General features: G+C 65.0%; 417 protein-coding genes and 8 pseudogenes (1 of these 425 cut by a window edge). 252 read left to right on the top strand and 173 right to left on the bottom strand.

Translation table 11 applies throughout. The features are described from left to right. Both AC5P6A_RS05465 and AC5P6A_RS05460 read left to right on the top strand, forming a co-directional pair. Window positions 1-1144, top strand: partial view of a putative porin gene (locus AC5P6A_RS05465; RefSeq protein WP_346473825.1) — the 3' portion only. 602 nt of this gene lie to the left of the window's left edge; the window shows 1144 of its 1746 coding nt (coding positions 603-1746); its start codon lies beyond the left edge, outside the window; its stop codon occupies window positions 1142-1144. A 97-nt stretch (window positions 1145-1241) separates the two neighbouring features. Further along, the gene (locus AC5P6A_RS05460) at window positions 1242-1571 is read left to right on the top strand and encodes a hypothetical protein (RefSeq protein ID WP_134735435.1); all 330 of its coding nucleotides are present in this window, start codon (window positions 1242-1244) and stop codon (window positions 1569-1571) included. Window positions 1572-1632: 61 nt separating this feature from the next. Here the strand turns inward: AC5P6A_RS05460 and AC5P6A_RS05455 are convergent, their stop codons facing one another. The 4 genes from AC5P6A_RS05455 to AC5P6A_RS05440 all read right to left on the bottom strand — a co-directional run bounded on the left by AC5P6A_RS05455 (window position 1633) and on the right by AC5P6A_RS05440 (window position 4436). Then, window positions 1633-2031: an OsmC family protein gene (locus AC5P6A_RS05455; RefSeq protein WP_021202286.1), complete on the bottom strand. Its 399-nt coding sequence runs from the start codon at window positions 2029-2031 to the stop codon at window positions 1633-1635. A 91-nt stretch (window positions 2032-2122) separates the two neighbouring features. Continuing rightward, window positions 2123-2764 (bottom strand): hydrolase, encoded by a 642-nt coding sequence (locus AC5P6A_RS05450; RefSeq protein ID WP_164143839.1) that lies wholly within the window; start codon window positions 2762-2764, stop codon window positions 2123-2125. Between the two features lie 53 nt (window positions 2765-2817). Further along, window positions 2818-3498 (bottom strand): hydrolase, encoded by a 681-nt coding sequence (locus AC5P6A_RS05445; RefSeq protein ID WP_346714883.1) that lies wholly within the window; start codon window positions 3496-3498, stop codon window positions 2818-2820. Window positions 3499-3569: 71 nt separating this feature from the next. Continuing rightward, entirely contained in the window at window positions 3570-4436 is an 867-nt protein-coding gene (locus AC5P6A_RS05440) for a pirin family protein (protein ID WP_346714882.1), read from the bottom strand. Between the two features lie 150 nt (window positions 4437-4586). Between AC5P6A_RS05440 and AC5P6A_RS05435 the strand changes: the two genes are divergently transcribed. From AC5P6A_RS05435 to AC5P6A_RS05385, 11 genes are all read left to right on the top strand, one after another. Continuing rightward, window positions 4587-5513, top strand: coding sequence for a LysR family transcriptional regulator (locus AC5P6A_RS05435; protein ID WP_171953011.1), 927 nt, complete (start codon window positions 4587-4589; stop codon window positions 5511-5513). A 153-nt stretch (window positions 5514-5666) separates the two neighbouring features. Continuing rightward, complete coding sequence (locus tag AC5P6A_RS05430) at window positions 5667-6167, top strand: RNA polymerase sigma factor (protein WP_134735440.1); 501 nt, start codon at window positions 5667-5669, stop codon at window positions 6165-6167. A gap of 85 nt (window positions 6168-6252) precedes the next feature. Continuing rightward, window positions 6253-7209, top strand: a complete 957-nt coding sequence (locus AC5P6A_RS05425) for a FecR domain-containing protein (RefSeq protein ID WP_164143837.1) — start codon at window positions 6253-6255, stop codon at window positions 7207-7209. Window positions 7210-7392: 183 nt separating this feature from the next. Then, a complete protein-coding gene (locus AC5P6A_RS05420) occupies window positions 7393-10512 on the top strand; it encodes a TonB-dependent receptor (protein WP_346714881.1) in 3120 nt (1039 codons plus the stop codon). Between the two features lie 27 nt (window positions 10513-10539). Beyond that, a complete protein-coding gene (locus AC5P6A_RS05415) occupies window positions 10540-11295 on the top strand; it encodes a Slam-dependent surface lipoprotein (protein ID WP_227844273.1) in 756 nt (251 codons plus the stop codon). 59 nt (window positions 11296-11354) lie between these two features. Next, entirely contained in the window at window positions 11355-12119 is a 765-nt protein-coding gene (locus AC5P6A_RS05410; protein ID WP_019659846.1) for a Slam-dependent surface lipoprotein, read from the top strand. A 90-nt stretch (window positions 12120-12209) separates the two neighbouring features. Next, the gene (locus AC5P6A_RS05405; RefSeq protein WP_346714880.1) at window positions 12210-13664 is read left to right on the top strand and encodes a surface lipoprotein assembly modifier; all 1455 of its coding nucleotides are present in this window, start codon (window positions 12210-12212) and stop codon (window positions 13662-13664) included. A 136-nt stretch (window positions 13665-13800) separates the two neighbouring features. Then, window positions 13801-14205: a response regulator gene (locus AC5P6A_RS05400; protein WP_019659844.1), complete on the top strand. Its 405-nt coding sequence runs from the start codon at window positions 13801-13803 to the stop codon at window positions 14203-14205. Between the two features lie 9 nt (window positions 14206-14214). Beyond that, window positions 14215-15801, top strand: coding sequence for a sensor histidine kinase (locus AC5P6A_RS05395; RefSeq protein WP_019659843.1), 1587 nt, complete (start codon window positions 14215-14217; stop codon window positions 15799-15801). A gap of 71 nt (window positions 15802-15872) precedes the next feature. Further along, the gene (locus AC5P6A_RS05390; RefSeq protein ID WP_010485378.1) at window positions 15873-16214 is read left to right on the top strand and encodes a type II toxin-antitoxin system prevent-host-death family antitoxin; all 342 of its coding nucleotides are present in this window, start codon (window positions 15873-15875) and stop codon (window positions 16212-16214) included. Window positions 16215-16217: 3 nt separating this feature from the next. Continuing rightward, a complete protein-coding gene (locus AC5P6A_RS05385) occupies window positions 16218-16847 on the top strand; it encodes an ATPase (protein WP_227844276.1) in 630 nt (209 codons plus the stop codon). Between the two features lie 96 nt (window positions 16848-16943). On the opposite strand, the gene proP is transcribed toward AC5P6A_RS05385, so the two are convergent. The 3 genes from proP to AC5P6A_RS05370 form a co-directional block, all read right to left on the bottom strand. Continuing rightward, a complete protein-coding gene (gene proP, locus AC5P6A_RS05380) occupies window positions 16944-18431 on the bottom strand; it encodes a glycine betaine/L-proline transporter ProP (RefSeq protein ID WP_043396178.1) in 1488 nt (495 codons plus the stop codon). A gap of 261 nt (window positions 18432-18692) precedes the next feature. Beyond that, window positions 18693-18821, bottom strand: coding sequence for a hypothetical protein (locus AC5P6A_RS05375; protein ID WP_256202341.1), 129 nt, complete (start codon window positions 18819-18821; stop codon window positions 18693-18695). 85 nt (window positions 18822-18906) lie between these two features. Further along, window positions 18907-19134 carry a hypothetical protein gene (locus AC5P6A_RS05370; protein WP_227844277.1) on the bottom strand — a complete coding sequence of 76 codons (228 nt, stop codon included), beginning with the start codon at window positions 19132-19134 and terminating at the stop codon, window positions 18907-18909. 162 nt (window positions 19135-19296) lie between these two features. Here AC5P6A_RS05370 and AC5P6A_RS05365 point away from each other — a divergent pair, with 162 nt between their 5' ends. The 3 genes from AC5P6A_RS05365 to AC5P6A_RS05355 all read left to right on the top strand — a co-directional run bounded on the left by AC5P6A_RS05365 (window position 19297) and on the right by AC5P6A_RS05355 (window position 22490). Beyond that, window positions 19297-19713, top strand: a complete 417-nt coding sequence (locus AC5P6A_RS05365; protein WP_019337746.1) for a baeRF12 domain-containing protein — start codon at window positions 19297-19299, stop codon at window positions 19711-19713. A gap of 5 nt (window positions 19714-19718) precedes the next feature. Further along, a complete protein-coding gene (locus AC5P6A_RS05360; protein ID WP_019659840.1) occupies window positions 19719-20042 on the top strand; it encodes a thioredoxin family protein in 324 nt (107 codons plus the stop codon). 96 nt (window positions 20043-20138) lie between these two features. Continuing rightward, the gene (locus tag AC5P6A_RS05355; protein WP_227844278.1) at window positions 20139-22490 is read left to right on the top strand and encodes a GH92 family glycosyl hydrolase; all 2352 of its coding nucleotides are present in this window, start codon (window positions 20139-20141) and stop codon (window positions 22488-22490) included. A gap of 143 nt (window positions 22491-22633) precedes the next feature. On the opposite strand, the gene AC5P6A_RS05350 is transcribed toward AC5P6A_RS05355, so the two are convergent. Then, window positions 22634-24007 carry a sensor histidine kinase gene (locus AC5P6A_RS05350; protein WP_346714879.1) on the bottom strand — a complete coding sequence of 458 codons (1374 nt, stop codon included), beginning with the start codon at window positions 24005-24007 and terminating at the stop codon, window positions 22634-22636. Further along, window positions 24000-24674: a response regulator gene (locus AC5P6A_RS05345; RefSeq protein ID WP_111098529.1), complete on the bottom strand. Its 675-nt coding sequence runs from the start codon at window positions 24672-24674 to the stop codon at window positions 24000-24002. The genes AC5P6A_RS05350 and AC5P6A_RS05345 overlap by 8 nt, the downstream gene beginning before the upstream one ends. A 62-nt stretch (window positions 24675-24736) precedes the next feature. Between AC5P6A_RS05345 and AC5P6A_RS05340 the strand changes: the two genes are divergently transcribed. Genes AC5P6A_RS05340 through AC5P6A_RS05330 form a run of 3 tightly spaced genes read left to right on the top strand, consistent with a single transcriptional unit; the run spans window position 24737 to window position 30227 of the window. Further along, the gene (locus tag AC5P6A_RS05340; RefSeq protein WP_227844280.1) at window positions 24737-25984 is read left to right on the top strand and encodes a TolC family protein; all 1248 of its coding nucleotides are present in this window, start codon (window positions 24737-24739) and stop codon (window positions 25982-25984) included. Continuing rightward, entirely contained in the window at window positions 25981-27153 is a 1173-nt protein-coding gene (locus AC5P6A_RS05335) for an efflux RND transporter periplasmic adaptor subunit (RefSeq protein ID WP_227844281.1), read from the top strand. Before AC5P6A_RS05340 ends, AC5P6A_RS05335 begins: the two co-directional genes overlap by 4 nt. Then, window positions 27150-30227, top strand: coding sequence for an efflux RND transporter permease subunit (locus tag AC5P6A_RS05330; protein WP_227844282.1), 3078 nt, complete (start codon window positions 27150-27152; stop codon window positions 30225-30227). The genes AC5P6A_RS05335 and AC5P6A_RS05330 overlap by 4 nt, the downstream gene beginning before the upstream one ends. A 117-nt stretch (window positions 30228-30344) precedes the next feature. On the opposite strand, the gene AC5P6A_RS05325 is transcribed toward AC5P6A_RS05330, so the two are convergent. Beyond that, window positions 30345-31088: an SDR family oxidoreductase gene (locus AC5P6A_RS05325; protein ID WP_111098525.1), complete on the bottom strand. Its 744-nt coding sequence runs from the start codon at window positions 31086-31088 to the stop codon at window positions 30345-30347. Between the two features lie 106 nt (window positions 31089-31194). Here AC5P6A_RS05325 and AC5P6A_RS05320 point away from each other — a divergent pair, with 106 nt between their 5' ends. Next, window positions 31195-32148 (top strand): LysR family transcriptional regulator, encoded by a 954-nt coding sequence (locus AC5P6A_RS05320; RefSeq protein ID WP_346714878.1) that lies wholly within the window; start codon window positions 31195-31197, stop codon window positions 32146-32148. A gap of 19 nt (window positions 32149-32167) precedes the next feature. Here AC5P6A_RS05320 and AC5P6A_RS05315 read toward each other — a convergent pair whose 3' ends face one another. The 4 genes from AC5P6A_RS05315 to dkgB are packed head-to-tail and all read right to left on the bottom strand — an operon-like array spanning window position 32168 to window position 35235. After that, a complete protein-coding gene (locus AC5P6A_RS05315; protein ID WP_227844283.1) occupies window positions 32168-32491 on the bottom strand; it encodes a MoaF-related domain-containing protein in 324 nt (107 codons plus the stop codon). Next, a complete protein-coding gene (locus AC5P6A_RS05310; protein WP_346714877.1) occupies window positions 32488-33426 on the bottom strand; it encodes a cyclase family protein in 939 nt (312 codons plus the stop codon). Before AC5P6A_RS05310 ends, AC5P6A_RS05315 begins: the two co-directional genes overlap by 4 nt. Window positions 33427-33445: 19 nt before the next feature. Then, window positions 33446-34420 carry a TIGR03571 family LLM class oxidoreductase gene (locus tag AC5P6A_RS05305; protein ID WP_227844285.1) on the bottom strand — a complete coding sequence of 325 codons (975 nt, stop codon included), beginning with the start codon at window positions 34418-34420 and terminating at the stop codon, window positions 33446-33448. Between the two features lie 11 nt (window positions 34421-34431). Then, complete coding sequence (dkgB, locus tag AC5P6A_RS05300; protein ID WP_227844286.1) at window positions 34432-35235, bottom strand: 2,5-didehydrogluconate reductase DkgB; 804 nt, start codon at window positions 35233-35235, stop codon at window positions 34432-34434. Window positions 35236-35353: 118 nt separating this feature from the next. Here dkgB and AC5P6A_RS05295 point away from each other — a divergent pair, with 118 nt between their 5' ends. Next, window positions 35354-36256 (top strand): LysR family transcriptional regulator, encoded by a 903-nt coding sequence (locus tag AC5P6A_RS05295; protein ID WP_227844287.1) that lies wholly within the window; start codon window positions 35354-35356, stop codon window positions 36254-36256. A gap of 97 nt (window positions 36257-36353) precedes the next feature. On the opposite strand, the gene AC5P6A_RS05290 is transcribed toward AC5P6A_RS05295, so the two are convergent. After that, entirely contained in the window at window positions 36354-36827 is a 474-nt protein-coding gene (locus tag AC5P6A_RS05290; RefSeq protein ID WP_049409545.1) for a MerC domain-containing protein, read from the bottom strand. A 32-nt stretch (window positions 36828-36859) separates the two neighbouring features. Here AC5P6A_RS05290 and AC5P6A_RS05285 point away from each other — a divergent pair, with 32 nt between their 5' ends. From AC5P6A_RS05285 to AC5P6A_RS05250, 8 genes are all read left to right on the top strand, one after another. Further along, window positions 36860-37393 carry a ZrgA family zinc uptake protein gene (locus AC5P6A_RS05285; RefSeq protein ID WP_134729095.1) on the top strand — a complete coding sequence of 178 codons (534 nt, stop codon included), beginning with the start codon at window positions 36860-36862 and terminating at the stop codon, window positions 37391-37393. Further along, window positions 37390-38085, top strand: a complete 696-nt coding sequence (locus tag AC5P6A_RS05280; RefSeq protein WP_111101887.1) for an ATP-binding cassette domain-containing protein — start codon at window positions 37390-37392, stop codon at window positions 38083-38085. Before AC5P6A_RS05285 ends, AC5P6A_RS05280 begins: the two co-directional genes overlap by 4 nt. Then, entirely contained in the window at window positions 38078-39331 is a 1254-nt protein-coding gene (locus AC5P6A_RS05275; protein ID WP_155029625.1) for an ABC transporter permease, read from the top strand. Before AC5P6A_RS05280 ends, AC5P6A_RS05275 begins: the two co-directional genes overlap by 8 nt. 2 nt (window positions 39332-39333) lie before the next feature. Further along, the gene (locus AC5P6A_RS05270; protein WP_111098515.1) at window positions 39334-39885 is read left to right on the top strand and encodes a DUF3299 domain-containing protein; all 552 of its coding nucleotides are present in this window, start codon (window positions 39334-39336) and stop codon (window positions 39883-39885) included. Beyond that, window positions 39875-40495, top strand: coding sequence for a DUF3299 domain-containing protein (locus AC5P6A_RS05265; RefSeq protein WP_155029624.1), 621 nt, complete (start codon window positions 39875-39877; stop codon window positions 40493-40495). Before AC5P6A_RS05270 ends, AC5P6A_RS05265 begins: the two co-directional genes overlap by 11 nt. After that, on the top strand, window positions 40495-41241 hold the full coding sequence (locus AC5P6A_RS05260) for a hypothetical protein (RefSeq protein WP_346714875.1): 747 nt from the start codon (window positions 40495-40497) through the stop codon (window positions 41239-41241). The genes AC5P6A_RS05265 and AC5P6A_RS05260 overlap by 1 nt, the downstream gene beginning before the upstream one ends. A 149-nt stretch (window positions 41242-41390) precedes the next feature. Next, on the top strand, window positions 41391-42923 hold the full coding sequence (locus AC5P6A_RS05255; RefSeq protein WP_346714874.1) for an MFS transporter: 1533 nt from the start codon (window positions 41391-41393) through the stop codon (window positions 42921-42923). 4 nt (window positions 42924-42927) lie between these two features. Next, window positions 42928-43491 carry a TetR/AcrR family transcriptional regulator gene (locus AC5P6A_RS05250; protein ID WP_180876795.1) on the top strand — a complete coding sequence of 188 codons (564 nt, stop codon included), beginning with the start codon at window positions 42928-42930 and terminating at the stop codon, window positions 43489-43491. A 331-nt stretch (window positions 43492-43822) separates the two neighbouring features. Here the strand turns inward: AC5P6A_RS05250 and AC5P6A_RS05245 are convergent, their stop codons facing one another. Continuing rightward, window positions 43823-44719 carry a cupin domain-containing protein gene (locus AC5P6A_RS05245; RefSeq protein ID WP_164143815.1) on the bottom strand — a complete coding sequence of 299 codons (897 nt, stop codon included), beginning with the start codon at window positions 44717-44719 and terminating at the stop codon, window positions 43823-43825. Window positions 44720-44825: 106 nt separating this feature from the next. On the opposite strand from AC5P6A_RS05245, the gene AC5P6A_RS05240 reads away from it, so the two are divergent. Then, window positions 44826-45362 (top strand): carboxymuconolactone decarboxylase family protein, encoded by a 537-nt coding sequence (locus AC5P6A_RS05240; RefSeq protein ID WP_019659816.1) that lies wholly within the window; start codon window positions 44826-44828, stop codon window positions 45360-45362. Between the two features lie 39 nt (window positions 45363-45401). Here AC5P6A_RS05240 and fdhD (AC5P6A_RS05235) read toward each other — a convergent pair whose 3' ends face one another. Further along, a complete protein-coding gene (fdhD, locus tag AC5P6A_RS05235) occupies window positions 45402-46250 on the bottom strand; it encodes a formate dehydrogenase accessory sulfurtransferase FdhD (protein WP_346714873.1) in 849 nt (282 codons plus the stop codon). A gap of 244 nt (window positions 46251-46494) precedes the next feature. On the opposite strand from fdhD (AC5P6A_RS05235), the gene AC5P6A_RS05230 reads away from it, so the two are divergent. After that, the gene (locus AC5P6A_RS05230) at window positions 46495-48777 is read left to right on the top strand and encodes an FdhF/YdeP family oxidoreductase (RefSeq protein WP_495222257.1); all 2283 of its coding nucleotides are present in this window, start codon (window positions 46495-46497) and stop codon (window positions 48775-48777) included. 18 nt (window positions 48778-48795) lie between these two features. Here AC5P6A_RS05230 and AC5P6A_RS05225 read toward each other — a convergent pair whose 3' ends face one another. After that, window positions 48796-49812 carry a DUF4034 domain-containing protein gene (locus tag AC5P6A_RS05225; RefSeq protein WP_346714871.1) on the bottom strand — a complete coding sequence of 339 codons (1017 nt, stop codon included), beginning with the start codon at window positions 49810-49812 and terminating at the stop codon, window positions 48796-48798. A 632-nt stretch (window positions 49813-50444) separates the two neighbouring features. On the opposite strand from AC5P6A_RS05225, the gene AC5P6A_RS05220 reads away from it, so the two are divergent. Continuing rightward, a complete protein-coding gene (locus AC5P6A_RS05220; RefSeq protein WP_134729115.1) occupies window positions 50445-50981 on the top strand; it encodes a DUF411 domain-containing protein in 537 nt (178 codons plus the stop codon). Window positions 50982-51097: 116 nt separating this feature from the next. Here AC5P6A_RS05220 and blaL1 read toward each other — a convergent pair whose 3' ends face one another. Next, on the bottom strand, window positions 51098-51967 hold the full coding sequence (gene blaL1 / locus AC5P6A_RS05215; protein WP_346714870.1) for a L1 family subclass B3 metallo-beta-lactamase: 870 nt from the start codon (window positions 51965-51967) through the stop codon (window positions 51098-51100). A 203-nt stretch (window positions 51968-52170) separates the two neighbouring features. Here blaL1 and AC5P6A_RS05210 point away from each other — a divergent pair, with 203 nt between their 5' ends. Both AC5P6A_RS05210 and AC5P6A_RS05205 read left to right on the top strand, forming a co-directional pair. After that, window positions 52171-52437, top strand: coding sequence for a hypothetical protein (locus AC5P6A_RS05210; protein WP_171953038.1), 267 nt, complete (start codon window positions 52171-52173; stop codon window positions 52435-52437). A gap of 9 nt (window positions 52438-52446) precedes the next feature. Further along, complete coding sequence (locus AC5P6A_RS05205) at window positions 52447-53619, top strand: low temperature requirement protein A (protein ID WP_329841898.1); 1173 nt, start codon at window positions 52447-52449, stop codon at window positions 53617-53619. Window positions 53620-53720: 101 nt separating this feature from the next. Here AC5P6A_RS05205 and AC5P6A_RS05200 read toward each other — a convergent pair whose 3' ends face one another. The 8 genes and pseudogenes from AC5P6A_RS05200 to pip form a co-directional block, all read right to left on the bottom strand. Then, a complete protein-coding gene (locus tag AC5P6A_RS05200; RefSeq protein ID WP_346714869.1) occupies window positions 53721-54236 on the bottom strand; it encodes a DUF1697 domain-containing protein in 516 nt (171 codons plus the stop codon). Beyond that, window positions 54233-54874 carry a response regulator transcription factor gene (locus tag AC5P6A_RS05195; RefSeq protein ID WP_021202327.1) on the bottom strand — a complete coding sequence of 214 codons (642 nt, stop codon included), beginning with the start codon at window positions 54872-54874 and terminating at the stop codon, window positions 54233-54235. The genes AC5P6A_RS05200 and AC5P6A_RS05195 overlap by 4 nt, the downstream gene beginning before the upstream one ends. Further along, on the bottom strand, window positions 54867-55922 hold the full coding sequence (locus tag AC5P6A_RS05190; RefSeq protein ID WP_346714868.1) for a sensor histidine kinase: 1056 nt from the start codon (window positions 55920-55922) through the stop codon (window positions 54867-54869). Before AC5P6A_RS05190 ends, AC5P6A_RS05195 begins: the two co-directional genes overlap by 8 nt. Window positions 55923-56157: 235 nt before the next feature. Further along, a pseudogene (locus AC5P6A_RS05185) lies at window positions 56158-56894 on the bottom strand (MgtC/SapB family protein). Window positions 56895-56924: 30 nt separating this feature from the next. After that, window positions 56925-59684: a magnesium-translocating P-type ATPase gene (gene mgtA / locus AC5P6A_RS05180; protein WP_180876807.1), complete on the bottom strand. Its 2760-nt coding sequence runs from the start codon at window positions 59682-59684 to the stop codon at window positions 56925-56927. 63 nt (window positions 59685-59747) lie between these two features. Continuing rightward, the gene (locus AC5P6A_RS05175) at window positions 59748-60047 is read right to left on the bottom strand and encodes a hypothetical protein (protein WP_005413574.1); all 300 of its coding nucleotides are present in this window, start codon (window positions 60045-60047) and stop codon (window positions 59748-59750) included. A 292-nt stretch (window positions 60048-60339) separates the two neighbouring features. Next, entirely contained in the window at window positions 60340-60639 is a 300-nt protein-coding gene (locus AC5P6A_RS05170) for an EF-hand domain-containing protein (protein ID WP_019337231.1), read from the bottom strand. Between the two features lie 206 nt (window positions 60640-60845). Continuing rightward, window positions 60846-61793, bottom strand: coding sequence for a prolyl aminopeptidase (gene pip / locus AC5P6A_RS05165; protein ID WP_346714867.1), 948 nt, complete (start codon window positions 61791-61793; stop codon window positions 60846-60848). A 114-nt stretch (window positions 61794-61907) separates the two neighbouring features. Between pip and AC5P6A_RS05160 the strand changes: the two genes are divergently transcribed. Continuing rightward, complete coding sequence (locus AC5P6A_RS05160; RefSeq protein WP_346714866.1) at window positions 61908-62573, top strand: TraX family protein; 666 nt, start codon at window positions 61908-61910, stop codon at window positions 62571-62573. A gap of 119 nt (window positions 62574-62692) precedes the next feature. Beyond that, entirely contained in the window at window positions 62693-63118 is a 426-nt protein-coding gene (locus AC5P6A_RS05155; protein ID WP_346714865.1) for an organic hydroperoxide resistance protein, read from the top strand. A gap of 42 nt (window positions 63119-63160) precedes the next feature. On the opposite strand, the gene AC5P6A_RS05150 is transcribed toward AC5P6A_RS05155, so the two are convergent. Further along, on the bottom strand, window positions 63161-64033 hold the full coding sequence (locus AC5P6A_RS05150; protein WP_346714864.1) for a hypothetical protein: 873 nt from the start codon (window positions 64031-64033) through the stop codon (window positions 63161-63163). A 219-nt stretch (window positions 64034-64252) separates the two neighbouring features. Here AC5P6A_RS05150 and AC5P6A_RS05145 point away from each other — a divergent pair, with 219 nt between their 5' ends. Further along, window positions 64253-66919, top strand: a complete 2667-nt coding sequence (locus tag AC5P6A_RS05145; RefSeq protein ID WP_495222255.1) for a sensor histidine kinase — start codon at window positions 64253-64255, stop codon at window positions 66917-66919. A gap of 32 nt (window positions 66920-66951) precedes the next feature. Further along, a complete protein-coding gene (locus AC5P6A_RS05140; RefSeq protein WP_346714862.1) occupies window positions 66952-70323 on the top strand; it encodes a hybrid sensor histidine kinase/response regulator in 3372 nt (1123 codons plus the stop codon). Window positions 70324-70346: 23 nt separating this feature from the next. Here the strand turns inward: AC5P6A_RS05140 and AC5P6A_RS05135 are convergent, their stop codons facing one another. Next, a complete protein-coding gene (locus tag AC5P6A_RS05135) occupies window positions 70347-70994 on the bottom strand; it encodes a response regulator (RefSeq protein WP_005416690.1) in 648 nt (215 codons plus the stop codon). Between the two features lie 77 nt (window positions 70995-71071). On the opposite strand from AC5P6A_RS05135, the gene AC5P6A_RS05130 reads away from it, so the two are divergent. The 13 genes from AC5P6A_RS05130 to AC5P6A_RS05070 all read left to right on the top strand — a co-directional run bounded on the left by AC5P6A_RS05130 (window position 71072) and on the right by AC5P6A_RS05070 (window position 82959). Next, window positions 71072-71752: a response regulator transcription factor gene (locus AC5P6A_RS05130; RefSeq protein ID WP_332329669.1), complete on the top strand. Its 681-nt coding sequence runs from the start codon at window positions 71072-71074 to the stop codon at window positions 71750-71752. Beyond that, window positions 71745-72062, top strand: a complete 318-nt coding sequence (locus AC5P6A_RS05125) for a hypothetical protein (protein ID WP_332329670.1) — start codon at window positions 71745-71747, stop codon at window positions 72060-72062. Before AC5P6A_RS05130 ends, AC5P6A_RS05125 begins: the two co-directional genes overlap by 8 nt. 135 nt (window positions 72063-72197) lie before the next feature. Beyond that, window positions 72198-72374 carry a hypothetical protein gene (locus tag AC5P6A_RS05120; protein ID WP_332329671.1) on the top strand — a complete coding sequence of 59 codons (177 nt, stop codon included), beginning with the start codon at window positions 72198-72200 and terminating at the stop codon, window positions 72372-72374. A gap of 171 nt (window positions 72375-72545) precedes the next feature. After that, window positions 72546-73445 (top strand): hypothetical protein, encoded by a 900-nt coding sequence (locus AC5P6A_RS05115; protein ID WP_332329672.1) that lies wholly within the window; start codon window positions 72546-72548, stop codon window positions 73443-73445. A 70-nt stretch (window positions 73446-73515) separates the two neighbouring features. Beyond that, complete coding sequence (locus AC5P6A_RS05110) at window positions 73516-74199, top strand: outer membrane protein (RefSeq protein WP_332329673.1); 684 nt, start codon at window positions 73516-73518, stop codon at window positions 74197-74199. A 168-nt stretch (window positions 74200-74367) separates the two neighbouring features. Beyond that, complete coding sequence (locus AC5P6A_RS05105) at window positions 74368-74922, top strand: fimbrial protein (protein ID WP_346714861.1); 555 nt, start codon at window positions 74368-74370, stop codon at window positions 74920-74922. Between the two features lie 59 nt (window positions 74923-74981). Then, a complete protein-coding gene (locus AC5P6A_RS05100) occupies window positions 74982-75731 on the top strand; it encodes a fimbrial biogenesis chaperone (RefSeq protein ID WP_332329675.1) in 750 nt (249 codons plus the stop codon). Window positions 75732-75811: 80 nt separating this feature from the next. Continuing rightward, the gene (locus AC5P6A_RS05095) at window positions 75812-78394 is read left to right on the top strand and encodes a fimbria/pilus outer membrane usher protein (RefSeq protein ID WP_346714860.1); all 2583 of its coding nucleotides are present in this window, start codon (window positions 75812-75814) and stop codon (window positions 78392-78394) included. A gap of 91 nt (window positions 78395-78485) precedes the next feature. Continuing rightward, the gene (locus AC5P6A_RS05090) at window positions 78486-79433 is read left to right on the top strand and encodes a fimbrial protein (RefSeq protein WP_332329677.1); all 948 of its coding nucleotides are present in this window, start codon (window positions 78486-78488) and stop codon (window positions 79431-79433) included. A 29-nt stretch (window positions 79434-79462) separates the two neighbouring features. Beyond that, complete coding sequence (locus AC5P6A_RS05085) at window positions 79463-80185, top strand: fimbrial biogenesis chaperone (RefSeq protein WP_332329678.1); 723 nt, start codon at window positions 79463-79465, stop codon at window positions 80183-80185. Window positions 80186-80309: 124 nt separating this feature from the next. Beyond that, window positions 80310-81353: a fimbrial protein gene (locus tag AC5P6A_RS05080; protein ID WP_332329679.1), complete on the top strand. Its 1044-nt coding sequence runs from the start codon at window positions 80310-80312 to the stop codon at window positions 81351-81353. A 63-nt stretch (window positions 81354-81416) separates the two neighbouring features. Next, complete coding sequence (locus AC5P6A_RS05075) at window positions 81417-82091, top strand: fimbrial biogenesis chaperone (RefSeq protein WP_332329680.1); 675 nt, start codon at window positions 81417-81419, stop codon at window positions 82089-82091. A 496-nt stretch (window positions 82092-82587) separates the two neighbouring features. Then, a complete protein-coding gene (locus tag AC5P6A_RS05070; RefSeq protein ID WP_332329681.1) occupies window positions 82588-82959 on the top strand; it encodes a hypothetical protein in 372 nt (123 codons plus the stop codon). Between the two features lie 221 nt (window positions 82960-83180). Here AC5P6A_RS05070 and AC5P6A_RS05065 read toward each other — a convergent pair whose 3' ends face one another. Beyond that, a complete protein-coding gene (locus AC5P6A_RS05065; protein WP_346714859.1) occupies window positions 83181-85379 on the bottom strand; it encodes a TonB-dependent receptor in 2199 nt (732 codons plus the stop codon). 241 nt (window positions 85380-85620) lie between these two features. Here AC5P6A_RS05065 and AC5P6A_RS05060 point away from each other — a divergent pair, with 241 nt between their 5' ends. Further along, window positions 85621-86223, top strand: coding sequence for a TetR/AcrR family transcriptional regulator (locus AC5P6A_RS05060; protein ID WP_346714858.1), 603 nt, complete (start codon window positions 85621-85623; stop codon window positions 86221-86223). A 36-nt stretch (window positions 86224-86259) separates the two neighbouring features. Next, window positions 86260-87348, top strand: coding sequence for a DNA glycosylase AlkZ-like family protein (locus tag AC5P6A_RS05055; protein ID WP_155029605.1), 1089 nt, complete (start codon window positions 86260-86262; stop codon window positions 87346-87348). A 252-nt stretch (window positions 87349-87600) separates the two neighbouring features. Here the strand turns inward: AC5P6A_RS05055 and AC5P6A_RS05050 are convergent, their stop codons facing one another. From AC5P6A_RS05050 to AC5P6A_RS05040, 3 genes are all read right to left on the bottom strand, one after another. Then, window positions 87601-88194: a mechanosensitive ion channel domain-containing protein gene (locus AC5P6A_RS05050; protein ID WP_155029604.1), complete on the bottom strand. Its 594-nt coding sequence runs from the start codon at window positions 88192-88194 to the stop codon at window positions 87601-87603. Window positions 88195-88200: 6 nt separating this feature from the next. Then, entirely contained in the window at window positions 88201-89067 is an 867-nt protein-coding gene (locus AC5P6A_RS05045) for a glucose 1-dehydrogenase (RefSeq protein ID WP_019659796.1), read from the bottom strand. A gap of 100 nt (window positions 89068-89167) precedes the next feature. Further along, window positions 89168-89551 carry a sensory rhodopsin transducer gene (locus AC5P6A_RS05040; RefSeq protein WP_346714857.1) on the bottom strand — a complete coding sequence of 128 codons (384 nt, stop codon included), beginning with the start codon at window positions 89549-89551 and terminating at the stop codon, window positions 89168-89170. Between the two features lie 59 nt (window positions 89552-89610). Between AC5P6A_RS05040 and AC5P6A_RS05035 the strand changes: the two genes are divergently transcribed. Beyond that, on the top strand, window positions 89611-90597 hold the full coding sequence (locus AC5P6A_RS05035; protein WP_346714856.1) for a TIGR03885 family FMN-dependent LLM class oxidoreductase: 987 nt from the start codon (window positions 89611-89613) through the stop codon (window positions 90595-90597). Here the strand turns inward: AC5P6A_RS05035 and AC5P6A_RS05030 are convergent. Next, window positions 90567-92201, bottom strand: coding sequence for an alpha-amylase family glycosyl hydrolase (locus AC5P6A_RS05030; protein WP_346714855.1), 1635 nt, complete (start codon window positions 92199-92201; stop codon window positions 90567-90569). The genes AC5P6A_RS05035 and AC5P6A_RS05030 overlap by 31 nt on opposite strands. Window positions 92202-92313: 112 nt before the next feature. Between AC5P6A_RS05030 and xth the strand changes: the two genes are divergently transcribed. Continuing rightward, window positions 92314-93105 (top strand): exodeoxyribonuclease III, encoded by a 792-nt coding sequence (gene xth / locus AC5P6A_RS05025; protein ID WP_346714854.1) that lies wholly within the window; start codon window positions 92314-92316, stop codon window positions 93103-93105. Here xth and AC5P6A_RS05020 read toward each other — a convergent pair whose 3' ends face one another. From AC5P6A_RS05020 to AC5P6A_RS04950, 15 genes and pseudogenes are all read right to left on the bottom strand, one after another. Further along, complete coding sequence (locus AC5P6A_RS05020; RefSeq protein WP_155029599.1) at window positions 93106-94824, bottom strand: sensor domain-containing diguanylate cyclase; 1719 nt, start codon at window positions 94822-94824, stop codon at window positions 93106-93108. A 120-nt stretch (window positions 94825-94944) separates the two neighbouring features. Beyond that, entirely contained in the window at window positions 94945-95139 is a 195-nt protein-coding gene (locus tag AC5P6A_RS05015) for a hypothetical protein (protein ID WP_019659790.1), read from the bottom strand. Next, window positions 95139-95774: a DNA-3-methyladenine glycosylase gene (locus tag AC5P6A_RS05010; protein ID WP_171953150.1), complete on the bottom strand. Its 636-nt coding sequence runs from the start codon at window positions 95772-95774 to the stop codon at window positions 95139-95141. Before AC5P6A_RS05010 ends, AC5P6A_RS05015 begins: the two co-directional genes overlap by 1 nt. A 72-nt stretch (window positions 95775-95846) precedes the next feature. Beyond that, window positions 95847-96806, bottom strand: a complete 960-nt coding sequence (locus tag AC5P6A_RS05005) for a cation diffusion facilitator family transporter (RefSeq protein ID WP_155029597.1) — start codon at window positions 96804-96806, stop codon at window positions 95847-95849. Between the two features lie 69 nt (window positions 96807-96875). Continuing rightward, a complete protein-coding gene (locus AC5P6A_RS05000; protein WP_058982870.1) occupies window positions 96876-97460 on the bottom strand; it encodes an AprI/Inh family metalloprotease inhibitor in 585 nt (194 codons plus the stop codon). 209 nt (window positions 97461-97669) lie between these two features. Beyond that, window positions 97670-97927, bottom strand: coding sequence for a hypothetical protein (locus AC5P6A_RS04995; protein ID WP_046983345.1), 258 nt, complete (start codon window positions 97925-97927; stop codon window positions 97670-97672). Further along, window positions 97924-99276, bottom strand: coding sequence for a TFIIB-type zinc ribbon-containing protein (locus tag AC5P6A_RS04990; protein WP_346714852.1), 1353 nt, complete (start codon window positions 99274-99276; stop codon window positions 97924-97926). The genes AC5P6A_RS04995 and AC5P6A_RS04990 overlap by 4 nt, the downstream gene beginning before the upstream one ends. Window positions 99277-99296: 20 nt before the next feature. Beyond that, on the bottom strand, window positions 99297-100436 hold the full coding sequence (locus AC5P6A_RS04985) for an SPFH domain-containing protein (RefSeq protein WP_197577931.1): 1140 nt from the start codon (window positions 100434-100436) through the stop codon (window positions 99297-99299). A gap of 101 nt (window positions 100437-100537) precedes the next feature. Next, window positions 100538-101428 (bottom strand): annotated as a pseudogene (locus tag AC5P6A_RS04980) (NAD(P)-dependent oxidoreductase); the annotation flags it as partial. Window positions 101429-101473: 45 nt separating this feature from the next. After that, on the bottom strand, window positions 101474-102766 hold the full coding sequence (locus tag AC5P6A_RS04975; RefSeq protein ID WP_308305048.1) for a transporter: 1293 nt from the start codon (window positions 102764-102766) through the stop codon (window positions 101474-101476). Between the two features lie 46 nt (window positions 102767-102812). Beyond that, window positions 102813-103562: a hypothetical protein gene (locus AC5P6A_RS04970; protein ID WP_021202351.1), complete on the bottom strand. Its 750-nt coding sequence runs from the start codon at window positions 103560-103562 to the stop codon at window positions 102813-102815. Between the two features lie 12 nt (window positions 103563-103574). After that, window positions 103575-104279, bottom strand: a complete 705-nt coding sequence (locus tag AC5P6A_RS04965; protein WP_308305049.1) for a C39 family peptidase — start codon at window positions 104277-104279, stop codon at window positions 103575-103577. Window positions 104280-104379: 100 nt separating this feature from the next. Then, entirely contained in the window at window positions 104380-105702 is a 1323-nt protein-coding gene (locus AC5P6A_RS04960) for a FapB/FapC family functional amyloid domain-containing protein (protein WP_495222254.1), read from the bottom strand. A gap of 43 nt (window positions 105703-105745) precedes the next feature. Then, window positions 105746-106363 (bottom strand): FapB/FapC family functional amyloid domain-containing protein, encoded by a 618-nt coding sequence (locus AC5P6A_RS04955; RefSeq protein WP_495222252.1) that lies wholly within the window; start codon window positions 106361-106363, stop codon window positions 105746-105748. Next, window positions 106360-106890, bottom strand: a complete 531-nt coding sequence (locus AC5P6A_RS04950; protein WP_346474403.1) for a FapA family amyloid fibril periplasmic chaperone — start codon at window positions 106888-106890, stop codon at window positions 106360-106362. Before AC5P6A_RS04950 ends, AC5P6A_RS04955 begins: the two co-directional genes overlap by 4 nt. Window positions 106891-107286: 396 nt before the next feature. Here AC5P6A_RS04950 and AC5P6A_RS04945 point away from each other — a divergent pair, with 396 nt between their 5' ends. Further along, on the top strand, window positions 107287-108642 hold the full coding sequence (locus AC5P6A_RS04945) for a sigma-54 dependent transcriptional regulator (protein WP_346714850.1): 1356 nt from the start codon (window positions 107287-107289) through the stop codon (window positions 108640-108642). Here the strand turns inward: AC5P6A_RS04945 and AC5P6A_RS04940 are convergent, their stop codons facing one another. From AC5P6A_RS04940 to AC5P6A_RS04925, 4 genes are all read right to left on the bottom strand, one after another. Next, window positions 108643-108951 carry a DUF6958 family protein gene (locus AC5P6A_RS04940; RefSeq protein ID WP_111098486.1) on the bottom strand — a complete coding sequence of 103 codons (309 nt, stop codon included), beginning with the start codon at window positions 108949-108951 and terminating at the stop codon, window positions 108643-108645. Further along, a complete protein-coding gene (locus tag AC5P6A_RS04935; RefSeq protein ID WP_346474396.1) occupies window positions 108944-109480 on the bottom strand; it encodes a GFA family protein in 537 nt (178 codons plus the stop codon). Before AC5P6A_RS04935 ends, AC5P6A_RS04940 begins: the two co-directional genes overlap by 8 nt. A gap of 67 nt (window positions 109481-109547) precedes the next feature. Then, window positions 109548-110429 (bottom strand): TolB family protein, encoded by an 882-nt coding sequence (locus AC5P6A_RS04930; protein ID WP_346474397.1) that lies wholly within the window; start codon window positions 110427-110429, stop codon window positions 109548-109550. Continuing rightward, window positions 110426-111466, bottom strand: coding sequence for a hypothetical protein (locus tag AC5P6A_RS04925; protein ID WP_346474398.1), 1041 nt, complete (start codon window positions 111464-111466; stop codon window positions 110426-110428). The genes AC5P6A_RS04930 and AC5P6A_RS04925 overlap by 4 nt, the downstream gene beginning before the upstream one ends. A 91-nt stretch (window positions 111467-111557) precedes the next feature. On the opposite strand from AC5P6A_RS04925, the gene AC5P6A_RS04920 reads away from it, so the two are divergent. The 4 genes from AC5P6A_RS04920 to AC5P6A_RS04905 are packed head-to-tail and all read left to right on the top strand — an operon-like array spanning window position 111558 to window position 113604. Then, window positions 111558-112484 (top strand): LysR substrate-binding domain-containing protein, encoded by a 927-nt coding sequence (locus AC5P6A_RS04920; RefSeq protein ID WP_346474399.1) that lies wholly within the window; start codon window positions 111558-111560, stop codon window positions 112482-112484. After that, window positions 112481-112942, top strand: coding sequence for a helix-turn-helix domain-containing protein (locus AC5P6A_RS04915; RefSeq protein ID WP_180876850.1), 462 nt, complete (start codon window positions 112481-112483; stop codon window positions 112940-112942). The genes AC5P6A_RS04920 and AC5P6A_RS04915 overlap by 4 nt, the downstream gene beginning before the upstream one ends. Window positions 112943-112952: 10 nt before the next feature. Then, on the top strand, window positions 112953-113378 hold the full coding sequence (locus tag AC5P6A_RS04910) for a VOC family protein (protein WP_005409768.1): 426 nt from the start codon (window positions 112953-112955) through the stop codon (window positions 113376-113378). A gap of 22 nt (window positions 113379-113400) precedes the next feature. After that, window positions 113401-113604, top strand: coding sequence for a hypothetical protein (locus AC5P6A_RS04905; protein WP_346474400.1), 204 nt, complete (start codon window positions 113401-113403; stop codon window positions 113602-113604). A 7-nt stretch (window positions 113605-113611) separates the two neighbouring features. Here the strand turns inward: AC5P6A_RS04905 and AC5P6A_RS04900 are convergent, their stop codons facing one another. Beyond that, on the bottom strand, window positions 113612-114307 hold the full coding sequence (locus AC5P6A_RS04900) for an HAD family hydrolase (protein WP_134729206.1): 696 nt from the start codon (window positions 114305-114307) through the stop codon (window positions 113612-113614). Between the two features lie 104 nt (window positions 114308-114411). Next, window positions 114412-115152, bottom strand: coding sequence for a DNA/RNA non-specific endonuclease (locus tag AC5P6A_RS04895; RefSeq protein WP_346474401.1), 741 nt, complete (start codon window positions 115150-115152; stop codon window positions 114412-114414). Window positions 115153-115951: 799 nt separating this feature from the next. Between AC5P6A_RS04895 and AC5P6A_RS04890 the strand changes: the two genes are divergently transcribed. Next, on the top strand, window positions 115952-117526 hold the full coding sequence (locus tag AC5P6A_RS04890; RefSeq protein WP_346714849.1) for a S15 peptidase family protein: 1575 nt from the start codon (window positions 115952-115954) through the stop codon (window positions 117524-117526). Window positions 117527-117530: 4 nt separating this feature from the next. Here AC5P6A_RS04890 and AC5P6A_RS04885 read toward each other — a convergent pair whose 3' ends face one another. From AC5P6A_RS04885 to AC5P6A_RS04855, 7 genes are all read right to left on the bottom strand, one after another. Further along, window positions 117531-118460, bottom strand: a complete 930-nt coding sequence (locus AC5P6A_RS04885) for a DUF6708 domain-containing protein (RefSeq protein WP_329841863.1) — start codon at window positions 118458-118460, stop codon at window positions 117531-117533. Window positions 118461-118521: 61 nt separating this feature from the next. After that, window positions 118522-119541, bottom strand: coding sequence for a sugar kinase (locus AC5P6A_RS04880; RefSeq protein WP_346474224.1), 1020 nt, complete (start codon window positions 119539-119541; stop codon window positions 118522-118524). Between the two features lie 10 nt (window positions 119542-119551). Then, window positions 119552-120739 carry a GDSL-type esterase/lipase family protein gene (locus tag AC5P6A_RS04875; protein ID WP_346474225.1) on the bottom strand — a complete coding sequence of 396 codons (1188 nt, stop codon included), beginning with the start codon at window positions 120737-120739 and terminating at the stop codon, window positions 119552-119554. A 14-nt stretch (window positions 120740-120753) separates the two neighbouring features. Continuing rightward, a complete protein-coding gene (locus AC5P6A_RS04870) occupies window positions 120754-121506 on the bottom strand; it encodes an SDR family NAD(P)-dependent oxidoreductase (RefSeq protein ID WP_021202372.1) in 753 nt (250 codons plus the stop codon). Between the two features lie 60 nt (window positions 121507-121566). Beyond that, window positions 121567-122871 (bottom strand): MFS transporter, encoded by a 1305-nt coding sequence (locus AC5P6A_RS04865; RefSeq protein WP_346714848.1) that lies wholly within the window; start codon window positions 122869-122871, stop codon window positions 121567-121569. Beyond that, window positions 122868-125096: an oligoalginate lyase gene (locus tag AC5P6A_RS04860; RefSeq protein WP_188249882.1), complete on the bottom strand. Its 2229-nt coding sequence runs from the start codon at window positions 125094-125096 to the stop codon at window positions 122868-122870. The genes AC5P6A_RS04865 and AC5P6A_RS04860 overlap by 4 nt, the downstream gene beginning before the upstream one ends. Continuing rightward, a complete protein-coding gene (locus tag AC5P6A_RS04855; protein ID WP_155029577.1) occupies window positions 125093-126532 on the bottom strand; it encodes a polysaccharide lyase 6 family protein in 1440 nt (479 codons plus the stop codon). The genes AC5P6A_RS04860 and AC5P6A_RS04855 overlap by 4 nt, the downstream gene beginning before the upstream one ends. A gap of 241 nt (window positions 126533-126773) precedes the next feature. Here AC5P6A_RS04855 and AC5P6A_RS04850 point away from each other — a divergent pair, with 241 nt between their 5' ends. Together AC5P6A_RS04850 and AC5P6A_RS04845 are read left to right on the top strand one after the other, a co-directional pair. Further along, entirely contained in the window at window positions 126774-129665 is a 2892-nt protein-coding gene (locus AC5P6A_RS04850; RefSeq protein ID WP_478436907.1) for a TonB-dependent receptor, read from the top strand. A 102-nt stretch (window positions 129666-129767) separates the two neighbouring features. Then, window positions 129768-130511 carry a FadR/GntR family transcriptional regulator gene (locus tag AC5P6A_RS04845; RefSeq protein ID WP_155029575.1) on the top strand — a complete coding sequence of 248 codons (744 nt, stop codon included), beginning with the start codon at window positions 129768-129770 and terminating at the stop codon, window positions 130509-130511. Between the two features lie 740 nt (window positions 130512-131251). On the opposite strand, the gene AC5P6A_RS04840 is transcribed toward AC5P6A_RS04845, so the two are convergent. From AC5P6A_RS04840 to msuE, 3 genes are read right to left on the bottom strand one after another with little or no spacing between them, the layout of a single operon-like run. Continuing rightward, window positions 131252-132280: a methionine synthase gene (locus tag AC5P6A_RS04840; protein ID WP_019659754.1), complete on the bottom strand. Its 1029-nt coding sequence runs from the start codon at window positions 132278-132280 to the stop codon at window positions 131252-131254. Window positions 132281-132322: 42 nt separating this feature from the next. Next, a complete protein-coding gene (locus AC5P6A_RS04835; RefSeq protein ID WP_111098471.1) occupies window positions 132323-133300 on the bottom strand; it encodes a DUF1852 domain-containing protein in 978 nt (325 codons plus the stop codon). A gap of 57 nt (window positions 133301-133357) precedes the next feature. Continuing rightward, window positions 133358-133945: an FMN reductase gene (gene msuE, locus AC5P6A_RS04830; protein WP_155029573.1), complete on the bottom strand. Its 588-nt coding sequence runs from the start codon at window positions 133943-133945 to the stop codon at window positions 133358-133360. Window positions 133946-134020: 75 nt separating this feature from the next. Here msuE and AC5P6A_RS04825 point away from each other — a divergent pair, with 75 nt between their 5' ends. Next, a complete protein-coding gene (locus AC5P6A_RS04825) occupies window positions 134021-134935 on the top strand; it encodes a LysR family transcriptional regulator (protein ID WP_053443057.1) in 915 nt (304 codons plus the stop codon). Beyond that, window positions 134935-135807 carry a methylenetetrahydrofolate reductase gene (locus AC5P6A_RS04820; protein WP_346714846.1) on the top strand — a complete coding sequence of 291 codons (873 nt, stop codon included), beginning with the start codon at window positions 134935-134937 and terminating at the stop codon, window positions 135805-135807. Before AC5P6A_RS04825 ends, AC5P6A_RS04820 begins: the two co-directional genes overlap by 1 nt. Before the next feature lie 6 nt (window positions 135808-135813). Here AC5P6A_RS04820 and AC5P6A_RS04815 read toward each other — a convergent pair whose 3' ends face one another. After that, complete coding sequence (locus AC5P6A_RS04815) at window positions 135814-136965, bottom strand: serine hydrolase domain-containing protein (protein WP_346714845.1); 1152 nt, start codon at window positions 136963-136965, stop codon at window positions 135814-135816. Between the two features lie 234 nt (window positions 136966-137199). On the opposite strand from AC5P6A_RS04815, the gene AC5P6A_RS04810 reads away from it, so the two are divergent. Both AC5P6A_RS04810 and AC5P6A_RS04805 read left to right on the top strand, forming a co-directional pair. Next, window positions 137200-137727 (top strand): DUF6622 family protein, encoded by a 528-nt coding sequence (locus tag AC5P6A_RS04810; RefSeq protein ID WP_346714844.1) that lies wholly within the window; start codon window positions 137200-137202, stop codon window positions 137725-137727. A 108-nt stretch (window positions 137728-137835) separates the two neighbouring features. Next, the gene (locus AC5P6A_RS04805; protein WP_346714843.1) at window positions 137836-138216 is read left to right on the top strand and encodes a hypothetical protein; all 381 of its coding nucleotides are present in this window, start codon (window positions 137836-137838) and stop codon (window positions 138214-138216) included. A 61-nt stretch (window positions 138217-138277) separates the two neighbouring features. Here AC5P6A_RS04805 and AC5P6A_RS04800 read toward each other — a convergent pair whose 3' ends face one another. Beyond that, entirely contained in the window at window positions 138278-139180 is a 903-nt protein-coding gene (locus tag AC5P6A_RS04800; RefSeq protein ID WP_010485668.1) for a LysR family transcriptional regulator, read from the bottom strand. A gap of 109 nt (window positions 139181-139289) precedes the next feature. Between AC5P6A_RS04800 and AC5P6A_RS04795 the strand changes: the two genes are divergently transcribed. The 5 genes from AC5P6A_RS04795 to AC5P6A_RS04775 all read left to right on the top strand — a co-directional run bounded on the left by AC5P6A_RS04795 (window position 139290) and on the right by AC5P6A_RS04775 (window position 144720). After that, complete coding sequence (locus AC5P6A_RS04795) at window positions 139290-140411, top strand: 4-oxalomesaconate tautomerase (protein ID WP_164143771.1); 1122 nt, start codon at window positions 139290-139292, stop codon at window positions 140409-140411. Between the two features lie 75 nt (window positions 140412-140486). Further along, window positions 140487-141545 (top strand): ABC transporter substrate-binding protein, encoded by a 1059-nt coding sequence (locus tag AC5P6A_RS04790; protein WP_111098466.1) that lies wholly within the window; start codon window positions 140487-140489, stop codon window positions 141543-141545. Window positions 141546-141558: 13 nt separating this feature from the next. Continuing rightward, entirely contained in the window at window positions 141559-142392 is an 834-nt protein-coding gene (locus tag AC5P6A_RS04785; RefSeq protein ID WP_014647218.1) for an ABC transporter ATP-binding protein, read from the top strand. Further along, window positions 142376-143152 carry an ABC transporter permease gene (locus AC5P6A_RS04780; protein WP_346714842.1) on the top strand — a complete coding sequence of 259 codons (777 nt, stop codon included), beginning with the start codon at window positions 142376-142378 and terminating at the stop codon, window positions 143150-143152. Before AC5P6A_RS04785 ends, AC5P6A_RS04780 begins: the two co-directional genes overlap by 17 nt. Window positions 143153-143286: 134 nt before the next feature. Next, complete coding sequence (locus tag AC5P6A_RS04775) at window positions 143287-144720, top strand: OprO/OprP family phosphate-selective porin (protein ID WP_346714841.1); 1434 nt, start codon at window positions 143287-143289, stop codon at window positions 144718-144720. 24 nt (window positions 144721-144744) lie between these two features. On the opposite strand, the gene AC5P6A_RS04770 is transcribed toward AC5P6A_RS04775, so the two are convergent. Beyond that, entirely contained in the window at window positions 144745-145992 is a 1248-nt protein-coding gene (locus AC5P6A_RS04770) for an SLC13 family permease (RefSeq protein WP_180876888.1), read from the bottom strand. A 305-nt stretch (window positions 145993-146297) separates the two neighbouring features. Between AC5P6A_RS04770 and AC5P6A_RS04765 the strand changes: the two genes are divergently transcribed. Both AC5P6A_RS04765 and AC5P6A_RS04760 read left to right on the top strand, forming a co-directional pair. Further along, on the top strand, window positions 146298-147479 hold the full coding sequence (locus tag AC5P6A_RS04765; protein WP_180876923.1) for a serine hydrolase: 1182 nt from the start codon (window positions 146298-146300) through the stop codon (window positions 147477-147479). 106 nt (window positions 147480-147585) lie between these two features. Beyond that, the gene (locus AC5P6A_RS04760; RefSeq protein ID WP_010485683.1) at window positions 147586-147798 is read left to right on the top strand and encodes a hypothetical protein; all 213 of its coding nucleotides are present in this window, start codon (window positions 147586-147588) and stop codon (window positions 147796-147798) included. Between the two features lie 96 nt (window positions 147799-147894). Here AC5P6A_RS04760 and AC5P6A_RS04755 read toward each other — a convergent pair whose 3' ends face one another. Next, window positions 147895-148455, bottom strand: a complete 561-nt coding sequence (locus AC5P6A_RS04755) for a fasciclin domain-containing protein (protein ID WP_111101944.1) — start codon at window positions 148453-148455, stop codon at window positions 147895-147897. A 421-nt stretch (window positions 148456-148876) separates the two neighbouring features. On the opposite strand from AC5P6A_RS04755, the gene AC5P6A_RS04750 reads away from it, so the two are divergent. The 8 genes from AC5P6A_RS04750 (at window position 148877) to AC5P6A_RS04715 (ending at window position 162495) form a co-directional block, all read left to right on the top strand. Further along, on the top strand, window positions 148877-152005 hold the full coding sequence (locus AC5P6A_RS04750) for a TonB-dependent receptor (RefSeq protein WP_346714840.1): 3129 nt from the start codon (window positions 148877-148879) through the stop codon (window positions 152003-152005). A gap of 129 nt (window positions 152006-152134) precedes the next feature. Continuing rightward, on the top strand, window positions 152135-152893 hold the full coding sequence (locus AC5P6A_RS04745; RefSeq protein WP_111098460.1) for a SapC family protein: 759 nt from the start codon (window positions 152135-152137) through the stop codon (window positions 152891-152893). Window positions 152894-152896: 3 nt separating this feature from the next. After that, the gene (locus tag AC5P6A_RS04740; protein ID WP_346714839.1) at window positions 152897-153919 is read left to right on the top strand and encodes a cupin-like domain-containing protein; all 1023 of its coding nucleotides are present in this window, start codon (window positions 152897-152899) and stop codon (window positions 153917-153919) included. A 14-nt stretch (window positions 153920-153933) separates the two neighbouring features. After that, window positions 153934-155463 carry a tryptophan halogenase family protein gene (locus AC5P6A_RS04735; protein WP_233654111.1) on the top strand — a complete coding sequence of 510 codons (1530 nt, stop codon included), beginning with the start codon at window positions 153934-153936 and terminating at the stop codon, window positions 155461-155463. A gap of 164 nt (window positions 155464-155627) precedes the next feature. Further along, window positions 155628-157121, top strand: coding sequence for a xylulokinase (gene xylB, locus AC5P6A_RS04730; RefSeq protein ID WP_346474236.1), 1494 nt, complete (start codon window positions 155628-155630; stop codon window positions 157119-157121). A gap of 43 nt (window positions 157122-157164) precedes the next feature. Then, the gene (xylA, locus tag AC5P6A_RS04725) at window positions 157165-158499 is read left to right on the top strand and encodes a xylose isomerase (protein ID WP_346474237.1); all 1335 of its coding nucleotides are present in this window, start codon (window positions 157165-157167) and stop codon (window positions 158497-158499) included. Window positions 158500-158530: 31 nt separating this feature from the next. After that, the gene (locus tag AC5P6A_RS04720) at window positions 158531-159940 is read left to right on the top strand and encodes a sugar porter family MFS transporter (RefSeq protein WP_010485699.1); all 1410 of its coding nucleotides are present in this window, start codon (window positions 158531-158533) and stop codon (window positions 159938-159940) included. Continuing rightward, window positions 159937-162495 (top strand): glycoside hydrolase family 3 protein, encoded by a 2559-nt coding sequence (locus tag AC5P6A_RS04715; RefSeq protein WP_495222251.1) that lies wholly within the window; start codon window positions 159937-159939, stop codon window positions 162493-162495. The genes AC5P6A_RS04720 and AC5P6A_RS04715 overlap by 4 nt, the downstream gene beginning before the upstream one ends. Before the next feature lie 14 nt (window positions 162496-162509). On the opposite strand, the gene AC5P6A_RS04710 is transcribed toward AC5P6A_RS04715, so the two are convergent. Continuing rightward, window positions 162510-163562, bottom strand: a complete 1053-nt coding sequence (locus AC5P6A_RS04710; RefSeq protein ID WP_171953080.1) for a LacI family DNA-binding transcriptional regulator — start codon at window positions 163560-163562, stop codon at window positions 162510-162512. A gap of 92 nt (window positions 163563-163654) precedes the next feature. Between AC5P6A_RS04710 and AC5P6A_RS04705 the strand changes: the two are divergent. The 8 genes and pseudogenes from AC5P6A_RS04705 to AC5P6A_RS04670 all read left to right on the top strand — a co-directional run. Beyond that, window positions 163655-165580: pseudogene (locus AC5P6A_RS04705) on the top strand (alpha-glucuronidase family glycosyl hydrolase); the annotation flags it as partial. Continuing rightward, window positions 165504-165965, top strand: coding sequence for a beta-xylosidase family glycoside hydrolase (locus tag AC5P6A_RS04700; protein WP_495222250.1), 462 nt, complete (start codon window positions 165504-165506; stop codon window positions 165963-165965). The pseudogene AC5P6A_RS04705 and the gene AC5P6A_RS04700, both read left to right, overlap by 77 nt. Continuing rightward, on the top strand, window positions 165962-168655 hold the full coding sequence (locus tag AC5P6A_RS04695) for a glycoside hydrolase family 3 protein (protein WP_346714837.1): 2694 nt from the start codon (window positions 165962-165964) through the stop codon (window positions 168653-168655). The genes AC5P6A_RS04700 and AC5P6A_RS04695 overlap by 4 nt, the downstream gene beginning before the upstream one ends. A 59-nt stretch (window positions 168656-168714) precedes the next feature. Then, complete coding sequence (locus AC5P6A_RS04690; protein WP_346474240.1) at window positions 168715-170199, top strand: MFS transporter; 1485 nt, start codon at window positions 168715-168717, stop codon at window positions 170197-170199. A gap of 16 nt (window positions 170200-170215) precedes the next feature. Continuing rightward, a complete protein-coding gene (locus AC5P6A_RS04685) occupies window positions 170216-171253 on the top strand; it encodes a glycoside hydrolase family 43 protein (protein ID WP_021202407.1) in 1038 nt (345 codons plus the stop codon). Next, window positions 171243-172088: an aldose epimerase family protein gene (locus AC5P6A_RS04680; protein ID WP_346474241.1), complete on the top strand. Its 846-nt coding sequence runs from the start codon at window positions 171243-171245 to the stop codon at window positions 172086-172088. Before AC5P6A_RS04685 ends, AC5P6A_RS04680 begins: the two co-directional genes overlap by 11 nt. Before the next feature lie 210 nt (window positions 172089-172298). Then, window positions 172299-172748: a BLUF domain-containing protein gene (locus AC5P6A_RS04675; protein WP_111101980.1), complete on the top strand. Its 450-nt coding sequence runs from the start codon at window positions 172299-172301 to the stop codon at window positions 172746-172748. A 259-nt stretch (window positions 172749-173007) separates the two neighbouring features. Continuing rightward, the gene (locus AC5P6A_RS04670) at window positions 173008-173241 is read left to right on the top strand and encodes a metallothionein (protein ID WP_155029555.1); all 234 of its coding nucleotides are present in this window, start codon (window positions 173008-173010) and stop codon (window positions 173239-173241) included. A 25-nt stretch (window positions 173242-173266) separates the two neighbouring features. On the opposite strand, the gene AC5P6A_RS04665 is transcribed toward AC5P6A_RS04670, so the two are convergent. From AC5P6A_RS04665 to AC5P6A_RS04655, 3 genes are all read right to left on the bottom strand, one after another. Then, the gene (locus AC5P6A_RS04665) at window positions 173267-173818 is read right to left on the bottom strand and encodes a cysteine hydrolase family protein (RefSeq protein ID WP_346474242.1); all 552 of its coding nucleotides are present in this window, start codon (window positions 173816-173818) and stop codon (window positions 173267-173269) included. Window positions 173819-173821: 3 nt separating this feature from the next. Continuing rightward, complete coding sequence (locus tag AC5P6A_RS04660) at window positions 173822-174460, bottom strand: DUF6766 family protein (protein WP_021202411.1); 639 nt, start codon at window positions 174458-174460, stop codon at window positions 173822-173824. Window positions 174461-174558: 98 nt separating this feature from the next. Then, window positions 174559-174747 (bottom strand): hypothetical protein, encoded by a 189-nt coding sequence (locus AC5P6A_RS04655; RefSeq protein ID WP_019337695.1) that lies wholly within the window; start codon window positions 174745-174747, stop codon window positions 174559-174561. A 149-nt stretch (window positions 174748-174896) separates the two neighbouring features. On the opposite strand from AC5P6A_RS04655, the gene AC5P6A_RS04650 reads away from it, so the two are divergent. The 7 genes from AC5P6A_RS04650 to AC5P6A_RS04620 all read left to right on the top strand — a co-directional run bounded on the left by AC5P6A_RS04650 (window position 174897) and on the right by AC5P6A_RS04620 (window position 180193). After that, window positions 174897-176060 carry a zinc-dependent alcohol dehydrogenase gene (locus AC5P6A_RS04650; RefSeq protein ID WP_346714836.1) on the top strand — a complete coding sequence of 388 codons (1164 nt, stop codon included), beginning with the start codon at window positions 174897-174899 and terminating at the stop codon, window positions 176058-176060. A 10-nt stretch (window positions 176061-176070) separates the two neighbouring features. Further along, on the top strand, window positions 176071-176577 hold the full coding sequence (locus AC5P6A_RS04645; RefSeq protein ID WP_171953084.1) for a hypothetical protein: 507 nt from the start codon (window positions 176071-176073) through the stop codon (window positions 176575-176577). A gap of 105 nt (window positions 176578-176682) precedes the next feature. Further along, window positions 176683-177624 (top strand): acyl-CoA dehydrogenase, encoded by a 942-nt coding sequence (locus AC5P6A_RS04640; RefSeq protein ID WP_171953085.1) that lies wholly within the window; start codon window positions 176683-176685, stop codon window positions 177622-177624. Then, on the top strand, window positions 177612-178370 hold the full coding sequence (locus AC5P6A_RS04635; RefSeq protein WP_171953086.1) for a PIG-L deacetylase family protein: 759 nt from the start codon (window positions 177612-177614) through the stop codon (window positions 178368-178370). Before AC5P6A_RS04640 ends, AC5P6A_RS04635 begins: the two co-directional genes overlap by 13 nt. Then, window positions 178367-178954, top strand: a complete 588-nt coding sequence (locus tag AC5P6A_RS04630; RefSeq protein WP_171953087.1) for a class I SAM-dependent DNA methyltransferase — start codon at window positions 178367-178369, stop codon at window positions 178952-178954. Before AC5P6A_RS04635 ends, AC5P6A_RS04630 begins: the two co-directional genes overlap by 4 nt. Then, complete coding sequence (locus AC5P6A_RS04625; RefSeq protein ID WP_180876909.1) at window positions 178951-179637, top strand: glycosyltransferase family 2 protein; 687 nt, start codon at window positions 178951-178953, stop codon at window positions 179635-179637. Before AC5P6A_RS04630 ends, AC5P6A_RS04625 begins: the two co-directional genes overlap by 4 nt. A gap of 157 nt (window positions 179638-179794) precedes the next feature. Then, window positions 179795-180193: a BLUF domain-containing protein gene (locus AC5P6A_RS04620; protein ID WP_180876911.1), complete on the top strand. Its 399-nt coding sequence runs from the start codon at window positions 179795-179797 to the stop codon at window positions 180191-180193. Window positions 180194-180206: 13 nt separating this feature from the next. On the opposite strand, the gene AC5P6A_RS04615 is transcribed toward AC5P6A_RS04620, so the two are convergent. Then, window positions 180207-180599: a response regulator gene (locus tag AC5P6A_RS04615; protein ID WP_134729387.1), complete on the bottom strand. Its 393-nt coding sequence runs from the start codon at window positions 180597-180599 to the stop codon at window positions 180207-180209. A gap of 131 nt (window positions 180600-180730) precedes the next feature. On the opposite strand from AC5P6A_RS04615, the gene AC5P6A_RS04610 reads away from it, so the two are divergent. The 3 genes from AC5P6A_RS04610 (at window position 180731) to AC5P6A_RS04600 (ending at window position 182773) form a co-directional block, all read left to right on the top strand. Next, window positions 180731-181147 carry a hypothetical protein gene (locus tag AC5P6A_RS04610; RefSeq protein ID WP_227844341.1) on the top strand — a complete coding sequence of 139 codons (417 nt, stop codon included), beginning with the start codon at window positions 180731-180733 and terminating at the stop codon, window positions 181145-181147. A gap of 156 nt (window positions 181148-181303) precedes the next feature. After that, a complete protein-coding gene (locus AC5P6A_RS04605) occupies window positions 181304-181825 on the top strand; it encodes a ferritin-like domain-containing protein (RefSeq protein WP_332329719.1) in 522 nt (173 codons plus the stop codon). 39 nt (window positions 181826-181864) lie between these two features. Next, window positions 181865-182773, top strand: coding sequence for a manganese catalase family protein (locus tag AC5P6A_RS04600; protein ID WP_346474244.1), 909 nt, complete (start codon window positions 181865-181867; stop codon window positions 182771-182773). A gap of 121 nt (window positions 182774-182894) precedes the next feature. Here AC5P6A_RS04600 and AC5P6A_RS04595 read toward each other — a convergent pair whose 3' ends face one another. Beyond that, window positions 182895-183218 (bottom strand): KGG domain-containing protein, encoded by a 324-nt coding sequence (locus AC5P6A_RS04595; RefSeq protein ID WP_058982980.1) that lies wholly within the window; start codon window positions 183216-183218, stop codon window positions 182895-182897. Window positions 183219-183521: 303 nt separating this feature from the next. Here AC5P6A_RS04595 and AC5P6A_RS04590 point away from each other — a divergent pair, with 303 nt between their 5' ends. From AC5P6A_RS04590 to AC5P6A_RS04580, 3 genes are read left to right on the top strand one after another with little or no spacing between them, the layout of a single operon-like run. Next, on the top strand, window positions 183522-183989 hold the full coding sequence (locus tag AC5P6A_RS04590) for a BLUF domain-containing protein (protein ID WP_346474245.1): 468 nt from the start codon (window positions 183522-183524) through the stop codon (window positions 183987-183989). Beyond that, window positions 183986-184753: a DUF72 domain-containing protein gene (locus AC5P6A_RS04585; RefSeq protein ID WP_134734839.1), complete on the top strand. Its 768-nt coding sequence runs from the start codon at window positions 183986-183988 to the stop codon at window positions 184751-184753. Before AC5P6A_RS04590 ends, AC5P6A_RS04585 begins: the two co-directional genes overlap by 4 nt. Next, on the top strand, window positions 184746-185480 hold the full coding sequence (locus AC5P6A_RS04580) for a DNA-formamidopyrimidine glycosylase family protein (RefSeq protein WP_134734840.1): 735 nt from the start codon (window positions 184746-184748) through the stop codon (window positions 185478-185480). The genes AC5P6A_RS04585 and AC5P6A_RS04580 overlap by 8 nt, the downstream gene beginning before the upstream one ends. Before the next feature lie 39 nt (window positions 185481-185519). Here the strand turns inward: AC5P6A_RS04580 and AC5P6A_RS04575 are convergent, their stop codons facing one another. Next, entirely contained in the window at window positions 185520-186017 is a 498-nt protein-coding gene (locus tag AC5P6A_RS04575) for a YciE/YciF ferroxidase family protein (protein WP_019659711.1), read from the bottom strand. Between the two features lie 247 nt (window positions 186018-186264). Here AC5P6A_RS04575 and AC5P6A_RS04570 point away from each other — a divergent pair, with 247 nt between their 5' ends. Together AC5P6A_RS04570 and ligD are read left to right on the top strand one after the other, a co-directional pair. Next, complete coding sequence (locus tag AC5P6A_RS04570) at window positions 186265-186441, top strand: DUF3606 domain-containing protein (RefSeq protein ID WP_080398873.1); 177 nt, start codon at window positions 186265-186267, stop codon at window positions 186439-186441. 13 nt (window positions 186442-186454) lie between these two features. Then, entirely contained in the window at window positions 186455-189001 is a 2547-nt protein-coding gene (ligD, locus tag AC5P6A_RS04565) for a DNA ligase D (RefSeq protein ID WP_171953092.1), read from the top strand. Here ligD and AC5P6A_RS04560 read toward each other — a convergent pair. Further along, window positions 188990-189238 carry a hypothetical protein gene (locus AC5P6A_RS04560; RefSeq protein ID WP_021202423.1) on the bottom strand — a complete coding sequence of 83 codons (249 nt, stop codon included), beginning with the start codon at window positions 189236-189238 and terminating at the stop codon, window positions 188990-188992. The genes ligD and AC5P6A_RS04560 overlap by 12 nt on opposite strands. A 224-nt stretch (window positions 189239-189462) precedes the next feature. Between AC5P6A_RS04560 and AC5P6A_RS04555 the strand changes: the two genes are divergently transcribed. After that, entirely contained in the window at window positions 189463-190953 is a 1491-nt protein-coding gene (locus tag AC5P6A_RS04555; protein ID WP_346474284.1) for an FAD-dependent oxidoreductase, read from the top strand. 30 nt (window positions 190954-190983) lie between these two features. Here the strand turns inward: AC5P6A_RS04555 and AC5P6A_RS04550 are convergent, their stop codons facing one another. The 3 genes from AC5P6A_RS04550 to AC5P6A_RS04540 all read right to left on the bottom strand — a co-directional run bounded on the left by AC5P6A_RS04550 (window position 190984) and on the right by AC5P6A_RS04540 (window position 192059). Continuing rightward, entirely contained in the window at window positions 190984-191406 is a 423-nt protein-coding gene (locus tag AC5P6A_RS04550) for a low affinity iron permease family protein (protein ID WP_111190977.1), read from the bottom strand. After that, the gene (locus AC5P6A_RS04545) at window positions 191403-191657 is read right to left on the bottom strand and encodes a hypothetical protein (RefSeq protein ID WP_346714835.1); all 255 of its coding nucleotides are present in this window, start codon (window positions 191655-191657) and stop codon (window positions 191403-191405) included. Before AC5P6A_RS04545 ends, AC5P6A_RS04550 begins: the two co-directional genes overlap by 4 nt. A 123-nt stretch (window positions 191658-191780) precedes the next feature. Further along, window positions 191781-192059: a hypothetical protein gene (locus AC5P6A_RS04540; protein WP_021202427.1), complete on the bottom strand. Its 279-nt coding sequence runs from the start codon at window positions 192057-192059 to the stop codon at window positions 191781-191783. A 177-nt stretch (window positions 192060-192236) separates the two neighbouring features. Between AC5P6A_RS04540 and AC5P6A_RS04535 the strand changes: the two genes are divergently transcribed. After that, window positions 192237-194885: an excinuclease ABC subunit UvrA gene (locus AC5P6A_RS04535; RefSeq protein ID WP_346714834.1), complete on the top strand. Its 2649-nt coding sequence runs from the start codon at window positions 192237-192239 to the stop codon at window positions 194883-194885. A 107-nt stretch (window positions 194886-194992) separates the two neighbouring features. Here AC5P6A_RS04535 and AC5P6A_RS04530 read toward each other — a convergent pair whose 3' ends face one another. After that, window positions 194993-195946, bottom strand: a complete 954-nt coding sequence (locus AC5P6A_RS04530) for an alpha/beta fold hydrolase (protein ID WP_346714833.1) — start codon at window positions 195944-195946, stop codon at window positions 194993-194995. A 480-nt stretch (window positions 195947-196426) separates the two neighbouring features. On the opposite strand from AC5P6A_RS04530, the gene AC5P6A_RS04525 reads away from it, so the two are divergent. Next, entirely contained in the window at window positions 196427-197347 is a 921-nt protein-coding gene (locus AC5P6A_RS04525) for an MBL fold metallo-hydrolase (RefSeq protein ID WP_346474247.1), read from the top strand. A 114-nt stretch (window positions 197348-197461) separates the two neighbouring features. On the opposite strand, the gene AC5P6A_RS04520 is transcribed toward AC5P6A_RS04525, so the two are convergent. From AC5P6A_RS04520 to AC5P6A_RS04510, 3 genes are all read right to left on the bottom strand, one after another. Beyond that, a complete protein-coding gene (locus AC5P6A_RS04520; protein WP_346469360.1) occupies window positions 197462-198343 on the bottom strand; it encodes an RNA polymerase sigma-70 factor in 882 nt (293 codons plus the stop codon). 75 nt (window positions 198344-198418) lie between these two features. After that, window positions 198419-198823, bottom strand: coding sequence for a cupin domain-containing protein (locus AC5P6A_RS04515; RefSeq protein ID WP_346474248.1), 405 nt, complete (start codon window positions 198821-198823; stop codon window positions 198419-198421). 55 nt (window positions 198824-198878) lie between these two features. Further along, entirely contained in the window at window positions 198879-199358 is a 480-nt protein-coding gene (locus AC5P6A_RS04510) for a carboxymuconolactone decarboxylase family protein (RefSeq protein ID WP_346714832.1), read from the bottom strand. Between the two features lie 89 nt (window positions 199359-199447). On the opposite strand from AC5P6A_RS04510, the gene AC5P6A_RS04505 reads away from it, so the two are divergent. From AC5P6A_RS04505 to AC5P6A_RS04485, 5 genes are all read left to right on the top strand, one after another. Continuing rightward, the gene (locus tag AC5P6A_RS04505) at window positions 199448-199756 is read left to right on the top strand and encodes a sigma factor-like helix-turn-helix DNA-binding protein (RefSeq protein WP_329847707.1); all 309 of its coding nucleotides are present in this window, start codon (window positions 199448-199450) and stop codon (window positions 199754-199756) included. Next, complete coding sequence (locus AC5P6A_RS04500) at window positions 199753-200784, top strand: LysR family transcriptional regulator (protein WP_346474249.1); 1032 nt, start codon at window positions 199753-199755, stop codon at window positions 200782-200784. Before AC5P6A_RS04505 ends, AC5P6A_RS04500 begins: the two co-directional genes overlap by 4 nt. 127 nt (window positions 200785-200911) lie before the next feature. Beyond that, complete coding sequence (locus AC5P6A_RS04495) at window positions 200912-201679, top strand: SDR family oxidoreductase (protein ID WP_346469363.1); 768 nt, start codon at window positions 200912-200914, stop codon at window positions 201677-201679. Between the two features lie 47 nt (window positions 201680-201726). Then, a complete protein-coding gene (locus tag AC5P6A_RS04490) occupies window positions 201727-202242 on the top strand; it encodes an Ohr family peroxiredoxin (protein ID WP_346474250.1) in 516 nt (171 codons plus the stop codon). 128 nt (window positions 202243-202370) lie between these two features. Beyond that, a complete protein-coding gene (locus tag AC5P6A_RS04485; protein ID WP_346474251.1) occupies window positions 202371-203102 on the top strand; it encodes a hypothetical protein in 732 nt (243 codons plus the stop codon). Window positions 203103-203300: 198 nt separating this feature from the next. Here the strand turns inward: AC5P6A_RS04485 and AC5P6A_RS04480 are convergent, their stop codons facing one another. Then, window positions 203301-204194, bottom strand: coding sequence for a LysR family transcriptional regulator (locus tag AC5P6A_RS04480; protein ID WP_346474252.1), 894 nt, complete (start codon window positions 204192-204194; stop codon window positions 203301-203303). A gap of 110 nt (window positions 204195-204304) precedes the next feature. Between AC5P6A_RS04480 and AC5P6A_RS04475 the strand changes: the two genes are divergently transcribed. The 6 genes from AC5P6A_RS04475 (at window position 204305) to AC5P6A_RS04450 (ending at window position 210659) form a co-directional block, all read left to right on the top strand. Then, window positions 204305-205363: an alpha/beta hydrolase gene (locus AC5P6A_RS04475; protein WP_346474253.1), complete on the top strand. Its 1059-nt coding sequence runs from the start codon at window positions 204305-204307 to the stop codon at window positions 205361-205363. After that, on the top strand, window positions 205360-206571 hold the full coding sequence (locus tag AC5P6A_RS04470; RefSeq protein WP_346714831.1) for an MFS transporter: 1212 nt from the start codon (window positions 205360-205362) through the stop codon (window positions 206569-206571). The genes AC5P6A_RS04475 and AC5P6A_RS04470 overlap by 4 nt, the downstream gene beginning before the upstream one ends. Before the next feature lie 134 nt (window positions 206572-206705). Then, on the top strand, window positions 206706-207053 hold the full coding sequence (locus AC5P6A_RS04465; protein WP_346474255.1) for a cyclophilin-like fold protein: 348 nt from the start codon (window positions 206706-206708) through the stop codon (window positions 207051-207053). Window positions 207054-207201: 148 nt separating this feature from the next. Then, window positions 207202-208296 carry an alpha/beta hydrolase gene (locus tag AC5P6A_RS04460; RefSeq protein ID WP_346474256.1) on the top strand — a complete coding sequence of 365 codons (1095 nt, stop codon included), beginning with the start codon at window positions 207202-207204 and terminating at the stop codon, window positions 208294-208296. A 153-nt stretch (window positions 208297-208449) separates the two neighbouring features. Beyond that, the gene (locus tag AC5P6A_RS04455; RefSeq protein ID WP_346474257.1) at window positions 208450-209508 is read left to right on the top strand and encodes an alpha/beta hydrolase; all 1059 of its coding nucleotides are present in this window, start codon (window positions 208450-208452) and stop codon (window positions 209506-209508) included. Next, on the top strand, window positions 209505-210659 hold the full coding sequence (locus AC5P6A_RS04450; protein WP_346474258.1) for a (R)-mandelonitrile lyase: 1155 nt from the start codon (window positions 209505-209507) through the stop codon (window positions 210657-210659). The genes AC5P6A_RS04455 and AC5P6A_RS04450 overlap by 4 nt, the downstream gene beginning before the upstream one ends. A 12-nt stretch (window positions 210660-210671) precedes the next feature. On the opposite strand, the gene AC5P6A_RS04445 is transcribed toward AC5P6A_RS04450, so the two are convergent. Then, window positions 210672-211565, bottom strand: coding sequence for a LysR family transcriptional regulator (locus AC5P6A_RS04445; protein WP_346474259.1), 894 nt, complete (start codon window positions 211563-211565; stop codon window positions 210672-210674). 128 nt (window positions 211566-211693) lie between these two features. On the opposite strand from AC5P6A_RS04445, the gene AC5P6A_RS04440 reads away from it, so the two are divergent. The 6 genes from AC5P6A_RS04440 (at window position 211694) to AC5P6A_RS04415 (ending at window position 218312) form a co-directional block, all read left to right on the top strand. Next, complete coding sequence (locus AC5P6A_RS04440) at window positions 211694-212686, top strand: aldo/keto reductase (RefSeq protein ID WP_346474260.1); 993 nt, start codon at window positions 211694-211696, stop codon at window positions 212684-212686. A gap of 154 nt (window positions 212687-212840) precedes the next feature. Continuing rightward, a complete protein-coding gene (gene paoA / locus AC5P6A_RS04435) occupies window positions 212841-213488 on the top strand; it encodes an aldehyde dehydrogenase iron-sulfur subunit PaoA (RefSeq protein ID WP_005416549.1) in 648 nt (215 codons plus the stop codon). Further along, a complete protein-coding gene (locus tag AC5P6A_RS04430; RefSeq protein WP_134734846.1) occupies window positions 213485-214435 on the top strand; it encodes an FAD binding domain-containing protein in 951 nt (316 codons plus the stop codon). The genes paoA and AC5P6A_RS04430 overlap by 4 nt, the downstream gene beginning before the upstream one ends. Further along, window positions 214435-216639, top strand: coding sequence for an aldehyde oxidoreductase molybdenum-binding subunit PaoC (paoC, locus tag AC5P6A_RS04425; protein WP_495222249.1), 2205 nt, complete (start codon window positions 214435-214437; stop codon window positions 216637-216639). The genes AC5P6A_RS04430 and paoC overlap by 1 nt, the downstream gene beginning before the upstream one ends. Before the next feature lie 9 nt (window positions 216640-216648). After that, entirely contained in the window at window positions 216649-217710 is a 1062-nt protein-coding gene (locus tag AC5P6A_RS04420) for an XdhC family protein (protein WP_329841817.1), read from the top strand. Beyond that, the gene (locus AC5P6A_RS04415; RefSeq protein ID WP_346714829.1) at window positions 217686-218312 is read left to right on the top strand and encodes a nucleotidyltransferase family protein; all 627 of its coding nucleotides are present in this window, start codon (window positions 217686-217688) and stop codon (window positions 218310-218312) included. The genes AC5P6A_RS04420 and AC5P6A_RS04415 overlap by 25 nt, the downstream gene beginning before the upstream one ends. A 104-nt stretch (window positions 218313-218416) precedes the next feature. Here the strand turns inward: AC5P6A_RS04415 and AC5P6A_RS04410 are convergent, their stop codons facing one another. Together AC5P6A_RS04410 and AC5P6A_RS04405 are read right to left on the bottom strand one after the other, a co-directional pair. Further along, on the bottom strand, window positions 218417-218887 hold the full coding sequence (locus tag AC5P6A_RS04410) for a hypothetical protein (RefSeq protein WP_329841815.1): 471 nt from the start codon (window positions 218885-218887) through the stop codon (window positions 218417-218419). After that, window positions 218888-219244, bottom strand: a complete 357-nt coding sequence (locus AC5P6A_RS04405) for a hypothetical protein (RefSeq protein WP_072167034.1) — start codon at window positions 219242-219244, stop codon at window positions 218888-218890. Window positions 219245-219834: 590 nt separating this feature from the next. On the opposite strand from AC5P6A_RS04405, the gene AC5P6A_RS04400 reads away from it, so the two are divergent. Continuing rightward, window positions 219835-220359, top strand: a complete 525-nt coding sequence (locus AC5P6A_RS04400) for a transporter (protein ID WP_346714828.1) — start codon at window positions 219835-219837, stop codon at window positions 220357-220359. Between the two features lie 61 nt (window positions 220360-220420). Here the strand turns inward: AC5P6A_RS04400 and AC5P6A_RS04395 are convergent, their stop codons facing one another. Next, complete coding sequence (locus AC5P6A_RS04395) at window positions 220421-221176, bottom strand: tetratricopeptide repeat protein (protein ID WP_329841812.1); 756 nt, start codon at window positions 221174-221176, stop codon at window positions 220421-220423. Window positions 221177-221343: 167 nt separating this feature from the next. Between AC5P6A_RS04395 and AC5P6A_RS04390 the strand changes: the two genes are divergently transcribed. The 3 genes from AC5P6A_RS04390 to AC5P6A_RS04380 all read left to right on the top strand — a co-directional run bounded on the left by AC5P6A_RS04390 (window position 221344) and on the right by AC5P6A_RS04380 (window position 223021). Further along, window positions 221344-222060, top strand: a complete 717-nt coding sequence (locus tag AC5P6A_RS04390) for a hypothetical protein (protein ID WP_252744706.1) — start codon at window positions 221344-221346, stop codon at window positions 222058-222060. Window positions 222061-222156: 96 nt separating this feature from the next. Next, entirely contained in the window at window positions 222157-222453 is a 297-nt protein-coding gene (locus tag AC5P6A_RS04385; protein WP_329841811.1) for a hypothetical protein, read from the top strand. A 118-nt stretch (window positions 222454-222571) separates the two neighbouring features. Continuing rightward, window positions 222572-223021: a BLUF domain-containing protein gene (locus tag AC5P6A_RS04380; protein ID WP_111096972.1), complete on the top strand. Its 450-nt coding sequence runs from the start codon at window positions 222572-222574 to the stop codon at window positions 223019-223021. A 23-nt stretch (window positions 223022-223044) separates the two neighbouring features. Here AC5P6A_RS04380 and AC5P6A_RS04375 read toward each other — a convergent pair whose 3' ends face one another. The 3 genes from AC5P6A_RS04375 to AC5P6A_RS04365 all read right to left on the bottom strand — a co-directional run bounded on the left by AC5P6A_RS04375 (window position 223045) and on the right by AC5P6A_RS04365 (window position 225087). Next, complete coding sequence (locus tag AC5P6A_RS04375) at window positions 223045-223416, bottom strand: response regulator (RefSeq protein WP_111096934.1); 372 nt, start codon at window positions 223414-223416, stop codon at window positions 223045-223047. A gap of 1 nt (window position 223417) precedes the next feature. Further along, on the bottom strand, window positions 223418-224560 hold the full coding sequence (locus AC5P6A_RS04370) for an ATP-binding protein (RefSeq protein WP_329841808.1): 1143 nt from the start codon (window positions 224558-224560) through the stop codon (window positions 223418-223420). A gap of 290 nt (window positions 224561-224850) precedes the next feature. After that, window positions 224851-225087 (bottom strand): hypothetical protein, encoded by a 237-nt coding sequence (locus tag AC5P6A_RS04365; RefSeq protein WP_049417377.1) that lies wholly within the window; start codon window positions 225085-225087, stop codon window positions 224851-224853. 262 nt (window positions 225088-225349) lie between these two features. Here AC5P6A_RS04365 and AC5P6A_RS04360 point away from each other — a divergent pair, with 262 nt between their 5' ends. From AC5P6A_RS04360 to AC5P6A_RS04345, 4 genes and pseudogenes are all read left to right on the top strand, one after another. Further along, complete coding sequence (locus tag AC5P6A_RS04360; protein ID WP_329841805.1) at window positions 225350-226267, top strand: NAD(P)/FAD-dependent oxidoreductase; 918 nt, start codon at window positions 225350-225352, stop codon at window positions 226265-226267. A 96-nt stretch (window positions 226268-226363) separates the two neighbouring features. Beyond that, a complete protein-coding gene (locus AC5P6A_RS04355; protein WP_049417379.1) occupies window positions 226364-226873 on the top strand; it encodes a ferritin-like domain-containing protein in 510 nt (169 codons plus the stop codon). Between the two features lie 50 nt (window positions 226874-226923). Next, window positions 226924-227802: pseudogene (gene ku, locus AC5P6A_RS04350) on the top strand (non-homologous end joining protein Ku); the annotation flags it as partial. A gap of 676 nt (window positions 227803-228478) precedes the next feature. After that, complete coding sequence (locus AC5P6A_RS04345) at window positions 228479-229105, top strand: hypothetical protein (protein WP_346714827.1); 627 nt, start codon at window positions 228479-228481, stop codon at window positions 229103-229105. 37 nt (window positions 229106-229142) lie between these two features. Here AC5P6A_RS04345 and AC5P6A_RS04340 read toward each other — a convergent pair whose 3' ends face one another. Then, window positions 229143-229523: a DUF3653 domain-containing protein gene (locus AC5P6A_RS04340; RefSeq protein WP_072167026.1), complete on the bottom strand. Its 381-nt coding sequence runs from the start codon at window positions 229521-229523 to the stop codon at window positions 229143-229145. Between the two features lie 202 nt (window positions 229524-229725). On the opposite strand from AC5P6A_RS04340, the gene AC5P6A_RS04335 reads away from it, so the two are divergent. Beyond that, window positions 229726-230064 (top strand): DUF3653 domain-containing protein, encoded by a 339-nt coding sequence (locus AC5P6A_RS04335; RefSeq protein WP_495222248.1) that lies wholly within the window; start codon window positions 229726-229728, stop codon window positions 230062-230064. A gap of 574 nt (window positions 230065-230638) precedes the next feature. On the opposite strand, the gene AC5P6A_RS04330 is transcribed toward AC5P6A_RS04335, so the two are convergent. From AC5P6A_RS04330 to AC5P6A_RS04285, 10 genes are all read right to left on the bottom strand, one after another. After that, on the bottom strand, window positions 230639-231265 hold the full coding sequence (locus tag AC5P6A_RS04330) for a TraX family protein (protein WP_495222247.1): 627 nt from the start codon (window positions 231263-231265) through the stop codon (window positions 230639-230641). Beyond that, entirely contained in the window at window positions 231262-232464 is a 1203-nt protein-coding gene (locus tag AC5P6A_RS04325; protein ID WP_495222246.1) for a zonular occludens toxin domain-containing protein, read from the bottom strand. The genes AC5P6A_RS04330 and AC5P6A_RS04325 overlap by 4 nt, the downstream gene beginning before the upstream one ends. A 1-nt stretch (window position 232465) precedes the next feature. After that, window positions 232466-232777 carry a DUF2523 family protein gene (locus AC5P6A_RS04320; protein ID WP_049405310.1) on the bottom strand — a complete coding sequence of 104 codons (312 nt, stop codon included), beginning with the start codon at window positions 232775-232777 and terminating at the stop codon, window positions 232466-232468. A 2-nt stretch (window positions 232778-232779) separates the two neighbouring features. Then, entirely contained in the window at window positions 232780-234243 is a 1464-nt protein-coding gene (locus AC5P6A_RS04315) for a virulence factor TspB C-terminal domain-related protein (protein ID WP_495222245.1), read from the bottom strand. Between the two features lie 80 nt (window positions 234244-234323). Beyond that, the gene (locus AC5P6A_RS04310; protein ID WP_197621886.1) at window positions 234324-234554 is read right to left on the bottom strand and encodes a major capsid protein; all 231 of its coding nucleotides are present in this window, start codon (window positions 234552-234554) and stop codon (window positions 234324-234326) included. Between the two features lie 8 nt (window positions 234555-234562). Continuing rightward, complete coding sequence (locus AC5P6A_RS04305) at window positions 234563-234766, bottom strand: hypothetical protein (RefSeq protein WP_065184837.1); 204 nt, start codon at window positions 234764-234766, stop codon at window positions 234563-234565. A 3-nt stretch (window positions 234767-234769) separates the two neighbouring features. Next, complete coding sequence (locus AC5P6A_RS04300) at window positions 234770-235048, bottom strand: single-stranded DNA-binding protein (RefSeq protein ID WP_049445262.1); 279 nt, start codon at window positions 235046-235048, stop codon at window positions 234770-234772. Beyond that, window positions 235030-236085: a replication initiation factor domain-containing protein gene (locus tag AC5P6A_RS04295; protein WP_495222244.1), complete on the bottom strand. Its 1056-nt coding sequence runs from the start codon at window positions 236083-236085 to the stop codon at window positions 235030-235032. Before AC5P6A_RS04295 ends, AC5P6A_RS04300 begins: the two co-directional genes overlap by 19 nt. Further along, window positions 236075-236197: a hypothetical protein gene (locus AC5P6A_RS04290; RefSeq protein ID WP_279923121.1), complete on the bottom strand. Its 123-nt coding sequence runs from the start codon at window positions 236195-236197 to the stop codon at window positions 236075-236077. The genes AC5P6A_RS04295 and AC5P6A_RS04290 overlap by 11 nt, the downstream gene beginning before the upstream one ends. After that, window positions 236187-236471, bottom strand: a complete 285-nt coding sequence (locus AC5P6A_RS04285; protein ID WP_279923120.1) for a hypothetical protein — start codon at window positions 236469-236471, stop codon at window positions 236187-236189. Before AC5P6A_RS04285 ends, AC5P6A_RS04290 begins: the two co-directional genes overlap by 11 nt. 132 nt (window positions 236472-236603) lie before the next feature. Here AC5P6A_RS04285 and AC5P6A_RS04280 point away from each other — a divergent pair, with 132 nt between their 5' ends. Further along, window positions 236604-237032 (top strand): DUF3693 domain-containing protein, encoded by a 429-nt coding sequence (locus tag AC5P6A_RS04280; RefSeq protein WP_495222243.1) that lies wholly within the window; start codon window positions 236604-236606, stop codon window positions 237030-237032. Window positions 237033-237389: 357 nt separating this feature from the next. On the opposite strand, the gene AC5P6A_RS04275 is transcribed toward AC5P6A_RS04280, so the two are convergent. Continuing rightward, window positions 237390-237674, bottom strand: coding sequence for a hypothetical protein (locus AC5P6A_RS04275; protein ID WP_017354460.1), 285 nt, complete (start codon window positions 237672-237674; stop codon window positions 237390-237392). A gap of 123 nt (window positions 237675-237797) precedes the next feature. On the opposite strand from AC5P6A_RS04275, the gene AC5P6A_RS04270 reads away from it, so the two are divergent. From AC5P6A_RS04270 to AC5P6A_RS04260, 3 genes are all read left to right on the top strand, one after another. Beyond that, entirely contained in the window at window positions 237798-238934 is a 1137-nt protein-coding gene (locus tag AC5P6A_RS04270; protein WP_017354461.1) for a site-specific integrase, read from the top strand. Between the two features lie 189 nt (window positions 238935-239123). After that, window positions 239124-239363, top strand: a complete 240-nt coding sequence (locus AC5P6A_RS04265; RefSeq protein ID WP_146027648.1) for a hypothetical protein — start codon at window positions 239124-239126, stop codon at window positions 239361-239363. A gap of 312 nt (window positions 239364-239675) precedes the next feature. Next, entirely contained in the window at window positions 239676-245735 is a 6060-nt protein-coding gene (locus tag AC5P6A_RS04260; RefSeq protein WP_026070503.1) for a DEAD/DEAH box helicase family protein, read from the top strand. A 980-nt stretch (window positions 245736-246715) separates the two neighbouring features. On the opposite strand, the gene AC5P6A_RS04255 is transcribed toward AC5P6A_RS04260, so the two are convergent. Then, a complete protein-coding gene (locus tag AC5P6A_RS04255) occupies window positions 246716-247090 on the bottom strand; it encodes a hypothetical protein (protein WP_102947326.1) in 375 nt (124 codons plus the stop codon). A 138-nt stretch (window positions 247091-247228) separates the two neighbouring features. Between AC5P6A_RS04255 and AC5P6A_RS04250 the strand changes: the two genes are divergently transcribed. The 3 genes from AC5P6A_RS04250 (at window position 247229) to AC5P6A_RS04240 (ending at window position 249658) form a co-directional block, all read left to right on the top strand. Further along, window positions 247229-247453 (top strand): hypothetical protein, encoded by a 225-nt coding sequence (locus AC5P6A_RS04250; protein ID WP_102947325.1) that lies wholly within the window; start codon window positions 247229-247231, stop codon window positions 247451-247453. Window positions 247454-247527: 74 nt separating this feature from the next. After that, entirely contained in the window at window positions 247528-249195 is a 1668-nt protein-coding gene (locus AC5P6A_RS04245) for a cyclic nucleotide-binding domain-containing thioredoxin-disulfide reductase (RefSeq protein WP_102947324.1), read from the top strand. Window positions 249196-249355: 160 nt separating this feature from the next. Next, window positions 249356-249658: a putative quinol monooxygenase gene (locus tag AC5P6A_RS04240; protein ID WP_102947323.1), complete on the top strand. Its 303-nt coding sequence runs from the start codon at window positions 249356-249358 to the stop codon at window positions 249656-249658. A 41-nt stretch (window positions 249659-249699) separates the two neighbouring features. Here AC5P6A_RS04240 and AC5P6A_RS04235 read toward each other — a convergent pair. After that, window positions 249700-250301, bottom strand: a pseudogene (locus AC5P6A_RS04235) (DDE-type integrase/transposase/recombinase); the annotation flags it as partial. A 143-nt stretch (window positions 250302-250444) separates the two neighbouring features. Next, window positions 250445-251497, bottom strand: a complete 1053-nt coding sequence (locus AC5P6A_RS04230; RefSeq protein WP_102947322.1) for a DNA-binding protein — start codon at window positions 251495-251497, stop codon at window positions 250445-250447. 223 nt (window positions 251498-251720) lie between these two features. Here AC5P6A_RS04230 and AC5P6A_RS04225 point away from each other — a divergent pair, with 223 nt between their 5' ends. From AC5P6A_RS04225 to crcB, 3 genes are read left to right on the top strand one after another with little or no spacing between them, the layout of a single operon-like run. Next, on the top strand, window positions 251721-252995 hold the full coding sequence (locus AC5P6A_RS04225; RefSeq protein ID WP_102947205.1) for a tyrosine-type recombinase/integrase: 1275 nt from the start codon (window positions 251721-251723) through the stop codon (window positions 252993-252995). Between the two features lie 7 nt (window positions 252996-253002). Beyond that, a complete protein-coding gene (locus tag AC5P6A_RS04220) occupies window positions 253003-256005 on the top strand; it encodes a Tn3 family transposase (protein ID WP_102947214.1) in 3003 nt (1000 codons plus the stop codon). Then, entirely contained in the window at window positions 256002-256379 is a 378-nt protein-coding gene (crcB, locus tag AC5P6A_RS04215; protein ID WP_102947206.1) for a fluoride efflux transporter CrcB, read from the top strand. Before AC5P6A_RS04220 ends, crcB begins: the two co-directional genes overlap by 4 nt. A gap of 126 nt (window positions 256380-256505) precedes the next feature. Here the strand turns inward: crcB and AC5P6A_RS04210 are convergent, their stop codons facing one another. After that, window positions 256506-257462, bottom strand: coding sequence for an IS5 family transposase (locus AC5P6A_RS04210; RefSeq protein ID WP_102947207.1), 957 nt, complete (start codon window positions 257460-257462; stop codon window positions 256506-256508). Window positions 257463-257812: 350 nt separating this feature from the next. Between AC5P6A_RS04210 and AC5P6A_RS04205 the strand changes: the two genes are divergently transcribed. Then, window positions 257813-258952 (top strand): glutathione-independent formaldehyde dehydrogenase, encoded by a 1140-nt coding sequence (locus AC5P6A_RS04205; protein ID WP_102947208.1) that lies wholly within the window; start codon window positions 257813-257815, stop codon window positions 258950-258952. A 203-nt stretch (window positions 258953-259155) separates the two neighbouring features. Next, the gene (locus AC5P6A_RS04200) at window positions 259156-259437 is read left to right on the top strand and encodes a DUF427 domain-containing protein (protein WP_102947209.1); all 282 of its coding nucleotides are present in this window, start codon (window positions 259156-259158) and stop codon (window positions 259435-259437) included. A 760-nt stretch (window positions 259438-260197) separates the two neighbouring features. Here AC5P6A_RS04200 and AC5P6A_RS04195 read toward each other — a convergent pair. From AC5P6A_RS04195 to AC5P6A_RS04175, 5 genes are all read right to left on the bottom strand, one after another. Next, window positions 260198-263125 carry a hypothetical protein gene (locus tag AC5P6A_RS04195; protein WP_495222240.1) on the bottom strand — a complete coding sequence of 976 codons (2928 nt, stop codon included), beginning with the start codon at window positions 263123-263125 and terminating at the stop codon, window positions 260198-260200. A gap of 882 nt (window positions 263126-264007) precedes the next feature. Further along, complete coding sequence (locus tag AC5P6A_RS04190; protein WP_192813847.1) at window positions 264008-265165, bottom strand: Wadjet anti-phage system protein JetD domain-containing protein; 1158 nt, start codon at window positions 265163-265165, stop codon at window positions 264008-264010. Window positions 265166-265215: 50 nt separating this feature from the next. Further along, window positions 265216-268635 carry an SbcC/MukB-like Walker B domain-containing protein gene (locus AC5P6A_RS04185; protein WP_158704768.1) on the bottom strand — a complete coding sequence of 1140 codons (3420 nt, stop codon included), beginning with the start codon at window positions 268633-268635 and terminating at the stop codon, window positions 265216-265218. Next, a complete protein-coding gene (locus AC5P6A_RS04180) occupies window positions 268622-269278 on the bottom strand; it encodes a DUF4194 domain-containing protein (RefSeq protein ID WP_017354467.1) in 657 nt (218 codons plus the stop codon). Before AC5P6A_RS04180 ends, AC5P6A_RS04185 begins: the two co-directional genes overlap by 14 nt. A gap of 1 nt (window position 269279) precedes the next feature. Beyond that, entirely contained in the window at window positions 269280-270701 is a 1422-nt protein-coding gene (locus AC5P6A_RS04175; protein ID WP_049400904.1) for a Wadjet anti-phage system protein JetA family protein, read from the bottom strand. Between the two features lie 118 nt (window positions 270702-270819). On the opposite strand from AC5P6A_RS04175, the gene AC5P6A_RS04170 reads away from it, so the two are divergent. The 4 genes from AC5P6A_RS04170 to AC5P6A_RS04155 all read left to right on the top strand — a co-directional run bounded on the left by AC5P6A_RS04170 (window position 270820) and on the right by AC5P6A_RS04155 (window position 277169). Next, window positions 270820-271677 carry a BrxR family helix-turn-helix transcriptional regulator gene (locus AC5P6A_RS04170; RefSeq protein WP_146027645.1) on the top strand — a complete coding sequence of 286 codons (858 nt, stop codon included), beginning with the start codon at window positions 270820-270822 and terminating at the stop codon, window positions 271675-271677. 353 nt (window positions 271678-272030) lie between these two features. After that, on the top strand, window positions 272031-273596 hold the full coding sequence (locus AC5P6A_RS04165; RefSeq protein WP_017354470.1) for a hypothetical protein: 1566 nt from the start codon (window positions 272031-272033) through the stop codon (window positions 273594-273596). A gap of 57 nt (window positions 273597-273653) precedes the next feature. Further along, window positions 273654-276410 carry a caspase family protein gene (locus AC5P6A_RS04160; protein ID WP_017354471.1) on the top strand — a complete coding sequence of 919 codons (2757 nt, stop codon included), beginning with the start codon at window positions 273654-273656 and terminating at the stop codon, window positions 276408-276410. A 273-nt stretch (window positions 276411-276683) separates the two neighbouring features. Next, the gene (locus AC5P6A_RS04155) at window positions 276684-277169 is read left to right on the top strand and encodes a hypothetical protein (RefSeq protein WP_017354472.1); all 486 of its coding nucleotides are present in this window, start codon (window positions 276684-276686) and stop codon (window positions 277167-277169) included. 144 nt (window positions 277170-277313) lie between these two features. Here the strand turns inward: AC5P6A_RS04155 and AC5P6A_RS04150 are convergent, their stop codons facing one another. The 9 genes from AC5P6A_RS04150 to AC5P6A_RS04110 form a co-directional block, all read right to left on the bottom strand. Further along, complete coding sequence (locus tag AC5P6A_RS04150; protein WP_157804745.1) at window positions 277314-277928, bottom strand: flavodoxin family protein; 615 nt, start codon at window positions 277926-277928, stop codon at window positions 277314-277316. A gap of 108 nt (window positions 277929-278036) precedes the next feature. Beyond that, window positions 278037-279077, bottom strand: coding sequence for a lipid A deacylase LpxR family protein (locus AC5P6A_RS04145; protein ID WP_017354473.1), 1041 nt, complete (start codon window positions 279075-279077; stop codon window positions 278037-278039). 543 nt (window positions 279078-279620) lie between these two features. Then, window positions 279621-280340: a cation diffusion facilitator family transporter gene (locus AC5P6A_RS04140; RefSeq protein ID WP_017354474.1), complete on the bottom strand. Its 720-nt coding sequence runs from the start codon at window positions 280338-280340 to the stop codon at window positions 279621-279623. A gap of 121 nt (window positions 280341-280461) precedes the next feature. Continuing rightward, window positions 280462-281037 (bottom strand): S-(hydroxymethyl)glutathione synthase, encoded by a 576-nt coding sequence (gfa, locus tag AC5P6A_RS04135; RefSeq protein WP_005413334.1) that lies wholly within the window; start codon window positions 281035-281037, stop codon window positions 280462-280464. A gap of 56 nt (window positions 281038-281093) precedes the next feature. Beyond that, window positions 281094-282203 carry an S-(hydroxymethyl)glutathione dehydrogenase/class III alcohol dehydrogenase gene (locus AC5P6A_RS04130; protein ID WP_005413335.1) on the bottom strand — a complete coding sequence of 370 codons (1110 nt, stop codon included), beginning with the start codon at window positions 282201-282203 and terminating at the stop codon, window positions 281094-281096. Between the two features lie 265 nt (window positions 282204-282468). Further along, window positions 282469-283758, bottom strand: a complete 1290-nt coding sequence (locus AC5P6A_RS04125; RefSeq protein ID WP_037590709.1) for an NAD(P)/FAD-dependent oxidoreductase — start codon at window positions 283756-283758, stop codon at window positions 282469-282471. 72 nt (window positions 283759-283830) lie between these two features. Continuing rightward, a complete protein-coding gene (locus tag AC5P6A_RS04120) occupies window positions 283831-284703 on the bottom strand; it encodes a carbon-nitrogen hydrolase family protein (RefSeq protein WP_017354476.1) in 873 nt (290 codons plus the stop codon). Then, window positions 284700-285305, bottom strand: coding sequence for a GNAT family N-acetyltransferase (locus tag AC5P6A_RS04115; RefSeq protein ID WP_017354477.1), 606 nt, complete (start codon window positions 285303-285305; stop codon window positions 284700-284702). The genes AC5P6A_RS04120 and AC5P6A_RS04115 overlap by 4 nt, the downstream gene beginning before the upstream one ends. A 1-nt stretch (window position 285306) precedes the next feature. Then, window positions 285307-285714, bottom strand: a complete 408-nt coding sequence (locus AC5P6A_RS04110) for a ketosteroid isomerase-related protein (RefSeq protein ID WP_017354478.1) — start codon at window positions 285712-285714, stop codon at window positions 285307-285309. A 131-nt stretch (window positions 285715-285845) separates the two neighbouring features. Between AC5P6A_RS04110 and AC5P6A_RS04105 the strand changes: the two genes are divergently transcribed. Next, window positions 285846-286805 (top strand): LysR family transcriptional regulator, encoded by a 960-nt coding sequence (locus tag AC5P6A_RS04105; RefSeq protein ID WP_017354479.1) that lies wholly within the window; start codon window positions 285846-285848, stop codon window positions 286803-286805. An 85-nt stretch (window positions 286806-286890) separates the two neighbouring features. Here AC5P6A_RS04105 and AC5P6A_RS04100 read toward each other — a convergent pair whose 3' ends face one another. From AC5P6A_RS04100 to AC5P6A_RS04000, 21 genes and pseudogenes are all read right to left on the bottom strand, one after another. Continuing rightward, entirely contained in the window at window positions 286891-289542 is a 2652-nt protein-coding gene (locus AC5P6A_RS04100) for an excinuclease ABC subunit UvrA (RefSeq protein WP_026070507.1), read from the bottom strand. 41 nt (window positions 289543-289583) lie between these two features. Then, complete coding sequence (locus AC5P6A_RS04095; RefSeq protein ID WP_005413341.1) at window positions 289584-290912, bottom strand: replication-associated recombination protein A; 1329 nt, start codon at window positions 290910-290912, stop codon at window positions 289584-289586. 54 nt (window positions 290913-290966) lie between these two features. Then, complete coding sequence (locus AC5P6A_RS04090) at window positions 290967-292271, bottom strand: NAD(P)/FAD-dependent oxidoreductase (RefSeq protein WP_026070508.1); 1305 nt, start codon at window positions 292269-292271, stop codon at window positions 290967-290969. 15 nt (window positions 292272-292286) lie between these two features. Further along, entirely contained in the window at window positions 292287-293117 is an 831-nt protein-coding gene (fghA, locus tag AC5P6A_RS04085) for an S-formylglutathione hydrolase (RefSeq protein ID WP_017354482.1), read from the bottom strand. A gap of 68 nt (window positions 293118-293185) precedes the next feature. Continuing rightward, a complete protein-coding gene (locus AC5P6A_RS04080; protein WP_495222239.1) occupies window positions 293186-294514 on the bottom strand; it encodes a DUF3422 family protein in 1329 nt (442 codons plus the stop codon). A gap of 503 nt (window positions 294515-295017) precedes the next feature. Then, window positions 295018-295293: a formaldehyde-responsive transcriptional repressor FrmR gene (gene frmR, locus AC5P6A_RS04075; RefSeq protein WP_017354484.1), complete on the bottom strand. Its 276-nt coding sequence runs from the start codon at window positions 295291-295293 to the stop codon at window positions 295018-295020. Between the two features lie 212 nt (window positions 295294-295505). After that, the gene (gene uvrB / locus AC5P6A_RS04070) at window positions 295506-297485 is read right to left on the bottom strand and encodes an excinuclease ABC subunit UvrB (protein WP_017354485.1); all 1980 of its coding nucleotides are present in this window, start codon (window positions 297483-297485) and stop codon (window positions 295506-295508) included. 233 nt (window positions 297486-297718) lie between these two features. After that, window positions 297719-298642 carry a bestrophin family protein gene (locus AC5P6A_RS04065; protein WP_227832955.1) on the bottom strand — a complete coding sequence of 308 codons (924 nt, stop codon included), beginning with the start codon at window positions 298640-298642 and terminating at the stop codon, window positions 297719-297721. 120 nt (window positions 298643-298762) lie between these two features. After that, window positions 298763-300784 (bottom strand): cache domain-containing protein, encoded by a 2022-nt coding sequence (locus AC5P6A_RS04060; protein ID WP_017354487.1) that lies wholly within the window; start codon window positions 300782-300784, stop codon window positions 298763-298765. A gap of 9 nt (window positions 300785-300793) precedes the next feature. Next, window positions 300794-302191, bottom strand: a complete 1398-nt coding sequence (locus tag AC5P6A_RS04055; RefSeq protein WP_026070510.1) for a sigma-54-dependent transcriptional regulator — start codon at window positions 302189-302191, stop codon at window positions 300794-300796. A gap of 685 nt (window positions 302192-302876) precedes the next feature. Next, window positions 302877-303536: pseudogene (locus tag AC5P6A_RS04050) on the bottom strand (ATP-binding cassette domain-containing protein); the annotation flags it as partial. Further along, window positions 303526-304209, bottom strand: a complete 684-nt coding sequence (modB, locus tag AC5P6A_RS04045; RefSeq protein ID WP_005413347.1) for a molybdate ABC transporter permease subunit — start codon at window positions 304207-304209, stop codon at window positions 303526-303528. The gene modB and the pseudogene AC5P6A_RS04050, both read right to left, overlap by 11 nt. A 3-nt stretch (window positions 304210-304212) precedes the next feature. After that, on the bottom strand, window positions 304213-304956 hold the full coding sequence (modA, locus tag AC5P6A_RS04040) for a molybdate ABC transporter substrate-binding protein (RefSeq protein ID WP_026070511.1): 744 nt from the start codon (window positions 304954-304956) through the stop codon (window positions 304213-304215). Window positions 304957-305043: 87 nt separating this feature from the next. Next, window positions 305044-305403, bottom strand: coding sequence for a hypothetical protein (locus AC5P6A_RS04035; RefSeq protein WP_017354491.1), 360 nt, complete (start codon window positions 305401-305403; stop codon window positions 305044-305046). Continuing rightward, a complete protein-coding gene (mobA, locus tag AC5P6A_RS04030; RefSeq protein WP_026070512.1) occupies window positions 305400-305966 on the bottom strand; it encodes a molybdenum cofactor guanylyltransferase in 567 nt (188 codons plus the stop codon). The genes AC5P6A_RS04035 and mobA overlap by 4 nt, the downstream gene beginning before the upstream one ends. Further along, complete coding sequence (locus tag AC5P6A_RS04025; RefSeq protein WP_017354493.1) at window positions 305932-306450, bottom strand: molybdenum cofactor biosynthesis protein MoaE; 519 nt, start codon at window positions 306448-306450, stop codon at window positions 305932-305934. Before AC5P6A_RS04025 ends, mobA begins: the two co-directional genes overlap by 35 nt. A 3-nt stretch (window positions 306451-306453) precedes the next feature. Then, window positions 306454-306714, bottom strand: a complete 261-nt coding sequence (locus AC5P6A_RS04020) for a MoaD/ThiS family protein (protein ID WP_017354494.1) — start codon at window positions 306712-306714, stop codon at window positions 306454-306456. Further along, window positions 306714-307967 carry a molybdopterin molybdotransferase MoeA gene (locus AC5P6A_RS04015; protein ID WP_017354495.1) on the bottom strand — a complete coding sequence of 418 codons (1254 nt, stop codon included), beginning with the start codon at window positions 307965-307967 and terminating at the stop codon, window positions 306714-306716. Before AC5P6A_RS04015 ends, AC5P6A_RS04020 begins: the two co-directional genes overlap by 1 nt. After that, window positions 307964-308962 carry a bifunctional molybdenum cofactor biosynthesis protein MoaC/MoaB gene (moaCB, locus tag AC5P6A_RS04010; RefSeq protein ID WP_026070513.1) on the bottom strand — a complete coding sequence of 333 codons (999 nt, stop codon included), beginning with the start codon at window positions 308960-308962 and terminating at the stop codon, window positions 307964-307966. Before moaCB ends, AC5P6A_RS04015 begins: the two co-directional genes overlap by 4 nt. An 8-nt stretch (window positions 308963-308970) precedes the next feature. Then, a complete protein-coding gene (gene moaA, locus AC5P6A_RS04005; protein WP_017354497.1) occupies window positions 308971-310011 on the bottom strand; it encodes a GTP 3',8-cyclase MoaA in 1041 nt (346 codons plus the stop codon). A gap of 31 nt (window positions 310012-310042) precedes the next feature. Further along, window positions 310043-312316 carry an FdhF/YdeP family oxidoreductase gene (locus AC5P6A_RS04000; protein ID WP_026070515.1) on the bottom strand — a complete coding sequence of 758 codons (2274 nt, stop codon included), beginning with the start codon at window positions 312314-312316 and terminating at the stop codon, window positions 310043-310045. Window positions 312317-312793: 477 nt separating this feature from the next. Here AC5P6A_RS04000 and fdhD (AC5P6A_RS03995) point away from each other — a divergent pair, with 477 nt between their 5' ends. From fdhD (AC5P6A_RS03995) to cydB, 3 genes are all read left to right on the top strand, one after another. Beyond that, a complete protein-coding gene (gene fdhD, locus AC5P6A_RS03995) occupies window positions 312794-313654 on the top strand; it encodes a formate dehydrogenase accessory sulfurtransferase FdhD (RefSeq protein ID WP_026070516.1) in 861 nt (286 codons plus the stop codon). 109 nt (window positions 313655-313763) lie between these two features. Continuing rightward, window positions 313764-315152 (top strand): cytochrome ubiquinol oxidase subunit I, encoded by a 1389-nt coding sequence (locus tag AC5P6A_RS03990; RefSeq protein ID WP_017354500.1) that lies wholly within the window; start codon window positions 313764-313766, stop codon window positions 315150-315152. 11 nt (window positions 315153-315163) lie between these two features. Next, window positions 315164-316177, top strand: coding sequence for a cytochrome d ubiquinol oxidase subunit II (gene cydB, locus AC5P6A_RS03985; protein ID WP_017354501.1), 1014 nt, complete (start codon window positions 315164-315166; stop codon window positions 316175-316177). Window positions 316178-318463: 2286 nt separating this feature from the next. Here the strand turns inward: cydB and AC5P6A_RS03980 are convergent. The 3 genes from AC5P6A_RS03980 to AC5P6A_RS03970 all read right to left on the bottom strand — a co-directional run bounded on the left by AC5P6A_RS03980 (window position 318464) and on the right by AC5P6A_RS03970 (window position 320450). Then, window positions 318464-318913, bottom strand: a complete 450-nt coding sequence (locus AC5P6A_RS03980; RefSeq protein ID WP_017354502.1) for a phosphatase domain-containing protein — start codon at window positions 318911-318913, stop codon at window positions 318464-318466. A gap of 206 nt (window positions 318914-319119) precedes the next feature. Continuing rightward, on the bottom strand, window positions 319120-319554 hold the full coding sequence (locus AC5P6A_RS03975; protein ID WP_017354503.1) for an NIF family HAD-type phosphatase: 435 nt from the start codon (window positions 319552-319554) through the stop codon (window positions 319120-319122). A gap of 95 nt (window positions 319555-319649) precedes the next feature. Next, entirely contained in the window at window positions 319650-320450 is an 801-nt protein-coding gene (locus AC5P6A_RS03970) for a hypothetical protein (RefSeq protein WP_017354504.1), read from the bottom strand. Window positions 320451-320545: 95 nt separating this feature from the next. Between AC5P6A_RS03970 and AC5P6A_RS03965 the strand changes: the two genes are divergently transcribed. Then, on the top strand, window positions 320546-320791 hold the full coding sequence (locus AC5P6A_RS03965) for a helix-turn-helix domain-containing protein (protein ID WP_017354505.1): 246 nt from the start codon (window positions 320546-320548) through the stop codon (window positions 320789-320791). Window positions 320792-321223: 432 nt separating this feature from the next. Here the strand turns inward: AC5P6A_RS03965 and AC5P6A_RS03960 are convergent, their stop codons facing one another. Continuing rightward, window positions 321224-322411 (bottom strand): hypothetical protein, encoded by a 1188-nt coding sequence (locus tag AC5P6A_RS03960; protein ID WP_146257381.1) that lies wholly within the window; start codon window positions 322409-322411, stop codon window positions 321224-321226. A gap of 119 nt (window positions 322412-322530) precedes the next feature. Between AC5P6A_RS03960 and AC5P6A_RS03955 the strand changes: the two genes are divergently transcribed. The 9 genes and pseudogenes from AC5P6A_RS03955 (at window position 322531) to AC5P6A_RS03915 (ending at window position 332320) form a co-directional block, all read left to right on the top strand. Further along, complete coding sequence (locus AC5P6A_RS03955; protein ID WP_049399270.1) at window positions 322531-322770, top strand: hypothetical protein; 240 nt, start codon at window positions 322531-322533, stop codon at window positions 322768-322770. Window positions 322771-323302: 532 nt separating this feature from the next. Further along, window positions 323303-324046 (top strand): hypothetical protein, encoded by a 744-nt coding sequence (locus AC5P6A_RS03950; RefSeq protein WP_017354507.1) that lies wholly within the window; start codon window positions 323303-323305, stop codon window positions 324044-324046. Continuing rightward, window positions 324043-325893: a hypothetical protein gene (locus AC5P6A_RS03945; protein ID WP_049399271.1), complete on the top strand. Its 1851-nt coding sequence runs from the start codon at window positions 324043-324045 to the stop codon at window positions 325891-325893. Before AC5P6A_RS03950 ends, AC5P6A_RS03945 begins: the two co-directional genes overlap by 4 nt. Then, window positions 325893-326897 carry an ATP-binding protein gene (locus tag AC5P6A_RS03940; protein WP_332840906.1) on the top strand — a complete coding sequence of 335 codons (1005 nt, stop codon included), beginning with the start codon at window positions 325893-325895 and terminating at the stop codon, window positions 326895-326897. Before AC5P6A_RS03945 ends, AC5P6A_RS03940 begins: the two co-directional genes overlap by 1 nt. A gap of 1717 nt (window positions 326898-328614) precedes the next feature. Next, window positions 328615-328823: pseudogene (locus AC5P6A_RS03935) on the top strand (integrase); the annotation flags it as partial. 215 nt (window positions 328824-329038) lie between these two features. Further along, on the top strand, window positions 329039-330004 hold the full coding sequence (locus tag AC5P6A_RS03930; RefSeq protein WP_026070609.1) for a CBASS oligonucleotide cyclase: 966 nt from the start codon (window positions 329039-329041) through the stop codon (window positions 330002-330004). Between the two features lie 7 nt (window positions 330005-330011). Continuing rightward, window positions 330012-330527, top strand: a complete 516-nt coding sequence (locus AC5P6A_RS03925; protein ID WP_026070608.1) for an HORMA-1 domain-containing protein — start codon at window positions 330012-330014, stop codon at window positions 330525-330527. Next, entirely contained in the window at window positions 330527-331459 is a 933-nt protein-coding gene (locus AC5P6A_RS03920) for an AAA family ATPase (protein WP_017355006.1), read from the top strand. The genes AC5P6A_RS03925 and AC5P6A_RS03920 overlap by 1 nt, the downstream gene beginning before the upstream one ends. A 135-nt stretch (window positions 331460-331594) precedes the next feature. Then, window positions 331595-332320, top strand: a complete 726-nt coding sequence (locus tag AC5P6A_RS03915) for a DUF6602 domain-containing protein (protein ID WP_026070607.1) — start codon at window positions 331595-331597, stop codon at window positions 332318-332320. Between the two features lie 1053 nt (window positions 332321-333373). Here AC5P6A_RS03915 and AC5P6A_RS03910 read toward each other — a convergent pair. Continuing rightward, a complete protein-coding gene (locus AC5P6A_RS03910; protein ID WP_346714823.1) occupies window positions 333374-333853 on the bottom strand; it encodes a GNAT family N-acetyltransferase in 480 nt (159 codons plus the stop codon). Between the two features lie 133 nt (window positions 333854-333986). Here AC5P6A_RS03910 and AC5P6A_RS03905 point away from each other — a divergent pair, with 133 nt between their 5' ends. Both AC5P6A_RS03905 and AC5P6A_RS03900 read left to right on the top strand, forming a co-directional pair. Then, window positions 333987-336182, top strand: a complete 2196-nt coding sequence (locus tag AC5P6A_RS03905; RefSeq protein WP_495222238.1) for an AsmA family protein — start codon at window positions 333987-333989, stop codon at window positions 336180-336182. Window positions 336183-336254: 72 nt separating this feature from the next. After that, a complete protein-coding gene (locus tag AC5P6A_RS03900) occupies window positions 336255-336740 on the top strand; it encodes a TspO/MBR family protein (protein ID WP_031269081.1) in 486 nt (161 codons plus the stop codon). A gap of 10 nt (window positions 336741-336750) precedes the next feature. On the opposite strand, the gene AC5P6A_RS03895 is transcribed toward AC5P6A_RS03900, so the two are convergent. Next, window positions 336751-337044, bottom strand: coding sequence for a hypothetical protein (locus tag AC5P6A_RS03895; RefSeq protein ID WP_346714821.1), 294 nt, complete (start codon window positions 337042-337044; stop codon window positions 336751-336753). A gap of 249 nt (window positions 337045-337293) precedes the next feature. Between AC5P6A_RS03895 and AC5P6A_RS03890 the strand changes: the two genes are divergently transcribed. The 3 genes from AC5P6A_RS03890 to AC5P6A_RS03880 are packed head-to-tail and all read left to right on the top strand — an operon-like array spanning window position 337294 to window position 342387. Next, the gene (locus AC5P6A_RS03890) at window positions 337294-339531 is read left to right on the top strand and encodes an ATP-binding protein (RefSeq protein WP_346714820.1); all 2238 of its coding nucleotides are present in this window, start codon (window positions 337294-337296) and stop codon (window positions 339529-339531) included. Next, on the top strand, window positions 339528-339995 hold the full coding sequence (locus AC5P6A_RS03885; protein ID WP_019659676.1) for a response regulator: 468 nt from the start codon (window positions 339528-339530) through the stop codon (window positions 339993-339995). The genes AC5P6A_RS03890 and AC5P6A_RS03885 overlap by 4 nt, the downstream gene beginning before the upstream one ends. Further along, entirely contained in the window at window positions 339988-342387 is a 2400-nt protein-coding gene (locus AC5P6A_RS03880) for a response regulator (protein ID WP_346714819.1), read from the top strand. Before AC5P6A_RS03885 ends, AC5P6A_RS03880 begins: the two co-directional genes overlap by 8 nt. A gap of 2 nt (window positions 342388-342389) precedes the next feature. Here AC5P6A_RS03880 and AC5P6A_RS03875 read toward each other — a convergent pair whose 3' ends face one another. Genes AC5P6A_RS03875 through AC5P6A_RS03865 form a run of 3 tightly spaced genes read right to left on the bottom strand, consistent with a single transcriptional unit; the run spans window position 342390 to window position 344388 of the window. Continuing rightward, window positions 342390-343082 carry a Rossmann-fold NAD(P)-binding domain-containing protein gene (locus AC5P6A_RS03875; RefSeq protein ID WP_346714902.1) on the bottom strand — a complete coding sequence of 231 codons (693 nt, stop codon included), beginning with the start codon at window positions 343080-343082 and terminating at the stop codon, window positions 342390-342392. A gap of 11 nt (window positions 343083-343093) precedes the next feature. Continuing rightward, the gene (locus tag AC5P6A_RS03870) at window positions 343094-343768 is read right to left on the bottom strand and encodes a ChrR family anti-sigma-E factor (RefSeq protein ID WP_180877443.1); all 675 of its coding nucleotides are present in this window, start codon (window positions 343766-343768) and stop codon (window positions 343094-343096) included. Next, window positions 343765-344388, bottom strand: coding sequence for a sigma-70 family RNA polymerase sigma factor (locus AC5P6A_RS03865; protein ID WP_058981669.1), 624 nt, complete (start codon window positions 344386-344388; stop codon window positions 343765-343767). Before AC5P6A_RS03865 ends, AC5P6A_RS03870 begins: the two co-directional genes overlap by 4 nt. 131 nt (window positions 344389-344519) lie before the next feature. On the opposite strand from AC5P6A_RS03865, the gene AC5P6A_RS03860 reads away from it, so the two are divergent. From AC5P6A_RS03860 to AC5P6A_RS03810, 11 genes are all read left to right on the top strand, one after another. Beyond that, window positions 344520-345287 (top strand): hypothetical protein, encoded by a 768-nt coding sequence (locus AC5P6A_RS03860; protein WP_227844948.1) that lies wholly within the window; start codon window positions 344520-344522, stop codon window positions 345285-345287. 81 nt (window positions 345288-345368) lie between these two features. Then, window positions 345369-346319 (top strand): acyl-CoA desaturase, encoded by a 951-nt coding sequence (locus tag AC5P6A_RS03855; RefSeq protein ID WP_010485789.1) that lies wholly within the window; start codon window positions 345369-345371, stop codon window positions 346317-346319. Window position 346320: 1 nt separating this feature from the next. After that, window positions 346321-347598: an NAD(P)/FAD-dependent oxidoreductase gene (locus AC5P6A_RS03850; RefSeq protein ID WP_155029520.1), complete on the top strand. Its 1278-nt coding sequence runs from the start codon at window positions 346321-346323 to the stop codon at window positions 347596-347598. Next, entirely contained in the window at window positions 347595-348362 is a 768-nt protein-coding gene (locus AC5P6A_RS03845) for a DUF1365 domain-containing protein (protein ID WP_227844947.1), read from the top strand. Before AC5P6A_RS03850 ends, AC5P6A_RS03845 begins: the two co-directional genes overlap by 4 nt. Next, window positions 348359-349618 carry an SAM-dependent methyltransferase gene (locus AC5P6A_RS03840; RefSeq protein ID WP_058981679.1) on the top strand — a complete coding sequence of 420 codons (1260 nt, stop codon included), beginning with the start codon at window positions 348359-348361 and terminating at the stop codon, window positions 349616-349618. The genes AC5P6A_RS03845 and AC5P6A_RS03840 overlap by 4 nt, the downstream gene beginning before the upstream one ends. A 1-nt stretch (window position 349619) precedes the next feature. After that, the gene (locus tag AC5P6A_RS03835) at window positions 349620-350165 is read left to right on the top strand and encodes a DUF2878 domain-containing protein (protein WP_019659667.1); all 546 of its coding nucleotides are present in this window, start codon (window positions 349620-349622) and stop codon (window positions 350163-350165) included. Beyond that, the gene (locus tag AC5P6A_RS03830) at window positions 350162-350947 is read left to right on the top strand and encodes a DUF1295 domain-containing protein (protein ID WP_164144539.1); all 786 of its coding nucleotides are present in this window, start codon (window positions 350162-350164) and stop codon (window positions 350945-350947) included. The genes AC5P6A_RS03835 and AC5P6A_RS03830 overlap by 4 nt, the downstream gene beginning before the upstream one ends. Beyond that, complete coding sequence (locus AC5P6A_RS03825) at window positions 350944-352017, top strand: SAM-dependent methyltransferase (protein WP_021201796.1); 1074 nt, start codon at window positions 350944-350946, stop codon at window positions 352015-352017. The genes AC5P6A_RS03830 and AC5P6A_RS03825 overlap by 4 nt, the downstream gene beginning before the upstream one ends. An 8-nt stretch (window positions 352018-352025) precedes the next feature. Next, window positions 352026-352559, top strand: coding sequence for a lipocalin family protein (locus tag AC5P6A_RS03820; RefSeq protein ID WP_019659664.1), 534 nt, complete (start codon window positions 352026-352028; stop codon window positions 352557-352559). Between the two features lie 180 nt (window positions 352560-352739). Next, entirely contained in the window at window positions 352740-353408 is a 669-nt protein-coding gene (locus AC5P6A_RS03815; RefSeq protein WP_495222237.1) for a LuxR C-terminal-related transcriptional regulator, read from the top strand. Then, entirely contained in the window at window positions 353405-355729 is a 2325-nt protein-coding gene (locus tag AC5P6A_RS03810; protein WP_495222236.1) for an ATP-binding protein, read from the top strand. Before AC5P6A_RS03815 ends, AC5P6A_RS03810 begins: the two co-directional genes overlap by 4 nt. Here AC5P6A_RS03810 and AC5P6A_RS03805 read toward each other — a convergent pair whose 3' ends face one another. From AC5P6A_RS03805 to AC5P6A_RS03765, 9 genes are all read right to left on the bottom strand, one after another. Further along, window positions 355730-356485 (bottom strand): SapC family protein, encoded by a 756-nt coding sequence (locus AC5P6A_RS03805; protein ID WP_019659662.1) that lies wholly within the window; start codon window positions 356483-356485, stop codon window positions 355730-355732. A gap of 110 nt (window positions 356486-356595) precedes the next feature. Next, entirely contained in the window at window positions 356596-356868 is a 273-nt protein-coding gene (locus tag AC5P6A_RS03800; protein WP_005409616.1) for a hypothetical protein, read from the bottom strand. A gap of 249 nt (window positions 356869-357117) precedes the next feature. Further along, window positions 357118-359151, bottom strand: coding sequence for an elongation factor G (fusA, locus tag AC5P6A_RS03795; RefSeq protein ID WP_495222235.1), 2034 nt, complete (start codon window positions 359149-359151; stop codon window positions 357118-357120). A 416-nt stretch (window positions 359152-359567) separates the two neighbouring features. Then, window positions 359568-360317, bottom strand: a complete 750-nt coding sequence (locus AC5P6A_RS03790) for a hypothetical protein (protein WP_495222234.1) — start codon at window positions 360315-360317, stop codon at window positions 359568-359570. A gap of 63 nt (window positions 360318-360380) precedes the next feature. Further along, window positions 360381-361142 (bottom strand): heme ABC transporter ATP-binding protein, encoded by a 762-nt coding sequence (locus AC5P6A_RS03785; RefSeq protein WP_021201792.1) that lies wholly within the window; start codon window positions 361140-361142, stop codon window positions 360381-360383. Beyond that, window positions 361139-362182, bottom strand: coding sequence for a FecCD family ABC transporter permease (locus tag AC5P6A_RS03780; RefSeq protein WP_111098315.1), 1044 nt, complete (start codon window positions 362180-362182; stop codon window positions 361139-361141). Before AC5P6A_RS03780 ends, AC5P6A_RS03785 begins: the two co-directional genes overlap by 4 nt. Then, entirely contained in the window at window positions 362179-363228 is a 1050-nt protein-coding gene (locus AC5P6A_RS03775; protein WP_021201790.1) for a heme/hemin ABC transporter substrate-binding protein, read from the bottom strand. Before AC5P6A_RS03775 ends, AC5P6A_RS03780 begins: the two co-directional genes overlap by 4 nt. A 51-nt stretch (window positions 363229-363279) precedes the next feature. Further along, the gene (locus AC5P6A_RS03770) at window positions 363280-364656 is read right to left on the bottom strand and encodes a YncE family protein (RefSeq protein WP_164144549.1); all 1377 of its coding nucleotides are present in this window, start codon (window positions 364654-364656) and stop codon (window positions 363280-363282) included. Window positions 364657-364778: 122 nt separating this feature from the next. Continuing rightward, complete coding sequence (locus AC5P6A_RS03765; protein WP_495222233.1) at window positions 364779-365807, bottom strand: alpha/beta hydrolase; 1029 nt, start codon at window positions 365805-365807, stop codon at window positions 364779-364781. 321 nt (window positions 365808-366128) lie between these two features. Between AC5P6A_RS03765 and AC5P6A_RS03760 the strand changes: the two genes are divergently transcribed. Beyond that, complete coding sequence (locus tag AC5P6A_RS03760) at window positions 366129-366503, top strand: hypothetical protein (protein ID WP_021201787.1); 375 nt, start codon at window positions 366129-366131, stop codon at window positions 366501-366503. A gap of 73 nt (window positions 366504-366576) precedes the next feature. Here the strand turns inward: AC5P6A_RS03760 and AC5P6A_RS03755 are convergent. The 5 genes and pseudogenes from AC5P6A_RS03755 to AC5P6A_RS03735 all read right to left on the bottom strand — a co-directional run bounded on the left by AC5P6A_RS03755 (window position 366577) and on the right by AC5P6A_RS03735 (window position 373779). After that, window positions 366577-366947: pseudogene (locus AC5P6A_RS03755) on the bottom strand (DUF805 domain-containing protein). Window positions 366948-367135: 188 nt separating this feature from the next. Next, complete coding sequence (locus tag AC5P6A_RS03750; RefSeq protein ID WP_238378447.1) at window positions 367136-368413, bottom strand: replication-associated recombination protein A; 1278 nt, start codon at window positions 368411-368413, stop codon at window positions 367136-367138. A 272-nt stretch (window positions 368414-368685) separates the two neighbouring features. Further along, entirely contained in the window at window positions 368686-369324 is a 639-nt protein-coding gene (lolA, locus tag AC5P6A_RS03745; protein WP_312544922.1) for an outer membrane lipoprotein periplasmic chaperone LolA, read from the bottom strand. A gap of 111 nt (window positions 369325-369435) precedes the next feature. Continuing rightward, window positions 369436-371379 carry a DUF3857 domain-containing protein gene (locus tag AC5P6A_RS03740; protein WP_346714814.1) on the bottom strand — a complete coding sequence of 648 codons (1944 nt, stop codon included), beginning with the start codon at window positions 371377-371379 and terminating at the stop codon, window positions 369436-369438. Window positions 371380-371418: 39 nt separating this feature from the next. Next, window positions 371419-373779, bottom strand: a complete 2361-nt coding sequence (locus tag AC5P6A_RS03735) for a DNA translocase FtsK (protein WP_019659648.1) — start codon at window positions 373777-373779, stop codon at window positions 371419-371421. Window positions 373780-374012: 233 nt separating this feature from the next. Here AC5P6A_RS03735 and trxB point away from each other — a divergent pair, with 233 nt between their 5' ends. The 6 genes from trxB to AC5P6A_RS03705 all read left to right on the top strand — a co-directional run bounded on the left by trxB (window position 374013) and on the right by AC5P6A_RS03705 (window position 378309). Then, complete coding sequence (gene trxB, locus AC5P6A_RS03730) at window positions 374013-374984, top strand: thioredoxin-disulfide reductase (protein WP_019659647.1); 972 nt, start codon at window positions 374013-374015, stop codon at window positions 374982-374984. Window positions 374985-375086: 102 nt separating this feature from the next. After that, complete coding sequence (locus AC5P6A_RS03725) at window positions 375087-376211, top strand: GNAT family N-acetyltransferase (protein ID WP_227844941.1); 1125 nt, start codon at window positions 375087-375089, stop codon at window positions 376209-376211. A 102-nt stretch (window positions 376212-376313) separates the two neighbouring features. After that, entirely contained in the window at window positions 376314-377054 is a 741-nt protein-coding gene (aat, locus tag AC5P6A_RS03720) for a leucyl/phenylalanyl-tRNA--protein transferase (RefSeq protein ID WP_134731970.1), read from the top strand. Between the two features lie 86 nt (window positions 377055-377140). Beyond that, window positions 377141-377359 (top strand): translation initiation factor IF-1, encoded by a 219-nt coding sequence (gene infA / locus AC5P6A_RS03715; protein ID WP_005409596.1) that lies wholly within the window; start codon window positions 377141-377143, stop codon window positions 377357-377359. A 171-nt stretch (window positions 377360-377530) separates the two neighbouring features. Continuing rightward, window positions 377531-377803: a hypothetical protein gene (locus AC5P6A_RS03710; protein WP_058980068.1), complete on the top strand. Its 273-nt coding sequence runs from the start codon at window positions 377531-377533 to the stop codon at window positions 377801-377803. 128 nt (window positions 377804-377931) lie between these two features. Next, complete coding sequence (locus AC5P6A_RS03705) at window positions 377932-378309, top strand: hypothetical protein (RefSeq protein ID WP_227844940.1); 378 nt, start codon at window positions 377932-377934, stop codon at window positions 378307-378309. A gap of 68 nt (window positions 378310-378377) precedes the next feature. Here AC5P6A_RS03705 and clpA read toward each other — a convergent pair whose 3' ends face one another. After that, window positions 378378-380663: an ATP-dependent Clp protease ATP-binding subunit ClpA gene (clpA, locus tag AC5P6A_RS03700; RefSeq protein WP_021201776.1), complete on the bottom strand. Its 2286-nt coding sequence runs from the start codon at window positions 380661-380663 to the stop codon at window positions 378378-378380. A gap of 138 nt (window positions 380664-380801) precedes the next feature. Between clpA and AC5P6A_RS03695 the strand changes: the two genes are divergently transcribed. After that, a complete protein-coding gene (locus tag AC5P6A_RS03695; RefSeq protein ID WP_155029507.1) occupies window positions 380802-381614 on the top strand; it encodes an APH(6) family putative aminoglycoside O-phosphotransferase in 813 nt (270 codons plus the stop codon). 100 nt (window positions 381615-381714) lie between these two features. Here the strand turns inward: AC5P6A_RS03695 and clpS are convergent, their stop codons facing one another. After that, window positions 381715-382041, bottom strand: a complete 327-nt coding sequence (gene clpS / locus AC5P6A_RS03690) for an ATP-dependent Clp protease adapter ClpS (protein ID WP_019659637.1) — start codon at window positions 382039-382041, stop codon at window positions 381715-381717. A gap of 112 nt (window positions 382042-382153) precedes the next feature. Here clpS and AC5P6A_RS03685 point away from each other — a divergent pair, with 112 nt between their 5' ends. The 8 genes from AC5P6A_RS03685 to AC5P6A_RS03650 all read left to right on the top strand — a co-directional run bounded on the left by AC5P6A_RS03685 (window position 382154) and on the right by AC5P6A_RS03650 (window position 388312). Further along, a complete protein-coding gene (locus tag AC5P6A_RS03685; protein ID WP_021201774.1) occupies window positions 382154-382627 on the top strand; it encodes a hypothetical protein in 474 nt (157 codons plus the stop codon). 1 nt (window position 382628) lies between these two features. Next, window positions 382629-383090 carry an NUDIX hydrolase gene (locus AC5P6A_RS03680; protein ID WP_019659635.1) on the top strand — a complete coding sequence of 154 codons (462 nt, stop codon included), beginning with the start codon at window positions 382629-382631 and terminating at the stop codon, window positions 383088-383090. After that, the gene (mnmA, locus tag AC5P6A_RS03675; RefSeq protein WP_227844939.1) at window positions 383087-384229 is read left to right on the top strand and encodes a tRNA 2-thiouridine(34) synthase MnmA; all 1143 of its coding nucleotides are present in this window, start codon (window positions 383087-383089) and stop codon (window positions 384227-384229) included. Before AC5P6A_RS03680 ends, mnmA begins: the two co-directional genes overlap by 4 nt. After that, window positions 384226-384840 carry a high frequency lysogenization protein HflD gene (gene hflD / locus AC5P6A_RS03670; RefSeq protein WP_495222232.1) on the top strand — a complete coding sequence of 205 codons (615 nt, stop codon included), beginning with the start codon at window positions 384226-384228 and terminating at the stop codon, window positions 384838-384840. Before mnmA ends, hflD begins: the two co-directional genes overlap by 4 nt. Window positions 384841-385003: 163 nt before the next feature. Then, window positions 385004-386194 (top strand): methyl-accepting chemotaxis protein, encoded by a 1191-nt coding sequence (locus tag AC5P6A_RS03665; RefSeq protein WP_019659632.1) that lies wholly within the window; start codon window positions 385004-385006, stop codon window positions 386192-386194. Window positions 386195-386292: 98 nt separating this feature from the next. After that, window positions 386293-386508, top strand: coding sequence for a hypothetical protein (locus AC5P6A_RS03660; protein ID WP_005416471.1), 216 nt, complete (start codon window positions 386293-386295; stop codon window positions 386506-386508). A gap of 67 nt (window positions 386509-386575) precedes the next feature. Then, window positions 386576-387082 carry a hypothetical protein gene (locus AC5P6A_RS03655; RefSeq protein ID WP_134734882.1) on the top strand — a complete coding sequence of 169 codons (507 nt, stop codon included), beginning with the start codon at window positions 386576-386578 and terminating at the stop codon, window positions 387080-387082. A 54-nt stretch (window positions 387083-387136) separates the two neighbouring features. After that, window positions 387137-388312: a GAD-like domain-containing protein gene (locus tag AC5P6A_RS03650; protein ID WP_329843016.1), complete on the top strand. Its 1176-nt coding sequence runs from the start codon at window positions 387137-387139 to the stop codon at window positions 388310-388312. Window positions 388313-388497: 185 nt separating this feature from the next. Here AC5P6A_RS03650 and AC5P6A_RS03645 read toward each other — a convergent pair whose 3' ends face one another. Beyond that, window positions 388498-391257 (bottom strand): bifunctional diguanylate cyclase/phosphodiesterase, encoded by a 2760-nt coding sequence (locus tag AC5P6A_RS03645; protein ID WP_134731944.1) that lies wholly within the window; start codon window positions 391255-391257, stop codon window positions 388498-388500. 130 nt (window positions 391258-391387) lie between these two features. Here AC5P6A_RS03645 and AC5P6A_RS03640 point away from each other — a divergent pair, with 130 nt between their 5' ends. Together AC5P6A_RS03640 and AC5P6A_RS03635 are read left to right on the top strand one after the other, a co-directional pair. Beyond that, window positions 391388-393490 carry a sensor histidine kinase gene (locus AC5P6A_RS03640; protein ID WP_058980052.1) on the top strand — a complete coding sequence of 701 codons (2103 nt, stop codon included), beginning with the start codon at window positions 391388-391390 and terminating at the stop codon, window positions 393488-393490. A 4-nt stretch (window positions 393491-393494) separates the two neighbouring features. After that, window positions 393495-395267, top strand: coding sequence for an EAL domain-containing protein (locus AC5P6A_RS03635; protein ID WP_019659626.1), 1773 nt, complete (start codon window positions 393495-393497; stop codon window positions 395265-395267). Window positions 395268-395360: 93 nt separating this feature from the next. On the opposite strand, the gene AC5P6A_RS03630 is transcribed toward AC5P6A_RS03635, so the two are convergent. The 4 genes from AC5P6A_RS03630 to flgA all read right to left on the bottom strand — a co-directional run bounded on the left by AC5P6A_RS03630 (window position 395361) and on the right by flgA (window position 398043). Beyond that, window positions 395361-396581 carry an ATP-binding protein gene (locus tag AC5P6A_RS03630; protein ID WP_019659625.1) on the bottom strand — a complete coding sequence of 407 codons (1221 nt, stop codon included), beginning with the start codon at window positions 396579-396581 and terminating at the stop codon, window positions 395361-395363. 89 nt (window positions 396582-396670) lie between these two features. Next, complete coding sequence (locus AC5P6A_RS03625) at window positions 396671-397009, bottom strand: flagella protein (RefSeq protein ID WP_010485882.1); 339 nt, start codon at window positions 397007-397009, stop codon at window positions 396671-396673. Then, on the bottom strand, window positions 397006-397311 hold the full coding sequence (flgM, locus tag AC5P6A_RS03620) for a flagellar biosynthesis anti-sigma factor FlgM (protein ID WP_019659624.1): 306 nt from the start codon (window positions 397309-397311) through the stop codon (window positions 397006-397008). Before flgM ends, AC5P6A_RS03625 begins: the two co-directional genes overlap by 4 nt. A gap of 75 nt (window positions 397312-397386) precedes the next feature. Then, window positions 397387-398043, bottom strand: a complete 657-nt coding sequence (gene flgA / locus AC5P6A_RS03615) for a flagellar basal body P-ring formation chaperone FlgA (protein ID WP_495222231.1) — start codon at window positions 398041-398043, stop codon at window positions 397387-397389. Window positions 398044-398303: 260 nt separating this feature from the next. Here flgA and AC5P6A_RS03610 point away from each other — a divergent pair, with 260 nt between their 5' ends. The 54 genes from AC5P6A_RS03610 to AC5P6A_RS03345 form a co-directional block, all read left to right on the top strand. Continuing rightward, window positions 398304-399248, top strand: a complete 945-nt coding sequence (locus AC5P6A_RS03610) for a chemotaxis protein (RefSeq protein ID WP_019659622.1) — start codon at window positions 398304-398306, stop codon at window positions 399246-399248. Window positions 399249-399355: 107 nt separating this feature from the next. Then, complete coding sequence (gene flgB / locus AC5P6A_RS03605) at window positions 399356-399751, top strand: flagellar basal body rod protein FlgB (protein ID WP_005409576.1); 396 nt, start codon at window positions 399356-399358, stop codon at window positions 399749-399751. Between the two features lie 3 nt (window positions 399752-399754). After that, window positions 399755-400162, top strand: coding sequence for a flagellar basal body rod protein FlgC (gene flgC / locus AC5P6A_RS03600; RefSeq protein ID WP_005409575.1), 408 nt, complete (start codon window positions 399755-399757; stop codon window positions 400160-400162). A 23-nt stretch (window positions 400163-400185) separates the two neighbouring features. After that, the gene (locus AC5P6A_RS03595; protein ID WP_019659621.1) at window positions 400186-400869 is read left to right on the top strand and encodes a flagellar hook assembly protein FlgD; all 684 of its coding nucleotides are present in this window, start codon (window positions 400186-400188) and stop codon (window positions 400867-400869) included. Between the two features lie 32 nt (window positions 400870-400901). Then, on the top strand, window positions 400902-402125 hold the full coding sequence (gene flgE, locus AC5P6A_RS03590) for a flagellar hook protein FlgE (RefSeq protein WP_019659620.1): 1224 nt from the start codon (window positions 400902-400904) through the stop codon (window positions 402123-402125). Between the two features lie 32 nt (window positions 402126-402157). Beyond that, a complete protein-coding gene (locus AC5P6A_RS03585; protein ID WP_019659619.1) occupies window positions 402158-402907 on the top strand; it encodes a flagellar basal body rod protein FlgF in 750 nt (249 codons plus the stop codon). A gap of 102 nt (window positions 402908-403009) precedes the next feature. Next, a complete protein-coding gene (gene flgG / locus AC5P6A_RS03580; RefSeq protein ID WP_005416457.1) occupies window positions 403010-403795 on the top strand; it encodes a flagellar basal-body rod protein FlgG in 786 nt (261 codons plus the stop codon). A 22-nt stretch (window positions 403796-403817) separates the two neighbouring features. Beyond that, a complete protein-coding gene (gene flgH / locus AC5P6A_RS03575; RefSeq protein ID WP_180877470.1) occupies window positions 403818-404510 on the top strand; it encodes a flagellar basal body L-ring protein FlgH in 693 nt (230 codons plus the stop codon). 8 nt (window positions 404511-404518) lie between these two features. Next, a complete protein-coding gene (locus tag AC5P6A_RS03570; protein ID WP_429001270.1) occupies window positions 404519-405649 on the top strand; it encodes a flagellar basal body P-ring protein FlgI in 1131 nt (376 codons plus the stop codon). 1 nt (window position 405650) lies between these two features. Next, window positions 405651-406850 (top strand): flagellar assembly peptidoglycan hydrolase FlgJ, encoded by a 1200-nt coding sequence (flgJ, locus tag AC5P6A_RS03565; RefSeq protein WP_346714812.1) that lies wholly within the window; start codon window positions 405651-405653, stop codon window positions 406848-406850. Window positions 406851-406858: 8 nt separating this feature from the next. Beyond that, window positions 406859-408739, top strand: coding sequence for a flagellar hook-associated protein FlgK (gene flgK, locus AC5P6A_RS03560; protein WP_021201758.1), 1881 nt, complete (start codon window positions 406859-406861; stop codon window positions 408737-408739). After that, window positions 408736-409938 (top strand): flagellar hook-associated protein FlgL, encoded by a 1203-nt coding sequence (gene flgL / locus AC5P6A_RS03555; protein WP_019659614.1) that lies wholly within the window; start codon window positions 408736-408738, stop codon window positions 409936-409938. The genes flgK and flgL overlap by 4 nt, the downstream gene beginning before the upstream one ends. A 395-nt stretch (window positions 409939-410333) precedes the next feature. Beyond that, complete coding sequence (locus AC5P6A_RS03550) at window positions 410334-411551, top strand: flagellin (RefSeq protein ID WP_346714811.1); 1218 nt, start codon at window positions 410334-410336, stop codon at window positions 411549-411551. Window positions 411552-411623: 72 nt separating this feature from the next. Further along, window positions 411624-412865 carry a flagellin gene (locus tag AC5P6A_RS03545; protein ID WP_180877473.1) on the top strand — a complete coding sequence of 414 codons (1242 nt, stop codon included), beginning with the start codon at window positions 411624-411626 and terminating at the stop codon, window positions 412863-412865. Window positions 412866-412951: 86 nt separating this feature from the next. Beyond that, window positions 412952-414187 carry a flagellin gene (locus AC5P6A_RS03540; protein ID WP_312544953.1) on the top strand — a complete coding sequence of 412 codons (1236 nt, stop codon included), beginning with the start codon at window positions 412952-412954 and terminating at the stop codon, window positions 414185-414187. Window positions 414188-414624: 437 nt separating this feature from the next. Continuing rightward, a complete protein-coding gene (fliD, locus tag AC5P6A_RS03535; RefSeq protein WP_111104208.1) occupies window positions 414625-416043 on the top strand; it encodes a flagellar filament capping protein FliD in 1419 nt (472 codons plus the stop codon). Window positions 416044-416171: 128 nt separating this feature from the next. Beyond that, on the top strand, window positions 416172-416588 hold the full coding sequence (fliS, locus tag AC5P6A_RS03530) for a flagellar export chaperone FliS (RefSeq protein ID WP_019336597.1): 417 nt from the start codon (window positions 416172-416174) through the stop codon (window positions 416586-416588). Beyond that, a complete protein-coding gene (locus tag AC5P6A_RS03525; RefSeq protein WP_021201752.1) occupies window positions 416585-416878 on the top strand; it encodes a hypothetical protein in 294 nt (97 codons plus the stop codon). The genes fliS and AC5P6A_RS03525 overlap by 4 nt, the downstream gene beginning before the upstream one ends. Then, window positions 416875-417453, top strand: a complete 579-nt coding sequence (locus AC5P6A_RS03520; protein WP_171953128.1) for a PilZ domain-containing protein — start codon at window positions 416875-416877, stop codon at window positions 417451-417453. The genes AC5P6A_RS03525 and AC5P6A_RS03520 overlap by 4 nt, the downstream gene beginning before the upstream one ends. Before the next feature lie 92 nt (window positions 417454-417545). Then, window positions 417546-418178 carry a response regulator gene (locus AC5P6A_RS03515; protein ID WP_005413261.1) on the top strand — a complete coding sequence of 211 codons (633 nt, stop codon included), beginning with the start codon at window positions 417546-417548 and terminating at the stop codon, window positions 418176-418178. Between the two features lie 323 nt (window positions 418179-418501). After that, window positions 418502-419911 carry an RNA polymerase factor sigma-54 gene (rpoN, locus tag AC5P6A_RS03510; protein ID WP_308305463.1) on the top strand — a complete coding sequence of 470 codons (1410 nt, stop codon included), beginning with the start codon at window positions 418502-418504 and terminating at the stop codon, window positions 419909-419911. 14 nt (window positions 419912-419925) lie between these two features. Beyond that, on the top strand, window positions 419926-420303 hold the full coding sequence (locus tag AC5P6A_RS03505) for a response regulator (RefSeq protein ID WP_005409556.1): 378 nt from the start codon (window positions 419926-419928) through the stop codon (window positions 420301-420303). Then, window positions 420300-421805 (top strand): sigma-54 dependent transcriptional regulator, encoded by a 1506-nt coding sequence (locus AC5P6A_RS03500; protein ID WP_088610805.1) that lies wholly within the window; start codon window positions 420300-420302, stop codon window positions 421803-421805. Before AC5P6A_RS03505 ends, AC5P6A_RS03500 begins: the two co-directional genes overlap by 4 nt. Before the next feature lie 891 nt (window positions 421806-422696). Next, window positions 422697-423062, top strand: coding sequence for a flagellar hook-basal body complex protein FliE (gene fliE / locus AC5P6A_RS03495; RefSeq protein WP_005409552.1), 366 nt, complete (start codon window positions 422697-422699; stop codon window positions 423060-423062). Window positions 423063-423075: 13 nt separating this feature from the next. Then, entirely contained in the window at window positions 423076-424722 is a 1647-nt protein-coding gene (fliF, locus tag AC5P6A_RS03490; RefSeq protein WP_171953131.1) for a flagellar basal-body MS-ring/collar protein FliF, read from the top strand. A 7-nt stretch (window positions 424723-424729) separates the two neighbouring features. Further along, the gene (gene fliG, locus AC5P6A_RS03485) at window positions 424730-425716 is read left to right on the top strand and encodes a flagellar motor switch protein FliG (RefSeq protein WP_024958226.1); all 987 of its coding nucleotides are present in this window, start codon (window positions 424730-424732) and stop codon (window positions 425714-425716) included. Then, a complete protein-coding gene (locus AC5P6A_RS03480) occupies window positions 425713-426354 on the top strand; it encodes a FliH/SctL family protein (RefSeq protein ID WP_134735855.1) in 642 nt (213 codons plus the stop codon). Before fliG ends, AC5P6A_RS03480 begins: the two co-directional genes overlap by 4 nt. Then, entirely contained in the window at window positions 426351-427736 is a 1386-nt protein-coding gene (locus AC5P6A_RS03475; RefSeq protein WP_088610806.1) for a FliI/YscN family ATPase, read from the top strand. Before AC5P6A_RS03480 ends, AC5P6A_RS03475 begins: the two co-directional genes overlap by 4 nt. 3 nt (window positions 427737-427739) lie before the next feature. Next, complete coding sequence (fliJ, locus tag AC5P6A_RS03470; RefSeq protein WP_021203862.1) at window positions 427740-428207, top strand: flagellar export protein FliJ; 468 nt, start codon at window positions 427740-427742, stop codon at window positions 428205-428207. Next, entirely contained in the window at window positions 428207-429352 is a 1146-nt protein-coding gene (locus AC5P6A_RS03465; protein ID WP_227845130.1) for a flagellar hook-length control protein FliK, read from the top strand. Before fliJ ends, AC5P6A_RS03465 begins: the two co-directional genes overlap by 1 nt. 137 nt (window positions 429353-429489) lie before the next feature. Next, window positions 429490-430005, top strand: coding sequence for a flagellar basal body-associated FliL family protein (locus AC5P6A_RS03460; RefSeq protein WP_019659602.1), 516 nt, complete (start codon window positions 429490-429492; stop codon window positions 430003-430005). Window positions 430006-430015: 10 nt separating this feature from the next. Then, on the top strand, window positions 430016-431020 hold the full coding sequence (gene fliM / locus AC5P6A_RS03455; RefSeq protein WP_021203860.1) for a flagellar motor switch protein FliM: 1005 nt from the start codon (window positions 430016-430018) through the stop codon (window positions 431018-431020). Then, a complete protein-coding gene (fliN, locus tag AC5P6A_RS03450) occupies window positions 431017-431352 on the top strand; it encodes a flagellar motor switch protein FliN (protein WP_005409543.1) in 336 nt (111 codons plus the stop codon). The genes fliM and fliN overlap by 4 nt, the downstream gene beginning before the upstream one ends. Then, on the top strand, window positions 431349-431768 hold the full coding sequence (fliO, locus tag AC5P6A_RS03445; protein WP_014037105.1) for a flagellar biosynthetic protein FliO: 420 nt from the start codon (window positions 431349-431351) through the stop codon (window positions 431766-431768). Before fliN ends, fliO begins: the two co-directional genes overlap by 4 nt. Window position 431769: 1 nt before the next feature. Next, window positions 431770-432549 (top strand): flagellar type III secretion system pore protein FliP, encoded by a 780-nt coding sequence (gene fliP / locus AC5P6A_RS03440; protein ID WP_019659599.1) that lies wholly within the window; start codon window positions 431770-431772, stop codon window positions 432547-432549. A 60-nt stretch (window positions 432550-432609) separates the two neighbouring features. Further along, window positions 432610-432879, top strand: coding sequence for a flagellar biosynthetic protein FliQ (locus AC5P6A_RS03435; protein ID WP_005413254.1), 270 nt, complete (start codon window positions 432610-432612; stop codon window positions 432877-432879). Window positions 432880-432892: 13 nt separating this feature from the next. Continuing rightward, complete coding sequence (fliR, locus tag AC5P6A_RS03430; protein ID WP_049397365.1) at window positions 432893-433684, top strand: flagellar biosynthetic protein FliR; 792 nt, start codon at window positions 432893-432895, stop codon at window positions 433682-433684. A 274-nt stretch (window positions 433685-433958) separates the two neighbouring features. Further along, window positions 433959-436094: a putative bifunctional diguanylate cyclase/phosphodiesterase gene (locus tag AC5P6A_RS03425; protein WP_227845106.1), complete on the top strand. Its 2136-nt coding sequence runs from the start codon at window positions 433959-433961 to the stop codon at window positions 436092-436094. 158 nt (window positions 436095-436252) lie between these two features. Beyond that, window positions 436253-437383 (top strand): flagellar biosynthesis protein FlhB, encoded by a 1131-nt coding sequence (flhB, locus tag AC5P6A_RS03420; RefSeq protein ID WP_346474971.1) that lies wholly within the window; start codon window positions 436253-436255, stop codon window positions 437381-437383. Between the two features lie 44 nt (window positions 437384-437427). Further along, on the top strand, window positions 437428-439488 hold the full coding sequence (gene flhA, locus AC5P6A_RS03415) for a flagellar biosynthesis protein FlhA (RefSeq protein ID WP_180832666.1): 2061 nt from the start codon (window positions 437428-437430) through the stop codon (window positions 439486-439488). Window positions 439489-439633: 145 nt separating this feature from the next. Then, window positions 439634-441250, top strand: coding sequence for a flagellar biosynthesis GTPase FlhF (flhF, locus tag AC5P6A_RS03410; RefSeq protein ID WP_346714809.1), 1617 nt, complete (start codon window positions 439634-439636; stop codon window positions 441248-441250). Next, on the top strand, window positions 441237-442124 hold the full coding sequence (locus tag AC5P6A_RS03405) for a MinD/ParA family ATP-binding protein (protein WP_005409532.1): 888 nt from the start codon (window positions 441237-441239) through the stop codon (window positions 442122-442124). Before flhF ends, AC5P6A_RS03405 begins: the two co-directional genes overlap by 14 nt. Then, entirely contained in the window at window positions 442121-442864 is a 744-nt protein-coding gene (locus tag AC5P6A_RS03400) for an RNA polymerase sigma factor FliA (RefSeq protein ID WP_019659593.1), read from the top strand. Before AC5P6A_RS03405 ends, AC5P6A_RS03400 begins: the two co-directional genes overlap by 4 nt. Window positions 442865-442921: 57 nt before the next feature. Beyond that, the gene (gene cheY, locus AC5P6A_RS03395) at window positions 442922-443314 is read left to right on the top strand and encodes a chemotaxis response regulator CheY (protein ID WP_019659592.1); all 393 of its coding nucleotides are present in this window, start codon (window positions 442922-442924) and stop codon (window positions 443312-443314) included. Then, window positions 443314-443919: a protein phosphatase CheZ gene (locus AC5P6A_RS03390; protein ID WP_019659591.1), complete on the top strand. Its 606-nt coding sequence runs from the start codon at window positions 443314-443316 to the stop codon at window positions 443917-443919. The genes cheY and AC5P6A_RS03390 overlap by 1 nt, the downstream gene beginning before the upstream one ends. Before the next feature lie 2 nt (window positions 443920-443921). Continuing rightward, window positions 443922-445754, top strand: a complete 1833-nt coding sequence (locus tag AC5P6A_RS03385; RefSeq protein WP_026346971.1) for a chemotaxis protein CheA — start codon at window positions 443922-443924, stop codon at window positions 445752-445754. Window positions 445755-445857: 103 nt separating this feature from the next. Continuing rightward, on the top strand, window positions 445858-446598 hold the full coding sequence (locus AC5P6A_RS03380) for a flagellar motor protein (RefSeq protein WP_010482457.1): 741 nt from the start codon (window positions 445858-445860) through the stop codon (window positions 446596-446598). A 1-nt stretch (window position 446599) separates the two neighbouring features. Then, complete coding sequence (gene motD / locus AC5P6A_RS03375; RefSeq protein WP_429001269.1) at window positions 446600-447616, top strand: flagellar motor protein MotD; 1017 nt, start codon at window positions 446600-446602, stop codon at window positions 447614-447616. A gap of 4 nt (window positions 447617-447620) precedes the next feature. After that, entirely contained in the window at window positions 447621-448403 is a 783-nt protein-coding gene (locus tag AC5P6A_RS03370; RefSeq protein ID WP_346714807.1) for a ParA family protein, read from the top strand. Then, window positions 448400-449611: a chemotaxis protein CheW gene (locus tag AC5P6A_RS03365; RefSeq protein ID WP_346714806.1), complete on the top strand. Its 1212-nt coding sequence runs from the start codon at window positions 448400-448402 to the stop codon at window positions 449609-449611. The genes AC5P6A_RS03370 and AC5P6A_RS03365 overlap by 4 nt, the downstream gene beginning before the upstream one ends. Before the next feature lie 112 nt (window positions 449612-449723). Next, a complete protein-coding gene (locus AC5P6A_RS03360; protein WP_019659587.1) occupies window positions 449724-450032 on the top strand; it encodes an STAS domain-containing protein in 309 nt (102 codons plus the stop codon). Continuing rightward, window positions 450029-450394 carry a response regulator gene (locus tag AC5P6A_RS03355; protein WP_005409521.1) on the top strand — a complete coding sequence of 122 codons (366 nt, stop codon included), beginning with the start codon at window positions 450029-450031 and terminating at the stop codon, window positions 450392-450394. The genes AC5P6A_RS03360 and AC5P6A_RS03355 overlap by 4 nt, the downstream gene beginning before the upstream one ends. A 45-nt stretch (window positions 450395-450439) precedes the next feature. Further along, window positions 450440-452428, top strand: a complete 1989-nt coding sequence (locus tag AC5P6A_RS03350) for a chemotaxis protein CheA (RefSeq protein WP_171953137.1) — start codon at window positions 450440-450442, stop codon at window positions 452426-452428. A 387-nt stretch (window positions 452429-452815) separates the two neighbouring features. Further along, on the top strand, window positions 452816-454378 hold a 1563-nt coding region (locus AC5P6A_RS03345; protein WP_495222230.1), incomplete at its 3' end, for a HAMP domain-containing methyl-accepting chemotaxis protein.

Below are 454378 nucleotides of genomic sequence, written 5' to 3'. Positions count from 1 at the left end.
CCGCGCTCGCCTGGGCATCGAGGCGACCATCGGCCAGCACACCACGGCCGGCGTACGCCTGGCCAGCGGCAGCAGCAATGGCCCGGTGTCAACCACCGAACAGCTGGGTGGTGGCCTGAGCAAGAAGGACGTGTGGCTGGACCAGGCCTGGCTGGCCTACAGCCCGGCCGATTGGGTGACGGTGCGCGGCGGCCGCTTCGGCAATCCGTTCTGGACCAGCGATACGCTGTTCTCCAACGACCTGAACTTCGACGGCCTGGCCGCCAACCTGAAACACGACTTCAACGGGGGAGATCTCGAGCTGTTCGGCAACCTTGCGGTGGTACCGCTGGAGTACACCTCCGACAGCTCGCCCAGCCAGAGCCGGGTCAAGACCCCGAACGAGAACAAGTGGCTGTCCGGTGCACAGGTCGGCATGAACTGGCGCTTCAACGACGACAATGCGCTGCGTGCCGCACTGGGCTACTACGATTTCAAGAACATCAGCGGCCGCCTGTCCTCGCCGTGCGCGCTATATGCGGGCGCGGTGGGCTGCGATACCGACTGGTCGCGCCCAGCGTTCATGCAGAAGGGCAATACCCTGATGCTGATCCGCGACATCGCGCGCAATCCGCTGGACCCGGCCAACACGCCGACCCCGCAGTATGTCGGCCTGGCCTCGGCATTCCGCCTGGCCACGCTGAACCTGCGCTGGGATACGCAGCTGGCCCAGGGCATCGGCCTGCGCCTGGATGGCGACTACATCCGCAACCTGGCCTACGACAAGCAGGCCATGTTCAGCCGCGCCAACAACGGCATCGTCAACAACTACGGTGCCGGTGGCGCCGCCAGCATCGATACGTTCCGCAGCGGCGACACCGCCTGGATGGTACAGGCCACGTTCGGTGCCACCGACCTGAAGGAGAAGGGCCAGTGGCAGGCGCTGCTGGGCTACAAGCGCATCGAGGCCGATGCGCTGCCCGATGCCTACAACGACCCGAACTTCCACCTCGGTGGCACCAACGCCCGCGGCTACTACGTGGGCGGCGCCTACGCGCTGGACGCGCGCAGCTGGATCAGCGGCAAGTGGATGGCGGCCAAGGAAGTGTCCGGTGCTCCACTGTCGATCGACGTGTTCCAGCTGGAGTTCAATTCCGGGTTCTGAGTGACGGCGTGATGTGGATCACGTAGTGCGTGGCGGGGGCGCAGTGATGCGCCCGTCTAGGGAAAGGAGACCACGCGTTGCACATAAGGAGGATTGGATGAGCCGTCGCAAGCTGTTTGAAAGTTCCGAACCGTCCAGTCGATCGCTGGGCATCGGGCCGGCCTATGTCTCGGTGGAGGGGCTGCGCCAGCACTTGGCGGAGTTCCTGCTGTATGCAGGCCGGCCGGTGGTGATCATGCGCGGGCGCAGCGAAGTGGGTTACTTCCTGCCGGCGCGCTGTTGGCGGCAGCGTGACGACGATCCGCTGGCGGCGGCCGCCGCCGGCCAGCTGTTGGACGCGGCCGGGTTCCAGGCCGAGGATATCCAGCAGGTGGAGCAGGAATTCAACGCGATGCGCCAGCGCACCGTGCTGCATTCACGGCGCTGAGCGGCCGCCGGGCCATGCCCGGCGAGCGTCGTCTGTAGATCCACGCCATGCATGGATGGGGTTACGCGGCGGCCCCGCGTTCACTGGTGATGCGCGCACCTTCGCGCATCACCAGGGTCACCGGGGTCTTTTCCACCACCTCCAGCAACCGCTGCCACTGCGCATCGCTCAGCGCGGCGCTGGCATGCAGCACGCGGTGCACATGGAAGCGACCATCCGCGTCACGTTCCGAGCGCAGCTCGGCATGGAACTCGCCCAGTTCCCAGCCCTTGCGCTGCGCATACATGCGCAGGGTGATGGCGGTGCACGCCGCCAGCGAGGCCAGGTACAGGTCGAACGGTGCGAAGCCCTTGCCCTGGCCGCCCAGCGAGGCAGGCTCGTCCGCATCCACATCGAATGTGCCGTTGCTGATGTGGTGCAGGTAGTTGTCGGCGGTCGAAACAATGCGTGCGTAGGCCATCACGTTCTCCATCTGTCTATAGCGTCGAGCCATGCTCGACCGTTCCCAAGGGCGGCGCCAGCCAGGGTCGGCGCCGCCACGCAATTACCAATTACTCGGTACGATCGTACGAGAACTGGATGCCCGCCGTACCCCCGGTTTCAATGAAGAGGTTCATGAAGGCCGGCACCGTTTCCGAACGGGCCCAGTCGCGCTGCAGCTCGCAGAACAGCTGCGGCACGCTGATCAGCTGGCCACCGGCCTGTTCGATGCGGCGCAACGCGGCATCATGCGCGGCCAGCGAGGTACCGCCGACGGCATCGGCCACCACATACACCTCATAGCCCTCCTTCAACGCATCCAGAGCCGGGAAAGTCAGGCAGGCCTCGGTCCACAGCGCAGTCATGATCAGCTTGCGGCGGCCGGTGGCTTCCACCGCCTTGCGGAACTCGACGTCCTCCCAGGAATTGATGGTGGTGCGATCGTAGGTAGGGTAGTCGCCCAGCACCTTGCGCAGCTGCGGAATCGGCGGCTTGTTCAGGCCGGTCTTGACGTTGACCGTCGAATGCACGATCGGCAGGCCGTAGGCCACTGCGGCCTTGGCGGTGCCGACGATGTTGTTGACCAGCAGCTGGCGGTCCATCGAGGCGATGGAGTTCACCTGCACCGGCTGGTAGTCGATGATGATGAAGGCGGAATTCTGCGGGGTCAGCAGGTGGTCGCTGACCGGGTCGCGGATCGGTTCACTGGACATGATGGGTCTCCTGGTTCGGGGAAGTGCCGGCGGTCGGCCGGCACCGGGACAGCTCAGCTGCGTTGAGAATCCAACGGTTCGTGGCTCTTCTGCACCTCCTGCGCCTTCAGGTAGCTTTCGATCAGCAACTGGTAGTTCGGGAAGATCTTCGTGTAGACCTCGGCCCACTGCTGGGCATCGTCGCGGTTCCAGGTGCGCTGGATCTCCGAGGCCACCGCGGCGGTGTCCATCGGTACCACGCCGGCCTGCAGCACACGGGCCAGGGTGATCTCCTCGGCCATCTTCGAATAGGTGCCGGACGCGTCGATGACTGCGAACACCTGGTAGCCATCGGCAACGGCGGCGATTGACGGGAAGGCCATGCACACGCTGGTGATGGTGCCGGCAATGATCAGCTGCTTGCGGCCGGTGGCCTTCACTGCGGCAACGAATTCCGGGTTGTCCCAAGCGTTGATCTCACCCTTGCGTGCCACGTACTGGGCATGCGGGGCTGCGTCGTGGATCTCCGGGATCAGCGGGCCGTTCGGGCCCTGCGGAACAGAGGCGGTGGTGATCACCGGCATCTTTGCCAGCGTGGCCATCCTGGCCAGTGCGATGGCGTGGGCGCGCACGCTGGTGAACGGCATGTCACCGATGGTCTGGAACAGGCCGCTCTGATGGTCGATCAGCAGCATCGCGGCGTTGTCCGGATCGATCACCGGGCGGGCACCGTTGAAGTTGGCGGGGGTACTCATGGTCAGTCTCCTGGAGAAGGTGGGCGATAGCCCGGAAGGTGCGGCGGGCCAATACCGCAGCATTAAAACGATCAGTGCGCGATCTGGCCGAAGCGGCCGCTGTTGAAGTCGTTGACCGCCTGCGCGATCTCGGCCTGGCTGTTCATCACGAACGGGCCATAGCCCACCACCGGCTCGTCGATCGGTTCACCGCTGAGCAGCAGCACGGTGGCGTCGCTGTCGGCGTCGACGAACACGTCCTCGCCGCTGCGGTCGAAGGTGACCAGCTGTGCCTCGCCGACCGGCTGGCCGCCGTTGATCCGCACCGAGCCCTTCAGCACCACCAGCGCCAGCGTGCGGCCATCGGCCACCGGTAGTTCGGCGTGGTGGCCCTGCCGCAGGCGGATGTCCCAGACATCCATCGGCGTGTGGGTACGCGCCGGGCCGGCATGACCGTCGAAGCGGCCGGCGATGACACGCACGCGGCCGGCGCCATCGGGCAGATCCACCGAGGGGATCTGTGCGTCGAGCAGGGTCTGGTAGCCCGGTAACCCCATCTTGTCGCGCGCCGGCAGGTTCACCCACAGCTGGACCATGTCCAGCGTGCCGCCGCGTTTGCTGAATTCCGGCGTGTGGAATTCCTCGTGGAGGATGCCGGAGGCAGCGGTCATCCACTGCACGTCACCCGGGCTGATGGTGCCGCCGGCCCCGGTTGAATCGCGGTGGGCGACCTCACCTTCATAGACGATGGTGACGGTCTCGAAACCGCGATGCGGATGCTGGCCAACGCCACGCGGGGTATCGCTGGGAGCGAAGGTGTAGGGGCCGGCATAGTCCAGCAGCAGGAACGGGCTCAGGTGCTGGCCGTGGGTGTTGTAGGAAAACATCGAACGGGCGGGGAATCCGTCGCCCACCCAGTGCGGGCGGGGGGCGCTGTAGGTACCGGTGACACGCTTCATGGCGATCTCCTGGCCGGGGCTGCCGGCCGCTGTTCTTCGTTGCGAAGACGATATCGCCGCGACAATGGGGCCAGTAGATGCCAATATTTGCCGTCATAGTCCTATCTGGTGAACAATGGTCGCAGGCCATGAGCCGCAGGAGATCGTCCCGTGTTCATCGCAGATATCCGCCGTTGTGACCTCAACGATCTGTTCTACTTCGCCATGGTGGTCGAGCACGGCGGCTTCTCGCAGGCCGGTCGGGCGCTGGCCATGCCGAAGTCGAAACTGAGCCGGCGTATCGCGCTGCTGGAGGAACGGTTGGGCGTGCGCCTGATCCAGCGTTCGACCCGGCGCTTCTCGGTCACCGAGGTCGGCCAGGACTACTACCGCCATTGCAAGGCCATGCTGGTCGAGGCCGAAGCGGCCGAAGAAGCAATTGCGATGTCACGCGCCGAGCCGCGCGGCACGATCCGCCTGGCGTGCCCGATCGCGATCCTGCATGCACGCATCGGCACGATGTTGGCCGATTTCCTCGCCCTGCACCCGCAGGTGACGGTGCAGCTGGAGGCCACCAACCGGCGCGTCGACGTGGTGGGCGAGGGTGTGGACGTGGCGATCCGCGTGCGACCGCCACCGCTGGAGGACAGTGACCTGGTGGTACGCGTGCTGGCTCGCCGGGTCTGGTGCAGCAGTGCCAGCCCGGCGCTGTTGCAGCGGCTGGGCGCGCCGCAGGTGCCGGCCGATCTGGCGATGATGCCGACCGTCGATCTGGCATCGCCCAGCCAGCAGCATGTCTGGGAATACACCGGGCCGGACGATGTGCTGGCCAGCGTGCACCATCGCCCGCGGCTGGTCAGCGATGACATGATCGCGCTGCGCACCGCCGCGGTGGCCGGGGTGGGCCTGCTGATGCTGCCGCGGATGATGATCACCGATGAGTTGGCCAGTGGCGCGCTGGTGCCGGTGCTGCAGGAGTGGGTGCCGAGGCACGGCATCGTGCATGCGGTGTTCCCGTCGCGGCGGGGGCTGCTGCCAGCGGTGCGTGCGTTGATCGACTACCTCGCCGAGCGTTTCGATGCGTTGGACGAGCCCTAGGTCTTCCATCCACGCATGGCGTGGATCTACTGAACCTGCCATGCGTGGATGATGGTTTGGGGTGCGGCTTGCCGCCTGCGGCTGCGCAGCCCACAATCCACGTCCGGACCGTCGCCATCACGCCCATCATTCCCCGGTCCGGCCTTGGCACCTATGTCTCCCAATGCCCTGGCGCTGGTCGAGCTGCTGATCCGCGAGCGCCGTGCGTTGTCTCGCTTCATCGCGCGCTATCTCGACCCGGCCAGTACCGAGGACACCCTGCAGAACCTGTACCTGAAGGCCAGCAGCGTGCCCGGCGATCCGCCCATCCTCGAGCCGCGCGGCTATCTATACCGGATGGCCTACCACCACGCGCTCAACCGCAGCCAGTCCGACGCCCGCGAGCGGCGTGCGATGGCCGAGTACGCCCTCGACATGGCCGAGGCCAGCCGCGATGGCGAGGCGCAGGCGCTGGACCAGGCGCAGCTGCGCGAGATCACCCAGACCATCCTCGCGCTGCCGGCCCAGGTGCGTGAGTGCTTCGTGCTCAACCGCTACCTGGGCCTGAGCGAGCGCGAGATCGCCGCCAGGCTGGGTATTTCCAAGAGCCTGGTCGGCAAGAATGTGCTGCGCGCGGCGCTGTTGATCCAGCAGCATCAGCAGGGAGTGCATTGATGAGCTGCGATTGCCGTGGGCAGATCGCGCCCGCCGTTGTCACAACAGGAAGGCGCACCCGTTCGTGGTGCGGCAGGCCACAACCATGAACACGTCCGAACCCTCGCCGCGTCAGGCCAGGCAGGCGTTGCGCTGGGTGATCCGGTGCAGTGCAGGCCCGCTGCCGGAACGTCAGCAACGAACCCTGCAGCGCTGGCTGCAGGCCGACCCTTGCCATGCGCTGGCCTGGCGCCAGCAGCAGGCCTTCTGGCAAGGCTTGGATGCCGCCGGGCCGGAGGTGCTGGCCGCGCTGCCTGGGCTGACGGCTGATCGCGAAGGGTTGCGCCCGATCGCACCGCGCCGCCGCCTGCCGTGGCTGTTGGCCAGTGCCGCCGCCGTGGTACTGGTGGTCGCGGCCGCACCGCAGGCGTTGCTGCTGGCACGCAGTGACCTGCGCAGCAGCGATGCACCGCGCGTGGTGCACCTGGAGGACGGCAGCACCGCCGTACTCGATGCGGGCACCGCATTGGCGGTTGAGTTCGATGGTCAGCGGCGGCACCTGCGCCTGCTGCGCGGCCAGGCCTGGTTCCAGGTGGTGCATGAACAGCGACCGTTCCAGGTCGAGGCCGGCGGTGGCCAGATCCGTGACATCGGCACCGCCTTCAGCGTGTCGATGCGGGACACCACGGTTGTGACTCAGGTCAGCGAGGGCGTGGTCGATGTGCGCCCGGGCGATGGCAGCGTGCAGCGCCTTCATGCCGGGCAGGCACGGGTGTTCCGTGACGGTCGCTGGCTGCGGCCGGTGCAGCTGGAAGATCTCGAGACGATGGCGCCGTGGCGGCGTGGCGAGGTAGTGATCGACGATCAGCCGGCCGCGCAGGCCATCGCTGATCTCGCGCGCTACCGTCGTGCACCGGTCTGGGTACTGGGCGGGCAGGGCGCGGACTTACGGGTCAGTGGTCTGTTCCATCTGCAGCAACCGGAGGCCGCCATCGATGCGGTGGCCGCGCAGGCAGGGCTGCGTGTGCAGCGCTTGCCCGGCGGCGCGCTGGTGGTGTGGTGAGGCTCGCGCAATGCCCGGATGAACCGGTCGCATAAAAAAAAACATGAAAAAACCGTGGGCAATCGCCACATCGCCCTGTCTATAGAGGTATAGCCAGAGCGAAACACCGTTTCTCCTCAAGCCAGACATGCCACCGGCACCGGATGTGCCCGTGGTTCCGCCACGCTTGAGGAGTTCCTGTCCATGCCGTCCACGGCATCCGCCTGTCATCGTCGCGTCACCGCCCTGGCCCTGGCCATCTCCACTGCATTGCTGCCGCTGGCCTGGGCGCCGGGCGTGCAGGCGCAACCGGCGGTCGTCGCGCCGTTGCGCCAGTACACGATTCCAGAACAGCCCCTGGCCGACGCTGTGCGTGCCTTTGGCCGCCAGGCCGATGTGCAGGTGGTGTTCCGCAGTGACCTGGTGGAGGGCCGCCGCTCCAGTGCGGTGAAAGGCGAGTACAGCCAGATGCAGGCGCTGCAGCAGCTGTTGCGCGGGAGTGGCGTGCGCGCACAGCGCGGCATGGACGGCACCTGGAGCCTGCGGGCCGCAGTGGAGGCGGGTGAAGGGGAAGGGGTGCGGGTAACCGAGACTCTGGACGTGGCCGGTCGCCTGCAGTCGGAAGGGGGCGAGGCGCGTGATCGGCGCGGCTACGATGATGTGTTCGCGCTGGACCTGACCACGGCGTATTCGGGGCGCGACCGGGTGGAGCGCTACCGCGGCTCCAACCCGGCCGACGTGGTCAAGGATCTGGTCGGTGTGTTCAGTGGCGATGCGCGCAACAGCGGCGCACTGGACATCAACATCCGCGGCATCCAGGGCCCGGGGCGGGTGCCGGTCAGCATCGACGGTGGCGAACAGGCGCTCACGGTCTGGCGCGGCTACAACGGCGTCAGCAACCGCAATTACATCGATCCCAACCTGATGGGTGGCATCCAGGTCATCAAGGGGCCAGGGCTGGTGCGCGATGTGCACAGCGGGATCGGTGGCGCGCTGGTGATCAAGACCATCGACGTCGATGACATCGTGGAAACGGGTGAGCGCTTCGGCGGGGAGCTGAAGATCGAAGGCAGCAGCAATGCGGTGGCGCCACGCCTGCCGCGGCTGCACACCGGCGAGGATTACCGCACCGTGCCGGGGTTCCCGCAGGGCTCGCCGAACTCGCCCTACGACGACCGCACCCTGGTGGTGCCGGTGAAGTCGCGCAGTGGCAACAACCCCTTCGATGGCGAGGACCAGGCCTGGCGCCTGGCGCTGGGCGTGCGTGGCGACAACGTCGACCTGATGGCCGCCTACGCCTGGCGCAAGCGCGGCAACTACTTCTCCGGGTCCAACGGTAGCGCCTACTACGACCAGGACCGGCGCGAGCAGTTCGAGTACCAGGGCATCGACTACATCACCACGCTGGCGCGCTACTTCAAGCCTGGCGATGAAGTGCCCAATACTTCCAGCGAACAGGAGTCCTGGCTGGTCAAGGGCAGCTGGCAGATCAACGATGACCAGCGGTTGAAGGCGACCTGGCGGCGAACGCTGTCGCACTATGGCGAGATCATGCCGTCGCGCATCCTGTCGGCACCGGACTATGGGCGCATCCAGTGGCCGCTCAGCCGGGTTGCGTCCGATGCCTGGAACCTGGAGTACCGCTTCCAGCCGGCCGGCAGCCGCTGGCTGGACCTCTACGCCAACCTGTGGCGCACGGAGACAGACAGCGATACCTACACTGCAGGCGGCTTCCCGAACTTCGCGCCAGGCAACCCGGCATGGAACCCGGACGCCAGCCCGATTCTGCGCAACACCGCGCTGGCAAATGCGAGCAACGACCGGACCGGCCTGACCCTGAGCAACCGCTTCGCCCTGCATTCGACCCTGGACCTGACCGTGGGTGGCAACTGGCAATACGAAAAGCTCGGCTCGCGCGACCCGTATTTCGGCCCGTCCGACGGCTGGCGCATGTACCCGCGTGCCGGCCGTCGCCAGGAGGGCGAGGGCTACCTCACTCTGGAATGGCGTCCGGTCGACTTCCTGACCCTCAATGCCGGCGTGCGTTACAGCCGTTACTGGGCGTTCGACGACTTCCTGCAGGCCCACCCGGAACTGCAGACGACCTCGATCGTGCCGCGCGAAGCGCAGTACCGGGTGAATGAACTGCCGCCGCGGCCGGACAGCCTGCAGGGCGAGATCGACGCACTCGAGAGTGAGCGGGAATTCTGGGACAGCATCGGCATGGGCTGGATCGTCGATCAGTCGCTGGCCGACCTGCTGCGCAAGTACGAGACACCCAGGGAGGTCCAGCACGGCATTCCCTGGTTGCCCGATGCAAACGGCAACTACAGCCGAGCCACCAATCCCTGCCTCAACGGCCAGGTCGCCGCCATCCCCGGGCTGCTGCCGATGGTCCTCGGCACCGACATCCGCTGCAGGATCGGGGGCGGGGCGATGCAGTCGGTGGCCGGGCGCAACGAACGGCACCGCGATCACGCCTGGTTGCCGACGTTCTCGGCGACTGTGCGTTTCTCGCCGGCCGCTCGTGCCTATCTGCGCTACAGCGAGGCGGTGCGCTTCCCCAGCATGTTCGAAAGCACCATTGCGTTCTCCAGCAGCCTCAATCCGCTGTATCCACTCAAGCCGGAGCATGCCTACAACTACGAGCTGGGGTACGTGCACAACCTTTCCGGGCTGTTCGGCAACACCGCCGATGCCGACGTCAAGCTGGCCTACTACGTGCACAAGACCCGCAATGTCATCGAGCGTGATGCGTACTTCATGTTCGACAACATCGACAAGCAGACCATCCGCGGCATCGAGCTGCAGGCGCGCTTCGACAACCGGCGCTTCTTCACTGATCTGGGCATCAGCCGCATCCTTGAAAACGAAGTCTGCGATGAAAGCTCGGCGGTACGGCTGGATGCGGACCAGGGGCGGGTGCCCAACTGCGTCCAGGATGGCTTCGTCAGCGGCTATCTGCTGACCCAGGCCACGCCGAAGCTGTCGGTGAACTGGTCACTCGGCACCCGCCTGTTCGATGAGCGCCTGGAGCTGGGCAGCCGCATCGTGCACTACCAGCGGCACGACAATCCGGACCTGCAGGCCTACCGCGACCGCCTGATCGCCGGGGGCAGCAGCCTGCTCTGGCAGAACGTGCCCTTCACCTGGGGAAACATCACCACGGTGGATGCCTACGCCCGCTGGCGTTTCAACCAGCACGCCAGCGTCGAGCTGGTCGGCAGCAATCTCGGCAACCGCTATTACGTCGACCCGGCAACACGCTCAACGCTTCCAGCACCGGGCCGCACGATCAAGCTTGGCATCACCGCACGCTTCTGAGTCCGCATTCGACAGGGAGAATCAACCGTGAAACAGCCCCGCACCCTTGTACTTTCGATCGGCCTGCTGGCTTCCATGCCGGTCATGGCTGCCGACATCGCTGGCGGGCAGAGCCCGGCCCAGGACGGCGTCCATTACATCAACGCAGGCGAATCGACACTCAATGCCGGTCCGCACCGTTCCGGTCGCGCAGGCATTTCGTTGGGGCCGTATGCCAACGCGGCGCGAGTGGACGTGGCCAGCCTTGTGCCCTACGCCACCACGGTGGTGCGTGGCGCAACCACGGTCCGCACGCTGGGCCCGGATGCAGGCCTGCCGTTCGCCACCCCTGGCGTGGGCCACTTCAGCTTCGTGCAGGTGGGCAATGCAGATGTCTGGTTCGGTGAATGGTCATCCAGCGGCGCGCAGGCGGGCTTCAATCACCGCCAGGTGTTCTTCGTCGGTGACCGTGCCGGTACTTCGCTGCCAGCAGGCATCGTGACCTACACCTTGGCTGGCATCAACCGCTTTGATGGCAGCGGCGTGCTGGAAGGTGCACTGCGGGCGAATTTCGATACCGGCACCGTCACCGCCGGCCTGGTCGGGACCGGATACAGGCTCGCCGCGAGCGGCACGCTGGATCGCGCCACCGGTGCGTTCAGCGGTTCGGCCATCGCCAATGGTTCGATCATCGGTACCAGCAGCGGCCAGTTCTTCGGCGCCGGTGCCAGTGCGGTGACCGGCATCGCAACCTTTGCCGGCAACAGCCAGTTCGATACGTCCTTCGGCGGTCAGCGCAACTGATCCGCCGCCGTTCGTTTTTGTGTTGTACCCGTAGTTCCCTCAACCCAAGGAGCAATACCATGAAAATGATCAACCGTTCCCTGTTGGCCGTCGCCGCTGCACTGGCCCTGGCCGGCACTGCGCAGGCGGCCGACATCGTCGGCGCTGCCAGCCCGGCGACCGATGCGCAGCTGTACGTCAAGGTGGGTGCGTCGGAAGTCAATGGCGGCCCGCACTCGGCCGGCAAGGCCGGTATCGGCGTTGGCACCGTGTCCAATGCCAAGCCGGTCGATTTCCAGGGCTTGGCGGCCTACTCGGCCCCGACCACCGTCAATGGTGTCACCGTACGCACACTGGCCATGCCGATCACCGGTACCCCGGGCAGCCATTCCGGCATGGGCCACTTCAACTTCGTCAAGGTCGGCAGCGGCGATGTGTGGTTCGGCGAGTGGTCCAAGGATGGCGCCGCTGGTGGCTTCAACAACCGCCAGGTCTATTTCGTCGGTGACCGTGCCGGCACCACGCTGCCGGCCGGCGTGGCCACCTACAGCGTGGCAGGCCTGAACAAGTTCAATGGCAGCAACCTGCTGTCGGGTACCTTCCGCGCCAACTTCGGCAATGGCACCCTGCTCGGTGGCCTGAGCGGTGGCGGCCTGTCGATCAACGTCAACGCCAACATCAACAGCGCCAACGCCTCGTTCGCCGGCACCGCCACCGCCAACGGCAGCGTTGCCGGCACCACCCAGGGCCAGTTCTTCGGCGCCAACGCGGCCACCCTGGCCGGTATCGCCACCTTCAGCGGCAACAGCCAGTATGACACCGCCTTCGGCGGCAGCAAGAACTGATCGCCACGCCCCTGACGGGGCAGGGCAGGGACAAGCCGCGATCCGCCAGTCCCTGCTTCGGCCCGCTGCATGCACCACCACGGATCGACCATGCGCCATTCCATCTTCCTTGTCGTACTGCTGTTGGCTGCCACCGAGGTGCGCGCCCAGCAGGACGATCTTCGTCGTGTGCTTGAACAGGGCACCGAACTGCGCCACCAGCAGCAGGACCAGCATCGCTTGCAGCAGGCCGAGTCGGAGCGGCCGACCATCACCATCGACGGCCAGACGCTGCGCGTGGAGCGCACCGTCGATGATCTTGGCCAGGCCCTTTACCTCTCTCTGCAGCATCAGCAATGGCAGGCCGCCGCTGCGTTCCTCGATGAGTACATCGAACTGCCGGGGCATGACCCCCTGCTGCGCCACTATGCGCAGGGGGCGCTGGCGCGGGTGGCAGGCGACCATCGTCGCGCGGCGATGGAGTACGAAGCGCTGCTGGCGGCGCAGCCGGATTTCCTGCCGGCCCGCCTCGAGCTGGCACGTGTCTATGCGGAAGACCAGCGCGATCGCGATGCGGCCGCGCTGTTCACAGCCATCGCTGCAGGCATCAATGCCGATGATCCGGCCACGGCCGGCGTCCGCGCGCGCGTGGACGGTTACCTGAGTGCCCTGCAGGCGCGCCAGCGTTGGAAAGGCGCGTTGTCCGCGGGCCCGGCATGGAGTGACAACATCAACCGCAGTTCGGCCAGTCGCACCTGCCTGTTCGGCGTGGGCGACGCCTGCATCATCGAACGGAAACTGCCGGACGCCCAGCGCGCGGCGGGCCTCGACTACGACGCCAGCCTGGAACGGCGCTGGGTGCTCGGCGGGCATCATGGGCTGTACGTGCGCGGTCTCGCCTTCGGCCAGGCATGGCGCGGGCACAGTGCGTACAACGAGCTCAATGCCAACGTGCAGGCGGGTTACAGCTGGCGTAGTGCACGACAGACCGTGATGCTCGCCCCCAGCTATGACTACCAGGCCCTGGGCAACCATGCGCTGCAGGGCGGCAGCGGCGTGCACGCGGAATGGCAGTACGCCCTGGATGCACGCAGCCTGCTCAAGCTGGAGGCTGACTGGAAGCGCCAGCGCTATCACCAGCAGGGCCTTGCCAGCAACTACGACGGCGAGCTGGCATCGCTGTACGCCACCTGGTTCCGCGCGCTCAATCCACGCTGGACGGTCTTCGCCGGGCTGGATGTCACCGACAGCAGCGCAGCCGACCCGGCCAACGGCTACCGCCAGCGCGGCCTGCGGCTGGGCGCGGCGCGGCAGTGGAGTGGCATCACGGCCACCGTATTCGTGTCGCTGCGCCAGCGCGACTACGACACCTGGAGTCCGTTGCTGGAGGCGCGCAGGCAGGACGACGAACAGAACCTGATCGCCATCGTGCGCAGCGAGCGCTTGGCCGTGGCCGGGCTGGTACCCAGCCTGAGCCTGCGCTACGCGCGCATCGACAGCAACGTCGGCTGGCTGTACAGCCACGACCGCAGCCTGCTCAGCCTGAAGTGGGAACGGGCCTTCTGAACGCGGCGTTGCAATGCCGCGGTGAACGCGCCGTGGCCGCGACCTTCATCCATCATCACGCGCTCTTGTAGCCCGGTTCGCGCATCCTGCGGGCGTTGCGGCAGAGGTGGGCCGCGTGTATCGAGGAGCGCCGGTCGTGCTGGAAGCGGGCAACAAACCAGAGGGCCTGAAAGGGCTGCGTGTACTGGTGGCGGAGGATGAATTCGCCATCGCGATGTTCCTGGTCGACTATCTGGAGCTGAAAGGCGCACAGGTGGTGGGGCCTGCCGGTGACCTGCAGGCGTTGGGGCAGCTGGTCGATACCCATCCCATCGATGTGGCGCTGCTGGACATCAATCTGGGCGGCGAACAGGTCTATCCGTTGGCCGACCGGCTGGCCGAGGCCGGCACCCCGTTCCTGCTGACCTCCGGCTACGACGACAACCTGCCAAGCCGCTTCGCCAGCGCGCCGCGCTGTACCAAGCCGTATCACATTGAAGCCCTGGTGCAGCAGCTGGCCGGGCTGGTGGCGACGCCGCAGGTCTCTGCGGGCATCGCCTGATCGCGCGGCATGTCGCGCCGTCCTGAAGGCATCCGCGCCACCGAGCTGTGTGGCGGCATGCCACCTGCAGCGCACCCGCACGGGCGCCACGATGGCATGGCTGCGCGCATCGCCCGCCATGACTGGTCATCCACGCCGCTGGGAGCGTATGAGCGGTGGCCGCCACACCTGCGCGCCACCGTCGACCTGATGCTGGCGCATGGTTTCCCGATGATCGTGCTGTGGGGCGAGCAGCTGGTGCAGCTCTACAACGATGGCTATGCCGAGATCCTGGCCGACAAGCATCCCGGCGGACTCGGCCAGCCGACCCGTGAATGCTGGCCCGAGGTGTGGCATATCAACGGGCCGATCTACCAGCGCGTCTGGCAGGGCGAAACCATCACTTACGAGGACAAACTCTATCCCCTCGCGCGCCGCGGGCGGTTGGAGGATGTGTGGTTCACCATTACCTACAGCCCCATCCGTGGCGAAGAGGGGCGCGTCAGCGGCGTGCTGGTCACCATGTTCGAGACGACGGCGGCGCATGTGGCCCAGTCGGCCCGCGAACGCGAAGAGCAGAAGCGGAGGGAGGCGGACCGCCGCCTGGCATTGGCCTTCAAGGTACTGCCGGTGGGCGTCTGCATCGTCGATGCCGAGGGGTGCCTGCAGCTCTCCAACGACCAGATGCGCACCTACCTTCCCACCGGCAAGGTGCCCTCCACGGATCTGCCCAACCACCACCGCTGGCAGGGATGGCACCCCGACGGCTCGCGCATCGAACCCAGGGATTTCGCCATAGCCAGGGCCTTGCGCGGTGAGACGGTAGTGCCCGGGCTGGAGTTCCAGTTCAAGCATGACGACGGGCGCGCGCGCTGGACCCGTGTGGCCGCCGCGCCGCTGCGCGATGCAGACGGCGAGGTGACGGGCGTATTCGCCATCGCTGTGGACATCGACGATCTCAAGCGTGCCACCGAGCGCCAATCGGTACTGCTGGCCGAACTGCAGCACCGGGTGCGCAACATCATGTCGACCATCCATGCCATTGCCTGGCGGACCCGTGAGTCGGTCAGCAGTGTGGATGATTACGCTGAACGGTTGTGCGGACGATTGATGTCGCTGGCGCGCACGCAGAGCCTGCTTACCCGTGGCGCCAATGCCGGGGTCTGCCTGCGTGGCATGCTCGATGAGGAGATCGCAGCGCAGACGCCGGTCACCGCCGCCTATCGCCTGCAGGGCGAGGATGTACTGCTGCCACCGAAGGCGGCCGAAGTGCTGTCCCTGGCGATCCACGAATTGGCGACCAACGCCCTGCGGCATGGTGCGCTGACCCATGAAGATGGCCGGATCGACGTGTCCTGGCACCTGCAGGTGCAGGACGGACAGCCATGGCTGGGCCTGCACTGGTGTGAACGCCATGCCGCCGTGGAAGACTGGGAGCTGCCGCGCCAGCGCGGCCTGGGCCGTGCGCTAATCGAGCAGCGCGTGCCCTATGAGCTGGCCGGCAGTGGTGAACTGCACTTCGATCCGCAGGGGCTGGATGCCTGGATCCGCTTCCCACTGCGCGAGCGTGACAGCCTGCTGCAGACCGATGCGCCACAGACCGGCTCCGGCGCGTGAAACGGCATTTATATCCAATTTGGCCAAATTGGGTATAGTGGCCATTATCCACTTCTGCCTGGAGCCGTGCCATGACCCTGCCACTGGATCTGCCTGGACTTGAGAAGGCCCCGGCCTCGTCTGTGAAGACCCGGGGCTGGCCGAGCCTGATGCGTACCGTGCGCGAGAAGCAGGCGCTGGTCATCACCAACCACAACCACCCCGAAGCGGTGATCGTGGACATCCGCACCTACCAGGAGCTGTTGGCCAAGGCTGCCGGCAGCGATGCCGGTGAACGCAGTGAAGAACTGCTGCGCCTGCGCGGCGAATTCGACCAGACTCTGGCTGGCCTGCAGCGCGGTGAGGGGCTGGGCAAGGTGCTGGGCCAGCCGATCCGCCGCGGCCGCAAGGTCACCCTCGGCCGTCCGCTCTGACCGATGGGGCGGATCCTGGTGCTGGCCGGCGTCAACGGCGCCGGCAAGAGTTCGCTGCTGGGAACCTGGCTGGAAGCCGAAGGGCTGGGCTGGTTCAACCCCGATTCGTTCACCCGCCGCCTGGTAGAGGCGGGCTGGCCGCTGCCCGACGCCAATGCCGAGGCCTGGCAGGAAGGCACCCGCCGCCTGCGCCAGGCCATGGCCGATGGCACGGACTTCGCCTTCGAGACCACGCTGGGCGGCAACACCGTTCCGCGCCTGCTGCGCGAGGCCTGCGAGCACCATCACGTCGCGATCTGGTTCTGTGGCCTGGCCACGGTGGATCTGCACATTGCCCGTGTTGCAGCGCGGGTGGCCGCCGGCGGCCATGACATTCCGGTGGAGAAGATCCACGCCCGCTTCGATTCGGCGCGCGAGAACCTGCTGGAACTGCTGCCACACCTGGCCGAGCTGCATGTCTACGACAACAGCGCTCCCGCCGACGCCGACGGCTGCGTCGAGCCGCTGCCGGTGCTGGCGATGGCGCACGGCCAGCTGCAGTACCCGGTCTCGGTGGCCGAGCTGCTGCACACGCCGGACTGGGCCAAACCCATCGTGATGCGTGCGATGGAGTTGAACGCTGCGCGCGATTGAGGGCGCGTACGTTGTAGAGCCGAGCCCACGCTCGGCTGATCCCCCGAAAGGCAGCCGCGCGCGGGCTTGGCCGTACAACGCCGGCTTCGGCGAGCCTCAGGCCGGCTTTACCTGCTCAGGCTCCGCAGTCTCCGGCAGTGGCGGCAGGCTCGGGTCCACCGTCACCGGCACATCGCTCTTCAGCAGTGCGGCGGCTTCCTTGTCGCTGCCCACCGCCGGCGGTGAACCGCGCAGCGGCAGGCCCGCGGTCTCCTTCACGAACAGCATGGTCACCAGGCCGATCACCGCCGCGCCCATCAGGTAGTAGGCCGGCACCAGCGGATCGCCGGTACGTTCCACCAGCCATGCGGTCACCAGTGGCGTGGTGCCACCGAACAGCGACACCGACACATTGAAGGCGATCGACAGTGCGCTGTAGCGCACCGGGGTATAGAACAGCGCCGGCAGCGTGGACGGCATCGAGCTGGTGAAGCACACCAGTGCCAGGCCCAGCAGCATCAGGCCGAGGAAGATCAGCCAGTCGTTGCCGCTGCCGATCAGCAGCAGGCAGGGTACGGCCAGCACCAGCAGCGCGATGCAGGCACCGATGATCATCGGGCGACGGCCAAGCTTGTCACTGAACAATCCGCCGACGATGTTCAGCGGCATCATCACCAGCATCACGATGATGATCAGCAGCAGGCCCTTGCTCTCGGCATAGCCCATGGTGACGCTGAGGTAGCTGGGCATGTAGGTCAGCAGCATGTAGTCGGTCACGTTGAACACCAGCACCAGGCCCATGCAGACCAGCAACTGGCGGCCATGTACCTGGAACAGCGCGGCGAGCCCGGGCCGGTCGTGCTCGCGCTTCTCGGCTTCCTCGGCGAAGGCGCGGAAGGCCGGCGTTTCCTCCAGTTTCATGCGCATGTACAGGCCGAGCAGGCCCAGCGGGCCGGCCACCAGGAATGGAATGCGCCAGCCCCAGTCCAGCATCTGTCCGCTGCTCAACAGCATGTGCAGCGCGGTCACGGTTCCGGCGCCGGCGATGTAGCCGCCCAGCGTGCCGAACTCCAGCCAGCTGCCCATCAGGCCGCGGTTGCGGTCGGTGGAATACTCGGCGATGAAGGTGGCCGCACCGCCGTACTCGCCGCCGGTGGAGAACCCCTGCACCACACGTGCCAGCAGCAACAGCACCGGTGCCCAGATGCCGATGCGCTCGTAGGAGGGAATCAAGCCGATCGAGAACGTGCCCAGCGCCATCAGGATCATGGTGAACGCCAGCACTTTCTGGCGCCCATAACGGTCGCCGAGCGGGCCGAACACCAGGCCGCCGAGTGGACGCACCAGGAATGCCACGGTGAAGGTGGCGAAGGCGGCGATCACCTGTGCCGTGGGGTTGCTGGACGGGAAGAACACCTGGCCGATGGTGACGGCCAGATAGCCGTAGACACCGAAGTCGAACCACTCCATGGCATTGCCAAGTGCGGCGGCGCCCACGGCGCGCTTGAGCATGGGCTTGTCGACGACGGTGATCTCATCGACCTTCAGGTGGCGGCGGCGTTTGAACCAGCCGAAGTGGGCATGGGAATCGGGCGTGTCCTGCATAGGGGCTCCCTTGTAGGTATGGAATAGGGGAATGGGTGCTGTGGTGTGTCCCGGAAATCGGAAACGGCGATGCAGGCGCAAGTGGCGCAGGGGCATCGGAAGGCGGCGTGGGGGCCGGGGAATGTGTGCAGGCGCAACGCCACGCGCACGGCAAAGCACCGCCGCAGGGGCGGAGACGCGAAAACGGGATCACAGCGGCCGCGCAGTCAGCGGCCAGGTATCACATCAGCGTAGGGGGTGCAGGCAGAGCGCCTGCTGGCGTCATCCGCCGGGATCCAGCGCGAGGCGATGGAAATGCAGGGCGGGAGCATTCGTGGCAAGCGAAGCGCCGGTCGGCAGTGCTTCCCACGTAACAGGTGCGCCCGTCACGTAGTGGGTCGTGTCGATCATCCGTTCATCATAACGGCATCGGCGTGAGCATGCAGCGAAGCAGGCTGATCTGCACGCTGTGTTCCACCTCGCCTGTTCAGAAGGCTCAGGCCGACTTCGCCACCAAACCTAACACCGTGCAGGCCATCGCCAAGGCGCCCGGCAGTGCCAGTTTCCGCGTGACCAGTGCGGCGCCGATCATGGTGAGCACCGAGAGCATGATGGCCAGGGCGAAGAACGGTTGGCCCTGCAGGAACTGGTGGATGCAACCGGCACAGCCGGCAATGGCCAGGCTGGTGGCAAAGCAGACGTGGAACAGTGAGCCAGCGTACACAGAGGTTCCTCGCGATGATGGAGGCCATAGCGGCAGGCAGGCGGACAAATTTAGCGCTGATTGCAGATTGCGATGACGGGATCACATCCTGTACCCGCTCTGGTGACATCGGCGTGCATAAGGTGGAGCGCACACCCACTTTTCGGATTGATGGAGGATGCAATGGCGCGGACGATTCCCGAAGGAACCCTGATCGTGGTAGCCGACGGTGGTTCGGCGCGGGTGTTCACCAACGTGGGCAGCAACCACCAGTTGACCCTGAAGCAGGAAGGCGAACTGCGCCTGCAGGACATCAGCGAGCAGGGTGTATCCGGGCAGGGGCCTGCGGGTGCCGTGCCGAAGGACATGTCGGTCTCGCAGCTCAATGAGGCCACGTTCGCCAAGCAGGTGGCCGAACAGCTCAACGAAGATGCCTTGAAGAACCGCTATGCGCACCTGGTATTGATCGCCGACCCGACCACGCTGGGTCGCATTCGTCCGCTGCTGCATAAAGAGGTCCAGGCGCGATTGCTCGGGGATATTGCCAAGGATCTGACCAACGCGCCGCTGGAAGACATCCAGAAGGCACTGGCGGCGTAGCGCTCATGCCGTTCATGCGTGATCACCTTGCGAACGAGCCCACCTCTGCGGAGGTGGCGGCGCAGCCTGGCTGGCAGGTGCTGGAGTTCGGTGCGCCCTGGTGTGGTCATTGCCAGGCCGCGCAGCCCGCGTTGCAGGCCTTTGTCGAAGCGAACGATCTGCCGCATTGGAAGATCGAGGATGGCAAGGGAAGGCCATTGGGGCGAGCGTTCAAGGTGAAGCTGTGGCCGACGGTGGTGCTGCTGCGCGATGGAGAGGAGATCGCGCGGGTGGTAAGGCCGTTGGACAGCGCGGATCTCATGTCGTTGCAGAGCGCACTTCCCGGTTGAAGAGTGAACCCGGTGCGGGACACCGGGCAGTCGCACTGCAGCATGCGGCGTGACAGGCCCGGTGCTAGGATCCCGCTATCACCTGAATCGATCCAAATGCCGATGCCCACGCTGGACCGTCGTCTCCTGATCGCTGTCGCCGCCACGGCGATGTTCGCTTCCGGCCTGGCGTCGGCCGCGCCTGCCAGAACCGCCGCCGACAAGGCCTATGCCTCGGTCGACCCGTTCATTGGTACGGGTGGTGAAGGCCACACTTACCCGGGTGCCACGGTGCCGTTCGGCATGGTCCAGCTCAGCCCGGACACACGCATCCAGCCACGCGGAAAGGCCTATGGCTGGGCAGCCGGCTACCGCTACGACGACAGCAGCATCGTCGGCTTCTCGCACACGCATTTTTCCGGCACTGGCCATTCCGATCTGGGCGACATCCTGCTGATGCCGTTCACCGGTAGTCCCGGCCTGGAGCGTGGCGATCCTGAGAAGCCGGGCAGCGGCTATGCCTCTCGCTTCCGCCATGACGATGAGAAGGCCGAGCCGGGCTACTACGCCGTCACCCTGGACGACTACAAGGTGCGCGCCGAGCTGACCACCAGTGCGCGCGTGGGCGTGCATCGCTACGCCTTCCCCAGGGGCGCCGACGCCAAGGTGCTGCTGGACATGCGCACCAGCATGTACGACTACCCGGGCAAGGTGCTGTGGTCGCGGGTGCGGGTGCGCGCCGATGGTACCGTGACCGGCTTCCGGGAGACGCGCGGCTGGGCGCCGGGTCGCCAGCTGTACTTCGCGATGCGTTTCTCGCGGCCGCTTTCCGGGCATGAGCTGCACAACACCGAGCAGGACATCGTCTACAAGGGCTTCCCGCCGCCGGGCGAGAAGGATCCAGCGCAGCGCGCACAGGTCGAGGGCCGCCAGCTGGTCGGTACCTTCGCATTCGGCAAGCTGGATGCACCGCTGGTGGTCAAGGTCGCGATCTCGCCGGTCAGCGAAGCCGGCGCCATTGCCAACCTCGACGCGGAAGTGGCCGACTTTGATTTCGACCGCGTGCGTGCGCAGGCGAAACAGGAATGGACGCAGGCGCTGTCGGTGCTCGATATCGATGCGCCCGAGCACGCCCGCCGCAGTGCCTATACCGCGCTGTACCACACCCTGCTGGGGCCGACGCTGTTCATGGATGCCGATGGCCAGTACCGCGGGCCGGACAATGCCGTGCACAAGGCCGAGGGCTACACGAACTATTCCACGTTCTCGCTGTGGGACACCTACCGTGCGCTGCACCCGTTGCTGACGCTGGTGCAGCCGGAGAAGCGCAACAGCGACTTCGTCAATTCGATGCTGGCCCACCACGAGCACAGCCCCTACGGCATGCTGCCGGTGTGGTCGTTCCATGGCCTGGAAGACTGGTGCATGATCGGGTACCACGCCGTGCCGGTGATCGCCGACGCCTACGTGAAGGGCATTCGTGGCTTCGACGCCGACAAGGCACTGAAGGCGATGGTCGAGACCGCCAATTACGGCCCCTATGACGGCATCGCGCAGTACCGCGAGCTGGGCTATGTGCCGATCGACGAGGAAGGCGAGGCCGCCAGCAAGACGCTGGAATATGCCTTTGATGATTGGACCATTGCACGCATGGCGCAGGCGATGGGCAAGGGCGATATCGCGGCGACCTTCGACAAGCGTGCCGGCAACTGGCGCAATGCCTTCGACAAGGACACCGGCTTCATGCGTGCGCGCAAGCGCGATGGCAGCTTCCGCACTCCGTTCGACCCCAGCGCCAGCGGCTATGGCACCGACTACACCGAGGGCAACGCCTGGCAGTACTCGTGGTACGTGCCGCAGGACGTCGCCGGCCTGGCGGCGGCGCACGGGGGCAGCGACAAGCTGCTCGCGCGCCTGGACGATGTATTCAACGCCAAGGTGGATCCGTCCATCTTCGAGCACATGGAAGACATCACCGGCCTGATCGGCTGGTATGCGCACGGCAACGAGCCCAGCCACCACGTGGCCTACCTGTATTCGTATGCAGGTCAGCCGTGGCGCACCCAGGCGCGGTTGAAGCAGATCATGGACACCCAGTATGCCGACCGCCCCGATGGGCTGGCCGGCAACGATGATGTCGGCCAGATGTCGGCGTGGTACGTGTTCACCGCCTTGGGCTTCTATCCGGTGGCCCCGGGCTCGGGCGAGTACATCCTCGGCCGCCCGTTCCTGCCGAAGACCGCGATGCGCCTGCCGAACGGCAAGGCGTTCACCATCGTGGCCGATGGGCTGGATGACAGGCACACCTACGTCGGCAACGTGAGCCTCAACGGCAAGCCGCTGCAGCGCACCTTCCTGCGCCATGACGAGATCCTGGCAGGTGGCGAGCTGCGTTTCACCATGCAGGCCGAGCCGAACAAGGATTGGCCGGGGCAGGGCGCGCAGGCGCCCTATTCGATGAGCCGATGACGCGCACTCGGTAGGTGCCGACCTTGGTCGGCACGCTTCACGGGTGACCAGGAACCTGTAGAGCCGAGCCCATGCTCGGCTCAGGTATCGCGTCAACGGCAGCCGAGCATGGGCTCGGCTCTACAAGGGCAATTCGACAAAGGTCAGCGAAACCGCAACCCCACCCGCGCACCGCCGATCGGGGCGGTATCAATCATCAAGGTCGCGCCATGCCGCTGCGCGATCTCGGCCACGATCGCCAGCCCCAGCCCGCAGCCGTCGCCCTCGCTGCTCGCCCGATAGAAGCGTTCCGTGACGCGCGCGCGTTCGGCTTCGGCGATGCCTGTACCGTCATCGTCCACCCATACCTGCACGCCCTCGGCATCCCGCTGTAGTCCCAGGGTGATCACGCCGGGCACGGCGCCGTAGCGCAGCGCGTTGTCCAGCAGGTTGCCCAGCGCCTCGCGCAGCAGCCGCGGATCACCTTGCACCTGCACACCGTCGTCGGGTCCGTCGTAACCCAGGTCCACGTCGGCCGCCAACGCACGGTCGGCGTAGCGCTCGACCACGCCCCGCGCCAGCGCGGCCAGATCCAGCGGCTGCAGCGGCAGTGCGCTGCCATGTGGATCTTCCGATCGGCTGAGCATCAGCAGTTGGTTGACCAGGTGCTGCAGCCGCGCCAAACCGGCCAGCGTGCCTGACAGCGCCAGCTGCTGGGCCTGCGGATCCTGTTGCCGCAATGAACTCTCCAGCTCCACCTGCATTGCCGCCAGCGGCGTGCGCAGCTGGTGCGCGGCGTTGCTGACGAAGCGCCGTTGCGCGGCCTGCATGGCGTCCAGTCGCTGCAGCAGGGCGTTGTAGGCCTCCACCGCCGGCCACAGTTCGCGCGGCGCCTCCTGCGCCGGCTCCAGCGGCGCCAGCGGGTCGGGGCGTGGGCTGGCCAACCGCCGTGCCACCTGGTTGGCGTGGCGTGCAGCCGCGCCGGTACCGGACCAGGCCAGCCACGCAGCCAGCGCCAGGATCGCGGCCTGGAACGGGATGCTGGCCAGCAGCAGCTTGCGCTCCAGGCGGTGGCGCTTGCGCAGCGTCTCGGCCACGCGCAGGCGGATATCGTGGCCCGGCCCGGCGCTGACCACGACTTCGACCATGCGCACCGGCTGCCCACGCAGGCGCGCGTCGTAGTAGACGGCATCGTCGCTGCCGGCAGCGATCGCGGGGCGGGGCAGCGCTTCGGGCAGGTCGCCATACAGGCGCCCGCCCGCGGCGTCGACCACTTCGCCATGCACTTCGTCAGCGGTATCCCAGGTGAACATGCGCGACACCGCAGGCGTGATCTCGATCGAGGCACGCCCGTCCTGCACCTTCACCAGCTCGGACAACGACATCGCCGAATCCAGCAGCCAGCGGTCATAGACCTGGCCGGCGTAGAAGCGGGCCAGCGCGAACGAACCGACTGCGCTGCACAGCAGCAGCACCAGCAGGGGCAGCCACAGGCGGCGCAGCAGCAGCCCCCGCAGGCTGTGCACGCGCTCAGTCACCCCCGGCCTCCAGCCGATACCCCAGGCCACGCAACATGCGGATGCCGACGCCGGCGCGTGCCTGCTCCAGCTTGCGGCGCAGGCGGCTGACGTGCACTTCGATCACCGACAGGTTGGCCTCGTGATCCCAGCTGTACAGCGCGTCGAACAGGCGCTGCTTGGTGACGGTGCGGCCGGGATGCTGCATCAGTGCCTCGACCAGCGACAGCTCGCGCGCGGTCAGTTCGATGCGCTGGCCTTCCACCTGCACTTCATTGCGGATGCTGTCGAAGCACAACCGGCCCAGCCGCTTCTTTGCCGGTGCGTCGCTTCGGCGGCGTGACAGCGCACGCAGGCGCGCCTCCAGCTCACCGAGTGCAAATGGCTTGGCCAGGTAATCGTCGCCACCCCGGTCGAGGCCGAGGATGCGGTCCTCCACACCGTCGCGCGCGGTCAGGATCAGCACCGGCAGGGTGACGCCGTCGTTGCGCAGGCGAGAGAGCAGGTCGAGGCCGTCGACATCGGGCAATGAAAGGTCGAGCACCATCACGTCATACGGCGCGCTGGCCAGTGCAGCCGGCGCGTGCAGCCCGCGCGAAAGGTGGTCGCACAGATGGCCGGCGCCCTGCAGGGCGCGGATCAGTCCATCGGCCAGAGCGGCGTCGTCTTCGATCAGCAGGATTCGCATTGCAAGCTTCGTGCAAGGTTGGGGCAAGTTTGGCGCAAGTGCATCACCTTACCGTGACGTGCATGAATTTCTCCCGTTGTCTTGCGGCCCTGCTGGCCGCCCTTTCGTGCGCGCCTGCGGCTTCGGCGCTGTCCCTGCAGGAAGCGCAGCGCGCCATGGAAGCACACAACCCGGACCTGCGTGCGGCGGCACTGGAGCTGCGCGGCGTGCAGGGCGATGTGCAGACGGCGGCGTTGCGCCCGGCGACCGAGTTGTCGATCGGCACCAGCAAGATCAGCCCCAAGCATGGCATCGGCTCCGGACGCTGGCAGGACAAGCGGGTGGACAGCACCGTGGGCCTGGGCTGGACCTGGGAGCGCGGTGGCAAGCGTGCGTTGCGTATCCGCCAGGCCGATGCGCTGCTGGAAGTGGCCGGGCTGGAGATGCTCGATGCGCGGCGCCGCCAGCAGGTGGCGCTGCATGAAACCTATTTCGCTCTGAAGGGCGCACAGGAGCGGGCGCAGATTGCCGAGGCCAACCGCCAGAGTTCGGCCGAGCAGATGGCGGCGGCGGACAAGCAGGTTGCCACCGGGGCGATGGCGCCGGTCGACCGCGCGCGGCTGGCAGTGGACGACCTGGCGGTGGCCGATGCGGCGCGCGAGGCGGCCCTGGATCTGCGCGATGCACGGCATGCGCTGGGGCTGCTGCTCGGCCGCGACGACAGCCATGACCTTAGCGCCGATGATCCTTGGCCGGAGGCCAGCAGCGTGGCCAGCGTGCGTGCGTTCGATCCGCAGCAGCGTGCCGATCTGCGCGCGGCACGTTCGCGCCTGGCCGCGGCCGACGCCGGTGTGGCACTGGCGCGCAGTGAGCGCCATCGCGACATCCAGCTGGGTGTGGAGGCCGAGCGCGAGCCGACCGACATCAGCGGTGTCACCTGGGGAGTGTCATTGACCATCCCGCTCGGCGGCCCGCCACGTGCACGCGGCGCGATCCAGCGTGCCGAGGCCGATCGTGACAGCGCCGCGCTGGAGCTGCAGGTACTGCAGCGCGAAGCACGCGCCGAGCTGGACCAGCTGCAGGCCAGCGCGCAGTCCGCCGCACAGCGCCGCAGCGACTATGAGGGACTGCAGTCCGACGCCGCACGCAGGGCGGTGCAGGGCATCGAACTGGCCTACCGGCGCGGCGCCGCCAGCCTGACCGATCTGCTGGATGCGCGCCGCAGCTGGCGCGACTTCGAGACGGCGCTGATCGATGCGCGTGCCGACCATGCCATTGCCCTGGCGCGCTGGGAAGCGGCCACATCCGTTGCTGAAGGAGAGTCCCGATGAAGTCCACCGTCGCTTATCGACCGCAGGCGCGACAGGCCGTGCTGCCGGCCTTCCTGGCGCTGGCCCTGCTGGGCGGCTGCGGCCGCGAACCGGCGCCGTATACCGAGGACGCGCCGAAGGTCAGTGCTGGCCAGATCCAGTTTCCTGCCGGTAGCCGCCAGCTGGACGTGCTACGCAGCGAGGCGGTCACCGCCGGCGCCAGCGCCAGCCTGCAGCTGCCGGGCCGGGTGGTCTGGGACGAGACGCGCTCAAGCGCGCTGCGTACGCCGTTGGCGGGGCAGGTGGCGCGTATCGAGGCACAGCCGGGGCAGAAAGTGAAGGCGGGCCAGGTGATCGCCTGGATCACTTCGCCCGAATTCGGCCAGGCCCAGGCGGAGGGCGTGCGCGGTCGCGCCGAGCTGCAGCAGGCCCGCAAGGAGCTGGAGCGCACCCGCGAGTTGCATGCGGCAGGTGTGGCGTCGGGGCGCGAACTGGACGAGGCCGAGGCCAATTTCGCCGGCAGCCAGGCCGATCACGCGCGTGCCACCGCCTTCGCCAAGGCCTATGGCAATGGCCAGCACGTCGATCAGCGCCTGCCGCTGCGCGCGCCGATCGATGGCGTGCTGGTGGAGCGGCGGATGAGCCCGGGCATGGCGGTCAGCCCCGACAGCGAACGGCCACTGGCGGTGATTGGCGATCCGGACCGCCTGTGGTTGCAGCTGGATGTACCGGAGGGCCTGGCCGGACGTTTGAAGGCGGGCATGCAGGTGAGCGTGCCCGGGGCCGATGGACAGCCGCTGCAGGCGACCCTGCAGCACGTGGATGACTTCGTCGACAGCGAACGCCGCGTGGTGCAGGCGCGCGCCGAGCTGGACAACCGCGCACGCGGCTTCAAGGCGGGGCAGTACGTGCGCGCCCAGGTGGCGTTGCCGGCCGAGGGCGGTGTCTCGCTGCCCGATGCGGCCGTGTTGTTGATCGACGGCAAGCAGGTGGTGTTCGTGGAGGAGGGCAAGGGCCGCTTCGTGCGCCGCGCCGTGCATGCCGAGGAGCTGGGCGATGGCCGGCTGTGGGTGCGTGACGGCCTGGCGGTTGGCAGCAGGGTGGTGGTCGAGGGCGGCCTGCTGCTGCAGCAACTGGTGGACAGCGCGCCGGCAACCGTCAGCACCGGCACGGGGCACGCCGCGCCATGATCGATCGCCTGATTGCCTATTGCCTGCGCCAGCCCTTGATGGTGATGCTGGCGCTGCTGTTGTTCATCGGCGCTGGCATTGCCGCGTTCCGCGTGCTGCCAGTGGAGGCCTTTCCGGATGTATCCGACACCCAGGTGACCGTGGTGTCGCTGCACCCGGGCCGTGCCGCCGAGGAGGTCGAGCGCGAGGTGACGATGCCACTGGAGGTGGCGTTGTCCGGCATCCCGCATTCGGTGCGGGTGTTCTCGCATACGCAGTTCGGCCTGTCGATGATCATCCTGACCTTCGACGACAAGGCCGATGACTACTTCGCACGCCAGCAGGTCCTGGAGCGCCTGCAGGGCGTGGAGCTGCCGGAAGGGGTGACCCCGGAACTGGAGGCGATGAGCTCGGCGGTAGGTGAGATCTACCGCTATGTGCTGAAAGGCCCGCACATGACGCCAACCCAGCTGCGCACCGTGCAGGAATGGACGATGGAGCGCAGCCTGCGCACCGTGCCGGGCGTGGCCGATGTGATCAGTTTCGGCGGCTTCGCGCGTACCTTCCAGGTCAAGCCGGACCTGGACAAGCTGCGTGATCGCGGCATCAGCCTGGGTGAGTTCGCCGAGGCGCTGGAGAGGGGCAGCTCGAATGCCGGCGGCGGCTACGTGGAACGCGGCCAGCAGCAGTTCCTGATCCGTGGCGTGGGCCTGATGCGCTCGCCGGCCGACATCGGCAACGTGGTGGTGGCGCAACGCGGAGGAACGCCGATCCTGGTACGTGACCTGGCCGGCATCGCCGATACCGGGCTGCCCCGGCAGGGCCTGGTCGGCCAGGACGACAATGACGATGCGGTGTTCGGCATGGTGCTGATGCGCAAGGGCGAGAACCCGTCCGACGTGCTCGACGCCCTGCATGCGCGCATCGCCGAGATCGAGGCCAACCAGCTGCCGGCCGGGGTCAGCATCGAGCCGTTCTACGACCGCTCATGGCTGGTCTCGACCACGCTGAAGACGGTCTTCCGCAACCTGCTGGAAGGCGCGGTGCTGGTGTTCCTGGTGCTGTGGCTGTTCCTGTACAACGCCCGTGCCGCGCTGATCGTGGCGGCGATGATGCCGCTGGCGCTGCTGTCGACCTTCCTCGGCCTGCATCTGTGGGGCGTACCGGCCAACCTGCTGTCGTTGGGTGCGATGGACTTCGGCATCATCATCGATGGCGCGGTGATCGTGACCGAGCACATCGTCTCGCGATTGTCGAAGCTGCCACCTGCGGCAGACCGGAAGACACGGTTCTCGACCATTCTCTCGGCCGCATCGGAAGTGGGGCGGCCGACGTTCTTCTCGATGCTGATCATCATCGCCGCGCATATCCCGATCTTCACCCTGCAGCGCCAGGAAGGACGCATGTTCGCGCCGATGGCGTACTCGGTGACCTCTGCATTGATCGGTGCATTGATCCTGGCACTGACCGTGGTGCCGTTGTTCTGCTACTGGTGGCTGCGGCGCGACCGCATGCGCGACGGCAATCCGCTGATGGACCGCCTGACCGGCTGGTACCGGCCGGTCCTGGAGCGCGCACTGGCCCGCCCGCGTGCGGTGGTACTGACCGCAGTTGCGCTGCTGGTCGGCACGCTGGCATTGGGTACCCGGTTGGGTTCGGAGTTCCTGCCGGAGCTGGACGAAGGCTCGATCTGGCTGACCGCCACGCTCGACCCCAGCACCAGCCTGGCCGAAGCGCAGCAGCAGTCGCGGCGCATCCGCGAGCTGGTGGGCACGTTCCCGCAGGTATCGACCGTGGTGGCCAAGCTGGGGCGCCCGGAAGACGGGTCCGATGCCAAGGGCGCCAACCAGATCGAGGCGCTGGTGGCGTTGAAGCCTGAGAAGGAATGGCCGAAGGGCGTGGACAAGCGGCAGCTGGTGAGCGATCTGCAGCGCACCTTGGAGCAGCGCATTCCGGGGCCGGAGTTCTCGATCTCGCAGCCGGTGCGCGACAACATCCTGGAGAGCATCTCGCAGATCAAGGGCCAGGTGGTGATCAAGGTCAGCGGCTCGGATCTGAACGTGCTCAACCAGCAGGCGCAGGCGATCCTGGGACAGGTGCGTAGCGTGGAGGGCGTAGAGAGTGCCTTCATCGACCGTGACGGTTCATTGCCGCAGCTGCAGATCGAGATCGATCGCGACCGCGCCGCGCGCTATGGCTTGAACGTGCGCGACATCGACGAGGTGATCGAGACCGCACTGGGCGGGCGCCAGGTCGGTGAATTGTGGGAAGGTGACCGCAGGTTCCCGATCACGCTGCGCCTGGACGACGCCGACCGTGACCTGCAACAGTTGCGCACGGTCCCGGTCGGCATCGGCGATGGCCACACGGTGACGCTGTCCGACGTCGCCGATTTCCGCATGGCCAGCGGCGCGATCAACATCTCGCGCGAGAACGCACAGCGCGTCAAGGCCGTGAGCATCTTCATCGCCGGCCGTGACATGGGCAGCGTGGTGGCCGACATGCGCAAGCGCGTGGACGCCAACGTGCAGCTGCCGGACGGCTACCGGCTGGAGTGGTCTGGCGAGTTCGAGAACCAGCAGCGTGCGATGAAGCGGCTGGGCTGGGTGATTCCGCTGTCGGTGCTGATCATCTTCGTGCTGCTGTTCGATGCCTTCAAGGACATCAGCAGCGCCGCGCTGATCCTGGCCAACGTGCCACTTGCGATGATCGGGGGCATCCTCGCCCTGTGGTTGACTGGGATTCCACTGTCGGTGTCGGCGGCGATCGGCTTCATTGCATTGTTCGGGCAGGCGGTGCTGAACGGGGTGGTGATGCTCAGTCGCTTCGCGCAGCTGCGCGAGCAGGGCATGGACCTGCTGCAGTCGGTCGTGCAGGGCTCGCTGCAGCGCCTGCGCACCGTACTGATGACCGCACTGCTGGCGATGTTCGGCCTGCTGCCGATGGCCACCTCGCATGCGATTGGTGCCGAGACCCAGAAACCGCTGGCGGTGGTGGTGATCGGCGGCCTGCTGTCGGCGATGCTGCTGACCCTGCTGGTACTGCCCACGTTGTACTACTGGGTGCATCGCCGCCGCGAGGCGCGCATCGCCTGACCTACCTGTAGAGCCGAGCCCATGCTCGGCTGCTTCTGGCCTTTGCGCGAAGAGCAGCCGAGCATGGGCTCGGCTCTACAAGGGCGTCGCGCCATGCGTGGATGCCACCTGTGCGGACTACACCATCCCGCCATTGGCGCGCAGCACCTGGCCGTTGATCCACCCGCCATCGGCACCAACCAGGAACGCCACCGCACCGGCGATGTCCTCCGGCGTACCCAGCCGCTCCAGGGGGTTCATCTTCGCCAACCGCTCGATCAGCTCGGGCGATTTCCCATCCAGGAACAGATCGGTGGCGGTCGGGCCCGGCGCCACGGCGTTCACGGTGATGTTGCGCCCGCGCAGCTCCTTGCTGAGGATCGCGCCCATGGTCTCCACCGCCGACTTGCTGGCCGCATACACGCTGTAGTTCTCCAGCCGGGTCCCGACCACGCTGGTGGACAGCGTGACGATGCGCCCGCCGTCGCGCACCCGTCGCGCGCTTTCGCGCAGCACGTTGAAGGCGCCCTTGAGGTTGATGCCGATCACCCGCTCGAACAGGGCGTCGTCGGTGTCGGCGAGCGGCGCCAGCTGCAATACGCCGGCGCTGTTGACCACCACGTCGATGCCGCCGAAACGGGCCTCGATGGCGTTGAACAGCTGGTAGACCGCCTGCGGATCGGCCACATCGGCCTGCAGCGCGATGGCCTGCGCGCCGGCTGCGTCGAGTTCGGCCGCCAAGGCTTCGGCGTCGTCGCGGCGGCCCGCATAGTTGATCGCGACCGCGTGGCCATCGGCGGCCAGGCGGCGGGAGATGGCCGCGCCGATGCCACGGGAGCCGCCGGTGACCAGAGCGACAGAGCGGGCGGGGGAGAGGGTCATGGTGGCTTCCACTGGGGCGCGCCGGAGCGGCGCAGGGCCATGTTCGCGCCATCGCACGTTCGGATAATCCTGCATAATCCGCCAACATCATCCGGATAGCCGAACAATGGACCGCTTTACGGCCATGCGCGCCTTCGTCCGTATCGTCGAGCGCCGTAGCTTCACCCGGGCCTCCGAGGACCTCGGCCTGCCGCGGGCCACGGTGACCGACGCGATCAAGGCGCTGGAACAGCGGCTGGGCGTGCGCCTGCTGCACAGGACCACGCGGCTGGTGGTGCCGACGTTGGAAGGCGAGGCCTTCTATGGCCGTTGCCTGCGCCTGATCGCCGACATGGACGATGCCGAGGCCGCCTTCCGTGACGCGCCGCCGCGCGGCCCCTTGCGCATTGAAGTGCACGGCACGCTGGGCCGGCACCTGCTGTTTCCGCAGCTGCCGGACTTCCTGCAGCGCTACCCGGAGATCGAACTGGACGTCAGCGAAGGCGACCGCTATGTCGACCTGCTGCGCGAAGGCGTGGATGCAGCGTTGCGGGTGGGGACGCTGGCCGATAGCGATCTGGCGGCGCGCCGGTTGACGATGCTGCGCGAGGTGACGGTGGCCTCGCCAAGCTATTTGCAGGTCAGCGGCGCGCCGGGCAGCATCGATGCCCTGCAGGACGGCCACCAGATGGTCGGCTATCGCTCCAGCGCCACCGGCCAGCTGATTCCGCTGGAGTTCCAGCAGGGCGGGCAGGTACGCTACGTGCCGCTGCCGGCGCGGGTGCGTGTGTCCGGTGCGGATGCGTTCCTCGGCGCCGCGCTGGCGGGCCTGGGCATCATCCAGGCTCCGCGCTACCGGATGGACCCGTATATCGCGCGCGGGCAGCTGGTGGAGCTGTTGCCGGACGCGCCGCCGACCCCAAGCCCGTTGAGCCTGGTCTACCCGCGCAACCGCACGCCGTCGCCGCGCTTGCGGGTGTTCATCGACTGGGTGGCCGGGGTGTTCGAGCAGACCGGGGTTGCCGGCCAGCGGCCGGCACTACCGGAGCGGCACGCGAAGCTGTCCGACCGCAGGGGGTAGTGCCGGCCGCTGGCCGGCATCACAGCGCGTGCAGCGGCCCCTGCATGCGATGGAAACTGCCATCGGTGGCGGTGAACCAGGCCAGCGAATGCCCGCACGCGAAGTCATCGACATGCACGACCGTAGCGCCATCGGCTTCCTGCCACGAAATGGCATAGACCCCGTCGCTGATCTGCTGCCACTCGCAGGCGGCTTCACCCTGTGCACCGGCATAGGCGCCAGAGACGATGGCATACTGCACATGGCGGCCATCGGCACTGTATGCGTTGTCTGCCGTCAGGCCGTCATAGCTGACGCGGAAGCGGCGGCCGGCGAACAGTGGCAGGGTGGACGCCGCGTTCATCGGATCGCCACCGGGTTTATGTTGACCTGGGTCGAGCCGACGTACAGCGGCTGGCCGAGCACGAACAGGAATTCCCAGGCCTTGTCGCGCACCAGCGCACGGCTGTCGATCAGCTCCAGGTTGTAGATGCCGCGCTTGGCCAGCATGTACTGGTTGATCGGGAACTCCTCGGCACCGTTCGGGTTCGGGTAGACCTCCGAGGCCCAGGTGTCGCCACCGAAGGCGACGATGCCCTGGTCGGCCAGCCACTTCGCCGCCTCCATGCCGATGCCCGGTTCCACTTCCAGGAACTGTTTGTCGTCCTTGCCGATCAGTTCCAGCCAGCCGGTGTTGAACAGCACCACGTCGCCCTTGCGCAGGCTCAGGCCCTGCTTCTTCAGCACGGCCTGGATGTCGGTCACGGTGAACTCGGTGCCACCGGGCACGATCGCCTTGCCGTAGTACGCGGTCATGTCCAGCACGACGCCGCGGGTGACCATTGGCGGCACCTTCTCGACGCCGAGCTTGCGCACACCGTCCACGGTGACGAAGTCGGCGGCCTTGTTGCCGTTGTAGTAGACGTTGTTGATGCCGATATGGCCGATGCCGTTGAGCTGGGTGCCAACGCCGGTCCAGGCGTTCACCAGTTCGTCGTTGAAGGTGAACTTGTTGGGGCCCAGCGACGTGCCGGCCTGCTGGCCGACCTGCACGTTGTACAGGCGGAAGCTGCGGTGGCGGAACGCGGGCAGGTTCTTGTCCACCGGCACCGCCAGCGGATAGGTCTTGCCGGTCCTGACCAGCGATACCGCGTGCTTGACCACGTCCGTGGTGAGCAGGTTGGCGGCGCCGATCTCGTCGTTGGCGCCGTAGGCAGAGGGGTACCAGTCCTCGGCGGTGGCCTGGAAGGACAGCGGCAGGGTGGCCAGCGCAAGCGCGGCCAGGGTCTTGATCTTCATGGCAAAGCTCCGGTAACTGTCAGGCCGTCGCGGGGGCGGCAAGCGGGGCATGCGGCGCAGCGGCGTCGGCATGGGCCGGGAAGTGCGGCAGCACGTACTCGGCGATCTCGTGGAAGGTCTCGGCCAACGGCCGTTCGTTGCGGCGGAACTGCAGGCCGATGTGGTCGACACCGGCCGCCTGCATGGCGTGCAGCTCGGCCAGCAGGGCCTTGCGGCCGCCGCGCAGCCCAAAGCGCCAGCGCTGCAGCGGGGCATCGGCATCGGCCACCAGGTCCAGGTGGATGAAGCTGGCATACGGCTTGTTGCCGGCCACGGCGCGCCAGGCCGCCACGCGCTGCGCATGGTCCTGTGGCGTGCCCGGGTAGGCCAGGCAGCCATCCATGTGCTGGCCGATCCACGCCGGTTGCTGCTGGGCCAGGCCTGCCACGAACAACGGCAGGGCCGGGCCAACCGCAGGCAGCACGTCCAAGCCCTGCGGCAGGTGCGCGGCGGCGCCTTCGCGCAGCAATGCGATCTGCTCGCGGAAGCGGCTGCCCCGCGTGTCGAAATCGCGGCCGAACAGCGGGTACTCCACCGGGCGGTCGCCACTGGCTACGCCCAGCAGCAGGCGGTCTCCGCTCAGCCGCTGCACGCTGCGCGCCGACTTCAGGGTCAGCAACGGCTCACGGATCGGCAGCACCACCGCACCGGTGCCCAGCAGGATGTCATTGGTGATGCCGGCCAGGTAGCCGAGGTAACTGAATACCTCGAACACCTGCGCCGCATCGCCGAAGGCCGGGTCGTACACCGGTACGTCGCGCACCCACAGCGCACGGAAGCCGAGGCGGTCGGCCAAGCGTGCCAGTTCTGCATGGCGCTGCAGGTCCGGTTCGCCGGGCAGGCGTCGCGCGGCGCGTCGTGCCTGTTCGCCCAGCGGCGTCCAGTCATTGTCCAGCGGTGCTTCGATGCCGATGCTGAAACCACCGGCCTGCAGCCGCGCCAACGCACTGCCCATGGCGAGGCTCCTCAGTCCCAGGCCGGGGCCAGGCCCGGCGGATCGACTTCGCGGCCGTTGCGGTCAAGCGCGGCGATCGCGGCCATGTCATCGGCATCCAGGTGCAGGTCCTGGGCGAGCAGGTTGCTGGCCAGGTTCTCGCGCTTGGTCGAGGACGGAATGACCGAGTAACCCCGCTGCAGCGCCCACGCCAGCGCAACCTGGGCCACGGTGGCCTGGTGCTTGCCGGCGATGGTGGCCAGCACCGGATCCTTCAGCACCTTGCCGTAGGCCAGGGTCATGTAGGAGGTCACGGTGATGCCCTGGTCCTGCAGGAAGGTGGTCAGTGCCGGGTTCTGCAGGTAGGGGCTCAGTTCGATCTGGTTGGTGGCGATCTCGCCGGCACCGACCACCTCGATGGCCTGCCGGGTCAGCTCGATGTTGAAGTTGGACACACCGATCTGGCGGGTCAGGCCCAGCGTCTTGGCGTCGGCCAGCGCGGTCATGTACTCGCGCAGTTCAACGCCATTGCCCGGCGCCGGCCAGTGGATCAGCAGCAGGTCGACATAGTCGGTGCGCAGCTTGGCCAGGCTGTCGCGCAGGCTCGGGATCAGCTTGTCGGCGGCGTAGTTGTCCACCCAGATCTTGGTGGTCAGGAACAGCTGGTCGCGTGGGACGCCGGATTCGGCGATGGCCTGGCCGACTTCGGCTTCGTTGCCATAGATCTGCGCGGTATCGATCGCACGGTAGCCGACGTCGAGGGCGTTGCGCACCGAATCGATGACGGTCTGGCCGGTCAGGCGGAAGGTGCCGACGCCAAAGGAAGGAACGCTCATGATGGACTCCAGGGACTTCGTTGAGAGCCGGTGGGCTCGGGACAGGGCGAAGTGTGGGCGCTTTACATTTGTTGATTAAGCCGTGTATACGGGAAATGCTTTTGCGCCGAGGTAAAAAATGAAAACCACCCTGGATGAGCTGAAGGCCTTCGTGGCCGTGGTCGACAGCGGTTCGATCACGGCCGCGGCCGAAGAGCTGGAGCTGACCATCTCCGCCACCAGCCGCACCTTGGCGCGGCTGGAGGACAAGCTGCAGACCACGCTGCTGCGGCGGACCACGCGGCGGCTGGAACTGACCGAAGAGGGCGCGGCGTTCCTGGAGTACGCGCGCACGATCCTGGCCACGGTGGACGAGGCCGAGGAACAGATGGCCGCGCGGCGGCTGCAGCCGGTCGGGCGCCTGCGCGTGGACGCCGCCACGCCGTTCATGCTGCACGTGATCGTGCCGCTGCTGGAGGGCTTTCGCGAGCGCTACCCGCAGGTGGAGCTGGAGCTGAATTCCAACGAGGGCATCACCGACCTGATCGAAAAGCGCACCGATGTGGCGTTCCGCATCGGCGTGCTGCGCGATTCCACCCTGCATGCGCGACCGATCGGTCACAGCCGCATCCGCGTGGTGGCCAGCCCCGAGTACCTGCGACGGCACGGCACGCCGACGCGCGTGGAGCAGTTGCGCGAGCACGACCTGCTGGGTTTTACCCAGCCCAGTTCGTTGAACGAATGGCCACTACACGATGCCGATGGCGGCCCTTTCGTGATCGCGCCGGCGATCGCTTCATCCAGCGGCGAGACGCTGCGGCAGATGGCGGTGGCCGGGCTGGGCATCGCCTGCCTGTCCGACTTCCTGACCCGCCAGGATCGGCGTGAGGGCCGCCTGGTGCAGCTGTTCGCCAAGCAGACGCAGGAGGTGCGGCAGCCGATCAATGCGGTGTACTACCGCAACACCGCGCTGGCCGCCCGCATCACCTGTTTCGTCGACCACGTGACGCAGACGCTCGGCCAGCGTCCGTTTGACGAATAAGGCGGGGTAGAGCCGGCCGCTGGCCGGCTGCCGGAAGTGCATCAGTAGATCCACGCCCTGCGTGGATGGTGTTTTTCCGTCCGGCCAGCGGCCGGCACTATCGTTTGCGCAGCGCGCGCCGGTTGCCGATGTGAGCGAACGCCAGCAGCGCGCCACCACTGGCTGTCGCTACGCCATGCCAGAGCAGCGATTCCTTCAGCGGCAGATACAGAGAGGCCGACAGCAGCAGGATGGCGCCGGCGCAGGCCAGCCGCAGGGGCTGCCAGCGCCCGTGCCGGTGCACCCCGGCCGAGGTGCTCGCCAAGGCCAGCGAGGAGGCCAGCAGCGCGAACAGCCACTCCCAGCGCGACATCATCAGCAGCAATGTCATCGCGCCATGGCCGGGATGCTGGAACGAGCGCAGCGCCATCATCGCTGCCGGTACGAAGGCCAGCAGCAGGGGCAGGGCGATGCAGTGGGCGGCGCAGGCCAGGGACAGCCAGGCACCGGCAAGATCGAAGCGGGGGTGCCAGCGTGCCGAAGTTGGCGGCTGGGCCAAGGCCCTTGCGGGCGTCGTGGGGATATGGTCCATAATGTTACATAGTAACAATTGGAGACTCCCCCATGAAGCTTCCTGCTGTTCTATTCCTGCTGCTGGCTGCCAGCGCCGCACAGGCCCATGACATCCGCCAGCACGCACCGCACGTGCATGGCCAGGCAACAGTGGATGTTGCGCTTGACCAGCAAACCCTGGAATTCGCCCTTCAGGCCCCCGGCATCGGCATCCTCGATTACGAGCGGCCGCCCGCCAATGCAGCCGAGCAGGCCGCGCTGGCACGGGCGACGTCATTGCTGAAGGGCGGCAACTGGGTCACCTTGCCCACCGCTGCAGAGTGCCGTCTGGCCACCGGTAAAGCCGATGCGGAGGGTTTCGACGCGACGGCCGCCGCGCCGCCGCCGGGACAGCACCGGCACGCAGGTTTCAGCGCAACGCTGCAGTACCACTGTGCCAAACCTGCCGAGCTGCGGGCGATCGTCGTGCGCTTGCCCGTGCTGTTCCCGGGCTTGCACGAAGTCATCGTCAACAGTGCAACCGCCAATGGCCAGAACCGCAGTGTGCTGACGCCTGACAACCTGCGCGTGGTGCTGGCACCGTGAGCGCGGCACCGGTGATCTCGCTGGAAGACGTGCAGTTCGGCTACGGCACGCGGCTGGTGCTGGACATCCCGCGGTTGTGGGTCGAGCAGGGCAGCAGCGTGTTGCTGCGCGGCATCAGCGGTGGCGGCAAAAGCACCCTGCTGGGCCTGCTGGCGGGCGTGCTGCTGCCCGGCAAGGGGCGTGTCGAGGTGGCCGGCCACGCACTGCAGGACATGGGGGGTGCGGCGCGGGATCGTTTCCGTGCCGACCAGTTGGGCGTGATCTTCCAGCAGTTCAATCTGCTGCCGTTCCTCACCGTGCGCGACAACATCGCGCTGGGCCTGCGCTTCTCGCGCCTGCGCAGCGCACGCATCAGCGGGCCGCTGGATGCCGAGATCGCCCGCCTGCTGCAGGCCCTGCAGCTCAATCCTGAGCTGATGCAGCGGCGGGCGGGTACGCTCAGTGTTGGCCAGCAACAACGCGTGGCGGCAGCGCGCGCCCTGATCGGCCGTCCGACGTTGCTGCTGGCCGATGAGCCCACCTCGGCGCTCGACCGCGAAGCGGCGACCGCCTTCCTGCAGCTGATGTCCGCGCAGTGCCAGGCGGCCGGCACCACGGTGCTGGTGGTCAGCCATGACGACAGCCTGCAGCCGTTGTTCGACCGCACCATTTCACTGTCCGAGATCAACCAGGCAGGTGCCGGCCATGCTTGAGCTTGCCTGGGCCAGCCTGCGCAGCCGCGCGTTGAGCGTGGGCCTGACCGTGCTGGTCATCACCCTCAGCGTGGTGCTGCTGCTGGGCGTCGAGCGTGTACGCACGCAGGCGCACGAGGGGTTTGCCAGCACCGTATCGGGCACCGATCTGATCGTTGGTGCGCGCTCGGGACCGGTGAACCTGCTGCTGTACTCGGTGTTCCATATCGGCGACCCGACCAACAACGTGTCTTGGCAGTCCTACCAGGAGCTGTCCGCATTGCCGCAGGTGAAGTGGTCGGTGCCGTTGTCGCTGGGCGATTCCTGGCGCGGCTACCGGGTAGTGGGTACCACTGGCGGCTACTTTGAACACTATCGTTATGGTTCCGGCCACGCGCTGGCCTTTGCACAGGGGCGGCCCTTCGATGATCTGTATGACGCGGTGATCGGCGCGGAGGTGGCTCGCGCGCAGAAGGTCGGCCTCGGCGACGAGATCGTGCTGGCGCACGGCACCGGCGCGGTCACGCTGGCCACGCATGCCGACAAGCCGTTCCGCGTTGCCGGCATCCTGCAGCGCACCGGCACGCCGGTGGATTCGTCGCTGCTGGTCTCGCTGCCGGCCATCGAGGCGATCCATGTTGACTGGCGATCGGGCGTGCAGCTGCGCAGCCAGAGCGTCAGCGCCGAGCAGGCGCGCCACCTGGACCTGACCCCGACCAGCATCACCGCCTTCATGCTCGGCCTGAACTCGCGCATCTCCACGTTCTCGGTACAGCGCAGGATCAACGAGTATCCGGACGAGGCGATGCTGGCGATCCTGCCCGGCGTGACCCTGCAGCAGCTGTGGCAGTCGCTGGGCACCGCCGAGCGAGCCCTGCAGCTGATCAGTGCAATGGTGGTGCTGCTGGGCATGGGCTCGCTGGTGGCGCTGCTGGTCTCCACCCTGCAGGAGCGGCGGCGTGAGATGGCCATCCTGCGTGCCACCGGCGCGCGACCGGGTTACATCGCTGGCCTGCTGGTGGTGGAGGCGGTGGCGACCAGTGCGGTGGCCTGCGTGCTGGCCCTGTCGCTGCTGGTGGTCGCCAGCATTGCCGGGCGCGGCTGGGTACTGGCCACCTTCGGTCTGTCGATCACCCATGTCTGGCCGGATGGCCGTGAACTGGCATGGGCTGCGGGCGTGCTGCTGATCAGCGCCGTAGCCGGGCTGGTGCCGGCGTTGCTCGCTTACCGGCGCACCTTGGCCGATGGCCTTTCACCGGGAGGCTGAGCATGCGATGGATGCGGGTAGTGGCAATGGTGCTGGCGCTGGCCGCCTGTGAGCGGCCGGTGGATACCGGCGTACAGGCCTTGCCACCCTCGCCGGTCGTCGACCGCGATGACCCTGCAGGCGCTGTGGAGCAGGAGCTGGACTGGTTGCAGATGATGCCCAAGGACGAGCTGGCCGCGCTGGAGCGGGGCGAGGGCCCGGAGGTCGAGCACAACGGCAGCCGGCGCATGCCGCAGTTCGGTACCTTCCGCACGGTGGACACGGTCCTGCAGCGGCCGGTGCGCCTGCCGGGTTACGTGGTGCCACTGGCCAACGCGCAGGACGGGCGGCTGACCGAATTCCTGTTCGTGCCGTACTACGGCGCCTGCATCCACGTGCCACCACCGCCACCGAACCAGATCGTGCACGTAGTGCTGCCGCGCCCGATCGAGATGCCGGACATGTACTCACCGTTCTTCCTGGCAGGCACCCTGCGCGCCGAACGGTTGGATGACGATCTGGCCGGTTCGGCCTACACCATGCGTGACGCACAGCTGAGGCCCTATGAACCGTAGTCACCTGTTGCTGGCGGTGGGATGCCTGTGGTTGGCAGGCTGTACGGCGCCGGGCGGCGATGCCGTGGTGGTCACGCCGCAGGACAAGCCGGCGCCCTCCGCCACGGCCGAAGCCCCCATCGACCGTTGGGACGCGTTGCGACCCGACGAAGTGACCTACCAGCGCCCACCCCCGCAGATCGGCCTGTCACGCAATGGCATGGAGGGCGTGGGTGGCCTGATCGACGACACCGGCTCGGGCACGCCACCGGGGCTGGAGATCGACCATTCCAGCCCGGACCGGGCCAAGCAGTTCGGCTCCTCGCGCGTGGTCGATGCTGTCGACGGTCGCGCGGTGGATCTGGATGGCTATGTGGTGCCGCTCGGCACCAACGATGCCGGCCTGGTCGATGAACTGCTGTTCGTGCCGTTCTACGGCGCGTGCATCCATGTGCCGCCGCCGCCACCCAACCAGATCATCCACGTGACCCTGGCGACACCGATCGCGCTGGGCGATCTGTGGGATCCGTACCGGCTTGCCGGCCGCCTGCAGGTGAAGCGTTTCGACGCGGACATCGCCAGCGCGTCCTACGATGCCGCGGCAGCCACGCTGACGGCGATCCGCAACTGATGCGCAGGCGATGGCTCATGGCTACCGCGGTGCTGCTGGGCGCAGTTGTGCTGCTGGTGTGGTGGCAGCGGCGGGCGGCACCCGCTGCTCCGCCGGCAGTCGCGTTTCCGGCACCGGCGTCCGATGCCAGCCAGCGTATCGAACAGCGTCTGGGTGATGACCCCGCGTTTCGCAACGACGTGCTCTTCCTGCTCGCAGCAACATTGCGCGACCGCTGCCAGCCGGCGCAGGCGGGGCTGCTGGCGCGCATGGCCAATCGTGCATCGCTGCCGGTGCTGGCGGCAGTCAGCGCGGTGACCCAGCAGGACCCATCGCTGGACCGGCCGATCTACCAGTACATCCAGCACCGCGCCGATGCGACGCCGTGCCGGCAGCCGCTGCAGATGCCGTTGGCCGGTGGGCGCAGCATGGCCGTGGACATCGAACAGTATGCGCGCACGTTTCCGGACAGCTACTTCGACCCGCAACGCAGCAGCGAACCGCGGGATTTTGGTGGACTGTCGCTGCAGCAGCGTGCCGGCAACGCCTGCAACAGCGTGGTGTATTCGGTGCTGCCGCTGGGTGGCGCCGACTGGCGGTGCAGCAGCCTGCGCGCGAATGCCCGTGCGCGGGTGCGCGGCCTGTGCGAGGACGAGCTGCGGCGCCAGCATGGGGGAACTGGCGGGGAACTGGACATGGCCGTGGGGAAGGGCATGCAGGCGGCAGTGGTATCGGCGATTGCCGCGCTGCCGGAAGATTGCCGGTGATGATCCCTGACACCGGGCACGACCCAGCATGAGGGGCACGACAACATGAACATTGCCCGGGCCCCAATCTGAATCGGTGGTGCTGTTTTCATAACTATACAGGACATCCTGTATAGTTATGATCGTACTCCACCCCACCAGGTTCTCCCATGGCTTTGTCCCAGCCCCTGGCCGGTGCTCCGGCCCTGTCGCGTGCCCGTCGCTGGGCACTGCTGTTCACCGTCGCCGCCGGCCTGCTGCTGGTCACGCTCGACAACTCCGTGCTCTACACCGCACTGCCCACGCTGACCGAAGAACTCTCGGCCAGTGCCGGCCAGGCGCTGTGGATCATCAACGCCTATCCGCTGGTGATGGCCGGTCTGCTGCTGGGTGCGGGTACGCTGGGCGACCGCTTCGGCCACCGCCGCATGTTCCTGATCGGCCTGGTGGTGTTCGGCGTGGCCTCGCTGGCAGCGGCGTTCGCTGACTCCGCAACGCAGCTGATTGCCGCGCGTGCATTCCTGGCGATCGGTGCCGCAGCGATGATGCCGGCCACGTTGGCGTTGATCGGACTGAGCTTCCACGAAGAACGCGAACGCAACATCGCCATCGCGATCTGGGGTTCGGTCGCCATTGTCGGTGCGGCGCTCGGCCCGATCATTGGCGGCTGGCTGCTGCAGCACTTCTGGTGGGGCTCGGTGTTCCTGATCAACGTGCCGGTGGTGGTGGTCGCGTTCGTGGCCACGCTGCTGCTGGCGCCGGAAGGACGGCGCGACACCTCGCGGCCATGGGACCTGGTGTCGTCAGTGCTGGCATTGGCTGCACTGTCCGGCCTGGTGCTGGCGATCAAGTCGCTGATCGCCACGCCGCCCTCATATGCGCTGGGCGCAGGCGCGCTGGTGTTGGCCGTCATCAGCGGTGCGGCGTTCGCGCGCCGCCAGCAGCAGCTGCCGTACCCGCTGCTGGACTTTGCGATCTTCCGTAATCCGGCGTTCCTGGCCGGCACGCTGTCGGCGGTGTTCACCCTGTTCGCGATGGCCGGCCTGCAGTTGGTCACCACGCAGCGCTTCCAGCTGGTGGCAGGTTTCACGCCGCTGCAGGCGGGCCTGCTGGTGTCGGTGGCGGCACTGGGCAGCCTGCCCAGTGCGCTGCTCGGCGGCAGCATCCTGCACCGGGTTGGCCTGCGCCCGCTGATCTGTGGTGGCCTGGCCGGAGGTGCGCTGGGCGTCGGCGTGGTGGCGTTCGGTTTCCCGCTCGGCCTTGGTTGGGTGGTGGCTGGCATGGCCATCACCGGCTTCGGTATGGGTTCGGCCATCTCGGTGGCGTCCACCGCCATCCTCAACAACGTGCCGGCGCACCGTGCGGGCATGGCCTCGTCGGTGGAAGAAGTGTCCTATGAGTTCGGTGGCCTGCTGGCGGTGGCGACGCTGGGCAGCCTGAGTGCCGCAATGTACAGCGCGTTCCTGCCGGTCTCGGCCGATATGCCCGCGCTTGCCCGCGAGGGTTTCACCCAGGCGCTGCATGCCGCGCGCGAGAGCGGGCAGGGCGAGTGGTTCGCACTGGCTGCGGCCGCGTATGACCGTGGCTACCAGATCGTGCTGCTGGTGATCACGGCGGTGCTGGCGCTGGGTGCGGCGATCATCGCGCGCCTGCTGCGCGGCCGCGTCGGCAGCCGCGAGGGCGCGGCCGATCGCGTAAAATGAGGCAATGAGAACCAGCAAGCGCGACCGCATCCTCGACGCCGCCGTCAACGTGATCAATCGTGACGGCGTGCGTGCGGTCACCTTCGAGTCGGTGGCGGCCGAGGCCAAGCTGACCCGCGGCGGCCTGCTGTACCACTTCCCGTCGCGCGAGGCGCTGCTGCGCGGCATCGACGAGCACCTGGTGCAGGCCTGGGAGACGTCGATGGAAGCGTTGCTGGGCAAGACCGCCGAGCAGGCCACTGCGTTGGAGCGTTACCAGACCTTCGTGCGCGTGTCTGCCCAGAGCGCCACCCGTGCCGAACTGATGTTCATGCTGGAATCGGCCGACCCGGACGCCGAAGAGCGCCCGTGGGGACCGGCGGTGCGTCGCTGGGCACCGCTGCCGCCGGAGGCGGGTACAGCGGAAGACAGCGCAGCGCTCGACAATTTCGTGGCGCGGCTTGCTGCCGATGGCCTGTGGATCTACGAGGCGATGTACCAGGGCCAGCTGGATGAAGGCGTGCGCGCCCGTGTTGCCGAGCGCATCGCCGGGCTGTTGGCGAAGTCTGACGGATCACCGCACTTGTAGAGTCGACTGTCAGTCGACTGCTCTTCGCTCAGACAACGAAACCCCGCGCTTCGCGCGATAGTCGACTGACAGTCGACTCTACCGCTCGCGCGTCTGCCCAGCCTGGCCCCCAGCCGCTTGCGGAACGCCTTCGACAGCGAGAATGACGGAACGTCCAGTTGAGCGGCCCGCCGGCGCGCAGACATCGCCCGTGGTAGAGCCGACCGCTGGTCGGCTGCCCTTCGGTCAGGCCACGAAAATGCGCTTCGGTAGAGTCGACTGTCAGTCGACTGCCCTTCGGTCAGACAACGAAAACCCCGCGCTTCGCGCGCTAGTCGACTGACAGTCGACTCTACCGCTCGCGCGTCTGCCCAGCCTGCGCGGCGCTCGCGGCCAGCCATGCCCTCGGCGATACCCCCAATCGCTTGCGGAACGCCTTCGACAGCGAGGCGGTATCGGCAAACCCCACCTCGATCGCCACCTGCTTGACCGCCACGCCTGCCCGCAGCTGCGCGCAGGCCAGGCTCAGCCGCCAGTCCAGCAGGTAGCTGGCTGGCGTTGCCTGCATCACGTCCTTGAACACGGCCGCGAACGCGCTGCGCGACATGCCGGCGGTCGCGGCCATGCGCGGCAGCGTCCATTCGTCCTGCGGTGCCTGGTGCATCGCCACCAGCGTGCGTGCCAGCCGCGCATCGGACAGCCCCCGCATCAACCCGTGGCTGACGCCGGCTGCATCCGGGTGGTCGACCACCCAGCGCAGGATCTGGATCAGCGCCACCTCGAACAGGCGGTTGGTCAGCAGCCGTGACCCGCAGCGCTGGCGATCGGCTTCGGCGAACAGCAGCTGCAGGGTGTCATCCAGTTCGGTGATCGCGGCCAGCGGCACCACCATCACCGGTGGCAGCGACTGCACGATCGGATTGCGCGCGCCACCATCGAAATCCAGCGTGGCACAGGTGAAATCCGGGCCGTCCAGCGGAGCGTTGAAGAACACATGGTGCAGCGGCTGCGGATACAGCAGGAGGCTGGGTGTATCGATCTTCAACCGGGGCAGCGTGCTATCGCCCCCAGGATGACGGACTTCCATCTCACCCTGGCGCAGGATGTGCAGGAACGCACGACCGGGCTGCGGCTCGAAGACATGCTGCCCGCACAGCGGGCCACTGTGGAACAGGGCCGCCTGCACCCGGAAGCGTTCCAGCAGAGAGGAGAGTCTATCTGGCGCAGGGGTGGCGGCGCGCATGCTCATGGACGTATGGACAACATATGTGGCGCATTGAGGATGTTGCGTCCAGGGAGTCTACCTAGGATGAGCGGGTCGTCCAATCCCGGGCGCTTTCCCAAGGAGATCCACCATGTCCCGTGTCCCCCTGATCGATGCCGCCAACACCACCGCCGACCGCCAGGCCCTGCTGGGCCAGGTCCACGCTGCCTTCGGCGCCACCCCGGCCATGTTCCGCGCCGTGGCCAACTCGCCGGCTGCCCTGCAGAGCATGTGGGGTTCGTTCGGCGCGCTGGGCGGCGGTCGCCTGTCGCCGCTGCTGGGCGAGCAGATCGCCGTGGCCATCGCCAACCGAAACGCCTGCGAGTACTGCCTGGCCGCGCACACGGCATTGGGCCGCAAGGCCGGCGCCAGCAGCGAGCAGATGGCTGCCGCGCAGATCGGCCAGTCCAGCGACCCGGCCACTGCGGCGGCGCTCGACTTCGCGTTGAAGGTGGTCGAGCAGCGTGCGCAGATCGCCGACGGCGACGTGCAGGCGCTGCGCGCGGCTGGCTTCGATGATGAGCAGGTCGTCGAGATCCTCGCGCATGTGGCGCTCAACCTGTTCACCAACTACGTCAACGTGGCGTTCGACGTGCCGGTGGACTTCCCGAAGGTCGCGCTGCGCTGAGGTGTACCGGGCCGGGGGACGCGGTGCTCCCGGCCATCCTCAGCGGGCGTGGCCGTCGTGCGCCTGCAGCCGCTCCGGATGGGTATACACATTGAACCCGCCTTCCCGCGCGAACCCGACCAGGCACAGGCCGGCGCTGCGGGCCAGATCGATCGCCAGCGCGGTCGGCGCGGACACCGCCGCCAGCACGCTGGCGCCGGCGCGCACTGCCTTGCTGACCATCTCGTAGCTGGCCCGGCTGGAAATCACCAGCAGGCCGCCTTCGATGGCGTGTTCGTTGTGGTGCAGGGCACCGATCAGCTTGTCCAGTGCATTGTGGCGGCCTACGTCCTCGCGTACCCAGCCGATGCGCCCACTGGCGTCGGCCCAGGCCGCGGCGTGGATCGAGCCGCTTGCCGCATTCATCGGCTGGTGCTGCGCCAGGCTGGCCAACGCCCGCTGCAGGGCGGTGGCGGAATAGCTGCGGCGCTCGCGGATCTGCGGCAGTGGGCGCAGCACTTCTTCCAGCTGGCGCGTGCCGCACAGGCCACAGCCACCACGGCCGGGCAGCAGGCGCCCATTGTCGGGGTCGAGGTTTGCGCCGGGCGCAGCCTCGTCCACGGTCATCTGCAGCTCGATGCCTTCCAGCTGTGGGTGGATATCGATCGACAGCAGCTGCGAGGGCGCGCTGATCAGGCCTTCGCTGAGCGAAAATCCGAGTGCGAAGTCCTCCAGATCACAGGGTGTGGCCATCATCACGGCAAAGGCGGCATCGTTGTAGCGCAGCGCCACCGGCACTTCCTCGGCCACCACGTCGACCTGCTGCTGTTGCGTGCCGCCGCGCCAGCGCTGCAACGGGCGTTGGGCGGTGCCGGCAGGCGGGGTGTGCGGCGGGATCGAATCAGGCATGCAGCGCGTCCGGACAAGGGAGAAACGCGGGCGGGCCACCGCCTGCGGTTTCGAGGATAGCGCAGTGGTCGCGCGCAGACGCGGCTGTAACCGTTGCCATGGCAGGTTGTGCTGAAAACAGCCTGTGCCCTCTGGCGAAGCGCCGCGGGCCGTGCTTGACTGTGCGGCTGGTCGTGCCACTGAATGCACCGCCGGACCGCGTTGTGCCGTTCGTTGTTGCGTTCCTTCCGCCAGGTTCCCGAGCATGTCCGAGCAGAAACCGCCGCGCTACAAGCCCTACAACCAGCCGGCCGGAGGCTGGGGTGCCGCTGGTGCCACCGCCAAAGTGCTGCTGCAGCAGAGTGTGATCGGCAAGGGGTCGAAGGCGCTGCTGGCGATGAACCAGCCCGGTGGCTTCAAGTGCCCCAGCTGTGCGTTCCCCGATGCCGACGAACGCAGGAAGCTGGAGTTCTGCGAGAACGGCGCGAAGGCACTGGCCTGGGAAGCCACGCAGTTCCGTGCCGGTCGTGAGCTGTTCGCCCGGCACACCGTGACCGAGCTGATGGCGCAGACCGACTACTGGCTGGAGATGCAGGGGCGGCTGACAGAGCCGATGCGCTACGACGCTGCGACCGATCACTATGTGCCGTGCAGCTGGGACGATGCCTTCGCACTGATCGGCCGTCACCTGCGGGCACTGGACAGTCCTCACCAGGCCGAGTTCTACACCTCCGGGCGCACGCCCAACGAAGCGGCGTTCCTGTATTCGATCTTCGTGCGCGAGTTCGGCACCAATAATTTCCCGGACTGCTCGAACATGTGCCACGAGCCGACCAGCCGCGGGCTGCCGCCGGCCATCGGGGTGGGCAAGGGCACCATCGTGCTGCAGGATTTCGATCACGCCGAGGCCATCTTCGTGATTGGCCAGAACACCGGCACCAATTCGCCGCGGATGATGAGCAACCTGGTGGAGGCACGCAAACGCGGCATCCCGATCGTGGCGGTCAACCCGATGCCCGAGCGCGCGCTGATCCGCTTCGCAGAACCGCAGGACGTGGTGCAGATGGCCACGTTCGGTTCGACAGAGATCAGCAGCGAGTTCGTGCACATCCGCATCGGCGGCGACCTGGCCCTGATCAAGGGCATGATGAAGGTGATGTTCGAGCGCGAGGCGCAGGGTGAGCGTGTGCTCGACCATGCATTCCTCGCCGAACACACGGTGGGCCTGGAGGCGCTGCGCGACGACGTGATGGCGCAGGACTGGGATCAGATCGTGCAGGTGTCCGGCATTTCGCAGGCGCAGATCCGTCGCTGTGCGGAGATCTACATCCGCTCCAACGCCACCGTGATCTGCTACGGCATGGGGCTGACCCAGCACCAGTACGGCTCGCGCCTGCTGCAGCAGGTCGCCAATCTGCTGTTGCTGCGTGGCAATTTCGGCAAGCCCGGTGCTGGCATCGGGCCGATCCGGGGCCATTCCAATGTGCAGGGCGACCGCACTGTCGGCATCGATGAAAAGCCGAAGCCGGCCTACCTGGACCGCGTGCAGCAGGTATTCGGCTTCGACCCGCCGCGCGAGCATGGCCATCACGTGGTCGAGTCGATCGAGGCGATGCTGGCGGGCAGCGCCAGGGTTTTCATCGGCCTGGGCGGGAATTTCATCCATGCAGTGCCTGACACACCGCGCGCGTACGAGGCGATGCGTGGCCTGGACCTGACCGTGGGTATCGCCACCAAGCTCAACCGTGGGCATCTTGTTCATGGCCGCGATGCGCTGATCCTGCCGGTGGTGGCGCGCTCGGAGCGCATCGTCACGCCGGCCGGCGAGCAGTTCGTCACCATTGAAGACGCGATGTCCAATGTGACCGCCTCGCGGGGCGTACTCGAGCCGGTCAGCCCCGATGTGTTGCCCGAGGTCGAGATCGTCTGTCGCATGGCGATGGCCACGCTGCCACGCAGCAGGGTCGACTGGGCAGGCTGCATGCACGACTACGCACACATCCGTGAGTTGATCGCGGCCGTGTACCCGGAGATCTACACCGGCTTCAACCAGCGCATCCAGCAGCCGCACGGCTTCCATCTGGATATCCCGCCGCGTCGCCGCGTCTGGCCCACGCCCAATGGCAAGGCCAACATCCTGGTGATGCCTGGCCTGGACGTGGGTGATCCGGTTCACGACCCCGACATGCTGCGGCTGGCCACCGTGCGCTCGCACGATCAGTACAACACCACCATCTACAGCTACAACGATCGCTATCGCGGCGTGTATAACGATCGCATGGTGCTGTTCATGAACATCGAGGACCGGCTGGCGCGCGGGCTGCGGAAGGAGGCGCTGGTCAGCCTGGAGACGATCAGCAGTGATGGCGTGCAGCGACGCATCGAAGGCTTGACCGTGCTCGATTACCCGATGCCGCGCGGCGCGCTGGCCGGCTACTACCCCGAACTGAACCCGTTGCTGCCGCTGGATTACCACGACCGGATCAGCGGCACCCCCGCAGCTAAGTCGATCCCGGTGCGGATGCGGGCGATGCCGGCGGTCACCTAGCAGTGGATCAATCCAGTCCTATGGGCTTCCGGCATGTGGATTGGGTTCATCCAGCGCAAAGGAGCAACGGAAATAGTTGGCGGTATCCCGCCAGGCGCCAACGATCGGTTCCTGGATCTGCGCCAGCAGTTCACGGGCCTTGACGGGATCGTTGGCCTGGCAGGCGAAGTACGCGAATGATTGCACGTTCCATGGCGAGGGATAACGTGACAGCACGTCTTCGAAGCCGCGTTTCATGGTCGGCCAGTTCACTTTCGACTCGGTGAACAAACGGTCCTCGTACTCCCGCTGCGAGGCGACCCAGTAGATACGGGCGTACAGCATGTATTGGTCCTGCGGTGGGGCCGCAGCCATGACCCTGCGTGCATAGGCTTCCAGGCCAGCCGGATCGCCGCCCCACTTCGGAGCGAAATAGCGCACGGCAGCAAAGTAGAGCGGGAAGTAGCCTGGATGGCGCGCGATGCCTTCGTCATGCAATGCGAAGAAGCGGTCTGCATCCCAACTCTGTTCGATCGCCCGGTGTTCCATCGACTCGTACCAGTACGGGTCCGTGCTGGCGATGTCCTTGTACTTCAGCAGGTAGTCAACGGCCTGCTGCTGCAGCGCCTTGAACGGTGCCCAGTCCTCTTCCTTCACCGTATTTGCATAGCCGGGGCCGCGGATGCTCCAGCCTTGGCGGCTGAGCATCTCAGCCATGGCCAGCCGCGCCGACGGCGACCTGGGGTAGCGCGAGATCCATGCCTGCACGAGTTTCTCGCGACCTTGCCAGTAGGCCGGGTCACGGTTGCTCATGCTGAAGGCATAGCCGATGCCAACGTAGTACGCCGAGAGCTTCCAGACACCGCTGCTGAAGTAGCGATCCGTATCCCGGTAACGACTGGCGAGTTGCTCCAGTCTGGCGAAATCCTGCTTCTCCAGCAGTTGCTTTGCTTGCCGGGAGACTTCTGCGCGTTCGCTTGCTTCATCTTCACCGGATGCACCGGCGTGGGCGATGGTCGCGCACGACAACAACAGCATCACAAGCAGTGTTCGCATGAATCCATTCATGGGAGAAACTCCGTGTCAGGGACAGGGGCATGGCAGGGCAGTGGGCCACGATCGCCATCTCGCCATAGCAGGGGCCGTCGCGCAAGTCGGCAGCGTGGCTGCCAGGCGGGCGTGGGCGCTGCCACCCCATGCTGTGCAGTTGTGCATCGGCTATCATCGGCGGGTGAACCTGCCTGGCCTCATACTGCGATGGATGCTGCTTGTTGCCCTGGTGCTGAATGCACCGGCGCTGGCGCTCGCCGCGTCTTCCTACAGCGGTCCGGCCAGCCAGGACCATTGCGTGGCACCGCACTCGGCCGGGATAGCTTCGGCGGGGTGTTGCGATGATGCAGGTCCGGCGGCTTGCCAGAGTGGCCAGTGCGAATGCCCGCCGGCGTGCTTGGGCATGTTGGCAACGCTGAACGGGACACCAGCCTCCCTTTGGCGCGGGGCGCCCGCTCCAGCCAGTAGCCAGCAGCGCGCGCCCCCGTTGATGCCGGATCCGTTACGTCCCCCCATCGCGTGAATTCATGCAGGCCTCAAGCGCCTGCCATGACTGTTCGACTTTCTCTCGACGCTACCTGCGCCTTCAATGCGTGGGTGGCGGGCCGCTTTGCCCGCCTCTGCAAAGGAATCACTCAATGAACCGTACTCTTTCCCTCGGCCTGCTGCTGGGCACCGTGCTGGCCACGACCGCCTGCGCTCGTGCCGCCGAAGAATCCTCCGCGGCACCGGTCGCCAGCGAAGCACCGGCACCGGCCCAGGCCAGCCCGGCCAAGATCGATCCAGCCTTGCCGGTCGCCATCGTGCACAAGACCGCCAGCTGCGGTTGCTGCGGCATCTGGGTCGACCACCTGAAGGCCGCCGGCTTCCAGGTCGATGTGCGCGACGCCGATGACATGAATCCAATCAAGGTCCGCCTGGGCGTGCCGGTCGGCAAGGCCTCCTGCCATACCGCCGAGATCGGCGGTTACGTGGTCGAGGGTCACATCCCGGCCGAGGACATCAAGCGCCTGCTGGCCGAACGCCCGGCCGCGCGCGGGCTGGTGCTGCCCGGCATGCCAGCCGGTTCGCCGGGCATGGAAATGCCGGACGGCTACGTGCAGCCGTACACCGTCGAGCTGGTGCGCACCGACGGCAGCACCGAGCCGTTTGCCCAGCACGGTCAGGGCGGCTGATGGACGGAGGGTGCCGGTCGTCCTGACCGGCACTCTCCGACGCGTCTTGTGTAGAGCCGAGCCTATGCTCGGCTGTGTTTGGCCGGCAAGCCGAGCATGGGCTCGGCTCTACAGGATCAGCGTGCCGTGGCCGTTTCCTTGGCCAACTGCGCGTCGAACTTCTTCTCGGCCGCATCCGCGTAGGCTTTGCAGCTCAGTACCTTCTCGCTGGCGTTGCTGCCAGCAGCATAGTTCCAGTTGCTGGCGCCCGGATGCGGAGTCAGCAACAGGTCGCAGGGCAGGCCGCGCACCATGGCGAAGCTGCGTCGGTAGTCCTGGACCAGGCGGGGATAGCGGGCGTTGCCCTGGAGCTGGTAGCCCGGCGCGCTCAGGCTGTCGGCATAGGCGATGCGCACCGGCTTGCCATCGCGGGTATCGGTCCAGGTCCAGGCAGTGCTGCCCGGGGTGTGTCCCGGCATGAAGTGCGCGGTGAACGCGATGCCGCCCACGTTGACCACCTCGCCATCCATGATGATGCGGTCGGTGCTGACCGGCGGAAAGGTGATGCTGTCGCCAAAGTGCAGGTCGTTGCTGCCACCGCGCGCCAGCAGCGCGGCCGATTCGGCGTTGGCCACCACTTTCGCACCGGTACGGCGCTTCAGTTCCGCCACCGGGCCGGCATGGTCGGCATGCGCATGGCTGAGCAGGATCAGCCGTAGATCCTGTGCTGCCACCCCGCGTGCCTTCATGTTGTCCAGCAGGTGACCGGCCATCTGCGGCATGCCGCCGTCAAGCAGCACCGCACCGTCGGCGGTCTGCACCAGTAGCGCGGTCAGATCCTCGGTGCCGATCTGCCAGGTGTGGTCGGCAATCTGCAGCGGTGCCATCGGCTGCAGCCATGAACTGTCCACCGTGTAGGCCCGGAGCTGGGGCAGCGGTTCGTCGGCGGCAGTGACATCAAAGGCAAGCGTGGCAGCCAGGGCGAGGGTAGTCAGGCAGAGGCGCATGGCAGAATGGTGTCTGGACTGGGGCCGATGAAGCTAGCACGCGGGCCGCGCCGGCCGTTTCGCGAATAATTCATGGCTGCCATAAGCTCCGCCGCAGTCGATGCAGGGATTGTTCGCTTGCTGTGGATTGTGAATCCATCTCCACAGGCTGGAGCGCAGAATCGGCCGGGGCTAGCCTGCTTTCAGGCTCAAGGAGGTGGACCATGCATGTGCTCATGGTGATGCTGGGTGGCGTGCTCCTGCTAGGGGTGTTCCTGCTGTTTGGCCGCCTCTGGAGCGTGGGCACCTCGCAGCTGCCCACGGCGCTGATCGCCTTCATCGCCACCTGGCTGCTGGTGGCCGTGGCCAACATGTGGGTGGGGGTCAGCAGGGCCGGTTACGCAGTACGCGAGGAGCTGCCGATCCTGCTGCTGGTGTTCGCCGTGCCGGCGCTGCTGGCCGGTTTGCTGTACTGGCGCCTGGCGCGCTGAAGGAGTTGCATGAGTACCCGACTGCGCCTGCCCGCGCTGCGCCACCGCGATGGCCATCATGCCCGCGTGACCTACGAAGAACTGTTCTTCGACCTGGTCTACGTGTTCGCGGTCACCCAGCTCAGCCACCATCTGCTGCATCACCTGGACCTGGCCGGCGTGCTGCAGACCCTGGTGCTGTGGTTCGCGGTCTGGCTCGGCTGGCAATACGCGTGCTGGGTCAGCAACTGGTTCGACCCGGAGGCGCCGCGCATCCGGGGCCTGATGTTCGGCACCATGCTGCTGGCGTTGTTGATGTCCTCGTCCATTCCCGAGGCATTCGCCGATCGTGCGTGGATCTTCGCCGGGGCGTACGCCACGATGCAGGTCGGACGCACCGCGTTCGTGTTGCTGGAGGTCGGCCGTAACCATCCGTTGGCGCCGAACTTCCGCCGCATGCTGGCCTGGGTCAGCGTGTCGGCCTGTTTCTGGCTGGCCGGCGCGGCGGCCGAGGGCCACCTGCGGCTGGCACTGTGGGCGATGGCGGTGGCCTGCGAATACATCTCGCCGATGTTTGGCTTCGCGTTCCCGGGCATGGGTCGTTCGCACACTCGCGACTGGACCATTGAGGGGGGGCACCTGGCCGAACGCTGCCAGCTGTTCGTCATCGTCGCACTGGGTGAGACGTTGCTGGCCACCGGGGGTGTGCTCAGCGACGTCGAGCACTGGGACCTTGAAGTGGTATCGGCGGTGCTGGCCACCTTCGCCGGCACGATTGCCATGTGGTGGCTGTACTTCGGCATCTCCAGCCACGATGCCACAGAGGCCATCACCCACGCGGAAGACCCCGGACGGATGGGGGCCAACTTCCATTATGTGCATGCATTGCTGATCGCCGGCATCATCGCCACCGCGGTGGGCAACGACCTGGTGATGGATCACCCGGAAGCGGCGGTGACGCCGGTATATGCAGCGGTGCTGGCCGCCGGGCCGTTGATCTACCTGCTTGGCAGCGCCCTCTACAAGCGCGTTGTGTACGGGCGCGCCCCGTATTCGCATCTGTTCGGTGCCATGGCGCTGGTCGTGTTGGGCGTGGTCTTGCCGCACAGCCATCTGCTGGCCGCCGGTTGGCTGACCAGTGCGGTGCTGCTGGCCGTGGGGTTGATGGATACGCGGTTGAAGCGTCGCCTGCAGCGGGCGTGATCCGTTGCGTCAGCAAAGCGCTCCAGCCGCCATCGAGCGCAAGCGCTGAGCAGTCGATTGAGACTCGACTTCAGCACCGCTGCACAAGAAATGCTGGCAGGCTAGGCCAGCGCGGCGGCCATCGCTGCAAGCTTGCCCACCGTGTTCATGTTGCGGGCAGTGCCTTGCTGGGCATAGGGCATCCGCAGGCGCGAGTCGGCCATGCCAGCACCGTAATGAACGAAGATCTCGCGCGTGCCGAGTGCGAGCTGTTCGTCACGCCGGCCGGTCACGCCGTCCAAGGGATCGGCGGGGAGGCTGGCATCGAGGAACAATGCCACCACACGGTTACCGGCGGCCTGCGGAAACGGATTGCGCGCCACCACGCCGGCGATCTCGTTGGCCGAGCGCACCAGCACGCCCACCGGCTTGCCAGCATAGACCTTGAGCCGCTCGCCGAGGGCCTGGCGCACGCCCGCCTCGTCGAGCGGGCTGCGGAACACCACGTTGCCGCTGGCGATGTAGGTGCGGACATCGGCGAAGCCTGCGTCCTCGCACATGTCCACCAGTTCGCGCATCGGCAGCTTGCCGGTGCCGCCGACGTTGACCGCGCGCAGCAAGGCGACGTAGGCGTTCATGGCGTCCCCGCCTGCAGGCGGTCGTACATGCGTACCAGGTCAACCAGGGTGCGCGCGCCCATCTTGCGCATCACCTGCGCACGACGCACCTTGACCGTGATCTCGCTGACCCCGAGGTCAGCGGCGATCTGCTTGTTGAGGCGGCCGCGCACCACGCCATCGACCACCTCGCGCTCGCCCGCGCTCAATGAATCCCAGCGCTGCTGCAGGGCGCCCAGCACGTCGCCGTCGCGGCGGCGCTGGCGGTCGATCTCGATGCCCCTGTGGATAGCATCGAGCAGCTCCTGGTCACGGAAGGGCTTGGTCAGGAATTCGATGGCGCCGTCCTTGATTGCGTTGACACCCATGGCGATGTCGCCGTGGCCGGTGATGAACACCACCGGCAGCCGCAACCCATGGTTGCCCATCGTGCGGTGGAACTCCAGGCCGCTCTGGCCGGGCATGCGCACGTCCAGCACCAGGCAGGCCGGTGCGTCTACCAGGTCGTGTTCAAGGAACGCCTGGGTGGATGCAAAGGCGTGCACCCGCAAGCCCATCGATGCCAGCAGGTCTTCCAGCGCCGCGCGCACCGACGGATCGTCGTCGACCACATACACGATGGGTGCCGGATCGACGGCAGGGGTAGCGGGCCTACGCATGTTGGGCATCCGTGACGATGGGCAGGTCGAACACGAAGCAGGCACCGCCGCCTGCCGGCCGTTCGGCGCGGATCTGGCCGTCGTTGGCTTCGATCATCGAACGGCTCAGGCTGAGGCCCAGGCCCAGCCCGTGTGACTTGGTGGTCCAGAACGCATCGAAGACGCGTTCGGGATGGTCGGCGGGCAGGCCGACGCCACGGTCGCGTACGCTGAGGCTGACACGCTGGCCGTCGCGCCGGGTCAGCAGCGACAGACGCCGGTCGCCTGCGGGTATGGCTTCCATTGCATCCACTGCATTGAGGATCAGGTTGCCGATCACCTGCTGCACCTGCACGCGGTCGGCGTGTACCTGTGGCAGGTCGGGGTGCAGCAGCAGGGCTACGGCCACGCCATGCCGGTTCAGTTCGCTGCGCGACAGCGCCAGCATTTCCTCCACCGCCTGGTTCAGGTCGAAGGCGCGTCGTTCCGGTGCCGCGCCCTGGGTCAGACCGCGGATGCGGGCGATCACGTCACCGGCGCGGTGCGCGTCGGCGAGGATGCGGGCTACGGTCTGCCGGGCCTTGTCCACGTTCGGCGGGTCCTGCGCCAGCCAGCGCTGGCAGGCTTCGGCGCTGCTGGCGATTGCAGCCAGTGGCTGGTTGACTTCATGGGCGATGGAGGTGGTGAGCTCGCCTACGGTGGACGCGCGTGCCACCCGCAGCAGGCGGCCCTGCGCTTCCTGCACTGCGGCCTTGGCCGCTTCCATGTTCAGAGCGAGATAGGTGGTGATGCCGATCACCAGCATGCCGATCACCGAGTTGACCAGGCCGATGCGGTAGGTGCCGAAGCGGGTCAGGAAGAAGCTCAACCCCGTCAGCGCGATGCAGGCGATGGCCAGGGTGATCAGCCCGCGCGCGCCCACCACGCGCGACGCCGCAAGGATGACCGCTGCATAGAAGCAGGCCGCGGCAACCGCATAATCGGTGACGGTGTCGATCAGGAAGATCGCCGCCATCACGACGATCAGGGCCAGCAGCACCAGCGGGCGGCGGGGCGACAGCGATGGCATCGGGGAGCTCCCTGGTGTGGGGGAAAAGGATAGCAAAGCCATCACCGTTGGATGCCGACCTTGGTCGGCGTGCTCTCGTGCGGTGGGTGCCGACTCCTGGTAGGTGCCGACCGTTGGTCGGCACAGCAATTGAATGGCGGGGGCGATGAGGGTTTGTGCCGACCAACGGTCGGCACCCACCAAAGCGATGCACGGTGCGTCCGGGGATCATGGGGTTGCCGGCCGGCGGCCGGCACTACTCCTCAAGGCTGGCGTTCCAGAAGCCCTGCAGTACGCCGGGCGTGGTCGCCAGCGTGGCCAGCACGGCATCGAGCTCACCGGCATCCACCGTGGTGGCATACAGCACCGCTTCGATCTCCACGTCACGCTCGCCGAATGGCCGCTGGTCCACCGCGCGCACCGGGTACTGCGCCTGCTCAAGCAGCAGCAACAACCGGTCCAGTACCTCGGCCTGCTGCTCGCGCTGGCAGACCACGTTGATCGCATAGGTGCCTCGCTGAACGCTTCCGGCAGCGGCTGCCGCTGGATGCGGTTCACCACCGGCCGCAGCAGGGTGTTGGCGGCCAGCACGAACACTGCCGCCAGCACCGCTTCGGGCAGCAGCTTGATACCGGCACACGCACCCACCGCCGCCGAGCCCCACAGGGTGGCGGCGGTGTTCAGGCCGGACACCTGGGCGCCGTCCTTCATGATCGCGCCGGCGCCGAGGAAGCCGACGCCGGAGATCACATAGGCCACCACATGCAGCGGCGAGGGTGAACCACCGTACAGGTCATGGAAGCGCACCGCCAGATCGACGAACACTGCCGCGCCCACCGCCACCAGCGTGTTGGTGCGCAGGCCTGCGGTGCGCTGGCGCAGCTGCCGCTCCAGGCCGATGACCGTGCCCAGCACGAACGCCACCGACAGGCTGATCAGCGAGCTCAAGGTCGCGCCGGCGTTGAAGGCCGGCAGGTTGGGATTGATGTCCATTGTGTTTCTCCCTGGACAAGCGGCGGGCGTTTACTGCCAGCCGTACCGGCGGATGTAGAACTTCTTCAGCGCGGTGGTCAGCACCGCATAGCCGAACAGGATCGCCACCAGGAACGGCCAGTAGCCGGCCGGCAGCGCCTGCAGCTTGAAGTAGCCGGCCAGCGGGCTCATCGGCAGGGCCACGCCAATGGCCATGATCAGGCCGGTCATCAGTAGCAGTGGCGGCGCGGCGATGCTCTGCAGGAACGGCACCTTCGGCGTACGGATCATGTGCACGATCAGGGTCTGGGTCAGCAGGCCGACCACGAACCAGCCGGACTGGAACAGGCTCTGGTCGCCGGCGGTGCGCGCATCGAACACGTACCACATCAGCGCGAAGCAGGTCAGGTCGAAGATCGAGCTGATCGGCCCGAAGAACACCATGAAGCGGCCGATGTCCGCCGGGTTCCACTTCAGCGGCTTGCGTACCAGTTCCTCATCCACGTTGTCGAAAGGAATGGCGATCTGCGAGATGTCGTACAGCAGATTCTGCACCAGCAGCTGCAGCGGCAGCATCGGCAGGAACGGCAGGAAGGCCGAGGCCACCAGCACCGAGAACACGTTGCCGAAGTTGGAACTGGCGGTCATGCGGATGTACTTCAGCATGTTGTTGAACGTGCGCCGGCCCTGGATGACACCTTCCTCCAGAACCATCAGGTTCTTTTCCAGCAGGATGATGTCGGCCGCCTCCTTGGCGATGTCCACCGCGCTGTCCACGCTGATGCCGATGTCGGCTGCGCGCAGCGCCGGTGCATCGTTGATGCCGTCGCCGAGGAAGCCGACTACCTTGCCCTGTGCGCGCAGCTCGCGCACCAGGCGCTCCTTGTGCAGCGGCGTCAGCCGGGCAAACACGCGATGGTGGTGCAGCGCCCGCGACAGCGCGCCATCATCCATGCGCTCGATCTGAGGGCCGGTCAGGATCGTGTCGGCGTCCAGCCCCACCTGCGCGCAGACGCGGGCGGTCACCAGTTCGTTGTCGCCGGTGAACACCTTGACCTCCACGCCGTGCGCGGCCAGCGCCTGCAGCGCCTGCGCTGCCGATTCCTTCGGCGGGTCCAGGAAGGCGACGTAGCCGACCAGGGTCAGGCCACATTCGTCGGCCTGCGAATAGGTGGTCTGGCTCGCGGCGGTCTCCTTCATCGCCACCGCCACCACGCGCAGGCCCTGTTCGTTCAGCTCTTCGGTGGTCTGCCGCACGCGGGCCAGGCGATGTTCGTCCAGTGGCATGTCCTGGCCGTTCTCGCGCACGGTGCTGCACACCGCCAGCATTTCTTCCACCGCGCCCTTGCAGATCAGCTCATGGTGGTCCTCGCGCTCGGAGACCACCACCGACATGCGGCGGCGCTCGAAGTCGAACGGGATCTCATCCACCTTGTGGTAGTCCTGCGACAGCCGCAGCGAGCTTTGCAGCTCCACGTGCTCCAGCACCGCACGGTCCAGCAGGTTGATCAGCCCGGTCTGGAAGTGGCTGTTGAGGTAAGCGAACTTCAGTACGTCTTCCGAATCGTGGCCGAACACATCAGTGTGGCGCTCCAGCGCGATCCTGTCCTGGGTGAGGGTGCCGGTCTTGTCGGTGCAAAGCACTTCCATCGCGCCGAAGTTCTGGATGGCATCCAGGCGCTTGACGATCACCTTGCGCCGCGACAGCAGCACCGCACCCTTGGCCAGGGTGGAGGTGACGATCATCGGCAGCATTTCCGGCGTCAAGCCCACCGCCACCGACAGCGCGAACAGGAACGCCTCGGTCCAGTCGCCCTTGGTCCAGCCGTTGATCAGCAGCACGAACGGCACCATCACCAGCGCGAAGCGGATCAGCAGCCAGCTGACACTGTTGACGCCGGCTTGGAACGCGGTGGGCGCATGGTCGGTGGCGGTGCTGCGCAGGGCCAGCGTGCCGAAATAGGTGCGGTTGCCGGTGGCCAGCACAACGGCGGTGGCAGTGCCGGACACCACATTGGTGCCCATGAACAGCAGGTTGTGCTGTTCCAGCAGGCCAGCCAGGCCGTCGCCCGGGTGCGCGAACTTCTCCACCGGCAGCGACTCGCCGGTCATCGCCGCCTGCGCCACGAACAGGTCCTTGGCAGTCAGCACGCGGCAGTCGGCCGGAATCATGTCGCCTGCCGACAGCACGATGTGGTCGCCGGGCACCAGTTCACGGATCGGCAGGTCCAGCAGGCGTGCCGGGCGACGGCTGTGCAGGCGCGCGCCGAAGTACTGGTCGGCCACATCGGCAGCCTCGGTGCCGGGATTGCGGCGCAGCACGCGCGCAGTGTTGCCGACCAGTGCCTTCAGCCGCTCGGCCGCTCGGTTCGAACGACCCTCCTGCACGAAGCGGATCAGCGTGGACAGCAGCACCATTGCACCGATGACGATCGTCGCCTTGATGTCCTCGGTCAGCCAGGACACCGCCGCCAGCACGGTCAGCAGCAGGTTGAACGGATTGCGGTAGCACTGCCACAGGTGGCGCCACCACGGCAGCGGCTTCTCGTGATCCACCTCGTTGGGGCCGAGCGTCGCCAGCCGTTCCTCGGCCTCATGCGGGCTGAGGCCATCGGCATGCGACCCCAGCGTGGCCAGCAGCTCGGCTTCCTCCTGCTGGGCCAGGGTGACCAGGCCGGTGGTGAGCGCGAACGGTGCCGCGTCGGCGCTGCCCGGGCCAAACCCGGCTTCGGGCATCGCACGGCGGCGGAACAGGTTGCCTGCGCGACGGCTGCGCAGGAAGGCATTGAACCAGGCGTTGAGCAGGCTCATGGGACTCTCCTCGAATGTCAGAGCCGGCCGAGGCCGGAACACGAACGGAACGGATGCAACCGATCAGGCGTGGCGCATCGCCAGCACCGCCGGCGACCACGGCTGCATGTGCAGGCGCTGGCTGCCGCCGATGCACAGCGGCTTCATCGCATCACGCAGCGGATAGGGCAGATGACGCAGCACGGTGATGCGCTCGCTGATCGGCAGCAGCGACAAGGCGTCGGCCACCACGCGTGGCGAACCGAGTGACAGCGAACGGGCAAACATCACGGGGCCGTGCTGCAGCAGCTGGCTGCGCAGCGCGGCAACATCGCGCTCGCCGATCAGGCGGCGCAGGGTGATGTAGAGGATCTTGTAGGACATGGGGGTGCTCTCCAGGCAAACGGCGCCTGGCGGCCCCCCGTCACTCATGCAGGCAGGGGCCGGCGGGCAGGCGCCAGGAACAGGCAACAAGCGGTCATCCGGGGCGCGGTGCGCCCGGCAGGGTCGGGGTCCATCTGCGTTTCCATGAGGGGAGGGTGCCGGCCAGGATTGCCCTGGCCAGTGGCGCTATTGTCCGCCCCTGAATGGGACGGGCCTAGAGGCTCGTGGGTTAGCCCGGCTATACCTTGGTATAGCCGGCATGCGCAGCGCCAGTCGAGGGCTCAATGATGGATCAATGCGAAGCGCTGGTCTGCTTGCACACGTCGTACTCGCCGCGGCTCAGCGTCTTGTTGCGGTCGGTGTCGCAGGCGTGCAGTCGTTCGGCCCAGTCCGGTGCCACGGCATCCACCTCGGCCAGCGTGACGATGCCGTCCTTGTCCTTGTCCAGCGATTCGTAGGCAGGGATGAGCCTTACTTCTGTCACGTCCTCGGCGGCGGTGGCCTTGCTGGCCTCCTGGGGATTGGAACAGGCGCCCAGCAGCAGGCCCGCAGATAGCGAGAGAGCGATGGGAAGGCAGCGATAACCGGTCATGGCGTGCTCCTGGGGAAAGGGCGAACCACCGGTGCGGTGGTCACCGCCGGATCTTCTGCGCGGAGCTGTAAGCGGGCTGCGAAGAATGGGGCCGTGGCTCGTTGCCGGTGGGTGGCCATTCACCTGGCCGCGCAGCAGCGATTGCGCGGAGTCGACGCTACCCTCGAACGGTGGGATGCCGGCCAGCGGCCGGCACTACCATCTGCTCAGAAACGGTCGGCAAAGGCATCCGTCGCCCGCACCAGCGCATCCACCGTGGCCGGCTCGTTCGCGCTGTGGCCGGAGGTCACCATCTCCAGCCGGGCTTCCGGCCAGGCCTTGGCCAGGTCCCACGCGCTGCGCGGCGGGCAGATGATGTCGTAGCGCCCCTGCACGATCACGCCGGGCAGGTGGCGGATGCGATCGATATCGCGCAGCAGCTGGTCAGGTTCCAGGAAGATGCCGTTGCGGAAGTAGTGCGCTTCAATACGAGCCTTGGCCAGCGTATCCAGCGGATCGTCGGTGGACTCGGCGTCCACATCATGCTGCAGGGTGGCCGCGTTGTCTTCCCAGCCCAGCCAGGCCTGCGCGGCTTCGATGCGGGTTGCTTCATCCGGGCTGTCCATGCGGGTCCAGTAGGCCGCAATCATGTCGCCCCGCTCAGTCTCCGGAATGTGGGCCTCATAGCGGTCCCAGCGCTCCGGGAAGATCCAGCGCGCACCGCCGTTGCCCTCGGCAAACCAGCGGTTCTCCATCTCGCGGCCGAGGAACACGCCACGCACGATCAGGCCGGTGGCACGCTCGGGATGCGCCTGCGCATAGGCCAGCGACAGCGTCGAGCCCCAGGAGCCGCCATAGACAAGCCAACGCTCGATCCCCAAGTGCTCACGCACCTTCTCGATGTCGGCCACCAGGTCCTGCGTGGTGTTGTCGCGCAGCTCGCCGAACGGTGTGGAGCGGCCGCTGCCACGCTGGTCGATCAGCACGATGCGGTATCGCGCCGAATCGAAGAAGCGGCGGTGGGTTGGCGAGATGCCGGCACCCGGGCCGCCGTGCAGGTACACCACCGGAATGCCGTCCGGTGTGCCGCACTCTTCGACATGCAGCGTGTGCAGATCGCTCACCGGCAGGGTGAACTGGCGGTAGGGTTCGATGGCGGGGTACAGGGTGCGCATGGCAGGTGTCTCACAAGCTGGGGCGGCCAGCATAGCGCCGACACCTGCGGGCTGCAGCGACGGGCTCCTGCTCGGCGCTGGAAATGGGCTGGCCGATGCGCATAAGCTTCCGCGATGCAAGCGACCACGACCGGGACGTCAACCTTCAACTTCACCCTCTGCAGCGGCGCGCGCGAGCTGCTGAAGTGGATCGCACTGCTGGCCATGACCGGTGATCACGTGGCCAAGGTGGTCTTTGGCGGCTACGTACCGGTGGTCAGCGAACTGGGGCGCATTGCCTTCCCGCTGTTCGCGCTGGTGATGGCCTGCAACCTGGCCCAGCCCGGGGCCGACCTGCGCAAATCGATACGCCGGCTCGCGTTGTGGGGGCTGATCGCGCAGCCATTGCACGCATTCGCGTTTGGTTCCTGGCTGCCGCTCAACATCCTGCTGACCTTTGCCCTGGCTGCGGTGGCCGTTCATGCGCTGGCGAACCATCGGCCCGTTCAGCTGTTGCTGGCTGCCGGCGTGCTGCCGATGTTCGTGGATTACCAGTGGGCGGGTGTCGGCTGCGTGCTGCTGGGATGGATCGCGTTCCGGCATCGCGCTTGGTTGCTGCTGCTGGTCGGGCTCGCAGCGGTGTGCTGGGCGAACCACAACGGCTGGGCATTGCTGGCCGTACCGGTGGTGCTGCTGGCCGCGCGGGTGACATGGCCACTGCCGCGCTGGCGGTGGGCGTTCTATCTGTACTACGTCGGGCACTTGGCGGTACTGGCCGCGTTCGCACAATCGCGTCCCTGATGCGGGTCGTCAAGGCAGCAGGCAATCGTCCCTGTCCGATGGAACCGGTTCGATTCCGCTCCCACGATGCATGTCGTGGCCGCGTCCGCGGCCGCGCAACCACGCAAAGGGAGCATTCCATGAGCATTGAGCAGATCCTTTACACCGCCCAGGCCACCGCTGTCGGCGGTCGCGAAGGCCATGCCGCGTCGTCGGACAAGGCGCTGGATATCGCACTGTCGACGCCGGCGGAGCTGGGGGGCACTGGCGGCAAGGGCACCAACCCGGAACAGCTGTTCGCGGCAGGCTATTCCGCGTGCTTCCTGGGTGCCCTGCGCCATGTGGCCGGCCAGGAGGGCGTGAGCATTCCCGACAATGCTGCGGTCACCGGTCGCGTGGGCATCGGTCCGGTCAGCACCGGCTTCGCCATCGACGTGGCGCTGACCATTTCGCTGCCGGGCGTCGACAGCGAGCAGGCACGTGATCTGGTCAGCAAGGCCCACGTCGTTTGTCCGTACTCGCATGCCACCCGCAACAACATCAACGTCGCGCTCATCGTAGCCTGAGCCAACAGCCGCAGCGGGACCCGCCCGCTGCGGCTTTCAGGTTTACCCCGGCGCCATCCAGTCCAGCGGTGATGCCGCAAGAAATGCCTGTACCGCGCTGTACAGCGCGTCCAGTTGCGCAGCGCTCCCATCCAGCCGGAACTCACCCAGCACGTGCAGGGTGCCGGCGCCGTCGTCATCGTTACGATGCGCGGCAAGCAGCACTGGCACGCGCGCCAGTCGTGCCAGCCGCAACGGTGCGGGTTGGCGATGGCCCGGCAGGGCGGAATGTGCCATCAGCAGTGGGTCCAGCAGCGCGATGATCGTGGCGCCGCGTCGCAGTTGCCGCCAGCCCTGGCCGGGCCTGGGCGATGATCCGATGTCCAGGCGATGGCCCTGGCCCTGCAGTGCCGCCAGGATTCGATGCTCGGCCGACCCTGGAGCGTGCGGGCTGCGGATGAAATAGTGCGCAGGCGCACCGGGTCGATCCAGGACCGCTGCGATGGCCAGCTCCACATCACCGGTGGGCAGCAGGCAGACCACACGGCGTCGGCCCGCGCCGGACGCCCAAAGTGCCTGAGGGTCCTTCCAGGCGATCAGGCGCGCATGCCGCTTCACCGCGTGGAAGGGGAGTGTGCGCAGGTGGCGCAGGCGCATTCGTCGCAGCCACGCGTGCGCCAGCACGATGCTGCCCAGCCTGCTCGCCGTGCCGGCGGGCAGGCCGAGCCGTTTCAGGGCGCTACAGGCGCTCTGGTAGCGACGGGGCTGCAGGCTGGGCCCCAGCGCAGCAGAAATGCGACAGGCGACGCGCCGTTGTTGCGACGGTGACAGCAGGCGCGCGGCGAAGCCGCCCAGGCGCAGGCTGGCCTGATCGAGTGCATGCCGGCTGAGCAGCCGCAGCAGCCACCAGCGTTCGCCCATGCGTCGTGCCCACATCGCGGTCTCTCCGTGTCCTGGGGTTCGGGACGGACAGGGTCGCGGCGGGTGGGACGGGCAGAAACCGGACAAGTACGAATTGTGAGGGGCGTGAAGATTTGGGCGGAATACGACACATCAAACGTCGAATTTGGACATCGTCCTACATCGATAGGGGGTGCGCGACTGCATGCTGAGCGTCCCCGATCTGTCTGCGAGCCTCCAACGCCGCCTCCTGCCATGCCGTCGTCCCCTACCACCGTCGCAGCGTCCCCGTACCGCCTGCACGCCCGTGCTGGCGCGGGTCCGGCCGATGGCGGCGAGCTGCTGGCACTGCGACGCTACCCACGTCGGCTGATGCTGGCGTGCGGGGCGGTACTCAGCCTGCTGTCGATCAGCGTGCTGATCACCCTCATCGTGGTCCAGGTGAACGCCTACGAGGCCCGTCGCATCGCCGATTTCCGCCGTGCCCACAATGCATTGCAGATCCAGCTGGCGCGGCAGGATGCCAGCTACGCCCGCCTGGCCAACATGGCCGAGTACGCCTGGGGCCACGACGCGCGATTGGGCCAGGCCAGTTCCGATGCGATGTACCAGGCGTACCTGCAGGGTGGCCAGCGGCTGCTGGTGGTGGCCGACGACAGCAGCCGGCCGCAGATGGCACTGGGCCTGCAGACACTGCAGTGGCAGCCGCGGGAGCTGAAGCGCTACCTGCAGCTGAGCGCCGCCGTCTCGCTGATCCAACGCCTGACCCGCACCTCTGATGAAGGCGAGCCAGTGGGGGCTTCATACTTCTTCGACCCCAGCGGACAGTACCTGTCGCTGGACAACGGCCTGACCGAGCGCAGCCTAGCGGACGCGCTGGGCATGCGCTCGCGCGAAGAGATCTTCGCGCACCTGCGGGCCCCGGCGCAGCTGCTGGCGCCGGCCTCGCTGCATGACCAGGTGCCGTTGCTGGAGAGCCTGGCGCGCAGCGACGCGCCGCAACGTACCTTCGGCCGCCATCCGATCAGCGGCGAATCCTCGCTGGTGTCGGTGTTCCAGGCCAGTGCCGGCGACGCCCCCATTGCCACGTTCGTCGCGTACGAACCCCTGGCCCGCTTGCAGGACCTGCTTCGCCGCAACAGCCAGGGCCACCTGATGCTGCTGGACCGTGACGGCCTGCGCGTGCTGTCCAGTCGCGAGGATGCTCATGATGTTGCCAGCGCCGATGTCGACTGGGTGCTGCTCGGCAATGCCACCCGCGCACGCTTCCACAACGGGCGCTTCACCCTGGCGCTGGCGGTGAACGGCACGCCCTGGACGCTGGTGGAAACCTATCGCTGGCGCGACATCCTGCGTGGCATCGCGCCGATGCTGCTGTCGGGTGTGGCCTCACTGATCGCCGCGCTGGCCGTGCTGTGGGTCTTCCTGCTGTGGCTGCACAAGCGCATGTACATGCCAGCGTTGAGCCAGGTGAAGGCCATCTATGCGCGCGACCAGCGGCTGCGATTGCTGCTGGAGTACGTCCCGGTCGGGGTCGCGCTGCTGGACGCCCGCAGCGGCGAAGTGCAGGACCTCAATAGTCCCTTGCAACGGATGGATCGCGCCTGTGGTGGCCGCTTGATTCCACAGCTGCGTGCCGCGGTGGAGCAGGCTGATCTGGCCGATGGCCCGGTCACCCTCGGCGGTGAGCTGCCGCTGGCCAGCGATCCGCAGCAGCGCCTGTTCCACCGTACTCATGTCCACTGCGGCGGGCACGCGTGGCCGGGCGGGGTGCTGCTGATGGTGGAGGACATCAGCGAGGACATGCGCGCCCTGCTGGCCGAGCGGGCGCAGACCGCTGCCGCCGAATCATGCAGCCGCGCCAAATCGCATTTCGTGGCGGCGATGAGCCATGAGATCCGCACGCCGTTGCACGGCATCATCGGCCACCTGGAACTGCTGGCGCGCGCGCCCCTGCCCGCAGAGTCGATGGAACGGGTGCTGCGCCTGCGCCAGTCCGCCGATTCACTCATGGACATCATCACCGACGTGCTTGACCTGTCGCGCATCGAGTCCGGCCAGTGGACACTGACGCCCGAGCGCTTCTCACCGGCGGCGATGCTCGAGCGGGTGGCGCTGCTGTATGCCCCGATGGCCAATGCCAAGGGCCTGCAGCTCGATTGCGTGGTGGGTGCCGACGTGCCGGAAGGTGCCGTGGCGCCGATGGCGGCGATCGAGCGGGTGCTGCGCAACCTGGCCAGCAATGCGCTGAAGTTCACCGCGTCCGGTCGCGTGCAGCTGGGTGTGTCGTGCCGTCGCGAGGACGCGCTGGCGTGGCTGCGCTTCGAGGCGACCGACTCCGGCATCGGCCTGAGCCAGGCCGAGTGCGATCGCCTGTTCCAGCCGTTCGTGCAGGCCGACACCACCATCCTGTCGCGGTTTGGTGGTTCGGGCCTGGGGTTGGCACTGTGCCAGCAGCTCTGCGAGCGCATGGGCGGCCGCATATGGGTGGAAAGCACCCCCGGGGTCGGCAGCCGTTTCGTGTTCGAAACCCCGCTGGCGACCTCGGTCACGCAGGCGGCGGCGGTGCCCTTGGCGGGCCGGGTGGTGGGCCTGCTGGCTGCGGCCGGCCCGTGGCGCGCGGAACTTGAACGGCGCGTCCGCGGTTGGGGAGCCCAGGTCGTCACTCCGCAGCTGCTGGCGACGGCGCCGTGGCTGGATCTTCCCGAAGGGGCGGTGGTGGTGATGTTTGAGCCTGCTCCAAGCGAGTGGGAGGGCGTGCAGCGCTCCGGCCACGCGTGGGTCAGGGTCAGTCGCGACGGGCCGCTGCGCCCACAGTGGGACGGGAGAGGGCAGGTGGTGTCCTGCTACGCCAGCGACTCACTGTATCAGGCGCTGATTCAGGTCATGTCAGAACCGCCAGTTAATGTCGCAATCGGATAAATTGCATGGGCACCCACGTCAGGATCAACGTCATGGCAGGTTCCGCAACCGCGCCTACCGCAGGAAGCTCGGCTGCCGCAGCGCGCCTGGACGACCTGCGCCGCCTGCGCAAGCGCTTGCTGGTCGGCGGCGGCGCCCTGATCACCGTGCTGGTGCTGCTGGCGGCCGTCGTCAGTTCCATCGCCGACGTGGAGGAGTTCCATGGCCGCGAACGCCAGTCGTTCATGGAAGCCCGTGCCGCGCTGGACTACTTCCTGTTCCAGCGCGATCGCGCGTACGCAACAGTGGTCAACGGCAACGACGTGCTCTGGCGCGACCAGCGGGCGGTCCTGCAGCACGCCGGTGGACCGTTGGCCGAGCGCTTCCAGGCGCAGGACCAGAAGCTCCTGGTGCGCGCCGAAGGCCGCACGGCGGTGCCGTGGCTGGTGCTCGGCCTACGCGACAATCCGCTGCCGGCGGATGAGCTCAGCGCCTATCTGGGCATGATCGAGATCTACTCGGCCTACACCGCCGATTCGATCACCTCGCAGGAGGCTCCCGGCGCGGTGATGGTCTACGCCTACGAGCCACAGGGGCGGTTGCTGGCCGTGTCCAACGTGCGTGATGAGGCGCAGCTGCTGCAGACGCTTGGGGTGGCGACACGGCAGCAGGCCTTCGCACGGCTGCTGCGCGACGAGCCCGACGTGCGGCGGTTGGCAGCGCGCCCCGGTCCGATCCGCTCGGCGTCGCGTGAAGGACGCCTGCGCTCGCATTTCGCCGTGAATCCGTTCAATGGCCAGGCATCCCTGGTGGGAACCGTGACCATGGCCGAAGGCACCACCCCGTATTTCAGGCGGGTCGTGTTCGAGTCCATTGATACCATCCGTGCACGCCTGGAAGCGCGCGAGGAAGGCCGCTACCTGGTAGCCACCGGCGACCATCGCGTGGTGCTGAGCAGCGGCGGGCTCACCGCTGACGAGCAGGCGCTGGCACTGGCTGCCGTCGCCAGCGGGCTGGGCACCAAGCCTGTGCGCCACTACGGGAACGGCCGTTTCATCCTGGCCTGCGCGCTGCCCGGCGTGGACTGGACGCTCAGCCACGTCTACGACTGGTCCGACATCTGGCAGGCACAGGGCAACTACCTGCTGGTACGCTGGAGCAGCGCGCTGTTGATCATCGTCCTGCTGTGGTGGCTGCTGCGCCGCATCGACCGGCGGGTGTTTGCACCGGCGCTGGCCGATGCGTCGCGTGTCTACGAAAGCGAGGCCCTCAGCCGCGCCATCATCGGTACTGCACCGATCGGGCTGGCGCTGCTTGCCCGCGACAATGGCCGCCCACTGCTTGAGAACGAAACCGCGCGGCAACTGGTGCGGGCCGTTGAGGAGGAGGATGCCGAGGAAGGTGAAGTGCCGCCGTTGTACGCGCGCCTGGCCGAAGCCGGGCGGGGCGTGCAGGGTGACGAATCATTGGACCTGCATTGGTCGGCCGAAGAAGGCAATGCCACCCAGCTGCAGATCAGCCTGGCGCTGGCCAGGTACCACGACCAAGCGGTGTGGGTGTGTGCGCTGCGCGACGTCACCGCACAGGTGGAACTGGAAGAGAACCTGCGCCGCGCGCGCGAGGACTCCGAAGCCGCGCGCGAGTCCGCCGAAGCCGCCACCCGGGCCAAGTCGGCCTTCGTGGCCACCATGAGCCACGAGATCCGCACGCCGCTCAACGGCGTGCTGGGCCATCTGGAGCTGCTCGGCCGATCGCCGCTGCAGCCGAGCCAGCGCGAGCGACTGGACCGCATCCGGTTCTCCGCAGACGCGCTGATGCGGATCATCAGCGACGTGCTGGACTTCTCCAAGATCGAGGCCGGGCAGCTGGATGTCGAGCTGGCCCCGTTCCCGCTGCGGCCACTGATCGAGAGTGTGGCCCTGCTGTACGCACCCGACGCCCTGCGCAAGGGCGTGCGCCTGTACTTCGCGGTGGAAGCACCGGCCGGCCAGGACTGCATCGGCGATGTGCACCGGCTACGCCAGATCCTCAACAACCTGGTCAGCAACGCGGTGAAGTTCACCGCCTCCGGTCGCATCCTGCTGCGTGCGGAACTGCTGGTCGACGGCAGCGCATCGCAGCTCCGGGTGCAGGTGGTGGATTCCGGCATCGGCATGACCGCCGAACAGGCCGAGCAGTTGTTCCAGCCTTTCCAGCAGGCCGATGCCAGCGTCTCGCGCCGCTACGGCGGAAGTGGCCTGGGCCTGGCCCTGTGCCAGCAGTTGGCGCACGCCATGGGCGGCCAGGTGTCGGTGCAGAGCACGGTGGGCGTGGGCAGCAGTTTCACCCTGTGGCTGCCGGTGCGCACGCAGGCAGCGACCGCAGCGTGGCGGCAGCCGCTGCGTGGGCGTCGGATCACCGTGCTGTCGTCGTCACCGGAATGGCGCGGCGAGTTCGAGCGCCTGTTGGTGCAGTGGGGTGCGGCTGTCACCGTGCTGGATCATCCGCAGGCCGATACCGGTGGCGATGTGCTGCTGGTCATTGGTGATCACCGCCCGTGGGACCGCGAGGAGGAACGGCAGCTGGCTGCCGCCCATCGCCATGCCGTGCTGGCCTACGCACAGGGGCCGTTGAATCCCGAACTGCGCGGCGGCTATACCGAAGTCACGTGCTATGCCAGCGATGCGCTGTTGGCGGCGATCGGGGCCGACGAAGGCGCCGCGCCTGCGCCACAGCCGATCAAGGTTCCAGCGGCGAACGCGCGCGGCCGGGTGCTGCTGGTGGAAGACAATGCAGTGAACCGCGAACTGATCCAGCAGCAGCTGGAGGAGCTGGGCTTTGCCGTGGACGCCGCCGAAGACGGCCAAGCGGCCCTGGCGATGTGGCAGGACGACACCTACCTGGCGGTGCTGACCGACATCAACATGCCGGTGATGGACGGCTACGCGCTGGCGCGCGAACTGCGCAGCCGTGGCCACTCGCTTCCGATCCTGGCCATCACCGCCACCGCGCTGGCCAGTGAGCGTGAGCGCTGCCTGGCGGCCGGCATCGACGACCTGCTGCTGAAACCCTTGAACCTGGACCGCCTGGAAGCCGGACTGACCCGGGTGCGTGTGGATGCAACGCCCGCCATGGACGCGGCTACGCCCACAGCGACCGTGTCGCCCGCGATCCGCCGCATCTTCGTCGAAACCGGTGACAAGGACCTGCGTGCGATTGCACAGGCCCGTGCAGATGGCGATGCGCAGCGCCTGCTGGAACGCGTGCATGCCTTCAAGGGCGCACTGCAGATGCTGGGCGAGAAGACGCTGGCCGAGCAGTGCGGCGTCATCGAACGTGCGTTGCGTGACGGCGAGACGGTCGATGCCCAGGCACTGGATGCCCTGCAGCACGCGTTGCAGGTGCGCCTGGACCAGTACAGGCAGACGCTGGAGGGGGCCCCGTGATCCCCGCAGCGCGCCGAACGGACTCAGCTGCCGAGCAGGTTCAGGCCCAGGTCAACGGCAAACTTGTGCAGCTCGGCGTCATTGGTGGCGTTGAGCTTGCGCATGGCATTCATTTTCTGCGTGCTGACGGTCTGCTTCCTGCGGTCCAGCCGGGCAGCGATCTCGGCAACGGTCAGCCCATTGACGAACAGGGCGACGACTTCCTTTTCGCGCGGCGACAGCTCGGTCACGCGCCGCGCCTCCTTGCGCTGCAGCAGCTCGGCCACGCTGGGCGAAAAGTAGCGGCGGTGGGCATACACGGCCATCACCGCAGCCTGCACGTGATGCAGGTCGTCGCCCTTGCTGAGGATGCCGGACACGCCCAGGGCGTCCAGCCGGTTGAGCAGGCTGGGCTGGTCCAGGCCGGTCATCACCACAATGCGCAGCTGTGCGAAATGCTGCTGCAGGTACGCCAGCAGCTCCAGGCCATCGCCATACGCACCACCAGGCATCGCGTAGTCGGTCACCACCACATCGCAGTCCGCCTGTTCCAGCAGCGCCACCAGCGCCGTCGAGTCTTCCACCGCACCGATGCAGTGGATGGCGGGCGCCTGGTCCAGCGCGCTCTGCACGCCCAGTCGTATGACCGGATGATCGTCGGCGAGCGCAACACGGATGGCGAGCTGGATCATGAGGGGAACTGTCCGGTCGTAAACGGGATGGCTGGCAGCGCAGCAGGAAACACGAACCGCTTCAAGGAGAACGCACCATGAGTATCCGTATCGTTATTGCCGATGACCATCCTGTCATCCTTGCTGGCGTGCGCGAAGCATTGGACAAGGTAGCCGACATCAAGGTCGTAGCGAGCGTAGAGGATTCTACGGCATTGATCGAGGCGATGGGCCGCTTTCCGGTGGATGTGGCGGTCACCGATTTCTCGATGCCCGGAGGGCAGTATGGTGACGGTGTCGCCCTCGTAGGCTTCCTGCGCCGCCGCTTCGCCGCCGTCCCGCTGGTGGTGCTGACCGCCGTCGGCGGCCGGCAGGTTCTGAGCAGCATCCGCAGGGCAGGGGTGAACTGCATCGTGGCCAAGACCGACCCCATCGACGAATTGGCCGAGGCGATCCGCTGCGCCAAGCAGGGCGTGCGCTACCTCTCGCGCGACGTGCGCCACCAGTTGGGCGATGATGATGATGCGCCACCGGCGGTGCTGACCAAGCGCGAGGCCGAAGTGGTGCGGTTGATTGCCGAAGGCAAGTCGCAGAAGGAAATCGCCGCACAGCTGCAGCGCAGCCGCCAGACCATCAGCACGCAGAAGCACTCGGCCATGCGCAAGCTGAAGCTCGATCGCACGGCTGAAATCTTTGAGTACGCCGTGAGCGAAGGCATGGTCTCTGCATCGCAGGGCGCACGCCTGGCCCGCGGAACCGGCAGCAAAGAAGATGACTGACGCCCTGCAAATCAGACGTCGTCCGATGGAACTGGCCGCTGCACTGGATAGGGTGATGGGAACCCCTCACTCTCATTCCGGAGCCGCCGTGTCGCGTCTGCTCGATGTTCGCATCGCCGCATTGATGTCCAGCTTCTCCCGCTTGTCGCCCCAAGGGCAGAAGCGATTCCTGGACCTTCTGAATGTGTACCTGTATGCCTCGCCCGCACAGCGCAGGCAGCTGCGCAGCACGTGGCCGGACGTGGTGATCGAGCCGTGCGGGTGCCACGAGGATGTGCCACAGTCACCGGCAAGCAGCAGGGTTGGCTGAGACAATTCGAAGTTGATCGAAGGCAATCTCGTACTCGTCAGAAGGATCCTCCGGTCTGCCTTCTCCATTGTTGAGCGGCCAGCGCCTGCATGCGCCGTGAGGGTTGCGGGCAATCCCTTGACTGGAGAACTCCTGATGAATCCCTTTTCTCTTGTGGCGGCGGTGCTGTTCGCACTGGCCGGCGCCGCAACGTCAGCCAAGACCGTCGATGCCTGCCTGTCGCCAAACATCCATGGCGGCAGCGGCGCCACGCCGTCGGCCAACGGCACCCCGTATTCCGGCCTGCAGAATGGCATCGGATCGTGCAGCTGACGCTGCCCGCAACAACCCTCGCTTCCACGTCCCGGAAGCTGCGTGAAAGACCTGTGAAAATCGTACTCGTCAGACAGATGCGCGTCCGTACAGGCGGCATCGTTGTGGGCGCCATCCCGCCGCACCCGTGTGCGAAGGGGGGGTATCCCTCAACTGGAACCACGAGACACCATGATTTCACGCAAGCTCCTGTGTGCCGCCACCCTCCTGTGCCTGGCCCCGTTTGCCGCCAGTGCCGCCGAAGCCCATCTGACCCCTAAGTCCAATGGTGGTAGCGGTGCCATGCCGTCGGGCTACAGCACGTTGTTCTTCGAAATTTCAGACAGTGATTTCGTGGCTGATCTGAAGCTGCCGGCCAATCCGCGCAATCTCGACCAGGTCGTGTTGACTTCGGTGGCAGGCCGTCGCGATGCCATGTTGGACGCCGCAGGCACCAGCGTGGCCGATATGGTCTACATTCCGGCGACGCGCCTGAGCAGCTTCGTGTTCACAAAGAGTGATGTCCTGGGGCGTTGGTACGCAGCTGGCCACGGCACGGATGAAACGCGCATCGTGCTGAGAGACGGCCCGCACGCCCAAGCGCCGGCGACTGATAAGACCCTCATCGACCTACATGTCACCAGGAACGTCTCCAGTATCGGCCTGCCGCCGCAGGCTCCGGCGCGTGCCGTGCTGGGTCTGGTGAATTACACCCAGAACGACGTGACGATCAAGGGGCCGGAAGTGGCTGGCGGGGAGCAGACTTGTGCTGTCGCGCAGACCTGTGGCTTCGTCTTTGATGGTGCCGATGGCAGGTGGCACGCACGTCGCGGCCGCGCACACTTTCAGCCGACCACGGCGCAGCTGCCGAGAATGCAGCAGCGCTGGACCGACATCGTGCTTGCCGGGCCGGCCGAAGATGTGATCACTCCACGCAACATGACGCTGCCGGTCGAAGCGGTGGATGGTGATGTCATCCAGTTCACCGATCTGTCGAACTCGAACTTCTACAGCGTCAATGGCGCTGTTTTCAACAGCAGGACCTACCGCTATTTCGCCAGCGAAGGCCGCTGGCGGCCCGGCGTTTTCTAAGCAGCGCAATCGGCGCAGGGTCGTTCGGCCCTGCGTCGTGTTCTCTTCATTTGCTCCTGAAGAACTCCCCATGAATACCTCTCTGCTGGCGCTGTGCGCCATTGCGGCCTGTGCGCTGCCATCGGCGGCCTGCGCCGAGGCCGCGGCAGGCTATTACGCGTCCGTGCGCATCATTGACGCCCACCACCAGGCCCGCAACATGGATGCCAGCGCGCGGCCGGGCATCGGCCAGTTCGTGGCCGGTGACCAGAAACAGCGATTCGCCACCGGCTCGGCTGCACTGGGACATGCCTACGGTAACGGCTGGCGCACTGAAGGCGAGTATGTGGTTCGGCGCACCGACACCTACACCAGCGGCTCCTCCATCTTTGCCACCAGCCACAACCATCACGATGTGCGCTCACAGCGGTTGATGCTCAACGTCTACCGCGATGTCGCCATCAACGAGGCGTGGTCGGTGTATGGCAGTGCCGGCGCGGGACTGTCGCACCTGCAGTCCGGTGGCTGGCAGGGCAATGAAGGCCGCCGGTATGCCAAGGCCACCCGGACCGGCCTGGCCTGGTCGCTCGGTGTGGGCATCTCGGTGGCAGCCGGCAGCAATGCCACCGTCGATCTGGGCTATCGCTATGCGGACCTGGGGAGTACTGAAAGCGGCTGGAATACCTTCAGCAACGCCCGCGGCCTGCAGGACGAAAGGATGAAGCTGGACCTGGTGTCGCGGGAGGCGACGCTGGGATTGCGGTACGCGTTCTGAATCAACCGCCGGGCAGGGAGCCTGGCGATCGAAAATTAGTCGTTGTCCTATGCCTGCAGATGCGGGCCATCCCTAGCATTTCCTCTCGAAGGGAATGCCCTTCGGTCAAGCCCAGACATAGCGCGGCTTGAACGCAGTACACCTATCAAACATTGGATATTCAACCTCATGAACAAGCTTGCAATCGCTCTTTCGGCCGCGCTCTCGATGGGTGCGGCCGCTTCGGCCCACGCTGCCGACGCCACCATTACCTTCACCGGCAAGGTCGTCGCATCGACCTGTTCGGTCGATATCGGGGGCGGCGGCAGCACGGCTACCGTGCCGCTTCGTCAGATCAACGCGGGCGCTTTCAAGACTGACGACACCGTGGGTAGCACCCCGTTCACCATCACGCTCACGGCAGCAGGCAGCGGCACTGCAACCTGCAGCAAGGACAACGCGCGCCTGTACATCGATACGGCCACAAGCAACCTGACCGCAGACGGCATGATCGAGAACATGGAAACCGGCAGTCCGACCAGCGCGGTGGTCAAGTTGCTGGATGCGGACAATGGCGACCGCGTGATCGATCTGAGCGACAGCAATGACGTCAGTCTGGTGCGTACCAAGGCGTCCAGCAAGTTCGAATACAACCTGATCGCCCGCTATCACAACCCGACCGCAGCCGACCTGACCGAAGGTGACTTCAGCGGAAAGCTGGCCTTCGACGTCGACAACTACTGATCCGTGCTGCCGGGGGCGTTTGGGCCCCCGGCATGCCCCGAGTCTGGAGGGCCTTTTCCATGCGCTTCAACAATCGAATGCTGATGCATTGCGCGTTGACTACAACTGCGCTTCTGGTCGCACCGTTGGCTGGAGCAAAGGTTGTTGTTGAATCCAGCCGGGTGATCTATCCAGCCGGAGCGAAGGAAGTAAGTGTGCGGGCGCGTAATGCAGGGACCGGCCCGGTGCTGGTACAAGCGTGGACCAGTGCGTATGGCGCCCGAACCTCGCCCTCGGACAGCCATGCACCGTTCGCAATGCTGCCGCCGGTGGTCCGGATCGACGAAGGGAAGGGCCAGGTGTTCCGCTTGCGCCATGTCGGCGCGGAACTGCCGCAGGACCGCGAGAGTGCCTTCACGCTCACCCTTGCCGAGATTCCGGCTACCACCGCGGGCGAATCGAAGCCTGGGGGCGTGCTCAACATTGTCATCCGCAACCGGCTCAAGCTGTTCTACCGGCCCCAGTCGATCAGCAAGCTCAATGCTGCGAGCGCCATCGACAGTCTCCGCTGGTCTGTCGTGCCTCAAGGCCAGGGCTGGGCGCTGCAGGCAGACAACAACAGCCCCTTCAACGTGAGCACGGTCAAGGCATCGGTAACCGTGAATGGCCGCAAGACCGATGCCAACGATGTTGACATGCTTCGCCCCTATTCCAAGCAAGTGTTTCCGTTGCCGGGTGCCGCGTCAACTCCAACCGGTACGGTCACCTTCAAGTACATCAATGACCACGGTGGCGTTGTCGAACGCACGATGCCGCTGACCACGAACTGATCCGTCGTACCCCCGCTGACGTGCTCCACCTGGGCTCCGCCTGGGCTGGCAGCGCCTTGCCCGAACACTGGACCATGACCATGACTCGACATGCCATGCACAACTCGCTCTGCCGTCGCCCATTGGCGGCCGCAGTGGTGGCCGCGCTGCTGCCGATGTCCGCATGGGCCGCGCCGAAGGTGGAGTTCAATCCCGATCTGCTGTTCGGCATGGGCGGTGAGCATGTAGACCTCAGTCGGTTCGAGCGTGGCGATCTTCTGCCGGGCACCTACAACGCAGATATCAGCATCAACGGCCAGGTCGTTGACCGACGGGATATCGTCGCCCGTGTTGCCCAGGACGATGAGGTGCGCATCTGCTTCGATGCAGCGCTCTTTGAACTGATGGGCCTGGACGAGAAGCGGCTGGAGGCCGAGCGTGCCTCTGTCGACGATGTCGCAGGCACCCTGCAGCCGCTGCCGGCGGAGTCCAGTTGCGAACGCCTGGACGCCTTCATTCCGGGTGCAACGAGTGAGTTCGATGTTGGCGAACAGACGCTGCTGATCAGCATTCCGCAGATCTATCTGAGCCGCACCCCGCGTGGCTGGATAGACCCGGCCAGGTGGGACCAGGGCATCACTGCCGCCACGCTGGGCTACAGCCTTAGCCACGATCGCTATCGCAACGGTGGCACGGAGAGCCAGAGCACCAGCATGACCGTGGATGCCGGCCTGAACCTGGGGCAATGGCGGCTGCGCCATAGTGGCTATCTGCACCACAGCAATGACGATGGCGTGCGCTATGCGGCCGGGCGAAGCTACCTGCAGCGCAATGTGCCGTCGTTGAATGCGCAGTTGACGGTAGGTGAGTCCTCCACCAGCGGTGACATGCTGCAGGGCGTGAACTACCGTGGTGCGAACATCACCACCGATCCGCGCATGTTGCCGGATGGTGCCAGCAATTTCGCGCCCGTGGTGCGCGGCGTCGCGCAGACCAATGCACGGGTAACCATCCGCCAGCGCGGCTTCGTGATTCACGAGACCAGCGTCGCGCCGGGTCCCTTTGAGATTGACGACCTGCAGATCTATGGTTCCAGTGGCGACATCGAGGTGGAGGTTACCGAGGCCGATGGCCGCATCGAGCGCTTCGTGGTGCCGTTCACCGCCATGCCGCAGCTGCTGCGCCCTGGCCAGCAGCGCTACAGCATCACCGCCGGTGAATTGCGTGACGACCAGTTCGTGCAGAAGCCGCGCTTCATTGAGGCGACGCTGCGCCGGGGCGTGAGCAACCGGTTCACCGGCTATGCGGGTACCACGGCAGCGTCGGGCTATACCGGGCTGGTGCTGGGCGGTGCCTGGTCGACGCCCATCGGTGCGTTCTCCGGCGATGTCACCTTCAGCGACGCGCGGATTCCGGGCATCGACGGCGGCGTCGAGCGTCGCCGTGGCCAATCCTACCGCGTTGCATACAACAAGGCGCTGTTCGACGACAACACCAACATCACGATGGCGGCCTACCGCTATTCGACCAGCGACTTCCTGACCTTGGCCGACGCCATGCGCCTGCGTGGCAATGTAGGCCAGGAGGCTGGCTATGACATCGTGGGGCGCCAACGCAGCCGCCTGGACCTGACCGTCAACCAGCGCCTGCAGGACGGCAAAGGCCAGCTGACCTTCACCGGCAGCACCAGTGACTACTGGGACCAGAACCGACGCCAGACCAGCTTCTCGCTGGGCTATGGCAGCCGCATCGGGCGCGCCAGCTATACGATCAGCGCCCGCCGTACGCTGGAATCGTCGCTGTTCTCCAGCGACGCGGCGAAGGCCACCAACAGCGTGTACCTCAGCGTCAACGTACCGCTGGGCGTACCGGCCAGCGCGCCGCGCCTGGATGTGAATTCAAGCCGCGACAGCAGCGGGCGCAGCGGCTATGGCGTGGGCGTGATCGGATCCCTTGGTGACACCGGCCTGGGCAGCTACAGCGCCTCACTCAATCGCGACGGCGACCGTTCCAGCTACGGCGTAAGTGCCAACTATCAGCTGCCGGTGGCACACGTCACCGGTTCCTTCAACCGCTCAACGCAGAGCAGCAGGCTCTCGCTGGGCGCCAGCGGCGGCCTGGTGGTGCACGGTGGCGGCATCACGCTGGCCCAGCGCCTGGGTGAGACCGTTGGCCTGGTGCATGTGCCGGGTGCGGCGGGCGCCAAGATCGACAGCGCCACCGGCGTGAAGACCGACTCGCGTGGCTATGCCGTGGTACCGCACCTGAGCCCGTTCCGCCGCAACGAGTTGGGCGTGGACCCCAGTGACCTGTCACTGGACGTCGAGCTGAGTGCCGGTTCCGTGTCTGCCATCCCCAACGCGGGTGCGGTGGTGAAGATGGTGCTGCCGACCGCCGTGGGCCGCAACGCACTGATCGAAGCGCGGCTGCCGGACGGCACTGCGTTGCCCTTCGGCACCGATGTGCTCAATTCACAGGGCGACGTGGTGGGCGTGGTGGGGCAGGGCAGCCGGCTCTGGGTGCGCGGCCTGGATGAGCAGGGCGAGCTCTTTGTTGCACACGGGGCAGGTGAAGGTGCGCAGTGCCGCATTCCTTATGACCTGCGCGACAGCCAGGGCGCCGATCTTCTGGTTGCGGCTTGTGTGCTGCCATCGGGGGATCAGGCTCAGCTTGCGGCTGAATGAATTACTTTCGGCGTAGAGGACACGTAACATGAGATTTCACGTACGGAAATGGACCAAGCGGGGACTGCTTCCCATGATGGCGGTGGTCGCCATGAGTATCGCTGCTCCAGCCATGGCGCGTTGCGACTTCGGGAAGCCTGGTCGCGCTACCCTCACCGGCGTTCGGCTCACAGTCAACGGGACTCAGGTCGGCAGGCCGGTTTCGTCGTGGTACAACCTGTCGTCCGTCAATGACGTCGGTGGCTGCACCGACTATGGGTGGCTCGAAGTGACTGGCCGTGCCACCACCCTGGGGAACTACACCGAGGGCCGGACTACCTATTCGATCTATGAGACGGGTGTCCCAGGACTTGGCTTCGTCATGGCATTCCGGGACGAGGCACGGGAAGACGGCATTGACTATCAGCCGGTGGTTGCAGGCTTTACCAACTCAAACGTCCGCATCCGGCATTGGCCGACGCTCGATCTGAGAATCCGCTTCATCAAGGTCGGCGATATTCCTGAGGGCAACCTGGTTGTTCCGGACGTCGCTGCGGCGGACTTCGTTCTGCGCGACACCACCAGCGTGTCTACCGGGGATAGGCTTCTGCTGGCCGCAACTTCGATAGAAGGCGTCTACCGGAAACTCTGCTATCCCAGGAACACATCGGTGAACATGGGCCGTGCGCTGCAGACGGAGTTCTCGACGCGCTACAGCCACAGTGCACCGCGTACCTTCGATATCGTGCTGGACTGTGAGGAGAAGGTCGGTGATGTCCTGTTCTACCTCGAAGAGAACGCGGCCAGCCCGCTGCTTGATCGTGATCGGGGATTGGTTGAAGTCAGTGGTGGGGCAAAGGGCATCGCGCTGCAGATGACGGACGTGGGCGGAACGCCGATTCCGTTCGACACGCTCAGGCCGTTCGGCCACAGCGGCGATGCGGCCGGTGAGCTGCGACGCACGTTCGAGGCGCGCTATGTGCAGACGGTCGGTAATGCCGCTGATATCGTGCCGGGCAATGCGAACGCCTCCATTTCCATCGTGATGGCCTACCCATGAGCCGTCGACTGGCAGCCTGCGGCATGACGGTGGCACGGGTGCTGGTGGCCTGCCTGCTGCTGAGCAGCATGGGTGAGGCCGCAGCGCAGGTTGCTCTGCCCAGCACCCGCGTCGTCATCCGGGCCGAACAGGGCGCGGTAACCGTACCGCTGCACAACATGGGCGAGGTGCCAGTGCTGGTACAGGCGTGGATTGCCGAAGGTGACCCGAATCAGCCGCCGGAGCAGTCAGCTGCACCATTTGCGATGGCGCCACCGTTGATGCGGATTGACCCCGGCAAGGACAAGCCGCTGCGCATCAGGGTGCTGGAAACGCGCGCGCCCACCGATGCGCGCGAGCACCTGTACTGGTTGAACGTGCACACCATTTCATCACGTTCGGACCTCGCGCAAGGCGATCGGCTCGAATTGCCGGTGCGCAGCATCTACAAGCTGCTGTACCGGCCTGAAGGCCTTCCGGCGCCAAGCGTGAAGCGGGCAGAGGCGGTCGCGGTGCAGTTGCGGCGCGAGGGCGCGGCGCGATCCCTGGTCGTGACCAATCCGACGCCGTACTACCTGAACCTGGGCGACGTAACGTTGGTGCACGCGTCGGGCGATACCCGCTTGGGCAACCCCCATGTGGCACCGTTCGGCAACGTCGCGATTCCGATACCCGGCGATGCCCCGGACGGACAGCTGAGTGCGCGCTTGAACTGGATCGATGATGACGGCCGCCTGCTGCCGATCGTTCGCGACCTGGGCCACGCGGGGTAGGGGGGAGCTGCAGGCGGGCGGCAACCGGGACTGTCAACGCGCCGGGCCGCGCCGGACTTGCGCAGGCGACGTGCAGGAGGGTATACCCTTCGGCATCACGGTTTGAGGCGGCACGTTCCTGGCTATGGACCCACCCGCTGGCGAGGTTCTGAACGAGGCTCCTGCGCGGCGGCCAGTCGTGCGTCTAGGGCTTTTGCTGGTCCCCTGTGTGCTCGCGCCTGGCATCGCCATGGCGGCCTCCTGCAGCGGCGGTGGCGGCCACACGGACTTCCAACCACCCGCACTGGTGGAGTTCACCGCGCGCGACGTTCCCGTAGGCGCGGGCCTTACACCGTGGCTGCCCGTCAATAGCGGCGCATCCAGCGGCGAGTTCCGCTGTGATTCGAACGTCTCCATCGACTACCGGATGGAGACGCACGGCGGGTTCATCCGTGAGCGCTATCACGAAAGCGGCGCAGAGTATGTGGTGTATGAGACCGGGGTTGCGGGGGTCGGCATGGCCTTCCTGGCGGAATTCGATCGCAGTACCCGCGGACGCCCATCAGCACTGGGCTACGACGAGGTGGTGCTGCATGCCGGCGACAGCGGCACCGGGCCGGTGGGGGCGCGGCTGAAGGTGAAGTACATCCGTACCGGCAACATCGCCTACGGCAGCGCTACCAGCACGCGGGAAATGGTGATCGAGTCACGCCTGTATGAAGGCGGCGCCGGTCCACTGCGGCATCAGCTGTGGGTAGGTGCAACGACCCTGAAGGTGCAGGACCGCCCCAGCTGCCGCATGCGCACGCAGGAGGTCAACATGGGTTTCGTGCCGGTGGCGGCGTTCACCGGCGTGGGGTCCATCGCCGGCGAGCGCAGCTATCAACTGGTGCTCGACTGCGAAGCCGGTGTCGGGCGGGTTGACTATCAGGTGGTTCCCACCACGGCGGTGCTGGATGCCGCGCAGGGCATCGCCGAGGCCAGCGGTGGCGTGGTCGGCGTGGGCTATCAGTTCCTCAACGGCGATGGTTCGCCGATGCGCTTCTATGGGTCCGATGAGTTTGGCCGGGGCTCGGCCAACGCCGAGATCCTGCGCAAGACATTTGGTGTGCGCTATCGGCAGACACTTCCGGCCATCACGCCCGGCCCCGCCAACGCGGGGCTGACCTTCAGTCTGACCTTCCCCTGAGGCCTCATGCCCTATCACGTGCAAGCAAAGACTGGATTGCGCGCGGCCTGCTGGAGCAGCGCCTTGTGGCTGCTGTTCCTCGCGCCTGGCGCGCAGGCCGACGTGACCGTGGAAGGCACGCGGTTGATCTATGCAGCAGGCCAGCGTGAGGCGGCGCTGCGATTGAAGAATGACGGCGAACGCGCGTCGCTGGTGCAGGCATGGGTGGCCGACGGAAACCTTCAGCAGACCCCGGAAGCCTCCGCAGCGCCGTTCGTGCTTGATCGCCCGATGTTGCGGCTGGACCCCGGTGCATCCCACGCACTGCGGATAAGAGGCATCGCACCGCGGCTGCCGACGGGCGACCACGAGCACCTGTACTGGCTGAACGTGGTGGATGTACCCGCACGCGAGGCCAAGGACGGTGACAACGTAGTGCAGGTGGCCATCCGCCTCCGCATGAAGCTGTTGTACCGCCCGCAGGGGCTCGGGGCGCCGGTGAATCCTGACGGCCAGGTGAGCATGGCAGCAGGCGCGGGCGGGCTGGCGCTGCGCAATGCGGCACGGCACTACTTCAACCTGGCGGGTATGACATTGGTCTCCGCGTCCGGCGAGCGGGCGGTGGACGCGTTCTACCTGGCCCCGGGTGAGAGCCGGACATTGGCGCTGCCCGAGGGGTTTGCCGGCCCGCTGACGGCGGTGCGCTATGAGTGGGTGGACGATGATGGCGTGCTGCATGCGGTGACGCGGACGCTCTGACGCGGACGCTCTGACGGCACTGAGGGCGTGGACATGTCGGCATCGGCTTGCCCGTGGCGCTGCTGCGGGTTCGAGGCGCTGGCAGTTGGGGATGTGCCGGGCCCAGTTGGGAAGCGTGGCAGCGGCACGCGCGAGCCCTGAAACACGGGCGTCTGTGGGTGTGCGACAATGCCGCCCGCTGCATGAATGTCTCCGTCTGTGCACCGCAGCGCTTGCTGATGGCAAGCCGGTTGTGCGCATGATGGGTTGCCACCGGAAAAGGGTGGCCGGGTGTGGAAACCCGTTTGGTCGATTGATGTTTGATGTCTGCGCTTGCCAGTCGGCGTCGCCTCGTGTGGCGCCGGCTGGCAATCCGCTCGCGTTCCATGGCGGGCGGTACGTGGGGTGTACGCAAGTGCGCCCACCGGCCGATTAATCGACCACCGGTTTCCACACACGTACCGTCCCGCCGCCTTTGTTAAGGGCGGTGGCACCGTAGCTTGTACGGAGACCTGCCATGAACCCATCGGACATTCCCCCTCTGCGCAGCCGGTACGCCCCGGCCAACGCCGATGAGGGCGAGGAAGCGAGCGCGAAGCCCGACCCCAACAACCTCATCGCGCTGCTGCACCAGATCGGCCTGGGCGTGGCCGCTGACGGCCAGCCCTGGCCCGAGCGGCATCAGCTGCCCGGCCGTTGCCTGGCGCTGGCCGACAGCGACGGCGCCTTGGCCGGCCTGCGCATCGTCAACGAGATCCTGCTGGCCGCCGAGCGCGCCCGCCAGAATGGCGGCCCGGAACACTACGTGGGCGACCGCGTGATGGAAGGGTTGAAGCTGGCCGCGCTGGCGCTGACCAACCACGCCATTTTCCGGCTGCACCCCGAGTAGACCTACGCCGAGCGTGGATGCTGTTGGTGTAGAGCCGAGCCTGCGCTCGGCTCATCGGGCAAAACGCAGCCGAGCGTGGGCTCGGCTCTACAGGATATTCGCATCCTGCCTGGATGCCGTTGGCGGATGGCCCCGCGCTCTGTAGAGCCGAGCCTGCGCTCGGCTCACCGGACGAAACGGAGCCGAGCATGGGCTCGGCTCTACAAGGGGTCCATGCCAGCTCAGAAATCCAGGGTGGCCGACAACAACACCGTCCTCGGCGCACCCAACGCCAGGCTGGAAAGCAACGGCATGCCCCAATACGCCTTGTTGGTCACGTTGTTGACGGTGGCGCGCAGCGCCAGCGGCCTGCCGGCCAGTGTGGTGCTGTAGCGCGCGCCGACATCGAACAACGTCCGCCCAGGCACCGACAGGCGGTTGTCGGCACTGATGTACTGCTTCGACATCGCCGTGGCATTGCCGGTGAGGGTCAGGCCTTCCAGCGCGGGCACATCCCATTCCACACCGAGTTTGGCCTGCCGCTGCGCAATTGCCGTGGCCATGCGGCCTTCATTCACGCCGCCAGCCGTCCGGGTCAGCTTCGGCTGTACATAGGCCATGCCACCGAGCAGGCGCACGCCGTCCATCGGTGCACCGAAGAAGCCCCATTCCACACCCCGGTTACGTTGCTCGCCGCCAAACGAGAAGATATTCGTGACCGGGTCGGTGTAGCTGCTCGGTCGCTTGATTTCATACACGCTGAAGGTGTGCGCGAAGGTGCCCAGGTCCAGCTTCACGCCCAGCTCCTTCTGCTTGGTGCGGAACGGTGCGAACACATCGCCGGCATTGGCGGCGGTCATCGGCGCGGTGGCGCCCTGGCTAAGGCCTTCGATGTAGTTGGTGTAGAGGGAGATCGTGTCGGTGGCCTTCAGCAGCAGCGCCGCAGCCGGGGTGGTGGCGCTCTCGTCGTAGCGTGAGGTGCGTGCGCCGCTGGCCACGTTGAAGGTTTCGCTGACCACCTGCTGACGGCGTATACCCAGCGTCAACTGCACGCGATCATCGGCGAAGGCCAGCGTGTCGGCGACGCCGAGGCTGTCCAGCCGCAGTTCGGTATGCGAGATGTGCGGTGCCAAGAACGGCGCGGCCGGGCCCCATACCGGGTTGTACAGATTGGTGGTCCAGTCCCAGCCGGGTACGCTGCGCCGGCCGTAGTCGTTCTGGGTGTGCTGGTAGTGGGTCACGTTGGCGGCCCACTGGTGGCCGACAGCGCCGGTGCGGAAACTGCCACGCAGACCAGCATCTGCGGATTGCTTCTTGATATTGAAGGCGAGCTGGCCGATCACCGTGGTGAAGTCGCCAGCTGGATTGAGGATCTGCGCGCTGATCGAACCGTTGTAGCGGTAGTCGGTCTTGCTGGTGCCGTAGGCCAGATAGGCCATCAGGCTATCGTTGATGTCCAGCTCGCCGCGCAGCATCGCGCCCTTGTCCTGGCTGTCCACGTAGGCCCAGTCCGGGTTGATCAGCGTATCGCCGCGTGGCGGCCGCGGAATGGCGACGCCGGGTGCCAGACCGACGCCACGCGCGGGGCCGTCGACGCGGTCGTCGGCGCTGTACAGATCGGCCGACAGCCGCGCACGTTCGCCGCGCCAGTCCAGTGCCAGCGAACCGAGCTGCACCTTCTTGCGCTGCTTGCCGACCGCGCCGTCACCATCACGGTAGGCACCGTTGAAGCGGATGCCGAACTGCTTGTCGGCACCGAGGCGGCGACCCATGTCCACATGGGTACCGAACTGAGCATCAGAGGCGAAATTGGCACTGACCCGCAGCAGCGGTTGCTCGCTTGCGCGCTTGGGGACCAGGTTGACGCTGCCACCGACCGAACCACCCGGCGGCATGCCGTTGAGCAGCGCGGAGGGGCCCTTCAGCACTTCGATGCGCTCGAACATTTCCGGCGAGGTGCGGTAGTAGGGCGCCATGCCGCTGAGGCCATTGAAGGTGGTGTCGCTGGTGTTGGAGGCAAAGCCTCGGATCGCGTAGTTCTCGCTCCATGCGCCGGTGACGCCGTTGCTGAAGACGGTGGGGTCGGTGGCGGCGATGACGTCGGTCAGGTCCTTGGCCTGGCGGTCGCGGATGAAAGATTCGGTGTAGCTGATCGTGCTGAACGGCGTGTCCATGAAGTCCTTGTCGCCGAGCAGGCCGACGCGGCTGCCGGCGGCCACCTGACCGCCGGCATAGTCGCCGGTCACGCGGCGCTGTTCCTGCACCTGAACCGAGGGCAGGGTGGATGGCGCGGTTTCGGCCAGCGCTGCTGGCGATGCCAGCAGGGCCAATGCCAGGGCCGAAACCCGGTAGCGCCGGGCCACGCCCGGCGGATGCCCCAGGACAGGGTCTGCAGGGGGTGCGGGACGACGCGGCGGGGAAGTGAGGTTGAACACGGTCATGCCAGGTTCCTGTGGATCGCAGGTGCGACGGCGCCCGGCGCGCGGCCATCGGCTCGCACGGGATTGGGGCGCGGTGCAGGGTTGTTGGCTGGGTGGAAACCTGGCGGGAAGGTGAGCATTGGGCTCGGTTGCCAACGGCGCGCCGGTGATGAACCAGACGCATTCCGAATTAGTTGAGTAAAATAAACTAAATTGAGCGAAGCGGACAAGAGGGTCCTTTTGCTGGCACCCTCAGCAGGGTATGAGCACGCACCCCGATCCAACGGCGCCGACCCGTGGCCGCCCGCCCACCATCACCCCGGAGCGCCTGGCCGACATCGGCATCCGTCTGGGCCTGCCCAACCTGACCATGGCCAACGTGGCCGCCGAACTGGCGGTGACCCAGGCGGCGCTGTACAAGCGCGTGGCCAACCTGGAGGCGTTGAAGCGGCTGGTGGCCGAAGCGGTGTTCCAGCGCTGGCAGATCCCCCGCGCCTCGGCCGATGCGGCGGGTGGCCTGCAGGGCTACCTGACGGTGTTCGTGGAGTCACTGTGCGCGGTGGTGAAGGCGCATCCCGGGCTGCCCCCGTACCTGCTGCGGCGCACGGTGGCGACCGCGCCGATGCTGGAAAAGATCGCCTCGCACCAGGCGCACGTGGCCGAGGTGTTCGGCCTGCCGGTGGACAAGGCGCGCTGGCTGCTGGCCACGATCGCGTTCTACTGCATCGCCGGCGCCGACACCATCTACGCGATTGCGGATGACGAGGAGGGGCAGGTGATCACCGAGTTCAAGCAGGGCATGCGGGCGCTGGTAATCGGGTCGTTGCAGTTGTTGGATGCGGACGACGGGGACGGATTGCCGTGACCCCATCCACGCATGGCGTGGCTCTACAATGCGGCCATGCCTGCCACGCCCACTCTCGATGACCTTCGCCGCTACGCGGTGGCGCGCACCCTGTTCAAGCCGACCACGCTGCTGACCGCGATACGACGGTTGGGCTTCGTGCAGGCCGACCCGATCAGGGCACCGGCGCGCGCGCAGGACCTGACCCTGCGGCACCGGGTGAAGGACTATCGCGCAGGCGATCTTGAGCGCCGGTATACCCGCCTGCCGGTGGAAGAGGATTGCCTGGTGAACTACGGCTTCCTGCCGCGCGAGCATCTGGCACTGATGCACCCGCGCGTGTCCAAGCGCGAATGGGACGCCGAGACCCAACGCCGCGCCGCCGACGTGCTGGCCTTCGTGCGCGAGCGCGGCAGCGTGCACCCGCGTGAGGTGGACCAGGCGTTCGCGCATGGGCGGGTCACCAATTACTGGGGCGGCACCAGCAACGCAAGCACGCATCTGCTTGACGGCATGCACTACCGTGGCCTGCTGCGGGTGCAGCGGCGCGATAGTGGCACCCGCATCTATGCAGTGGCCGAGCACGCCGAGCCGGACGCCAGCGAACAAGCGCAGGTCGAGCGCGCCGCCGCCCTGATCGACCTGGTGGTGCGCAAGTACGCGCCGCTGCCGTCGGCCAGCCTGACCTATCTGGTGCGCCTGCTGGGCTATGGTGCACCGCATCTGGCCGAGCAGACCCGCAAGGCATTGGCGCTGGCCAAGCAGCAGCTGGCCAGCTGCACGCTGGAGGGCACCACCTGGTACTGGCCGGCGGACGAGAATCCGCGTTCGCGCCGCTATGCACCGGACGAACAGGTGCGCCTGCTGGCGCCGTTCGACCCGGTGGTGTGGGACCGCCGTCGCTTCGAGCTGCTGTGGGGTTGGGTGTACAAGTTCGAGGCCTACACGCCTGCACCGAAGCGCCAGTATGGCTACTACGCACTGCCGGTGTTGTGGCACGACCAGGTGGTGGGCTGGGCCAATCTCAGCGTGCGCGAGGGTGAGTTGGTGTCGAACGTGGGTTATGCCGGCAAGTCGCTGGCCCGCGACAAGGTGTTTGGTGGTGCGCTGGACGACGAGCTGCAGCGCATGGCGGAGTTCCTGTAGCGTCAAGCGGCGCATGGGTACCTATCTGGTGCTGGCCGCGTTGATGTGTTGGTCTGTGATCGGGCTGGGCTTCGGCTGCTTCCCGGCACACAGTGCTGCACAGTTGGACCCTATCCAGGCATTGACGGCGGAATAGGGCCGCCCGCTATGCACCTGTAGAGCCGAGCCCGCGCTCGGCTGCACTCCGTTCAGGTCGCGCCGTACCGAGCGCTGCGCGCAGCAAGCCGAGCATGGGCTCGGCTCAACAGCTACTCAGCGCACCTTGCCTTTGATCGGCACGCTTCCCGGCAGCTGAGAATAGCCGCTGTCACCCCAGTGGCGGGTGATGCGCTGGAAGAACAAGGAGTTGGGCACGCGCAGCAGGCAACCGCGCGCGCCTTCGCCACGATCACTCAGCGTGGTGTAGATCAGGTTGATGTCAACCACCTGACCGCACAAGCCCGGCTTGTCCACGCTTTCCAGCACTTCGATGGTGTCATTGATGCGGAACGGGCGCGTAGCCACGATCAGGAACGAACAGAACAGGTTGGACAACACGCTCCACGCTGCAAAGAACGCCACCGCACCGACCGCCATGAACCCGGTCAGCGCGGTCCACAGCACCGAGCGCGAAACGCCCAGCCGCTCCAGTATCAGCAGCGCGGCCGCCAGATACAGCAGCAATGCACCGCCGCGGCGCAGGCCCACATGAAGCTCTGGAGCCAGCCTGCCGCGCTGCCGGGCCTGCACCAGCAGCCACGCCAGCGCGCGCACCATCACCCACGCGACGCCGAGGATGGCCAGCACCTCGGCCACCGGCACAACCACGGTCAGCCAATCCTGGATCCAGGCGGGCAATCCGGCCATGAGGGGTCACAGTGTTGCCGCGCCGCCGGAGATGGTCAGCAGTGCGCCGGAGGTATAGCTGGCGCTGTCCGAAGCCAGCATCACATAGGCTGAGGCCAGCTCGGCCGGCTGTCCGGGGCGGCCGAACGGCGTCTGCGCGCCGAACTGTTCGACCTCTTCGGCGGCCATGCCAGCGGGAATGAACGGCGTCCAGATCGGGCCGGGTAGCACGGCATTGACGCGGATCTGATGTTCGGCCAGCAGGCCTGCCAGCCCCAGCGTCAGGTTGGCGACGGCACCCTTGGTTGCAGAATAGGGAAGGATGTTCGGCGTCGGCCGCTTGGAGTTGACCGACGCCGTGTTGATGATCGCGCCGCCACCGCGAAGATGTGGCACGCACAGCCGGGTCAGATTGAACACGGCATGCACGTTGGTATCGAACGTCCGCTTCCAGTCATCCAGGGTGATGTCGTCGAAATGCTCGTAGTAGCGTTGGTAGGCCGCGTTGTTGACCAGGATGTCGAGGCCGTCAAGCTCGCTGGCCACGCGGTCTACGAGCGAGCGCGCCTGCGCCGGGTCGCTGATGTCACAGGGCACCAGCACGGCCTTGCGCCCGGCCTGTTCGATCTGCTGCTGCACATGGCGGGCGTCGTCCTGCTCTCCATCGAGGAATGCGATGGCAACGTCGGCGCCTTCGCGCGCGAACGCGATCGCCACCGCCGCGCCGATACCGCTGTCACCGCCGGTGATCAGTGCCTTCTTGCCCTGCAGCAGGCCATGCCCGCGATAACTGTCCTCGCCGTGGTCCGGCCGGGGCTGCATCTGCGCAGTCTTGCCGGGGAAGGATTGCTGCTGGGCCGGGAAGGGCGGGCGTGGATAGTCGGGCAGGGCCATCGTCACTCTCCGGAAGGAAACCGGCGCCAGTCTCCCTCCAACCGGGTAAACGGCTGGACGGCGCGGTGTCGTTGCAGCGTGGACGCCTGCGCGCGCGGCTTCACACTGGATGCGCGATGGTGGTCATGATGCTGTTGGCCGGTTGCCGTGAATCCAGCCGCGTGTGCTGCACGATGATCGGCTGGTCGGATTCGACGAGGGTGGCGAAGCCGGTGCCGCGCGGTACCGGCGCCGGATCCTGCAGGTCATTGAAGCGCAGGTGACAAGTGCGTCGTGCCGGCACGGTGACCCGGTAGGGGCCCACGGGATCTCGGTCTTCGAAGTAGAGGGTCAGGGTGACATGCGCGTCCTCGTTGCCGGCATTGAGGACACAGCAGGTTTCGTGACTCTGCATCTCCGGTGACGGGCCGGTGCTCCAGGCTGGAATGTAGCCTTCGGCGATAGCCCAGCGTCGATGCCCGATGCAGGAAGCGTTCGTTTCCATGACGCCGTTTTAGCCCGGCGGGTGTTGCCATCGTGTCCAGTCCCCGCACGGAATCCGTGATGACCATCGGCTACCACGCATCGCATGAGCAGTTCCCGCCCGCCACTTTGCTGGGCCTGGCACTGCGCGCCGAACAGGCGGGATTCGAGGCTTTGATGTGCTCGGACCACTTCCACCCGTGGACGACCGCGCAAGGGCAGTCCGGCCACAGCTGGGTATGGGCCGGCGCGCTGGCGGTGCAGAGCGCGTTGACCCTGGGCATGGTGACCTGCCCGATGCTGCGCCAGCACCCGGCCTTGGTGGCACAGGCAGCGGCGACGCTGGAGCAGTTGGCGCCGGGCCGGATCTGGCTGGCGCTGGGCACCGGCGAGGCCCTGAACGAGCGCATCACCGGCCAGCCGTGGCCAGCCAAGCGAGAGCGGCAGAAGGCACTGCGCGATGCGGCCGAGGTGATGCGGCGACTGTGGGGTGGCGAGCGAGTCGACCACAGCGGTGGCTTCCAGGTGCGCCAGGCGCGACTGTACAGCCGACCGGCGCTTCCCCTGCCGCTGCTGGGTGCAGCGGTCACGGAGGAGACTGCACGTTGGATGGGGGGCTGGGCCGATGGCCTGATCACCATCAGCCAACCGCTGGCGCAGTTACAGCGTGTGGTGGCAGCGTTCGAGGCAGGCGGTGGCAGGGGCAAGCCGATGTACCTGCAGGCCAAGCTGTCCTACGCGCGCGCCGAACAGGCGGCGCTGGAAGGTGCGATGGAGCAATGGAGCGCCAACGTGCTGCCACCGGAACTGGCCGAAGGCCTGGACCAGCCCGAACAGTTCGAAGCACAGGCCCGATCGGTCAGCGCCGAGGTGGTGCGCCAGCACGTGCGTGTCTCGGCAGACCTCGGCCAGCATCGGGCCTGGCTGCAGGAGCTGCAGGGACTGGGCTTCGATCGCATCTACCTGCACAACGTGAACCGCGAGCAGGAACGCTTCATCGATGATTTCGCCGAGCACGTACTGCCTGCGCTGCGCACTCAGGCACCCTCGGCGGCCAGCCACGTATAGCCATGGCCCTGCAGGTAACAGCGGCGATCCTGCAGCTTGGCGCCGCGGCCAACCAGCGTGTTCAACGGACCGCGCAGGGGCACGTCCACCTCGACCGGCTCGTCGCCGAAGTTGATCAGTGCCAGCGCCTGATGGGGTGCCTCACCGTAGCGGAGCATCAGCAGCGCGGGAGATGGCGGGTCGAGCGTGTGAGGACCCTGCTGCAGCACGGGATGAGCATTGCGCTGCTGCAGCAGCTCGCGCACCCGCAGCAGCAGTGAACCTGGCGTCGCGCGTTGCGCCTCGACGTTCACCGTGCGGTAACCGTACGGGCCGTCTGCCGGTGGTGCGCGCCAGGCATGCCGCGGTTGATCGGTAAACCCCGCCGCTGGTCCACCGTGCCAGTGCATCGGCATGCGCACGGCATTGCGCTCTGGCAGCTCCAGGCAGTCACCGAGGCCGATCTCTTCGCCATAGCGGATCACCGGTACCTGGCCCAGCGACAGCAATGCCGCCCAAGCCATACCCTGCCATGCGATGTCGCCCTCCAGCATCGGCGCCAGCCGGCGACGGATGCCACGGCCATAGATGCGCATGCCACGCTCAGGGGCGAAGCGCTCCATCACCGCTTCGCGCTCCTCCGGCTCCAGCTGCTCCAGGTCAAGCTCATCGTTGTTGCGCAGCCAGGCGATGCGGGTGTGCGGCGGCGCCTGCGGTCCGTATTCGGCCATGACCCGGGCCACTTCGCTGGCGTCGCCGCGCGCCAGGGCCAGGAAGAAATGATTGTTGAGGTGGAAATCCAGCAGGTGCGAAAGCCGCCGGCCATGGCAGAGGAAGTCACCGTAGCGCGACGCGGGGACGTCCGCTTCGCCGATCAGCGGCAGGCCTGGCTGCTGCGCGTCTGCCGTGGCGCGCATTTCCTCCAGCAGCCACAGCCCGTCGTCGCGGGGGTCGGCGTGTCGCGCGCGCTCGACCATGTACGGAGCAGCGTCCACGCGGAAGCCGGCCACGCCGCGCTGCATCCAGAACGTCATCACCCGCAGCAGTTCCTCGCGTACCGGCGCATGGGCCAGCTCCAGGTCTGGCTCGTGCCGGTAGAACATGTGCCGGTTGAACGCGCCGGCCTCGGCGTCCCATGTCCAGGCAGAGGCCTCGATCGGCGGGAACATCGGCTGCAGGCCGTCGTCGGGCACGTGGTCGCTCCACAGGTACCAGCGGCGCCATGCCGGGTCGCCCCGCTGCGCGGCGACGAACCACGGGTGGGCGCTGGCAGTGTGCTGCATCACCAGCTCGACGATGATGCCGATACCGCGTGCGGCGGCAGCATCGACCAGGCGCTGGAACGCCGCCTCGTCACCCAGGCGTGGATCGATGCGGTAGTGATCGGTGACATCGTAGCCACCGTCACGGCCGGCGTTGCAGTAGAACGGCAGCAGCCACAGGTGGCTGATGCCGAGCCATTGCAGGTAGTCCAGCTTTTCGGTGATGCCATCCAGAGTGCCCCAGCCGCGCCCATTGCTGTCGCGGAAGAGGTAGGGGTCGACCTGGTAGATCGCGCGCAGCGGACGCACCGCCATTGGGCCGCTCCAGCACCGTTCAAGGGTGACCAGCCTGCTGCGCGACATGGCAGCGGTCCGTGAACCGGACGGCACCGCATCATGACGCGGCATCCACGGCCCCTGCATGCCCGGACGCGCACTGTGAACGCTCACTCGATGCGCCGAGGAGCCTCTAGCCATGTCCCGCCGCAAAACGCTTCGTATTGCGACGTTCAACGTCAACGGCATCGGCACACGCCTGCCGCAGCTGTTGGAATGGCTGCACATGGAATCGCCGGATGTGGTTGCCCTGCAGGAACTGAAGGCGACCGACGCCGCGTTTCCCGCTGCGGCATTGGAAGAGGCCGGCTACGGTGCACTCTGGCAGGGTGAGGCGCGCTGGAACGGCGTGGCGCTGCTGGCCCGGGGCACCATGCCGGTCGAGAGCCGCCGCCGATTGCCGGGCGAACCCAAGGATACGCAGAGTCGCTACCTGGAGGCAGCGGTGCACGGCGTCATCGTGGGTGCCCTCTACCTGCCCAACGGCAACCCGCAGCCCGGGCCGAAGTTCGACTACAAGCTGCGCTGGATGGAACGCCTGATCCGGCATGCGCGCAGCCTGGTCGAGCTGCCGCACCCGGCGCTGCTGCTGGGTGATTTCAACGTGATTCCCACCGAAGCCGACGTCTACGACCCCAAGGCCTGGCGCCGCGATGCGCTGTTCCTGCCCGAGGTTCGCGATGCCTTCGAGCGGCTGCTCGCGCAGGGCTGGACCGATGCGCTGCGAAAGGTGCACGGCGACGCCACGATCTACACCTTCTGGGACTATTTCCGCCAACATGCCGAGCGCGACCGTGGGCTGCGCATCGATCATCTGCTGTTGAATCCGATACTGGCGGAGCGACTGAAGGATGCCGGCGTCGACCGCTGGGTACGACTGCAGGAAAAGGCCAGCGACCACGCGCCAGCCTGGGTGACGGTCAGGGCGTGATCAGCGTGCGGCTGGGTCTTCGCGCCGCTCGCGGCGTACCCGCGCGCGGGTGCGGTACAGGCGGCTGTCCGCCTTCTGGATGGTGTCGGCCACGGGTTCGCCGGGCGTGTTGATGGCCGCACCCATCGAGAACGCGCTGGGCGAAAGCGCGGCGTGGTCCTGGTACCAGTGTTCCAGTTCGCTCAACCGGCCATTTTCGGGCGCGACCAGCACCACCATGAACTCGTCGCCACCCAGCCGTACCACGGTCTCGTCCTTGCCCAGCGGCGAGCGCAGGAAGGTGGCGAACTCGACCAGCACGGCATCGCCACGGCGATGGCCCTGGGTGTCGTTGATGTGCTTGAAATGGTCCAGATCGAACATCACGCACGCCCAGCGCTCGTCAATCAGTTCATCCAGCCGGTGCAGGTAGCGCCGGTTGTAGCACTGCGTGAGCGGATCCTTGAAGGACATGTCGCGCAGCTGCTGCTCCTGCATCCTCAGCGCGGTGACGTCCTGCGCATGCCCCAGCACGTAGGGCGGGCTGGCTTCGTTGTCGAGCACGTTGTGGTACGCCCAGTAGTGGCGCGTACCATCGGCGGCAATCAGCTCGATCACGCCAGCGTCGGTGTGGTTTGCCTGGATCCGGGCGAGGTAGGCCTTGAAGCCCTCGCGTTTTTCCGGTGGCATCAGGTCACACAGGCTGCGCCCGATCATCTGGCTTTCCTCGAAGCCCAGCGACTGCACCGCCGCCGGATTCACCGAGGTCAATGTCCCGTCCAGCGTGTGGGTGCAGATCAGGCCCAGACTGTAGTGGAACAGTCGCCGGTAGCGGGTTTCGCTGGCTTCCAGCGCGTCGAGCGCGGCTCGCTCATCCGTGATGTCCTGGATGGCCCCGACCAGGCGCGGATGGCCGTCGACCTGTTGCCGGCTGCCGACCACCCGGGTCCAGATCGCGCGCCCGTCGGCGGTCGTCATTGGCAACTGCACCTCCCAGGACGTGCCTTCGTCGATGCAACGCTGCACTGCCGCGCGGATGATGTTGCGGCTGTCTTCGCGATAGAACGACAGCGCGGTGTCGAGCGTCGGTTCAAAGTTGCTGCGCACGCCGTGCAACTGCTTGGTCTCGCGGGTCCAGCGCACTTCGTTGGTGACCAGGTCCATCTCCCAGCCGCCCACCCGCGCCGCGCGGTTGGTGCGCTCCAGGAAGTCTTCGCTGCGTTTCAGCTCGCGATGCAGCGCTTTCGCCTGGCCAACCTGCGCCATCAGGGTACTGCGCTGTTCCAGCACCTGGGTGGTGACCCGCGCCAGATGCACCATCAGTTCGCGCTGGGAGGGGGACAGCACGCCGGGCATCGGGTCGAGCAGGCACAGCGTGCCGATACGTGCGCCGTGCGCCGAGCCCAGGGGGATGCCAGCGTAGTGGCGGATGCGCGGCCCACCTGTCACCAGCGGATTGGTGGAGAAACGTGGATCCTGGCGCGCATCGGGTATCTCGAACAGCTGGTCCTGGCGTATGGCATGGGTGCAGAAGGAAATTTCGCGAGCCGTCTCGCTGACGCCCTCAAGGCCGATGTTGGCCTTGAACCACTGGCGGTCTTCGGCCACCACGGTGATCAGGCCCATCGTCAGGCCGGTCGCGGCGCGGGCGGCGGCGACGATGGCATCGAACACCGGCTCCGGGGGCGTATCCAACAGGTGCAGTCGTTCGATTTCGAGCAGTCGTTCGGCTTCGTCCATGGCGCTTTTCAGGGCTGGGTGGCGAGGGCGGTTGCGGCGGCTGTCTTGGATCACGGTAGTGCGTGCGGCGTTATGTATCGCCATGGCAGGGTGATGCCGGCGTGAGGCGCGCGCACCGGCTCAGTGTTGCCGGAGCGATGCCTGCAAGGCGGTAGCCAGCGCGGCATCACCGGACACCAGGTCCTGCCAGCGCAGCGTGATGCCCTTGCGGCGCCCCTTTTCAACCAGCTTCAGTCCTTCGGGGTCCACGATGAGGGTGTAGGGCTGGCCATCGATGTCCAGTTCGCGTCGCAGCGGTTTGTCGAGCGGGGTCATCATCGTTTCCTCGCCGGGGAGAGAGCGCGGCGTGGCTGTATCGATACGTGACGATGATCACGGACATGCCAACGCCAGGGGAAATCAACAGCGCGGGTGATGCCGATGCGGGGCCCGACCACTGGATCCTCCGGCGGCGGCATCCCATCGCTGGCGATGACGACGCCGTGGCTGCCGGTCACCAGGTCGGCGCCGTCGAAGCTGCGGTCCAGCCCGAAGGCCTGCGAGAGCTTGCCGGGCCCGCTGGCCAGATCGTGGTCGCGGCGCGCAGCGGGGCGCAGTTCGCGCATGCGCTCCAGGCCCAGCAGCGGCTCGATGGCCCGCAGCAGCACCGCTACGCCTTCGCCCACTTCGCCGCAGACAACGTTGCTGCCCCAGTGCATGCCGTAAGTGAAGTAGACATAGAGGTGGCCGGCCTCACCGAACATGCTGGCCGTACGCGGCGTCTGACCGCGATAGGAGTGTGCGGCCGGATCGACACTGCCCGCGTAGGCTTCGACTTCAACAATGCGGCCGGCTCGGCCATCGTCACGGACCAGGAGCTTGTTGAGCAGCTCGGGCGCAACCTCGACGGGCGGGCGCCGGTAGAAGCTGCGGGGGAGGATCTGAAGAGAGGCAGGCAACCAATCCGGCACGGTAGAGGCAGGCTCGGGCAAACGGTGATGGCACTGTGGCACCAAACAGGTGAAACGGGCGCAGACGCAGTGTCATTCCGGCGCAGGCGGTGCGGCCAATGCAGCGCGCCGGGCGGCATACACCTCCGGCGTCTGCGGCTTGATGAACAGTGCCACCAGTTCCGGATACTCGCGCTTCACCGCCGTTTCGATGCGGGTGATGCAGGCTTCGATCTGCGGGGTCCGCCGATCATCCTCGAACTCGGCGCTGAGCATGGCCACGACCTGTTCCGGGCCCATCTGCATGGTGGTCACGCCATTGGCGCGGCGCAGATCCGGATCGGTTTCGGCCACCGCCATGATCCGCTCGGCCACTGCGGGATGGGCAGGCTCTCCGACCAGCAGGCCCTTGGTCTCACGGGCCAGGAGGAAGGCGGTGGCGGCCAGCACGCCAGCGATGCACAGCGACGCAACGCCATCAAGCACCGGCATGTCCAGCACCTGCGCGGCCACCAGGCCGATCAGTGCGAAGCCCAGCCCGAGCAACGCAGCGCTGTCTTCCAGCAGTACGGTGAAGGTGGAAGGATCCTTGCTGCGGCGGAAGGCTTCGAAGTAGCCAAGTTTGCCTTTGGTACGCCGGAACTCGCGCAGCGCCACCCACCAGGAGCCACCCTCGAACAGGATGGAAATGCCCAGCACGCTGTAGCTCAACGCATGGTTGGTGGCCGGCTCCGGCCTGCGGATATGCTGGATGCCCTCGTAGGCCGAAACGCCGGCACCGGCCGCGAACACCAGCAGGGCGACGATGAAGCTCCAGAAGTACAGCTCGCGGCCATAGCCGAACGGATGCAGGGAATCCGGCGCCTTGCTGGCACGGCGCAGCCCGTACAGCAGCAGAAGTTCATTCAATGTGTCGACCAGCGAATGCACGCCTTCGCTGAGCATGGCCGAGCTGCCGGAGATGCCAGCGGCGATGAACTTGGCGATCGCAATGGCGAGGTTGCCCGCGAGCGCGGCATAGATGACAAGGCGGGAACCGGTGGGAGCGGACATGTCAGCAGCGGGGCACGGAGGACGGCTGATCTTCGCGGTCTGCCCGTGCCCATCGCGTGCACGTCGCGGTCAACGCCCCCTGGGATTGAGATAAAGCCGGGCTCCATCCGACTCGCGGAACCCCGACCAGCGCCCGCTGCCCGACGCGCGGAAACGCCCGTACACCGTATTGCTGGTATCGGTCAGCAGCAGCTGGTTGCCCGACAGTACCCAGCGGTTGGCCGAGAAGAAGCCGTCCGGGCAGCCGGCAGGCACGTAGGCGCTGTAGCCACCGAACCACTCACTGTTCTTCAGCTCGATGGTGCAGGTGCTGCCGTTCTCCTGGCCCAGCGTCCAGCTGCCGAACAGATCGCTGTCGCGCACATCGCGGTCGCCGCGGTGGCGGTCATGGTTCCAGTCGTCGTTGTCGTCGTGGAAACCGAAGCCCACGTCGATCTCCTTGCTTTCGGTGCGCGACTCGGACTGGGAGCTGCCACTGGTGGTGGTCTGCGTGGTCATCGAACCACTGGTCTGGGTCTGGGTGCTGCTGGATTGCGTGGTCTGGTCGGTGTGGGTGGTCTGTTCGCCGAAGCCGAACGAAGCGTCCTGGGCAAGGGCGGGCAGGGCCAGGAAGTACAGCGCCGACAGGCAGCTACGGGCAAGCAGAGCAGCCATCGCAGGATCCTCGGAAGGGTGGATCGCGCGAGTATCGAACCGGTGGGGTGGGAGACGGTGTGAGGGCGCGCCCTGAGGCAAGCCAGCCAAGAACAGGTGCTGTCCGCTGAAGGGTAGTGCCGGCCGCTGGCCGGCTCCCCTTTGACGCCCAGAGCCGAAGGAATGCCGGCCCGCGGCCGGCACCTCCCGCAGCCAGGCATGGCTTGGCTCTACTGGTCGGGTTTCACCCTTACCACCCGTTTCCGGTACTCGTACACGTTGTCACCGCGGATGCGCTTTTCCTCGGTGCCGGTGACCCGGCCCACCTGCTGGTCCGAACCGGTCACGGGCTGTGCCTCGATTTCGGTCTCGTGCTCGAAGGAATGCGATTTGTCGGTGTTGCGGTAATAGCGGTACAGCGCCCAATACAGCGCGGTCGCGCCGGCTGGACCTGCCGCCAACAGCCAGAGTCCACTGTCGTCGCTCATGTCGATGCTACCAGGAAGGCAATTGCGAGGGCTTCAATGATGGTGCCGGTGGCCAGTGCCGCCAGCAGCATCTTCCATTGCTGCACGGGCACGCTGCCCATGGTTTCGCCGGTACGGCCGTTCACCGCGATGTAGTGCAGCATGCCGCCGTTCTTTCCGGGCTGGTGATACGAGTACAACCACACCGGCAGGTACATCGACACCCAGCGCGTTCCATGCACCTCCAGCTGTTCCTGTTCCCAACGCACGCCACGGTTGTAGCGCCTCACCGAACCTTCCACCTGTGCGCGGGCAATCGACAGAAGCTGGTCTTCCAGCCGCGGCCGCAGCTTTTCCACGTCGAGATTGCGTTTTTCAGAGGTGAAGCCGGCCAGGTACGAAGCGTTCCATTTCACCGCGTTCTTGGTGTCGAATGGCAGGATGGTGTTGATGATGTTGTTGGTGTTGGCCCGGGTATCCAGATTGCCGCGCTCGGCCGAGGATTCCAGGGGCAGGTCATCAACGGTGAAATCGACCTGGCGTTCGACCTGGTAGACATCTGCGTCGTACAGGGTGCGCTTGTTCTTCTCGGTGCCGACCGTGTATTGCCGGGTCTGGATCTCGCCCTTGCCGGCCACGGCCGCGCTGACATTGCTGTCGACGATCATGTAGGGCAGGAACACGCCCACCACGTTCTCCGGGGTGAACTGGTCCTTGAACGCCTTCAGCGCGAACATGGGGCGCTTGTCGACGAACTGGCGGATGCGCGCGACCGCATCGTCCTTCTTGATATGGAAGGGCAGCACCGCATCGGGCACCGCGCCGTTGGCGATCTGCTCGTTGACGCCGAAGACGTGGCGGCACCAGTGGCAACGCGCCGTCATCGTACTCTCGGTATTGACCGTGACTTCGGCGCCGCACCCGGTGCACTTGAACGTCATCAGTGCCGAGGTGTCGGCATCGATGTCACGCGCGCCGGAGGCGATGACCGTACCGCGCAGCTGGTCGATGGCCTCGCCCAGCCCGAATTCCTCCTCCACGCGCGCGCCATGCCATTCGTGACGGCAGTACAGGCAGACCAGGATATCTGTGCCGGCCTTGGGCCGGATGTCGGTGGCGCCGCACTTCGGGCAGCGGTTGAGACCGTCTTTCAGCTCGCTGGCCGAGGTATCGAGGGCCACAGGATCGGGCGCTTCCACTTCCTCGCGGATGGCCTGTGGCAGAGTCGACGTGTCCAGCGGGAAGCTGCCGGGCAGGGGAGGGACGTCCTGCGGCGAACCGGGCCCATCCAACGACGCCGCCGGCAGGGGCGGCGGCGTCGCGGGCACGGATCCGGGCAGCGGCGGTGGGCCGTTTCTGGGATCGGACATGTGGGTTGTGCGTTCTGCTGTTACAGGCCCAGTGCCTTGGCTTTCAGGGCGTCATAGTCGCCTTGGGTGATCAGGCCCAGGTCCAGCATTTCCTTTGCCTTCTTCAGCTTGGCCACCGGGTCATCCGCAGCCGGGGTGACCGGCTGCTGCATGCCGCCCACACCGAACATGCCCGAGGCCATGCCGACACCGACCAGGCCCGCCGCACCGCCGTTCTCGCCGGCCGACTGGATGCCCTGGGCGACGCTGGCCTGCAGGTTGGAATTGCCGCGCGAACCGGACAGCGCATCGGCGCGCTGCACGGTCTTCAGCAGTTCGCGGGTGTTGGCGTCGTACTCGATCGAGACGATGGCGGTCTTGACGATGGCCAGGCCGCGGTCGGACTTCCACTGGTAACCCTGCTCGACGGCGGCGGACAGGCTCTGCGCGAAGCCCAGCGAGTCCTGCTGCAGCTTCGTGATGCGGTTGCCCTTGCCCGGATCGTTGGTATACAGGCTGAAGGCCGGGGCCAGCGAACCGACCACTTCATTGAACAGTTGGCTGGCAGCGGCGTTGTCCAGATCGGTGAAGTCGAACACCTGGCCCGGCCGCAGGTAGCTGGCCGGCACGAAGTTCTTCACGAACAGGATCGGGTCGACGATCTTCAGGGTGTACGAGCCGCGGGTGATCGCACCGACCTGGGTATTGAGGAATCCGTCGTCCCAGTAGATTTCCGACTGGGTGCCGAAGCGGTTGTCCGGCAATTCCTTCAGCGAGACGAAGTAGGCCGCCTGCTGCGCGCCCGGCTGGCCGCCGAACTTGAAGCGTTCCCAGCTCTGCTTGATGAAGGTGCTGACCAGGCCGTCGCCGGCGAAGATCGACTGCGAGTTCAGATCGTCCGAACGCCATTCGTAGCCACCCGGTTCGGCGACGAAGGCGGTGATCGCACCGTCCTGGAACAGCAGCAGGCCGTAACCTTCGGGCACGATGATTTTCGAGCCGTTGGTGATGATGTTGGACGAGCCGCTGGTGTTGGAGCCGCGGCCGGCATTGGTGCCCTGCGGCACTGCCGCGAACAGGGCGGCAGTGGACGGCAGGCCCGCCGGCACGGTGTAGAAGTCCTTCCACTGGTCGGCCAGCACACCGCCAACCGCCCCCTTCACCGCCTGTACCAGACCCATGTCCAACTCCCTGTGATTCGAGGGCAGGCACCATGCCTGCCGAGCTGGACTGAATATAGCAGCGGTGGAGGACGGCAGTAGTGCCGGAACATGAATCCGGATCAGCGTCGGCCAGTGCCGGTTGGCCCGGCCCGTACCGCCTGCAGCACGGCCGCCATGTCCAGCGCCCCCGATCCGGACGCCAGTGCCTGTGCGAACAGCGCGTCGCTGGCGTCGATCAAGGGCGCATGCATGCCCACCTCATGGGCGGCAGCGGCTACCAGCCCACTGTTCTTGCGCACGTCGGTGATCGACGCCTGCACGCTGAAGTCACCACGGATCATTTTGTCCAGCTTGATTCGCGATACTTCGCTGGCCATCGGCCCTGCGTTGAGCACCTGCGCGAAGCGGTCAAGCTCGATGCCGTGTGCTTCGGCGAAGTACACCGCTTCGGCCAAGCCGGTGACCAAGGTGATCAGGTACAGGTTCACCGCCAGTTTCATGCGCAGTGCGGACGGCACTGCACCGCAGCACACCGTTTGCCTGCCCATCGGTGCAACCAGTGGGGCGGCTGCCGCGAGGTCGACATCGGCACCGGCCAGCAGGATCACCAGCTGCGCCGCTTCGGCCTGCACGCGTGAGCCAGACACCGGCGCTTCCACGTAGCGGCCGCCCGCGGCACGGATCTGTTCGGCCAGCGCCTGTGAGTACGCTGCCGAGCTGGTACCCATGTTGATCAGCAGGCGGCCCTCGACCCGCTCGCCAAACGCCGCGCCATGCCGATCGAGCACGCTGTCGATGGCATCGTCATTGGCCAGCATCAGGATGAGGGTGTCGCAGGCCGCGAATACCCCGTCCACCGCCTCGCAGACGTTGATGCCGGCGGTGCGCGCGGCCGCATGGTTGCGGTCGGAGCGCGACCAGCCGCATACCTCGTAACCTGCGCGAGCCAGATGGGCCGCCATGGGCGTTCCCATCACTCCAAGTCCCAGGAATCCGATGCGCATGATGGACGTCCGCTGGCCGCAGAGCGCCCATCATGCCATGGGCAGCGGCCGCTAGAGCATGTAAGGAATCTTGAACGCCAGCGTGAAGTCCGGTGCGTCCGGGGTCAGTCCGATGCCCAGCAACGTTACCAGCGTGGTGTGCTGGTTCAACGCATAGGTCACGCCCAGGTTCAGTGATGCCGCATTGGCGTCACTGCCGATCACCTTCATCCACTTGCCACCCTGGAAGCGGGTGGAGGCGCGGGCGCTGATGCGGTCGCTGAAGGACAGGCTCAGGCTGGTCCGCTCGTTGAATGCGAAGGCAACACCTGCACCGAAGTACACCGAGCCGCCCAGCTTCACGTCGCCTGGGTTGACCGTATCCGGATTGCTGTCGATGTCGTTGAAGCCGCGAGGGATGGAGTGCACGTACCCGATGTTGGCGAACAGGATGGCCGGGTCGGCGGTCTTCACCATCGACAGGCCGAGGTTGGCCTGCCATACGCCGTTGCCGGTGGGTTGCTCGCGCGGCACGGCGAAGCGGATGTAGTCGTCGTCATCGCGTTCGATCACCTTCCAGTCCAGGCCGTAGGGCGCGCGCCCGGTGGGGGCGGTGACACCGGCCGTGAGCACGGTCTCAGGGCGCCAGCCGCGTTCGCCGAACAGCCGGTAGTTCGCGCTCAGGCCAATGTCGCCCAGGCCGTTGCCGTTGGTCTGCTCCTGCGCGACGGCCGCCGCTGCACCGCCGGCGCCGCCTTTCTGGTACACGGTGCGCCTCGCCAGGTAGGGCACATCCAGGTTGAGCGTCAGGTTCGGGCTGACGCTCCAGCGGGCTGCCACGTTATAGGTCAGCGAGTCGGACTCCACGTTCTCGATGGCGATATTGCCGAGGAAGATCGCGTCCAACGCGAGGAAGCCGTTGAGGGTGAGCTGCTTGCGGTCATAGCGGGCGTAGGTGAGGCTGTTCTCGACGGTGAAGCGACGGGAGAACAGGGCCGATTGCTGCTGCTTCACGTCGTCCACGCTGCGCCGCGACTCCTGCCTGGCCTGCTGGGCCTCGGCAGCGGTACTGGCGTAGCCCTCGCTGCTCGGTGGAACCGCGGCGGCCGCCGCCTGCGCCAATGGCGCGGCCGGTGGGGTCGAAGCCGGGCCAACCCGCCCGCCCAGGCGCGCCTGCATGGCCTGCACCTGCATGTCCAGTTCGCGCAGCCGCCGCACTTCCTGTGCGTAGTTGGCTTTCAGCTGTTCCAGCTGGTTGGCCAGGGCCTGCACGTCGGCGCCATCGTCAGGCGTCGGCGGCACGGCAAGGGCGGTGCCCGCCAGCGCCGCCAGCGCCAACGGGGTGATCCTCATCAGGGTGTGCATGTTCGTGTCCTGCGTTGTGGAGCGTTTCCCCCAATGCCAGGCCCTGCTACTGGCCCGGCCCCATGCCGCGGTTCAACGCAATCGCCTGGGCCACGTTCTGGCTCAACGGCAGATTGCCGCCCACGGCGTTGCGCACCAGCTCCAGCCGCAGCTGGTTGCTGGCGATCTGGCCGTCACCGGTAAGGGCGATGCCCTGGCCGACGCTGCCATTGCGGATCCACTGCTGCACCAGCCCCTGGCCATCCACCTGCAGCAGCAGGTGTGCCTGGTTGCCTTCCAGCACGGCCGTCGCGCTGGCGCCGGCCGGCTGCGCGGTGACGTTGCCTGCGCCATCAGAGAGAACAGCCGGCACGCCACCCTCGCGGACGGTCAGCGTGGTGACGTTGCGCGCGACATTGCCATCGCCGGCCACCTGCACGCTCTGCACCAGGCCGCTGGCATTGGCCAGGCCGCTGCTGTCGATGCTGCGTCCGTGGGTATCGGGCAGCGGCGCATCGGCTGCCGTGACATGCACGCTGGGCTGGAAGCTGAGCTTCGGCGCGCCAGCACCACGGAAGTCCATGCCCAGGGTCAGGCTGCCCTGCAGGGTCGTGCCGTTGCTGGCCTGCCACTGCGACACCATGGTGACCCCGAACCAGGCAACGTTGTTGCCACCCACGGTGTAGCGCCCCCGCATCAGGCTCAGCTCCGGGTCGGGGATTTCCGTGAGTCCACGCCCCGTCCTGCCGTCGGCGGCCTGCAGGGGCAGGGCAGGGGCCATCAGCAGCAGAGCCATCCATACGTGTTGACGGAACATGGTCGTACCTCCTCAGAACAGGTCGGCGTGGCTGAAGCCGAAGTCGACCAGTTCGGCATCGGTGATCGGCCCTTGCCGCGCGTAGAGCGCGCGGGCGCTTGGCCGTTCGCTGGGTTGCAGAAGAACGGTGTTGCGATCGAAGTCGCTGCCGATCACCACGAAGACCGCGCGCGATGGCCAGGCGGCCAGGAACTCCGGCAGCGCCACGCTGCGGTTGCCGAGGATCGGGTCAGCCACTTCCACGATGCCGTTGCGCACCTGCTTGAGCACCACGAAATGGCGGAAGCCGCGCACGTCCATCAGCACCAGTCCTGGCACGCGAAGGGTGCGCAGTCGTGTTTCATCGATGCGGTAGCCCCGGCCACGCATGCCGAGCGATTCCACGTAGCGCTTGATGTCGAGCAGGGAGAAGCCGCGTTCGGCCACCAGCGCTGGATCGGAAACCCCCATCATTCCTTCGATCACCGTCGCTTCGTCGGTCTGCAGGTGATAGGCATGGCGCAGGATGGTCGCCAATGCGGCTGCCCCGCAGCTGTAATCGGTGTGCTGGCGCACCACGTTGCGGTAGCGCCGCTCCTGCATGCTTTCGACCTTCTGCTGCAGCAGCGCGCCGTTGGGCAGCACGCCGGCGAAGTGGACCTCGCCGGCCCACGCCGATGCGGTGCCCAGCAGCCACAGGCAGGCCAGCAGGCGCATCGATGGAGGGCAACGGATCATCTACGTTCTCCGGCAGCAGGGGGGAGCCCCCGTTCCAAGGGGGAGGAGGAACAGGGGCTCCCGGGGACCCGGCCATTGGCGGACGGCCGGGGTGTTGCGCTTACTCGCCGCTGCCACCACCGCCGCCGGTGCTGGGCTGGGCGACTGCCAGGGCCAGGCTGTTGGCCTGCAGGTTGCCGGTGCCCGCAGCAACGTTCACGCCGATGTTGCCGGAGGCGCCCGAGAAGGCACTGCCGGACAAGGCCGAGGTGTTGGTCGCATTGACGTTCACCCACCGCGTGGTGCTGACCGTGCCGCTGAGGCTGGCATACAGGTCAGCCACGCCCAGTTCGACGAACTGGCTGGTGCCACTCTCACGCGTATCGAAGCCCAGGCCGCCCACCCCCGGCCGGTTGGGGTTCATCGTGGCGTTCTGGATCTGGTTGTCCAGATCGATATGGCCGGTGCTGTTGCCACCCGGGTGCGGCAGCTCGCCACTCCACGTATCCAGGTAGTAGTTGGCCATCTGGTAGGCGTTGCCGGTGCCGCGGTAGGTGCCCGCGCCATAGGCCAGTGTCAGGCCGCTGACGCCGCCACGCATGCCGACCTGCACGGTATCGGTGTAGGACTGCACGAAGCCGGCGTTGCTGACCGTGTTGCCGGTGGAGACCTGGTTGGAGCTGATGCTCGACTGGGCCACCGCCGTGGTCGCGACCGAGGCCGCGAGGGCGTTCTTCTGCTCGTTGTTGTTGCCCGAGGCGATGTTCACGCCGATGTTGCCGGACGCGCCGCCAAAGGCGTTGCCGCTGAGACCTGCGGCGTTGGTGACACCGGAGTTCATGGTGGCGTTGCCGAAGCCGGCCTGGTTGACGAATACCTCGGCGTCGGCCATGCCGAAGCTGAAGGACGCATCGGCCGCAGATAGTGAGGCCGCGTTGTCCTGCGCATTGTTGTCGCCGGAGACGACATTGAAGCCCAGATTGCCCGAGGCACCGGCGCCGACGCTGTCACCGATCGACGCGCTGTTGGTGACCAGGCTGTTGCTGGTGGCGTTGTTGCTGATCGACTGCCGGTTGTCGATCACGGCAATGGCCGCCGAGTCGAGGTCGATGTCGCCGGTGATGTTCGGGTCGCCGGAGAAATTGATGTCGGTGCTCAGGCGCAGGTCCTTCTCCAGGTTCACGTCGACGCCGTGGTTGTTCTTTTCCTTGCGTTCGTCGGCCTGGATGTTGCTGTGCTTCTGCACGTTGACGTTGACGTTGACGGTGCGGTTGCGCGCGTCGTTGTCGGTGTGGTTGTGCGTGTCGTTGCGGGTCTCGCTGACGGTGTGGTTGTGGTTGATGTTCGCGTTGGCGTTCTGGTTGTCCCAGCCATTGGCCGCAGCGGCGGTCGAGGCAGTGGCAATCGCCATGGCGAGCATGGTCTTTTTGACGGTCGCTTTCATGGTGCCCTCTCTCTCATCAGGTGGTGCATCGGTTGGGTGGTTGTCACGGGCGGTCCTGCACGACCAGGCCCAGTACGTTGGCCGTGTCGTTGCCGTTGCCCGCGATCTGATTGAGTTGCAGGACCCCGTCGAATCCCCGCAGTGCGGTGCTGGCTACACCGGCGCTGCGGGTGCCCGTCGCGACGCCGTAACCGGTGTCGTCCCGCCCCCCTGCCAACGCGGAACCCTCGGCGGCCAAGGCCGTATCGTCGGTTTCGCGTATGCCCTGTCGGGCCAGCGTCGCGCTGACGACGTTGAGTGTCGTGTTGGCGATGCCGCTGGCCTGGTTGATGGATGCGATGCCACTGGCACCGGCCAGTGCGTCACCGCCAATGAACGCGGTGGCCTGCAGCGGCCCGGACAGCACGCGGTTGCCCTGCTGCATTTGCCGGGCATTGATCGCCACGTCGGCGCGATCGCCCTTGGCGATACCCCGCAGGTTGGCCTGCACGTTGAGGTCGCCGGCGGGCTGGTTCACGGCGATGGCCCCATTCGCCCCGGCCAGTGCGTGGCCGTCGATGCGGGCCACGTCGAGATAGGCGAGCATGCCGCCGTAGTCATCGGCCCGGGTCGCCCAGGGCGCGGCAGCGAGCAGCAGAAGCAAGCCGTGCAGGGCCCTCATTTTCCACCTGCCGGGGCCGTGCCCTGCAGGGGGAACTGGGCCAGTGCGCCGCGCACGGTATCGGCGATACCGCGGGTGCTGCTGCCGACCGCACCGAGCGGACCGCTCATGGCGCCCCCGAGGTTGCTGCCGACCATGCCATCACCACCGCGGCCAAGCGTGCCGCCCAGGGCCTGCTGGGTGACCCGTTCAACGGTAGTGCCGCCCGGTGTCGCGACGGACGCTGCCTGGCCGGCACCCATGCCGGCATAGTCCTCATCGCTCAACTCGTCCATGCCGTTCGTCGTGCCACCGGCGCCCAATACGGTGGCGATCTCGCGCTGTGGCTTCGGGTCGGCAATCAGGGCCATGCCCGGTGGTGCCATGCGATAGGCCGGCCGCGCGGAGACGTCCCGCAACAGGACGATTTCGCCCGGCTGTGCCTTCACGCCCTGGCGGGCGCCCGACGCGGATGCGCCCGTGCCAACCGACAGCAGGGCGATTGCCAGTGCTGCGGCCAGGCCGCGAATCAGGGTGATGCCGTCCATGTCGATCTGCCGCGATGGGGTGCGGCGGAACCACGCATCAACCGTGCCAACTTCGACGGGCCCACGCGCCAACAGGGTGACCGTGCAGCACCTGACCGGGTTGCTGCCATGCTGTTACAGGCACGTCGCGGAATTGTCGGGATTTCGAAGCGCCAGGCACCGCAGGGCAAGGGTTGCGGGCGACTGTCGCATCGGTGTTACAGGTGGCGTCGCCGTCTGCTACGGTGCCGCTTCAGTCAGGAATTTCTTGACGCACTGCTCATTGCGCCGCCATCTAGGGAAGCGCTAGGATCCGCCCAACAAAGCCACCCCGGTGGCCGTAGAGGTCCCGGCGGAGGGCGGCACGCCGGTGATTGCCTGACAGTCCGCCGACGGTGTCCGGATGCTGGGGGAAGCATGGCAGCGGTCCCGGAGGCTTCTACGTCACGTTGCGTGCTCTGGTTTGGCGAGCCGTTGGCGAACGAGCGCAGTGCGCTGGCGGCAGCAGGCTGGCATGTGCGCAGCATCCATCCCGATCCCGCCATGGCGATAGGCCTGCGTGGGCGCGATCGATTGCTCGCCGTGCTCGATCTGCGCCATCTCGATGCGGTCGCGCTGCAGCTGCTGGCGCCGTGGATCGAGCAGCACCAGCATCTGCCCTGGCTGGCGGTACTGCCACCGGGCGCCGGACCCACATCGCCGGCCTGGCTGCCGTTGCTGCAGCGATGTGGCGCGCGCTTCACGCTGCCGTTCGGCCTTCAGGACCTGGTCTGCGCAATGCGCCAGCAGTTCGATGCGGATGATCCGCCTGTCGACGCAACCTGCGGTGGGCACGGACCGCACGCGCTGATTGGCGAAAGCGCCGCGCTGCATGCGGTGCGCATGGTGCTGCACAAGTTCGCGCCGGTGGAACTGCCGGTGCTGGTCACCGGCGAAACCGGTACAGGCAAGGAACTGGCTGCACATGCGCTGCATGCGCTGTCGGGGCGCGCCGGCAGGCCTTTCATTGCGGTGAACTGTGGTGCGATTCCGGCCAGCCTGGTGCAGTCGGAGCTGTTCGGCCACGAACGTGGCTCGTTCACCGGTGCCGACAAGCGGCAGATCGGTGTGTTCGAATCCGCCCATGGCGGTACGGTGTTTCTTGATGAGGTAGGCGATCTGCCGGCAGAAGCGCAGACCAGCCTGCTGCGCGTGCTGCAGGAGGGGACCTTCGAGCGCGTGGGCAGCAGCCAGCCGCTGCGCGCGGACGTGCGGGTACTTGCCGCGACCCACGTCGAACTGGAACACGCGGTGGCGCAGGGGCGGTTCCGCGGCGATCTCTACTACCGCCTGAACGTGCTGCGCCTGCTGATGCCACCGCTGCGCGAGCGCGGTGCCGACGTGCAGCTGCTGGCCGAGCACTTCCTGCGCTGCTTCCGGTTGCGCCACAGCGTGCGTGCACGCGGCTTCGCACCGGCCGCACTGCAGGCGATGCGGCGCTTCGACTGGCCCGGCAACGTACGCGAACTACTGAACCGTGTGCAGCGTGCAGCGATCATGGCCGAAGGCGAGCTGATCAGTGAGCGTGACCTGGAGCTGGGCGCATCGGTAGCGGCCCTGCCCGCGGCGATGCTGCACGATGCGCGCGGCCAGGCCGAGCGCGATGTACTGCTGCAGACCCTGCGCCAGACCGGCTACAACGTCTCCGAGTGCGCGCGGCAGATGCAGATATCGCGGGTCACGGTGTATCGCCTGTGCCGCAAGCACCGGTTGGAACTGCCTGCACAGCGCTGATCAGCCGGCCGCCAGGTGCTTGAACAGGCGCACCGGTTTGCCCGCGACGCGCTCGATCACGCCCTTGGCTTCCAGGTCCAGCTGCACGGCCTTCAACCACCAGCCGGCGGTGGCACCTGCCGGGAACAGCGCGGCGGGCAGGTGTGGCAGCAGTGCCTGTTTCGCCTGCGCGACGGTCAGGCCGGGCGGTTGCGCGGGCAGCGCCCGCAGCAAGGCATGGCGCATGGCGAGGTACTTGGCGCGATCCACGCGCTGGATGTGCCCGGGCGTGGTGATGCTTTCGATCTCGATCCGTCCTGGCTCAGGCATGGGCATCTCCCGCGACCTCGATGCGTGGGCTGCGGAAGCCCATGGCGATCCACGCCTTCATCAACCGCGCATAGAAGCGCAGCGACCGGGTTTTCAGGTTCGGCACATCGTCAGGAAGCACAGACGCATCAGGAAGATCGCTGACCATGGTCCGCATCTCCACGGCAGGTCTTGTCGATGCCGGCCACAACAGGCCATACAGGCTCAGCCAATGGCCGCCGCTGAACTCCAGGAAGAGCGGCGTATTGCAGCAGCCGGCCAGCACGCGGCGGCTGCCGCCCCTGCTGGACAATCGCAAGGCACGCAGCATGGCATGCCCGGCATCGATGCTGACGCGATCCTTGCGGTGCATTACGAAGAGCGTCTGGCCGTGCGGGCCCAGCACGTCCGGTGCTCGGGGCATCGACTGCAGCATGGCGCCGGCCTTGCGGCAGCTGTCGCAGCAGCATTCGACGGTGGCAATCGGTTGGCCCGTGGCGGTCAGGCGCACCTGGCCGCAGGCGCAGGCAAGGGACTGGTGTGAGGCCATCTGCGTTTTGTCCTGGGGTTTCATCCTCTCGACGAACCGGGGCGCGGAAAATCGACAACATCTGCCTTCAAGGGCGCATCATCCGATAGCGGATGCGGTACAGGTCCAGCCCTGCACCGTCCGCGCGGCGCGCCGAATAGGTCAAGGTGTCGGGTTGCGAGCCATCCAGCATCGCGCCGTAGCTGTCGCCGGAGGCCTCGTTCAAGGGGGAGGGCAATGCAAGGCCCGCGTCATAACGGCCTCCACGCTCGTAGGCGATGAACTGGCGTACCGGTGCACTGCCGAAGTCCAGGGCGCGGGCAAACACCAGCGTCCGGCCGTCGCCCAGGAAGGTGGCATCTAACTCCTGCGCTGCGGTATTGAGGTCTCCCGGCAGCGGCCGTGCCGGCTGCGCCATGTCGCGGACCATCGCTGCGACGTAGAGGTCATGGCCACCCGCACCGCCTGCGCGATCGCTGGAGAACAGCAGCGTGGCTGCGTCCGGCGAGAGCATCGGCGCGAACTCATCGGCCGCGCTGTTCACTGCCGGGCCAAGATTGACCGGCTTCCCGAATCGACCGTCGCTCCCAATGCTGACCCGGTACAGATCGTCGCCGCCCAGGCCGCCTGCGCGATCCGAACAGAAATACACCACGCGGCCATCGGCGGAAAAAGCGGGATCGAAGTCGCGCCCCGGCGAGTTGAACGGCACCGGCATCGCCGGCCGCCAGCGCTGCCCATCGTTGTGGGAGACCCAGATGTCATACCCACCCGGCCCGCCGGGCCGGTTGCGGCTGAACCACAGTGCGGTTTTTCCGTCCGGGCTCAAGGTCAGTCGAATCTCGTCGTATAGCGTGGATGCAACGCCCGGGGCAAAGCGCTCGGCGGGGCCGACGATCCGCAGCACCCTGGATGGCGACGCGGGAGGCGACGCAGCAACCAGCAGCATCACGGCCAGCAGCGCCTTCATGCCTGTCGCTCGAAGTCGCTGACCCAGTTGGTTTCCCAACTGCGTCCACCATCGGTCGAGGCCGCCTGTTCCCAGCGCGCCGAACGCGGGGTGATGTGTGACCAGATCACCCGTGTCTGGATTGTTCGACCGTCGTGCTGGTCTTCGCCGAAGAAGCGGCCGACACCGGCATGGAAACCACCACGCAGTGGCGCGCCGATCCGGGTTGGCTCCCGGCCATCCAGCCACCAGCTCAGCCAGTGCCGCTCCGCCGCATTCCAGGCGCGGATGCCCATGCCTCGCAGCGGCGCTCCAGGCATGTCCATCAGGTTGTCACCCACGTTGCCGAATCCTCCCAGGACCGGCCAGTTGTGCAGGGTGCCGTTGAACGCGTCCCATGCATCGCTGCCTGCCAGCCGAGCGCGCAGGCGACGATGGCGCACGTTCCAATGGCCCACCAGGAAATCAAAATCGCCCGGTGCATCCGGCAGCTTCGGAAGCGGAGAGGGGACCGCAGCAGTGCGGCGGAACCAGTTGCGCCAGTTCACTTCCCAGTGCGCACCGGCATCGTCGGAGAACGCCTGTTCCCACCACGGCTCCTCGCCGTGGATGTCATGCCAACGGAACCAGACCTCGACGGGGCGCCCGTCGATCCGGTCGGTGCCGCGGAAGCTGCCGGCATCGCCCTTGAAAGCGCCGCGCACAGGGGCTTCGATATGGGCAGGGTTGCGACCATCGATCCACCAGATCGACCACGTGGAAGACACCGGATCGAATGCACGCACGCCCAGGCCCCTGTAGGGGCCCGAAGGCAGCGCCATGACGTTGTCATCGATGGTGCCGAGTCCGCCCAGGGTGAGCCAGACCGCGCTGGAACCGGTGAAGGACTCCCATCGGGTATCGCCGACCAGGCGCTCCTTCAGGCGTCGGTGCCGGACCTGCCAGTTGCCCTGCAACCATTTCCAGTCTTCGCTGTGGCTGGGCAGGGCCGACCCGGAGGGCAGCGCCGTAGATGCCGCCGCGGCGGCCAGGGTGGCCAGGAACTGCCGTCGATCCATGTGCGTGATCCCCTGTCGAAGGTGCCTCCATCGTTGCGCGTACCAGGGGGATTGACCACGCAGATATCGGGGCTCAGGCTAAGTCACACTTATGGTCACCAAACGCCAGCTGCCATCGCTTGCCGCCATCCGTGCCTTCGAGGCGGCGGCGCGGCTGGGCAGCTTCGCGCGTGCCGCCGAAGAGCTCGACACCAGTGCGGCATCGGTGAGCTACCACGTGCGGCGGCTGGAGGCCCAGACCGGTACCTGCCTGTTCCTGCGCCATGCACAGCACGTAGAACTGACAGCGACGGGTGCCAGCGTCGCCCAGGAGGCCACCCGGGCATTCGATGCACTGCGCGCCAGCTTCATGCGCGCCGCAGACGCGGATGCGGCGCGACTGCGCCTGTCCGTGCTGCCCACGCTGGGCACCAGTTGGCTGACGCCGCGACTGGGCACGTTCCGCGCCCGCCACCGGCAGCTTGTGCTGGAACTGGACCTGTCGGCAGCGCCGCAGGATCTGGCCGCCGGTCACTTCGATGCCGCCATCCGCAATGGCCAGGGCGAATGGCCGGGTCTTCAGGCAACTCCCTTGTTTCCCAGCGTGTTCACACCGTTGTGTGCGCCGGCGCTGCTGCCAGCGGCCCGTGGGTTGGGGACCAGCGCGCTGGAGATTCCCCTGCTCGGGCGGCCGGACTGGTGGGCCCTGTGGTTTGCCGCGCACGGGCACATCCCACCGCCGGCAGCGGAGAGTTTCGTCGCGCCCTTTGCCGTCGAGCATCTGGATGTCGGCGCCGCGATCGCCGGGCAAGGCATCGCCATTGGTTCGCCGATCCTTTTCCAGGCCGAGCTGGACAGCGGGCGGCTGGTGCAGGCGCATCCGGGTGTCGCCAGCGACGGTCGCAGCTTCTGGTTCGTGGCACCCACGGCGCGAAATGGCAGTGCCAAGGTGATTGCATTGCGTGACTGGCTGGTCGAGCAGGCCGCTGAGGCGCGGCACGCGGCACGCCACTACCTGGCCCAGGCGGTGGTGCCATGAACCAGAGCCCCGAACTGCTGCGGCGCCTGCTGCGTGCCAAGGACCGGATGGACCGCGCCAGCCATGAGGAATGGCCGGTCGCGCGCCTGGCCGAGGTCAGTGCAGTGTCGCCGGCGCACTTCGCCCGCTCGTTCAAGCAGGCCTTCGGGCTGCCACCGCACCGCTATCTCCTCAGCCGGCGCATCGAACGGGCCGTGGCGATGTTGCGTGACACCGAGTTGCCGGTCACCGAAATCGCCGCGCAGACCGGGTGGAGCAGCCTGGGTACCTTCGGCCGCATCTTCCGTGCCATCACCGGTGACAGCCCGGGCAATGTGCGTGAGCGTGAGCGTGCAACCCGGGCGGCGTCGGCCAGCGTGCCGGAATGCCATGCACGCGCCGCGCAGCGCCCGGACCTGAAGATCGCAGTTTTGGAGAAGCGCCGCCGCGAGGCGGTTGCTAACGTGGACCCCACCTGAGGGAGGTCCCATGACGAACACTGTGAACACGGTCGGCCTGTATGTGCGCGACCAGGATGAGGCGCTGGCGTTCTACGTCGGCAAGCTCGGCTTCGAAGTGCATACCGACGTACGCAATGGCAGCTACCGATGGCTGACGGTCCGCAGCCCGGGCCAGGACGGTTTCCAGCTGGGCCTGTTCGTGCCAGGCCCGCCCACCCACGACGCCGCTACCGCACTTGCGCTGCAGCAGCTGGTGGCCAAGGGCGCAATGCCGCCGCTGGTGCTGGCCGTGGATGACTGCCAGGCGCGCTACACGCAATGGCTGGCACAGGGCGTGGAATTCACCCAGGAGCCGATCGAGCGCTATGGCGCCGTCGACGCCGGATTCCGTGACCCGTCAGGCAATGGCTGGAAGATGATCGAAGCCCGCTCCGAAGCGAGGCGCCGCCAATGAGCCGGGGGGCTGGGCACGGCCCGTGCATCGCTGGACCTCGATCGTGTTCACCCTGGCGGTGATCGCCAATTTCGCCGTTCGCGGGCTGGGGCAGGGCGAACCTGCAGCGTGGATCACCTATGCGCCGCTGCCGCCGCTGTTCCTGCAACTGTTCACCGGGTTGTACCTGTTTGCGCTGCACTACAGCGGCAGGTGCCGCAGCGCCGGGCAGGGCGCTGCGGGTTGACGCCGGGTCAGGCGGCAGCGTCGGCGGCGTAGGCCGCCAGCAGTGCGGGAAGATCTTCCATGCGCTGGAAGATCACCTGGGCACCGGCCGCGCGCAGAGCTTCGGGTGTGCTGTGGTGCGGGCCGCCCTCGCTGAAGCCGAACACGGTGGCACCTGCCGCCACGCCGGCGGTCGCGCCGGTCACGGTGTCTTCAATGACCGCGCAGCGCTTCGGATCCACACCCAGCGCGGCAGCGGCCGCCAGATAGACGTCCGGGTGCGGCTTGGTGTTCGGCATGTCCTGGCCGCTGTAGACGTGGTCGCCGAATGCATCGAGGATGCCGACCTTGCCCAGCTGCAGTTTCACCTTGATCAGGTCGGCACCGGACGCGCAGGCAATGCGGCCACCGGTCGCTGCGGCGATCGCACGCACGGCCTCGGGCGCCCCCCGGATCGGCTCCAGATCCCGTTCCAGCGCCCGGTTGCGCTGCTGGCGGAACTCCTCCAGCCATTCCTCGGTGAACGGCTTGCCGGTGCGCTCTGCGATCAGCCCTGCCAGATGGGCCACGGACTGCCCGAGGAAGACTTCACCCGCCTGCGCCGGGGTCAGCGGCCAGCCGCGTGCGGTCAGCATTTCCGAGAGAACGCGGGCGACCAGCGGCTCGGAATCGACGAGTACGCCGTCGCAGTCGAACAGCACGGCATCGAAGGGGAAACAGGACATCTACAGCTCCAGGGGGCAATGCGGTGGTGCAATTGCCCGCCATTTTCCCACAGCCATCCTTGCGTGGCACCCGGACCGGGTGCCACCCATTCCCGGCAGACCGGTCAGCCCAGATCACACCCTGAAGGCTGTGGCCAGGTGCTGGCCGGCAGCATGTTCTTCAGCGAGGCCGGTGCGTTGATCGCCACATAGCTGGCGCCCAGCAGCTCCTCCAGATCGGCGATGGTTACCAGGTAGCTGTCCAGGCTGCCCAGGTTCGCTTCATTGGGGATGATCCAGCTGATCGCCTTGGCCGTGCCGGTGTTCGGATCGCGGGTGATGATCGTCTTCCAGAAGAACTCCGGCGTCGGGATGCCGTGGCTGGAAAGGAAATAGTCGTTGGAGGCGTCGCCGTAGACCACGCCACCATAGACATCCACCGGTGCGATGTCACGGTAGCACTCGGCCACGTTCTCGGCCTTCACCCAGATGCCCTGGTTGAAGCTGGAGACCTGCGGAACGATGTTGGTCATGTAGTTGGCGCGGCGGATGTAGGTCGCGTTGTAGTCCATGTGATTGGACGTCACCAGATGGCCCCGGTCATAGCCGGACGTGATGCTGGCGTAGGAGGCGGTGCTGGTCTGGCCGAGGCAGCCTGCCGGCAGGTCGGGGTCCTTGTAGAAGCTGGACGGCCGGGCAGCCGAGCCGGTGTCGGCGGTCAGGGTGTATTCGTAGCGGGTGGCGCTGTGGGTGCTGCAATCGTAGGTGAGCACGAAGCCGCCCTTGTTGAGAGTGACGACCTGGGCTTGGGCAGCGCCGGCGACGGCACTGAGGACGAACGCGAAGAAGAAGCTTGCAAGGCGCATTGCGGTTCTCCAGCAGAAGTTCAGGGCGCGGCTGTCCGCCACGACCTGGCAGGGCGAGGTCATGGGGAGACGGTGCGGAGTCGGGTGCAGCGGATTGCGGTGGGACGTGACCGCGTTGTTGGGCTGTGGAGGCCCTGCGGTGTCGTAAGCGTCACAAGCTGTCGTCTTTCGGTCAACGACGAAAAGACGAAGCTGTGACCGCCCGCAAGCACTGGAGAGGTGTCAGATCACACGGGGCGTGGGTGACATGCGCGCGTGCTAGGGCGTCGTAGCGCAGGGGGTGTACGACTCGATATCCTGCGCAGCAGGACCGGAAACCGCAGGATCGAGCAAGGCGAATGATCAACAGTGAACTGCTTGCAGGGGGCGCTGCTGCTGCGCTGATCGGGGTTGCAATCGTGGCTGCGCTGCGTCGGCACAGACGCCCGCCACATCGCAGTTTCAAGTGTGGGCGCTGCGGCAACGCCGCCCTCCATGACGAACGTACCCGTGGCGCTTGGCGCGCCGGGAAGCAGCGCTTCTACTGCAGGGCCTGTCATGCCGCTTGGCTGCGATCGCATCCACAGGCTTCCGCGCCGCACCGCGGGGCGTCCGGATGCCTGGGCGTCGTTGGCACACTTGCATTGATGCCACTTGCAGGCCTGGTGGCGTGGGTGATCCACCGCGCCTGAATGTGGTCCTGCATCGATCCAGCCGGGCGCCGGGTTCGAAAGCGCCATGCTGCGTCGCAAGGTGCCACCCACCATTCGCACTGGTACGGTCCGATCCGTTGCACCACCACCGACGGGGAGAGACCACGATGCGCAAGGTAGTGCTGCTGTTGATCCTGCTGACCGGGCTGGCGCCCACCGCCTGGGCGGCCACGGTCAAGACCACCCATCGCACCATTCCCAGCTGGGATGGAACGCCTCTCGGGGCTTTCGTCATCGAACCGCAGGACGCGGGCAGCGGGCTGTATCCCTTGCTGGTGATGCCCAGCAGCTGGGCGGTGCCCAGCGTGGAATACGTGGGCGTGGCGCAGTCACTGGCCCGGCGCGGCTATGTGGTCATCAGCTATAGTTCGCGTGGCGTCTGGGAGTCCGGCGGCAGCATCGACATCGCCGGGCCGGCCACGGTCGAGGACGTCAGTGCGCTGATTGACTGGGCGCTGGACAACACTCGCGCCGACCCGTCACGAATCGGCGTATCGGGCATCTCCTACGGGGCCGGCACCAGTCTGCTGGCGGCGGCACGCGATCCGCGCATCAAGGCAGTGGCTGCACTGAGCGGCTGGGCCGACCTGCAGGCCTCGCTGTACAGCAACGACACCCCCAGCGCGCAGGGCATCGCGCTGCTGGTTGCCGCGGGCCTGGCCACCGGTCGCCCGGGACCGGAGCTGTCCACCATCAATCGCAATGTGCTGGTCGGCAACTACCAGGGCGCGGTGGACTCGCTGCTGCCGGTGGCGGCGCAGCGCAGCCCCGGGTCCAGCATCGATGAGATCAACGCCAACCAGCCAGCGGTATTCCTGGCCAACGCCTTCAACGACAGCCTGTTCCCGCCGGGCCAGCTGGTGGACTTCTTCAACCGTTTGAAGGGCCCCAAGCAGCTGCAGCTGCGCCATGGCGACCACGCCCTCAACGAGGCCCTTGGCGCTTTCGGTATTCCCAATGAGGTGTATGCCGCCGCGGGCGACTGGTTCGACCACTACCTGAAGGGGGTGACCAATGGAATCGACCGCCAGGCGACGGTGCAGCTGAAGTCGCAGAAGGGCAGCTGGAGCTACTATCCGGACTGGCAGGCTACCCGGACGGGCGCGGTCAGCTACGGGCTGACCGCGCCGAGCGGGCTGTTGCAACCCACCGGTGGACTGGTGGCGAACGGTGGCGGCACCGGCTGGAGCTACCGCATCGGCAGCGGCCTGCTGACGGCTGCCAACTCCGGCGTGGTGATGGCGTCCGGCGCGCTGCAGATGATCAACCTGCCACCGGGCGCGTATGTGCCGTTCGTCGGACGCAACGCCGCGGGAGTCTGGCAAGGGCCAATCTACTGGAGTGCGCGCCGTCTGGATGGCGCGCCGGAAGTGCGGATGACGGTCACGCCAAGCCGCGCCGACACCACGTTGTATGCCTATCTCTATGCCGAGGACGCGCTGGGCAATGGCCAGCTGATCAGTCACAAGCCCTATACGCTGCGGGGTGCCACGCCGGGGCAGGCGAAGACCATCGACCTGCGGCTGGAGGCCAGCAGCTGGGAGGTGCCGGCCGGCACTCGCCTGACCCTGGTGGTGGACACGGTGGACCTGCGTTATGCGGGCATCAGCCAGTTGGGTGGCACGGTAACCTTCAGTTCACCGGCGAACGCGCCGTCGGTACTGAAGCTGCCTTTGCACTGATGGGTCATCGCAGGTCCGGTGGATTCATCGAAGCGTCGCGGACACAGGGATCACCGGCGTCCGGTGTCAGGCGCGCCTCGATGTCCGGTGGAAACCGCGGAATCCTGCTGGTCTGCATCACCACCCAGCGCATGATCGTGTGCAGGTAGTTGAGTGGCAGCATCGTGAGCCACATGAAACCCGGGAGCTGCGCGTCTTCGGCGAAGATGCGCTCCTTGCCGGACGCGAAGCTCTCGCGCTTGCCGTCCAGCGGCATGCAGCAGTGCACCGCGTCCACGACGGCTGCCGGTCCTTCTTCCATGTAGCGCCGCAGGAATTCCCAGTGGGCATGCGCGTTCTCGATGCGGGAGGTCGCGATGCAGAACGCGAACGTCTCCCGTACTGTCACGCCATTCGCGTCCAGGATCAGTCCGCGGACATCCCAGTTGTACCATCCGAAGGTTCCGGTTCCGCGGCCCAGCGTGAAATGGACCCGGTCCCAGGGCACGCTGAGGGTGGTGCCATCCAGCCGGAACACGTGTATCTGCCGGTGCTTGCGATCGAGCGCGATCGGATAGTAGGTCCAGCGGAACAGCTCGAGGCAAGCCACCCAGATGCTCGCTGCAGTGAAGGCGGCCAGCATCGCCATGCCGATGAATATCGCCTCCCACAGGCCGTTTTCGTTGGGTAGCCTGTTCACGACCAGCGACCAGAGCAGCATCAGCATGCCGCCCAGCCCAAAGGCAATGCCGATCGCGCCCAGCAGGGCTGCAAAGCCACGCGCGGCGAACCAGCGATCCACCGAAACCAGGACGTTCGAATTCATCTTCACCACGCACAGCTGCGCCAACGGCACGACATCCAGCCGCTTCTTCTGCAGCAGGCGGTGCTCGCGTTCAAACGCATTCAGCGGGCGGTTGTTGGGAAACTTGCGCGTGTATCCGGTGTAATCCATGGGCGATCCCTGCGCGATTCCAGCGCCCGTTGGATTCTAGCGGGATTCTCCCGGGGCAAGATCAGCGACGAACGTCGAACGGGTGGCTCTCCATCAGTGCCCCGACTTCAGCTTCGCGAGCAGGGCTGAAGTCGCCGTGAATGGCGTGCTTCAACGCGCCCGCGGCCAGTCCGAAGCGCACGGTGCTTTCTGCGTCCAGCCCGGACAGCAATCCGTGCAGGATGCCGGCGGCAAAGGCATCGCCACCGCCGATGCGATCAACGATGCCGGGCAGCGGCCTCGGAGCGGCCTGCGCGCGGGTTCCATCGCGTCCCAGCAGCAGCGCGCCGAGCACGTGATGGTCGGCGCTGATCACCTCGCGCTGGGTGCAGGCCAGCCACCGCAGGTGCGGGAACGCGGCAAAGGCAGCGGCCGCAGCGGCTTCGGTCCGAGCGACCGCATCGTCCTGCGGAAAGTGCAGCCCCAGCACCAGTTCGATGTCCCGATGATCGGCAAACGCAATGTCGGCCTCGGCGAAGATCTCACGCAGCATCACCGCTGCGTCGCCACCCCAGCGTCGCCACAGTGAGGGACGGTAATTGCCGTCGAAGGACACCTGGACGCCGGCCGCACGAGCCGCACGCACGGCCCCCCGCACCGACTCGGCCACGTTGGCGCCCAGCGCCGGACTCACGCCCGAGACATGCAGCAGGTGCGCGCTGGACAGCAGAGTGGGCCACGCATGATCCTTGACACTGCTGTTTGCGAATGCAGAACCCGCCCGGTCATACACCACTTCAGTGGCGCGCTGCACCGCACCGGTGGCCAGGAAGTACAGGCCCATGCGGTCACCCTCCACTTCACGCACGCCGGCCACGCCCACGCCATGCCGCCGCAGCTCGGCCACGGCATGCCGGCCCAGCGCGTTGCCGGGTACTGTGCTGACCATCTGCACATCGTGGCCCAGGCAGGCCAGCGAGACCGCCACGTTGGCCTCGGCGCCCCCCACATGGACCTGCAGCTGTGGCGTCTGCAGCAGCAGTTCACGACCGGGTGCGCCCAGGCGCAGCAGTAATTCACCGAAACAAACGACGCGGCTCATCGGTTCTCTCTCAGTCGGTGGCGGTGCAGCCCAGCATGCGCAGATCGATCGCATCGGCCATGCGCCGGTAGCCTTCGTCGTTGGGATGCAGATGGTCGCGGGTGATGTCGTTGGGCAACGATTCCGCCGCTTTCGGATCACGCAGGGCGGCATCGAAATCGATGATGCCATCGAACCCGGTCTGCCCACCGCGTGCCCACTGGTTGATCGTGATGCGGGTGGCGGCGGACACGGGCTCGTAGCGCTCGGAACCGCCGAACGGGGTCAACGTACCCAGCCAAGCGCGGATGCCGTGCGCATGCAGCCGCGCCGCAACCTGTTGATAGCCCAGCAGCATGTCCGCCGCACTGCGTCCAGGCAGCGGCTGCGCGCCACCGCCGTGGCGGATGTCATTGATGCCTTCGAACAGGATCACCTGATCGGCATCGGCCACGGCGATCACATCGCGATCCAATCGAGACAGCGCACTGTGGCTGCGGCCATGGTCAAGCAGTTTGTTGCCGCTGATGCCCTGGTTGAGTACCACGAACCGGTTCGGGCAGGCTTGCTGCAGGCGCTGCGCCAATCGCTCCGGCCACTGGTTGAAGGTGCCGCGACGTGCGGTGGCGCCTTCCGTGATGGAATCGCCCAGCGCCACGATTACCTGGGGACGATCATCACGCTGCACCATCACTGCCGAGAACACGTTCTGCTGGTAGCTCAGCCGCACGCTGTCGGCGACGGCTGTCTGCCTGCCATCTGCGACCCGCAGCTCGGTGCGGCGCACGGCGGGGCGGGTGGGCTGCGGGAAATAGGCACTCACGCTGATCTCCTGCAGCGCCGCCACCGGCATCCGCACCGGGTCGCTCAGCAGCGCGGCTCCGACCGGTACCTCGATGATCGCGCGGCCATCCACCGTTACCGGCAGCGGTGCGGCCTTGCCGTTCTTCACTCCCACGCGCAGGTCCTCGACCCGCAGCGGCGCCGTGCCGAGCTCGTTGCTGATGCGCAGCCGCAGCGCATCGCCACGGCTGCCGACACGCATGTCCTGGCGCACGGTCTGCGCGGCGAACTGAACCGGCGCATCGGACGTTCCGTCCTTGCGGTCGGGCGCGGGCGCGGCCGTCCAGGCAGTGACCCACACGGGTGCGGCCCATGCAGCGGGCGCCGTCATGGCGGAGCAGAGCGTCAATGAAAACAGAAGTGTCCAGCGCTGCATGGGCAGGATTCCAGTCAGGAGAAGTAGGTGCCGCCGTTGACGTCCAGATTCGCACCGGTAATGAACGCCGCCGCATCCGAGGCCAGGAATACAGCGGCGTCAGCGGCTTCGTCCGGCGCACCCTGGCGGCGCAACGGGGTGGCGCCGGCAACGGCCGTGCGTACTTCCGGCTTGGTGAATTCATCGTGGAAGCGGGTGGCGATCATGCCGCAGCACAGTGCGTTCACCCGGATACCCTTCGGCCCCAGCTCCTTGGCCATGGCGCGGGTGAAGGTCATCACCGCCGCCTTGGCGGTGGCGTAGATCGATGCGCCCGGGCCGCCACCATCACGACCGGCCTGCGAGGCGAAGTTGACGATGGCCGCGCCTTCGCGCATGTGCGGCACCACCGCGTGCGTGGTCAGGTAGGTCGAGGTGAGGTTCAGGTCCATCACGGTGTGGAAGAACGCCGGGTCGATGTCGGCCAGCGGCCGGCGCTGCACCATGCCACCGGCCACGTTCACCAGCAGGTCGATGCGCTCGCCGAACGCGGCCTGTGCCGCAGCGACCAGGCCGGCGACGGCCGTGGCGTCGGTGACGTCGGCACGGTGCACGATGGCCTGGCCACCGGCCGCACGGATCTGTGCCAGCGTTTCCTGGGCACTGGCTTCATCATTGGCGTAGTTGATGCAGACGCGTGCACCGGCGGCAGCCAGCTTGATCGAAACGGCGCGACCGATATCGCGGCCACCGCCGGTGACAATGGCCACCTTGTCCTGGAACGACATGCGGAAAACTCCTTGGTTTGCGGGGGAATGGACGTACTTGGAAAAGAAGGAGACCCAGGCTCAGCCGGCGCGGCGGTCGAGCTTGTGGATCGGGCCGGTCCACCACCACAGCGCGGCCAGCGACAGCGGCACCAGGGCGGCGACGAGGATGAAGATCGGCGCATAGGAGTGGCGGGTCAGCACCGGCACCAGCCAGGTGGTGATCAAGGTGCCGGCCACGGCGGCCAGGCCACCCAGGCCTGCCAGCGTGCCCACCGAGCGGCCGTCGAACAGGTCGCCCGGCAGGGTCTGGACGTTGCCGATGGCCACCTGGAAGCCGAACAGCACCGCAGCGATTGCCAGCACCGCCAGCAGCGGCTGGTTGGCCAGCACGGCACCCAGCAGGGCAGGAGCCATGACCACGCAGCCCAGCGTTATGGACAGCTTGCGGGCGCGGTCCACGCTGTGCCCGGCGCGGATCATCCGCCCGGACAGCCAACCACCGCTGAGGCTGCCCAGCATCGCGCCGACAAACGGCACCCAGGCGAACAGGCCGATCTGCTTGATGTCGAAGCCGAAGGTTTCAGCCAGATAGATCGGCAGCCAGGACACGAACAGCCACCAGATCGGGTCGAGCAGGAAGCGGCAGGCCAGCATGCCCCAGCTCTGCCGATGGGCCAGCAGCGAACGTACGCTGGCCTTCGGCGCCACCACCGCCTGTTGCCCGGCCTGGTCTTCCTGGATCAGCCGGCGCTCGGCATCGCTCACCCATGGGTGTTTGTCCGGCCCGGCGCGGTAGACAAACAGCCACGGCAGCAGCCACAGAAAACCTATGGCACCGACCAGCACGAAGGTACCGCGCCAGCCCAGCCACAGGTAGAGGCCGGCGATGGCCGGCGCGGAAACGATCGCGCCGATCGACGCGCCGGCGTTGAACACGCCTTGCGCCAATGCGCGCTCGCGCGCCGGGAACCACTCGGCATTGGCCTTGACCGCGCCCGGCCACGCCCCGGCTTCGCTGATGCCGAGCATCGCCCGCACCAGGCTGAAGGAGAGCATCGAATGGGTGATCGCGTGCAGGGCGATGGAGATCGACCACACGCTGATCGACAGGGCGAAACCCAGGCGCGTGCCGATCATGTCGAACAGGCGCCCGAACAGGAACTGGCCAGCGGCGTAGAACAGCATGAACACCGTCACCAGCAGGGCGTAGTCATCCTTGGTCGCGCCCACTTCCCTGGCGATTTCCGGCCACATTACCGCCAGTGCGTTGCGGTCGATGTAGTTGATCACCGTGGCCACGGCGATCAGGCCCACGATCAGCCAGCGCACGGCCGACCGTACCGGCACCTTGCGCAGGTTGGCCACCACCGCAGGGCCGTTCATTTGCCGTCAACCTTGCTGCGGTCCATGCGTGCATGGCTGCCGCTCCAGCGGTAGGCATGGCCGTCCACGCTCACGCTGTGCTCGCCCTTGGCGCTGCTGTCGTCGGCCACGCCGAGGGCGATTCGTGCACCGCTGGCCAGGCGCAGCTCGATCACCTCGGCATCGTTGCCCCGGCTGCGCACGATGTCCTTGATGCGGCTGTCCGCGCCGTGCACGTATTCGGCGGTGCCGTTGTACTCGCCGTGCGGCTCCAGCACGCTGAAGAAGGTCACGTCCTTTTGTCCGTCCACGCGCTGCAGCAGGGCCGGTTCGCGGCGCAGGTTGAATTCCGGATCGTTCGCGCCGCTTTCCACCAGCAGCGCCTGTGCCGGCGCACTGCTGCCGAAGCGGTAGGTGTAGAAGCGCCCGTCCAGCAGCCATGCCAGCGACCGCGGCTCGCTGCCGGGTTTGCTGCGTGCATCCAGCCACAGGTGCTGGTAGCCGTTGTCCTTGCCCAGCACCGGGCGCTGGGCGGGGAAGTGTTCGGCTTCGAAGCCGGTGGTGACGATGTGGCCGTTGAAGTGCAGCGGCAGGTCGTAGCGCGCGGCCTTGCCGCCGTGCACCTGCAGCAGGTCCAGCGCGACCGGCAGGCCCAGGTCGGGATGGCGCAGCAGCGCCTGGGTGCGGGTGAACACCACGCCGGGGTAGGCGTCGCGCATCGTTGCCGAGGCAATCTGGGTATCGGCATCGGCCTGGAAGAAGCGCACCTGCGGCGCGTGTTCCTCGCCGCGTTTCCAGTCGCCCTTGAAGTGGCTCTGCTCGTCCACCACCAGGGTGTTGTGCGCCACGGTCTGCTTGGCCCAACTGCGGTTCTCGGCCAGGTAGATGCCGCCGCGCTTGGCTTCCACGTTGAGGAAGCGGGCCGCGCCGTAGTCGGTCACCACTGGATTGCCGTTGTCGTAGAACAGCCAGTTGAGCTTGTCGAAGTGGCCATGACCCATGCCCTGCATCGTGTCCTTCTGCACCAGCGCCTGGCCGCGTTCGCCGTTCATGCGCAGGATCGCCAGGCCGCCGCGATCGCCGTCGGGGCCATCGCGCAGCAGCATCGGCCGATAGTCGAAGGGCCTGGTCTTGTTCGCCGCCAGCGCCTGCGCCACCTGCAGGCCCTCGGGCGACAACAGCAGGCGCTTCTGCTGCTGGGCCACGGACAGCAGGCGGTCATCACCGGTACGCGCATAGGCGATGCCGATGCCGGCCACCAGCTCTTCGGTGTCGATGCCCTTGTCCAGGATGGCGTCGTTGATCGGGAAGAACAAGCCGTTGTAGCTGGACTGCACCAGCACATCCACGGCCTTCAACAGCACGCCGTCGCGGCGCGCGAAGATCTTCCGCTGCGGTTCGTTGCGTTCGATGGCATTGGCGAACAGCAGGAACGGCGCCAGTGCATAGCGCTGGTAGTAGGGGCCTTCCTCGTAGTAACCATCGGGCGAGAACAGCAGGTCGATCTGCCGAAGAAAGCCGAATTGATCGTCCTTCCGGCTGCCGCGCAGGGATTTCTCCACCAGCTCAGGGTCACGCAGCACGTAGCCGGTCATGCCGGTGGCGGCCACCGCCCAGGTGGCGTGGTTGTGGATCTGGTCGTAGTTCTTCGGCTCGCTGACGAGGAACTCGGCCATTGGCCGGAACACCTTCGATTCGATGGTGTTGCGGTCGTTGGCGGACAGCGCGTCGCGGATCGCGTCGTAGCCCTGGATGGCGTTGACCAGCCATACCGAATCGTTGAGCACCTGCCAGAACACGCGCCCGGGGATCTGCCCACGGCCTTCCGGGTGCGGGCCCAGCGTCGGGTAGAGCTGGGCATACTGCAGCAGCATGTCGCGCGCATAGTCCACGTAGGCCCTGTCGCCGGTCAGCCGGTACAGCGTGCCCGCCGCCAGCAGCGCCTGGTAGTTGCGCTTGTGCTGTTCATGGGTGCGCCCGCCGCCCTTGTCCTTGGGTACCGGCACGTCGATACCGGCCTTCATCATCTTCTTCAGCGTTGCCTCGGTGCGTGCCTGCTCTTTGGCAAACCACGGGTAGCGGCGGCCTTCGCTGGCCATCTGCTGCCATTGTGCGGCGGTGACCAGCACCGGCGCGGCTTCGGCCTGTCGCACGGCAGCAGTGGGGGCTGCGAACAGCGATGCGCTCGGCAGCAGGGCGAAGGGGGCGGCCAAAGCCAAGGAAACGAACAGCGGCTGCAACCTCATCGATCAACTCCATTGCGGGTGCGTGACAGGGCAACTTCGCCCACCTTGGGATACCAGGCGACGCCGGTCGCCTCGCGCGCGGTCATCGCCAGGGCAGGATCGGCGCCCACGGCGGGCAGGGCAGACGTGGCCACCCACAGTCCGCTGGCAGCCTGCTGCAGGCTGACGCCACGGCCCTCTATGCCCCCCGGGAACACGGCGCTGGCTGCCGGCGACTGCACGTTGCCGCTGAAGTCGATGCCGGCCAGCGAACTGGCGGCAGTGGGCGGATTCCGGTTGTCGCGGTTGACGATCAGGTTGCCGGTGAAGCGGCTGTTGCTGGCGGCCACCACGATGCCCTTCGCCTCATCATGGCCGACGCCGAAACTGATCTTCGCCACGTCCACGAAGGTGTTGCGGCTGATCGTGGCATTCACCACCGGCGCATAGCCGGACAGCGGCGGATTGGCCTGCGCATCCATCACCGCCAGTGCCGAACGGTTGCTGGACCCGGCCAGCCGTTCAAAGTAGTTGTTGCTGACGGTCTGGTCGGCGTTGATGATGCGTACGCCGCCGGTGCCGGCCTTGTCATCGCCGAGGAAGACATTGTCGATCACCCGGTTGCCGTTGCCGTGGCGCAGGGTGAGTGCGCCGGCGGAACGATAGAACACGTTGCCGCGGTAGGTGTTGCCGCCGGACTTGTTGCTGATGATCTCGGTCTCGCCGTCGCAGCCTTCGAACCAGTTGTTCTCCACCGTGCTGTTGGAATCGCTCAGTGAGCTGTCGCTGGTGCCGACGCGGAGGGTTTCGCCGCCATTGACGCCCAGCGCCGGGCGCGGCCCGAACCAGTTGTGGTCGATGCGGTGCTGGTTGTCCAGGCCCTGGGTTGCATCGCGCACCACCACGACTGTGGGTCCCGCATTGGTCTTGCCGCGCAGCTGGCTGTGGTCCAACCGATTGTGGCTGCCATACAGCGACACCCAGTAGTCCTGGTCGCTGGCATCGGGGGTGGTGTAGTCGTCGATCACCAGGCCGGTCACCCGGCTGTGGCTGGCCACCGCCTTGCTGGATTCGCGGAACGCCACCACCGCATCACCCGGCGCATAGCCGCTGCGGAACACCAGGTTGGACACCTGCAAGTAGCTCCCCGCCAGGCGCAGGTCCGAGCGCCCGCTGAAGATGACCTTGCCGGCGGTCTGCGCGCGCAGCACGATCGGGGCATCCGCCGTGCCCTGGCCCTTCAGCAGCAGCCGGGCGTCGGTCCAGGTGCCGTCAGCCAGCACGATCTCATCGCCGGGCTGCAGCGCCGAGGCGGCGGTAGCGAACTCCGCGACATCGTGGACGAGCCAGCTGGCTGCACTTGCTGCTGGAGTGGTCAGGCACATTGCCAGACCAGTGGTCAGGCAAAACAGCCATGAACCATTGGATCGGTGACGCGCCAGCGAGTGAATGCGCATGAAATCCTTCCAGGGACGGCCCGGCCGTCGTTTCAGGGTGGGTCTGCATACCACTTTCGGGTCTGTTGTAAGCCAGCTTTCGCGCAAAGTCATGCTGCAGAAGCACATTAAATTGCGATCAACTGGTATGGATCAAAGGCATTTGAACAATCGCATACCAATTGGTTGACATTTTCATGTCGCCGTGCCGAAGCTGCGTCCCACGCCTGGCATGCAGGCGATCCTTTGGGAGGAGGAAACCATGCGGCGACCCGCCGGAGCAGTGCACAGCATCTCGTTGTCCCCTACACCCCTGATCGTGGCGCTGCTTGCCGCATTGGCTGGCCTGCCCGCTGCCCACGCGCAATCCGGCAAGGACGCGGCAGGGCAGGATCCCACCACGCTGGACCAGGTGCAGGTCACCGGCATCCGCGAATCGATGCAGAGTTCGATCAACAAGAAGCGCGACGACACCGTCATTGCCGACGTGCTCTCGGCCGATGACATCGGCGACCTGCCGGCGCCATCGCTGGCCGATGCGATCGAGACCCTGACCGGCGCCGCTTCGACCCGCGACAAGACCGGCGCCTCGGAAATCTCCATCCGTGGCCTGGGGGCCTTCCTCAGCAGCACCAACTTCAATGGCCGCGAGATCACCAACGGCAGCGGCGACCGCTCGGTGAACTTCAACATGTTCCCCGCCGAGCTGATCAATACGGTGGCCATCTACAAGACCCAGCGCGCCGACATCATCGAAGGCGGCGTGGCTGGCACCATCGGCCTGGAAACAGTGCGCCCACTGGAGTACGGCAAGCGTGCGGCGCAGCTGAACCTGCGCGGCAGCTGGGCCGAGTATGACAAGAAGTACCGCGACGACGACGGCATCGGCTATCGCGGCACCGCCAGCTACATCGACCAGTTCGAGTTCGGCAACGGGCAGAAGCTGGGCATCTCGCTGGGCTTCCAGCGCCTGGATGGCACCGACCCGGAAGAGAGCATCACCAGCGGTTCCACCTGGTATGCCTGCGATGGCACGCAGAACGTGAGCAATGCCAACTGCAATGAAGTGTCCGCGCAGGCCATCGCCAACGGCGCACCTTATTACCTGGTGCCCAGCAGCCGCATCTACCGGCTCAAGCAGGAGCGCAACGACCGGCAGAGCGAGTTCGCCGCATTGCAGTGGCGGCCCAATGACGTGGTTGAAGTGAACCTCGACTTCGAACACACCGAGCGCAACTGGTACGAGAACCGCAGCGACCTGAGCCTGTCCAACGCCCGCCGTGGCATCACCCGGCGCGAGGTGGACGAGGACGGCATCGTGCGCCACCTGCATGGCAGCACCTCGATTGATTCCACCTCAAACCGCTACTGGCGTGGCGAGGAATACACCGGGGGTGGCCTGAACCTGATCCTGCGACCGACCCCGGCCTGGGAACTGTCCACCGATCTTTCGTACTCGCACACCAATCGCCTCGACAGCGAGCGCATGACCCGCCTGCGCGCCAACCAGCGCGACGTCACCAATGCCATCGTGCCGGGCATCAGCAGTGGTGCCACCGGCTACGTGGACTATGACTGGGACTGGCGCGGCGAAGTGCCCAGTGTTGCGCTGGCGCCGAACTTCGACCCCAACAACTGGGACGCCTACACCGGCGCGGCGCGCGTCACGTCCAGCGCAACGGAGAACGACCACAGGATCAAGGCCGGCCGCTTCGATGCCAGCTTCATGCCCGAGTCCGGTTTCTTCACCCGCATCAAGGGCGGCGTGCGTGCCAGCCAGGCCGACTACCGCCTGCGCGACAACACCCTGGTAACCGACTACGACCAGCGCGTGGCGGCCGACAAGGCGAAGATCATCGCCGCCAACCAGGCCTGCCGTGCGCCGTTCCCGCAGGATGACTTCATGGATGCCGCCAGCGGCAACACGATCTCCTCGTGGGCGTACTTCGATCCGGACTGCCTGTACCAGTCGTTCCGTGGCAGCCTCGACAGTGGGTTGGATCCGGGTTTCCAGGATCCGAACAATGTCGATATCACCGAGAAGACACGCGCGCTCTATCTGATGGGTGAGTTCAGCAGCAGCCTGTTCGGCTTGCCGGTGACCGGCAACCTGGGCCTGCGCTGGGTCAAGACCGACGTTCGCTCCGAAGGCGTGCGTACGGGGCTGCGTATCGAGGACAACGGTGACGGCACGATCCGCCTGCAACCCACCGGTGCGTACAGCACGCAGGTGTTCAAGGCGGGCAACGACAAGCTGCTGCCCAGCCTCAACGCGGCCTTCGAACTGCGCCCGGACGTACTGCTGCGGGTCGGTGCATACCGCGCTATGTCACGGCCGGACATCGCCGCGCTGGGCGCCGGGCGCACCATCAACGTCAGTAGTGATGCCACCTACGGCAATCTGGCCGACGCGCTGGATGACATCAGTGCCAGCGGCAACCCCGCTGCGCAGCCGCTGATGTCCTGGAACGGTGACCTCTCCCTGGAGTGGTACCCGAACCCGGACACGATGCTGGCCGGCGCGGTGTACTGGAAGCAGTTCAACGGCGGCACCGCCACCGCGCTGGTGCCTGAGACCTACACCATCGACGGCCGGAGCGTGACCGTGCCGGTGCGGCAGCAGGTAACCACCGACGAGGACAGCACGCTGACCGGCTTCGAGCTGACCGCCACCCATCGACTGTCTTACCTGCCCAAGCCGTTCGACGGGCTGGGCTTCAAGGTCAGCTACAACTATGCCGATGCCGACTACCAGACCCAGGATTCACGGCTGGGCGAGCAGTTGGCCGGTGATGGCACGATCATTCCGGCGATCGTGCCGCCGGCCGGTCTCAGCGGCTTCTCGCGGCACGTCCTGTCCGGCTCGATCTACTGGGACGTCGGGCGCTTCAACATCCAGGCCATCGGCAAGTTCCGCTCGCACTACTACCAGGACTTCACCGGCAACACCGCGCAGCAGAACCGCTACTACGATGACAACACCAGCGTGGACCTGCGCCTGCGCTACCGGGTGAACAAGCAGTTGTCGCTGTCGCTGGAGTTGATGAACCTGACCAACGAGCCGCGCGTGGCCTACCAGCCGCTTTATGGGAACTTCCGCGAAGTGGTGACCTACGGGCGGCGTGCGTATTTCGGTGTACGATACAAGTTCTGAACAGGGCGGCGCGGCCAGTGGTCGCGCCGTCGCTCCAACCGGACCCTCGCCGGCCGCGGTGGCAGGGCAGGGACCCGGAGGGAATCGCCAAGGGTCAGCCGCATGTCCGCCAACCGCCTTTACCAGACCATCGCTGCCAAGCTCCGCAAGCTGATCGAGGACGGCGAATTCCCGCCGGGCTCGCGGCTGCCGGGCGAGCGCGAGCTGGCCGAACGGTTTGGCGTCAGCCGGGTCACCATCCGCGAAGCGGAGATTGCACTGGAGGCACAGGGCTGGATTGCAATCCGTATCGGTTCGGGCGTGCACGTGAAGCCGCGCCCGACGCAGGCGTCCGGCGGGCTGCCGGATGTCAGCGCCTTCGACCTCACCGCTGCCCGCGCGGTATTCGAGGCCGAGGCCGCCGCTCTGGCGGCAAGCAATCTGGATGATGCCGGCATTGCCGAGCTTCAGGCGTTGGCCGAAGCGCTGTGCCGTCGCGACCTGAGCGACGCGGAAGCCGGCGAGTACGACCGCCGCTTCCACCTGGCCATCGCACGGCTTTCCGGCAATCCGGTGGTGGAATTTTTCGTGCAGCAGATCTGGCGCATGCGCAGCGAACTGCCGCGGGTGACCGAGGTCTATGCCCGGGTCTGCCACGATGATGGCGCCAGCCGTGCCGACGAGCACATGGCCATCTTCGAAGCATTGCGCGCACGTGATCCGGTGGCCGCACGCAATGCGATGCGCCATCACTTCCAGCGCCTGTTCGAGGCCATGCTGCAGGCGACCGAAAGCCAGGCGCTGGAGGAGATCCGCCGGCGCACGCAGCAGGATCGTGAACGGTTCCTGGCCACGACGCGGATCTGAACGACGGAGCGGACACCGGCCGAGCGTCTGCGTGCCGCGACCTGGCCAGCGCCGGGGGTAATGGCTGTTGCATCGTTGAGTATGGCCGCGGGTGATCGCCGGTGATGTGTCATGCCAATGATGCATGCCGGTGCCGAGAGGGCAGCGATCATACTGCACCGTTGCGTTTCCATTGAACGATTCACGGCCGCGGCTACGTGCCCTTTCGAATCTCATTCCCTGCGACGGCAGCCCGTACCCTTCCTGCACGCATTCCTTCTCCGATCTTCGCGGTCTCCCGGCAGTCCCCGCGTCCTCCGGCTGGGTGCAACGCGGTGAGCGCTGGGATCTATGGTGGAGCGGCCGCATCGTGGCCAGCATCGTCCCGCACGCAGTGCTCGGCTTCCAGGTGTACCTGGATGCACGCAGGATGTCCCCGGCCAAGGGGGTGCACGCGGTGAATGCGCGGCAAGCCCGGCGCTATGCCGAGCGCTGGTGCGCGGCTCGGCTTTGCCCCCGGTTGCGGCTGCGCGACGCGGTCGCCTGTCTTGTGGGCGCCGCGCCTTCGGCAGGCGCGGCGCGGCCGCGGCCGCTCACACGGGAGCAGCGCCAGCAGGCGCGCCGCCTGGCCGAGGCCGGGACAGGGGAGGTGGCACGCATCAAGCAGGCGCTCGCACCGCGGCAGCCTGCCAGGCCCTTGGGGCAGTTAACGTGTCAGGCGTGGTCGGTACCCGGCAGGACGCCCACAGCCCTGGCAAGCGCTACGCCGAAAGCTCCTCACGCACGATCCTGGCCCCTTCGCTGAGCGCGCGCAGCTTGCCCCTGGCCACGGTGCGGGCCAGCGGCGCCATGCCGCAGTTGGTGCTGGGGTAAAGCTTGTCGGCATCCACGAACTGCAGCGCCCTGCGCAGGGTGTCGGCCACTTCTTCCGGTGTTTCCACCGCGCTCGAGGCCACGTCGATCGCGCCTACCATCACCTTCTTGCCACGGACCAGCTCGATCAGGTCGATCGGCACGTGCGAGTTATGGCATTCCAGCGAAATGATGTCGAGGCTGGAGGCCTGCAGTTTCGGGAACGATTCCTCGTACTGGCGCCATTCCGATCCCAGCGTCTGCTTCCAGTCGGTGTTGGCCTTGATCCCGTAACCGTAGCAGATGTGCACGGCTGTCTCGCACGTCAGCCCTTCGATCGCGCGCTCCAGGGCGGCCACGCCCCAGTCGTTCACTTCGTCGAAGAACACATTGAAGGCCGGCTCATCGAACTGGATGATGTCCACGCCGGCCGCTTCCAGCTCCTTCGCTTCCTCGTTGAGGATCTTCGCGAACTCCCAGGCCAGCTTCTCCCGGCTCCTGTAGTGGGCGTCGTACAGCGTGTCGATCATCGTCATCGGGCCGGGCAGCGCCCACTTGATCGGCTGCGCAGTCTGGCGGCGCAGGAACTTCGCATCCTCCACGAACACCGGCTTCGGACGGCTCACGGCGCCGACCACGGTGGGCACGCTGGCATCGTAGCGGTTACGGATGCGCACGGTTTCGCGCTTTTCGAAGTCAACGCCGCTGAGATGCTCGATGAAAGTAGTGACGAAGTGCTGCCGGGTCTGCTCACCGTCGCTGACGATGTCGATGCCCGCGTGTTGCTGTTCCTGCAGCGACAGGCGCAGCGCATCCTGCTTGCCTTCAGCCAGGCCTTCGTCCTGCAGCTTCCAGGGCGACCAGAGCTTTTCGGGTTCTGCCAGCCAGGACGGCTTGGGCAGGCTGCCGGCGGTGGAGGTGGGGAGCAGTTTCTTCATCGGTGTCGGGTTGTCCTGGTATGCGAAGGGGAAATCGATGGATCAGCGCGCAGCCCACTGCTCAAGCACGGCGCGGTACGGCTTGATGAAGTGTTCTTCGGTGAACCGGCCCTGCTTGACCGCCAGCTGGCTGCGCTCTTCGCGGTCGTAGACGATGCGGGTGGACGAGTAATCCTGGTGCTTCAGGCTGGGCTGGTAGACCTTGCCGGCTACGGAATTGGCGTTGTAGATCTCCGGGCGGTAGATCTTCTGGAACGCTTCCATCGTGCTGATGGTGCCGATCAGCTCCAGGTTCGAGTAGTCGCCCAGCAGGTCGCCCTGGAAGTAGAACGCCAGCGGCGCGACGCTGCCCGGCGGCATGAAGTAACGTACCTGCAGGCCCATCTTGTCGAAGTAGTGGTCGGTGGCGGAGAACTCGCCCTGCCGGTACTCCACGCCCAGGATGGGGTGATGATTCTCGGTGCGGTGGTAGGTCCTGCTGCTGGAGACGCTGATGCAGATCACCGGCCCCTTGCGGAAGCTGGCGCGGTAGGCGTCCGATCCCAGGAAGTGCTTGAACAGCTTGCCGTGCAGGTCGCCAAAGCCTTCCGGAAGACCGAAGGTGGCCTTGCCCTCGTTGCTGGCCGGCAGCACCACGCTGAAATCATAGTCACGCACGTAGGACGAAAAATTGTTGCCGACGATGCCTTCGGTACGCGCGCCGGTCCGCGTGTCGACGATGGTCGGTTGCAGCACCTCGATCAACGGAAACGGATCGTTGCCGTCGGCGCCGTCGATGTGCATCTCCACCGAGATGATGTCCAGCTCGACGGCATAACGATCGGCGCTCGGGTTGTCCCAGTGCGCCAGGTCGTTGAAGCGGTTGTTGATCATGCTGAGGGTGTTGCGCAGGTTTTCCCGCCGGGAAGCGCCGCGCGCCAGATTGGCGAAATTGGTGGTGATGCGCGTGCCCTCGGCGGGCTGGTAGTCCTCGTTGAAGGGGATGCGCGTGATGCTGAAGGTGAAGGTGTCGTTCGTCATGGGCGGCGTTCCGTGATGCGGGGTGACATCCGGATGCGGGGCGAGCGCATCCGGCATTCAGGGTGCTGCGGCAGCCTCGAGGGCGGCGACGGGATGGCGGGCCAGGGCCAGCAGTGGCATGGCTCGGTGGACCGCCAGTCGAGCGCGCTCGATCAGCGGTTCGTTGTGCACGCGGCCGTCGGCGAAATCGCGGTCGGTGGCATAGACGCCCAGCGGCAGGGTGCGGGCCTGGAAGAAGCTGAAGAGCGGCCGCAGCTGGTGATCGATCACCAGCGCATGGCGCTCGCTGCCGCCGGTCGCGGCCAGCAGGATGGGGGTGTCGACCAGCGCATCCTGGTGGATGAAGTCGAAGAAATGCTTGAACAGCCCGGTGTACGAGCCGCGATAGACCGGCGTGCTCACCACGAGGACATCGGCCTGCTCGACGGCAAGCAGCTGGCGCTCGACAGCCTCGGGCAATTGTGAGCGCCACAGGGCGCCGGCCAGCTGCGGGGCGAGCTCGCCGAGCTCGATCAGATGGTGTTCGCAATGGACGTCGTTGCCGATCACGCCCAGCAGATGCTCGGCCAGGAGGGTGGCCCGCGAGGGGCGCTGCAGTCCGCCGGACACGGCGACGATACGGAGAGGGCGGTGGGATGAAGGCATGACCCGATCCTAGTCATGCCTTTCCATGACGTAAAATGGTATTACTTCACCTATCCATGAGTGAGATTCATCGTCATGCTGGAGCGCATCCACCTCAGCATCGTGCAGCAGGTCGAGCAGCAGGGCTCGCTCACCGCCGCCGCCGGCGTGCTCAACCTGACCCAGTCGGCGCTCAGCCACAGCATGAAGAAGCTGGAGCAGCAGCTGGGTACCGAGGTCTGGCTGCGTGAGGGTCGCAGCCTGCGGCTGACCCAGGCCGGACAGTACCTGCTGGCAGTGGCCAACCGGGTGCTTCCGCAGCTGGACCTGGCCGAGGAGCGCCTGCGCCAGTTCGCGCAGGGCGAGCGTGGCGCGCTGCGCATTGGCATGGAGTGCCATCCCTGCTACCAGTGGCTGCTGAAGATTGTCTCGCCCTACCTGGCGGCATGGCCGGACGTGGATGTGGACGTCAAGCAGAAGTTCCAGTTCGGCGGTATCGGCGCATTGTTCGGCTACGAGATCGACCTGCTGGTTACCCCCGACCCGCTGCTGAAGCCGGGCCTGAAGTTCATTCCCGTGTTCGACTACGAACAGGTGCTGGTGGTGGCCGGGAACCATGCCCTCGCCAAGGTGGACTACGTAAAACCGCGCCAGCTCGGCCAGGAAGTGCTGATCAGTTATCCGGTGCCGTTCGAGCGCCTGGACATCTACAACCAGTTCCTGCTGCCGGCCGGCATCACGCCGCGGCGCCACAAGGCCATCGAAACCACCGACATCATGATGCAGATGGTGGCCAGCGGCCGCGGCGTGGCTGCCATGCCGCGCTGGCTGGTGGAGGAGTACGCCACGCGCATGGACGTGGTGCCCGTGCGCCTGGGCGCCAAGGGCATCCCCAAGCAGATCTACCTGGGCGCGCGCGAGGCCGATACCGGTATCGACTACCTGCAGGCCTTCATCGAACTGGCCCGCAACAGCTCGCCGCTTGCCGGCAATGCACGCGAGGCGCGCTGATGCCGGCCGGTACCTCAGCGCACGCGGAAGCCTTCATCAACGCCTTTTCACTGGAAGTCAGCGCGAAGGCCATGCCCGCGCTGCGCGCCGAGGCGGATCGGATCCCGCGCGGTACGGTCATCTCCATTCCCTGGCTGGCCAGCGAGGATGACGACGCCCGCCTGGCCGCCGTGCGCACCGTGCGCGCGCTCGGATTCGAGCCGATGCCGCATCTCTCCGCGCGGCGCATCGGGTCACGCACAGCGCTTGGACGCTTCCTGGAGCGCGCCACCAGCGAAGCCGGGGTGGAGCGCTGCCTGCTGATCGCCGGTGACCTCGCGACGCCTGCCGGGCCGTTTGCCGACAGTGCTTCGATCATCGAGACCGGGCGTCTTGAGCGTTTCGGCATCAAGGTCGTAGGTATCGGCGGGCATCCGGAAGGCCATCCGGCGATGAGCGGCGACGCTCGCTGGCAGGTACTCGAACGCAAGTGCCAGGCCATCGAAGCGCGCCGCATGGCGCCTGTGATCGTCACCCAGTTCGCCTTCGATGCCGATGCCGTGCTGGCCTGGCTGGATGCACTGCGCGCGCGCGGCATCAGCGTTCCGGTGCTGGTCGGCGTGCCGGGCCCGGCCAGCGTCTCTCGCCTGCTGCGCTACGCCGCGATGTGCGGCGTGGGCGCCAGTGCATCGATGTTGGCCAGGTATGGCATCTCGATTGGCCGGCTGCTGGGAACGGCGGGGCCGGAGGTGTTCGTTGATCGCCTGGTGAAGGGGCTGACCAGCGCCCATGGCCCGGTCAGCCCGCATTTCTACCCGTTCGGCGGTGTTGCACCATCGCTGGACTGGATGGCGCAGTACCGGCGGCGCATTTCCATCAGCCAGCGCCGATGATCTGCGTCATGGCATGGATCGCGTTGTCCGGGTGCCGGGTTGATCCAGCGAAGGCGCCGGCCTGGAAAGCCTCCCATTGCAGCGACGCATGCCCAGGTCGAGGCGCTCTGCAATGCCCTGCGGGTTGATGTCTCCGGCGCGATTGATCAGTACGACGAGCGTTCTTCGATCGGTGGGACGGTGCCGGAGATACCCGGTAAAGCCTGCGGTCCCGCCGCCATGGCCGACTACCTTTCCGCCATCGGAAACTTCCCAGCCGGCCCCCCAGCCCGCCTTGCTGCCATTGGCGAGGAGTGTGTCGCACCACATCCGCTTCAGGGCCGCCTCGGGCAACAGTCGATGCTGGTCCAGCGCCACAGCAAAGCGCGCCATGTCGTCGATGCTGGCGAGCAGGCCGCCGGCGGCCCATGCCGAGCCCGGAGCAGTGGGCGGTGGTGCGCGCCAGTGGCCATCCTGGAACAGATGCCCCTGGGCAATCCGGCGCCGATCGCCTGCACGACGCGGTCCCGCATCGCGCATGCCCAGCGGCGACAGTATCTCCTCCTGCAGAACCCGCCAGTAGTCCATGCCGGTTGCATGCTCTATGGCCAGGCCGAGCAGGATGTAGTTCGTATTGGAATAGGCGTGCCGCGCACCGGGCGCAAACGCCAGCGGCCGCTCGGCCACCTCTGCGAGCAATTCACGGGGGGCTGGATTCGTCGGCATCAACCGCAGGAAATTTTCTTCATTCAGATAGTTGGGAATGCCTGAGGTATGGCTCAGCAGCTGCAGCAGCGAAGTGGATGCCCATGCGGAAGGCAACCCTTCCACGTACTGGCCGATGGGCGCGGTGACGTCGAGCAGATGCCGCTGCTGGAGCCGGAAAATCAGCAGGGCCGTGAACAGCTTGGTGATCGACCCCAGTTCGAACACGGTATGGCGATCAATCGGTGCAGGCCGGGTGTCATTGAGCCGCCCGGTCGTGCACAGCGCGGCAATGCGCCCGTGATCAACCAGAACGGCCGCCATGCCAGGCTGCCGTTCGGCCTGCAGCAATGCGGTCAGCGAACCGCATCCCGCCAACGTCGCCCGGCTCGCCAGCGCCGATGGTGCTGACAGGCCGAAGCCAGTGGCCAGCAGCGCCGCACACAGGCGACGTCGAACAGGGTCGTGGTACATGCACGTGGCTCGCAGCGGCGTCGTGGTGATGGTAGCGCGGACTGAGGGCCGGCCCGCGCAGGGTGCACCGGGTGAATCCACCCCGACAGCTGCCGGGGACGCGCAGCATGCCGGCGGGTCATCCGCGATGGCTGACAGCTGTCACTGGCTGCAACCCGGGCGGAAGCGAATAGTGAGCGCCAATGCGAGGGCACCTCGCCACCCTTCAGCCACCACTCATCAAGGGGACCGCTCATGAACATGCTCCAGCAACTCGCCTCGCAGACGCCGGTCTGGGTCTGGCTGCTCCTCGCCTTCCTGGTCACCCGTGGCATCGCCGCCATGAAGCCTGCAGAAACCTCGCTGCACAAACTGGCGATCGTGCCCGCGCTGTTCGCCGTCTGGGGCGCGTGGTCGGTCAGCCATCGCTTCGGCGCGTCGCTGGCCGCCTGGAGCGAGTGGCTTGCCGGCATAGCCACGGGCGCGGCACTTGCCTGGCTGCTGCTGAATCGATTGAAGCTGACGCTGGACCGCAGCACCGGCAAGCTCTGGCGCAGCGCGGACTTCAGCCTGCTGCCGCTGCTGCTGGTCACCTTCCTGGTGAAGTACGGCTTCGAAGTCGCGTTTGCGGTGTCGCCGTCGCTGTCCGCCAGTGCCGGCTTCAGTGCCGCTTACCTGCTGCTGGCAGGCGGATTCACCGGCATCTTCGTCGGCAAGTACGCCCGGTACCTGGCCTCGCTGCGGATGGATGCGGCAGGCAAGGGGCTGGAAACCGCAGGCTGATCGCCCGGGTAGTGCCGGCCGCTGGCCGGCTTCCCCATGCAGGGTTGTGCGGGGCTGACGCAGGCGTCACGATGCCCGCCACTGGCCAACACCGGAAACGCTGACGTCATGAAGACCACATCCTGGTTCTGGATCAACGTGGCCAGTCACTTCGGTATTGTCGCAGCCCTGGCCTGGCTGCCCGCACGGTGGACGGGCCAGCTTGTAAAGGCTTTGGCCGGCACTCAGCCGGCTATTGGCGATGCCCAGCATGTGGCCCTCATTGGTTCCATTTTGGGCTTCTGCGTGACCGCACTGATCCTGATGGGGGTGTTGACTGTCACCGGCGAACTGCTGGGTTTCTCCAGGCCCTATGCGCGACGGTCGGAGGCCCAGAACGAAGCGCAGGCCGTCCATCGGAAGGTACTGCTGACTGCATTCGCCACGCTCTCATGGGTGGCCGTGGGATCGCTTGCAGGTATTGCGTCGATCTTCGCGGCCTCGTCATGAAGGGCGGCCCCGTCAGCGCCCCGTGTGCCGGAACGGATGGGTGCGTGAACTGCGGGGCTGCTCACGCCTCCCCACGCCACTGGCTCATCAGCATCTGAAGGAATCGCTCCGCCGTGGGCGAGAGCAGGGCGCCCCGCCGGCGGACGATGCCGATCGTGCGCGACACTACCGGGTTGCCGATCGCGCGTGTCACCAGGGTGGGGTGATCCCCGTCCGGCGTGGCCATCTTCGGTAGCACCGACACGCCGATGCCCGCCTCGACCATGCCCAGTGACGTCGACAGGTGCGTCACTTCATAGTGCCAGCTCAACTTGAGGTTCTCGCGCGCCAGCGCACCATCCAGCAGCGTGCGGTTGCCGCTGGTGCGATGCACGGTGATCAGCTGGTGCTCGGCCAGATCGGCCCATTCCACCTTGCGCTTGCGGGCCAGCGGATGATCGCGCCGGCATGCCAGCACGAATGGATCTTCAGCGAGCACGTCGAAATCGAGATTCGGATCGTTGGCGCCCATGAAGTTGATGCCGAACTCGACTTCGCCACGTTCCACTGCCTGCAGACCCTCCGTGGCCGGGATATCCAGAATGCGGAAGCGAACGTTCGGGTGCGCTTCGTGGAAACGCGCCATCACGCTGGGCAGGAAGTAGAACGCCGCCGTCGGCAGGCAGGCGATGGTCACTGTCGCGCCGCGGGTGTCTTCGCGGCCGCGCAGCGAGAACAGTGATCCATCGAATTCCTCCAGCATGCGGCGCACCAGTGGCAGCAGGTTCTCGCCGACAGCGGTGGTACTGACGCTGCGCGTGGTGCGCTCCAGCAGCGGCGAACCCACCGCCTGCTCCAGTTTCTGGATCCGGCGGCTGAGTGCGGGCTGGGAGACGTGAAGGATTTCCGCGGCCCGATGAAAGCTGCGTGTCTCCGACACCAGCAGGAACGCACGCAGATCGAGGATTTCGCAATTGATGCTCATCAGGTATCAATCATCCAAAAATCAGCAATTCACAGATCAATTGGGGTCATGCCAGTATCGAATCACAGAGGGGTCATTCATCCCCTATACGCATCAATCTAGCACACGTATGTCCAACGATCTGCTCAGCATTCCCTGCGTGCTCATGCGCGGCGGCACCTCCAAGGGCCCGTTCTTCCTGGCCAGCGACCTGCCGGCGGACATCGCCGAACGCGATCGCCTGCTGCTGGAAGTGATGGGCTCGGGACATCCGCTGCAGATCGACGGCATCGGCGGTGGCAACGCGCTGACCAGCAAGGTGGCGATCATCGACCGCTCCAGCCGCCCGGACGCCGATGTCGACTACCTGTTCGCCCAGGTACGGGTCGAGCAGCAAGTGGTGGATACCTCGCCCAACTGCGGCAACATGCTGGCGGCCGTAGGCCCGTATGCCATCGAGCGTGGGCTGGTGCAGGCGCAGGATCCGCAGACCGAAGTGCGCATCCACAACGTCAACACCGGCAAGTTGATCATCGCCACGGTGGAAACGCCGGGGGGCAATGTGGCCTACCGCGGTGATACGCGCATTGCCGGCGCGCCGGGCTCAGCCGCGCCGGTCAGGCTGTCCTTCCTTGATGCGGCAGGCGCCCGCACCGGCAAGCTGCTGCCCAGCGGGCATGCGCAGGAAACCATCAATGGCGTGCCGGTCAGCCTGGTGGACTGCGCCATGCCGATGATGCTGGTGCGTGCCGAAGACCTGGGCGTGCGCGGTGATGCCTCGCCCGCCGAACTGAACGCGGACGCGGCGTTCATGCGCCGGCTGGAAGCGCTGCGCATCGAGGCGGGCGCCCGCATGGGCATCGCCGACGCCGGCAACAAGGTCATTCCCAAGCCGGTGCTGCTGTCGGCGCCGCAACAGGGCGGCGATCTGCAGGTGCGCTATTTCATGCCGCACCAATGCCACACCGCACTGGCCATTACCGGCGCGGTCGGCCTGGCCACCGCCGCCGTCACGCCGGGCACGCTGGCCCACACTTTGGTCGGATGCCGGTCCGTTCCCGGCAGCATTACCCTCGAACATCCGAGCGGGGCCCTGGAGGTGGGCCTCAGTCGCAGCTCGGGCGATTCGCCGGTGATTGCCAGCGTGGTCCGCACCGCACGCCGCTTGTTCGAGGGGCGCGTGTACGCGACTTCGCCCGCGCCCGCCACGGCCAGTGCCACCCAAGCCCGCCAATGGACGTCAGCGGCATGATCTGAACCCGGACGGGCCTGCGTAGACGCGCATGCCCGCCATTACAACGTAGATGCTTCACTCCTGGGAGGGATGATGTACAAGCAGTTCTTGATGGCCGCGCTGTGCGTGGCCGGGCTGGCCGCGGCCGGATGCAGCAACAGCGGGCGCGTGGAAGGCGCGGCCGCCGGCAGCAGCGACAACGCACCGGTGCGCATCAGCGTCGGCTCCTACAACCTCAACAACCTGCCGTTCTTCATTGCCGACGCCAAGGGCTACTTCAAGGACGTCGGCCTGCAGGTGAAGACCGAGAACTTCGCCCAGGGCGGCTCCAAGGTGCTGCAGGCGCTGGTGGCCAATTCCACCGACGTAGCCGTCGGCTTCTACGACCACACCATCCAGATGCAGGCCAAGGGCAAGGACGTGGTGGCCTTCGTACTGCTCTCGCGCAACTCCGGCCTGGTGATGGCCGGCCGCGAGGATGCCACCTTCGATCCGGCGCGCCCGGAGACCATCAAGGGCCAGAAGGTCGGGATCACCGCACCGGGCTCCTCGTCCGACTTCTTCGTCCGTCACTTCCTCGCCCAGCACGATATTCCGGCCGACAGCATCTCATTGATCGGGGTCGGCTCGGGCGCCGCAGCAGTGGCCGCGCTGGAGCAGGGCAAGATCGACCTGCTGGTCAACTATGATCCCGCCGCCACCCTGATCACCGAGCGCAAGGTCGGCAGGATCCTCCTCGACGCGCGCAGCGATGACGGCGCCCGCCAGGTCTATGGCGGCCTGTACCCGACCTCGGTGATGTACGCCAACCAGAGCTTCCTGGACAAGCGCCCCGAAGCGGCCGAGAAGATCGCCCGCGCCGAGCAGATGGCCTTGAAGTTCATCGCCGACAACAGTGCTGAAGACATCGTCGCTGCGCTGCCGGACAGCTACGTCTCCGGTGACCGCGCCACCTATGCCCGCGCGGTGGAGAACGCGCGCGCGATCTTCACCCGGGACGGTCACTTCACGCCTGCCGATCTGGAAACACCGCTGAAGGTGCTGCGTGAGTTCAACACGGATGTCGCCAAGGCCGATATCGATCTGTCCCGGACCTACACCAATGCCTTCGTCGAGCGTGCCAACGCTGCGGCGCCGGCTGCCCAACCGTAAGCGGAGGTAACCCATGGCCCTCAATGCCACCGTGCGCCAGTTCAATGGCGCGCCGCAGCTGGAGCCTGCACAGACCATGGTCGCCATCAACAAGGTGACCATGTCCTTCGGCGAATTCACCGCCGTACGCGATGTCGACATCCAGGTGGGTGACGGCGAGTTCCTTGCCATCGTCGGGCCGACCGGCTGCGGCAAGAGCACCATCCTCAATTCCGTGGCGGGCCTGCTGAAGCCGTCGTCGGGCCAGGTCAGCATCGATGGCCGTGCCGTCAGCGGCGTGCAGGAGTCGGTCGGCTACCTGTTCCAGCAGGACGCGCTGCTGCCGTGGAAGACCGCGTACCAGAATGTTGAACTCGGCCTGCGCTTCCGTGGTGTGCCCGAGGCCGAACGCAAGGCCAAGGCCAACGCTTGGCTGGCCAAGGTCGGCCTGGCCGGCTTCGAGCATCGCTACCCGCACCAGCTGTCCGGTGGCCAGCGCAAGCGCGTGCAGATGGCCCAGGCGTTGATCGTCGAGCCGAAGGTGATCCTGATGGATGAGCCGTTCTCGGCGCTGGACATCCATACCCGCCACCTCATGCAGAACGAGCTGCTGCGGTTGTGGCAGGAAGACCGGCGCTCGGTGATCCTGATCACCCACGACCTGGAGGAAGCGATCGCCCTGGGCGACCGCGTGGTGGTGCTGTCCTCCGGCCCGGCCAGCCGCGTGGTGCGCAGTTTCGATGTGGATCTGGAACGGCCGAGGAACGTGGCCGAGATCAAGCTGGATGACCGTTTCACCGACCTGTACCGCGACATCTGGGCCTGCCTGCGCGGCGAAGTGGAGAAGAGCTATGCACGCCAAGACTGACAAGTTCATCCAGCTCGCGCTGGTGGTCGCCGTGTTCGGTGGCTGGGAAGGCGGCATCGCGCTGGGCGTGATCGATCCGTTCTTCTTCCCATCGCCAACCGCCATCGTGCAGCAGGCCTGGACCTGGCTGTCCGATACGTCGTTCTATCAGCATGTCTACATCACGCTGACCGAAACCGCGCTGGGCTACATCATTGGCACCGGCCTGGGTGTGGCCGGCGGCGTCTGGCTCGGCCTGAGCCGCCGCTCGGCACGCATCCTCGATCCCTTCATCAAGGGCTTCAACGCGATTCCGCGCGTGGTGCTGGCGCCGATTTTCGTGCTGTGGCTGGGCCTGGGGCTGTGGTCGAAGGTGGCGCTGGCGGTCACGCTGGTGTTCTTCACCACGTTCTTCAATGCCATGCAGGGCGTGCGCGAGGTGAATCCGGTGGTGCTGGCCAATGCCCGCATCCTGGGGGCGAGCCGCAGCGACCTGCTGCGCCATGTCTACTTCCCCGCAGCGGCGAGCTGGATCCTGTCTTCGCTGCGCACCTCGGTGGGCTTCGCGGTGGTCGGCGCGATCATCGGTGAGTACCTCGGGGCCTCGGCGGGCCTGGGTTACCTGATCGCGCAGGCCGAGGGCAACTTCAATGCCGTGGGTGTGTTCGCCGGCATCATCATCCTGGCCGCCTTCGTGCTGGTCATCGACGCGCTGCTGGACGTGGTCGAGAACAAGCTGATCACTTGGCGTCCCAACGCGCAGGCACAGGCCACCAACTGACCGGGCCGGGCTGAGCCCGCCTGCCGCGCCGCCGGGCCGATCCGGCGGCGCGCGCTTCCTCCCCCGATCTTCCCCCGCACCACCGCAACAGGCCAGCGCCGGGCCAGGCGGCCGGCTGGCCGGAGAGAGAGCCCATGAACCATTCCACCGTGCTGCCGCTGGCAGCGCTGTCGGTCGCGCTCGGCCTGCTGTTGACCAGTGGCCATGCCGACGCACAGTCCACGTCCTCGCTGCCCGCGCCGCTGAGCCAGGCTGAGCTGTCACGCCTGGTGCAGCAGCAGGCACTGCAGATCCAGCAATTGGAGGCGCGCCTGCGTGCCGTGGAGGGCGGGCAGGGCAGTGCGGGCGCACCGTCAACGCCGCCCCCGCCTGCGCTGGAAACGCGGGTGGCCGCGCTGGAAACCAGCCAGTCCAGACTGCCGAAGGTCTCCTGGGCCAAGGGTGCGCCGGAGTTCAGCAGTGCCGATGGCGCCGTGGCGTTCCGTCCGCGCGGACGCCTGTTCGTCGACGCATCCAGCACCGACGGATCCTCAGTGAGTGACCGCAATATCTCCGGTACCGAGATCCGCTCGGTGCGGCTGGGTGCCGAAGGCCGCTACGGTATCCTCGGCTGGGCAGTGGAAGGTGACTTCGCGGACAACGCGGTGGCGTGGAAGTCGGTCTACGCCACCGTGGAACACCGCCTGTTCGGGCTGCCGGCCGACCTGACCGTGGGCAACCGCCTCAACGACCGGGGTATCGACGGCTCCAGCAGCACGTCCAACACGCCTTTCCAGGACCGCAACGTGGTCGGCACGCTGATGCTGCCGCAGCGCGGCCTGTTCGGTGTCGGGCTCACCGAGCGGGTGTATGGAAAGGGCTGGCATGCCAGCCTGTCGGTAGCCGGCAACGACCTCAACAACGCCGGCGCCGACAACGACAGCCAGACCTGGGCCACCCGCGTCCACTGGAATCCGCTGGACACTGCCGACGCCACGGTGCATCTGGGCGCATGGGCCTTCCACGAGAAGATTCCCGCCGGGGCCACCGGCGTGGTGCGCAGTTCGGCCATCGCGGGGCATTTCAACGATCTGGTCAGGATCACACCGGGCACGCTGGTGGGCGCCGAGCGCAGCACCGCCTACGGTGCGGAACTGGCCGGCTTCTTCGGCCCGGCGTGGGCAACCGGCGAGTGGGGTACGCGAAGCCTGCGCGGGGCCGATGCCGGCGGGCGCTATGATCGCGACCACGAGGCGTGGGCGATCTCCGCTGGCTGGTTCCTGGTGGGCGCGCTGCCGTCCTACTCGGGCAAGGCCGGCACGTGGGGCAAGGTAAAGGTGGCCGATCCGGTGACGCGCGGCGGCAGTGGCGCGTGGGAGCTGAAGGGCCGCTATGAGGACGTGGACTATGCCGAACTGCCCAGTGGTGGTACCGGCCACGCGTGGACACTGGGCGCGAACTGGTACCTCAACGATTTCAGCCGGGTGATGTTCGAAGCCGTGCGCTGGCAGACCCGCAACCGCAGCGGCACCGGCCAGGGCAGGGATGAAGGCACCACCTTCAACACCCGCCTGCAGGTGGCCTTCTAGCAGCGCATGCCGCTTGCGCGCCGATCAGAGCAGCAGCAGTGCTCCGATCAACGCCGGCGGCATCACCAGCGCGCCGACGCGCAGGAAGTCGAGCGCGCTGACATGCTCGCCTTCGCGACGCAGCGCCACCAGCCACAGCATCGTGGCCAGCGAGCCGGTCACCGACAGGTTCGGGCCCAGGTCCACGCCGATCAGCAGTGCGGCACGGGTCTGTGCGGGCAGTTCAGCCATCTGGCCCAGCGAACCGGCGGCCAGGCCGATCGGCAGATTGTTGGCCACGTTGCTCAGCAGCGCGGCCGCGCCACCGGCCAGCCAGCTGGCCTGACGGGGAGATGCCTGCGCCACGGCCTGCAGTGCGCTGGCCGCGCTCTGGATGATACCGGTCTGCGCCACCGCTTCCACCAGCACGAACAGTCCCGCCACCAGCGGCAGCACGCCCCAGGACACGTGGCGCAGCAGTGGCAGCGGGCTGCGCCGCTGGCGGATCGCCACCACCGCCACACTCAGCGCGCCCGCGCAGAACGTGGTCAGGCCCAATGGCCCGTTCAAGGCGGACGTGACCAGCAACACGGTGCCGGTGAACAGCACGCCCAGTGCGCTCAGCCGGCCGCCGTCGGTCAACGGGCGATGTGCCGGCGCGGCCACCAGCGGCTGGGCGATCTCGCGCCGGTGCACCCAGCGCAGGACCAGGTAGGTGGCACCGATCGCCGCCGCCGACGGCAGCGCGAACTGCGCCAGCCACTGCAGCAGCGGCGGCATGTGCTGGCCGTACACCACCAGGTTGGCCGGATTGGAAATGGGCAGCACGAAGCTGGCCGCATTGGCGATGAAGGCACAGACGAACAGGTAGGGCAGGGGATTGGCGCGCGCCGCCTTGCAGGCGGCGTAGACCGCCGGCGTCAGCACTACGGCCGTTGCATCGTTGGACAGGAACACCGTCACCAGCGTGCCGACCAGGAACACCAGGTCGAACAGGCGTCGCCCGGATCCGCCCGCATGCCGCACCGCGTACAACGCCAGCCAATCGAACAGGCCTTCGCGCCGCGCCAGTTCGGCCAGCACCATCATGCCGACCAGGAACAGGTAGACGTCGCGGCCTTCGGCCACTGCGCTCCATGCGGTGTGCAGCGACACTGCGCCCAGCAACGGCAACAGGGCAGCAGCGCCCAGCGCCCACACATATTCGGGGATGCGGAAAGGACGGAACAGCAGACCGAGGGTGGCAACGGCGACCGCTGCCCAGATCACGAGGGGGGCTTGGGGGGCGAGCATGGAGTGGGGCTTCAGCGGCACCTGCAGCGACCCCGGCGCAGGGGGGGGGGGGCCTGGCGCGCGCGATCAGCGGATGGGCGGCCGCTGCAATCATCGCAGGTTCCGGGTCGCCGCATCATACCGTGCGGCGCGGCATGGCGACCGCTGCAGTCGACCGCGCTGCAGGTGGGCCGGTGCGGCGCCAGCCCACGTTCAGCACTCAAGCACGGCATGACTTCAGGCACTGCAGTGTGACTACACATGTAGTCAAGCTGCACACACACACACACTCATTGGACGAGATTGCGATGCCAAGATCCTGCTGGTTGTCCTGCGCCCTGGCCCTGGTGTTCGGCATCGCCGGGCCCACCCAAGCGGCGATGCGTGCCGAAGCCCTTGCCGCGATCGAGCGCAACGCGCGCGCCGCGCATTCCGATGCGGTCCTGGTGATGCACGACCGGAAGACGCTGCTTGAGCTGAAGCCCGCCGCGGGGCAGGAATCGGTTCACCTGATGTCGGCCACCAAGTCGGTCGTCGCGCTGGCCATTGCGTTGCTGCTGGACGAAGGAAAGCTGGCTTCGATCGATACGCCGGTCAGCCAGATCTATCCCGAATGGAAGCAGGGCAGGAAGAGCGCCATTACCGTGCGCATGCTGCTGGACCATACCTCGGGCCTGCAGAACGTGGCGAACGCGGGCGAAGAGCTGGAAGGGGCCCCGGACCTGGTCAGGCTGGCACTGGCCGCCGAGCTGAGCGATGGCCCAGGTACCGTGTTCTCCTACAACAACAAGGCCACCAACCTGCTGCCCGGTATTGTCGAGCGCCTGGCAGGCGAGCCGCTGGATGCCTATCTGGACGCGCGCCTGTTCAAGCCCCTGGGCATTGCCCACTACACCTGGATGAAGGATGAGGCAGGCACCCCGCTGGGCATGGCCGGGCTGTCCCTGCGCGCGGCCGATCTTGCCGCCATCGGGCAACTGTTGCTGGACGGAGGCGTGGCGCCGGATGGCAAACGTCTCCTGAGTGAGCAGTCGGTCGCGTTGATGACGACCGAAAGCGCCCGTGCGCCAGATGTTGGGCTACTGTGGTGGCGGGTACCGGCCTGGGAACGCTACCAGCTCAAGCCCCGGCTACGGGATCTGCTGGTGAAAAGGGGCGTGGACGACGACGTACAGCGCGCACTGCAGGCCAGCGCAGGGCGAGTATTCGAAAGCCGCAGCACGCTGGTCGCCTTCCTCGCCGATCAACTGGGCGCGGACTGGTCCCAGCGCTACGGCAGCCAGATCTCCGCGCGAGGGCTGAAGCTTGCCGATCTCTACGACATCACACGGGGGCCGGTCGTCGGCTTTGCCGCCAACGGCTACCTGGGCCAATACCTGATGATCGTTCCGGAACAGCGTGTCGTCGCAGTGCGCCTGATCCACCGGCGCGAGAGTCACAACGCTCCACAGGACGACTATCCCTCCTTCTTCGCCGATGTCCTGCAGTTGGCGCGGACACTGCAATAGGCCCTGTCGCCATCATGTCCACACGCGCTGAACATCTTCCTGGAGCGTTCTTCACTGGCATGCCGCCTAAAGTGGGATGACATCTTGGCCGCACACCTACTGAAGCATGTTTGATTATCAGGACTGGACCTTCCACGCCAATGGCCGAACGGTAGTGGCGCGGGTAGCGCTGGACGGTGAAGGTGGCGGCACCATCAATCGCTACCAGCTGGTGCCGGGACCGGCACAGTCGGGGTTGTGCATCAAGGTCGCCTCCCAGGACGAGGCCGCGCAGAAACTGGAGGCCGAAGTGACGAAGCTGCTGGGACCGGTGTGGTAGCCACTACGCCATGCCGGCCGCGCATCCGCATGTTGACGGCGGCATGACCGGCCCGGGCAACGGGCATCGCGCCGGATGCCCGTTGCATGAGGACGCCTACTTGGGCATCAGCACGGTGTCGACCACGTGGATGACGCCGTTGGACTGGCTGACATCTGCAGTGCTGATGCCTGCCTTGCCACCCTTTGCGTCGATGATCCAGAGCTTGCCATCGTGGAGCGCCACGGTGAGAGGCTCACCCTGCACGGTCTTGAGGGTGGCCTTGCCGCCGTGCTTGCGGGCATCGGCCAGAAGCTGCGCCGAACTGTAGCTGCCCGGGACGACGTGGTAGGTCAGGATCCGGGTCAGCTGTGCCTTGTTTTCCGGCTTCACCAGCGTATCGACAGTGCCTGCAGGCAATTTGTCGAAGGCCGCATTGGTGGGCGCGAAAACAGTGAAGGGCCCGGCGCCGTTGAGGGTGTCGACCAGGCCGGCTGCTTTGACCGCTGCAACGAGGGTGGTGTGATCCTTGGAATTGACGGCGTTCTCGACGATGGTCCTGGTGGGGTACATCTCTGCCCCGCCCACGATGACGGCGTTGGCGGCGAAAACTGAGGAGCCGGACGAAACGAGTAGGGCGAAGCCGACTGCGGCGGCGATGCGCTGAAGAGCGTTCACGGTGCGTTCCTTTCTGGATGACCCGCAAGTGCGGGCATCCTTCCTACGTCAGGTGCGCCTGACCGGATGCAGCAGCAGCCGGGTCATGAGCTGTGCCGCGCGCTGCTGGTTTGCTGCGCTGCATGGTGACAAGCGCGAACCGGGGTGATTACTCTCCGCTGCAACGCGATGGTAGCGCTACCAGTCGGACGGGGATCCAAGGTCCAGGGGCTGCCTTCTTTGCCGCGTGTTTGTCCTGGCAGGCTTGAAAAGCAAGTGTAAGTCGCGGCGTGCCCGAGCACCCGTGCTGTTCGGTTTGGAATGCGGGCCACGCCCGTGCGTGCCCCTGGGAGGGGGCGGTACATCCATTCGATCGTATGTCAGAGGGGACTTTCATGAGCACTTGCAGTTTCCGCGGCACCCTGGCCCCGAGGTCCGGTTCATGAGCCGCGCATTGGCGAAGTTCCGGTCCCGGGCCATGTTCACCTTCGTGGGTGGCGCCCTGGTCATCAATCCTGCCTTTGCGCAGGACGCAGCACCGGCGACCGGGCAGCAGCCGCAGAGCCAGTCGCAGCCCACCCAGCTCGACGCAGTGCAGGTCACGGGCATACGCAACAGCCTGAGCCAGGCCATGGACATCAAGCGCGACTCGGCGGGCGTGGTCGACGCGATCAGCGCCGAGGACATCGGCAAGTTCCCCGATACCAATCTTGCCGAATCGTTGCAGCGCATCACCGGCATCTCCATCGAGCGCCGTGACGGCGAGGGTGCGCAGGTGACCGCGCGTGGCTTCGGCCCCCAGTTCAACATGGTCACGCTCAACGGTCGGCAGATGCCGGGTGCCGATGCATTCGGTGCCTCTGGACAGGTCGCCATCGGCGGTGTCGACGGCGGCACCCGCGCCTTCAATTTCGCGCAGCTGGCCGCCGAGGCCATCAATGGCATCGAGGTCTACAAGACCAGCCAGGCACAGGTGCCCAGCGGTGGCATCGGCGCGACGATCAATATCCTGACCTCGCGCCCGCTCGATCACGCCGGCATCGTGGCCAACGCCGGGGCGAAGCTGGTCTCCGACCAGAGCCAGCCGTTCGACAATGACCTGACACCGGAGCTGTCGGGCATTTTCAGCTACAGCAATCCGGAAAAGACCTTTGGCGTCAGCCTCAGCGCGAGCCAGCAGAAGCGCAAGGGCGGCTCGGTCCAAGCCACGGAGAACTACTGGAACGTGCAGCCGTGGACGGGGTCGATGCCGGGCAACCCGACCGTGGTCAATGCCCCGGCCGTCGGCCAGCTTTACGCGCGGCCCAACGACCTGCGCTACGCGTTCTCCGAATTCGAACGCGAACGCGTCAACGGCCAGGCGGTGCTGCAGTTCGCACCGACGGACAGCCTGACCCTGACCGTGGATTACACCTACTCGACCAACGAAATCACCGAGAATCGTGGCGAGCAGGGCATGTGGCTGCAGAACAGCAACTACACCAACGTCGAGTTCGACACCAGTGGCGCCGTCGCGACGCCGGTTTACATCCGTGAAATCGCCGGCACCAAGGATTTCGGCCTGGAACAGCAGCGCAGCATGCAGGAGTACAAGCTGGGCTCGCTGGGCTTCAACGCCGTCTGGAATGTCAGCGACCGCTTCAAGCTCAGCTTCGATGCGCACAACTCGAAGAACGAGAGCCGCCCGAATGATCCGCTGACCGGCGGTGGTTCGATCTTCATGAGCATCGCCGGCACCAACAACTGCACCCGTGGCCCGCATTGTGGCGGCTCCTGGGTGCAGGAATTGAACTTCAACAATGGCCTGCCGGTTGGCACCCAGGTCTGGTATCCCAGCACCGCCGATGCGCTCGCCGGGACCAATGGCGTGGTCAATCCGGGCTTCCAGGAAGGCGAGGTCGGCACGCAGGTGCTGCGCGTCAACGCGCAGACCCAGATCAGCGAGATCAAGCAGGCGCGCGTCGATGGCGAATGGAACTTCGACCACGGCCGCTTCCAGTTTGGCGTGGACACCAACAAGTCCACCACCCACCGCATCCAGGCCGCCGAGGCCTATTCGACCCTGGGCGACTGGGGCGTGGCCAACGTGGACCGGGATACCGCCGCAGGCCTGATGGACCTGCTGCAGCCGGTCAGCATCGTCGGCCTGTTCGACGACTACAGTGCCAACAGCTGGCCCGCCTGGCGCGGCAATGCCGGGCAGCTCGCGCAATGGGCATCGCGCGAGTACGGCGTCGGCCTGGGTGTGAACCCGCAACGCGCGGCCGACAACTTCGTGGAAGAGAAGACCAAGGCGGCGTACTTCCAGGTGGAGTTGGACGGGGAGCTGGGTGGCATGCGCACCAACACCCGCCTGGGCGTGCGCTATGAAACCACTGACGTGGTGTCGACCTCGGTCATTGCCATCCCCGAGTCCATCGAGTGGCAGGCCAACAACGATTTCCGCATCGTGCTGTCCGATGAGCAGCAGCCCTTCACGGAGAAGGCGCGGTACAGCTACATCCTGCCCAACCTTGATTTCAGCATCGACTTCACCGAGGAGCTGAAGGGCCGCGTTTCGTTCGGCAAGAGCATCGCCCGCGCGCCGTACGGCAATCTCTATGCGGGACCCGGGGCCCAGCAGCCGTTCGGCTCGGTGCTGATCGATCCCTCGTCGCGCGCCAGCGGAAATTCGCAGAACCCGAGCCTGAAGCCGTTGGAATCGGACAACCTCGACCTGGGGCTGGAGTGGTACTTCGCCGACGCCAGCTATGTGTCATTGACCTACTGGAACAAGTCGGTCAGCAACTTCATCGGCAACACCGTCGTGCAGGAAAGCCTGTACGGCCTCACCGACCCGACCTCCGGGCCGGATGCGCGGGCGGCGTTGGACTTCCTGACCAGCGGCGCCTGCGTCGCCCAGGTCGGGCCGGCCAATGCCGCTGCCTGCTCGGCCAACGACACCTCGCTGTTCACCGCACTGGCGTTGCTGCGCAACAATCCCGCCGGGCTGGGTGCCTACAACGGCACCGATGCGCAGGTGCTGGCCACCGAAGCGGCCTACGATCTGTATGGGCAGGCCAACGATCCGCTGTACCAGTTCAACGTCAATCGCCCGATCAACCAGAACAAGTCCAAGCTGCACGGCTGGGAGCTGGGCGGGCAGTACTTCTTCGGTGACACCGGGTTCGGCGTACTGGCCAACTACACGGTGGTGAAAGGTGATGTCGGCTACAACAACGGCGGCGATCCGGGTATCGACCAGTTCTCGCTCACCGGCCTGAGCGACACCGCCAACGCCATGCTGATGTACGAGAAGTACGGGTGGTCGGTGCGACTGGCATGGAACTGGCGCGATCAGTACCTGATCCTGGCCAACCAGGGCTCCAGCCGCAATCCGTACTATGTGGAGCCGTACGAGCAGTGGGATCTCAGCGTCAACTACGCGCTCGATGACCACTGGTCCTTCAGCCTGGAGGCGATCAACCTGACCGGTGAGGATGTGCGGTGGCGCTCGCGCACGTCGCAGATGATTGTCAAGCTGGCAGACCAGAGCCCGCGCTACATGCTGGGCGTCCGCTACAAGTTCTGAACCTGGTTGCCGATGCGTCCGGCACGGCACCGCTGCCCGCCAGCGGTGCCGTGCCGGGACGGTGTCGCCGCACCTGTCGCGCCTGCGCTACCCTGCCGGCCAGCAACCCGCATTGGACTGGATACCCTGATGGCCCGCTACGAAATGCTCAACAACATCGCGCATCGGGACCTGAAGGTCGCCACCGGATTCGGGCCGCAGTTCGGCGATGCGGTGGGCATGGTGCCGGCCTATCCCAGCGAGTTCGCTGAACTGCAGCGTGAGTATCCGATCTTCCTGCGCAGGGAAACCGGGTCAGAAGCGTGGCAGTCCGTGGCCCTGCTGGGTTTCGAACAACACGAGAACCTGTTCCTGCAGGACGGGCGCTGGAATGCCTCCTACCTGCCTGGTGCGGCCGCCAAAGGGCCGTTCCTGATCGGGTTCCAGGAGCACTACGTGGATGGCCTGCTCACCCAGGATGCGGTGATGCACGTGGACCTGGACCATCCGCGCGTCACCGCCGGCGCCGGTGAGCCGGTGTTCCTGCCGCAGGGCGGCAACACGCCCTACCTGGACCACATCGCCGGCGTGCTGCGCGGCATCCACGAGGGCAGCGCGTACGCGGCCGCAATGTTCGCGATGCTCGACGACTGCGGCCTCATCCAGCCGGTCACGCTCGACGTGCAGATCGCGCCGCACCACCGGGTGAGCGTGAGCGGATTGCACGGCATTGACCGCGAGCGCCTGGCGGCGCTGGACAGTTCGCGCCTGGCTGCGTTGAACCGCGCCGGTTACCTGGAAGGTGCGTACCTGATGCTTGCCTCGCTGCATAACATGCGCCGCCTGATCGCCGAGAAGCAGCGCCGCCTCCGCGTCCAGGACGGCACCGCGCAGGCGGTCAGGAACTGACCGGTGCACGCCCGCCTGCCGATGCGGATCCTGGAAGGCATCGATCCTGCCGCCTTGCCATTGGCTGACCTGGTGGAGGCCGGTGAGCCGGTTGTACTGCGCGGCATCGCCAGCGGTTGGCCGCTGGTCCAGGCCGGACTGGGCGGGGTGCAGGACGCAATGGCGTACCTGTGCAGCGTCGATGCGGGTGCGCCCATCCAGTACTCGTTCGGCGGCCCCGAGATCGCAGGCCGCCCGTTCTACAGCGCGGACTTCACCCGGCTGAACTTCGAAGTGCGGCGTGGCGGTCTGGCCCAGGTGCTGGAAGAGATCGCCACGACGCTGCATGCGCCTCGGCCGCCAACCTATTACGTGGCCTCGCTGCCGATCGAGCGGGCACTGCTGCCGGCATTCGCGCAGGCCAACGACGCCGGGCTGGCGAAGCAGGGCATCGACGCCACCGCCAGCATCTGGATCGGCAACCGGGTGACGGCCTCGTGCCATTTCGACACACCCGACAACCTCGCCTGCTGCGCGGTGGGGCGGCGTGAGTTCACCCTGTTCCCGCCCGCCCAGATCGACAACCTCTATCCGGGCCCGCTCGATCCCACGCCGGGCGGACAGGTCGTCAGCGTGGTGGACTTCGAGCGCCCCGACTTCGATCGGCATCCACGTTTCCGCGAGGCGCTGGCGCATGCACGCACCGCGGTACTTGGACCCGGCGATGCGATCTTCATTCCCAGCATGTGGTGGCACTATGTACGCAGCCTGGAGCCGTTCAACGTGCTGGTGAACTACTGGTGGCGAAGCTCGCCGGCCTGGCTGGGGTCGCCGCTGGCGGCGCTGCAGCACGCGATGTGGTCCGTGCGCGACCTGCCAGCGCGTGAGAAGCAGGCCTGGGAAGGGCTCTTCCGTTACTACGTATTCGGCCCCGGCGAGCGCGCGGGGCAGCACCTGCCTGACGCCGCGCGCGGGGATCTGGCACCGTTCGACGAGCAGCGCGCCCGCCGCATGCGCGCGATGCTGCTGGGCAGGCTCAACCGTTGAGAGAGGGCACCGCGTTGGATACCGAAAGCACGCCTGCAGGGCGCATCCGCAAGGTGGTCATTGCCGGTGGCGGTACAGCGGGATGGCTGGCCGGCTGCGCGCTGGCGCATCAGTTCCGTGACCAGCTGCAGATCACGCTGGTCGAGTCCGAGCAGATCGGCACGGTCGGCGTCGGTGAGTCCACCGTGCCGCCGATCCGCACCTTTCATCGCTTCCTGCAGATTGACGAGCAGGAGTTCCTGCGCGCGGTGGCCGGCACCTTCAAGCTGTCGATCTCGTTCGAGAACTGGCGGCTGCCGGGGGATCGCTTCTTCCATCCGTTCGGCACCATCGGCCATGGCACCTGGGCGGCCCCCTTCCATCACTTCTGGCTGGACAGCCTGCGCCGCGGCATGCCCTCGGACCTGGGCGACTTCTGCCTGGAGAGCATCGCGTCGCGCGGCGACCGCTTCTCGCTGCACACCCAGCCGCAGGCCAGCTATGCGTATCACTTCGATGCCAGCCTGTATGCGCGGTTCCTGCGCGGCAGGGCCGAGGCCAACGGCCTGCGCCGGATCGAAGGCAGGATCGCCCAGGTCAGGCAGCACGCGCACGACGGCTCGGTTCAGGCGCTGGTACTGGACGACGGCCAGGTGATCGAGGGCGATCTGTTCATCGACTGCACGGGGTTCCGTGGCCTGCTGATCGAGCAGGCGCTGGGCACCGGCTACGAGGACTGGCACGAATGGCTTCCGTGCGACCGGGCCGTGGCGGTGCAGACCGAAGCGGTGGCGCCGCCGGTGCCCTATACCCGGGCGATCGCCCACGAGGCGGGGTGGCGCTGGCACATCGCGCTGCAGCACCGCGTTGGCTGTGGGCTGGTGTATGACAGCCGCCATCTGTCTGATGACGAGGCCGCCGCGAAACTGCTGCGCGATGCAGGGGCTCCACCTTTGCGCGACCCATGGAACGTGCCGTTCCGCAGCGGGCGCCGGCTGAAGGCCTGGAACAGGAACGTGGTGTCGCTCGGGCTGGCCAGCGGTTTCATCGAACCGCTGGAGTCGACCAGCATCCATCTGACGATCAGCGCGGTGGTGCGCCTGATCCAGTTGTTCCCGTTCGACGGCATCAGTGCGTCGCTGGTGCAGTTGTACAACGATGTCAGCCGCCAGGAAATGGAGCACGTGCGCGACTTCATCATCCTGCACTATCACGCAACGCAGCGCACCGAACCGATGTGGAAGGCGTGTCGCGAGATGAGCGTGCCCGGATCGCTGCAGCAGCGGTTGCAGGCGTGGCGCGAGCGTGCGCACGCCTGGCAGGACCCCGGCGAGCTGTTCCGCATCGAGTCCTGGACCAGCGTGCTGCTCGGGCAGGGCATTCCGCCAGGCCCGCCGCATCCGCTGGCGCGGGCAGTGAGCGACGCCGATCTGCGCACCCTGTTGAAGGGCATCCAGCAGCCGGTGCAGCAGGCCGCCGCGCAGATGCCGACCCAGGCGGAGTTCATCGCGCAGTACTGCAGGTCCGGCGTTGACGTGTGGCGTTCGACGGCAGCAAACGCATAGCAGGTTTTGCGTTGCAGCACGCTTTTTCTGCTGCAGCTGGTTACAGTGCGGGAACACCGCAGGCGATGACGCATGCGGTGGCAACGAGGGGGCCGGACACCACGCCCCCTTTTTGAGTCCACGGAATGTTAGCGCTACCTTTTTGTTGATTGGAGGCGGTTTCGATGGGTCTGGTTGCAGGGATCGATGCAGGGACGCAGAGCCTGAAGGTGCTGGTCTACGACCCGCAGGCGCAAGCGGTGGCCGCCGTCACCAGCGCGCCGCTCACGCTGGACAGCGGTGCCGACGGCAGCCGTGAACAGGCGCCTGCCGACTGGGGGTCGGCCCTGCGCGACTGCTTTGCCAGGATCGACCCCTCGCTGCGCGCTCGCATCGTCGCACTGGCGGTATCGGGGCAGCAGCATGGGTTCGTGCCGGTTGATGATGCTGGCGAGGTACTGGCGCCGGCCAAGCTGTGGTGCGACACCAGCACCTCGGCCGAATGCATCCAGATCATGGACGCCGTGGGAGGATTCCAACGGACCATCGCGCTGGCGGGCAACCCGATCCTGGCCGGCTACACAGCGTCCAAGCTGCCCTGGACCCGGATCCACCGTGCCGACGCCTATGCGCGGCTGGCGACCATCCTGCTGCCACACGACTACCTGAATTTCGTGTTGACCGGGCAGCGGTTCTGCGAGCTTGGCGATGCGTCCGGAACCGGCTGGCTGGACGTGCGCACACGCACCTGGTCGCAGGAACTGCTGCGCGCCACCGATCCTGATCGTGATCTTGCCGCCTGCCTGCCGCCGATCGCCGCACCCGACGCCCTGTTTGATATCGCGCCGAAGGCCGCGGCCGCGCTCGGGCTTGCAGCGGCGGTGAAGGTGGCCGTTGGCGGCGGCGACAACATGATGGCCGCGATCGGCACTGGCTGCGTCACCGAAGGACGCCTGGCGATGAGCCTGGGAACGTCTGGAACGCTGTTCGCCTATTCCAGCGCGCCGGTGATCGACGCGGACGGCGCCTGGGCCGCGTTCTGCTCGTCCACGGGAGGATGGCTGCCGCTGATCTGCACCATGAACTGCACCGTGGCGACCGAACAGGTGGCCCGTGCCTTCGGCTTCAGCACTCGCGACGGCGATGCACACCTGCGCGCGACGCCACCGGGAGCAGGCGGGCTGGTGATGCTGCCCTTCCTCAATGGCGAGCGTACGCCGGACCTGCCGTTCGGCAAGGGTGTGCTGGCCGGCCTGGAAACCGCCAACTTCACTCCGGCGCACCTCTACCGCGCCGCCATGGAGGGCGCGACCTACAGCCTGAGGTACGGCTACGACGCCTTCGTCCGCGCGGGCATGCAGTTTGATCGCATCGTACTCACCGGCGGTGGCAGCAACAGCGCTGCCTGGCGTCAACTGGTGGCCGATGTGTTCGGCCTGCCCGTGGAGGTCCCGGTGCAGGCCGAAGGCGCGGCGTTTGGAGCGGCGCTACAGGCGCTATGGTCGCTCGCCCGATCGCAGGGCAACGCCACTTCGATCAGCGACATCACCGCACGGCACGTCACCGTCGATCCCACGCTCTCCGCGCGCCCGGATCCGGACCGCAGCGATGCCTATGCACGGGCCTACGCACGCTTCCTCAGTCATCTTGATGCCATCACGCCGCTGCAGCGCGGCTGATGGCGCCTCCACGACACCCCGTACAACGACAGGAGCACGCACCATGAGCACGCAGCCCTTCATCGGCGCCAAGGAGTACTTCCCCGGCATCGGCCGCATTCCGTTCGAGGGCAAGGGCTCGGACAATCCGCTTGCCTTCAAGGTCTACGATGCAAATCGGGTCATCGGTGGCAAGACCATGCAGGAGCATCTGCGCTTTGCCGTGTGCTACTGGCATACCTTCTGCAATGCCGGGCACGATCCGTTCGGCCCGGGTACCCGGCAGTTCCCGTGGGAGGCGGGCTCGCCGCTGGCCACGGCCGAAGCGAAAGTGGACGCGGCGTTCGAGTTCTTCACCAAGCTGGGCGTGCCGTACTGGTGCTTCCACGATATCGACCTGGCGCCGGATGCCGACGACATCGCCCAGTACCAGAAGAACCTCACGCACATGGTGGGCCTGGCCAAGGCGCGCCAAGAGGCCACCGGCGTCAAGCTGCTGTGGGGCACGGCCAACCTGTTCTCGCACCCGCGCTACATGAACGGTGCATCGACCAATCCCGATTTCGCCGTGGTGGCCCGCGCCGCGGTGCAGGTCAAGGCCGCCCTGGAGGCCACGGTCGAACTCGGTGGCGAGCACTACGTGTTCTGGGGCGGGCGCGAGGGCTATGCGTCGCTGGCCAATACGCAGATGAAGCGCGAGATCGAGCACTTCGCACGCTTCCTGACCATGGCCCGCGACTATGGCCGCAGCATCGGCCTGAAGGGCAACTTCCTGATCGAGCCCAAGCCGATGGAGCCGATGAAGCACCAGTACGACTTCGACAGTGCCACGGTGGTGGGCTTCCTGAAGGAACACGGGCTGGACAAGGACTTCAAGCTCAACATCGAGGCCAACCACGCCACGTTGTCCGGCCATACCTTCGAGCACGACCTGCAGGTCGCGTCCGATCATGGCCTGCTCGGCAGCATCGATGCCAACCGCGGCAACGCGCAGAACGGCTGGGACACCGACCAGTTCCCCAGCGATCTGTACGACACCGTGGGCGCGATGCTGGTCGTGCTGCGCCAGGGTGGGCTGGAGGGCGGGTTGAACTTCGATGCGAAGGTGCGCCGTGAGTCGACCGACCTGGAGGATCTGTTCATTGCCCACATTGGTGGCATGGACGCGTTCGCACGCGGCCTGGAGGTTGCCCATGCACTGCTGACCGAGTCTCCCTGGGAGCAATGGCGCAAGGAGCGCTACGCAAGTTTCGACAGTGGCGCCGGCCAGGAGTTCGAGCGTGGCACGCTCAGCCTGCCGGACCTGGCGGCACTGGCCGCCCGCCTCGGCGAACCGCGCCAGGCCAGCGGCAAGCAGGAGCGTTACGAAAACCTGCTCAACCAGTACCTGCTGCGCTGAGCGCGGCAACGGCGCACTCAAGGGGACGGGGATGAACCAGGCAGCAGGCAGCGGTGAGAACACGCGGCTGATCGTACTGATCAGCGTGGTGGCGACGATTGGCGGTTTTCTGTTCGGCTTCGACAGCGGCGTGATCAACGGTACCCAGGATGGCCTGCACCAGGCGTTCCGGTCCGGTGAGTGGATGCAGGGGTTCGAGATCGCGTCGATGCTGCTGGGCTGTGCGGTGGGCGCGTTCAGTGCAGGCCGGCTGGCCGACCGCTTGGGCCGTCGCAACGTGCTGATCCTGTCGGCAGTGATGTTCCTGCTGTCGGCACTCGGGGCCGGGGCGGCGGTGTCGTCGGGCTGGTTCATTGCCGCGCGGGTGGTGGGTGGATTCGCGGTCGGCGCGGCCAGCGTGATCTCGCCGGCCTACATTGCCGAGGTCGCTCCGGCCCGCTATCGCGGCCGACTGGCTACGGTGCAGCAGATCGCCATCATCACCGGGCTCACCGCTGCCTTCCTGTCCAACTACCTGCTGGCGGCTGCAGCGGGCGCGTCGACCGAACCGCTGTGGGGTGGGCAGGCCGCCTGGCGCTGGATGTTCTGGATGCAGGCCGCGCCATCGCTGCTGTTCCTGCTGCTGTTGCTGACCATTCCTGAGAGCCCGCGCTACCTGGTGGTGAAGCGGCGCAAGGACGATGCACTGCGGGTGCTGACCCGGCTGCTGGGTAGCGACAAGGCCCGCGCCACGCTCGAGGAGATCGATGCCTCGTTGTCCAACGACCATCATCGCCCTCGACTGTCCGACCTGAAGAGCCGGGCGACCGGGCGGATCCGCCCGATTGTCTGGGTCGGCGTCGGGCTGGCCTGCTTCCAGCAGCTGGTCGGCATCAACGTGGTGTTCTATTACGGCGCCGTGCTGTGGCAGGCGGTCGGCTTTTCCGAAAACGACGCGCTGCTGATCAACGTGCTGTCCGGCGCGCTGAGCATCGGTGCCTGCGTGGTCACGGTGCTGCTGATTGACCGGATCGGCCGCAAACCCCTGCTGTGGTTCGGCTCGGCCGGGATGTCGCTGTCGCTTGCACTGGTGGTGGTGGCGTTTGCCAGCGGTTCGCTGGCCGACGGGCATCTGCAGCTGCCCGGCCGCATGGGCACGCTGGCACTGGTGGCGGCCAATGCCTACGTCGTGTTCTTCAATCTGTCCTGGGGACCGGTGATGTGGGTGATGCTGGGCGAGATGTTCCCGAACCAGATCCGCGGTTCGGCACTGGCAGTCGCCGGCGCGGCGCAGTGGACCTCCAACTTCGTGGTCACGGTGACGTTCCCGATGCTGCTGGCCGCGGCAGGGCTGGCGGCCACCTACGGCATCTACCTGGTGGCTGCCGTGATCTCGGTGATCTTCGTCGTCCGGCATGTGCACGAGACCAAGGGCAAGGAACTGGAGCAGATGGAAGGATGAGCATCGTGACATCGCAGACCTTCGTAATCCGCAGCGGCGCGCTGGTCGCCGCACTGATGCTGGGATTGCTCGGCTGCCGCGGCCAGGACCGGGCTGCCGCCGCCGCAGCCACCGACAAGGATCCCTGGCCGGAGGTCATCTGGCCCCTGGCTGCGGACCCGGCGCTGGAGAAGCGCATCACCGACCTGATGGCCGGAATGACGGTGGAGGACAAGGTCGGCCAGCTGGTGCAGGGCGACATCGCCAGCGTCACTCCAGATGATGTGCGCCGCTACCGGCTCGGCTCGATCCTGGCCGGGGGCAACTCCGATCCCGGTGGCCGCTATGACGCGTCGCCGGCCGAATGGCTGGCGCTGGCCGACGCCTTCTACGACGCCTCGATGGACACCTCGAAAGGCGGCAAGGCCATTCCGCTGCTGTTCGGCATCGATGCCGTGCACGGGCAGAGCAACATCATTGGCGCCACGTTGTTCCCGCACAACATCGGGCTGGGCGCCACGCGCAATCCAAAGCTGCTGCGGCAGATCGGTGACATTACCGCGCTGGAGACCCGCGTCACCGGCATGGAATGGACGTTCGCGCCGACCGTTGCCGTACCCCAGGATGATCGCTGGGGACGCACCTACGAAGGCTACTCCGAATCGCCGGACGTGGTGGCCAGCTATGCCGCCGCCATGGTGGAGGGATTGCAGGGCAGGGTGGGAACGCCGGAGTTCCTCGATGGCCGCCATGTGATCGCCTCGGTGAAGCACTTCCTCGGTGATGGCGGCACCACCGACGGCAAGGACCAGGGCGACACCCGCATCAGTGAGCCGGACCTGGTGCGCATCCACGCCGCCGGATATCCGCCGGCAATCGCCGCCGGCGCGCAGACCGCGATGGCGTCGTTCAACAGCGTCAACGGTGAAAAGATGCATGGGCACCGGTACTACCTTACCGATGTACTCAAGGGCCGCATGAACTTCGGTGGCTTCGTGGTGGGTGACTGGAATGGTCATGGACAGGTCAAGGGCTGCACCACCACAGACTGCCCGGCCACCATCATCGCGGGCCTGGACATGGCGATGGCCTCGGACAGCTGGAAGGGGTTCTACGAGACGACGCTGGCTGCGGTGAAGGATGGGCGGATCACGCCGCAACGCCTGGACGATGCGGTGCGCCGGATCCTGCGGGTCAAGTTCCGCCTTGGGCTGTTCGAGGCCGGCAGGCCATCCACGCGGGCCGTCGGCGGGCAGTTCGCACTGATCGGCGCGCCGGCACATCGCGCGGTCGCCCGGCAGGCCGTGCGCGAATCGCTGGTCCTGTTGAAAAACCAGGACCACGTCCTGCCGCTGTCGCCGAAGCAGCGGATCCTCGTGGCCGGCGACGGAGCCGACGATGTCGGCAAGCAGGCGGGCGGCTGGACGCTCAACTGGCAGGGCACCGGCACCAGCCGCAGGGACTTCCCCAACGCGGACACGATCTACGAGGGCATTGCGCGCCAGGCCAGCGCGGCGGGTGGTGAAGCCGTGCTTGCCGTTGACGGTCGCTATGCAGTGAAGCCCGATGTGGCGGTGGTGGTGTTTGGCGAAGACCCCTATGCCGAGTTCCAGGGAGACCGGCCGACGCTGGCCTACAAGCCCGGCAACGAAACGGACCTGGCGCTGCTCAAGCGGCTCAAGGCCGAAGGCATACCGGTTGTTGCGGTTTTCCTGAGCGGGCGGCCGCTCTGGGTGAACCGGGAAATCAATGCCGCCGATGCCTTCGTGGCTGCATGGCTGCCGGGCTCGGAAGGCGCCGGCATTGCCGATGTACTGCTGCGCGGAAGCGATGGCCGCGTGCAGCACGATTTCAAGGGCAAGCTCAGTTTCAGCTGGCCGCGCACCGCCACCCAGTACGCCAACAACGTGGGCCAGAAGGACTACGATCCGTTGTTTGCGTTCGGCTTCGGCCTGACCTACGCCGACAACGGCGACCTGGCCGCGCTGCCGGAGGCATCGGGCTTGACCGGCAACGAGGGCGCGACCGGCGTGTTCTTCGCCCGCGGTGATGCAGGCCCCGGCATGGCGCTGCGCCTTGAGCAGGCCGCAGGCCAGGGCCTGACCGTGACCCGCGTGCCGGATGCATTGCCCCATGATCGGCTGAAGATCACCGGCGTGGATCATCTGGCGCAGGAGGATGGACGACGTCTGGCCTGGTCGGGCAATGGCGAAGCCGCCGCGGCACTGCAGTCGCACACGGCGTTGGACCTGCGGCGTGAATCGAACGGCGACCTGATGCTGCTGACCACGCTGCGGGTCGACTTTGCGCCGCAGGGTGAGGTGTGGCTGTCGGTCGGTTGCGGCGTGGGCTGCTCGGCACGCATCGCCATCGGGCCGTCGCTGGCGGCGCTTCCACAAGGCCAGTGGAAGCGCGTTGGCGTGCCGCTGAAGTGCCTGGCCAAGGCGGGCGCCAAGCTGGACGCGATCGACCGACCGTGGTCAGTGGTGACGGGCGATGCGATGACGATTTCCGTATCACGCGTCGCGCTGGGCGCACTGAACGAAGCCGAGGTCACCCTCGGATGCGGTACATGATGCCTCCGCTACCGCTACCGGGGCGGCGCGGCTACCGAACCGCGTGCGATCAGCCGATGCGGCATCACATGATCGCGCAGCACCGTTGCGTCCCCCGCCGGACGGCGGATGGTGCGCAGCAGGATGTCGACGGCCGCGTTGGCCATCGAGGCGATGGGCTGGTGGATCGTGGTCAGTTCCGGCCATACGGTGGTGGCGGCCGAGGTGTCATCGAAACCCACGACCGACAGGTCGCGCGGCACTTCCAGCCCGCGCCGGTGCGCGACGGAGATGGCGGCGGCGCCCATGTCGTCGTTGCTGGCGAAAATCGCGGTCGGTGGGCGGCGTTGGGACAACAGCTTTTCGGCGGCAGCCAGGCCGGACCGGTAGGTGTAGTCACCGTGCTGGACCAGGCCGGGGTCCACCGCCAGCCCGGCCTCGCGCAGGGCGGTGACGAAGCCGTCGTAGCGGAGCGCACTGGCGCTCAGGTCATCGCGCCCACGGATGAAGCCGATGCGGGTGTGTCCCTGCCGGAGCAGGTGCTCGGTCATTTCCCTGCCCGCACTGAAATCGTCGATGCGGACGCAGGACAGGGCCTCGCTCAGGCGCCCCGATGCGATGGCCACCACTGGAATGCCAGCCTTGACCAGTTCGCTTACGGCGGCCTGCGATTCGCACAGGGGCGGCGGCAGGATCACCCCGTCGACGCGTCCGGCGAGCGCGCGCGCCGCCCTGCGTTCGGATTCGGCATCCAGGTTGTCCCAGTAGTCGATGACCAGCTGGATGGCGGAACTGGAGGCGACGCGCAGCAGGCCCACCAGCAGTTCGCGCAGGTAGGCGCCGCTGGGGTTGGTGTAGATCAGCGCAATGCGCGTGTGCTGTGCGGCGGCCAGCGAACTGGCGGCAAGATTGGGCGTATAGCCCAGCTCACGCACGGCGCGCAGCACGCGCTCGCGGGTGACGTCGCGCACCTTGCCCTGGTTGATCACCCGCGACACGGTCATCGGCGAAACGCCGGCAAGGGCCGCAACCTCGTCGATCGTCACGCCTGCGGTTCTGCGGCGAACCGATTTCTTCGGCTTGTCCAATGCACGATCCCTTTGTTCTTGGTGGCGCTGCCGCGGGGGTGCGAAGGACGATGATGCGCTGCCCCGGGCCCGGACGTAGTCTACAAAGGCGCATGTTAACGCCCTTGTTGCGTGCTGTCGGCACGCGCCTGTGGGCCGTGGTCGTGCTGCTGGCCTGTGCTGGCGTGGCGCGGGCGGAGGATGGCTACGGGCTGTGGATGCGCTACCAGCCGATTGCCGCAACGGTCGCTGCCGATTACCGGCGGCAATTGGCCGAAGTGGTGGCCCCGGATGGCACGCCGATGCAGCGCGCTACCCGCGACGAGCTTGCGCGCAGCCTCCCTGGATTGCTGGGAACGGCGCCGCCAATGCGAACGGCAATCAGTACTGACCATGCCCTGGTGCTGGGTACGCCGCAGTCTTCGGCGCTGGTCGCCGCGTTCGGCAACGAGGTTGCCACGATGGGCGACGAGGGCTTCCTGATCCGGCGGGTCCGGATCGAGGGGCGCGATGTACTGCTGGTGGCGGCACGCCGGGATGTCGGCGTGCTGTATGGCACGTTCCATCTGCTGCGCCTGTTGCAGCGTGGCATGCCGCTGCAGGGGCTGGACGTGCGGGAGTCGCCGCGGGTCGCACTGCGTGTGCTCGACCATTGGGACAACCTGGATCGTTACGTCGAGCGTGGCTATGCAGGCAGCTCCCTCTGGGACTGGCAGACGTTGCCGCAGTGGCGTGACCCGCGCTACACCGACTACGCCCGTGCCAACGCCTCGCTCGGCATCAACGGCACCGTCCTCAACAACGTCAACGCCAGTGCGCTGAGCCTGTCGCCGGCCTATCTGGCCAAAGCCGCCGCGCTGGCCGACCTGTTCCGCCCCTATGGCATCCGGGTCTACCTGAGCGCACGCTTCAGTGCGCCCATCGAGCTCGGCGGCCTGGCGACGGCTGACCCGTTGGATCCCGGCGTGCGGCGCTGGTGGCGCGACAAGGTCGATGAGATCCATGCGCGCATTCCGGATTTCGGCGGCTTCCTGGTCAAGGCGAACTCGGAGGGGCAACCCGGCCCGCAGGATTACGGTCGTTCCCATGCCGACGGCGCCAACCTGCTGGCCGACGCGCTGGCACCCTACAACGGCGTGGTGATGTGGCGGGCCTTCGTGTATTCGCACGAGGTTCCCGAAGATCGCGCCAAGCAGGCGTACAGCGAGTTTGTCGGGCTGGACGGTGCCTTCCGCCCCAACGTGATCGTGCAGGTGAAGAACGGCCCAATCGACTTCCAGCCGCGCGAGCCGTTCCATCCGCTGTTCGGCGCGATGCCACGCACGCCGCTGATGATGGAACTGCAGATCACCAAGGAATACCTGGGTTTTGCGACGCACCTGGTCTACCTGGGAACGCTCTACGAGGAAGTGCTGCAGGCCGACACCCATGCCCGCGGCGAGGGCTCCACGGTTGCCCGCGTGATCGATGGCTCGCTGGAAGGCCACGCACTGACCGGTATTGCCGGCGTCGCCAACATCGGCGTGGACCGCACCTGGAGTGGCTCGCACTTCGACCAGGCCAACTGGTACGCCTTCGGCCGGCTGGCCTGGAACCCGCAGCAATCCGCGCGCGCGATTGCCGAAGACTGGGCAGCGTTGACGTTCTCGCCCGACCCGCAGGTGACCGGCCCGATCGTGCGGATGATGATGGACTCGCGCGAGGCGGCAGTGGACTACATGACGCCGCTGGGCCTGCACCACCTGATGGCACGCGGCCATCATTACGGTCCCGGCCCCTGGGTGGACGGAGGCCCACGTGCGGACTGGACGTCGGTGTACTACCACCGCGCAGACAGCCAGGGCATCGGTTTTGACCGCAGCGCCGGCGGAAGCAACGCCGTGGGCCAGTACGCCCCGCAGGTCGCCGAGGTCTATGGCGACCCCGAGCGGGTGCCCGAGTCGCTGCTGCTGTGGTTCCATCATGTGCCGTGGGATCACCGCATGCGCTCGGGCAGGACGCTCTGGGATGAGCTGGTCGGGCGCTATTCGCGGGCGCTTCGAGGCGAGCACCGCGATGACCCCGCCAGCTTCCGGAGTTGCCGCCGGTCTGGCGGCGTTCCAGAGCGAGGCGTACTGGTACTTCCTTGGCGTTCGGGACCTTGGCGGGGGGCGTCTCTCGCTCTTCCTCGAAGCGCGCGACGGTGGCCGCAGCACGCGGACGCTGGCCAGCCGTGAAGTACCGGTGCCTGCAGCACTGCGCCTGAAGATTGCCGGCAACGAGGGCGACTATGCGTTCTCGTTCGACACTGGCGATGGGCAGGGCTGGCAACTGCTCGCAGGCGAGGTGGACGGCACCGTCCTGAGTACGGACCGGGCAGGCGGCTTCGTGGGCGCACTGCTGGGTCCTTTCGCGCGCGACGAGCGCAACGGGAGAAGCAAATGAGGCTGTCGATTTCGTCCAAGGCCCGCCGCCATACCTGGCGCGGTGGGATCGCCCTGTTCGTACTGACCTGTGTGGCGGCCGCCGCATCCGCAGCCGCGCCGCGGCCCTGGCTGGATGTTTCGGCCAGCTTCGAGCAACGGGCCGCGGCACTCGTCGCGCAGATGACGCTGGAAGAGAAGGCCGCGCAGATGCAGAACGCCGCGCCGGCGATCGAACGGCTGGGGGTACCCGCCTACGACTGGTGGAACGAGGGACTGCACGGCGTCGCACGGGCAGGGCAGGCCACGGTGTTTCCGCAGGCAATCGGCCTGGCCGCGACCTTCGATGTACCGTTGATGGGGCAGGTGGCCACGACCATCAGCGACGAGGCCCGCGCAAAGCACCACCAGTTCCTCCGCGAAGGCGCGCATGGCCGATACCAGGGCCTGACCTTCTGGTCGCCGAACGTCAACATCTTCCGCGACCCGCGCTGGGGGCGCGGACAGGAGACCTACGGCGAGGATCCCTACCTCACCGCGCGCATGGGCGTGGCCTTCGTACGCGGCCTGCAGGGCGACGACCCGGTCTACCGCAAGCTGGACGCCACCGCCAAGCATCTGGCCGTGCACAGCGGACCGGAGGCCGACCGCCATCACTTCGATGCACGGCCCAGCCGGCGCGACCTGTATGACACCTACCTGCCGGCGTTCGAGGCGCTGGTGAAGGAGGGCGAAGTGGATGCGGTCATGGGCGCCTACAACCGCGTGTACGGCGAGTCCGCCAGTGCCAGCCGTTTCCTGCTGCACGATGTGCTTCGACGCGACTGGGGTTTCAAGGGCTACGTGGTCTCGGACTGCTGGGCCATCGTCGATATCTGGAAGCACCACCGTATCGTCACCACGCGCGAAGCCGCTGCGGCGCTGGCGGTGAGGAACGGCACCGAGCTGGAATGCGGCCAGGAGTACGCCACGCTGCCTGCCGCAGTGCGCCAAGGGCTGATCAGCGAGGCGGAGATCGACGATGCGGTGACCCGCCTGTTCACCGCACGGATGCGCCTGGGCATGTTCGATCCGCCGGAGCGGGTGCGCTGGGCGCGCATTCCGGCCTCGGTGAACCAGGCGCCGGCCCATGATGCGCTGGCCCTCAAGGCCGCGCAGGCATCGCTCGTGCTGCTGAAGAACGACGGCATCCTTCCACTGTCGCGCGACATCAAGCGCATTGCCGTGGTCGGACCCACTGCCGACGACACCATGGCACTGCTCGGCAACTACTTCGGCACACCGGCGGCGCCGGTGACGATCCTGCAGGGCATACGCGAGGCGGCCAAGGGCGTTGAAGTGCGTTATGCCCGCGGCGTCGACCTGGTGGAGGGCCGCGACGATCCCGGCGCCACACCGCTGATCGAGCCGACCTACCTGCGGCCCTCGGCGGAGTCGCCCGAGCGCGGCCTGCGCGGTGAGTACTTCCGCACGCCCGACCTGTCCGGCACTCCGGCCCTGGTGCGTACCGACGCGCAGATCGGCTTCCGCTGGGACCGCGGCTCGCCGACCGACAACCTGCTGGCACGCGGCGAAGCGGCACCGGGGCAGGGGATTCCCAACGACCGCTTCAGCATCCGCTGGAGCGGCCAGCTGCTGCCCCCCGTGTCCGGTCGCTACCGGCTGGAGGTGGCCGGCGATGATGGCTACCGCCTGTATCTGGACGGCAAGCGCGTGATCGATCACTGGGTGAACACGGATCGCCTGCATGCCGAGGGTGTCGAACTCGACCTGCAGGCCGGGCGTGCTTATGACCTGAAGCTGGAGTACTACGACGACCAGCGCGATGCCGGCGTGCGCCTGGGCTGGCGCATGCCCGGCGCCAAGGCACCGTTCGATGAAGCGCTCGATGCCGCACGCGATGCCGATGTGGTGGTGTTCGTTGGTGGACTCACCGGCGATGTCGAAGGCGAAGAGATGACGGTCAACTACCCGGGCTTTGCCGGTGGCGACCGTACCGACCTGCGACTGCCCGCGCCGCAGCGCACCCTGCTGGAGGCCCTGCACGGCACCGGCAAGCCGGTGGTGATGGTGCTTACCGGTGGCTCGGCCATCGCCGTGGACTGGGCGCAGGCGCATCTGCCGGCGATCCTGATGAGCTGGTACCCCGGGCAACGCGGCGGCACCGCAGTCGGTCAGGCGCTGTTTGGCGACGTCAATCCCGCCGGCCGTTTGCCGGTCACGTTCTACAAGGCCGGCGAAGCGATGCCGGCATTCGACGACTACGCCATGGAGGGCCGCACCTATCGCTACTTCCGCGGCCCGCCCCTGTATCCGTTCGGTCACGGTCTGTCGTATACCCGATTCGACTATGGAACGCTTCGCCTCGATGCAGACAGCCTCCGCGCCGATGGCCGCCTGGGCGTGGCGCTGGATGTGACCAACGCGGGCACCCGCAGCGGTGACGAAGTGGTGCAGCTGTACGTGCGGCGCGAGCACGCTGGCAGCGGCGACGCCGTGCAGGAACTGCGTGGCTTCCAGCGCGTCCAGCTGGCCCCGGGCGAACGCCGCACGGTGACGTTCACCCTGGAGGCGGCGCAGGCCCTGCGCCACTATGACGAAGCGCGCGCGGCGTACGCGGTGCAGCCCGGTGCCTATGAGGTCAGGGTGGGGGCGTCCAGTGCCGATATACGTGCGCAGGGCAGGTTCACCGTGGTGCCCGCGCATGACTGATCATCCCCGCCGGCATCGATTCCGCTTCGACCAGATTCCTTTTCAAGGACGTCCGCTGCATGGCAAGCACTGAACACGCGCTATCGGTACGCGAGAAGCTCGGCTACAGCCTGGGCGATCTCGCCGCCAACCTGATCTTCCAGACCCTGATCACCTACCTGGCGTTCTTCTACACCGACGTCTACCGCCTGCCGGCTGCCACCGCGGCCACGATCATCTTCGTGGTGGGCCTGCTGGGTGCGTTCGTGTTCACGCCGTTGATCGGCATCGCGGCGGACCGCACATCCACACGCTGGGGCCGCTTCCGCCCATGGATCCTGTGGACAGCCATTCCGTTCGGCGTGCTGTCGCTGCTGGCGTTCAGCACCCCGGACCTGGGCGAGCGCGGAAAAGTGATCTATGCACTGGCCACCTACGCGCTGCTGGTCTGCGTCTACGCCGCGAACAACCTGCCGTACTCGGCGCTGAGCGGCGTGCTGACCGGCAGCATGGCCCAGCGCAACAGCCTCTCGGCCTACCGCTTCGTGGCTGTGATGGTCGCGCAGTTCATCATCCAGGTGCTGCTGATGCCGCTGGTGCTGATCCTGGGCGATGGCGACCGGGTGCGCGGCTTCGAGCAGGTCATGACCGCATTCGCCATCATCGGCACGGTGTTCTTCCTGATCACGTTCGCCACCACTCGCGAACGCATCGTGCCGACGCGCGAGCAGACCGGGGGCGTACTGCAGGACCTGTCGGACCTGCTGCACAACCGCCCGTGGCAGGTGATGCTGGCCCTGACCGTGCTGGTATTCATCAACCTGGCGCTGAAGGGCGGCACCTACATCTATTACTTCCAGTACTACATGAGTGAAGCCGCGCTGGCCGGCTTCCTGGACGGCTCAGGCTTCAACGGCCTGATCAGCGCCTTGAATGCTGCCCTGGCCAGCGCCGGCTTCGCGGCGTTCACCTGGCCGAAGGACGCGGCCACCTCGGCGTTCAGCCTGTTCAACGCGTGCGGCATCCTCTGCATGATCCTGGGCATCGGCGCATCACGACGGCTGGCGGATCGCTTCGGCAAGCGCGACGTCTTCGGTGGCGCCCTGTTTGTCTCGACCCTGTTCCTGCTTGCCTTCTACCTGTTTCCACCCACGGGCGTGGCGGTGGCCTTCGCTGCCTTCATGCTGCATGGCTTCTGCTATGGCATCACCATCCCGTTGCTGTGGGCGATGATCGCCGACGTCGCGGACTACTCGGAGTGGAAGAACCATCGGCGGGCGACCGCGATCATCTTCTCGGCGATGCTGTGCGGACTGAAGATCGGCCTCAGCGTCGGAGGCGCGCTGGTCGCGGCCATCCTTGCGCACTACGGCTACCAGGCAGGACTGGCGCAGCAGCCTGAGGGCGCGGTGCAGGGCATCCGCTTGACCGTAAGCGTCTACTGCTCCCTTCCTTTCCTGCTCGCCGTGGCGCTGCTGTTCTTCTACAGGATCGACAAGCGCACCGAGACCCGCATCGAGCAGGACCTCCACCTGCGTCGCCGTTCCGCCGACGCTTCCGCGTAAGGCCAAGATGACAACCATGATCGACCTCCATGCCGGCGAAGACGGCCAGGCCAGCGAAGCCCGTCTTGCGCAGCTCACCGCACACGCCATTTCGCAACCGCTGGTGACCCACATCTACACCGCCGACCCTTCGGCGCACGTGTTCGAGGGGCGCCTGTACATCTATCCGTCGCACGACATCGACGGTGGCCAGCCGTTCGACGACGAAGGTGGCCACTTCGGCATGCAGGATTATCATGTGCTGAAGATGGATACGCCCGACAGCACGGCCGTGGATTGCGGCATGGCGCTGCACGTGCGCGACGTGCCCTGGGCGCGGAAACAGATGTGGGCCCCCGATGCCGCCTGCCGCGATGGCCGCTACTACCTGTACTTCCCGGCCAAGGACGCCGAGGGCCGGTTCCGCATCGGCGCGGCGATCGGCACGCGGCCGGAGGGCCCGTTCGTGCCCCAGCCGGAGCCGATCAAGGGCGCGTACTCGATCGACCCTGCCGTGTTCGAAGACGAGGATGGCAGCCACTACCTGTACTTCGGCGGCATCTGGGGCGGGCAGCTGCAGAAGTATCGTGACAACCAGTACAGCGAGGCCCACGAGGAACCCGAGGGCAGCGCGCCGGCCCTGGGGCCGCGCGTGGGCCGCCTGGACGCCTGCATGACCGAGCTGGCCGAACCCACCCGCGAAGTGCAGATCCTGGATGAGCATGGCCAGCCGCTGCGTGCGGACGACCATGCGCGCCGCTTCTTCGAAGGCCCGTGGCTGCACAGGTATCAGGGTCGCTACTATCTGTCGTACTCCACTGGCAATACCCATCAGCTGTGCTACGCCATCGGCGACAGCCCGTATGGCCCGTTCACCTACGCTGGCGTGATCCTCACCCCCGTCGTGGGCTGGACCACCCACCACTCCATCTGCCAGTTCGAAGGGCAGTGGTACCTGTTCTATCACGATGCACTGATGTCCGGCGGCATCACCCACCTGCGCTCGGCCAAGTGCACACCGCTGCACATGGAGCCGGACGGAAGCATCCGCACGATCAATCCGTATGGGGCCTGAGCGCATGCTGCCGGTGGATGATGCGCTGGCCCCGCTGCCGGCTGGTGAACTGCACTGGCTGAGATGCGGCGAACTGGAGGTTGCGCTCGCCGCAGGGGCGGGCGGGCGCGTGGCGCACCTGCGTTACCGGGGCGTGGAGTGGCTGGTGGATGCGCAGGACGGCGGGGTGGCTGCGATCGCCTGGGGCTGCTACCCGATGGTGCCCTGGGCCGGGCGCATCCGCCATGGAACGTTCCACTTTGGCGGCAGGCCGCATCGGCTGCCGCTCAACTTCAACGGGCACGCCATTCATGGGTTGGGCTTCTCACGACCGTGGCAGATCGATCGGCTGGATGCGGCGGCAGCCAGGTTGTCGCTGGCGTTGCCGCGCGACGGCTACTGGCCCTTTGGTGGCATTGCCATGCTGGACCTGCAGCTGCAGGCTCACGCCCTGCAGATGCGCCTTTCGGTCCAGGCCGGCGAGCAGGCGATGCCGGCGGTGCTGGGCTGGCATCCCTGGTTGCGGAAGCCGGACCGGCTGCTGTTCACGCCTCGTGCGATGTACCCGCGGGACGGGGAAGGTATTGCCACGTTGCCCTGTGTGGCTCCCACTACCGGTCCCTGGGATGACTGCTTCATCGCCGACAGCGACATCACGCTGATACGCGGAGGCCAGCGCCTGCGGCTGCGCTCGGACCACGACCATTGGGTGGTCTACGACGGCACGCCGCACGCCACCTGTGTGGAGCCGCAGAGCGGTCCGCCGGACGGCTTCACGCTGGCGCCGCACCGGCTGGAGCCCGGCCAGCGCCTCGCGTTGACGTTCGACCTGGCGTGGGCAGCGGACAGGGCGTGAGCCTGGCACTGGCATGCGTCTCCCCGAACCCGCGGTGCCGGCACAGCAGGACGACCGGCTGCGGATCCTGAACACGCCGAGGAAAGGTGCACCGCTGGTCGGATAATGGCGATCGGATCACGGAATACACACGATGGGAACATCCCAGGTCCTCGGATGGGCTACGGTGAGGCCATCGGAATCTGGGGGGATTCGTCACAGGAGCAACCGATGCCTATCAGGGCAGTGGTATACGTCAGCGAAGCCAGCCCAACTGTTGTGGGCGACAACGGGCGCAAAGAGGGCAACAGGCTGGACCAGCTGGTCGACGACGCCGCACGTTTCAACCGGGACGCCGGCGTTACCGGGGTGCTTCTCTTCGATGGGGGGCGGTTTCTCCAGTACATGGAGGGACCGGAGGACGGGTTGCGGGTGGCGTACGCGCGTGTGCTGGGCGCAACCAGCCACGCAGGGCTGGTGGAGCTGCAGCGGGGCAGGGTGGGCAACCGGCGCCTGCCGTTCTGGCCGATGCGCTGGCTTCCGGTAGATCCCGGGCAGTTGAAGTCGCTGGCCCACGCGGACTGGATTGGCTTCGTGCAGCGTGGTGATACGTCGGCCGGTGGGCAATCGGCAATGGATCTGCTGGTGGGACTGGTGGAGCCGTACGCCCTTGCCGCATAACGCAAGGGGATTGCCAACGTACGCTACGGGCGAGCAGTCATCTCCTGCAGTTCCAGTCAACCCGCACTGCCCGCGATCACTGCATCGTGCAGATCATGCTGGCGTGCCGGTTCATTGGACGGGTCCGGACGGACGATGCAGGGCAGGTGCCATGCGCTCTCCGCGTGAAGACCCTGCACAGTCGTGACACGGTGCTTTCACTGCCGCCGACATCCGTGATGGCCACACTGCAGGCTCCTTCCAGAGCAGGAGGTGCCCGATGGCTACCTGTGATGTCTGCGGCAACGACTACGACAAGAGCTTCACCGTACAGCAAGGCGGGCGTAGCGGCACGTTCGATTCGTTCGAATGCGCGATCCATGCGTTCGCCCCGCGCTGCGCCCACTGCGATTGCGCCGTCATCGGACACGGTGTCGAGGGAAACGGCCGGATTTTCTGCTGCGCACATTGCGCCGGTCATGCCGGTGTAAAGGGTGTCGCAGACCGGGCTTGAGCCGAATACTGCTCCATCCCGCTGGTCATGCCGGCACCAGAGAAGCAATTCGTGCCACCCGGGCTGCTCCCGAATCGGCGAGCAGCGCCATTGCCCGCTGCTTCTGTGACGGTATCCCCGCCACGGCCTCCCTTGCCAGGACGACGTCGAACTCCCTGGCGTTGGCGTCCAACGCGGTTGCCAGCACACACGAATCGGCTGTCATCCCGCTGAGCCAAAGTCGGCGCACGCCCAACTTGGCCAGCAGGACCGGCAGCGGGGTGGCGAGGAACGCCGAGTGCTTGGGCTTGAGTACAAAGTAGTGATCGGGCAGGGGCGAGAGCAGCTCGGCTATCCGCCCGGCTGCGCCCCCGTCCCGCCTGCACTGCGCAACCTGTTGCCGGAAGTCACGCTTCCAGTCGGAGAAATTGTCATTGGCATAGATGACCGGCCACCTGCGGTCATCGAAGTGGTCTCTCAAACGCCGGATCTGTCTGGCCGCCCGCTCCGCAACGGGCGCAAGATCCTGCGCGCCGGGGAAGTCGAAACGGCTGAACATGTCGATGATCAGCAAGGCCGTCGATGGATCCTGTCCCATGGCTCAATCACCTGTCTGTGCGTGCGGGGCCTCGACCGGCTTGGACTGCGGTGAATCCTTCTGGCGCAGGAAGATCGTCAGTACAACCAGGGACAGCACGGCGAGAAATTCGCTCTGCCAGTTCTGCATCGATTCAAACCAGAATGTGCTGCTGGCCAGGTGCTGCAGGAAGCCGGGTGCGGGCAGGCCCCGCAACAGCTGCTCGGCCTGCTCGGCTCGCCAGCTTCCCAACGCATGCAGCGTGAAGCTCAACAGGAACAACAGCCCGAAGGCGATTGCAAGCGAATGACCGTACAGCACCTTCCAGACGCCGCCACGCCTCACCGGCCAGGGCGTAGGTCCTGGCTCGACGCGGCTCTGCTCCTGTGCAGGATCCAGCGGCCGCGATTCAGCCGAGCCACGCTGGCGAAGGGTGACGGTCAGGAGGACATACATGCCCATCTGCAGGAATTCGCTCTCCCAGTTCTCGAATGTGGCGCTGACGAAGTGGCCGGTCGCCAGGTAGTGCCATAGATCGATCGGCGCGCGCCCGTGCTGCGTCAACTCCTGGTTGTGGACATGGTGCCCCGCAACTGCCTGCCCAACGATGAACACGACGGTGAGTGCAAGCAGCACCAGCGAGAGACCGTTGCGTTTCCACATGCAACACCTCAATCAGCTGTTCCAGAGACCGTGCGGAAGCATGCGCGGGCAAGAGGGCAGGGCTCGTGATCACTGCGCATCGAGGATGTGAGGCGGGCTCAACGCTTGCCTGTCGGGTCAGGATCCGGGCGCTCGTAGTCTTCAGGTACCGCCTTGGGGCCGTCCCCATCGTCGGGCATGTCGTGGTCCTTCCACCTGGCCTGGTCGTTGCGACGCTTGTCCGGCGTGTGGGCCTTCGACTGATCGTCCACGTCCGTGGTTGGATTGAAAGGCAACTTGTCGTTCATGAGCAGCTCCTGCGGCGAGAACCTGAAGCCTGCACCGCGCCGGGTTAACGCCACGACGCCGCGGAATGAACGCCGCGCACACCCGGATGTCACCGCAGCAGGGGGACAGCCCTGCCATGCTGATGTTCCGATCTTTCTGGAGAACCGCGATGCAGGCATTGACCTATCACGGCCGCAGGGATGTGCGCGTCGAGACCGTGCCGGACCCGGTGCTGGCGGCCGAGGATGATCTGATCCTGAGGGTGACCGCCACCGCCATCTGTGGTTCGGACCTGCACCTGTACCGGGGCAAGATTCCTGACCTGCACGATGGCGATGTGCTGGGCCACGAATTCATGGGCGTGGTGGAAGAGGTCGGCAGCGGCGTGACCCAGGTGAAACCCGGTGATCGCGTGGTGATCCCGTTTGTAATTGCCTGTGGCGAGTGCTTCCACTGCCGGCTGGCCGAGTATGCCGCCTGCGAGACCACCAATCCGGGCAAGGGCGCCGCACTGAACCAGAAGGGCATACTGCCTCCGGCCGCATTGTTCGGCTACAGCCATCTGTATGGCGGCGTGGCCGGCGGGCAGGCCGAATTCGTACGCGTGCCGAAGGCGAATGTAGGCCCGCTGCGCATCCCGGAAGGCGTGGCCGACGAGCAGGTTCTGTTCCTTTCGGACATCCTGCCCACCGGCTACCAGGCCGCGCTGAACGCTGGGGTCAAGCCCGGCTCGACGGTGGCCATCTTCGGTGCCGGGCCGGTGGGGCTGATGAGCGCAGCCTGCTGCCGGCTGCTGGGGGCCGAGACCATCTTCATGGTGGACCATCTTCGCTACCGCCTTGACTACGCGCGTCGCGCCTACGGGGTGACCCCCATCGACTTCAGGGAGATCGAGGACCCGGCCGATTACATCGTGACCCAGACCAGCGGGCGGGGCGCAGACGCCTGCATCGAGGCCGTAGGCTTCGAGGCCGAAGGAAGTGCGCTGGAGTCAGCGCTGACCGCCGTGAAACTGGAAGGCAGCAGCGGGGTGGCGATCCGGCAGTGCATCGCCGCGGCCCGCCGCGGCGGCGTTGTCAGCATCCCCGGTGTCTATGCCGGCTTCATCCACGGTTTCCTGCTGGGTGACGCGTTCGACAAGGGCTTGACGTTCAAGATGGGGCAGACCCACGTTCAGGGACTGATGCCGGAGCTGCTCGACGCCATCTTGGAAGGAAAGCTGGATCCGGGTGACATCATCTCGCACCGGATGCGCCTGGCCGATGCAGCGCAGGGCTATGCGATGTTTGATGCCAAGGATGACGACTGCCGCAAGATCGTTCTGACACCGTGAGCGTGGCGCCATGAGTGCGATTGTCGTGGGCTGTGTGTACGCACTGTGGTTGGTGGCCGGTTCGCTGGACTTCCATTTTCACCGCCGGACCGACCTTCCACACACCTCCGCGATGCGCGAAAGCCTGTTGCATGGGGTGCAGCTGCTTCTGATCGGCAGCGGCGTGCTGGCGTGGCTGCTGCTGGAAAACACGTTGTCGCTGGTCACGCTCCTGGCGCTTCTGGTCATTGCTCACGCAATCGCCGGCTACCTGGACACCGTCAGCGCAGACGGCCGCAGACGCATCAGTCCGGCGGAGCAGCATGTGCACAGTGTGCTGGATGCCGCGCCGTGGGTCCTGTTGGCTTGGGTGGCCTGGCAGGTCCACCCCCGGTGGTCGCTCGACGTGAAACCTGCAGCACCCGACGTCTGGTGGTTCACCCTGTTGCCGGCACTGGGCCTGGTGGTGCTGCCATGGCTGTGGGAACTGCGGCAGTGCGTGCGTGCACGAGAGCAGCGCACGCAGACGGGTCCGTGAGGATCACGGTACCGGGCATTCATGTGCCCGCCACGCGGTCAAGACAGGCATGTGACTGCCTGCCGCCTACGTTCATGGCGTATCTCCATTGCAGGTCTGCCACCCATGCAGGATGTGACGTCATCCTCTTCGCTGTTCAATCGCGCACGCCAGGTGCTGGTACAGCAACCGGCATTGCCTTTGCCCGGGGGCGGCCAGACGCTGCAGCGTTGGCAGGCGCTGGCAGCCTGGGGGGCAGAGGATCTCTGCCTGGCCAAGGTACTGGAGGCCCACTATGACGCCCAAGCGATTGCTGCCGAGTTGAAGGCGCCCATCCATGCTGAAGACACGTTGCTGGCGGTGTGGGCTGCAGAGGGTCCGGCCAACACCGTTCGCATCGATGCCGGCGGTGGACTGTACGGTGATAAACCCTGGTGTTCCGGCAGCGCATGGGTGGATGGGGCACTGGTAACGGTTCGCAACCCGCAGGGAGTGTGGCTATGCCAGGTAGCGGCGGAACACTGGCACACACTTGCGGGCGAGCCATGGCCTGCCGTGGGCATGGCCGCAATCCCTTCCACCACGGTGCGCTTTGACGGCGCACCGATGGTGATCCTGGGGACGCGCGATGACTACCTGCAGCGCCCGGGCTTCTGGCACGGCGGGGCAGGCATCGCGGCGGTCTGGTTTGGTGCAGCGGCCGCTTTGGCCGAGCGCATGCGACCGACCTGCACCGAGGGAAATCGCGCGCGGCTGCTGGGTGAAGTGGACCTCGCCCTGGGCCCGGCAGCCGCGCTGCTTCGCGAACTGGCGGCGCACATCGACGCCGCGCCCGAACTGGCCCATCGCGAAGATGTAGTGCGCGTGCGCTGTGTCGTTGAGCGCGCGGCAACGCGTGTGCTGGACCTGGCGGGTCGGGCGCTGGGCCCGGGCCCGATGTGCCTGGAGGACGCCCATGCCCGGCGCTGCGCGGACCTGACCGTGTTCCTTCGCCAGAGCCACGCCGATCGCGATTGGGAATGGCTGGGCGAGCAGCGTGCAACACAGGAGGCAACATGGGCGCTGTAGCCAGGACACCCCTGCAAGGGGAAGGAACCCAGGAGCAGGCCTGGCTGCACTGCGATTGGCTCTGGCAGCAACCGACCATATCGGCAACCGCACTCTGCAGCGGGCATGACCGCATGGTGGTGGTCGCGCCGCATCCGGATGACGAAATACTCGGCTGTGGCGGGCTGCTGCATCACGCTGTGGCGCAGGGTATCGACGTCAGTGTCGTTGCCGTGACCGACGGCGAAGCATGCTATCCGGGCGAGCCGTGGTGGACGCCCGAACGCCTGCGATCAGCGCGCCGAGCGGAGCTTGCCGCGGCATTGGGCGAACTCGGTATTCCGGTCGGCTCCATCTTCCACCTGGGTATCGCCGACGGCGCGGTCAGCGCGCACGAGCAGGGGCTGGAAGGCTGGCTGCAGCAGTATCTGCAACCGCGCGACCTGGTGCTGGCGCCATGGCGGTTTGATGGCCACCCCGATCACGAAGCCGCAGGGCGCGCTGCCTGCCGCGCCGCGCGGGCGGTCGGTTGCCACCGGTTGGAGTACCCGGTGTGGGGCTGGCACTGGCTTGACCCTGCCTGCGCACATATGGCGTGGGAGGTTCCGAAGCTGATCGACATTTCAGCGGTGGCGTCCGCAAAACGAAACGCGATCGCGCATTTCCGGACGCAGACGGGCGACGTGGCGGGCCTGAACAGCCCGCCGGTGCTGCCCGCACATGTACTCGCCCGATTCTTCCGAAACTACGAGGTATTCCTGGCATGAGCGCGCAACCGTACTTTGATGGCCTGCATGAGCAGGAGGACCCGTTCGGCTACCGCAGCCGATGGTATGAAGAGCGCAAGCGTGCGCTGCTGCTGGCAAGCCTCAGCCAGCGCCAGTTCGCTCGCGGCTGGGAACTGGGGTGTTCCAACGGCGTACTGACCGAGGCGCTGGCGGCACGTTGCGAACGCCTGCTTGCAACCGACATCAGTCCACGCGCGGCGTTCCAGGCGCGCCGCAACCTGGCCCATCTGTCGCACGTGCAGGTCCATTGCGCCAGCCATCCCGAGCAATGGCCGCCAGGACGCTTCGACCTGATCGTCTGCGGCGAAATGGGCTACTACCTGGGGGCAGGCGCACTGCGCGAGCTGCGCGGTGGCATCGATGAAGCACTTCGCGATGACGGCCTGCTGGTCGCCTGCCATTGGTTGCCCTCGTTCCCGGGACGCGCGAGCCGGACCGAGGTGGTGCATCGATGCCTGGGGGAAGGCCTGCAGGAAGCCTTCCACTACCGCGATGCGGACTTTGTGCTTCAGGGATGGACACGGGGCCCCTTGTCATTGGCCCGGAACGAGGGCTTGCGGTGATAGGCGTCCTGATACCCGCCCACAATGAGGCGGACAGTATCGCGCGGTGCCTGCAATCCATCCGGGTGGCGGCCCTGCACCCAGGCCTCGGCGGCGAAGCAGTGGAGGTAGTGGTCGCGCTGGACGCTTGTACGGATGCAACGGGCACCATCTGCCACCGATACCGGGTGGGAAGCGTACAGCTGGATGCACGCTGCGTCGGTGTCGCCCGGGCCGCAGCCGCTGCTGAACTGCTGTGGCGGGGCGCCAGGTGGCTGGCAAGCACGGACGCTGACAGTGAGGTGCCTCCCGAGTGGCTGGCCGCACAGGTTCAGGGCAGTTGTGACGCTTTCTGCGGACTGGTGGACATAGCGACGACCTGCCAGAGTGAACGGCGCCTGCGCAGGGCATTCCAGGCAAGACAGCAGTGGGGCGACCATCATGGGCGCATCCACGGTGCCAACCTCGGCGTCTCTGCCTGTTCCTATCGGGCCGTTGGCGGCTTTGCTCCCCTGCACTGTAGTGAAGACGTGGCGCTTGTCAGAGCGCTGCAACGCTGCGGTGCGGTGGTGCGATGGGCCGGCGCTCCCGTGGTGATGACCAGTGCGCGTCTGCAGGGGCGCGCTACAGGCGGATTCTCCGCTTATCTGGCGGCGCTGGGTGGCGAGCGCTCTGGCGCGGAAGCATCGGTCCCGATCACCTGAGGGGCAGCCACTCCGTCACGCAAACGCCCCGTGTTATCGGAGCGTGCGGTTGAGGAGAGCGTTGGGACAGGGCAGGCTGCGAAGGCCCTCATCCCTGCCTACCTCCGCGAAGCGATGATGGACGAGCAGGAAATTTCCTGCGCCAGAAGGAACGAATGTGCCCCTCCGTGCAGTCGCCTACGCAAGTGAGGCGACATCGGAGCTTTCAATGGACCATGTGGATGACCTCGCCAGGGCCGCCGCCCGCTTCAACCTTGAAGCCGGCGTTACGGGTGTGCTTCTTTATGACGGGCTCCGCTTCCTGCAGTACATCGAGGGGCCGGAAGACAGCATCAACGTGGTGTACAGCCGCATTCTCAGTGCCCGCAGCCATCGCGAGCTGATCGAACTGGGCCGCGGCAGGGTTTCCGGCAGGTTCTTTCCCTATTGGTCGATGCGGTTGCTGTGGGTTGAGGCCTCCGAGATCCGCAGCGTCGCGCACGGCAACTGGGATGGCCTCTCCCGTGGTGGCGCGCTGCGCCAGCTGGGCCTGGTGGTAGCCCCGCACCTGGGATGACGGTTGCATGGATTCAATGCGGGGGCGGCTGCGCGCAGGTATCGCCCAGCACGCGCCGAACCTCGTCCTGCAATTGACTCACATGGAACGGTTTGGCAACGAAGGCTGCGCGCCGGTGGCGCTGCGGCACCAGCTGGTCGTAGACCGCAGAGACGAACAGGTAGGGGATGCCGAGTTCTGCCAGGCGATCAGCGACGGGAAAGACCACACCGTCGCGAAGTTCGACATCGAGCACGGCGCCGTCGAATCGCTGGGTGTCCAGCAGCCCGAGAGCGTCGAACACGCTGTAGGCATGCGTCACCTGATCACCGACGTCCTCAAGGGCGTGCTCCATGAGTGTGGCCAGATCGAGTTGGTCTTCCACCAGCAGCAGGTTGCATCTGCGCTGGCTCATTGCGGATTGCATGCGTACATGCCTGTGTTGTCCTGGGAACACGAGTTTCTGCTGTGCTGCATCAAGATCCTGCGTGCGCATTGTCAGTCCGGCGCGAAGCCTTGCGCGCGTGCCAACCTCGTGGAGGAGGCGTGGAGGGCCTTATGGATCTCGTTGACGGCTTCTTGGCATGCGCTGTGGATACTGCCGCCGACCCCTGTATCGGAGTTTCTGTCATGCCTCTATCCGGAAACGAAGCGGCCTCTCCAGGCGTGCTGCGTATCGAGTGCATGCCGCTCGATTGTGGCGGCGCCGCCATTGTCGTGGAACTGGACCGTACGCCTGAACGGACATGGATGAAGTCGCTGAAGCGGGCATTGCAGGCCGACGATGCCCTTGAAGGCGCACAGGCCAAATTTGATGGCCGTTTTGTCTATGTCGTGGGCGTGGACGGGGGTGGGCACCGCGCTCAACACCGCGTGATGCAGGCCGTGATGGCGGCGGACGGCGGGGGCGCTTCGAACACCCGCCCCCGGGGCCCCAGGGCGGGCGCGGTCGCATCGAGCGCCCTGGCGACCTGAGGGCGCCCCGGGTCCAGTCCGGGGTGCGGATGTTATCGCTGCATCAGCGCCGCGTGCAACGCCAACCTGCGGCGGCTCACATCGCCCGACAACGCGGTGATTGCGCTCGCTCCACGATGGTCTCCGGAGGCATGTCGCCCCGCACCGGAGATCGAGATGGCAGACCAGAACACCGCCCGAAGCGAGCGCCTGCTGAAGTGGCTGCAGGACGCCTACGCCATGGAACAGGAAGCGGAGACCATGATGAAGGCCATGGCTTCGCGGATCGAGAACTATCCCCAGCTTGCCGCACGCATCAGCCAGCACGTCCAGGAGACGCAGGGGCAGGCTGCCTCACTGCGGCAGTGCATTGAGGCGCTGGGAGGAAGCGTGCCCACCGCGAAGGGATTGTTCGCGAGCATGACCGCCGCCATCCACGCCGCCGGCAACACGCTCATGGAGGACGAGGTGGTCAAGAGCGTGGGCCTTTCATTTGGCTTCGAGAACACCGAGATCGCCACGTACAGGGCGCTGGTAATCGCTGCCGAGCGCGCCGGCGCGCCCGACATTGCGGCGGTGTGCGGCCAGATCCTGCAGGAAGAGGTTGCCATGGCGCACTGGCTGGAGGACCACCAGGACGGCCTGGTCGGAGCGTTCCTCAACCGTGACGAAACGCCCGGCGCCCAGGCCAAGCGTTGACCCCGAAGCCAGCCCACACCAGCCACCGGAGAAGCCCTCATGTTCTTTCATCACAAGAAACTGATGTATACCGTGCGCGTCCGCGAATCCAACCCGCAGCTCGCCAGCCTCATGCTTGAACAGTTCGGCGGCCCACAGGGCGAGTTGGCCGCCGCGATGCGCTACTTCACCCAGGGACTTGGCGAATGCGATCCCGGGCGCAAGGACCTGTTGATGGACATCGCCACCGAGGAGATCAGTCATCTGGAGATCATCGGCACCATCATCGCCATGCTCAACCGCGGGCCCAAGGCGATCCAATCCGAAGGGCTTGCCGAGGCCGAGGACATGCGGCTGCTGGGCCAGAACAGCACCAGCCACACCGAACAGATCCTGTACGGCGGCGGCCCCGCGCTGGTCAATTCCAGCGGGGTGCCGTGGACAGCCGCCTACATCGACTCGATCGGCGACCCCACCGCCGACCTGCGCTCGAACATCGCGGCCGAAGCGCGCGCCAAGCTGGTGTATGAGCGCCTGATCAACGTTACCGACGACCCGGGCATCAAGGATGCGCTGCGCTTCCTGATGACCCGCGAGATCGCGCACATGAAGTCGTTCGAGAAAGCGCTGCACAGCATCCAGCCCAACTTCCCACCGGGCAAGCTGCCGGGGGATCCGGCGTTCACCGATCTGTACATGGACATGTCGCAGGGTGACGGCGCCGACGATCTGCAGGGCAGCTGGAACAGCGGCGAGCTCTGGGAGCGGGTCAGCGACCGCGACGCACAGGCCGCTGTGGATGGTGGCGACGGCGGCGGCACGGTGGACCTGGACCCGCGCGAACAAGCGGCGGTGCAGGCCATGACCCTGCGCACGCACTCCGACCCGGAAGCGCGGCCGGCCACCGGGGCCGAGCTGGGGGCAGGCCCGGGTGCAGGTGCACTGGACCTGCCGCCACGCGAGCCGTGAAAGAAGCCGGGGCGCCCGTTCGCGGCGCTCCGGTTGCAACGCCCCTGAGCCGCGTGGGGCGAACAAAAGTGGGCGGACATCACGTCCGCCCACGAAGGGATGCAACGGGTTTCAGCGCCGATCAGCGCTGCTGGCCACCGCGGTTGTTGCCGCCGCCGCGTTCCTGCTGTTGCTGCCCGCCGCCCTGGTTGCCGCCCTGGTTGCCACCACCGCGACTGTTCTGGCCGCCTTCGCGGCCGATGTCAGCCATGTGCTGGCGGTCCTGGCTCACTGCTTCGCCGCCCTTGCGGCCGGCTTCGCGTGCTTCTTCCGAGCTGAATTCATGGGCGTTGCCTGACTCGTGCGCGGCACGTCCACCCTTGGCGGCGATCTCGCGCTGCTTGTCCTCGTCCATCGAAGCGAAACCGCGGTTGCTGGTGCCCTGGTTCTGGTTCTGGTTGGCCATGGAAAGTCTCCTTGGGTTCAGCCGCCTCATTGGCGGCAGCGACCATCTTCCAGATCCGGCGCTAGACGGCGGTGGCACGACCGCCAACGTCGCGTCATCCGGAAGGCTCTGATTCCTCATCCGGCCTCCACGAACATCCCTGCACGCGTGCGCACAGTGGCAGACACACGTTCGGCGGCCCAACCGTGCGTCAACGCGATGCGGAAGGTACACGCCACAGTTCGACGCAGCCTCCACACCGGTCTCACCGCGCGTACGATCGGTGTGGCTAAGGTAGAGCGGTCTGCAACAACCGGTGGTGCCATGCCCTTCAGAGCGATTGCCTATGTAAGTGAAGCCTCCCGCAACCTGACGGAACAGCGGCTGCAGCAACTCGTGGCGGAGGCGGTGCAGTTCAACGAGTCCGCCGATGTCACCGGCACATTGCTGTTCGATGGCTCGCGCTTCCTGCAGTACCTGGAAGGCCCGGAGGCAGGGGTCAAGGTGGTGTACACGCGCATTCTGGCTGCAAGCAGCCACAGCGGAATCGTCGAACTGAACCGGGGCAGGGTGGGTCGCCGACAGTTTCCGCGCTGGCGGATGCGCAGCGTGCGGGTGGATGAGCTCGCGCTGGGAAAGATCGCCATTTCCGACTGGACCGGATTCGTGCGCAGCGCGTCGGCGCTGCAGTCGGGCACCAGTGCCCTGGATCGACTACTGTCGGTTTCGCAATCGCAGACGGAAGCAAGCGCGGGTGGCATCATCGAACCAGACGGGCAGCTGGCACGATGAAGGCCACAGCCGCCCCGGTTGCGTCCGGCCCACCACGCGTCGGTTGTGCGGGATGGTCGCTGCCGCGGGCGGATCAGGAAGCGTTCGGCGCGGGCGACAGCCTACTGCAGCGCTATGCCACACGCCTGTCGATGGTGGAGATCAACTCTTCCTTCTATCGACCGCACCAGCCCAGGACTTACGCGCGATGGGCGGCGAGCGTTCCGGAGGGCTTCCGGTTCGCGGTGAAACTCCCGCGCGAGATCAGCCATGAGCGTCGGCTGCGCGATGCAATGCAGCCGCTCGAACAGTTCCTTGAGGGCGTGCTGGAGCTGGGTGGAAAGCTCGGTCCGTTGCTGCTGCAGCTGCCGCCCAGCCTGGTGTACGACACGGCCACGGCCGAAGCCTTCCTGCGGGGCCTGCGCGCGCGCACGCAGGCCGATGTAGCGTGCGAGCCGCGGCATCCGAGTTGGTTCACGGCGGACGTGGATGCGCTGCTGAGCGCGCATGGTGTTGCACGGGTAGCCGCAGATCCGGCACGTGTGCCGGCGGCAGCGGTTCCCGGCGGTGATCGTGCGTGGAGCTACTGGCGCTGGCACGGCCAGCCGCAGATCTATCGCAGTGCGTACAGCGAACAGGCCCTGGCGGAACTGGCGCAAGGGCTGCGGCGCGAAGCTGATGCGCAACGGCCGGCCTGGTTCGTACTGGACAATACAGCACTGGGCCATGCCACCGGCAACGCACTGCGCCTGCAGGCGCTGCTGCAGGAGAACGCCCATGCCTGAAGGTCCTTCCATCGTACTGCTGCGCGAAGCCACTAGCCATTTCAAAGGGCACGTGGTCCGCACCGTCTCCGGAAACAGCCGCATCGACCTGTCGCCGCTGCAGGGCCGAAGGGTCAAGGCGGTCCGCAGTTGGGGCAAGCACTTCCTGCTGGAATTCAGCCGCCACACACTGCGCATCCATCTGATGATGTTCGGCAGCTGGCGCATCGACGAACGGAAGCCAACCCCGGCGCGTGTATCCCTGCTGTTCGACAATGGCGAGCTGAACTTCTATGCGTGTTCCGTGCGGCTGATCGACGAGCCGTTGGACGACGTCTACGACTGGCGCGCGGACGTGATGAACGATGCCTGGGATCCGAAGCTGGCCCGGCGCAAGCTTAAGGCAATGCCGGAAGTCATGGTCTGCGATGCGCTTCTGGACCAGACGGTCTTTGCCGGCGTGGGCAACATCATCAAGAACGAGGTGCTGTTCCGTATAGGCGTGCACCCCGCCACCCGCTTGGGCGACCTGCCGCCACGCAGGCTTACCGCGCTGATCGAACAGGCGCGCGCCTACAGCTTCGACTTTCTGGAATGGAAGCGGCGCTTCGAGCTGAAGAAGCATTGGCAGGTGCACACGAAGAAGGTCTGTCCCCTGTGCGGTGGCCCAATCAGCAAGCTCTACATGGGGACCACGCGGCGGCGCACGTTCTTCTGCCCCAATGATCAGGTGCTCTACGGGCACTGAGGCCGCCGTCCGTGGCAGCCGGGTTCCAAGGCGCGCCGATCAGGCGGCCTGCGCGGCCTTGGCGTTGCCGCCGCCCTTGGCCAGCAGGGTCAGCTTTTCGTCGGTGGCCTTCTCTTCCTCAAGCGTCTCCAGCAGCAGCGGCAGGGCGTCCTTGTAGCCCAGCTGCTTGGCCAGCGCGGCAATGGTCCCGTAGGACGCAATCTCGTAATGCTCGACCTTCTGCGCGCCGCCGATCAGCGCAGCATCCCGCACCGGGCCCTTGTCGATGCTGTCGATCACTTCCTTGCCTTCCTCCACCAGGCCCTCCATCGCCGCGCACTTGATGCGCTTCAGGCGAATGCCCAGGATCTCGACGACCTGGTCGATGCGTTCGATCTGGCCTTGGGTCTCTTCCAGGTGCGTCTCAAACGCCGTGGCCAGGTCCGGATTCTCGGCCGCACGGGCCAGGCGTGGGAGGGCCTTGGTCAGCTGCTTCTCGGCGCTGTAGATATCCGAGAGTTCGTGGATGAACAGGTCTTCCGCCGTCTTGATAGCCATACTGGGCTCCGCAGTGAGTGGAGCGATCAGCGTAGGGTCTTCCCGGTTGCGATCAGGCAGGTGCCAAGTGAAGGCGGCATGTGAAGGTCCACGCGAACCGTGCGCGTGCCCTTCACGATGCGGGATCCGCCACTCGAATTGGCGCCGGTGCCGCCAGGCCTTCGCCATGGCTTCACAATGGCATCGCCTCGTGCCCATGTACCGGCCGGTACGGTCACTTCACGCCCGACCACGCGTGGAGACTCCCATGAGCGATGACAAGCAGAAGACCGGTCGCCCGGACCGGGATCGCATCAACGTCAACGAAGATTACGAGCTGCAGTACTGGACCACCACGCTGGGCGTGTCCGCCGAGGAACTTCGTGCTGCTGTGGCGGCGGTAGGACCCACCGCCGTTGCTGTCCGCAAGCATCTGGGAAAATAGCGCGGAGTTGCCCATGTCCCTGGTCGAGTACCGCCGCAAGCGCAGTTTTGACAAGACCAAGGAGCCCGAGCCGGGCAAGGCGCTGCCGAAAGGGCAACGCGCCATTTTCGTGGTGCAGCTGCACCATGCCAGCCGGAGGCACTATGACTTCCGCCTTCAGGTAGGGGACGCGCTGAAGAGTTGGGCCGTGCCCAAGGGGCCCAGTTACGACCCGAAGGTCAAGCGCATGGCGGTGGAGGTGGAAGATCATCCTGTCGACTATGCGGCCTTCGAAGGCGAAATCCCCAAAGGCCAGTACGGCGGTGGCCATGTGGCCCAGTTCGACCATGGCGTGTGGGCGACGCAGGGCGACCCGGAAGCGCAGCTCGCCAAGGGCCATCTGCGCTTCGAACTGTTCGGCGCCAAACTGAAGGGCGGATGGCATCTGGTCCGCTCCGGGAAGCCGGCGCGCCAGCCGCAGTGGCTGCTGTTCAAGGACGACGACGAATTTGCCAGCGACATCGAGGCAGATGATCTGCTGGCGGATGTCGCTGAAGCGCCCGCGGAGGATCTGAAGCGGGCCGGGTCAGGCAAGAACGCGAAGAAGCGGCTCACCGCGGTACCCGCCAAGCGTACCCGGCGAACGAACTGGGCGAAGAAGGCGCTGGCGCTCAGCAAGGCAAGAAAGGCCGCAGCGCCGTCCGGTCCATTCGAACCGCAGTTGGCCAAGCTGGGAGACGCGCCGCCCCAGGGCGAGCAGTGGGTCCACGAAATCAAGTGGGACGGGTACCGCATCCTTGCCACGGTCGCCAAGGGCGAGGTGCAGCTGTGGTCCCGCAATGCACTGGAATGGACCGGCAAGATCCCCGAGATACGTGACGCGGTGGCGGCGCTGGGCCTGACTTCAGCCGCACTGGACGGTGAGCTCATCGCCGGCGCCGGCACCAAGGAGGACTTCAACCTGCTGCAGGCCACGCTCTCCGGCGAGCGCCAGGGCGTGCTGACGTATGCCCTGTTTGATCTGCTGCATCTTGATGGCGTGGACGTCGCCGATGCGCCGCTATTGGAACGCAAGGCCTTGCTGCAGTCCTTGCTGGAAGGGCAGGGCAGCCCGTTGGCGTTCAGTTCCCATGTGCAGGGCGATGGCGACGAGGCCTATCGCCTGGCCGGTGAGCAGCATTTCGAAGGCATCATTTCCAAGCGCGCCGACCGCAGCTACCACAGCGGCCGCAGTGATGACTGGCGCAAGACCAAACAGCTTGCCAGCGACGAGTTTGCGGTGGTGGGCTACACCGCACCCAAAGGCAGCCGTGCCGGCTTCGGCGCGCTGCTGCTGGCCCGTCCAGATGCGGAGCACGGCTGGCTTTACGCCGGCCGGGTGGGGTCCGGGTTCTCGGACGAGCTGATCGGCGAGATCAGCAAGCGCATCAAGGGCGGTGGCGGCCGCAAGCCAACCGCGTACGTGCCCACCCAGGACACCGACCTGCGCGCTGCGACCTGGTTCGAGCCGCGATTCGTGGTGGAGGTCTTCTACCGCGGCATCGGCGGGCAGAAGCTGTTGCGCCAGGCGTCGCTGAAGGCGGTGCGCGCGGACAAGGATATCGCCGACCTCGCCGATTCCGATCGCGCTGGAACGGCCCTGGCGGCGCGCACACCGGCAACCCCGCGACCTGCGCGCAAGACCAGGCTGGCACCGGTGGCGGATCGCGCGGCGCCATCGCTGTCCTCTCCGGGCAAGATCCTGTTCCCCGGCGACGGTTACACCAAGCAGGACGTGTGGAATTACTACAGGGCAGTGATGGAGCACCTGCTTCCCGAGGTGATTGATCGCCCGCTCTCGATCATCCGATGCCCCAGTGGCGCCACAAAGCCCTGCTTCTTCCAGAAACACCATACGGCCGGGCTGGAGCTGGTCGACGCAGTAAAGCTCAAGGAGGAAAGCGGGATAAACGCCCATTACCTGGTGGTGCGTGACCCGGCCAGCCTGCTGGAACTGGTGCAGTTCAACGCATTGGAATTCCACCCGTGGGGCAGCCACGCCGAAACGCCCGACAAGGCCGATCGGGTGGTGTTCGATCTGGATCCAGGACCCGGCGTTCCCTTTGCCGAGGTCAGGAAAGCGGCCACCGACATCCGCAAACTGCTGGCGCAGCTGGAACTGGAGTCGTTCCTGCGGGTATCCGGCGGCAAGGGCCTGCACGTGGTCGTGCCGCTCGATCCGGGATGTGATTGGGACCTGACCAAGCGCTTCGCCAGAGGCTTCGCCGAAGCGCTGGCGCAATCCGAGCCCCAGCGGTTCGTGGCAACGGCCACCAAAAGCCTGCGCAACAAGCGGATCTTCGTCGACTACCTGCGCAATGGGCGCGGTGCAACGGCGGTCGCGTCCTACTCGCTGCGGGCCAGGCCGGGGGCACCGGTGGCGCTGCCGATTGCATGGAGTGATCTGTCAAAACTCAAGCGCGCCGACGGGTTCACGATCAATGATGTGCCGGCAAAGCTCAAACGACGCCGCAAGGACCCGTGGGCCGGCATCGGAAAAGTGAAACAGAATCTCGCGCGATGGGCGCAGTCAGACCCGTAGCAAACGGCCAGGGCCTCCATGGCCCGCCGGCCACGGGATCTCTCCGCTGCACAGATGGAGGTGCCCGGTGCGCATCACGCAGTACAGCCGGGCCTCCGGGTCCGCACTGGCAGCAATGTAGTCCAGCGCTTCGGCGAGCATGCGCATGAACTGCTGCTCGGGGTAGAACGCCGCCCATTCCGGCAGCATTTCCTCCAGTTGCGCGATGATCAGGTCGAGCCCCAGGTGCGTGCTCACTGCGGGTTCCTCCTTCCGGGCAAGCTGGCAACCGCACCGCAAGGAGGGTGTTGTGGGCCGCACAGCGGACGCAGGCGTGCCGTCTACGCGACGTTCAGCCACCCCCTGCTCGGCATCGCTACGGCTACGTGTGTGAGGATTTTCTGCACGGTCGCACCACGGCTGTTTCACCCCCGGCGGCGTATCAGGGAAGGCTTCCAGCTGACTCTGCAAGGGTGCATTTCATGACCGACCCGTTACTGCGCGCCAGCCTATGGTCCCGTGATAGCGATTCGAACAGCTTCCGTCCACTTGCCAGAACCACGCAGGCGGACGTGCTGGTGGTGGGCGCCGGCATGACCGGCCTGCTGACAGCGGCCCGCCTGGCCGATAGCGGCCTGGATGTGCTGGTGGTTGATGCGGGGCCCATCGGCGGGCGCAATACGGTGATGTCCACCGGCAATCTTTACGCGCCCGTCTCCCGGCTGGCCGATCTGATCTCCCGTTGGGGCGGCGAGACGGCCAGCCGTGTCGTGCAGTGGCGGCAGCAGGCGCTGCGGTCCATCGAAACACTGGTTCACCGCTACGATCTGCGCTGTGGCTTCGAACGCGTGGCCATGCAGTACGGCATGCAGGAACGCACCCGCGAGGTCACTGCGCGATTCGAGCGTGAGCTGCAGGCCTATCAGCGCGTCGGCCTTCAGTGCGAACACCACCAGTCCGGGTTGCCGTTCACCTTGGGCCACGCCTTCCGCGTTGCAGATCAGGCGCAATTGGATCCGGCGGCGTTCTGCATTGAGCTGGCGCGACATCTGGCGGGCCGGGTGCGCATCCACGACTGGACCCGGATCAACAGCATCGAGGCATCCGCCGGCGTTGCGACGGCCGACGGCGCCCGCATCCACGCCAGGCACTTCGTGCTGGCCACCCATTCGCCAGCAGGTTTCAACCTGGTGCAGGCCGAGATGGAGGTCTACCGCGAATACGGCGTGGCGGTACCGGTTGCCACGCCGCCCGCGGCAGGCATTCATTGGATTGCCGATCGGCACCGATCGCTGCGCGGGGTGCGCGGTACTGATGGCCGTGACTGGCTGGTGCTGGTCGGCGAGACCCATCGCACCGGCGAAACGCCGCCGATGGATCCAGCCCAGCATCTGGTCGCCGACGCGCATCGCAATTTCACCGTGCAGGGAGAGCCGCTGTGCTGGTCCGCGCAGCAGTTCCGTGCAGCCGACCAGCTGCCCTACATCGGCAGCAGCGCGCACGATAATGTGTGGGTCGCTACCGGCTATGGGCCGGACGGTTTGACCTGGGCAGGCGTGGCCGCGCGCGCGATCACCGAGGGAATCATCGGCACGGCCAGCGAGATCGAGCAGCTGCTCAGCCCCATGCGTTTCACCCCGGTGCGCTCGGCCTCTGGTTGGGCCCGCACCAACGCCACGGTGGCGCGGCACATGGTGGGAGATCGCCTTGCCACGGCGTCCTCGCGCTCGCCCAGTGAGCTGGCCCGTGGTTGCGGCGCACTGCTGGACGTGGATGGAAAGCGCAGTGCGGTCTACCGCGACGAGGGTGGGCGCCTGCACACGATGTCGGCGCTCTGCCCGCACCTGAAGTGCGTTGTCCAATGGAATGGCCATGAGCGCACATGGGACTGCCCTTGCCACGGCAGCCGCTTTTCGGCCACCGGAGCGCTGCTGGAAGGCCCTGCCAGGCAGGGCCTCACGCCAGAACAGTGATAGGTGCAGGTAGCCGCCGGAGCCGCGACCTCAGGCTTCGGCGGTCGCGTCCGCATCGCAGGGCATGCAGCGTTCCTTCTTGGACTTGATGTCTGCAGCGGTCTTCGCCAGTGCCTCGTAGCGCTGGCGTATCTCTTCAAGATGCGCCGGCTCCATCGACTCCAGGTTCAACAGCTCCTGGTTGGCATCCTTGCTGACACGGATCAGTTCATCCAGTTTGATGTGCAGCGCTGCGGTATCGGCGTTCTGCGTGTGCTGGATCAGGAACACCATCAGGAAGGTCACGATGGTTGTTCCCGTATTCACCACCAGCTGCCACGTGTCATTGAAGTGGAAGGCCGGCCCGCTGGCAGCCCAGGTGATGATCACCCCCAGCGCTGCGACGAATGCCCCCAGGCTGCCGGACAATCGCGCCGTCGCGGCCGCGACACGGGCGAAGCCGCGCCGGATCACTCGTCACCTCCCGCGGCCTCCTCATCCGTGTGTCGGTCTGGCAGTTTGACCCGCTCCCCGAGGCGCTTGTCCTGCTCTTCCGGCGTTGGCGCAGCGACGAAGGGGGAGATCGGGTCACTGGCGGGGAAGGTTTCCTGCAGCGCCTCGTCATGATTGCGGCGGTTGTGCAGCCTCGCCTGCAGCGGACTGACAGGATCGGGGCGCTGTGCCTCCTCGTCCGGATGGGGAAGGTCTTTCTGGTCGCGTTGCATGGTGCATCTCCAGGTTGATCACCACCCCTCAGGTGGCGGGCCCAGCATAGGAGTGCGCTGTGAGCGGCCCCATCAAGAGTGGGGCAACGTGATGTCAAACCTTCAGGCAACACGCGTTAACAATCAGCAGGGTGGAGGAGCCCGGCGTCGGCCGCGGCGGCGCCACGCCATCACCTGGCCCACAACCGCCGTCAACAGCAGCATCGCATTGGTCACCACGAAGACCACGCTCCCCAGCATCGCGCTGTACACCGTGAACAGCGCAGAAGCGGTCATCTGGCCCGCGAACAGCCACCTGGATACGGCTTCCGGGTGGGACGACTGCCACTGCTTCACCATCTGCCGGATCAGGGTTGCCATCAGCACCGCCGTGGCGGCCCAGCCAAGTACGTCGGGATGCATGAGGGCCTCCGATGTGTGGGCACCCCACGCTAGCCCCTGGCTGGGCAACGCCGTACGAAGGGGAGGTGAAGACAACATCCCGCCTCCGGCGCCCTCGCGCCATTCACTCCACAGCGGCGACAATGGCCGCTCGGGCGCACCATGCGCGATCCGCCCACCGAACGCAGGAATGCTGAGATGTCCAACACCCCCTTTGGCGAATCGTCATGTGCTGCCGCAGCCAGCGGCTGCATCGAGGTCCGCGGTGCGCGCGAGCACAACCTGAAGAATGTCGATGTCTCCATTCCACGCAATGCACTGGTGGTGTTCTCCGGCGTGTCGGGGTCCGGCAAGTCCTCGCTGGCCTTCGGCACGGTCTTCGCCGAGGCGCAGCGGCGCTACTTCGAATCCGTCGCGCCCTACGCGCGTCGCCTGATCGATCAGGCCGGCGTGCCCGACGTGGATGCCATTGACGGGCTGCCACCGGCGGTCGCCCTGCAGCAGCAACGCGGTGCCAGCAATGCGCGCTCATCGGTGGGCAGCGTGACGACGTTGTCCAGCCTGGTGCGCATGATGTACTCGCGGGCAGGGGCCTACCCGGCCCACCAGCCCATGCTGTACGCCGAAGACTTCTCGCCCAACACCCCACAGGGTGCCTGCAGCACCTGCCACGGCCTGGGGCACGTCTACGAGGTGACCGAAGCACTGATGGTGCCGGACCCATCGCTGAGCATCCGCGAGCGCGCCATCGCCTCCTGGCCACCGGCATGGCATGGCCAGAACCTGCGCGACATCCTGGTCACGCTGGGCTACGACATCGACGCGCCGTGGAAGAAGCTGCCGAAGAAGGACCGGGACTGGATCCTGTTCACCGAGGAAACGCCCACGGTGCCGGTCTATGCCGGCTTCACGCCGGCCGAGACCCGCGCCGCGCTCAAGCGCAAGCTGGAGCCCAGCTACATGGGCACGTACACCGGCGCACGCCGCTACGTGCTGCACACCTTTGCCAACACCCAGAGCGCGCTGATGCGCAAGCGTGTTTCCCGCTACATGGAAGGCCGCCTGTGCCCCGCCTGCCAGGGAAAGCGCCTGAAGCCGGAAGCGCTTTCGGTCACCTTCGCCGGCGTGGACATCGGCGAGTTCATGCGGCTGCCGCTGGACCAGCTGGCGGCCTTGCTCGAGCCCATCGCGCAGGGCGACTTCAGTGCACACAGCCACGGCGCGCGTACCAGCAGGCGTGCAACGCCCCGCGATCGCGCCAAGCGGGCAGCAAGTGGCCGCGCGACCCACGAAGGCGCCCCCGACGTGCGCCTGACCTCAGCCTTGTCTGAGGAAAAGCGCCTGGCGGCACAACGCCTGGCGGGTGGGGTCATGGCGCGGGTGGGGCAACTGCGCGCGCTCGGCCTGGGCTATCTCTCGCTGGATCGCGCCACGCCCACGCTGTCGGCCGGCGAGCTGCAGCGCCTGCGGTTGGCCACCCAGCTCAGCTCGTTGCTGTTCGGCGTGCTGTACGTACTCGACGAACCCTCGGCCGGCCTGCATCCGGCCGACAGCCAGGCGCTGTACGACGCGCTGGAACGGCTGCGCGACGGCGGTAACTCGGTGTTTGTCGTTGAACATGATCTGGAGCTGATGCGCCGCGCGCAGTGGCTGGTGGATGTGGGCCCGCAGGCAGGGGAACATGGCGGACGCGTTCTCTACAGTGGCGAGCCCGACGGCCTGCGCAACGTTCAGGATTCGCGCACGGCGCAGTACCTGTTCGACCAGGTGCCTGCGCCGGCCAGCCGGCAGCGCAGTGCCATCAGCTGGCTGGAGCTGAAAGGTATCCATCGCCATAACCTGCAGGGCGTGGACGCGCAGGTGCCGCTGGGGCTTCTGACCGCAGTGACCGGCATTTCCGGATCGGGCAAGTCCAGCCTGATGGCGCAGGCGCTGCCTGAGCTGATGCTGCTGCACCTGGGGCACGAGACGGTAGACGACAGCGCCGACAGCGCGCCCACGGATGGACCCACCGTGATCGAAGCCACTCGGGGCCAGCTTGCCGGCGATGTGGATGCCATCCAGCGCGTGGTGCAGGTAGACCAGAAGCCCATCGGCCGCACGCCACGCTCCAACCTGGCCACCTATACCGGCCTGTTCGATCACGTGCGCAAGCTGTTCGCCGCGACACCCGACGCGCGCCGCCGCCGATTCAACGCGGGCCGCTTTTCGTTCAACGTGGCCAAGGGCCGATGCGAAACCTGCGAAGGCGAGGGCTTCGTCAGCGTCGAACTGCTGTTCATGCCCAGCGTCTATGCACCGTGCCCCACCTGCCACGGCGCCCGCTACAACGAAGCCACGCTGAGGGTGCAGTGGAACGGCCGCAACATTGCCGAGGTCCTGCAGATGACGGTGGACCAGGCCCATGCGTTCTTCGCCGGAGAAGAGGCCATCGCCCGCCCGCTGCAGCTGCTGCAGGAGATCGGCCTGGGCTACCTGCGGCTGGGCCAGCCAGCCACCGAACTTTCAGGTGGCGAGGCGCAACGCATCAAGTTGGCCACAGAGCTGCAGCGCAGCCAGCGCGGGCGCACGCTGTACGTGCTGGACGAACCCACCACCGGGCTGCATGCAGCAGACGCGGACAGGCTGCTGGTGCAGCTTCAGCGGCTGGTGGACGCAGGCAACACGGTAGTGATGATCGAGCACGACATGCGTTCTGTCGCACAGGCCGACTGGGTGATCGACGTCGGCCCGGGCGCAGGCGGTGCGGGCGGCACCATCGTGGCGGCTGGGACGCCGCATCAGGTGGCCCACGCCAAGGGCAGCAGGACGGCACCGTTCCTTGCGCGCGAGCTGGCTCCACTGTAGAGCCGAGCCATGCTCGGCTATCGATCTCCAGCGCCGGAAGTCCAGCATGCAGGCCGCGCCTTTCAACAGAAAGCGGGCTCCGGCGCATCGCCGGAACCCCTGGCGGCTCACTTTTCCTGCAGGAACGTCAGCAGGTCCTGGTTGACCTTGTCCTTGTGGGTGTCGGTCAGGCCGTGCGGCGCACCCGGGTAGACAATCAGCTTTGCGCCCTTGATGAGCTTCGCCGATTGGCGGCCTGAGATATCGATCGGCACGATCTGGTCGTCGTCACCGTGGATGACCAGGGTGGGCACATCGAATTTCTTCAGGTCTGCGCGGAAATCGGTGGCCGAGAACGCAGCGATCGAGTCGTAGGTGTTCTTGTGGCCGCCCTGCATGCCCTGTGCCCACCACGCATCGATCAGCCCCTGCGACACCTTCGCGCCCGGGCGGTTGAAGCCATAGAACGGGCCCGACGGAATGTCCTTGTACAGCTGCGCGCGGTTATCCATCTGTGCCTTGCGGATGCCATCGAACACTTCGATCGGCAGGCCGTTCGGGTTGTCGGCGGTCTTCAGCATGAACGGCGGCACCGAGCTGATCAGCACGGCCTTCTTCACCCGCCCGGTGCCATGCCGGCCGATGTAGCGCGCCACTTCGCCGCCACCGGTGGAGAAGCCCACCAGGGTCACATCGTGCAGGTCCAGCGTATTGATCACCGTGGCCAGGTCATCGGCGTAGTGATCCATGTCGTTGCCGTCCCACGGCTGGCTGGAACGGCCGTGGCCGCGACGGTCATGGGCAATGACGCGGTAGCCGTGGTTGGCCAGGAAGATCATCTGCGATTCCCAGCTGTCCGAGTTCAACGGCCAGCCGTGGCTGAAGGTCACGACCGGACCGTTCTTCGGGCCCCAGTCCTTGTAGTACAGCTGCACGCCATCGGCGGTGGTGATGTAGCTGGCGGTGCGCGCGATGCTGGTGACTGCCGCCGGCGTGGCCGGGTCGGCGGCCTGCGCGGACAGGCCGGCCTGGACCGAGAGGGCGAGGGTGGCAACGGCCAGGGTACGGGCGAAGGTGTTCATGCGGGAACTCTCATGGGTGGGTGGTGAGATGTACTTTGCGCCCGCGATCAGGCGTCCGGGATATGACAAGTCCGAATTTCTTGATATATCGTCCTGCGTGCACGGATCCACAGTGGGGTCGACTGGATGATCATCCGAAGCTGCCCGGCCTGGGCCTGCGCACTACCGAACGAGCCAGAGGCGCTTGCAATGGTGACATTGCAGCCGGTGCCGCATTGCTTCCCGGAACGCAACATGACGTACCCCTTCACGGCGCTACCGCACCTGCGGCGTGCTGCCTAGGCTGATCCCACACGGCAACTGCCGTGTTCCGGGCCCACCGCTCACGCAGTGCCCACCTTCCCATGAACCACGCAGTGCTGGCGTGCCAGGCATCCGCGCCCTGGCCGCGCCGCGCCCTGCGTCGTGGGAAAGCGCCCGGAATCGCTAGCGCCAGCCTTGCATTGCTGCCCGCCAAATGGCTCTTCGTGGAGATCCCTCATGTTCAGTATGGAAAACACCGCCGCGCCCATTGCTCCCGCCCTCGATGAACTGGTGCCCTCGCGCTACGCCCTGAAAGTGGGCGACATCGAAGTGCTGGTGATCAGCGATGGCGTCCTTCCGTTGCCCACCCAGATGCTCGGCCACAACGTGCCGGCGGACGACCGTGCCCAATGGTTCGAAGAGATGTACCTGCCCCAGGATGCCTTCGACTGGGCATTGAACGTGATGGTGGTGCACAGCGGTGATCGCACCATTCTCATCGATGCCGGCCTGGGCATGGACCCGGACCTGCAGCTGCCGCGCGCCGGCCAGCTGATCCGCCGCCTCGGTGCCGCCGGTATCAACCTGGGCGAAATCACCGACGTGGTGATCACCCACATGCACATGGACCACGTCGGCGGCCTGCTGGTTGAAGGCGTAAAGGAACAGCTGCGCCCGGACCTGAAGATCCACGTGGCAGCCGCGGAAGTGGAGTTCTGGAAGTCGCCGGACTTCAGCCGTACCAACATGCCGCAGGGCTTCCCCGATGCGCTGCGCGCCACGGCCAAGCACTTCTGGGCCGAGTACAGCAGCTATGTGCACACCTTCCAGGACGAACAGCAGATCGCACCGGGCGTGACGGCCCGCCGTACCGGTGGGCATACCCCGGGCCACTGCGTGGTGCGCGTGGCGTCTGCGGGGCAGGCCCTGACCTTTGCCGGTGACGCGGTGTTCGCGGTCGGCTTCGACCAACCGAACTGGCACAACGGCTTCGAGCACGACCCGGAGGAATCCGCACGCGTTCGCATTGCTCTGCTGAAGGAACTGGCCGGCACCGGCGAAATGCTGGTGGCCACGCATCTTCCGTTCCCGTCAGTGGGCCGGGTGTCGCTGGAGGGCGAGACGTTCCGCTGGGTGCCGGTGTTCTGGGACTTCTGATCGGATCCTGCGGATACAGCGCAAGCACGAGTTTTCGACGGGGCGCGTCGGCGCCCCGCTCGAAACCCGCAAGGGCGAGGCCAACAACGGACGCCATCCACGCCTGGCGTGGATCTACTGGATGGCGGTGGGGTGGGCCAAACGTTGCAGCTTGTGCGGATTGCGCTGCACCAGGATCTGCGTGATCCGTTCGCCATCGGTCTCGAAGGCCATCGCCGCCTCCAGCTCGCCATCGAAATAGCGCAGCAGTCCCAACCGTCCGTTGAGCATGGCCGGCACCATCCGCAACTGCGCGCTGCGCCGCAGGTGCGGGGCATACAGCAGCTGGGCAATGCGTGCACCCCCGACCATCGGCCCGGGGAAGCTGGAGACGATACCGCCGCCGTCACCCACCAGCTCGGCCGATTCGGCCATCAAGGTCTTCATCGTGCGGAAATCGCCGCTGGACGCGGCCTCGGCGAAGCGGCGCAGCAGTTTCTGGTGCACGTCCTGCGGGACGTTGTAGCGCGGGCGTTCCTGCCGGAGCTGCTGGCGCGCACGATGCACGATCTGCCGGCAGGCGGCTTCCGTCTTGTCCAGGGTGCGCGCGACCACGGCGTAATCCTGATCGAACACGTCGTGCAGCAGGAAAGCCGCACGCGCATCCGGGGCCAACCGTTCCAGCACACTGAGGAAGGCGACCGACAGATCGCTGGCGGTTTCCAGCACGTACTCGGGCGTGGCGGTGTCATCGGTCAGCAGCGGCTCGGGCAACCACATGCCCACATAGTGTTCGCGCGCATGCCGGGCCAGGCGCAGGCCATCAATGGCGCGACGGGTGGTGGTCGCCACCAGCCAGGCTTCCGGATTCTCGATCTGCGACTGGTCGGCGCCATGCCAGCGCAGCCAGACATCCTGCACCACGTCTTCGGCTTCGTGCGAAGACCCAAGCATGCGGTAGGCCACGCCGAACAGGCGTGGGCGGAGGCGTGAGAACAGCGCAGTGGATTCGTCCATGCCAGCGTAGACGGGACAGGTCCCCGGATTGTGACACCCGGGAACCTGTCGCTGGTGCCAGCGCCGGACGTGCGATCAGAGCGGCGGCAGAACTGCCGGCTTGCCGATGTCCTTGATCAGGAACACCACGAACTTCGCCGGCTCGGTGGCGCTGGCGTTGCGACCTACGGTGTGCAGATCGGACGGGCCTTCATGGAAGGCCTCGCCCGGGCCAAGGGTGACCTCCTTGCCGCCGGCCACACCCATCACGATCCGCCCTTCCAGGACATAGACGAAGCCATGGGCATCGTGGCGGTGGACAGGATCGGCGCCACCCGGCGGGTACTCGACGGTAAGGATCAGCGCTTCCTTGCCGGGCTGCTCCGGCAGGGCGCGGGTCATCACCTCGCGCACCAGGGGCTCGGGCGCAGCAGGGGGCGGGGTGGCGGCAGCGCCGCACAGTGGCAGCAGCGCAAACAGGGCCAGAACAGAACGACGCATGGCAGGTCTCCAAAGCGGTAGAGCAGGGCCGCAGCATGGGGCAGCGGCGGGAGGATCAGGCCAGGCCGGCCTTGTCCAGGCCAAAGGCCGCGTCCAGCGTGCCGGGCGTGGTACGGAAGGCAACGTTGGCGCGGTTCCAGGCGTTGATCGCCATCACCGCGTGGGTGAGGTCTACAATTTCCTGATCGGACAGCTGCCCGCGCACGCGCGCGTACAGCTCGTCGGGCACGCCCTGCGCCGGCAGCTGGGTCAGTACTTCGGTCCAGGCCAGGCAGGCTCGCTCGCGCGGGCTGAACAGCGTCGATTCACGCCATGCTGCCAGGTGATGCAGGCGCAGCGGGCGCTCACCACGCAGGGTGGCTTCCTTCACGTGCATGTCCAGGCAGAAGCCACAGCCGTTGAGCTGCGATGCACGGATGTTGACCAGATCAATGATGGCCGCTTCGATCGAGGCGGTGTGGGCGGCATGCGAGTACAGACCGAGCTTCTTGAACAGTTCGGGGGATTGCGCGGCGCAATCCAGGCGTGCGGTCATGGCGTGTTCCTGTAGCGTGTGAAGGGCACAGTGAGGCTAGGCCTGCATTTGCAATGCCGGTAGGCGGGGGGCGGACCCCACGCTGTTGCATGAAAAACACCAATGTCCTGTCACAGCGGCCGATGCTCGGCCGTCTGCCGGGCATGGACACCTCATCGCACCTGCGCACCGCATCGCGCCCTGCCAGCGAACAGGTCTGGCAGGCCTTCCTGGCCGCATTGCGCGAATTGCCGCCCGATGCACGTGCGGTGCTGTTGTTGCACGACGTGCTGGGTGCCGGATTCGAGGACATCGTGCCCCTGCTGGCGCTCGATCTTGCCGCGTGCAGGCAACGGTTGGCGCTGGCGCGGAGCCACCTGCACGCACAACGTGCCCGCCTGGAGCCAGGCCACCCATGAACGCCGCAACGCTCCGCCCGGCCAGCGACGGCCACGATGCGCTCAATGCGTCCTTCTCCACCAGCTACGCTGGCGTGGTGGCCTTCATTGCAGTGGCGTCCGAGGGCAGCTTCGCGCGCGCGGCCGACCGCCTCGGCATCGGTCGCTCGGCCGTCAGCCGCAGCGTGCAGAAGCTGGAAAGCCAGCTGGGCGTGCGGTTGTTCCTGCGCACCACGCGCTCGACCACGCTCACCCGCGAAGGCGAGCTGTTCCTCGAGGGCTGCAACCCGGGCGTGACCTGCATCCTGCAGGCGCTGGAGGAAATGCGCGACCTGCGCGAGGGCCCGCCGCGCGGGCACCTGCGCATCAGTGCCAGCCATGGCTTCGGCCGTCGGGTGATTGCGCCCTTGCTGGCAGCCTTCCGTGCCGAATACCCGCAGGTATCCGTGGAGCTGCTGCTGGACGAGCAGGCCCCCGACCTGGTCGGTGATCGCATCGACGTGGCGTTTCGCGACGGCCTACTGGAAGACAGCCAGATGATTGCCAAGCAGCTGGTGCCGATGCAGCTGGTCGTATGTGCATCACCGGCGTACGCGCAGGTGCACGGCCTTCCCGCGTCGGTGGACACGCTGCCCACGCATGCCTGCATCGGGCGGCGCCTGCCGGGCGGACGCATGCAGCCCTGGGAATTCCGTGTCGACGGTGCCGAAGTACACCTTCAGCCGCCGGCCGCACTGGTGTTCAACGATGCCGACCTGGCCCTCCAGGCCGTCATCGACGGGCTGGGCATCGCCCAGCTGCCCAGCTATCAGGTGCGTGAAGCGCTGTGGGCGGGCAGGGTGGTGACCTGCCTGGATCGGCATGCGCCGCTCGATCGCGGCCACTACCTGTGCTACCTCAGCCGCCGCCAGCTGCCCAAGCGCGTGCGGGCCTTCATCGACTTCAGCACGCAGCGGGTGCGCGCGCTCGAACTGGATGTGATCTCGCACTGGGAAGCTCGCCAGCAGGCCACCCCTCTGAAGCCAGTCGCACAGCCTGCCTGGGCCTGAGCGCACTGGTGCGTGCCGGGCAACAGTGCGCGGCCCTTCAAGGGCCTACTGACACGCGCCCAGGGTAACTACGATGCCTGCGCCCGGCCCCACCCCGGTAGCCCCTTTGCATTCCAGGAGACACGCAATGAAGTTCCTCGTCATCGGTGGTACCGGCCGCATCGGCAGCAAGGTGGTGGAGCGCCTGCGCGTAGCCGGGCATGCGGTCGTAGTGGCAGCGCCATCCACCGGGGTGGATGTGCTGACCGGTGAAGGCCTGGATGCCGCCATGGAGGGCGCCGACGTGGTGGTGGACCTGGCCAACTCGCCCTCGTTCGAAGATGCGGCAGTGCTTTCGTTCTTCGTAACCGCCGGCCATAACATCCTTACCGCCGCCGCCCGTGCCGGCGTGCGCCACCAGGTCGCGCTTTCTGTTGTGGGCACCGACAAGCTGGCAGCCAGTGGCTATTTCCGCGGCAAGATTGCCCAGGAGCGGCTGATCCGCGACTCGGGCCTGCCGTACACCATCATCCATTCCACGCAGTTCTTCGAGTTCCTGCCGGGCATCATCCAGTCCGCCGGCGACGGTAGGGCCGTGCGGCTGCCGGCCGCCGACGTGCAGCCGATTGCCGCCGAGGATGTTGCCGAAGCGGTGGCACGCATCGCCCAGCGGCCGCCGGCCAATGGCGTGCTGGAAATCGCCGGGCCGCAGCGCAGCGCGATGGCGGATCTGGCCAGGCGCTATCTGCAACTGACGGGTGATTCCCGGCAGGTGGTGGCGGACGCCGATGCACTGTACTTCGGCGCGGCGCTGCAGATCGAGACGCTGGTGCCGGCCGGCCACGCGTGGCTGGGGCAGGTCGATTTCGAAGCCTGGCTGCAGCAGTCCGGTCTGTTGCAGCGGCAGCCTGCCTGAGCGGCGAATCGATCGCCTGCCGCAGCTGCGTTTGATGGAGCCGTGCAATGACCGAGCTGAAGCCGCCTTCGCCTGCCATGCTGGACCGCTACCAAGGCGACGACGTGAAGCCGCTGTACACCGGTCGCGTGCGGGTGAGCGGAGGCCAGGCCCAGCACGGGCGGGCGTCCGGCGTCGTGCGGTCGGACGACGGTGCACTGGCGGTGGACCTGCGCCTGCCGCCGGAACTCGGCGGGCCTGGCGGCGGCGCCAATCCCGAGCAGCTGCTGGCCGCGAGCTATGCTGGCTGCTTCCACGGTGCCATGGTGCTGGTGGCCGCGCGTGCCGGCCTGCTGCTGCACAACCCCAGCATCGAAGTGGCCGTCACCTTCGCCCGTGATCCGGCAGATGGGCTGTACCTGCTGTCGGCCGAGATCGTGGTACATCTTCCCGGCATGGATGAGAACCTGGCCTGCGAACTCGTTCGCAACACCGAACGCGTCTGCCCGTACGCCAAGATGTTCCATCGCGGCGTCCGCCATGTGGTGCATGTTCGGGTCGGCCCGCAGGCTCCGCCTCTGTAGAATCGAGCCATGCTCGACTCCGGGAAGGTCCTGGCCCTGACGATTACACGGCTAGGCCGTATTCCGCCACGACCCAGCTCGGCTACGATGGTGGCGCCGGCAACCTGGCCGGTGGGGCAGGGGATGCAATGGACATGCAGGCACGGGGCGGATTCGTTCCGCCCGCGAAAACCGATTCGCAGGAACTCACGTTCCACTGGCTCTACCAGCGGGTGCAGGGGCTGGTTGAGCACAGCATCTACCCCAAGGCGGGCAGGGTGGAGACGTGGGCGTTCCGGATGGGCGCATTGGCGGCCGCCATCGGCATTCTCGGTAGCCAGCTGCCTGATCGATGGCTTCCGCTCACGGCTGCGCTAGTTTTGGTCAGGGTCTGCCTGGCGGTGGAAATCGGAGGTTTTGTCATCGGCGGGTTTCTCGCAGCCCGCCGCGGAATCCGGCAGTTCGTACAGCCACGGCTGTCGCACGCGCAGGAAATGGATGGCGAATTTACTCAGTGGCAAGCGGTGATCGCCGAGCTTCGGAAGTTTCCCAGAGTCGAGCGTGAGCGCCGCCTCAAGTATGTCAGCCACTTGCGATCCAGCATGATCGAGCGCATGGGATTAATGTACGGAGGGTTGCAGCGCCTTGGGCCATTCCCACTCTTGATTGCCCTCTATCTGCAGTTCCGCCAATGGAGATGGGGTGACTGGAGCAGCGCCTTTGATGTCGGCGCGCTGGGTACCTTCATCATCTACGCCCTCGTACTGCTATACCTCACAGGATGGCTATTGATCGGGCTGCGTTCGCGCCTGGATACCTACGTCGCCCTGCTTGAAGGCTCCATCCACGAACCCGAACCCTCGCAACCAACGTCCCTGTAGAGCCAAGCCACGTTCGGCTACTGCGGGCCACATCGCCCGCGCGTGGTCGATAGCGTTCAATGGCTAGCAAATGGGGCAGGGAAGCTGTCGCCCGGCTGGGGGATTAGGAAAATTTATCGAGGGTGGGGCTGGTATCCGATTCCGGCCGATACAGGGCACAAAGGGGACTTAAGACCGCACCCGGCATCGGCATCCACATCACCTATCCACCTTCAACCACGCAACCAGTGCCGCAAACGCCGGCGACGGCTGCCGACGGTTCGGGTAGTAGAGGTGATAGCCGGGGAAGGGCACGCACCACTTGTCCAGCACGGCCACCAGCCTGCCGTTCGCGATGTGCTCGGCCACCAGTGGTTCCGGCACGTAGGCCAGGCCCAGGCCATCCAGTGCGGCATTGATGACATGGATCATGCTGTTGAAGACCAAAGGTCCGTCGCCGCGCACCGTGAATTCCTTGCCCTTTTCTTCGAACTCCCAGGCATAGATCGCTCCGTTCGGACGATGCCGGATGTGCACGCAGCGGTGTCGGGTGATGTCGGCAGGTTTCCTGGGCCTGGGATGCTTCTGGAAGTAGTCGGGAGACCCCACCACCACCAGACGCCAATCCGGACCGACCCGGACAGCGATCATGTCCTTGCTCAGCGCCTCTCCGAGTCGGATGCCCGCATCGAAACGCTGCTCCACCACATTGGTGAAGCCGTAGTCCACGTAGAACTCAAGCGTGATGTCCGGGTACTCGGCCAGGAACCCGGCCAACCGCGGGCGGATCACGGTCTCCATGGAATCGTCGGTGCAGGAGATCCGCAGCGTTCCAGCGGGGCGGTCGCGCAGGTCACCCAGCGCCTCCACGCTGGCACCGATGGCCTCGAAATGTGGTGCGATGGAGCGCATCAGGCGCTCGCCCGCCTCGGTGGGAGAGACGTTGCGCGTGGTCCGGGCCAGCAGGCGGATGCCCAGGCGTTCTTCCAGCAACCGCATCGAATGGCTCAGCGCAGAGGGCGTAACCCCGAGGCGAACGGCGGCCTTGGTGAAGCTCTGTTCCTGGGCCACGACCAGGAAGGCCTGCAGGTCATTGGTCTTCACGGTACTCATCGGTCAATTGTGAGCGCAACTCAGTAATGCATCAACTTTCAACCGGCTTATCGATATAGGGGCTGGGGCCTATCGTGGCGACCCGTGTCCCCAACCGAGGCCATACGCCCATGAAACGCACCACGCTGTTACTGGCGCTGCTCGCCAGCCTCTACGTTCCAGCTTCGGCCATGGCCGCTGACGCACCGGTGCCGGCCCCGCCCCATGGATCCGACAACTTCTACCGCAGCCCCACGGTCAAGGGGGAGCGCGTGAGCTTCCACAACCAGTACGAGATGCAGGTGGTGGGTACGCTTTACCGCCCTCAAGGCCTGCCCGACGGCAGCCGCGCCCCCGCAGTGGTCGTTGGCCACCCGATGGGCGCAGTGAAGGAGCAGAGCTCCCAGCTCTACGCGCAGAAGTTGGCCGAGCAAGGTTTCGTTACGCTGGCGATCGATCTTTCCTTCTGGGGCGAGAGTGGCGGCGCACCGCGACACCTGGTGGCGCCGGAAATCTATTCGGACGACATCAGTGCGGCCGTGGATTTCCTGAGCACGCAGTCATTTGTGGACCCGGACCGCATCGGCGGCTTGGGCATCTGTGGCAGCGGCAGCTTTGTAATCAGTGCCGCCAAGATCGACCCACGCATCAAGGCCATCGCCACGGTCAGCATGTACGACATGGGTGCGGCGGCGCGGCAGGGGCTGAACAGTGGCCAGTCGCTGGAGCAGCGCAAGGCGGTGATCCAGTCCGCGGCAGATCAGCGTCTGGCCGAATTCAAGGGCGGGGCGCCGGTGTTCGTGCCTGGCACCGTGAACCACCTCGATGCTGACACGCCCGCCATCCAGCGTGAGTTCTTCGACTTCTACCGCACCCCGCGCGGCGCCTATACGCCAATGGGTGACAAGGCCGAACTGACAACCCAGCCGCTCTTCAGCAGCCTGGTCAAATTCATGAACTTCTATCCCTTCAACGACATCGAGACGATCTCGCCCCGCCCGATGCTGTTCATCTCTGGCGACGCCGCGCATTCCCGCGAGTTCAGCGAAGATGCCTACCGTAGGGCAGGGCAGCCGAAGGAGCTCTACTGGGTGGAGGGCGCCGGCCACGTGGATCTGTACGACCGCACCCCGCTGATTCCCTTTGACAAGCTGGCCACGTTCTTCCAGCGCGGCCTGGCTGCGAAATGAGCCGCATCGAGGCCCTCCCGGATCGCGCCAACTGGGGCGGGGTGCTCGCGATGACGCTATGCGTCTTCGCGTTGATCGCCTCGGAATTCATGCCGGTGAGCCTGCTCACGCCCTTGGCGGCAGACCTGGGCGTGAGCGAAGGTCTGGCCGGCTACGGCATTGCCATTTCGGGTGCCTTCGCGGTGCTGACCAGCTTGTCGATCTCCCGGTTGGCGGGCGGCGTGAACCGGCGAACGTTGCTGTTGATCCTCACGGCGTTGATGGCGGTATCGGGACTGGTGGTGGCGCTGGCCCCAAACTATCCGATCTACATGACAGGCCGTGCGCTGATCGGCGTGGTGATCGGTGGCTTCTGGTCTTTGTCCGCCGCAACCGCGATACGGCTGGTGCCGCAGGCCGAGGTCCCGCGAGCCTTGGCGATATTCAACAGTGGCAACGCGCTTGCAACGGTCATTGCGGCGCCACTGGGCAGCTATCTCGGTAGCATGATCGGATGGCGCGGCGCTTTCCTATGCCTTCTGCCGGTGGCTGCTGTTGCCCTGGCGTGGCAGTGGGTTTGTCTGCCTTTCATGCCCGCGGAGGAAGGACAATCACGCAACGGGGTGATCGTGTTGTTGCGGCGGCGCATGGTGGCACTGGGCATGACGGCGTGCGCTGCCTTCTTTATGGGGCAGTTCGCCCTGTTCACCTATGTGCGGCCGTTCCTGGAGCGGGTGACGCATGCGGGCGCGTCTGCTGTTCCATGGGTGCTGCTGGCCATCGGGGTGAGTGGCTTCGTGGGCACGCTGGCCATCGGTGTATTCATCAGGCGCGGGCTCTACCGCACATTGGTGACCCTTCCGGCCATGATGGCGCTGATTGCCGTCATCCTGATTCCACTGGGGACTCACCTTTGGCCGACCACCGTACTGCTCGCGGCATGGGGCCTGCTGGCCACGGCCGCACCGGTCGGCTGGTGGAGCTGGCTGGCGCGCACGTTCACCGATAACTCCGAAGCCGGTGGCGGGCTGATGGTTGCGGTGGTGCAGTGCTCCATCGCGCTGGGCGCCGCCCTTGGCGGACTGCTGTTCGATAGTTGCGGTTTTGCCAGTACTTTCCTGGCCGGTGCGGGCTTCCTGTTGTTTGCCGCGCTGCTTGCCTACCTCACGGCTTCGGAAGATCTGGACACGTCAGCAGCGGCGATTCCCAGGGAGGTTCCGAAGCAATGACACGCTTTACGTCGCCTCCCGCGAAACTGCTCTTGCTCCTCGTAGCCTCTGCGACGGCAGCAGCATGCCGAGCCGCGCCCGATCATCAAGTTGTCGCGACCACCAGAACTAGCGCCAACCAAGAGGTTCATCCCATGAAGATTCGACTGATCATCAACGACCAACGGCTGTCGGCCACCCTGGAAGACAGCCTTCCCGCACGCGAGTTCATCGCCCAGTTGCCACTGACACTGCAGCTTGAAGACTACGCAGAGACCGAGAAGATCGCGCAGCTTCCGCGCCGTCTCAACGTGACGGGCGAGCCGGAGGGAATCACGCCGTTGGCGGGTGACATCGCCTTCTATGCGCCATGGGGAAATTTGGCGATCTTCCATAGGCCGTTTGCCTACTCGAAAGGCCTGGTCAGACTGGGTCGAGTAGAAGGCGGTTTGCGGCACCTTCGAAAGAAGGGGCCGGTGGAGATTCGCATCCAGTCCGACTAGCTGCCGATTGAAGATCCTCGCTCGCACGCAACCACTGCAGCGTACACATGCATATATACCTTGCATGCATCAGTCATATGCACACGCGTGCTTCTTCCGGCACGGCGCGGAGGCTAGATTCCCCTGACAATCCGTCACGGAGTGACCCATGCAGACTCGCACCCGCCTCCGCACCCTGGTGCCTTGCTTTCCCGCCACACTGATCTGGATTGCGGCCTCCCTCTGCGCCACCGCTGCGCTTGCCAGCGAGCCACTGCAGATCGAATCGCAAGGAAGCCTTCTCGCGGGCGGCACGAAAAAGACGGAACCTGGCACGTTCGATCCGCTCAAGCCCTCCAACCCGGCCGGGCAGAGCTACCACGGTGACCACGTCTACGCCTTCTACCAGAAGCCGGTGAATGCGCGTCCGCTGCCGATCGTGATGTGGCACGGGGCAGGGCAGTCATCGAAGAGCTGGGAAACGACCGCCGATGGGCGCGAGGGCTTCCAGAATCTGTTCCTGCGTCGTGGCTTCACGACTTACCTGATCGATCAGCCACGCCGAGGCAAAGCCGGCCGAAGCATGGTGGAGGCCTCGCTGGCACCCGTGGCAGACGATCAGATGTGGTTCAACCAGTTCCGCATCGGGCTCTGGCCAAACCACTTCAGTGGCAGCCAGTTCCCGAAAGGCGAGGCCGTGCTTGAGCAGTTCTTCCGTTCGGTCACTCCCAACACCGGGCCGTTTGACCTGGATGTGGTCTCCGACGGCGTAGCGGCACTACTGCAGAAGACAGGACCTGCCATCCTGTTTACCCATTCGCAGGCAGGTGGTCCTGGCTGGATGACGGCCATAAAGAGCCCGAACGTTCGCGCAATCGTTGCCTTCGAGCCAGGCAGCAGCTTCGTGTTTGCAGAGGGTGATGCGCCCGCACCGATTCCCAGTGCCTTCGACACCGTAGCACCCGCAGTGGTTTCTCCCGAACAGTTCAAGGCGCTGACCCGGATACCTATTCTGGTGCTGTACGGCGACAACATCCCCGACAAGCCTGTTGACCTGCCGGCGCAGGATAGCTGGCGGGCACGACTGGAAATGGCCCGCGCGTGGCGTGATGCCGTCAATCGGCAGGGTGGTGATGTCACCCTGGTCCATCTGCCAGACCTGGGTATTCGCGGCAACAGTCACTTCCCGTTTTCGGATCTCAACAACGTCCAGATCGCCGATCTGGTGAGTGCGCTTCTGGAAAAGAAGCACCTGGATCGTTGAGCCGGATCGTCATTCATAACATCCGTGCATGACTGATATCCGGATGATGCCCTGTTTCCATGAGTGCGCGACGGTTAGCTTTTCTTCTGATCCCCGCCGACGCAGGCGCCCAGTGCGCTCCGGTCGGGGAATATCCAGACTGGGAGCACTTGAATGAAGCACATCGTGCACGCCACGCTGTTGGCGATATCGCTTGGCCTGGCGACAGGCAACGCCTGTGCCGCGGACTACAGGCTCAATCCCTTCAAACTGGCCTATGAAGGTGCCATCACCCGCAACGTACCCAGCGAGGTCAACATCCATTCGGTGTCCTATCCGCTGAATGGCATCGAGATCGCGGCCAACTTCTACACGCCCGCCAACTTTGATGCCTCGCGGAAGTACCCGACCATCGTGGTGGCCCACCCCAACGGCGGCGTGAAAGAGCAGGTCGCCGGCCTCTACGCACAGCGCCTGGCCGAGCAGGGCTACATCGCCATTACCGCCGACGCGGCCTATCAGGGCGCCAGTGGCGGCCAGCCGCGCAACGAGGACACGCCGTCGCACCGCATCGAAGACATCCATGGCATGGCGGATTTCATCAGCCGATTCCCTTGGGTGGATACCTCGCGCCTGGGCTTGCTGGGCATCTGTGGCGGTGGCGGCTATTCGCTGGCCGCCGCGCAGACCGACAAGCGCTTCAAGGCCATCGCCACCATCAGCATGTTCAATTCCGGCCGTGTGCGCCGCAACGGCTATGGCGACTCACAGCGCGACACTCTCCAGCAACGCCTGCAACAGGCTTCGCAGGCCCGTGCGCAGGAAGCCGCTGGCGGCGAAGTGATGTACTCCGGCGACGCCAACCTCAGCGACGAACAGATCGCCAAACTACCCTTCGATCTGTATCGGCAAGGCTATGAGTACTACTGGAAGACGCATGCCCATCCCAATTCCACCTTCCGCTACACGACCAGCAGCCTGCTGGACCTGATGCGCTGGGACGCCACCGACCAGATCGAACTGATCAACCAGCCGCTGCTGATGATTGCCGGCAGCAAGGCCGACAGCCTTTACATGAGCCAGGACGCCTTCGCCAAGGCGACCGGCACCACCGACAAGCAACTGGTGCTGCTGGACGGTGCCACGCACATCGAGACGTACTGGGTGCCCAAGTACGTGGATGCCGCCGTTGCTTCGCTCACCACGTTCTACAGCCGGACGCTTGCACCATGACTACACCTCGTAAATCACCCGCGCACACCGCGCTGCTGGGCGCTGCATTGAGCGTGGCGGCACCGTTTGCCGATGCCGGCGAGACGCCCACGCAGCAGATCACCCGGGCAGGGGCACAGGCGTCGGTTGCCGGCCCCGCCGAGACCTTCGTTGGCCAGGTTCGCGTCGATCCGCTGTTCCCGGCGAACGATGACGTGCAGGCCGCTTCTGCCTACGTCACGTTCGAGCCCGGCGCACGTTCGGCCTGGCATACCCACCCTGCCGGGCAGCGCCTGGTGGTGACCTCCGGCGTTGGGCTGACCCAGGAATGGGGCAAGCCGGTGCAGCAGATACAGCCGGGCGATGTGGTGGTATGTCCAGCCGGCGTCAAGCACTGGCACGGCGCCGCGCCGCACAGCGCGATGACCCACCTCACGGTCACCGGCGTGGCAGGCGGGAAATCGGTGGACTGGCTGGAGCAGGTAACCGATGACCAGTATCGCGAGGCATCAGCAAGTGTCGACGCCCCCGTGGCCGGGCCGCTAACGCCCAGGCAGCAATCGATCCCGCTCATTGCAGCCGCAGCGGCCAGCAGCAACATGCCCCAGCTCAACGCCGCACTGAATCGAGGGCTGGATGCCGGCTTGACCGTGAGCGAAGCGAAGGAAGTGCTCGTGCAGCTGTATGCCTATGCAGGCTTCCCCAAGAGCCTCAATGCGCTGGGCGAACTGCTGAGCGTGGTACGCGAGCGCGAGGCGCAGGGGATCGCCACCGCAGCCGGGCAGCCGCCCACCGCTGAAGTGCCCGTAGGCGATGCACTGCGCGCCGTGGGCACCGCCAACCAGACCCGCATCTCCGGTGCCCCGGTGACCGGGCCGGTCATGGACTTCGCGCCCATCATCAATCAGTACCTGCAGACCCACCTGTTCGGTGACATCTTCGAGCGCGACAACCTGGACTGGCAGAGCCGGGAACTGGCCACCGTAGGCGCGTTGGCCGCCATGCCCGGCGTGGAGGCGCAGTTGCGCTCACACATGGCGGCCAGCCAGCGCGTAGGCCTCAGCCGTGCGGAGTTGGAGCACCTGGCGCGGCTGCTGGCCCATGGCGGTCATGCGGCCGCGTCTGTTCGCGCAGTGCAGGCACTGGAACAAACCCCCGCGCCTTCGCCATGACCTTGCCACCGTTCAACCGCGGTAGCGCAGAGCATCGCGCAGCACGGTGAACGCAGGCGACGACTGTCTGCGGCTGGGGTAATACAGGTGGTAGCCGGGGAAGGAGGGGCACCAGTCCTGCAGCACGTGGACCAGGGTGCCTGCCTGCACGTGGGGGCGCACCAGATCCTCGGGCATGTAGGCCAGCCCCAAACCTTCCAGCGCGGCGCCCAGGCGCAGGGCGATGTTGTTGAACACCAGCTGGCCCTCCACCCGTACTTTCAGCTCCTGGCCCTTCTTCTCGAACTCCCACGCGAAGATGCCGCCGTGGGTCGGCAGGCGGATGGTGATGCAGTTGTGCCGGGTAAGGTCATGCGGTGATTTCGGCTTTGGATGACGCTGGAAGTAGGCAGGCGATCCGACCACGGCCATGCGCAGGTCGGGCCCAACGCACACGGCAATCATGTCCTTGGCCACCTGCTCGCCCATGCGGATGCCGGCGTCGAAGCCCTCGGCCACGATGTCGGTCAGCCCGTAGTCGACGATCACCTCGATGTTCAGATCTGGATTGGCCGGCAGCAGCTTGCCCAGTACGGGTTGCATCACGGTAATCGCGGCATGCTCACCTGCGGTGATGCGCAGGCGACCGGCGGGCTTGTCGCGGAACGCGTTGAGCTGGGCAAGCTCGCTGTCGATCTCCTCGAAGCGCGGAGCTATGACCCGCAGCAACTGCTCTCCGGCCTCGGTGGGCGAAACGCTGCGGGTGGTGCGGGCAAGCAGGCGCACGCCCAGGCGCTCTTCCAGCTGACGCATCGAGCGGCTCAGGGCAGGTTGGGACATGCCCAGCTGGGCGGCTGCACGGGTAAAACTGCGTTCCCGCGCCACCAGCGCGAACATGGCCAACTGATCGTAGTTCTCGACGCTCATTGATGCGCACCGGATATAAGCGATATCCGATTATGCCCCTGCAGGAATGTGTTTTGGGGGCGTAGATTGGCGCCATGGCCATTCCGCCCGGCTGACCGTTCCGCACATTGCCCGATGAGGATTCCACCATGAAGACCCGCACGCTTGGACAAGGCCTTGAAGTCTCCGCCCTCGGCCTTGGCTGCATGGGCATGAGCTCGGCGTATGGCCCAGCCGCCGACAAGCAGGAAATGATCGCGTTGATCCGCGCGGCGGTGGAGCGCGGCATCACTCACTTCGACACCGCCGAAGCCTATGGCCCCTTTGCCAACGAAGTTCTGGTGGGCGAGGCCCTGGCGCCGGTTCGCGACCACGTGGTGATCGCCACTAAGTTCGGCTTCGACATTGATCCTGCGACCGGTGCCCGTGGCGCCGGTACCAACAGCCAGCCCGCGCATATCCGGGCCGCCGTAGAGGGCAGCCTGAAGCGGCTTGGCACTGATCGCATCGACCTGCTGTACCAGCATCGTGTTGATCCGGCGGTGCCCATCGAAGAAGTGGCCGATACGGTGAAGGCCCTCATTGCAGAGGGCAAGGTTGCGCATTTCGGGCTGTCTGAAGCCGGTACGCAGACGATCCGCCGGGCCCACGCTGTGCAGCCGCTGACAGCGGTGCAGAGCGAATACTCACTGTTCTGGCGCGAGCCGGAGCAGGAGTTGCTACCGCTGCTGGAGGAGCTGGGCATCGGCTTCGTACCGTTCAGTCCGTTAGGGGCGGGCTTCTTGACCGGGAAGATCGACGAGCATACCCAGTTCGATGCAACGGATTTCCGCAATTCTGTGCCGCGATTTTCCGTTGAAGCCCGCCGGGCCAACATGGCATTGGTGGGTATCGCAAAGGCGATGGCCGAAGAGAAGGGCGCAACGCCGGCCCAGGTTGCCCTGGCCTGGCTGCTGGCCCAGCGGCCGTGGATCTCGCCGATTCCGGGCACGACCAGACTTCATCGGCTGGATGAGAATCTGGGGGCCGTGGGACTGGTGCTGGACGAAGCCGACCTTGTGCGTATCGCTGAAGAAGTGCAACAGATCAACGTCAGTGGCGCGCGGTTGCCAGAGGCCGCGTTGAAGATGACTGGAAAGTAGGCCCTGCCGACGATGCCGGCGTGCCTCCAACCCGCTTCACAGATCTGTACCCCGCAGATGGGCATAGTGGCCCTTCGGTAGTGTGAGCGCGTCCATCCAGCCACGGGGTTTCCCCGAACGCCAGGAGGTCACTGTGCCAAGTTGTGATGAAGGAATGAAGTTGACGCGTCGCCAGGTGATCGCCGGCGGCGTCACGACCGTGGCGATGTCCGCCGCACCGGGGGCCTCATCGCTCGCCGCCGAACTGGCGGCGCCCCCGCCGCCCAGGCCGCCGGTCATCAGCACGGTGGCCTTGACCGTCAACGGCGAGCGGCGGGAGCTTGAACTCGACACCCGCACCACGCTGCTCGATGCCCTGCGCGAACATCTGAAGCTGACCGGGACCAAGAAGGGCTGCGACCACGGTCAATGCGGTGCCTGTACCGTGCTGGTCAACGGTGAGCGCATCAATGCCTGCCTCAGCCTGGCGGTACAGCACCAGGGCGATGCCATCACCACCATCGAAGGCCTCGGCACCCCCGATGACCTGCATCCGATGCAGGCCGCCTTCATCAAGCATGATGGCTACCAGTGCGGGTATTGCACGCCGGGGCAGATCTGTTCGGCGGTGGCGGTACTGGACGAGATCAAGCGGGGGGTCCCCAGCCATGTGCAGGCGGATGTCAGCGCACGGCCCCGGGCCACCAACATGGAAATGCGCGAACGGATGAGCGGCAACCTCTGCCGCTGCGGCGCCTATTCCAATATTGCCGAGGCAATGGCAGAGGTCGCTGGCGTGACCTCTGCAGGGAGGCGCTCATGAGGGCCTTCAGTTACGAACGCGCCAAATCCCCGGCCGAGGCCGCCAAGGCCGTCGCCGGTACCGAGGGCGCGAAGTTCCTGGCCGGAGGGACCAATCTGCTCGACCTGATGAAGCTGGAGGTCGAGACGCCAGCGCACCTGGTCGATGTGCAGGACATCGGCCTGGACAGGATCGAAACCACCGACGAAGGCGGCCTGCGCATCGGCACGCTGGTCACCAATACCGCACTGGCGTCGCATGAGCGCGTGCGCCGCGACTACGCGGTGCTGACCCGCGCGATCGTGGCAGGTGCCTCCGGGCAGTTGCGCAACAAAGCCACCACCGGCGGCAACCTGCTGCAGCGCACGCGCTGCCCGTATTTCTACGACCCCAATCTGCCTTGCAACAAGCGCCTGCCCGGATCCGGCTGCGGCGCACTCGAGGGGTTCTCCCGGCAGATGGGCGTGATCGGCACCTCGGACAGCTGCATCGCGACCTATCCGGGCGACATGGCGGTGGCCCTGCGGGTGCTGGGCGCCTCGATCCAGACCGTCAGGGGTGACGGCAGTACGCGCAGCATCCCGATTGCCGATTTCCATCGTTCCCCCGGCGACAAGCCGCAGCAGGACAACGTGCTGCAGCGCGGTGAGCTGATCACCCACGTCACGCTGCCACAACCCCTGGGCGGTCGGCACGTGTACCACAAGGTACGTGACCGCGCGTCCTATGCGTTCGCACTGGTGTCGGTCGCCGCGGTCGTGCAGCGTGACGGCTCGGCGCGGTTCGCCTTCGGTGGGGTTGCGCCGAAACCGTGGCGCGTCGAGGCAGCCGAACCGCTGCTGCACGACGGCGTAAAGGCCGCGACCCGGCAGGTGTTCGCCGGTGCCCGCCCGACGCCGGAGAACGCGTTCAAGATCGCGCTCGCCGAGCGCACTCTCGCAGCCGTGCTGGTGGAAGGAGAGCGCTGATGCCCCTTGAATTCAACGCCCCCGCCGGCGACAACCTGTTCGACAAGGCCAAGGTCGTCGGCAAGTCGACGCCGCGCATCGACGGTCCACGCAAGACCACCGGTACCGCCCCCTATGCCTACGAGCGCCATGACGTGGCGCCGAACCAGGCCTACGGCTACATCGTCGGTGCGGGCATCGGCAAGGGGCGCATCATTTCGATGGATGCCTCCCGCGCACGTGCCGCGCCCGGCGTACTGGCGGTCATCACCGCACCGGAAACCAAGCCGGTCGGCAAATCGAACTGGAACAATGCGCCGCTGTTCGGCGGACCCGAAGTGGCCCACTACCATCAGGCCATCGCCTGCGTGGTGGCAGAGACCTTCGAGCAGGCCCGCGCCGCCGCAGCGCTGATCCGCACCCGCTACGAGCGCGGCAAGGGCCGCTTCGATTTCCCGGCCCTGGCACCGTCTGCGCCGCTGGCAAAGGGGCGCGGTGGCAAGCCCGACCGGCAGACGCTCGGCGATTTCGACACTGCCTACGCGAGCGCCGCGGTCAAGCTGGACGAGACTTACCACACCTCCGACGAAAGTCATTCGATGATGGAGCCGCACGCCACCATCGCCGCCTGGGAGGGTGACACGCTCACGCTGTGGACGGCGAACCAGATGATCGACTGGGCCAGGCAGGGCATGGCGGCGATCCTCGGCATCGATCCTGCCAAGGTGCGCGTGGACTCGCCCTATATCGGCGGCGGCTTCGGCGGCAAGCTGTTCATCCGTGCCGACGCGGTGGTGGCCGCGTTGGCGGCCAAGCAGGTCGGGCGACCGGTGAAGATCGCGCTGCAACGCCCGTTGATGCCCAACAACACCACGCACCGGCACGCCACCCTCCAGCGCGTGCGGATCGGCTGCGGAAAGGATGGCCGGATCTCCGCCATCGCCCATGAGAACTGGTCGGGCAACATCAACGGCGAGGATGGCGAAAACGGCACCCTGCAGACGCCCAAGCTCTATGCAGGCGCCAATCGCCTGGTGGCCAATTACATCGCCACGCTCGACATGCCCGAAGGCAATGCGATGCGCGCACCGGGCGAAGCACCGGGCCACATGGCGCTGGAAGTTGCGATGGACGAAATGGCCGAGAAGCTGGGTCTCGACCCGATCGCGTTCCGCATCCTCAACGAGCCCGAGGTGGTACCCGGCGATCCGTCCAAGAAGTTCTCCGACCGCAACCTGGTGCGCTGCCTGCGCGAAGGCGCGGAGCGCTTCAACTGGAACAAGCGCAACCCCAGGCCGGCGCAGGTCAGGGAAGGGGACTGGCTGGTCGGCATGGGCGTGTCTGCGGGCTATCGCGGCGCACCGACGATGAAGTCGGCGGCGCGGGTCCGGCTTGACGGCCAGGGCGGGGTGATTGTCGAGACCGACATGACCGACATCGGCACCGGCTCCTACACGATCATCGCGCAGACGGCAGCCGAGACCATGGGCGTGCCGCTGGAGCGGGTCCAGGTGACCCTCGGCGACTCCCGTCATCCCGCCTCCGCTGGTTCCGGCGGCCAGTGGGGCGCGGCAAGCTCCACCGCAGGCGTGTATGCGGCGTGCGTCAGCCTGCGCCGCAAGGTGGGCGAGAAACTGGGCTTCGACGGCGACACCGCAGACTTCGCCAATGGCCGCATCCAAGCGGGTGGGCGGACGATCAAGCTGGCGGAGGCGGGCACACTCTCGGCGGAGGACGGCATTGCCTTCGGCGACTTCAAGCAAGGCTACGACGTCGGCACCTATGCAGGGCACTTCTGCGAGGTTGCCGTGCATGCCTACACGGGAGAGACGCGCATCCGCCGCATGCTTGCCGTATGCGATGGCGGCCGGATCCTCAATCCGCTCTCCGCACGCAGCCAGGTCATCGGCGGGATGGTGATGGGTGCGGGCGCGACCCTGATGGAGGAGCTGGTGGTCGACAAACGGCTTGGCTTGTTCATCAACCATGACCTGGCCGGCTACGAGGTTCCCGTGCACGCCGACATTCCGTACCAGGAAGTGGTCTTCCTCGACACGCTGGATCCGGTGATCTCGCCAATGAAGGCCAAGGGCGTGGGTGAACTGGGCATCTGCGGGGTCGGCGCCGCGATCGCCAATGCGGTCTACAACGCAACCGGCGTGCGCGTGCGCAACTATCCCATTACCCTGGACAAGCTGCTGCCCGGCTTGCCCGACGTGGGCTGACCCTTGCGCATGGACCGACCCGCAGCCTCGCCCACTCTGGAGGCCTCCGCCGCAGGCGGAGGGGAGCCCGGCGATCTTGCCGAGCACCTGTCGGCAGCGCCGGGCTTCCTCACCGAAGGCAACCCGCGCGGCGTACTCGAGGCGGCAGTGACGCACCTGCGCGCACGGCAGCACGCCGTGCTCGCGCTGGTGCTGGAAACCGCTGGCTCCACCTACGCCGGTGCCGGCGACATGGTGCTGTTCTGCAACGGCAGCCAGGTCGGCTGGCTCAGTGGCGGATGCCTGGAGCCCGAGCTCGCGCGACGCGCGGAGCAGGTGAGCGCTGCAGGCCGGGTCGACTGGATCGAGATCGACACCCGCAGTGACGACGATCTTTTGAGTGGGTCCGCGCTCGGGTGCCGCGGCCGACTGCGGATTGCGCTCCTGCCGTTGCGTGCGATGGTCGGCATCGACGACGTCATCGAGGTCTGGCTGCGCGAGGGCGTGTCACTCCAGCGCGACCTTCGCACGTCGGGGCAGGTCGTTTTCCGCGCCGGCCATCGCGAGCAGGCATGGCAGCTGCATCCGATGGACGGGGCGCAATCCTTTGGCGAGGGCGCATGGCATTTGCCGTTGCCCCGGCTTCCGCGGGCCCTGGTGTTGGGGGGCGGTCCCGAAACGCCCTCCCTGGTTCCGTTGCTGCGGGGCCTGGGGTGGCGGGTCAGCGTGGCCGAACGGCGAGCTCGCTGGGCCTCTGCCGGGCAGTGCGCGGATGCGCATCTTCAGACCAGCCCGGCCGAGGCCCTCCATGCCGACCCGTGCGACGCGGCACTGGTGATGCATCACGATTTCGAACTGGACCGGGAGGCGCTGGTGGCCCTGGCTGATACCAACGTCGCGTTCATTGGACTGCTGGGTCCGCGGCGAAGGCGCGAGGACCTGTTCAAGCTGCTGACACCGGATCAGCGCCACCGCCTTTCCCCGAGACTTCGATCACCGGTCGGCCTGGACATCGGCGGCCGAGGGCCAGAGGCGATTTCGCTCAGCATCGCCGCGCAACTGCAGCAATGGCGAAGCGCGCACGGCAGGTGACTGAGGCGCATGCGGTCGTCGTGCTTGCTGCCGGCGGGAGCACCCGACTTGGCCAGCCCAAGCAGCTTCTGACCCGGCAGGGCGAGACCCTGGTACATCGCGTGGTGCGGTTGGCACTGGAGCTCGCGCCAACGCAGGTGCTGGTCGTGGTGGGCGCGAACGCACAGGCCGTGACATCCAGCGTTGCCGGGCTGGATGCCACTCCGGTAACCAACCACCACTGGGAACGCGGCCTGGCGAGCAGTCTGCAGGTTGCCGGCGCACACCTGCTGCCCACCGTGACCGCGGTGATGGTCGTGGCATGCGACCAGCCCGCAATCGAGCGCTCCCATCTGCAGGCGCTGCTTTCGGGGGGGCGCGCCTCGGCGTCAGGGTGTGCGGGTACCCGTCATGGAAACGCGCTTGGCGTTCCCGCAGTAGTGCCGCGTGCATGGTTCAACTCCGCGGGTGCAATCGGTGACCGCGGCTTCGGAGCGCGCCTGCGGCAGCTTCCCATCGATGCCGTGCATGCCCTTCAAGCACCGGAACTGGGCCTGGATATCGATACGCCAGAAGATCTTGCACGTGTGCGCGATGCGGGCTGGATCGATGCCGGGAGGTGACTCGCATGATCACTGGACCAATGCCTGTCGCGCAGGTGACGAGCGGCAGGGCTGGAGCTCGAACCCTCGCTGCCCGCAGCCCTGTAGAGTGAAGCCATGCTCGACTACGGCACGCCACATCGCGCCCCATAAGGCACATCACCAGCAAGAATCTGCAGCACCCGATCCAGCAGAACAGGCTCCGGCACACCAGCCAATACCTGCTCCAGGTAATCCAACGGCTCCAACTGCCATTGCAGGAGCGCCCGCAACCGCACAACGGCGGGCGCCCGCTGCTTCGCGTCCAGTGAGGCCTGCAACAGCAGATGGTGCGAGCGCCTCTCCAGCCACAGCACGGGTATGCCTCGGCAATGAACCTGGAACTCGACATCTCGATGCCGCTCGACGAACTGGAAGCCCTGTCGTGGCCGAGCCTCCACGAACTGCACGGCTTGGCGGCGCAGTTGTGAGAATCGATGGTCGTTGATGCTTTGGAACGCGACAGGCGAGTGCACCGGCGGTGCCAGCCACTGCGTCTGTGCCGCAACCACCACCACAAGACAGAGCGCGGTGGCCGCCCAGCGCCACCAGGCCACTCAGCCCTCCGGATGCAGTCGGGTACTGGCGTGTGCGGTAAGGCCGATTCCGGCCATGATCAGCCCCTCCATCACGCGCGGGCCGACGTACTGCTCCAGCTCGCCGTTCTCGCGGGCGCGCTGCGCGGCCAGCAGAATCTCCAGCACCACCCGAAGGCCGGCCAGCGAGCAGTCGGTGTCCGCCAGGGCGATGCGTCGGCCTGGCATCTGATGGCGTTCTGGCCACGGCTGGCCATCGGAGGCGACGCCTGAGCCGATGCTGTGCAGCAGGGCGATGAGGGTGTTCGGGTCCAGCGCAGGGCCATTCGCTGGCGCGTCGTGGATCGGGTGCGGGGCAGGGGAGTGGGGCTGGGTCATGGTGGGGCTCCTTGCGTGCATGCAGAAGCCGCCACCGATAAAGGTGGCGGACGATGCGAGGTTCGAAACCCGGTCTACGCTAAACCGGCAGGCGCAAGGCCTCCACGCACCGCCCGCCATAGCAGGCCGACGGATTGCCAGCCGGCACCACCTGATGGGTGATGCCGGCTGGCAAGCGTTTACTTCAGCGTAGAACCGGGGTTTCGAATCCCGGCCACCTGTTCAAGGTGGCACGGCAAGGAATACGCCCGGTTGTGCGCGATGCCAATGCAGTAGGGCTGATGACGTCACTACTTTCAACATTTTCAGAATCGTTGCATACGACGAAACCAAGCTGGAGCCTTGCGCTGCAACGCTATCGGCCATGTCGGTGGTGCAGCTCTGCGCGCTGTCGGCATCCGCCCGGTGGGGCTGTGAGCAAGGCAGATGCGACATGCCTGTCCAGCAATGCGCTTCCGATTGCGTGTGACGCGTCACGTTAATACGTGAAATCTGCGAAATAAGGCGCTGCATGTCACCATGTGGCGGGGCGAATCATCTGCACAATGCCCCTTGGTACCTCATGGATGCATCCGCCCAAAAAGGTTTTCATGTCTGGCATGACTGACGGGCAGCAATTACGCAACGCGCAATGGGGCAAGGTGTCGCGCCTGTTCAAGCCTGCGATGATCATTAGCGCGGCGCTGGCGGCAAGCGCAGAAACGCTCTATCGCACAGGGGTATACCCGCGAGCCACCTTCGAGGCGGGCAGCGCTGATGCTCGAACCTGGTTGTATGTGGCATTGATGTACCTGATCGCCTTTCCAGTACTGTTTCTTTGGATGAGGCGACTGCTCGCAGGCTACCCCATGCCATGGAACCCGCCGCTCAAGCGCTGGTTGCTGGGCGCGTTCTCCCTGATCCTCTGCAGCGGAATGATCATGCTGCCGGTCATCGTGCTGACTGTTGGAGGCAGCGCTGCAGGTCGCGGCAAAGGGCTGTATCAGCTGTTCACCGGCAATCTGTTCGGCACGTTCCTTGTGGGAACGGTGCTCGCCTACGGAGCGGCCCTGGGTGCATGGCTGCTGTTTATCGGAACCCCAAAGCTGCTCTTCCCCAGGCCGGGCTCGCGCTAGGCCCGCTGCGATAGTTTCCTGGAAGTGCAGGTGTTCGAGCCCGCCACCTGCCGCCGGGTCGTCAGTGGCCCTTCAACGCCGCCTTGGTTCGCTCCAGCCATGCGGCATTGTGGCTGCGCGCGTGGCGCGACCAGTGCTGGGCATCGTCGATGATGCTGGCGAACAGGCTGCGGGCTTGCTTGCGATCGTCGGGTTGCGGCTGCGCCATCAGCCATTCGGCGTAGAGGCAGCGGGCGGCCGCGTCGTTCCCGCATTCCACGGCGCGCTCGAATGCGGCGCGGGCTCCGGGGGCTTGCGCGGTTGCCAATGCCTGCGCGTACAGCAAGGTCTGTTCCGGTTTGCGGCGCACGTCCGGGTGGCGTGCGAACAGGCCGTCCAGCGTCTCAACCGCCAGCGCGGCGTGCCCGGACTCAAGGCGGGCACGGGCAAGGCCGGTCAGGATGTAGGGATCGTCGCCCAGCGGCGAGCTGGCTGCCTGTTCAAGCAGGCTCCTGGCTTCCTCGGCCTGGCCGGCATCCAGCAGCGTCATGCCCAGCCGAACCCGATTCTGCACGGTGGGCGTGCGCGCCAGTTCGGCACGGGCGTTGCGAAGGTCCTGGCCCGGGTCCATGAGCTGCTTGGCGGAGCGGACGACCTGCCGGGCGCCGCGCGAGTGGCGGACTTCAGGGAAGTAGATCGCCAGGAAGTAGACGACGCTGCCGAGCAGCGGGAACGAGAAGAGCAGGATGAGCCAGTAGAGGCTCTGCCCCGAGCGGATGGCGTGCACCGCGAAGTAGATGGCCGCCAGTACGTGGAGTCCGATTCCGATATAGGGCATGTGTGCCGCCTCGTCCTTGTGAGGGGTGGAACTATAGTCGGGGAGGGGTAGGGCGCCAATGGAGTGGCAGCAATCGAGCGTGACGCGTCACGTTAATAGGATGAGTTCTGCAGAGTCGAGCGCTGCATGCCACTATGTGGCGGGGCTGCATTGACGGAAGGGGATACATGGAACGTACGCAGAAGACGCTAACCATGGCCGATGTTGCGGGGTGGGGTTCGGCGCTGGTTACGTTTGGCTTGGTGCAAGGGGCTTTCTATCTGAAGGCTTACTGGGGTCACTTCGGCCTGGATCCTTTTCAGTTTGTTGCGGTGAGTGAGCTTGCACTGGCAGGGCTTGCGGGGATCGGCATGGTGTTGTTCCTTATTCTGATTGCGCTGCTGTTTGGAGGGTGGGTTGAGGGGAAGGTGACAGCGACGCCGTCCCAAGCCAATCTGCTGATGTGGCTGACCCTGGCTCTTTGTCTTGTTGGAATGGGTGCCTTGCTTTGGTGGACCAATGCCTGGCCCGTTTTGATAGGTGTGGCGCTGACGGGCATATGTGCAATGGCAGTACGCCTTTCCCCAGTGTTGCCGGCCGCCGTGAAGGACTCGCCGTGGCTGGTCTATGCGCTCGTGATGATTGTCTATGTCCCGATCTCGTCAAACTGGCTTGGCTTCGAGCGCGCCAAGGCGATTACTTCTGGCGCCAGCAAGTACACGGTCAATGTGACTATTGATGAGAAGGTGCAAGGCGGCCTGGGCCTAGTGGGGCGTTTGGGTGATAGCTATGTACTTTGGGACCCGGTACAGAAAGCTGCAGTTCTTATGCCAGTGGACGACGTGAGTAGGCTGGAGATTGCGCAAAAATCCGTTCTGCCTGCCAAACCAGTTCAGTCGCGATAAGGGCTCGTTATCGCTGACAGCCGCAATGCGGCTGTTTGCCCCGATGATCGGCTCTCACTGGTCATTGCGGCGACCCGGCTCGTTCGGCAATACGTGATGACATTCATCGAGCCGAGCATTGCTGACGGCTTGGCGCGCGCCGCAATGATTGCAAGTCAGAACTGTGCCGCCGGGTATCTTTCCCAGGGCATCCCCGCTGAGGTCGGTAATCCCGCCGCAGGCTGTGCAACGGATAGAGATTTGTCGCACATGGACGATGTTGCCGTGCTCATCCCGGACAGGGACCAGCGCAAGCACATAAAACTGACCGGTGTTGGGCATGTCCGTGGTTCGATAGCGTTGACGACGCCATCGTTGCTGCATTTGCTGGCTTCAGAGCGTGACGTGGCGTAGCGACTGGCGCGCACATTCCTGAACACGTCAGGATCGGTATCTCACTTTCGAACAATCGAGAGAGCTACATCATTCATATTTGCTAACGTGCATCGACCATATGGAGAGGGAGCGCGCGATGCCCATTAGGGCGGTGGTGTATGTCAGCGAAGCTTCGAATGCCCTGATGGGAGACAAGCTAGGGTTGCGGGGGAGCAAACTGGACGATCTCGTGGACGACGCAGCCCGCTTCAATCGAGACGCCGGCGTCAGCGGCATTCTTCTTTTTGACGGCGAGCGCTTCCTTCAATACCTGGAAGGGCCGTCAGACGGGCTAGATGTTGCATATTCGCGCGTCCTTGGAGCCTCTAGCCACCATCATGTCCTGGAGCTGCAGAGAAGCGCGGTCTCCGATCGCCGGCTTCCGTTCTGGCCGATGAAATGGCTCCCCGTAGAGCCAAGCGAGCTGACTTCAACCGCGCTCGGCGATTGGGCCGGATTCAAGAGGCGAGGCGACGGCGAGGCCATGAACGCGACAGCGATGGATCGGTTGCTCCTGTTGGTCTCCCGAGGCGCTGCGCTTGACTGAGGCTACGGCGTGGAGCACTCATCCTAGGTAGCCCGCCGGCAATCCACTTGCTCATGAATCGCCGTGGTGAGCTGACGAAATCGGTAGGGCTTGGGAAGAAAACGGACATTTTCGGGAAGCACCGGCAATTGAGAACGCTGAAGCCCTGACGAAATCACTACCTTCGCCAGCGGTTGGGTCAAAGCCGCTTCAACCGCAACATCCAGGCCGGTCGCAGAGCCTGGCATGCTGTAGTCCGTCACAACGATGGTGAACTTCCCCTCGCCGCGAAGGTGTGCAATTGCCTCAACTCCCGTGCTGGCGGTGGTGACATCGAAACCTTGGGCACTGAGGGCATCGGCAACCACTGCGCGGAGATCTTCTTCATCTTCTACGAAAAGAACATGGATAGGCATTTCAACGGACTCGAATTGGGAAAAAAAGACTAACCCGGGTTCCTTTCCCGACTTCGCTGATCAATTCGGTGTGCCCCCCCGATTGGCTCGTGAAGCCAAATACTTGGCTTAGCCCCAACCCACTTCCTTTGCCGATTGACTTGGTGGTGAAGAACGGCTCGAAAACCCGTTCCTGCACTTCCTTGGGAATGCCCTCGCCATCGTCGCAGACCGTGATGCAGGCGTAATCTAGCGGGCCATTCATGGGGGTGGATGGGCTCTGCAGAGAGCGAATTGCCGCTGACACAGTGATCTGTCCACCCTGAGGCATGGCATCGCGGCTGTTGCATACCAAGTTCAGGATGGCGGCCTCCAGCTGGGCCTTATCAAGCTCAATCTCCACATCTTCGTCGGGCAATTGGATGGCCACGTCAACGTGGTCGCCAGCCGCGCGTTTAAGCATGCCCTCGAACTCATGCAGAAGCCTTCCCAGCCGGACCTTCTCCGGGACCAGGGTCTGCCCCTTGCCAAAGGTCAGCAGCTGACGCGTCAATAGTGTTCCCCGTTCGCCCGCACGCTGGGCGGTGTCAATGAGCGCCGCGGCTGCAGGGTTATCCACGTGGATACTGACCATGTCCAGACAGTTGGCGATGATCGTGAGTAGGTTGTTGAAGTCGTGCGCCAACCCCAGCGTGAACTTGCCAATCGCTTCCATCTTTTGCGCTTGAAACAGTTCGCGCTGCGCATCAAGCAGTTGCTCTTGAGCCTGATGGAGTTCGGTAATGTCACGCGTGATCTTGGCGAATCCGACGAGATCACCGTCGACCCATATAGGGTCAATGACCACACTCGCGCGGAACGGCGTTCCATCTTGGCGCAAGCGCCAGCCTTCGCAGGCGTATCGTCCTTCTTCAGCGGCAACGCGCAAATTGCGTTGGGGAAACCCCGCTTCCGCCTCCTCTGGGAGATAGAACCTGGAGAAGTGGGACCCTACGACATCTGCTGCGGTATAGCCCTTGATCCGCTGCCCTCCGGTGTTCCACGTCCGGATGAAGCCCGCGGTGTCCAGCATATAAATCGCGTAGTCCGTGACCGAGTTCACCAGAAGGCTGAACTGCCTGCACTCATCGCTAAGAGCATCTGTAGAGCGTTGCTGGCTGATCATGGGTCATCCTCGTGGCGAGCCACCGGAGGCGACAGGTGGGGCAGTGTAGGAAGGGCCCACCGTTTGGGCGTTACGAAACCTTCACATCCGCTGCGTTGAGCCGTCGAGACTCGCTAATGCAGACGGTGTGGCTTGTTCAGCAAGGATGGGGCGATGGTGGGCGGGACGCGAGCGATGCAGGTCATGGAACAAAGATTGATGACGCTGGGGTATCAAGTTGGCGTAGCGCTGGAGAGCATTCAGGACGAGCCACGCCGGATCAAGGACAAGCGAATGTGCCGAATGTGGGGTCAGGACTCGTGTCGACCGTATTGCCGTCCCCAGTATGCTTCGCTACTGCTTGGGTCCAAGCACCCCGTGCGCATCACGCAGTGCGTCCGAGCGTCGGGGTCTGCGCTGACCGCGATGTAGCTCAATGCTTCAGCGAGCATCCGGAGAAACTGCTCCTCGGAGTAGAGCGCTGCCCATTCCGGTAGCTTCTCCTCAAGCTGAGCGATCATCAAATCAATTTCGAGACGGGTACTCATGTGGGGTTGCCCTCCTGCATCCCACACTAAGAGCCATCGCATTGCGTCTGGTCTCCAAGTTGGGGGCCCGTTCCCACGCCGGCTCTACTCTGCGCTCACCAGTTTTCTGCGAACCCAGTGGGAAGGGGAGCGAAGGTGAGCTGCGCGTCCGACGCCGTGAAATCCCTTTTCGCTCCGTCGCCACTCGTTCTACACGGGCGGCCGACGGTGTAGGCGTCAGATAGGGGCACCTGGAACGACTCTTTCCCTCAGATGGATGCCCATGACAAACGACGCCGTTGCTCCCAATCCTGTAGACGCCGTCGTGATCGGTGGAAGTTTCGCTGGGATGTCCGCCGCGCTTCAGCTTGCTCGGGCCTGTCGATCAGTGGTGATCATTGATCATGGGCTGCCAAGGAACCGCGCCGCCAGCCGAGCCCATGGCTGCCTCGGTTGGGATGGATGCGCCCCGGCCGATCTTTTGACAACCGCTCGGCGGCAACTTCAAGCCTACAGCCACGTGCGCTGGATCGCCGCCGAGGCGGTGGGTGCGCAGGGCTCTGCCCGGACCGGATTCAAGGTCACCTGTGCCTCTGGGAGAACAGTGTCCGCACATCGATTGGTGCTGGCCCACGGGGTCGTGGACCAGCTCCCGGAAATCCCCGGCTTGGAAGAGCGCTGGGGAAAGAGCGTCCTCCATTGCCCTTACTGCCACGGCTACGAGATCTGCGGAGGGTCGCTTGGGCTTCTGGTCGCCGCAGACGACGATGCGTTGGCGCATGCCAAGGCATTGCAGCAATGGGGGAAAATCATGATCTTCCACCGGGGAGATCGGACGGAGCAGGCATTGAACGCTCTGGAGAATCAGCTTAACGGCATTGATGCGGCCTTGGAGCGAACACCGTTGGTCGGCGTTTCTGGAGAAGCCACGGCGGACCTGGTCGACGGACGCCGGCTAAAGCTACGGGCCCTCTTTTTACACCCCGAAACGAAACTATGCTCCCCGATCGCACACCAACTGGGGTGTGAAACCGAATCTGTTGGCTGCATTTCAACGGACTCGGCGAAGCGGACCACCGTGGAAGGAGTGTTCGCCTGCGGGGACGCAGCCCGGTTCGCAGGCAACATCGCCCTGGCCATCGGAGAAGGCGCGCTCGCTGGCGTGGCGGCGCATCGCTCGTTGTTGGGGCTGCTTGACTAAGCAAGCACGGGCGTTCGCCATGCCTTCACGGTGGCGTCGCCTTGCTGCCATGGGCGCCTCGTTAGGGTGGAGGTCCATTCCCTGACGGAGATCACCATGGCAGAGCTCAAAGAGAACCTGTTGGATTGGCTGCGCGACGCACACGCGATGGAGCAGCAGGCGGAAACCATGCTCAAGGGCCAGGCGTCCCGGATCGAGCACTACCCGGTGCTGAAGGCACGCATTGAAGAACACATCCAGGAGACCATCGGCCAGCGCGAACTGCTGGAAGGTTGCATCAAGCGGCTGGGCGGCTCCCCGTCGACCCTGAAGGATGTGATGGGCAAGATGGCGGCCTTCGGTCAGGCCGTCGGCGGCATGACGGCTTCTGATGAGATCGTCAAAGGCGCCATGGCCGGCTACGTCTTCGAGCACTTCGAAATCGCGTCCTACACGGCGCTTATCGCTGCTGCCAAGACCGCCGGTGATGCCGAAACCGTGAGAGTCTGTGAAGAGATTCTGGTTCAGGAAGAGGCCATGGCCGACTGGCTGGCGGCCCATCTGCCCGAGGTCACCGAAGAATTCATGGTCCGCGACGCCACCCCTGGCGTTGAAGCAAAGAAGTGAGTCATTGACTCTCGTCGGCTGGGTTCACGCCCGGCCGACGGGGCCGGGCCGAGCGACGCATGGACCTCAGTTTCCGAATGTTGGACGCTCGCAACAAGAAGCCCATCCGATACGAGCGCGTCAATGCTGAGACCGGCGAAGAGGTGCCGTGGAAGGACATCGTCAAAGCCTTCGAGTATGACAAGGGAAGCTACGTCGTCATAGAAAAGGAAGACATCGCTGCAGCCGCACCCGAGACGCACGAATCCATCGACGTAGAGGCGTTTGTCAACGCCGAGAGCATTGGTCTGCGGTTTTTCGAAAAGCCCTACATCCTGGTGCCCGGCAAGAAGACCGAGAAGGGTTATGTGCTTCTGCGAGAGACCCTGAAGGAAACGGGTAAGGTTGGCATCGCCAGGGTAGTCATCCGCACCCGCGAATACATCTGTGCGGTGATGCCCGAGGACGATGCGCTGGTGATGATCCTGCTGCGCTATCCGCAGGAGTTGGTGTCGCCGGACGAATACAAGTTGCCTCAAGGCCAAGCATCCGACTACCGGGTGGCTCCCAAAGAACTGGAGATGGCCAAGCAGCTCATTGAGAGCATGACGTCGGAATGGCAACCGGACAGCTACCAGGACGAGTTCCGCGAGCGCCTGTCGGACATCATCAAAAAGCGGGTGAAGCAGGCCGGCGCCACGACCACCTTTGAGGAGCCCGAGCGCCGCGAGGATTCGGCGACCAACGTGGTGGACTTCATGGCCTTGCTCCAGAAGAGCCTGGAAACCAACAAGCGCACCCCGGCGAAGGCAACCCCGGTGAAGACCGCCTCCAAGCCGTCTGCCAAAGACAGCAAGTCTGCCAAGAAGGCCGCCGCCGACGAGCTCCGGGCCGCAGTCAAAGCCGTGGGTCCTACCTCCGCAGCGGTTCGCAAGCACCTGGGCAAGTAACGGGGAGCCGTCATGTCCTTGGTCGAATACCGCCGCAAGCGCCACTTTGATCAGACCAAGGAACCACGCGACCGATCTGGGTTGCCCGATGGATGGATCGGGCGTTCGCGCGCCAGCAGGCGCGCCAGAAGAACTAAACGCTCACGGGCAGGTTTCGGCCGGGATGTTCTCCCAGCCGCCCGGAATGCGCCGGAACGCAACACCTCCTATGCAGCGGATCTCTTCCCGGCGCTGCTTGACCTCTCGTTCTGCCTGTTCTCGGCGTGCGCGGATCTCCGCCAACGCTGCTTTTCGGTCCGTGACTGGCTCGAGCTGGGGAGCCGGGTTGGCGCTGGCTGACTGAGCTGGCATAGGTTCGGCTTGGAAGCGCGCATTCCAAGCGTCGCCGGTCCGCAGATGCAGTCAGATTCCAGCACCGGCCATACCCAATAGGATCACGGCCCACAGGCCGAGCCACGGAAATTCCCAGCGCGAGCGTGGGATCGGTTGCAGGTACTCCGGTCGTTCGCGTTCCATACGGCCCCCCAAGGCGTCCTGCGCGCATTCTAGCCGGGGTGTAGGGGCAGCGCCCCTACGGCAGCGCCTCACACGCGCTGGCGAGGCCTCGGTCCTGGCACCGGCAGGCCAATGGATGACGGGATAGAATCGGACGAAATGGACCGCAAGAGGGGGCGTAATGGACGACGTATCCATGATTTTTGGAGCAATGTGGGCAGGGCTGGAGGCCATCATCGGCAGCCCGTTGGTACAGACAATTGCAGGTGGCTTGATCGGTGCGGTCGCGGCTACAAAGGCCGTCGATCGCCAGATATCTGCTGACAGGGTCGCTGAAGCGAAATCGGACGAGGCAGCTATCGCTCGGCTGAAACTGGGTCTTCGCGTAGAAATGGAAGCGGTCCTGAAGATGGCGGAGCAATCACTAGGCCCTGAAATCGCCAAATGGAAGGCAGCGGGTGGGCGCGGGGGGTTTGGGTCCATTTTTCCCCTTCAAAGCGGCTACTTCACTTTGTTTGCGAAGAATGCGGACCAGTTGGGCTTGGTTGATGAGCGCACGGCGACCCTCGTTATCCAGGGATACATTGACCTCAAGGGTTCGGTGGACAGTTTTCTCTACAACAACCGTCTTCTTGAGGAATTCGAACAGGCTCGGCTTAAGCTTGGAGCGTCGACGGACAGTTCGTGGGTAGTCGAGCACATAGAGAGCATCGAAGATCAATTGCGCAGGTATGGTCCGCCGTTGATCCAGAATTACGATAAGGCGGTAGCGTCCGTAGGCGCCGCGCTGAAGAGCCTTAAGACTTGATGTCGGGGTGTAGGGGCAGCGCCCCTACGGAAGCGCCTCACACGCGCTGGCGAGGCCTCGGCCCCGATACAGGCAGGACTGCCGCTGGTGGCTCGGCGTCAGGGCCAGCCATCGCCACCGCGGAACGCTGTTTGCGCCGGCACACCACGTCCCGCAGATTGACGACAGTGGCAGGATGATGGCGAATGCCGGCGTCGCGATTGCTCACATTTTTGGAACTGTCGATCGACGGTACCGAGCGTGCAGCTTCCATCATGCGGCGCCATTCCTGCGCTTGGCAGGCGGTGAGCGACAGCCACGCCAGGTCTTCAGGCAGCAGCTCGCGACCTTCAGGCGTGATCAGGCGGTCACCGAGGAAAGAAAAACCGGCCCAAGGGCCGGTCAGGTCAATACGGTGGTGCGGGTCAAACTCAATCATGCCGCGATCTCATCCTTGGCCGGGGACTGAGGGCGTGGCAAGAGCCGAGCCAGAGGCCCAGCCATTGCCACGCCGAGGACACGAACGCGGCCGTAGCCCGATACAGCATTGCGCATAATGTATATTATGTTCATATCGTCTTGGGGTGGCTGGCACGCCTCTTGCCGCTGCCCCGGCACCTACTCTGGCATGGAGCCTGATCGTGCGTGATCGGAAACTGACCGGCCCTTGGGCCGGTTTTTCGTTTAAGGCTGGCCGACTGGTCACACCCGAAGGCCGCGAGCTGCTTCCCGAAGATCTGGCCTGGCTGTCGCTCACCGCCGCCCAGGCACAGGAATGGCGTCGGATGATGGAGAGCGGCCGCGCGATCGGCAAACCCCGGAAACCCTTGTCCTTCAACGCCGCCAGCGTGGTGAACCTCTCCGATGCCCTGGCACAGCGTCGGGAAAAGCGGTCATCGGTAGCGATGGCTGGCCCTGACGCCGAACCACCACCGGCAGTCCTGCCGGTACCGGGGCCGAAACGCCGCCAGCGCGTGTGAGGCGCGTCCGTAGGGGCGCTGCCCCTACACCCCGGCTAGAATGCGCGCAGGACGCCTTGGGGGCCGTATGGAACGCGAACGACCAGAGTACCTGCAACCTATCCCGCGCACGCGCTGGGAGTTTCCGTGGCTGGGCATGTGGGCCGTGCTGCTACTGGGCATGGCCGGTGCTGGAATCTGGCTGCATCTGAAGACCGGCGACGCCTGGAATGCACGCTTCCGAGCTGAGCCTGCGCCAGCCCAATCAACCAGCGCTGACCTGGCTCCCCAGTCCGAACCAGTGCCCGACCGGACGGCAGCGTTGGCGGAGATTCGCTCACAACGAGATCTAGCTGAGATTGCCGCAAAGCGAGCCCAAGCCGGACGATCGCAAGCGGACACCGATACACGGCGCAACGGCGAATTTCGATGCATCAATGGGATTGCCTTTCGGCGTATTCCAGGCGGCTGGGAAAACATCCCGGGCGAAAATTGCCCGTGAGCGTTTAGTTCTTCTGGCGCGCCTGCTGACGCGCGAACGCCCGATCCATCCATCGGGCAACCCAGTAGTGAACGTCGAGATAGCGGCGCAGGTTCATGGCCGCAGTATAGGCGCCAGCAGCCCGATGAACGCAAGGTGCGCCACGTAGTAGCCGTAGAAGGCCCATCGGCCACGTGGCACCGGCCACGCCACACGCGACATGCCCAACGCCACCGGAATGGCCGCCAATGCCCACAGGTTGCCATTGAACCAGCAGATCGCGGCGAATGCCGGCGCAAGCAGCCAGTACTGGTGTCGGTAGAAGGCGGACCACGCCAGCAGCACGAACCCTACCCCGGCCCATTGGTAGTCCACGAATGCCGCCAGCACCGCCGCGGCCAATGCCAGGACAACCCACCTGCGTTGGCCGGCCGCATAGATGGCAGCGGCGCACAGGGCGAACGTGAGCAGGATGTTCAACGGCAACCAGTAGCCGAATGCCAAGGCGTGCACGGGCTGCGCGATCAATCCCCACATGCCGAGCCTACGCACCGACTTGACCGGGTCGGCACCGGGCTGGGCGAGGTTGTAGGCCATCACCAGCGCGAACAGAGGGAACGCCACCCTGCCCGCCTCGCTGAGACCTGGCACATACCCGCCATAGATGATCTTGGCGACGTGGTCGCAAGTCATGAGAACGACGGCCAGCCACTTCAACACCTCGCGTGCGCTGCTGGTCATAGCTTGTTCGGCCCCGGTGCCGTGGTCATGTAGCTATCGGTTGGGAACGGCGGCGACTCGGGGAAGCTGCCCATTGTGCGCTCCACGTGCTGGACCACACTGCCCGTCAGTGGCGACGATTCTGCCGGGCGTGGCTGGCTTGCCGCGTCAAACCGCTGGTCCCGCCGATCCTCCGACCGCTCCCGATATGGGTTGTAGACAGGCCCATTGCGCGCCAGCGTGCGGCACTCGGGCTGACTCAGCTCATACGCTGTGCCTTGCTCAGTGAGGCAACGGCAGCTCGCCTCCTGGCGGACGCCCTGCGCGTCCAGTCCCTCCATGGACGACATGCACACCAACTGCGGATCGGATCGAGCCTGTCGATCATCGAACACGGGCGCAGTCCAGGGCATGGTGCTGATGCGCGGCAGATGGTCCTTTGCATAGGCAGCGGCTGAGGGCCATCGCGGAGCGCCTTCCTTGCTTGATCCGCCGCGCGGCGGCGAAGGGGCCGCATCGGCTAACGCCGATTGCGTCCCTTCTTTGCCCACGCCATCTGTAAGCGCAGATGGGACGAGAGAACGGTAAGCCATATAGGCGCAGACAGCGCCAACGACGATCACTGCCGGAAGCAGCAACACCCTGAGCGGGATTCGTGCCTTGATCGTGTGGACCTCGGCAGACTTGTACTGTCCAAACACCTGAGATGGCAACAACCGTGTGGTGCGCTGGGCCATGTCCCGCTTTGCGAGTGACTTAATTTCCTCGTTGAGTTCGCCCCAGCGATAGACGTCCAGCATCTTCGTTCCGAAGCGCCGCACCACGTGCGAGTGAGCGCCGATCAGACCACGTACGAACGGATACAGCTGGTTCGGCTGCTGCGTGGTCCACACGAAGTCCAGGCCACGATGCCGGTGCTCAGCCAGTTCAAGCACGTGCCTCGGCGTCTGCTGCCGCGTGGCGTCATGCAGGTGGCCGAACCACTTCCACGCTTCGTCCACGAAGATCAGCGAGCCATTCGGGACGATGTAGTTCCCCTCGGCGTCCTTGTCGTTCCAGTGCCGCGCATCATCGAGCACAGTGGCAAGGCCGGGATCAAGGCCGTCAATTCCGACAGCGAAGATCGGCCGATTGGCCGCCTTCGCCTCCGAAACAAGCCGCTCCATCATCAGCGCGGTTTTACCGTTGCCGGGCTGGCCGGTGAACAGTTCGATAGGCATGTCAGGTCCGCTTCGTCAGGAACGTCTTCGCGGCACCGACTGCGAACTTTGCCGTCACAGCGGAGGCAATCATCGTGCACGCTACGTCGAATTTCATGATGCCCGCATAGGACACAACCAGCGCGCCCCACTCTCCGCCCGGCGCACCGGCACGCATTGCATCTTCCATCTGGCTGATCCATGGATCCACAAGAAACTCATTCGTTGCCCAGGAGATGCCAAGCCACACCATGGCCTCAGCCACCCATGGACCCCACTTCGAGCGAAACAGCGCAGCGAGAGCAGTCAGCAACGTGCTGATGAGCATTGGCATGGTTAGGCATCCTTACTGGCGATAATTCGGAGGCAGAACAGCGCGGCGAGGCCCACAACGAAGTAGCTGCCGAGGCCGAGCCACCGGCAAAGCGGTGTAATGTCGAACGTGATGGTTTTACCCATGACATCGATTGCTGGCGGTTGCGGGCATCCCCTGCCCCAGCCGTAACCCGAAGCATCAGGACGCGTAGGCTGCCCGCTGCTCGGCGACCAAACATCAGACGCAGGCCGATCAGCCGGTGTTGTGACAGATCCACCTGTGCCGGTGAGAGCGTCACGAATCGCCTTAACGTCAGCGCCGTCGCCACCATTGCTCGGTCCACTTGCCATCTTCTCCAGGGCGCACGCTGAGCGCCACTGCATCAGGAGTCCGGCATACTCCATGGCGTCACATTTCTCTCCAGTGCAGATCGGCATCGTGCCGCACGTGCCACCGGCAATGTTCCGATTCTTCCGCGTATTGCAGTCAATGCGCCACTGGATACGAGCTTGTCCACACATGATGGGCGAACCACTACATGCGGGTGGCGAGCTACAGTCGTCGCCGCCAGAAAATGATTCTTCGTCAACAGGGTCCGGCTTACCGTCTCCATCGCCATCCCTCTTGCAAGTGCCATCGGGACCGCGAACCTCTCCGCTCGCGCACTGGCCGTCGCCTGGAAGACACTTGCCATCAGGAGACCGGACCTGCCCGGCAGGGCATTCGTTGTCCTTTTTCTTGCACGTGCCATCGGCCTGCTGTGCCATGCCATCGGGGCACGGCTCTGGCGCACATTTGCCGAGCGAATTCGGCTTCGCCCCATTAGGACAGTTGCCGTCATTGGTCGGCTCGCACACCTTAAGAAGGCTATTCCAGAAGTAGCCGGAGCCCATTGCGTGGCAATTTGACTCTTCGTTCTCCGGGCAGATGGCGCCCGTTGAAGACCAGGTCTTGCTGCCATCGGCATTGCTGAACCACGCGCCGTCGCAGCCGTTGCGGCAGCCAAGACTCCCATTCTTCGCCGCCCCTTCGCTCGACCACGGGCCAGAACCCGTATAGGAGGGCTCCGTCGAACACTTGTTAACCCACCAGAAATACGCGCCCGGATTGAACGGCCCCTGCTGCACGCCGTTTCGATCTGTGCCCCAGTACAGCACGAAGAAGCGCCCGTTACTTGAGCCACCATCACGGGTGCAGGTCTTTCGCGAGAGAGCGACAATAGAGGTATTTCCCGATATATTCGGCTGAAAAGCCTCGCATTGCGCCTGCGCTTCACCAACGGAGCAGCGAGCCGCCTCATCTCGACAGTTCTTATCCTGCGCATGCGCGTCGGTCAGGCCGATCCATGCAAGGAACAGCGCAACCATCACATAGGCAATGCGTCTGGCGATCGCGGATGCAAACACGCGTGCAAGCCAGTGCATCAGTTGAAATCCACAAAGATGATCGCGCAGGCCACCAGCCATGCGCAGAGCCAGATCCACCCTTCCATTTCAAGCCCCCTGCCCTGTCCAGGGCGTTGAAAGACCGGGGGGAGGGAGTCGGCCCTGCCCCCCGGTTGCCGTTACATCGCGCGGCGCACCCACTTGTAGACCTTGACGCCGACCAGCACCATCAGCACGGCAGCGCCAATCTGACCGACCGGGCCGAGCGCGGCGTTGATGGCCGTCACCACCGGGCCCACGTCCACGCCGCCACCACCCGACGCGAACGCCGGAGCCGAAACCAGCGCGGCGGTGCCGACAGCCGCCAGCGCGGCACCCTTGCCCTTCAGGGCCTTCAACATCTTGTGCATGTGTCCTCCTAGGACTGTTCGATTTTCTTGCGGATAAGCCGGAACACGTACGCCACAGCCCACAAGAGCGCGATCTTTGCCCCGATGGCCTGGGCATCCTCAATCGGCAGTTCCGGCAGCAGCGCCGGTTGAGGAATCCAGATCACAGCCGTGCAGGTCCCCGTTGCCGTGTCCAGGTCGGCTTCGCGACATGCGGGGATCAGCACGGCCATGGCTTACGGCTTCGCCTGGACGGCTGCGGCCTTCGCCTGCAGCGGAACGAGGTCCACGTAACGCTTCAAGATCAGGTCCCCGTACTGGCTCAATGCGAAGGACTGCGGGTCAATGTCGTACTCGCCCGGCGGGTACGGCGGGCGCGAGCCGAGGCCAACACGGAACGGCAGCTCGAAGCCGTTGCCGAAGTCGAGGCCGACCATCTGTGAGCGGATGATGGAGTTGGTCTTGCTGTTGTGCCGTTCTTCGACGGCGGCGGACTTTACGCGGCAGATGGGCATAGTTCTTCCCTCACGAAACGATGGAGTGCGTCACCCTTGGCAATACCGCGAAAGCGTCCGGGGTGACCGTCACGGACGATGCGGGCCTCGCAGAAGTCGGACCATGAATCTCCGAACGCTCCGCGCAGAACACTGAGGGCCGGGCCTACTTGGCGCTCCATCCAGAGCACCATTGCCTCGGCAGAAACTTCGACGTGCTTGCGGATCGTGCGCAGCCGTGTGCACACGCCCTTGATGAGGTCATGCAGCGCGCTGTACGAGCCGCGCAGGTACGCACCCGGGTTCAACAGCACATCCAGCGGGATTTCCATGTGCTTGCCATACAGGCGCACTTCCGCGCGCACCCAGCGCGAGGACGGCAGGCCCTCGGCCTTGCCTTTCTCGTATACGCACAGTTCCTTGTGGCCTTTGCCGCCGACATACAGCGTGCATCCGGTGTTGTGGCCTTCATCTGAAATGAAGCGGTGACGCGGAGGGCATCCGCCCTCGGTAAAGCCGCCCTGCGCGGCAACATCGCGGAGCGCATGCACGTCCAGGCGTTCGCCTTCATAGTCGTCGTGCGCGCAGTCAACACGGGTAATCTTGGCGTCCAACATCGCGCACTGCTTGTAGACGCGCGCCCAGTCACGAATCCACTTGCAGCCCATGCCGGTCAGGCTCAGGCATACGGTGCTTTTCTTGCCACCGATGCCGACACGACCAACCACCTCGTTTTCCCGGTCGATCAACACAGCCGACTGCTCGTAGAAGTTCCAGTTCTTCTCACGAATCGCACCGGCAACGACTTCGCCACGGAAGCCAAAGATGCGGAACAGCAAGAGGTCCAGCTTCTTGCAGTTCACTTCTTCAAGGGCGGAGAGCGGGACCACAATGGTCAGGTAGTCGATAATTGCGTCCTGCTGACCCTTTTGGCCCGTGTTACTCCCCGGGCCAATCTCCGCCGCCGCCCGCTGCCCCTTTTCACCGGGCGAAAGCGGGGAAAAGCCCCTTGCACCACCCTCTACGGCCATCCTGAAGCGAGCGCGATCAACGGCCATTGCACCCCCCTTTGCCGCGCAGGACGAACACCAGCGACCAATAGAGGCCGGTAAGAAGCACGCCGCCCAGCACGAAAACAACAAGCGGATCACGCATGAACTCAGCGAACATGGGCGGCCTCTCGTTGCTCGGCAAAATGGGCGGCGGCCAGCAGATCGCCGCGCTTGGTGGCAGCGACTTCGGCCTGATAGAGCGTTTCCTGATCCGGGGTCCAGCCGGTTGCGGCCAGTTCGGCGCGTGCCTGGGCTACGAAGGCCGCTTCGTGTGCACTACGACGGGCAGACTCCCCGCGCCGGTCGAGGAACCACGAAACGAGTTTTGCGCTGCCAATCGAAACGGCCACGATGGCCGCCAGCAGCACGAAGGCAATGAACGGATCGATCATCCCTCTCCCCTGCCCCAAGCCCCCAAGGGAACCCGCCAGCGGCCTTGGGGTGCCGGTGGCGGGTGTGATGTATCTACATCACGCGCCGCATGTAAACTGATCCCATCACGTCGTGTCAATAGGATTCATCACATGAACGCCCTTGCAGAACTTCTGGACGCAGTGCGGGAACGGTCGGGACTCCCGTCCGACATGGCTTTGGCGACGAAATTGGGAATTCAGCGACAGACGCTGCACCAAGCGCGAAAGGGCGTGGCGGGCCTGTCTGATGAGCGAATTGCGCAGCTTTGCGAGCTGGGCAAGCTCGATGGCGCCGTATGGCTGGCGAAGATTCACGCCGAGCGCGCGACGTCTCCGGTCGAGCGCAGGGTATGGCGCTCAGTGTTGGACAGGCTAAGCGCGGCGGCGGCAGTGCTGGTGCTCGCAGTGATCGCAATGCCAGGCGCCGCCCGCGCTAAGGCCGTTGATTCACAAGGCTTTTCCGGCTCCGATCAGCCGCATTCTGTATATTATGTTCGTTGCGCCATTGCCCGATCCAGGCTTCACCAGTCACGCCCCTGATCCACTCCAGGCGCCGTGTTGAGCGCTGCGAATTTGGGGCAGCTTGCGCGGCAACTTGTAGCAATTGATGCGCTGAGCTACGTGCAGTCCCAATGACTCGCTGTGATCTTGGTGCATCACCAATGGTGCGTCGCGAATCTGTTGCATCTCCAATGATGTTGCCAAGGCGTTGCAGCCACGCGCTTTCGAGAGCATCTAATTTGGGAGACGGCTATGACCGTCGGCTTCATTTCTGAGCTAGCTCAGCGGCTTGGACCCTCCAATTTTGAAGAGTCCAAGCGAACAATTCACTTGCTGGCTCCGGTGTCGCGGTCCCCGAGCCCCAACCACGTCAGAACCCCTTGGACTTCGGCGGTGTCAGTCAAGGCGCTGACTGATCCATTCCCATGTCGCCTTGCTGAGGTAGCCTTGGTACTCGCCACGGACAAGCTGGGATACAAAAATCCCGTCATTCTTATCGAGCTTCTGTTGAAGATCGGCAGATAGATCGTGAGCGCTCATATCCCCGGACACCCAGCGGACCGACTCCAGATCAGGATCTGCTACGTTCTGGTAGCGCTCCAGGTGCTTGAGGAACGCAGTCCTCTTTGCGTCGTAGTTGGCTTCTCGGTTCAAATTCCAGGTGACAACATAGACGGCCATTTCGATCCTTCGAGACTGACACCGAACGTGTCTCCGTGATCTTAGTAAGTGCGACATATACGGTTCCGATAAGATATATTTATCGGAACTCAGGCTATTTTTAATCCCTACTTTCAACCACTTATGAGCGACCTTCTTCCAGCTCTGACCACCGCGGCTCCTGCCAATCCGACTGTGGCGCAGCTCTCGCAGTCCTCGGCGGACGCGGTGCGCGAAGTCTTCGCCGAAGCGGCCTCGGCCAACACCACGCGCAGTTACGCCACCGCCTTGCGCTACTGGGCGGCCTGGTACCAAGGCCGCTACGGAGCGGTCATCGCCATGCCGGTCGACGCGTCTTGCGTGATCCAGTTCATCATCGATCATCTGGCCCGGCGCTCAGGCGATGCCCTGACCTGGGAGCTGCCGCCGACACTGGATGCGCTTTTGGTGGAAGGCAAATTCAAGCAGCGCCAAGGACCGCTCAAGCTGTCGACCATCGTCCACCGCGTTGCGGTGCTCTCCAGCGCCCATCAATTGCTCAAGCTGGCCAATCCCTGCGAAAGCAGCGAGGTTCGGCAGCTGCTGGCCAAGGGCCGTCGCGCCGCACATAAGCGCGGCGAGCGGCCGAGCAAGAAGACGGCGATCACTGCGACCGAATTGATGGCGATGATTGCGACCTGTGAGGACGATCTTGTTGGGAAACGTGATCGTGCCCTGCTCTACTTCGCCTTCGCCAGTGGTGGGCGCCGTCGGAGCGAGACGGCCCATGCCGTCTTGAGCAAGCTTGCGCCGATCGACGGCGGCTACCTCTACCACCTGGACGTCGGCAAAACGCTTCAGGAGGGCGTCAAAGCAGGCGGCTCGCCGGACAAGCCCTTGTTAGGTCCACCGGCCGAAGCGCTTCGCACCTGGATCGAAGCGGCTGGACTGCAGGAGGGTGCCCTCTTCCGCCAATTGACACGCGGGAAAGTTGGGGCCGGCTTGTCACCCAAGTCGGTGGCCACCATCATCCAGAATCGCGCCCGCGCTGCCGGATTGGTGGGGAGCTTTGGCGGTCACAGCCTACGATCGGGTTTCGTAACGGAAGGTGCTAGGCAAGGAATTGCCCTGCCAGCCATTATGGCAATGACCGATCACCGATCGGTGGTCAGTGTCATCGGCTACTATCAGGCCGGTGCGGCCGAAACGAATCCGGCGGCTCGAATGCTGGAAGCTGCCGCAAGGTCAAGTGCCGAGCGCCCCATAGGGCGGTATGGAGACACGACGAGCGCTGAGTCCTAGGCAATCGTGCGGTCAAACTAGTAGAAGTATCCTTTGATCGTCGCGGCTTCGCTGCGATCTATCACTGTCGGTCTCTGATGATCTCCCGTCGCAGTCGGCCCTCACGTCACGGAGATCGGGTGATCTGTGCCCGATGCTTGAGTCGGCCGTCTCCAGTAAATCGCGCGCGGCTACACCAAAGATCCTGCGATGCTTGGCGGTGCGAAAGGCAATGGCCACTCGACCCTGCCGTCCGATTTGCCGCTCTCGCATGGCAAGAAGAATCCCGTTTATGCGGTCATGGTCGAAGGTCCGGACGGCACCAGATTGCAAGCAGAAGCGGAGCTTCGTCTCGACCACTTTCGACCTGGCGGCTACAAACTGATTGCCTATCTCCCTAGACTCGATAAAGCTGATGTGCCCGTGATTAGCAAAGTCTGGAAGGTGTAAGTCGAGCCTCCGTTTCGGGCCGACAGCTGCCATGCTTCACCCCCGATAATTCCCCCTGCCCCCCCCTTTGTTCCGTTGATGTCCGCCTGCGGCCACATGCGTCCGATCAGCTCCTACGGACAAATGTCAGCCATGGGCTGAACAGCCGTTCTCGCGTCCGTGCGAGTGACCGATGTGATCGACGACGGATATACTTCGATTCACAATGCCGCTCGATGCGGCGACGGCATACCCGCTGGTGCTCGACGCCCCCGGGTTATGCTGGAGCGGCTCCCTTTTCTCAGGTTCGCACCCACTACCCAATCCATATTTATGGCCTCGAAAGCGCCCAAAAATTCGCAGCCATCCGCTGCTACAGCTCCCGCAACGGCACCGGCGGAGGGCGAACGCCGAGCGCTTCGTGGATACGTCGGCCAGTACGAGCGCGCGGGCGCTGCCATCTATGCCGCGCTTGAGCGCGACGAGCTGCTTTGGATTGGCGTCGCTGACCGCAACGCGGGCATTGCGGACGACCTGGTACTAGGATTCGATGGATTGGTGGTCGGTCACCAGTTCAAGACGTCCAAGTTCCCAGGCACTTTCACTGTTGAGACGCTGTTTACTGGTGCCAATGGTCTCTTGAAGCCCCTAGTTCAAGCTTGGCAGTGCCTGTCCAAGGACAACCCAGGAAGTCGCGTCGAGATTCACTTGGTCGTCAACGACTTTCCATCGGTTACCGACAAGCCAGGCGACGGCAGGCTACGGCACAGCGCTGCATTTCTCGAGGAGTTCCAACAGCATCCAAATCGGTCGCTGTCGGATTGGTCCGCGCGAGGATGGAGCCGACTGATCGACCACCTGCGCCGCGAAGCCGGCTTAAATGATGACGACTTCGAACAGTTCATGCATGCCCTGCGCGTGGTGTGCGGAGCTGCAGCGAACTTCATCCAGTCGCACAAGCTGAATGCGGAGCAGGCGAGACAGGCATGCGAGATTGCCAGCGTGCTGCCCAAGCTAGTCGCCGATGAACGCGACAAGGACAGGTGGACGCGTGACGAGCTGCTTCATGAGCTTGGATGGCGCGATCCCGCCAAGACTTTGCTCATCCATCGGTTCCCGGTCGGCGCCTATGTCCAGCGCAATCGGGACACTGAGGTCAAGCTACTAGCAGCGCTTCATGCCTCCAATCACGGCTACGTCTCACTCATAGGACCACCTGGCTCCGGAAAATCCACTCTCCTGCAGGTTGCGCTGGCCACTGAAGCAAGTGTCCGGCTCGTTCGTTACTTAGCGTACGTGCCGGGCGCGGCTCAAGGCGTGGGTCGTGGGGAGGCCGACAACTTCCTGACCGACGTAGGTACGCAGCTGCGGAACAGCGGTTTAGTTGGGCTTCGTCTTCGCGATGACTCGCTATCTGAGCGCCGCGAACAGTTCGGCGTCCTGCTACGGCAGGCTGGTGAGCGCTTCACTCGCGAAGGGATCCGTACAATCATCGTTGTCGACGGGCTAGACCATGTGCCACGCGAAGAACGGCCGACCAATTCGTTTCTGGGAGAGCTGCCTCTTCCCGCGGCAATCCCAAATGGGGTCGTGTTCGTGCTCGGCACGCAACGGTTGGATCTCGCTAATCTGAAGCCCGCCGTAAGAGCGCAAGCGGAGAAGAGCGAGCGACAGGTTCTCATGGGGCCTCTCGGTCGCGAGGAACTCACCTGGATGGCGGATGCGCTAGGCTTGCCTGCCGAGATTCCAAGATTGGATCTCAGCAATCTCACGCATGGCCACCCGCTGGCAACGCGCTACTTGATTCAGGCACTGCTGCACGCTGACGAAGCTGGTCGCAAGCACCTTCTTAGCGGCGGGATGCCGTTCGACGGCGATATTGAGACTGTATATTCAGCTGCTTGGCGCGAGATCGCAAACGATGTCGATGCCATGGATGTGCTGGGCTTCATCGCTCGGGCTGAGGCACCCATGGACCTGCGACTGCTGGCCACGATGGTCAAGGAGTCCTCGATTGAACGCGCCCTGGTCATTGCGCAGCACCTGCTCCGCAGTTCATCCCGGGGATGGAGCGTCTTCCACAACAGCTTTAGGCTGTTCGTCATCGCTCAACCGCGAACCCGCCTCGGGAGCGTCGACGCTGAATACTCGCAGCGCGTATACCGCAACCTTGCCCAGTTGGCGAAGAGCGCGCCACCTGAATCGGCACAGTACTGGCTTGAGCTGCGCTACCGCGCGCGTGCCGGCGACGGTGCCGATGTACTGGCATTGGCGATGCCCGCTCGCTTCAGGCAGCAGCTGGCTGACGGGCGTTCTATCGCCGAGATTCACGCCGACATCCGCCTCGCCCTGCTGGCAGTGCGTGAAACGCACGACGCGACCGCCTTTACACGACTGCTGCTGTGTCGTGACGAAGTGGATCGGCGCAAATCAGCCCTTGAGTACGCCAACCAACTCCCGCTGGCTATGCTGGCGGTGGGGAACATTGAAGCAGCTGTCTCCCTCGTGCAGGACTTCCCCAGCCAGGGCTACGAGGTCGTCGACGCCCTACTAGCGCGAGGCGACTTCGACCGCGCGAAGGAGCTGTTTGAAAGCCTCGAACCACTATCGCAGCTCCATACGCCCAAGTTCAGAAACTACGGGCACCAGCACAACATCAAGGAATTCGAAAGATGGGCAATGCGCGCCGTCCACTTCCGAGACACCGAGCAGATCCAGATAGCGATTGATCATCTCGCCGCAGAGGGTCTAAGGGAGCCGGAAACGGTGGATCCGCAATCTGCCGTAGCGCTGCGGCTGCATCTTAGGAGGGAAGCCGCAAAGGCGATGCTAGGTCAGAAGGTTGGCTCCGATCCTCAAGAACTATGTAGCAAGCTCGGAGTAGCCAACGAAGATAAGCCGTCGGTGATGGTTCACGCAGGGCTTGCGGCCAGTCGACGTGGCGACGTTGGGCAAGCGCTTGCGCTGTTTGATAGTGCCGTCGCTCTTCCCCGGTTCGGGGAGGTACCAAACGGCTACCGTCAACGGATGGCGCTGATCGCATTCGAAGCTGGCCGTCGTGACCTAGCCGAGGCCCTGTTCGACAAGCTGGTCGCACCGATGATCTCCATGTGCGACGACAAGACGGACCTGGCTGGGCTGGGCAATCTGGTCGGCGCAGTGATGCATCACGCGAGGCTTTGCACGCTGCTCAAGAGGCCACTGCCAAGCGTGACACCGTCGAAGCACACCTTCCTTCATCCACTCCAACAGCACGCTTCGACGATAGGTGTGCTTCTAGCTCGCGCTGCCGGCGTCAACGGGTCCTTATCGGCAGGCGGCATCCAAGGCATAGCCCGCACGTCCCTTGGGTATGTCCTACGTCTCGCATCAGAAGGCGGCAGCGAGTCATACCGTATCCAGCAGTCTTTGAAAGCGATCCCCACGCTCGTGCAAGCGCTGCTGAGGCTCGGCGCCGAGCGCGGTGAGACTGAGTATCGCGCGGTACTTCGGGAGGTTGACTCAGCCATCGCTTCATCGGCGTCGAAGGGAACTGCTTACCTGCGACGCAGATTGGCTGTCGATGCATATCGCGTTGACGGTGATCGTGCGGCGGCGGCGGATCGGCTTAATGCCCTCGTGGCGGAGCTTAAAGAAAGTACACCAAGCGAGCAGATCGACGGGCTAGCGAATCTAGCCATCGGGTTGGCTGCGGTCGGGGAGTTAGAGCGGGCGAATCAGTTGCTGGCGACGGTTCCTGAGCAATGCCTTGGCTATGCCTTGGCTCCCAAGAAAGACCCGCAGTACGCGATCTGGCGAAACACTCTAGCTCTCGCGAACGCGGCTGACCCGGAAAACCGTGTCAAGCGGGTCTCAGACCTGATGCGTCAGGTCGGTGGCATGACCAAAACGGAAGGGTCGTCGGCCGCGCGTCGCCTTACCATGGCACTGATTAAGGAAGCGATGCAGGTTGGACCTCGCTTCGGCTTCGAGGTGTCAAAGACACTGGCGGATTGGCATCTAATCGGCTGGCCGAATCGTGTCGACCTGCTCATGACGGGGATGGTCAGGCGAAACCCTGAACTCGTCTTGGCATGCGCGACCGTCTGGTGCGGTCTCTGCCTGCCATTCTATATGGAACCGCACTACCGGGATCCGTCCCATGTTGGTGACTTCATCGACGCCTCCGCGGACGCAGCCGGCCCTGACCAGATTGAACCGCTCGCTCTGATGCTGCTTGGGGCGGTCGAGGTAGCCAGCAGAGCGCACGAGAGAATCACGCTGCTCCAGCGCATTCACAAGGCTTCCGGAAAGCATGGATTCTCGTCGCCTGAGCTCGAAGCCGCCATCGCCCGGTGGACGCCAGAAGCGCCGGAGCCTCGACACTCGTATACGTCTAACAAGTACGCCTCGGAAGCTACTCTCGCGGATCTTGAACTCGCGTTTGAAGCAGATAGCGACGAGCTGAACCACAACGCCCCGGACCGTTTCGAAGAGCTGGCAGACACAGCTCCGATTCATCTGGCGCGAAGGGTCTTTGAGCGCTGGCAGGTATTGCAGGACAACGCACGCTGCCGTTTCCTGATGGTGAAGCGGTTTGCTGCAGCCGATGAGGTCGATTACGCCAAGAAGCTTATGCAAGGCTACGAGACAAGCAACGACCCCTGGAGTTCCTGGAGCCAAGGGATGGGTGGCGGCAAGTTCTTCTACTTTAAGGCGAAGAAGCTTCTGCACGGATCATCCACATGCCCTGCGGCCTTCGAGAACATAGTCGATTCAGTGACAACGGGCCAGGAGAATACCCAGGCACTGCTCACAGAGCTGGATTCGATACTGCCGGTCATCAGCTTGACGCCAGATTGGCCGGCTATCTGGTCGCTGATTGAGGAGCAGATGACCTGCACTCGCGAGTTCCAGTTGGGGCGACCCTTCCAGTCGAGCGAGCTACCACTCAGCGACACGGACCTTTTGGAGGAGTTGCTGCACTTTGCCTATCGACTTCCCATTGCAGAGGTTCAGCGGCACGCGCGCAATTGCGCCCTGAGCTTGGCAAGGCAAGTCGGACAGGGTCAATCTTTGTTCACATCCCTTATCCGGCGACTTATGGACGGTGACTTGGACGCCCCCTTGCAGGCACTCGGAACGCTGCTCGCTGCCGACAGCGCGAACCTCGAGCCCGTATTGGGCCGCGCCGTAGCTGCAATGGTCAGTCACCGTGACATTGCAGTAGCCGAGTCAGCCACGCTCTTGTCGCATCGGTGGGGGCTGGCTGTCTCTTTTGACGCGACGCCACTGCCGCTCTTCTATCTCCTCGAATTCAGTGACCTGCCAGAGAGCGACCAGGCATTCACGGACGAGAGAACTGGTGCAATGCGCGTCGAATCGCCGCTTGGCTGGACTCGTATGTTGCGCTCGACGGCACGTCACATTGCAAAGGCGGCAGACATCGAGGAGATGACAGTTCGCCGTCGCGCGGCGATGTTCATCCAGGATTGGGGTGGACTTGAGGCCTTCGGGCCCTCTGGTGTCAAAGAGCTTGAGGCTCAGCTTCGTGTCCTTGATATGCAGATCACTTACATGAAGCCACACGCCTACATCGCCATTGCTGCCCTTCGCCACGTCGCAGGGGAGCTGCGCCTGGCCGGCAAGTTGGAGAGCCGGGACAGTCCGATGCTGTTGGAGAGATTGGGCTACCCGCTTCCGCCTCGGCCATTGATGCTCCCGCGAGTTCGTCCCGAGTGGATTCGAAGGCCGCTGATTGACCGAAGTGCCGGTTGGTCCGAGCGAGAGCAGAAGTGGATTGACGAGGTTGACGGCGATGTTGCCCCTTTCCTGGCGCACTGCGACGGCCAAGTCGTGGCCGAGGTGTCTCGCTTCCATATCCACAAGGCACGACTGTCAGAGCACCGCTTCTACCGCTTTAGAGCACCTTGGGCAGAGACTGATAGTGAAGAGTTCGACGATTGTTACGCCAAGCTGCCCATCGCTGTTTGGCTAGGCCAGTACGTCCCACTCGACAATGATCTGGCACCAACGCTGGTAAGGCGAGTTGTCTGCTCCGTGGACATGGGCTTTGACACAGCGGCCAATCCGTTTGCATTATGCCCAAACTGGGTTGAGGGGCTTCGCTGGCGCGCTCATGACGAGACACCGAGCGTATTCTTCGATGCGAGCGGAACGGTGGTCGCAGAGCTTCACTGGTGGCGTGACGCTGGCCCGGTTGGAATCGATGCGGATTCTCTGTGGGGCGAGGGTTGCTACCTCGTTGTGACGCCGGCTGGCCTGGAACAACTCACCGCCGCTTATGGGAAAGAGTCCTTAGCCGTTAATGTGTTCGCAAGCAGGCATATAGAGCAGCCGAGTAATTGCGGGCAAACTCTCCTAAGAACGGCGAAGGGCGGATACTCGGTCTAAGGCCATCCATACTCCGCTTCGATCCTAGACGCTAAACTACAGGCTGTTATCGCTGACGCAGCCCTTCTGGCGTAAGAACTGGAACGACCGCTATGCGTCGGAAGCAGCCATTGCCCTACCACGATAGACACCCCGAATCCATGTTTGGCCTTGAGCCTGCTTCGGTCCATCGCTGTTGGAGCCAAGGCTGAACCTAAAGCCCATCCTTCCTGGGCGCATCGGATAAATCGGGAGAGACTTCAATATCTTCTAGCCGGTCACTCCCAGGATTCGCGCGGAGCCTGGAAAAGAGGCAGAGTCGAATCTTGGCGCTAGTCGAAGTGACACCATTGGTCCAGATCTCTCCTAGATCTTTGAGCGCAGCCTGCACCCACGCTGCCCCGCTGCCCGTTGAGGTAGCCGGCCTGCATACGCCCACGGCCCAGCAGATCCGACTGGGCCATGTTAGGCGTCACAACCTGGAGCGGCTCACCTGGCGATGCCAGCTGGCCCCATATGAGGGTCGGCAGGGATTCGTGCGAAAAACAGCCAAAAGTTACCTAACAGGCTGAATCTGTAAATGATTTCCCTTATCGAATCGGTTCTTGCGCATTGAGCGGCATATCCAGAACCACGTCGCACTCCGAGGTAAGGTGTTTCAAAAGCGCGGGCACGGGCGGGATCATGCAGGTGCGACCTTTGGGCATGAACGCGTTGATTCCGCTGCGGTAAAACGCGGTGCCTCCCGAACTGCCGGCCTTGGAGAGCACGAGCGCTTTTGCCGGCCGGCGGATGGGTTGACCACCGTCGCCAGCGGGTACGCATGAAACCCGCCATGCGCGTTGTAGATGATCATGGCGTCACCTACTCCCGGCGGCTGCGCCTGCAGATGGGCTTTGACAGTGGTCGATGTCCAGCCAAACAAGGGATATCCCTCGGGTTCCGGGATCTTCTTTTCACGAATCATGCGGGTTCGGTTTATGCCACCACCGATAAGGCGTTCATTGGCCCGCCCTCGGGTGCACCCGCGATCCCGGCGCGCCGGCGACCAGCTCGGCGAACGCCTCGGGGTCGACATCGGCGAACTCGGCTCGCGCGCTCGCGCGTGCCTGCGCCTCGCATTCGGGTTGGAGCGCCCGCGCATCGGCCAGACAAACCGTCGCGCTGTCGAGCGCGGCGGTTGCTGTGGCGGTCGACTCCTCAAGTTGAGCCACCACAGCCGATAAGAGCTCCTCATCGCCGAAAATCTGCCGGCGGATGAAATCGCCCAGCGACAGCCGCGCCGCTTTCGCGCGGCGGCTGGCGTTGGCCTTTTGCTTGGGGGGCATCAGGACCACGACCCGTTCCGTGGCGTGCTCGGGGGTGTTGACACCCATGTCGGACTGCCCGCATATGTAGGTGTGTCAACACTTGGCACATCCGCACGCCGCCGGCGCATCGATCGTCGATGACTGCCGTTCGAATTTTGGGGGCGCTGTTATGCTCACTCGTACGCAATAAGTTCCAGGACTGGCATGGAGCGCGACCGCTATCCCCTTCTCACCATCCCGGTGCCGCCTGACTTCGCCGAGTACTGTGAAGGCCACGGCGCTGCCCCGGCAGCGGTCCTGCAGGCGTTCATGGCCGACTTGGCGCCGACCGTTGAAAGTGGCACTAGCCTGGACCGAGGGAGAGCCGCCCAGTGGTTTCATGCGATCGCGTGGGACCTGCCGCGCTGGAGTGACGAAGACGTTGACTGACCTCACGACCAGCTTCAACCTCATCACGACCATATAGCTAACATACGTTGCTGGAAAACCTCCCGCGCAATCATATGACCAACTCGACCGACCCTTGGACCCGCCGCCGCGCGCAAGCGTTTCCGACGCTGACCCAGGCGCAGCTCGAGGCCGTTCGGGCCTTCGGGACGGTGCATGACGTGGAGGCGCACGAGGTGTTGTTCGATGTCGGCGAGCAGCACGCCGAGTTTATTGTGGTTCTGAGCGGGAAGTTGCGCATCTCCCACTTGGGCTGGGAGGGCGAACAGGAGATCACCGCGCACGGGCCGGGTGAGTTTTCCGGCGAGATCGATATGTTCTCCAACCGGCGCAGCCTGGTGCGCGGGACCGTGATCGAGGCAGGCCAGATGCTGTTCATCGCTCGCGAGGGATTCTGGAGGCTGATCGCGCGGCATGCCGATATCGCCGAGGTGGTAACGCGCGCGTTCATCCTGCGCCGCACCGCACTGATCGAAAATCAGCAGGGCAATGTCATCGTGGTCGGCTCAAGCCACACGGGCGGCGCCTTGCCCATCAGAAGTTTCCTGACGGGAAACGGCCACCCCTATCGCTATGTCGACGTGGACAGCGACGCGAGCGCCGAGACGTTCCTGCGCGAGCTCGGCATTGCGCGCGCGGACCTGCCGGCCGTCGTCTGCCGCGGCGAGCTGATGAAGCGGCCGTCGCCGCGCGCGATCGCCGACTGCCTGGGGCTGTCGGAGCCGCGCGAGGCGGTGGAGGTCTACGATGTGGCCGTGGTGGGTGGCGGGCCGGCTGGCCTGGCGGCCGCGGTGTATGCCGCCTCGGAAGGTGTGCGCGTGATCGTCATCGAGGGCACCGCGCCGGGCGGCCAAGCGGGCACCAGTTCGAAGATCGAGAATTATCTGGGCTTCCCCACGGGTATATCGGGCCAGGCGCTGGCCGGGCGCGGGCTGACCCAGGCGCAGAAGTTCGGCGCCGACGTGGTGACACCGCGCAGCGCGTGCTCGCTCGATTGCCGCCAGCGACCGTTCACCCTGGGACTCGACGACGGCGAGGCGATCAAGACCCGCACCGTCGTCATCGCCAGCGGCGCCGAGTACCGGCGCCTCGGTCTCGACAACGAACACGATTGCCAGGGCGCCGGCATCTATTATGGCGCGACCCATGTGGAGGCCTCGCTGTGCGAGGATGAGGAGGTGGCGGTGGTGGGCGGTGGTAACTCCGCCGGTCAGGCGGCGGTGTTTCTCTCGAACCGTGCCCGGCACGTCCACATGCTCGTGCGCGGGCAAGGATTGGCCGACAGCATGTCGTCGTATCTGATCAACCGAATCGAGCCGTCAGACAACATAACGCTTCATCGGCATACGGAGGTCGCTGGCCTGATCGGCAATGGTGCGTTGGAGAGCCTGCTCTGGCGGAACAACCAAACGGGTGAGACCGAGGAGAGGCCTATACGCCACCTGTTCGTGATGATCGGCGCGACCCCGAATACGGGGTGGTTGGGCGGGTGCCTGGCGCTCGACGACGCAGGCTTTATCAAGACCGGCGGCGATCTGGCCTCGGAAGATCTGAGCCATGCGGGCTGGGCCCGTGACCGGAGGCCCTTTCTGATGGAGACCGACCGGCCTGGGGTCTTCGCGGTTGGCGACGTGCGTTCCGGCAGCGTCAAGCGCGTGGCTTCGGCCGTCGGCGAGGGCTCGATCGCCGTGCAGTACCTGCATAGCATTCTCGGCGAGAGTTGAGCTGTCTAACCAATGCAAAGTGATGTGGTGGCGGTATGCGGAGTAGCCATTCTCGGCGTCTTGTTCCAGATTGTCACAGGAAGAGCGAAACCGCAGCACCGGACCGGGTCAGTGCTGAAGCTGCCCGGGCCGCGTCCATCCAACCCCAAGGAGAACCGACATGGTAAGCAAAGCACTATGGGTCCCACTCGAAGCCAAACCCGGCAAGGAAGCCGAGGTCGAGGCGTTTCTCAACAGCGGCCTTGAACTGGTTCAGCAGGAACCCGGCACCGCGACCTGGTACGCCGTAAAATTGGGGGCGTCGACGTTTGGCATCTTCGACACCTTTGATGACGACGCCGGTCGAGACGCCCATTTATCCGGCAAGGTCGCCGAAGCCCTGATGGAACAAGCACCGGATCTATTCGCGAAGGACCCGGAAATCCACAAGCTCGACGTACTGGCTGCCAAGGGTGCCGCATAGCCCGCACGCCGGCAAACCCCGTACGATCACCCGAGAGGATGCTACTTGTCGCATCCCGCACGATCATAAGGCCGTTTGTTGAAGAGCATCGGATGGGACTTGTACCAATCCTTCATGGACTGGATCGGTGTCTTGCTTTTCAACACGGACTGCGGCAACTGGTGGTTGTACAAGGCCACGTAACGTAACAGGGTGTGCTCCAGGTCGTCGGCGCCATGGAAGTGGTGGGTGTTGAGCACGTCGCTGATGCGGCCATTGAAGCGCTCGACCATGCCATTGGTTTTCGGCGTCCTGGGCTTGGTCAGGCGGTGCTCGATGCCCAAGGCCCGGCACAGCCGGTCGAACTCGTGATGGCCACTGGGCTGACGCTCGCGCGTGGCGAACAGGCGATCGGTGAACTCCTTGCCGTTGTCGGTCAACAGTTGACGATCTTGATCGGGCTGGCCTGGTGCAGCGCCTGCAAGAAGCTGTGGGCACTGGCGGCGCTCTTGTCGCTCTTGATCGCCACGAACACCCAACGCGTGGCCCGATCAATGGCGACAAACAGATAGCGTCGGCGACGCTCATCGGCCATCTGCGGCAAGTACTTGACGTCCATATGGAAGTAGCCCGGCTCGTAAAGCTTGAAGGCCTTGTGCGGCACTTTCGCAGCGGCCGGCTCGGCGGCTTGCAGTTCTTGCCACACCATAAGACAACGGGCGTGGTAAGCCTCCCGCGCGGCGCCAGCCCCGCGATGGCATCATCAAGTTTGCTCATGTGAGTCTCCGGACGTTCAACGCGATGAGGCTAAGGGGCGGCCTTCTCACGGGATGAGATCGCATCGGCCGCGCTGTCGTTGGCGTGCTCGGGGCGGAATTGTGCCAGCAACTGTTCCAGCGTTTCCTGGCGCACGCCAGCGCGCAGCGCATTGGCTTCGGCTTGCTCGCGGCGCTCCCGCTCCCGGGTGGTTTCGGCGCGGGCGTCGGTGAGTTCGATGCGTACGCTGTCCAGCGTTCGTACGTCCTCGGCCCATCGTGTCTGCAGGGCCTGGTGCTCGGTCGCGGTCAGTCGCAACGCATCCAGTTCCCGTTGCTGTGCCTCCGCGGTGTGCTTGGCCTGCGCCAGTTCGCGCTCCAGACGCCCGTGGCGCTCCAGCCACTGGCCGTTGTCGCGATTGAGCTGCAGCAGCTCGTGGTTCTTGGCGGTCAGCGCTTCGTTGGCCTGGCGCAATGCGACTTGCAGTTCCTGCACCTGCTGCTCGTGCCGGCGCTGCTCCTGTTCGCGCTGCTCCTTGACGGAGGTGCGGTAGTGCTCCAGCGCCTGGCGTGCGTGCTGGTGCTTCTCCTCCAGCGAGCGGGCGTGCGCCTCGTGCTCGACCACGCGCGTCGTCAGCCCGGCGACGCGCTCCTCCAGCTGGCGCACCGTGGTGTTCGCCTCAGTGAGGGCCTGCTGCCCCTGCGCGCGCGCCTCGGTTTCGGCCTGCAGGGCGGTTTCGGTGCGTTGCAGTTGGGTGCTCAGCGCGGCCGCCTCCTGCCGTTGGCTCTCCAGCGCGGCTTCGCGCTCCCGCATTTGTGCCTGGAACTGCTCCCGAGCCTCGGTAATCGCAGTCTCGGCTTCTTCGTGCAGGCGTGCTGCGAGCCGGCCGATCAGGTCCTGCAGCGCATCGCTGACCGCCACCGTCGCCCCGACACCCTGGCCTTCCTCCGCCTCCAATTCCTTGAGGTAGCGATGGATGGTCGTCTTGGAGCCCGTGTTGCCCAAGGCGATACGAATCGCATCGAGAGAAGGATTGATGCCTTGCGCCAACAGGCTGTCCCGCGCCTTCTTGATTTCCGACTTGTAGAGCCCGCCGCGTGCCATGTCCGCCTCCTGAGAATTTCGTACCGTAGTACGTACTACGTATTTACGTACTATATAATATCAAGTCAAGCCGTATTTACGGCTGACTAGTTACGCGGGATAATGTGGAATTATCCCGCCTTAGCCCCAAAACTGGGGTAGAGTCGGCCCGAAGCGGTACGAAACCCTCAGCGCAGGCGATTCGTCGTCGGTCCGCAGCGATGGCAAGCGGGGAGCACCCACCATGAGCACGGTCGAGCAGTACCTGGATGCGGCCACCCGCGCCAACACCGAGCGCGCGTACGCCGGCGCGACCCGTCACTTCGAGGTCGACTGGGGCGGTCATCTGCCGGCGACCGCCGATCAGGTGGCCCGCTACCTGGCCGCCTACGCGGGGCAACTCGCACTCAACACGCTCAAGCACCGGCTCGCAGCCTTGGCCCAGTGGCATCACGCGCACGGCTTTGCCGACCCCACGCGGGCCCCGATCGTGCGCAAGGTGCTCAAGGGCATCCAGACCTTGCACCCGAGCCAAGAGAAGCGCGCCACACCGCTGCAGCTCACGCAACTGGGCCAGGTGGTGGATTGGCTCGACGGCGCCGCGGCCGCGGCCGGCACGCGCGGCGATCCGGCCGGCCGGCTCCGGCACCTGCGCGATCGCGCCCTGGTGCTGCTGGGCTTCTGGCGCGGCTTCCGCGGCGACGAACTGGTTCGTCTGCAGGTGCAGGACCTGCGCCTGGTGCCCGGCGAAGGCATGACCTGCTTCCTGTCGCACAGCAAGGGCGACCGCCAGCACACCGGCCGGACCTACAAGGTGCCGGCGCTGTCGCGCTGGTGTCCGGTCGCGGCGACCTCGGCCTGGATCGCGGCGGCCGACCTCCACGAGGGCCCGCTGTTCCGCGCGGTCGACCAGTGGGCGGGGATCGCCGCCACGCCGCTGCATCCCAACAGCCTGGTGCGCCTGCTGCGGCGGATCTTCCGCGAGGCCGGCCTGGCCTCGCCCGACGACTACAGCAGCCACTCGCTGCGCCGGGGTTTCGCCGGCTGGGCCAACGCCAACGGCTGGGACGTGAAGGCGCTGATGGAGTACGTCGGCTGGCGCGACGTAAATTCGGCGATGCGCTACCTCGATGGCGCCGATCCGTTCGCCCGTGAGCGCATCGAAGCCAGTCTGCCGCCGATCGCGCCCCCGCGCCTGGCGCTGCCGGCGCCGGCTGTCGCGCCGGTGCCGAGCACGACAGTGGAGGCGACCATCACGCTGACCCGGCTCACCCCGCGCGTGCGCGGCCTGGCCAAGGCCCATCGGCTGATCGAGCAGATCTGCCTGCACCCCCACCAGGCGCAGCGGCTCGATGCCGATGGCACTCGCTACCGCCTGGCGATCGCCGCATCTGACGACGCGGCGCTGGAAGAAACCATCGCGATGCTGCTCGACGAGATGCACCGCATCGCCGACAACCACCAGTGCTTCCTCGCCGTCGCCTTGCGCGATGAAGCGGGCGGCCGCCATTGGGACTGAGCTGCGCATGACGACGCTGCACGAAACCGCCTACCCACGCCTCAAGCCCGATCCCACCGCCAAAGAACTGCAGGACATCTACACGCCCAGCGAGGCGGAACTTCAGTGCGTCCGAAGCATCACCAGCGGCCCGGCCACGCGTCTGGCCCTGTTGCTGCATCTGAAGCTGTTTCAGCGGTTGGGTTATTTCACGACACTGGACGAGGTGCCCCAACGCATCGCGCAGCACGTCGCCCAGGCCGTGGGGATGCGGCGCGTACCGGCCGACCGGTTGGCGAGCTACGACACGTCCGGTGGCAAGCGTGGGCACCTGGCCCAGCTGCGGGCGTTCCTCAATGTCCGCCCGCTCGATAGCGCCGGGCGTGACTGGCTTGGCACGGTTGCTGAAACGGCGGCTCAGACCAAACACATCGTGCCCGACATCGTGAACGTGATGCTCGAAGAGCTGGTGCACCACCGCTTTGAGCTGCCGGCGTTCAGCACGCTCGAACGTCTCGCGATCGCCGCCCGCGAACAGGTCCACGACGCGCACTACCGCCAGATTACGGACGCGCTGACGCCGGCGATGCGGGCGCTGATCGACGAGCTGCTGCTGACGCCGCCGGGCAGCCATCACAGCGGCTGGCACGCGCTCAAGCGCGAGCCCAAGCGGCCGACCAACAAGGAAGTGCGCCATTACCTGCAGCACATCCAGCGCCTGCGTACCTTGGCCGAGCAACTGCCGCCGATTGATGTCTCGGTGCCCAAGCTCAAGCAATTCCGCGCGATGGCCCGCGCGCTCGATGCCAGCGAACTGGCCGAACTGGTCCCGGTCAAGCGCTATGCGCTGGCCGCGATCTTCATCCGTTCGCAGTACCGCAAGACGCTCGACGATGCGGCCGACCTGTTCATCCGGCTGATTCAGAACCTGGAGAACACCGCGCAGCAGAAGCTGATCGCCTACCAGCTCGAACACAGCAAGCGCGCCGACGCGCTGATCGGCCAGCTCCGGGAGATCCTGCAGGCCTACCAGGTCGAGGGCACCGATACCCAGCGCGTGGATGCGATCGAGGGCGTGCTGGTCGCCGACATCAGCCTGCTGATGGCCGAATGCGATGAGCACATGGCCTACGCCGGCCGCAACTACCTGCCGTTCCTGCTGGCGCCGTACGGGACATTGCGCCCGCTGCTGTTCAACTGTCTGGAGATCATGGGCCTGCGGGCCGCCAGCCAGGATCCCAGCATGGAGCACATGATCGGCGCCGTACTCGCGCTGCGCAGCCAGCGTCGCGAGGCGGTCGACGCGGCCGGGCTGGGGCTGGAGGTGACCACCGACCTGACTTGGCTGTCGGCCGCCTGGCGAAAGCACGTGCTGCCCAAGGCCTTGGCTGCTGCCAGCCCCGGCTGGATCCACCGCAAGTATTTCGAGCTGGCGGTGCTGGCGCAGGTCAAGGACGAACTCAAATCCGGCGACTTGTACATCCCGCACGGCGAGCGCTACGACGACTACCGCGAGCAGCTGGTCGACGAGGCGACGTTCGCGCAGGAGCTGGACGCCTACGGCGAGGTATCGGGGATCGCCACCGACGCGGCCGACTTTGTGCAGGGCTTGCGCACCGAGCTGACGACATTGGCCGATGCCGTCGATGCCCGGTTTCCGGACAACCTGCACGCCAGCGTGGTCGACGGGCGATTGGTGCTCAGGCGCCTGCAGGGCGCCCAGGTAACGCAGGCGATCGCCGCGGTGGATAGCGCGATCACTGAACGCCTGCCACCGACCAGCATCGTCGATGTCCTGGTTGACACCACCCGCTGGCTGGATCTGCACGTGCACTTCCGTCCGATCGCCGGCACCGACGCGCGGGTCGACGATCTGCTGCGGCGGGTGATCACCACGCTGTTCTGCTACGGCTGCAATCTTGGGCCGACCCAGACCGCGCGCTCGGTCAAGGGTTTCAGCCGGCGTCAGATCTCCTGGTTGAACCTGAAATACGTCACCGACGAGACCCTCGACAAGGCGATCGTCGAGGTGATCAACCTGTACAACAAGTTCGAGCTGCCCGGTTATTGGGGCAGCGGCAAGAGCGCCTCGGCCGACGGCACCAAGTGGAGCGTGTACGAGCAGAACCTGTTGTCGGAGTACCACATCCGGTACGGCGGCTATGGCGGCATCGGCTATTACCACGTGTCCGACAAGTACATCGCGTTGTTCAGCCACTTCATCCCGTGCGGCGTGCACGAGGCGGTCTACATCCTCGACGGGCTGCTGGCCAACCGCTCCGACATCCAGCCCGACACGGTGCACGGCGACACCCAGGCGCAGAGCTTCCCGGTGTTCGGGCTGGCGCATCTGCTAGGCATCAACCTGATGCCTCGCATCCGCAACATCAAGGATCTGGTGTTCTCCCGGCCGGAGCCGGGGCGGACGTACGAGAACATCCAGGCACTGTTCGGCGACAGCATCGACTGGAAGCTGATCGAGACCCACCTGCACGACATGCTGCGGGTCGCGATTTCCATCAAAGTGGGCAAGATTACCGCCTCGACCATCCTGCGCCGGCTCGGCACCTACAGCCGGAAGAACAAGCTGTACTGGGCGTTTCGCGAACTGGGCAAGGCCGTGCGCACGTTGTTCCTGCTGCGCTACATCGACGATGTCGAAGTGCGCAAAACCATCCACGCCGCCACCAACAAAAGCGAGGAGTTCAACGGCTTCGTCAAATGGGCGTTCTTCGGCGGCGAGGGCATCATTGCCGAGAACGTCCAGCACGAGCAGCGCAAGATCGTGCGTTACAACCAGCTGGTGGCCAACCTGGTCATCCTGCACAACGTGGAGCAGATGACCCGGGTGCTGGCGGAGCTGCGGCAAGATGGCGCTAACATCAGCCCGGAAGTGCTTGCTGGGTTGTCGCCATACCGGACCAGCCACATCAACCGGTTCGGCGACTACACGCTGGACCTCAAGCGCGAAGTCGAGCCGATCGATTTCTCCAGGCGCATTCTTGAGTTCACGGCAGGTCACACAGCATGAAAGCCATCCTGCTCGTGGGTCTCGGAGGGTTCATTGGCGCGGTCGCTCGCTACAAGCTTGGCGGCGTCGTCCTACACCTGACCGCACAAGAGCGCTTTCCGTACAGCACGTTCGCCGTCAACGTGCTGGGATGTCTCGTTGTGGGCATTCTTGCCGGCCTCGCCGAGCGGTTCGAGCTGTTTGGCCCAAGCACAAGATTGTTCCTCTTCACCGGCCTACTCGGCGGGTTTACCACGTTTTCTGCATTCGGCCTTGAAGCAACCCACCTGTTGCGGCGTGGCGAGCTGTGGGTTGCCGTGCTGTACGCGGGCGCAAGTGTTGTACTCGGCATCGCCGCAGTCTGGCTGGGCATTAAGGCAACGCTGATCAAGTAGCTGCACAGCGATTGCACTGATCAAGATGAATTCGATGAAGCGATTTTTGTCCCTACATGGACTTTTGTAGCTTGAACCTTGCAGCGGTCGGGGATTTTCACCCCCATCGCTGCCCACCAAGGGCATCTATCCCGCCACACGGGCACGCGCCAAGTACAGGTTGGCCAGCCCCAACACCACGAAGCTGCGATTGGCATTCTTCTCCAGCCCTCGGTAGCGCACCTTGCTGAAGCCCCACAGCCGCTTCACCACCGCGAACACGTGTTCCACCCGTGCCCGGATCCTGGACTTGTTGCGGTTGCGCTCGGCTTCATCCACTTCGCCGCCCTTGCGCACCCGCTGGTTGGTGAAGTCCTTGGCATGCGGCGCATGCTCGCCAATCAGGGCCTTCTGGCTGGCATAGGCACTGTCGCCATAGACCCGCCGCTCCTCCCCGTGCAGCAGGTCCTCCAGCAAGTGCTTGTCGTGTACGTTGGCTGCGGTCACCGCCGCGCTGTGCGCCAGCCCCGTGCGGCTGTCCACGCCAATGTGCAGCTTCATCCCGTAATACCACTGCTGGCCTTTGCGCGTCTGGTGCATGTCAGGATCGCGGGCCTTGTCGGCGTTCTTGGTCGAACTCGGTGCTGCGATTATCGTGGCATCCACGATCGTGCCGGTGCCCACCTTCAGGCCGCGGTCCTCAAGCACGTCTCCCACTTGGGCGAACAACGCTGCGCCCAACTCGTGGTGCTCCAGCAAGCGGCGGAACTTCAGCAGCGTGGTGGCGTCGGGCACCCGCTCGCGGCCCAGGTCGATCCCCACGAACCGCCGCAGCGCCGGACTATCGAGCAGTGCTTCCTCGCATGCCTGGTCGGCCAGGTTGAACCAGTGCTGCACGAAATACATCCGCAGCATCCGCTCCAGCCCCACCGGCGGACGACCGTTGCCAGGCTTGGGGTAGTGCGGCTCGATCACCGCGCACAGCGCCGACCACGGCACGATCTGCTCCATCGTCGAAAGAAACACATCCCGGCGCGTGGGCCGACGGTACTGCTCGAACCCAACTTCCTGATCCGCCGCCATCGCCAAGGTCTGCTGCTTCATCGCTCGATTCCCGCTATCCAATACATGAGACTATTTTCTCAGGTTTTTGAGACTTGATCAGCGTTGCCTTAGACAAATTCGCGGCACCTGGCGTTACTTGCGGAGCGGTTGCCTCATGAATCCAGCAGGCGTTTCAGGTCAATCGATGGCGCTTCAGTGGCAAGCACGATTGTCGGTCATCGAGAAAAACCCCCAGGGCCGGACGAAGCCGGTTTCACCCACGGATCACATCGTCTTGCCGCGATGCATACGCGCCGATCGCTAAGCTCGCTTCAACACCCTTACCGCACAACAACAACGCTGCGACAGCGCGTCGGCACCCGGCGTCACTCTCGCTCAAGGAATTCCCCATGAAAGCCCTCGTCTATAACGGCCCGCGAGATGTCAGCGTGGTCGATGTCCCCGATGCGAAAGTCGAAAAATCCACCGATGCCCTGGTGCGCATCACCACCACCAATATCTGCGGCTCCGATCTGCACATGTACGAAGGTCGCACCGACATGCAGGCCGGGCGCATCCTCGGCCACGAGAACCTGGGCGAGGTGATCGAAGTCGGCGATGCGGTGGATCGGGTCAAGGTCGGCGACCGCGTGTGCCTGCCCTTCAACATCGGCTGTGGTTTCTGCGCCAACTGCGAACGCGGCAAGACTGGGTATTGCCTGACGGTGAACCCGGGCAACGCCGGCGGCGCCTACGGATTCGCCGGCATGGGACCGTACGAAGGTGGCCAGGCCGAGTATCTGCGCGTGCCGTATGCCGACTTCAACTGCCTGGTGTTGCCGCCGGATGCGCAGGAGAAGGAGAACGACTACGTGATGCTTTCCGATATCTTTCCCACCGGTTATCACGCCACCGAACTGGCCGGCGTGCAGCCTGGCGAAACGGTGGTGATCTACGGCGCCGGGCCAGTGGGACTGATGGCGGCGTATTCGGCGATGATCAAGGGCGCCAGCAAGGTCATGGTGGTCGACATGCAGAAGGACCGCCTGGCACTGGCCGAAAAAATCGGTGCAATCGCGATCCACGACGTGGAAGGCAGCGGCGTCGAGCAGGTGCTCGAACTCACAGAAGGCAACGGCGCCGATCGCGGCTGCGAATGCGTCGGTTATCAATGTTTCAACTGCAAGGGCCATGAAGTGCCCAACCTGACCATGAACAACCTGGTCAAGACGGTGAAGCCGACCGGCGGGATAGGCGTCGTGGGCGTGTTCATTCCCGAGGACCCGGGTGCCGAGGACAAGCTGGCCAAGCAAGGCCACCTGGCTTTCAACTTCGGTGAGTTCTGGTTCAAGGGCCAGCAGATCCGCACCGGCCAGGCCAACGTCAAGGCGTACAACCGCCAACTCTGCAACCTGATCCAGGCAGGCAAGGCCAAGCCTTCATTCCTGATCTCGCATGAGTTGCCACTGGCGCAGGCGCCCGAGGGTTACAAACGTTTCGATGCGCGCGAAGACGGCTGGACCAAGGTGGTTTTGAAGCCCGGTGGCTGAGTGCGGGCAATCACTAGCTTCACAAACCTGCCTGCAGTCAGATTTTCCTGTGGGAGCGACGTCAGTCGCGATGAGGCATTACCGGTAAAGCTTCATCGCGACTGACGTCGCTCTCACAGGATCAGCAGGTCGGAAGAGGCTGTATGTCCGTTTCTTTTTGTCGACGCGCATACTGGCCGGCACCCTCACTGCAGGTTCCCCCAATGAAACAAGCCATCTGGAACGACACCACCCTGGCCAGCAGCGACGCTACGGTCGTAGTCGAAAACAACCACTATTTCCCCTTGGCGTCGCTCCCGCGCGAATACTTCCGCGAATCCAGCCACACTACGGTATGTCCGTGGAAAGGCACGGCGCACTACTACGACGTGGTGGTCGGAGATGCGGTCAACGCCAATGCGGCCTGGTACTACCCGGAGCCGAAGGACGCCGCCAAACAGATTCGCGGGCATGTTGCGTTCTGGAAGGGTGTGCAGGGGACGTAGAAGGGGCGTCGCTTCGTACGCAGCGGCCACCCTGCTTTTGTGGGAGCGACGTGAGTCGTGATGAAGCTTTACCGGTAATGCCTCATCGCGACTCACGTCGCTCCCACAGTAGTTGCACCAACCATTGCCGCCGCACGAGGACGCCGCAGCTTCGCGATCGCGACGAGCTTTGACGAGGTTGGCTCGCACGTCATCGATGGCCAAACCCCGCGTGGGATCGGCTTTGAGTGCGTCGTAGGCCACGGCGACCTCGGTGCGCAGCCAATGCTCGCACTCAGCAGCGAGAGGGGGATAGCGGTCGCGCTCCATGCCTCACTCTAGGCGTCGGCTCTGGGAGCAGCATAGCAACCCGGGGCTTGCAGTGGCACAGTCGTCGCTGGAAACTTTAACCATGCCAATGACTTAACTCGCTTTTAGCTGTTTTTTACACGAATCCCTGCCGACCCTCCATATCGGCTGGACCACGCAAAGCGCCGTCTGTCACCACAGGGATACGCCGAAGAACAGCGTTCATCCGGCGGTTCTTCGGCGACCTGCTACCAAGGACTTACTGGGTCCCAAGCTGCTTGAGTGACAGTCCCGCCTGAGTTGCCGCCCTGTTGCTGTTCGGCCACAGCTGATTGTGCCCGCGTAGAACCAATCAGTGTGCACAGGGTCCTTTCATCTATGTACATCGAATTCACAATGAGCCAACAGGACCGAGTATCTATGCGGGGCGCAACACCAAGATGACTAGCCGGCTCCATCTCACCCATACGCATCATTCAAAGCGCTGTTCCCGTCGACTGTGATCTTCCGCCTCCCTCTGTCGCTCTCTTCGCACTGTGAGCTCGATCCGTTCAAGCCTCTCCGCCACAAGATTCCTAACTTCGGCCAATGGATGCTCCAGCAGCTCAGCAAAAGCTTTGGCCCGAATTTCTATGATGTCAGCCAACGAGCTAGACCAACTCATGGGCTGGATTCCGGCAAACATCACATCGACGATGCATTGCTTGTCCACTGCGGCTTCCAGCAAGCCTTTGATGGACGCACTGAGGACAACGCGTTTGGGATGTTCTAGTGGTATATCGGTTGCCTCTACAGTTGAGTAGGCGCAGGTCGCTGCGGCAACACCCACGATCCGATCTTGATCACCTCGACACCAGGTAATCAACCGATCCACCGGCATACTATTGAGTGACGGCGAAGCACCTCCGAAACGACACTTGAAAACGCGATCAATCAAACGACGCTCCCTATCGTCGCCCGTGAAGATCTCTCCAAGGACAATCTCCGGGAAGTTGCGGAATAGCGTTGTCATGAGGACTTCGAAATCAGAGCTGCGAATTCTAAGATCATCCAACCCTTCGCAAAGCAACCTCACGATCTCCTCGACTTCCTGTTCTGGAGCAGACTCAGATAGGCACTGCTGGGCGATCCGCTTAGTCCCTCGGATGCGATTCAATTCAGTCTGTCCGCGCTTCCCCCCGAGTAGAGCGCGAATGGCGTCGCGCCCTGTCGAAAGGAGATCTTCACTCGGCACGTAGTTTCCGCCCCTCCCCGCGAAGAATCGCATTTCTAGCACACTAAGCGTGGTGTAGAAGCCATCATGGCGCTGGTTCAATATGGTGAACAGTTCCGCGAGCTCGCTGTCGGTAAGGGACTCGTGCATGCGGCCATAGGCAAGCTGTCCAAACCGCCACGCTTCGAACTCTTCCCCTCGAGCCAACTCAATCAGCATATTGAACCCCCATGGGCCAATCTTGATGGCGCTGAGCAGGTAGATGAAGAAGGTCCGCAACAAGGGATGATCTAGCACCCGCTCCAACATCACCATGGCCAAGCGGGGGTCGATATCGTTTGCAGCGCTGATATAGCCTTGAAGCACCTGTGGATTGAGCTTCGCAGGCGCCTGCAGTTGCACCAGGCTCAAAAGACGCTCATAAGTGGCAATTAGGTCGACGCTGCCTTGCGCCAGCCCAATGCCGAAAGGATGCAGTGCATCGAACTCGCCCGACCAAAGCCCTGGACCCAATCGCTCTAAGCAACCTAGCTCTGCTGCGGCCATCTCACCAAGAGAGATGACCTTCTCTTTGATCATCTCGTCACTGAAGGCTACTTGCCCCCCCCTACTCTCGATGTGATCCCAAGTATTGGACAGCACATAGGCCTCGATCTCAGAATAGAGGTCGGATGGTGCCGCAACGCGCGAAAGTGACTCCAGCCGAGCCAGTAGATCAGGATGAGCTGAGTCGCCATCGAAGCCAAGCGTCTTCTTTACCGAGACCCACATCTGCGGCCATTCCCCTTTCGAAGCATGACTTCTGACTATCTCCTCGAGATCATCAAAACAGCCCGCAAACGTCCATAGTTCCCGGAAATGACCTGCCAGAAGTGAGCGCGCCCAGTCGCGAAGAGTCAAGTCATCACATGTCAGCACCGGTCGCAGCAAGTTCAAGAAGCCGATATACCACTCGAGCTCTTCGGCACGCGTTCGCGGCTGCCAGCCAGCATCACGTCTACGTGCACCGAAGTCGAACGCAGAGAAAGACGTCCAGTGCGTCGCTTCGAACGCAGCATGGAACAGCTCGGCTGCGATCTCGCGATGCCTCTCGGTGCCCGACTCGAGTAGCTTGCTGACAAACGCACACCGCCGTTCTGGTCGCGCCAGCGTACCTGACAGGTGCAACGAGAACAGATGCCGCATCTGTCCAACTATGCTGTCCCTGTTCTCACCTGACTTCTCGCCCTCGGAGAACTTCAGCATGACCGTCGCAGCACGATCAAACTTATCGTCGTCGTAAGCTAGCTGGTGCAGCAGGCGCACGAACAACCTGAAGTTTCGGTTCTCGCGCGAGGCAAAGCCTGGCTTGGTTGCGGCGTTCTCGATCAGCTGCAGCACGGTCTCCGGGAATACCGGCGCTATGTATAGCAATGCAGACAGCGTGCCTTCGTTACACGATCCAATATCATGCAGCGGTCCGCCGGGGCTCACCCAACTATTTGCCATCCGAACCGCAGGCTCGAAATCGTGCAGGTATCCCAGTCGATGCGCACATGAGACGAAAAGTCGGAGGTTCTCTGGCTTTAGCAGCTCGGCATTGATTGCATCGACAGGGATGTTCTCCAGCGCACGCTTCGCCAAACGATTGGCAAGTGCATGAGGAAGAACTGCTCTCCACTCACCACGACTCTGCGCGAGCTGACGACGCATCAACTCAGCCTGAGCCCGATGCAGACCACGACGATCGAGGCCAACGATGGCACTTAGGACGCCAAGCTCATCATTGAACTCGGACGAGGAGACATTGAAGGAATAGACGAGCGATAGCGCTTCAGCGCATTCCAGAAGTTCATTGGACGCTCCTTTTCGTTGACTGAACAACCTATGGAAAAGGTCCTCGTCGGAGAAGTTTGTCAACGTCTCATCTGCATCTACCCGGCTGGCCAGCGCGATCGCGATGCGCGAATTGCCGCCGGAAAATTCGGCGATTTTGCCCGCGTTCAACTTCCCGATGTCTGGGTGCCGCCGCTGGATCAGCATCGAGACCGTCTCCTCGCTGCACGGCTCGAGGTGGATCACTTCGGTTTCCTCAGGACGATCGTCCGAGATGTCGTACTCGATTGTCAGAAGGCTGAGCATCGCGCTACTTGCGGAGACCTGCTTCTGCAACTGCCGATGCACGTCTGGCGGGCAGTTGTCCAGCACCAATTGAACCGCATGATCGTTAGCAACGATGTATGAAACTAGCTCGGATTCCCCACTCCGGAGAGGCCGGTGATGCGCACCGCACTACCGCGGCGGCGCAACCGTTCTCGAGCTAGATGTATACCCTCAGAAACAGGCATAGGAGTCTTTGCGCTCGAGTTCGCGTCAATCACGCAGGGGTGGTCATCAACAAGGAATGCGTCGTTCTGGGCTGGGGGAGTAGCTGCCCACCTCCCGAAAGGCCTCCAGCCGGACAAGGGGCGGCCGAGGCGCGCACGAACCCACAGCGCAACGCTTGGATGCCGCCGTAGCCAAGTCGCCAATCGATCTCGACCATAAAAGTCAACGCGCAGAGACGCTTTTCCAGGAAGGGTCTCCGCGACCGCCTCCATCGCCCGCACTCGACTCGCCAACATGCTGTCTGAACAATCGTCCTTGCCACTAACGATAATGTAGGCACCATTTCGATCGGCAAGATCTGCAAGTACGAGCTTTGGGGTGCCACCCTCCAACATCTCGTCCCTGCATGCCGCCGCACCCATAGCATGCTTCTTGACCTGGAAACCGCAGATCCCACGAGGAACAAAGCCGTCGTTGGACGGCAAGTCCATAGCCTCAATACGGACATCCAAACCGCCATCAGGTGCCTCCTGCGCACCTCCCCACATAACGCTCTTCGGCCGACGCCCCTGCTGGATTACCTCCGCTTCGCAAAGACGGGCAACCAATTCACGCAGATCGCCAGCACTGAGCGCTGTGATATCTACAGCATCAAGTTCAAAAAATCTCATGATTCCCTTCCCGCAATGATCGGGGCACGCGCATCAAGGCATTAAAGACGGCGCAAAGCAATTTGTCGCCTAGGTCAGACTGCCCAGAATTCTAGGAGCCTGGAAACTGTGGAAGGAGAACCTCCTGCTCCAGCGTCCCCGGATGCGTTTCCACATGAATGGCCAAGTCATTCCACCCGATGGATCGACAAGTTCGAGATATTGCGCTAGACACCGATTCAGCCGTTGGCTTGAGAGCGTAACCGAGACCAATGAGCTCCCTGGGATCCATCAACCACGGCTTCAGGGTGAACCCCGCCTCGGCGGCAGATCCTGCGATGACGGCGCCAATTCTCATCCCCCCCTCATCCAAGTCGCCGAAATGAAACGCCTGAGTTGTCTGGCAAGGAAGTGATTTCAAGATCAGCATGTAGACCTGTCTCCAGGATGGGGACGGCATACCACCGGTATAGAGCAGCACGAGGCCGACTTGATCAGATGCAGCTTCAGCAAACTCATGGAATGTCTGTCGATTCTCTATGGTGAGAACACGCCAACTCAACACGGCTGGATTCGGCACGAATCCAGTGATGTGGGCAGGAGCGAAGCCGAGATATGGATGAACCACTCCCACCACCGTAGTCGACGTAACAACCGTAAGCGGACCTGAGATCAGTACGGGCAATGGTTCCTTGTGCAGGCCTATGGCCGAGAAGACCTCGCTACTATCAAGTCCAGATGGTGCAATAGAGTTGAACCAAAGCAAATCGATCCATTTCACGATGCCCTCCACTCGCTTGCTGTCACCAAACATCATGGCCGAAACCCGGCGCAACAGTTCGTCCCTGACGACACCTCGCCTTGCTGAAATGAGTCTGATTGCATCCAGTATTTGCGCTACAGAAGCATCGGTAGCCTCTTGCCCGCGAACCTTATGGCCCAGCGACCAGCGCTCAATGACCTCGGTCAGTACGGGGAAAAGGCCGGTGTGAGTGTCCAGCATGGAACGGGCCTCTGATACGGAATCACGACGAAGTCGTGCGCCCAAGAAGTTCGCCAGCTTTGCGAGGTTCAGTACGGCAACGCCCGCAACATCTAGAGGCGGCTGCACCATCACCTTGGCCTTGATTTCGATGGCTCCAGAGCGCTCAGCCAGTTCAAGTTCGGAACGAAACGCTCTTGCATCCTCGATGCTGCGCAGGCTGAAGAACTCTGGGCATGATGACTCCGTCAGCCTGAGAGCTATTCGCTCATCCTTGCCACGACTCACTGCATTCTGGGAGCGATTGAAAATTGACGTAAGGAAGGCCCGGGCTATAGTCATGCAACGACCCCCTCCCCATGGGGCATTCGACTTGCTTCAACACGCTTGAGCTCCTCCTCGAAAAGCTCGGGATGCTTGCGCCAGTTATCGGAATCCAGAATTACATGACCATCGTCATCAATGCGTACGTGTTTGATGGAGATAAGATCGTCGTCACGGTACATCTCGATGTAGGTATCCACCGATTCGTTGATCTTACCCAAGGCATCGTCCGGTGCCGCGACGATGGGCTGAAGGCCCAATGCCTTCAGGTACTCAAAGACGGCACGGGTATTCACTGAGTCAATCTTGTCACCCAACTCATCGAAAATTATCAGCGACATGCCGCCTTGATCACCGCGCAACTTTCCCAATGCGCGCGCCATCGACGCTGCAGCAACGATGAAAAGAGGCGCGCGGTGCTCGCCCCCGGAACCCTTGTCCATGCGCTTTGAGAAGTCGGTCACCGTCACACCATTGCTGCGAACGTCAATCTCGAAGTTGAAGAAATTGCGATAGTCCTCCAGAAGCCTGTTGGCCTCTGCATCCTTTCCCTCAAGCATCGCCCTGAACTCAGGAGGAGCATCCACCTGTCCAGAGAAGATATCCCCCTCCGGTCCCGCACCAGCCACCTTCAGTATGAATTTGTACAGCGACTCATGATCTTTATTGAGATTGGTGACGAAGTGATACTTCTCGTTGTTCGAGAATGGCGGCAAGCGCTCCATCGTACTGTTCAGCTCATTGAGCGTGCTGCGCATGCTGGCGAAGTGGTCGCTCAGGCGGGCGGCGATCTGCACCTTGAACGTTTGCTCTGCCGCTTCTGCAGCTTCCGCGGAAAGCACTTGGTAGTGATGGAGCTCGGATTCCTCTAGCCGTTGCTTCTCCTGAGCCATCGTCTCGCACATGGCACCCAAGTCGCCCACCGCGATATCCATCTGCGGATCGAATTGGTTTGCGTATGTAGACATGTCACTTGCCAAGGCCTGCACCTGGGAAGACAGCTGATTGCCACTTCTAACCGTAGCGTCACTAATCTTCGCCACAATCGTATGCAGCGATAGGCCGGAACCATCAAACTCATCGCGTTTTGTTTCGAACCACTCATCACCCACGTATTCATTGCGGCGACTGAGAGCCGCCTTTGAGCAGATTCCGTTGGTTCTATCCGCAAGCTCGTCTAGCCGTCTCTGTGCTTGCCGGAAAGCCTCACCATGAGTTCCGACGTCTCTGCTGCTTTCTTCCAGCTTCGACTGTGCTGCCAGGGCAGCTCGCCTTGCCTCTGTGATGAGCAGCTGACGAGCAAGGAGATCAGGTGCGCTTGCGATCTCTTGCATCGCCGCCTTTGCATCAAGCGCGGATTGCTCCTGAATGTGCGAGTTCAGCCATCTTTCAATGTCCTGGATACGTCCTTCAAGTCCCACCAACTTCTCAAGGGCTTCAACCAACTGGCGCGACCGGTTCGCCTCCTGCTCGCATTCGGCTGCGTTCTGCCCCAAAGTGCTGCGCTGCTGCCGAAGCACCGCCAGGCGATGGCTCGCATCTTGGCGTCCCAACACCAGTTCCGTTGCAGACAAGGGGCGTCGACGGCCGAAATCAGCACGTCCAGCCTGCTCGCCAGTACGGGTGAAGCCCTCTGGGCTATCCGTGGTGACGCGCTCCAATCGCTCCAGCCGGCCGAGTCGAAGACGGATATAGTCCACCGCCACTTGATTGTCACCCGCGATCAGGTGCGCGAGACCCATTGGCGGAACCACACCCATATCCGCCTTCGACTTCACCGGGTTCACCAACAGTACTGAATCCGGCTTTGTATCCCACGGAATCTTGTTGAAAACGGACAAGGCATCCTCAAACTTGCCGCTACGGACAACCAGGGCAGTGCGCGAACGACCAAGGAATCCCTCGATTACGGGTGCCCAGTCGGCATCTGTGACTGTAACCAAATCGCAGACGGGCGTGCACAGAAGTCCTTTGTCTCCAAGTATGTTCACAACTGCTTGGACGGCCGGCGGGAGTTCCGCTTTGCCTTCCTGGATGCGTTTGATCTGCTCGTTAGCGATCCTAAGTTCATTTCCAAGCTTGGACAGCCTCTGCTCGTCATGGTCTAGCTGACGCCGTGCCGACTGGATGATCGGAGCAACCCGCATGCTGGACTCGCGCAATGCTGCCGAGGCCTGCGAAACGTCAAGCACAAGCGCATCGGATACGGATGTACTGGAAACCGCATCAAGAAGCTCAACCCACGGCATCGCCAGATGCTGCCAGCCTCCGAGATCGGGTTTCACGCGGTTGGCCTTCTCGAAGCCCGCCACCACCTCGCGAATGGCCTGGGCCACGTTGGTTTTGATAGGTCTAAGTGATCTCTCTCGTTCGCTGGCCAGGTCACGGGCGGCACTGATCGCCGGATCTGCTGCTGATTGAAGCTCTAGTTCGATGTACACGCCGTTGAGTCGATCATGCTCCGCCTTGGCGCTGTCGACTGCATTCTGCGCTGCCTGATGCCTGTCCCGCGCTTCATGCAGCGTAGTTTGTGCCGCATCAACAGCATCCATGTGTTGTTCACGCTCATAGTCATCCAACAGCGCCCTATAGGTCGCTGCGTGCATCCGAGTCTGAGTAGCCTTATGACCGGCTGCGATCAAGCTTTTGACGTTCTCAAGCCTGTCCAGTGTTTCCAGAACCTTGGCTTGAAGCGAGCGCAGATTGTCGAGCTGGGAGCGGAAGTTCTTGAGCTCGATAGGATAGGCATCGACAATGTAATTTCGAACAAAGCTGCTGGTGTCAGGAACTTTCTGCAGATTAAGCGCATTCTTCATCGCTCGCCGAAAAGCTCTCGGGTCGATGCTGCCCCCTCCTTTGGGGCGCAAGGCGAACAACATTGCTTCAACCTGCTTCTCCGCCGACGGAGGCACTGCGAGCCTACCATTCACGCGACTGACTGCGTCCTCCATCAGCTTATTGAACGTTCCCCAGGCCAACGGCAAAAGTTCCGCCTCGGCGTTCGCTTCAAGATGATCATCTAACGCGAGCGCAACCCCTTGGACCACATAGCGCCCGTAGACGTGCAGCTTTGGGTCGCCCACTGACGCGCCCAGGGCCAGGCCAACCGAAACCGGCGGCAATTCGCCCTCAGTGTCGCGAAACACCATGGTCAAATAGGACGTCGCATTCTCACGAATATGCTCGTCACCGCGATAGTAGCCGAGGCAGTATTCGCGCACTGAACGCCCTCGAGTGCCTGATACCCCCCCTGACTGCGCATTGAGATCGATTTGATTCTGATCCCCTCCGTACAAGACGATCTGCATCGCATCCAGAATCGCAGATTTTCCAGATCCGTTAGGCGCCACAATGCCTGTTGCAGGGCTAAAGCTCAGGGTTTCGGCACGGAATAGGAAAAACTGTACCAAGTGAAATTTCTCAAGCAGATACATCGCCATCCTCCGTGACTTCATTCATTGCGTCGAAAGTAGCCGCATCCCCCTCACCTGCCACTTCCTTACGGAAGGATTCCAGATGGCTCAAGTATTCCTTCCGCAGCAGATCTCCGATCGCGGGATGGATGCGAACCTTCGCGAGCTGATTCCGTACATCGTCCTTGTCCTCAAAGGCAGCAATCCCCCAGCGCTTGAACTTGGTCATCAAAGAGCGGAAGTCCCCAGGCGAGGGAAAGTCCCTGCCCGTTTCCTTCTCGTAGTGCTCTTGCAAGTCAGGCAAATCGACGAAAGTTTCGCCATTTGGCTCTTCGCGCCCCTCGAAACGGACGCGATGATGAACGCCGGCGAGCACCAACAGCAGCAGGGTTTCGTCCTTGCTGGCTCGCTGTTGGGTCAGTACGTGCACGGGCCGCGCCACGATGTACTGGTAGTTGGTGTCGTGCAACAGCTCGATGCCAAGGGGACGAACTGCCTGCTCAAAGTCATTGATATTTCGGCTGACAATGCCGTAATCCTTCCGGGTCGCCCGGTCAGAGGCGGACAAGACCTGATGGGTTACTAGCCGATAGGCCGCCTGCTCGTAGTCCTGCTCTTCGTACATAGTGTCGCGGCTAAGCGCCTTTTCCCAGTGGCGTGCCATGTCATTTCACCTTGGTGATGTAGAAGTCCGGCATGTCCAAATACGGCCCGGCAATTCGTTCATCACCGGCGCTTTGGAAGCGATATCCAGGTAGTCGCTTTGAAATTCCTTCATGGTGCTTCTTTCCGAGGCCTGTCATTGCTTCCTGTGCGTAGGTGGACAGCGTCTGCACCATTCGAAATTGCTTGATACCGGTGATGGGAAGCTGAGACGCCCGGATCTGCCTACCTCCTCCCATGACACCCTGCAAGTACACCCTCACCTCTGTTGGCATGGCGGTACGCGCATCACGCGCACGCCTGTGCAGGTTCATCCGCGCCTCCTGCTCGGCTGTCATCTGCCGCGGAGAATCCGCGGTCCTGGGAATGGGCGGACGGGCGATGCGTGGTTGAAACAGGAGTTCACCGGAAAGCAATGCTCCGGGCCCAACGGGCATGGAGGCGTCGAAGTTCTCCGCAGCATTGACTCCGGCGATAGCCTTTTTGATCCGTCTCTCGAGCTGGCCCGGCGCGCGAAGCTGGTACTCGATCATGGCCAGCATGCGACGCTCGATATGGCGCTGATCCTGGCCCAAGCGATCGAAGTAGTCTTGCAGACGATAGACATTGCTCAATCGCCTGATCGCCTTCTCATAGACAGCCTCAGCCGTGCCTTTATCACCTTTGTAGCGTCGCTCGGCCAACCACACGATGATCCGTTCCCGATGATCCCCGTAATGGATTTCCTGAGTTAGGCTCAACACCTGCGCCTTTCGTGCGAGGGGGTGATCGGCGCCAGCCAAGTCCGCATAGTCAGCCATGACGTGCTTGGAAATGTAGTCTTCAAACAACCGACGGATAGCCGCCCCGGGGGTCGCGGACTTGAATATCTCGCGCTGCAGGGTACGCACGTTCAGACTCATGGCGGCAATCCCGGACAGAAGCGCATGGGCGCTGTCGCCGGCGTTTACGAAGTCGTCACCGTAGACATTGCTTGCAGGATCAAGCACCCGACGTAATGTGTCTTCAATGGAACGCATCTTCGCGCCCACCATCGCCGGCGTGTCTTCTGTGAAGACCTGCAAGGTGGCAAGGAAACGGCTTACCACAGCAGTCATGGACAGAGTGCGCGTGAGTCCCACCTGCTCTTCTTCGAACCAGCCATTCTCCGTGAGATGGCTCAAGTACATGTTGGCGCGAATGTTGAGCGGAGTGAGCTGGCCTACCCCCTCTTCTGCCTGCCAAGCGTCATCGTGTTCGAGGTAGTTCTCGATGAACTGCGTCAACTGCCGCCGTTCCCAGCCGGTCGCCGGGGGAACCTCAGCCTCTGGCCCGAAGAATTCTTCGTACAGACCCAAGAGCAGCCGCCAGTAGTTCTCCCGATTTGCCGAGGCCAATGGGCGAAAGAGTTGCGATGGCAGTACCTCAAACAGAGAGCTGGACACTGTGCAACTCCACAGAAGTTGGGCTATCTACTTCACATTAGCATAAACGCTAACATATCATAAACGCTAACTTAGCATCAATGCTAAGCTGCGTGTCATCTGACCCCGGCCCAGCCCCATGCCCCGCCCCCGCCCCAATCCAAACAAAAGTCCGGAAACACTTCGAGCCATCGAAACGCTGCTCCTCTGGGAGGGGCAAGTCACCAATGAGCGAGTACGCCAAGTGTTTGATCTGCATATCACCACGGTAAGTCGATTGCTAACCCAATATGCTGAACTCAATGGAGGCGGCCTTGAGTACCGAAGCCATGTGCGCGGATACGTGGCGATGTCTGGCTTCAGACCCCTCCTAACCGAAGGGCTGATCGAAGAGTACCTTGCGTTTGAGCGCCCCCAGGAAGCTACAGGCTTTATCGAGAGCTCCCAGCTTATCCTCGGCGGCGTTGAACGACGCCACTTCGCACTGCTTAATCGTGCCTGCAGAGAGGGCAAGGGGCTCGTTGGCGAGCACCGGTCCATGCGCAACCCAGCACCTCGCACCAAACGACTGTTCCCTCATGCGCTGGTGCAGGCAGGCAGGCGCTGGCATGTTCGCGCATTTGTCATCGCCGAGGACGAGGCGGAAGCCGGACGCTTCCTGGACCTGTCTATAAATCGGCTGAGCGGCTTGAAACAGCTGGCTGATCCTCGGCCAGAGCGGGCCGAGCCTAGCCAGGACGCCGCCTGGCAGACACAGGTAGAGCTGTCGATCGTCCCCCATCCGCATCTGACACCAGATCAGAAGGATATGGTGCGTATCGAGTATTTCGGAGGTAAGGCAGCCTACAGGTTAAGAACCCGTGCCGCACTACTCCAATACCGACTACATGAACTGCGCTGCGCCACCGATGCAGAGAAGGAGCCGCCGAACGAATTTCACCTCTGCGTCGACGATCCAACCGCGATCCAACCGTGGCTATTTGGCGAGCTGAATTAGCGGATGGCATGATCGTAGCCAAACTTGAGGCCCGGCACGGATACCGCGCTACCCCTGCCTGGGTAGCTACCCTACATAGGAACCGTATCAGATGGACGCCATTGGCATTCAAAGCCAATTCTCCGTCTGTACCTCAATGATCAGGTCGATGAGCCGTGCCCTCGTGTCCCTATCGATCGAGCGCCAAATGCAAACTACCGCCCCAGCTGCGGCATGGTCCGGGGCATTCAACTCTAGCCCTTCGCTTACTCGGCATTGAGGTGACCAATCCCTACCTAGGCGATTACTGATTGCCCACTTCATAAACTCATGGCACTCTGGGTTGGCATCATTCTGGTCACAGGGGGCCAGGTATGGGCAGTCTGCATCAAATCCACAGTCGCAACGGCCGTATCGGTGCCGGAACCGATACGAAGCCAGAGGATATCGACGCTATCGTCACGGCGCTTCGTAAGGACGGGCGTGGTCATTTGCTGCTTTACTTTCACGGGGGCCTGGTCGACAAGGCCGCGGGTATCGGTATTGCCCAGCGACTTGAGGGGCGCTTTTCTCAATCGGCCTATCCGGTTTTTTCCGTGTGGGAGTCGGGTTTCGTTGAAACGATCCGCAACAACCTGCGCGAGCTGCCGGATGAGCCGGTATTCAAGAATCTGGTGCGCAAGGCGCTAGAGTACGCGCTCCGCCGCTTGGGAGGTAGCAACGGCGCCCGGACCATCACGCCGGGCAACGTCGATGCAGGGAAGGTCCGCCAGGCAGTTGATACATATTGGAGCGATCCCAGTCGCAATCACGTGCCCTACCGTGATTTCAAACCTGTAGTGGGGCCCTCAGGTGCGCGTGCGGCGAGTGCGCTGATCGACGACGCCGAGATCGAAGCCGACTTGCAAACCGACAGCGAGTTTGTGGTCGCCATGCAAACCCTGCCAACCGCGTTAGACGAAGCACGCGATGCATTCATCGGGGGCGGAGCGAGCGTTCGAGATACCCCGTTCTCGCAGGCGGTATCAACGCAGGTCGCCGGGGTCGAGGGAGGCCGCGGGTTGATCGTCTGGTTCAAAGTTTCCCTTCTGGTGAAGCGCATCCTGCAGGGTGTTCTGCGTCGGTACGCGGATCAACGCGATCACGGCCTGTATGCAACGGTCGTAGAGGAAGTGTTGCGTGGTGTTCATTTTGGTGGCAGTGGACTCAATGAATGGGGCAAGGCACTCCAGTGGAACCGCATGAAGCAGGACTCACTCGATGCGTTCGGCGACGGCTCCGACCTGTATGCCGGAACTGCGCTGCTGGAGCGGCTGCGTGCCGCCCATGCCTCTGAAGGGCTGCTATCGAGGATCACTCTAGTCGGCCACAGCACTGGCGCCGTCTACATCGCCAATTGGCTTGACAAGGCATCAGAGCTTCTGCCGGCCGAGATTGCATTCGACGTCGTGTTCCTGGCGCCCGCCATCACCTACGAGCGCTTTGCCGCCACGATCACCCAACATGGCGATCGCATCCGTCACTTCCGCTTGTTTGGCATGCGCGATGAATTCGAACGGGACGATCAGGTCGTCGGAGACGACTCTAAATTTCCCAATGGGCAGGACTGGAAGCGCTTCATCTATCCCAGCTCCCTCCTCTATCTGGTGTCGGGTGTCCTCGAATCGCGCCCAAATTCCGACGGAACGCTCGTCGACGAACCGGACATGCCGCTGCTGGGCATGGAACGCTTCTTCGCTTGGCACCACATCTACTCAGATAGCAAGTTTCCCGAAATAGGTGCAGTCCGCGCGTGGCTCGGAGCTGCACCGAACCGTACGATCTGGTCCAAGTCCCAAGGACAGACAGCAGGCTTGAACAGCACAAGCATTGATCACGGAGCTTTCGACGACGACGAAGATACGCTGCTCAGCGTTGAGAGCCTCCTCGGCGGATGGTGACATCTTCGAGAGCACGCCAAAGGTGCCCTTGTGTACGCAACAGGGAGAGATGTGGACATGCCGCGAGATGATCACTACGCGATCGTGCTGACAATTAACCGTTATCCCGGCCTGAGTGACCTCCATGGACCTGAGAACGATGGCGAAGAGTTCCGGCAATGGCTCCTCGATCCGGAGTACGGCGACCTGGACACCCGACGTATCCAAGTCATACGGTCGCAGGATTATGGCGTGGCAGCGACCCCGGACGACGCAAACCCGACCGAGAAGGAGCTCAAGAAGGCGCTTAATCTATGGCTGCGCACCCCGAACGGATGGCATGACCGCATTGGACAGCGCTTGTATCTGTTCTTCGCCGGACACGGGTTCACAGCCGGTTCGGCGATTCACGACCCGGCACTATTCTCGGCCGTCGCGCAAAACGGCGACACGGCGCATATCGCCGTCCTGCGTTATGCGTCGAAAATCGCCAACGCGGGTTTCTTTGATGAAATCATCCTGGTAACGGACTGCTGCCAGGACGTACTCAAGGCGAGCCAGGTGCTCGAGCCGACTTGGACCCCGCCGGACCGGCAACGAACGGCACACGTCCGATTGTTCCAGGCGTATGGAGCGCCGCGGGGACGTCAGTCCTTTGAGCGCAACATTGGCCCGGCCGGGCAGTCTCGCGGCCTGTTCACTAGCGTCCTACTGGACGCGCTGCGCAGCGCACCGCCTGACGCCGACGGATGGGTGACGGATCGCGCCGTCGCGGACTACTTCCAGGTGCTATGGGCCGATCGCTACGAACAGGAAACCGGATACACGCCACCACTGACTCCCGCAACGAAGCGGATTCGAATATATCAGCGCCCGGCGTCGGCGCCAGCTTCCGCGCTCCCACGCCGGGTTGCCGTCGACCTGAGCCGCATCATTGCTAAATTCGCGGCCATCGACCGGCAACCGGATCCTGACATCTCACCTTACCCACCCGCGCCGCCCACCGACATGACGCCAAATGGGCAGCTACGCAGTAGCCAGCTTCGCCAGCTCGAGCATCCCATCGTGGAGCTGACCCCGGGTCTGCATCTCGTCGTTACACCAGGGAATCTACCCGACGTCGCCTTCGAGGTTCCCTACCCGGTGCTGCCAGCTGCAGGCAACACCCCTCCCGTTGCTGCACCTATCGACATGCCCGCTTTGCGAACCGACGAGGTTGCAGCGCAGCCGGTGGTGTTGAGGACGGACAATCCCAACGCGCAGATCACGGTGCTCGATGCTAGCTACGCTCGTGTCAGCATCGGTACGGGAGTGGTCTCGCTGTCCTTAGCTCCGGGACTCTACAAAGCCCTGGTGCACGTCGGGGCCGAATCGGCGCAATCGCTGTTCGTTGTTGCGGATGCGCCCCTCGACCAGCGGTTGCCCGGGCCCGAATTTTCCGCGGCTGCGCCCGTCATCGGCACGTCAACCACGCACCAAAATCAGTCCCTTCATGCCGCTGAATACTCGATGATTCCGACGGAGCCAAGCCGCGATCTCAGCGAAATCGGTGAGGTCTTTGTCTTCGCGCGCGACTCCAGTTTCAGTCCCGACGGCTCTCTAAACCCCGCGCCACCGTGGCGGCAGTGGCACCTCAGTTCCCTTGTAGGGGCAACCTTGGAGGAGCGCCTCATCCACAGTGGTACGGACGACAGGCTCGGCTACGCCTACCTCAAATTAGCAGCAACAGCTGGCAGCCTCGCACTGCGAACGGCCAGCCCTTGGGACGAGTCGAATGAAGACGGACTGGTCGTCCCGGTGATTAAGGGGTGGCGTACCGAGATCTACCTTGACTGTACCTCAGCTCCGCCAACCCCTCCGATGGTGGACACTCAGGGCGCACGAATGCTCGACTTGGCGACTGCCTCCATCCATCTGGTCCGGATGGGAAGTGCGTCACTGCTGTTCGATCCGATCGGGCTTGCGACGGAGGCGGCGCGAGCGCAGCTTACAGTCGGCCGGGAGGTGGCGGTGCCATCAACCGAGCAAGCAATGGCCAGCCCGATGTGGGCCTTGTACGCGGCCCTCGCTGCCTTCCAGCGGGGCGGGCAGCACATCGATACCGTTGGACAATGCGTTGCAGCCGTTCCTAAGGAAATCAGGGAGGGTCTATCCGATTTTGCGGTGCTCGCGCAATGGCTAGGCCTATCGAACGTGGCCCATCCGCTCCGTAACCCACCCGCGCTGGCGGCCTCATGGAGCCTTGCCTCAAAGCTGGAGGCGCGAGGCGGACTGGCCTCCGAACTGTTCGAGGAGATCGGCCAATGGCGGTCCGGTGGGAGTCTATGGACTCTCTGGCAGCGTTCAGTTGATGACCGCTGGTTGTTGCGAAATCGGCTTTCTGACCAGGCTATGGGCACTCTGAAGGGTAATGCACAGGGGATTGACGACGCGGCAACCCCGCAAGTGCTCGCCCCCGCCTGGTCACTGGACACCTGGGTTCCGGTCGAAGACGGCCTGAGGTGTCCTAATCCCACCCATAGCCCCTTCCAGCAAGCACTCCGTCGGCGTCTTCTGGATGCGCTGGCTGAGCGCCACACCGATGCCGACAGCGGCGCCTTCACCACTGTGTCGCTGCCACCCGAGTCCGATGTCTTCGCCTTGGCAGCGGAGCTCATGCTGTCGCCGATATACGCCATGGCCGCCTATAGCAAGCTGTATGCGGAAGCCCGCCGCCAATCCGACCTGGGCCCTCTCATCGAGTGGGTAACGGTGAACGGAGATGAACCCGACCCAGACTCGACAGCCACCAAGTCGAAGCGCAGCACTCACCTGCAATCAATGGACGACTACTGAGAGGCGAATCGTAAGCGCGGCCTTCACGCGAACCCCATCCAAGTATTCTTAGCGGTGTCTAGGCAAAGTTGTCCCAAGTCACTGCCGACCTGCGTTGCCAGCCCGAAGCGGTTATAGGTCAAGAATCTAGATGAGGTGCGACGCCCGGCCTACAGGATGACATCCTCCCGCGTGTTAGGCGGCTCTCAAGTAGCGCCATTTCTTGGTGGTCCTTGTGCCTTCGCTGTGGCAGTTTGCGATTCGGACCTCACACTACTCACATAGAATGCTGAAATGCCGGTAAGCGCCAATCTCGCCTACGACCTTCTCAAGACCGTGAGCAAACTGGAATTCCAGCTCCGACGGCACGGGGACTTCTTCCGGAAAGACCGGACGGGGCAACCGACGTCCGACGTGGCTTGGCGCAAGGTGCAAGAGCGCGTCCGAAAGTTGGGCGACGATTTCGCGTCAGAGGTTCCTGAGTCGGCGCGTGCGCGCCTTCTCTGTCAACGCGATGAGCGCCCCATGAAGCAGATGATTATTGAAGAGAACGGGAACTTGGTGGCCCGCTTTTGCCCCTGCCCATTGGATGCCGAATCGGATGCGGTCGCGCTGGTGGAAGCCATGCGGCAAGTCCGCAACAACCTCTTCCATGGTGGCAAAGAAGATTCGGAAGTGGATCCGTACGAAGAAGACAACGATTGGGTCTACGCCGCGACGCAGGTTGCGATTGCTCTCCAGCATGCGTTGTCTAACGGACGGCTCGACAATCGCGAATGAAACCACCTCACGAAACTCTCGGGACGGCCCTAGGCCGTTGACGAGCGTGCAGCAAGGGGCGACGCGGCGATTGGCATAGCGCTAGCTAAGGCGAGGGGTGCCGACTAAACGCAGCATTGGCCGGGGGCATTCATGGTAGGTCGGTCACATCAGATCCGTAATTCTGAGATCATCTGGGTCCGATCTTCTGAACCAGGCACGCTTGCGCGCCAAAGGCCGATGCTCGAATGATCGCGCACCTCGTCGAACTATCTCTCGCCCAAGGAGCTCAATAGCTGACTGCTTCCATGATCCTCTGGATGTAGTGACTAGTACGACCTTTTTCCCAGGGAACATGTTGCTCCTAACAAACTCCCAAGCCGGCGGCGCTGGGCAACCACGCCAGATGGGTGTTCCCAAATAGATAGCGTCATAGGGAGCTAGATCCATCCACGCGGGATTTATCCACGCGTCATCAAGACCCCCATCAGCCATAGCATTCACCCACCCGGCCAAGCCCAATGAGTAGTCAAATGCTTCGACAGCACGCAGATCGGCGTGTAACTGGTTCGCCAGATAACTAGAGGCTAAGGCGGTGTGCCCAGAGCGAGAGTAGTAGACCACCAGGGCATCGGGTAAAGGAGATCTCGATGGGGCCGGCGCCTTTAGCTTCTGAAGTTTCTCCAGCCTTCGTCGCGCTGCCCACACGACACAGCAATCAATCACCTTGATCCCAGCGGCAAGCGCGACGATGACTACGACGAGCTTGGTGATTAGCATCATTCAGTACTCTCCATCATGCACTCCCGCGTTACTTCTGTAGTCGCTCTGCGAGGTACTGCACTCAAGGACATTGCATGGTCGAACACCCGCGATCGTCGCCACCTACTATAGCGAGCGGCTAATAGTGAAGCTTCCGAACACCGGCGACTGGCGCTGGCCATAGAACTCCCGGGTGCTGTGGTAACGCGCCATTGCGAATCTCCAGCGCCCGCGCATCACCGCGATGCCGTAGCCGCCTTGGGCGACCACGTGGCGCTTGTCCACGCTGTGGCTGTTGCGGAAGGTATTGCCGTCCAGAGTGATGTCGCGGATTACCCATGCCGCGTCGGTGGTCGCAAACAAGTGCCAGGACCAGCCGCTGAGGCGGCCACCACGGGTCGGCGCGGTGTTCTCGCCGGCCGGGCGCAGCGGCGTGCTGCCGAAGTCGTCGGGCAGCTTCCAGCCGAAGCGCACTTCGCCACCGGCGTTGGCCTTGGTTTCCAGGTTGCCGATCGCACCGCCATAGTGACTGATCGCATCCCAGCCCCAGCCGCCGGCATTGACACTGGCATCGGCCGGCCAGCGGCGCATGCGCTCGTGGGTCAGCATGAACACCGGCTCGTTGTGCAGCTGGTTGTCCCAACCCTTGAACTTCTCGTCCCCTAGCGCGTCGTGCACGGCGTTCTGCACCTGCCTGCCCTGGGCCCAGGGCCCGACCACGCCCACGGCCAGCTGGGTGGTCTGCAGGCGGTCGCCGCTGCGTGCGTTGAAGCCGAAGCTGGCCAGCAGCACGCCGGCATACGGCCGGTCATCCTCGATCAGGTCGCGGCGGGTCGGGTCGGTGGGGGTGAAGATGGCCTGGCCGATGCTGAAGATCATGTTCTGCTGCTCGAACCTGCCGGGGTGCAGGCCTTCCAGGTACTGGTTCACCCAGCGCGCCATGCGCGGCAGGCACGGGTCGGCGGTGTAGTCGACCAGGTTCGGCGAGACCAGGGTCAGCTGCGCGCCGTTGGTATAGCCCTGGTCTTGGTGGCGGCCACCGAACAGGTCGTTGTCGACGCGGAAGCTGATCTGCGGCGGGTGATCGCGCATCGCGTCCGGGCCACATTGTTCGGCCGCCTGGGCCACCGGGGCTCGGGCAGCGGCCAGGAACACGAGTGCCGCCATCACAGACAACCGACTAAGCGCCAGTCTTTTCATGGGCTTGCTGCCATTTGACTCAATGTGAGGTTCAATTGAAGATCTAATGCGCTGTCGCAGTAGACCCGGAGGAAGGGGTTTGAGCCATACACCAGGCCATCAGCCGGCCGCACGCCAATTGCTTTCAAAGGCGGCGCATCCCTGCAGCAGTATCTAGCGCTCTTGGGCTCGCCAAGACGTTCGCCTGAGCAAGAGATCGTCCAGGCCCTCCCCTAGTGCCGCAACAGCCGGCGCCCCAGGTACTGACCTAGACTGAAGGGCACGTCACCTCGCTGCGAAGCAACGTCAGCCGCTCAAGATGGACGTTTCAGAATCACAGTCAGTTTGTTGATCTCTGACTGAGAGAATGGCCACCCCGCCAGCAACTCCGCATCATGTGAGGTGGGGCATATGCGCTCAGCGGGCTCGCCAGATGCGTCCAGGAATGACTCCGGTCGCAGCGAGTTTTGTGGAAGGCTCCCAATCGCAGGGCTAGCCTCCGTGCTGAGCACGGAGGCACCACCGCACTAGCTACTTACGCCGACCTATCCACGCCGAAATGGAGCTACGAAGCAATCTAATGGCCCAGACTGCGACAACCGACGCTCCGATGAGGCCTGTGACTGAGTCCAGCCACGTCACGTCCCAGATCATCCCCACGACAAGTGCAGTAATTGCGAGTGCCGTTACAGCGGTGTCCGTAGCGACGTGAAGATAGGCCGCACGAAGATTGGGACTCCTGCGCGCATCGGCCCCCTTCTCGTCAGCATGGCGCTCATGCGGAACGTGGCAGTGATCAACCGCAGCACCTTCGCGATGGTAGGCAGAATGTAGCCACCGCGCTGAGAATATATTTGTAATCAAACCCGCAACGGCGATGGCAAGCGCTTCTGAGTACTGAACAGCCTCTGGCGCATGGAGACGCTCCGTCGATTCATAGGCCATCGAAGCGGCAATCCAAAGCATGATCATCGCGCTTACGCTCGCCGCGATGAGCTCAACCGCTAGCACCCGAGCCGCGCGCTCTGGGCGGCTCTGATTCCGCTCAGCGTACCAAGCGATAGAAAGTGCGAACAGGAGTACCAGCACGTGAGAGCTCATGTGCCAGCCATCTGCGAGAAGAGCCATCGAGTTGAAGGCCCATCCTCCAGCAATTTCGACGGACATCATGACCGCAGTGAGAGTCGCGGCCTTCGTAATTGCCCGTGCGTTGCCGGTGCTCTGTACGCCCTGCAGAGTCCGCTCGTGCATTGCGTTGGGGGGAAGCAAGGACATGGTCGAAGACTCCAGGCTCTGAGCGAAAATGTATACGCCGGTGGCGTACTGTCAGGAAGTACCGCCCCTTGCATGCAAGGGGCGGCATTTACACTGCTTAGGAGAGAACGCCGCTGAGTCGTGCAGCATGCGCGGACAGCGCATCCATGAGCGGCGGGTTCAACACGTCGTACGGCTCCAGGGACAGAGCCTTCAGGCGGCTACGGACGCCGTCCATCTGTTCCGGCCTTGCGCCGCCGCCTTCGATGATCGAAGACACGAATGCGGCGAAGCGCGGTTCTTCCCAGCCCTTCTGTTCGGACAGTTCAACGTGAATGAAGTCCAGGCCGTAGAAGGCATGGGACTTGTTCTCGATGCGGCCAAACATGTGGACACCGCAGTCCTTGCACGCGTGGCGCTGGATGGTCGCAGCCGGATCGACAATCGCCAGCTTGTCGGCATTCGCCGTGATCGAAACGGTATCGCGGGGAACGACACCGACCACGGAGAAGATGGCGCCTTCCGGCTTCCAGCACTTGGTGCAACCACAGGCATGGTTGTGGGCCACATTGCTTGCGACGGAGATCTCAACCGGCTTGTCAGAGCACAGGCACTTCAGCGTGCCGCCCTTGAAGCCGGCGGTTCCGGCAACGACGCCGGAATCGACCGAGGGATGGATAGTTTGGTGTTGCATGGACTTAAACTCCTATTGTTGGAAGTGCAGCACCGGTTGCCCGGTGCTGCGGTGCATCAGTAGTTGATGACAGTACGAATGGACTTGCCTTCGTGCATGAGTTCGAAGGCTTCGTTGATTGCTTCCAGGCCCATCGTATGGGTCACGAACGGAGCCAGATCGATCTCACCCCGCATGGCGTCTTCGACCATGCCAGGCAGCTGGCTACGGCCCTTCACACCACCGAAGGCGCTGCCAATCCAGCGACGACCGGTCACGAGCTGGAACGGACGGGTGGAGATCTCCTGACCAGCACCGGCCACACCGATGACAACGCTCTGGCCCCAGCCGCGGTGTGCACACTCCAGCGCCGAACGCATCACATTGACGTTGCCGATGCACTCGAAGCTGTGATCGACGCCCCAGCCGGTCATCTCAACGATGACTTCTTGAACCGGACGGTCGTAATCCTTCGGGTTCACGAATTCGGTTGCGCCGAACTGCTTGGCCAACTCGAACTTGGACGGGTTGGTGTCCACTGCGATGATGCGACCAGCCTTCGCCTGACGAGCACCCTGGATCACCGCCAGGCCGATGCCACCGAGGCCGAACACGGCCACGCTGTCACCTTCCTGCACCTTGGCCGTGTTGTGCACCGCACCAATGCCAGTGGTGACACCGCAACCGAGCAGGCAGACGTGCTCCGGATTCGCTTCCGGATTGATCTTGGCCAGAGAGACTTCGGCCACGACGGTGTACTCGCTGAAGGTCGAGCAGCCCATGTAGTGATACAGCGGCTGGCCGTTGTAGCTGAAGCGGCTGGTGCCATCAGGCATCACACCCTTACCCTGGGTGGCGCGTACGGCAACGCACAGGTTGGTCTTGCCGCTCTTGCAGAACAGACACTCACCGCATTCTGCGGTGTACAGCGGGATGACGTGATCGCCGGGCTTCACACTGGTCACGCCCTCGCCCACTTCGACAACGATGCCGGCGCCTTCATGGCCCAGCACCACCGGGAACAGGCCTTCAGGGTCATTGCCCGACAGGGTGAATGCGTCGGTATGGCAGACACCAGTGCTGGTGATCTTCACCAGTACTTCGCCCTTCTTCGGCGGAGCAACATCGATTTCGACGATCTCGAGCGGTTGACCGGGACCGAATGCAACGGCTGCACGGGATTTCATGTGAGTTCTCCTTGGGTGTAACGAGATAAGTGCGACAACGGTCTTTGGGGCGAGCTTGATCAGTGGTACATCGGGCGCGCCGCCCCTGGCGCCGGCTCTAGAACGCGTTTCAATCAGGTCGAATGCGCCTACAGCATTCTTCTTGGCGAGCTGTTGGGACCAAGTATTGGACTTCGATGGATTGCTGTATATGGAACAGATTGGATTTCATAATTCCTTGCGTTGGAATTGTTGACTCGCAGCTCCGCCCCTCAGCTCGCCCGCATCAATGCAACTTGAGGCGAGGCTCCGTACTCCGTCCCAATGCGTCTGCCAGCATGCGCGCAACCACCCGGCGTGTACCGAACAGGCTCCTCTGGTGCATGCGATACAGTGAGATGTAGAACATCCTGGCCAGCCAGCCCTCGACCTTGAATGACCCCATGAGGTTACCCATCAGCGTGCCAACGGCGCCCTCCCTCGACAGGGACACCAGCGATCCATAGTCTCGATAGGTGAAGCTGGGCAGCGGGCGTCCCTCGATACGGCGGGTAATCGCCTGCGCAAGGAAGTGAGCCTGCTGATGAGCGGCCTGTGCCCTGGGGGGAACGTTTGTACCGCTGTGTCCATTCGGGCAGGCTGCACAATCCCCGAATGCGAAGATGTTCGGATCCTGCGTTGTCTGCAGCGTTTCAGATACCTCGAGCTGGTTGATGCGATTGGTCTTTAGGTTCCCGAGGGATGCAAGGAAGACGGGAGCACGGATGCCCGCCGCCCATACCTTCAGCCTCGCAGCAACCTTGATGCCATTGGCGAGTTGCAGGCCCTCTTCATCCACTAGGGTCACAGCCGAGCCACACATGACACGAACGCCTTCATGTACAAGTCGCTCGGCGACCGGCAGGCTCACGCGCTCTGGCAGAGCTGGCAGCACTCGCGGACCAGCCTCGATAAGCGTGATTTTCAGATTCTCGGGAGAGATCTTGTCCAGCCCATAAGCGCTAAATTGCCTTGCAGCATCACGCAGCTCGGCCGCCAGCTCGACACCGGTGGCGCCGGCGCCGACGATCGCAACCTCCAGTGTTTCTGACTTGCCGCGCGCTTGCGCGCCCATGTACTCGCTCAGCAGCCGCTTCTGGAAAGCAATGGCGGCATCGGGATCGTCCAGGAACAGGCAATGATCCGCTGCACCGGGAGTTCCAAAGTCGTTCGTTCCGCTACCCACGCTGATCACCAGGGTGTCGTAGGAGATCGAGCGACGGGGCGCAATAACGTTGCCCTCCTCATCGTACAGTGGGGCAAGCTCGATCTTTCTGGACTTCTGATCCAAACCCGTCATCCGCCCCAACTGAAACTGGAAGTGATTCCAGCTAGCCTGGGCGAGATAGTTGAGCTCACTTTCTGCGGCATCCAACGCGCCTGAGGCAACCTCGTGAAGAAGTGGCTTCCACAGATGCGTCATCCGAGCATCGACAAGAGTGACTTTTGCTCGCCCTGAGCGCCCGAGCTTCCGGCCCAGCTGCGTAGCCAGCTCCAGCCCTCCGGCCCCACCACCAACAATGACAATACGATGCATTTTGATTCCCCAGGTATTTGAGTTGCCAGCGACGCCCACGAGCACTTCATGGCCCAGGCATCTAGACGTTGGTTAGTTCAGGACCTCAACGGAATGGAAGCGGAGCTGACCATCCCAATCCTTGTCGACGGCTACCTGCGCTCGTGCACGGCTTGCTTCGAGCGCTGCGAAGTCAATGTCAGCAATCGCCCACTCCTGATCGTCGGAGGTCGCTGCGAGCACGCCGTCACTGGGGAAGCCATGGTCCATCGGTGAGAGGATCATTGCCTCACCGGTGTTGACATCAAGCGCTTCACTCCAGTCGGCGACGCCAGCGGTGACCGCCTTTGCCACGAACATCCGATTCTCAAGCGCTCGCGCTCGGCACCCAACATCGACACGGGTGGCACCGGCGTCGGTGTCGGTGCAACTTGGCACCAACAGCAAGCGCACCCCTGCCTCCTGCTGGAGGCGAACAGGAAGCGGAAATTCGCTGTCATAGCAAACCGCAATCCCGACACGCTTTCCGTCCTGCTCAAACGCCGCGATGCGATCGCCAGGCTCGATGACAACTGCCTGCTTCTCGAAGCCAGTAAGCTGAAGCTTGTCCTGCCATCCGCTGCGACCATCAGCTGTGAACCACCAGGCACGGTTGCGATACATCCCATGGGATGTTGCGGTGAGGAACGTTCCTGCCTGGATGGTCATTCCCAGTTCGACAGCCAAGGTGCTATAGAGCTCACACCATGCGCTCTGATAGATCTGGAGCGACTCCAGGGTGGACCTCAGGCTAAGCTGAAGAGCTTCTGGAAGAGTCGAACCCAGTTCCAGCGACAGGTATTCCGGAAGTACTGCAAGCTCAACTCCTTGTTCCCGTGCGTCATTCAGAATTCGGCGCTGGCGCGCAGCGAACTCGGCAAAGGTCTTCGGACGACCGATCACGTACTTAGCTGCTGCAATCTTCATGTAACGTCCTCCAAGGAACGGAGCCAAAGTGAAAGTGTCTGCTCGGTTTCGTGCGTGGCCCCATGCTGCCGCCAAGGAAGAGCGACCTTCATCGCGCTCTGTTGTGCATACCCACGGCGAGTCCAGAAGCCTTCATTGCTTCGATATCCAGGTGGCCTAAGCGGATCAGTCTCCGACCGAACCACCGACGCGAAAGAAGACCACTTGAAGCCCTTTCGTCGGGCTTGCTCCTCTCTTCGATCAAAGAAGACGTGGCCCAAGCCAGCTCCTCTGTACTCCGGCCTCAGTACGGACTCCCCGCAGTAGAAGACTTCTTCTGGCCGGGGACCGTGCTCCTGGAAGGGACGAATGAAAGCGGCATCGGCGCTCAACAAAGGAAGGCCAGTCGATGCACCTACAACGTCCCTTCCATCCCTGGCCAGGACAACGATGCCCCCGTCAGACGTCGCATAATTGCGGAGGTAGTGACGCTCATAGTCCATGTCTCCTTCGTACAGGTAGGGATAGCTACTGAATATCTCGATCCGCAACTGAGCGACGCGATCGAGCCAGTCCTCGATTTCGGTGCCGACCAGTACCTCTACTCGCACGTTGGTAGCCATTTCAGGGCGCCTTGTGGACCTGGGAAATCCAGTCCTCCAGGTTGTAGTAGTTGGTGACGCGCGCAATCTTTCCATCACGGATGTCAAAGAACGCGCCACCGGGAAGAACATAGATCTGCCCTGCCGCTGCAGGGAGACCTTCGTCCGTGTGGTGGTAGAGTCCGTGCACCACGTACTCCGCGCCGGCACGCGCACCATCGCTGCTGTACATCACCACGATGTCGTGAAGCTGCTCGCTGTAGCAGGAATCCATGCGGCTCAGGAACGCGCGGAATGCGTCGATCCCTACTTCGCGACTCCCCTGATTTAGATCGTGCACAACGTCATCAGTGAGCATCGAGAGCATCGCGTCGCGATCACCGCGGTTGAATGCCTGGTAGTACTCTTCGATGTAGTTGAACTTGCTCATCAGGTTCTCCGGTCAGGTGAGGGTGTGGAGGAATTCTGGAGACCTGAAGAATTGTTGTATATGGAATTGATAGGATTTCATAATTCCCTGAAATGGAATAATATGAGCCCAACGACCATGGGGGCCTTGAGATGAACAGCGAGCTGGATCTTCTAAAGACGTTTAGGGCCGCGGCTGAGGCGCCGAGCTTTCGTGAGGCCGCTGTTCGACTGGGAAGCTCTCCTCAGGCCATCACCCGAGCGATACAGGCCCTTGAAAGTCATTACGGGGAGCTGTTGTTCCACCGAAGCACACGCCAGGTTCGCATCACGGCCTTTGGGGAGGATCTCTTACATCAGCTGCGGCCGGCGCTTGAGGGCTTAGACAAGCTGTGGCGCCCGCGAACCAAGGCGACGGCCTCACAGATTGTGGGCACAGTCCGAATTAGTGCCCCTCACAGCATGGGCTCCAGGGCAGTTCTTGCCGCCTTGGATACAGTGACCCAAAGTCACCCGGGAATTGTCTTGGACGTTCGCTTAAGCGATCGGGTTGCAGACGCTGTCGATGAAGGGATCGATGTCGGAATCCGCGTCGGCTTCATGCGTGATAGCAGATTCATTGCGAAGAAGGCAGGAGAGATGCGACTGCACATCGTTGGCTCCCCCGCACTTGTAGAGAGAATCGGAGCACCAGCGGAGACTAGCGAGCTCTCGCGGTTTCCACTGGTTGCATCGGTGGACATCAATACAGGCAGGCCCTGGCCCTGGTACCTGGCTGGAGGCGTACAGGTGGCGCCGACAGCACCGGTCTTCATTGCAGACAATGCCGACATGGAGATGGCAGGGGTCATTGCGGGCTTGGGGTTTGCCCAACTTGCTGATTACATGGCTGCCCCACTCATTCAGTCAGGTGTTCTGCAGCGTGTGATGGAAGAATTCGATCCTGCGCCGTGGGGCTTGTACGTCTATCGGCCTCAACGCGGCCCAGTCTCACCTCGCGTCAGAGTAGTTTTCGATGCACTCCATTCCGCCGTCGGAGCACTACCAAGCCTTACGCAGATGGCGCCCTCCCCCACCTCGGCCCTAACGCCATCCAAAGCAGGGAAGCGCTAATGCCGAGTCGCTTGGCCGCTCTCTGATACGGGATCTGGCCGCCATGAGCGCCAGGGACGCTCATGGTGGCCAAAAGAGCGTCGGGTCAACCCGCGCGGGCGAGTTCCTCAGCCAAGAAGGGGGCGGTACGGCTTCTCTTCACGCGAGCGACCTGTTTTGGAGTTCCTGCCGCCACGATCTGCCCGCCCGCATCACCGGCACCTGGACCCACGTCGATTACCCAATCCGCCTGAGCAACGGCACGCATGTCGTGCTCAATCATGACCACCGTATTGCCGGCATCAACGAGCCGCTGGAGCTGCACAAGCAGCCTATCCGCGTCCGAGGCATGGAGGCCCGTAGTGGGTTCATCCAGGACATACAGTGTCCGCCCGCGCTGGCTTCGTTGAAGCTCTGTGGCCAGCTTGATGCGCTGCGCTTCACCACCCGATAGCTCGGTAGCCGGCTGGCCCAGTCGAAGGTATCCAAGGCCAATCTCCTTCAGCAACTGAAGTGGGCGAGCGATCGCGTCCTCATCGCCAAAGAATTCACGTGCATCCTCGACAGTCATCCGCAGAACGTCTGCAATGTTCTTACCGTTCCAAAGCACCTTCAGCGTAGCTTCGTTGTATCGCGCACCGTGGCACGTTGGGCACGGTGCATAGACGCTAGGCATAAACAGCAGCTCGACGCTCACGAACCCCTCCCCTTCGCACGTCTCACAACGTCCCTTGGCCACGTTGAAGGAGAATCGACCTGCGTCGTAACGTCGACGCCGCGCATCTGGTGTTGCGGCAAACAGCTTTCGAACATGATCGAAAAGGCCGGTGTAAGTCGCGAGATTCGATCGCGGCGTCCGTCCGATTGGCTTCTGATCAACCTGGACGAGACGCTGAATAGCATCGACATCTCCGCCGAGGTGTCCCCCTGTCGTCTCGATGACGGTTGGCCCGTCTGCTGCCCCCGTTTCCACCGCGTCGTCTTCAGGCTCGTGTCCAAGTTGAAGCATCATCAGCTCCGGCAACGCTTGGGCGACGAGGCTGGACTTGCCCGATCCCGAAATCCCGGTCACCGCGGTGAGGATGCCCAGAGGTATCTTCGCATCAATGCGCTTCAGGTTGTGACGCTGGATGCCCTGAAGTTCCAGCCAACCACTCGCTTGACGCTCTTGGCCACTAGGGGGCGGGACCTTGTCAAAGAGGTACAACGCGGTACGTGACTCGTCGATGTCACGAAGACCATCCGGCTCTCCGCTGTAGAGCACTTTGCCGCCCCGCTCTCCCGCCTCAGGCCCAACATCCACCAACCACTGGGCACGGCGCATCAGCTCCAGATCGTGCTCCACAACAAATACGGAATTACCACCGTCGCGGAGGCGGTCCAAGGCGTCATAGAGAGCCTGGCTGTCGGAGGGATGAAGACCTGCCGACGGCTCGTCCAACACGTACACCACGCCAAAGAGCAGCGAGCTCAACTGCGTGGCGAGTCTCAATCGCTGCAGCTCGCCAGCGGACAATGTCGGCGTAGCGCGATCCAAAGTTAGATAGCCAAGCCCAAGGCCACGCAACTGACTGATTCGGCTCATCACTCCACTAGCGAGGCGCTGCGCGGCCAGGCGCTTCTCCTCCGACAGCGCTGAGGTGCGGCGGACGTCAGGAGACACCGCGTGGACCGCCCGCCCACTGGCCGCCCTATCGGCGCGATCACGACGGGTGGCTTCCTTGTTCGCCTTGCCCCCGCCAGCATGAGCACTGAAGTCTCCTTGAGAAATGGGCTCGAGCAGGGAAGCCAGTTGGTCAAGAGGCATCTGCATGAATTGACCAATGTCCACACCCGCAAATGTCACTGACAGCGACTCTGCCTTAAGGCGCTTGCCATGGCAGGTGGGACAAAGCTTACCCTCCATGTATCGCGATACGCGGCGCCTCATCAGGGCACTTTGCGTGTTAGCAAACGTGTGCAGGACATACCTACGGGCGCCAGTGAAGGTTCCCATGTAGCTCGGCTCAGTTTTACGCTTCAGGGCCGCACGCGTCTCCGCCGGCGTGAACCCAGCATAGACCGGCACAGTGGGCGACTCCTCGGTAAACAGAATCCAATCGCGGTCTTTCTTGGGAAGGTCCTTCCAAGGCCTATCAATGTCGTAGCCCAGCGTCACCAGAATGTCGCGAAGGTTCTGCCCGTGCCATGCAGGTGGCCACGAAGCAATGGCACGCTCACGGATGCTCAGCTTTGGATCCGGCACCATGAGGGCCTCTGTCACCTCGTACACATGGCCAAGGCCATGGCAGGTCGCGCATGCGCCCTGGGGAGTATTGGGTGAGAAGTCCTCGGCATAAAGCATAGGCTGATCAGCCGGATATGCTCCCGCGCGGGAATACATCATACGAATGAGGCTGGATAGCGTGGTGACGCTACCCACCGAAGATCGCGCATTGCTGGCACCACGCTGCTGCTGCAGCGCTACTGCCGGCGGGAGTCCATCGATGGAGTCAACATCAGGGACGCCTGCCTGATCGATTAGGCGTCGAGCATAGGGAGCAACGGACTCAAAGTACCTCCTTTGAGCTTCCGCATAGATTGTCCCGAATGCAAGAGATGACTTCCCGGAACCGGATACACCGGAAAAGACGACCAGTGCGTTGCGAGGAATTGAGACATCAACGTCTCTAAGGTTGTTCTCACGCGCACCGCGCACCTCTACAAGGCCGCTTGCTGCGACACTGCAGGAAGCTTCACCGAATGTGGCGTTTGGCATGTGCATGTCTCTGTAGGTTGTAGACGTTAAGTTCAGCTGGATCACTGGCCCGAAGAGGGATCGGCTTCGGTTTGCGATGCCTCTTCATCCAAGGCTCGCTGCCATGCCTGTCTCTCAGCCAAGGCGCGCTCAGCTCCCCGATCAGTGGGCCGATACCAGTTCGGCCTCTCCACACCCTCCGGCAGGTACGTCTGTCCAGCTGCGTAGCCGTCTGGCTCATGATGCGCGTAGCGATATGCTTGTCGATACCCCATCTGCCTCATAAGCTTCGCTGGAGCATTCCGAAGATGCATGGGAACTGGTAATGATCCGTGCTCCTTGACGAAGGCCCTTGCTAGATCCCAAGCCGCATAGGACGCATTCGACTTGGGGGAGAGCGCCAGATAGGTCGCAGCCTGGGCCAAGACAATTTCACCTTCAGGAGAGCCAAGTCGCTCATACGCCTGCGCAGCGTGGATGGCCAAGTGCAGAGCGCCCGGATCAGCATTTCCGATATCTTCGCTTGCCATAACAATCATTCGACGTGTGACCTGGCTCACGTCCCCGCCCCCATCCAGAATGCGCGCTAGCCAGTAGAGGGAGGCGTCGGGATCAGAGCCACGCAGTGATTTGTGAAACGCGGAGAGCTGCCAATAGAACTCGTCCCCGCCCTTATCGAATCGACGCAGTGACGGGCTGGTGGAGCGCTTGGCAAACTCAAGATCCACCTCTTCCACCCGCTTCTCAGAGGCCGCAGTTGAGACCTGCTCGAGAAGATTCAGGAATCTGCGGCCATCACCATCAGCGAAGCCCTTCAGCAGCTGCAATGCGGGATCGGAGAGGTCAACGCCTCGCAAGTGAGGTCTGGCGCGTTCGTAGAGCTTCTCAAGATCTGCGTCAGACAGAGGCTCAAGTGTGTACACCTGCGCGCGCGAAAGCAGCGCCGAGTTAACGGCCAGTCCTGGATGCTCTGTGGTGCCGCCCACCAGCGTGAGTAGCCCTGATTCAACGTGAGGTAGCAGCGCATCCTGCTGGGCCTTGTTGAACCGGTGAATTTCGTCGACGAAAAGTACCGTGGAGCGACCGCGGACGTCGAGTTCGGCCCGCGCATCATCAATGGCCTGCCTGATGTCCTTTACCCCGGCGAGTACGGCGGAGATCGCAATGAAGTGACTGTCAGTCACCATCGCTGCGAGGCGCCCCAGGGTGGTCTTACCGACGCCCGGGGGCCCCCACATGATGAAGGAGTGCAGACTTCTTGCTTCAAAGGCAAGACGCAAAGGCTTCCCCGGCCCCAGCAGGTGTTGCTGCCCAACGAACTCGTCGAGAGACTTCGGTCGTAGCAGTTCGGCCAGTGGTGCCCTTGGTTTCGCTGTGAATAGATCTGCCAAGGTGTTCTCCTTCGGGAAGTCAGTTGCGAGTGTGCATTCAGAGCGTCTTGGCCCCTATTTCAGCTTCCCATCCAATGAGCCGCTTGTGGCATTGCTTGCTTTTTCACGGAGGATGATGCGAGCCCCTCTGTATCCAACGCTGTGATTCCATACCCAGCTCATTGCGACGCTCAGGCGATTTCGCACTCCGATAAGGAAGTAGATGTGAGCGAGCTTCCAGATCCACCATGCGATTCCTCCGCTCAGCTTTAGCTTCCCCATATCGATTACTGCAAGGCTGCGTCCAATCGTGGCGAGGTTGCCCTGGTGCCGGTACTTGAATGCAGCGGTCCTCCGCGCCCCTGTTATCAGCCCTTCAATCTGGCCCGCGACGTACTTGCCTTGCTGCTTGGCCGCCGGCGCGATTCCAGGAACGGTCTTTCCGTCCGCAGTGGCTGATGAAGCAGTGTCCCCGATCACGAAAATGTTGGGGGAACCAGGCACCGTTAGATCAGGGCCGACGATTGCGCGCCCCGCCCGATCTGATTCGGTGTCGAGCCAACGTGCGGCTGGAGACGCCTGAACTCCCGCTGCCCAGACGATTGTGGATGCCGCCAGCTTCTTGCCATTGAGCATCACCCCATCAGAGGCGCACTCGGTGACAGGGGCCCCCAACAAAACGGATACCCCAAGCTTCTCGAGGGCGCGCCTCGTGTACTCGGAGAGCTTTTCAGGAAAGACGGGGAGCAGCCGCGGACCCGCCTCAATGAGAAATACCCGGGTTTTGCTGGGATCAACTGACCGAAAGTCATCCTGCAGCGTGCCACGCGCCAGCTCCGCGATGGTTCCGGCAAGCTCGACACCTGTAGGCCCACCACCAATGATCACAAAGGTTTGAAGGGCCTCTCGAACCTCGGGATCATTGCAGAGCTCCGCTTGCTCGAACGCGCTCAAGATCCTGCCTCGAATGGTTGTTGCATCCTCCAGGCTCTTCAGGCCTGGAGCGTACTTCGACCATTCGTCATGCCCAAAGTAGGCATGTGTTGCTCCCGTAGCGAGCACAAGGGTGTCGTAAGGGTATCGAGTGCCGTCCTGAAGGATCACTTGGCGGGCAGCTTTATCCACACCCTCGACCTCCGCCATGAGGGTTCTGACCTCCGGGCGGTCACGGAACAGATAGCGGATCGGCCATGCGATCTCCGACGGTGACAGTGACGCACCAGCCACCTGGTAGAGCAGCGGCTGGAACAAGTGATAGTTCCGCCGGTCAATGATTGTTACATCGACATCCACTCCTTCAAGGTGCGTGGCGGCCTCCAGTCCGCCGAAGCCCGCCCCAACGATCACAACTTGATGACGATTTCTGGAGGTCTTGATCACGGCAGCACTCCTTGGTTAGGTGTTCAGCGCCGATGCGTGGTGCTTGAGATGATCGGCAATGAAGCTGGAGATGAAGTAGTAGCTATGGTCGTAACCATCGCGAAGGTTCAGCGAAAGCGGATGATTCACCTTGGCGCATGCATCTTGAAGCAGTTCGGGGCGGAGCTGATTCTGCAAGAAATCATCGCTGAGCCCTTGATCCACGAGCAGGGGCAGGCGCTCCTTTGCATCTGCAATCAGCTCCACGGCGTCATACTGCCGCCACTGCTCCTGATCTCCCCCCAAGTAGGCCGAAAACGCCTTCTGGCCCCAAGGAGCCTGGGTGGGTGCCACGATCGGAGAGAAGGCGGATACGCTGCGATAGCGACCTGGATTTCGCAAAGCGATGACCAAGGCACCGTGGCCGCCCATTGAGTGGCCGCTAATTGAGCGAGCCTGGCTAACAGGGAAGTTCTTCTCAACGAGAGCAGGCAGCTCACTTACAACGTAGTCATACATGCGGTAGTGGTCGGACCACGGTGCCTCGGTGGCATTGACGTAGAACCCCGCACCTTGGCCGAGATCGTAAGCTGGATCATCCGCGACGGACTCTCCGCGCGGACTTGTATCCGGAGCAACGATGGCAATGCCATGCTCAGCAGCGAGCTGCTGCACTGCAGACTTGGTGATGAAGTTCTGCTCTGTGCACGTCAGGCCAGAGAGCCAGTAGAGAACAGGTACCGGGCCGCTGGACGCCTGCGGAGGGAGATAGACTCCAAACTTCATGGTGCAACCAAGGCTGGATGATTCATGCTGGTAGACGTCCTGCCATCCACCGAAGCTTGCGTGACGCTCAATGCGTTCCATTGTTCTTTCCTCTGAGTTGAATTTGATAGGCCATCTATCGCGAATCGAATGTGGCCTTAAGCGAGGCTTTAGGCCTTGTCCTCGACTGCCGAGTCACCGTGTGCATGCCTGATCCTTCGGACAATCCACCAAATCAGCAGCAATACAGCGGGAACCAAGATCGCAGTGACGGTTGCTGCGATGTCATGCGTCCCAGGCAAACCCTTGAGCAGGTATGCGAGAAGACTCACGACGTAGTACGAGATGGCGGCCACCGACAAACCTTCCACCGTCTGCTGCAGGCGCAGCTGAACCTTCGCCCGTTCATTCATGGACGCCAGTAGGTCGCGGTTCTGCCGCTCGAGCTCAACATCAATCCACGACCGGAGGAGCGAGATCGAGCGCGTCAACTTGTCTGAGAGCTTCCCCTGTCGCTCCTTCACTGACTGGCAAGTTCGCATGGCCGGTGCAATCCTTCGATACAAGAAGTCCGCCCAGGTGCTATAGCCGGCAACTTGATCCTCCGCCAACGCATCCAGTCGCTCTTCAACAATTTCGTAGTAAGCCCGACTTGCACCAAACCTATAGAGATTTGCCGCGGCGTCCGCCTCCAACTCTGCAGCCAGGCTGGTCAAATCCGAGAGGAGCACGTCACTGTCACGACGTCCGCCGGAGGCCCTGCGCATCTCTTCAGTAATTGCAGCCAGACGCGCCTCCATGCGACGAAGATTCGACGTCATGGAACGAGTCAGCGGTAGCGCTAGGAGGGCAAGCGTTCGGTATGTCTCGACCTCGAGCAGTCGTTGCGCCAGCGCTCCTGCCCGCGCCGGAGTCAGGTCGCGATCAAGGATGAGCATGTGGGTTAGCCCTTCCTCGTCTTGACGGAAGTCGGTCACAATGGCCGCGGCACCGTTCTCAACCAGCGAGTAGCAGCGGCTGACGGGATCAAAGCAATCTATTTCCTTCTCCGCCTCCGCGGTCCAAGGCAAAAGCCTGACGCTAACAGCCGAGATCACGGGTCCTGGCGGCTTGAATCCCTGTCTAAACGGGTTGTCCCCACAAGGCTCACCTGTTTCTGAGCTCAGTGGTGCGCTCCAGAGGTAGGAAGAGAACTCAGTGTGCTTCTCGCAGTGCAGATCACCCTCATTCCACGTAAGCGCGTGATGAGGTGTGGTGTGATCCTCGACTGCAGCCCCCATACGACCTGAAAGATCGTCGATCGCGGCACGATCTCGACTCATGTCCCCTTCTGTCATGAAGGAGAGCTGGAGAAGGCTTCGCGGAGACTGGGTGAGAAGGTGCGGTCGCGCATGGACTTCATCAACGGCGGCGCGGCGGTCCGCGTGCGCCGGCATCCCATATACGTAGCCTTCTGCTGGCGTGCCTGCAGCTTGGCTCAGGCCGGATGGGTCATTCATACATAGCCTCAAGAATGGATGATCTTCTAAACACCGCTCACGGGAGGTCTATCACTTGCTTGTGCGATAGCTCAGCGAAAGGTCGTGTGGTGGAGCCGGCTCTGGTGTAGGGCGGTAGTGGGAACCACAACAAGCTGGGAGGACAGCACCGCATAGATCGCAGGCCCTTGCTCTCCCACCTTCCAGCCAGGCGCGGACCGCATGGGAGTCGCAACGAGGCTGGAAGCTCACTTCAAAGGGCCTCCCATGACTCAGTCAGATGCCGAAGGCAACGATGCCGACAGAGATTGCCCGCTCCAAGAAATACAGACAGGCGCAACTCGACTGACATCATCCAGCATGCCTTGGAGCCTCCTGGAAAGGCCTCAACGTCCTAGTCGTGACGCCCTAACCCACGAAGGGGTTAGGAATGGCGGGTTCTACTTGGAAATGAAGTAGTTCGGACACCCATAGATTGCCTCCTCTACTTAGTACTAGCGCCATCAAGCAATGTCGCGAACTGACTAACGGAGATAGGAGCGGACAATAGAGATGGTCTCGTCAATCGACTTCCTTTGAGAGTCGGTGTGGGTGTCGCTATGCGGGAACTCTTCACGCAGATAGCTCTCCAGAACCGTCGCCATCAAACCATTGACCGCCCCGCGCACAGCAGCAAGCTGCTGAAGTACTGCAGCACATTCCGCCCCGCTCTCCAGAGCCTGCTCCAATGCAGCCACCTGTCCGCTGATCCGACGTACGCGGGTAAGGGCCTGCTTTTTCTCCCGAGGGCTGTGAGGCATTGCGCACCTGTCCGTATCACATGAGGGAACGATACTATACTCCCCGATAGTATGCAAGCTAGCAATCTGCGAGGGTCTTTAACTCCGTCAACTGAGTCTGCGCCTGATTTCGAGCCGCCGCCAGAGGCCAGTGACAGACCCCTCCCGCCCCACCCCCACACCACAAAAGGCGGGCTCCTGTAGGAGCCACGCCCCACCACTCGAAAGAGTGGTTACATGTAGATGAATTGGCGGTATAGCTTGTCTAGCTCCAGCCTGACGAACTCGATCTCCTCCTCGTCCCCGGCATCAGAGAGCTCCAGAAGCTGTCGCTCCTTTGATGTAATTCGATCACAGAGGTCTTTTAGGTTGGCGCAGAACTCCGCTGAATGGGCTTGCGACCGGTCAGGTCGAGCCTCTGTTGATCCCAACATTCCGCGAGACGTTGACGGGGTGATGCCGAACTCCTCATTGAACGCGATCTGATGCTGTCGCCTGTCATCAGTCTCAGAAATGGCCTGCCGCATCGCACTAGTGATCGTATCGGCATACATGATCGCCTTACCGCGCGAGTTTCTTGCGGCTCGTCCAATCATCTGAATGAGGGCCTGGCTCGACCGAAGGAAGCCCGCCTGGTCCGCATCAACGATAGCGACCAGAGAGGCCTCAGGAATATCGAGCCCCTCTCTCAGCAGGCTGATACCCACTAGCACATCGAACTCGCCGGCCCTCAGCCCATTGATGATCTCAACTCGATCCTCTGCCTTGATATCCGAGTGCATGTACTTCGCACGCACCCCTTGATCCTCGAGGAACTCGCACAGCTCCTCAGCAGACACCTTTGTCAGCGTGGTCACCAAGACCCTGTCGCCCTCTCGTACACAACGGGCGATCTCTGACAGAAGATCGTGCCTGTAGCCCTCCCTCGGCCTCACCTCTACCAGCGGATCGAGCAAGCCAGTGGGCCTGATGAGCTGGTCAATCAATCTTCCCTTGGATCTCCCAATCTCATAGGCGCCAGGCGTAGCCGAAACGAAGATCGTCTGGGGCTTGATGGCTTCAAACTCAGAGAAGCTAAGCGGTCTGTTGTTCATCGCCGAAGGTAGACGGAACCCGTACTCGATTAGAGTATCCTTCCTGCTCTGATCGCTCCTGAACATCGCCTCGATCTGAGGAACCATGACGTGCGACTCATCAACAAATAGCAGGCCATCCTTCGGGAGGTAGTCCATGAGTGTCGTCGGCCTAGCTCCTGAAGGCTTCGAGTTCAGGTAACTGGAGTAGTTCTCCATGCCAGAGCAATATCCCAGCTCCCTCATCATCTCCACGTCGTTCGTGATCTTCTCGTAAAGCCTATTTGCCTCAACGATTCGACCAGATGCGTTGAGCTCCGTCACCCTGGCCTCCAAATCCTTGAGGATGGCCTTCGTAGCCTCATTGATTTCTGTTTTGGGGCTTGCGAAGAGTGTCTTTGGAGAAACGAGGTAGCGCGTCTCATCGCCAAGCTTCTTCCCTGTAACCGCATCAATCCAGGTGAGCGACTGCACTCTCCCCTCGTCCGTGAGCTCTACTCTAATTGCCTTGTACTCAGAGTCGGCGGGAAAAATATCGACCACATCGCCAGACACACGGAACGTGCCACGCTTCAGGGTCCGCTCAGTCCTGTCGTACTGAAGCGATGCAAGCCGACGCAGGAAGTCCCTCTGATCCAGTTCGATTCCAAGCGCAAGCTCAACCTGCAGATCCCGGTAGCTCTGTGGGTCTCCCAGTCCATAGATTGAGGACACCGAAGCGACAACAATCACGTCTCTACGCTCAATCAGAGACTTCGTAGTCGATAGTCGAAGCCTCTCAAGGTGATCATTGATGGCTGAGTCTTTCTGGATGTAACGATCGCTACCTGGGATATAGACCTCTGGCTGGAAGAAGTCGTAGTAGGAAACGAAATACTCCACGGCGTTCTCGGGGAACAGCGCCTTCATCTCCCCGTAGAGCTGAGCAGTCAACGTCTTGTTTGGCGCAAGAATGAGCGTGGGTCGCTTCAGCCGATGGATCACATTGGCCATCGTGAAGGTCTTCCCTGACCCTGTAATTCCCTTCAAGGTCTGATGTGTTGCTCCCTCCTCGATGCCAGCAATTAGCCTGGCAATCGCTTCGGGTTGATCCCCGGCCGGCGTATGATCCGAATGCATTACGAACATATCTGTTGACATCACTTACGCTCCTACTGGCTCATTCTTGATCGTTAGAGGAACTATTCCCGTCTCACAGACTCCATCCCATATGTGCGAGCGGAACCAAGGGGGCTGTACGAATGCTATCTTTGGGCGAGTTCCTTTCAGGTGAGCCTGGCAACCCATGCCTGACTAGCGCTAGGGCGTGAGCTGGCATGTCGTTACATGCCGGAGCGGCCTCAGAAGTGCACCCGCCGCCCTCCGCTCACGCCTCACTCCTCCCTACCTGGCTGCTGTACCGACTCCTGATCGACCGCAGTCAGAGCCAGCGTTGACATTAGCTCTGTCTCGATCGTCCTCTGCATTGAGTAGATCGGGAGCGCGTTCGGCGCGGAACTGAATGGCTCCTCCAGCTGACGGCCCAGCGCATCGAGACCAAAAAACGTGTACGCCACAATGAGCACCGGTAAAAAGGTCCACCACCCCAATGTTCCTGCCAGCGCAAAAGGAAGTGTTGTGCAGAATACGATCGCAGTCCGGTGAAGCAGCAGCGAATACGAGAATGGAATCGGAGTATTGAGTATCCTCTCGCACCCCCCCTGGATACGAGCCAAGTTGGCAAGCTGCTTATCCATCACCGAGTACTGAATCGAGTCGATCCTTCCCTCATGAGCCAGATGGGCAAGCTTCAAGCCAATGCCCTGGAGCACAGCGTCCGTCGGATTCGGGCCTTGTGATGCCTTGCCAATATCCCACCAAGGTGCGATCGCATGGGCTTCGTCGGCCCGGCGCAGTCGAGAATAGAGGCCAGCACTGAAGCCACACAGGCCTCGCAGGATCTGTGCTCGGCTGTTTGGATCCAGCAGGGACGTCTGCCTGGCTATTGAGCGACACGCTATGACCAGGTCACCCCAAAGGTGCCTCGCCTCCCACCATCTGGAGTAGCAAGCGTTGTTTCGAAAGCTCATGAATACGGAAAGTGCGATACCAATGAGCGTGAACGGAACGGCACTGAAGCGAGCAAAGATTCCTGGATGCTCCGTTGATGCGAGCACCGCTCCTGCGGTCACAATGCTAATCAGTAGTAGATGCAATGCGATCCTGGGCAGGATGGTACCCCTGACGGCAAACGCAACGTCCCACAACGTCGGCTGCCTTCGCATTCTCGTTTCAACATCTGGGAGACGGTGTGTCATGCCAACCTCTGATTCATTGATCGACTGCTGGCGTCGATACGCCTAGGCAACAAATTCCTTCCACTTGAGTTCGAAATGCGAATGACATCACGCCGTTCGCATGACACTGCTACAGCAGGTCTAAAGCAGTTCATCGTCGGCAGCCTCGGGCATCCATAGTTCAATGACCGTCCCTGTCAGGCCGGTTCTCACTACCGACAGGCTGCCACCGTGGCGGTTGGCAAGCATCTGACTGATGGAAAGACCCAGCCCAGTACCTTGACGATGTTTGGTCGTAAAGAATGGCTCAAAAATTCGGACCAGAATGTCCTGAGGAATGCCGCTTCCAGTATCTGAGACTCGCAAAGCGACGCCAGGGTGACCATGAACGTCGTCAACGTCCAACGTCGCCAATCCCAGCGTTCCGCCCTTCTGCATGACATAGATTGCATTGATCAGGAGGTTCACAAGAATTTGCTGCAGCTCGCCCCGATTGCCCGTTACGAGCCGTGTGGACAGGAAGTTCTTCTCTATCTTCACGGGATGGCGCTTGATGAGGTGTTGAATCAGGGGCAGCGTCTCCAACATCAGCGTGGCAGGCTCTAACAGCTCACTATGACCGGAGTACTCACTGGGCTTGGAGAACTGCAGCAACTTGGAAACAATGGTGCTGATACGCCCAATTTGATCCTCAATGAGGTCAATCTCTTCTCCAAACCCTTGACCCTCGGGCTCCCTGATCGAGTCACGCAGAAGCTCGAGGTTCCCCTGCATGACGGCAAGCGGATTGTTGATCTCGTGCGCTATTCCTGCTGCGATCTCGCCAATTGTTGCCAGCTTCTCAGTGACAATCAGGTGCTGGGTCGTCTCTTCCAACCGTCTATTGGCTAGTGCGAGACCAGCAGTTCGCTCCTCTACCCTGGAATTGAGCTCCTCGTTCCAGGCGACCAGCTGCCGTTCCTTCTCTTCCAGCTGACAGAGCAGCTGGTCCAAGTGCGAAGCGACACGTCCGATTTCATCATTGGATGCCCCTGCTCCGGAGCGAGCACTGCGGTCGCCCGCCTTGACCCGTCCAATTGCCTGATCCATCCGCTCAAGTGGCTTGAACACGCCGCGAGCGATGTACAGAAAAAGGGGTACGGTGATGACTGCAACAAGGAGGCAACCGAACACGATCGCTCCGATGGAATTTCGACGGGCGGTGGTGAATGGCTCCTCCAGAAAGCCCACGAAGAGCATACCAATAGGTACGCCCCGGCCATTGAGAATGGGCATATAGCCGGCAATGTACCAATCATTGACTACGTAGGCTCTCGCCTGCCAGGTCTTTCCCTGGCCCAGCACGGCCTCGGCCACTTCAGAAGACACCCGTGTCCCCGACGCTGGGTTCCCTCCCGCCAACAACGCGTTGGTGCTGATGCGGGTATCACCAAGGAAGATGGAGGCTATCCCTGTTGCGCCAGTACGCAGGGCCTTATCTCGGTAGACAAGATCAGTGATCTGCTTGATGAACTCGGTGTTGTGGTTCAGCAGAGTACCCGCAATCAAGACGCCAACCTGATTGTTTGGAAGTGCAACCGGCGTTGCAGCTTGAATCATTAGGCCCCGCTTCTCACTCTGGGCCGAATCGACAGGATTCCTTGCGTTATGCGGACGAATGACCTCGGCCCGTGCGGCGAGCTTTGGGGAGATCTCCATCAGATCGTCCCGGCTTACCACCCCCACCTCCACGCTGGACGCTCCCTTCAGGGCCTTTTCGATGACTGACCAGTCCAAGTCAAGCTCAGCTGGCGAGGCCGGCTCACTACTAGCCAACAAGCGACCGTTTGAATCCAACAGTGCGATGAAGTCTAGTGAACCACCTTGGGCTTTCGACGCTAGTAGGCTGCCAAGCTCTGCATTCTTGTTGACCCCCTGGCTAATGACGCCATGGAAGCTCTGCGAATCAGCAATCGCAGCCAGCGTCGCGCGGTCGTTGACGAGCAGCTGGTTCATGTACTGTCCCGCAACTTTCAGGTCCCCGCCAACCTTCGAGGCGAGCAGTCGGTCGAAGCGCAAATCCCATTGGTAGATGAGTCCGCCGACGATAGCCGGCAGGATCACAAACATTGGAAGGATCGCGATTAGAAGCAGGCGGAAGCGAACTGAGCGCGCTCGGTTCATTGCAGATTCCTAGGCTGATACATTCCAACTGGAGCACTTACGATCAATCGTCTTTCGCGATATGCCCAAGATCGTGGCCGCTCTTTCGCGATCTCCGCCAGTCTCACGAAGCACTGCAAGGATGTGCCTGCGCTCGACCTCCGAGAGCAGCCGGCTTCGTGGGTCAGAGAGTGACTCCAACCGCTCAAGCTGAGTCGGAAAGTGTCCGAGTATCAGGCTACGCTCAACGTAGTTGTGAAGCTCGCGGACGTTCCCGGGCCACGAGTAGCTCTGAAGATATGCCCGGATCCTTTCGTCGATCGGAATCGGTTGAAGGCCAAGCTGCAGCCCCAGCTCACGCATGAAGCCCGCCGCCAGCTCCAACACATCAGCGCCGCGGTCATGAAGGCGAGGAAGCGACACCTCGAGAACGTTGATGCGATAGTAGAGATCCGACCGGAATGTTCCATTCTTCACTTCCGCAACCAAATTCTTGTTGGTTGAGAAGATGAATCTGACATCGATCGGAATCTCCCGATCTGCGCCAACTGGTCGTATCCGTCTATCTTCAAGCATCCTTAGCAGCTTTCCTTGGAGAGCCAAGGGAAGATCAGCGACTTCGTCAAACAGCAATGTTCCGCCTTCTGCATAGGCGACCAGTCCTTGGCGAGACGAGTTCGCTCCACTGAACGTTCCTTTGAGACTCCCGAACAGTTCAACGTCAATCAACTCGCTGGGAACAGCTGCACAATTTATTGGAATGAAAGGATGAGATGCCCGTGCGGACAACGCGTGCAGCGATCTTGCGGCAACCTCCTTTCCAGAGCCGGATTCTCCAGTGAACAGCACGCTACTGGGCAGTGGTGCGACCTTCGCGATCAGATCCTTGGTGGCCTGAATCGCACGCGAGCTACCTGTGAGCCTGTCTCGAAGCGCAGCTGGTGCACCGGAGCCATGTAGCTCGTGACGGAGAATGGCATTCTCCCGCCGTAGGCGACCGCGTTCCAGGCAGCGCGATATAGCGGCCAGCAACTGATTGGTTCTGAAAGGCTTGAGAAGAAAATCAGCCGCTCCCGCGCGGATAGCGCCGATAGCGGAATCCAAGTCTGCGTACGCAGTAATCAGAATGAAGTCGGCCAAGACCCCTCCCCTGCGCTGGTCCTCCAGCCACGCGATGCCACTCTTCCCTGGCAACACGTTGTCCACAATCACGATGTCAAAGTGGCGCTCCGTCAGATGCTGCTCCGCTTCAATGGTGTCAGCTGCAGCTTCCACAACTTTGCATCGCGGTCGCAAGGCACGAACCAAGAAGCTACGCATGCCAGGTTCGTCGTCAACGATCAGTATCGATGAGCGCGCAAGGTCCGGCCATGCAAGATCGCCGTTTGCGCGCTCTTCGGAAGATTGGTTGGCGCTCTTTGGCGTCATGTTTCCCTCAGTACAATTGAAGCGTGGCTAGTTCCGTCGATTCGTGTTCGAGTTCATTTCGATCTTTCGACCGCTAGATGACGGGTGACATATCGAACAAAACACCCCCTCTCACGACGTAGGACGTTGTGCACCAAAGGCCAGTCTGAGACGTTCAATGCTGTCGACCTCAGTCATATGCCAATCCGGAACTCTTGCCCTACGAGCCTAGTATCGACCTCTTGGTGGCCAAACGGACCGGGGGCTCCTCGCCATATTGCCCAGAGCGCCAATGGCCTCCGTGCCCCTCCAAGCCCCTCGGCGGTCGGTCGCCACGGGAGGCTGGAGAAGTCTCGCTCCCTTCGAGCGGATCATTACGCCAATTCGGCCATATGGGAAGCGCTGGGTGCGCGTTGTCCCCGCCTCGGCCGGAGCCACGCAGCGCGGCCAAGCGCGGGCGAGTCGATCCGCCTTGCAAGAAGGTCCAGGCCCTACCGCTCGCCTACCGGCATAGAGATGCCTATGCACCAGGGTCGTCTCCCATTTGCGCGGCTCGCGGGCAGATGTATCGTGGCTTTGGACTCTCTGAGTCTCCGACTGACTGATGGTTGCTCTTCCCCTCAAGACCCGGGCTTGTTGGGGAGCCGACTAAGGATGGTAGAAGGCGGGGCTGACGGGTCGGCCTCTGACGCGAGCCGGGAGGAGAGATCAGTCGCCCATTTTCGATGCAGGCGATCTGGCCCCCAAATATCTCAATGTCGTTGGGATCATGGCTGATCAGCAGCAGTGGAATACCGGCCCCGTCCAGCACGGCCTCCAGCTCCTGCCGCAAGTGCTGGCGAAGATCCTGGTCCAGCGCGGAGAACGGTTCATCCAGCAGCAGCGCCTGCGGCTGCGTCACCAAGGCGCGTGCCAAGGCGGTACGCTGGCGCTGGCCGCCGGACACCTGCGAGGGCAGCAGATCACCCACCGTATCGATGCGGAATGCGTGCAACCACTGCTCCACCGCATCGAAGCGCTGGCCGACCCGCGGATTCAACCAGCCCTTCTGCAGACCGAACGCCACGTTCTGGCGCACGCTCAGGTGTGGGAACAGCGCGTAATCCTGGAACACGTAGCCCAGCCGGCGGTGCTGCGGCGGCAGATCCACACCGGTGGCCGCATCGAACAGGGTCTGCCCCTGTAGGCGCACATGACCCTGGCCCGGCCTCAGCAGCCCGGCCACCGCCTTCAGGGTCAGGCTCTTGCCCGCGCCCGAGGGCCCGAACAGCACCACCTGCCGCTGCGTGCACTGCAGCGACACGTCCAATACGAAATCCTGGCCGGCCGCCTGCAGGCGACGCTGCACCTGCAGGTCAAGCCACATCACGCAGCTCCCGGCGACGTCCGCCCACCAGCCGCGCGGCCAGCAGCAGGATCACGATGCACACCACCGAGGTCAGGATCACCAGCGCATTGGCCTTGCCGTCCTGGCCGGCCTGCACCGCTTCGTAGATGGCGATCGACAGCGTCTGCGTGCGGCCGGGAATGCTGCCCGCCACCATCAGCGTCGCGCCGAACTCGCCCATCGCGCGTGCAAACGCCAGCAGCAGGCCGGCGAGGATGCCGCGCCACGCCAGCGGCAGCGTGATGCGGAAGAACACCGCTGCTTCGGACACACCGAGCGTGCGTGCGGCCTGCTCCAACTGTCCATCCACTTCCTCGAACGCCGCGCGTGCCGGCTTGAACACCAGCGGCAGCGAGGCCACCGCCGCAGCGATCACCGCCGCCTGCCAGGTGAACACCAGGTTGATGCCGAACCACGACTGCAGCCACGCGCCGATCGGGCCGTTGCGGCCGATCAGCACCAGCAGGTAATACCCCAGCACGGTCGGCGGCAGCACCATCGGCAGGGTCAGCAGCGAATCCAGCAGCTCACGGCCAGGAAATCGCCGACGTGCCAGCAGCGCGCCCAGTGCCACGCCCAGCACCAGATTGATCGCGGTGGCCCAGCCGGCCACCTTCAGCGACAACCACAGTGCGCTCCAGTCGAGATCCATGCCTCAGGGCTTGCCGAACCCATGCTTGGCCAGGATCGCCTGGCCCTGTGCCGAACGCACGAAGGTGGTGAAGCGCTTGGCTTCAACCGGTTGCGCACTGGCCTTGGTCACCGCCAACGGATAGGCAATGCGCCCCGCCACCGGCACCGCGAAGGCACGGCGCACCCGATCAGGCATCGCCTGCGCATCGGTGGCATAGACGAAGCCGGCATCCACTTCACCGCGCGCCACGTAGTCCAGCGACTGGCGAACGTTCTGCGTGGTGATGGTCTTGCCCTGCACCGACGGCCACAGGCCCGCCGCTTCCAGCGCGCCCTTGGCATAGCGGCCGACCGGCACGCTGTCCGGGTTGCCCAGTGCGATGCGCTGCACACCGGCACCGGCCAGGTCCTTCAAGGTACGCGGCGCAGCCTTGGCCTGCGGCGGCACCACCACCCACAGCGCGTTCACCGCGAACACCTCGCGGGTGCCGGCCGCCAGCAGGTCCTGCTGCTGGGCCTGGTCCATCGTGGTTTCATCGGCCGACGCGAACACATCCACCGGCGCGCCGCGGCTGATCTGCTGCAGCAGCACGCCGGACGCGGCGAAGTTGAAATCGACCTTGGTTCCCGGGTGTGCCTTCTCATAGGCGGTGCCCAGTTCGCGGAAGCTCTCGGTCAAGCTCGATGCCGCCGACACCGTCAGGTCGGCCGCCAAGGCCGGCACCGTGGCCAGCAGTCCCAGCAACAACAGTCCAACTCGTTTCATCATTGGTTTCCCCGTTTGGTTGGGTTTAGATCGGTTTCACCGCCTATCCTTGGCATCGCAGGCGCTACATAGCTGGCCCGCCCAGAGCTAGGTAGAGGGTGCACGACGGTGCGGACCTCGTTGGCGCAGGCTGTCTCGTACATCCACATCGAATTGAAGCTGCAGCGAGATGTCATCATCCAGCGCAATGCCAAAACCCAGACCATCACGACAGGGCAAACGTAATGCCAAGGACTGAACCGCTTCGCGAGGAAGCATCAACCGGCAGTACTCGCTCCCCTCCAGAAGCACCGCCTGTTGCCCTGCATGCAGTGATAGCACCATGCCCCAGCCGCGATCGCCGCCGAACCGCGTCAGGTTCTCCACCGATTCGCCGGCCAGCAACTGCGCTAGCTCCTCTTCATCAACGCGCAGACGAACTGCCTGCCGCTGTAGCTGGACTTTCATGATGCAATGAACTCGAGCTCGGTTGAGGTGTTGCAGTTGAGTAGCTGGTCGTATTCGCTATCCGCCAGTGGCAGCTCGATTGCGCCCAAGCGTTCTCGCAGGGCGTGTAGCGAGCGGTGCGCCGCCGGATTCTCGATCAATTCCCGCAACACATGCCGGCAATGGTCATCAATCTGCAACCGCATCGGCAGGGGTTCTTCCGCAAACAGCACACAGGCAGCCGAAGGCGCATCACGTAACCGTTGTAGTAACGCCGGGGTCACATTGGGCGTATCCACCGGAAGCACCAGAGCGGCAGCGTCCGGCATGCACATGGCCACACTGTAGAGCCCGCCCAACGGGCCGCAGCGTGCCACGCGATCAGGAATGCCACCGAAGGCCGGGTAGTTGCCACTCACCCATACCCTTTCCGCACCTGCCTGTCGCAGCAGGCCACGCATGTGCTCTAGCAGGGTTCGCCCGTGCCACGGTAGCAGCGCCTTGTCACGGCCCATCCGGCTGGAAAGACCACCGGCCAGCACGATGCCGTCAGTGGGAATGTTCGTGATCGTGTGCACATTCATGGGCATTGTCATGAGCTTGCGTGGGTTCGTTATCCGCATGGCAGAGACTGCAGCCTTCGGTCCACTCGCTGTCGCCGTCCTCGTAATGCTCCTGCTTCCAGATCGGGCACTGGTGCTTGACCACCTCGATCAACTGCCGGCAGGCCCGGAATGCCTCGTCTCGATGCGGGCTGCCGGCGGCCACCACCACCGCCACATCGCCAATGCCCAACCGGCCCTTGGCGTGGGCCACATACAGCTTCAGCTTCGGACCGAACGTCGCCTCGACCTCTGCCGCCAGGCGCTTGAACTCGTTCAGCACCAAAGGTTCGAACAGGTCGTACGTGATCCCGGTCACCGGCCGGCCGATGTTGACGTCGCGCACCTTGCCGATGAACACGTCGATGCCGCCGAAGCCCGGATCAGATACCGCCGCGATGCCTTCGGCCGGATCGATCGCCGCCTGCGCGCGGTCCACCACCGTCGCGATGATCTTCTCGCTCATCGCTCAGCCCCCGCTCACTGGTGGCAGGATCGCCACGCGGCCATCGTCGGGCAGCGCCTCGTGGTCGCGCAGCACGCGTTGCTGGTCGGCAAACGCCGAGTAGTCCAGCAGGCCCGCGCGGAAACCCGGCCAACGCACCGGCAGCAGCTCGCGCAGCGCCTGGCGCAGATCGGCCACGGTGCCACCGGCCACATCGACGGCGATTTCGCGGCTGGCATCCAGATCGGAAAACGCACCGAACAACTGCAGATTCACCTGTTTCATCATGACTCCTGGCTCACCAGCTGCACCGGTTCGTGGTGACCCCAGCCCTGCACGCGCACGAAGGTGCCAGCGCTGGCCAGGTCTCCCTCGGCCTCCAGCACCACCCAGGCGTTGGCCTGCAGCATGGACATCAAACGGAACGACTCCTGCCCGGACAGTACGCGCGCACTCAGGCGCCCCTGCCCGTCCATTTCCACCCGCGCCCGCGCGTGGAAGCGCAGACCGGGCGGCTTGCGCACGTCGGCCTGCAGCGGCAGCCGCAACACCGGTTCCGGTGCAAGCCCCAGCAGGCGGCGCAGTACCGGCTCGACGAAGAAGCGCTGGCCCACGGCAGCCGAAACCGGGTTGCCGGGCAGGCCGAAGTACAGCGCGCCATTGGGCAACACCGCGAACAACAACGGCTTGCCGGGGCGGATCGCCACCTTATGGAAGACGATGCGCGCACCACGGCCACGCAGCGCATCGGGAACGAAGTCGTAGCGGCCGGCCGACACCGCGCCGGTACTGATCAGCAGCTGCGCGCCAGCGGCCAGCGCTTCATCCAGCACCGCATTGAACGCGGCCACGTCGTCGCCCACCGTGCCCTGCCAGACCACCTCGGCACCGGCCGCCTGCAGGCGGCCCACCAGGTAGGGGCGATTGCTGTCACGGATCTGGCCCGATTCCAGCGCCTGCGCCGCCTCGGTCACCAGTTCCTTGCCGGTGGCGATCACCGCCGCCCTCGGCCGCGCCACCACCGCCACCTCACCCACGCCCAGGGCGTGCAGCAGGGTGCGGGCATTGATATCCAGCACCTGGCCGGCGCACAGCACGCGCTCACCCTCGCGCACGTCCTGGCCGCGCAGGCGCACGTTCTGGCCCGGCTTCACCGTCGCGGTCAGCGCGATGCGGGTCGGGCGGCCGTCCTCGCTGGCGAGGATCTCCACGTTCTCGACCGGCACCACCGTATCCAGGCCAACCGGCATGCGCGCTCCGGTCATGATTTCCCAGGCACCCTCGCCGCCTTCGGCGCCGGCATCGCCGGCTGCCTGCCAGCCCTGCACCGCGAATTCGGTACCGGCCTCGAACGTCGCGCCGTTGGCGCGCAGCGCAAAGCCGTCCATCGCCGAATTGTCGAACGGCGGCAACGACTGCCCGCTGTGGATGTCACTGGCCAGGGTACGGCCGCCGGCTTCATGCAGCGGCACGCGCTCGGCCGGCAGCGGCGTGGCCGCGTCCAGCAGGTGCTGCAAGGCTTCGCAATAGGGAATCATGAGTGGCCATCCCCCTCGACCATCGCCAGGGCGTGGCCCAGTACCGGCGCCAGGATATCCAGGCACTGCGCCGCCGCCTTCGGGCTGCCGGGCAGCGCGAACACCAGCATGTTGCCCAGCTGCACCACCTCGGCGCGGCTCAGCCAGGCCATCGGCGTGTGCTGTGCACTCAGCGCGCGCACCATCTGCGCCAGGCCATGTACCGGCCGCGCGTTCAGGGAACGGAGCGCCTCCGGGGTCAGGTCACGCGGGCCCAGTCCGGTACCACCGGTACACAGGCACAGGCGCACGCCCTCGGCGGCCAAGGCCTGCAGGCGACCCGCCAATGGCTCGATGCCATCGGGCAACACCTCAGCGGCCACCACCTCGCCGCCCAGCTTTTTCAGGCCGGTCACCAGGGTCGGGCCAGAGATATCCTCATAGGTGCCGTCGCTGGCGCGATCGCTCAGCGTGATCACCGCGCAGGCCGCGCCCTCCAGGCCCTTCGGCGCACGCGGCTTGAAACGCGTGCGCTCGGCATCGTCCATGCCGTCGGGGTGCAGCCAGACACCGCGCTTGCCGCCTTCCTTGAACAGCAGGCGGATACCTTCGATGCGCAGGGCCGGTTCCACCGGCTTGCTCAGGTCGTACAGGGTAAGCAGCGCCGCGTTGACGCCGGCCAGTGCCTCCATCTCCACGCCGGTGCGCGCCTCGCTGGCGCACTCGCACCACACGCGGATCGCCTGCCGTTCCGGTACCGGCGCGCAGAACACCTGCACCAGTTCCAGCGGCAGCGGGTGGCACAGTGGCATCAGCATCGAGGCCATCTTGGCGCCCTGCAGGCCGGCAATCTCGGCCATCACCAGCGCATCGCCCTTGGGCAGGCGGCGCTCGACGATCAGCGGATAGGCCACTGGACCGGCATGCAGCTCGCCCACCGCCACCGCACGTCGGCGGGTGATGCGCTTGTCGCGGACATCGGCCATATGGAAGGCCGCATTCAATTCCCCACTCATCGTGTTGCTCATCCTCCGATGGAGGCCAGGTGCGGGGTCAGCCCGGTCTGGCCCTGGTGCAGTCCATGCCCGGCCGCTTTCAGGCCAAGCTGCGTGGTAATGCGTGCCAGCAGCGCGTCATGGTCATCGTCGCTCTGCAGCAGCGGGCGCAGCGGCACGCCGAACTCGCCGAACAGGCACAGCCGCAGGTCACCCTTGGCGGTCACCCGCAGGCGGTTGCAGCCCTTGCAGAAGTCACGCGAATACGGGGCGATGATGCCCACCGTGCCGCGATGGTCCGGGTGGCTGTACTCACGCGCCGGGCCGGCATCGGCGGCGCGCGGCCGTTCGTGCCAGCCAGCCGCCAGCAGCTGCTCGATCACCACGTCGGCGCGCAGGTGGTGGCGCTGGAAATAGGCTTCGTTGTCGCCGGTGCGCATCAGTTCGATGAAGCGCACGCTGAAGGGGCGGTCACGCAGGTAGTCCATCCACTGCGGCAGCTCGTCGTCGTTCAGGCCACGCAGCAGCACCGCATTGAGCTTGATCGCCGGCAGGCCCAGCGCCTGCGCCAGGGCCAGGCCCTGTTCGATCTCCGGCAGGCGGTCATGCCCGGTGATGGTCTTGAAACGTTCGCGCTGCAGGCTGTCCATGCTCACGTTCAGCGCGGTCAGGCCGGCGCGGTGCCAGCCCGGCAGGCGCCGCGGTAGCAACGTGCCATTGGTGGTGATGGCCACCTTGCGGATGCCCGGCACCGCCGCCACGGTGGCGATGATCTCATCCAGGTCCTTGCGCAGGCTGGGCTCGCCGCCGGTCAGGCGGATCTTGCTCATGCCCAGCGCGGCAAACGCACGCACCAGGCGCGCGATTTCTTCCACCTGCAGGAAGCGCGGGCGGCCATCGGCCTGGTAGCCGTCGGGCAGGCAGTAGCTGCAACGGAAGTTGCAGGCTTCGGTCAACGAAAGGCGCAGGTACGGAAAGCTGCGTCCGAAACCGTCGGTGAGTTGGCGGGGATGATCTGCCAGTGCGCCCTCACCTACCGGCTCTGGCGCCCGAATGAGCTCGGCTGACATTCTTAGTCCTCCCTACGACATGCCGGCGCAATCACTGTGAAATGACCACCCTGACCGGGATCGACTTCGCCGCGGGGGTACCACTGATGCGATCGAAGTAATCCAGAGGTAGCAGTGGATTGAGTTCAGGGTAGTAGCCCGCAATCGCGCCACGCGGCATCGGATAGTCAAGCACAGTCAACCCATCGACCCGCCGGCAGACGCCATCACTGGAGATCGTCTCGAGGCTCACCTGTTCCTCCTTCCCAATCCCTCGTGCTACTCGATCTTCCAGGTTCATGAAGAGGATCATTCGATCGTTATACACACCGCGATAGCGATCGTTGTAGCTGTAGATTGTCGTGTTGTACTGGTCATGGGAGCGAACCGTGGCCAGCCGAAGCATAGTGGGATCCTCGACCAGGTCGTTCACTTCAAGACCCGGCAACACCAGAATATTGGCCTTCCCGTTAGGTGTCGGCCACTCACGGCGGCGCGGCGGAATGTCCAAGTGGAAGCCACGCGGCGCCTGGATCCGTTCATTGAAGTCTGCGTAGATGCTGGGATAGACCGCCGCGATCAGCTCACGAACATGGTTGTAATCGTGCATGCAAGCTGCCCAGTCGACCTTGCTGTCCGGCAGTGTTGCCATTGCCATGCGGCACACGATCTCAACTTCCGGAAGAACATGTTCACTCACAGGCTCCAGTACTCCACGGGATGCGGTGACATTCGACATGGCATCCTCAATGGTGACAAACTGCTCACCCAGCGGGGTATGGATCCACTCCGAGCGCGCCACCACCGGTAGGATCAGCGCCTCCTTGCCATGCACTAGGTGGCCACGGTTGAGTTTGGTGGCGATGCCAACCGTAAGCTCAAGACCACGCATTGCCCTGTAGGCAATTTCGGTATCAGGAACAGCATGGATGAAGTTCCCGCCCATGCCGATGAAGACCTTGGCGGTTCCAGCCAGCATCGCCTCAATAGACTCAACCACATGGTGCCCATGTTCGCGCGGCGGTTCGAACCCGAACACGTCGCGAACTTGGTCCAGGTAGCGTTGCGTCGGCTTCTCATCAATGCCGACGGTACGGTCGCCTTGCACGTTGGAATGGCCGCGAATAGGAGCAATGCCCGCCCCGGGCTTTCCGAAGTTGCCGCGCAGCATCAGCAGATTGGCAACCTGCTGCAAAAGGCGAGATCCTTGCTGGTGCTGGGTCAGGCCCATGCCATAGCAGATAATGGTCGCACGGGAACGGATGTAGATCTCTGCACAACGCAGAATCTGCTCCTTCTTGATCCCGGACACTTGGACGATCTGGCTCCACTCCAGGGACATCACTTCTTCACGCAATGCCTCCAGCCCGACGGTGTGCTCGGTCAGGAATTCGTGATCGAGAACAGACTCGCCGGCCGCTTCCCGCTCGAACATAGCCTTCATGATGCCCTTGATCAGGGCCAGGTCACCGCCGATGCGAATGTGTACAAATTCACTGGAAATCTCGGTGGAGCCAAACGTGGCCATCTGCACGACGTCCTGGGGCTCGGCAAAGCGAATCAGCGCACGTTCCGGCATAGGATTGACCGCGACAATTGGAGCATTACGCTTCCGCGCCTCCACCAAGTTGGACATCATTCGTGGTGAGTTGGTGCCTGTGTTCTGGCCGATGACGAAGATGGCCTCAGCATGCTCAAAGTCATCGAGCACGATAGTGCCCTTGCCGACACCAATTGCCGGCGGCAACCCCCGGCTGGTCGGCTCGTGGCACATGTTCGAGCAGTCCGGGAAGTTGTTGGTTCCGAACTCGCGCACGAAGATCGAGTACAGGAACGCGGCTTCGTTCGGCGTCCTCCCCGAGGTGTAGAACTCAGCCTCATGCGGGCTGGACAGGGCCTGCAGGTGTCGCCCGATCAGCGCGAAGGCCTCATCCCAGCTACAAGGAACGTAATGGTCGGATACCGGGTCATATCGCATCGGCTCGGTCAATCGACCCTGCATCTCCAGCCAATAGTCGGACTGCGCCATCAGCTCCTGGACAGTGTGCTCCGCGAAGAACTCACGCGTGGCGCGATGCTTGGTTGCCTCCCATGCCAAGGCCTTCGCACCGTTTTCGCAGAACTCCAGCTTCTTGGTGTGATCTGCATCCGGGAAAGCGCAACTGGGGCACTTGAATCCCCCAGGCTGATTCATCGACAAAAGCGCTTTAGATCCCTTGGCAATGACGCTCTGCTGCATCAGAACCTTGGCGGTTGCACCGGCGGCACCCCAACCACCGGCAGGATGGTCGTAGGCTTTGTAACGGGGGATCTTCTGCTCTGACATGACAGGCACTCGCAGCATGCAATTGGGAGTGGGAAAAGTTAAGCACGCGACGGCCTCCCCTTCCACGGACAGTATGTCCACCCTGCCCAGACAAGACGTCCGGCGTACACGCCGGGGATCGAATCGAGGCACTGGTGTCCGATACGAGTGCCTCAACGGACCCGAAGCGCTCATCCTGGCCCTCACCACGAACAGGTCTTCACGCCACCCGCCATCGATTGTAACTATCTAATTTATCGGGCGTTTTCTAGCTACAGGCACATGTAGCGGACAGGCGGGCCACAGCCCCTCGAACAGAATGTCGGATCAACTCAGCCAAACTGTCCATCTGCGAACATTTGTAAATTTTGACCGCAGCGGGGTGTACGCCTTGGGATACTCTCCGCACTGTCAAACCACTAAGAAGTCCCCGACCCGAGGGACCCTGCACGCCCAGATCATCGTTACCGGCTTCCCTCCCCGCCAGGCCTCATCTCCATGCAAGCGCCCAGCCCAGTACCTGCCAACGAGCCCTGCGGCATCGCATATCGAAGAACCCTTCGGTGGCGTGGTGGCGAGCGCGGCTCAATCATGGACAGCGTTGCCGAAGAAGTGCCTGTCGCGATGCTCTACAACGACAGTCCTTTCTCGGTGATGATGGCCAGCCCAACGGATCTGGAAGACTTTGCGCTGGGCTTTTCCATGACGGAGGGAACAATTTCTGATCCCTCCCAACTTCTCCGGATTGAAGTGAGGCCATCGCTGGAAGGCATTGAGCTGGCGATGGAAGTCACAGATAGTGCGCCCATCGTGTCAATGCCCAACGACGCCACCCGCAACCTACCCGGGCGTAGCGGTTGCGGGCTATGTGGAGCTAGTCGACTGGAGCAAGTGCTCAGAATGCCTTTGCCAATCGACCGACCCACCACCTACTCCGCCTTGGCGCTACGCGTAGCACTGTCCTCGCTAAAAGGGCTACAGCCAATGAACGAGGCTGCCGGCTCAACCCACGCAGCAGCATGGGTTCTCCCGGACGGAGCTATCGAAGTGGTACGCGAAGACGTGGGCAGGCACAACGCACTAGATAAGCTCATTGGTGCAATGAGGCGCTCATCGACTTCAACCAACGAAGGTCTCGTGCTTCTATCTAGCCGTGCTAGCTACGAAATGGTGAGTAAGGCCGCCTATGCAGGCATGGCGATCGTTGCAGCGGTATCGGCACCCACAGCCTTAGCCATAGATCTCGCAAAGGCCGCAGGGATCTGTCTTGTCGGTTTCGCGCGCTCGGATGGCTTCAACATCTATTCACACCCCCAGCGCCTACTCGATTTGGAAGCTGCACACCTAGCAGCCGTATGACGCCAGATGACGCCTGCCGTGCAATGAGCAAGGATCTCCGCCGATGAAATTGCTAGGCACCATCGGAACTTGAGCCGCTAGCCACCACCCACCCCCTATTGGGATCGTTATGGACGCCCTCCTCCTTTCCCGAATTCAGTTCGGCTTTCTCATCAGCTTCCATGTGCTCTTCCCTGCCTTCACCATTGGCTTGGCCAGTTGGCTTGGTTTCGTGGAATGGCGCTGGCTTCGAACCCGCAACCCGGTGTGGCGGGATCTGTTCTTCTTCTGGCAGAAGATCTTTGCCGTGTCCTTCGGCATGGGCGTGGTAAGCGGTATCGTCATGGCGTTCCAGTTCGGCACAAACTGGCCTCGTTTGAGCCAGATCGCCGGAACCGTAATCGGCCCCCTACTGACTTACGAGGTCCTGACAGCCTTCTTCCTGGAGGCAAGTTTCCTCGGAGTGATGATGTTCGGCTGGGGGCGAGTATCACCACGCCTGCACTTCTTTTCCACATGCATGGTCGCACTTGGAACGCTCTTTTCAACGTTCTGGATTCTTGCCTCCAACAGCTGGTTGCATACGCCTGCGGGCTACGAAATGATCAACGGAGTGGTCCATCCGGTTGACTGGTTCGAGGTTGTGTTCAATCCATCGTTCCCCTATCGACTGGCCCATATGGCAATAGGGTCATTCATAACAACCTGCTTCGTGGTGGGTGGTGTTGGCGCCTGGTACCTGCGGCGTAAGGAGCACGTCGAAGCCGGCCGCAAGATGCTTGGGGCGGCTGTGATATTTGCGGCCATTACCGTTCCTGTTCAGATTTTCGTGGGTGACATGCATGGTCTGAACACCCTCAAGCACCAGCCGATGAAGATCGCAGCGGTAGAGGCTCACTGGCATCAGGGCCAAGAAGGTGAAGGAGTTCCGCTGGTCGTCTTCGCTGTACCAAATGAGAAGGAAGAGCGGAACGATCTTGAGATCGCGATTCCGCGTGTTGGCAGCCTCATCCTGACTCACTCCATGGATGGAACCTTCGCACCGCTGACATCCGTACCGGCGAGCGAACGACCTCCGGTCACGCCTGTGTTCTTCGCATTCCGGATCATGGTTGGGATAGGCACCCTCATGCTACTGCTCGCCTGGCTTTCTGCTTTCACCCTGGCCCGCCGTAAGCTGTTCGATTCCGGGGCCCTGCTGCGCGCTTGGAACTGGATGCTTCCAAGTGGGTTCGTTGCTTTGGTGGCCGGCTGGTTTGTCACCGAGATGGGGCGCCAGCCTTGGATTGTCTATGGCGTTTTGCGAACGGCTGATGCCGTGGGACCGCAAACGGCCTGGATGACAGCGATCTCACTCGCGGTCTATGTCGCTGGATATGCGTTCGTATTTGGTTGGGGCATCTGGTATCTGGTCAAGATCCTCCGACATGGCCCACATGCCCAAGACGGAAGTCCGTCGCTAGAGGGTGGTGATCGCACACCTGCACGGCCTATCTCGGCCGCTGATCAATCTCTCTGAGGAACGCTGACATGGACTCGATGACCTGGTTGCCCATCGCCTGGTTCGCCGTCATCAGCTTCGGCGTCCTGATGTACGTCGTCCTCGACGGCTTCGTACTCGGTATTGGCATTCTCGCGCCCTTTGCCGAGGATGAAGAGCAGCTCGATGTGATGATGAACACCGCTGCCCCAATATGGGATGGCAACGAAACCTGGCTGGTGCTCGGCGGAGCCGGATTGCTAGCAGCGTTTCCAACAGCCTATGCAGCGCTTCTTTCGGCCCTGTACCTTCCAGTACTTCTGCTGCTTGTATCATTGGTTTTCCGGGGGGTCGCCTTTGAGTTCAGGTTCAAAGCCCATCGCTCCAAGAGGCTTTGGAGCGTGGCTTTCGGCCTTGGCTCGCTTCTGGCCGCGTTCTCTCAAGGAGTGATTCTTGGCACGGTGGTGCAAGGCGTGCCAATGACTGGTGACACCTACGCTGGCGGGCCATTCCTATGGTTCAGCCCCTTTGCCATGCTTACCGGAGCAGCCTTGGTTGCCGGCTACGCCTTGCTTGGAGGCACCTGGCTAATCTTGAAGACCGAGGGGCGAACCCACGCACTTGCCAGGCGCCTGACCCGCCCCCTGGTGGTCGCCGTGATCGTGGCCATGGGGCTCGTGAGCAGCTGGCTGCCGTTCCTTGATCTGCGACTAATGACTCGCTGGTTCAGTGACGGGAATTTCTGGTGGCTGTCCCCCGTCCCCCTTCTTACGCTCGCCGTGGCAGTGGCGCTGTGGCGCGCGGAGAAACGCCCCACTCATGATCTTGCCCCTTTCCTACTGAGCCTGTCGTTGTTTGTCCTGGGTTACCTAGGCCTCGTACTCGGCATGTGGCCGTACCTGCTCCCCCCGGCATTGACGATCTGGGATGCAGCAGCGCCAGTGTCGTCGCTTGGCTTCAGCCTGGTCGGCTTGGCGGTCATGCTTCCTGTCATCCTGGGCTACACCGCCTGGTCATACCGCGTTTTCCGCGGCAAGGTGAGTGCGAGCACGAGCTATCATTGAGCGTGATATGCCGCCCATTCGCCTGAAGTGGAGAATGGGCTCAACTAAAGCCCGGAAAGGGCGAGTGGGTTCGGTGGCGGCCGACTCATGAACTGAATGTCACTGGACTATCTTCAGCTAAGCCGAAGGTCAAATGCCACCGCCTCTGGCCCTCGACTTGACTCAATCAGTTAGCCAATACGCCCGGCCTCCCAGAATCGTGTATCGCCCTAAGACACACAGGATGTGATGAGTGGGGCCTTCAGCCGACCCTGAATCGTATGCCTTCGGATCGAACTGACTTGAAGGAAAGTCGATGATTCACGGTGAGGTGGTAGAAGAACGCCTCACACCAACGAAGTCGCCTAGAAAGAAGGACTACATCATGTATGGGGCCGCTACGAGATAGCCACCTGACAAGAGTGAGTGGGTCCCTTCCCGACAGCATGGGGCTAAGTAGCTCAACAGTAGAGCCTCTGGCCAACGTGCAAACCCACGGCCGTACGGATCTTAACCATAGGTGGAAGCCCTCCCGCTCAAGCCTACGCCTTTCAGCAAGCTCCGCTCTGAGCTGACGCCGGCGAACTTGGCGGGCTATCTCCAAGTGTGGCGAGTACTCCCCCTTGCCATGATAGGCAACCTTCAGGACGTAGCCCCGGGCCCTGGTAGGAATCGGTGAGTACGAAGCTCGAACACGCGCAAAGAAGTACCCCGCGAAAACGGCAGTTGCGACGAGAACAACATGAAGTTCGCTCGGGGCGATACGGTATCCACTCGCGGTGAAGAACTGGACGCAAACAAGTCCATCACAACCCGTAGGAATCAACGTTCGATACAACGTCGTCCCGGGAACATACAAGAGAAAAATGAAGCCATAGGCGCACCATTTCCAGCAATGAACTCGCTGATCCAGCACCGGCTCCCAACTGAGCTCTCTTTTGGGGCGGCGCAGAACGTAAGCGCCAATGAAGAGCAGCGAAGGAACGCCCAATAGCAGCAGCAGGTCGATGATCTTCTGAATTGAGTACATGGCAGGGTACTTAGAACGTCGCTCCGGAGCTCCTGGGCAAACGGGATGCCATCGACTGGATTCGTGGCCGGGACGACCCGCCAGGAGTCTGGACAGGGCTGTATCGGCCGCGCGACATGGAACTTGAACCACTGATTCGTCCATGCTCAATGGCCTACTCGCGCTCCTCGGCATAGCACGGCTCCCCAAAGAACCTAGAACACCGCTGGAGGAAGCGACGGGACTTTCACTCACAACTCCAGCGCAGCCACGGACAGCAGTGTGGCGATATCTGAAGATCAGATAGACGCGGACTCGCCTCGCTGCTATGCTGGTGAGCTAGGCGAGCGATCTGAGAGACAAGTGGCCTATGTTGTCACCCAACCGACCCTCATTTCGCATTGGCCAGAGTTGGACGATTTCGTTCGTTCAATCGGCCCGTTCTTAGCCTGCGCCTGGTGCGCACTGGAGCGCTCAAGGACCGTAAGCGGGCCTGTTGCCGCCGAGGGCTTGGCCTCAGCCGCACTCGATACGCTTGCCTCACTTCGCGTACTGCAGCGCATTCCCATCGCAGCCCCCAATTCCGGGGCGAGGTCCTTGTATGAGCCTCTGGCATGGACCTATCAGGCCGCTTGGTCACGTCAGGACGTGAGTCTGGAGGCCAGGTTGACCAGTACGCTTACCCGATGGGCTGCCGAATGCCCGTCCACTGCCAAACGGACCTTGGGAACCTCGCTCGCAGAGAGCGAAGCCCGTGCATACCTGGCCAACCTGCTACGCAAGTATCGGCTATCTCCCACGCTGGGCAATGGCCTGAGATCGACCCAGCTCCCGGAGTGGAATGCACTGAGCTTGGGACGCAAGAGGTATGTACTGTGGGCCGGCATGCGCAACGTTGCGTCGGAGTTCCTGAAAGCTGATCTGGACGAGGAGGCCGCCCGTCGGGTACTTGATCGAGAGATCAGCAGGAGATGCACTTGGCTCGTTAGCCGAGTTCAATCGGGAGCACTTGGCCCGACTGACTTTTGCTTCGTGCCAGGCCATGGCTGGCGTCAGCCGTTGATCTTGGACGTGGCAATGGAGACGTTTATCCCTCTGGGCAGACAGTACTGGCTGCAGCCAAGTAGCGACTGGAGGCTTTAGCGGATACTCTCCGCGCCGCGTCCACTAGTGGGCGCGCGACCCAGCGAATCCGGTGTCAGCGGTCGACTAGATCGCGTAGGTATCGGTGGCGCCAATAGCCAGGGCTGGCCTTGAACGACTGATGAGCTCGCCACGCGTTTGATCTGGAAGGGCAACTACGAGCGCAGTCCCTGTGCCCATTGCTGCAGGAAATCCTCCTGGACAGCGGTCTCGATGGCACCCGGCCTGACACGTCGCACCGAGCCAATGGCAGCCTGCGCTGTTCGCTCAGCCCCTGACTGCAGTAGAAGCATCGCTGCGACAGTGCCGGCTCGCCCCAGCCCACCCTTGCAGTGGACCACAATGCGCAGGCCCGAATGCAAACTCCGAACGAGCATTGACCCCAGTACTGGCCATCGTTCGAGCAACCTCTGGTCAGGTGCTGCGCCATCCGTGATTGGAAGGCCATGCCATGAGATGCCCTGCCCTTCAACCACTTGAGGCAAGCACTCGATCCGCAACTCACTGAACTCCCACGGCTCGAGTAGCGTGATCAGGTGGCTGGCTCCCCAACACTGAATCACAGAGACATCCACATCGATGTCTCTCGCCCATGCCCCCGTCATCGCAACTTCTTGGTACTTACCTGGCGCGAAGGTCACACCAATTGCCCCTCCCCTTTCGCCAACCGGGAGTTCCGCGATAGCTAAAGGGTGGGTCAAACTTGTTCGAATCATGTCGGATCTCCTGAACGACAGCCCATTCCTATGCAGCAACCGGCGCTGCTGGCTGGAAGAGCTGCACCCGCCAACCCACTCACTAAGCACACCAACTACAACGGAACAACCAATCGTTCCTTCAGCATCTCAAGGGCCACTTCCAGGCCGGCGTCATCCGCGTCATATGGAGCGCCGAACAAAGAGACCTCAATCCAATAGCGCTCCTGCCCCGGATGGATGTAGTCCGCGTGATCGTCCAGCAACAGCGCTGCACCCAGGATCGGAGACACATACCGGAGGTCCTTCGTTGCCCCTCCCCAGAATGTATATGGCAACTCAGCGAACCAGCCTGGCGCGCTCCCTTCCTCGACCAGCAGCCGCGAAATCCTGCGGAAAGCTGCCTCAGGGACCGTGGTGTAGATGACCAGATGCTCGAAGAGTTCATGAGCGACCTCAAGGAACTGATAAAGCCCTGGGCGTGGAATCTGGCTGACAGCATTTGAGATCAGCGTCCCCTCGAGATCGAGAGCAAGGATGGTCGGTCGCATTGAGCGCTAGGATCCTCATCAGCAGTTGGACACTTGGATCTGGAGCGTTCCGCGCTGCGCTTGGTCATCGGACGCAGTTGCGGAACGCCAATGAGTCAGATATCTGAGAACTTCTCGGCTTGCTTAAGCTGATTCTCCAGAGACTGGATCTTTTCCCTATAGTTGGCAGCTATGTAGGGCTTGTCATTGAAGTCCAAAGCCGTCTGAGGAATTAGTTCGAGCTCGACTCGCGTTGAAGACGCTTGTCGAATTGCCAGTGTCGACCACGCATCATCACCTTTTACGAAGCCAACATTGAAGCGCGCCGTGACGCCGCGGCTCGGCTTGAGGCCATCAATCGATCGGAAGTCGCTGTGCACCCGCGACTTTGCCGTGGGCTGAGCTTCGCCATTGATGTAGAGCGTCGCCGCCCAGCTGGCCTGGCTGAGCGCCAAAGTTGAGCTATTCGCAATTCGCGCCTCAATGACCGGCTTCGGGCCAAAGAAGCTGTCCTCGATCCGTAACGTTGCGCCACTCGCACGCACTCTTTCTAGTTCGGTGATCGTCGGCCGCTGCGCGTTGGCCTGCTCCTGCAGAGCAAGAATTTCTTTTGGATGGGCATCCCTAATCTGCTTGATGTGCCCCCTAACCACCTGTCTTATAGATGCATTCGGGTAGGCCTTGTTCAGCTCAGCCAGATCAAGGCCGGCAACGGCCCAGTTGAAGGCATCCCGCTCATGGGCACTCAGCTCGGCGTCAATTGCGTCAATCGACGCTCTGTATTGCTCCTGCGTGCCGTCAGTGACCAACTTCCTGTCTACTGGACCGCTGCAGGCGGCAACTAGGACCGTCAGAGCAAGCAGCAAGCCCTGCCTGCCCCAGCCAGCTGCGTCGCGTCGACGTTGTTCTTTGATCATGCCCTTCCCCTGTCAATGAGAAGCACAGGATATCTGGTTTTTAGATATCGGAGAACTGGATATAGCTTCTGAAGCCGCTCAACCAGGGTGCGGCCGTGGCCAAGACAATCCATCGCAAGGAATACGCCGCCCTGATTGAGACCGTCAGAGACGCGCGCTTGGCTGCTGGCCTTACCCAAGTACAAGTGTCCAGCAAGCTGGGGCGCAGCCAGTCGTTCATTAGCGATGTTGAGACAGGGAAGCGCAGGGTTGACGTCGTGGAGCTTAGGGACATAGCGCGCCTGACAGGCCTATCCCTGGGCAAGCTCATTGCCGACTTTGAGAAGCGACTCAAAGACTGACTTTACTGAGCTAAGGCTCAGTCTTCTTCAGATGCGTACCACTAGGCTCACGCCTAGTGCCCACCCCACTATCCCGCTCAACGAGCATGCGACCACTTTGAGCAAATGGCTTCTTGCCAGTTCTGGCTACACAGGACTGGCTGGTCAAGTGGTGGCCTCCAGCGCACCATCCGAGCTAGAAGGGAAAGCATTCATAAGCCCTGTCGGCGCGCTTGACTGACGATTCCTTCGCAATAAGAGGTTCAGCGCTTCAAGGAAATCCCTTTGGGGCGACCTCTTCGTACTGACCATAGCTTAAAAGGCTCGGCATGCATTGCAGAACCAGCATGCGCATCTCCCCGCAAGAACAGTGACCTCCACCGCGCGGCTAGCGTTGATACCTCTCCCTTGTTGACGCCACTTCAAGGTAACGAAAGATCCTGGAGGCGCATCTCACGGCTCATCAACCATGGGATGCGGATGCTCAACGTCAACCAGCATGTCGACAGAACGCATGAACTTCAGAAGCACTGCGCCCAGAGGCTTGATGCGGGTGTAAGGCGAGCTTCCGATGCTAGAAGTGGGCAGGACTTCCGCCACGCATGCCGCTACCGGACTGATTGGCGCAAACTGCTTGAGAGTTGCAACCTCGCCGTGACAAACATCCTCCGGCACGTCCAGCAGCCCAAGAAACAGGTCGTCAATTGCATCTTGAGTCGGCAAAGATCCGCCGAGCTCAGTCCCAGCCAGCTGCGCGAATGCTCCTTGCCTTGTCAGATCATTCACGAAAGCAAGATAGTGCGAGTGAAACCGGGCGAAGAATGTATCCACCCCACCTGTGCGAGGAGTCACCGGAAGCATGCACGGATAGTCATCTGCGAAGAATACCCCCTTCGCCGAATTGCTACTAAACGCGCTGGAATCCGTATTGCCAAGTGGAAACCCAACATCCTTTGGCAACAGCGATCCCCTACGAAGCCTGACCACCCGCTGCTCCATCAACAGCTGGATTGCCGTGCATGCGTCGGGGCGCAATCCCCAAACAGCACAAAAACGAATAATTGCCCAGCGTAGTGCATCCCGGACATCTACTGCAGTCTCGAGCCTACCGCTGTCTATAGCTAACAGATAGTTACACGCACACAGGCCTATCGCGTCCAAGGAGCCACCTTCGGCCACGTTGAACATGGACTCCAAGGCATCTACCCGACTTGGCGCATAGCTGCTGAGGCCAGGGAGATTGTGATGAGAAGCCACCAGGCGTTCGGTGATGGACGGCATCAGTAGCCCAAGACGCTCCATTAGTGATCGACGTACGCCCCGCAATTGCTCCGCAGTGGGAGCCTCTGTGCTGCAGATCATCCAGATCGGATGCTCGAAGGCCTCCTTTGCAGCCGCGAACGCTGGATCCCCATGCACCGAGTCAATCAAGTATCCACCAGGACCGCGTAGCTTCCCTGGATGATGCCCCTTGCTGAAGAACCGGTAGAAGGATCGGGGACGACCGTTGGCCGCTTGCGCGTGTATATCGAGCCCAACTCTAGGCAAGAGCAACTGATCAAGATCATCCCAGGTCAGTCGATCGCCATGCAGCCTTCGCACAACGCAGGCCCACACGCTATTGCGGACGACCAGCGCCACGTCTGTTGGAATCTTGCCACGAGGCATACTTATGGATCTTCTGAAGCGGGACTAAAGAATCCCCTAGAACTGGCTGCAATTGTGCATGATGGGGTCCAACGGTAGCTAGGAGTTGCGTCATGCCTATCCAGAATCCAGAAGCAGCAGTCTCCACCGAACTCAGTCGCGAGCTGCTAGAGCGGCATGGGGAGCTCATGGGCGGCAGCGACCTCCAGCGGAACCTTGGCTTTCCAAACGGCCGCACCTTCGGCCGAGCCGTCCAGCGTGAACTTTTGCCGGTTCGCACCTTTCCGCTGCCAGGTCGGCGGGGGTTGTTCGCCAAAACGCGAGATGTCGCTGAGTGGCTGAACTCGCTGTAATTCCTGAGCACGCGAGCTGAGGCCGAAGCCAAAAGGCCCGCACCACTTCTGATCTGCTGAAACTCACCTAGGCGCACAGTGCGCCCCTGAACGGCTTGACGCCAAAACTCCAGCTTCAAAGGAGGCATTTAGCCCCCCAGTTCATCAAATCTCCGACCCCGGAAATGAAATCGCCCCCGCAGCAACGGGGGCGATAGCCTCTCGCCGGAGCGAGAGGGGGTGAAGCTCTACGATAACGTATGTAGGCTCCCGCAATTCCGACTTCGTGTCAAGCGGCAAAGCTGCTTGAGCGGGCATCTGCGCGCTCCGACTGCCATCGTATGGCAATCGGCACGGCACCCCATGCCCGAAATCCCCAATGACCCTGCTGGCCATTGCCGCCAGTACCGAGCCTCATTCTCCGAGGCCAACCGGGAAGTCGATCGATGAAGATCCAACACTCAGCTGACCATGCATTGAGTCATCCCTCAATCGCGATTGCGCAGCGCCACTCCTCGACCATGCGAACTGCAGTCATCCACAAGGAGGCAGCATGAGCAACCACGCGACCAATCCCGTGAGCCCGTTCCAAGGCGTAGCGTCTGCACGCGCCTCCGACCCGCTCCACAATGGGAAGGATCGACCGCTGGCCCCCCGTGAACTAACCGCTGGCCAGATCAAGAGGGGGGACATCTTCACCTTCTTTAGCCCGAAAGAGAACCGGACGGTTACCGTACACGGCCCCCTGCAACTCGCGCTTCGACTGCAATTGGAGTTTGATCCATCAGTGGCGGCCGTGACCGAGAGGCCTCGGTCCATCCCGGTAGGACTTGACAGCATGGAACTCCATTTCTGGTTTCAGAGGCGCGGAGGCCAGGAGATCTATGCAAACGTCATTCCGAATTCGCAGACAGTACCCGGCGTGGATGGCAAGCGTCGTCCTCGCGAGCTGGACCGGCTTCGTTCAGCAGCCAAGGATGCAGGCATCTCTTTGTGGCTAATCACGGAGGACGAACTCAAGGCGCCCGGCGGCAGGAATGAGCTCTGCTACCAACTGCTCGGGTTCTGCCAGTCAGCCAAGGATCTGGGGAGCAGCCTGGCGTTGCGACAGGAAATCGCCGCGACCATCGAGCGAAGCGGCAGCATCAGTGCAGATGAACTCATCCATGAGCTCAGGCACCACCCTCGAACTCACATTCAGGGGGTCGTGGCTGAGTTGCTTCACGTCGGATTTCTGGCGACCGATGCATTTCCTCGAATGACGGGGCGATCAAGGATCTGGAGGGCCGACCCATGAGTTCCAAGTTCAATGCCGTCGACCTCGAGTCGATCCGGGCAACTCCAAGGCCAAATGGGATCGTACTTCCAGCTGATCAACAGTCGGAATTTCAAGCCCGCCTGTCAGCACTCACCAGCGTCCTTGATGGGGCAACCTTGGTCGACGCAGCCCTTCGATGGGGCGTGCCGCGAAATACCCTCTCTCGAATGATCCGGACCGCACTGCTCTTCGACGAGAGCGGTCATCGAGTCGGATACCGAGCCTGCATTCCCTATGCGCGATTCAGCGTGTCAGATCGCAACAACTCGGTCGTCCCCGATAGTTCACATCCGTTCGCCATAGATGCTGTCCTGCAAGCGATCCCCGAACTCGGCGATGCAGTCGCAAGATTCAAGGGCGCCTTGCCAACACAGTCCAAAAGGAGCCCCGCGTTCGACAGGCTGCATTCCCAGTTCGTGAAGGTGCTGACTGGGAAGGGCTTTCAGGCCATGTATCCGCTCAACATCCGTGACAAGGGAAGACGAGCACTGACCTCCCTCATAAAGCGCATCCGAGGCACAAAGAGCGAAAATGAGATGCTCTTGGCTGCGGATGAGCCTACTTCCACCCGAATCGAGAACCTACTCAGCATTCGGCCATTTGATCGAGTTGAGTACGACGAGCATTCCGTCGACATCGACGCATGGCTGGCCATGCCGATGGCGGACGGCTCATTCCGGCTAGAGAAGATTAGTCGGATCTGGCTACTGGCAGTTGTTGATGTCGGGAGTGGCGCCATCCTTGGTTGGGAAATGGTGCTTGGCCGGAAGTACGAGCAACACGATGTAGTCAGCCTGTTCGCGAAGATCATGAGCCCCTGGCAACCAAGGGATCTGAGCACGTCGAACTTGAGCTACTCGACTAGTGCATGGATGCCGTCGATCTACCTAGTGGATGAGGTAGTGATGAGAAGCGCAATGATCGCAATGGACAACGACTCATCCCATCACGCCAAGATGACAGTCCGAAATCTCATTGATCATCACAAGGGAATCCTGCACTTTGGACGATCCGGGATGGGCGAAGGTCGCCCCTACATCGAGGCTCTATTCAAGAAGATTGAGAATGGCCTGCTGCGCCACATCGCCGGCGGCTTTGCTCCCGCAACGCAAGTGAATGAGCGTCAAGTCACTACAAAGCTTGACGGGAAAGACCACCCCATTCTCCTGGAGGTCTTGAAAGACCTCATTGACACCTATGTTACCTCGCACAATGTGACGAGCCGGTCCACTCGCGAACCCAGGTCGCCCAAGCGAATCATTGATGAGCATCTGGCATCTGGGGAGTGGGTGTGGCATGCACCTGGCACCGAAGATGACGTGAGAAACATGACCGTTAGGCGGATGAAGGTGACCATCAGAGGCTCCAGAAGGAGTGGTGTACCTCCCCTCGTCTATCTCGACCACGCTAGGTACAGGTCACCAACACTGTCTGGACAGTGGCACCTGATTGGGCAGTCATTTGACGCAACCTACGAAGACTGGCGAGACATTCGCAAGCTGACCCTCTGGAGAGGCGGTAAGCGTGTACTCACACTTCACGCTCTCGCCCCATATGCGAGCGTGGCCCACACGCTGTCGATCAGGAAGCGCGCGGCACGCTGGGCGAAGAGCGACGCGTCACGGGAGCCCGGTAACTACTGTTTAGCCGACAACATTGAGGCCTATCACGCAGCCGTCCGATCGGCGGCCGCTGGCGTCAGGGACAGCGCCTCGCTCATGGCAGCTGGCGATGTGCCCAAGCCACCTTCCACGACCAACAGTCAGGGGCAAGGCTCTCCACTGATGGGAATCCGCAGGGCCACGTTCAACACGAGGCTCCGCTGATGAAGGCCCCGGCGAGCCTTGAGAACCACCCAATGCACGCGCGACATCGCCCCAATATCCAGACTCTCCCCTTACTGCGAATGGCATCTGGATTCGCCACGTGCCTGGAGTATGGGCGGCCGAGCCTGAGGATCATTGGCGATGGCCGGTGTGGGAAGTCAACTGCCACGCGAATACTTGAAACCACCACTTCTTGGCGACCATTTCCTATTGGATTCCTCCGGATGGTCGTCGGAAAACCGACTACCCCTAGCGAAGGCAACTTCTTCCGCGAGGTCATCCTTGGACTGGGCATGAGGGCAACAACCGTAGCCAGCCCACAGGATCTCCTCCTCAGGATCATCCGGGCAATTGAGCAGGAAGCCGCTAGAGCATCGGCCGACGTGGTCGTGATTGCGATCGATACGGCTGAGCAGCTCACGCTCAAGGACTACGCCCACCTTGCAAAGCTTCAGAACCACTTCCTCGGATCATCAGTGCAACCGTTCTTTCTCTTCATCCACCAGAGCAACAGCGTGATTGGAGGCGCAGACGATCTTAGTCAGCTGGCGCCGCCACATCTGTATGGCCGATTCTTTGTCGACAGCCATCCTTTTACCGGGCTTCTCTGGGACATCCCGACGGAGGACGCTGACGTGCAGGACGCATGTGATGTCGCCTTGGCATTTCGCCAGCTTGACCAAGTTATGAGGTGGCCGGACGAGGGAGGAAAGACCTACACCGAAGCATTCGCACCCTATGCTTACAGCGTTGGCTGGCGCCTTGAGAAGGAGACCGAAGCGATACGCGAACGAATTGAGAACCTTGCCAATCAAGGCAACTATCCCGTTCCCAAGGATTGGCTCATGGCCTCCTTCAACCAGTTTGTCTACCACCTACTCACCAAGATCGCTGCTGGGCGCAACGATTTCGAAGGGCTTACTACCCAGCACATTGATGAAGCTCTCCTGCGCAGCGCATACGCCGGCTTCGAAAGCTCAAGAAATAGGGCCGTAGGCAAATGAGGAGCGGCGCTCAGCTGGTCGGCGGCAACCTCCGACTTGTTCCATACCAATCGGCTTTTGGCTGCGTCGCGAGGCTATCGCGACTGAACCAGGCCAGGCGGGTCACGGAGTACTCACAACTCCTCGGAATCAAGCCAAACAGAAACATCAACCTGCTCTTGAGCCTGACGACCTCGCAAGTACAACAAGAGGCACTCTCTACAACCCTTGGGATCGAGACTCCGCCCGAGTGGGACTTGGCGGCGTGGTATCCGTTCATGACGGACGACCCGAGACTGCCCTCCCATCTCAGGTTGAGGTACTGCCTTCCTTGCATCAGACTCGGGTATCACACCACACTGCATCAGCTGCCCTGGATTTCCACGTGTCCCTGGCATGGCGTTCGCCTGCGCCAGAGTTGCCCACGATGCAATGGATTTCCGGTGACAGTCGCTGGCACGCCCACGAAGTTGCTCACCTGTGCGTGCGGCTTTGACCTTATGAATGAGTCGGCTTCCGCCTTGCAGAGACACCCCCACCCCAATGCCACGGCGTATCTACAGGCCTACCTCAACTGGTGTGCGGAGCAAAGGCGTACAAGTCGGCTGATCGTAACTCCAGGGGTACACGTTGATCCCAGCAGGATTTCCAGCCTTGTGGACCTTCCTCCTGGCCTGGCGCTACGCCAGGCCAGGAGGGTCTGCAACGCTAAAAGGTACAGGCTCACGACACACCCAGATCAACAATCACCACCAGCAGGCGCAGATACAGCACTACGTGCAAACCATACGGGCTCTGAGGACGACTCAGGCCCAATCCTCCGTTACATTGACCAGAATGCAGCCAGAGGTTCCCGACGAGGTCGATCAGATCAGGCCTTTAGCCCTCAAGGCGAGCGAGTCGCCGGAGCTCGGGATCAACCGGCTCCGGATGGATGGAGCAGCTACGCCGCGACCAGGCCAGGCGGGCGCTATCGAGTGATTCACCCCAACTATTTGAACTTCGTAGATGAGCTCCTGGGCAAATTCAGCCATTCCAGCCCGCAGCGGGTGAGCAACTCGGGATTGGGACTACGAGTGAGACTAGCGGTGCTCGCCCAGGGCTACGCGGACGGCATCCTCCTCTCGGAGCATGAGGGCAACTTGAGCGCGCTTCCGGAGCGTTATAGATCGCCCAGTCCCATTGCGCTTTTGGATACGAGCCATCCACACGAATTGCGCGTGGCGTTCGGATAACGCAACCCTAAGCAAAGGCATCGATCGCCCCACCCTAAACTTCTGACGCACAACTCAGCTGCCGAGATAGAGAAGCCGCCTGTTTGCACCTGGAAATGGGCGGCACCCATTTATTCGTAGCATTTGCCAACAACAGCAATCGAATCCACGCCAGGGCCAGGCGCCTTCAATCCGTGATGCTGATGCACCAGTCAATGCCAGATGGCGCCATCGGGCAGAGACTCTGGCTGGTCTACCATCAGTAGATAGTCAGGAGCAAGATGACGCTGAGGGTTCGGCGCCGCGCGATAGGCCTGAATGACGTACTGGACCAGCGGGACTTCCACCCCAAACCGAAGACCTTAGGTGCCCCGCATGTACTCCTCGCGCACCATCTGCCGTTGTGCGCCAGTCAGTTGCGGATACTGCCCACCGCTAGGATCACCGATGACGCGCTGTCCTGCCGCGTGCGGGCACCCGGGTTGACTTGGCGATAGGCGCCCCACACCACCGCCGTGGTCATCCAGCACCGCGCCGCACTCGCCGGCCTGGAGGGGACTTCGGCGGACACAACCTGCGCTCGGGCTTCATCACCGAAGGGGCGCACCAAGGCTTGGCGCTGCCCGCCCTGATGGCGAATACCGATCACCGCTCGGTGGCCAGCGCGGCTGGCTACTTCCAGCAGGGCGGCGCCCAGCACAACCCGGCCGCACGGCTGCTCGACGCGGATTGAGCCCGTCCCAGGCGCGCCGCGTCCCGGCACCCACCCACGCCCTTGAAACTGTGAAAGCCATCCCAATGTTGATCGGGAGCTATCAGCTTTCCGGCCCGTGATCGGGGAAGAGTCGCAGTTCCTGCGACAACGAGCCGGCAAGTTGGCAGCGGGGAAGTCGCAGTACCACCTCACCTATCCGCCGGTCGGCACGCGCCCGGCTTGGAGATCGATGCATGGGAACGCAGCACGTAGGCCATAGGGAGCTTGTCAATTTTGCCGACGATCGGGTCAATCTGCCACGCGATAAAGCCAATGAGCTACGCGCGCAGGCGCGTGGACTGAGAGAGCGTCTGGAGACCTACCTAGGGCAGCACCCGGATTTCACCCTTCGAAAGATGATCCTTTCGGGAAGTCTGGCAAAAGGCACCGCATTGCGGTCGCTCAACGACATTGACGTGGCCTGTTACATCAGTGGGGCAGACGCCCCCAAGGACATTGGGAGGCTGCTGGAGTACTTGGCAGAGCGGCTTCGAAAGGCTTATCCAAATTTCAAGCCCGAACAAGTCAAGCCCCAGACTTACTCCGTAACAGTCTCGTTCCAAGGTTCTGGGCTGGATGTGGACGTGGTGCCGATCCTCTATGACGGCGATCCTGACTGGTATGGCAACCTAGTCAGTCAGGATGATGGCTCGTTCTTGAGAACCAGCATTCCCCGGCACCTAGAGTTTGCCAAGCGGCGTAAACAATTGCAGCCTTCGGATTTTGTGCAGGTGGTGCGCTTGGTCAAGTTCTGGGCAAGGCGCATGAAGACGGAAGTTCCCGGCTTTCGTTTCAAGTCCTTCATGATCGAGATGATCCTGGCAAAGCTGTGCGATGAGGGGCGTGATTTCTCCAACTACCCCGAAGCGCTCCAGCACTTCTTCACCTACGTGGCGCAGAGCGGCCTTCGCGAACAAATCGCATTCCAGGATTACTACCCTACCGCCATTATCGCCGCCTTCTCCGAGCCTATGCAGATCATTGATCCGGTGAACGAGAAGAACAACGTGGCCAAATTGTACGGTCACGCGCAGGTCGATGCCATTGTCGAGGCGGCATTGGATGCCGGCGACGCGATTGATGCGGCACTGGCTGCACCGACCAAGCAGGAGACCGTGCGCTACTGGCAAAAGGTCTTCGGCTCTTCCTTCCAAGCGTGAGGGCCCTATGACTGGCAGCTACACACAATCAAGCACCAGCACCTTTACGATCACTCATGCCCGCCACATGGCAGCGAAATTGGCCGCCGACCTCAAGCGTATGCAGCGCTTCTATGGGGCGCCCAGCGATGACAGAATCGCCGCTTATGAGACCGAAGTGGTTGAATTGTTGAAGGCCGGCTATCTGGACACAGTCACCTACGGTTTCAAGCGGGGTGATAACTGGATCGAGCCCACACTGCGCTACACCGCAAAAGATCTTGCAGGCATGTCCGGAATCGATGACGATCCCGGCAAGCTCCGCCCAGGCGCAGATGTATCCGGGGCGAGCTTCTACAACTACCTGACGTATTCCTCTGCCTGGTTCACGCTGTCGGCTCCTCAGCGGGAGTCATTTGAAAAGTCGCTTCCATTTCAGCGTACCGGGGCAGCCGAGCCTGGTATCAGCGGAAGCCTGGTGTCTGACCGCAGCTACTCTGCGGGTGGCAAGGCACTCGACCGCCTCAGTGTCAGGAGCTACTAATGCACTCAAAGCCAACCCTTGACGAGTTGTTTGATCAACGTCGCATCTATCCGGACATCGACGCCCGCACCCGATTGGATCGGCTGATTGGCGTGGACGATCAGAAGGCTCGCTTGTCGAAGATTCTCGGCCTGCTAGTCCACCCAGCTGGCCTGGAATTGTGGGCCAAGCGCCATCACCCAGGTGCCGCAACGCTGCTTGATTCCGTACTGCGCCGACCTCCTTTGGTCATTCTTTCCGGTGACGTCGGCTCTGGCAAAACCGAATTGGCAGAGACTATCGGTGATGCCGTGGCGCGACAGGAGAAGATTGATATCACCTTGTTCCCGCTCAGCCTGGCCACCCGAGGCAAGGGACAGGTTGGCGAGATGACCCAGCTACTCACCACAGCGTTCGACTACGCGCTGGCAGAAGCGACCAAATTGCAAGGTCGCGGAAAAAGCACCGGAGGGGTCATCTTGCTGGTGGATGAGGCCGATGCGCTGACCCAGTCTCGGGAATCGGCGCAGATGCACCATGAGGATCGAGCAGGGGTCAATGCCTTCATCAGGGGTATCGATCGTCTGGCGCAGACGAAGGTGCCCGCCGCCGTGATCATGTGCACCAATCGCCTCAACGCGCTGGATCCGGCCGTACGCCGTCGCGCCGCTGACATTTTGACCTTCAACCGTCCTGATTCAGCTCAGCGACGCTACGTCCTGGAACACCAGTTGCGACCGCTGGGTCTATCCTCCGTGCAGATCGAAGGGCTGGTAGAGGCCACTGGAGCGAAGGATGGACAAGAGGTCGGCTTCACCTACTCTGACATCACACAGCGGTTGATCCCCTCGATCGTACTAGATGCTTATCCAGACCGATCGATTGAGAGCAAACGCGCGCTTGAGATTGCTCGCCCAATGCAGCCAACGCCGGCGTTTCAGGATCATGGCTGAGATGCCTTCCCAGCACGCGCCGGGGCGCCGCTGACACTGTTTCGTGTGGCACAGCTGGCTGCCCCACCCCAGTCGCTGCTATTTCACATTGTTGACCAGGCAAGCGCCTGCTGCTGAGTGTATGGAGGTCCCAAGATGTCCCAATGGTCACTTTCACAGCTGCTTTCTTCATTGCATGAGGATGTTCAGCTGCGCCTTGCCACTGTCCGGAAGACGTTCAATCACCCAGGGTCCAAGGGGGATGCCAGTGAGAACGTGTGGATCAGCTTGCTGGATACCTACCTACCAAAGCGCTATCAAGCTGCGAAGGCACACGTGGTGGATAGTCAAGGAAATTTCAGCCAGCAGATTGATGTGGTGATTTTCGATCGGCAGTATTCACCGTTTATTTTCACCTACGAGGGTGAAATCATTGTTCCTGCCGAGAGCGTCTATGCGGTGTTCGAAGCCAAGCAGACAGCGAATGCAGAGCTGGTGGCGTACGCCCAGCAGAAGGTGGCAAGCGTTCGACAGTTGCAGCGCACTAGCCTGCCAATCCCGCACGCGGGTGGGGTCTATCCGCCAAAGGCCTTGATGCCAATTCTTGGCGGGCTGCTGACCTTTGAAAGTGACTGGAGTCCAGCGCTTGGGCCCTCCCTGGAAAGGGCACTGACCGCCAATCCCGGCGACGGGCGCTTGGACCTTGGCTGCGTTGCTGCGCATGGTCACTTCTTCTTTGACCATTCCAAGGATCGCTATCTCTTTGTGAATGAGAACAAGCCCGCGACGGCGTTCCTCTTCAAACTCATCGCCCAACTTCAGTTCAGTGGGACCGTACCGATGATTGATGTTGAGGCTTACGGCCAGTGGCTGACGAAGTGATGGCTTGGTCATGGCAGCTGTTGGGCGCGACATGAGGCATGCCTGCCCGGGTACTCCGCGCTGTTTAGCGAGGAAGCTTGCCTGAGGGAGACGCCTCTAGGCTTCACGCGCTTCGTGCCCAGCTCGAGGTGCACCGAGTGAGGTCGCTGCCTTCCGGCCCGGAGCACGGATGTTTCAACTTGGGGCGTCGCGCGATTAGCTTGTGCACAATCAGCGTCAGCGGGCCAGCGCGAGGCTGGCTGAATCTCTAGCGATGCCGCGACTATCCCTTCCTCCGAGTCCGAGTCCGAGCCCCACCTCGACCACGTGGCGGGGCCGACCTAAAGGAAGAGGTTCGCAACCTCCAATGGCCACCTCGACTGCTGCGAGAGCGGCTCGGCCACAATCATCGATAGCCTGCCGGACAAGAGCATTCCAGTCCCCACAGCATTGATTACGCTCGTTTGAACTACGCCGCCGGGCACAGCCGCTCCATTGGCTTTGCCTCAAATTAGAAGCCGTGCATTGGCGCCGCACCAAATTCATGCACTAGCGTTGTGCAATGTCCAACTACACAGCATTGGCGCGCGCGCGATTGTGGTGCAACACCGCATCGATCCATTGATTAATCAATGAGATACAGAATCATAGTTTTGCGCGTGCAACACGCCGGCCTGATTGTCAGTGATTCGATCACTGCCAACCGCCCTTTGGGCTTCCCTCAACCTCTGCAGGAATGGCAAAGGATCTTGCGGATCTGACAGTGGCCGGTAAATACGGCTTTGCGGGCGTAGTTTTGCCGCTGATCTTGCCGTGGCTGCACGCCAGCCTGGCAAGAGCGCTTTCGCCGATTCGGCACCAACGACCGAGACCTCAGGAGCGCGTTCTGGCACCCCAGCCGTAGCCACTCACTGGTCGTGACGCGTCACGCTATTCGGCTCGTTCCATGCCGGCGAGCTCCATGCCATCTAGGCGCGGGCCCGCGTCGATGCGCTGAGGATGAGGGACATCCTTAGGAACTGTGCAGCCAGCCTCGGCTGGATATCGCCGGCCACGTGCGACCAACGCATCGCATCACAGGAACCTGTGCATCACAAAGACATCCACCAAGCCCAGCGTCCCATGCCGGAACGCCTTCGGTAGCGTTCCCACCACATCGAACCCCAGCTTCCGGTACAGCGCCACCGCTGGGCGATTGGTACTGACTACGTAATTGAACTGCATGGCCAGGAATCCTTCCGCCCTCGCCCGTTCCAGACTGTGTTCCACCAAGGCCCGGCCCACGCCCTGCCCCTGTGCCAACACATCCACCACATACGTGGCGCTCGCCACATGCGCCCCCAGATCAGGGAAGTTCGGGCCCATCTTGTACATGCCCACCAGCCGACCCTGCTGAACGGCCACATAAGGTGTCTGCCGCAGGAGCCAATGCGCGCGAAACGTTTCGACTTCAAAAGAGCCAGCAAAGGGCAGCGCATCCTGCGTCGCAATGGCTTGCTTGAACATGCCCCACATCACGTCGAAATCGCCTGCACGGGCGGGCCGGATCTCCATGCGTCTCCTGCAGATCTGTGGTCGTGACCAGGCTGGACACTACCAGAATCCGGCACCTGCCCCGTAGCCGCTTCACGCGCCACCGCCATCGGCTCCGCAATAGTTGTGGGAATTCCGGCCCTCAGAGCAGTAGATGCCTCCTGTTTCCGTGCACATCCCGCACCGGCTTCGACGGTGGCGCGTTCCTGCCTACGTCCTGCTGGGCGTCTACCTGCTGTACCTGCTGGCCGGCAACATCTTCCTCAATACCCCGTTGTTCGATCAGGTCACCAACCGCAAGCCGCGCAAGTTCGTGATGACCACCGGCCCGGCCATCACGCTGCTGCCCGGCCATGTCATCGCCTGGAACGTGCACATGCGCGGCCACGTGAACCACACGGTCTACGCGCTGCATGCCGAGCGCGCCAGCGCCCGGTTGGCGGTGCTGCCCCTGTTCCAGCGCGAGGTGCGGGTTCCGCGCTTGCAGGCGACGGGGGTTTCCGCCGAGATCAGCCGCGTCGAAGAAGCCATCCCGCCACCGCCGCGCAGTGACCGCGGCTGGACCCTGCGTTTCGACGCCATCCACAGCGACAGCATCCGCAGCGCACGCTTTGGCAAGCTGCTGATCATCGGCAAGGGCCACGGCACGGTGGGCTTCCTCAAGCAGCTACGCGGCGGGCCGTCGGAGCTCTTCGAATCCGAGGTGGCGTTCAGCGATGCGGACACCAGTTTTGACGGCGTGCAGCTGTTGGGCGACATGGATCTCACCGCGCGCTTCAGCTATCCGCGCCACTATCGGGACCAGGCACCTGGTCTGGCCAAGCTGAAGCTGCTGCATGCCCAGCTCGAGGTCGACGCCCGCAGCCAGGGCCTGCGCATGGACACGGATGCCACAACGCCGAAGATCTCCAGCGCGCCCATACCCGGACGCCTGCAACTGGCGCTGCACCTGATCGACGGCCAGCTGCAGCCCGGGGACCGCGCAATCTGGCAGGTGCCGCTCTACCTGGGTGACGGCGCCCCCGACCGCGGCGTGCTGGCCCTGCAGCTCAATGTGGCCAACGACCTGCGCCTGCAGGCCCGCCTGCCGCCCAAACCCGGCTCAGGCAGCGAAGTGGATGCCGATCTGCACGTCAGTGGCCGCGACGTCCCCTTCCGGCAGCCCGCACAGCTGCTGGACCGCAGTTCGGGCACAGTGCGCGGCGAATGGACGTTCACTTCGCTCAACTGGATCCCTGCCCTGTTCGTCCGCAAGCCGTGGCTGCAGCTGGACGGAGGCGGCACGCTGAGAGCCGATCTGCGCCTGCGCAACGGCGAACTGATCGAAGGCAGCACTGTGGACATCCCGGCGGCCGCGGCCGTGGCCGAGGTCGCCGGCGTCCGCTTGGCGGGCACGGCCAGTGCCCATGGCGTATTGAAGGCCGGCAGCCCCAGCCAGGCACAGCTGGCTGTCCGGCTGCCACGATTCACTGCGCAGCCAACCGATGCCAAGGGCGTGCGCCTGTTCGACGGCCGTGACCTGGCCCTGGACCTGGCCGGCGATGGCCGCCTGCAGGAGTTGCGCAAAGGGGTACGCGCGCAGCTGCGCTTCAGTGAAGCCACCATCCCTGATCTGACGGCCTACAACCGCTACCTCGGCTCGCCGCAGGTGCGGCTGCTTCAAGGCACCGGCAGCCTGAGCGGCGATGCCACGCTCGACACCGATGGACGCGTCGGTCATGGCACGGCCCGGCTGTTTGCGCGCAACGCCAGTGCCAAGGTGGCGGGACTGGAAATGGGCGGCGATATCGGCGTGAACGCGACCCTGCGCCGCGGTGACTTCAATGAACGTCATTTCGATCTCTCCGGCACCACCGTGGAGCTGCGCAATGTGCAGGTGGCCGGTACAGAGCGCCCAAGTGCATGGAAGGGCCGCGTGGCCTTCAAGCGTGGCCGCATCGATGCGCAGTCGCCCTTTCAGGTCGATGCCACCACGGATCTGGATCTCAGCGACGCCCGTCCGTTGCTTGCACTGTTCGCAGAGCGCACCGACTACCCGCGCTGGACCTTGTCGCTGCTGGATTCCGGACAGGTACAGGCACAGGCAACGCTGCGCTGGCGCCCAGGCCATCTGGTCATCGATGGACTGCAGGCCGAGAACGATCGCCTGTCGGTACGCGCGCGGCTGGATCTGCTCGACCAGCGCAAGCGCGGGGACCTGTATCTGCGCTGGGGGCTGCTGGGTGCGGGCATCGAGCTGGACGGTGACCAGCGCCAGTGGCACCTGGCCAAGGCACGCGAGTGGTTTGATCAGCGGCCTTCCCTGCTGCCAGCGAGCCAGGGAACGGGCGCCGCAGGTTCATCGGACTGAAGGCTGGCGGCCTGCATCCATTTGCGGCCTCAGTGCGTAGACGGAATCAAGCGCATCATGGAGCTGCACGGTATGAAGCGGAGTTCACAGGTTTTCGGGCTTCTGGGATGGATGGCGATCACCTTCATCGCGGCCACTCTGGGGGCGTGGGCGTCGGCATCCGCGGCAAGCTTCTACACCACCCTGGCCCTTCCCCCGTGGGCACCACCGGCCAGTGTCTTCGGTCCGGTGTGGACCTTGCTCTACGCCATGATGTCCATTGCCGCCTGGCTGGTCTGGCGCGAACGCGGCTGGCGTGGAGCACGACCGGCGCTGATGCTCTACCTGGTGCAGCTTGCCGTCAATGCGCTGTGGAGCTGGCTGTTCTTCGGCTGGAAGCTGGGCGCCTTGGCCTTCGCCGACATTCTTGTACTGATTGCGCTGGTATGCGCAACAACCGTCGCGTTTGCGCGCGTCCGTCCGATTGCGGCGGCACTGCTGCTTCCCTATCTGGCCTGGATCTCGTTCGCTTCAGCGCTCAACTTCGCGGTATGGCGAGCCAATCCCGGGCTGCTGTGACCTCTGCCGGTCACGCCTGGGCCGCGGCCTGCCGGTGCCAGCTCCGCAGCAGGGCCGGCTTGAAGGCCTGCTGTCCGCAGCCGGTGGGGCATCGCACCACCCGCGCCGCAGTATGGCTGACCAGGCCCTGCCCTTCCTCTGCCTTGAAGATCGTCTCGCAGGACAGGCAACGGGCCACCAGCGAGTACAGATGCAGCAACCGGCCACTGGCAGGGTCCTGCAGCGCATCCACATCCAGCAGTTCGAACTGGCAGCTGTCAGGCAGCACGCGATACGGGGGCAAGGGCACGGTCTGCAGATTCACGGGGCGGTCGCTCAGGGAAGTGGACCCACCCTAGGCAATGACCTGTCGAGCTGATGTGCAGCGCAGATGTACTCTTCGCGAAAACTGCAAGTGTTCGACCTGGTCTTTACATGAAGAATTCAGCTTGGACAGAAACACGCTTCACACGCACACACTGGTAGGCGGATGCACGATTTTGCTTCACCATTGATGGATACGGATGTATCACTGGGCTATCCAGCCATCCACGAACCATGAGCCCTGCCCTTGATGCCTTCTGCTGAATCCGCGCACGACACCGCCTCGTCCAGCTGCGCGCGCGAACCGATCCATACCCCCGGCGCGATCCAGCCGTACGGTGTGCTTCTGGTCGTTGAGCCGCAGTCCCTGCAGGTGCTCGAGCGCGCCATCAGCCATCCGGGGCTGCTGCAGCAGTTCGGCGAGCCGTTGGCGCAGCATGTCAGCAAGGTGCTTGGCGGTGCGCTGGCGCCGTTCCAGGCGTTGTTCCAGCAGGCGACGGTCGGCAGCAGCGCGCATGTCGGTGCCGTGCATCTGGATGGCCATGGCCGCCATCAACTGCTGCTGCACCGCTCCGCCACCGATCTGCTGGTCGAGCTGGAAGCGCCGGTTCCCGGCCAGCCCGGCTCGCTGGAAGAACTGTATCCGGCCATCCGCGAGCTGATGGCCGGGATCGAGTCGGCCGGCACCGTGGAAGACCTCTGCCAGCTGGCTGCCGCGCACATGCGCCGGCTGACCGGCTTTGACCGCACCCTGGTCTATCAGTTCGATGCCGGCTGGAATGGCATCGTGGTGGCCGAGGATGGCAACGGCCTGTTGCCGTCCTACCTTGACCTGCGCTTCCCCGAATCGGACATTCCTGCGCAGGCCCGCGAACTCTACCGCCGCAACCGGGTGCGCCTGATCGCGGACAACAACTACACCCCCGCGCCGTTGATGCGGGCCGACGACCATCGCGACGCACCAGCCACCGACCTGAGCCTGGCCGTGCTGCGCAGCGTCTCGCCGGTCCACCTGCAGTACATGCGCAACATGGGGACCGGCGCATCGATGTCGGTATCGCTGGTGCATGAAGGCCGCTTGTGGGGGCTGGTGTCTTGCCACACCGTGCAGCCACGGCGCCTGCCCTACCACGTGCGTACCGCCTGCGAGCTCATGGGCCAGATCCTGTCGCTGCAGATCGCGTTGAAGGAGCGGGCGCGTGCGATCGAAGAGCGCGTCGCGCGGCGCTCGATACTGGTCAAGCTGCTGGGTCGCATGGCCGGCGACGAGGACTTCATGGCGGCCCTGCGCCAGGACGAGGCCAGCCTGCTGTCGCTGACCGGCGCGGCCGGCGCGGCGATCGTTCACAAAGGCGATTGCCTGCGTGTTGGCCAGTGCCCTTCCGCCAGCGACGTGCTGGCCCTGGCGAACTGGTTGGCCGCGCAGCAGGCCGGTCAGGAAACCTACTGCACCGATCACCTGGCAGCCGACTGGTCGCCTGCCGCGCAGCTGGCCGATGTGGCCAGCGGCCTGCTGGCGGTGTCCATTTCGCAGTTGCATGACAGTTATTTGATGTGGTTCCGGCCGGAAGTGGTGCGTACCGTGCGCTGGGGTGGCGATCCTCGCAAGGAAGCCGCACCGGGCGTTGCGCTGTCCCCGCGCAACTCGTTCGAGGCCTGGAAGGAGACCGTGCAGCAGCGCAGCCTGCCGTGGAGCGACGCTGATTGCGAAGCGGCACACGAAATGCGCACGGCCATCGTCGATATCGTGTTGCGCAAGGCCGAGGAAATGGCCGAACTGAACGAGCAGCTGCTCCGCAGCAACAAGGAACTGGAAGCCTTCTCCTATTCGGTCAGCCACGACTTGCGCGCTCCCTTCCGTCACATTGTCGGCTATTCCGAGCTGCTGGGCAGCTCGGCGGGCGAACGCCTGAACGATACCGAGCGCCGCTTCCTGGACACGATCGTGGAATCGGCCAAGTCCGCCGGCACGCTGGTGGATGACCTGCTCAGCTTCTCGCAGATGGGACGCTCCACGCTGGGGCGTGTGCGGCTGGACATGACCGCGCTGGCCGAGGATGTGCGCCGGAGCCTGGCCCTGGACTACACCGGCCGCGACGTGCAGTGGACGCTCGCACCGCTGCCGGAGGTTGAAGCCGATCCGACGATGCTGCGCCTGGTCTGGCAGAACCTGCTGGCCAACGCGATCAAGTTCACCCGCGAGCGCGAACATGCAGTGATCGAGGTTGGTCACGAGCGAAACGACGAGGAAGACCACTTCTTCGTGCGCGACAACGGCTGCGGCTTCGACATGCGCTACGTGGACAAGCTGTTCGGCGTGTTCCAGCGCCTGCACCACGTCGAAGAGTTCGAAGGCACCGGCATCGGCCTGGCCAATGTCCGCCGCATCATCGGCCGCCATGGCGGCCGTACCTGGGCCGTGGGCGAGCCCGGCAAGGGCGCGACCATTCACTTCACCCTACCCCGCTCCACAGGAGAACACCCATGAGGGACCTGCGGCCGATCCTCCTGGTAGAGGACAGCCCCAAGGATGCAGAGCTGACGATGGCCGCGCTTGAGCGCTGCCAGCTGTTGAACGATGTCATCCATGTACGCGACGGCGCCGAAGCGCTGGATTACCTGCGCTGCGAAGGCAAGTTCGCCGGTGCCATGCACGGCGGCCCGGTGGTCGTGCTGCTGGACCTGAAGCTGCCCAAAGTCAATGGCTTGGAGGTACTGGAGCAGGTCCGTGGCGACCCGTACCTGAGCAGCACCCCGGTTGTGATGCTGACCTCTTCGCGCGAGGAGCAGGATCTGGTGCGCAGTTACGAACTGGGCGTCAACGCATTCGTGGTCAAGCCGGTCGACTTCAAGGAGTTCTTTGACGCCATCCAAGGACTGGGCATGTTCTGGGGCATCACCAACCAGCCACCACCGCACCGGCCCAGCGGCTCGGGGCAGCACAATGCGTGATGGATCGCGCCGCAGCGAGCGCCTGCGCATCCTCATGCTGGAGGACAGCGCGCTTGATGCGGAGCTGATCACCGCACAGCTGCGGCGTGCCGGCCTGGAGTTCGAGGTCGAGCGCCTGTGGACGCGCAATGCGTTCATCGAGGCCATCGACAACCGTGCGTTCGACGTGATCCTGGCCGACCATGTGCTGCCCGGATTCGATGGCGATGCGGCCCTCGCGCTGGCGCGCGAGCGGATTCCACAGACCCCTTTCATCTTCGTCTCCGGCACACTGACGGAAGAGCTGGCCGTGCAGGCGCTGACCCGTGGCGCGCGCGATTACGTCGTCAAGCAGCGCCTGCAACGCCTGCCGGATGCGATCCGCCGCGCTCGCCAGGAAGCCCATGAACGCGCCCAGCTGATGCATGCCCAGGCGGCGCTGAACGAGAGCCAGGCGCAGCTGCAGCAGGTCACCGATGCCGTACCCGCGCTGATCGCCCAGCTCGACAACGCGCATCGCTACCGGTTCGCCAACAAGGCGTTCCTGGACTGGCATGGATTCAGCCTGGCCGAGCTGCTGGGCCGGACCGCGCGCGATGTCAGCGGCATCTCCGCTTTCGAACACGCCTTGCCCAGCCTTGAACGGGTACTGCAGGGCGAACGCACGAGCTTCCAGGTCGAGCTCGTCCATCGCAGTGGCGAGTCGCGTTTCGTACAGATGGAATGCGTGCCGGAGCATGCCGCCGATGGCAGCGTGGCCGGCTACATCTGCCTGGGCAGCGACATCTCGCTGCTGAAGCAGGCCGAGCTGGCCCTGCGTGAGGACAACCACCTGCTCGAGCAGCAGGTGCAGGCGCGCACGGCCGAGCTGCGCGCCAGCAAGCGCCGCCTGCAGGCGATCTTCGAGTCCAGCTTCCAGCATCAGGTGCTGCTGGATCTGCGCGGATGCGTGGTCGATGCCAATGACGCTTCCTTGGCCGCTGTACTTGCAGACAAGAAGGACATTGTTGGCCAGCACTTCGCCGAATCGGTCTGGTTCGCCACCACCGAGGGCATGGGCGCAGCGATCGACCGCGCCGTCGGAGACGCAGCGCAGGGCCGCAGTTCACTGCATGCGCTGGAGCTGGAGCTCCCGACCGGCCGCCGCAGCTTCGACTTCTCGTTCCGTCCGCTGCTCGACGCCGAAGGGGCGGTCACCGCCGTTGTCTCCGAGGCCGTCGAAACCACCGCACGCCTGCAGGCCGAGCACGCGCTGCGCCAGTCACAGAAGATCGAGGCGGTCGGTCAGCTCACCGGCGGCATCGCGCATGATTTCAACAACATCCTGACCGTCATTTCCGGCAATGTCGAGCACGCCATGCTGCTCAGTGAAAGGGCTGGCGAGGCCGGTGCGCTGGTGGGCCGTGCGCTGGACAATGCGCTGAAGGGGGTGGGCCGTGCCGCCAGCCTGACCCAGCGCCTGCTGGCGTTTGCCCGCCGCCAGCCGCTGCGCAGCCAGGCCGCTGACCTCAATGTCCGCCTGCTGGACATGCACGACATGCTGCAGCGTGCACTGGGTGAACTGGTGCAGCTGGAGATCCGCAGCGCGGAGGACATCTGGTGCGTGGAGATCGACATCAGCCAACTGGAGGCCTCCGTACTGAACCTGGCGGTCAACGCCCGCGATGCGATGCCGCATGGCGGGCGGCTGGTGATTGAAGTCGACAACAGCCATCTGGACCACGACTATGCCGCGCTGTTCCCGGATGCAACGCCGGGCGAGTACGTGATGCTGCGGGTGCGCGACAACGGCCACGGCATGGATGCGGCGACGCTCGCCCGGGTCTTCGAACCCTTCTTCACCACCAAGCAGGTTGGCCGTGGCACCGGCCTGGGCCTGTCGATGGTGCACGGGTTCGTCAAGCAGTCAGGCGGCCACGTGCTGATCGATTCGGTGGAAGGCGGCGGCACCAGCATCACCATGATGTTCCCGCGTTCACTGCTGCCGTTGCCCAGCGAGGCGCGCACTCCGCAGACCGGCCTGGCAGGCTATTCGCCGCGCGAGGAAACCATCCTGGTGACCGAGGACAACGACGATGTCCGCGCCCACACGGTGGATGCACTGCGGCTGCTGGGCTACCGGGTATTGGAAGCCCACGACGGCCCTTCCGCACTGCGGCTGCTGGAACGCCCGGATACCAGGGTGGACCTGCTGTTCTCGGACGTGGTGATGCCCGGCATGTCGGGCTGGGAGCTGGTGCGGGAAGTCCGTGAACGCTGGCCGGAGGTCGCCGTGCTGTTCACGTCGGGCTATCCCCGTGACCACGACCAGGTGGGCAGCCAAGGGCGGGCCGTTGCGCTGCTGCCAAAGCCGTTCACCCGAAGTGATCTGGCGACGGCCGTGCGCACCGCGCTGGAGGCAGCGCCACACTGAGGTCAGGACGCCGGATCGCGCCCGCCGGCCGCGATCCGGTTGATGTCCGCGCACTCCACCGTCGCCGGTGGATGCTCCCTGGCGGCCAAGGCAATCATCGCTTGGCCCAGTGCCAGGTTGCTCGTCACCAACGAAGGTGCAACCGCACCGGCCAGTTTCATCAATGGCGCACCGCCCCAGTAAAGGGGCTTCAACATGGCATGACGGGTGCCGGTGCCCGGCACCGGCCTGACACCGCCCGGGCGCAGCATCACGGTGCGCACCGGCAGGCTCTGCAATGCGACTTCGGTCTCGCCCTTGATCCTCAACGGCATCAGCCGGCTCCGAGGGTCCGCGCCGGCACCGGATACATACAGAAAGCACCCTTCGGGATTCGCAGCCGCCCAGGCAAGGGCCACCGCCAGAGTGGTGTCCAGGGTCACGCGTCGGTACTCGGCCTCTGCCGTTCCAACCGGTGGCGCCCCGGCACAGTAGAAGCAGGCATCGAACCCGGCCAGTTCATCCGACCGGTCCTGGATACGCAGGAAGTCCGGAACGATCAGTTCGCTGCCGGCGCCGCTCAGACTTCCCGGATGGCGGACCAGCGCTGTCAGGCCGGACACCTGTGGTGAGCGTTGGCAGGCCAGCGCCACACCTTGCCCGACCAGGCCTGCGGCACCGGTCAACAGAATCCGTAATGCGCCCGTCCCGGCCATCGTCATCCCCGCTAGAGTTTCACGAAACGCTGGATCTTCCGCGCCAGCCAGCCACTGAACACCAGCGGCGCATCCAGCGCTGACACGCAGATGCAGGGGACACCGGGCGCGGTCACCGGTTGATGCTCCACGTCTTCGTCCAGATCTGCCACGTCACCCGGTGCGAACAACCCCAGCGCATCATTGTACGAACCCCGCAGGATCTGGGTCAGTTCGCTGCGGCCATGGCTGTGCATGGGCAGGCACTTGCCCGGGGCAATCTTCAGCATGATCAGCGAGGGGATCTGCTCGGCACGGATGCAATGCACGCCGGGCGCCATCCAGCGCCAACGCAGCTCGCTGAGCGATGCGCCGAAGTACGGGTGCAGTGATGCAGGAAGGTGGTCGGGGTCGGCCTCGGGCCGCTCCCTCGGCACAGGGCGCCTGGTTCCGGCGATGGCGCTCGGCGCCTCCGAGGCCAGCTGCATCAGCATGGCCTCGCGCAACTGCTCGCGACGCCCGTCGGCAGCGGGCGGTTGGGTCTGCTCCAGCAACATCGAGCCGATTGCCTCGGCATCGCGCAGGCGCTGGCGGCAGTGGGGGCACTGCTCGAGGTGGGCACCGGCCACGATGCTCAACGGCGCCGGCAGCGCGCCGGCGGCATAGCTCATCAGCGTGGATTCGTGCAGGTGGTGGTGCGGATTCACAGCGCACCTCCCACTTTGGCCTGCAGTTGCAGGAACGCACGTCGCAGGTGTGACTTTACCGTCCCCAGCGGCATGCCCAGCGCCTGGGCAATCTCACTGTGGCTCTTCGCCTCGAAATAGGACATCCGCACCAGCCTCGCCTGCACGGCGGGCAGCTCGTTGATGCGCTGGCGAAGGCGCGCCTGGTCGGCGAACTGCTCGGCACTGCTGCGCTCGATCACGTCCACGGCCGCGGCGTCTTCCACCGCTGCCTGCACCTGCATCCAGCTGCGCTCGCGACGGATGCGGTCGATCTGCAGGTTTCGCGCGATCCGGTACAGCCAGGTACTCAGCGCGCCCTGGGCCGCATCATACTCGGCCGCCCGCAACCACAGGCGCAGCAGGCACTCCTGCGCCATTTCCTCGGCCACGGCGTCGGGTGCCCCCAGGCCACGCAGATACACGCACAGCCGCGGCATGAAGTAGTCATAGATCCGCATGAAGCAGTCGCGGTCGCGCAGCCGCGCCACACTGTCCATGTCATCGGCCCAGTTCGTCGGCTCGCTGCTGGGCTGCTGGGAACTGGACACGGTGCGTGCGGTATCGAAGTTGAGGAGGGTGCTGGCGGCGTCAGGGTACATCTGCGTGAGCGGCGGGCAGGTGAAGGTCTGTCCTCTCTACGCGCAGGGGTGGCCATTGGATGCAGCAGGCACTGCGCATCCAAGCAGCCACGGCCACCGTATGACCTGAGCCTCCCTACCGGACGAATACCATGCGCACTGCCTGGCTGCTGCTATGCCTGCCCCATGCCGCGCTGGCGGCGCCCTGGCTGCGCAACGAGGGCGTGGCCACCTCGGCGCAGGGCGACCTGCTCTATCGTGAAGTGCACTGGCGGCGCGACCCATCGGAGGGTGCCGAACGCTGGGTGCTCTATCAGTGCCCGGATGGCCGCCCCTTCGCCCGCAAGCATCTGCCGGCCAGCGCGCGCCCGCAGGCCCGGGGTTATTCGCTGCAGGACAGCCGTAGCGGGCAAACCGCTGAAGTCGACGCCAGTGGCGAGTCGGTGTCCATCGCCTGGAAAGAAGATGCCGCCAGTGAGCTGCGTCAGCGTCGGCTTGAGCTGGCGCCGGATGCGGTGATCGACACGGGCTTCGACGCCGCGGTGCGCCAGCATTGGCCAGCGCTGCTGCGAGGTGAACGCATCAGCCTGCCCTTCCTGGTGCCGGGGCGGCAGCGCTTCTTCCCGGTGCAGGTGCGGCGTACCGGCCCTGTTCGCTGGCAGGGCATCGACGCCCAGGCCATCGAGGTCAGTCTGGACACGTGGTACGGCGGCATCGCGCCGCGCCTGTCGCTGGTCTATGCCAGCGCCGACCGCCGCCTGCTGGAGTTCCGCGGCACCAGCAACCTGCGCGATGCCCGCGGCACCTACCCACAGGTCACGGTGCGCTTCAGCTCGCCGATTGCCGAGCGGTCCGCCAGCGAATGGCAGCAGGCCTGGACGCAACCCCTGGTGGGGCGCTGCAGCGTGATGCCCAAGTGAAGCCGAAATTCTCCACAGCCGGCCGCATCCATTGCGCGCACTGCTGCGTAGAGGAAGACACGACACCCGCCGAGATCCGCCATGGCCTCTGTAGCGCCCCTCCCCCGCCGACCTTGGCGCCTGCTGCGCACCCTGAAGCGCTGGGTCGACACCGGCAGCGCTGCAGACCACGCCGCTGGCGAGCCCGGACGCATCGACTGGCTGCGCGCCGTACCGTTCGCGTTGATGCACCTGGCTTGCATCGCGGTGATCTGGGTAGGTATCTCGTGGACCGCAGTGATCGTCGCCGCAGCCCTCTACGCAGTGCGCATGTTTGCGATCACCGCCTTTTACCACCGCTACTTCTCGCACCGGACGTTCCAGGCATCGCGAACGGTGCAGTTCGTGTTCGCGGTGATCGGCGCGTCCAGCGTGCAACGTGGGCCGCTGTGGTGGGCGGCCCACCATCGCCATCACCATCGGCATGCCGACCAACCGCTGGACCCGCACTCGCCGCGCGAAGGCGGCTTCTGGCGCAGCCACATGGGCTGGTTCCTGACCCGTGAGGCATTCGCCACGGATCTATCGCGCGTGCCTGACCTGGCGCGCTTCCCCGAGCTGCGCTGGCTGGACCGCTTTGATACGGCGGTACCGGTACTGCTGGCTGCTGCGCTGTACGCACTCGGCGCCGGCCTGGAGCGCTGGGCGCCCGGGCTGCACACCTCTGGCCCGCAGTTGCTGGTGTGGGGCTTCTTCATTTCCACCGTGGTGTTGTTCCACGCCACCGTCACCATCAACTCACTGGCCCATCGTTTTGGCCGGCGGCGCTTCGAGACCCGTGACGACAGCCGCAACAACCTCTGGCTGGCGCTGCTTACCTTCGGCGAAGGCTGGCACAACAACCACCATTTCTTTCCTGGCACCGTCCGCCAGGGGTTCCGCTGGTGGGAGATCGACCTGACCTGGTACGGGCTGCGCGCAATGGCGGCCTTCGGCCTGGTGAGGGGGCTCAAGCCCATCCCCGAGTGGGTACTGGCCAAGGCGAGGTACTGACATGCGCATCGCGATCATCGGCTCCGGCATCGCTGGCCTGGCCAGCGCCTGGTGGCTGGACGGCGAACACGAAGTGACGCTGTTCGAGGCCAACGATTACCTGGGCGGGCATACCCACACCCATGACGTGCAGGTGGACGGCACGCGCATGGCGGTGGATACCGGTTTCATCGTCTTCAACCCCCTGCACTACCCGCTGCTGACGGCACTGTTTGAAGAACTGGGCGTGGCCTCGCAGCCGACCACCATGAGCTTCTCAATGCACAGCGAGCGCAGTGGCGTCGAGTACAACGCCACGTCGCTGGATGGCCTGTTCTGCCAACGTCGCAACCTGGTTTCGCCACGTTTCTGGGGAATGCTGGCCGACCTGCGCCGGTTCTACCGGGATGCGCCGCTGCTGCTGGCGGAAGACGAAGGCCCGACACTGGGCCAGTACCTGCGCGGCCAGCGCTACGGTGCTGCGTTCATCGACGAGCACCTGCTGCCGATGGCTTCAGCGCTGTGGTCGTCACCGACCGACACGGTCATGCAGTTCCCGGCCCGCTACCTGGCCCAGTTCATGGCCAACCACCAGATGCTGCAGATGACCGGGCGCGCACCTTGGCGGGTAGTCAGCGGTGGCTCGGCACGCTATGTCGATGCCCTGCGTGCCCGCTGGCGGGTACGCGAGCGGCTGGAATGTCCGGTCCATTCGGTCGAGCGCATGCCGTGGGGCGCGCGCGTGCACAGCGCGGCCGGCGTGGAGGGCTTTGACGAGGTCATCATGGCGTGCCACAGCGACCAGGCGCTGGCCCTGCTCCGTGACGCCGATCCGGTCGAACGCGACGTGCTCGGCGCCATCCGCTACCAGGCCAACGAAGCAGTACTGCATACCGACGCATCGCTGCTGCCGCGCAACCGCAAGGCATGGGCCGCATGGAATGCACACGTTCCCAAGGAGCCAGGCGCGCCCTGTACGGTCAGCTATTGCATGAACCTTCTGCAGGGCCTGCCCGGTGACACCCCGCTGGTCGTGACCCTCAACCGCAGCGAGGCGATCGATCCGGCCAAGGTGCTGCGCAGGCTGCACTATGCCCATCCGGTCCACGACCACGCAGCGGTACGCGCGCAACAGCGCTGGGCTGAGCTGCAGGGCCGCCGCCGCACCTGGTTCGCGGGCGCGTACTGGGGCTGGGGTTTCCACGAAGACGGCATCCGCAGCGCCCGCCGCGTGGTGGACGCGATGCGCGAGTGCACCCCGCACCGCGACACCATCGCACCCGGCGAGGTGGCAGCGTGAGTGCCAGCGCACTCTACTTCGGGCAGGTGATGCACCGACGGCATCATCCGCAGCCCCACGCGTTCCGCTATCCGATCGCGCAGCTGCTGCTCGATCTGGATGAGCTGGAGACCGTGTTCGCCGGGCGCTGGCTGTGGTCGGTCAATCGCCGCAACGTGGCCGAGTTCCGCCGCAGTGACTACTTCGGCAACCCTGCGCAACCACTGGCCGATGCGGTGCGCGACCATGCCGCGGCTACCCTGGGTTATCGGCCCACCGGCCCGGTGCGCCTGCTCACCCATCTTCGCTTCGCCGGGCACGTATTCAATCCGGTCAGCTTCTACTACTGCTACCGGGCCGATGGCAACACCTTGGACTGCATCGTCGCCGAGATCACCAATACCCCGTGGAAGGAGCGGCACGCCTATGTGCTGCCGGTAGCTGCGGCCACCGGCGACGGGGCATCACTGCGCTGGACATTCGACAAATCCTTTCACGTCTCACCCTTCATGCCGATGGACTGCCGCTACGACTGGCGGTTCAACGCACCTGGCGATGATCTTCGCGTGCACATGCAGGTCTGGCGCGACGGCGTTCGGCAGTTCGACGCCACCCAGTCCATGCAGCGAAGGGTGCTGGACGGCCCTGGGCTGGCCCGGGTACTGGCCTGCTACCCCTTGATGACCACGCAGGTGGTGGCCGCCATCCACTGGCACGCGCTGCGGCTGTGGCTGAAGCGCAACCCCGTGCACGACCACCCTGCTCTTGCCGAGAAACCACGATGAATTCGATGACTCCCCTGGTCGCCTTGCCACGTCCCGGCGCCCTGGATGCATTCCTGCGCCGCCGCCTGCTGGCCCAGCTTGCCCCCATGCGCGACGGCCGCCTGTGCGTGCGTGATGCACTCGGCGAAGTCTGGCTGGGCGATGCGCATGGCGAACTGCATGTCACCGTCACCATCGATGACCCGGCGTTCTACCGCAAGGTTGCAGCGCAAGGCAGTGTGGGTGCAGGTGAAAGCTACATACAGGGCGAATGGCACTGCGATGACCTGGTGGCGCTGATTCGGCTGCTGGTACGCAATCGCGACCTGCTCGACGGCATGGAGCGTGGCCCGGCCCGCCTGGGCGGCTGGCTGTTGCGGGGCTGGAACCGCCTGCGCCGCAACAGCCGCGAGGGCAGTCGCCGCAACATAGCCGCGCACTATGACCTGGGCAACGACTTCTTTGCCCTGTTCCTGTCGCCGGACCTGATGTATTCCTCAGCCCTGTTCGACAAAGAAGACGAGTCGCTGGAATCCGCCTCCCGGCGCAAGCTGGACCGCATCTGCCAGCAGCTGAAGCTCAAACCGGGCGACCGCGTGGTGGAGATCGGCACCGGCTGGGGTGGTTTTGCGCTGCACGCCGCGCAGCACTACGGCTGCCACGTCACCACCACCACCATCTCCGCAGAACAGCATGCGCTGGCGGCAGAGCGCGTGCGCGCCGCAGGCCTGCAAGGCCAGGTCACGCTGCTGATGCAGGACTACCGCGACCTGCAGGGCCAGTTCGACAAGCTGGTGTCGATCGAGATGATCGAGGCCATCGGCGCCGAGTACCTGGACACCTACATGGCGACGTTGCAGCGCCTGTTGAAGCCTGATGGCGTTGCCCTGCTGCAGGCCATCACCATCGAGGACCATCGCTACGAGCAGGCCCGGCGCAGCGTCGACTACATCAAGCGCTACGTGTTCCCCGGCAGCTTCATTCCGTCGATCAACGCGATCATGGCCGCCAAAACGCGGTCCAGCGACCTGCAGCTGATCGCCCAGCAGGACTTCGGCCACTCCTACGCGCTGACCCTGCGCGCCTGGCGCCAGCGCTTCCTCGTCCGGTTGCCCGACGTGCAGGCGCAGGGCTTCGATACGCGCTTCTGCCGCCTGTGGGAGTTCTACCTGGCCTATTGCGAGGGCGGCTTCCTGGAGCGCTCGATCGGGGTCTCCCATCTGCTGATGGCGCGCCCGGGGCATCGCCCGGGCGCCTCATCGGGCCAAGGCAGTTGAGATGCGCCGGTTCTGGGCCAATCTGCTTGGCAACCAGCTGGTCTGGCTGTGCGCCGTGGCCGGCGCCGGGCGCGGCTGGCAGTGGCCGGCGTTGCTGGCAGCCTCTCTGTACATCGGCAGCCAGCTGCTGACGTCGCCGCAACCACGGCTGGACCTTCGGTTGATGGTGCTGGCGCTGGCCTGCGCCTGGCTGGTCGATGCCAGCGCCGCTGCGACCGGCACCGTTCGTTACGCCGCCGCCCCGCTCGCCTGGGCGCCTCCGCCGTGGATCATGGCGCTGTGGGCCGCGTTCGCGATGACGCTGACGACCTCGATGCGCTTCCTGCTGCGCCACCGTGCCCTGCCGGCGCTGTTCGGCCTGCTGCTGGCACCCCTGGCCTATCTGTCCGCGGCACGTGGCTTTGATGCAGTGCGGTTCGCTGTGCCGGCATGGCAGGGCCTGCTGGTACTGGGTGCGGGCTGGTGCATCGCGCTTTCACTGCTGTGCCACTGCGCCCGTCGCGGCTCACGAGCCAGCTCGCCGCCCCTGGCTGGAGTTCCTTCATGAACCATCTCCTGTGGGTCCTGCTGTACACCTTGCTGATGATGAGTTGGGGCTGGGCCTGGCAGCGCCGCCACCAGAACATCGGCGTGGTCGATGTGCTCTGGGCCAAGGGCGTAGGTGCATCGGCCCTGTTGCTGGCGCTGCTCGGCGACGGCGCGACGGTGCCGCGGATCGCGCTGGGCGTGCTCGGCGGCCTCTGGGGCAGCCGTTTGGCCCTGCACCTCTGGCACCGGGTCCGTAGCGAACCGGAAGACGGGCGCTACCGCTATCTGCGCGAACACTGGCAGGGCCACCAGGGCAAGATCTTTGGCTTCTTCATGGCGCAGGCATTGCTGGTGGTGCTGTTTGCCCTGCCCTTTGTCGCAGTGGCTGCCAACCCGAGCAGCCGCATGATGTGGTGGGCCGTGGCCGCCGCGCTGGTGTGGCTGCTGAGCGTCGGCGGCGAAGCACTGGCCGACCGGCAGCTGGCCCGGTTCCGCGCCGACCGGGCAAACAAGGGCCGCACCTGCCGCGAAGGGCTCTGGCGCTATTCCCGCCACCCCAACTACTTCTTCGAGTGGCTGCACTGGTTCACTTATGTGCTGCTCGCGGTCGGTTCGCCACTGTGGTGGCTGGCGTGGGCCGGCCCATTGCTGATGTACGTGTTCCTGCGCTACCTCAGCGGCATTCCATTCACCGAGAAACAGGCGCTGCGCAGCCGCGGCGACGACTATCGCGCGTACCAGCGCAGCACACCGATGTTCTTTCCCTGGTTCCCCCGTTCTTCCAAGGAGCATTCCGCATGAGCGCGATCCCGTCACTGAATCCTGCCGAAGACGCGGAAACCGGGCTGATCGCCTGGGCTGAACGCGGGCTGGTCCCCGATGCGGCGCTGCGTGCGGGCATCCGCCGCTTGTGCGCACAACGCCTGCATGAGGAAAGCGAAGGTGGCATCGAAGGCCAGTCGGCGCGCTTCAGCCGGCGCATCGCCGAGCTGGCCGACAGCCCACTCGCATTGCACACCGACGCAGCCAACCGACAGCACTATGAAGTGCCAGCTGCCTTTTTCCAGGCCTGCCTGGGCAAGCGACTGAAGTACAGCAGCTGCTACTACCCCACCGGGCGCGAAACGCTGGACCAGGCCGAGGACGCGATGCTGGAACTGTACGGCCAGCGCGCAGGCCTGGCCGATGGCCAGCAGATTCTCGAACTGGGATGCGGCTGGGGCTCACTGACCCTGTGGATGGCAGAACGCTACCCGCAGGCCAGCATCACCGCCGTTTCCAATTCGCACAGCCAACGCCAGCACATCATGGCGCAGTGTGAAGCCAGGGGGCTGCACAACGTCGAGGTGATCACCCGCGATGTCAACCAGCTTGAGCTGCCTGCGGCACGCTTCGACCGCTGCGTGTCGGTGGAGATGTTCGAACACGTGCGCAACTACGAGCGCCTGCTGGCGGGCATCGCTCGGTGGTTGAAGCCGGACGGCGCGCTGTTCGTGCACATCTTCGCCCATCGCACATTGATGTATCCGTTCGAGACAGACGGCGGCGACAACTGGATGGGGCGGCACTTCTTCACCGGCGGGCTGATGCCGGCAGCTGACACCCTGCTGCATTTCCAGCGCGACCTGCGGCTCGACCAGCGCTGGCTGCTGGACGGCACCCACTACCAGCGCACCGCCGACCACTGGCTGGCCAACCAGGATGCGGCCCGCCAGCAGGTGATGCCGGTGTTGATCGCAACCTATGGCCAGGCTGCAGCGAAGGTCTGGTGGCAGCGCTGGCGGATGTTCTGGATGGCCTGTGCCGAGTTGTTTGGCTATGACGACGGCCAGCAGTGGCTGGTGGCCCACTATCTGTTCCGACCCCGCTGAGGTGCAACATGCGCATGTTCTCGCTGCTTCCCCTGATCGCGGTCGGCCTGTTCGGTTCCGGCTGCAGTTCCAGCGACACCCGCCCGCTGCCGCGCCCGCCATCCGTGGATGTGCCGCGCTTCATGGGCGATTGGTATGTGATCGCGCATATCCCGTCGCGCCCCGAACGCGAGGCCTTCGACGCGGTGGAGAGTTACGCACTTCGTCCCGACGGGCGCATCCAGACCACCTTCACCTACCGCAAGGGCAGCTTCGATGCGCCGCAGAAGTCGATGCATCCCATCGGTCGTGTGGAGAAGGAAGGCAATGGCGCGATCTGGGGCATGCAGTTCATCTGGCCAATCCAGGCCGAGTACGTGATTGCCTGGCTCGACGAGAGCTACCGCCAGACCATCGTGGCGCGCAGCAAGCGCGACTACGTCTGGTACATGGCCCGCACACCACAGGTGTCCGAGCATGACTATGAGCAGGCGGTCGCACGGATTGCGGCCATGGGTTATGACACCCGCAAGCTCAGACGCGTGCCGCAGTCGGTCCGATGACACGCCACGACCCTTTGCGCTGGGCGGCATCGCCCGCCAACTTCTGAAGGGCCTGGATTCGGGCGTGGCGATCCATTACATCAATTAACACCCCTGGATTGATGGTTCGCGCACATTGACTCTTAGGAATAATCGCAAAAATCCAGCAAATTCGGTGCCCGGCGCGGCAGCAGCGCCAGAATGATCGCCACGCCCTCCCGGGCGCCGATCACCTCCCAGCGCATGAATGGATACCCTGCACCGCGCCGTCTGCGGCTCGCACTGCTAGACGATCACGAAGTCGTCCGCCGCGGCACCGCCTTGCACCTGTGCCGCGACGTCCGCTTCAACATTGTCGCCAGCCACACCCACAGCGACGCGTTCATCGGCTGCCTGCGCAAGCTGGCGGTGGATGTCGCCATCATCGATCTCACCCTGGCGCCTGGCGACCGCAGCAGTGATGAGCTGGTTCCCTTGCTGCGGGAGCGCTTTCCTCATGTGCCCCTGCTGGCCTTCGCCACGCTGACGCCAACAACCCGCGTGGACCACCTTCTGGCGGCCGGCATCAGCGGCATTGTCAGCAAATCCGAGCCGCTGCAGATGCTGTCCGAGGCCATCGTGCGTGTATCGCAGGGATTGTGCCGCCTGCCGGCCGATTGCCTGGTCCCGGCCTGCCGCGACGAACTCAGTCGCAATGAACGCGAAGTGCTGGACCTGCTCCTGTCCGGCCTGACCGTGTCGGAGATCGCATTGCGCCGCCACCGCAGCGTCAAGACGGTCAGCACCCAGAAGGTGGCCGCCCTGCGCAAGCTCGGGCTGCGCAATGACGTGGAGATCTATGCACTGCGAGAGCAGCGGAACCTCCGATGAGGCGCCGTGTTCGCCTCCGGTTGCATACCTTTGTCACCTCGTTGATGGTCCTGATCCTGCTGCCAGCAGCCTCGGCCGAGGATGCACATCTGCAGGCGTGGCCGGCGGGTCGCGAAGTGCGGGTCGCCACCGCGCCATCATTGCGCCCGCTGCCTGCACCACTGGCGGACTCGATCCCGCTCCCGACCCTCGCCCACGGCTATGCGCAGCTCGTGGCTGACCATTCCGGACTGCGCTTCCGTGACATCGCCTACACCAGCACGAGGGCAGCGGTCACTGCCGTCTGCCGGCACGAGGCCGATCTGGTGCTGGTGATGGGCGGCCCGGCGCATCGCCCACGGCCCTGCCCCGGCCTGATGGCATCCGGCGCCTTCGATGGCGGCAAGACGGTCCTGGCCGTGCGCAAAGGCGAGCACGCGCCACGTGACGTCGGCAGCGTGAAGGCGCGGGTGCTGGCCGTGATTCGCGGCGGCCCTTATGCCAGCTGGCTGGCAACCCACCATCCGCAGGTCCGCCTGCTGCACTTGCCCGATCGGCATGCAGCCCTGGCCGCCGTGGACAACGGCATCGCCGATGCTGCGATCGGCCTGGAAGCTACACTGCACGCGATGATCCGGCGGCACTTCGCGGGCAAACTGCAGCTTCATCCGTTCGAGAGCGACTTCTCCACCGATCTGCACCTGCTCGTGCGCCGCGAGGACCAGCAGCTGCTGAGGCGCATCGACCAGGCACTGCACGACATCACGCTCGAAGAGCACGCGGGCCTGCTGGCATTGTGGGCGCAGCAGATGCTGCCCGCCCCCGTCGAGAACGCGCTTGACCGGGTGCGCGCCCTGCACCTGCCCTGGCTGCTGTATGTGGCCGCAATACTCATCGGCCTGACCATGTTCTGGCAGGCACTACGTTGGCGAATCGGTCGCACGGAACAACGCCTTGGGCGCGCGGCAGGAATGATCAGCCACGAAGTGCGCAATTCCGCGCAGACGATACTGGCTTCGATCGACCTGCTGAGCCAGTCGCGCCTGTCCAGGAGAGAGCACGACCTGCTCGCGGCCGCGCGTGCCGCCGGCCACGCGCTGCGCAGGCTGCTCGACCGCTCGCTCGCGTTCTCGCGTCTGGCCAGCGGCAGCTTCAGGCCCCACGTCGTACCTTGCGACGTCGGCCAGCTCTGTGCCCATGCACTGGACGCGATCCGGCCGGAGGCACTGCGCAGGGGATTGTCCCTCAAGCTTGATTGCACGCCCGACCCCGCGCCGACGGTCGCACTCGATGCTGACGGGCTGCGCCAGATTGTGGACAACCTGCTGGGCAACGCGTTGAAGTTCACTGATGCCGGTGGCATCGAAGTGCGCCTGCAGCTGTCACCCATCCCGTCTGCCAGGGAGCTGTTGCTGGATGTGATCGACAGCGGCATCGGTATCGCCCCCGCGCAACTGCCGCTACTGTTCCGCCCGTTCCAGCAGGGAGAGGATGGCCAGAAGCGCGGCGGCACTGGCCTGGGCCTGACGATTGCGCGCGAGCTGGCCATTGCCATGGGCGGCAACCTGGCCGCGTACAGCGTACATGGGCGCGGCAGTCGCTTCACCCTGCGACTGCCGGTCCGCGCTGTCCCTCGCGATCCGCCCACCATCGAGCGCCCGCAGCAGGCGCCGTTGACGGGCACAGAGCTGCTCCTGGTCGAGGACCATGCACTCAGCCGGCGCGTCGTGGCAGAGCAACTGCGTCGGCTGGGTGCCGATGTGTGCGCGGTTGCCGATGCGGAAACCGCGTTGGCCGAACAGGCGCTGCGACCGCGCGGCACGGTGGTGCTGGATATCGGGCTCCACGGCCGGGACGGCTACGGCTTGGCACAGCAGCTGCGCGCGCGGGCAAACGCGCCCCTGCGAGTGATTGCCCTGTCCGCCCGCATGGGGCGCCGGCACGTGGCGCGCTGTCGCCGGGCCGGATTCGACGCCGTCCTGGTCAAGCCGCTGCAGGTGGCAGACTTGCTGCAGGCGCTGGGCCTTCCGCCTTCGGCGCACGCTGCCGCGCCTTGTAGCGCGCGGGGCGCCGACCCGGATTTCGCTGCGGATATCGCCCATGAGCTGGCCGGGATCGAACAGTCCCTGCAGGACGCCGATGCCGCGACATTGCGCCATCATGCGCACCGCCTGCAGGGCACGTTGCAGATGTGCCGGGCAATCGATCAGGCCGGCACCGCGGCCGCCCTGTGGGAGTTGGGGCAGCAGGCCACGCCCGACTGGGTCGAGGCATGGCGACTGCTGCAGGGATTGCAGCAGTGGCACGGCTCCCGCAAGGCGGAAGCCGTGCCTTCAAGCTGATCAGGCCGCCAGGCGCTCGACCTGGCGACGGGTCAGGTCGTTGAATCGCCCCAGCGACATCAGGTGCTGGTGGATCAGCGCCAACCAGCCGCTGCGGTGCCACTCGACCACGGTCGCTTCCGGCAACGCCACGAACTTCTCAACGTCCACCACCAGGAAGCCATTGAGGTTGAACTCGCGGCCATCCGGAGTGCGCACGGTGGCGTTGCGCTCGACCAGCAGGCCGTTGTCGATCAGGGCCTTGGAGAAGGCCTGGGTCTGTTCGTGCTCGCGGGTGTACTGGCCGCAGAACTCCAGCGCCTGCTGCACCATGTCGGTGGCCTTGCCGTCCACGAACAGCGGCTGGCCTTCGTCACCCCCCTTGACCACGCGCGAGCTCTCTTCGTCGATGCCCAGCAGGAAGTCGTTGTCCGCACCGGTGTCGATGAAAATGAAGGGGTGGCGACGCAGGTAGGCCGGAATGTAGGCCTCGTCTTCCCACAGGCCGTCCTTGATGAACAGGTTCTGGTCGGACACACCGACGGCCGCCATCGGCACGGCGGTCGGGCCAGCGAACAGAATCGGGAAGTGGTGCAGGGCCAGCGAGAACTCGCCCAGCACCAGCGGAATGGCGTTGTTGCCGGCCGCAAACTCGAGCCTGCCCGGCAGGATGCGCAGATCGGCGTGCACATCGGCCTGCAGCGGCACCGGACGGGTATAGAACAGGGGAGCGCCGCTCGGCGCCGCTTCGGTGGTGGTGTCGCTGGTGGTGGTCATCTTGGGAACCGTTCAATCATGCGCGCCTGCCATCCCGGGCACGCCAGCGGGAACAACCTGAATCCCGCATTATCAACGAGCTCGATGACAACGGCCACCCCACCGACGGCCTATTTCAGCTGCAAGGGGTAGCGCTGCCAGAGCACGTGCACCAGGAACCCGGCCAGCTCGGTGTCGCGCGCGCTCACCGCGGCACGGATCTTGTCCAGCAGCACCATATCGCTGCAGGAACGCACGTCGGCATGGTTGGCCTGCCCTGCCCGGCGCGCGCGATAACGCGCGGCGCGCTGCGCATCGCTCATCGCGTACCCGAACTTGGGCGGACGGCCGCGCTTGCGCGGCAGGGTCAGCTCCAGGGTTCCGGGGTCTTTGTCATCACGCATGAGAGGGGTGCGGGCGGCGGCGAGCAACGGGGGGCGCAATTTATCGTGAGGCATCACTTTAATCCAGCTTTTTCTGCACTTTTGTTGCGATGCAGCGCCAATGTTGCCGTGTCGGTGCGGATCCATCCACGCATGGCGTGGAACTACTGCAGAGCTCGGACCCGGTCACCCGCTAGATCCACGCCATGCGTGGATGCGGAAACCCGAACAAAAAAGTGGGAGCCCGCGAACGGGCTCCCCTCGCCTTCCTCATGCAGCGCGTACCGGTTCATAGCCGTGCAGGTGCGCTTCGCTGCTGGCCCGTCCCTGGCTGAGCGACCGCAGCGCAGTGGTGTACCCCACCAGCTGCGCCAGCGGCGCGAAGCCACTGACCTCGGCCCGACCGTCCTGGTCGTCGATGCGGGCGATGCGGCCATGGCGCCGGTTGAGGTCGCCCACCACGTCACCCACCGATGTCGACGGCGAATGCACCGTCACCGCCATCACCGGCTCCAGCAGCTGCGTGCCACCCTCGGCCAGCGCCGCCTTGATCGCCTCGGCGCCTGCGCGATGGAACGCCATCTCCGACGAGTCCTTGGCATGGGTCTGGCCATCGACAAGACTGACCTCGATACCGACCACCGGATGACCCTGCGGCCCTTCCGACAGTGCGGCACGCACGCCCTTCTCCACCGCCGCGATGAAGCTGCGCGGCACCACGCCACCGACGATGCGGTCGTTGAACACCACCTGGTCGTCCTCACGCGGCGCCACGTCCAGCACCACGTGCGCGAACTGGCCCTGGCCACCGGTCTGCTTGACCAGCCGCCCAACGACACCCGTCATCGCGCGCATCGGCGTCTCCTGGTAGGCCACGCGCGGCGCACCTACGCCCACGTCGACATTCCACTCGCTGCGCAGGCGCTCGACCATCACTTCCAGGTGCAGTTCGCCCATACCCCAGACCAGGGTCTCCGCCGTATCGCGATCGGTTTCAACGCGGAACGACGGATCTTCCTGGGCCAGGCTCGCCAGTCCCTGCGCCATCCGGATCAGGTCGGCCGCACGCGCCGGTTCCAACCGCCAGGCCAGCACCGGCGCCTGTGCCTGGATGTTCTCCAGGCGCAACGGCAGCGCACGGCCGCTCAGCGTTTCACCGCTGACCGCATCCTTCCAGCCCAGCACCGCCACGATGTCGCCGGCCACGGCCTGTTCAATGTCGTGGGTCTGGTCGGCCTGCACCCGCACCAGCCGGCTGACCCGCCGTCCCTGCGGATGCTGCGAACTGGCCACCGCGTCGCCCACCTTCAAGGTGCCCGAGTACAGCCGCACGAAGCTGAGTGCACCGTGCTGCTGGTGGGTAATCTTGAACAGCAGCCCCGCCAGCGGGCCATCAGGATCCGGCGGCAAGACCACCTCGCCCTCATCGCTTTCGGCGCTGACGGCAGGGCGATCCAGCGGCGACGGCAGGTAATCGACCACGGCATCCAGCAGCGTCTCGATGCCCTTGTCCTTGAACGCAGCACCGGCCAGCACGGGCACGCCCGCACCCGCCAGCGTCGCCCGGCGGATCGCCGCGCGCAGCGCCCCGGCATCGATCACCCGATCTTCCAGCCAGGCATCGGCCAGTTCCTCGTCATGATCGGCCACGGCTTCGACCAGAGCATCGCGCTGGGCTCGCCACTGGATACGTGCCGCGTCGTCCCACGGGCTGATGGTCGTCGCACCGTCGCGCCACTGCAGCACGCGCTCATCGACCAGGTCGACCCAGCCGTTGAAGTCGCTCTCGCTGCCCAACGGCACGCCCAGCGCCCACGGCCGCGCCTGAAGCTTGTCCTGAAGCTGCTCCAGTACGCGCTCGAACGACGCGCCGACGCGGTCCATCTTGTTGACGAAGGCGATCAGCGGCACGCGATGACGGCGCGCCTGGCGCCACACCGTCTCGGACTGCGGCTGCACGCCATCCACGGCCGAGAACACGGCCACGGCGCCGTCGAGCACGCGCAGCGAACGTTCGACTTCGATGGCGAAGTCGATGTGGCCAGGGGTATCGATCAGGGTCAGCCGATGCGGCGGCAGGTCACGCGGTGCCCACTGCGCCTGCACGGCGGCCGCGCCGATGGTGATGCCCCGTTCGCGCTCGATTGCCGAGAAATCGGTGGTCGCATTGCCGTCGTGCACTTCGCCGACGCGATGGATTTCGCCGCTTTTCCACAGCAGGCGTTCGGTCAACGTGGTTTTGCCGGCGTCGATGTGGGCAATGATGCCAAGGTTGCGACGACGGGAAAGGACTTGGGTGTTCATGGGAAAGGTTCCTGCAAAGCCAACTACGGGGGCCGCGCACCCCGGTTGGCGACAGGGCGCGCGGCTAGCGTTCGGTCTCGGCGATCTGGTGCATGGCACGTTCTCCTTGCGGTACATCGGGTTACGGGAAATGGAACTGCGGAAACGAAAAGAGCGCCCCGAAGGGCGCTCTGTCGAAGGTCCAGCGATGGCCGTCTCAACGGCCTCGTGGGGCTCCAGGCAGACACGCCCGTTCCGCGCTTGCGCGGGTCAGGGTGAAAAACTTCAGGAGCGGCATCCGGTTCATGGGGCGCATTCTAGACCTGCCAATCTGGCGCGCAAGTGAATATTGAGCACATAAATGGAACGATGAGGCCGGCAACGATAGGGGTCAGATCCCTTTGCCCCTGGCAAAGGAATCTGACCCCTGGCGGCCTTTACTTGCAGCCGTGCAGCTTACGCGCCTCGGCCACCGTCGCAGCCCGGTCATCGCCCATCGAGATCCAGCCCTGCAGCGACATCGCCGGATCCACATGCGGCTGCCGTGCGCCACCGTGGACCACCACTTCGGTCCAGCTGCCCACCGGCGCCAGTTCGGACAAGCGCGCCGCCTGGTCGTCCTCGGTGCTGAACATGTCGTCCGGACCCGCCGGCGGCGTGGCATTCACGGTTTCCGTCTTGCGGGTCCGGACCCGAAGTGCACCGTCCGGCAGCCGCTGGGTGATCACTTCGTATCGCTCAACACCATATGCCCAGTTATTTTCGCCAAAGCTGCGGGTCTCGCTGCCATCATCAGCCACGGTCACCCTCTCCCCTGCCGGCCCGACAACGCCCGCGACAGCCGCCAGGCCGGACATCAATGCCTGATAGACGATCATCTGCCGCTGCTCGGTGGTCAACGCTCCGGCCTTGAGCTTGGCCGCAGGAATCTTCAGATACGCCGTCTCCCTGCACAGCACCAGCACCTGCTGGTCGTCCCAACTCACCGACATTCCCTCGTTGGCGAAGTACTGCGTCTTCATCGACGTCACAGCGGCGCCCTCGCCACTGGAATGCCGGGTTTCTATCAGCGAGGCGTTCTCGGCCGCGTCGGTCAGCGAAACCTGGGAGGTCGAAGCTGCATGGGCTGCGCAAACGGAAGCAATCATCGTGGCAAGCAGCACGCTGCGCGTGACGGTACGGAACATGGCATCAGTCCATTGAAGAAAACGAAGCAACCATGATACCCGGAGCAACCCGGCGGCCTTCGTTCAGGTCACCACAACCAGCGGCACCCCGCGCCGCGGATGCTCCAGCACCACCACATCCTGCTGGTAGACCCGCTGCAGGTTATCTTCGGTCAGCACCTGCAGCGGCGTACCATCAGCGGCCACCCTGCCCTGCTCCAGCAGCACGATGCGGTCGGCATAGCCAGCCGCCAGGTTCAGATCGTGCAGCACCACGATCACGCACGCACCGGCTTCGGCACAGGCACGCACACTGCGCAGCGTGCGCTCCTGGTGGCGCAGATCCAGCGCGGCCGTCGGCTCATCAAGCAACAACAGCGGCGTGTCCTGCGCCAGCACGCGCGCGAACGTGGTGCGGGCCGATTCACCACCGGACAGCTGCTGCACCTCGCGCAGGCGCAGCGCCTGCAGTTCCGCGGCATCGATTGCCGCTTCCACCTGGGCGTCATCCACCACTGGATCCGGCGGATGCGGCAAACGCCCCATCGCCACCACTTCTTCCACGCTGAAGGCAAAGCGCACGCCGTGCTCCTGTGGCATCACCGCGCGCTCGCGCGCCAGTGGTCCGGCCTTGTAGCTGGCCAGCGGTTTGCCCAACAGGCTCACCTCGCCCGCATCGGCCCGCAGGTCACCGGCAGCCACCGCCAACAGCGTGGATTTGCCCGCGCCATTCGGTCCAACCAGGGCGGTCACCGTACCCGGCTCGAACGCCAGCGAGATGCCATGCAGGATCTCGCGCTGCTGGCGGCGCACCACCACCTCGTGCAGTTTCAGCAGCACGCTCATGGGGCCGCCTTGCGGCGCTGCTGCAGCACCAGCCAGAGGAAGAACGGTGCGCCCAGCGCGGCCGAGAACAAGCCCAGCGGAATCTCCGCGGGCGGATCGAGCGTGCGTGCGGCGGTGTCGGCCACCACGATCAGCAGCGCACCGAGCAGGCCGGACAACGGCAGCAGCCAGCGATGCCCGGGGCCGACCAACAGGCGCGCCACGTGCGGCACCACCAGGCCGACGAAGCTGATCGAGCCGGCAAAGGCCACCGCCGCGCCCACCAGCAGCGCACTGAACGCCACCAGGCGACGCCGCGTGCGGGTCACGTCCAGCCCCAGATGCTGCGCCTGGCGTTCGCCCAGCGCCAGCATGTCCAGCGGCGTGGCCAACCGCTGCAACGCGAACACGCCGATGGCAAACAGGGGCACCACCGCCGCCACATCGGCCCAGTTGGCACGCGCCAGCGAGCCCATCTGCCAGAACACCAGCGACTGCAGCTCGCTTTCGCTGGCGATGTAGGTGAGGAAACCGATCAGCGCCGAGCAGAACGCGGCCATCGCGATACCGACCAGCAGCAGCGTGGCGTTACCCGCGCCTTTGCCGGGCCGTGCCAACGCATACGTCAGGCCGATCGCCAGCGCGCCGCCGACGAAGGCTGCCACCGGCACCAGCCAGCCGGCCGCACCTGCAGCGCCGAGAACAATGGCAGCCACCGCACCCAGCGCAGCACCCTGGCTGACACCGACGATGCCGGGGTCGGCCAGCGGATTACCGAACAGGCCCTGCAGGCTGGCACCGGCCATCGCCAGAGACGCGCCCACCATCGCACCCAGCAGGGCACGCGGAATGCGCAGTTGCCAGACCACGGCCAGATCGCGGCTACTGACTGCCTGCGGATCCAGCAGGCCCAGCTTCACCGCCAGCGCCTGCATCACCTCCAGCGGCGGCAGCCGCAGCGGGCCCACGGCGAACGACGCCAGCACTGCCCCCAGCAGTGCCAGCAACGCCACCAGCAACATCGTCCGCCCGCGACGGCGGCGCCGATCCGCCGGACTCATGCCTTCGGCAACGCCGCCAGGGCCTTGGCCAGCGCCAGCGCGCCAGCACCGGAACCGACACTGGTGTACTTCAGCTGCACGTCCGGCATCACCCAGACCCGATTGGCCTGCCCGGCCGGGGTCTGCTTCAGCGTCGGGTATGCCTTCCACAGGCCCTCGGCACCGCCGAACAGCTGCAGGTCATGCTCGGTCACCAGGATCACCTCGGGCGCTGCGGCGACCACGCCTTCATTGCTCAGCTGCGAGTAGTTCTTCACCCCCGCCTCGGTGCCGATGTTGATGCCGCCCGCCAGTGCGATCAGCTGCGCCGACGCACTGTCGGCACCGGCGACGGTCGGAGAGCCACCGGCGCCGGTGGCCGAGACGTGGATCACTCGTGGTGCATGGCCCAGGCCCTTGCCAATCGCTGCAGCCTCGTCGAGCTGGCGCTGCACCTGCATGGCCAGTGCTTGCCCTGCCTCGGCCAGCCCTAGTGCGGCGGCGACCTTGCGCACCTTGTCCGGCGCCGGCTGCAGGTCATCGATGACCACCGCTGGCTCGCCCACCTCGCGCAGCTTTTTCGCCAGCTCGGTGTGGCGGCGCAGGCTGTTGCCGAGGAACAGCGAGCCCTGCAGGCTCAGCACGCCCTCCACGCCAGTGGTCCGGTTGAACAGGAACTGGTGCGGCGCGGCCAGGCCGGCCTGGGTGGTGGTGTTGGTCGGCGCGGCGAAGACCTGCTTGCCCAGCCCCAGTGCTTCGATCACCGCGATGACGTCGTCGCCACCGGCGATGATGCGACTGGTATCGGCCACTTCAATGTCAGCGCCATCGTCGGAATGCACCTTGGCCGGGAGCACCGCCTTCCGGCCGTGCACGGCCGGCATTTCGGCACCTGCCACGCGCTGCCAGCCTGCCGGCAGCGCGGTTTCCGCAGCGGGCGCCGTTGCTGCGGGCGACTCGGCAGGCGTATTGGCATCAGAGGGAGCCGACGAGCCACCACAGGCAGCCAGCGCCAGCGAAACAGCCAACGGAAGCGCACACAGGCGCAGACGGGACGCGATGTTCATGCACAATCTCCTTGCTGGCAGGGCGACGCACACGCCGCCCCACCGTGTGACTTACTGCTTCGGGGTGATGCGGGTGATGCGGTCACCCTTCGGGTCTTCGGCGCCGCGCGACTTGTTCACCGCGAAAACGTTGCCCTTGCCATCGGCGCGCACATGGTTCGGCAGCGTGCCACCATCGAGGTTGGCGACCACCTTGCCGTCACCATTCACCACGGTGACCGTGCCAGCGCCACGGTTGCTGACATAGGCCAGGCCGGAGGCATCATCGAAGGCGACGTTCAGCGCACCGGCGCCGACCGGCACGTCATGCAGCACCTTGCCGGCAGCCACGTCGACGATCAGCAGGTTGTCGGTGCCCTGCGAGGCCACGTACAGGCGGTTGCGCGCCGCGTCGAAGGCCACGCCCGAGGCACTGATCGAATTGCCCAGATCGATGACCTTCTCGACCTTGCCGCTGGCCACATCGATCACTGCCGCCTCCGGGGTGCCGATGCTGACGGTGAACAGCTTGCCGCCCTTCTCGTCCAGCACCAGGCTCATCGGGGTGAACTTGCCGTCGTCCACGCCGGATTCCAGCGTCACCTGCGGCAGTTCCTTGAGGGTCTTCGCATCGAACACCGTCAGGTGGTCCTCGCCGGTGGCAGAAGCGAACACTTTGCCGTGCGTACCGTCGACGACTACGTCGCGCGCGTGCGGCACGGTGTCGACCGGGAACTGGTGGACCAGCGACAGGTCCTTCTGGCGGTAGACCGCGATCGAGTTCTGGCGGGTATTGGTCACCCACACATTGCCGTTGGTGTCATCCACGCCCACGCCGTAGACCGCATACACCGCACCATTGGTGCTGCCCGGCACCTGCGCCGGGGTGATCGCCTTGGTCACCTTCAGCGACTTCGGGTCCAGCTTCAGCAGCTGCGACTGGGTCACCGGCGGGCGACCCACCGCCGAGGTCACGAACACCGCGTTGCTGGCGGCACTGTAGGCGGACTGGTACAGGCCCGGCACCAGCTTGTTGGACTGGGTGGCGAACTGCGCCTGGCCGGACAGCGGCAGCTGCGGCGAGACGCGCAGCTTCAGCACGGTGGCCGCAGCCGGTTGGCTGGCGCGCACCACCACCGGATGAGTGCCCGGCACCGCGTCGGCCGGAATGCTCAACTGGGTCTTGAAGTTGCCATCAGCATCGACCACCAGCGGCTGCGCGTTGAGCACGCTGTCACCGCGCAGCAGGCTGACCTTCTGGCCCGGCAAGAACCCACGGCCGACCACGTCGGCAGTGCTGCCGGGAACCACGTTCTCACCGCGTGAGACGACTTCACCCTTGAAGGTGGCGTTGGCCGGCTGGTCGAACACCGGCTGCGCGGTGGCGGTCACCGCCAGCAAGAGGCCGGCGGCGAGAGAGGTGAGACGGAAAGACGGACGGAACGACATGGAAGGCTCCTTGCACACGTAGGCCGCGCCACGCGGCGCGGGAGTCATCGGTTGCCTGGGCCGCTGCACGCCGGCAGCCTCGCCTGGGTAGTGGGGTCGCACGGCATCGCGTGCGAAGGCATTCATTCGGCGGCGTTGTCCCCGCCACTGGGCGCGCCATCGCCGGCGCTGCGGTCGGTCACGCCGTACAGTTCATGCAGCGCGGCATGGAACGAGGCCGGCAGCATCGGGCCGTGTCCCAGCCCCGGGAACTCGCGGTACTGCACGCTCAGGCCCGGCACCTTCGCCAGCCGCTCGGACAGCTGCATCGCCGCATCCGGCGTGGCACCGCCAATGCGGCGCAGGTGCGCGACCACCCGTGGGTTGCTCAGGTCGCGCTTGCCACGATCGCCAACACGCTCGGCACCGCCCAGCATCAGCCAGAGCTTTGCCGGTTGGCCATGCACGTTCTGCACGAACTGCTGTTCCGGATCACCCAGCGCCGCGCCCTGGCTCCACCACAGCGAGGGACTGGCCGCCAGATAGGACTGGAAGGCGGCGGGGCGGGTGTAGAGCGCATTGAGCACGAACAGCCCGCCCAACGAGTGCCCCCACAGTGCTTGCTGCTGCGTATCGATGCGTACGCGTCGCTCGACTTCCGGCTTGATGCGGCGTTCGATCACATCCAGGAAAACCGCAGCACCACCGCCAACTGCCTGGGTCGTACCGCTCTCGTCATCGGCACGGTCGATCCACGCGGTGTAGTCGCGGGTGCGCGCCTTGGAATCGATGCGCAGTTCATTGTCATAGCCGATCAGCACCAGCACCGGCGGTACCTTGCGCGTGGCCAGCTCGGCCAGCAGCGGCTGATCCAGCACCATGGCCACCGCATTGCCATCCAGTGCGTACAGCACCGGCGACGGCGCCTTGCCAGGCTTGACCGGGATCGCCAGATTCACCCGCCAACGGCGCTGCTGGTCCGGGCTGTCCACCACGAAATGTTCGAAGCGATAGCTGATCGCCGGCTCGTCGAGCACGGTATGGCCGATCTTCTGCAGCGGATTGCGCTGCTGGGCATGGGCGTACGAGGTGACCAGGAGCAGAGCCATCATCAGGGCGGCCAGGCTGCGGGCCAGCGGACCACGGCGCGAAGGCGGGACGAAATGCTTCATCAGCGGCGGCACGAGCGGCCGATGGCCGCCGGTTCACAGGGGACCGCAGTCTACCTTAAACGCGAATGATTATCACATCGATCAAATGTCACACTGTGTATCACGCGCGCGATGCGTTCATTTTCCCGGTTGCGCCAGAAACACCGAATCCACTATTTTGCCGGGCAGCAGGGCGCAGGAGCGCCCTTCCCTCGCAGGGCTGCGGATGGATGGGCAATCGAGCCATCGGCCGCGCCCTGTCCCTTGCCAAACCCATCCACGCATGGCGTGGATCTGCTCACCACCACCCACGGGAATGGATCCCGTGACTGCGAGAACATCTTGAAGCGCACCGCCCTGATCGCCCTTTCCCTCGGCCTGCTTGCACCGCTGGCCGCCCATGCCGCACAGGACCTGCCAACGCTCTACCAGGCCTTTGAAGAAGCCGGCAATTCTTCACTGGGCATGGACGAACTCAACCAGACGGTGACATTCACTGCCGTGGCACTGAGCGTTTCCAGCAACCTGGCGGGCGAGCCGCTGATCGAGGCCGGCGACGACCAGGGCAATGTCCTGGCCCGGCTGACCAGCGACGATGAGCAGCAGGCGGCCAAGCTGGGCGCGCTGGAAGAAGGCGCGACCTTCACCGCCAGCTGCACGCTGCAGTTCAGCTCGGGAACGGATTACCTGTCCTTCGGCGACTGCAGCATCAAGTAAAGATGAAGCCGGCAAAATGCCGGCTTCATTTCTTTGCCTCTGTAGCGTCGAGCCATGCTCGACTCATGCATCATCACGGCCCCGCAGGCACCGGGCCGTAGACGTTCTGCTGCGGTGTACCCGGCAGCAGCGCGAACACGAAGATCACCAGACCACCGAACGGAACAAAGGCCAGCAGGTACATCCAGCCCGACTGGTTGCAGTCGTGCAGGCGGCGCACGGTGACGGCGATGACCGGCACGAAGGTGGCCAGCCAGAACACGACGAACAGGATGATCGAAGCAATGCCCAGCATGTCGGACTGCATCACCAGCCCGGCGATGAGCGGCACCATCAGGACGGTCGAGACGATCAACAGGAACAGCTGGAACATCCAGTACTCGCACGGTTGGCACGGCCCTCGAACTGGGCATAACGCTTCAACGGCAGAATCATTTCCTGCACGGCATCGATCCTTGAAAAAGTAGCCGCGCAGTCTGCCAAAGGAACGCCCGCAGGACAATGTGATGACGAACCACACTCGACCGCCATTACCCCTGTAGAGCCGAGCCATGCTCGGCTCCTGTTTCCGCAGGTGCTGCTGGCTCGGTCCAGAGTGGAGTCGAGCATCGCTCGATCCTACATAAGCCAGCTCAACGGCCCTTCGCGGCCCGCGCCGCCTCGCGCTCGGCGCGCAGCCGATCCAGCTTTTCCTTCAGCTTGATCTCCAGGCCGCGCGGCACCGGGTTGTAGTACACCCGTTCGCCCATCGCGTCCGGAAAACCGGTCTGGTCCAGCGCGATGCCTCCTTCGGCATCGTGGTCGTACTGGTATTCGGCGCCGTAGCCCAGCTCCTTCATCAGCTTGGTCGGCGCATTGCGCAGGTGCAGAGGCACCTCTTCGGTACCGCTCTGGCGCACGTCGGCCTTGGCCTGGTTGAACGCGGCGTAGCCCGCGTTCGACTTGGCGGTGCTGGCCAGGTACAGCACCAACTGGGCGAACGCGAGCTCGCCTTCCGGGCTGCCCAGCCGCTCGTAGATGTCCCAGGCTTCCAGCGCCATGCTCTGCGCGCGCGGATCGGCCAGGCCGATGTCCTCGATGGCCATGCGGGTCAGCCGGCGCGCGAGATACGACGGATCGCAGCCGCCATCGAGCATGCGGGTCAGCCAGTACAGCGCAGCATCGGGGTTGGAGCTGCGCACGGACTTGTGCAGCGCCGAAATCTGGTCGTAGAACTGCTCGCCGCCCTTGTCGAAGCGGCGGGTACGGTCGGCCAGCACCTGGGTCAGGGTCTGCGGGGTGATGCGACCACCCTCCCCGCCCGCCAGTTCTGCGGCGATTTCCAACAGGGTCAGCGCACGGCGCACGTCACCATCGGCAGCGGTGGCGATTTCCAGCAGCAGCTCGGGAGCGACCTCGATACCCTCCTCGCCCAGGCCGCGCTCGCGATCCCCCAGCGCACGTTCCAGCGCTTCGACGATATCGGTTGGTGATACCGCTTCCAGCACATGCACGCGGCAACGCGACAGCAGCGCCGAGTTCAGCTCGAAGGACGGGTTCTCGGTGGTGGCGCCGACGAACAGGATCGTGCCGCGCTCGATGTGTGGCAGGAATGCGTCCTGCTGCGCCTTGTTGAAACGATGCACCTCGTCCACGAACAGCACGGTGCGCCGGCCCTCCGCGAAGCGTTGCGCGGCCTCGGCCAGCACCTGGCGCACCTCCGGCAGCCCGGACAGCACGGCAGAGATGGCGCGGAATTCCGCATCGGCGTACTCGGCCAGCAGCAGCGCCAGCGTGGTCTTGCCGCAGCCGGGCGGCCCCCACAGGATCATCGAATGCACGCGACCGGATTCAACCGCGCGGCGCAGTGCGCTGTCCGGCGCCAGCAGGCGCTTCTGCCCGACCATTTCGTCCAGGGTGCGCGGGCGCATGCGCTCGGCCAGCGGGCGCAGATGTTCCCGATCAACACTCAGCAGATCGGGGCCGGGGAAGGAAGTTGAACGATGTCTTGCCACCCGCTCATTGTACCGCGCCGCCCAACGGTAGCGCCGGGCCGTGCCCGGCGGGCGGGACGCGATGTCCGGTAGTGCCGGCCGCTGGCCGGCTGATCAACAGCGTGTCAACCAAGGTTGACACCCACCAAGGTGGTGCCGGTTAGCACCCACCAGAGCAGGTAGCGCCGGGCCATGCCCGGCGACCGCCATCAATTACCGATAACGTCTGTGCCCTTCGGCGGCGTAAAGCTGAAGGTGCCAGCCGCGAAGCCCGGGTTGCGCTTCCAGCCGCTGAAGCTGATCACGGTACGCTGGCCAACCGCATCGGTGATTTCCATCTTGGCCAGGCCCTGGGCGTTGAAGCCCAGCGCGGCGTACTGGAAGCTGGCTTCGGTCTCGCGCTTCGGCGACAGCGACAGCCACTGCAGGCCGTCGCGCTGCGCGGCCTCTTCACTGACGTCGTACTGCTGCTCCAGCAGCGCCGGGTTGATCAGTGCGGTCAGCGGGCTGTTCTGCTCTTCCTTGCCCTGCTCGCGCACGGTGGCCTGCTCCAGGTCCGGCTCGTACATCCAGACCTTCTTGCCATCAGCCACGATCAGCTGTTCGTGCGGGCGCACGTATTCCCAGCGGAACAGGCGCGGCGCCGACAGCGCCACGCGGCCACTGGTCGATTCCTTCACCTTGCCGCGGCTGTCGAACACCTGCTGGCTGAACTGGCCATCCAGGCCCTTCAGGCCACTGGTGAAAGTCTTCAGGTCATCGCGGGCGCCAGCCCAGGCGCTGCCGGCGGCGGCGCAGGCTACGGCCAGGGCGGTGGTGGCAAGAAAACGGCGGAAGCGGAAGTTCATGCGGAAATCCTGTGGGCGCGGGCGCCAGGAAAGGTGGTTGCAAGTGTGCCCGGGGAAAGATGAATGGGCGATCAGGGCGACATTATGCCGCCCTGAACGTGCATCGGCGATTCAGCCGCCCGAGCCGGGCAGCTTGCCGTACAGCACCTGCCCACGGAAGCCGCGCCGCACTTCGCGGTACAGCGCGCGGAACGCCGGATAATCCTGCGGCTGGCACAATGCCTCCGGGCCGCGCACCGCATTCTGCTGCAACCGGTGGTGCACGATCACCTCCTGCCCTTCGCGGCTCCAGTCCACGCGGTACTCGCCGGCGGCGTTGGCGAATCGCTGGCTGGCCGGGATGGCGATGATCGGCGCGTTGGCCGGGAACTGCAGGCGATAGGTTTCCTCGCGCAGGCTGGCATTGCAGTAGAACGGCGTTTCGTTGGCCGGCGCAGAAGCGGTGGCGTACAGGCCACGCACCGACTCGCCACCCGGCGGGTCCGGCACCGCCATGCCGCCGGCCACGCTGAAGTCGGCGTAGTCCTCGGCCTGGAACGCCATGCGATAGCCGAAGGGCCGGGTCAGGTCGACCGGCACGCCCTGGATCTGCAGCTGCCCTCGCCCGTCGAAACCAGACGAGGCCATGATCTGCTCTTCAGCGCGCGCACGGTTCTGCGCGTTGAGCTGGGAGAACTGCGCACGCATGCCGATCTCGGCGTTCTCGCCCAGTTTCGGAATGGTCTCGCCGCGCAGGTTGCCGTTGGCGTCGAAGGTAAACCGCACTTCCATCGAGGTGGCGTTACGCTCCGGCGTGTTGGCCGGGGTGCGCGCCAGCGTGGCGTCACGGGTACGCATCACCGGTGCACCCAGGTCACCCTCTGGCAGCTGACCGAAGCGCGCCCACGCGGTGGTCGAATCCAGGTACAGATCGAATTCGGGAATGTAGGTGATGGCGTGGTTGAAGCGGCCCAGCACCGGAATCTTCGGCAGCGTCGGGCCGCCCCCCGCACCGATCAGCACCGGCGAGCTGGCGATGCCCTTGGCCGCCAGCAGCGCCTCGAGGATCGTCACGTGATCCTTGCAGTCACCATAGTGATTGTCGAGGATGCTCTGCGCGCTGTTCGGCTCCAGGCCGCCATTGCCCAGGTATACCGCCACGTAGCGGATGTTCTGCGCCACCCAGCGGTATAGCGCATCGGCCTGCTCGCGCCGGTCGCTGATGCCGGCGGTGATCTCATCAGCCAGCGCCTGCAGCGCCGGGGTCACCTCGGCCGCCGGGCCCGCCTTGAGCTGGTAGGCGCGCCCCATCTGCGACCAGTCACGATACGTGCTGGCCATGATGTTCGGGCCGAACTCCCAGCCCGCCGCCGACCAGTTCTGCGCCGGCATCGCCTCACGACGCTGGTAGCGCCAGCGCCATTGCGCCTGGCCGTTCTTCACCGTCGGCCGGTCACTGCCCTGCACGCCGCGGCTGTCGACGAACATCGGCAGGTTGGCCGGCGCACTCAGGGTGACCTCGGCGTCCTCGTACTCGGTGAAGACGTTGAAGGTCTCCCACAGGCCGAAATAGCCCGGGAAGTACGGCGTAGCCTGGGTGCGGCGCACCTGGTAGTACAGGCGCGTGCCCGGGGCCAGGTTCGGGAACACGATCACCCGCACCTTGCGGTCGGCATACATCGCCGCCGAGGCGCTGGAGTAGCTCTCCTGGGTGTAGATGCGGTCGGCCGGCACGTCGCGGCGCTGGCCATCGGCGGTGATGGTGTAGGCACCGAGCACTTCCAGCGTCTCCATCTTTTCGCTGTAGCTCAGCCGCACTTGGCTGAACTGCTCGACGGAGGCCTTGGTCTTGAGAAGGACTTCGTAGGTTTCGGTCTGCACATTGCCCGCGTCCGGCCGGACCTGGTAGTCGGCGCGGTAACGGACAATGCTGAAATTATTGCTGGCTTCGGTATCGCCGCTGGTGGAAGGCGGCGCCGTGGCGGGCGCGGAGGTGGCGGTTTCTGCCAGTGCCGGGCCGGCAGCCATCAGGGCTGCCAGCGCCAGCGCCAGCGCGCTTGGTACGGGGTGAAGCATGCGTCGGTTCCTTGGACGTCGTGGGGGATACGTCGGGTCTTACTTCGGCGGCGGCGGTGCCAGCACCGTGCGGTCGCCGTTGTGCTCCGGCGGGCTGACCACGCCGGCCGCTTCCATGGCCTCGATCAGTCGCGCTGCACGGTTGTAGCCGATCTTCAGCCGGCGCTGCACGCCGGAAATCGAGGCACGGCGGGTCTCGGTGACCACCCGTAGTGCTTCGTCATACAACGGGTCGGACTCGTCGCCGGCTGCACTGGTCTCGGGCAGGCCGGTGGCACCGACGACCACGCCGTCGCCCATCGTCTGCACCTCATCCAGCACCCCGTCGACATAGTCGGCCGGGCCCATCGCCTTGAGATGCTCGACCACGCGATGCACTTCATCGTCGGACACGAACGCACCGTGCACACGCTCGGGCAGCGCGGTGCCCGGCGGCAGGTACAGCATGTCGCCGTGGCCCAGCAGTGTTTCCGCGCCGGACTGGTCGAGGATGGTGCGCGAGTCGATCTTGGAGCTGACCTGGAAGGCGATACGGGTCGGGATGTTGGCCTTGATCAGGCCGGTGATCACGTCCACCGACGGGCGCTGCGTGGCCAGGATCAGGTGGATGCCGGCCGCACGCGCCTTCTGCGCCAGGCGCGCGATCAGCTCTTCCACCTTCTTGCCGACGATCATCATCATGTCGGCGAATTCGTCGATGAAGATGACGATGAACGGCAGCGTTTCCAGCGGACGCGGTGCCTCGCCGAGCTCCGGGTTCGGCTTGAACAGCGGATCCATCAGCGGCTGGCCGGCGTCCTGGGCTTCCTTCACCTTCTTGTTGAAGCCGGCCAGGTTGCGCACGCCCACCGCGCTCATCAGCTTGTAGCGGCGCTCCATCTCGGCCACGCACCAGCGCAGGCCGTTCGCGGCCTCCTTCATGTCGGTGACCACCGGCGCCAGCAGGTGCGGGATGCCCTGGTAGACGCTCAGTTCGAGCATCTTCGGGTCGATCATCAGCATCCGCAGGTCTTTCGGCGAGGCCTTGAACAACAGGCTCAGCACCATCGCATTGACCGCCACCGACTTGCCCGAACCGGTGGTACCGGCCACCAGCAGATGCGGCATGCGTGCCAGGTCGGCCACGGTCGGGCGACCGGCGATGTCCTTGCCCAGCGCCAGGGTCAGCACACTGGCCGACTTGTCATATTCCTTCGAGCGCAGCAGTTCGGACAGGAAGATCATCTCGCGGGTGACATTGGGGATTTCCAGGCCGATCACCGACTTGCCCGGAATGACATCGACCACGCGCACCGACTTCACCGACAGGCCACGCGCGATGTCCTTGTCCAGCGAACTGATCTGGCTGACCTTGATACCCGGTGCTGGCTCGATCTCGAAGCGGGTGATGACCGGGCCGGGATTGGCGCCGACCACCTGCGCATCGATGCGGAAGTCCTTCAGCTTGAACTCGATCTGCCGCGACAGGGTTTCCAGTGTTTCTTCGTCGTAGCCCTTCGGCTGCGGCTTGGGATCATCCAGCAGCGCCAGCGGCGGCAGGTCCGAGCCATCACCGTTGACGCCGCGGAACATCGGAATCTGGGTATCGCGCTTGGCCCGATCACTCTTCTCGATCACCGGCTCCGGACGCGGCTCGATCTTCACCGGCTCGCGCTTGGCGCGCACCTCGGCGTCGGCCTTGCGTACTTCCTGGCGTTCCTCGCGCATCACCCGGGTCTGCTTCCACTCGGTGACTTCTTCCTTCTTGCGTTCCAGCAACGGCGCCAGCGACATCACGCCGCGGCCGATCTTCTCCATCACCGTGAACCAGGACAGCCCGGTGGCCAGGGTGATCGAGGCCAGCAGCAGCACCAGCACGAACAGGTTCGCCCCCAGCGCGCCGAAGCCCACCGTGAGCGAATTGCCGACCAGCTTGCCGAGGATGCCGCCGGCACTGGCGACATCGCCACTGAACAGGCGCACATGCAGGAAGCCGGTGCCGGCGATCAGGAAACCGACCAGACCGACCAGGCGCAGTGCCGGATCCAGGTCGTTCTCGCCCTTGCTCTCGCGCTTGAGGCCGAACATGGCGATCCACGCCAGCGCGCCGAGCACCACCGGCAGCAGGAAGGCGATGTAGCCGAACAGCTGCAGCAGCACGTCGGCGATCCAGGCGCCGGCGCGGCCGCCCAGGTTGTGCACCGGCGCAACCACGCTGCCGGTGTGCGACCAGCCCGGATCAGTCGCTGAATAGGTGAAAAGACTGGCCGCCAGATACAGCAGGGCCGGCGCGATGGCGATCAGGCCCAGGTCGCGCCAGAGGCGCTGGCGGCGTGGATTGTCGGTCGTCGCCGCCGCGGCCGTGCGACGTGACGCCTTGCTGTCGTCGGACTTGGAGCGTTCGGGGACCTGCTTCGCCACCTTAGACCATACCTTTGGAATGCGCTGTTAGTGATTGATAATAAATGAGACGGCGTCAGTTTTCAGTTATGCGACGTCCGCCAGGGCAATCTGAGGGCCGAAACCACTGCTGGATGACGGCGTTCCGTTCATCGGCTTGAATCGCCCTGCCCCAGCCGCCACTCTATGACCAGCCACGGATGCTGCGCAAACATCGCCAGCGCCTTGTCCCATCTACCTTTTCGCGAGTCTACATGAGCACCAGCCTGCCCTCCCGCCACCAGCGCCTCGTCATCCTCGGTTCCGGACCGGCCGGCTGGACCGCCGCCGTCTACGCCGCCCGCGCCAACCTGAAGCCGGTCGTCATCACCGGCCTGCAGCAGGGCGGCCAGCTGATGACAACCACCGAGGTGGACAACTGGCCGGGTGACGCCCACGGCCTGATGGGCCCGGACCTGATGGCGCGCATGCAGGCTCACGCCGAGCGCTTCGAGACCGAGGTCATCTTCGACCACATCCACACCGCCGACCTGTCGCAGCGCCCGTTCAAGCTGATCGGCGACAGCCACGAGTACACCTGCGATGCGCTGATCATCGCCACCGGCGCGACCGCCAAGTACCTGGGCATCCCGACCGAAGAGACCTTCAAGGGCCGCGGTGTGTCCGCCTGCGCCACCTGTGACGGCTTCTTCTACCGCGACCAGGACGTGGTCGTGGTCGGCGGTGGCAACACCGCCGTGGAAGAGGCCCTTTACCTGTCCAACATCGCCCGCAAGGTCTATCTGGTCCACCGCCGCGACACCCTGAAGGCGGAAAAGATCATGCAGGACAAGCTGTTTGCCAAGGTTGCTGCCGGCAAGATCGAGACCGTCTGGCACCACCAGGTGGAGGAAGTGCTGGGCAACGACGCCGGCGTGACCGGCGTGCGCGTGAAGTCGACGCTGGACGGCAGTACCCGTGACATCGACGCCCACGGCTTCTTCGTGGCCATCGGCCACCATCCGAATACCCAGCTGTTCGACGGCCAGCTGGCGATGAACAACGGCTACCTGGAGATCCGCTCGGGCCTGGGCGGCAACGCCACCCAGACCTCGGTGGAAGGCGTATTTGCTGCCGGCGACGTGGCCGACCAGCACTACCGCCAGGCGATCACTTCGGCCGGCTTCGGCTGCATGGCCGCCTTGGACGCCGAGCGCTACCTGGACGCCCAGGGCAAGGCCAGCTGAGAGGCTGACCCGCTCCTGCAGGGTCGAGCCACACCCGACTCCGGATGATAGGCCGACGCCAGTGCGTCGGCCTTTCTGTTTCATCTGCCCTATCCTTCCCCCATGTCTTCCCCCCGCTTCCTCGACTCCCTGCAGTCCATTGCCGCGACCGACTGGGATGCCCTGCACGACGGCCGCAACCCCTTCGTCAGCCATGCCTTCCTTTCCGGGCTTGAACAGCACGGTTGCCTGCGCGAGGACTGGGGCTGGCAGGCCCGGCACTTCACGCTCTGGGAAGGCAACACCCTGGTCGGCGCCATTCCGGGCTACCTGAAGACCAACTCTCACGGCGAGTTCGTGTTCGACCATGCGTGGGCCAACGCGTATGCGCGGCATGGCCGCGACTACTATCCGAAGTGGCTGGGCGCAGTACCTTACTCGCCGGTCACTGGCCCGCGGTTGTTGGCACGTCACGATTTAGGGCGCGCCGCCCTGCTTTCGGCATTGCGCGAGGCCCTGCCCGCGCTGGAGGTATCCTCGGCCCATATCAACTTCCACACCGCAGTGGACGAGGCCCTGTTCGGCGATGACTGGCTGCTGCGCGAGGACGTGCAGTTCCAGTGGCAGAACCCGGGCGACTGGGCGACATTCGAGCAGTTCCTCGGTGCGATGAACCACAAGCATCGGAAGAACATCCGCCAGGAACGGGCCAAGGTCACCCGCCAGGGCATCAGCTTCCGCGTGGTACACGGCGATGAAGCCGGCCGCGCCGACCTGCAGGCGATGTACCGCTTCTACCTGCAGACCTTCCTCGAGTACGGCAACGCCCCGGCACTGACCGAGGCCTTCCTGCGCCATCTGGCCATTTCATTGGGGCGAGGACTGGTGCTGTTCCTGGCCGAACAGGACGGCGAGCCGATTGCCGGCGCGCTGTGCCTGCGCGGTGGCGACACGCTATACGGCCGCTACTGGGGTGGCGCTACCCTGCCCGGCCTGCATTTCGAGGCCTGTTACTACCAGGGCATCGAGTACTGCCTGCGCGAAGGCCTGAGCCGTTTCGAGCCCGGCGCTCAGGGCGAGCACAAGCTGGCGCGTGGCTTCCTGCCGACGCTGGTACGCAGCCGGCACTGGGTGGCCGACGCGGATTTCGCAGAAGCACTGCAGGACTGGTGCCGGCAGGAGCGGCGGGATGTGCGGCGGTACCAGCAGGAGCTGCAGGGGCATGGGCCGTTCCGAGGAGAGCCGTAGAGTCGGGCCGGATGAGGCACCCGGAAAGGTGTGCCAACCAAGATTGGCACCGGCAGCGCGTGCGCATCCCAGTCGCATCACCACGGCGAATACAATGCCGGCATGACCCGCCAGCTGCCCTGGCGCCTGGCCGATGCGCCGGACGCGCCCTTCCCTCCAGCCGAGACCGCCCTGCACCAGCCCGACGGCCTGCTCGCGGTGGGCGGCGACCTGCATCCGGTGCGACTGCTCAACGCCTATGCCGGCGGCATCTTCCCGTGGTTCAGCGAGGGCGAGCCAATCCTGTGGTGGTCGCCAGACCCGCGCATGGTGTTCCGCACCGAGGGCGTGCACCTGTCCAGCCGCTTCCGCCGCCAGTTGCGCGGCAGCACGTGGGAGATCACCGCCGACACCGCTTTCAGTCGTGTGATGCGTGCCTGCGCCGCAGCACCGCGACCGGGCCAGGACGGTACGTGGATCAGCCCGGCGATGGTCGAGGCTTATGGCCAGCTGCACGACCTCGGCTTTGCCCATTCCTTCGAGGTCTGGGACCGGCAGACGCTGGTCGGCGGCATCTATGGGGTGGCGATCGGATCGATGTTTTTCGGCGAAAGCATGTTCAGTGGCGCCAGCGGCGGCTCCAAGATCGCCCTGGCCGCCCTGGCATCCACCCTGCGTGACTGGGGCTGGGAACTGATCGATGCCCAGGTGGAGAATCCGCACCTGCTGCGGATGGGCGCCGAGCACCTGCCGCGCGCGGACTTTCTGGAGCACGTCCGTCAGGCCGTACACCGTGACGGCCGTGAAGGCCCCTGGACCCAGGCGGTCGGACGCTTGCCAGCACGGCGTTTGGCCGGGGGTTAACACAAACTTTGCAAGCCGGGCCCATCACGCGTAAAATACCGCGCCTTAGGCCCAGCGTGGCCGTTTTCTGAACCGCACAGGACTACATGTCGAAAGACGATTCCATCGAGTTCGAGGGCACCGTCAGCGAGACGCTGCCGAACACCACTTTCCGCGTTCGTCTGGAAAATGGGCACGAAATCATCGCCCACATCTCCGGCCGCATGCGCAAGAACTACATCCGCATCCTCACCGGTGACCGGGTCAAGGTTGAAATGACCCCGTACGACCTGACCAAGGGTCGTATCACCTACCGCATGAAGTAAGCGGTCGGCGCAGTGCGCCACTCCGACAGGGCCGGCCTCGCTTCCGGCCCTTTGTCGTGCACGGAATAAAGTCAAAGTCTCCGGGGTCGTTCGATTTTCGTCCTTGTCTGAAATCCAGCAGCGCGCGGGAGCCCTAGGCTCTACGCGTTCTTCACACGAGACCTTGCGTGCATGACTTACCTGATCGTACTTGACCCGCAGTCCGTCACCAGCCGCTGCTACGCCAGCAAGGGCCCGGACGGCACCTGGTTCGGTCAGCCCTGCCTGGTCTGCACCAGCATGGACGCCTCGCATCCCCTGTACCTGGCCGTGCAGCGCGAGATATCGCACATGGGCAGTACGCTCAAGCAGCGCCTGCACATTCCGCACGAGGCGGTCGCCTTTGTCATCGAAGACGGCGGCGACCAGGGCCGGCAACAGGGGTTCCGCTCGATCGCGGCCTGATGCGCCAAAGGTCATCGTGACCGATCTCACCGTGGCGTCGGTCAGCCCTGCTTGCGGCAGATTCGCATTTGCAGCGGCGGCGGCATCCTGGGATCCGATCCAGTCCGGATCGCCGCCCCTGCCCCGCCATGAACCTGTCTTCCCTGCTGGTCCCCCTGGCTTTGTCTGCCATCACCCTGGTGGCGCCGCCCGCCCATGCCGCTGGCACCCCGCCGGCGCAATGCGTACCACTGACCGGCGAACAGCAGATCGTTCGCGCCGGCGCTGACAGGAACGTCCTGCTTCGCTCCGGTGAAGACCACTATGTGGTGCATTTCCGCAACAGCTGCCCCTCTGCCGTGCTGGCCACCCGCCTCGGCTTCAAGACCGACGGCAAGGAGGCTGACGAGCTGTGCAGCGAGGGCCGAAGCGCTCTGGACACCGGTCGCGGCAGCTGCGAGGTCGCGCGCATCGAGCCGATCGATGCCGGGCGGTTCACGCGCGAAGCGCGCCGCCGAAGCCGGTGACAGCAGACAGGACAAGGGCGGCCGAAGCCGCCCTTGTCATTCCCAGTCTTTCACGCCAAGCATTCAGCTCACTCCACCGTAACCGGCAGCAGCCGCTCCGGTTCGGCCTGGGTCTCGACCACGAGCTCGTCGTCGCGGACATCGATGCTGACCTTGCCGCCGTTGACCAGCTTGCCGAACAGCAGCTCGTCGGCCAGCGGACGCTTGATCTTGTCCTGGATCACGCGGGCCATCGGGCGCGCACCCATCAGCGGGTCGAAGCCGTGGTGGGCCAGCCAGTCGCGGGCGGTCGGGGTGGCCGACAGGCTCACGTGCTTGTCCTGCAGCAACATCTCCAGCTCGATCAGGAACTTGTCGACCACGCGCAGGATGTGCTCGAAGCCCAGCGCCTGGAACTGCACCACCGCATCAAGGCGGTTGCGGAACTCCGGGGTGAAGCTGCGGCGGATGGTCTCCATCGCATCGGTGGCATGGTCCTGCTTGGTGAAGCCGATCGAGCGCCGCGAGGCCTGTGCCGCGCCGGCATTGGTGGTCATCACCAGCACCACGTTCTTGAAGTTGGCTTCACGACCGTTGGTATCGGTCAGAACGCCGCGGTCCATCACCTGCAGCAGGATGTTGAAGATGTCCGGGTGCGCCTTCTCGATCTCGTCCAGCAGCAGCACGCAGTGCGGTGTCTTGACGATCTTCTCGGTCAGCAGGCCGCCCTGGTCGAAGCCGACATAACCCGGAGGGGCGCCGATCAGGCGGCTGATCGAATGCGGCTCCATGTACTCGGACATGTCGAAGCGGACCAGCTCGATGCCCAGCTGCAGCGCCAGCTGCTTGGTCACCTCGGTCTTGCCGACGCCGGTCGGGCCGGCGAACAGGAAGTTGCCGATCGGCTTCTCCGGGTTGCCCAAGCCCGAGCGGGCCAGCTTGATCGCCGAGGACAGCGTCTCGATCGCCGGATCCTGCCCGAAGATCACCATCTTCAGGTTGCGCTCCAGATGCTGCAGCACGTCCTTGTCGGTGGCGCTGACCTGCTTGGTCGGGATACGCGCCATCTTGGCCACGATCGCTTCCACTTCCTCGACGTCGATCAGCTCCTTGCGCTGGCCCTCCGGCAGCAGGCGCTGGCGGGCACCGGCCTCGTCGATCACGTCGATGGCCTTGTCCGGCAGCAGGCGGTCGCCGATGTGCTTCACCGACAGGTCCACCGCCGCCTGCAGCGCTTCGTCCGAATAGGTCACGCTGTGGTGCAGCTCGTATTTGGACTTCAGGCCCTGCAGGATCTCGTAGGCCTCGCCCACGGTCGGCTCTACGATATCAATCTTCTGGAAGCGGCGGGCCAGCGCCCGGTCCTTCTCGAAGATGCCGCGATATTCCTGGAAGGTGGTCGAGCCGATGCAGCGCAGCTCGCCGGAGGCCAGCGCCGGCTTGATCAGGTTGGACGCATCCATGGTGCCACCCGACGCCGAGCCGGCGCCGATGATGGTGTGGATCTCGTCGATGAACAGCACCGCGTTGGGCACCTTCTTCAGCGCGGTCAACACACCCTTCAGCCGCTTCTCGAAGTCGCCGCGGTACTTGGTGCCGGCCACCAGCGCGCCCAGGTCGAGCGAGTAGATCACCGCGTCGGCCAGCACGTCGGGCACCGAGCCCTCGACGATGCGGCGGGCCAGGCCCTCGGCGATGGCGGTCTTGCCCACGCCAGCCTCGCCCACGTACAGCGGATTGTTCTTGCGGCGCCGGCACAGGACCTGGATGGTGCGCTCGATCTCATCGCCACGACCGACCAGCGGATCGATGCGGCCGGACCGGGCCTGTTCGTTGAGGTTGCTGGCGAATTCGGTCAGGGCATCGCCCTTCGGCTCGCCATCCCCGCCTTCCATGCGGCCCTCACCCTCGGAGGAAGAGGACGGCTGCTCGCCTTCCTCGCCCAGCTTGGCGATGCCGTGGGACAGGTAATTGACCACATCCAGCCGGGTGACATCCTGCTGGTTGAGGTAGTAGACGGCGTGGGAGTCCTTTTCGCCGAAGATGGCGACCAGCACGTTGGCGCCGGTGACCTCCTTCTTGCCCGAGGACTGCACGTGGTACACGGCCCGCTGCAGCACCCGCTGGAAGCCCAGGGTCGGCTGGGTGTCACGGCCGTCATCTTCGGCCAGGCGGGACACCGAGGCCTCGATGGCCTGCTCCAGCTCCTGGCGCAGGCGTTCGGCGTCGGCACCGCAGGCCTTCAGTACGGCCTGGGCGGACGGGTTGTCGAGCAGTGCCAACAGCAGGTGTTCGACCGTCATGAACTCATGCCGGGCCTCACGGGCGCGCTTGTAGCACTGGCCGATGGTGTGTTCGAGGTCTTTGCTGAACATGGATTACTCCGGCGGCAGATGGGAACAATATGCGGCCTGACTACGCGATTTCCATCACCCTAGCGGATTGCTGCGTTCAGATGGCGTTAGCACTGCAGAACGCTTGATCTTCATTCACTCCAGAAGATCTCAACCGGCATGAGCGAACCCTACCTGAGCCGCTGGCGATTGCGGCGTGATGGCCCGGCCATCTGCACGCCCCACGCCCGGCTCTGGCCGGTGCTGACCGCTGCCGGCGCGCCGGCGATGCTGAAGATCAGCAGCGAAGCGGAGGAGCAGAACAGCCACCGCCTGCTGCGCTGGTGGGACGGTGATGGCGCTGCCCGCCTGCTGGCCCACGAGGGGCCGGCGATCCTGATCGAGCGTGCCAGCGGCGACTCGCTGCGGCAACGCTCGATCGCGGGCGACGATGACGCCTGCACCACGATCCTGTGCCAGGTCCTGCAGCGGCTGCACCGGCCACGGAGCGCGCCGCCAGCGGAACTGGTCTGCCTGCGTAGATGGTTCGCCGACCTGCTGCAGCCAAGGGCTGCGCTGCCGCCACTGCTGGAACAGTGCAGATCACTGGCGGAGGGGGTGCTGCGTGACGAACAGGAGATCCGGCCGCTGCACGGCGACCTGCACCACGACAACGTGCTCGACTTCGGCGCGCGCGGCTGGCTGGCGATCGACCCGAAGCGGCTGCTGGGCGATCGCGCGTTCGATTACACGACGCTGTTCAGCAACCCGGATCTCTGCGGCCCGGGCATCCATGTGGCCACCCGGCCCGAGCGGTTTGCCGCGCGCGTAGAACAGGTGACCGCGCTGGCCGGCCTCGAGCGCACCCGCCTGCTGCGTTGGGTAGCTGCCAGCGCAGGGCTGTCGGCGGTGTGGTTCCGCGATGATGGCGACCCAGCGGTTGTGGACGAATCGGTCGCGAGGATGGCGTTGCAGGCGCTGGCGGAAGCGTGATCCGGCTGTAGAGCCGAGCCTGCGCTCGGCTGCTCTGCCAGCGATCTGGATACCTGCACGAACAGCAGCCGAGCATGGGCTCGGCTCTACAAAAGGCCGGTCAGGCCTTTTCCATCGTGCACAGCAGCGGATGCTGGTTCATCCGCGAATACTCGTTGACCTGGGCCACCTTGGTCTCGGCCACTTCGCGGGTGAACACCCCGCACACGCCGCGGCCGCGGGTATGGACGTGGAGCATCACCTGCGTGGCCTTGTCCAGGTCCATGTTGAAGAACTGCTGGAGCACGTCCACCACGAAATCCATCGGGGTGTAGTCATCATTGAGCAGCATCACCTGGTAGAACGGCGGCGGCGCCACTTCCGGGCGCGCAGGTTCTACGGCAACGCCGTGCTCGTGCTGGGAATCGGGGGAGGACTCATGGGGCATCCGTCCATTATAGAGGCTCGGAGAAGCCTGCGTCGGCCCGCCGCAGATTGGACGGCACGCACGGCCGCCGTCACAATTGCATCTTCTCTCAACACTGTTTCACAGGATCTTCATGAAAAGGACCCTTCTTACCGCCCTGTTGATCGCCCTGGCTCCTGCCGGCGCCGCCACCGCCGCAACCACCGCCGACAAGTCCGTGGGCCGCCACCTGGACAAGCTGGGCTATACCTATGAAGTCGACGAGGACGGCGACTACCGCATGGTCTTCGACGTCGAGGGTGACCGCACCCAGATGGTCTACGTGCGCTCGGCGGTGGAAGATTTCGGCAGCCACAACATCCGCGAGATCTGGTCGCCGGCGTACAACGCCAAGACCAAGCAGTTCCCGGTGGCCGTGGCCAACCGCCTGCTGGAGGATTCGCAGGACGCCAAGATGGGCGGCTGGGTCAAGCAGGACACCACCGCCATGTTCGTGGTGAAGATCGATGCCGATGCCACCCCGGACCAGCTCAGTGACGCCATCGATGCGGCCATCCGCACCGCCGACGCGATGGAGCTGGAGCTGACCAAGAAGGACGAGTTCTGAGTTGAACGCCACGCCGGACCCGCGCTGGGCACCGCACGCCACCGTCGCCACGGTGGTGGTCGACGGCGGCCGCGTGCTGCTGGTTGAAGAGACCATCGACGGCCGCCAGGTGCTGAACCAGCCTGCCGGCCACCTCGAGCCGGGCGAAAGCCTGGCCGAGGCAGCCCTGCGCGAGACCCGCGAGGAAACCGGCTGGACGGTGCAGCTGACCCATTTCATCGGCTGCTACCAGTGGACTGCCGGCGACGGCACCGCGTTCCTGCGCTTCTGCTACGCAGCGCGCCCGCTCTCGCACGACCCGGCGCAGCCGCTGGACACCGGCATCGACCGCGCGCTGTGGCTGACCCCGGCCGAGCTGCAGGCCGCCGGCGAGCGCCAGCGCAGCCCGCTGGTCTGGCAGGTGGTGGCTGATTACCTGGGTGGCCAGCGCCATCCGCTTTCGCTGGTCCGGGAGGTCGCATGAGCACGCCGCGCGTGATGGTAGGCGTCTCCGGTGGCGTAGACTCTTCCGTCGCGGCCTGGCGCCTGGTACAGCAGGGCGAGGCCGTGGCAGGCCTGTTCATGCAGAACTGGGCCGACGACGGCAGCGGTGACTGCCGCGCTGAGGATGACCGCCGCGATGCGGTCGCCGTATGCGGCCTGCTCGGTATCCCGTTCCACTTCCGGGACTTCTCCAGCGAGTACTGGCAGGGTGTGTTCGAGCACTTCCTGGCCGAGTACGCCGCTGGCCGCACGCCGAACCCGGACGTGCTGTGCAACCGCGAGGTGAAGTTCAAGCATTTCCTGGATGCCGCCCGCGAGCTGGGCGCCGAGCGCATCGCCACCGGCCATTACGCGCGCGTAGCCCAGCGCGGTGGCCAATGGCTGCTGCTGCGTGGCGCCGACCGCTCCAAGGACCAGAGCTACTTCCTGCACCAGCTGGGCCAGGCGCAGCTGGCAGCGACCCTGTTCCCGATCGGCGACCTGGAAAAGACCGACCTGCGCCGGATTGCGCGCGACGTCGGCCTGCCGACCCACGCCAAGAAGGATTCCACCGGCATCTGCTTCATCGGCGAGCGGGATTTCCGCGAATTCCTCGGCCGCTACCTGCCGGCCAGGCCCGGCCAGATCCTTGACCCGGCCGACGGCAGCGTGATCGCCGAACATCCGGGCGTGTTCTATTTCACCCTGGGCCAGCGCGAGGGCCTGAACATCGGCGGCGTACGCGGCCGCCCGGCCGCACCGTGGTACGTGGTCGGCAAGGATGTGGCCAGCAACGTGCTGTACGTCGACCAGGACCGCGACAGCCCATGGATGCTGTCCGAACGCCTGCGCTCGGAGGCGGCGCATTGGATCGCGGGCTCGCCACCCGCGCGGCGCTTCGAATGCACCGCCCAGACCCGCTACCGACAGCCCGATGAGCCGTGTACGGTCAACGTGCTGGACGATGGCAGCGTGCTGGTCACCTTCGCGCGCCCGCAGCGTGCCGTCACCCCCGGTCAATCGCTGGTGCTGTATGACGGTGATGTGTGCCTGGGTGGCGCGGTGATCGCCGCCACCGATGCGCCGCTGGAACAGCGCCTGCGCACCACCCCCTCCCCTTTTGAGGTATCTGCTGCATGAGTTTCACTGTCGACGACCGCGTCCTGGCCTTGGCCGGCATTGCCCAGGCCCTGCAGCAGGTACGCCGCATCGCCGATACCGGCCATTCCGACGCCGCCGCCGTGCGCACCGCCGTGGACAGCGTGTTCCGTGTCGATGCGTCCTCGCCGCAGGCGGTATTCGGTGACCGCCATGCACTGAAGGCCGGGCTGCGCCTGCTGCACAACTACTTCCGCAACCACGGCCAGGATCCGATCCTGCCCAAGCTGGCCCTGTCGGTGCTGCAGCTGGAGCGCCGCTTCGTTCAGGATGGCGCCACGGTGAACAAGGTCGCCTCGGGCATCGAGCGCGCCCAGCGCCAGGCCGCCGAGCTGGGCGACAGCGGCCACCCGGATGTGCTGGCCAGCCTGGGCAGCCTGTACGCGGACACCATCAGCCACCTCAAGCCGCGGGTGATGGTGCAGGGCAACCCGCACTACCTGGGCCAGGCTGGCGTGGTGGCCGAGATCCGCGCCCTGCTGCTGGCAGCGGTGCGCTCGGCGGTGCTATGGCGGCAGCTGGGCGGCAGCTACTGGGACTTCCTGTTCGGCCGCAAGGCGATGATCGAGGCGGTGGACCGCCAGCTGGCGTAAGCGCATGGGGTCCGGGCGCTTTTCCATGGAAAAGGGAATCGGACACCGAATCACCGCCAGCGCCGGAAAACCGGCGCATTCAGAATGCACTTCGGGGCACATCGACGTTAAAGAGAAAGGGGGTACGGCCGATACATCCTCCGTGCACCTCCCGAGAACGTCCATGTACTCACGCATTTTCATCCGTCTGGCCGCCCCCCTGGCTCTGACCCTGCTGCTCCCCTTCGCCATCGGTTTCGAATGGCCGGCCGCCCTGCGCTGGGCGATCCTGACCACGATGACGCTGAGCTGGCTCGGCTTTGCGTGGTGGACCACCCGCGCCCAGGCGCACCGTTCCCCGGAACATGCCCGTGTCCTGCGTGAGCAGGACCAGCTGCTGACCGAACTGCGCAACTTCGTCGGCAACGAGATTGAGGGTTCGCGCGGCGAAGTGGAACGCGCCCGTGACCTGATCCGCCAGGCCGTCTCCAGCCTCGGTGGCAGCTTCGATGCGATGAACCGCAAGTCGCGCCAGCAGAGCCAGGCCCTGTCGCGCATCGTCGACCGCGCCGGTGATGAAGGCAATGCCGGCCTCGACGTTGCCCGTTTCGCCCAGCACGCCAGCCACCGCATGGAGCAGCTGGTGGAAGCACTGGAACAGGTCAGCGGCCAGAGCAGCACCACCGTGCAGCACATCGACCAGATGGCGCAGCACCTGGATGGCATCTTCGCGCTGCTGGAAGACGTCAAGTCGATCGCCGACCAGACCAACCTGCTGGCGCTGAACGCCGCCATCGAAGCCGCGCGTGCCGGTGAAGCCGGCCGAGGCTTCGCGGTGGTCGCCGACGAAGTGCGCAACCTGTCCGAGCGCTCGACCACCTTCAACGAGCAGATCCGCAAGCTGGCACACAGCTCCAAGGACGCCATTGCCAAGGTGCGCGAGACGGTCTCGCACATGGCCTCGCGCGACATGGACCGCTCCCGTGAAGCGCGCCAGGAAGCGGCCGCGATGCTCGACAACGTGGCCCAGATCAATGCCTCGCTGGGCGACGGCATGCGTGAAGTGTCCGAGTGCGCCCGTGCGATCGATGGCAGCGTGGCTGAAGCCGTGCGCGCCCTGCAGTTCGAAGACATCGCCACCCAGGCCCTGGGCGGCGTGCACACCCACCTGGACCGCCTGACCGCGATCAACCGTGAAGCGGTGGCGCTGCAGGAACTGCTGCACCGCAATGGCGGCGTGTTCGACGAAGAGATCGCCACCGCCCTGCAGCGCACCGGCAGCCGCCTGCGCGAACTGCGCAGCGAATGGGAACGCCCGCCGCACAAGCCGGTTGCCCAGCAGAGCATGGGCGCCGGCACCGTCGAGCTGTTCTGATCCCGATGTCCGCTGCCCTCGCCGGCAGCCCGCAAGGCCCCGGTTCGTCCGGGGCCTTTGCCTGTAACCCGCCATTGGATGCATCCTGTACGCGCACCATGACCCTGATCCGCGCCCTGCCCGCCCTCACCGACACCGAGCGCCCGCGCAACGCGAGCGTGCGTGAGCAGCTGCAACAGCTGGAGGATGTGGCACGCGAGGAGATCCGCGAGCTGCAGCAGCTGGCGGACGCGCGCCCGGCCCCGTCGCGGGCGGACGAGGCGCTGCTGGGCCTGGCCTGGGATCTCGGGCTGGATGGGGATGCGCTTAAGTAGATCCACGCCATGCGTGGATGGGCCGTCGCGCATGGCATGATCCACCGGTATCCTTCATGGAAGACCGATGGCCATCGCCCTGATCGCACTTCTGCTGATCGAGACCGTCCTTATGATGGCCTGGGCGGCCAGCTATTTCAGCTGGGGCATCACCCTGTTCAACGAACGCATTGCGGCGTCACCGGCCATGCAGGCCCGCCTCTCGCTGGGAAGCCTGGAACGTGACCTGCCGCAGGACAAGTGGCTGCGACTGGCCTTCCATGCGCTGCCCGATGGCAGCATGGCGTTCCGCGAGAGCTTCGCGCCGAGCTTCGGCCTGCGCTACTTCCCGGTGATGCGCGGTCGCATCGTACTCAACGCGCGACGGCACGAGGTGCGGGTGACGGGCCTGTGCAGCTGGTTCGTGGCGATCCTGTCGCTGCTGCTGTTGCCGCTGGTGGCGATGCGCCCGATGGTGGCGCCGATGCTGCTGGTACTGCCGCTGTTCCTGGCCAGCTATCTGGTCCAGAAGCGGCGCTATGCGGCCGTCGTCGAGGCCCTGCGCATGCAGTTGAAGGCGGAATTTTCGAGGTAGATCCACGCCATGCGTGGATGATGCCCCGCGACTCACGATTTTCGGATTGTTTGCATGGATCGTGAGCGCTCGGCCCTTCATCGTAAAGGGCCGATTCCGGTTCAGATCAGCCCGATGACCAGCGCCGCCCTCTGCCTTTCACTCGCTTTGCAGCTCCCGGTTGCTTCAGAACCGCTTGCCGTAGATCCCGACTCCCTGCTCGCCCTTCACCAAGCGCTCCAGTCCTTCGGCGAATTTCAACAGCCCTACTCCGCACCTGTAGATGTGACCGATCCTGATGCAGGTATGACCGATGCAACTGTCGAGATCTCCGCCGGGTGTGTGAAGGATGGTCCACAGGTCATCATCCTGGACGCGGATGTAGACGAGGCACCCGAGCGCTATCTGGTGCTGAACGAGCCGTGGCAAAGCCTTTCGGCGGGAACATTGTTGCTCGTCTCTGGAAACACAGCGGCCATCATCTCAACTCAGGAGGCGAACAAGGAAGCCACACAGGCCGAGCGAATGCTGACATTCCTGGGTTATCTGCCATTCGACGCCGGGAGGAATGCGTTGGTGGAACCAGGCATCGAAGCGCAGGAATCAAGCTTTGAAACCAGGGCGTTCATGGAGAGCTTCAGTGCGAGCTCCCGGGGCGAGGCGCTCTCCGAGGCGGCTCTTGCCGCATGGAAGGGCGTGCTGCCCGACCTGCTGCTGGCGCTGTGGCGACGCGACGGGTTCGCACGCTATCGCGACGACAGGCTCATCTTGGTCGATCCGCACCTGTACTCAGGGGTTGTCGCAGCCTTCCTGCAGGGCACTCCGATGGAGGGTGCTGATCGGTTCCATGCCTATGCGGTGACACCTTTCGGCCAGATGTTCTTGTGTGGAGAGAACACCTCCATGCATATCAGCATCGACCCGCACAGCGGACAGGTTTGGGCGGACTCGGATGTAGCAGCCACTGCCGACGCGACTGAACGCAACTGGAAACTGGAGTTCCTGCTGCACGTCCTGGACGCGCCCGATCTCGATGCCACCGACGATGACGAGCAGCCCCTGTACGCACGCGCACTCGATTTACTGGGCCACCTGGCTCCCAACGAGATCTACAGCTTCTCACCCTCGGTTGTTGAAGGTGGCTGGCAGGCAGCGCACCTGGTCAAGCGGGATCGTCTCGCTGAATTGAAGTCACTCGCCAAGCAGACAGCAGCAAGACGGTCCTTGCGGTCTGATGCTGAAGACAGGTAAACCCGCGCCGTTCATTGCTGGTCGCGATCTCTGGCATCGGCGCCGACCAACGGTCGGCACCCACCGTGGCAGGCTCCGGCACTCGCCACTGCAGGTGCTGCAAGTAGAACCACGCCATGCGTGGATGATCGCGAGGTACATGCATCCGTGCCGACCAACGGTCGGCACCTACCAGCGTCGGGTGGTCAGCGCACCAGCACCGCTTCGCCGCTGGCATCGGTGCGCAGCGAAACCGGCTGTGGCTGGCGCAACCACTGCGCCAGGTCGCGCGGGCTGAGCGGGCGCGAGTACAGGTAACCCTGGATCTCGTCGCAGCCTTGGCGGCGCAGCATGTCTTCTTCCTGGTGCGTTTCCACGCCCTCCGCCACCACCTTCATGCCCAGCGCATGGCCCAGGTGCACAATGGCCTGGGTCACTTCGGCCGTACCGGAGTCGTGCAGCATGCCCTGCACGAAGCTGCGGTCGATCTTCAGGCGCCCCACCGGGAAGCGGTTGAGATAATTGAGGTTGGAGAAGCCGGTGCCGAAGTCGTCCACCGCCAACGGTACGCCGTGCCGTTCGAGCACGTCGAAGCAATGGCGCAGGATGTCGGTGTCACGGATCAGCGCCGACTCGGTCAGCTCCAGTTCCAGCCGTTGCGGCGGCCAGCCATGGGCATGGCAGATCTCGATCACGCGTTCGGCGAAGCCACGATCACGCAGCTGCACCGCCGACACATTGACCGCGATGCGATCAAACTGCAGTCCGGCGCGGTCCCAGGCTGTTGCCTGGCGGCAGGCCTCGTTCAGCACCCAGTCGCCGATGCGCACGATCTCGCCGCACTTTTCGGCAATGGGAATGAACTCGGCCGGGCTGCAGTAGCCAATCCCGGGCCGGTGCCAGCGCAACAGTGCCTCGATCGCCGGTGGCTCACCGTGGTGAGCGTGCAGCAACGGCTGGTAGGCCAGGCTGAACTCGTCGCGCTCGATGGCCCCATGCAGGGCATGCTCGACGTCCAGCCGGCGCTGGATGCGGGCCAATGCGTCCTGGCTGTAGTACTGGTAGGTATTGCGCCCGGCTTCCTTGGCCGCGTACATCGCGGCGTCGGCAGCACGCAGCAGGGAATCAAAGTCGGTCTGCGCATCGCCCAGCATCGCGATGCCGACGCTGGCGCCGACCTTCAACGTGGTCTCGCCACGGCGCAGCGGCTCGGCCAACGAGGCGATCAGCTTGCGCGCCACGTGGCCGGCGTCTTCCGGCTCGGCCAGGTCGCGCAGCACCACAATGAACTCGTCGCCACTGAAGCGGCCGAACAGGTCGTTGTTGCGCAGGTTCTGGTGCAGGCGGGTGGCCGCCGCCTTCAGCAGCGCATCGCCGGTGGCGTGGCCGAAGCTGTCGTTGATGGTCTTGAAGCCATCCAGATCGATGAACAGCATCGCCAGCGAGGTTCCGCGGTCGCGTGCTTCCTCGATGGCCTCGGCGGTCTGCTCGCCGAGCAGCACACGATTGGGCAGGCCGGTCAGCAGATCGTAGTGGGCCAGCAGTTCGATGCGTTCGTTGGCTTCGCGCTCGCGGGTGATGTCACGGAACAGGACAACGAATCGCGGCGGCAGGCCGTCACGGCGGTCCAGTTCAATCAGCACCTGCACCCACACGCGCAGGCCGGACTGGCGGTAGAAGCACAGGTCCAGCTGCTCGGGCAGGCCGCCGTTGGCGATACGGGCGAGTGCCGCCTCGAACGCGTTGCGCGAGTCCTCCGTGTACAGCGCCAACGCCTGGTCGAGGGTGATCGGTTCCTTGCGCAGGCCATGGATGCGGTAGCACTCCTCGGTCCACTGCATGCTGCGGGTCTGCACCTCGATCTCGCAGCCGCCGATGCGGCCCAGCGCGGAGACCCGGTTCAGCAGTTCGGTGCGCCAGCGGATCAACGCATCGGTCTGGTGCTGTTCGGTGATGTTCTGCACCTGGCCGAGCAGGCGCTTGGGTTGCCCGTCCATGTCGAGCAGCGGCTGCATCCACAGGCGCAGGTGCTGCGAAGGCTCATGGCCGCGGGTCAGCTCCAGCTCGAGGTTGGCAGCGCGGCCATCGCGCCATAACCGCCGCCATGCCGCGCGCAGCGCGCCGCGGGAGCGTGGATGCAGCTGCTTCAGCCAACGCCGCTGGCCCGGAACGGCGCCCTGCTCCAGGGCCAGCAGCGAACGCAGTTCCGGCGACCACCAGAAATGCCCGCTGTTGGGATCGAACGACCAGCTGCCCATGCTGGCGATGCGCTGGGCCTCGCTCAGGTGCAGCTGCTGTTCCTGCAGCAGCGATTCGAGCTGCTTCTGCTGCTCGATATCGGTATGCGTGCCGACCATGCGCAGGGGCTGGCCATCGGCGGTGCGCGCGACCACGCGGCCGCGATCCAGCACCCAACGCCACTGGCCATCGGCCTGGCGAAAGCGGAACTGTGCACTGTACTGCTCGCTGCGCCCATGCAGGTGCTCGTCGAGCGCTGCGCGCACCAGGGCGATGTCCTCGCTGTGCACCCGAGCCAGCAGCTCGGTGGCGGTCTCGTCGCCCAGCGCCGGCGTCCGCATCACGCGGTCACTGGGGATGTCCCAGTCCCAAAGGCTGTGGCCGGCACTGTCCAGCGCCAGCTCCCAGCGCCCTCCCCCGTCCACCGGCACCGGCTCGGGGATGCTCAGGGTGAAGGCCAGCAGGTTGCCGGCGCCGTCGTGCACCGCACGCAGATGGCCGTCGTAGTGGCCGCGCGGGCCGCCCGGCAGCGTGCAGGCCACGATGCCGCCATCGGCGGCCATCAGGCGCAGATCTTCCAGCATCGGCGCATAGGCCGCCACGGTGGCTGGCAGGCCATGCTCGCGCGCGGCCGGATTGGCCGCCAGCGGACGCCCGGTACGGTCGACGATGACCAGCGCCGACGCAAGCGGGTGCTGCAGCAGGCTGGCGATGATCCCTTGGTCCACGCGATCTTGCTCCGGATGACACGCCCGTCAGCGGGGCACGCAGTGGTTAACGGCGCCTGCGGCGGATAATTGAGTGGTCACGGCGCGCTGCGGGGTAAGATGACCAGCGCCCCTGTCACCCGCCTCGTCCATGCCTGCAGAACCGACCGGCAACGCCCCTGTTCCCGACCCGCGGATGGCGCAGGCGCTGAGCCGTGACCGCCGCCGGGTGGTGTTGAGCTACCTGGTGATGGCGCTGGCCTGGATGATCTCTACCGACAGCGTGGTGCAGGCGCTGGTGCCCGATCCGCAGCAGGCGGCACTGTGGCAGGGCCTGAAGGGCTCGTTCTTCGCCCTGGCCAGCGCAGGCCTGCTGTATCTGCTGCTGCGCCCGCTGGCCGAGCACGTGCTGCACACCCACGCGCGCCAACAGGCCTCCGAGCTGCGCCTGCGGCAGATGTTCGAGGGCAATCCCGGCCCGATCCTGGTCTACGACCTGGACACGCTGGCGATCCTCGACGCGAATCCGGCTGCCTGCAGCGCGTTCGGCTGGGAGCGCGGTGACCTTCTGGAGAAGACCATCGACGTGCTGTGGCCGCCCGGCCAGGACCAGGCACTGCAGACCAAGCTGGAGGCGATCCGCGAGGCGCCGCAGGAGCTCTGCATCCTGCGTGCCCAGCTGCAACTGCGTGATGGCTCGCTACGGCAGATGGAGCTGCGGTCCAACGCCATCAGCTATGACGGCCACAACGCCCGCTTGCTGATTGCCATCGACCGCACCGCCGAAGACCTGGCCCAGCTGCGCCGCGACCAGGCGCTGGCCCGGGTCGAGGAAGCCCACGAGCTGGCCCGTATCGGCGCCTGGGAGCTGGACCCGTCCACCGGGCTGGGTCGCTACTCCAACCAGGTCTACCGGCTGCTTGGCCGCCGCCCGCCCGAGGCCCGCCGCTGGCACCGCTTCGACGAACTGCTGGTGCCGGCCGATCCGGCCACTGCCACCCAGACCGAACAGCTGCTGGCCGAACTATGCTCCGGCGAGCCGGTGCAGGTGGACGTGCTGCTGCCCGTCCTGTCGATGGACGGGCGCGCGTTGATGGTGCACCTGCGCGCCGCCAGCGGTATCGATGAAGCTGGCCGCAGCCGCGTGCTGGGCACCCTGCAGGACGTGACCGAGCGCGAGCAGTCGCGTCGCCTGCTGCGCGAGCGTGAGGAACAGTTCCGCGAGCTGGTGCGGGTGCTGCCCGATGGTGTGGTGATCCTCGCCGACGAACACGTGTTGTACGCCAACGCCTGGGCCGCCAGCCTGTTCGGCTATGGCAGCCACACCTTGCTGGGCGAACCGCTTTCGGCGCTGGTGGACAGCGCCGATCTGGCCCGCGTGCGCAGCCAGCTGCGTGCGGGCCAGCTGCACCTGGGGCCGGGCCACAGCAGCGTGGTGGCGATGCAGCGCGCAGATGGCCGCAGCTTCCATGCCGGCCTGGCAGTGGGCGAGGTGCGCTATGGCGGCCGCGACTGCAAGCTGCTGATCGTGCGCGATCTCAGTGATTCCGAACGCATCCGCAGCGCACTGGAAACCAGCAACCGCGAACTGCAGGCCATGGCCGGCCGCCTGTTCTCGCTGCAGGAGGATGAGCGCCGCGCGATCTCGCGCGACCTGCACGACGATATCGGCCAGGCGATCACGGCGATCAAGCTGTCTGCCTATGCCGCGCAGGACGAGGACGATCCGCAACGCCGCGGTGAGGACCTGGCACAGATCGTCAGCCTGGCCGATACCACGGTGGCCAAGCTGCGCGACATCTCTACCCTGCTGCGGCCGCCGCAGCTGGACGCACTGGGCCTGGAAGCGGCGCTGAGCTGGCAGGCACGGGTACTGTTCCGTTCCTCGCCGGTGGAGCTGCTGGCCGAGATCGAGCCGCTGCCGCACCGTCCCGACAACAGCATCGAGCAGGCCTGCTTCCGTATTGCCCAGGAAAGCCTGACCAACGTGCTGCGCCACGCCCGTGCCAGCCAGGTACAGCTGCAGCTGCGCGACGTCGGCCAGCGCGGCCTGCACCTGCAGATCCGCGACGACGGCGAGGGTTTCGACCCCGACGGCCCGCGCGGACTGGGCCTGATCGTGATGCGCGAGCGTGCGCAGAGCGTCGGTGGCCATGTACGGATCGAATCCGCGCACGGTGAAGGCACCCTGATCGACGTTCATCTCCCCTACCAGGCAGCCAGCATGGCCGCCGCCGAGTCACCGGACTACTGAGCCTATGTGGAATCCCAACCAGCCCCCGGTCAGCATCGATGATGCGCCTGATCGCCTCGGTGCCGGCAACCCCGAGTTGCAGGTGATGGTCGCCGAGGCGGCCTCGGGCGGTACCGCACTCATGCTGATGCATGTGGACATCGACCACTTCGCCTCTGTCAACGAAAACATGAGCGCCGAGGTAGGTGACCAGGCCCTGGTGCTGGTTGCGCAGCGGTTGCAGTCCTACCTGCGAGGGCGCGGCAAACTGTGGCGCCACGGCAGCGACGAGTTCCTGATCGCGGTGCCACGCACAGCCGAGGTGCCACTGCCGGAGGATTTCGCCGAGGAAATCCGGCAGCAGATGGAACTGCCGCTGTCGGTCCTGCCGTACACGCTGTTCATGACCGGCAAGCTGGGCGTGAGCCTGTGCCCGGAGCATGCCAGCAACGTTTCACGCCTGCTGGACCACGCCGAAGATGCGCTGTACCAGGCCGCCCGCGAGGGCGGCAACGCGGTGCGCATCCACGCCGTGGACACGCCGCCGAGCGCGCACAGCGAGAGCATCATCGCGCGGCAGATCGTCGATGCCATTCCCAACGGCGAACTGAAACTGCGCTACCAGCCGTTGGTCAGCGCCCGCGATGGCCACGTGGTCGGCATGGAAGCGCTGCTGCGCTGGCAGTCACCGACGCTGGGCATGCTGGTGCCGGAGCGCTTCATGCGCACCGCCGAGCGGCTGGGCATCATCGTGCAGATCGGCACCTGGGTGCTGGAAGGTGCACTCAAGCAGGCCCGCCTGTGGCGCGACCAAGGCTTCGACGATTTCACCATCGCGGTGAACGTCTCCACCCTGCAGCTGCTGCGGCCGAACTTCTTCGCCGAAGTGATGGGCCTGATCCAGGCCGCGGGCATACCGGCACAGATGCTGACGCTGGAGATCAACGAAAGCGCGCTGACCAACAACGTCAACTTCGTGCATGAGACGCTGGCCAACCTGCGCAACGAGGGCATCAGCCTGAGCCTGGACAACTTCGGCACCGGTGACTCCAGTCTCAGTGCGCTGGTGCGCTACCCGGTGGACAAGCTGAAGATCGACCGCAGCTTCATCAAGAGCGCGCCGGCCGGCAACCGCGAGGCGGCCATCGCCCGCGCGATCATCGCCATGGGCCATCAGCTGGGCATGACGGTGATCGCCAACGGCGTTGAATCGCAGGCGCAGCTTGGCTTCCTGCGTCGCAACGACTGTGATGTGTTCCAGGGCTACCTGTTCGGCGAACCGATGTCGGCCGATGCCGCAGGCATGACCCTGCGCCGCCGCTACCTGCGCCCGGAAGCTTTCGCCGAGACCCGTCCCGACCGCACGCTGCTCTTGCTGGACGACGAAGAGAACGTGTTGCGATCGCTGGTGCGGCTGTTCCGTCGCGACGGCTACCGCATCCTGGCGGCCGGCAACGTGCGTGATGCGTTCGACCTGCTGGCGATCAACGACGTGCAGGTGATCCTGTCCGACCAGCGCATGAGCGACATGAGCGGCACCGAGTTCCTCGGCCGGGTGAAGATGCTGTACCCGGACACGATCCGGTTGGTGCTGTCCGGCTATACCGATCTGAACACGGTGACCGATGCGATCAACCGCGGCGCGATCTACCGCTTCCTGACCAAGCCATGGAACGACGACGAGCTGCGCAAGCATATCCACCAGGCGTTCCGCACGTACGAGGAACAGCGCCGCAGCAACGCCGGGCCGGCGCCGGTGGAGAGCGGAGACGGCGGCGAGGACCGCCCGCTGCGGTAACGATCCAGCCTGGTAGAGCCGGCCGCTGGCCGGCTGCTCTGCATGCCGGGTGCAATGAGGTTGCCGGCCAGCGGCCGGCATTACCCGAAGCGGTCAGCGCGGCTGCTTCACCGGCAGCACCACGCGGAAGCGCGAGCCCACGCCCGGGGTGCTGTCCAGGTCGATCCGGCCATGGTGCTTGTTGATGATGCTGTAGGAGATCGACAGGCCCAGGCCCGTGCCACTGCCCACCGGCTTGGTGGTAAAGAACGGATCGAAGATGCGTTGGCGCAGTTCCGGCGAGATGCCACCGCCGGTGTCCTCGAATTCGACCCACACCTGGTCGCCATCGACGCCGGTGCGCACGGTGATCGTGCCGCGCTCGGCGATGGCATGGCCCGCGTTGAGCAGCAGGTTCATGTAGACCTGGTTCAACTCCGATGGCAGGCATTCCACCAGCGGCAGTTGGCCGAACTCGCGTACCAGGGTGACCTTGTACTTGAGCTCGTTCCAGATGATGTTGATGGTCGATTCCAGGCCCGCGTGCAGGTCGACCAGCTTCCACGACTCGTCACGCCCGGAATACGAGAAGTCTTTCAGATCACGCACGATGCGCGTCACCCGTTCGATGCCTTCGCGCGATTCGGCCATCAGCTGCGGCAGGTCGCGGCTGATGAAATCGATGTCCAGGCGGTCACGGATGTCATCGATCTCCGGGATCAGCGCCTTCGGGTCCGGCGCACGCAACGCGCGTTCGTAGGCTTCGATCACGGTGAACAGGCTGCGCAGGTACTCCTGCAGGCTGCCCAGATTTGAGTGCACGTAGCCGATCGGATTATTGATCTCGTGCGCGACGCCAGCAGCAAGCTGGCCGATCGAGGCCATCTTCTCCGATTGCAGCAGTTTCTCCTGGGTGCCGTTGAGCCGCAGGTAGGCCTGGCGCAGCTCGGCGTGGCGCTGCTGCAGTTCTCGCTCGTAGTCTTCCTGTCCTTCGATATGACGGAACAAGGCCAGGAAGTGCCCCTGCCCCACCGGGCCGTGGTGATACAGGTGGGCGATGACCACGCCCTCGCCCAGCGGCAGGCTGCCGTTCCAGTGACCATGCTGGCGCGCGTGTTCCAGTGCATCGGGGGGCAGCAGCTCGCGAAGCCGCTGCGGGGGCGGCAATGCACCATCCTCACCGCTTGCCAACAGGTTCTGCGCGGCTGGATTGGCCAGCGCAACCTGCCCGTCTTCGGTGAACAGCAGCAGCCCTTCGCGCAGGCGCTCAAGCAGGGCCTGCAGTACCGGCTGTGGCGGAAGGGGGGCGGTAACCAGGGCGTTGGCAGCGGACACGGCGACTCGGGGGCATTCGAACAGACGCCCAATATACGCGCTCGTGCAGCGGGCTTCAGCCCGCGTGATGGGGTTGTTCGAGCGCCGCCTCAGGCGACGGCGAGTGGGCGGCGCGCTGTGACGGTGTGCGCCTGCCCCTTGGCATCGTAGGCCGAGGCATCTTCGGTGCGCCCGAGCTGGCGCAGGGCCCAGTTGACCTCGCGGCGCCGGCGCGACAGCAGCACGCCGTTGGCGCGGTTGCGTTCGGCCAGTTCCTGCAGCTGCTCGCCTTCCCCGACCGGCGGCGCGCCTTCCAGCGCACGCAGCGCTTCCAGCTTGGCGCCGGTGGCCCGGATCAGAGCGTGCACGTCGTGCTCGACCAGGGCCTGGCGTTCAACGTCCAGGGCCTGGGCAAGACGCTGCAGCGGCTCGCTCATCGCCGCAGTCATCCGTGCAGCTGCTGGTCCAGCTCGAGCATGCGCGATGCGATCGCGTCCGGATTGATCTTGTAGGTGCCGTTCTGCAGCGCCTCGCGCACGGCGGCCACGCGCTGGGCGTCGATTGCCGGGGCGGTGGTCAGCTCACGCTCGATGGCCTGCAGATTGGTGGCCTCGCCGGTCAGGCGCAGGCTGTCGGCCGCCTCGACCGGGCGTGCCGCCGCATCGGTGCTTACACCGGGCTTGTTGGCCGGGGTCGTCACGCTGCGCAGGGCCTGGGGGACCTGCAAGTTGCCGTCGATTTTCTGGCTCATGGGGTGTCCTGGAGTTGCCGTTCACATGGGATAACGGCCGCAGGGCCGTGATCTTTAGGGATATTCTGCGGTAATTCAACGCGCCACGATTACGTCACCGGCGGCGTCGACCGTGCCCTGCACGATCCGCCGCGAGGACAGGTTCTCGACCGAGACCCGCTCGTTCTCACCCGCGTCACCCATCGCACGGCCTGCAATACGGACCTCGACCGAGCCGCGACGCGAGACCAGCGCCACATTGTCTCCTCGCTTGATGAGACGCTGCACCACCAGATCGTTGCTCGACAGCAGGGCCCCGGCCTGCAACGGACGGCGGGCGATGCGGCCGATCGCTGCGTTGGGATCGGCCAGCACCGCACCGGCAATCCGGGCGGCATCACGCTGGGCAGTGGTGATATCGGCAGCGGTAAGGGTTTCTCCAGTACCGATTCCGCGGTTGAGCACCAGCACGGTCTGGTTGCGCCGCACTTTCACTGGCACGATCAGGCGCCAGCCACCGGCGTCGGGACAGCTGACTTCCACCGTGGTGTTGGCGGTGGGCTGCACCTGCAGCGCGCCGCCACACTTGGGCAGGCGCAGCGCATCGGCCACCTGCGCCTCCCCCTCGCTCCCGGCAGGCAGCGTCGACAACGCCGCCGCGCGGATGCTGGCAACCGGCTGCCACTCTGCAGCGGCTGCCCATGGCGCGGCTGCGGCGAGCACGATGGCGAATAGAGGTGTGACCCGGCGCATGGCGCCTCCTGTCGATGGAATCTGGCCCTGGTGCGTGCAAGGGGTGTGCCAGAGCGCCGAGACCCGTTGATCGGATCCGGGATGGGGATGCGACCGGATGGGTAGAGTCGACTGTCAGTCGACTTTCGCGCGAAGCACGGGGTTTTCCGTGATCGCATCGAAGAGCGGTCGACTGACAGTCGACTCTACAAACGTGGTGCGGACCGCGCAGGCGGCAGAGCGCCCTCAAGTTTGGCGCCCACCCCGCCGATACAGCAGCCATGTCCCATGACCTGCTCAACCGGATCGACCAGCGAACCCGACTGGCCGGCCACAACCGCCTGGCGCTGCTGTTGTTCCGTCTCGGCGGACGTCAGCTTTTTGGCGTCAATGTCTTCAAGGTGCAGGAAGTCCTGCGGCGCCCGGAGCTGTTCCAGGTGCCCGGGTTGCCCAGCCAGTTTGCCGGCGTGGCCGACGTACGCGGCCGCTCGGTGCCGGTGCTCGACCTGGGCCTGGCCATCGGCCACCCCGAGCGTGAGCCTGACGCGGATACCTCGCCTGGCTACCTGGTCGTCACCGAATTCAACCGTTCGATCCAGGGCTTCCTGGTCAGCGGCGTGGAGCGCATCGTCAATATCGCGGTGGAAGACATCCACCCGCCGCCGGAACTGGGTGCCGAATCGAGCTACCTGACGGCGGTGACCCGCTTCCAGGGTGAGCTGATCCAGGTGATCGACGTTGAAAGCGTGCTGGCCGATATCGCCCAGGTACGCGGTGATGCCGTACTCGATCCAGCAATGGCAATGCCTGCCGATGGCCCGCAGCTGCAAGTGCTGGTGGTGGACGATTCGCGCGTGGCCCGCCAGCAGATCCGCAGCGTGCTGGACCAGCTGGGCGTTGGCGCCACCCTGCTTTCCGATGGCAAGCAGGCGCTGGACCATCTGCTGCAGATCCACGCCTCGGGCGAGAACCCGGCCGAGCGCTATGCCATGGTCATCTCGGACATCGAAATGCCGGCCATGGACGGCTATACGCTGACGACGGAAATCCGGCGCCACCCTGGCCTTGCCGGCCTGTACGTGCTGCTGCATACCTCGCTGTCGGGCGTATTCAACAACGCGATGGTCGAGCGCGTCGGCGCCAATGCCTTCGTCGCCAAGTACTCGCCGCACGAGCTGGCTGACTTCGTGCTGGACCGCCTGCGCAAGGTCGCGATGGCGGCGTAAGGCCGCGTCACGGGTCTCCGCCGGGCATGGCCCGGCGGACGCGATGTCGCGCGTGCTTTGGCACACCCCTTGCAGCTTCCCGGGCAACGTTCCCGTGGGAGTGCACCGTGCGCAACCTGATTACCGACTACCTGGGCGTCCACGCCCAGGCCATGCCGTTGCGCGAACAGCGGATGAAGCTGATCGCCAGCAACCTCGGCAATGCCGATACTCCCGGCTACAAGGCCCAGGACCTGGACTTCGACGCCGCCCTGCGCCATGCCCAGGGGCAGGATGCCAATGGCCTGATGGCCACTACCCATGAGCAGCACTACGAAATCAGTAGCGGCCTGAACCCGTTCCAGATCGCGCGCGAAGGCGTGCAACCCAGCCTGGACGGCAACACCGTCGATCCCGATGCCGAGCGTGCGGCCTACGGCCGCGCCGCGCTCGAGTACCGCGCTTCGCTCAGCTTCGTCGAGAGCAAGGTGCGTTCCATGTTGACCGCGATCACGGGGCAATAAGCCATGAGCAACCTGCCGATCTTCGATATCGCCGGCTCCGCGCTGCAGGCGCAGTCGGTGCGCATGAGCACCATCGCCTCCAACCTCTCCAACGCCGATACCGTCGCCGGTTCCGCCGACGCCGTGTACAAGCCGCTGGAGCCGATCTTCCAGGCCGTCACCAGCAAGAACGATCCGAACATCACCTCGGTGAAGGTGAAGGAGATCACCCAGAGCGATGCGGCGCCGATCAAGCGCTATGAGCCGGGCCACCCGCTGGCCGATGGCGATGGCTACATCTACCAGCCCGACGTCGACCCGGTGGCGCAGATGGTCAACCTGATCTCGACCTCGCGCAACTACCAGGCCGGCGTGGAGATGCTGACCACCGCCAAGGAACTGGCCCTGGCCACCCTGACCATGGGCCGCTGAGGCCCGCAGTACCGGATACCGCCATGACCACCGCCGTCAACAACCAGACCAACCAGGACGTCTATACCGCACTTGGTCTGAACGCCCCGAACAGCAACGCCACCAAGAAGAAGAACACGCTGGACCAGGCCGATTTCCTGCGCCTGATGACCGAGCAGCTGCAGCACCAAGACCCGCTGAAGCCGATGGACAACACCCAGATGGTCGCGCAGATGGCGCAGATGTCCACCGTGCAGGGCATCACCGATCTGAACAAGACGGTGAAGGGCTTCCAGGAGTCGATGGCCAGCGACCAGGTGCTGCGTGGCGCGGCACTGGTCGGCCACCAGGTGCTGGTGCCGTCGGAAAAGCTGGTACTGGAGAAGGAGGGCAGCGTCGAAGGCACGGTGGCCGCGCCGTCGGCCGGCATCATCACCGTGGACATCACCGATGCCAACGGCGCCAAGGTCACCTCGCTGAGCGTGGAAGCCACTGCCGCCGGCGAGACCGCCTTCCAGTGGGACGGCAAGGACGCCAACGGCAAACGCATGGAGCCGGGCAAGTACTCCATCGTCGCCAACCATGTCGATACCGCCGGCAAGAGCACCAAGCTGTCCACCTACGTGCAGGCGCCGGTGGAAAGCGTGACCGTCGGTTCCGACGGCCTGTACCTGAACCTCAAGGGCCTGGGCACGGCCCCGATCGACTACGTGCTCCGCGTCAGCTGAGCCGCACATCCCGCATCAACCAGGAGCATCCCATGGGCTTCAATGTCTCGCTGTCCGGCATCAATGCCGCCAACACCGACCTGAGCGTCACCGCCAACAACGTCGCCAACGTCAACACCACCGGCTTCAAGCAGTCGCGCGCCGAGTTCGCCGATCTGTTCGCCTCCACCAGCTACGGCCTGTCGAAGAACCAGACCGGCTCGGGCGTGCGCGTCTCCAACGTCGCCCAGCAGTTCATCCAGGGCCACAACGAGCAGACCGGGCGCAGCCTGGACATGGCCATTTCCGGTGAGGGCTTCTTCACCATGAACATGAACGGTTCGCGGGTGTATTCGCGTGCCGGCAACTTCCAGACCGATTCGGCCGGCTACGTGGTCAATCCGCAGGGTGCGCGCCTGCAGGTGTTCGCACCGAATGCCGATGGCACCAACTTCGACGCCGGCCGCCTGGTCGACCTGCAGCTGCTGACCACCGACAGCCCGCCGAAGCAGACCAGCGAAGTGAAGGTCGGCTTCACCCTGCCGGCCAACGCCAAGCAGCCGACGGTGGCCACCTTCGACCCGGCCGATTCCAACAGCTACAACCATTCCAGCGGCGGCATCACCGTGTACGACTCGCTGGGCGTGAGCCACATCCAGGTCTCGTACTTCGTCAAGGGAGCCAACCCCAACGAATGGACCGTGCACAACTATGTCGATGGCCAGCCCGCTGGCACCCCGACCGCGGTCACCTTCGACAACAGCGGCAAGCTGACCGCCCCGGCCAACGGCAAGGTCGGCCTCGGCACGTTCACCCCCACCACCGGCGCCGGCCAGCTGAACATGACGCTGGATATCAACGGCTCGACCCAGTACGGCGAGAAGTTCGCGCTGCGCAACACCCAGCAGGACGGTTATGCCGCCGGCAAGCTCAATGAAATCACCGTGTCCGAATCCGGCGTGGTCTACGCCCGCTATTCCAACGGCGACGACAAGCCGCTGGGCCAGGTGGCGCTGACGACCTTCAACAACACGCAGGGCCTGGAATCGAAGGGCAACAACCTGTGGGTCGAGACCTTCGAGTCGGGCACGCCGCGCACCGGCATGCCCGATACCTCCAACCTCGGCAAGATCCAGGCAGGTTCGCTGGAAGCGTCCACCGTCGACCTCACCGAGCAGCTGGTCAACATGATCACCGCGCAGCGCAACTTCCAGGCCAACGCACAGATGATCACCACCCAGGACCAGATCACCCAGACGGTCATCAACATCCGTTGATGACCCGCTGACCCTGTCACGGAACTCCCCGCATGGATAAAGCCCTTTACGTGGCGATGACCGGTGCCCGCGCCTCCCTGCAGGCGCAGGGAACGCTCAGCCACAATCTCGCCAACTCGGACACCCCCGGCTTCAAGGAAGCGCTGGCCAACACCGAAGCCTTCCCGATCCGCGGCCCCGGCTTTGCCTCGCGGGTGGATGCGCTGCACGTCGACGCTGGCTTCAACCGCACGCCCGGCGCGCAGCACATCACCGGCAAACCGCTGGACCTGGCGCTGCAGAGCGGCACCTGGCTGGCGGTGCAGGCCAGCGATGGCAGCGAGGCGTATACGCGCGGCGCGGCCTTGTCGGTCACCCCCAATGGCCAGCTGGTGACCTCCGGCGGCCGCACGGTACTGGATGACAACAACAACCCGATCGCCATTCCGCCCTACCAGGCGATGGAGATCGGTGCCGACGGCACGATCTCGATCATCCCGCAGGGTGAAGGCCCGCAGACCATGGCGCAGATCGGCCGGATCAAGGTGGTGCAGGCACCGGACGAGCGCCTCGAGCGCGGCCTGGATGGCCTGTTCCGCAATACCGACCCGCAACAGCCGTTCGCACCGGCACAGGGCACCGCAGTGCACAGCGGCCAGCTGGAAGGCAGCAATGTCGATGCGGCCGGGGCACTGGTGCAGATGATCCAGCTGCAGCGCCAGTACGAAATGCAGGTGCAGGTGATCAAACACGGCGACGAAAACGCGCGCAGCGCCAACAGCATGCTGCGCCTGGGCAGTTGACGGAATTCCGGCGCCGGCTGATGCCGGCGCTGGCACACCGCTTGCACACCCGCATACAAGGGCCGCACCACGCGGCCGGTTTCACCAGACAGGACATCGAAGATGAACCAGGCATTGTGGATCGCGAAAACCGGACTGGATGCGCAGCAGATGCGCATGTCGGTGGTTTCCAACAACCTCGCCAACACCAACACCACCGGCTTCAAGCAGGACCGTGCCAGCTTCGAGGACCTGCTGTACCAGCAGGTGCGCCAGCCGGGCGGCTCTTCGTCGGCGCAGACGCAGCTGCCGACCGGCCTGCAGCTGGGCACCGGCGTGCGCGTGGTAGCAACCGCCAAGAACTTCGAACAGGGTGGCCAGCAGCAGACCGGTCGCGCCCTGGATGTGATGGTCAACGGCCGCGGCTTCTTCGAAGTGCAGATGCCCGACGGAAGCTCGGCCTACACCCGTGATGGCTCGTTCAAGATCAACCAGGACAGCGAGCTGGTCACCAACAGCGGCTACCCGGTGCAGCCGGGCATCCAGATTCCCGAGGGCGCGCAGTCGGTCACCATCGGCAGCGACGGCACCATCAGCGTGAAGATGGCCGACAACGCCGCGTCGGTGGAAGTCGGTGCGCTGACCCTGACCGACTTCGTCAATCCGGCCGGCCTGCAGGCGCGCGGCGAGAACCTGTTCCTGGAAACCACGGCCTCGGGCCCGGCCCAGAACGGTAATCCCGGCCTGAACGGCCTCGGCACCGTGGTGCAGGGGGCGCTGGAAGGCAGCAACGTCAATGTGGTGGAAGAGCTGGTGTCGATGATCGAAACCCAGCGCGCCTACGAAATGAATGCCAAGGCGATCTCCACCACCGACTCGATGCTCGGCTATCTCAACAACAAGATCTGACCGGCCCAACCGGGAAACCGCCATGTCGCCCATTTCCAACTTTGCCCGCACTGCCCTCGCCTGCACCGTGGCCGCCCTGCTCGGTGGCTGCGTGATCGCGGGCGACGTGCGCCCCTACCCGGCGATGGCGCCGATCCAGCCGATCATGCCGCCGCAGGCCGCGCCCACCGCCGGGGCGATCTATGCCGCCGGCCCGACCCTGCAGCTGTATTCAGACCGCCGCGCACGCGATGTCGGCGACCTGCTGACCATCACCCTGCTGGAAAGCACCACCGCGCAGACCAGTGCAAACACCGCCACCAACAAGGAGTCCAACCTGAGCCTGGGCAGCCCGAGCATCTTTGGCGCGCCGGTCACCCTGGGCGGCAAGGACATCCTCAGCGCCAGTGCGGAAGGCAAGCGTGATTTCACCGGCAAGGGCAACAGCGCGCAGAGCAACCGCCTGCAGGGCAGCGTCACGGTCACCGTGGTCCAACGCCTGCCCAACGGCAACCTGGTAGTACAGGGGCAGAAGAACCTGCGGCTGAACCAGGGCGATGAACTGGTGCAGGTGCAGGGCATCGTGCGCCCTGGCGACATCAGCCAGGACAACACCATTCCGTCCAGCCGCGTGGCCGAAGCCCGCATCGTCTATGGCGGCCGCGGCCCGGTCGCGCAGTCCAACGCGATGGGCTGGCTGAGCCGCTTCTTCAACTCCGGCCTGACGCCGTTCTGAGTATGGCCATGAAACTCTTTCTCACTTCCTCCTGGCAGCGCCGCGTGGCGTCGTTCGTCGCGCTGATGCTGCTGGCCGTGACGGCGCCCGCCAGTGCCGAGCGCATCAAGGACCTGGCCCAGGTCGGCGGCGTTCGCGGCAACGCGCTGGTGGGCTATGGCCTGGTGGTCGGCCTGGATGGCAGCGGCGACCGCACCAGCCAGGCGCCCTTCACCGTGCAGAGCCTGAAGAACCTGCTCGGCGAGCTGGGCGTGAACGTGCCGCCGAACGTCAACCCGCAGCTGAAGAACGTGGCGGCGGTGGCGATCCACGCTGAACTGCCGCCGTTCGCCAAGCCCGGCCAGCCGATCGACATCACCGTGTCTTCCATCGGCAACGCGGTGTCGCTGCGCGGCGGTTCGCTGCTGATGGCGCCGCTGCGCGGTGCCGACGGCCAGATCTACGCGATCGCCCAGGGCAACCTGATCGTCGGCGGCTTTGGTGCGCAGGGCAAGGATGGTTCCCGTGTCTCGGTGAACGTGCCCAGCGTCGGCCGCATTCCCAACGGTGCAACCGTGGAACGTGCCCTGCCCGATCCGCTGGCCAATGGCGGCGACATCACCTTGAACCTGCACAACAACGATTTCACCACGGTCTCGCGCATGGTCGCTGCGCTCAACAACGCCTTCGGCGAAGGTGCGGCACGCGCGATCGATGGCGTGACCGTCGCGGTCACCGCGCCGACCGACCCCGGCGCACGCGTCGGCCTGCTGGCGCGCATCGAGAACCTGGAACTGACCCCGGGCAGCGCCCCGGCCAAGGTGGTGGTCAATTCGCGCACCGGCACCGTGGTCATCGGCCAGCAGGTGCGCGTGGGACCCGCGGCGATCTCGCACGGTTCGCTGACCGTGACCATCCAGGAAAACACCAACGTCAGCCAGCCCAATGCCCTGTCCGGCGGCCGCACCGTGGCCAGCCCGCAGTCCACCATCACCGCCACCAACGACGGCAGCCGCATGTTCAAGTTCAGCGGCGGCACCACCCTGGACGAGATCGTGCATGCGGTGAACGCCGTAGGTGCGGCACCGGGCGACCTGATCGCGATCCTGGAAGCCCTGAAGCAGGCCGGCGCATTGAGTGCCGAGCTCGAGGTTATCTGACATGCGCATCAATCCCGCATTCGACCTGCACCCGGCGCAACAGAACGATCCGGCAAGGATCGACAAGGTGGCGCGCCAGCTGGAAGGCCGGTTCGCGCAGATGCTGGTCAAGAGCATGCGTGACGCCAGCTTCGGCGACTCGCTGTTTCCCGGCGAGAACAAGATGTTCCGCGAGATGTACGACCAGAAGATTGCCGAGGCGATGACCCGCGGCAAAGGCCTGGGCCTGTCCAGCATGATCAGCCGGCAGCTGTCCGGCCAGGCCGCCGATGGCCCGGCGCTGGATACCCGCGTGGATCCGGCCAAGGCCAGCCGTGCTTACCAGCTCAATGCACCGGCCAGGCCGGCACCGTCGCTGCCACTGGAAGACGGCAGCCAGGCGGTGCGCCTGCTGCAGCAGATGGCCGCCGGTGCGCAGCACGGTGCGCAGGCGGCAGTGGCGCCGATGGAGCAGGCCCTGGATCTGATCGCCGGGCGCGAGAGCAGCAGCATGCACCGCTCGCTGGGCACCGACGATCCGTACATCGGCAGCCTGCAGGGCGAGGACTGGGCCGCCAACAGCGACCAGTGGTCGGCCACCGCCAGCAACCGCGGCACCGCGATCAGCCCGGCCGATGCGATGGCGACCCGCACCGCTGTCGCCCGGCTCGGCGAGCACACCCCGGAAGGCTTCGTCGCCAGCATCTGGCAGCACGCGCAGCGTGCGGCCAAGGAACTGGGCGTGGATGCCCGCGCCCTGGTCGCCCAGGCGGCGCTGGAAACCGGCTGGGGCAAGCGCCACATCAAGCATGCCGACGGCAGCACTTCGCACAACCTGTTCGGCATCAAGGCCAATGGCTGGAACGGCCAGCGCGCCGTAGCCGGCACCCATGAATATGTCGATGGCGTGCGCCGCAACGAGACCGCCAGCTTCCGCGCCTACAGTTCGCCGGCCGAGAGCTTTGCCGACTACGTGCGCCTGCTGAAGACCAGCCCGCGCTACCAGCAGGCCCTGCAGGCCGGCACCGACGTGCAGGGCTTCGCCCGTGGCCTGCAGCGCGCCGGCTATGCCACCGATCCGCGCTACGCGGCCAAGATCGCCGCGATCGCCGGCGGCCCGACCATCGAGCGCGCCGTCGCCGCCGTGGCAGACGCCGGCTCGCGCCTTGGCCAGACCTTCGCCAGCACCGCGACCGCGGCGCTGGGTATCACCCGTCGTTGAGGAATCCCATGTCCAGCGTACTTTCCACCGGTACCGGTGCCCTGCTCGCCTTCCAGCGTGCGTTGGCGACCACCAGCCACAACGTGGCCAACCTCAATACGCCCGGCTACAGCCGGCAGAAGGTCAACTTCGCCACCGCCGATCCGCAGAACTATGGCTACGGCACGGTCGGCAACGGTACCCGCATCACCGACATCCGCCGCACCGCCGACCAGCTGGCCATCTCGCGCCTGCTCGACAGCAGCGGCGAACTGGCGCGCCTGAAACAGCTTTCGGGCATGGCCGACCGGGTCAACGCGCTGTTCTCTGATGCGGCCACGAATGTCTCTGGTGTGTGGTCGAACTTCTTCGACTCGGTCAGTGGCCTGTCCTCCAATGCCTCCGGCACGGCCGATCGCCAGAACATGCTCGATGGCGGCAAGGCCCTGGCCAACCGCTTTGTGCAGCTCAACACCCACCTGAACAACCTCAACAGCGAGGTCAACAACGGCCTGCTGGCCGGTGCCACCGAGGTCAACCGCCTGGCGCAGGAGATCGCGCAGATCAACGGTGCGATCGGCACCAACATCGCCACCGCCGCGCCCGACCTGCTCGATCGGCGCGACCAGCTGATCACCCAGCTGATCGGCTACACCGGCGGCACCGCGGTGATCCAGGACGGCGGCATCATGAATGTCTACACCGCCGGCGGCAACGCGCTGGTGGTGGGCACCACCGCAACCAAGGTCACCACCGTGGCCGACCCGTACCAGCCCGAGCGCCTGCAGCTGGCCCTGGAAACGCAGGGCAACACCATCCGCCTCGACCCGAAGGCAGTAGGCGGCCAGATCGGCGGCCTGATGGAGTTCCGCGACACCGTGCTGACCCCGGCCCAGGCCGAACTGGGCAAGTTGGCTGTCGGCCTGGCCGAGACCTTCAACCAGGCCCACCACCAGGGCGTGGACATGTATGGCCAGCTCGGGGGCGACTTCTTCAACATCGGCAACCCGCGCGTCACCGCCAACAACGCCAACACCGGCACCGCCAGCCTCAGCGCCACCTATGGCGACCTGGGCAAGCTGGACGCGCAGAACGTGGTGCTGCAGTTCGATGGCAGCAACTGGAAGGCCAGCCGGGCCGACACCGGCGCCAGCGTTCCGCTGGCCGGCACCGGCACCGCCGCCGATCCGCTGGTGATCAACGGCGTCACGCTGGTCGTGGGCGGCACCCCCGCTGCCAACGACCGATTCCTGCTGCAGCCCACTGCAGGCGTCGCCGGCAGCATGGAGATCGCCATCACCGATCCGTCCCGGATTGCAGCCGCTGCCGCGGTCAAGGGCGCCGCCGCGACGGCCAACACGGGCACCGGCAAGCTGAGTGGCGTGACCGTGACCGATTCGAGCAACGCCAACCTGCGCAATCCGGCCGCGATCGTGTTCACCTCGGCCACCACCTACACCATCGATGGTGGCCCGCCGCAGACCTACACGCCCGGCCAGACCATCAGCGCCAATGGCTGGAGCTTCGTGCTGGACGGTGCGCCGAAGGTCGGCGACACCTTCAACATCACCCCGACGCCGGCCGGCTCCTCCGACAACAGCAACGCCTCCAGGCTGGCCAAGGTCGAGAGCGCCAAGGCCTTCAATGCCGGCACGGTGACGCTGAACGGCGCGCTGGGTGGCCTCACCACCCAGGTGGGTGCTGCGGCCCGTTCGGCCGAGTACTCGCTGGAAGCGCAACTGGTGATCAACGACAAGGCGCAGGAAGCGCGCGATGAAGTGTCCGGCGTCAACCTGGACGAGGAAGCGGCCGACATGCTGCGCCTGCAGCAGGCCTACCAGGCCGCCTCGCAGCTGATCTCCACCGCCGACAGCATGTTCCAGACCATCCTGGGAGCCGTCCGCCGATGAGCAGCCGCATCTCCACCAGCATGATGTACAACCAGTCGGTGTCGCTGATGATGGCCAAGCAGGCCAAGCTCAGCCACCTGGAGCAGCAGATCGCCACCGGCAGCAAGATCGTCTCCGCAAAGGACGATCCGGTCGGGGCCGGCGCAGCGGTCGGACTGGACCGCAGCCTGGCCGCACTGGAACGGATGAAGCTCAACGCCGGCAACGTGCAGAACCGGCTGGGCGTGCAGGAAAACACCCTGGCCCAGGTCAATGATCTGATGGGGCGCGTCAACGACCTGACCATCCAGGCCAGCAACCCCGCCCTGAGCGCGTCCGACAAGAAGACGCTGATCACCGAACTGAACCAGATCCGCGACGGCCTGCTGTCGCTGGCCAACGCCGAGGACGGCACGGGTCGCTATGTATTCGGCGGCACCAACGACGGCGATCCGCCGTTTGCCAGGATCAATGGCAAGGTGGTCTACCGCGGTGACCAGACCCAGCGCCAGATCGAGGTCGGCCCCGATACCTACGTGCGCGATGCCCTGCCCGGCAGCGAAATCTTCATGCGCATCCCCACCGGCGATGGCTTCGTCGATGGCGCCGCTGCGGCGGGCAACACCGGTAACGGCGTGCTGACCAACATCACCCGTGATGGCAGCGACAGCTGGAACGGGCAGTCCTTCAGCATCCGCTTCACCGCTGCCGACCAGTACGAGGTGCTGGATGGCGCCGGCAACGTGACCGGCACCGGCACCTTCAAGGCAGGTGACAACGTGGAAGTGAACGGCGTGCGGCTGCAGATTACCGGCGCGCCGGCAGCGGGCGACAGCTTCAACGTGAAGCCGGCGAGCAGCCGCGACATCTTTGACACCATGGACAAGCTGATCGCCGCACTGGATGCCGACACCGGCACCACCGCGAAGATGAGCGCCCAGCAGAACGAACTGCAGAGTGCATTGCGTGACGTGGCGCGCGCGTCGGAGCGGATGATCGATTCGCGTGCGGCCGGTGGCGCGCAGCTGAAGGCACTGGACAACGCCGCCGACATGCGCGAAGCCAACAGCGTGACGCTGAAAACCACGCTGTCGCAGATGCGCGACCTGGACTACGCCGATGCGCTGAGCCAGTACCAGTTGCAGAGCACCGCGCTGCAGGCGGCACAGACGATCTTCTCGCAGATGCAGTCGATGTCGCTGTTCAACAAGATCGGCTGACAGCACCCCCGCCTCAGCCCCGAAAGGCCGCGATGCTTGCATCGCGGCCTTTTTCGTTTCCGTGGCCCGTCGCCGCGAAGCATTCCAGACAGCGCTCGGCGGATTTTCCGTGATTGCCCATCAAGCCCGGCCCCACCCCGCCGATACCTTCATCAGCGCTGGTTGGGCCTGCCCAACCGCCCCTTCCGGGTGCGCCTACACGCCCCTTCGGGGTTGGAAAAACCCGGAAAAACAGCCTCCGGCAACGAATTACGACTTCAACGGAATTCACGGCTAAAGGTTGTTGACAAAGCGCCGTTATTCATTTGGCAACGGCGAAGCACACAGCCACACAAAAAAACCGGCGGCGCTTCGTTTCATTCACCAACGGGTTCCATATAAGAGGAGACGACCCCATGGCACAGGTAATCAACACCAATACGATGTCGCTCAACGCTCAGCGCAACCTGAGCACCAGCGGCAGCTCGCTGGCCACCACCATCCAGCGCCTCTCGTCCGGCCTGCGCATCAACAGCGCGAAGGACGACGCCGCCGGCCTGGCGATCTCGGAGCGCTTCAGCACCCAGATCCGCGGCCTGGACGTGGCCATCCGCAATGCCAACGACGGCATCTCGCTGGCCCAGGTCGCCGAAGGCTCGCTGAGCGAAGTCGGCAACAACCTGCAGCGCATCCGCGAACTGGCCGTGCAGGCCTCCAATGCCACCAACTCCAGCAGCGACCGCAAGGCCCTGCAGGCCGAAGTGACCCAGCTGGTCAGCGAAATCGATCGCGTCGCCAAGCAGAGCGACTTCAACGGCACCAAGCTGCTGGACGGCTCGTTCACCAGCCAGCTGTTCCAGGTCGGCGCCAATGCAGGCCAGGCCATTGCGATCAACAGCGTGGTGGATGCAAAGGCTGAATCGCTGGGTGCCACCACCTTCGTCGATGCCGGCAGCGCCGCCCTTGCTGACGCAACCGTCGATACCGCGGCCGGCAAGCTGGCCAACATCACGGTTGGTGGCGTCAGCATCGGCGACGTCACGTTCGACTACACCACCCCGCCGGGCGCACCGGCCACCCCGGCCGAGATCGCTGCGGTGCGCAAGGTCAATCAGGACAACGCCACCAAGGCATTGGCTGCCGCCCTGAACGGCAAGATCGGCGAAACCGGCCTGCACGCTGCGCAGTCCACCACCCCCGGCGAAGTCACCCTGACCTCGGTCAAGGCCGACAACACCGTGGCTGGTGTCACCGTGAAAATTGGGCCGACCGCGACCGCAACCGCCCTGAACGCCCCCGCCGCCGGCACCACCGCCTCTCACGTAGCAGATATCAAGATCGACACCGTTGCCGGCGCACAGCAGGCACTGGAAGTTGTCGACAAGGCTCTGGAATCGGTCAACAGCGTGCGCGCCGACCTCGGCGCGATCCAGAACCGCTTCACCTCGGTGGTGGCCAACCTGCAGACCTCCTCGGAGAACCTGTCGGCATCGCGCAGCCGCATCCGCGATACCGATTTCGCCAAGGAAACCGCCGAACTGACCCGCACCCAGATCCTGCAGCAGGCCGGTACGGCCATGCTGGCCCAGGCCAACCAGGTACCGCAGAACGTGCTCAGCCTGTTGCAGCGCTGACATGAGCCGCCCCCGGGGCACGTCGGGGGCGTCTAACCCAACTCACGTGCAACCGCTCAAGGACCTCTCCTCATGGCACAAGTCATCAACACCAACACGATGTCGTTGAATGCTCAGCGTAACCTGAGCACCAGCGGCAGCTCGCTGGCCACCACCATCCAGCGCCTGTCCTCCGGTTCGCGCATCAACAGCGCCAAGGACGACGCCGCTGGCCTGGCGATCTCCGAGCGCTTCGGCACGCAGATCCGCGGTACCGACGTCGCCATCCGCAATGCCAACGACGGCATTTCGCTGGCCCAGGTCGCCGAAGGTTCGCTGACCGAGATCGGCAACAACCTGCAGCGTATCCGTGAACTGGCCGTGCAGTCGTCGAACGCCACCAACTCTGCCAGCGACCGCAAGGCTCTGCAGGCCGAAGTGACCCAGCTGAAGTCGGAAATCGATCGCGTTGCCAAGCAGTCCGAGTTCAATGGCACCAAGCTGCTGGACGGCTCGTTCTCCAGCCAGCTGTTCCAGGTGGGCGCCAACGCTGGTCAGGCCATCGCTATCGACAAGGTGGTTGACGCAAAAGCCGACGCACTCGGAAATGCTGCATTTGACGACCGTACGTTGGCCATCACTGCGACCGGCATTGCCGCGGCCGACAAGGGGAAGACCATCTCCTATGACGGCCTGACCATTGGTGGCGGCGGCTTGGCAGCTGGCATCAAGATTGACAAGGTCGAAGTGACTTCGACGGGCGTTATTGCAGAGGACCAGAAAGCATTGGTTGCTGCCGTCACCACCGCTATCAATGCCAAGATCGGTGAGGCGGGAATCTACGCAGAAGTTGGCGCCAACGCCGGCGAAATCACGCTCACCTCCGTCAAGGAGAGCATCGATTCCTCGGGCAACTTCGCAGGCATGACTGTCAGCGCTGGCACCGGCACGCTTACCGGTGCCGCAGGCACCGTCGCCATCGGCAGCGTTGCGCTTACTGCCGGCCCAGCTAAGGCAGGGAAGATGCTCTCCGATGTCAACATCGATAGCGTCAAGGGAGCTCAACAGGCTCTAGAAGTCGTAGACAAGGCCCTCGGTGCCATCAACAGCACCCGCGCAGACCTGGGCGCGATCCAGAACCGCTTCACCTCGGTCGTCGCCAACCTGCAGACCTCGACGGAAAACCTGTCGGCCTCGCGTAGCCGCATCAAGGATACCGATTTCGCCAAGGAAACCGCCGAACTGACCCGCACCCAGATCCTGCAGCAGGCCGGTACGGCCATGCTGGCCCAGGCCAACCAGGTGCCGCAGGGCGTGCTCAGCCTGCTGCGCTGATCTGCACCTTGATCGACCACTGGGCGGCGGCTGAGCTGCCGCCCGGTTCCTGAAACACGTACCACCTTCGCCAAAGGAAAAGCACCATGGCACAAGTCATCAATACCAACACGATGTCGTTGAACGCTCAGCGCAACCTGAGCACCAGCGGCAGCTCGCTGGCCACCACCATCCAGCGCCTGTCCTCCGGTTCGCGCATCAACAGCGCAAAGGACGACGCCGCCGGTCTGGCGATCTCCGAGCGCTTCGGCACCCAGATCCGCGGTACCGACGTCGCCATCCGCAATGCCAACGACGGCATTTCGCTGGCCCAGGTCGCCGAAGGTTCGCTGTCGGAAATCGGCAACAACCTGCAGCGTATCCGTGAACTGTCGGTGCAGTCGTCGAACGCCACCAACTCGGCCAGCGACCGCAAGGCCCTGCAGGCCGAAGTGACCCAGCTGAAGTCGGAAATCGATCGCGTCGCCAAGCAGTCCGAGTTCAACGGCACCAAGCTGCTGGACGGTTCGTTCTCCAGCCAGCTGTTCCAGGTTGGCGCCAATGCCGGCCAGGCCATCGCCATCGACAAGGTCGTCGATGCCAAGACCAGCTCGCTGGGCGACGCCACCTTTGCCAATGTCTACAAGGGCACCAAGCTGGGCGTCACCCCGGCGCAGCCGGGCCCGCCGCCGGTTCCGGCCGTCGACACCGACAAGGCCACCGCTGACATGAGCATCGACAAGATCACCGTCAAGGTGACCGACGCCGATGGCAAGGCAACCGACGTCACCGTGGGTGCCTTCACGATCAAGGCGGGTGAGTCGATCACCAAGAGCACTGCCGCCGCCATCAACGCCAAGATCGGCGAAACGGGCGTCCAGGCTTCGGTCGATGACGCGACCATCAACCTGACCTCGGTCAAGGCCGGCCAGACCTTCAGCCTGACCTATGCGACCGCTGCCAACGAAGCGGCCGTGGGCCTGACCCAGACCAGCACCGATGGCGGCGAACTGACCGGCGCCACCTCCAGCAAGCTGGACGACGTCGACGTGTCCACCGTTGCCGGTGCACAGCAGGCACTGGAGATCGTCGACAAGGCGCTCAGCTCGATCAACAACACCCGCGCTGACCTGGGTGCGATCCAGAACCGCTTCACCTCGGTCGTCGCCAACCTGCAGACCTCGACGGAGAACCTGTCGGCTTCGCGTAGCCGCATCAAGGACACCGACTTCGCGAAGGAAACCGCCGAGCTGACCCGCACCCAGATCCTGCAGCAGGCCGGTACGGCCATGCTGGCCCAGGCCAACCAGGTGCCGCAGGGCGTGCTCAGCCTGCTGCGCTGATCCACGGAAGGTTCCGCTGCCGCCGGTTGGATACGGCGGCAGCGGCAACCCGGTAGCCACGGTGCACGAAGGCGCGGGCCATGCCCGGCCCGGGATCTCTCCCGAACCGGCTCGGCATCGCCCGCTCCTGCGGACCTCTCTTTCAGCGCTGTACCTTTGACTGTACGTACCGGGCGGCTTCGTCTCCCCCCGATTGTCAGTAGCCTGATCCCTCCCCTGCATTGGGGGAGGGCTTTTTGCAGACCCCCGGCAGCCTGCGGTGAATGTCCCCGCACCCTGCCCCAACCCTCCTGCAATCTGCGTGCCAGAACCTGCGCCAGACCATTGGCACGGCGCATGCATCAACGAAGTCCTCAAGACCCAGCGGCGCAGGCCGCTATTTTCGTTGACGACGGGCCGCCGCACGACGGCCAGGCCCGGATACCAGGAGAAACGACGTGGCAGACTTTGGATACGGTGGCATTGGCTCGGGGCTGGACATTTCCAGCATCGTCAACCAGCTGGTCGCAGCTGACCGCAAGCCCGCCGACAATGCGCTGAACCTGCAGCAGTCCAAGGCCAAGATGCAGCTGTCGTCGATCGGCACCGTTACGGCGGCCTTCGACAAGCTGAAGACCGCGCTGACGGCCCTCAAGGCCACGACGGCCTTCGATACCCGCACCGTCACCGCCACCGGCAAGGCCGGTCCGAACAATGCAGATGATGTGCTGACGGCGTCGGTCGCGTTGTACGACGTGGGCACGACCAAGGCAGCGGCCTCCAACGGCACGCACCAGGTGGAGGTGAAATCCCTCGCCACGGCACACAAGCTGATCGCCGATACCTCGGTGCCCAAGACCGACACCTTCGGTGCCGGAACCTTGACGCTGACCGTTGGCGTGGGCGACAAGGCCAAGACCATGAACGTGACGGTGGAGGACGGCGACACGCTGACCACCATCCGCAACAAGATCGATGCCGCCGGGCGCAAGGAAGGCGTGCAGGCCACGCTTATCAGCTCGGGCGACAACCAGTATCTGTCGATCGCCCAGGAAAAGACCGGTGCCGCCAACGCGATCAAGCTGGAGTATGCAGGCAGCGACCCGAAGCTGGGTGCACTGGTAGGCAGCCTGAAAGAAAACACGGCCGCTGCGGACGCCGAACTGACCATCGACGGCGTCAAAGTGGTCAGTGCCAGCAATACGGTGACCGATGCGGTACCGGGCCTGACCCTGAACCTGAAGGTTCCCGGCAAGAGTACCGTGGTGATCAGCACCGACACGGCCGCCGCGACCAAGGTCATGCAGGAATTCGTGACCGCCTACAACGCGGCGATCGCGGCGATCAACACGGAGACCAAATACGACGCCAAGACCAAGGAAGCCGCCACCCTGACGGGTGACGCGCAGATGCGCGGCGCCTCCAGCCAGCTGCGTTCGATGATGTCGAGCGTGTTGAAGGAGCTCTCGGCCGACGGCCTGGATCCGAAGGTGCTGGGCCTGCAGACCCGCGGTTATCCCAACGCCGACGGCAGCCTCGTTCTCGATACCACCAAGTTTGCCGCCGCACTGGCCAGCCAGCCTGAGAAGATCCGCTCGGCCATCACCGGCGACACCGGCGGTGCTGGCACCCTGTACACCATGGTCGACGGCTATGTCAGCACCACCGTCGGCAAGGAAGGGGCGTTCGTCGCCCGCACCAAGGGCCTGAACACCACGCTGGACAACATCGACAAGCGCCGCAAGGACCTCGACACGCGCATGAAGAACGTCGAGGAACGCTACAAGAAGCAGTTCCTGGCGCTCGACAGCCTGATGGGCAAGCTGCAGCAGAGCAACACCGCACTGCAGCAGCAGCTGGCACAGCTGAACCGCTAAAGGACGGCGTGCAACGCTCAAGTTTGGCGTGGTTCGCACCGATAACGGACGCAACAGCAATCAACGCCGCACCGCCGGCCACGGTCCCCACGACCACCCGACGGCACCCAGCGCAAGGAGAATCACGAATGTACGGTTCCAGCCGTCAATATGCCGAGCAGTACCGCCAGGTGGGAGTGACCAGTGCGGTTGCCGACGCCGATCCGCACAAGCTGGTGGCGATGCTGCTGGCGGGCGCGCTGGAGCGCGTACGCCGTGCCCAGGCCAGTCTTGAGCGTGGCGACCAGGCCGGAAAGGGCAAGGCGATCGGCGAAGTCTGCGCGATTGTCGGCCACCTCAACGGCTCGCTGGATCACGAAGCCGGCGGCGAGATCGCCGGCAATCTGTCGGCACTGTACGACTACGTGTTGCAGCGCCTGACCGAGGCCAACCTGCACAACGACCGTGCCGCGCTGGATGAATCGCTGCAGTTGCTGGGCGAGATCGACAGCGCCTGGAACGCGATCCCGCACGAGCAGCGCCGGCCGGCGGCGGTGGCGCCATGAGCCTGCACGAACTGCACGCCCAGCTGGATGCCTTCGAGAAGGCGCTGGGCGAAGAGTCCCTCGACCAGGCCGACAGCCTGCTCGACGGCCACGACAGCACGCTGCATGCGCTGCTCAGCCAGCCGCTGGCCGCCACCGACCACGCACCGCTGGCTGCGCTGTTCGATCGCCAGCAGAATCTGCTCGGCCTGCTGCGCCAGCGCCGTGATGCGGTGGCAGCACTGATGAATGACGGCCAGCGTTCCCTTCGCGCAGCGCATGCCTACCTGCAGGCAGAATCGCTGGCATGACCCAATTGCCGACCACGTCGCTGCACCACCCGGCTGAAAGCGAGCTGTTCGACGAGACGCTCAGCTGCGAGCTGGCCCTGCCGGCCGAGTTCCAGGCAGGCAGCGCGGCCGGTCGCACCAGCATCGCCGAAGGCCTGCTGCGCAGCCTGGCGCTGGTTGAAGACAGCCGCGTTGACGAACATGACGACCGCAATGAGGCCAGCCTGCAGTTGCAGCGGCTGGAGGCCAAGCTGGATCTGGCGATGGTGCTGCTGGGCCGGCTGGTACGCCAGCAGGGCCAGGAACTGACCCTGCGCCCCGTGCGCTGGTCGCGCCGCGGCATCCGCCTGCAGCTGGGCCCACGCAGTGGCGCCAGCCCCGGCCAGGCCGGCGTGGTGCGCCTGCAGCCCAGCGATTGGCTGCCCGACCATATCGACCTGCCGGTGGAAGTGATCGCCGAAGCGGCGGACGGTGGCGGCGGTCACTACCTGTGGCTGCGTTTCCAGCGTCTTGGCGATGGCCTTGAGATGGCAATGGAGCGGCACTTGTTCCGCCTGCACCGCCGCCAGGTGGCCGAGGCGCGCCGCGCCCGCTGAAACCTGCCACCATCACGCTTTGCGGGCAAGCCTTGGCGCGCCCGTTCAGCTAAGTTAAGGTGGACTCCCCTACACGGATCTGTTGCGTGCCTGTGCGAGTTCTCATCGTCGACGATCACACCCTCGTCCGCGCCGGCCTGGCGCGGCTGCTGCAGGGGTTTGCCGACGTGCAGCTTGTTGCCGAGGCCAGCAACGCCGAGCAGGCACTGCAGCTGGCCCTGCAGCACGCACCGGATGTGGTGCTGATGGACCTCTCGCTGCCGGGCCGCACCGGCCTGGAAGCACTCAGCGACATCCGCCTGCGCGCGCCCGGTACCCGGGTGGTGATGATGACCATGCACGACGATGCCGCTCACGTGCGCGATGCGCTGGATCGGGGCGCGGTCGGGTTCGTGGTCAAGGATGCAGCACCGCAGGAGTTGGAACTGGCGCTGCGCGCCGCGCATGCCGGCCAGGTGTTCCTGAGCCCGCAGATCTCCGCCAAGATGCTGGCACCGATGCTGGGCCGCGAGAAGCCCACCGGCATCGCCGCGCTGTCGCCGCGCCAGCGCGAGATCCTGCGCCGCATCGGCAAGGGCGAAAGCAACAAGGAAATCGCCGCCGACCTCGGCATCAGCGTCAAGACGGTGGAGACCCATCGCGCACGCATGATGGAGTCGCTCGGCTGCCGCCGCGCCAACGATCTGCTGCTGCTGGCCGCGCGCCACCAGCACGAGCTGGAGTGATTGCCTGCGAATGGGGTCAGATCCCTTTCCGCAGGAAAGGGATCTGACCCCTGCCCGGCACTGCACCGGCGACGAATTCCCGTCACCCCGACATTCCCTGACAGGAATCCGTACACCGGCCGCTGCAAAACCCGCTGCGTCGGCACGACGAATCAATGACTTGGCGGCCCGTTTCGTCAATATCCCGAGCCGATGTAGGGATAACCCCTACATCCTGTCGGGACAACCACGAATCCCCTCAGGAACCCCCTGATTCCGCCCCCGCCGGATCAAAAGCAAGATGCGTTCCACAAGGCGCCGGGGAGCGGCGCCGGGGAACCACGATGAAGGCTGCACTCTCGACCCAGCTGGGCCAACAACTTCACCTCACCCCGCAGTTGCTGCAGTCGATCCGGCTGCTGCAACTCGACGGCCTGCACCTGGAACAGGAAATCCAGCGCCTGCTGGACTCCAACCCGCTGCTCGAAATCGAAGAGGCCGAAGCGCCTGCCGCCGAAGCCACCGAGGCCAGCGCGACCACGCTGGAAACCGCCGCGTTCGACGAGTTGCCCGAGTCTTCGATGTGGGACGTGGTCGGCGCCAGCTGGCAGGACGGCGACGACGATCGCATGGCGCGCATCGCCGCCGGCGAATCGACCGACCCGCAATTGCGCGTGCTGCAGCGCCTGTCGCTGGACATGGATGACCGCGAACTGGCAGTGGCCGCGTTCTGGCTCGACCACTGCGATGAGGCCGGCTACCTGCAGGCGCCGCTGGCACAGCTGCAGCTGCTGGCCAGCGCCCAGTTCGACATCGCCGCCGCTGGCGTGGAAACCATCCGCCAGCAGCTGCTGCACGGCGAGCCGGCCGGCATGGCCGCACAGGACCTGCGCGAAGGCCTGCAGGCGCAGCTGCGCAGCCTGCACGGCGTGGTGCCGGCCCGCCATCTGGCTGCGCGCATCCTGGACGGCGCGCTCGATGCACTGGCTGCCCACGACTACCCCGCCCTCGCCCGCCAGCACGACGCCGAGATCGACGACGTGCGCGAGGCGGTGCGCCTGATCCTGTCGCTGCAGCCGCGCCCCGGCGACAGCCTGCTGCCCGAGCGCAACGCGGTGGTGGTGCCGGACGTCGTCGCTTGGCACGCCGACGGGCAGTGGAAGGTCGCCCTGAACCCGGCCACCAGCCGCCGCGTGTCGATCAACAGCCAGTACGAACAGGTGCTGGCCGAAACCAGCGACGCCGCCCCGGCGCTGCGCGAGATGCTGCAGGAGGCGCGCTGGTTCAGCCGTGGCCTGTCGATGCGCTACGACACCCTGCTGCGTACGGCGCGGGTGATCGTCGAGCGCCAGGCCGCCTTCCTGGTGCGGGGCGAAGAGGCCATGGCGCCGTTGACCCTGAAGGAAGTGGCCGAGGAAATCGGCATGCATGAGTCCACCGTCTCGCGCATCACCACCGGCAAGTTCCTGCAGACCCCGCGCGGCACCTTCGAGCTGAAGCACTTCTTCGCCGTGCGCCTGGAGGGCGCCAGCGTCTCCGGCCAGGCGGTGAAGGCCATGGTCCGCCGCCTGATCGACGCCGAACCGGCCGGCCGCCCGCTGGCCGACGAGGCCATTGCCGGCCTGCTGTCGCGCCAGGGGGTGAACATTGCCCGCCGAACCGTCGCAAAATACCGAGAACAACTGGATATCGCCCCGGCCCGCGAACGGCGCCGGCTCAGCGCCAGGCAACCCCAGCTGGCCCGGGTGGGCTGAAAAGGATGTTGGACATGAACAAGCTCACGGTCCTGCTGGTCGATGACCACGAGGGCTTCATCAACGCGGCGATGCGCCATTTCCGCAAGATCGACTGGCTGCAGATCGTCGGCAGCGCCGGCAACGGCCTGGAAGCGATCGAGCGCTCGGAAACGCTGCGCCCGCAGGTGGTGCTGATGGATCTGGCCATGCCGGAAATGGGGGGGCTGCAGGCCACCCGCCTGATCAAGTCGCAGGACGATGCGCCGTACATCGTGATCGCCAGCCACTTCGACGACGCCGAGCACCGCGAACACGCGCTGCGCGCCGGCGCCGACAACTTTGTCAGCAAGCTGTCCTACATCCAGGAAGTCATGCCGATCCTGGAAGGCCTCAGGGAGGAACAGTCGTGAGCGAATCGCGCATCCTGGTGCTGGACAACGACGCCGTGCGCGCGGAGCGCACCGTTGCCCTGCTGGAATTCATGGACTTCAACCCGCGCTGGGTGTCCGACGCAGCCGACTTCGACCTGGGCCGACAGCGCCAGAACGACTGGATGGCGGTGATCGTCGGCAGCCTGGACGACAGCCCCGCCAGCACCGCGCTGTATCACTGGCTGGGCGGCAGCAGCCTGCCGCCGCCGGTACTGCTGGCCGACGGTGATGCCGCTGCGTTCGCGCAGCAGCATGGCCTGCACGAAGCCAACATCTGGCCGCTGGAAACCCCGCTGCGCCATGCGCAGATGGAAGCGCTGCTGCGCCGCGCCAGCCTCAAGCGCCTGGATGCCGAGCACCAGGCCGGTGCCGCGCAGGAGCAGGGACCGACCGGCAACGGCCCGGCGGTCACCGCGCTGCGCACCATGATCGAACAGGTGGCCGCGTTCGACACCACCGTGCTGGTGCTGGGCGAATCCGGCACCGGCAAGGAAGTGGTGTCGCGCGCGATCCACCAGCGTTCGCCGCGCCGTGATGGCCCGTTCGTGGCGATCAATTGCGGCGCCATTCCGCCTGACCTGCTGGAAAGCGAGCTGTTCGGCCACGAAAAGGGTGCCTTCACTGGCGCACTGACCGCGCGCAAGGGCCGTTTCGAAATGGCCGAAGGCGGCACCCTGCTGCTCGACGAGATCGGCGACATGAGCCTGCCGATGCAGGTGAAGCTGCTGCGCGTGCTGCAGGAACGCAGCTTCGAGCGCGTCGGTGGCAACCAGACCATCCGCTGCAACGTGCGCGTGGTGGCCGCGACCCACCGCGACCTGGAGACCCGCATCGCCGAGGGCAAGTTCCGCGAGGATCTGTTCTACCGCCTCAACGTGTTCCCGATCGAAGTGCCCGCGTTGCGCGAGCGCCGTGAGGACCTGCCGGCGCTGGTGGAAACCATCGCCGCGCAGCTGGCCCGCACCGGCCGTGGCGAAGTGCGCTTCACTCCCGAAGCGCTGCAGGCGCTGTCCAGCTACGAATGGCCGGGCAACGTGCGCGAGCTGACCAACCTGGTCGAGCGCCTGGCGGTGCTGCATCCGGGCGGTTCAGTACGCGTGCAGGACCTGCCGGCCCGCTACCGTGGCGATGCCGCACTGGCAGCGGTGGCTGCACCGGCACCGGCAGCTACGGTTGCCAACGAAGAACGCCTGGACCTGCGCAGCTTCTCGTTCCACACCCCCGGCAGCGGCAACCAGCCGGCGCTGGAGCACGGCATCGCCGTCAATCGCCCGGCGGCACCGGCCGCCCTGCCCGACGAAGGCATGGACCTGCGCAACCACATGGCCAACATCGAACTGGGCCTGATCAACGAAGCACTGGAACGCACCCAGGGCGTGGTTGCCCACGCCGCCCAGCTGCTCGGCCTGCGCCGCACCACCCTGGTGGAAAAGCTGCGCAAGTACGGCATCGAACGCGAGCAGGCCGAACTGGCCGGCTGAAGCGCGCTGTCAGCATGAAGGGGGCACGAACGCCTGGGCTTGCCCAGGCGTTGGTGTTTTTGGCGCCGCTGCACGACGTCAGTAGATCCACGCCATGTGTGGATAGGGACCGTGGACGCGCGCTGACAACGCCGCGCATTTGCACAAGTTCCTACAGACAACGTTGCCGCGTTCCGGAGGATGGAGTGAGACCTTCCAACGAGGCTCCACCATGCATCGCCTCACCCTGCTCGCCGCCCTGCTCTGCCCCGGCATTGCCGCCGCCACCGGCTGCACCCTGCCCAATCCAGATGACTGAAAGCCACCCAGCCGGTCCCGCCCACTACACCCTCCTGCTGACCTGCCAGACAGACCGCCAGGGCCCTTTCATCTACACCCAGCACGACGGCCCCATCGCCCCGCGCCAGCGCCAGATTTCCGGCCGATGGACCCTGCAGCCCTAGGCCAGAAAACCGACGCCGGTTAAATGGCGCCACGACCGGAGTCAGAGCCGGTTGCGTTACAACGGGATCCGACCCCGTGCCGACCAACGGTCGGCACCCACCACCATCAGAAGCACCATCAGAAGCACCATCAGCAGCAGGTTCCAACAGATCGCGGCCAACTGTCGAAGGCGGGGTGGGTCCGGTTGCGGGGGCGTGAGCGCCATGGATGGCGCGACCGAGCCTACAGGGACGTATTCACGGCGTCCCCCGCAACCGGACCCACCCCGCCACCCCACGGATAGCCCGATTTTGACGTTGATGTTGACGTCGCGTCGGCGGGTGCAGGGCGCAGCCCTGCCACCAAACTCCCCCCACCCTCACTTCACTGAATCGAAAACCGGTTTCGGCACGGCACTTGCACTGGCTCCAGCAGACAACCCCATCCCTGTTTCTGGAACCGTTGCAGATGTCCCACTCCGTCACTTCGATCCTTTCGCAGATCCGCTCCTATCAGACCCAGATGGGACAGCCGGCGCTCAACCCGCTGGGCGAAACGCCGCGCAGCAACGCCCTGCCGGGCACGGTGCTGGACGCGCCGCAAGCCCAGCCGGCCAGCTTCACCGAAACCCTGCGTGGTGCGATTGCCGGCGTCAACGATGCGCAACAGAAGTCCGGCGCCCTCGCCAAGGCCTTCGAAATGGGCGACCCCAGCGCCGACCTGGCCAAGGTGATGGTCGCCTCGCAGCAGTCCCAGATCGCCTTCCGCGCCACCGTGGAAGTCCGCAACCGTCTCGTCCAGGCCTACCAGGACGTGATGAACATGCCGCTGTAAGGAACATTGACGCATGGCACTGACGCTCTCCAAGGACAGCCTGAACGCCGAGAAGGCCGGGCAATGGTTCGACCGCCTGCAGAGTCTGCAGATCACCCGTCGGCTGGGCCTGATGGCGATGATCGCGGTGGCGGTGGCGGCAGGCCTGTCCGTGTTCTTCTGGTCGCAGAAGCCGGGCATGGTCCCGCTGTACACCGGCCTGGACCAGAAGGCGACCGCTGAAGCGACCGACCTGCTGCGCGCCGCACAGATTCCGTTCGCACTCGACCCGGCCACGGGTGGCATCACCGTGCCGGAAAAGAACCTGCACGACGCGCGCCTGAAGCTGGCCGGCTCCGGCCTGACCGACAGCGGCAAGCTCGGCTTCGAGCTGATGGAGCGCGACCCGGGCTTCGGCGTCAGCCAGTTCGTGGAAAGCGCGCGCTACCAGCATGCGCTGGAAACCGAGCTGTCGCGCACCATCAACACGCTGCGCCCGGTGCGCGATTCGCGCGTGCACCTGGCCATTCCCAAGCCCAGCGCCTTCACCCGCCAGCGAGACGTGGCCAGCGCCTCGGTGACCCTGGAACTGCGTGGCGGCCAGCAGCTGGAACGCAGCCAGGTGGACGCCATCGTGCACATGGTCGCGGCCAGCATCCCGGATCTCGCCCCGGAACGGGTGACCGTGGTTGACCAGAGCGGGCGCATGCTCAGCGTCAGCGACCCGAACAGTGAGGCGGCGGTCAACGCTGCCCAGTTCGAACAGGTGCGCCGCCAGGAAACCTCGTTCAACCAGCGCATCCGCGAACTGCTGGAACCGATGACCGGCCCTGGCCGCGTCAACCCGGAAGTGAGCGTGGACATGGATTTCTCGGTGACCGAGGAGGCCCGCGAGCTCTACAACGGTGAGCCGCAGAAGCTGCGCAGCGAGCAGATGAGCGAGAACACCACCAGCACCCCGGGCCCGCAGGGTGTGCCGGGTGCCACCAGCAACAGCCCGCCGGGCCAGCAGGCTGCACCGGCCACCGCACAGACCCCGACCGAAAGCAGCAAGAACGCCACCCGCAACTACGAGCTGGACCGCACCCTGCAGCACACCCGCCAGCCGGCCGGCCGCATCAAGCGCGTGTCGGTGGCGGTACTGGTGGACAACGTGCCGCGCGCCGGTGCCAACGGCAAGGTCAGCCCGCAGCCGCTGTCGGCCGCGGAACTGACCCGCGTCGAGGCGCTGGTGAAGCAGGCCGTCGGCTTCAACGCCGAGCGTGGCGACACCGTGTCGGTGATGAATGCCCCGTTCGTGCGTGACACCACGCCGGTCGAAGGGCCGGCCTGGTGGGAACTGCCATGGGTGCACGATGCCGGCCGCATGCTGCTCGGCGCGGTGGTGGTGCTGGCGTTGTTGTTCGGCGTACTGCGCCCGGCGCTGCGCGCGATCACCGGCCAGAACAGGAAGGACGACCCGCAGGCACTGGAGCCGCACACCGCGGACGTGCAGCTGGTGGATGACGATGGCATGCCGCTGCCGGCGCTGGGCGCCGACCGGGCGAGCCTGGCCGGGCCGGAGGCCCTGGCCCTGCCGGTGGATTCATATGAGGAACGACTGCGGATGGCGCGTGAAGCCGTAAAGACCGACTCCAAGCGCGTGGCCCAGGTGGTCAAGGGATGGGTGGCCAATGACTGAGGCACAACTGACCGGCGTACAGCGCGCGGCCGTGCTGCTGCTGTCCCTGGGTGAGCTGGACGCGGCCGAAGTGCTGCGCCACATGGAACCCAAGGAAGTGCAGAAGATCGGCATCGCCATGGCCACCATGACCGACATCACCCGCGAGCAGGTGGAACGGGTAATGGACCAGTTCGGCCAGGAGCTGGGCTCGAAGACCTCGCTGGGCGTGGGTTCGGACGACTACATCCGCAACATGCTGGTGCAGGCGCTGGGCAGCGAGAAGGCCGGCAACCTGATCGACCGCATCCTGCTGGGCCGCAACACCACCGGCCTGGACGCGCTGAAATGGATGGACCCGCGTGCGGTGGCCGACCTGGTGCGCAACGAGCACCCGCAGATCATCGCCATCGTGATGGCGCACCTTGAAACCGACCAGGCCGCCGACGCGCTGAAGCTGCTGCCGGACCGTACCCGCGTGGACGTGCTGCTGCGCATCGCCACCCTCGACGGCATTCCGCCGAACGCGCTCAATGAACTCAACGAGATCATGGAGCGCCAGTTCGCCGGCAACCAGAACCTGAAATCGTCCAACATCGGCGGCGTGCAGTGCGCGGCCAACATCCTGAACTTCATGGACAGCGGCCAGGACCAGGCGATCCTGGGCGAAATCGCCCGCATCGATGCGCCGTTGAGCAACCGCATCCAGGACCTGATGTTCGTGTTCGACGATCTGGTCGACCTGGATGACCGCGAGATGCAGCTGGTGCTGCGCGAAGTGAGCGGCGAGCGCCTGGGCCTGGCCCTGCGCGGTGCCGACATCAAGGTGCGCGACAAGATCACCCGCAACATGTCGCAGCGCGCGGCCGAAATCCTGCTGGAAGACATGGAGGCCCGTGGCCCGGTGCGCCTGTCCGACGTGGAAGGCGCGCAGCGCGAGATCCTGGCCATCGTCAAGCGCATGGCCGATGAAGGCACCGTTACCATCGGCGGCAGCGCGGAGGCCATGCTGTGAGCAACGTCGTGCGCTGGCTTGCCCCGGACCTGCTGGCCCAGCCCGAACCGGTGCTGGAGCAGGAGGATGCATTCGAACTCACCGAGCCGGACCCGGAGCATGAACCCGAGCCACCGCTGCAGCTGCCGACGCTGGAGGAAATCCAGGCAATACAGGACAGCGCCGAGAAGGAAGGCTTCCAGCACGGCCATGCCGAAGGCTACGGCCAGGGGCAGGCCGAAGTGCGCCGCCTCGCCGCGCAGATCGAAGGGATCCTCGACAACTTCAGCCGGCCGCTGGTGCGGCTGGAAAACGAAGTGGTCGGCGCGCTCGGCGAGCTGGCCGTACGCATCGCCGGTGCGCTGGTCGGCCGTGCCTACGAAGCTGAGCCGGCACTGCTGGCACAGCTGGTCGGTGAGGCGATCGACGCGGTGGGTGGCAGCACCCGCGAGGTCGAAGTGCGGCTGCACCCGGACGACATCGCCGCGCTCGCCCCGCTGTTGAGCCTGCCGCCACAGCAACGCCTGGTGCCGGATACCAGTCTCAGCCGCGGCGATCTTCGCGTGCACGCCGAAGCGGTGCGCATCGACGGCACCCTGGAAGCGCGCCTGCGCGGCGCGCTGGACGCGGTGATCCGCCAGACCGGAGCCAATACATGAATCCCGATCCGCAGCCGACGCCGCCACCGGCCGACTGGGCCATGGCCCGCAACCTGCGCCTGGCCCGTCGGCTCGACGGCCTGCGCGTGGATACCTCCCATGGCCGTGGCCTGATCCGCGAAGGCGTGCTGCGCCGCGCGGTCGGACTGACCCTGGAAGCGGTCGGCTGCGAAGCGCCGCTGGGTGCCAGCTGCAAGGTGGAAGTGGTCGATGGTGGCTGGGTCGATGCCGAAGTGGTCGGCTTCGCCGGCGAGCGCACGTACCTGATGCCGAGCGCGGAACTGCACGGCCTGCTGCCCAATGCGCGGGTGGTGCCGTCCGCACGCCGCGGCGGCGTTGAAGTGGGCGAAGGCCTGCTCGGCCGCGTCATCGACAGCGACGGCGTGCCGCTGGACGGCAAGGGCCCGATCCGCGCCGAGGGCCATGTCGGCATGGCCGGCGTGTCGATCAATCCGCTGGCGCGTGAACCGATCACCCAGCCGCTGGACGTGGGCGTGCGCGCGATCAACGCGCTGCTGCCGATCGGCCGCGGCCAGCGTGTCGGCCTGTTCGCCGGCTCCGGCGTCGGCAAGTCGACGCTGCTGGGCATGATGACCCGCTATACCGCCGCCGACGTGATCGTGGTCGGCCTGATCGGTGAACGTGGACGCGAAGTCCGCGATTTCGTCGAGACCACGCTGGGCGAGGAAGGCCTGCGCCGCGCCGTGGTGGTGGCCAGTCCCGCCGACCGGCCGCCGCTGGCGCGCCTGCACGGTGCCTACCGCGCTACCGCCATCGCCGAATGGTTCCGCGACCAGGGACTGAACGTGCTGCTGCTGATGGACTCGCTGACCCGCTTCGCTCAGGCGCAGCGAGAAATCGGCCTGTCGGTCGGCGAGCCGCCGACCACCCGCGGCTACCCGCCGTCGGTGTTCGCCAAGCTGCCGGCACTGGTCGAACGCGCCGGCAACGGCGCCAAGGGACGTGGCTCGATCACCGCGTTCTACACGGTGCTGACCGAAGGCGATGATCCGCAGGATCCGATTGCCGATGCAGCGCGCGCGATCCTCGACGGCCACATCCTGCTGTCGCGGCGCGTGGCCGACAGTGGCCTCTACCCGGCCATCGACGTCGAATCGTCGGTCAGCCGCGTGGTCACGGAAATCGCCGACGAACCGTGGCGCCTGCGCATCCGCAAACTGAAACGACTGGTCTCGGCGTATTCGGCCAACCGTGACCTGATCGCCATCGGCGCTTACCAGCGCGGCAACGACGCGGCCACCGACGAAGCCCTGGAACGCTGGCCGGAAATCATGGAGTTCCTCGGCCAGGACGTTGCCAAGGCCGCAGATCTCCCGCACAGCCAGGCGGCACTGCAGCGCCTGGTGGAACAAGAGAGTTAAGCCATGAACCAGTCCAAGCGCATCGATCCCCTGCTCAAGCGGGCCCAGGAACACGAGGACGCGGTCGCCCGCGACCTGGCCGAACGCCAGCGCGTGCTCGACACCCATCTATCGCGACTGGACGAACTGCGCCGTTATGCCGAGGAGTACGCCAACGCGCAGATGGCGGCGACCAGCCCGGCGCAGCTGCTCAACCGGCGTGCATTTCTCGACCGCCTCGACAGTGCGGTCGAGCAGCAGCAGGCCACGGTCAACGGCAACCGCGAGAAGGTGGAGGCCGAGCGCGCCCGCCTGATCCTGGCCAGCCGTGACAAGGCCGTGCTGGAACAGCTGGCGGCCAGCTACCGGGCGCAGGAGAAAGTGGTCACCGACCGCCGCGACCAGCGCGAGATGGACGACATCGGTGCGCGCCGTGCGCGTCTGGTGCAGGCCGAAGACCAGGATGGCACCGAGCAGGGAGGCCGCCCGTGATGCCCGCCCCGCTCGCCAGCAGCGCCAACGCGCAGGCACAGACTGCCGGCGGCGCTGCAGCGCGCGCGCCACGCAGCGAGGCCAGCAAGGATTTCAGCCAACTGTTGCAGGGCGGCGCGCCGGACGCGTCCGCCGGCGCCGCCACGTCACCGCCCACCTTGGCACCGAAGCCGCAGACGAGCGCCGATGGAAATGGCCAGGCGCCGGAGGAACGCAGCATGGATGCGGCGGCGACGGGAAACGAGACGTCGCCCTTGCCGCCGCAAACTCCGCCTGCGGGTGATCGGGCGACGGACAAGGACACGCCGGTGGCCACCGAGGACGCGCCGTGGCCGCCGCTGGGCCTGGCCGGCCTGGTCCTGGCGATGCCGGCCCCCTCCGATCCTGCCGCCACTGCTCCTGCTGCAACGGGTGCGGGCACGGCGCTGCCGGCCACTGCCGGACCGGGACTGCCTGCCCCGACGCCGACCCCGGCGCCGGGCGCAGCCGTCGCATCCATAACTGACAGCACGCCGCCGGCCGCCAGCGCCGGCGATGCCACGACCCTGCCACTACCGGAGACGGTCCTGCCGGGCAGCAAGCATGGCGACCGCGACAGCAACGACGTGACCGCGATCGGCGACCGTAGCGCTGCCCCATTCCTGCACGCCCCGGCCCCGGCGGCCCTGCAGGACCTCAAGGCTGCGCTCGCCACCGGCACTGCGGTCTTCAACGGCGAACCGACGCCCAGGCCCGTGTTCGGCGACGATGGTTTCGACCAGGCCATTGGCGCGCGCCTGGGCTGGCTGGCCGACCAGAAGATCGGCCACGCCCACATCCGCCTGAGCCCGGACGACATGGGCCCGGTGGATGTGCGCCTGCAGTTGAACGGCGACAAGGTGCACGCCAGTTTCAGCAGCCCGCATGTGGACGTGCGCCAGGCACTGGAAAGCAGCCTGCCGCGCCTGCGCGAACTGCTGGGCGAACAGGGCTTCCAGCTGGCCCACGCCGATGTCGGCCAGCAGGCCCCTGGGGGTGACGGCAATGCGTCGGGGCGGCCCGGTGGCGGCGGTCTGCCCGGCGACGGAGAACCGACGCCGGGCGATGGCAGCGTGTCGTCGGCGCAGCTGATCCGCCAGCGCGGATTGCTGGACGCTTACGCCTGACAGGCGTGCCAACCAAGGTTGGCAGCCACCAGAGCGATGCGGCTGGCATCCCGACGGAATTCCGTCGCACCCCTCTACCCCGGCTCCGGCACACCCCTTGCATATCCCGGTGAAGCAACCCTCAGGAGCTTCACCCCGTGGCCGCAGCCGCTGACAAAACCAAGAAGACCGCCGAGAAGGACAAGGCCGCCAAGCCGCGCAGTCCGATCCTGATCACCGCACTGGTGGCCGTGCTGGCCGCCGCTGCCGCCGGTGGCGGCGTATGGTTCTTCACCCAGTCCAAGCACGAAGACAAGACTGCGCAGGCGCCGAAGAAGAGCGCCACCCCGGCCCCCGCGCAGTACTTCGCGCTGGACCCGGCGTTCGTGGTCAATCTCAACGGCCCGGTCGATGGTCCGCGCTACCTGCAGCTGGAAGTGCAGCTGATGACCCGTGACCCGGCTGCGCTGGAAGCGATCAAGACCCATGCACCCGCCATCCGCGCACGCCTGCTGATGCTGTTCTCGCAGGTCAGCCCGGACCAGATCGCCGATGTCGCCGGCAAGCAGAAGCTGCAGGCTGCGTCGCTGGCCGAAGTGCAGAAAGTGCTCAAGGCCGAGACCGGCAGCAATGGTGCCGACGACCTGCTGTTCACCAGCTTCGTGACCCAGTAAGGGCCCACCGATGAATGATCTGTTGTCCCAGGACGAGATCGATGCCCTGCTCCACGGCGTGGACACTGGCGCGGTCGAAACCGATCCGGAACCGCCGTCAGGCGAAGCGCGCTCGTACGACTTCGCCAGCCAGGACCGCATCATCCGCGGTCGCATGCCGACCCTGGAAATGGTCCACGAGCGTTTCGCGCGCCTGTGGCGGATCGGCCTGTTCAACCTGATCCGCCGCTCGGCCGAGCTGTCGGTGCGCGGCATCGAACTGATCAAGTTCAACGACTACATGCACTCGCTGTATGTACCGACCAACCTGAACCTGATCCGCTTCAAGCCGCTGCGCGGCACCGGCCTGATCGTGTTCGAGCCGACCCTGGTGTTCGCCATCGTCGACAACTTCTTCGGTGGCGACGGGCGCTACCCGACCCGCATCGAAGGCCGCGAGTTCACCGCCACTGAAATGCGGGTGATCCACCTGCTGCTGAAGCAGACCTTCGCCGACCTGCGCGAGGCCTGGGCGCCGGTGATGGACGTGGACTTCGAGTACATCAACTCGGAGATCAACCCGCACTTCGCCAACATCGTGACGCCACGCGAATACGTGGTGGTGTGCCGCCTGCACGTCGAACTCGATGGCGGCGGTGGCGACATCCACGTCACCCTGCCGTATTCGATGCTGGAGCCGATCCGCGAGCTGCTCGACGCCGGCATCCAGAGCGACCGCAACGATCGCGACGAAAGCTGGGGCCAGACCCTGCGTGAGCAGCTCAACATCGCCGAAGTCACTCTGTCCAGCGTACTGGCCAGCAAGCGCATGACCCTGCGCGACCTGACCCAGCTGAAGGTCGGCGACATCCTGCCGATCGAACTCAGCCCGCAGGTGCCGTTGTGCGTGGAGAACATCCCGGTGTTCACCGGCGAGTTCGGCATCGCCAACGGCATGAACGCCGTGAAGATCACCGCTACCCATCCGCCGGGCACCCGCCCGCGCGTACCCGTCATCCAGGAAGACCCGCAATGAACGATATCGACGCCCTCGAACCCACCCCGGCCCAGTTCAGCAGCCTGCAGGCCGATGAGGCGAACGGCCCGGACCTGAACCTGGACGTGATCCTGGACGTACCGGTGACCCTGTCGCTGGAAGTCGGTCGCGCGCGCCTGCCGATCCGCAACCTGCTGCAGCTCAACCAGGGCTCGGTGGTGGAACTGGAACGGGGTGCCGGCGAGTCGCTGGACGTGTTCGTCAACGGTACCCTGATCGCCCACGGCGAGGTTGTGGTGATCAACGACCGCTTCGGCGTGCGCCTGACCGACGTGGTCAGCCCGAGCGAGCGGATCCGGAGACTGCGTTGAGCCTGCTGGCCTCCACCCTGCTGGCGGTCGGCAAGACCGCCGCGCCCATCGGGCCCCAGGTCGGCCAGCATGCGGCCGCCGCACCCAGCCTGTTCGGCGCGGTGCTGGCGCTGCTGGCAGTGCTCGCGCTGGTCATCGGCCTCGGCTGGCTGCTCAAGCGCATGCCCGGCAGTGGCTTCCGCCCGGCCGAAGGCATGAAGCTGGTGGCCAGCCTGAGCGTGGGCGCCAAGGAGCGCGTGGTGGTGGTCGAGGTCAACGGCCAGCAACTGCTGCTGGGCGTCACCGCCGGTGGCATCAACACCCTGCATACCCTGCCCGAACCGTTGCCGCCCCCGGCGCCGGTGCGCGTGCCGGACTTCAAGAACCTGCCGAATTTCGCCCAGTTGCTGCAGCAGCGGCTGCGCAAGGACCCCTGACATGCGCGTCACCCGTACCCGTCTTGCCACCCTGATGCCGTGGCTGCTGTTGCTTGCCCTGTGCCTGTTGCCGGCACTGGCGTTCGCCGCGCCCGGCGCCCCGAACACGCCGCTGCCGGACATCAACGTGGGCAAGATCGGCGGTGCACCGGTCAGCCTGCCGCTGCAGACCTTGCTGCTGATGACGGCGATCACCCTGATCCCGTCGATGCTGCTGGTGCTGACCTCGTTCACCCGCATCATCATCGTGCTGGGCCTGCTGCGCCAGGCGCTGGGTACCGGGCAGACCCCGTCCAACCAGGTGCTGCTGGGCCTGGCCCTCTTCCTCACCGCGATGGTAATGATGCCGACCTGGGACAAGGCCTGGAGCGCCGGCATGGCGCCGTACCTCAATGGCGAGATCGACTTCCAGACCGCCTGGACGCTGACCACCACGCCGTTGCGCGCCTTCATGCTGGCGCAGATCCGCGAGACCGACCTGATGACCTTCGCCGGCATCGCCGGGCACGGCACCTACGCCAGCCCCGATGCGATCCCGTTCCCGGTACTGGTCGCATCGTTCGTCACCAGCGAGCTGAAAACCGCTTTCGAGATCGGCTTCCTGATCTTCATCCCGTTCGTGATCATCGACCTGGTCGTTGCCAGCGTGCTGATGTCGATGGGCATGATGATGCTGTCGCCGATGCTGGTGTCGGCACCGTTCAAGATCCTGCTGTTCGTGCTGGTCGATGGCTGGGTGCTGACCGTGGGTACGTTGGCAGCCAGCTTCAATCCGGCTTGATATCCCGCGCAAAGCGCAGTCGAGCATGGCTCGACTCTACAAGAGCAGATGGACCCCCGAATGTCTCCAGAACTTGCCCTGACTGAACTGCGTGGCGGCCTGATCACCGTGTTGTGGGTGGCTGGCCCGCTGCTGCTCACCGTGCTGGTGGTGGGCGTGGTGGTGGGCGTGGTGCAGGCCGCGACCCAGCTCAACGAACCGACCATCGCCTTCGTCGCCAAGGCGGCGGCACTGACCGCGGTGCTGTTCGCGCTGGGCAGCCTGCTGATCGGCCACCTGGTTGAATTCACCACGCTGCTGTTCCAGCGAATTCCGCACCTGATCGGCTAGGACACGCGCTTCGATGGACGCCGCCACCCAGATGGCTGCCGACGGCCTTCAGGCCTTCGGCATGATCGGTACCGTACTGTGGACCATGCTGCGCATCGGCGCTGTGGCCATGGCCATGCCGATGGTCGGGACCCGCGCCGTCCCGTCACGGGTGCGCGTGGTGCTGGCTGGCACCCTGGCCATCGCACTGGCCCCGCTGCTGCCCCCGGTGCCGGACTGGACCGGCTTCGACGCCGCCACGGTGCTGACCATCGCGCGCGAGCTGGCCATCGGCGTCTCCATCGGCTTCCTGCTGCGGCTGGTGTTCGAAGCCGGTGCGATGGCGGGCGAACTGATCGCGCAGGGCACCGGCCTGGCCTTCGCTCAGATGAGCGACCCGCTGCGCGGTGGTACCTCCGGCGTGATCGGACAGTGGTTCTATCTGCTGTTCGGGCTGCTGTTCTTCACCGCCAACGGCCACTTGGCGCTGATCTCGCTGCTGGTGGACAGCTATCGCGCACTGCCGATCGGCGCTCCGCTGCCGGACCCGCACGCGTTCTTCAGCATCGCCCCGACTTTCCTGCTGACCGTGCTACGCGGCGCGCTGACCCTGGCGATCCCGCTGACGGTGGCGATGCTGGCAGTGAATCTGGCGTTCGGCGTGCTGGCCCGGGCCGCTCCGGCGCTGAATCCGATCCAGCTGGGCCTGCCGGTCTCGTTGCTGCTGGGTCTGTTCCTGCTGGCGCTGCTGGCCGGGGAAATGGGCCCGCCGGTACAGCGCCTGTTCGATGCCGCCTTCCAGGCTGCGGACGCGGTCACACACTGACCTGATCATCACGTTTTACTGCTTGCCATGCCTTTGTTTCTATAGAGCCGAGCCCATGCTCGGCTGTCTTCGGCAGGAGCGGCAGCCGAGCATGGGCTCGGCTCTACGGGGCGCAATTTCACGTTTTACTGCTTGCCCTTCCCCCGGGTCTGCGCGTTAGAGTGAATGCGCGGCAACCGGGGGGATGCCGCACGTGGCCGCCGCCCTGCGTCGGCCTGCCTCATGCATGCCCCACCGTGGTTTCCGTCGACAGGCAGGTCCGGGAGACTGACGAATGCTGGTAGGCACGTACAACCCGTGGCTGGTCGCAATCTCGCTGCTGGTAGCCGTGATGGCTTCCTACACTGCACTGGCAATGGCCGGGCGCACGATTACCGCGCCCGGCAAGGCCGCGGCCTGGTGGTGGCGCCTCGGTGGTGGCTTCGCCATGGGCCTGGGCATCTGGTCGATGCACTTCATCGGCATGCTCGCCTTCGATCTGCCCATTCCGCTCGGCTACGACCTGCCGATCACCCTGCTCTCGCTGGCCTTGGCGATCGCTTCGTCGGTATTCGCACTGTGGCTGGTCTCGCTGCGTACTCTGCCGCATCCACGGCTGGCCGGCGGTGCCCTGCTGATGGGCACCGGCATCGCCGGCATGCACTACGTCGGCATGGCCGCAATGCGCATGCAGCCAGGCATCGACTACGACCCGGGCTGGCTGCTGCTATCACTGATGGTGGCGGTCGCCGCCTCGTGGACAGCCCTGTATGTTGCGTTCCGCCTGCGTGGGCAGCGCACCCGTATCGGCGACCGCTTGGCCGCGGCGGGGCTGCTCGGCCTGGCGATCGTCGGCATGCACTACACCGGCATGGCCGCCGCTCGCTTTCCGGAGGGCAGCATCTGCGGCGCAGCCGTCGGCGACGGCTTGCACAGCGAATGGCTGGCCATGCTGGTGGTGGTGCTGTCCGTGGCGATCCTCGCGGTGGTGCTGGTGGTGTCCTGGCTGGACCAGCGGGTGGAGGCGCAGCTGCTGCGACTGCGCAACTCCATGCTGAGCACCTCGTTGACCGATGCGCAGCAGGAACTGACCCAGGCCGCACTGCATGATCCGCTCACCCGCCTGCCCAACCGCCTGCTGCTGCAGCGTCGCATCGTGCAGTCACTGGCCGAGGCCGAGCAGGGCGGCAGCCGTTTCGCCGTGATGTTCATGGACCTGGACGGCTTCAAGCAGGTCAACGATGCCTACGGCCACCAGGCCGGCGATGCACTGCTGGTGGCGGTGGCCGAGCGCACCCGCCAGCTGCTGCGGCCCAACGATATGCTGGCACGACTGGGCGGTGACGAGTTCGTGCTGGTGGTACGCATCGAACACGACGAGGACCTGCCCACCCTCGCCCGGCGCATCCTGCAGGCGGTGGGCAGCGGCCCGTTGCTGCCGGACAACGAACTGCAGGTAACCGCCAGCATCGGCGTGGCAATCTGCCCCGACCACGCTGCCAGCGAACGACAGCTGATGGCGTTTGCCGATGCGGCGATGTACCAGGCCAAGGAATCCGGACGCAACGCCTTCGTGCTGTTCGCCGACTGGATGAATGACAGCGCCGAACAACAGTTCCGGCTGCTGGCCGACCTGCGCCGGGCCATTGGCAGCGAGCAGCTGTTCCTGCACTACCAGCCCAAGATCCGCGTGGCCACGCAGAAGGTGGCCGGTGCCGAAGCGTTGATCCGCTGGCACCATCCGGAGCATGGCCTGATTCCGCCCGATCGGTTCATCCGCCTGGCCGAGCGCAGCGGCGCGATCAACGAGATCGGGCGCTGGGCGCTGGACCAGGCCTGCCTGCAACTGCGGCGCTGGCACGATGCCGGTCACGAAGGCTGGTCGATGTCGGTGAACCTGTCGCCGGTGCAGTTCAGTTCGCCGCACCTGCTGCAGGATGTGCGCGCGATGATCGAACGCCACAACATCGCTCCGCGCCACCTGGTGCTGGAAATCACCGAAAGCACGGTGATGCGCGATACCGACACCAGCCTGCGCCTGCTGCAGGCGCTGTCGGCGCTGGGCGTAGGCATATCCATCGATGACTTCGGCACTGGCTATTCCAGCCTGCTGTACCTGAAGCGGCTGCCGGCCACCGAGATCAAGATCGACCATGCGTTCGTGCGCGACCTGGAACACAGTGCAGAGGACGTGGTGATCGTCTCGGCGATCGTGGCGCTGGGCCATGCGCTGGACATGGACATCGTCGCCGAAGGCGTGGAAACCACGGCCCAGCGCGCCTACCTGGAGCGCCTGGGCTGCGACTACCTGCAGGGCTACCTGCTCGGTCGCCCGGTCGACGCGGCGCGCTTCATGCAGCTGCACGACCTGCCGCGGCCGCGGGTAGAGCTGGCGCAGAGCCCACCGTCCAGCGACAACTCTCCCCTGTAGAGCCGAGCCTGCGCTCGGCTGCTCTTCGCGCCCGATCCAAACATAGCCGAGCATGGGCTCGGCTCTACAAATGGATCCGCGCCGCGCGTGGATAGGCAACACCCCATCACGGAACAGTTCTTGCACGCACCCCGGCAACCCCTGCCGCAGTGCCCGTGATGTCCGAGAACGAATCCGCCGGCGAAAAGACCGAACAACCGACCGAAAAACGCCTGCGCGACGCCCGCGAACAGGGCAACCTGCCGCGCTCGCGTGAGCTCGGCACGGCCGCCGTGTTCGGCGCCGGCGTGCTGGCGGTGATGGCCATGAGTGGCTCGATCGGACGCGGCGCCAGCGCCTGGATGAAGCAGGCGCTGAGCCCGGAACAGAGCCTGCGGCAGAACCCGAAGGAACTGTTCGGCCACTTCGGCGACCTGCTGCTGCAGTTCATGCTGGTGATCGCGCCGCTGGTGCTGGTCTGCCTGCTGGCCAGCTTCGTCGCCCCGCTGGTGATGGGCGGACTGCGCTGGTCGCAGAAGGCGTTGCTACCCGACATCAACCGCATGAACCCGATGAGCGGGTTCAAGCGCCTGTATGGCCCGGAGGCCATTGCCGAATTCACCAAATCGTTGCTGCGCGTGGCCTTCGTCGGCGTCGCCGCCGGGCTGGTGGTCTGGACCGGCTTTGACACCCTGCGCGGCCTGATCCACCACCCGCTGGAGACGGCCATCACCGACGGCCTCGGCTTCACCCTGCGCCTGCTGCTGGCCACCGCCGGCGCGATGCTGGTGCTGGCCGCCATCGACGCGCCATACCAGCGCTGGAACTGGATGCGCAAGCTGAAGATGACCCGGGAAGAGCTGCGCCGGGAAATGAAGGAAAGCGAGGGCAGCCCCGAGGTGAAGGGCCGCATCCGCCAGCTGCAGCAGCAGATGGCCAACCGCCGGATGATGGAAGCGGTACCCACCGCCGACGTGGTGGTGGTCAACCCCACCCACTACGCGGTGGCCCTGAAGTATGAGGGCGGCGCCATGAACGCCCCCACCGTGGTCGCCCTGGGCGTGGACGAGACCGCCCTGCGCATCCGTGAAGTGGCCGACGGCAACAAGGTCGCGATCGTCTCTGCCCCACCTTTGGCACGCGCCTTGTATCGGGAGGGCCAACTCGGAAAGGAAATCCCCGTGAGACTGTATTCGGCCGTCGCCCAGGTCCTGTCCTACGTCTACCAGCTGCGCGCGTGGCGCACTGGCCCGATGCCGGACGCCCCGCACATCCAGGTGGATGAATTCGGCAAGGGAGGCCGCCCGTGAGCGCCCAGCCCTCCACCGGCTTCAACACCCGCCGCGCCCTGGAAATGATCCGCCAGGGTCTTGGCGCGCCGCTGATCGTGCTGGCCCTGCTGGCCATGGTCGTGGTGCCGCTGGCCGCGCCGGTGCTCGATGCGCTGTTCACCTTCAACATTGCCATCTCGCTGATGGTGCTGCTGGCGGTGGTCTACGTGAAGCGCCCGCTGGACTTCACCATCTTCCCGATCGTGCTGCTGATCACCACCATGCTGCGGCTGGCGCTGAACGTGGCCTCCACCCGCGTGATCCTGCTCAACGGCCAGAACGGCCACGATGCCGCGGGCAAGGTCATCGCCGCCTTCGGCGAATTCGTGATCGGCGGCAACTACGCGGTGGGCATCGTGGTGTTCGCGATCCTCACCATCATCAACTTCGTGGTGATCACCAAGGGCGCCGGCCGGGTCTCGGAAGTGACCGCGCGCTTCATCCTCGACGCGATGCCCGGCAAGCAGATGGCGATCGACGCCGACCTCAACGCCGGTTTGCTGACGCGTGAAGAAGCCAAGCTGCGCCGCGAAGAAGTCCGCGAGGAAGCCGACTTCTACGGTGCGATGGACGGTGCTAGCAAGTTCATCCGCGGCGACGCCATCGCCGGCATCCTGATCCTGTTCATCAACATGCTCGGCGGCCTGGCCGTGGGTGTGCTGCAGCATGGCATGCCCTTCGGTGAAGCCGCTGCCACCTACACCCTGTTGTCGATCGGTGACGGCCTGGTGGCCCAGCTGCCGGCGCTGCTGGTCTCCAGTGCGGTGGCGATGCTGGTCACCCGCGCCTCGCGCTCGCAGGACATGGCCCAGGCCATGACCGGCCAGGTGTTTGGCCAATACCGGGCGCTGGCGATCACCGCCGGCATCATCGGCCTGGTGGGCCTGGTGCCGGGCATGCCCAACGTCGCTTTCCTGACGCTGGCGTCGATCCTCGGCTTCATTGCCTGGAAGCTGTACCGCAAGACCCAGGCCCCGGCCGCCGATGCCGCCGCAACGGGCAAGGACCCGGCGGCGCTCAGCGCCCTCGGCCGCCCGGCCGCGCCGGCGCCCACCGCCGAACTGAGCTGGGACGAACTGCGCCCGGTCGATCCGCTGGGCCTGGAGGTCGGCTACCGGCTGATTCCGCTGGTGGACAGCAACCAGGGCGGCGAACTGATGGCGCGCATCAAGGGCGTGCGCCGCAAGCTGACCCAGGATGTCGGCTTCCTGATTCCATCGGTACACATCCGCGACAACCTGGAACTGCCCGCCAACGGCTACCGCGTGCTGGTGCACGGCGTGCCGGTGGCCACCGCCGAGATCCACCCCGACCGCGAGCTCGCGCTGGACCCGGGCAGCGCGCTTGGCACGCTGGAAGGCATCGCCGGCAAGGACCCCGCGTTCGGCCTAGATGCCACCTGGATCCAACCGCACCAGCGTGCTCAGGCCGAAACGCTGGGCTACACGGTGGTCGACCCGGCCACCGTGGTCGCCACCCACCTTTCGCACCTGATCCGCGAGCACGCACCTGAGTTGCTCGGCCATGAGGAAGTGCAACACCTGCTGGCCAACCTGGCCAAGAGCGCGCCCAAGCTCGTCGAAGATCTGACGCCGAAGGCGCTGCCGCTGTCGGCGGTGGTGCGCGTGCTGCAGAACCTGCTGGTCGAGCGCATTCCGATCCGCCAGCTGCGCAAGATCGCCGAGGCACTGGTCGAACATGCGCCCAGCAGCCAGGACCCGGCCGTGCTGACCGCCGCCGTGCGCACCGCCTTGGGCCGCTTCATCGTGCAGGAGATCGCCGGAATGTCGGCGGAGCTGCCGGTGTTCACCCTCAACCCGCAATTGGAACGTGTCTTGCAGGAGTCCACGCAGGGCAACGGCGCCGCGCTGGAACCCGGACTCGCTGAGCGACTGCACCAGAGCCTGGCCGAATGTGTCAGCAAGCAGGAAGCCCGCAACGAGCCCGCGGTCGTGCTGGTACCTGGCCCGGTGCGAGCCGCGCTGGCACGCCTGGTCCGCCACAGCGTTCCGTCGCTGTCGGTCCTGGCCTACAGCGAGGTGCCGGAGGACAAGCGCCTGAAGCTGGTCGGAACGATCAGCTGACGCCGCCCGCCGACGCGCCAGAAAACAGACACCACCTTCGAACCAACGCAACAGACAGATACCAAGGGGAACCCGCACCGTGCAGACCACCGACCACCCGAGTTCCCCGGCCGCCACTCCGCCGTCTTCGCCTCGTGACCACAGCATGAAAATCAAACGATTCGTCGCCGCCGACATGCGTTCGGCCATGAACCTGGTGCGCAAGGAACATGGTCCTGATGCCGTGATCCTGTCCAACCGCCGGATCGAGGAAGGCATCGAGATCGTCGCCGCCGCCAACTACGATGAAAGCGCCGTGCAGCGTGCGCTGGAAGCCTCGCGCCGCGAGGTGGCGCCGCCGCCGGCGCCCAAGCCGCGCAACGCCGCCGATGCGGTGATCGCCGCCGTCACCCGCCGTCGCAGCGCCACCCCGGCACCGGAGCCGGTCGCCGCCACCACCTCGGCGGTGGCCGCCCTCGCCCGCGCCGCGGTCGGCGCCACCGGCCGCACCCTGGACAGCGCCGACGAGATCGTGCCGACCCGCGGCAGCACCGGCTTTGCGGCCACCCTCGCGCGTGCCGCCGTCAACGAACCGGCGCTGCCGGAACAGATCTTCGCGCCGTTCGCCGAGGCCATCGTTGCACCGGCCGCCGCCGTGCCGGCCAACCGCGCCCGCTTCCAGATCGATCCGCCGCACGAGGCGCATCACGAAAGCGTGGCGCCGGCCGTGCAGCCGCCGCCGCTGCCGACCGCTGCCGTCGCCGACGCGCAGCCGGCCAGCGCCGCCAGCGAACCGGCGTTGGCCGATGCCATTGTCGAAACCGCGCCGGCCCCCACCCTGGCTCCGGCTCCGGTGCTGACGGTGGTCGCCCAGGACGACGCCGAGATCCGCCAGTTGCGCCAGGAAGTGGCCGGCATGCGCCAGGTGATCGAGCGCGAGATGAACCGCTTCACCGACGAGCGCCTGCGCGGCTGCCCGGTGCGCGCCACCGCGTTGGACCTGATGGACGAATATGGCTTCGATGCCGGCCTGGCCCGCGACGTGGCCATGCAGATCCCGCTGGAGACCGAAGCCCATCGTGGCCGCGGCCTGATGCTGGGGCTGATCTCGCGCAAGCTTCCGATCGCCCCGGTCGACCCGCTGGAAGAAGGCGGCGTGATCGCCCTGGTCGGCCCGACCGGCGCCGGCAAGACCACCACCATCGCCAAGCTGGCCTCGCGATTCGCCGAGAAGCACGCGCCGCGTGACGTCGCCCTGGTCACCACCGATACCGCCCGCATCGGCGCCCGCGAGCAGCTCTACGGCTACGGCCGCCAGCTCGGCATCGCGGTGCACGAGGCCAACAGCGGCACCGACCTGGACCAGCTGCTGGAACGCCTGAAGGACTACAAGCTGGTGCTGATCGACACCGCCGGGCTGGGCCCGCGCGACCGCGCGCTGGCCGCCCAGCTGCAGTGGCTGCGTGCCGCCCGCCAGGTGCGCACCCTGCTGGTGCTGCCGGCCAATACCAGCTTCGGCGACATGGACGAGGTGGTCCGCCGCTTCGGCGCCGCCAACCTGCAGGGTCTGGTGCTGAGCAAGCTGGACGAGACCGGCCGCTTCGGCAACGCCCTGTCGGTGGCGGTGGACCACGCCCTGCCGATCACCTGGGTGACCGATGGCCAGGACGTCCCGGAGGACCTGCATAGGGCCAGTGCAGCCAATCTCGTACTTCGCCTTGAAGATTTGCGCCGAGCGGCCGATATGCCCTGCAACCCGGAGTTGAACCATGCCGTCGCGTGAGTACGCCAAGCTGACCAAGACCTTCCCGCTGTCGGCCACCCGCAGCGAGCCGCTCGGCCCTGTGCGCACCATCGCGGTGACCGGCGGCAAGGGCGGCGTGGGCAAGACCAACGTCTCGGCCAACCTGGCTGTGGCGCTGGCGGGCATGGGCAAGCGCACGCTGCTGCTGGACGCCGACCTGGGCCTGGCCAACATCGACGTGATCCTGGGCTTGAACCCCACCTTTACGCTGGCCGACCTGGTGGCCGGCCGCTGCTCGCTGGACGACGTCATCGTCGAAGGCCCGAACGGCGTGCTGGTGGTCCCGGCCGCGTCCGGTCGCCGCCACATGGCCGAGCTGGCCCCGGCCGAGCACGTCGGCCTGGTCAACGTGTTCTCCGAACTGGAACGCGAGCTGGACATCATGGTGGTGGACACCGCCGCCGGCATCACCGATGGCGTGCTGACCTTCTGCCAGGCCGCGCAGGACACCGTGGTGGTGGTCTGTGACGAACCGGCCTCGATCACCGACGCCTACGCACTGATCAAGGTGCTGTCGCGCGAGCGCGGCGTGGACCGCATCCAGGTGGTGGCCAACATGGTGCGCGACCCCAACGAGGGCCGCGTGCTGTACGAAAAGCTGACCCGCGTGTGCGAGAAGTTCCTCGCCGATGTCTCGCTGAACTACCTGGGCTGCGTGCCGCAGGACGACTGGCTGCGCCTGTCGGTGCAGCGCCAGCAACCGGTGGTGAAGGCCTACCCGTCCAGCCCGGCCGCGCTGGCGATCACCGAGATCGCGCGCCGCACCGCACGCTGGCAGGCGCCGACCGAACCGCGTGGCGGCGTCGAGTTCTTCCTCGAGCGCATTCTCAAGCAGCGCGGGGTGGCCGCATGAAAGGCGCAGCCCAGTACCGGGAGGTCCAGCGCTCGGCGGCCAACGAGGTCATCTCCCAGCACTCGGACCTGGTGCGGCGCATCGCCCACCACCTGGCCGCACGCCTGCCGGCGAGCGTGGAGGTGGACGACCTGATCCAGGCCGGCATGATGGGGCTGATCGAAGCGTCGCGCAGCTACGACGCCGACCAGGGCGCCTCGTTCGAGACCTACGCCTCGATCCGCATCCGCGGTTCGATGATCGACGAGATCCGCCGTGGCGACTGGGTGCCGCGCTCGGTGCATCGCCGCGCACGCGACGCCGCTGCCACCATCCGCCGCCTGGAACAGAGCACCGGCCGTGCCGCCAGCGCCACCGAAGTGGCCGCCGCGATGGAGATGCCGCTGCCCGAATACCTGCGGCTGATGGAAGACGCCGCGCGTGGCCAGGTGCTGAGCCTGGAGTCACGCATCGAGGACCAGGGCGAGCTGGATACCGTCGCCCAGGGCGGCCCGACGCCGCAGCAGGTGCTGGAGCGCGGCGAGTTCGGCCGCGAGCTGGGCAAGGCCATCGGCCACCTGCCCGAGCGCGAACAGCTGGTGCTCTCGCTCTATTACGAGCAGGAACTGAACCTGAAGGAGATCGGCGCGGTGCTCGGCGTGAGCGAGTCGCGGGTCTGCCAGATACACGGCCAGGCCGTGCTGCGCCTGCGTGGACGATTGAAGATTTTCGAGGCGGCCGACGCCGGCCTGGAAGAGTGAACATGCCCGAGGCGGCTGCCCCCGGCCACCCGGAATGAACAACAAAGGAACTCTGCTTTGAACAAGAACATGCGCATCCTGATCGTCGACGACTTCTCGACCATGCGTCGCATCGTCAAGAACCTGCTGGGCGATCTTGGCTTCACCAATACCGCCGAAGCCGAGGACGGGCATGCCGCGCTGTCGCTGCTGCAGAGCCAGTCGTTCGATTTCGTCGTCACCGACTGGAACATGCCGGTGATGACCGGCATCGAGCTGCTCAAGGCGATCCGCGCCGATGCCAAGCTGAAGACCCTGCCAGTGCTGATGGTCACTGCCGAAGCCAAGCGCGAACAGATCATCGAAGCCGCCCAGAACGGCGTGAACGGCTACATCATCAAGCCCTTCACCGCGCAGACGCTGGAAGAAAAGCTCGGCAAGATCTTCGAACGCCTGGCGGCCAGCGCCTGATGGATACCACGGTCGACAAGAACGCCCTGGCCCTGCGCCTGCAGGAAGCCCTGGACGCACTGGAGTCCGGTGACGAAGCTGCCTGGCGGCAACGCATCGACGGACTGGTCGCGCTGCGCACGCAGCCGATGATGAGCGGCCTGTCGCGGCTGGCCCGCGAGCTGGGACAGGCGCTGGGTGAACTGCCGACCGTGCCCAGCGAGGCCGGTGAGCTGGATGACGCCTGCGCGCGCCTGGACCACGTGGTGGCGATGACCGAACAGGCCACCCACCGCACCTTGGACCTGGCCGAGGAATGCCGCAGCCTGACCGAACAGCTGCGTGCCGAAGGCCTGCAGCCAGGCCAGGACGCGCAGCTCGAGCGCATCCGCCACAACCTGACCGAGATCGCCCTGACCCAGAGCTACCAGGACCTGACCGGGCAGATCATCCGTCGCGTGGTCGGCATCGTCCGCCGCGTGCACGAGGGCTTCGGCGCACTCGGCCTGCCGCCGGAACAGCATCGCACCGACCCGGCACTGGCCGGGCCGGCACTGAAGGGACTGGACCGCCACGCGGTCTCGCAGAACGACGCCGACGACCTGTTGTCGGATCTGGGGCTGTAAGCATGAGCGCGGTATCCGACGACATCACTGCCGATTTCATCATCGAGGCGCAGGAGATCCTGGACCGCCTCGGCGAACAGCTGGTGTCGCTGGAGCAGGCACCGCAGGACAGCGACCAGCTCAATGCGGTGTTCCGCGGCTACCACACGCTCAAGGGCGGCGCCGGCTTCCTCGGCGTCACTGCCATGGTCGAGCTGTGCCACGCCGCTGAGGAGGCGCTGGGCGCGGCGCGCGCCGGCCAGGCCGTGCTGCAGGCCCACCACTTCGACGCGGCCCAGCAATCACTGGATTACCTGCAGTCGATGCTGGACGCCGTGTCGTCCGGCACCGAGCCGGGCTATGCGCCGCCGGACCTGATCGCCCAGTTCGACGTGCACGGGGGTGCCGTGGCTGCGCCCGCCGCCGCCGCAGCACCCGCCGCGGGGGGCAGCGACCTGATCACCGACGACGAATTCGAGGCGCTGCTCGACCAGCTGCACGGTGGCAATGCTCCGACTGCGATCGCGCCGGCAAAAAAAGCCGACGACGGCCTGATCAGCGAGGACGAGTTCGAAGCCCTGCTCGACCAGTTGCACGGTGGCGCCGCACCGGGTGCCAAGCCTGCTGCAGTCCTGGCACCGGCGCCGGCGCCCGCGCCGCGCCCGGTCGCTGCACCGGCACCCGTGGCCAAGCCGGCGGCCAAGCCGCTGGCCGAGGCCGAACACACGGTGCGCGTTGATACCAAACGCCTGGACGCGATCGTCAACCTGATCGGCGAACTGGTGCTGTCGCGCAATCGGCTCAAGACCCTGCGTGCACGCCTGCGCGATGAAGAGCTGGACCGCGCCGTGTCGACGCTGGATATCGCCACCGCGCGCCTGCAATCGGCGGTGATGCGCACCCGCATGCAGCCGGTGGGCAAGGTGTTCTCGCGGTTCCCCAAGGTCGCCCGCGACGTTGCCCGCTCGCTGAAGAAGGAAGTGGACCTGGAGCTGATCGGTGCCGAGACCGAGCTCGACCGCAACCTGGTCGAGGCCCTGGCCGACCCGCTGGTGCACCTGGTCCGCAACGCCATCGACCATGGCGTGGAAATGCCCGACCTGCGCGAAGCACAAGGCAAGCCGCGGATGGGCCATGTACGCCTGTCGGCGCAGCAGGAAGGCGACTACGTCAGCATCGAGGTGCAGGACGATGGCGCCGGCATCGACCCGGAGAAGCTGCGCGCCAAGGCGCGCGAGAAGGGCCTGATCGATCCGGAAGCCGCCGCCCGCCTGAGCAGCGAGGAGTGCCTGCACCTGGTGTTCCTGCCGGGCTTCTCGACCAAGCAGCAGGTCACCGATATCTCCGGCCGTGGCGTCGGCATGGACGTGGTGCAGTCGCGCATCCGCGAACTGAGCGGCCAGATCCAGATCCAGTCGGAACTGGGTCGTGGCAGCCGCTTCCTGATCCGCGTGCCGCTCACCCTGGCGATCCTGCCGACCCTGCTGGTGCAGGCCGGCGAGGACGTCTACGCGCTACCCCTGGCACGCGTGATGGAAGTGCTGCACGCGCCGCGCACCTCGCTGGGCTGGTTCGATGGCCGCGCCGTGCTTGATCGCCGCTCGCACACCCTGCCGCTGGTCGACCTGCGCCAGTGGCTGGATGTGACACCGGCCGCGTCAACCCTGCTGACCATCGTGGTGCTGCAGGCCGGCGAAGCCCGCTTCGGGCTGGTCGTGGACCAGGTGCGCGGGCGTGAGGAAGTGGTCATCAAGCCACTGCCGAAGGCCCTGCGCGGCCTGCGCGGTTATGCCGGTGCAACCTTGATCGGCGATGGTCGCATGGCCCTGATCCTGGACGTGGACGGGCTGCGTTGAACCCCGCCAGGGCCATGCCCGGCAACCCGAAAAACTGTGACTACCGTCTGTACGCGATCTACCGGTGTCTCAAGTCCCATTCATACACGCCGATACCGGAACCATGGATAGACTCAGCCTCATTGGACTCTTTCTCGCCCTGGCCTCGCTGGTCGGCGGCAGCATCCTCAAGGGCGCCGGCCTGGCGTCGTTGTGGTCGCCTGCGGCGTTCGTGATCGTCATCGTCGGCACCGTCGCCGCGATCCTGCTGCATACCTCGCCGGCGGTGTTCAAGCATGCGTTCAAGATCGTGCGCTGGGTCGTACGCCCGCCACACAGCGATCGCCGTGAACTGATCCAGCAGATCGTCGAGTGGAGCAACATCGCCCGCCGCCAGGGCCTGCTGGGCCTGGAATCGCAGGTGGAAGCGCAGCAGGACCCGTTCCTGCGCAAGGGCCTGCAGCTTCTGGTGGACGGCGTCGAGCCCGAATCGATGCGGCACATGCTGGAAATCGAACTGGGCAGCCAGGAACACCAGGACCAGGCCGGCGCCAAGGTCTTCGAAGCGATGGGCATCTACGCCCCGACCCTCGGCATCATCGGCGCCGTGCTCGGCCTGATCGCGGTGATGAAGAACCTGGCCGACCCGAGCAAGCTCGGCCACGGCATCGCCGCCGCGTTCACCGCCACCATCTACGGCATCGCCTCGGCCAACCTGCTGTTCCTGCCGGTGGCTGCCAAGCTCAAGAGTGTGATCTCGCACAACACCCGCGACCGCGAAATGGTCATTGAAGGGCTGATCTCGATCGCCCAGGGCGAGAACCCGCGCAACATCGAAACCAACCTTTCCGGCTTCCTGCACTGACATGGCCCGCCGCAAGCACCACGAAGAGCACGCCAACCATGAAGCATGGGCGATCCCCTATGCCGACCTGATGACGCTGCTGCTCGCCTTCTTCGTGGTCATGTACGCGATCTCCTCGGTCAACGAGGGCAAGTACCGGATCATGGCCGACGCGCTCACCGATGCCTTCGGTGGCGCACCGCGCACCATCAACCCGGTGCAGGTGGGGAACAAGCAGGTGCAGGGTGGCGGCTGGGACAGCCCTTCGGTGATCAAGTCCGGCACCAAGATCGGACCCTCCGCGCCGGCGCCGTCGCACGACCCGACCCTGCTGCCGTCGATGGCCTCGCAGATGCGCATGCCGGTCTCCGTGCACAACCAGGAACAGATCGCCCGTGCCGAGCGCCAGCTCAACAGCATCGCCGACCGCCTCACCGCTGCATTGGCGCCGCTGATCGACCGCGGCATGATCAGCGTGCGCCGCACCGAGTTGTGGATTGAAGTGGAGATCAACAGCGACATCCTGTTCCCCACCGGCTCGGCCGCGCTGGACGTGCATGCACGGCAGACGCTGGCCAGCCTGGCCGAGGTGCTGCGTGACGTGCCCAACAGCGTGCGCGTGGAAGGCCACACCGACAACGTGCCGATCGCCACCGCCACCTTCCCTTCGAACTGGGAACTGTCGGCCGGCCGCGCGGCCAGCGTGGTGCACCTGTTCGCCGACCAGGGCGTGCAGCCGTCGCGGCTGGCGATGGTCGGCTATGGCCAGTTTCGTCCGCGCGAAGAGAACGACAGCGCGCAGGGGCGCAACCGCAACCGCCGGGTGATGGTCATCATCCTGGCCGACACCTCACATTCGGTGGATCCGCTCGGCCAGCGCCTCAATGCGGCCACCGGCGCCGTCGACAACAGCACCACCGAACAAGCCGCCGCAACTCCGGCCAGCGCCCCCACCTCCCCCATCGCACCGGTGAAGTTGCCGCCGGTGCGGGCTGGCAGCCGCGTCGGCGCCGCCGTTCCCCCGGCAATGAAGGAGTAAACCGATGCGCATCTGGGCAATCGCCAACCAGAAGGGCGGAGTCGGCAAGACCACCACCACCCTCGCCCTCGGCCGCGGCCTGGCCGCGCTGGGCCATCGCGTGCTGCTGATCGATCTCGATCCGCACGCCTCGCTCAGCCGCGCCTTCGGCGTACCGGTCGATCCGCCGCCGGCCGGCGTGCTGGAACTGTTCGGCGCTCCGCCGGCCGATCTTTCCAGCCTGTGCCATGCCAGCAGCATCCAAGGCCTGGACTATGTCTGCGCGCAGTCGGCGCTGGCCACGCTGGAGCGCCGCAGCGCCAACCAGCCCGGCCTCGGCCTGGCCCTGCAGAACGCACTGGCGCGCCACCAGGGCCAGCACGACTACATCCTGCTGGACTGTGCCCCCACCCTTGGCCTGTTGATGATCAACGCGCTGGCCGCTGCCGACCGCCTGATCATCCCCACCCAGGCCGAGCCGCTGGCCCTGCATGGCCTGGACGGCATGGTCCGCACCGGCGAGATGGTCGAGCGCTCGCGCCGCCGCTCGCTGCCGATCTCGATCCTGCCGACCCTGTTCGACCGCCGCACCCGCGCCGGCAACGAGTCGCTGCGCACCATGCAGGATCGCCATGGCACCCGCGTGTGGGAAGACGCCATTCCGATCGACACCCGCATCAGCAATGCCGCAGGCCTGACCCTGCCCAGCGTTGGTGAGGAGTACCCGGGCCGCGGCCTGGCCGCCTATCGCCGCGCACTGAACTGGATCCTCGGTGAGGATGCCCGCGCCCTGGAGCAGGCCGCATGAACAGCACCGGCGTACTGGACGACTATCTGGACGAACTGCTGGGCGAAGCGATCGCTCCGGCCGTCGTGCTTCCAACGCCGGACAGCGTCGCCCCGGCCCCGGCCAGCATATCGCAACCGGAACATGAGCCGACCTGGGATGACCTGCCGGCCGAGGTGATCTACGAAACCGACACCGTCGCCGCGGCGCCTGCCGCGGACAACGCCGCGCTCGAAGCCGCCTTCGAGACCGCCGCAACGGCCGGGCGCGAACCCACCTGGGACGATCTGCCTGCCGAGGTGATCTACGAAACGGAGACTGTTGCCGTTGCACCGGCAGAGGACGACGCAGCACTGGAGGCCGCCTTCGAGGCCGCCGCAATGCCGGTCGCCGCTCCCGAGCGGGAACCGACCTGGGATGATCTGCCTGACGAGGTGATCCACGAGACGGCCCCGGCCAAGGCCGGCCCGGAGCCCACCTGGGACGACCTGCCCGACGAAGTGATCTACGAGACCGACGCGGCCGACAGCCATCACCTCGCCCACACTGACAGCCCCGGCCTGCAGGCAGCGTTCGAGGCCGCTGCCGGCGGCGCGGATGTCCCCACGCCGCCCCCGGCCGTGGTAGCGCCCCCGGCGCCGCGCCCTGCGCCCGCGCCTGCCCCGGCTGCGCCCGCTGCCGTCGCGCCGCCGCCCCGCGTTGCCGTGGATGCCCCGGCCACCAACCGTCCCGGCACCTGGCAGGAACTGCAGGCACAGGCTCTCCAGCCCGCCAGCAGCCCGCATCCGCAGAACCGCCGCGCCGGCGAGCGCACCTCGCGCTGGCTGCGCCTGCGTTGCGGCGCCCAGGCTTATGCGCTGGAACTGCTGAAGGTGCAGGAAGTGGTGCTGCCAGTTCCCCTGCTGCCATTGCGCGGCACCGCACCAGCGATGCTCGGCATCATGAACCTTCGGGGCCAGGTGGTACCGGTGATGGATCTCGGCCTGCACCTGGGTGCGGCCGCTGCCGAAGACGATTCGCAGACCCGCATCGTGGTGCTGGAGGAAGACGGCGAGACCATCGGCCTGCGCGTATCGGCGGTGGAAGATGTCGCCAACCTTACCGACTCGCAGATCGAGCCGCCTGATACCGCGCGCATCTGCCAGATTTCCAACGACCTGTTCCGTGGCGTCGCCCGGGTCAGCCAGCGTCCGATGATCCTGCTCGACGCCACACGGCTGTTGAGTTGAGTCGGCGCTTTGCGCCGACGCGGTGCCTGTCGGGGACGCAACGCGTCGATTCCCCTAAAGAACCCTGCCGGGGTGCCGTTATGGATCACGGAACCGTTTGTCCGGAGCAACGATGAGCACTGTCGAACTGGGTGGGGATCTCGGCATCGAGAGCAGCACCGAGCTCAAGAACCGCCTCGCCCCGCTGGTGGCGCAGGCAGGCGAGCTGACCCTGGATGCAAGCCAGGTCGCCCGCATCCACACGGCCGCCGTGCAGGTGCTGTGTGCATTCGTGCAGGCCCGCCGCGAGGCCGGCCTGGGCACCGGCTTCCACGGTTGCACCGCAACCTTCCGTGACGCCGCGCGCCTGCTGGGCGTCACCCAGGCCCTGGGCCTGGACGCAACCCATGACAACCTGAAATCTGTGGAGAACGCTGCATGAGCGCACGTATCTTGGTGGTGGACGATTCGGCGTCGATGCGCCAGATGGTTTCCTTCGCCCTCACCTCGGCCGGTTTTGCCGTCGAAGAAGCCGAAGACGGCGCGGTCGCGCTCGGTCGCGCCAAGGGCCAGCGCTTCAACGCGGTGGTCACCGACGTCAACATGCCGAACATGGACGGCATCGCGCTGATCCGCGAACTGCGCCAGCTGCCGGACTACAAGTTCACCCCGCTGCTGATGCTGACCACCGAATCGGCCGCCGACAAGAAGTCCGAAGGCAAGGCCGCCGGTGCCACCGGCTGGCTGGTCAAGCCGTTCAATCCCGAACAGCTGGTCGCCACCGTGCAGAAAGTGCTGGGCTGATCGCCCCGCACCGCTCCCCTTCTTCGCTTCCGGACCGCCACTGCCATGAGCATGGACCTGCAACGCTTCCACGCCACCTTCTTCGAGGAGAGCCGCGAAGGCCTCGACGCGATGGAGGCTGGCCTGCTGGCCCTGGAATCGGGACAGCAGGACGCGGAGATCATCAATTCGGTGTTCCGCGCCGCCCATTCGATCAAGGGCGGCGCCGGCACCTTCGGCTTCGATGCCATCGCCGGCCTGACCCACGTGCTGGAAACGCTGCTCGATGAGCTGCGTGCCGGCAAGCGGGCGCTGGAAGGCCATGCCGTCGACGCCATGCTGTCTTCGGTGGACGTGCTTCGCGCCCTGCTGCGCGAAGCCGAACACGGCCAGGCTGCCGACCCCGCCGCTGTCGCCGCAGTGAAGGCGCGCCTGGAAGCCGTTCTCTCCGGCCAGGCCGCATCGAGCGCTCCGGTCGCGACAGCGGCCAAGGTGGACGATACCCCCGAAGCCTGGCAGATCGGATTCACTCCGGCGCCGTCGCTGTTCATGAGCGGCAACGACCCGCTGCGCATCATCCGCGAGCTGGAACACCTCGGCTCGCTGCAGGTCGCCGCGCGCATGGAACGCCTGCCCGGCTTCGCCCAGCTCGACCCGTTGGAGGCCCACCTGGCGTGGGATCTGGGCCTGGTCGGCAAGGTGCCGCGCAGCAAGATCGAAGACACCTTCGCCTGGGTGCTGGACGACTGCGAACTGGACATCCGTCCGGCCGCGCCGCCAAGCCTGGCCACCCAGGCCCCGGCCGCAGCTGCCCCCGCTCCGGTGGCAGCGGCGCCGTCGGCACCTGCCGCGCCAGCCGCCAGTGGCGGCGCCAACCAGGAAGCGGAAACCTCGATCCGCGTCAGCGTCGACAAGGTCGATGCGCTGATCAACCTGGTCGGCGAACTGGTCATCACCCAGGCCATGCTCAAGCAGGTCTCGCACGCACTGGACCCGGTCCACGCCGAAAGCCTGTTCGCCGGCCTGGACCAGCTTGAACGCAACACCCGCGACCTGCAGGAAGCGGTAATCGGCGTGCGCATGCTGCCGGTCGATGCGGTGTTCCGCCGTTTCCCGCGCCTGGTCCGCGACCTGTCCAGCCGCCTCGGCAAGCAGGTGCGCCTGCGCACCGTCGGCGAAGGTACCGAGCTGGACAAGGGCCTGATCGAGAAGATCGCCGATCCGCTGGTGCACCTGGTGCGCAACTCGATCGACCACGGCCTGGAAATGCCCGACGTGCGCCGCGGTGCAGGCAAGGACGAGACCGGCACGATCACCCTGGCGGCCTCGCATCAGGGCGGCCATATCGTCATCGAAGTCAGCGACGATGGCCGTGGCCTGGACCGCGCCAAGATCCTGGCCAAGGCTCACGAACGCGGCCTGGCCGTGCCGGACAACCCGACCGATTCGCAGGTCTGGGACCTGATCTTCCAGCCAGGCTTCTCCACGGCCGATGCGGTCACCGACCTGTCCGGGCGTGGTGTCGGCATGGACGTGGTCCGCCGGAACATCCAGGCACTGGGCGGCGAGGTGCAGATCGAAAGCAGCCTCGGTACCGGCACCCGCACGCTGATCCGCCTGCCGCTGACCCTGGCCATCCTCGATGGCATGACCGTAGCAGTGGCCGGCGAAACCCTGATCCTGCCCCTGGCGTACGTGCTGGAGGCGCTGCAGCCGCAGGCCGAGGACATCCGCAGCATGGCCGGCGAGGGCCGCGTGCTGCGCGTGCGTGGCGAGTACCTGCCGATCCTCTCGCTGAGCGAGTACTACGGCTACGGCAACCGCGCACCCGGCAGCGAATCGCTGGTGGTGGTGGTCGAAGGTGATGGCCAGAAGATCGCGCTGGAGGTGGACGAACTGGTCGGCCAGCAGCAGGTCGTGGTGAAGAACATCGAGAACAACTACCGCCGCATCGGCGGAGTATCCGGCGCCACCATCCTCGGCGACGGCCGGGTCGCGCTGATCGTCGACATCGGTGGGTTGGTGCGCTCGCTGCGGATGCCGCAGGCGGCCTGATCCACGCTGCATGCGAACCATGGACCGCCGCCCCTCGGGGCGGCGGTTTTCGTTTGTGTTCGGCCTGCCAGGGGGGTCAGATTCCCCTTCCGCAGGAACGGAATCTGACTGCGGGACGGCTCCCCGAAACCAAATCGTGAACTCCGTCGGCACGCTAGTTGCTGTCGCAACCACTTCATCCAATCGAAAACCGCGTCGCTGCAACGCTTCCGTGCTGCCCTCCCTACGCATCCGAATGTGATCTGCGTCCATAAAGTCCATCGAGACTGCGCCGCTATTTCGCATTGACGGCCGTCACCGAACCCCACCGGGAACCACCGTTCGCTCTGCAACCACCCCCAAACCGGCGCACAGACGCCGGCACTCTGCCCACCTGGAGCACCCTGCATGAAGTGGTTCCAAGATCTGCCCATCGCCCGCAAGCTGGCTGTGGGGTTCACCCTCACCACGTTGATGACCCTGATCCTCGGCGCGTTCGCCCTGCTGCGACTGAGCGAAGCCAACGCGCAGCTACGCGACATGGCTGGCAACGATATCCCCTCGGTCCAGCACCTGGGCGAGGCGCGCTCGCAGCTCGGGGAGTTCCGCACCTACGAACTGGCCCAGCTGAGCATGCTCGACCAGCCGGAAAAGGTGGCCGACTACAACAAGCGCATGGACGACACCGCCAAGGCCGTACATGACGAACTGGCGGCGTACGCGGCGCTGCCGGCGCTGGACAAGGAGCGTGAACTGTATCGCGCAGCCAGCGCGCAACTGGATCGCTACTTCGCCGCCAACAAGGCGATGCGCGACGCCGTGACCGCCGGCGACGGCGTCCTGGCGCGGCAGATCTCCGACGAGCAGTCACGCCCGGCGCGCCGCGACCTGTTCGCTGCGATGAAGGCACTGGGCGCCCATATCGCCGGGCAGATGGACGGCAAGATCGCCGACGCCAACGCCACCCATCGCAACAGCATGATCGCCATCATCGGCTGCATCATCCTGCTGTCGCTGGTGGCCGCCGCGCTGGCCATCGTCATCTCGCGCGCGGTCACCGGCCCGCTGGGCAAGGCCGTGCATGCCATCCAGGCGGTCGCCCGCGGCGATCTCAGCGTCAGCACCCAGGCCACCAGCAGGGACGAAGCCGGCAGGATGCTTACGGCCACGGCCGAAATGACCGCAATGCTGCGCCGTTTCAGCGAGCAGACGCAACTGATGGCACAGATGCATGCCGGCCCGGACATCAGCCACCGTATTCCGGAAGACTTCCCGGGCGTCTACGGCCAGCTGGCCAGCGGCATCAACACGGTGATCTTCGAACACCTCGATGCGATCGTCGATGCCATCGAAGTGCTCAACCAGTACGCCATCGGCAACCTTGCTCCGGACGCCCGCCGCCTGCCCGGCAGCCGCGCGATCCTGCACGAATCGATGGACGCCGCCAAGGCCAGCCTGCTGGCCATCAATACGCAGATCCAGCACCTGGCCTCGGCCGCCGCTGCGGGCGACTTCAGCCAGCGCGGTGACGCGCAGCGCTTCGATCACGATTTCCGCGTGATGATCGAGCAGCTCAACAGCATGATGCAGGTCGCCGACGGCAACCTCGGCCAGCTCTCGCAGCTGCTGCAGTCGATCGCCGCCGGCGACCTGACCGCACGCATGGACGGCCAGTTCAACGGCGTGTTCGCGCGCATGCGCAACGACGCCAACACCACCGTCGCACAGCTGACCCAGATCGTCAGCCAGATCCAGGCCAGTGCCTCCAGCATCACCCTCGCCGCTGGCGAGATCGCGTCCGGCAACAGCGACCTGTCGCGCCGTACCGAGCAGCAGGCCGCCAACCTGGAGGAAACCGCCGCCTCGATGGAGGAACTGACCTCCACCGTGCGCCAGAACGCCGAACACGCCCGCCAGGCCAACCAGCTCGCCATCGGCGCCCATGGCGTCGCCTCGCAGGGCGGTGAGGTG

The organism is Stenotrophomonas sp. YJH_SMC_20 (genome assembly GCF_059367845.1).
Note: the sequence above shows the minus strand (reverse complement) of the source record. Positions and strands in the feature narration are given on the sequence as shown.

Bases quoted from the DNA above. Each gene is read 5' to 3' on its own strand.
- frmR (WP_017354484.1), bottom strand. From the start codon at position 295,293: ATGCCTCACAGCCCTCGGGAGAAAAAGCAGGCCCTTACCCGCGTACGT.
- AC5P6A_RS04690 (WP_346474240.1), top strand. From the start codon at position 168,715: ATGGCAAGCACTGAACACGCGCTATCGGTACGCGAGAAGCTCGGCTAC.
- AC5P6A_RS04275 (WP_017354460.1), bottom strand. From the start codon at position 237,674: ATGGCCGTCTATGTTGTCACCTGGAATTTGAACCGAGAAGCCAACTAC.
- AC5P6A_RS05290 (WP_049409545.1), bottom strand. From the start codon at position 36,827: ATGGACCATATCCCCACGACGCCCGCAAGGGCCTTGGCCCAGCCGCCA.
- AC5P6A_RS05050 (WP_155029604.1), bottom strand. From the start codon at position 88,194: ATGGCCGGATTGCCCGCCTGGATCCAGGATTGGCTGACCGTGGTTGTG.
- AC5P6A_RS04240 (WP_102947323.1), top strand. From the start codon at position 249,356: ATGGTAAGCAAAGCACTATGGGTCCCACTCGAAGCCAAACCCGGCAAG.
- AC5P6A_RS03465 (WP_227845130.1), top strand. From the start codon at position 428,207: ATGCCCGCCCCGCTCGCCAGCAGCGCCAACGCGCAGGCACAGACTGCC.
- flgM (WP_019659624.1), bottom strand. From the start codon at position 397,311: ATGAGCCAGAAAATCGACGGCAACTTGCAGGTCCCCCAGGCCCTGCGC.
- AC5P6A_RS04430 (WP_134734846.1), top strand. From the start codon at position 213,485: ATGAGGGCCTTCAGTTACGAACGCGCCAAATCCCCGGCCGAGGCCGCC.
- AC5P6A_RS03595 (WP_019659621.1), top strand. From the start codon at position 400,186: ATGACCACCGCCGTCAACAACCAGACCAACCAGGACGTCTATACCGCA.
- AC5P6A_RS05135 (WP_005416690.1), bottom strand. From the start codon at position 70,994: ATGATCCAGCTCGCCATCCGTGTTGCGCTCGCCGACGATCATCCGGTC.
- AC5P6A_RS04700 (WP_495222250.1), top strand. From the start codon at position 165,504: ATGTGCCGTGGGATCACCGCATGCGCTCGGGCAGGACGCTCTGGGATG.
- fliR (WP_049397365.1), top strand. From the start codon at position 432,893: ATGGACGCCGCCACCCAGATGGCTGCCGACGGCCTTCAGGCCTTCGGC.
- AC5P6A_RS04835 (WP_111098471.1), bottom strand. From the start codon at position 133,300: ATGACGAACGACACCTTCACCTTCAGCATCACGCGCATCCCCTTCAAC.
- xylB (WP_346474236.1), top strand. From the start codon at position 155,628: ATGGGTCTGGTTGCAGGGATCGATGCAGGGACGCAGAGCCTGAAGGTG.
- AC5P6A_RS03765 (WP_495222233.1), bottom strand. From the start codon at position 365,807: ATGAAGCATTTCGTCCCGCCTTCGCGCCGTGGTCCGCTGGCCCGCAGC.
- AC5P6A_RS04660 (WP_021202411.1), bottom strand. From the start codon at position 174,460: ATGTGGAAACGCAACGGTCTCTCGCTGGTGCTGCTTGCACTCACCGTC.
- AC5P6A_RS04800 (WP_010485668.1), bottom strand. From the start codon at position 139,180: ATGAGCATCAATTGCGAAATCCTCGATCTGCGTGCGTTCCTGCTGGTG.
- AC5P6A_RS05230 (WP_495222257.1), top strand. From the start codon at position 46,495: ATGTCCGAGCAGAAACCGCCGCGCTACAAGCCCTACAACCAGCCGGCC.
- AC5P6A_RS03875 (WP_346714902.1), bottom strand. From the start codon at position 343,082: ATGGCCGGGACGGGCGCATTACGGATTCTGTTGACCGGTGCCGCAGGC.
- AC5P6A_RS03640 (WP_058980052.1), top strand. From the start codon at position 391,388: ATGCCTGCAGAACCGACCGGCAACGCCCCTGTTCCCGACCCGCGGATG.
- moaA (WP_017354497.1), bottom strand. From the start codon at position 310,011: ATGTCAGCCGAGCTCATTCGGGCGCCAGAGCCGGTAGGTGAGGGCGCA.
- AC5P6A_RS05090 (WP_332329677.1), top strand. From the start codon at position 78,486: ATGAGTATCGCTGCTCCAGCCATGGCGCGTTGCGACTTCGGGAAGCCT.
- AC5P6A_RS05420 (WP_346714881.1), top strand. From the start codon at position 7,393: ATGCCGTCCACGGCATCCGCCTGTCATCGTCGCGTCACCGCCCTGGCC.
- AC5P6A_RS04535 (WP_346714834.1), top strand. From the start codon at position 192,237: ATGTCCAACACCCCCTTTGGCGAATCGTCATGTGCTGCCGCAGCCAGC.
- AC5P6A_RS03405 (WP_005409532.1), top strand. From the start codon at position 441,237: ATGCCGTCGCGTGAGTACGCCAAGCTGACCAAGACCTTCCCGCTGTCG.
- AC5P6A_RS04655 (WP_019337695.1), bottom strand. From the start codon at position 174,747: ATGAACGACAAGTTGCCTTTCAATCCAACCACGGACGTGGACGATCAG.
- AC5P6A_RS04060 (WP_017354487.1), bottom strand. From the start codon at position 300,784: ATGAACCGAGCGCGCTCAGTTCGCTTCCGCCTGCTTCTAATCGCGATC.
- AC5P6A_RS04505 (WP_329847707.1), top strand. From the start codon at position 199,448: ATGAAAAACACCAATGTCCTGTCACAGCGGCCGATGCTCGGCCGTCTG.
- AC5P6A_RS05405 (WP_346714880.1), top strand. From the start codon at position 12,210: ATGCGCCATTCCATCTTCCTTGTCGTACTGCTGTTGGCTGCCACCGAG.
- proP (WP_043396178.1), bottom strand. From the start codon at position 18,431: ATGCAGGACACGCCCGATTCCCATGCCCACTTCGGCTGGTTCAAACGC.
- AC5P6A_RS04935 (WP_346474396.1), bottom strand. From the start codon at position 109,480: ATGGCCTCACACCAGTCCCTTGCCTGCGCCTGCGGCCAGGTGCGCCTG.
- AC5P6A_RS04260 (WP_026070503.1), top strand. From the start codon at position 239,676: ATGGCCTCGAAAGCGCCCAAAAATTCGCAGCCATCCGCTGCTACAGCT.
- AC5P6A_RS03785 (WP_021201792.1), bottom strand. From the start codon at position 361,142: ATGAGCGTGCTGCTGAAACTGCACGAGGTGGTGGTGCGCCGCCAGCAG.
- AC5P6A_RS03475 (WP_088610806.1), top strand. From the start codon at position 426,351: ATGAATCCCGATCCGCAGCCGACGCCGCCACCGGCCGACTGGGCCATG.
- AC5P6A_RS04590 (WP_346474245.1), top strand. From the start codon at position 183,522: ATGCCCTTCAGAGCGATTGCCTATGTAAGTGAAGCCTCCCGCAACCTG.
- AC5P6A_RS04530 (WP_346714833.1), bottom strand. From the start codon at position 195,946: ATGAACACCTTCGCCCGTACCCTGGCCGTTGCCACCCTCGCCCTCTCG.
- fliE (WP_005409552.1), top strand. From the start codon at position 422,697: ATGTCCCACTCCGTCACTTCGATCCTTTCGCAGATCCGCTCCTATCAG.
- gfa (WP_005413334.1), bottom strand. From the start codon at position 281,037: ATGCAACACCAAACTATCCATCCCTCGGTCGATTCCGGCGTCGTTGCC.
- AC5P6A_RS04580 (WP_134734840.1), top strand. From the start codon at position 184,746: ATGCCTGAAGGTCCTTCCATCGTACTGCTGCGCGAAGCCACTAGCCAT.
- AC5P6A_RS04995 (WP_046983345.1), bottom strand. From the start codon at position 97,927: ATGAGCGACGACAGTGGACTCTGGCTGTTGGCGGCAGGTCCAGCCGGC.
- AC5P6A_RS04855 (WP_155029577.1), bottom strand. From the start codon at position 126,532: ATGCGCATTCACTCGCTGGCGCGTCACCGATCCAATGGTTCATGGCTG.
- AC5P6A_RS03840 (WP_058981679.1), top strand. From the start codon at position 348,359: ATGAATTCGATGACTCCCCTGGTCGCCTTGCCACGTCCCGGCGCCCTG.
- flhF (WP_346714809.1), top strand. From the start codon at position 439,634: ATGAAAATCAAACGATTCGTCGCCGCCGACATGCGTTCGGCCATGAAC.
- AC5P6A_RS04025 (WP_017354493.1), bottom strand. From the start codon at position 306,450: ATGAGCGAGAAGATCATCGCGACGGTGGTGGACCGCGCGCAGGCGGCG.
- AC5P6A_RS05285 (WP_134729095.1), top strand. From the start codon at position 36,860: ATGAAGCTTCCTGCTGTTCTATTCCTGCTGCTGGCTGCCAGCGCCGCA.
- flhA (WP_180832666.1), top strand. From the start codon at position 437,428: ATGATCCGCCAGGGTCTTGGCGCGCCGCTGATCGTGCTGGCCCTGCTG.
- AC5P6A_RS04870 (WP_021202372.1), bottom strand. From the start codon at position 121,506: ATGTCGTTCCAGGACAAGGTGGCCATTGTCACCGGCGGTGGCCGCGAT.
- AC5P6A_RS04630 (WP_171953087.1), top strand. From the start codon at position 178,367: ATGAGCGCGCAACCGTACTTTGATGGCCTGCATGAGCAGGAGGACCCG.
- AC5P6A_RS03660 (WP_005416471.1), top strand. From the start codon at position 386,293: ATGACCCTGATCCGCGCCCTGCCCGCCCTCACCGACACCGAGCGCCCG.
- AC5P6A_RS05265 (WP_155029624.1), top strand. From the start codon at position 39,875: ATGAACCGTAGTCACCTGTTGCTGGCGGTGGGATGCCTGTGGTTGGCA.
- AC5P6A_RS03585 (WP_019659619.1), top strand. From the start codon at position 402,158: ATGGATAAAGCCCTTTACGTGGCGATGACCGGTGCCCGCGCCTCCCTG.
- AC5P6A_RS04510 (WP_346714832.1), bottom strand. From the start codon at position 199,358: ATGACCGCACGCCTGGATTGCGCCGCGCAATCCCCCGAACTGTTCAAG.
- AC5P6A_RS04930 (WP_346474397.1), bottom strand. From the start codon at position 110,429: ATGAAGGCGCTGCTGGCCGTGATGCTGCTGGTTGCTGCGTCGCCTCCC.
- AC5P6A_RS04515 (WP_346474248.1), bottom strand. From the start codon at position 198,823: ATGCGTCGTTCTGTTCTGGCCCTGTTTGCGCTGCTGCCACTGTGCGGC.
- AC5P6A_RS03350 (WP_171953137.1), top strand. From the start codon at position 450,440: ATGAGCATGGACCTGCAACGCTTCCACGCCACCTTCTTCGAGGAGAGC.
- AC5P6A_RS04970 (WP_021202351.1), bottom strand. From the start codon at position 103,562: ATGTTCCGTCAACACGTATGGATGGCTCTGCTGCTGATGGCCCCTGCC.
- AC5P6A_RS04600 (WP_346474244.1), top strand. From the start codon at position 181,865: ATGTTCTTTCATCACAAGAAACTGATGTATACCGTGCGCGTCCGCGAA.
- AC5P6A_RS05015 (WP_019659790.1), bottom strand. From the start codon at position 95,139: ATGACCCCGCTCGACAAACCGCTGCGACGCGAACTGGACATCGATGGC.
- AC5P6A_RS04140 (WP_017354474.1), bottom strand. From the start codon at position 280,340: ATGCACGAGCGGACTCTGCAGGGCGTACAGAGCACCGGCAACGCACGG.
- AC5P6A_RS05150 (WP_346714864.1), bottom strand. From the start codon at position 64,033: ATGTGGGCACGACGCATGGGCGAACGCTGGTGGCTGCTGCGGCTGCTC.
- AC5P6A_RS03540 (WP_312544953.1), top strand. From the start codon at position 412,952: ATGGCACAAGTCATCAATACCAACACGATGTCGTTGAACGCTCAGCGC.
- AC5P6A_RS03805 (WP_019659662.1), bottom strand. From the start codon at position 356,485: ATGACCACCACCAGCGACACCACCACCGAAGCGGCGCCGAGCGGCGCT.
- AC5P6A_RS03980 (WP_017354502.1), bottom strand. From the start codon at position 318,913: ATGACGGGGGCATGGGCGAGAGACATCGATGTGGATGTCTCTGTGATT.
- AC5P6A_RS05190 (WP_346714868.1), bottom strand. From the start codon at position 55,922: ATGCCATCGCTGTCGCCCCGCCGCCCGCTGGTGCTGCTGGCCCTGATC.
- aat (WP_134731970.1), top strand. From the start codon at position 376,314: ATGACCCGCCAGCTGCCCTGGCGCCTGGCCGATGCGCCGGACGCGCCC.
- AC5P6A_RS05120 (WP_332329671.1), top strand. From the start codon at position 72,198: ATGAATCCCTTTTCTCTTGTGGCGGCGGTGCTGTTCGCACTGGCCGGC.
- AC5P6A_RS05335 (WP_227844281.1), top strand. From the start codon at position 25,981: ATGAAGTCCACCGTCGCTTATCGACCGCAGGCGCGACAGGCCGTGCTG.
- AC5P6A_RS05330 (WP_227844282.1), top strand. From the start codon at position 27,150: ATGATCGATCGCCTGATTGCCTATTGCCTGCGCCAGCCCTTGATGGTG.
- AC5P6A_RS04015 (WP_017354495.1), bottom strand. From the start codon at position 307,967: ATGATTCCCTATTGCGAAGCCTTGCAGCACCTGCTGGACGCGGCCACG.
- AC5P6A_RS03790 (WP_495222234.1), bottom strand. From the start codon at position 360,317: ATGTTCCGTACCGTCACGCGCAGCGTGCTGCTTGCCACGATGATTGCT.
- AC5P6A_RS04440 (WP_346474260.1), top strand. From the start codon at position 211,694: ATGAAGACCCGCACGCTTGGACAAGGCCTTGAAGTCTCCGCCCTCGGC.
- AC5P6A_RS04920 (WP_346474399.1), top strand. From the start codon at position 111,558: ATGGTCACCAAACGCCAGCTGCCATCGCTTGCCGCCATCCGTGCCTTC.
- AC5P6A_RS03920 (WP_017355006.1), top strand. From the start codon at position 330,527: ATGCACTCAAAGCCAACCCTTGACGAGTTGTTTGATCAACGTCGCATC.
- paoA (WP_005416549.1), top strand. From the start codon at position 212,841: ATGAAGTTGACGCGTCGCCAGGTGATCGCCGGCGGCGTCACGACCGTG.
- AC5P6A_RS05390 (WP_010485378.1), top strand. From the start codon at position 15,873: ATGACCCTGCCACTGGATCTGCCTGGACTTGAGAAGGCCCCGGCCTCG.
- fusA (WP_495222235.1), bottom strand. From the start codon at position 359,151: ATGAACACCCAAGTCCTTTCCCGTCGTCGCAACCTTGGCATCATTGCC.
- AC5P6A_RS04820 (WP_346714846.1), top strand. From the start codon at position 134,935: ATGCCGGCCGGTACCTCAGCGCACGCGGAAGCCTTCATCAACGCCTTT.
- AC5P6A_RS04405 (WP_072167034.1), bottom strand. From the start codon at position 219,244: ATGACCCAGCCCCACTCCCCTGCCCCGCACCCGATCCACGACGCGCCA.
- AC5P6A_RS04720 (WP_010485699.1), top strand. From the start codon at position 158,531: ATGAACCAGGCAGCAGGCAGCGGTGAGAACACGCGGCTGATCGTACTG.
- AC5P6A_RS03830 (WP_164144539.1), top strand. From the start codon at position 350,162: ATGAACCATCTCCTGTGGGTCCTGCTGTACACCTTGCTGATGATGAGT.
- AC5P6A_RS04230 (WP_102947322.1), bottom strand. From the start codon at position 251,497: ATGGCACGCGGCGGGCTCTACAAGTCGGAAATCAAGAAGGCGCGGGAC.
- AC5P6A_RS04180 (WP_017354467.1), bottom strand. From the start codon at position 269,278: ATGGCACGCCACTGGGAAAAGGCGCTTAGCCGCGACACTATGTACGAA.
- AC5P6A_RS03520 (WP_171953128.1), top strand. From the start codon at position 416,875: ATGACCCAATTGCCGACCACGTCGCTGCACCACCCGGCTGAAAGCGAG.
- AC5P6A_RS04415 (WP_346714829.1), top strand. From the start codon at position 217,686: ATGGCGAAGCGCGCACGGCAGGTGACTGAGGCGCATGCGGTCGTCGTG.
- AC5P6A_RS04475 (WP_346474253.1), top strand. From the start codon at position 204,305: ATGAAACGCACCACGCTGTTACTGGCGCTGCTCGCCAGCCTCTACGTT.
- AC5P6A_RS05430 (WP_134735440.1), top strand. From the start codon at position 5,667: ATGTCTCCCAATGCCCTGGCGCTGGTCGAGCTGCTGATCCGCGAGCGC.
- AC5P6A_RS04080 (WP_495222239.1), bottom strand. From the start codon at position 294,514: ATGAATGACCCATCCGGCCTGAGCCAAGCTGCAGGCACGCCAGCAGAA.
- AC5P6A_RS03880 (WP_346714819.1), top strand. From the start codon at position 339,988: ATGCGTGATGGATCGCGCCGCAGCGAGCGCCTGCGCATCCTCATGCTG.
- AC5P6A_RS04420 (WP_329841817.1), top strand. From the start codon at position 216,649: ATGGACCGACCCGCAGCCTCGCCCACTCTGGAGGCCTCCGCCGCAGGC.
- AC5P6A_RS04210 (WP_102947207.1), bottom strand. From the start codon at position 257,462: ATGAAGCAGCAGACCTTGGCGATGGCGGCGGATCAGGAAGTTGGGTTC.
- AC5P6A_RS05145 (WP_495222255.1), top strand. From the start codon at position 64,253: ATGCCGTCGTCCCCTACCACCGTCGCAGCGTCCCCGTACCGCCTGCAC.
- AC5P6A_RS04205 (WP_102947208.1), top strand. From the start codon at position 257,813: ATGAAAGCCCTCGTCTATAACGGCCCGCGAGATGTCAGCGTGGTCGAT.
- AC5P6A_RS03990 (WP_017354500.1), top strand. From the start codon at position 313,764: ATGGACGCCCTCCTCCTTTCCCGAATTCAGTTCGGCTTTCTCATCAGC.
- AC5P6A_RS04570 (WP_080398873.1), top strand. From the start codon at position 186,265: ATGAGCGATGACAAGCAGAAGACCGGTCGCCCGGACCGGGATCGCATC.
- AC5P6A_RS04150 (WP_157804745.1), bottom strand. From the start codon at position 277,928: ATGCTAATCACCAAGCTCGTCGTAGTCATCGTCGCGCTTGCCGCTGGG.
- AC5P6A_RS03975 (WP_017354503.1), bottom strand. From the start codon at position 319,554: ATGCGACCGACCATCCTTGCTCTCGATCTCGAGGGGACGCTGATCTCA.
- AC5P6A_RS05030 (WP_346714855.1), bottom strand. From the start codon at position 92,201: ATGTCGCGCAGCAGGCTGGTCACCCTTGAACGGTGCTGGAGCGGCCCA.
- AC5P6A_RS04340 (WP_072167026.1), bottom strand. From the start codon at position 229,523: ATGATTGAGTTTGACCCGCACCACCGTATTGACCTGACCGGCCCTTGG.
- AC5P6A_RS04250 (WP_102947325.1), top strand. From the start codon at position 247,229: ATGGAGCGCGACCGCTATCCCCTTCTCACCATCCCGGTGCCGCCTGAC.
- AC5P6A_RS04170 (WP_146027645.1), top strand. From the start codon at position 270,820: ATGCCCCGCCCCCGCCCCAATCCAAACAAAAGTCCGGAAACACTTCGA.
- AC5P6A_RS04925 (WP_346474398.1), bottom strand. From the start codon at position 111,466: ATGGATCGACGGCAGTTCCTGGCCACCCTGGCCGCCGCGGCGGCATCT.
- AC5P6A_RS03955 (WP_049399270.1), top strand. From the start codon at position 322,531: ATGCCTATCCAGAATCCAGAAGCAGCAGTCTCCACCGAACTCAGTCGC.
- AC5P6A_RS03390 (WP_019659591.1), top strand. From the start codon at position 443,314: ATGGATACCACGGTCGACAAGAACGCCCTGGCCCTGCGCCTGCAGGAA.
- AC5P6A_RS04760 (WP_010485683.1), top strand. From the start codon at position 147,586: ATGTTTGATTATCAGGACTGGACCTTCCACGCCAATGGCCGAACGGTA.
- AC5P6A_RS05325 (WP_111098525.1), bottom strand. From the start codon at position 31,088: ATGACCCTCTCCCCCGCCCGCTCTGTCGCTCTGGTCACCGGCGGCTCC.
- AC5P6A_RS03370 (WP_346714807.1), top strand. From the start codon at position 447,621: ATGCGCATCTGGGCAATCGCCAACCAGAAGGGCGGAGTCGGCAAGACC.
- AC5P6A_RS04575 (WP_019659711.1), bottom strand. From the start codon at position 186,017: ATGGCTATCAAGACGGCGGAAGACCTGTTCATCCACGAACTCTCGGAT.
- xth (WP_346714854.1), top strand. From the start codon at position 92,314: ATGTCCCGCCGCAAAACGCTTCGTATTGCGACGTTCAACGTCAACGGC.
- AC5P6A_RS04810 (WP_346714844.1), top strand. From the start codon at position 137,200: ATGAACATGCTCCAGCAACTCGCCTCGCAGACGCCGGTCTGGGTCTGG.
- AC5P6A_RS04915 (WP_180876850.1), top strand. From the start codon at position 112,481: ATGAACCAGAGCCCCGAACTGCTGCGGCGCCTGCTGCGTGCCAAGGAC.
- AC5P6A_RS05205 (WP_329841898.1), top strand. From the start codon at position 52,447: ATGAGTACCCGACTGCGCCTGCCCGCGCTGCGCCACCGCGATGGCCAT.
- AC5P6A_RS04310 (WP_197621886.1), bottom strand. From the start codon at position 234,554: ATGCACAAGATGTTGAAGGCCCTGAAGGGCAAGGGTGCCGCGCTGGCG.
- AC5P6A_RS04305 (WP_065184837.1), bottom strand. From the start codon at position 234,766: ATGGCCGTGCTGATCCCCGCATGTCGCGAAGCCGACCTGGACACGGCA.
- AC5P6A_RS03685 (WP_021201774.1), top strand. From the start codon at position 382,154: ATGAAAAGGACCCTTCTTACCGCCCTGTTGATCGCCCTGGCTCCTGCC.
- AC5P6A_RS04265 (WP_146027648.1), top strand. From the start codon at position 239,124: ATGCTTGGCGGTGCGAAAGGCAATGGCCACTCGACCCTGCCGTCCGAT.
- fliF (WP_171953131.1), top strand. From the start codon at position 423,076: ATGGCACTGACGCTCTCCAAGGACAGCCTGAACGCCGAGAAGGCCGGG.
- clpS (WP_019659637.1), bottom strand. From the start codon at position 382,041: ATGCCCCATGAGTCCTCCCCCGATTCCCAGCACGAGCACGGCGTTGCC.
- AC5P6A_RS04490 (WP_346474250.1), top strand. From the start codon at position 201,727: ATGACCGAGCTGAAGCCGCCTTCGCCTGCCATGCTGGACCGCTACCAA.
- AC5P6A_RS05255 (WP_346714874.1), top strand. From the start codon at position 41,391: ATGGCTTTGTCCCAGCCCCTGGCCGGTGCTCCGGCCCTGTCGCGTGCC.
- AC5P6A_RS03505 (WP_005409556.1), top strand. From the start codon at position 419,926: ATGAACAAGCTCACGGTCCTGCTGGTCGATGACCACGAGGGCTTCATC.
- AC5P6A_RS04130 (WP_005413335.1), bottom strand. From the start codon at position 282,203: ATGAAATCCCGTGCAGCCGTTGCATTCGGTCCCGGTCAACCGCTCGAG.
- AC5P6A_RS05170 (WP_019337231.1), bottom strand. From the start codon at position 60,639: ATGACCGGTTATCGCTGCCTTCCCATCGCTCTCTCGCTATCTGCGGGC.
- AC5P6A_RS04975 (WP_308305048.1), bottom strand. From the start codon at position 102,766: ATGCACACCCTGATGAGGATCACCCCGTTGGCGCTGGCGGCGCTGGCG.
- trxB (WP_019659647.1), top strand. From the start codon at position 374,013: ATGAGCACCAGCCTGCCCTCCCGCCACCAGCGCCTCGTCATCCTCGGT.
- AC5P6A_RS03435 (WP_005413254.1), top strand. From the start codon at position 432,610: ATGTCTCCAGAACTTGCCCTGACTGAACTGCGTGGCGGCCTGATCACC.
- AC5P6A_RS05295 (WP_227844287.1), top strand. From the start codon at position 35,354: ATGAAAACCACCCTGGATGAGCTGAAGGCCTTCGTGGCCGTGGTCGAC.
- AC5P6A_RS03800 (WP_005409616.1), bottom strand. From the start codon at position 356,868: ATGCGTGATGACAAAGACCCCGGAACCCTGGAGCTGACCCTGCCGCGC.
- ligD (WP_171953092.1), top strand. From the start codon at position 186,455: ATGTCCCTGGTCGAGTACCGCCGCAAGCGCAGTTTTGACAAGACCAAG.
- AC5P6A_RS04745 (WP_111098460.1), top strand. From the start codon at position 152,135: ATGGCCCGCTACGAAATGCTCAACAACATCGCGCATCGGGACCTGAAG.
- AC5P6A_RS04245 (WP_102947324.1), top strand. From the start codon at position 247,528: ATGACCAACTCGACCGACCCTTGGACCCGCCGCCGCGCGCAAGCGTTT.
- AC5P6A_RS05125 (WP_332329670.1), top strand. From the start codon at position 71,745: ATGACTGACGCCCTGCAAATCAGACGTCGTCCGATGGAACTGGCCGCT.
- AC5P6A_RS04900 (WP_134729206.1), bottom strand. From the start codon at position 114,307: ATGTCCTGTTTCCCCTTCGATGCCGTGCTGTTCGACTGCGACGGCGTA.
- AC5P6A_RS04020 (WP_017354494.1), bottom strand. From the start codon at position 306,714: ATGAAACAGGTGAATCTGCAGTTGTTCGGTGCGTTTTCCGATCTGGAT.
- AC5P6A_RS04465 (WP_346474255.1), top strand. From the start codon at position 206,706: ATGAAGATTCGACTGATCATCAACGACCAACGGCTGTCGGCCACCCTG.
- AC5P6A_RS03780 (WP_111098315.1), bottom strand. From the start codon at position 362,182: ATGAGTCCGGCGGATCGGCGCCGCCGTCGCGGGCGGACGATGTTGCTG.
- AC5P6A_RS03725 (WP_227844941.1), top strand. From the start codon at position 375,087: ATGTCTTCCCCCCGCTTCCTCGACTCCCTGCAGTCCATTGCCGCGACC.
- AC5P6A_RS03740 (WP_346714814.1), bottom strand. From the start codon at position 371,379: ATGCTTCACCCCGTACCAAGCGCGCTGGCGCTGGCGCTGGCAGCCCTG.
- fliS (WP_019336597.1), top strand. From the start codon at position 416,172: ATGTACGGTTCCAGCCGTCAATATGCCGAGCAGTACCGCCAGGTGGGA.
- AC5P6A_RS04200 (WP_102947209.1), top strand. From the start codon at position 259,156: ATGAAACAAGCCATCTGGAACGACACCACCCTGGCCAGCAGCGACGCT.
- AC5P6A_RS04445 (WP_346474259.1), bottom strand. From the start codon at position 211,565: ATGAGCGTCGAGAACTACGATCAGTTGGCCATGTTCGCGCTGGTGGCG.
- AC5P6A_RS04520 (WP_346469360.1), bottom strand. From the start codon at position 198,343: ATGGACGAATCCACTGCGCTGTTCTCACGCCTCCGCCCACGCCTGTTC.
- AC5P6A_RS03905 (WP_495222238.1), top strand. From the start codon at position 333,987: ATGCCTCCTGTTTCCGTGCACATCCCGCACCGGCTTCGACGGTGGCGC.
- AC5P6A_RS05270 (WP_111098515.1), top strand. From the start codon at position 39,334: ATGCGATGGATGCGGGTAGTGGCAATGGTGCTGGCGCTGGCCGCCTGT.
- AC5P6A_RS04055 (WP_026070510.1), bottom strand. From the start codon at position 302,191: ATGACGCCAAAGAGCGCCAACCAATCTTCCGAAGAGCGCGCAAACGGC.
- AC5P6A_RS04400 (WP_346714828.1), top strand. From the start codon at position 219,835: ATGTCTGGCATGACTGACGGGCAGCAATTACGCAACGCGCAATGGGGC.
- AC5P6A_RS05460 (WP_134735435.1), top strand. From the start codon at position 1,242: ATGAGCCGTCGCAAGCTGTTTGAAAGTTCCGAACCGTCCAGTCGATCG.
- blaL1 (WP_346714870.1), bottom strand. From the start codon at position 51,967: ATGCGCCTCTGCCTGACTACCCTCGCCCTGGCTGCCACGCTTGCCTTT.
- AC5P6A_RS03950 (WP_017354507.1), top strand. From the start codon at position 323,303: ATGAGCAACCACGCGACCAATCCCGTGAGCCCGTTCCAAGGCGTAGCG.
- AC5P6A_RS03545 (WP_180877473.1), top strand. From the start codon at position 411,624: ATGGCACAAGTCATCAACACCAACACGATGTCGTTGAATGCTCAGCGT.
- AC5P6A_RS05315 (WP_227844283.1), bottom strand. From the start codon at position 32,491: ATGAACGCGGCGTCCACCCTGCCACTGTTCGCCGGCCGCCGCTTCCGC.
- AC5P6A_RS05355 (WP_227844278.1), top strand. From the start codon at position 20,139: ATGCCGATGCCCACGCTGGACCGTCGTCTCCTGATCGCTGTCGCCGCC.
- AC5P6A_RS05200 (WP_346714869.1), bottom strand. From the start codon at position 54,236: ATGAACGCCTACGTCGCCTTGCTGCGCGCGGTCAACGTCGGCGGCACC.
- AC5P6A_RS04860 (WP_188249882.1), bottom strand. From the start codon at position 125,096: ATGAGGTTGCAGCCGCTGTTCGTTTCCTTGGCTTTGGCCGCCCCCTTC.
- fliM (WP_021203860.1), top strand. From the start codon at position 430,016: ATGAATGATCTGTTGTCCCAGGACGAGATCGATGCCCTGCTCCACGGC.
- AC5P6A_RS03825 (WP_021201796.1), top strand. From the start codon at position 350,944: ATGAGCGCGATCCCGTCACTGAATCCTGCCGAAGACGCGGAAACCGGG.
- AC5P6A_RS05055 (WP_155029605.1), top strand. From the start codon at position 86,260: ATGCCTGCCACGCCCACTCTCGATGACCTTCGCCGCTACGCGGTGGCG.
- AC5P6A_RS04185 (WP_158704768.1), bottom strand. From the start codon at position 268,635: ATGTATCTGCTTGAGAAATTTCACTTGGTACAGTTTTTCCTATTCCGT.
- AC5P6A_RS04950 (WP_346474403.1), bottom strand. From the start codon at position 106,890: ATGGACGGCATCACCCTGATTCGCGGCCTGGCCGCAGCACTGGCAATC.
- AC5P6A_RS04545 (WP_346714835.1), bottom strand. From the start codon at position 191,657: ATGCAACGCGACCAGAAAGACCTTCCCCATCCGGACGAGGAGGCACAG.
- AC5P6A_RS05155 (WP_346714865.1), top strand. From the start codon at position 62,693: ATGAGCATTGAGCAGATCCTTTACACCGCCCAGGCCACCGCTGTCGGC.
- AC5P6A_RS04110 (WP_017354478.1), bottom strand. From the start codon at position 285,714: ATGAGCAAGTTCAACTACATCGAAGAGTACTACCAGGCATTCAACCGC.
- AC5P6A_RS04355 (WP_049417379.1), top strand. From the start codon at position 226,364: ATGGCAGAGCTCAAAGAGAACCTGTTGGATTGGCTGCGCGACGCACAC.
- AC5P6A_RS04325 (WP_495222246.1), bottom strand. From the start codon at position 232,464: ATGCCTATCGAACTGTTCACCGGCCAGCCCGGCAACGGTAAAACCGCG.
- AC5P6A_RS03650 (WP_329843016.1), top strand. From the start codon at position 387,137: ATGGATCGTGAGCGCTCGGCCCTTCATCGTAAAGGGCCGATTCCGGTT.
- AC5P6A_RS03865 (WP_058981669.1), bottom strand. From the start codon at position 344,388: ATGTACCCTGACGCCGCCAGCACCCTCCTCAACTTCGATACCGCACGC.
- AC5P6A_RS03925 (WP_026070608.1), top strand. From the start codon at position 330,012: ATGACTGGCAGCTACACACAATCAAGCACCAGCACCTTTACGATCACT.
- AC5P6A_RS03810 (WP_495222236.1), top strand. From the start codon at position 353,405: ATGAGGCGCCGTGTTCGCCTCCGGTTGCATACCTTTGTCACCTCGTTG.
- AC5P6A_RS05110 (WP_332329673.1), top strand. From the start codon at position 73,516: ATGAATACCTCTCTGCTGGCGCTGTGCGCCATTGCGGCCTGTGCGCTG.
- rpoN (WP_308305463.1), top strand. From the start codon at position 418,502: ATGAAGGCTGCACTCTCGACCCAGCTGGGCCAACAACTTCACCTCACC.
- flgG (WP_005416457.1), top strand. From the start codon at position 403,010: ATGAACCAGGCATTGTGGATCGCGAAAACCGGACTGGATGCGCAGCAG.
- AC5P6A_RS04455 (WP_346474257.1), top strand. From the start codon at position 208,450: ATGAAGCACATCGTGCACGCCACGCTGTTGGCGATATCGCTTGGCCTG.
- AC5P6A_RS04770 (WP_180876888.1), bottom strand. From the start codon at position 145,992: ATGCTCGCCCCCCAAGCCCCCCTCGTGATCTGGGCAGCGGTCGCCGTT.
- AC5P6A_RS03360 (WP_019659587.1), top strand. From the start codon at position 449,724: ATGAGCACTGTCGAACTGGGTGGGGATCTCGGCATCGAGAGCAGCACC.
- AC5P6A_RS04595 (WP_058982980.1), bottom strand. From the start codon at position 183,218: ATGGCCAACCAGAACCAGAACCAGGGCACCAGCAACCGCGGTTTCGCT.
- AC5P6A_RS05440 (WP_346714882.1), bottom strand. From the start codon at position 4,436: ATGAAGCGTGTCACCGGTACCTACAGCGCCCCCCGCCCGCACTGGGTG.
- AC5P6A_RS03665 (WP_019659632.1), top strand. From the start codon at position 385,004: ATGTACTCACGCATTTTCATCCGTCTGGCCGCCCCCCTGGCTCTGACC.
- AC5P6A_RS04805 (WP_346714843.1), top strand. From the start codon at position 137,836: ATGAAGACCACATCCTGGTTCTGGATCAACGTGGCCAGTCACTTCGGT.
- AC5P6A_RS04285 (WP_279923120.1), bottom strand. From the start codon at position 236,471: ATGATCGATCCGTTCATTGCCTTCGTGCTGCTGGCGGCCATCGTGGCC.
- AC5P6A_RS05040 (WP_346714857.1), bottom strand. From the start codon at position 89,551: ATGGAAACGAACGCTTCCTGCATCGGGCATCGACGCTGGGCTATCGCC.
- AC5P6A_RS05060 (WP_346714858.1), top strand. From the start codon at position 85,621: ATGAGCACGCACCCCGATCCAACGGCGCCGACCCGTGGCCGCCCGCCC.
- AC5P6A_RS04790 (WP_111098466.1), top strand. From the start codon at position 140,487: ATGTACAAGCAGTTCTTGATGGCCGCGCTGTGCGTGGCCGGGCTGGCC.
- AC5P6A_RS04065 (WP_227832955.1), bottom strand. From the start codon at position 298,642: ATGACACACCGTCTCCCAGATGTTGAAACGAGAATGCGAAGGCAGCCG.
- flgA (WP_495222231.1), bottom strand. From the start codon at position 398,043: ATGCGCCGGGTCACACCTCTATTCGCCATCGTGCTCGCCGCAGCCGCG.
- AC5P6A_RS05310 (WP_346714877.1), bottom strand. From the start codon at position 33,426: ATGAAGATCAAGACCCTGGCCGCGCTTGCGCTGGCCACCCTGCCGCTG.
- motD (WP_429001269.1), top strand. From the start codon at position 446,600: ATGGCCCGCCGCAAGCACCACGAAGAGCACGCCAACCATGAAGCATGG.
- AC5P6A_RS04785 (WP_014647218.1), top strand. From the start codon at position 141,559: ATGGCCCTCAATGCCACCGTGCGCCAGTTCAATGGCGCGCCGCAGCTG.
- AC5P6A_RS05375 (WP_256202341.1), bottom strand. From the start codon at position 18,821: ATGATCGACACGACCCACTACGTGACGGGCGCACCTGTTACGTGGGAA.
- flgC (WP_005409575.1), top strand. From the start codon at position 399,755: ATGAGCAACCTGCCGATCTTCGATATCGCCGGCTCCGCGCTGCAGGCG.
- AC5P6A_RS04985 (WP_197577931.1), bottom strand. From the start codon at position 100,436: ATGGGTCTGGTACAGGCGGTGAAGGGGGCGGTTGGCGGTGTGCTGGCC.
- flgK (WP_021201758.1), top strand. From the start codon at position 406,859: ATGTCCAGCGTACTTTCCACCGGTACCGGTGCCCTGCTCGCCTTCCAG.
- dkgB (WP_227844286.1), bottom strand. From the start codon at position 35,235: ATGAGCGTTCCTTCCTTTGGCGTCGGCACCTTCCGCCTGACCGGCCAG.
- AC5P6A_RS04540 (WP_021202427.1), bottom strand. From the start codon at position 192,059: ATGCATCCCGACGTACTTGGCTGGGCCGCCACGGCGGTGCTGATGGCA.
- AC5P6A_RS05195 (WP_021202327.1), bottom strand. From the start codon at position 54,874: ATGCGTAGGCCCGCTACCCCTGCCGTCGATCCGGCACCCATCGTGTAT.
- AC5P6A_RS03610 (WP_019659622.1), top strand. From the start codon at position 398,304: ATGTCCCATGACCTGCTCAACCGGATCGACCAGCGAACCCGACTGGCC.
- AC5P6A_RS04495 (WP_346469363.1), top strand. From the start codon at position 200,912: ATGAAGTTCCTCGTCATCGGTGGTACCGGCCGCATCGGCAGCAAGGTG.
- AC5P6A_RS05365 (WP_019337746.1), top strand. From the start codon at position 19,297: ATGGCGCGGACGATTCCCGAAGGAACCCTGATCGTGGTAGCCGACGGT.
- AC5P6A_RS05210 (WP_171953038.1), top strand. From the start codon at position 52,171: ATGCATGTGCTCATGGTGATGCTGGGTGGCGTGCTCCTGCTAGGGGTG.
- flgJ (WP_346714812.1), top strand. From the start codon at position 405,651: ATGCGCATCAATCCCGCATTCGACCTGCACCCGGCGCAACAGAACGAT.
- clpA (WP_021201776.1), bottom strand. From the start codon at position 380,663: ATGTTCAGCAAAGACCTCGAACACACCATCGGCCAGTGCTACAAGCGC.
- fghA (WP_017354482.1), bottom strand. From the start codon at position 293,117: ATGGAACGCATTGAGCGTCACGCAAGCTTCGGTGGATGGCAGGACGTC.
- mobA (WP_026070512.1), bottom strand. From the start codon at position 305,966: ATGAATGTGCACACGATCACGAACATTCCCACTGACGGCATCGTGCTG.
- AC5P6A_RS05320 (WP_346714878.1), top strand. From the start codon at position 31,195: ATGGACCGCTTTACGGCCATGCGCGCCTTCGTCCGTATCGTCGAGCGC.
- flgL (WP_019659614.1), top strand. From the start codon at position 408,736: ATGAGCAGCCGCATCTCCACCAGCATGATGTACAACCAGTCGGTGTCG.
- flgH (WP_180877470.1), top strand. From the start codon at position 403,818: ATGTCGCCCATTTCCAACTTTGCCCGCACTGCCCTCGCCTGCACCGTG.
- AC5P6A_RS05220 (WP_134729115.1), top strand. From the start codon at position 50,445: ATGAACCGTACTCTTTCCCTCGGCCTGCTGCTGGGCACCGTGCTGGCC.
- AC5P6A_RS04825 (WP_053443057.1), top strand. From the start codon at position 134,021: ATGCTGGAGCGCATCCACCTCAGCATCGTGCAGCAGGTCGAGCAGCAG.
- AC5P6A_RS05395 (WP_019659843.1), top strand. From the start codon at position 14,215: ATGTCGCGCCGTCCTGAAGGCATCCGCGCCACCGAGCTGTGTGGCGGC.
- AC5P6A_RS04330 (WP_495222247.1), bottom strand. From the start codon at position 231,265: ATGACCAGCAGCGCACGCGAGGTGTTGAAGTGGCTGGCCGTCGTTCTC.
- AC5P6A_RS04795 (WP_164143771.1), top strand. From the start codon at position 139,290: ATGTCCAACGATCTGCTCAGCATTCCCTGCGTGCTCATGCGCGGCGGC.
- AC5P6A_RS04605 (WP_332329719.1), top strand. From the start codon at position 181,304: ATGGCAGACCAGAACACCGCCCGAAGCGAGCGCCTGCTGAAGTGGCTG.
- fliJ (WP_021203862.1), top strand. From the start codon at position 427,740: ATGAACCAGTCCAAGCGCATCGATCCCCTGCTCAAGCGGGCCCAGGAA.
- AC5P6A_RS04845 (WP_155029575.1), top strand. From the start codon at position 129,768: ATGTCCGCCAACCGCCTTTACCAGACCATCGCTGCCAAGCTCCGCAAG.
- AC5P6A_RS03425 (WP_227845106.1), top strand. From the start codon at position 433,959: ATGCTGGTAGGCACGTACAACCCGTGGCTGGTCGCAATCTCGCTGCTG.
- AC5P6A_RS04615 (WP_134729387.1), bottom strand. From the start codon at position 180,599: ATGCAATCCGCAATGAGCCAGCGCAGATGCAACCTGCTGCTGGTGGAA.
- AC5P6A_RS03750 (WP_238378447.1), bottom strand. From the start codon at position 368,413: ATGCGCCCGCGCACCCTGGACGAAATGGTCGGGCAGAAGCGCCTGCTG.
- AC5P6A_RS04450 (WP_346474258.1), top strand. From the start codon at position 209,505: ATGACTACACCTCGTAAATCACCCGCGCACACCGCGCTGCTGGGCGCT.
- AC5P6A_RS05070 (WP_332329681.1), top strand. From the start codon at position 82,588: ATGAACCCATCGGACATTCCCCCTCTGCGCAGCCGGTACGCCCCGGCC.
- AC5P6A_RS03355 (WP_005409521.1), top strand. From the start codon at position 450,029: ATGAGCGCACGTATCTTGGTGGTGGACGATTCGGCGTCGATGCGCCAG.
- AC5P6A_RS04365 (WP_049417377.1), bottom strand. From the start codon at position 225,087: ATGAGTACCCGTCTCGAAATTGATTTGATGATCGCTCAGCTTGAGGAG.
- AC5P6A_RS05020 (WP_155029599.1), bottom strand. From the start codon at position 94,824: ATGGACGAAGCCGAACGACTGCTCGAAATCGAACGACTGCACCTGTTG.
- AC5P6A_RS04345 (WP_346714827.1), top strand. From the start codon at position 228,479: ATGGACGACGTATCCATGATTTTTGGAGCAATGTGGGCAGGGCTGGAG.
- AC5P6A_RS03940 (WP_332840906.1), top strand. From the start codon at position 325,893: ATGAAGGCCCCGGCGAGCCTTGAGAACCACCCAATGCACGCGCGACAT.
- AC5P6A_RS04115 (WP_017354477.1), bottom strand. From the start codon at position 285,305: ATGGCTACCAACGTGCGAGTAGAGGTACTGGTCGGCACCGAAATCGAG.
- AC5P6A_RS05000 (WP_058982870.1), bottom strand. From the start codon at position 97,460: ATGGCTGCTCTGCTTGCCCGTAGCTGCCTGTCGGCGCTGTACTTCCTG.
- pip (WP_346714867.1), bottom strand. From the start codon at position 61,793: ATGCGCACCCTGTACCCCGCCATCGAACCCTACCGCCAGTTCACCCTG.
- AC5P6A_RS04650 (WP_346714836.1), top strand. From the start codon at position 174,897: ATGCAGGCATTGACCTATCACGGCCGCAGGGATGTGCGCGTCGAGACC.
- AC5P6A_RS05340 (WP_227844280.1), top strand. From the start codon at position 24,737: ATGAATTTCTCCCGTTGTCTTGCGGCCCTGCTGGCCGCCCTTTCGTGC.
- AC5P6A_RS04680 (WP_346474241.1), top strand. From the start codon at position 171,243: ATGGGGCCTGAGCGCATGCTGCCGGTGGATGATGCGCTGGCCCCGCTG.
- AC5P6A_RS04485 (WP_346474251.1), top strand. From the start codon at position 202,371: ATGGACATGCAGGCACGGGGCGGATTCGTTCCGCCCGCGAAAACCGAT.
- AC5P6A_RS05245 (WP_164143815.1), bottom strand. From the start codon at position 44,719: ATGAGCATGCGCGCCGCCACCCCTGCGCCAGATAGACTCTCCTCTCTG.
- AC5P6A_RS04675 (WP_111101980.1), top strand. From the start codon at position 172,299: ATGCCTATCAGGGCAGTGGTATACGTCAGCGAAGCCAGCCCAACTGTT.
- AC5P6A_RS03930 (WP_026070609.1), top strand. From the start codon at position 329,039: ATGGGAACGCAGCACGTAGGCCATAGGGAGCTTGTCAATTTTGCCGAC.
- AC5P6A_RS04640 (WP_171953085.1), top strand. From the start codon at position 176,683: ATGCAGGATGTGACGTCATCCTCTTCGCTGTTCAATCGCGCACGCCAG.
- AC5P6A_RS05450 (WP_164143839.1), bottom strand. From the start codon at position 2,764: ATGTCCAGTGAACCGATCCGCGACCCGGTCAGCGACCACCTGCTGACC.
- AC5P6A_RS04300 (WP_049445262.1), bottom strand. From the start codon at position 235,048: ATGCCCATCTGCCGCGTAAAGTCCGCCGCCGTCGAAGAACGGCACAAC.
- AC5P6A_RS05410 (WP_019659846.1), top strand. From the start codon at position 11,355: ATGAAAATGATCAACCGTTCCCTGTTGGCCGTCGCCGCTGCACTGGCC.
- AC5P6A_RS04385 (WP_329841811.1), top strand. From the start codon at position 222,157: ATGACATTCATCGAGCCGAGCATTGCTGACGGCTTGGCGCGCGCCGCA.
- msuE (WP_155029573.1), bottom strand. From the start codon at position 133,945: ATGCCTTCATCCCACCGCCCTCTCCGTATCGTCGCCGTGTCCGGCGGA.
- AC5P6A_RS05100 (WP_332329675.1), top strand. From the start codon at position 74,982: ATGCGCTTCAACAATCGAATGCTGATGCATTGCGCGTTGACTACAACT.
- AC5P6A_RS04360 (WP_329841805.1), top strand. From the start codon at position 225,350: ATGACAAACGACGCCGTTGCTCCCAATCCTGTAGACGCCGTCGTGATC.
- cydB (WP_017354501.1), top strand. From the start codon at position 315,164: ATGGACTCGATGACCTGGTTGCCCATCGCCTGGTTCGCCGTCATCAGC.
- paoC (WP_495222249.1), top strand. From the start codon at position 214,435: ATGCCCCTTGAATTCAACGCCCCCGCCGGCGACAACCTGTTCGACAAG.
- AC5P6A_RS04280 (WP_495222243.1), top strand. From the start codon at position 236,604: ATGAACGCCCTTGCAGAACTTCTGGACGCAGTGCGGGAACGGTCGGGA.
- AC5P6A_RS03635 (WP_019659626.1), top strand. From the start codon at position 393,495: ATGTGGAATCCCAACCAGCCCCCGGTCAGCATCGATGATGCGCCTGAT.
- AC5P6A_RS04460 (WP_346474256.1), top strand. From the start codon at position 207,202: ATGCAGACTCGCACCCGCCTCCGCACCCTGGTGCCTTGCTTTCCCGCC.
- AC5P6A_RS05275 (WP_155029625.1), top strand. From the start codon at position 38,078: ATGCTTGAGCTTGCCTGGGCCAGCCTGCGCAGCCGCGCGTTGAGCGTG.
- AC5P6A_RS04480 (WP_346474252.1), bottom strand. From the start codon at position 204,194: ATGAGTACCGTGAAGACCAATGACCTGCAGGCCTTCCTGGTCGTGGCC.
- AC5P6A_RS04000 (WP_026070515.1), bottom strand. From the start codon at position 312,316: ATGTCAGAGCAGAAGATCCCCCGTTACAAAGCCTACGACCATCCTGCC.
- infA (WP_005409596.1), top strand. From the start codon at position 377,141: ATGTCGAAAGACGATTCCATCGAGTTCGAGGGCACCGTCAGCGAGACG.
- AC5P6A_RS03890 (WP_346714820.1), top strand. From the start codon at position 337,294: ATGCCTTCTGCTGAATCCGCGCACGACACCGCCTCGTCCAGCTGCGCG.
- AC5P6A_RS04320 (WP_049405310.1), bottom strand. From the start codon at position 232,777: ATGCCAATGCTCATCAGCACGTTGCTGACTGCTCTCGCTGCGCTGTTT.
- AC5P6A_RS03550 (WP_346714811.1), top strand. From the start codon at position 410,334: ATGGCACAGGTAATCAACACCAATACGATGTCGCTCAACGCTCAGCGC.
- AC5P6A_RS04555 (WP_346474284.1), top strand. From the start codon at position 189,463: ATGACCGACCCGTTACTGCGCGCCAGCCTATGGTCCCGTGATAGCGAT.
- AC5P6A_RS04965 (WP_308305049.1), bottom strand. From the start codon at position 104,279: ATGATCCGTTGCCCTCCATCGATGCGCCTGCTGGCCTGCCTGTGGCTG.
- fdhD (WP_346714873.1), bottom strand. From the start codon at position 46,250: ATGCCTGATTCGATCCCGCCGCACACCCCGCCTGCCGGCACCGCCCAA.
- fliN (WP_005409543.1), top strand. From the start codon at position 431,017: ATGAACGATATCGACGCCCTCGAACCCACCCCGGCCCAGTTCAGCAGC.
- AC5P6A_RS04390 (WP_252744706.1), top strand. From the start codon at position 221,344: ATGGAACGTACGCAGAAGACGCTAACCATGGCCGATGTTGCGGGGTGG.
- AC5P6A_RS04380 (WP_111096972.1), top strand. From the start codon at position 222,572: ATGCCCATTAGGGCGGTGGTGTATGTCAGCGAAGCTTCGAATGCCCTG.
- hflD (WP_495222232.1), top strand. From the start codon at position 384,226: ATGAGTTTCACTGTCGACGACCGCGTCCTGGCCTTGGCCGGCATTGCC.
- AC5P6A_RS05130 (WP_332329669.1), top strand. From the start codon at position 71,072: ATGAGTATCCGTATCGTTATTGCCGATGACCATCCTGTCATCCTTGCT.
- AC5P6A_RS03695 (WP_155029507.1), top strand. From the start codon at position 380,802: ATGAGCGAACCCTACCTGAGCCGCTGGCGATTGCGGCGTGATGGCCCG.
- AC5P6A_RS05425 (WP_164143837.1), top strand. From the start codon at position 6,253: ATGAACACGTCCGAACCCTCGCCGCGTCAGGCCAGGCAGGCGTTGCGC.
- AC5P6A_RS04685 (WP_021202407.1), top strand. From the start codon at position 170,216: ATGATCGACCTCCATGCCGGCGAAGACGGCCAGGCCAGCGAAGCCCGT.
- AC5P6A_RS05455 (WP_021202286.1), bottom strand. From the start codon at position 2,031: ATGGCCTACGCACGCATTGTTTCGACCGCCGACAACTACCTGCACCAC.
- AC5P6A_RS04165 (WP_017354470.1), top strand. From the start codon at position 272,031: ATGGGCAGTCTGCATCAAATCCACAGTCGCAACGGCCGTATCGGTGCC.
- AC5P6A_RS04670 (WP_155029555.1), top strand. From the start codon at position 173,008: ATGGCTACCTGTGATGTCTGCGGCAACGACTACGACAAGAGCTTCACC.
- AC5P6A_RS03850 (WP_155029520.1), top strand. From the start codon at position 346,321: ATGCGCATCGCGATCATCGGCTCCGGCATCGCTGGCCTGGCCAGCGCC.
- AC5P6A_RS04160 (WP_017354471.1), top strand. From the start codon at position 273,654: ATGCCGCGAGATGATCACTACGCGATCGTGCTGACAATTAACCGTTAT.
- AC5P6A_RS04645 (WP_171953084.1), top strand. From the start codon at position 176,071: ATGAGTGCGATTGTCGTGGGCTGTGTGTACGCACTGTGGTTGGTGGCC.
- AC5P6A_RS04120 (WP_017354476.1), bottom strand. From the start codon at position 284,703: ATGAAGATTGCAGCAGCTAAGTACGTGATCGGTCGTCCGAAGACCTTT.
- AC5P6A_RS03380 (WP_010482457.1), top strand. From the start codon at position 445,858: ATGGATAGACTCAGCCTCATTGGACTCTTTCTCGCCCTGGCCTCGCTG.
- AC5P6A_RS04775 (WP_346714841.1), top strand. From the start codon at position 143,287: ATGAACCATTCCACCGTGCTGCCGCTGGCAGCGCTGTCGGTCGCGCTC.
- AC5P6A_RS05385 (WP_227844276.1), top strand. From the start codon at position 16,218: ATGGGGCGGATCCTGGTGCTGGCCGGCGTCAACGGCGCCGGCAAGAGT.
- AC5P6A_RS03625 (WP_010485882.1), bottom strand. From the start codon at position 397,009: ATGACTGCGGCGATGAGCGAGCCGCTGCAGCGTCTTGCCCAGGCCCTG.
- AC5P6A_RS04885 (WP_329841863.1), bottom strand. From the start codon at position 118,460: ATGGATTACACCGGATACACGCGCAAGTTTCCCAACAACCGCCCGCTG.
- AC5P6A_RS05045 (WP_019659796.1), bottom strand. From the start codon at position 89,067: ATGGCCCTGCCCGACTATCCACGCCCGCCCTTCCCGGCCCAGCAGCAA.
- AC5P6A_RS05250 (WP_180876795.1), top strand. From the start codon at position 42,928: ATGAGAACCAGCAAGCGCGACCGCATCCTCGACGCCGCCGTCAACGTG.
- AC5P6A_RS04035 (WP_017354491.1), bottom strand. From the start codon at position 305,403: ATGAAAGTCCAGCTACAGCGGCAGGCAGTTCGTCTGCGCGTTGATGAA.
- AC5P6A_RS05305 (WP_227844285.1), bottom strand. From the start codon at position 34,420: ATGGGCAGTGCGTTGGCGCGGCTGCAGGCCGGTGGTTTCAGCATCGGC.
- AC5P6A_RS04610 (WP_227844341.1), top strand. From the start codon at position 180,731: ATGGATCTCGTTGACGGCTTCTTGGCATGCGCTGTGGATACTGCCGCC.
- uvrB (WP_017354485.1), bottom strand. From the start codon at position 297,485: ATGTCAACAGATATGTTCGTAATGCATTCGGATCATACGCCGGCCGGG.
- AC5P6A_RS05240 (WP_019659816.1), top strand. From the start codon at position 44,826: ATGTCCCGTGTCCCCCTGATCGATGCCGCCAACACCACCGCCGACCGC.
- AC5P6A_RS05065 (WP_346714859.1), bottom strand. From the start codon at position 85,379: ATGACCGTGTTCAACCTCACTTCCCCGCCGCGTCGTCCCGCACCCCCT.
- AC5P6A_RS03385 (WP_026346971.1), top strand. From the start codon at position 443,922: ATGAGCGCGGTATCCGACGACATCACTGCCGATTTCATCATCGAGGCG.
- AC5P6A_RS04100 (WP_026070507.1), bottom strand. From the start codon at position 289,542: ATGCCAAACGCCACATTCGGTGAAGCTTCCTGCAGTGTCGCAGCAAGC.
- AC5P6A_RS03770 (WP_164144549.1), bottom strand. From the start codon at position 364,656: ATGTCGTTCCGTCCGTCTTTCCGTCTCACCTCTCTCGCCGCCGGCCTC.
- AC5P6A_RS05360 (WP_019659840.1), top strand. From the start codon at position 19,719: ATGCCGTTCATGCGTGATCACCTTGCGAACGAGCCCACCTCTGCGGAG.
- AC5P6A_RS03570 (WP_429001270.1), top strand. From the start codon at position 404,519: ATGAAACTCTTTCTCACTTCCTCCTGGCAGCGCCGCGTGGCGTCGTTC.
- AC5P6A_RS04220 (WP_102947214.1), top strand. From the start codon at position 253,003: ATGACGACGCTGCACGAAACCGCCTACCCACGCCTCAAGCCCGATCCC.
- AC5P6A_RS04815 (WP_346714845.1), bottom strand. From the start codon at position 136,965: ATGTACCACGACCCTGTTCGACGTCGCCTGTGTGCGGCGCTGCTGGCC.
- AC5P6A_RS04780 (WP_346714842.1), top strand. From the start codon at position 142,376: ATGCACGCCAAGACTGACAAGTTCATCCAGCTCGCGCTGGTGGTCGCC.
- AC5P6A_RS03710 (WP_058980068.1), top strand. From the start codon at position 377,531: ATGACTTACCTGATCGTACTTGACCCGCAGTCCGTCACCAGCCGCTGC.
- AC5P6A_RS04155 (WP_017354472.1), top strand. From the start codon at position 276,684: ATGCCGGTAAGCGCCAATCTCGCCTACGACCTTCTCAAGACCGTGAGC.
- AC5P6A_RS03910 (WP_346714823.1), bottom strand. From the start codon at position 333,853: ATGGAGATCCGGCCCGCCCGTGCAGGCGATTTCGACGTGATGTGGGGC.
- xylA (WP_346474237.1), top strand. From the start codon at position 157,165: ATGAGCACGCAGCCCTTCATCGGCGCCAAGGAGTACTTCCCCGGCATC.
- AC5P6A_RS04960 (WP_495222254.1), bottom strand. From the start codon at position 105,702: ATGAAAGCGACCGTCAAAAAGACCATGCTCGCCATGGCGATTGCCACT.
- AC5P6A_RS03835 (WP_019659667.1), top strand. From the start codon at position 349,620: ATGCGCCGGTTCTGGGCCAATCTGCTTGGCAACCAGCTGGTCTGGCTG.
- AC5P6A_RS04750 (WP_346714840.1), top strand. From the start codon at position 148,877: ATGAGCCGCGCATTGGCGAAGTTCCGGTCCCGGGCCATGTTCACCTTC.
- AC5P6A_RS03970 (WP_017354504.1), bottom strand. From the start codon at position 320,450: ATGATCAAAGAACAACGTCGACGCGACGCAGCTGGCTGGGGCAGGCAG.
- AC5P6A_RS04850 (WP_478436907.1), top strand. From the start codon at position 126,774: ATGCGGCGACCCGCCGGAGCAGTGCACAGCATCTCGTTGTCCCCTACA.
- AC5P6A_RS04370 (WP_329841808.1), bottom strand. From the start codon at position 224,560: ATGATCAGCCAGCAACGCTCTACAGATGCTCTTAGCGATGAGTGCAGG.
- AC5P6A_RS04940 (WP_111098486.1), bottom strand. From the start codon at position 108,951: ATGCCTGAGCCAGGACGGATCGAGATCGAAAGCATCACCACGCCCGGG.
- AC5P6A_RS04635 (WP_171953086.1), top strand. From the start codon at position 177,612: ATGGGCGCTGTAGCCAGGACACCCCTGCAAGGGGAAGGAACCCAGGAG.
- AC5P6A_RS05095 (WP_346714860.1), top strand. From the start codon at position 75,812: ATGACTCGACATGCCATGCACAACTCGCTCTGCCGTCGCCCATTGGCG.
- AC5P6A_RS03855 (WP_010485789.1), top strand. From the start codon at position 345,369: ATGGCCTCTGTAGCGCCCCTCCCCCGCCGACCTTGGCGCCTGCTGCGC.
- AC5P6A_RS04295 (WP_495222244.1), bottom strand. From the start codon at position 236,085: ATGGCCGTTGATCGCGCTCGCTTCAGGATGGCCGTAGAGGGTGGTGCA.
- AC5P6A_RS04270 (WP_017354461.1), top strand. From the start codon at position 237,798: ATGAGCGACCTTCTTCCAGCTCTGACCACCGCGGCTCCTGCCAATCCG.
- AC5P6A_RS04585 (WP_134734839.1), top strand. From the start codon at position 183,986: ATGAAGGCCACAGCCGCCCCGGTTGCGTCCGGCCCACCACGCGTCGGT.
- AC5P6A_RS05345 (WP_111098529.1), bottom strand. From the start codon at position 24,674: ATGCGAATCCTGCTGATCGAAGACGACGCCGCTCTGGCCGATGGACTG.
- AC5P6A_RS05105 (WP_346714861.1), top strand. From the start codon at position 74,368: ATGAACAAGCTTGCAATCGCTCTTTCGGCCGCGCTCTCGATGGGTGCG.
- AC5P6A_RS04665 (WP_346474242.1), bottom strand. From the start codon at position 173,818: ATGGGACAGGATCCATCGACGGCCTTGCTGATCATCGACATGTTCAGC.
- AC5P6A_RS05080 (WP_332329679.1), top strand. From the start codon at position 80,310: ATGGACCCACCCGCTGGCGAGGTTCTGAACGAGGCTCCTGCGCGGCGG.
- modB (WP_005413347.1), bottom strand. From the start codon at position 304,209: ATGGATCTCGACTGGAGCGCACTGTGGTTGTCGCTGAAGGTGGCCGGC.
- AC5P6A_RS04880 (WP_346474224.1), bottom strand. From the start codon at position 119,541: ATGAGCCGCGTCGTTTGTTTCGGTGAATTACTGCTGCGCCTGGGCGCA.
- AC5P6A_RS03915 (WP_026070607.1), top strand. From the start codon at position 331,595: ATGTCCCAATGGTCACTTTCACAGCTGCTTTCTTCATTGCATGAGGAT.
- AC5P6A_RS03775 (WP_021201790.1), bottom strand. From the start codon at position 363,228: ATGAACATCGCGTCCCGTCTGCGCCTGTGTGCGCTTCCGTTGGCTGTT.
- AC5P6A_RS03365 (WP_346714806.1), top strand. From the start codon at position 448,400: ATGAACAGCACCGGCGTACTGGACGACTATCTGGACGAACTGCTGGGC.
- AC5P6A_RS03400 (WP_019659593.1), top strand. From the start codon at position 442,121: ATGAAAGGCGCAGCCCAGTACCGGGAGGTCCAGCGCTCGGCGGCCAAC.
- AC5P6A_RS05260 (WP_346714875.1), top strand. From the start codon at position 40,495: ATGCGCAGGCGATGGCTCATGGCTACCGCGGTGCTGCTGGGCGCAGTT.
- modA (WP_026070511.1), bottom strand. From the start codon at position 304,956: ATGAAACGAGTTGGACTGTTGTTGCTGGGACTGCTGGCCACGGTGCCG.
- AC5P6A_RS03655 (WP_134734882.1), top strand. From the start codon at position 386,576: ATGGCCATCGCCCTGATCGCACTTCTGCTGATCGAGACCGTCCTTATG.
- AC5P6A_RS04865 (WP_346714848.1), bottom strand. From the start codon at position 122,871: ATGAACGGCCCTGCGGTGGTGGCCAACCTGCGCAAGGTGCCGGTACGG.
- AC5P6A_RS04395 (WP_329841812.1), bottom strand. From the start codon at position 221,176: ATGCCCTATATCGGAATCGGACTCCACGTACTGGCGGCCATCTACTTC.
- AC5P6A_RS04875 (WP_346474225.1), bottom strand. From the start codon at position 120,739: ATGCAGCGCTGGACACTTCTGTTTTCATTGACGCTCTGCTCCGCCATG.
- AC5P6A_RS04955 (WP_495222252.1), bottom strand. From the start codon at position 106,363: ATGAGGGCCCTGCACGGCTTGCTTCTGCTGCTCGCTGCCGCGCCCTGG.
- AC5P6A_RS04470 (WP_346714831.1), top strand. From the start codon at position 205,360: ATGAGCCGCATCGAGGCCCTCCCGGATCGCGCCAACTGGGGCGGGGTG.
- AC5P6A_RS04910 (WP_005409768.1), top strand. From the start codon at position 112,953: ATGACGAACACTGTGAACACGGTCGGCCTGTATGTGCGCGACCAGGAT.
- AC5P6A_RS05175 (WP_005413574.1), bottom strand. From the start codon at position 60,047: ATGTCCTACAAGATCCTCTACATCACCCTGCGCCGCCTGATCGGCGAG.
- AC5P6A_RS03705 (WP_227844940.1), top strand. From the start codon at position 377,932: ATGAACCTGTCTTCCCTGCTGGTCCCCCTGGCTTTGTCTGCCATCACC.
- fdhD (WP_026070516.1), top strand. From the start codon at position 312,794: ATGCAAGCGCCCAGCCCAGTACCTGCCAACGAGCCCTGCGGCATCGCA.
- AC5P6A_RS05035 (WP_346714856.1), top strand. From the start codon at position 89,611: ATGACCATCGGCTACCACGCATCGCATGAGCAGTTCCCGCCCGCCACT.
- AC5P6A_RS04890 (WP_346714849.1), top strand. From the start codon at position 115,952: ATGCGCAAGGTAGTGCTGCTGTTGATCCTGCTGACCGGGCTGGCGCCC.
- AC5P6A_RS04255 (WP_102947326.1), bottom strand. From the start codon at position 247,090: ATGGGTGTCAACACCCCCGAGCACGCCACGGAACGGGTCGTGGTCCTG.
- AC5P6A_RS04990 (WP_346714852.1), bottom strand. From the start codon at position 99,276: ATGTCCGATCCCAGAAACGGCCCACCGCCGCTGCCCGGATCCGTGCCC.
- AC5P6A_RS05140 (WP_346714862.1), top strand. From the start codon at position 66,952: ATGGCAGGTTCCGCAACCGCGCCTACCGCAGGAAGCTCGGCTGCCGCA.
- AC5P6A_RS03860 (WP_227844948.1), top strand. From the start codon at position 344,520: ATGCGCACTGCCTGGCTGCTGCTATGCCTGCCCCATGCCGCGCTGGCG.
- AC5P6A_RS03945 (WP_049399271.1), top strand. From the start codon at position 324,043: ATGAGTTCCAAGTTCAATGCCGTCGACCTCGAGTCGATCCGGGCAACT.
- moaCB (WP_026070513.1), bottom strand. From the start codon at position 308,962: ATGAGTGGGGAATTGAATGCGGCCTTCCATATGGCCGATGTCCGCGAC.
- AC5P6A_RS05225 (WP_346714871.1), bottom strand. From the start codon at position 49,812: ATGCGAACACTGCTTGTGATGCTGTTGTTGTCGTGCGCGACCATCGCC.
- AC5P6A_RS04525 (WP_346474247.1), top strand. From the start codon at position 196,427: ATGTTCAGTATGGAAAACACCGCCGCGCCCATTGCTCCCGCCCTCGAT.
- AC5P6A_RS04125 (WP_037590709.1), bottom strand. From the start codon at position 283,758: ATGCATCGTATTGTCATTGTTGGTGGTGGGGCCGGAGGGCTGGAGCTG.
- flgE (WP_019659620.1), top strand. From the start codon at position 400,902: ATGGGCTTCAATGTCTCGCTGTCCGGCATCAATGCCGCCAACACCGAC.
- AC5P6A_RS04375 (WP_111096934.1), bottom strand. From the start codon at position 223,416: ATGCCTATCCATGTTCTTTTCGTAGAAGATGAAGAAGATCTCCGCGCA.
- lolA (WP_312544922.1), bottom strand. From the start codon at position 369,324: ATGAACTTCCGCTTCCGCCGTTTTCTTGCCACCACCGCCCTGGCCGTA.
- AC5P6A_RS05445 (WP_346714883.1), bottom strand. From the start codon at position 3,498: ATGAGTACCCCCGCCAACTTCAACGGTGCCCGCCCGGTGATCGATCCG.
- AC5P6A_RS04500 (WP_346474249.1), top strand. From the start codon at position 199,753: ATGAACGCCGCAACGCTCCGCCCGGCCAGCGACGGCCACGATGCGCTC.
- AC5P6A_RS04840 (WP_019659754.1), bottom strand. From the start codon at position 132,280: ATGAAGAAACTGCTCCCCACCTCCACCGCCGGCAGCCTGCCCAAGCCG.
- AC5P6A_RS03525 (WP_021201752.1), top strand. From the start codon at position 416,585: ATGAGCCTGCACGAACTGCACGCCCAGCTGGATGCCTTCGAGAAGGCG.
- AC5P6A_RS05005 (WP_155029597.1), bottom strand. From the start codon at position 96,806: ATGTCCGCTCCCACCGGTTCCCGCCTTGTCATCTATGCCGCGCTCGCG.
- AC5P6A_RS04290 (WP_279923121.1), bottom strand. From the start codon at position 236,197: ATGTTCGCTGAGTTCATGCGTGATCCGCTTGTTGTTTTCGTGCTGGGC.
- fliP (WP_019659599.1), top strand. From the start codon at position 431,770: ATGCGCGTCACCCGTACCCGTCTTGCCACCCTGATGCCGTGGCTGCTG.
- AC5P6A_RS04945 (WP_346714850.1), top strand. From the start codon at position 107,287: ATGGCAGCGGTCCCGGAGGCTTCTACGTCACGTTGCGTGCTCTGGTTT.
- AC5P6A_RS04715 (WP_495222251.1), top strand. From the start codon at position 159,937: ATGAGCATCGTGACATCGCAGACCTTCGTAATCCGCAGCGGCGCGCTG.
- AC5P6A_RS03815 (WP_495222237.1), top strand. From the start codon at position 352,740: ATGATCGCCACGCCCTCCCGGGCGCCGATCACCTCCCAGCGCATGAAT.
- AC5P6A_RS04225 (WP_102947205.1), top strand. From the start codon at position 251,721: ATGAGCACGGTCGAGCAGTACCTGGATGCGGCCACCCGCGCCAACACC.
- AC5P6A_RS03900 (WP_031269081.1), top strand. From the start codon at position 336,255: ATGAAGCGGAGTTCACAGGTTTTCGGGCTTCTGGGATGGATGGCGATC.
- AC5P6A_RS03820 (WP_019659664.1), top strand. From the start codon at position 352,026: ATGCGCATGTTCTCGCTGCTTCCCCTGATCGCGGTCGGCCTGTTCGGT.
- AC5P6A_RS04895 (WP_346474401.1), bottom strand. From the start codon at position 115,152: ATGCGCCTTGCAAGCTTCTTCTTCGCGTTCGTCCTCAGTGCCGTCGCC.
- flhB (WP_346474971.1), top strand. From the start codon at position 436,253: ATGTCCGAGAACGAATCCGCCGGCGAAAAGACCGAACAACCGACCGAA.
- AC5P6A_RS05160 (WP_346714866.1), top strand. From the start codon at position 61,908: ATGCAAGCGACCACGACCGGGACGTCAACCTTCAACTTCACCCTCTGC.
- mnmA (WP_227844939.1), top strand. From the start codon at position 383,087: ATGAGCACGCCGCGCGTGATGGTAGGCGTCTCCGGTGGCGTAGACTCT.
- AC5P6A_RS04695 (WP_346714837.1), top strand. From the start codon at position 165,962: ATGAGGCTGTCGATTTCGTCCAAGGCCCGCCGCCATACCTGGCGCGGT.
- crcB (WP_102947206.1), top strand. From the start codon at position 256,002: ATGAAAGCCATCCTGCTCGTGGGTCTCGGAGGGTTCATTGGCGCGGTC.
- AC5P6A_RS05115 (WP_332329672.1), top strand. From the start codon at position 72,546: ATGATTTCACGCAAGCTCCTGTGTGCCGCCACCCTCCTGTGCCTGGCC.
- AC5P6A_RS03885 (WP_019659676.1), top strand. From the start codon at position 339,528: ATGAGGGACCTGCGGCCGATCCTCCTGGTAGAGGACAGCCCCAAGGAT.
- mgtA (WP_180876807.1), bottom strand. From the start codon at position 59,684: ATGAGCCTGCTCAACGCCTGGTTCAATGCCTTCCTGCGCAGCCGTCGC.
- AC5P6A_RS04105 (WP_017354479.1), top strand. From the start codon at position 285,846: ATGAACAGCGAGCTGGATCTTCTAAAGACGTTTAGGGCCGCGGCTGAG.
- AC5P6A_RS04145 (WP_017354473.1), bottom strand. From the start codon at position 279,077: ATGGCGGCACTCGTGTTCCTGGCCGCTGCCCGAGCCCCGGTGGCCCAG.